The following is a 441,060-nucleotide window of genomic DNA, read 5'->3' as shown; positions in this document are numbered from 1 at the left end:
GAGGTCGCCGGCTGCGAACGCGCGGGCGCGGGCGATCGCGTCACGTGGACGATCGTCGTCCGGCGCCTCCGCTTCGAACAGCGGCAGGACCCGCTCGGCGCAATCGGCGGCCCACGAGGCGACGAGACGGCGGTCGGCTTCACTGAGTGACTGCGGCGAGGGCATGTTCCACCCTCGCACACCCGCCGCGCTCACGTGTGGGCTGCCGGGCTAGCGCAGAGGGATGGCCTCCTTGAACCTGCCTGTGATCTCCTGCAGCCTCGATCCGGCGAGTCGGAGCCGGACCCTCGCTTCGGCGAGCAGCGAGCTGCTGCGCGAGCAAGGTCATGACTCGTCCGTCATCGATCTGGCCGAGATGGAACTGCCGCCGTTCGACAACGATCGGGTCTTCGAGAGCCCTGAGTTCCGTCGGCTGCATGCGTTGATCACGGCTGCCGACGGCGTCGTCCTCGCCTTCCCGGTCTACAACTGGGCACCGGCCGCGACGGTGAAGTCGCTCATCGAGGCGACCGGCGCGACCGGCGAGGACGGCAGGGTCGCCGCCTGGTTCGACAAGGTCGTGACCTTCGTCTGCGCCGCCGGCCTGCCGCACAGCTACATGGCGACAGCCACGCTCGGGCAGTCGCTCATGCTGGACTTCAAGTGCGTCATCAACCCCTACACGGCCTACCTGTCGGAGCGGGACTGGGAGGCGGCCGGCGTGCTGACAACGGATCGTGCCGAGCGGCTCGCCAAGACGATGACCGTGCACGCGGAGCTGTCGGGGCTCCTCGCCGAGCGGAAATACCGCTCGGTCTGGGAGGTGTGAGGGCCGAGCGGCACGGTCCCGCGTCTCACAACCGCACGACGAGCTTGCGGGCTGAGACGCCGCCGTGGAGGCGGTCGAGGGCCGGCTGGATCGCCTCGAGGCCTTCGCCGACCACCTCGGGAGCGGGCGCGCAGAGGTGTCGTCCGGCGGCGAGCGCACCAGGCAGGTAGTCCTCCCACAGCATCGGCCCGACCTCGTTGGTCATGAGCGAGCTACCCCACACGTACCGCGCCGAGATCCCCGCCCGTCGGGCACGCACCTGGAGTGCGACGTTGGCCGCCACGAGCCGGGTCATGGTGCGGACGAACGTCAGACTCGGGCCGGCCCGACGGGGGAGCGACCCGAACGACACCGACGGGCTCGCGAGCGCGACGCGGCGTGCCCCGGTGGCGGCGGCGACGGCGACGGCTGGTTCTGCGGAGCCGGTCCCGACGGCGAGGACCCCGACGACCGAGGAGCCATGGAGGGCGCTGACGAGATCCGCCACGACGGTCGGGCTGCGGTAGTCGAACACGAGGTCGGCACCGAGCTCGCGCATCCGGTCGTGGTTGTGCGGCGAGGCCGTGGTCGCGACCCGGTGGCCGGAGGCGACCGCGAGCTGGATGGCGTTGCTCCCCACGCTCGTCGCGCCGCCCCAGACGACGACGGTGGTCCCGGTGGGGGTGGGGTGCTCCGAGGGGTGGGGGAGCGCGAGGTGGTCTCGTTGGAAGAGGGCGGTCGCGGCCGTGGAGATCCCGAGCGGCAGGACGACGGCGTCCTCGTCTCGGAGACCGTCCGGGATCGGGGCGGCGAGATCCGCCCGCACGACGGTGAACTGCTGGAACCCGCCCTCGGCGTCATGGCGTCGACCGCGCTCCATGCCGACCGCGTACGCCACGACGCGGTCGCCCACGGCGAAGCGACGGACGTTCGACCCGACGGCGACGACCTCGCCCGCGACGTCCTCACCGAGCACGGCGGGAACCGGCAGCCACCGGTACATGAGATTCCCGGTCTGCTGCTTGACGTCGTCGAGCGGGTTCACCGCGACCGCACGGTTCCGGATGAGGAGTTCGCCCGGGCCGGGGTCGTGCATCGCGGCGGTGCCGACCACGAGGTCGGCGCGAGGTGCTGGCAGCCAGGCTGCGGTGTTCGTCGGCATGGGGTCTCCAGGAAGCATGCGGGTGGATGTCGTGATGACGACATGATGTGCCATCACTCTACACCTGACGACACGACGTGTCATCGGCTATCCTGATCGCATGGCACGCTGGGCACCCGACGCGGCTCTCCGACTCGAGAGCGCTGCGATGGCGCTGTTCGCCGAGCGGGGCTTCACGGCGACGACCGTCCCGGAGATCGCCGAAGCCGCCGGGCTCACCACCCGCACGTTCTTCCGCCACTTCGCCGACAAGCGCGACGTGCTCTTCCTCCGCGAGCGAGAGCTCCCGACCGTGGTCGGACGGCTGGTCGCTGCGGCGCCACCAGGACTCGACGCGCTCGCGCTCGTGATGTCCGGCCTCGAGACCGTGGCAGGCGGCGAGCTGCAGCGTTGGCGGGACGACATCGCCGCCCGCCGCGCCATCATCCGGTCGGAGCCGCAGCTGCGTGAGCGGGAACGGCTGAAGTCGGCGGTCCTCACCGATGCGATGCGCGATGCCCTCGCGGAGAGTGGTGTCACGTCAGCCGACGCGGCGCTCGCCGCCTCCCTCGGTTCGGCGCTCTTCGACGCCTCCCTCGAGCAGTGGCTCGCCGGACCGGACGACGTGCTCCTCGTCGACGTGCTCCGTTCGATGCGCGCCCGACTCGGCGACCTCGCGGGTAGCTAGGGCCGATCCCGGCTCCGCGTCTGCTTCTCCGGGAGCCCGACCTGCCACGGGATGAACGCCACCGCGCTGCAGACCGCGATCGCAGTGACCCGAGCAGAGAGGCTGCCGCGGGTGAACGGGTCCTCAGTCGCCGCCGCCCCCACCGCCCCCGTCTCCACCGCCGCCGGAGTCGCCACCACCGCCGCCGTCCCAACCGCCGGAGTCGGAGCCGCCATGGTGGCCACCGCCGTGGTGACCGTCGCCGCCGACGATGAACGGCATGCCGGAGTCCGACGTCGTACCACCGCGATGCTTCGACCCGCCGGCACGTCGTCCGGCCTGCACGGTGATCGTGACGACGATGACCGCGACGACGGCGAGGACCGCGATCATGGCGACGGTTGAGGTGTCCATGGCTCGACCGTAGCGATGTCCGACGGCTGTCGCATCAACCGCGCGGCGAGTATCGGGATCAGGCCGGACCTCAGCGCCTCGGGATCGTGGAACCGCGGAGGACGAGGCGGCCCGGCAGGTACTCGACACCCTGCGCGACGTCCGTCCCCTCGATCGCCTCGAAGATGCGGGTGGCGGCGAGTCGGCCGAGCTGTTGCAGGTTCGCGTCGATCGACGACAGCTCCGGCCGCGAGTTGGTGGCCAGGATCTCCCAGTTGTCGAAGCTGACGACGGCGACGTCGCTCGGGACGTCGCGCCCGAGGTCGCGGACGGTGTCGAGGACGCCGCGGGCGATCTGGTCGGAACCGGCGACGATGCCGTCGATCTCCGGGTGCTGTGCCAGCAGCATCGCCGCCGCATCGCGACCCCAGTGCTCGGTCCACTCCGAGAACATCGGCGTGCCGACGAGGTCCAGGCCCGCCGCGGTGAGGGCGTTCTGCACGCCCGTCACGCGGTCCCTGGCCGCCGCGTACTGCGGTTCACCCGTGATCATCGCGATACGGGAACGGCCGCAGGCGATCAGATGCTCGACGGCGAGGCGCCCGCCATCGCGGTTGTCGGGGGTGATGGACACGTCGGTCGGGTCGTCGGACGGCGCGTACGCGTAGACGACCGGCACTGGCAGCTTGTGGCCGAGCGAGGGGCGTGGGTCGGTGCTGCGGCCGACGACGATGATACCGTCGACGCGCCTCGTCAGCAGCGCGTTGAGGTGGTGCTGCTCGCGGATCGCGTCGCCGCGTGCATCGCAGAGGAAGACGTTGACCTGGCCGGCGCCGAACGCGTCTTCGGCTCCCATGAGGATCGGGATCACGAACCGACCCTCGAGGTCACTCGTGAGGAGCCCGACCGTGCCGGTACGCCCGTTGATCAGGCTCCGGGCGAGTTCGTTGGGGGTGAAGGCGACCTCCTTCGCGGCGTCGAGCACCCGCTGTCGGGTCTTCGGGGCGACCTCGCTCCGTCCGTTGATGGCCTTCGAGGCGGTGGCCATCGAGACGCCTGCGATCCGGGCGACGTCGCCCAAGGTCGCCGCTCGGCCGGGGGTACCGGTTGCCGAAGCACCGACATCACTGTCTGGCATTGCTCCCCCTCTTCGTTTCCGAAACGTTACCGGACTTCGCTCTTGACGCTACACCGATCCCAGGCTAGCTTTACCGAAAGGCTTTTCGATAGTTTCGAAAACCTCCCATGTACCGCCGGGCCCGACCGGTCCGCTCAACGATGAGTCAGAGGAGTCACCATGCGCAGCACGCACACCAGACGGATGCAGCGGGTCGGAGGGGTGTTGGCCGCCAGCGCCCTCCTCGTCGGCCTCGCCGCCTGTTCCTCCGGGGGCGGTGGCAGTTCCCCACTCGCCAGCGCCGGGCCCGAGGGCGTCGACGATGGATCCGAGCTCACGCTCTGGACCCGCGCCCCACTCGAGAAGCAGGCGAAGCTCCTCGTCGAGGCCTACAACGCCTCGCACGAGAACCAGGTGAAGCTCACCGTGGTCCCGAACGACGACTACGTCGCGAAGGTCGGCGCGGCGGCCGGCTCCGACAGCCTCCCCGACCTGTTCGCCGCCGACATCGTGTACGTCCCGAACTGGGTCGAACAGGGCCTCTTCCAGGACCTCACCGCGAACATCGACGGGCTCGACTTCAAGGACGAGATCAACCAGGGCCACCTCGCCGCCGGCACCGCGGACGGCAAGGAGCACGTCCTGCCGTTCGTCCTCGACCTCTCGATGCTGTTCTGGAACAAGGAGCTCTACAAGGAAGCCGGGCTCGACCCCGAGCAGGGCCCGACCACACTGGCCGAGTTCGCCGAGGACGCGAAGGCCGTTCAGGCCCTCAACAAGCCCGACACCTATGGCACCGCGACCGGCCTCAACTGCGGCGGTTGTCTCGTCTTCACCTGGTTCCCCAGTGTGTGGGCCGACGGCGAGCAGGTCATGAACGAGGAGGGCACCGAGTCCCTCCTCGCCGAGGACGGCGCCAAGGAGGTCTACAGCACGTGGGCCGACCTCTGGAAGTCGGGCGCCGTGCTCCCGTCCTCGAAGGACGAGGCCGGACCCACCTGGACCGCCGGCTTCACCGAGGGCAAGGTCGGCGTCATGCCGTACCCGGCGACGCTGCTCTCCTCCACCCCGTTCGATGTGGGCGTGTCCGGCATCCCCGGACCGAAGGGCGGCGACTCGACCTTCGTCGGTGGCGACGGGATCGGCGTCTCGAAGGACAGCAAGAAGGCCGCACAGTCGTGGAACTTCCTCAGCTGGCTGATGTCCGAGGACGCGCAGGTCGGAGTCCTCGCGAAGGACAACGACGTCGTCTCCCGCTCCGACCTCGCCGAGAACGAGTACTCGAGCAAGGACCCGCGCCTCGTGACGATCAACGAGGTCGCCTCGAAGGGCGACACCCCGTACTCGCTGAACTTCCAGGAGGCCTTCAACTCGCCGACCAGCCCGTGGCTGACGCTCGTGCGGAACGCGGTCCTCGAGGGCTCCGACACGGTCGACGCCGACAACGACGCGATCACGGACGTGCTCTCGCAGTAGTCCGATCCGCCGGTGCGCCGCCGCATCCATCACCGCGACGGCGCACCGGCACCCACTCGTCTTGAAAGGTCCACCCATGAGTACCACCCTCGCCAGACGAGGCCCGACGGACTCGGTCGGTGCCAGGAAGCGTCGCGCCGTGCACGCCCGCACCGGCTGGTTGTTCGCGCTCCCCACCGCCGTGTTCGTCATCCTCCTGTTCCTCGTCCCGCTCGGTCTCGTGTTCCAGATGGCGGCCTCCGACTGGCCGCTCCTCGGTGGCAACCAGGGGTGGAACCTCCCCGAGAACTTCCCCAAGGCGATCGACAACCGGTTCTTCCTCGACTCGGTGGTCTTCACACTCAAGTACACGGCCATCGCGACGGTCCTGCTCATCGGCCTCGGCCTCGGCCTCGCGCTCCTCGTGCAGGAGTCCAGCCGGTGGAAGGGCTTCCTCCGCACCGCGTTCCTCATCCCGAGCGCCCTCGGCCTCGCCTCGGCGTCACTCCTCTTCTACGTGCTGTACTCGCCGATCGCGGGCCCGTTCGCCGACCTCACGAAGGCCATGGGCTTCACCTTCCTCGGGACCCCGGACGCGGCGCTCTGGTCGACGGTGTTCCTCATCGTCTGGCGCTTCGCCGGGTTCTACATGCTGCTCATGCTCGTGGGCCTGCAGGGCATCCCGGAGGAGGTCTACGAGGCGGCACGGATCGACGGCGCGTCGCGCTGGCAGACCTTCCGCGACATCACCGTCCCGCTGCTGAAGCCGACCCTCGCCCTCACGACGGTGATGTGCGTCACCGGCTCACTCCTCGCGTTCGAGCAGTTCTACATCCTCACCAAGGGCGGTCCCGACAACAGCACGATCACCATCGTGCAGCTCATCTACAACGTGGCGTTCCAGGGCCCGAACAACCTCGGCGTCGCTGGCGCGCTGTCGGTCATCGTGCTCGCCGCGCTCATCGTCATCAACATCGTGCAGATCCGCGCGTTCAGCAAGAAGGTCGAGGACTGAGCATGACCATCACCCGAAAGGAACCGGCCACCGTCACCTCGACGATGCCCGACGTCCGTGGTCACGGGCGCACGCGCGGCCGCGGCCACGACGGGAAGCCGACGGACTTCTTCGGTATCGCCATCCGGATGCCGTTCTGGATCTTCACCGCGGCGCTCGCCGTGATCTTCCTCTACCCGCTCGTCTGGACCGCCGTCCGCTCGGTGTCGCCGCTCGCCGGTACGAACCAGACCGAGGGGTGGGGGCTCGGCAACTACATCACCCTCGCCGGGTACCAGGACGGGATCCTGCAGTACATCGGCAACTCGGTGTTCGTCTCGTTGCTGACCGTGATCCTCACGCTCGTCATCTCGCTGTTCGGCGGGTACGCGTTCGCAAGGTTCCAGTTCCGCGGCAAGAACGCCCTGTTCCTCGCCACCATCGCGATCCTGATGGTCCCGTACGCGACGCTGCTCATCCCGCTCTACGTGCTGCTCAACCTGGTCGGGCTCTCCAACTCGCTCGTCGGCGTGGCGCTCGTGCTCACCATGTTCCAGCTGCCGTTCTCGACCTTCATGATGCGGATCGCGTTCGAGTCGATCCCGAAGGAGCTCGACGAGGCCGCGATGGTCGACGGCTGCACGTCCTGGAGCGTGCTGTGGAAGGTCCTCGTGCCGGCCGTGAAGCCGGGGCTGATCACGGTCGGCCTGTTCGCGTTCCTCGCGGCGTGGAACGACTTCATGGCGCCACTCATCCTCATCAACGACTCGGCGAAGATGACCCTGCCGCTCGCGGTCTCGAACCTGCGCGGCCAGGTCCAGGGCGTCGTCGACTACGGCGCGACCGAAGCCGGCGTCGTGGTCCTCGCGCTGCCGTGCATCCTCCTCTTCCTCATCCTCCAACGTCACTACGTGCGCGGCTTCATGTCCGGCGCCTTCAAGGGGTAACCATGAGCACCACCACCAGCACCACGCCCACGACGCCAACGACGTCGGTGATTGTCGCAGCCCCGGTCGTCCCCACCACCGGCGCGCTCACGCCGCTCGGCCTCGACGAGGTGCGCATCACCGACGGCTTCTGGGCCGACCGCCAGCAGGTCAACGGCACGGCGACGCTGCCGCACGTCGAGCACTGGCTCGAGCGGGAGGGGTGGCTCCGCAACTTCGACCTCGCCGCCGCCGGGACCCTTCCGGAGGGGCGCCGCGGACGCGAGTTCGCCGACTCCGAGGTCTACAAGTACCTCGAGGCCGTCGCGTGGGAGCTCGGACGGCTCGGCGGTGACGAAGCGCTCGAGTCGCGGTTCCGCGCGATCGTCGACCGGGTCGCCGCCGCACAGGAGGCCGACGGCTACTTGAACACCCGCTTCGGTCGCCCGGGTCAGGGTGAGCGTTGGTCGGATCTCGAGTGGGGGCACGAGCTGTACTGCCTCGGCCACCTCTTCCAGGCGGCCGTCGCCCGGGAGCGGACGAGCCCGGGCTCCGACGACGGGCTCCTCGGGATCGCGACGCGGGCTGCGGACCTCATCTGCGAGGTCTTCGGCACCGACGGCATCCAGTCCGTGTGCGGGCACGCCGAGGTCGAGGTGGGGCTCGCAGAGCTGTCACGGGTGACGGGCGAGCCGCGCTACCTCGAACTCGCGTCGCTGTTCGTCGAGCGTCGCGGCACCGGCGTGCTCCAGGACATCGAGTGGGGCCGCGCGTACTTCCAGGACGACGTGCCGATCCGCGAGGCGGAGGCGTTGCGGGGCCATGCGGTCCGCGCGAACTACCTCGCGGCCGGTGCCACCGACGTCGCGGTCGAGCACGGCGACGACGGCCTGCTCGACGCGCTCCGCGGCCAGTGGGACCGGACGATCGCGCGCCGCACCTACCTGACCGGCGGTCAAGGATCGCACCACCAGGACGAGGCGTTCGGCGAGGACTTCGAGCTGCCGTCCGACCGCGCGTACTCCGAGACCTGTGCGGGCATCGCATCGATCATGTTCAGTTGGCGGCTGCTGCTCGAAGACCGCGACGTCCGCTACGCCGACCACATCGAGCGCGTCCTGTACAACGTCGTCGCGACCTCGCCGTCGGCCGCCGGCACCGCGTTCTTCTACGCCAACACCCTGCACCAGCGCACGCCGGGGGAGTCGAGTCCGGACGACGAGGTGTCGCCGCGGGCGTCGTCCTCCGAGCGTGCGCCGTGGTTCGACGTGTCGTGCTGTCCACCGAATGTGGCCCGGACGCTCGCGAGCCTGGCGGCGTTCGTCGCCACGAGCGACGACCACGGCGTGCAGATCCACCAGTTCGCGTCGGCGACGATCGACACGGTCATCGACGGCGAGCACGGCGGGCGCTTCCGTGCGGAACTCGCGACGGACTATCCGCGATCAGGCGTCGTCACCGTGCGCATCGTGGAGGCGCCGAACGGACCGGTGACCGTCTCGCTGCGCGTGCCGTCGTGGGCTGATGACGCGGTGGTGACCGTCCGACCCGTCGACGGTGCCTCCGTGGATCGTGCCGTCACCCCTGGTTACGCCGACGTCGAGCGGTCCTTCGTCCCCGGTGACGTCGTGGAGCTGACGTTCAGCGTCCGTCCGCGGGTCACCCTGCCGGATCCTCGCGTGGACGCCATCCGTGGCAGCGTCGCGATCGAGCGCGGACCCGAGGTCTACTGCGTCGAGTCGGTGGACCTCCCGGGCGGTGACGAGACGATCGCCCGCATCGAGGTGGGGGAGGGTGTCGTCCCCGTCGAGGACGCGGACGGTCGGCTGTCGATCGAGCTGCGCACCCGGAGTCTCGCCGACACCGCCTGGCCGTACGGCGACGCCTTCGTCGCGACGGGAGCCGACGAGACGTTCACCGCGAGCATCGCGCCGTACCATTCCTGGGCCGAGCGCGGGCCGTCCACGATGCGTGTCTGGATCCCGATCGCCCGGGCGTGAGGGCGGAGCGCGTCATACTGGTGTCTCGTCGACCAGCGATCCGGAAGCAGCCATGACGTATCCTCCGAACCCTCAGGTCCCTTCTGGCCAGCCGCCGTATGGCCAGCCGCCGTATGGCCAGGCACCCTACGGCCAGGCTCCGTACGGCCAGCCGCAGTGGGTCGCGCCCCCGCCCCGGGGCGCCAGCTCGCCGGACGACCTGACGCTGCCGCTCTATGGGGCGACGTTCCGTCAGGCGACCAAGCGGTTCTTCAAGCAGTACGCGAACTTCTCGGGTCGTGCATCGCTCAGTGAGTACTGGTGGAGTTCGCTGCTGACGACGCTCCTGATGCTCGTCCCGACGCTGCTGATCACCGTCGGCGCGATCATGACCGCTGTCTCCGCGGCGGCGGCCGCTGCAGAGGAGCGAGACCTGTCGGGGAGCGGATACGACTTCGCGGACCCTGGGCCCATGGGGTTCGGCGTCCGCGTCCTGCTCATCGCCGGCGTCGTGCTGCTGCTCGTCGCCTGGGTGGCGCTCATCGTGCCGAGTCTGGCGATCGCCTGGCGGCGCCTGCACGATGCAGGTTTCCCCGGCCCGTACTACTTCCTCACCCTCGTGCCGTCGGTCGGGAGCATCATCGTCCTCGTCCTCATGCTGCTGCCGTCGAAGCCCGAGGGGCAGCGCTTCGATCGTCCGGCGCAGGTGCCGTCCGCGCGCTGACACCGCAGCAGACGAGCCTCACTGCGGTAGTGCGGCGACCTTCCGCAGCAGGACCTCACGCTCGCGGTCGTTCGCTGTGAGGTGCGCGGCGGTCAGGAGGTCCGAGCGCGCCTCCGCCTCCTCGTCGTCGTCCGCCGTGCCGATGCCGGTCCTGCCGGCGCCGGTCATGTCCGTCTCGCGTCGGTCGTGCTCAGGCAGGGTCGGCCGACGGCTTCGCCACACCTTCCTGCGCCCGCCACTCCTTCTCCTTCCGGAGGTACTCGTTGTCTGCGTGGTCGGCGAAGTCCGTCTCGTCGGTCACGCGGCGCACCTCGATCTTGTTACCGGGGCCGAGCGGAGCGCGGCTCGCCCATTCGATGGCCTCCTCGCGCGTGGCGACCTCGATGGTCCAGAACCCGTTGAAGAGCTCGTGGAGTTCGCCGTAGGGGCCGTCGGTGACGATCGGCGCCTCGGTCGTGAACTCGACGACGGCACCCTGCGCGGCATCGGTGAGGCCGTCACCGCCGACCATCACGCCGGCGTCGATCATCGACTCGTTGTAGGCGCCCATCGCGTTGATGACCGCTTCGAAGTCCATGTCCTCGAGCTTCTCGACGGACCCGCTGTTGCGCATGATGAGCATGTATCTCGACATCGTCTTCTCCAGTCGTCAGGGGCGCCGATCGCCCGCCTCACTCTGACGTCGAACGGCGAACACGGAGCTCGACATCGCGGTCAGAATATCCTCGGCGGGTGCCCGAGGGGGAGGGTGAACGGAGCGCGGCGGTCAGGTGTCCGGCCGGAGAACAGCGGCGGACGGACGTCGAAGTTCACAGCCCAGGCAACAACTGTGGGTCGATACTGGGTCCATGGCAACTGAGATCGACCACGAAGAGATCATCCGTCAGCTCACCGCGAAGTTGAGCGAGAAGTACTCGGGGGTCGATTCCGCTCGGATCGGTGAGCTCGTGCGCGAAGAGGTCAGCGCGCTCGCTGAGCGTCCGGTCCAGGATTACGTGACCGTCCTCGCCGAGCGTGCGGTCAAGAAGTCGCTCAAGCGCTCCGAGAAGTAGCGGTCCCGCCTCGGGTCGGACTACGGCCGGTCGGGTCTGCTCGTCAGCGCCTCGATCGCGACCACGATGACGATGCAGACGACGAGCAGGGTGAACACGTTCGGGTTCAGGGTCAGCGCATAGACGACGACGGCGACCAGGACCAGGACACCGATGATGACGATCGCACGGCGTGGTGATCTCCGCCTCGTCCGGTCCAGGTCTGCCATGGTGCCCCCTCGCTGATGGTCGGTCGAATCTCCAGACTATGAGTGCCCGGCCACCCGCGCGTCCAGTCTCAGTCGGTAGACTCACATCGGGTACTTTTGTCGACGAGTCGACAGAAGCGGTTCCGTGCCGTGTGAGACAGGCGGGGAAGCGTCCGTCGGTGCCCGCCCGAAGCTACGAAGGAGTACCCATGAGCGCACCGTCCGTGCAGCTGTACACCGTCCGCGACGCCATCGCCGAGGACCTGCAGGGCGCCGTCGCCCGCATCGCCGAGATCGGCTTCACGAAGGTCGAGCCCTACGCGTTCGTCGAGCGCGCGGCCGAGTTCGAGACCGCCTTCGCCGCCGCCGGCGTCACGGCCCCGTCCGGCCACGCGCCTGTCATCGACGCCGCCGACCCGGCGGTCGCGTTCGACGCGGCGTCGCGGCTCGGGATCGGAACGGTCATCGACCCGTTCATCCCCACCGACCGCTGGCAGACCGCCGACGACGCCGCACGTCTCGCCGAGCGCGTCAACGAGCTCGCCGTCCAGGCGGCGGCGTCCGGCCTGAAGTTCGGCTACCACAACCACAACTGGGAGTTCTCGACCCACGTCGACGGGCGCTCGATCTTCGAGCTCTTCGTCGAGCAGCTGTCGCCCGAGGTCGTCCTCGAGATCGACACCTTCTGGTCGACGGTCGGCGGAGCGGACACCCCGGCGTTCCTCCGTTCGCTCGGGGACCGCGTGCAGTTCCTGCACATCAAGGACGGCATCATCTCCGGTGACATCGCCACCGCGCTGCCGAGCAGCGAGAGCGCCCTCGTCGTGCCCGACGCGCTCGCCCAGGCGTTCGCGAACCAGCAGCCCGCGGGTCAGGGCCAGGTCGACATCCCGGCGATCCTCGCCGCCGCACCGCACGCGACGCGTGTCGTGGAGTTCGACGGTTACAGCAAGGAGATCTTCGGCGGCGTCGCCGAGTCCTACGCCTGGCTCGCCGAGAACGACAAGTAGGCGCGCAGCACCTCGACAGGCTCGGTGACCGGGGCCCCGTTCCCTGAGCTGCGCCGCACTGAGTCTGTCGAGGTGTCGAAGGGCCCGCGGGGATGCGTGTTCTAGGCGTGGACGAGTGTTCGGGGGCACTTCGACAAGCTCAGTGACCGAGACACCCGTTCCCTGAGCCTGTCGAAGGGCCCGCGGGGATGCGTGTCCTGGCCGTGGAGGTGTGTTCGGGGCACTTCGACAAGCTCAGTGACCGGGGTCGGCTCGGTGACCGGGGTCGGTTCGGCGGCCGGCACTCAGAACGGCGGGACCGCGTCCGGTTCCGTGCGGTGTCGCCTGCCGTCGGGTGTGGTCCACTCGAGGACGCCATCGGGGCGATGGTCGAGAGACCACCCGGGTAGATGCTTCAGTCGGTGGTGATGTCGGCAGACGCACGCCAGATTGCCGACACTCGTGGTGCCTCCCTCGGCCCAGGCGACGGAGTGGTCGAGATCGCACGCCCGAGCCCGTCTCCCGCAACCCGGCGCGCGACAGGTGACGTCGCGGAGGCGGACCGCTCGCTGCAGATCTGCCGGCACGCGGTACTGCTGCCGCCCGACCGAGACGACCGCGCTCGTCTCCGGGTGCGTGAGCACCCTCGTCATCGAGGGCGCGTTGACCGCGAGCCGCGCCGCGGTCTCGGGGTCGATCGGGCCGTAGCTGTCGAGGGTCGCCGGGGCCTCGCTCAGCCCCAGGAGGCTGAGCACGGGCACGGTGAGGTTCACCGTGGGCTGGATGTCGTCGAGCACCTCCACCGGCCGGGCGATCGGTGAGCGCCGGCCCTCGGGGTCGGTCTGGTCGGCCGAGGTGGTACCGCTGATGCAGAGCGAGCCGAGCGCGTCGGCGCGCAGCTGCTGACAGGTGCGGTCGTCGTCCGTCAGGTGGGCGGCACCGACGAGCGTGTCGAGGCGTTCTCCGATCGCGACGGCGACGGGCGCCGTGGTGAACAGATGAACCCACGCCATGCCGTCTGCTGCAGGCTCGATCTCCACCCGACGGTCGGCCTCCGACCTGGCCGCCCGCACGGTGATGGACTCCGGGTGCAGTCGCTCGCGGAGGGTGCGGGTCTGGTGCTGCAGTCGTGCGACGGTGGACTGCTCCGCGATGGAGAGGACCGTTTCGAGGAACGCGGCTCGCCCGTGCACCGGGATGTCTTGGAGCTGATCGGTGATGGTCCGCGCGTGCCGGCTCGAGATGCGACCGTCCTCCAGCGCGCGAAGGACATCCGGGGCATCGGCGACGAGCCGTTCGGCATCGCCGGTGGCTCGATGCAGGGTCTGCTCGGAGGCACGCGTCGCCATGGCGAGCGTCGCACAGGTGGAACGACGGATGAGCGCCTTCCGCTGTGCGGGCGTCTCGTCGTGCGACACGAGGCTGTCCGCCATGGCGTCGGCCAGGGCTGCCGACCTCGCGAGGAGACGAGCCTCCCGGGCGTCGAGTGCTGCACGCTCGCGCGCGATGCCGGCGAACTCGTCGGACAATTGCGCGAGGCGCTCTTCGAAGACGTCCACCGCGCGCACCGGGAGGGTGGTGGAGGTCTCGGTCATAACTCCAGTCCACCACGGACCACTGACATTCGAGATGGTCAGTTGACGAGGCTCTGACGGATTCGACGAGCGGTCGGGATGTGGAGCGGGGTCGCACTTCGACAGGCTCAGTGACCGGGTGTGTGGCTCAGTGACCGGGTGTGTGGCTCAGTGACCGGGACCCCGGTCCCTGAGCTTGTCGACGCGTGCGACTGATGAACGGAGACCCGGTCCCTGAGCCTGTCGAAGGGGGCGACTGATGAACGGAGACGTGGTCCCTGAGCTTGTCGACGGGTGTGATTGGTGAACGGGAATCCGGTCCCCGAGCCTGTCGACGGGCGCCTGAGCCCGCTCCTCGCTCAGCCGCCGAGCGGGGTCCGGATCACGCGGAACGCACCCGCCGGGATGACCACCGCACCCGAGACCACCGGCTCGCCCGTCAGGAGCTCGACCGCACCGGTCGTCGTGAGCTGCGCATCCTCGTCGCCATGGTTGATCGCGATCGTGAACGACGCCTCCTCGCCCCAGCGGGTCACGATCTCCAGCCCGAGCGGCGGTACCGGCGGCGCGTCGACGGCTGCCTGCTCCAAGGCTTCGGACAGCAGCTCCGACAGTCCGGCCTCGTCGAGCTTCGTGGAGACGTACCAGGCGGTGCCGGCGCCGAACCGGTTGCGGGTCACCGCGGGCTGACCGGCGGCGGGGCCGGTGACGTAGCCCGACACGGCCTCGGCTCCCTCGAGCACGATGTCGTCGCTCCAGCTCGAGCCGGTCCGTCCGTCGTCCAGCTGGACGGTCTCTCCCTCGTGCAACGGCAGGAACTCCGGGACCGAGAGGCCCAGCACCCGACGGAACGCTCCCGGTGCGCCACCCTCCCAGACGGCGTCGTGCTCGTCGACGACGCCCGAGAAGTACGACACGACGAAGGCGCCGCCGCCCTCGACATACGCGGTGAGGTTCTCGGAGGTCTCGCGGTCCGCCAGGTACAACGACGGGGCGAGGACGAGGCGGTAGCCGCTCAGGTCGTCGTGCGGGTGCACGAAGTCGACGGTGACGCCAGCCCGCCAGAGGGCGGCGTAATAGGCCTCGACGCGCTCGCGATGGTCGAGCTCGACCGACGGGCGCCACTCGAGGTCCTGGGCCCAGAACGACTGCACGTCCCAGAGGATCGCGACCTCGCTGCGCACCCGGGAGCCCACCAGCTCGTCCAGTTTGCCGAGGTCGTGACCGAGCGCCATGACCTCACGCCAGATGCGACTCTCCGTGCCGGCATGGGGGAGCATCGCCGAGTGGAACTTCTCCGCGCCGTACCGCGAGGCGCGGAACTGGAAGTAGAGGATCGCGTCGGCCCCGCGGGCCAGGTGGCTGGCGCTGTTGCGGGCGAGTTCGCCTGCGCGCTTCGCGATGTTGCGCGGCTGCCAGTTCACCGCCGAGGTGGAGTGCTCCATGAGGATCCACGGGTCGCCGCCGGCGAGTGAGCGGGTGAGGTCCGAGTCGAGCGCGAGCAGGATGTGGTTGTCCTCCCGCTCCGCGACGAGGTAGTAATCGTTGGCGACGATGTCGACCTCGCGGCTCCAGGCCCAGTAGTCGATCGAGCGACAGTTCGTGGCCATGAAGTTCGTCGTCACCGGGGTCTCCGGTGCGTACCGCTTAATGATGTCGCGCTCGGCGACGTAGCACTCGAGCAGGATGTCCGAGGTGTAGCGGGCGAAGTCGAGTCGCTGCGTCTGGTTGACGACGGAGGCCGAGACGCGCGGTGCGTCGATCTCGTCCCAATCGCCGTAGTCCTGCCCCCAGAAGCGGGTGCCCCAGGCGGCGTTGAGTGCTTCGATCGAGCCGTAGCGCCGCTGCAACCACGCCCGGAAGGCGAGCACCGAGCCGTCGGAGTAGTCCTCGCTGATCGGTGCGCCGTACTCGTTGTGCACGTGCCAGAGGACGACGGCCGGGTGTGATCCGTAGCGGGCGGCGAGCTGCTCGGTGATCGCGGCTGCGGCGCGACGGTAGGCGGGGGAGCTGGGGCTCGCGATGCCGCGTGAGCCGTGGCCGAGCCGCAGTCCCTCGCGGGTGACCGGGTGGGCCTCGGGGTGGCGCTTCCAGAACCAGGCCGGTGGCACCGTCGTCGGCGTCGCGAGGTCGACCGAGATGCCGGCCTCGTGCAGCAGACCGATGATGTCGTCGAGGAAGCTGAAGTCGTATTCGCCCTCGCGCGGTTCGAGGACCGCCCAGGAGAAGATCCCGACGCTCACGAGGTCGACACCGGCCGCCTGCATGAGGGCGATGTCCTCGAGCCAGGTCTCCCGCGGCCATTGTTCGGGGTTGTAGTCGCCGCCGTAGCGGAGGCCGGTGGTGCCGGGGATCCAGGTGGCCCGTGCGGTGAGCGGGTCGAGCTCGATGGTCATGCTGCGTCTCCTGTGACTCAGTGGGCCGAGAGCGGATCCGTTCGATCGCCTGGCTGTGTGCGCTCCCAGTTCTATCACAGACTCAGGCGACAGGTCTCGCAGGATTTTCGATGTTGACAACGTGAAACGGTTGTGAATAACTGTAACCGCTCACAGGTACAACGACGTTCTCCATCGAAGCGTCGCTGCCCCGCACCAGAGCGCCCCAGCTTTCGACAAGGAGGACGAATGCGCAGCACGCTTCGCCACATCGGCATCGCCACGGTCGCCACGACGGCCCTACTGCTCTCCGGATGCTCGGCATCCTCGGGCGGCACGGAGTCCGGCCCCGTCAAACTCACCTACTGGGCCTGGGCGCCCAACCTCGAGCAGGTCGTGGAGCTGTGGAACGAGGACCACCCCGACATCCAGGTGGTCGTGCAGAAGCAGGACGGTGGCGACCCCGCCATCACCAAGCTGCTCACGGCCATCAAGGCCGGCAGTGGCGCTCCCGACCTCATCCAGGCCGAGTACCAGAAGATCCCGACGCTCGTGGCGTCCGACGCGCTCGCCGACATCTCGAAGCAGGGCGCAGCCGATCTCAAGGACGACTTCTCCGACGGCGTGTGGAACTCGGTCACGCTCGGTGGCGATGCGGTCTACGCCGTCCCGCAGGACTCCGGCCCCATGATGGCCTACTACCGCACCGACATCCTCGACAGCCTCGGCCTCAGCGTGCCGACGACGTGGGACGAGTACGCACAGGTCGCCCGGGCCGTCCACCAGGCCGACCCGACGAAGTACCTCGGCACCTTCTCCGCGAACGACGCCGGCTGGTTCGCCGGACTCGCGCAGCAGGCGGGTGCTTCGTGGTGGTCGATCGACGGCGACAGCTGGGGAGTCGACATCGACGCCGGCCCGACCGAGCAGGTCGCCTCGTACTGGGGCGGACTCGTCGAGGAGGGCGCGATCGACAACAAGCCGATGTACACGCCCGAGTGGAACGCCGGGCTGAACGACGGTTCGCAGGTCGGTTGGATCTCCTCCGTCTGGGCACCCGGCGTCCTCGGCGGCAACGCCCCCGACACGGCCGGCAAGTGGACCGCGGCCGAGCTGCCGCAGTGGGACGCCTCGAAGCCCTCCAACGGCAACTGGGGTGGGTCGTCCACCGCGGTGACGACTCAGTCGAAGCACGCCGAAGCCGCGGTCGAATTCGCCACCTGGTTGAACACCGACCCGAAGGCCGTCGCCGCGCTCGCCGACGTGTCCGGGGTCTACCCGGCCGCGACGAAGGTCGCCGCCGACGCCCTCAAGACGTCGCCCGAGTTCTTCAGCCAGCAGAGCGACTTCTACGACATCGCGTCGAAGGCCTCCGAGACCGTCGCGCCGTTCACCTACGGCCCGAACGTCAACGTCGCCTTCAGCGCCTACAACGACGAGTTCGCGAAGGCGGCCGAGGCGAAGACCGCACAGGCGTTCTCCGACGCCGTCGCCGCGATGCAGTCCATCACCATCGACGACCTGAAGAAGAGCGGCTTCTCGGTCAAGTAGTCCCACGGGGCCGGCTCATCGAGCCGGCCCCGCTCCCGCCCTCGACCCAAGGAATCGGCATGGCTGCACCATCCGCGCTGGACACGATCCGGCCCACCCAGGATCCACCGACAGGCTCGCGCCCGCCGGCCCGATCGCGCAAGAACCTGAAGAGTCGGGTGCTCATCCCGTACGCGATGCTCGCCCCCGGCATCATCCTGTTCCTGGTGTTCATGGCCGCGCCCATCGTCTACACGCTGTTCCTGAGCTTCCAGAAGAAGCAGGTCACGGGGCTCGGCCTCGGCTCCGGTGCTCGCACGACGGCCTTCGCGGGCTTCGAGAACTACCTCGGTGCATTCAACGACCCGGAGTTCGCGGCGAGTGTCGGACGCGTGCTGCTGTACGGCCTCATCCTCATCCCGTGCATGCTCGGACTCGCCCTGCTCTTCGCCCTGCTGCTCGACTCCCGTCGCACCCGGGCGGTCTCGTTCTCGCGCATCTCGATCTTCCTGCCGTACGCGGTGCCCGCGGTGATCAGCTCGCTGCTCTGGGGCTTCCTCTACCTCCCGGCTGTGAGCCCCTTCTACGCGATCTTCGACAGCCTCGGCTGGGACGCCCCGGAGATCCTGTCCTCGGGGACCATCATCTTCGGCATCGCGAACATCGCCCTCTGGGGTGGCGTCGGCTTCAACATGATCGTCATCTACACCTCGCTGAAGGCCGTGCCGAGTGAGATCTACGAGGCCGCCCGCATCGACGGCGCGAGCGAGATCCAGATCGCACTGCGGATCAAGATCCCGATCGTCGCCCCAGCGCTCGTCATGACGGCCCTGTTCTCGATGGTCGCCACCCTGCAGGTGTTCGCCGAGCCGACGACGTTGCGGCCGCTCACGAACAGCCTCTCCACGAGCTGGTCGCCGCTCATGCTCGTCTACCGCGACGCGTTCACCCGTGACGACATCTACTCGGCCGCCGCGACCTCGATCATCATCGCCGTCGCCACCTTCATCGTCTCCTTCCTCTTCCTCCGGGTCGTGCAGAAGCGAGCCTTCGGTCAGGAGGACTGACACCATGACCACGCTTCGAATCGACCGACCCGCCGGTGCGCGACGCCGCGAACGCGCCGGCAGCACGACCATGCGCTCCGACCGGCCCAGCGGCATCTCGACGGGCATCCTCATCCTCGGCGCGATCTACTGCCTCTTCCCCGTCTTCTGGGTGCTCATGGCATCCACGAAGAGCAGCGGCGAACTGTTCTCCACCTTCACGCTCGTGCCGAGCACCCATCTGTTCGACAACATCGTCGAGCTGACCCAGTACCGCGACGGACTCTTCTGGCGCTGGATGGTGAACACCGCGCTCTACGCGGGCATCGGTGCGATCGCCTCCACGTGGGTCTCCGCGATCTCGGGCTACGTGCTCGCCAAGTTCGACTTCCCGGGCAAGCGCACCGTCTTCAGCATCCTGCTCATGGGCGTGCTCGTGCCGGGGGTCATCCTCGCGATCCCGCAGTACTTCCTGCTGGCGAACGTCGGGCTGACGAACACCTTCTGGGGTGTGCTCCTGCCGCAGATCATCAGCCCGTACGGCATCTACCTCGCCCGCATCTACGCGGCCGCAGCGGTGCCGACCGACGTCATCGAGGCGGCCAGGACGGAGGGCGCGGGCGAGTTCCGCATCTTCGGACGCATCGCGATGCCGATGATGCTGCCCGGACTCGTCACGATCTTCCTGTTCCAGTTCGTCGCCATCTGGAACAACTTCATGCTGCCGTACATCATGCTCGGCGACGACTCGCTGTTCCCGATCACCGTCGGCCTCAACGGGCTGCTCAACCAGGGGGCCTCCGCCCCCGCGCTGTACACCCTCGTGATCACGGGTGCCCTGCTCGCCATCGTGCCACTCATCCTGATCTTCCTCATCCTGCAGCGCTTCTGGCGGGTGGACCTCGCGGCCGGTGCCGTGAAGGCATGAGCCGCCGTGGCCCGCACGGTGGCAGCAGAAGGTGCCGCCGTCGTGCGCGAAGCCTCAGCACTAGGCTGACGGGATGACCACCGTCCCGTCCCGTCGGCGCCCGACGATCGACGACGTCGCGGAGGCCGCCGGTGTCTCCCGCGGCACGGTGTCGCGGGTGCTGAACGGCGGGCGTTGGGTCAGCCAGGACGCGAAGGCGGCTGTCGACGCGGCGATCCGGAAGACCGGCTACCGCGTGAACCCGCACGCGCGGAGCCTCGCGACGAACCGCACCGGATCGGTCGCGTTCCTCCTCACCGAGGACCACCAGCTGCTCTTCGAGGACCCGAACTTCTCGATGCTGCTGACGGGGGCCGCGCAGGCGCTCGCCGAACGGCAGCTATCGCTCGTGCTCATCATGGCGGGCAGCGCTGCCGAGCAGGAGCGCGCGCTCGCCTACATCGAGGCGGGTCACGTCGACGGCGTGCTGCTCGTCTCGGCGCACAGCGGACAGCGGCTCATCAGCGACATCGTGGACTCGAAGGTCCCGGCCATCGCGTGCGGCATCCCGCTCGGGTTCCAGAAGCGCCTCGGGTACGTGGCCGCGGACGACCTCGAGGGCGCCCGCGAGATGGTGGCGCACCTGCGTGGGCTCGGCCGGACGCGGATCGCGACGATCGCCGGACCCGAGGACACCCCGGGCGGCGTCACACGACTCGAGGGCTACCGGCTCGAACTCGGCGAGGCGTTCGACGACCGGCTCGTCCGGCACGGCGACTACGGCCGTGCGAGCGGTGAAGCGGCGATGAGCGCGCTGCTCGAGGCCGATCCGACGATCGACGCCGTCTTCGTGGCCAACGACCGCATGGCCGCCGGCGCCATCGACGCTCTGCGTACCGCCGGCCGACGCGTGCCGGAGGACGTCGCCGTCGGCGGCTTCGACGACTCGAGCATCGCGGTCGGCACCGATCCCGCCCTCACGACGATGCGTCAGCCGTTCGAGCGGATCAGCGCCGAGATGGTGCGACTGCTCCTCCAGGTCATCGAGGGCGAGCGGCCCGCGGCGATCACGCTCCCGACGGAACTCGTGGTCCGCGACTCGGCGTAGCGCGGGCGGCGTTCCGGTCCCTGCACTTCGACAAGCTCAGTGACCGAGTGGGGCTCGGTGACCGAGTGGGGCTCGGTGACCGAGTGGGGCTCGGTGACCGAGTGGGGCTCGGTGACCGGGGTGCGGGCGTGCGCAACCCCACGACGATCATCCGGCGCTCGGTCAGGATGGAACCATGAGCGACCAGTCCGACACCACCACCCAGCCCGATCCCGACACCGTACCCGGCATCCCGGACGCGGAGTCGCTGGAACCGACGAAGCGCACCATCGCGATCCTCGGTGCCAACGGCGACCTGGCCAAGCGGCTCCTGATCCCCGGCCTCGGCGAGGTCGTCGACGCCGCACGCGACATCTCGCTACAGATCATCGGTGCCGCCCGCACGCCGCAGCCGAACGAGGAGTGGCGTGCGACCGTCCGTGCCAGCCTCGAGGACGCCGGGATCGGGGCCCGGACCGTCGACGCACTGGTGTCGACGACGGAGTTCATCCCGACCGACGCCTCCGACCCCGACGAACTGCGTGCACTGCTCGACGCCTGCACCGGCTCACCGATCCTCTACATCGCGCTCCCGCCGTCCGCCGGGCGCAAGGTCGCCGAGGCGCTCGCGCAGATCGACCTGCCCGACGACCTCCTCATCGCCATCGAGAAGCCCTTCGGCGACGACCTCGCCGACGCCCAGGCGCTCAACGCGGCGCTCGCCGACGTCGTGCCGGAGGAGCGTCTGTGGCGCATCGACCACTTCCTCGGCAACGCGACCGTCCTCGGGATGCTCGGCCTCCGCTTCGGCAACCGACTCCTCGAGGCGGGCTGGAACGCGGAACAGATCGAGAAGGTGGAGATCCTCTACGACGAGGAGCTGGGGCTCGAGGGTCGTGCGGCGTTCTACGACCAGACCGGCGCGCTCCGCGACATGCTGCAGAGCCACCTGCTGATGGTCCTCGCGCTCACCGCGATGGAGCGGCCGGACGCGGTGACGCCGACCGACGTCCACGACCGCATCGCCGAGGTCCTCGGCGCCGTCCGGTTGTGGAAGGACGACCCGTCGACCGCCCGTCGCGCCCGGTACACCGAGGGTCGGGTCGGCGACCGGCTCTTCCCCTCCTATGTGGACGAGCCCGACGTCGACGCCTCCCGTGAGACGGAGACGCTTGCACAGCTCCTGCTCCAGGTCGACACCCCGCGCTGGCAGGGGGTGCCGTTCGTCCTGCGCTCCGGCAAGGGGATCGGCGACCCGCGCCGCGAGGTCGCCGTCCACTTCCGCCGCTCGGCCGCGCCGACGGGGCTCGACGCTCCCGACGGACACGCCGACACCGTCCTCCGGATGTCACTCAAGGGCGGTGCGGTGCACCTCGACCTCATCGTGACCGGGGCCGATGACGTCGACGGCCTGCGCCGGGTCGAGCTCGAGGCGGACCCTGGTGCCGCGACCCTGAGCGCCTACGCGCAGGTGCTCGCCGGCCTCCTGCAGGAGAACACGCTGCTGTCGGTGCGCGGCGACATCGCCGAGCAGTGCTGGCGCATCGTCACCCCGGTCGTCACCGCCTGGGCCGCCGGCGAGACGCCGCTCGAGGAGTACGAGGCGGGGAGCGCCGGTCCGACGGACTGGTGACCGGGCTCTGACGCACTGCTGACCGCCTGACACGAAACGACCCGCGCCGAATGATCGGCGCGGGTCGTTTCGTACAGTGGGCGGTTACGCCGACGGCTTCAGGACGACCTTGATGCAGCCATCCTCCTTCTTCTGGAAGGTCTCGTACATCGCCGGAGCCTCGGCGAGCGGCACGCGGTGGGTCGCGAGGTCGAGCACGCCGAGCGGGTCGGTGCTGTCCTCGACGAGGGGGAGCAGCGTCGGGATCCAGCGGGCGACGTTGCACTGACCCATCCGGAGCGACACCTGCTTGTCGAACATCGACTTCATCGGCATGATGTCCGCCTCACCGGCGTAGACGCCGCTCAGGGACACGACGCCGCCACGGCGGACGAGCTCGAGCGCGGTGTGCAGGGCGGCGAGCCGGTCGATGCCGGCGTGCTCCATGGCCGGTCGCGCGAGCGCGTCGGGCAGCACGCCGACGGCCGTCTGTGCCGCAGCCGCGATCGGCGACCCGTGGGCCTCCATGCCGACGGCGTCGACGACCCCGTCCGGGCCGCGTCCACCGGTGGCGTCGCGGAGCTCCGCGACCAGGTCGTCCGAGAGGTCGAGGGCACGGATGCCGTGGCGCTCGGCGAGGGCACGGCGCTCCGGCACCGGGTCCACGGCGAAGACCTCGAGACCGCGGTGCTTGGCGATGCGAGCCGCGAGCTGGCCGACCGGGCCAAGGCCGAGCACGGTGATCGAGCCGCCGTCCGGCACCCCGGCGTAGTCGACGCCCTGCCAGGCGGTCGGGAGGATGTCACTCAGGTAGAGGTAGGACTCGTCGGGCAGGTCGCGACCGACGACGATGCAGTTCGCGTCGGCGAGCCGGACCTGCAGGAACTCGGCCTGTCCGCCCGGCACCTGGCCGTAGAGCTTCGTGTAGCCGTACAGGGAGGCGCCGCTGCCGTGCTCCTTCACCTGGGTCGTCTCGCACTGCGACTGCAGCCCGTTGCGACACATGAAGCACTCGCCGCACGCGATGGTGAAGGGGATGACGACCCGGTCGCCGACCGCGACGCGGGTGACCTCGGAGCCGACGGCCTCGACGACACCCATCGTCTCGTGGCCGAGGACGTCACCGCGGTCGAGGAACGGGCCGAACAGTTCGTAGAGGTGGAGGTCGGAGCCGCAGATGGCTGCCGAGGTGACACGGATGATCGCATCGGTGGGGGCGGTGATCGCGGGGTCCGGGACGGTCTCGACCGACACCGACCGGCGACCCTGGTACGTGAGTGCGCGCATGGATGCTCCTTCGTCGTTGTCCGTCCACCCTGCGCCTCCCGGACGTCGGGCGACTGGGGGTGGACGTCTCGTCGGAGGGCTGATACGAGCTCAGCGTGCCGCGTCGGCGGCCACGCGCTGGAGACTGGCGAGCACCGACCGGACCGCGGACCGCGCCATCGCCTCCGGTCTGGCCAGGACGTCGACGTGCCGGACGAGGACCGCGCCGGCGACCGGTCGGAGGATCATGCCGTCGACGGCCAACGGCGCCGCCGTGGTACGCGGCATGACGGCGATCGCAGCTCCGGTGCGGACGACCTGGGCGGCGACCGAGAACTCGTTGATGCGGTGGTCGATCCGCGGCGCCCGTCCGCTCAGAGCGCCCAGATGGTGGAGGACGCCGGCGAGCGGGAACCCTTCGTGCGTCGAGATCCAGCGTTCGTCCCGCAGATCCTCCGGCCGTACCTCCGATTGTGCGGCCAGCGGATGCGTCTCGTGCATCGCGATGTCCAGGGGCTCGACGAGCAGCGGCGTCACGACGAGGCGGTCGAGCGGCCACGCCGGCTCGTGCGGGAGGCGGTGGGCGATGACGAGGTCGTAGTCGGCGGTGAGACCGGCGAAGCGGTCCTGCGCGACGTCGGCGTCGGCGAGGAGGAGCCGCGGAACCGGACCGGTCGCATCGACTCCGGGAACGGGACCGCCCGCGAGCAGCGGTCCGAAGAACGCCAGCCCAGCGCTGTGGAACGCGGAGACGCTCACGGGGCGCTGCTCGTGCTGGAGGAAGGAGTCCACGGCGTCCCTGGCCTCGGCGAGTGCCTCCTCCACGCGCGCGGCGGCGATGGCGAGGGCTTCGCCGGCCTCGGTGAGGACGAGGCGACGCCCGTGCTTCTCGGTGAGGGGCACCGGCATGGTGGCCTGCAGCGCGGCGAGCTGTTGCGAAACGGCCGAGGCGCTGACGTGCATGGCCGCGGCGACCGCAGCGACGCTCCCGCGGTCGCCGAGTTCGCGGAGGAGCCGGAGGCGGGCAGGATCCATAAGTGATTCCTTCATCGTCGATCCAGACACTGGCCGTTGTTCTATTGTGTCCGTCTCCTGGAGAGTAGCGGCATGGCCCGCCGCGCACCCTCCGAACTCATCGTCGACGTGTTGCTCGTCGGGGTCGCAGCGGTCTGGGGCGCCAGCTTCCTCGCGGCGAAGGACCTCGCGGCCGTCACCGGTGTGCCGGCCGCGGTCGCCCTGCGCTTCCTGGTGGCGGTGATCGCCATCGGGCTCATCTGCCTCGTGCGGCGGGAGCGCCTCCCGCGCGGACGGGGCCTGCTGATCGCGGCGGCACTCGGCTGCTCGCAGGCCGCGATCATCGGCCTCGAGACGTGGGGCGTGCACCTGACCTCGGCGACGAACGCCGGGCTGCTCATCAGCCTCGCGCTCGTCATGACGCCGGTGCTCGACGGTGTCGCCTCGCGGTCCTGGCTCCCGAGGTCCTACTTCGTCGCCGCGGTCGCAGCCGTGGTCGGTGTCGCGCTGCTCGTGTCGGACGGCGGCCTCCGCGCACCCACGGCGGGCGACGCGCTCGTGATCGCCGCCGCCGTCGTCCGCGCGGTGCACGTGACGTCGAGCGCACACCTGACCCGAGGCCGCACCGACAGCACGCTCGGCGTGGTCTTCGTCCAGATGCTCGTGTGCGCCGGCGCGTTCAGCCTCATCGCCGGTGACGGGCTCGCCGCGGCCGTCACCCGGCTCGACCTGCGCGGATGGCTGGACGTGCTGTTCCTCGGTCTCCTGTGCTCCGTGTTCGCCTTCGTCGTCCAGCTGTGGGCGGTGCGGCGGACCTCGGCCTCGCGCGCGAGCATCCTCATGGGGACGGAACCCGTCTGGGCGCTCCTCGTCGGCGTGCTCATCGCGGGGGAGGTGATCGGCGCGCTCGGTGTGCTCGGTGCGGCGCTGATCATCGTGGCGAGCTATGTCGGCCAGGCGATCGAACGTCGCCACCGTGCGCGGACGACCGGCACGGCACCCACGGCGCAGCAGGAGCCGGCGCCCGTCTGACGGGGTCTACAGCGTGGTCGCCGAGCCGGTGAGCGGCGTTCCCAGCGGTGCTGCGTCCTCGATCCGGCAGACGCGGACGTCGATCTCATGGATCGGCGTCCCCTCCCTCGACGTCGCGAGCACCCCGCGGATCGCATCGCCGACGAGACGGAGGGTCGCCGGGACCGGAGCGCCGTCGGTCACGCCGATGGTCACGCCGATCGTCAGCGCACCGTCTGCTTCGCGACCGACGGCCACCTTCGCGGACGTCTCGTCGTCAGGACCGATCGCATCGGTGACGGTCCGCAGGACCACACGGATCGGCGACCCGGTCGCGTAGACCGTCGTGACCCCCGGTGTCGATGCGACGACGGCGGTGAGCTGCTGCGAGAGTGCGGCATCGGTGTCCATCAGGAGTCCTCCGGCCGGGCGACGCGCTGCGTGTGGATGTCGATGATCGTGACGTCGACGGCGACCACGTTGAGTTCGGTGTGCGTGGAGAGTTCCGCGACGACGCGATCCCGGATGAGCTGCGACAGTCGTCCGAGGTTGTTGCCGAACGCGGCCGAGGCGGTGATCGACACCGTGATGGGCGCGTCCAGGGTCGTCACATCGCCGTCGAGACGGACCCGACCGACGATGACCCCGCCGACGCTGTCGCCCACCCCACGGATCAGGGTGCGGACGGAGCCTTCCGTGATGCGCAGGTGCACCTCGGGGTCCGGATGCCTGAGCGGGATGTCCCGACCGGCGTGCGCCTCGAGCGAGATGTTCTGGAGCACCGCGTGCATCCAGGAGCGGTCCTGTTCGGAGTGCGTCGCCGCCTCCGACTTGAGCAGCGCCCAGGTCTGGGTGCGCAGCCGGAGGAGGGCGTCGAGGGCGAGTTGGCAGCCGGGGGAGGCTTCGATGTCGGGGTCGAGGGGCTCGCGGCCGCTGTCGAGGTAGTCGGAGAGCTCGTCGATGGTGTGCCCGTCGAGGTCGGCACCTGCCAGGCCGTCGAGCATGGACTCGTGGTCGTCGTCGTTCATCGCCACACCTCCATCTCCCGCAGGACGGTCTGTCTGGCCCGCGCGAGCTGCCCGCGCACCGTCGACGCCGGGACCCCGAGCGACTCGGCGATCTCGACGTACGACAGCCCGCCCGTCTCCTTCAGCATCCAGCACGCACGCTGCATGGCGGGGAGTCGGTCCAGGACCGAAGCGAGTGCGCTCATCTGCATGCGCACCTCGACGACCCGTTCCGGGGATTGATGGGACGGGGCGGGTGCATTCCAATCCTCGATCTCGCTGTGCTCGCGGCGGCGCCTGATGCGGTCGATCGCCCGGTTCGAGACCATGCGCATCAGCCAGGACTTCACCGCGTTCGGGTCGTTCAGTCGGTCCAGCTGACCCCACGCCTGGATCAGGACGTCCTGCACGACGTCCTCGGCCTCCGACTGGTTGCCCAGCACGCGGACGGCGTAGGCGCGCATGAGGGAACCGTGCCGGAAGACGAGGACTTCGAAGGCGGTGACGTCTCCGTCGGCCGCGCGCTCGGCGAGGATGCCGTCCGAGAGGACCTCGAGCGAGCGCTTCACGGTGTGGCTAGAGGACGGCGAACGCGGTGAAGGCGACGGCGGTCGCGGACACGATCGCGGACGCGGCGACCGTGGCGACGTACGGAAACTGGAGCGTCTTCGCCGGGCCGTTCTCCACCGCCTCCTTGGCACGGAGCAGGGAGACGAAGATCCCGAGGTCTTTACCGGTGCTCGAGGCGGCGACGAAGCGGCCGTCCCGGAACTCGACCATGCCGGCGTACTCGCCGTCGATCGAGGCGACCCAGAGGGTCGCGTCCGGCTCAGCCCAGGCGACCGTGGTCGTCGTGCCTCGCTCCAACACCGTGCTCATGACTTCTCCTTGCTCAACTGTCGTGTTGTTAGAGAATCTAGCGATTCATGCGTCTGCATGAACCCCACTTGACATTGCGATTCGGACTCCGCTAGACAAACTCGTTACGAGAACCACTACTGTTGAACTTCATGACCGCCCAAGCCGTTGAAGCGCAGCATTACTGGTACGAGCAGGACGAGCACGAGCGCGGCCGCCACATTCTCGAAGCCATGCGGCTGTACCGCGCGGCGGAGGCCGCCATGCGTCGTCGCACGCGCGACGAGATGCACATGGGTGAGAACGACCTGTTGGCCCTGCGCTTCATGTTGCGGGCCAAGCAGGAGCACCGGTTGGTCAGTCCGACCGATCTGGGTGCCTACCTCGGCATCAAGACCTCGTCGGTCACGGTCATGCTCGACCGTCTGGAAGCGGCCGGTCACGTCGTCCGGCAGCCGAGTGAGACCGATCGCCGTCGCGTCACGGTCTCGACCACCGACTACGCCGACGCCGAGGTCCGCAAGACGCTCAGTCACATGCACCACCGCATGATGGAGGCCACCACCGGGATCGATCCCGAGATGGCGGCCGGCATCGTCGACTTCCTCGACCGCATGCGCGAGGCCGTCGACTCGATCGATCGCACCGAGCCCGAGGGGCAGCCGCAGCGCTGAACGGTGGCGCCGAGCCGTCGATGAGCCGGCAGGCCACTCGGCCGGCTCCACCTGGCCTCATGTGAAACAGCGAGGCGGGCCGCACGGTCTGATCCGTGTGACCCGCCTCCGAATGTCTTCGACGATTTCGACCGCGCGCTGCGGGCCCTCCAGGCACCGCTCGAGCCGACTCTCAGAAGTCCCCGACCTTCGATGATCCGATGGTAATCGAGCACGTGTCGGACGGCCGATGCTTGAACGGTCGGATCGCTTGTGCTACTCGGGACCGCACCGGTGGCTGTGCCTCAGTTGTCGGCGGAAAGCTCCGGGTAGTCGGTCTCCGGCATGAGTTCGAGCCCCGCCGGCGTGTAGGTGCGGTCGAGCATGGCCTGCAACCAGGCGCGGTTGAGCGAGACCGGGCGGGAGCCGGTGAACCGGAAGACGATGGGGACGCCGGTCTCGATCCAGATCGCGTAGCGGCCCGAGCCGTGTGCGGGGTCGATGGTCCACGAGAGGAGGAACGCCTCACCCTTGCGGAGCTTGGAGACGACGACCATCTGCACGTGGGCGAGGGTCCGGTCCTCGAGTTCGAGTGCTTCGTTCCCGTATCGCAGCGTTCCCATGTTCCCCAGCCCCCTGTCCCTGTGTGTGCGGTGGATCACCGCGCCGCCAATTCTGGCAGTTCCCGTCCACGGGCTGCGAACCCGAGGGCTGGGAGTGCCGGTCAGTCGGCGTCGAGGACGGCGTCGAGGAGGCCAGGGAACCGGGTGTCGAGGTCGTCGCGCCTCAGGGTGAGTGTGCGGTGGCGACCGTTCGGCTCGTTCCGGATGACGCCCGCCTCGCGGAGCACCTTCATGAGGTGGGACTTCGTCGACTTCGGGATCGTGGGGTCGAGGGCGGTGCAGTTCGCGGCGTCCATCGGGCCGTCCCGCAGCTGCCGCACCATCTCGAGCCGGTCGGGATCGCTGAGCGCGAAGAGCACGGCCGGCAGCTCGATCGCCTCGCGGTCGGGGTGCGTGAGATCGGCGGGTGCAGGCATGGTTCGATAATAGTTGAACAATCGGTGGAAAGCGCGTATCGTCCAATCGTTCGATATTTTTGGAACCAAAGGATGCCCGCCCCGTGCAGACGACGACCCCGTCACCCTCGACCCGACCCATGCCCACCGCGGCCGCCGCCGTGCCGACGACTCCGCGTCGCCGCTTCGGCTTCGTCCTCGCGGGACTCGGCAGCACGCTCATGCTCGCCGGCGCCAGCGCTCCTTCACCGTTCTACCCGGAGCTCCAGGAGCGACTCGGCATCGGACAGATCGGCGTCACCATCGCCTTCTCGGCCTACGCGCTCGCCCTGCTCGTCGCACTCCTCACGATCGGTTCGGTCTCGGACCATCTCGGACGCCGCCCGGTGATCACCGCAGGGTTCGTCGTGCTCGCCGCGAGCATGCTGCTCCTCTGGCACGTCGACTCCGGCGCGCTGCTGTACCTCGCGCGCGTGCTCCAAGGTCTTGCCAGCGGGGCGCTGCTCTCGACTCTGTCGGCGACCATCATCGATCTGGCCCCGCCCGAGCGACCACGGGCGGCGACCCTCCTGAACGCCATCGCGCCGATGATCGGTCTCGCCTCCGGCACGATCCTCGCGGGCGTCCTCCTGCAGACGGTCGCCGATCCGTCGAGCTGGACGTTCCTGCCGCTGGCGGTCGCCTACCTGCTCATCGCGGTGTCCATCTGGATCGTGCCGGAGACCTCCGCCCGCGCTCCCGGATGGGCCCGTGCCATCCGACCACGCGCAGCCGTCCCCGTCGACGCCCGACGGTTGTTCGTCGTGAGCATCCCGATCGTCCTCGGCGGGTGGGCGACCGGCGGCCTGTTCCTCTCCCTCGGGCCGAGCATCATGCACACGGAGCTCGGCGTGGACGGCCAGCTCGGCGGGGCACTGCTCATCGGGCTGCTGCCGGCCGCGGGGGCCGTCGCCGCCGCGGTGCTGCACCGTCGCCGACCCGTCGTCGCGGCCGTCTACGGCGCCTCCGCACTGTCCGCCGGGACCGTGCTCCTGCTCGTCGCCCTGATCCTCGGGTCGCTCCCGATCGCGGTGGTCGCCGTCGTGATCGCCGGAACCGGGTTCGGCACGGCGTTCATGGGCACGATCGCCTCGCTCGTCCCGCTTGCGCCGGCGGACGAACGCGCTGAGCTGTTCGCCGCGCTGTACATCGTCGCCTACCTGTCCTTCGGGGTCCCGGCCGTCATCGCGGGTCTCCTCGCCTCGGCGATCGGGCTCCACACCACGGTCCTCGGCTACGGCACGGTCGTCGCGATCGCCGCGGGCACGGCCGCCGTGGCGCGTGCCCGTTCAGCCCGCTGACGGCTTCAGTGCGCTGACGGCCCCTCGGCGAGGCGATCGAGGAGGGTCGACGCTCGGTAGGGGATGACCTCGATGAGCGAGACCTTCGTGTTCGTCCGGACCACGCCCGGAGCCGCGAGCAGCACGCCGGCGATGCGGTGCAGGTCCTCCGTGTCGTGCGCGACGACCTTCGCGAAGAGGTCGGCATCGCCGGTGGTCGCGTGCACTTCGACGATCTCCGGGATCGACTCGAGGGCCGCGTAGGCCTCGTTCGCGAGGTCCTGCCGGATGGAGATCTCGATGAACGCGGTGAGCGGGTAGCCCAGCGCCGACAGTCGCACCCGGCGACTCGGAGCGCCAAGTGCGCCGCTCGTCTCGAGTCGGCGCAGGCGGGCGTGGACGGTGTTCCTCGCGACGCCGAGGGTGCGTGAGAGGGCGAGCGCCGTCATGGACGGGTCGTCGTCGAGCGCGGTCAGGATGCGCGCGTCGAGGTGGTCGATGGTCGCGGGATGAGGCATGTTGCTCACTCTCGGGCTGTGAATCGAGCACGATGACCATTGCACTCTACTCGTGTTGCGCAACACGACGAGCTGACGCATCGTTGGCGGAATGAGCACCCAGCAGCCGAGCGCCACGACGTCGAGCGCGCAGCAGGCTCCCTCCACACCTGCCCCGGCACCGTCTCCGGTCCGACACGGGGTGGTCGAGGACATCCTCGGGCTGCTCGTCGGCGTCACGGTCGTGTCGTTCGGCCTCTTCATCCTGAAGGCCGGTTCGGCCGTGACCGGCGGGACGGCCGGCATGTCACTCCTCGTCAGCTACCTCGCACCCGTGCCGTTCCCGGTGCTGTTCATCGCGATCAACCTGCCGTTCTTCCTGCTCGCGATCCGCGGCAAGGGCTGGGTGTTCACGCTGCGGAGCGGCGGTGCGATCGTGCTCGTGTCCGTCCTGTCCGGGGTGCACCCGCTGTTCCTGCCGGTCGGGCACATCGACCCGTTCTACGCGGCCGTCGTCGGCAACGTGCTCTGCGGCGTCGGCATCCTCATCCTGTTCCGACACCGAGCCAGTCTCGGTGGGTTCAACATCGTCGCGCTGATCCTCCAGGATCGGTTCGGTGTCCGCGCGGGCTACGTCCTCATGGCCGTCGACACCGTGGTGGTGCTCGTGTCACTCGTGGCCGTGCCGCCGCTCAACGTGCTCGTGTCGGCGCTCGGCGCGGTCCTGCTGAACCTCATCCTCGCGCTGAACCACCGCCCGGGTCGCTACCTCGGGGTGTAGCAGGCCGGACGCCGAGTGCGTGCCCGCTGCGCCTACTGCTTGTAGGACGACAGGAAGTTGCCGAGCCGCTCGATCGCGTCGGTGAGGACGCGCTCCTCCGGCAGGGTGACGACCCGCAGGTGGTCGGGGTCCGGCCAGTTGAAGCCCGTGCCCTGGACGAGCAGGATGTGCTCCGCCACGAGCAGATCGTGGACGAGCAACTCGTCGTCGTGGATCTCGTGGACCTCCGGGTCGAGGCGCGGGAAGGCGTAGAGCGCACCCATGGGCTTGGTGCAGGAGACGCCCGGGATCGAGTTGAGGCCGGCCCAGGTGGCGTCGCGCTGCTCGAGCAGGCGACCGCTCGGTGCGATGAGGGCGTCGATCGACTGCACACCGGAGAGTGCCGCCTGCACGGCGTGCTGCGCCGGCACGTTGGGGCACAGACGCGTGGACGCCAGGAGGGTGATGCCCTCGAGGAAGCCGCGCGCGTGGTCACGCGGCCCCGTGATGACGAGCCAGCCGGACCGGTAGCCGGCGACCCGGTAGGTCTTCGACAGGCCGTTGAACGTGAGGCAGAGGAGGTCCGGGGCGACGGTCGCCATCGGGATGTGGACGGCGTCGTCGTACAGGATGCGGTCGTAGATCTCGTCGGCGAGCAGCAGCAGCCCGTGCTCGCGTGCGACTCCGGCGATCTGCTCCAGCACCTCGCGGGAGTACACCGCACCCGTGGGGTTGTTCGGGTTGATGACGACGATCGCCTTGGTGTTCGGCGTGATCTTGGAGCGGATGTCCTCGATGTCCGGTGCCCAGTCCGCCTCTTCGTCGCAGCGGTAGTGCACCGGGGTGCCACCGGCGAGGCTCGTCATCGCGGTCCACAGCGGGTAGTCGGGCGCGGGGATGAGGACCTCGTCGCCGTCGTCGAGCAGGGCCTGCATCGTCATCGTGATGAGCTCGGAGACGCCGTTGCCGAGGAACACCCACTCCGGGTCGACGCGCGGGAACCCCTCCATCTCCTCGTAGCGGTAGGAGACGGCCTGGCGCGCGGAGAGGATGCCGCGGCTGTCGCTGTACCCGTGCGAGTGGGGGAGCGCGGCGATCATGTCGCGGACGATCTGGTGCGGAGCCTCGAAGTCGAAGATGGCGGGGTTGCCGGTGTTGAGCTTGAGGATGCGGTGCCCGTCGGCCTCGAGACGCACGGCCTCGACGAGGGCCTTCCCCCGGATCTCATAGAGGACGCTTTTCAGCTTGGAGGACTGGTCGAGGGTGCGGCGGGTGGTCATCCCCACAGGCTACTGCGGCGACCTGCGCGCGTGGCAGTGCCGATTGCAGGATCGCGGCTCCCGCCTGCACCGGTGCTCCGGCGGGCCCGAGTCTCGCTGTCGGGCTGGGCACCCGCTGTCAACAACGGGGACACGATTCGTCCACGTTCAGGGTAGAGGAGTACCGTCAGACGCTGGCGGTCAAGACTGCCTGGTCAGAGGCACGGAGGAATCGTGACCGGAAACGCAACTACCCGATTCGACAATGTGGCCATGTTGTCGGTGGCGAGCACGCTGCCGTCCGCAGTGGTGACCTCGGTCGAGATCGAAGAAGGTCTCGCGGGTGCGATGAAACGCGCCCGCCTCCCGAAGGGCATCCTGCGACGCGTCGCCGGTGTGGTCGAGCGACGCCACTGGGGACCCGGCGAGAACTCGGACGACGCCACGGTGTCGGCCGGTCGCCGTGCGCTCGCCGAGGCCGGCATCTCGCCCTCCCAGATCGGGCTCATGATCAACACCTCGGTGACGAGGCAGCACCTCGAGCCCTCCGTCGCCGTCCGCATCCACGACGGCCTCGGCCTGCCGAGCTCGGCCATCAACTTCGACATCGCCAACGCCTGTCTCGGCTTCGTGACCGGCATGACCATGGCGGCCGCGATGATCGAGTCCGGCCAGATCGAGTACGCACTCATCGTCAACGGCGAGGACGCGAGCGAGGTGCACGCCAACACCATCGAGCGCCTCAGTGGCAGCACCATCGACCGCGACGACTTCATGAGCGAGTTCGCCTCCCTCACCCTCGGCTCCGGGGCCGCCGCCGCCGTCATCGGACCGGCCGACCGCCACCCCGAGGGGCACCGCATCCTCGGCGGCGTCACCCGCGCGGCGACGGAGTTCAACCACCTCTGCGTCGGCAGCGTCGACGGCATGTTCACCGATGCCCGAGCACTCCTCAAGGGCGGGCTCGACCTCGTCGTCTCCGCGTGGAAGGAAGCCGCCGGCGACTCGTGGCGGTGGTCGAAGATGGACCGCTACATCACCCACCAGGTGTCGTCCATCCACACGGACTCCATGGTGAAGGCCGCCTCGCTCGACCGCAGTCGCGTACCGGTCACCTATCCCTACCTCGGCAACGTCGGACCGGCCTCCATCCCGATCACCCTCGCCGACCAGCAGTCGACCCTGAACAAGGGCGACCGCGTCCTCCTCATGGGCGTCGGCTCGGGGTTGAACACCGGCCTCATGGAACTCGCGTGGTAGCGGGTACGGTCGCCGCGAACGTCGGCCTGCGGACCATGGGTGTGCGCGCCGCCGGTCTGCCCGGCCTCCCCGCGCGGTACTCGCGCCGCATCGACGTCCCCGGTCGGCTGGCGGACGACGGCGTGACGAGGAACTGGCACTACCTCGACACCGCCGAGGCGCTCAGCGAAACCGGTGTCGAGCCGGTCGGCACCGTCCTCGCCGTCCACGGCAACCCGACCTGGTCGTACCTCTGGCGCTCGCTCATCACCCGGTCCGTCGAGCAGGCCGACGCCGGCGGTACCGCCTGGCGCGTCGTCGCCGTCGACCAGCTCGAGATGGGCTGGTCCGAGCGGACCGAAATCACCCGCACCCTCGAACAGCGGATCGCCGACCTCGCAGCCTTCTCCGACGCGCTCGGCCTCACCGGTCCCGTCGTCACCCTCGGTCACGACTGGGGCGGCGTCATCTCCCTCGGCTGGGCCACCGAGCACCCGGAGCTCCTCGTCGGGTCGATGCTGCTCAACACGGCCGTGCACCACCCGGAGGGCACCCCGATCCCCGCGCCACTGCGGCTCGCCGGCGCTCGCGGCATGCTCGGCGCAGGTTCGGTGCAGACGACCGCCTTCCTCGACACGACGCTGTCGCTCGCGTCCCCGCCGCTCGATCGCGACGTCCGCGACGCGTACCGCAGCCCCTACTCCGCTCCTGCGCGACGCCGCGGCATCGGCGCGTTCGTCGCCGACATCCCGGCGACCCCGGAGCATGTCAGCTTCCCGCGCCTCGAGCGCCTCGCCGACGACGTCGCCCAGCTCCGCGTCCCTGCGCTCATGCTGTGGGGTCCGCGAGACCCGATCTTCAGCGACCGCTACCTCGACGACCTCGCCGACCGCCTCCCGCACGCCGAGGTCCACCGCTTCGCCGGCGCGGGTCACCTCGTCATCGAGGACGCCCCGGTCGCCGAGTCGTTGCTCACCTGGCTCGACGACCGGCTGCCGCAGGGCGCGCCGGTCGAAGCGACGCCTGTGGAGTCCGCCGCCGCTGCGACCGAGCAGCCCGACTTCGAACCGCTCTGGCGGCGGTTGGACGAGCGACGCACCGACGACAGCGATGCGATCGTCGAACAGCGCGGTTCGGGTGCGGCCCGTCGCGTCAGCTGGAAGCAGCTCGACGACCGCGTGACGCGATTGGCCGCCGGCTTGCACCGCATCGGCGTCCGGCGCGGCGACCGCGTGTCCCTGCTCGTCACGCCCGGCGCAACGCTCACCGCCGTGATCTACGCCTGCCTGCGCATCGGCGCGGTCGTGGTCGTCGCCGACGCCGGTCTCGGCGTCAAGGGCCTCCACCGTGCGGTCCGAGGCGCGTGGCCCGCCTACGTCATCGGCGAGACCAAGGGCCTCGCCGCCGCTCGTGCGCTCGGCTGGCCGGGTGTGAAGATCTCCGCGGCCCGCCTCCCCGGCGCGACCGCGACGGCCCTCGGCGTCTCGCACAGCCTCAAGGATCTGCTCGACGCCCGTGCAACGCCTGAGCTGCCCGGCGAACCCGGCCCGACCGACCTCGCGGCGATCCTCTACACCTCGGGATCGACCGGCCCGGCGAAGGGCGTGAAGTACACCCACGCTCAGCTGTCGTCGTTGCGCGACGTCCTCTCGGAGCACTTCTCGATCACCGCCGACTCGGGGCTCGTGACCGGGTTCGCGCCGTTCGCGCTGCTCGGCCCGGCGCTCGGAGCCCGTTCCTCGACGCCGGAGATGGACATCTCGGCGCCCCGGACACTCACCGCTCGAGCGGTCGCTGCCGCTGTGGCCGAGACGGACGCCGACATCGTCTTCCTCTCGCCGGCCGCCATCCTGAACGTGGTCGCGACCGCCGATGCGCTCGACGCAGGGGACCGACAGGCGCTCCAGGGTGTCAGGACCGTGCTCTCGACGGGCGCACCCGTCAGCCGCCAGCTCCTCACGGCGCTCGTCGGTGTCCTGCCCAATGCGTCCGCACACGCGGTGTACGGCATGACCGAGTGTCTGCTCGTCTCGGACATCACCCTCGACACGCTGCCCGACGAGGACACCGAGCACACGGGGGTGTGCGTCGGGACGCCCATCGGCGGGGTCGACGTGCGCATCAGCCCGCTCGACGAGGCCGGCCGCGCCACCGGTGCGCCGACGCAGGACGCGGACCGCCTCGGCGAGGTCATCATCTCGGCCGAGCACCTCAAGTCGCAGTACGACCGGCTCTGGTTGACCGACCGGGCCGCCGTCCGCGACGTCGCCGAGGACGGACGCTGGCACCGCACCGGCGACGTCGGGCATCTCGACGCCGACGGCCGCCTGTGGATCGAGGGCCGTCTGCCGCACGTGATCGCGGCCCAGGACGGACCGATCGCTCCGGTCGGACCGGAGCAGGCGATCGAGACGGTGCCGCTCGTCCGTCGCGCCGCCGTCGTGGGCGTCGGTCCCGAGGGTCTCCGCCAGTGCGTCGCGATCGTCGAGACGACCACGGGCACGAAGCGGGTCCAGCTCGCCGAGGCCCAGCTCGCAGGGCAGGTGCGCGACGCCTCGCCGCAGCCGCTCGTCGCCGTCTTCGTGGTCCCCGAGCTGCCGACCGACATCCGCCACAACTCCAAGATCGACCGCACCCGTCTGTCGGTGTGGGCGGAAGGCATCCTGGCCGGTGAACGGCTGAGCACCCCGTGACCGTCCTCGTCACCGGTGCGAGCGGCATGCTCGGCCGTGAGGTCGCCCTGGAGCTGCTCCGTGGCGGACATCGCGTCCGGGTGTTGCAGCGTGGACCGTCGGCGCTCACCGACGTCGAGGAGGTGCGCGGATCCATCACCGACGCAGCCGTCGTCGAGTCGGCGACGGACGGTGTCGACGCGGTCGTGCATCTGGCCGCGAAGGTCTCGTTGGCGGGTGACCCGGCGGAGTTCGAACGCGTCAACGTCGCCGGGGCCGAGGTCGTCCTCGACGCGGCCGAGACCGCAGGCGTCTCGCGGTTCGTCCACATCTCCTCGCCGTCCGTCGCGCACGGTGGCTCGGCGCTCGTGGGTGTGGGTGCGGAACCGGCCGATCCGGGCGCGGCTCGCGGTGAGTACGCGCGCACGAAGGCGCAGGGCGAGCTGCTCGCCCTCGCGCGGGACCGCCGCGGCTTCGCGGTCGTCGCCGTGCGGCCGCACCTCGTCTGGGGTCCGGGTGACCCGCAGCTCGTCGAGCGCATCGTGGATCGCGCGCGCCGCGGCCGCCTGCCCCTGCTCGACGACGGCACCGCCCTCATCGACAGCACGTACGTCGCGAACGCGGCGTCGGCCATCGCGGCGGCGCTCGAACACGCGGAGACGGCACACGGTCGGGCGTTCGTGGTGACGAACGGTGAGCCGCGGCCGGTCGGCGAGCTGCTCGCGGGCATCTGCCGTGCTGCCGGCGTGCAGCCGCCCGCCTTCAGTGTCCCCGCCGGCGTCGCCCGAGCTGCCGGTGGGCTCGTCGAGCGCCTGTGGAGCATCCGCCCCGGCGCCGATGAGCCGCCGATGACGCGCTTCCTCGCGGAGCAGCTGTCGACCGCGCACTGGTTCGACCAGCGACAGACCCGCGCGGCCTTGCACTGGACGCCGACGGTCTCGATCGACGAGGGCCTCGAACGCCTGGCCGCGCACTACCGCGCCTGACCCCGGCCGGCCGGTGCGGCCTGGGGGCGGTCACCGATGCGCAGTCCCAGCCCCGCCGCCGCGGTCCAGGCACCCGAGTGCCGGCTCAAGCGGCGGCGGGGTCTGGGCCACACCCGGGCGAGGGAGCCCGGTACGCATCATGTTACGTGCTGGGCCTGGTCTGTGTCGTCGGAAGGGCCCATCCGTTCGCAAGATGGCCATCCCGCTCCCGGCGCGTCGACCCAGCCCCGCCGCGGCGATCCAGACATTCGGGTGCCGGCTCGAGCGGCGGCGGGGTCTGGGCCACGACCGGGGAGGGAAGTCCCGGTGTGGACGATGGTACGCGCCAGGCCGGGCGGTGTCGCTGCGCATGGTTCTCCCCTGTCGGACCTCTGCTCTAGCGTCGAGCGCATGCGTTCGTTCCGGATCCAGGTGCCCGATGCCGACCTCGAAGACCTGCGGCGGCGACTCGACACGGTTCGCCTCCCCGCCGCGATCGGTGATGCGGCCGAGGAGAGCGCCCTCTCGCTCAACCGGTTGCGGGCACTCGTCGCCCACTGGCGGGACGGCTTCGACTGGCGGCGCGTCGAACGCGAGCTCCAGGAGGTGCCGCAGTTCGAGGTGGAGGTCGACGGGCAGCGGCTGCATGTCGCGCGGCTACCGGCACCGGGCGGCGTCACGGTGACGGTCCCGGTCATCGCGTTCCACGGTTGGCCGTACTCCTTCGTCGAGATGCTGCCGCTGGCGAGGGAACTCGCAGGACGCACGGTCGACCTCGGAGGCGGCCGGACACTCGGCTTCGAGGTCGTCGTCCCCTCCCTGCCCGGGTACGGGTTCTCGGCGCCGCTCTCGGACCGGCCGTTCACCGGTCCGGTGGTCGCCGAACTGATGCACGCGCTCATGACCGAGGTGTTGGGGCACGTGAGCTACCTCACCTACGGCGAGGACGTCGGTTCGACGACGAGCGACTGGCTCGCGGCGCTGCATCCCGAGTCGGTGATCGGCCAGTTCGCGACCCACGCCGCTTTCCCGGCGGCGTCCCGAGCCCGCGACCTCACCGCCGAGGAGCAGGGCTGGCTCGATCGACACGACCAGGAGTGGGCTCGCGGTCTCGCCTACGCCCGGGTGCAGGCCACCAGGCCCGAGATCCTCGCGACGGCCCTGAACGACTCACCGGTGGGCCTCGCCGCATGGATCGCGGAGAAGCTGCTCGCGTGGGCGGGCGACGGCACCTGGTGGACCGACGACGAGCTCCTGACCACGGTCTCGCTGTACTGGTTCACGCAGAGCATCGGATCCTCGTTCCGGCCGTATCGCGACCACCCGAAGCAGCCTGAACTGCCGCTGATCGAGGTGCCCGTGGCCGTCGCCGTGCAGACGGGCGAACGCGGACTCCCGCGCTCCTACGCGGCGCGGGCGTACAGCGACATCCGGAGCTGGACGGAACTGGATCGCGGGGCGCACTTCACGGCCTGGCAGGTGCCGGTCGCTGTGGCGGACCGGATCCAGGCCTTCGTCGAGACGCTTCCCGTCACCGACTGATCGGCTCCTCAGTCCTCGTCGTCGCGAAGTGATCGGATCATGCTGCGCAGGACGACAAGCGCCTCCCGCTGCTGATCGGGGGTCATGCCGCTCAGCATCCGGACTTCGACCGATCGCACGGCGGCGGACGCCTGCGCGAGCTGCTCGCGGCCGAGCGGGGTGAGTCGCGTCGGCAGCGCCTTGCCGACGGGGGCCTGTTCGGGGCGGCTGACGAAGCCGTCGCGCTCGAGGGCCTGCAAGAGGACGTTCATCGACTGGCGGGTCACGAAGGCCCCACGGGCGAGCTCGGAGTTCGACAGCCCAGGTCGCTGGGCGAGGAGTTCGAGGCAGGAGTAATGCGTGATCGTCATGCCGAGTGGCCGCAAGACCGCCTCCATCGCTGAGCGGAGCGCGCTCGCCGCCTCCTTCAGGAGGTAGCCGAGCGACGTGTCCAGTTCGATCCGATCTTGACCCATGTCAGTATTCTGACATAGAGTGATGCGTGTCAGATAACTGACACAATACGATTGGATGCACATCATGCCCGTCACCGGACCGGACTTCATCTCCCTCCAGGTCGCCGACCTCGACGCCTCGCAGGCCTTCTACGAGCAGTACCTCGGCCTCGTCCGCTCGCAGGCCGGCCCGCCGCACGCGGTCGTCTTCGAGACGACGCCGACCGCCTTCGCTCTGCGCGACATCGTCCCCGGAACCGATCTCGCCTCCGCGCCCCAGCCTGGGATCGGCGCGGCGATCTGGCTGCACGCCACGGACGTCCAGGAGATCCACGACGCCCTCGTCGCCGACGGGCACACGATCGTCTCGGCGCCGATCGACGGCCCGTTCGGTCGCACCTTCACCTTCGCCGACCCGGACGGCTACCAGCTGACCCTCCACGACCGCGCCTGAGCTCGTCCGCGTCCGACCGGTCAGAATGGACGGATGCGACGATCGAGAGTGCACGTGATGGGTGCGAGTGGCAGTGGCGTGACGACGCTCGGGCGGGCGCTCGCCGACCACTGGTCCGTCCCGCACGCCGACGCCGACGACTACTTCTGGGTGCCGACCGACCCGCCCTACGTGACCAAGCGTTCGGACGCGGAGCGGGTGCGGCTCATGCGTGAGCTGTTCGTGCCGCGCGAGGCCTGGGTCCTGTCGGGCTCGATGCCCGGCTGGGGTGACGAGATCGTCGCCGAATGCGACGCGATCGTCTTCGTGACCCTCGACCCGGCGGAACGGCTGCGGCGTCTGGAGGCCCGAGAGATCGAGCGGCGGGCCGGTGAACCGCACGACGACCGTGCGTGGCGGGAGTTCCGAGCCTGGGCGAGTGGCTACGACGACCCTGCGTTCGACGGCCGGAGTCGGGCGTCGCACGAGGCTTGGCTCGCGACGCTGCCGCAACCGGTCCTCCAGGTCGACAGCGGGTTGTCGCGTGCTGAGCTCCTCGACGTCGTCCTGGCCTGGGAACCGTCCTGACGGGTGTCGACGGCCCGGCCTGTCAACGGGGTGCCGGCCGACGGATCGAAGCGCATACTGGAACGGTCAGACTTATCTGACACACGTCGCTTAGTGAGCGACTGCGGCGTGCGGTTCCGACGCTCGAGGAGGATGTCTCACCATGAAGGCACTGCGGTACACGAAGATCGGCTCGGCCCCCGAGGTCGTCGAGATCGAGAAGCCGACACCGGGGCCGGGTGAGATTCTGCTGAAGGTCACCGCCGCCGGTGTCTGCCATTCCGACGACTACGTCATGAGCCTCCCCGAGGAGGACTACCTCGCGCAGCAGTACCCGCTGCCGCTCACGCTCGGACACGAGGGTGCCGGTGTCATCGAGTCGTTCGGTGAGGGTGTCGAGACGGGCCTGCAGATCGGAGACGCGGTCGCCGTCTACGGGCCGTGGGGCTGCGGCCACTGCCTGAACTGTTCGCAGGGCAAGGAGAACTACTGCACGAACGCCGTCGCCGAGGGGATCCGTCCTCCCGGGCTCGGCAGCCAGGGCTCGATGGCCGAGTACATGATCGTCGACGACGTGCGTCACCTGGTGCCGATCGGCGACCTCGACCCCGTGAAGAACGTGTCGCTCACCGACGCGGGCCTCACGCCGTACCACGCGATCAAGCGCAGCCTGCCGAAGCTCGGTGCCGGCACCTTCGCCGTCGTCATCGGATCCGGTGGCCTCGGTCACGTCGGCATCCAGATGCTCAAGGCGCTCTCCGGTGCGACGGTCATCGTCCTCGACGTGAGCGACGAGAAGCTCGAGCTGGCCAAGCACGTCGGTGCCGACGTCACGCTCATCAGCGACGAATCGGCCGCGGACAAGATCCGCGAGCTGACCGGAGGCATCGGGGTCGACGCCGTGTTCGACTTCGTCGGCGCAGGCCCGACCATCGCCACGGCCACCGCGGTCGCCGCCATGGAGGCCGACGTGACGATCGTGGGCATCGGCGGCGGTTCGGCGACCGTCGGCTTCGGGTCGATCGCCTACGACGCCGCCGTGCGCGTGCCGTACTGGGGTTCGCGGAGCGAGCTCATCGAGGTCTTCCAGCTCGCGAAGGCGGGCAAGGTCGACGTCGAGGTGCAGCCGTACTCGCTCGCCGACGCCCCGAAGGCCTACGAGGACCTGCACGCGGGAACGATCCGCGGGCGTGCGGTCATCGTCCCGTAACCACGACGCTCGGAACCGGCGTCCGTCGCACTCGCGGCGGGCGCCGGTTCTGTGTTCCAGTGCGCCTCGGCACAGCGTTCACACCCTCGAAACACTTTCGACACTGCATCGAAACTCCACCCGCGCATACTTTCAATACAGTATCGAAATGAGTCGCTGCGAGGGTGGCGACGCAACCGGAGGAGCATCCCATGACCGTCGTCGAGACCGTTACCACCGTGGAGTCCGTCCGCGCCCGCCTGCAGAAGGCCGGCGTCAAGTACGCGATGGCGAGCTTCGTGGACATGCACGGCAGCATCAAGACCAAGTTCGTCCCGCTGTCCCACCTCGAGCGCATGGCCGGGGGATCGGAGCTCTTCACGGGGGCTGCGCTCGACGGCCTCCCGCAGGCGATCAGTGACGAGGAGCTCTCCGCCCGTCCCGACCTCGACAGCGCCGTGCAGTTGCCGTGGCGGAAGGACGTCGCCTTCTTCGCGAGCGACCTCTACACGAAGGGCGAGCCGTTCGAGGCGGCGTCGCGCAACATCCTCAAGCGTCAGCTCGATGCGGCTGCAGAGATGGGCTTCACCTTCAACCTCGGGATCGAGACCGAGTTCTTCGTCCTCAAGGACACCCCGGAGGGTGTGACCGAGGTCAGCGACCGCGACGACCTCGCGAAGCCCTGCTACACGGCGACCGCGGCGCTCGACAACCTCGATTGGCTCACCGAGCTGGTCGAGGCGATGACCGAGATGGGCTGGGGCGTGTACTCGTTCGACCACGAGGACGCCCCGGGGCAGTTCGAGATCGACTTCAACTACTCCGACGCCCTCACCATGGCCGACCGCGCCGTCTTCTTCCGGCTCATGGCCAACGAGATCGTCCGCAAGCACGGTTACTTCGCGACCTTCATGCCGAAGCCCTTCGCCGACCGAAGCGGGTCGGGCGCGCACTTCAACATGTCGCTCGCCGACATCGAGACCGACGAGAACCTGTTCGAGACCGACGACGACCCACGTGGTTGCGGCATCTCGGAGCTCGGCTACAAGTTCATCGCCGGTGTCCTCAAGCACGCGCCCGCGCTCTCGGCGGTCATCGCGCCGACGGTCAACAGCTACAAGCGGCTCGTGCGTCAGGGCAGCATGTCGGGTTCCACCTGGGCTCCGGTCTTCGTGAGCTACGGCAACAACAACCGGACCAACATGCTGCGCGTGCCGCTCCAGGGCGGGCGCGTGGAGTGCCGGGCTGCGGACATCAGCTGCAACCCGTACCTCGGGGCGGCGCTCATCCTCGCCGCGGGCCTCGAGGGCATCCGTGAGGACCTCGATCCGGGAGCGCCGCACACCGAGAACATGTACGACTACACCGAGGCGCAGGTCGCTCAGCTCGGCATCGGCATGCTGCCGCGCAGCCTCGGTGAGGCGGTCGACGAGTTCGCCACCGACTCACTGTCGCGTGCCGTGTTCGGCGAGGCGATGTACGACGCGTTCATCGACTACAAGCGCCAGGAGTGGAACGAGTACCAGGCGCACGTGTCGGACTGGGAGACCGCCCGCTACCTGAAGTTCTTCTGATCCCGATGCACCAGGTCCTCGACCTCGGGAGGTTCGCGCTGGAGTCCGGCGCGGACCTCCCGGAGGCGCGACTCGCGTACACGACGCAGGGCGCGCTGAACGCCGACGGTGATAACGCCGTCCTGCTCCCGAGCTACTACACCGGGACGCACGCGAGCTACGAGCCGTGGATCGGGCCGGGCCGCGCGCTCGACCCGGCCCGTTGGTTCATCGTCTCGGTGAACCTGTTCGGCAACGGCGTCTCGACGTCGCCGTCGAACGCGGCTGAGGAGGTGCGCGGTGCCGCGTTCCCCGAGGTCTCGATCGGTGACGACGTCCGTGCGCAACGGCAGCTCGCCGACCACCTCGGTGTCCGCCGCTGGCGGTTGATCGCCGGCTGGTCGATGGGCGCGCTGCAGGCCTACGAGTGGGCGGTGCGGTATCCGGAGTTCGTCGACGCGTTCCTCCCCGTCGCCGGTGCCGCGCGGTGTTCGCCCCACAACGCCGTCTTCCTGGCGGGCGTCGAGGCGGCGCTCCGGGCGGATCCGGCCTTCGACGACGGCCCATACACGACACCGCCGCGGACCGGACTCCGCGCATTCGGGACGGTCTATGCGGGGTGGGCCTACTCGCAGGCGTTCTTCCGGGATGGCACCTACCGCGAGCTCGGGTACGCCGACGTCGCAGACCTCCTCGAGGACTGGGCGGCCGACCACGAGCGGTGGGACGCGAACGACCTGCTCGCGATGCTGCGCACCTGGCAGCGGGCGGATCCCGGGCGAGGGGTCGAGGGCGGGTTGGCCGCGGCGCTCGGGCGAGTGCGCGCGCGGAGCATCGTCATGCCGTCGTCGACCGACCTCTACTTCACCGTCGAGGACAACGTCCTGGAGTCGGCGATGATGCGTCGGAGCGAGGTGCGGGTCATCGAGTCCGATCTCGGACACGTGGCTGGGCGGCCTGGCGTGCGTGCCGCCGAGACGGCCGTGATCGAGGCGGCCATGCGGGAGCTGCTGGCCGAGGGCTGAGGCGCTGTGCCCGCCCGTAGGATTGGCGGAGGTGTCCGCGAGCAGGGAGTGGTGATCGATGGCCGGCCGCACAGGAGCATCGCCCGGTCGTCCTCGCGCGAGCGGGGTCGCCGCCGAGGATCCTCGTGAGGAGATCATCCAGGTCGCGACCAGCCTGTTCGCGGAGCGCGGGTACGAGCGCACGAGCATGACGATGTTGGCCGAGGCGTGCGGGATGAAGCAGTCCTCGCTCTACTACTGGTTCGCGAACAAGCGCGAGGTGCTCCGGGCGACCGCCGCCTCGAACCGCCAGTCGGTCGGCGCCGCGGAGGCCCTCGGTCCGATCGAGGCCGACGTCCCCGCGAAGCTCTACCGCGTCCTCTACGAGGACGGTGTCGCGATCTGCGAGGCGCCCTTCGACTACAACGAGATCGAGCGGCTCGCGGCGGAGCATCCCGACGACCTCGCGTCGTTCTGGGACGACTACCGCACGCTGTTCACGTTCATCGCCGGACTCATCCGAGACGGCGTCGAGCAGGGGGCACTCGTCCTCGGCGGTAACGAGACCCCGGAGTGGGCTGCGGCCGCCGCGCTCCACGCCAACGAGGGCATGCAGAAGGCCTTCCGCTATGGCTCCGGCGACATCGCCGCCCAGTACCCGCCGGTCGAGGCCGCCGAGGGTGCGAGCGAGGCGGACCGCATCAGGGCCTTCGCGCGGCGCACCGCCTCCGCCACCCTCCACAGCCTGTTGGTCGACCGCGCAGCGCTCGCCGAGGTCGAGCGGGCTGCGCTCCACCTCGACCTCGCTGCCGGCTAACCCGCCGGAGACTCGTCCTCAGCTGGGCCGTCCACCGCGTCGGTCTGAGCGGCGTCGATGGACGGGCGTTTCGGGAGCCGCCACGCCTGGATCAACACGACCGCGCCGAGGGCGATCTGCGCAGCACCCAGGATGACCCCGAACAGGTAGCCCTGGCTGTCAGCGCCGGCGGACAACCTGAATGCGAGTTGCGCCACACCAAGGGTCGCCAAGGTCCAGCCCAGAATCAGCCGTGGTGTGCGGTACTGGGGATCGTTCGCCTTGACCATGCGAGCAGCCTATGCGGCGCCGTCGAACCACGACGGCTGCTGCCTCGCGCGTGACGCTCAAGACTGTGTCCGATGCCGGCGACTCGACCGAACCCGTAACGAACACGAAACGGATTCGATACTGCATTGAAATCGGTCGTCACGACAATTGGATGACCTATTGAAAATGCGGTCGTCCGTTTCGGATCCCGCGCGAACCCTGGAGGTCCGGATGGACACGGCTGCAATCGCGGGCAACACGGCATGGCTCCTGACGGCGGTGGTGGCCGTGGCGCTCATGCTGCCCGGCCTGGCGATGTTCTATGGCGGCATGGTCAGTCGTCGCATCACCATGAACATGATGATGATGATCTTCGCGTCGTTCTGTCTCGTCGGGATCCTCTGGGTCGCGTTCGGCTACTCGATGGTCTTCGGCGACAGCCTCGGTGGCCTCGGACTCGTCGGCGACCCCACCGAGTACCCGGGCCTCGGTCAGTTGCTCGTCGCCCCTGAGGGGAGCGCGCTGCCGCCGCTGGCGCTCGCCGCGCTCCACCTGATGTTCGCCGGTCTCACGATCGGGATCGTCGCCGGAGCGGCCGCCGGTCGGATGAAGTTCAGCGCGTGGATGGTCTTCGCCGGTGTCTGGTCGACGCTCGTCTACTTCCCGGTCGCGCACTGGGTCTTCGCCTTCGACTCCGCCGACGGTAGCGTGCAGGGCGGGTGGCTCGCCAACACGATTGGCTCGATCGACTACGCCGGCAGCACTGCGATCCACGTCAACTCCGGGGTCGCCGCCCTCGCCCTCGCCATCGTCCTGGGCAAGCGGAACGGCTTCCCGTCGCAGCCCAAGGCGCACAGCCTCCCGCTCACGCTCCTCGGCGCCGGCCTGCTCTTCGTCGGCTGGATCGGCTTCGACGGCAGCGCCCTCGGTGCCGCCGACAACAACGCCGCCGTCGCCGTGTTCAACACGGTCGCCGCGACCTGCGCGGGCGTCATCGTCTGGCTCGTCGTCGAGAAGCTGCGCGACGGTCACCCCACCACCCTCGGTGCCTGCTCGGGCGCGATCGCCGCACTCGTCGCCATCACGCCATCCTGCGGTGCGGTCACCCCGCTCGGCTCCCTCGCGATCGGTGCCGCCGCGGCGGTCGTCTGCTACTTCGCGGTGAGCCTCAAGGTCCGCCTCGGCTTCGACGACGCCCTCGACGTCACCGCGCTGCACTTCGTCGGCGGTGTCGTCGGCGGCCTCCTCATCGGTGTCCTCGCTGTGCCGCTCGCGCCGAGCGGTGGAGAGGGGCTCCTCGCGGGCGGTGGCTTCCTGCTCCTGGGCAAGCAGGCGCTCGCGATCGTCGCCGTCTTCGTCTACACCTTCTCCATCACCTGGGTGCTCGCGAAGGTGCTCGACAAGACGATGGGCATCCGTGTCCCGGCCGAGACGGAGGCGCAGGGCCTCGACGTCGTCCTCCACGCCGAGAACGCCTACGAGATCAGCACACACGAAGCGCTCGCCCCGCGTGGGCACGCCGAACCGACGGTCCCAGCCGTCGTCGACTAGGACCGGCACCGAGGGGGAACGGCACTGACGGCGCCGCAGAACACCACCGGGGTAGGGGGTCCGCGATACCCCAGGGTGATGCTGCGGCGCCGTCCGCTTCGTAGCGTCGGAGCATGGACGTCATCAACGAGCTCATCCTCAACGCAGTGACCTCACCGTGGCTGTACGTGGTGATGTTCGCGACCGCCGTCATCGACGGGTTCTTCCCGCCGATCCCGAGCGAGACGGTGCTCGTCGCCGCGGCGGCCGTCGCGGTCTCGACCGGCGGATCGAACCTCCTGCTCCTCTGCGCCGTCGCGGCCGTGGGCGCGGCGATCGGCGACAACATCGCCTACCTCATCGGCCGCGGGGTCGGCACGACGCGCTTCGCGTGGATGCGGCGTCCCCGGATCGCGGCGGCTTTCGACCGGGCAGGGCGGACGCTCGGGCGTCGAGGCGCCCCGCTGGTCCTCGGGGCGCGGTACATCCCGGTCGGCCGCGTCGTCGTCAACATGTCCGCCGGTGCCCTCCGATACCCGTGGCGACGGTTCCTGCCGCTCAGTGTCATCGGGGGAGTGACCTGGGCCGCCTACAGCGCGATCATCGGCGTCGTCGCCGGCAAGCTCTTCGAGGACCAGCCGTTCCTCAGCTCCGTGCTCGGTGTGGGCGTCGCGCTCGTCCTCGGTCTGGTCGTCGACCGGGTCGCGGCCATCCGTCGTCGCCGCCGTGAGCGGTCCGATGCGGCCAGCGATGGGACGCCGGAGGGATCAGACACCGAGGAACACCCGCCGGCCCTGGCGCTGATGGGACAATGACCCTCATGGATCGGACGGCGCGCGGCACCTCCCGCCGCACCGTCGGACGCTTCGTCCTCGCGGGCGTCGGCGTCGTCCTGCTGAGCGTCCTCGTTCCGATCCAGAGCCTCCTCTACGGCACCGTGCTCCCGGCGTCGTTCCTCCTCGGAGCCGCGGTCTGCGGCGCGCCGCTCCTGTCCGTCGTGGTCCCGCGCGTCGCGATCGTGCTGTTCTCAGCTGCTGCCTTCGTGCTCCCGCTGGTCGCTTCGCCCGACCACGACCCGGTCTGGCCGTGGCCGTGGTCGGTGCCCGCGCTCATCGCCTTCGCCGTGTTCGTCGGCGTCGTCACCTTCCTCCACGGCTGGCTGCTGGGACTCATCCCGTTGCTCGTCGGCATCGCGGGCTCGCTCGTCGCGGCACTCATCCTCCCGTCCGCCGCCGACGCGACCGCCATGGCCGCGGACCTCATCGTCGCGTCCTCCGTCGCGGGGGTGGCGTACCTCGTGGCTCTGCTCATCTCCGGGCGGGTGCGGTTGGGAGAGGAGCTGACTCGTGAGCGCGAGACCTCCGCCGCTGAGCAGTCCCGGCGCGTGCTCGTCGAGGAGCGCACCCGGATCGCCCGCGAGCTCCACGACGTGGTCGCGCACAGCATGTCCGTGATCCAGGTGCAGGCCTCGACGGCGAAGTACCGCGTGCCCGGCCTCGCCGAGGACGCCGCGGCGGAGTTCGACGACATCGCCGCCACCGCTCGGGGCTCGCTCGTCGAGATGCGGCGTCTACTCGGGGTGCTGCGCACCGAGGACCAGATCGCGGAACTCGCGCCGCAACAGGGCCTGGACGACCTTCCGGCACTCGCCGACGGCCTGCGCCGCGTGGGTGCCGACATCACCCTCTCGATGGACCGCGGCGACGAGGGCGCCCTGCCCGTCCCTCCGACCGTGCAGATCGCCGCGTTCCGCATCGTGCAGGAGGCGATGAGCAACGCCGTCCGACACGCGCCGGGCGCGCCCATCGTCGTCGATGTCCGAGTCGGTACGACCGCGGTACAGCTGCGCATCCACAACGGTCCTGCGCAGAGTACGGGGGAGCACGGCGCCGGACACGGCCTCCGCGGCATGCTCGAACGCGCCGCCCTCCTCGACGGCACCCTCGACGCCGGCCCCGACGGCGCAGGCGGTTGGCTCGTGACGGCCGTGCTGCCCACCGGGGAACCGACCTCGACGCCATCCCGCCCCCGATCCAGCTCGACGAAGGACCGCCAGTGACCATCGACGTCCTCATCGCCGACGACCAGGCCATGGTCCGAGCCGGGTTCGCCGCGCTCCTCGACGCCCACGACGGGATCCGGGTGACAGGGCAGGCCGCGAACGGTGCCGAAGCGGTCACGCTGTCGGCGCGACTCGACCCCGACGTCATCCTCATGGACGTCCGCATGCCCGAGCTCGACGGCATCGAGGCGGCGAAGCGCATCCTCGGCCCGGGCTACCCGGCGGTGAAGGTGCCTCGCATCATCATGCTCACCACCTTCGATATCGACGACTATGTCTACGACGCCCTGCAGGCCGGGGCGAGCGGCTTCCTCCTCAAGGACGCGCTGCCCGAGGACCTCGTGCACGCCGTGCGGGTGGTGGCGGCCGGCGACGCACTGCTGGCACCCAGCGTCACCCGGCGGATGATCGCCCAGTTCGCCGCGCAGAAGCCCCATGCCTCGCATGGTGCCGCGCGGCTGGCGGAGCTCACCGAGCGCGAGCGCGAGGTGCTCGTCCTCATCGGCCAGGGGCGGTCGAACAGCGAGATCGCCGCGACCCTGTTCATCGCGGAGCAGACCGTGAAGACCCACGTCGGCAAAGTGCTCGCCAAGGTCGGCGCGCGCGACCGCGTGCAGGCCGTGATCTTCGCCTACGACACCGGACTCGTCGCCCCGTCCTGACCCGGACTCCGCGCGTCGACACCTCACCCCTGGGTACGGGGCGCGACGACACCGCCGGGTGATGTGCCCTCGGGTACCGCGTTCGTAACCTCCTCGGACACCACCGAGGAGGACCGACATGGCCATCACCCACGCAGTACGGATCGACGCCGGAACCGATCGCGCCAGACCGGTCCGCACCGGGCTCGATCGCACCCGGGGCGAACGCGACCGCGGCATCGACCTCGTGCGTGCCTGCTGCATCGTCGGGGTCGTCGTCCTGCACGCGATGATGGTCGGCGTGACGGTGACCGCCGCCGGTCCCGTGTTCGAGAACGCGAGCGACGGCACCGCCTGGATCGCCCCGCTCAGTTGGGCTCTACAGGTCATGCCGCTCTTCTTCGTCATCGGCGGGTTCGCCGGCCTGCTCGCGCACCGACGCCACCGGTCGCACGGTGGATCGGCCTCGGCGTTCGTCGCCGCGCGACTCCATCGCCTGTTGCTCCCCGCGGTCGTCACCATCGGCTGCGTGGGAGTAGCCCTCGTGATGCTGACCCTGGCCGGTGTCCCCGCCGACCTCGTCGCCATGGCCGGCTTCCGGTTCGGCCAGCCACTCTGGTTCCTCGGCGTCTTCCTGCTCTGCCAGGCACTGTTGCCTGCGCTCGCCGCCGCCCATGAGCGCGCACCGCTCCGCTCGATCGCGTCGCTCGCCTCCGCGGCCGTGCTGGTCGACGTCCTGCGTGCGGCCACTGGTGTCGACGCCCTCGGATTCATCAACCTCGTCCTCGTCTGGACCGCGCTCCAACAACTCGGGTTCTTCCTGGCCGACGGCTCGATCAGCGCGCTCAGCCGACGTGTCCGGTCGCTCGCCGGTGTCGGGGCGGTCGTCGTCCTCGTCGTCACCTGGTGGACCGGCGTCTACTCGAGTGACCTCATCGCGAACATCAACCCGCCCACCGCGGCGCTGCTCCTCGTCGGCGTCGCCCACACGGCACTGCTGTCGCTCGTCCGCGAGCGACTCACTCGGCTGAGCGCGCATCGCCGGGTAGCGTTCGTCACCGACTTCGTCACCCGTCGCGCCATGACGATCTACCTCTGGCACATGCCGGTGCTCCTCGCCATGGCCGGTGCGTCCGCCGTGTTCGCGCTGACGACCGGCGTCGCCCTCCCCGCGCCGGACAGCCTCGGGTGGTGGCTCGGGAGACCTCTCTGGCTGGGGGTGGCACTGACACTGACCGCGCTGGTCGCGATGGTGTTCGCCCGCGTCGAGGCGGTTCCGACGCCGACGGCGACGCACTCGCGCGGCCGGATCACGGTCGGCGTCCTCCTCGGGCTGGCTGCTGTGGTGCTCCTCCTCGTGGCCGGCACCTCGGTGACCAGCGCGACGCTCGCCGTACTGTCGATCCTCGCCGCGCTGCGCGTATCGCGGTCGTCCTCGCGAACGGAGCGGCCGACGATCCGTCTGCTGCGCTCCGATGCGACAGGTGCGGAGGTCGTCGGAGCGTCCGGCGCATAGGGTGGGCCCATGGAGTTCTGGACCGTGGCGCTCGTCGTCGGTGTCGCATTCGTGGTGCTGTCCGTGCTCGCGCTCGTGCTGAACCATCTTCGGCAGCAACGTGACGCCCGTCGCCGACAGGAACAGTACGGCGACGCGGCTGCGCGGCACGCCGGCGGACGTCGGTCGCAGCGCGGTCGCGTCTCGAAGCCGGGCGCGACGAACCACCAGCAGACGCCCGACAGCTGGTGACGGCGGCGTCGTACGCTCGGTCGAGGTGACGACTCAGTCCTGCGGAGCCGGCAGCGCATCGCTGCCAGGACCCGATCCTGGCAGGATCTCGCGCAGGAGGTCGTCGAGGGTCACAACGCCGAGCAGGCGCGCGCCGTCGACCACGATCGCCAGTTGCACACGAGCTCGTCGCATTCGAGCCAGGGCATCGTGCGCGGAGACGGCCGGTGCCAGCGTGAGTGGGTCGCGAGCGACGTCCGCCGCGGAGGTCCCGGCATCGACGGTGAGGGTGTCGCGAACGTGCACGACGCGGCAGTCCGCTCCGGTTCCGAGCAGGATCCGCAGGTGGCCGGACGTGGCCGCCATCGCCTGCACCTCTGCGACCGGGGCGGTTGCAGGAACCGAAGTGGGTACCCGGTCCGTCTGCACGATGTCCCCGACGGTCAGCGTCCGCAGACCGATCGCACGCACGATCGGTTCCGAATACTGCACGCCCAGCGTGCCGGCGGCTCGTGAGTGCGCGACGAGTTCGCGGATGGTCTCCGCGTCCTGGCCTCCGGCTGCCGCCTTCTCGACCGGCTCGACGCCGGACGCCCGCACGAGGCGGTTGGCCAGATGGTTGATCCACAGCAGGAAAGGACGAAGCGGCCAGGTGAGCGCACGCGCCGCGACCGCGGTGGACTTGGCGGCGACCTCGGGGTGAGCGATCGCCCAGGACTTCGGAGCCATCTCGCCGATCACGAGGTGGAGGAACGTCACCACGATGAGCGCGAGCAGGAACGCGATGACGTCCGCGAGCACCGCGGGGAGCCCCCACTGGGCGAGCACGGGGGAGAGCGCATAGTCGATCGCGGGCTTGGTGATCGCGCCGAGTAGGAACGTGCAGGCGGTGATGCCCAGTTGCGCGAAGGCGAGCATGACGGTGAGCTCGTTCATCCCCCGCAGCGCGGCGCGTGCGGCGACGCTCCGGCCCGCTTCCGCTTCGAGACGGTGTCGCCGGGCCGCGAGGAGGGCGAACTCGACGATGACGAAGAAGGCGCTCGCAATGATGAGCACCGTCGTGATGATCGTGACCAGCCACCAGCTCATCGGGTCGCCTCCTCATCGAGGATCGTGACTGCGCCTCGGTCCTGGTCGAGCTCCGTCTCGATCAGGTGTACCGCCACCCGCGAGGGTACGAGGCGTTCGACCTCGACGACCTCGACGGCGAGCGTCCGCTGCACCTGGCGACCTTCCAGAGCCTCCGATGGTCGTTCGGGGAGGACGATCCGGACGACGGAACCGACCTCGAGGAGGTCGCCGTGTGTGCTGATGGCGAGACCGGCGATGGTCTCGGCGTCCTCTCGCGGGAGGTCGTGGCCGATGACGCGCTCGACCTCGTCCAGGTGGATGTCGCCCGGCAGTGTCCACCTCCCGGACCCGAGCTCGGCGACGCCGACGGTTTCGGAGTCGTGTTCATCGGTGATCTCGCCGATGACCTCCTCCGTCAGATCCTCGACCGTGAGGATGCCATCGAAGTTGCCGTACTCGTCGACGACGCACGCGAGTTCGTTGCGGGTCCGCCGCATGCGTTCCAACGCGACCGGGAGCAGCATCGCCGTCGGGAGGACCACGGCCGGGCGCATCACGCTCGACACCAGGGTGTCGTCCGCACGGGGTTCGCGGAGGAGGTCGATCAGCTCGACGACGCCGAGTGGCGTGTCCTCGTCGCCGACGACCGGGTAGCGCGTGTGCCCGGTGCTCATGAGCGCGCGGACCTCACCCACCGTCGTGTCGGGCGGGACCGAATCGACACGGGAACGCGGCACCATCGCATGCTCGACATCGCGCTGCGGGAAGTCGAGGATGCGGTCGATGACGAGGGAGAGTTCGTCGGATAGGTCTCCGCTCGCGCGGGACTCGGCCACGATCGACTCGAGGTCCTTGGCGGTGGCGCTCTCGTCGACGTCTTCAAGCGGTTCGATGCGGAGCGCTCGAAGGAGGGCGTTCGCAGCCTTGTCGAACACGGTGATGAGCCCGCCGAAGACGAGGAGGTAGATGCGCGTCGGCACGGCGAGCGCGCGGGCCAACGGTTCGGGGTTCGCGATCGCGAGGTTCTTCGGGTACAACTCACCGAAGACCATCGTCACGACCGTGGCGAGGAGGAGCGCGCCGCTGGTGCCGATGAGGACCGAGACGACCGGGTCGATGCCCGCTCCCCCGAGCAGCGTGCCCACCGAAGCGCCGATGAGCGGCTCGGCCACATAGCCGATCAGCAGACCGGTGACCGTGATGCCCAACTGGGCACCTGAGAGCATGAAGGACGTGCGCTTGGTGATCGCGAGGACCCGCTTCGCCTGCGTGTCACCCTTCTCGGCCTGGACCGCCATCCGCGCCCGGTCGACCGACATGTACGCGAACTCCTGGGCGACGAAGAATCCGCACGCCGCGATGATCACCGCGGTCAGGACGATGCCGACGACGAGTGTCAGCATCGCTTCGAGCATCCTGATTCACCCCCTCGACGTGCGAGGGGGATCGATGATCGACCCTCCTGGTCGGTGGAGGTGCGATGTCGGCTCACGGGGGTTCTCTCTCGTGGGTCACTGGGAAGTGCCCACGAGGTTACCCATCCATCATTTGACGGAGCTGTGAGCGGTCATCGTCGTCTGCCGTCCCATCACGCCGTCGAAGAACGCCGCGAGCTCCGCGGTGGCCGTGAGCGGGAGCACATGGGCGACGTACTGGTCCGGCCGCACGACGACGACGGCACCCGCTCGGTCGACGCCGCGCTCGGCGAAGATGTCGACGTCGGGATGGCGGGCGTAGACCTTCTCGTAGTCGACGAGGTCGAAGGGGCCGACGCGCGGCAGGAACACCGGCGGAACGGCGCCGAGGTCGATGTCGGTGTGGCGCTGCTGGTAGACGATCTTCACGTCGAACCAGTCGTCGGCCCGCACGCCGTCGGGCACCGCGCGGAGCGGTGACTCTGGTGCGTCCTGCAGCCAGGCGGCGAGCTCCGCCGATCGGCCCGACGCTGGCGAAGCGGCATCCGCGAAGACGTAGATCCGCCAGCGTCCGTCGGCCGTCGCGTGGTGTCCGAGGTGGATGTGGTTGGCGTCCGCGACACGTGAGGTGAGGGCGGACTTGAACCGCTTGCCGATCGGGAAGCCGCCCGCGAGGTGCTGGTGGGTCGCCTCGCCGACGATCGCCGACGGGCTGTACTCCGTCATGAAGCCGGCCGGGAACTCCGCCGTCCGCACGTAGAAGTCTGCGAGCTCGGAGGGGTCGGCGAACTCCTCCGGCCGCTTGGCCATGAGGCTCGACCACTCGCGGTCGAAGTCGATGAGCTCCCGGGCGACGACCTGACGCTCGGCCGAGTACGTCGCCAACAGGCTCTCGGGGCTCCGACCCTCGAGCACGTGGCCGAGCTTCCACGCCAGGTTGAAGCCGTCCTGCATCGACACGTTCATCCCCTGCCCGGCTTTCGCGCTGTGGGTGTGGCAGGCGTCGCCGGTGATGAAGACACGCGGCGTGCGCGAGCCGAGTTCGTCGATCGGGACGTCGTCGAAGCGGTCCGTCAGGCGATGGCCGACCTCGTAGACGCTGTGCCAGGCGACATGCTTCACGTCGAGCCGGTAGGGACTCAGGATCGTGTTCGCGTGGTCGATGATCTGCTCGATCGAGGTCGACCGCACGGCTTCGCTTCCGCCGGACGGCACCTCGCCGAGATCGACGTACATGCGGAAGAGGTGTCCACCCTCGCGGGGGATGAGCAGGATGCTGCCGCCGGAACCCGACTGGATGGCGCACTTCGTGCGGATGTCGGGGAAGTCGGTGACGGCGAGGGCGTCCATGACGCCCCACGCGTGGTTCGCCTGGTCACCGGCCAAGGTGCACCCGATCGCCTGGCGGACGGCACTCCGGGCGCCGTCGGCTCCGATGACGTACTTCGTGCGGACGGTCCTGGTCGCGCCGGAGGACTCGTCGCTCGTGTCCAGCAGCGTGACCGCGACGGGGTGCTCCGCATCGACGTCGATCTCGAGTCCCTGGAACGCCCACCCGTAGTCGGGGCGCATCCGGGTCGGGGCGTTCGCCATGTACTCGGCGAAGTAGTCGAGCACGCGGGCCTGGTTCACGATGAGGTGCGGGTACTCGCTGACGCCGGTGGTGTCGTCGAGTGGTCGGGCGCCGCGGACGATCCGACCCGGGTCCTCGGCGTCGGGCTGCCAGAACGCCATCTCGGTGATGCGATAGGCCTCGGCGGTGATGCGCTCGGCGAAGCCGAAGGCGTCGAAGGTCTCGACACTGCGGGCCTGGATGCCGTCCGCCTGGCCGATGGCGAGGCGTCCCGGTCGGCGCTCGACGATACGGGTGGTGATGGTCGGGAAGCGGGACAGCTGGGCGGCCGCGATCATGCCCGCCGGCCCGCTGCCGACGATGAGGACGTCCATCTCGTCCGGGAGCTCGTCGGGTCGATCGACCCCGACGCCCGCTGCAGGCAGCACCCGCGGATCACCGGAGACATAGCCGTGGTGGTGGAACTGCATCGATTCCTCACTTCATCGTCAAGAATTCGATAATGGAACAGGCTGTTCGCTTATCGCACGGCAGACACTACCCTGCACCGGCGCACGGTGGAAGACCGTTCGCCGGTGCAGGTGCAGCTCGAGTCGCGGAAGCTCAGTCCTTCGTCGTCCAGGTGCCGAGGTCCTTGACCTCGATGACCGTGGGCAGGGCGTCCTTGTCGCCGAGGAAGGCTTGGCAGGCGACGAGCGGGGCGTCGGGGGACACCCCCGCCGTCGCATTACCGTCCGGGGTGCAGTCGAACTGGCCCACGACCTGGATCGGCTGGTAGGCGCCCTTGCCGCTGAGCTTCCATTCGTCCGTCGTCGGCACCGGGAGGGCGGATCGGTCGGCGTCCTTGATGTCGCCGTCCGTCAGCGTGACCGAATAGGTGACGAAGTACGGAGTCTTCCCCCCATCCGATGGGCTCGACTGAACACCCATGTCGGCGAGGTCGCTGAGCTTCCCCTCCCGGACGTCGTCGATGGCGAACGACATCTCGACGCCCGTCCCGACCTCGACCGCCACGCCCGTGCCGAGAGCCAGGGCGTCGTCGGGTGCCTGCTGCGGACTCGAGCACCCGGTGAGGGCGATCCCGGCGGTCGCTGCGACGAGGGCGGTCAGGGCGATGGTGCGGCGCATGCGGATCATGTCATCGACGGTATCGGGGATGGGTGCTCGAGGCCCACGGGGACAACTCCCCATCCGTCGGGGAGGCGGACAAGGGCCCAGTCCAGTGACCCGGTCGGTCGAGGGCGGTCGGTACGAGCGTCGCCTCGTCACCTCGGGCCGCGTTGAGCTGCATCTGGGTGAGGAACAGGGCGTCCGAGAGGTCGGCCCCGTCGAGTCGTGCACCGCGGAGATCGGCACCGAGCAGGTCCACGCCTGCCAGGTCCGCTCCGCGGAGGTCTGCGCCGATCAGGACCGCACCGCGCAGGTCGGCTCCGCACAGCCGCCGAGTGCGCAGGTCGCGACCAGCCAGGTCTGCCGAGGGATGGAGGTCGTCGTCCGGCGCGGTGTCGGCGCCGGCCAGGTACCCGCCCCGCGCCTCCTCGCTGACGTCGATCAGCAGGTGCCGGACCTCGGCGCGGAGGGAATCGACGTCGCAGGCGAGCACCTCGGAGGTCCCACCGTCGAGCGTCCGCTGGATCCCGGTACGGAGCCGGCTGATGTGCGCCATCAGGTCTGACGCGGTCGTCCGCTCGGCGGCTCCGACGAGGTACCAGCGCATCTCCTGCAGCTGGCGCACCACGGAGAACGTGGCGAACATCTCGGCGCTCGTGTCGGGGCGTTCCCGCCAACTCGTGCCGCCGAAGAGCTCCTGCGAGACGAGCTGGCCCGCGCCGAAGCAGTCGAAGACGGTGCACCCGCGGAATCCTCTCGGACGCAGGGATTCGTGGATGGTGCAGGAGAAGTCGTCCGCCAGATTGAGGCAGGGCGTTCCCACTGGTTTGTCGATCGGGAAGTCGGTCGATCGTTGGAACCCGAAGGCGGTGCAGCAGAGCGCGAAGCAGTCAGCGCAGTTCGCGCGAAGCGCCGAGCGGCCGTCGGAGGAGGTGGAAGAAGCGTCGATGGACGTCATGCGTGGGTGTTCTTTCCGGAGTGGTTTCGAGTGGGGGCCGGGGTACAGGGGAACTCCGCAGGGAGCTCCCGTTCCGGGCGCACGAAATCACCGCCCCTCGCGGGAGGAGCGAACGGGTGTCGCTGAAAGGCCTCTGGGTCACAGAGCGGAAGAACGGTTCACTGCGTTCAGGCTACCCCGCCCGGTTGTGCACGTGCCAGGCTGCGACGCAGTCCTGCATCGGCAGGCCGACGGCGAGGTAGACGGTGCGATCGTGCGCGGACCGGGCGATCCGCTCACCCCGGAGCACCAGGCTGATCGGCGTGGTCGGTCGCTGCAGGATCGGCTCGACGAGGGCTGGGTCGTCGGCGTAGCGGGTCGCACCCGCCAGCGTCTCCTCGGGAAGCTCGCGTTTGCCGGGTTCGTCCATGCCGAGCACCGTGATGTGCTCGCAGGCCGCGAGCGCCGCGGCTTCGGCGACCGGCCGGCGTCCCCAGGTCGCGGTCATCGCCGAGGTCGCCGTCGTCAACGCCTGCTCGACCGTCGCCGCGACCGTCGAGCCCTCGCCCAGCTCGGCCCGTAGCGACTCGGCTCGGGCGGCATCCGGGTCGTGGATCCGGAATCCGACCGAGGGGCGTCGACGCTGCAAGGCTCGCGCGAAGGTCGCCCCTTGGACGCCGGCTCCGATGATCGCCACCGGTCCCGGTGTCGCGGCTGCGGTCAGGTGGTCGTGGACGTACGCGGCACTGAGCGCGGTTCGTTGGGCCGTGAGCCAGCCACTGTCCATGATCGACAACAGGGCGCCGTCGGGCAGGTGGTGGAGCAGGATGGTCCCGTGCACGGCCTCGCGTGCGGTCGGGTTCTTCGCATGGACCTTCACCGTGTAGGCCGGGATGCCCTCGTGGCGACCGGGCACGAGGACCATGGCCGTGAGGTCGTCGTTGATCGGGACGCGGATGCGTTGCGGTGCACCCTCGCCCGTGTACGAGCGGAGTGCTGCACCGAGTTCCTCGGTGAGCTGCTCGACGTCCACGGCGGCGCGGACCAGTTCCCGGTCCAGGACCTGCGGTGATGTCATACGTCCACTCCAGCACAGCCAGGGGAGCCGGTCCAATCCCGCGCATTCGCGGTGATGGTGGTACAGGCCCGCGAGCGGCCGTGTCGGCGGTATCTTCTAGCGTGTCTCCGTGAAGATCCTCCTGCTGTCCCGCCAACCGGGCGCCATGGCGCCGTTCCTCGCCGAGTCGACCGATGCGGCGGGTCGTCGGCTGCGACTCGGGTACGTCGACGACGCACAGGTGGCGTTCGCCGAGGCTCCCTTCGTCCGCGCCGAGCGCGAGTCGGTGGAGTCCCTCGGCCACGAGGTCGTCCGGGTCACCGTCCGCGAGACCGCGCCTGCCGACCTCGACCGCACGCTGGCGGACCTGGACGCGGTCTACGTCGCGAGTGGAAGCACCTTCGCCCTGCTCGAGGCGTTGCGGATCTCCGGGAACGACACGGTGATCACCAGGCACGTGCGGGCGGGCCTGCCGTACATCGGTTCCAGCGCCGGATCGATCATCGCCGGACCGGACGCCACCCCAGCCTCGCTCCTGGACGACCCTGCCGACGGCCCGACACTCACCGGATTCGCCGGGCTCGCGCTGGTCGACCGAACGGTGATCCCGCACGCCGACGGCCAGTTGCCGCCGTACCCGCCGGAGCTCATCAGCCGGACGCTGGAGCAGTATGCCGACGACTACCCGCTGGTCCCGCTCCGCGACGATCAGGCCCTGCTGATCGACGGAGCGACGGCGACGGTGATCCCGTCGAGTCCGTGAGGGTATCGCGCGGCGTCGGATCGGGATGCTCGATCGGGTTGTCTTGAGAACTCAAGCATTCTAAAATGACGTGGTGGAGTACACCTGGGACATTCGACTTTGGCCCGATGTCGAGAAGCAGATCCTTGCTTTGGCCGAGCTCGATCCTGATCTCTGCGACCAGATCACCGCCCGTATCGACATGCTGTCCGAATATGGCCCGTCGCTGGGACGTCCCATCGTGGATCGGATCAAAGGCAGCACGATCCACAACATGAAGGAGCTTCGCGCGGATTCGGTTCGGATCCTCTTCGTGTTCGATCCGAAGAGTCGTGGGATTCTCTTGGTGATGGTGACAAGCGCGGCGACTGGAGAGGCTGGTATCCGCCGGCGATCAAGACCGCAGAACAGCGATTTCGTGAATGGCAGAAGGGTGATGACGATGAGTGAGAAGCCAGTGAGTTGGGGGAGCGCGCGCGCGAAGTTGGGCCGAGATCCGGAGCGCGTCGCAGCCGCTCGCCACGCCGCCGAGGCAGAAGTGCTCGCTTATCAACTGGTCACGCTGCGGAAGGAAGCAGATCTGACGCAGACGGAGCTCAGTAAGACGATGGGCGTATCGCAGCGTCGCGTGTCGGCCATCGAACACGGGCAGCTTGAGTCGTTCGAACTCGACACCATCAGGAAGTACGTCGCCGCGTTGGGCGGTCAGGTCCGGGTTGTCGCCGACTTCGGGGATCGCAGCGTCACCCTTGCGAGTTGACCTTCTCGCAGGCCTGTGATCGCATCGAGCAGATGAGTAAGCGTCCATTGGTGCTCTCGGGCGGTCCTGCGGTCGGGAAGTCGACCTGCGGCAGGCGCCTGGCCGACGAGCGTGAACGAGCGGCGTTCATCGATGCCGACGACGTTCGACAGCTGATCGTCGCCGGTGACGCGACGCTCTGGAGCGGTCCTGAGGGGCGAGCACAGCACCTGCTCGCGGTCCGGAACGCCGCGGCGCTCGCTCGCAATCTCGGTGACGCCGGCTTCGACGTGGTCATCGCAGATGTCGTGCCGGCCGACGCACTCGTGGCCTATCGTTCCGAGCTCCCCGACTGCCTCGTGGTCCAGCTCGCACTCCCGGTGGAAGAGGCGCGAGCACGTGCCGAGACGCGCCCCACGTATCTGACTGACGCCGAGTTCGAGCTGTTGCACGACCTGCTCGCGTCGCCGCCGGAGGTCGACGTCGTCCTGGACGTCTCCGGCTTCACGATCGACCGACAGCTCGACGCGATCCGCGGCGTGTGGTCGGTGTCCCGCTGACCCCGCCGGGGGTTCAGTCCCGGATGAGCTGGTTCAGTGCGGCCCAGCCGAGCGTGGGCGGTGATGCGGGAGCCGCGTCGGGCGTCTCGAGCATCGCCGTCGCCCACTGCTGCGCGAGGCTGTAGGCGGCTTCCGCGATCGACGAACCCGCGCTGATACGACTCGCTCCGGCTCTCGCGAGCTCGCTGATCGACCGTGTGCCCGGGCCGAAGGCGACGTTGAGCGGCAGGGTCGTCGCATCGGCGAGCCGCTCGATCGTGTCGGCTCGGAGGGCGCCGAGCACGAAGATCCCGCTCGCGCCGGCCCGTGCATACGCGGCGGCTCGCGTGACCGTCTCGTCGAACCAGCGGTCGCTTCCGATGTCGCCGAGTCGATGCGTGTCGACGCGGGCGTTGATGAAGAGCGGGACCCCCGCGTCGTCAGCGGCGGACCGCACTGCCGCGATCCGTCGTTCCTGTTCCTCGATCGGACGCAGCGAGTCCTCGAGGTTCACCCCGGAGACGCCCGCGTCGATGCAGGAGGCGATCGTGCTGGCGACCTCGTCCGGTGTCTCCCCGTAGCCGGCCTCGATGTCCGCGGTGACCGGGACGGACACCGATGATGCGATCCGTCGCACGGTATCGAGTGCGACGTCGCGGGTCAGCTCGTTCCCGTCGCGGTGCCCGAGTGACCAGGCGACCCCGGCACTCGTCGTCGCGATGGCGCGGGCGCCGGACGCCAGGACGGTGCGGGCGGAGGCGACGTCCCAGGCGTTCGGCAGGATCAGCGGGTCTCCGGGGACGTGCATCGCCTGCAGGGCCAGCGCGCGTTCGAGCGGTGTGGTCATCAGGCAAGTCCAGCACACCTTCCTTACCAAGCGCGGCGCGCCTGCCCGTATGGTTGACCCGACCGCAGGTGTCCAGCAGTCGTCCCCTAGGAGGTAGCCGTGCGTGTCTTCGGAGTCTTTGCCCTCGTGCTCGCCGCCATCGGCCTCGTCATCGCCTCGCTGATCGTGATCGGCAACCCGGATCTGGCCGCACCCGGTCCTCAGCTCCTGCCGTACCAGGCGTACGACTCGTGGCGCTTCGTCCTCGGCCTGCTGCTGTGGGGTGCGGGTGTCTGGCTCGCGGTCGGGATCCTCGCGGTGTCGCGTCAGCCGGGGCTCGCCTGGCTCGTGCTGCTGGCGTTCATCCCGCTGCTCGTGGTCGACCTGATCGGCGGCGGCCTGATGCCGAGCTTCGTCCTGGCGCTCCTAGCGGTCGTCGTCCTCGGGCTGGTCGTCCCGGTGATCGTCGGGGTCGTCGGCGTCGCGATCGGCGGGGCTGTCCGGCGTCGGAAGCTGCGGACAGCACCGACGGCCTGAACCGCTCGGCCGGCGCCTCCGCTACCGCGCACCCTCGAAGGTCTGGGTGCCGAGGACGGCGAGGAGCTTGAGCTTGCCTGCGGCCTCGGTGTGCGGTGCGGCCGTGAGGACGAGGAGCGCCTGCGACTGGTCCTCGGTGAACAGGGCCTGACAGTCCAGCTCGATGGGGCCGATCTCTGGGTGGATGAGCACCTTGTGGTCCTCGAAGCGCCGCCCGACCTCGTGCGTCGCCCACAGCCGCCGGAACTCCTCACTGTGCCCGGTGAGTGCCTCGACGACCTCGCCCGCCGGCGACTGCGCCCCCAGCGAGCCGTAGGCCGCACGCAGCGACGCGACCTGCGCTCGGCTCTGCCGGTCCCGGTCCTCGGCCGGGTATCGCTCGCGTTCCTCCTGGTGCAGGAACCAGCGGTAGATCGCGCTGCGTTCCAGACCCCGGTAGCGGCTCGCATCACCGAACAGCGCCCGGGCAGGATCGTTCTGCACGAGCGTCTCGCCGAGCGCCGACAGGATGAGCGCTGGTGCGTCGGTGAGCCGGTCGAGGACGCGCAGGAGTGCCGGCGCGACATAGTCGGTCGCTGCGAGACGGGTCGGAGCGTTGTGCCCGGCGATTCGGTACAGGTAGTCGCGTTCCTCGGCACTCAGCCGGAGGGCGCGGGCGAGTGAACCCAGCATCTGCGTGCTCGGCTGTGGACCCCGCTGCTGCTCGAGCCGCGCGTAGTAGTCGGTCGACATCGCTGCGAGCTGCGCGACCTCCTCGCGTCGGAGCCCCGCCGTCCGTCGCCGAGATCCGCTGCTCAGACCGACGTCCGCGGGCTGCAACGTCGACCGGTGTCGGAGGAGGAAGTCGGCGAGCGCTTGGCGATCCATCCCGCCAGTATCCGCCTCCGCAGCCAGGCGATCCAGGGATCGCGGATCCATGGATCGCCGGACCCTGGTGCGGCCGACGTCACCGACGGAGACTCGATGCATGCAGATCACCGGAAACACCGTCTTCATCCCCGGCGCGACGAGCGGCATCGGCCTCGCTCTCGCACGACGCCTCCACGCAGCCGGCAACACCGTCATCATCGGCGGGCGACGCACCGAACTCCTCGAGTCGATCGCAGCCGACGAGCCCGGCCTCCACACCGTGCGGATCGACACGGCCGACCCCGCGAGCATCGAAGCCGCGGCGAGGCAGGTCATCGCGGAGCACCCCGAGCTGAACGTGCTCATCACGATGGCCGGCGTCATGCGCGGGGAGGACTGGACCGGTTCCGACTTCGTCGCGACCGCTGAGGAGATCATCACGACGAACGTCCTCGGGCCCATCCGGCTCATCGGTGCGTTCATCGAGCAGCTCCGCAGTCGACCGGACGCGACGATCATGACCGTCTCGTCAGGGCTCGCCTTCACCCCGTTGCGGGTGACGCCGACCTACAACGCGAGCAAGGCGGCCATCCACATGCTGAGCGAGTCCATCCGCCTTCAGCTGGCGGATACGGGCGTCCGCGTCGTCGAGCTCGTCCCGCCGGCCGTCCGCACCTCGCTCATGCCCGGCCAGGAGGAGAGTGACTTCGCGATGCCCCTCGATGCGTTCGCCGACGAGGTCATGGGCCTCATCGAGTCGCAGCCCGACGCCACGGAGATCCAGGTCGAGAACGTCAAGTTCCTCCGCTACGCCGAGGTGCGCGGCGAGTACGACCAGACGGTCGCGATGCTCAACCGCCTCGACCCGCACTAGGCGGACTCATCCGCCCGGATCTGCACGATCTCCGCCCGATCCCGTGCAGATCCGGGCGACTCAGCGACCCGCCGCCTCCAGATCCAGGACGACGTCCGTTAGGTCGGCACTGCTCACCGTCACCGTGATGGCGCCGGCTCGGCTCGGCCGGACGATCGCCAGCGCCCGTCCGTCGAACGTGGTGCGCGTGGTCGCGTCGAAGCGCTCGGTCGTCTTCGGGGCACCGGTTCCGAAGCCCGCGAGCCGACCCGCGCCCGTGACGCTGACCGAGACCTCGCGGTCGGCGCCGGTCACCAGGACGCCGGCCGCGTCACGCAGCTCGATCGCGATGAAGGCGAGATCGGTGTCGTCGGCGCGGAGTGTCGTCCGGTCTGCGGTCGCCACGAGTCTGGTCGGGCCGGTGGCGGAGACGAGCGCAGTGCGGCCGACCTCCGCGCCCGAGCGGAACGCGACTGCCTCGAGCATGCCCGGCCGGTAGACGGTCTCGAGCTCGGCGAGCTTCGGCCGGCGTCCACCCACCGGGCCCCGCGCCACCTCGACACCGTCGAGCAGCAGGGCCACCTCGTCGGCGTCGGCGGCGACCTCGACCGTCACCGGCGCGCCCTCGAAACCGGGCCACGTCCACGAGTCGACCGAGTCGCTCCACGCCCACGGGGACTGCATCGTGATCGTCTGCCCGTGCCGTTCCGGTCGGAGCACCGCGATGGCCGGCTCGGACCGCAGACCGAAGACGATCTCCCGGTAGTACGACACCGGCCGCCGCCAGCCGGTGATGTCGAAGTCGCCGCACCACGCGGTGAGGTAGGGGAACTCGCGCTCGAGTGCGCCGTTCGCCTCGGGGTCCTCGGCGTAGGAGGTCGCACCGATACCGACCTCGCCGAGGTAGTCCCAGCCGGTCCAGGTGAAGTCGCCGATGACGTTCGGGTTCGCCTCGACGAGCGGCCAGAGCTCGCCGATCTGGGTCGGGAAGGTCTCCGAGCCGACGATCACGCGGTGCGGGAACCGCTCGGCATCGCTCCCGTAGCGGCCGTCCGCGTAGTTGAGGCCGAGGACGTCGAGGGCTGCACTGGACTCCTCGGTGCGCGTCGTGACGGCGTCGGAGGAACCGATGAGGCTCATCATGTTCGCGCCCGCTTCGCCCATCAGCTCGTTCAATCCCTGGTCCGACGCCATGATGCCGTCCAGATCGTCGAGCACGGCCAGGGTCGCGTTCACGCCGTTCGTCACGAGTCGTGTCGGATCCAACGAGCGCACGTGCTCGGCGATTTCCCGCGCCTGGATCGCGCCGTGCGGGGTGCCGACCTCGACGATCTCGTTGCCGATCGAGTACATGATCACGCTCGGATGGTTCATGTCCTTCGCCACCATCGACTCCAGATCGGCCCGCCACCACTGCGCGAAGTCGAGGGAGTAGTCGTTGTCCGTCTTGCCCCGACCCCACATGTCGAAGGCCTCGTCCATGACGAGCATGCCGATGCGGTCGCAGGCGTCGAGCATGGCGGGCGACGCCGGGTTATGGGCCGCGCGGATCGCGTTGAAGCCGGCGTCCTTGAGGAGCTGGACACGCCGTTCCTCGGCGCGCGCGATCGATGCTGCACCGAGCGGACCGTTGTCGCTGTGGATACAGGCGCCGCGGAGGAGCACCGGCTCGCCGTTGATGCGGAGACCTTTCCGCGGGTCGACCGTGACCGTGCGGATGCCGTGGACCGTGCGGACGACGGCCGCCTCGTCGGCGGGCCGGTCGTCGACCTCGAGCGATGTCCGCGCCGAGTACAGCGCCGGTGAGTCGACGCTCCACAGGGCCGGGTCCGGCACGTACAGCCGCTGGCGGATGAGCGCGCTACCGCCTGACGCGACGGTGACCGGCGTGCGCTCGCCCTCGACCACGCTCCCGTCGGGGCCGGCCAGTTCCGTCGCGACGACGCGCGCACTCCTGATGAGACCCCGGTTGACGACGGTCGTCGCCACCTCGAGCACCGCCTGGTCGTCCTCGATCCGGATCGTCGTGATGCGGACGCCGTCGGGCTCGACGTGCGTGGGTTCGTCGACATGGAGGAGGACCGGGCGGTGGAGGCCGGCGCCCGCGTACCAGCGGGAGTCCTGTCCTGCGCGGGTCTCGATGCGCAGCGTGTTCGTCTCGCCGAAGCGGAGGAACGGGGTGAGCTCGACGAAGAAGCGCGCGAAACCGTCGGCACGGTTGCCGGCGAACTCGTCGTTGAGATACACCATCGCGTGTCGGAACGCGCCCTGGACCTCGAGCCGGACGATGCGACCGGACCACTCGGCGGGGACCTCGAAGGTCTTGACCTGGCTGAAGGCGCCGGCGGGGAAGTAGGCGGCCCCTCCCTTGGCGGGTACGTCCGGCGAGCGCTCGGCGTCGCGCAGGGCGTCGTGCGGGAGGGTCACGGCTCGCGAGTCGTCCGCGCCGCCCTGGACGGCGGCGAACGGGCCTCGGGGTGCGCGGACGATCCAGTCGCCGGTGAACGGGATGGTGGTCATGACGTGCTCCAGTGCAGATCGGGATGACGAAAGTCTTTCGGCGTCGCGCGCCGTGATCCCGACGTTAAGTGAGGCCGAGTGGCATCGTCAACGCGTCGACTCGAAACAGTTTCGCTAGGCTGGGCGCGACCGACGGCTGCCCGCTGCGGGACGAGGGAGGGGACTCCATGGCACGAACGCCGATGACGGGTCCGACGCTGGCATCGATCGCGGAGCGCGCCGGAGTCTCGATCGCGACCGTCTCGAAGGTGATCAACGGTCGGTCGGGCATGTCCGAGGCGACCCGTGCCCGGGTGGAGGTGGCCGTGCGCGAGCTCGGGTACCGCCCGACACCCCGGTCGATCCCCGGTGCTCCACGAAGCATCCACGTCGTGTTCGACACCCTGCACAGCGTCTACTCCCTCCGTGTGCTCGACGGCATGGTCGCCGCGGCACAGCGGTCGGACATCGACCTCGTGACGCGGGTGCTGTCGCCCGGTTCCGGATTCGGTTCCACGGATGCGACCGGAGACGAGGTGGCGCTCGACCGCGGCTTCGTCGACGGCGTCGCGGCGCGCGGTGCGATCGGCATGATCGTCGTCACGACCCGCATCGCCGCCGACGTCGTCGACGCGTGCCTCGACGCGGGCATCGCGCTCGTCGCGGTCGACTCGCCTGATCCGCTCGACCGCTCGGTCGCGAGTATCGGCTCGAGCCACGCCGCCGGCGGGCAGCAGGCGGTCGAGCACCTGCTCGATCTCGGCCACCGGCGGATCGCCTTCGTCGGAGGGAACCCGGCGAATCCGGGCCTGCGGGCGCGCGCCGTCGGGTACCGCGAAGCACTTCGCGGGGCCGGCATCCCGCTCGATCCGGACCTCGTCTCCGAGGAGGGGATGGGGACCGCCGGGGACGCCGTCGCGCGCATGCTGGCCAGCTCGGATCCGCCGACCGCCGTGTTCGCGTCCAACGACGCCGACGCCTTCGCGGTCGTGCGCACCGTCTTGCGGGCCGGACTTCGGGTGCCGGAGGACGTGAGTGTGGTCGGTTACGACGACACCTACTCGGCCATGCTGACCGTCCCGCTCCTCACCACGGTCCACACGTCCATGCACGACATCGGACGTGCAGCGGTCGACACCCTGCTCCGCCTGCATGCCGGGGAGAAGCCGTTCTCCCACCACCTCGAGCTCGCGACCACACTCATCGAACGCGAGTCGACGGGGCCGCGCCCGACAGCCGGCGCCTGATCAGGGGAACCTCCGCAGGTCGGACAGGGTGAACCGGCCAGCGGGGAGCGCGGCACGGATCCTGGACTCGTCGAAGCGGCGTGAGGGACGGAGGTCCGCAGGGAGTTCCGGTGCCGGTGGAGCCGCCTCGCTCACCCCTTCGGCCAGCATCTGCGCCTGCGCCTTCGCCACGAGCGGCGTCTTCATCAGGCGTTCCGTCGCTCGCGCGAGCAGGCGGATCGTCCAGACGGGTACCGGGACGTACAGCGGGCGGCGTCCGGCCACGTGCGCGATCCGGCGCACGGCCGCACCCAGCTCGAGTTCCTCGGCGCCCATGACCGCGACGGTCGGCTCCGGCACCCGGCCCTCGAGTGCTGCGACGAGGACGTCGACGGCGTCCGCGACCGGCACCGGACGCACGCGGCGTTCGCGGTAGCCGACGGTTGCGAACACCGGGAAGGTGCGGACGGCCTTGGTGACGTGATCGACCATGTGGTCGCCTGCGCCGTAGATCATGCCGAACTTGAGGACGGTGTGCGCGATGCCCGACCGCCGCACGACCTCCTCGGCAGCCCACTTCGTCTCGTGGTACCCGGAGCCGCAGTCGGGGCGCGCGCGGAGGAAGCTGACCAGCACGATGCGACCGACGCCGGCGCGACGGGCCGCGTCCACGACCGCCCGGGTGCCGTCGACGTGCACGCGCTGGAAGGTCTGATCACCGAGCTCGCGGTTGATCCCGGCGCAGTGCGCGACCGCGTCGCAGTCGGCGAACGCGGCGGTCAACGCCTCGACGTCGTCGATCTCCACGCCGGTGCGTCGGGAGACGACGACGATCTCGTGCCCGTCGTGCCGCAGCCGCTCGACGAGGTGCCGTCCGACGAACCCGGTCCCACCGGTGATGGCCACTCGCATGCTGTCTCCTTCGCTTGTTAGCAATATAGCGAAACTGTATATCGCAATTGTGCTAGATTGCAAACATGGCAGATACAGCGTCGGACATCTTCGCCGCGCTCGCTCACCCGACGCGGCGGCAGATCCTGCAGGACCTCAAAGACGGCGAGCTCGCCGCGGGGGAGATCGCCGCACGCTTCGACGCCACCGGCCCGACCATCTCCAGGCACCTGAGCGTCCTGCGCCAGGCCGGCCTCGTCTCGGAGCGCCGCGACGCGAACCGCATCCTCTACTCACTCGTCGGTGAGCGCCTCGCTCTATCGGTTGGCGACTTCCTGTCCACCGTGTGCCCGGAGCAGATGGTCCTGCGTGAGGTCCGAAAGCGCCGGACCGCGTAGCCTGGTCTCGATCCGGCCCTGAGTCGCCGAACGTGTTCGATTCCGCCGCGATCTCGAGCCGTTTCGGGCGACTCAGCGCAGCCCGCGCGTGACGCTGTGGACGATCGTCTGCGTGGCGGCCTGTCCGGCACGGGTCGGCAGCAGTGCCCAGACGTGGAACTGTCCGGCGCCCTCGTGGTAGTCGACCACGACGCCGGCCGCTTCGGCTCGTTCGACGAGCACCTCGGCATCGGGGTTGAGGACGTCGCGGGTCCCGCTCAAGACCGTGAGCGGTCCGAGCCCGGCGAGGTCGCCGAACAGCGGACTCACGGTCGGATCGGTGATGTCCAGATCGCCGCGCCAGTGCTCCGCGAACACGCGTCCGCCGGGCGTCGCCAGCCAGGGGTCACTCGGCTGCACGAGGGGGATCCGCGGGTTGCTCCAGGTGAGGTCGAGCGCCGGTGACAACAGGGTGGTCATCGGTAGGACGACGCCCTCGTCCCGGAGTCGGAGCGCAGCCGACAGTGCGATCTGACCGCCGGCCGAGTCGCCCGCGAGGACGGTCGGCCCGTGCCGCTCGATGCTGCGCCGGACCAGCTCGACGACGCCGGTCTGTGCCTCGGCCGCCGTGCCGTAGGGCACGAGCGGGTAGATCGGGAGTGTGACCACGGCGCCGGTCTCCGCGGCGATGGTGGCGGCCAGCGTCCAGTGCTGCGGTGCGATCTCGCCGACCCAGCCGCCGCCGTGCGCGTACACGACCCCGCCGATCGTCGGTCGCCGCGTGGGGGACACGGTGTACACCGGCCAGTCTCCGACACGTTCGACGTCGACCCGGACGTCGCTTCGGAGGGTGCCGGGTGGACCGTATGACGCCGGCCTGAGGGTGCGCTCCCGGATCCGGCGGCGCGCTCCGGCCTCGCTGACGAAGGCCCGGTTCGCCCGGATGAGTCGGAGGGCGGGGCCGACGACGACGCCTGGGATGGTGAGCACGGTGCCTCCGCGGTTGACGGGTTCTCTGGGGATCGCCACGCTAGCAGCGCAGGCTGGGCAGGAGTCCCCATCGCCGCTCTGCTCGGTGGCTGCGGGGTCGGATCGCCCTTGGTGGGGCCGGTGCGGATTTCGCGTGGGACACTGGCAGACGGCGTCGACGTGCCGATCGCGCCGCAGCAGCCCGTCCCGAAGGAACCGCATGCCCGAGCTGAACCCCGTCGTCATCGAGCGAGTCGCCTGGGACGACGAGCGGGCCGTGCGGCTCCGCGCCGCGATGGACGAGGAGATGGGTGCGCGGTACGCATCGGCCTGGGAGGACTGGGACCCCGAGGCCGCAGAGCGCGCGCAGACCGCGTTCACCGTCGATCCTGCCGACATCAGCGCCACCTTCCTGGCCCTCATCGACGGCGAGCCGGTCGGCCACGCCGCCCTACGCCGTCTGCACGGCGAATGGGAGCTCAAGCGCGTCGTCACCCTCCCGAACCACCGCGGCCGGGGCGTCTCGAAGCGCCTGATCGCAGCCGTCGAGGACACCGCTCGTGCCGAGGGGGCCTCCCGCCTCATCCTGCAGACCGGCGACCGCCAGCCCGAAGCTGTGCGGCTCTATGAGTGGCTCGGGTACGAACCCATCCCGATCTACTCGCCGTACGAGGTCATCCCGATGTCGCTCTGCTACGCCCGCCCGCTCCGCTGACGGTCGGCAGCGCGGCTGTCGTCGCTAGTGAGCAGCTTTCGCGGGCTGGTTCCGTGAGCGCAGGCGTGAGATCCCGGTCACGATCGCGACGACGATCAGGCCGAGGACGAGTCCGAACACGGCGGACATCGCGGTGTCGGCGATCCAGACGACGACCGGTCCTGCGGCCTCGATCGCGTGGGTGACGACGTGCAGGAGGTCGTACGGGCCGTGCCAGAGGGTCTCGGCGAGGTTCGCGATCACGAGGTGGCCGCCGACCCAGAGCATCGCGACCGTGCCGACGATGCTGATGACGCGGAAGACCCCGGGCATCGACGCGACGATCCGTGCACCGGTGCGGCGGACGCCGCGTGACGGGTTCTTCATGAGCCGGAGTCCGATGTCGTCGATCTTCACGAGCAGGGCGACCGCGCCGTAGACGACCGCCGTCATGACGAGGCCGATGACGAGGAGGGCCCCCAGCGTCATCCAGATGCCGAGCCCCGAGTCGAGGCTGGCGAGGGAGATGAGCATGATCTCCGTGCTGAGGATGAGATCGGTGCGGACGGCGCCGGAGACGAGCTTCTTCTCGTCGCGGACGTCCTCCTCCGCTTCCGCGTGGTGCATGCCGAACCACTCCATGACCTTCTCCGCACCCTCGAAGCAGAGGTACGTGCCTCCGATGATGAGGAGGAACGGCAGGACCCACGGGGCGAACGCCGTGAGCAGCAGGGCGATCGGGATGATGATGACGAACTTGTTGATGAGGCTGCCGCGGGCGATCCGCCACACGACCGGCAGCTCCCGGGCGGGGGTGAGGCCCTGCACGTACTGCGGGGTGACGGCCGCATCATCGATGACGACGCCGGCGGTCTTCGCACTCGCCTTGAGGGCTGCGCTGAGGATGTCATCGACAACGGCGAGCAGGCCGACCGACATGTGCTTCTCCTTGGCTCGGGGTCACACCGCTGCGGGCTCTGCGGGGACGGAGTCCACAGTAGTGCGGATCAAGGGGGTGGGGGTGGGGTGGCAACCTCTGCTCGAGCGTGCATCACAGGCGTTCCCAGACCGGCGCACTCCACAGGGTAGGGACCGCTCCCTTCCGCTCGGATCGTGCCCCGGTACTGTTGGCACTCACGACAGATTGGGGATTTCGAATGGTCGAGACCACACCGCGCCGCTCACGGTCGGCCGTGCTCGCGCTGACCTTGACGATCGGAACGCTCGTCGCGGCGGCGATCATCGGCGGGTACTTCATCATCGTCGGCGATCAGGCCGACATCGCCGGGCGGGTCTGGCTGACGCTGCTCCTGCTCGCGGCCTTCGTCGGTGCCGTGTCACTCGACGCCGCAGCAGGGCACGGGCCCAACAAGTGGTATCTCGCGGCGTCGACGTTGGTGAACATCTTCCTCGTCACCGTCGGCCTCCTGAAGCTGTGGAACGGGTGGCTCCAGCCGCCGAACACCTCCGACGGGTTCGTCTGGTCCACGCAGATCATGCTGTTCCTCGGCATCCTCATCATCGTGCGTCTGGCGCTCATCATCATCCAGGTGTACTTCCTCCACTTCGTCACCCGTGCCACGTCCACCGTGGTCAGAGCCACCGGCATCGTGACGATCGCGCTGATCATCGCCACGGTCCTCGTGCTCGTGCTGCCCATGGCGTTCCCCGAGGGCACTTGGGCGGACTGGTGGTGGCGCATCGCCGCGGCCACGACGCTCGCTGCGGCGATCTCCGCCGTGATCCCCGTCATCGTCCGGGCGTTCTCGCCGAAGCCGGAGGGCGAGCGGGTGACCTACGGGCAGCAGCCGTACCGCCCGGAGGTGTACCAGCAGGCCGCACCCGGCTACCCGGTTCAGAGCTATCCGGGGCAGCAGGGATACCAGGGCCAGCAGTTCTACCCGGGACAGCAGCCGCAGCAGTCGTATCAGGCCCAGCCGTACCCGCAGCCGCCGCGCCAGGGGCAGCAGCAGCCGTACGGCGGCCAGCCGAACCCCGGCCAGTACGGGCAGGGGCACCCCGGGCAGGGCTACCAGGGGCAGCCGTACCAGGGGCAGCCCGCACCGCAGCAGCCCACCCCGCCGCAGCCGGGCCAGCAGTGGCCCACGCCGTCCTGGCAGGGCTCCGCGCCCGGCCAGCCTGCTCCGGCACAGCCCGCGCCGCAACAGTGGGGCCCTCCGCAGTCGCAGGTTCCGTCGTCGCCGGTTCCGCCCGCGCCTCCGCAGCAGGACCAGGAGCGTCCGCAGGAGTCCCGCCCTCCGCAGGAGCCGAAGCGGCCGGCGGAGTCACAGCAGCCGGCGCAGCCGCAGAGCCCGCCGCCCGCCGAGTAGGCGAACCGACCACGAGCCGGCTGGAAGCCGACCGCTTCCAGCCGGCTCCGTCGTCGGTCGCATTCGGAGTCGGGTTCTGCTTGCGTACAACTGCGTAGCCACACCTGGCATGTCTTCGCCCAGCGGCGGATGTGGTGATGCGCTCGCCCCATGAGTATGGAATCGGCGCGGTGCGACCGCCCGCCGCTGGCTTCACACGACGGGTGACGATGCGCAAGCTCCTGAAGGTTCCACTGATCTCGATCGCCACGATCGCCGGCCTCGTCGCGGCGAGCCTCGCGACGACGAGCATCGTGAACGCCGTCGCGAGTTCGTCGGAAGCGGGCGAACTGCAGCCCTACGGGCAGTTGGTCGACGTCGACGGCAAGGACATGAACGTCGTCATCAGTGGATCCGGCGCCGAGACGATCGTCCTGCTGCCCGGGCAGGGCACCGCGGCTCCCGGCCTCGACTTCGAGCCGCTCGTCGACCAGCTCCGCGACCAGTACCGGGTGGTGGTCGTCGAGCCGTTCGGCTACGGCCTCAGCGATCAGACGGACGTGCCCCGGACCTCGGCCAACATCGCCGGCGAGGTGCACGCCGCCCTGCAGCACCTCGGCATCGACCGCTACGTCCTCGCAGGACACTCGATCGCCGGTGTCTACGCCCTCGAGTATCTGGAGCGGTTCCGCGCCGAGGTGACGGCGTTCATCGGGATCGATACGAGCGTCCCGACCCAGCCCGGAAGCGACGAGTCGACGCCGACGGACGGGGTCGAGGCGCTGCAGGCGCTCGGCATCCTCCGCCTGCTCACCGCCATCGCGCCCGACCCGTACGAGGGCCTCCCGTACGACGCCGACACGAAGCGCCAACTCGCGATCCTGACGAACCGCAATGCGATGTCGCCGACGCTGCTCGACGAGATCGCCCACACGCCCGGCAACTTCCAGGCGGCCCGATCCCAAGCGTTCCCGGCCGGCCTGCCGATCCTCATGTTCGTCGTCGGCGACGACCCGGAGCTCTCCGACTGGGTGCCCCTCCACGAGGAGCAGCTCGCCGGAGTCGAGCGGGGTGAGCTCGTCCGACTCGACGGCGGCCACTACCTGCACCACACCGAGGCGACGGTGATGGGCGAGGACATCGAGCGGTTCCTCGCCGACACGCCGGGAGACTGAATCCCCGGCCGATCCGGGCTGGCGTGTCGTCGGATGTCGGGTTAGGCTCACTCTCTATCGAACATATGTTCGAACGACGGGAGGGCACGCATGTTGATCACGAGCACCGAGATCGCGGTCTGGACGACGCCGGCACGCGTGCCGGAGCGACTGTTCTGGGATGGAGCCCGGTACCTCGTCACCGACACCCCGACCCCGCTCGAGCCGAACGTCTCGTTCGTCACCCATCCGCCCGCGGCGACCCCCGCCTGGCGGTTCCAGGCGACCGCTGCAGACGGCCGGTCCTTCGTCTTCGACATCCGACTCGATGCCGCGCGCGGACGCTGGCAACTCCTCCGAGCGTACGAATGAACCGCTCAGACCGTCGCCCGGGTCGACGTCGCTCCGGCTGTCAGGCCGCCGGCTGCAACCGCACCACGATCGCCTTCGAGACCGGGGTGTTGCTGCGGTCGGCCGTCGAGTCGAGCGGGACGAGGACGTTCGCCTCGGGGAAGTACGCCGCGGCGCATCCGCGAGCGGTCGGGTAGGAGACGACGCGGAAGCCGCGGAGCTCCCGATCCGGCTGCCCGGCCCACTCGCTGAAGACGTCCACCGTCTGCCCGTCCTCCAGGCCGAGGTCGCGGAGGTCGTCCGGGTTGACGAAGACGACGTTCCGGCCCTTCTTGATGCCGCGGTACCGATCGTTCAGGCTGTAGATCGTCGTGTTGAACTGGTCGTGTGACCGCAGGGTCTGCAGGACCAGCCGACCGGGCGGGCAGTGGATCGGTTCGAGCTCGTTGACTGTCAGCAGGGCGCGACCCTCGGGGTTCGTGAACGTGCGGGAGTCCCGCGGCCCGTTCGGCAGGACGAAGCCGTCCTCGCGGCGGATCTGCTCGTTGTACCCCTCGCAGCCCGGCACGACCCGTCCGATGTGATCGCGGATCGTGTCGTAGTCGTCCTCGAACGCCTGCCAGGCGATGCCCGAGTCCTCGCCGAGCGTCGCTCGCGCGAGGCGCGTGATGATCGCGACCTCGGAGAGCAGACCGGGCGCTGCCGGCGGGATGCGGCCGTGCGAGGCGTGGACAGCGCACACCGAATCCTCCACGCTGACCATCTGCGGCCCGCTCGCCTGCAGGTCGATCTCGGTGCGCCCGAGGGTCGGCAGGATGATCGCCGCCTCGCCCGTGACCGCGTGCGAGCGGTTGAGCTTCGTGGAGATCTGCACGGACAGCTGCGTTCCACGGATCGCGGCCTCGGCGGCGGCGGTGTCGGAGATCGCCGCGACGAAGTTGCCGCCGAGCGAGATCCAGGTGCGGACCTCGCCCCGCTGCATCGCTCGGATCGCGTTCACCGCGTCGACCCCGTGCTCCCGCGGCATCGGGACCGCGAACTCACGCTCCATGGCGGCGAGGAAGGACTCGGGCATCTGCTCCCAGATACCCATCGTCCGGTCGCCCTGCACGTTGCTGTGCCCGCGGATCGGCGACGCACCGGCGCCAGGCTTGCCGATGTTCCCGCGGAGGAGGAGCAGGTTGATGATCTCCTTGATCCCGTTGACCGCCGCCTTGTGCTGGGTCAGACCCATCGCCCAGGTGACGATCGTCGCGTTCGACGCGATGTAGCGCTCGGCGAGTTCGTCGATCTGCTCGCTCGTGAGGCCGGTCGCCTCGAGCACCGCAGCCTCGTCGAGGTCGGCCAGGTGGGCCGTCAGCTCCTCGAGTCCGAGGCAGTGCTCGGCGAGGAACGCGTGGTCGAGGATCGTCCCCGGAGCCGCCGCCTCGGCCTCCAGGACCCGCTTCGAGACCGCCTGCAGCAGCGCCATGTCGCCGCCGAGCCGGATCTGCAGGAACTGGTCGGAGATGACCGTGCCGCGCCCGACCATGCCGCGGACCGTCTGCGGGTTCTTGTACCGCTCGAGCGCCGCCTCTGGCAGCGGGTTCACCGAGACGATCGTCGCGCCCGCCTGCTTCGCGTCCTCGAGCGCCGTGAGCATGCGGGGATGGTTCGTGCCCGGGTTCTGGCCCATCACGATGATGAGGTCGGCCTGCTCGAAGTCCTCGTACCGGATGGTCGACTTCCCGACGCCGATGACCTCGCCGAGCGCCGTGCCGGTGGACTCGTGGCACATGTTCGAACAGTCGGGGAGGTTGTTGGTCCCGAAGGCGCGAACGAAGAGCTGATAGACGAACGCCGCCTCGTTCGACGCCCGGCCGCTCGTGTAGAACACGGCTTCGTCGGGGGACTCCTGACCGCGCAGCTGCTCGCCGACGATGGCGAACGCCTCGTCCCAGCCCACCGGCCGGTAGTGGTCCGAACCGGCCGGCTTGTAGACGGGCTCCGACAGTCGCCCCTGCATGCCGAGCCAGTACTCCGATTTGTCGGCGAGATCGGTGAGCGAGTGTTCGGCCCAGAAGGCGCTCGGGATGACGACCGGCGTCGCCTCCCAGATGACGGCCTTCGCGCCGTTCTCGCAGAACTCGAGCTTCTTGCGGTCGTCCGGGTCGGGCCAGGCGCAGCTCATGCAGTCGAAGCCGCCGCGCTGGTTGATCGACGTGAAGAGCTCCGCGGTCCGCTTCGGCCCGAGTCGCCGGAGGGCGGGCTCCATCGAGTGCAGGATGCCGGGCTGGCCGACGGCGACGTGCTTCGGGTGGGTGACCTCGATGTCGGCGTCCGTGACGTCCTCGACGGGCGGTTCGGCGCTCATGCGTTCGCTCCGGTCTGGAGTGCTGCTGGTGCCGAGCCTTCGGCCGGGTCGGCAAGGCGATGCGCTCCGCTGTAGACGACCATCGAGTCGCCACGGAGGAAACCGACGAGCGTCATCCCGAGTTCGGTGGCCAGTTCGGCGGCGAGCGACGACGGCGCGGAGACGGCGGCGAGCATCGGGATGCCGGCCATCGAGGCCTTCTGCGTGAGCTCGAAACTCGCGCGCCCCGACACCATCAGGACCATGGAGCGGAGCGGGAGCAACCCCTCCTTCGCCGCCCATCCGACGACCTTGTCGACGGCGTTGTGCCGGCCGACGTCCTCGCGGAGCACGAGCATCTCTCCAGTGCGGGCGTCGAACAGGCCGGCCGCGTGCAGACCGCCGGTGCGCTCGAAGACCGCCTGCTGTGCCCGGAGACGGTCGGGGAAGGTCACGAGGAGCGCCGGGTCGAGGCGGAAGTCGTCGTCCGCGACGGAGTACCGCGAACTCGTCCGGACGGCGTCGATGCTCGCCTTGCCGCAGAGGCCGCAGGAGCTGGTGGTGAAGAAGTTCCGTTCCAGGCTCGGATCCGGGGCGGGAACGCCGGGCGAGAGGGCGACGTCGAGCACGTTGTACGTGTTGACGCCTTCGTCCGTCGCGCCGGCGCAGTACCGCGCGGTCCGGACGTCGTCACCCCGACCGATGACGCCCTCAGAGACGAGGAAGCCGATCGCGAGGTCGACGTCGTGGCCGGGCGTCCGCATCGTGATGGCGAGCGAACGCCCACCGACGCGGATCTCGAGGGGCTCCTCGACGGCGAGGACGTCCTCGCGGGTGCGTGCGGGCTGTCCCACCGTGATGCGGGTGACGCGTCTGCGCGCCGTGATGCGAGTCATTGCTCATGGCTATCACCACCATCGGACGAGGGCAAGGTGCCTCACCGGATCCGCAGCCGCCTCGGGGGCTGGATCGCGGCTTAGGCTGGTGCCATGTCCGTCGATGCGATCATCCTCGCGGGAGGGCGGTCCTCCCGCCTCGGCGGCGTCGCGAAGGCGTCGTTGCTCCGCGACGGGCGGACGCTCCTCCAGCTCGCGATCGATGCTGCGCGGGCGGCCGGCGGCCGTGTCGTCGTGGTCGGCCCCGAGCTCGAGACGACCGCTCCGGTCCGCTTCGTCCGCGAGCGCCCCGCCTTCGGCGGCCCCGCTGCGGCCATCGCCGCGGGCCTGGAAGCCCTGCGTGACGGCCTCGCGGCCGAGGGCCCCGCACAGGTCGCCGTCCTCGCCTGCGACATGCCGGATGCCGCGCCGGCGCTCACCGTGGTGCTCGAGGCAGCCACAGCCGCCGCGGCCGGGACCGATGCCGACGGCTGGGTCGCGGTCGACGACTCCGGTCGTGAGCAGTCGCTGCTCGCCGTCTACCACCGGGAGGCCCTGGAACGCCGGGTCGCCGCACTGCGGACGTCACAACCCGGCGGTGACCTCGGGGGTGTCTCCGTCCGCCAGCTGCTCGCCGGACTCGTCCTCCGCCAGGTGTCCGTTCCCGACGGCGGCTCGGCCGACGTCGACACCTGGGCCGACGCCGCCGACCTCGGGGTCGACACCGCCGGCGAGTCGCCGGTGCCGGACATGTCCACCACCCCGACCGCCGACCCTGAGGAGCGTCTCCCATGACCGCCGACCCTGAGGAGCGTCTCCCATGACCGATGACCTGCATGCCGTCCTCGCGGACTGGACCGAACGAGTGTCCGCCGAGCTGGAGCTCGGCGACGTCGCGGTCGACATCGACGCCGTCCTCGGACTCGCGGGCACGGCCGCGCACGCCGTGCGGCGTCCGGCCGCCCCGCTCACCACCTACCTCGTCGGTATCGCGGTCGGGAAGGCGCTCGCGAGCGGGGCGGATCCGGTCGCCGCCGCCGAGGCTGCGACCACGGTCGTCGAACGGCTGGTCGCCCCGGACACGACCGCATGACGAGGTCCTCCTGGTGGGACGCTCGCAGCATCGCGCATGCGACGGGTGCGGCGCATCGGTCCGACGTCGTCGACACCCTGACGCTCGCCGAGGCCCTCGGACACGTGCTCGCGGCGCCGCTCGTCTCGCCCATCGCGATCCCGCACTACGCCTCCTCGGCGATGGACGGCTGGGCGGTGGCCGGGAGCGGCCCGTGGACCCTGCTGACCGGTGAGGACGCCGAGCGCGCGCGGTCGGTCGGACTCAGCGGCGGTGTCGCGGTCGACGTCCTGACCGGTGGGCTGATCCCGTCGGGCGCCGATGCGGTCCTCCAACTGGAGCACGGCGTGATCGGGCATGGCTCGGGATCCGCGCGCCTCCACCGCGCACCGTCCGCACCGAGCGGGGAACCGCGGCAGGGGCGGCACATCCGACCCGCCGGAACCGAGTCACCCGCGGGGTCGACCGTCCTCGACGCCGGCACGCGTCTCGGTCCCGTCCACCTCGCTGTCGCCGCCGGCGCCGGCTTCGACCGCGTGCCCGTCGTGCCGACACCGCGGGTCCGCCTGGTCCTCACGGGTGACGAGGTCGTCACGAGCGGTGTTCCCGGCCCGGGGTTCGTCCGCGACAGTTTCGGCCCATCGCTCCCGGGAGTGATCGCCTCGCTCGGAGGCGTCGTCACGTCCAGCGTCCGTGTCGGCGATGACGCGCCCACCTCGGCCGACGCCCTCGGGCTGACGAGTGCGGTCGGCGTCCCGGCCCGCCAGCAGCGGGACCTCGTCGTGACCACGGGTGGTACCGGCGACTCCCGAGCCGATCACGTCCGAGCGTTGCTCCGCGACGCGGGTGCCGAGTTCCTCGTGGACGGCGTCGACGTCCGCCCGGGTGGCCCTGCGCTGCTCGCGCGGCTGCCGGACGGTCGCCTGTTCGTCGGGCTCCCCGGCAACCCGCTCGCCGCCCTGCTCAGCGTCCTCACGCTCGTGCACCCGGTGCTCGCCGGCCTCCAGGGACTCGAGCTCCCGGCCCTGCGACCGGCGGTGCTCGCCTCGCCCGTCGACGGGGCCCGCTCAGGGACGGTGCTGCGCCCCTACCGCTCGGTGCACGATCCCGATTCGGCGACGCCGCATGCGGAGCCGACGCCATGGCAGGGAGCAGCCATGCTCCGCGGGCTCGCCGACGCCGATGGCGTGCTCGTGTGCCCGGGCTCCGGCGTGGCCGCGGGCGGCCTGGTACCGAGTCTCGACCTGCCCTGGTGATCGGGCCCCGCGTCAGCGGCCCCGGACGGCCGCAGCCGTCATCAGCTGCAGCAGTTCCTCGCCGGCGAGGATGCCGCGCCGCTCGGTGACCGTCAGCGTGTCGATCGTGAAGCCCTCGTCGTCGAGCTCGCCGTGCGCCGGCCGGAACGCGAGGTCGGCGGTCTCCAGCATCGACTGGTCGAGGAGCGAGTCACCGGCCGCGAGGACGAGTGGTCCGTCGAGGCGGCGGGCGACCTCACTGACCGCATCGTGCTTCGTGAGCGTCCGCGGCACGCAGTAGAGCTTCCGTCCCTGCAGGGACACGGTCCACCCGAGCCGTTCGCACACCTGCTCGACCTGCTCGAGCCAGCCCGCCGGGATCGCGTCGCGCTCGACGATCGAGTAGAAGAACAGCGCGTCGGCGACGTTCGTCTTGAGGATCCAGGTCGGCGAAGCCAGCTCCTCGAAGCGCGCGAGCGCCTCGTCGAGCGGAGCGGTGTGGTCGGTGAGGTGCGCTCGCACCCGGTCGCGCCAATCGGCGTCCGGGACGCCGTCGACGAGGATCTCGCCGCCGTTGCTCGTGATCGCGTAGGCGGGCGCGCCGCCCGGCAGCTGCACCCGCTGATACTGCGCCACCGTCCGCGTCGTGACCGGCATGAACACGGCCTGCGAGCGCAGCTCGATCAGCAGGCGCTCCGACTCGCGCGTCATGAACGAGATCGGCACGCCGTTCCAGAGCTCCGAGACGATGATCGACGGCGCCTCGGGGTCCGGCGTCTCGAGCCAGAACGCCTTCGGCGAGTAGATGAGGGTGCGATCCAGGTCGCAGGCGACGAGGGCGCTCACTGGGCGTCTCCCGCCGCGGCGTCACTCAACGGGTTGATGAGCCCGACACAGCTGTAGGGCAACCCGGGCACGACCTCGACCGGCACACCGCGCTGCTCGGCGAGCAGGAGCACGTGCGCGACGTCGTCGAGGGCGTCCGGCGACACGAGCACCTTCCACGGAACTCGGCGGAGCAGGACGCGGGTGGTCTCGCCGACACCCGGCTTCACGAGGTTCACGGTCGGGATGTCGTACTGTTCCCGGATCCGTTCGACGGCCTCCCAGCCGATCCAGCTCGGTTCACGGTCGGCCGTCGAGGCCTCCTCCACACCCGCGGCGACGTCGTCGACCACCTCGGCGAAGCGGCCCGAGACCGCGTCGAGGAAGGCGCCGGAGACATCGTGACTGCTGAGCTCGCGGTAGAACTTGGCACCGTGGAACTGGTCGTCGGAGAGCAGCTCGCGGTTGTACACCGTGCGGGACACGAGGCCGGAGACGGTGGAGTTGAGGCACGCCGAGGGGATGAGGTAGTCGTCGCGGGTGCCGTACACGGGCACGCAGTGGCCGGGGTCGGCGAGGACAGCCAGCTCGTCGGAGAAGCGGATGCCGTCGGTCTCGGCGAAGAGTTCCAGCGCCGCCGTCAGCTCGCGCGCGATGGCGCCCTTGCCGGTCCAGCCGTCGACGAACGCGATCTGCTCCGGGTCATGGTGCGTCGCGAGGTAGCGCAGCGCGGTCCCGTCGACGCCGACCCCGCGCACGATGCTCATCGTGTAGTGCGGCACATCGATCCCACGGACCTCCATCGCCCAGCGACGCATGAGGATCCCGATGGGCGTTCCGGCGCGGGCGAGGGAGACCAGCACGGGGCGGTCCGCACGGGAGGCCAGGACGAGGTCGGTGACGAGGCCGACGGCCACCGCGAGGCGCCGGCTCGACCGCGCGAGGGCGTCGCGATAGAGCTCCTCGTACTCGGGGGAGGGCAGGTACTCGATGGGCAGCGACTCGGCGTAATGCGCGCGCCCGCTCTGGATCGCGGCCTCGCGTTCGGAGGCGTCGGCCTCGAGGCGGGTGTCGCCGAGGTCGGTCAGGAGCCAGCGCACCTCCGAGGCGTCGTAGGACCCGAAGTCCGGTCCGGTGAGCGGCTCGGGGAGGGCGGCGGCGTCGATGGTCACGGTGCGGGGTTCCATTCGGCTGGGGTCGGGACGGATTCGGAGAGGAGGACGACGATGACGTGGTCGGTGACGGTCCGCAATGCCTCGACGACGCCGTCGGGCCGGAGCAGGAGCTCGCGGTCGGCGCCCGGCTCCGGGAACAGGACCACCGCCGCGAACCGTGAACCACCGCGGGAGAGGTTGTAGGCGAAGCGGGGTCCGAAGCCGTCGATCGTGCGGTCGTGGCTGGTGAAGGACACCGCGCTCGCGATGGCGTAGTCGTCACGGTCGATGACGGCGATGGGGGACCGCGTGGTGGTGGAGAAGCGCGTCGCTCCGCGCGTGCGGTCGAGGTGGGCGGCGACGGCCAGCGGTACCGCGATGAACTCCTCGGAGCCGAGCACCACGACCTCGCCGTCCGGCAGCTCCGGAAGGACCCGGTCGGTGATCGCGGCGGTCCCCGCGTCGTCCAGGCGTCCAGGCGCACCGAAGCGCGCGCTCCGCACGGGCGGCAGGTCGGAGGCGTCCACGACGACGACGTCGCCGGCTGCGGTCGATCCGGCGGTCGACGTGGCGGGTGCGGCGTCGATGACCGCTCGCGCGCGGGCGAGGACGTCCTCCGGAAGGTCGACGGCACCCACGCCGAGCGCCACGACGGTGATCCGGGTGCCGAGCCGGTCGGCGAGGTCGTCGAAGCGCTGTCGGTCCCCATCCGAACGGAGGTCGATGAGTCCCGCGACCACCCAGTGCGCCTGCGGCGTGGTGGCGTGCAGCGCGGTGATCGTGTTGCGGACGGTGCGGCCGGTGCTCAACTCGTCGTCGACGAGCACCGTGGTCCCGCCGGCCGTGGCCCACGCGGGGTCGCTCGGATACAGGCGATGGTCGCTCGCGTGCGAGTGCTCTTCCTCGAACGGCGTGAAGGGCACGTCCGCCTCGTGCCTCGTGGAGTGGAGGTAGGGCGAGCCGAGCGCGTCGGCGACGATGTGGCCGAGCCCGGTCGCCGTCTCGGCATAACCGACGGTGACGAGCTCCGGGCCGGCCGCTGGGGCTGCATCGCGGAGCTGGGCGAGGTGCTCACGGACGGCGGTGAGGGCCGCGAGACCGTCAGCATCCGGCCGTTCCCGTCGGGCCAGGAGCTGCGCCACGGTGTCGAACGGTGCCGTCTCCGGATCGCTGCCGTCGAGCGCGCTCCGCACCAGCAGTCCGAGCAGCTCTCCGGCGGCGAGTGCCAGGCCGGGCACGGTCGGCACGTGTTTGGCGAGGACCGTCGACACGAGCAGCTGCGCGCGCTTGGGGTTGTCGCGGAGCGCCAGACCGACGAGGTCCTCCACCGGGATCAGACTCCGGGACGCGTCCGAGCGCAGGCCGATGCCGACGGCGTCGCGCACGAAACCGCCCGTCCATGCGGCCATCGATACGGTCACCGCATGCTCGTCTCGAGGAGGTCGACGAAGGTCGTGTTCGCTGCCGTGGCCCAGTAGCCGCCCATCGATACCGTCACCGCATGCTCGTCTCGAGGAGGTCGACGAAGGTCGTCTCCTCCGCGGCCACCCCGAAGGCCTCCGCGCGGAGCAGGGTCTTGCGCGCCCACGCCTGATGCGGCTTCATCTCGTTCATCTTGTTCCGGTACGGGGAGGCGTTGGCGCCGCCGCCCACGTCGCCGACGACCGAGAGGGCGTCGACGTACTCCTCGTGGCTCACGACCGACATCGCGTGGACGACCGGCACGTGGCTCGGGTGGATGACCGTCTTGCCGAGCAGCCCGTTCGCCTGGTCGAGGGCGATCTCGCGGATGAGGCCGTCGAGTCCTTTGAGGAGCAGCTTCTGACGCAGCTGCGCCTCGTTCGCGTCCTGGAACGGCGTCATGCGCAGCTGCGGGCGCATGAGCCGCTCCGCGTTGTGGAAGTGCTCCCAGACCGTGCCGGTGATGACGAAGTCGTCGCCCGGTCGACCGAAGACGTTGACGACGTCGGCGATGACCGAGGAGACGAGCTTCACGTCGTACACGGTGAGGTCGCGGGAGCGCCGGAGCGAGAAGGCGCTCGAGAGGTCGGTGGCGCCGATGCGGACGGCGAGGACGTCCTCGCGGTGGGCCTTGGTGACGTCGACGATCCCGGAGAGGGTGTCGTCGCGGGTCTCGCGGTGGATCATCCGCGGCGATTCGAGGATCGGCATGACCCGGAGCCGACGCGCACCGTTCGACCCGTCCTGCCCGTAGTCGCGCTGCACGCGACCGAGCGCTTCGAAGAAGCGGTCAGCCACCCCGTCGCTGTTCTCGTACTTGGGGATGACGAAGCCGCTCAGGAGGTCGAGTCCCGGACCGAGGAGCCCGGCGACCCGCTCGAGCTGCTCGGGCGTGCGGACGCGGATGAAGAGCAGCGGCAACATGGGGCGCTTGGACCCCGAGTTCTTGGCGGCGAGCTGCTGCATCGCCTCCGCGACGTTCGTCTCGGCGAACTCGACCGCGTCGTCGGGGACCGAGTCCTCGAGGCACAGCACCATGCTCAGGCACCCGTGCTTCGCCTGCTTCACGACGTCCTTCGCGAGCGTGGGGCGCGTGCCCGGGCTGTAGAGGGTGGCGCCGAGTGCCGCCGCCACGTGTTCCGGCGGGGAGTCGATGCTGATGGGGCTCGGAAGCTTGTGGAACAGCCGCGACGCGCGCTTGTCGTCGACGTAACTGAAGTGCCGCATGGTCATCGTCTCCGGGGTTCGCGGGCGACGACGTACGGCGTCGGCTCGAAGCCGAACTGCTGCAGGAGCGTCTGGAGGGGGATCTCGGCGGGAAGCGGTTCGAGGCGGAGTTCGAGTCTCGACCCGATGCGCAGCAGCGAGACGACCGGGGCGGCGCCGGTCTCATCGGCGGCTGCGAAGCTCTCACCGTCGAAGAGCTGCACCGTCAGCGGACGACCGGCTGTGCCGACGAACAGCGCTCGACGGATGAGGTGCACGTGCCGGAGGGCGAGGATCGCGTCGCCGCCGTCGAAGCCGAGCAGCGGCCGGTTGCCGGGCGTCGTCACGGGCGTGCCGTCGACACCGTCGGCCGTCGCGACACCCGTGACGAGCTCGACGGTCTCCCACACGATAGCCGTCGCTCCGCCGACGATGAGGCTGCCGATCGCGGACTGACGCGGGTCGAGCCGGACCAGCGGGGTCTCGTCGTCGAGGACGCGGACCTCCTCGGCCGTCGGGGCGGGGAAGGGCTGTGGGGTCGTCGGAGCTGCGGCGGGCGTGGTGGCCGGGCGTGCCGACGGCGCAGCGGGAGCGGTCGACGAGGATCCGCCGAGCGAGAGTCCCGTCGACGGTGCAGACGCTGCCGATGCCACCGGGGCAGGGGGTGCGGCGGCGGACGTGGACGGCCCACCGAGCGTGAGTCCGGTCGACGGTGCTGCCGATGCGGCCGGCGCTGCAGGAGGAGGTGCCGTCGGGGCGCTCGCCACGGGCTCCGCCTGCGTGACCGGCGCGGGCCTCGGCTTCACCCGACGACGGAGGTAGTCGATGTCCCGTCGCACCGGGGAGGTGTTGAGCGGCACGGCTCAGAGGTCGATTCTGAAGTCGCGTGCCACGCCCGCGAGACCGCCGGCGTACCCCTGTCCGAGGGCGCGGAACTTCCAGTCCGAGCGGTGCCGGTACAGCTCCGCCAGGAGCAGCGCCTGGCTGCTGCGGACCTCGGCGATCGGCACGTCGAAGCGCACGAGCTCCCGACCGTCGGGTGTGGCGACGCGGACGAACGCCGAGCGCACGGGCGAGAAGTCACCGGGACCGCGGACGTCGGGGTCGATGTAGAGCAGGAAGGCGATCTTCGACACGGCGTCCGGCACACGCGACAGCTCGACGTCGATCTCCTCGTCGTCGGCATCGGACGAGAAGGTGACCGCGCCGTCCTGGCTCTCGACCTGGTTGAAGAACACGAGGTGGTCGTCGGACAGTGCCTTGCCGTCGTCGCCGCACATGATCGCCAGCGGCACGGGTTCGCTCTGCGGCCCACGGCTCGCGATGACGTCCCAGCCGAACCCGATGAGCACGGCGTCGAGACCGGGGTTCTCGGCGGTGAGCGCGGCGTTCGCGCCCGCGATCAGCGACGCCATCAGTGTGCACCCAGCACGAGACCGGCGTCGGGCTCCTGGAACTTGTCGGAGAGGAACCGACCGTGCGTCGAGAGTTCGGCGATCGCACCGATGCGGATCTGGTTGAGCAGGTCGCGGATGGTCTCCTCGATGAGCTCCAGCTGACGGGCGAAGACGATCGTGCTGCGGGAGTCGTCGGTGCGGTCCGCGGCCGGCAGGGCGAGGAAGGAGCGCAGCGGGCTCGGGAGGTAGTCCGTCACCATCGCGGCGAGGAGCACGCGGTGCTCGGTCGACGCGCCCTGGTCGGCGATCGTCGCCACGACGAGGCGCAACTGGTCGTCGATCTGTCGGAGCTGCGAGGTGAGCAGGGTGGGGAGGTCGCGCCCCACGGAGCGCACCGAGTCGCGGAGTTCGTCGAGGTGCCGGGCCGTCTGCTCGTCCTCGGTCTCACCGACGGGCGCCGGCGTGGCGTCGACGACGCCGAGCGGCTCGGCCCCGCCGGTCCGCAGTGCGTTCAGCAGTCGTCCGAATGCCATCCCTCGTCCCCTTCGTCCTCAGCGACCCGTGCGCCCGGTCACCCGAGCGTGAGGCTACCGCAGTTCGCGCTGCTCGGCCTGACGGCTGCGCTCGAGGTACGGCTTCGCCTTCTCGAGGCCCGTCTCGAGCGCGTTGACGGTGCCCTCCATGTTCTTGGCGGCTTCGGCACGGAAGGTGTCGATCGCGTCCATGGTCTGGAAGACGTTGTCGAACGCGCGCTGCAGGGTCTCCACGCTGACACCCGAGGTGGACGCCTGCTGGTGGATGCGCGTCGTCTGGTCCTTCAGCATCTCGCTGGTCTGCAGGATCATGTTGTTCGTCGTGGTGTTGATCGCGTCGATCTGGTCGAGCACCATCTTCTGGTTCGCGAGGGCCTGCGCGACGACGACGGCGGTCCGAAGAGCGGCGATCGTCGTGGTGCGCGCGCGGTCGACACCCTTGATGAGCTCGAGGTTGTTCTTGCGGATGAGGTCCATCGCCAGGTAGCCCTGCACCGAGACGGCGAGCTGCGTGAGGATGTCCTGGTGGCGCTGACGGACGGGGAAGAGGACGTCGGCCTCGAGCTTCTGCGCCTCTTCGATGCGCCCGGCGGAGCGGGCTTCATCGATCTTGGCGACGCACGCGGCGTCGAGCGCCTTGGCGAAGACGGCGTACTCGCTGAGCGCCTGCATGGTCTCCCAGAGTTGGACCTTCTCGCCCGCGAGCGAGGCGTTGTCCTTCAGGAGTTCGTCCTGTCCGGCCATGAGCGACTTGATGATCTTGTCGAGCTGGGTCTGCGCGGACTCGTACTTCTGGAAGTACTTGGCGAGCTTGTTGCCGCCTGGGATGAACCCGAGGATCTTGCGGCCGACGCCGAGGTCCGCCTGGTTGGGAGTGAGGTCCTCGACGGTGCTGCGGAGGTCACCGAGCGTGGTCGCGACCTTGATCTGCGCGCTGTCACCCGAACGCTTCGCCCCGGCGACCGAGGTCGACGAGCGGTCGAGCATGCGCGAGGAGTACCCGCTCGACTGCACCATCTCCTTGCCGCCGATCTGGGAGATGCCCTCGATCTTCTGCGTGAACTCGGGGGAGCGCGGGTCGAGCGTCGCGACCTCGGACACGAACGAGCGTGCCTGCTGCTGGATCTCCGTCTGGCGCTCCGCCGGGACCGGGACCATGCCCGGCGCCTCTTCGGCCTGCACGACGTCCGGTGCGTCCGGAGCGTGCAGCACGAGGGAGGCTGCGGCCTGTTCGTTGGCGTCTGGCGGAGTGAGTGGCGTGCTCATGCGGTCGACCTTGCTCTCGTGTGTGGCTTGCTCGTGGTGGAGGCGTCGGCGCTCAGCCGAGCGGGACGCCGAAGTCGCCGGCGATGCCGGCGAGACCGGTGGTGTAGCCCTGGCCGACGGCCTTGAACTTCCACTCGGATCCGTTGCGGTAGAGCTCCGAGAACAGCATGGCGGTCTCGGGAGCGGCGTCCTCGCTGAGGTCGAAGCGGACGATCTCGGTGCCGTCCTGGTCGACGATGCGGCAGTACGCGCCGCGGACCTGGCCGAAGTTCTGGCGACGCTCGTCGGCCTTGTCGATCGACACGGCGATGACCACGCGCTCGACGTCGGCGCCGACCGCGTTCAGGTCGACCGAGATCTGCTCGTCGTCGCCCTCGCCGTCGCCGGTGCGGTTGTCACCGAGGTGCTTGACCGAACCGTCCGCCGAGGCGGGCTGGTTGTAGAAGATGAAGTCGGCGGAGGAGCGCACCTTGCCGTTCGCGCCGATCAGCAGCGCCGAGGCGTCGAGGTCGAAGGCCTCACCGCTCGTGGTGCGCGGGTCCCACCCGAGGCCGACCGTCGCGACCGTCAGGCCGGGGCTGGTCTTGGTGAGCGAGAGGTTGTTGCCCTTTTCGAGGGTGAGTCCTGCCATGGTGATCGCTTCTCCTTCGGAACTGCGCTGACGCGCGGGGGACTACTGCGGGTGGTGCTCAGAGGGCCTGGGCGGCCGGACCGAGCAGATCCATGACGGAGCGCCCGTTGGCGCGCTCGCCGATCGCCTTGAAGGTCCAACCGTTGCCCTCGCGCGAGACCTTCGACATGATCATCGCCGTGTGCGGGCCTGAGTCGGTGAGCTGGTAGCGGGCGACCTCGGGCGAGCCGGGGGTCGAGTCGTCGATGATGCGACTGAAGGCGTTCTGCACCGTGTCGAAGGTCTGCCGGCTGTAGCTGCTGATCACGAACACGATCTGCTGGACCGACGGCGCCACCTTCGAGAGGTCGACGAGGATCGTCTCGTCGTCGCCGTCGCCCGCGCCGGTGAGGTTGTCGCCGGTGTGGGTGGCCGAGCCGTCCTTGCTCGCGAGCTGCTGGAACCAGATGGTGTCGAGGACCTTGCCGGTGGCGTCGAAGAAGATCGCCGAGGCGTCCAGGTCGATGTCGGGCGCGGAGGCTGCACGACCGAAGAAGCCGCGCTTCACCGGTGCGACGCCGTCCCAGCCTAGGCCGAGACGGATCCGCGTGAGCGAGCCACCGTCCTGCTTCGTCAGTGAGAGCGACTGGCCCTTTTCCAGACTCAGACCCATGGTTCCGTCTCCTTGATGCTTCATCGTGTAGCTGGTGGTGAGGTGTGGGACGTGCGCCCCGGCCGAAGCCGGGAGCGCACGTCCACGTTATCGGTTCAGCCGGGCGAGCGCCCGGATTCCCGGTCCGTTCAGAGCAGGCCGCGTGAGTCGGAGCCCTTGGCCTGCAGCTCGTGGGCTCGGGCGAGCAGCCGCTGGAGCTCCTCGTCGTCGGCCGCCTTCGCCTGGTGCTTGGGCTTCAGGTTGGCGAAGGACTTCTGGCGCTCGACCATGCGGGTGTAGCTCGTCTCGAGCTCGACCTCGTCCACGTGGTGGCCGACCGGGATGTCCTCGGGGGAGTCCGCGTGGAGCACGATCTTCTTGGCCTGGCTGCGGGCGTCGCTGATGATCGTGTGGGCACGGCCCGCCGGGCTGAGGAGCGACAGCAGGACCGTCACGAGGAGGATGCCGACGATGACCGCGAGCGAGAGGCCCGTCTCGATCTCGAAGACCGGGACGTGCTCACCGCCGTTGATGAACGGCAGGGTGTTCTCGTGCAGCGCGTGCAGGACGAGCTTCACACCGATGAAACCGAGGATCGCCGCCAGGCCGTAGCTGAGGAAGATGAGGCGGTCGAGCAGGCCGTCGATGAGGAAGTAGAGCTGACGGAGGCCGAGGAGCGAGAACGCGGTCGCCGTGAAGACGATGTACGCGTTCTGCGTGAGGCCGAAGATCGCGGGGATCGAGTCGAGCGCGAAGAGCAGGTCGGTGCCGCCGATGGCGACCATGACGAGCAGCATCGGGGTGAGGACCTTCTTGCCGTTCTCGATCGTGACGAGCTTGTCGCCGTCGTAGCGGTCGGTCGTCTTGAAGAGGCGCTTGGCGAGTCGGATGACGAAGTTGTTCGCCTCGTCCTCGTTCTCCTCCTCCGGACGGAGCAGCTTGACGGCGGTGAAGATGAGGAACGCGCCGAAGATGTAGAACAGCCAGGACCACGCGTTGACCGCGGCGGCGCCGAGGAAGATGAACCCGGTGCGGGCGATGAGCGCGAAGACGATGCCGAAGAGCAGCACCTTCTGCTGGTCGGCACGCGGCACGCGGAAGCTCGACATGATGATGAGGAAGACGAAGAGGTTGTCGACCGACAGGGCCTTCTCCGTGATGTAGCCGGCGAAGTACTCGGACCCGAGCGTCCCGCCGCCGAAGATGAGGACGCCGACACCGAAGATGAGGGCGAAACCGACGTAGAGGGCCGACCACTTCGCGGCTTCCGGCAGCGTCGGCTCGTGGGCCTTGCGTACGTGGAAGATGAAGTCGAAGGCGAGGAGGGCCAGGATGCCGACGATCGTCAGCAGCCAGACGTATCCGGGGATTTCCATGGGCTGTATTCTCCGCAGCGCTCGAGGTGGGGGACGGGTGACGTTTAGTTGGTGCCGTCCCACTATATAGTTGGTATGGTCGAACCAACACCCGAACGCAGGTATTCAGGAAGAATTCAGCTATGAGCGATGAGGTCGACCCAGCCGACGCCGGCGCCGTCATCCAGGCGTCGCTCGCGTCCGTGCTCCGGTGGTCCACCCGGGCCGACAACCGGCGTTCCCTGCACGACGCCGAAGGCGCAGCCCTGACCGGCACGGACGCGTGGCTCCTCGAGTACGTGATCACCGCCGGCCCGATCCGCATGTCGACGGTCGCGGGCTGGATGGACGTCGACAAGTCGACCGCGACGGCCGAGGTCCGCCGCCTCGAGGAGGGTGGTCTCGTCGTCCGGGAGACGGATCCGAGCGACCGTCGAGCGGTGCTCGTCAGCGCCACGGAGGAGGGACGCACGGCTCTCGAGCGGCACCGGCAGGCGGCCCAGCAGGTCTACAACACGCTCGTCGGCAAGTGGAGCGAACACGATCGCGTGGAGCTCGCCCGACTCCTCTCGCGGTTCGTCGACGAGTTCTCCTGGGTCAGCGACGCGGTCTCCCGGCACAACGCGAGTCGCTGACCGGACGACCTCACGGGTCCACGCGCACCGGGATCGACCCGGTCCGCTCCGCCCGTGGCCCGTACACCCAGAAGCGATACAGCACGAAGCGGAACGCGGAGCCGAGGGCCAGGCCGACGATGTTCGCCGACACGTTGTCCGCCAACGGTGTCGTCAGGTGCAGTGCGTCGTGGGAGACCCAGAGGCAGCCCAGTGCGATCGCGCCTCCCGCGAGGCTCACGATGCCGAACTCGAGCGCTTCGCGGGCGACGTCCGAGCGCCGATGGGCGCGGAAGGTGAGGAGCCGGTTGCCCACCCAGTTGGCCACGATGGCGAGCGTCGTGGAGACACCCTTCGCCACGAGCAGCCCGGAGGTGCCGGTGTGGAGGAACACGGTGTACGCGAGGAGGTTGAAGACCCCGACGTCGACGAGGAAGCCGACGCCGCCGACGAGGCCGAAGGCGGCGACCTCGCGGACGATCGGGCGCCGGAGCAGCGCGCGCGGGTTCGGGAGGGGCCGGATCACCACTGCATCACGACCTGACCAGCTCGAAGACGATGCTGCGGTTGACGGGGATGCGCTGCTCGACGCGGTAGCCGAGGGCCTCCAGATCCGCCACGTCCGGGGAGGTGCTCGACCCTTCGACGACCCAGACGGTGTCGTGGCCGATGAGCCGGTCGTGGATGTCCGCCAGCGGCGCGGCCAGGTCCCAGAGCTCGGGGCGGTCGCGGTAGCTCGTCTCGAGCGCCACATCGTCGAGGCCGGCGAAGGCCTGCGGGTAGAGGTCGATCGCGAGCCGCGACTTGCGCGAGGGCTTCACCGACTGGTCGAAGACGACCGCGTCGCCCGGCGAGGCGTGGGCCTGGACGACCTCCGCGGTCTGCCGGAGGTCGCTGCCGTCGTCCTTCGCGAACGGGCCACGCTGTTCCACGAGGACCGGGGTCGCGAGCGCCAGTACGAGCGCGACACCGGCCGCGGTCGCCACCATGCGGTCGACCCGCTTCGGCAGGACGTCGACGAGCGTCCGGAGTCCGAGCGCCATCATGATCGCGACGGCCGGGACGCAGAAGGTGACGTAGCGCAGGTTGTACATCGGCGTCACGAGGGTGTTGCCGATGATGAGCAGCGCCGTCGGTGCGAGGGCCCAGACGGCGATCATCGCCAGCGCGCGACGCTGTCGGGAGGATCGGCGGACCACGAGCACCCCGATGGGGGCGAGCACGATCAGCAGCCACGCGAGCACGGCGAAGGCCGGCGTCTGGAACCACTGGCCGACGAGCACCGATTCCGGCGTCGCGTAGTCCCGCCTGCCCAGGAACGCGATCTGCTCGCGCTGCGCGATGCCCGCGATCACGATCGGAGCGCCGAGGACCAGAGCCCCGACGAGGGACCAGCCCCAGGCTCGCATCACCCGCCGCCCGGGGCGTTGGAGCACCATCCAGGTGGCGTGCACGAGGAGGAGCATCGCGAGGTACAGGAACAGGTACATCGAGGCGGCGCTCGCGACGGCGAAGAGGGCCCAGCTGCGGCGTGATGTGGACCGGCGACGCACGAGTGACACGAACCACACCGTCAGCCACACGACCGCGGCCATGCCCAGCGCGTAGGAACGTGTTTCGGCGCCCATCCTCGTGACCTGGGGGATCACGGCGAACACGAGGCCGGCCGTGATGCCGATCGCCGGGGTGAAGAGCGCCCTCGCAAGCACGACCGTGCCGGCCGCGGCCAGACCGACCCCGACCGCACTCGGGAACCGCGTCACGGCCTCGGCGGTACCGAAGGCTCCGGTCCAGACGTGCAGGAACGCGTAGTACAGGCCGTGGACGGCGTCGATGTGGCCGATCATCCCGAACATGACGGGGAGTGGACGTTCGGCGGCGAGGACGCTCGCCGCCTCGTCGCCCCAGTACGACGGCGTCCCGATGCCGATGAGCGAGACGAGGGTGGCGAACAGGCCGACCACCCAGGGCACGGCGCGGCCGCCGAGGAGGGTGTGGAGGGCGTCCCACCGACGGCGCGAGGGCGCGGTCGGGACGGTGATCGTCGCAGTCATGGGTTCCCCTCGGACGCGACAACCTGGCGCGTCGCCTCATCGTCCGCCGCTCGGATGAACGCGAGCAGAGAGATTCCTGAGAGGGCGCGGGGGATCCTGCTGGAACCCGACGGCCGGAGGCGGGCCGTCCCGGTGGGGAGTCGTCCCCATCGCGCGGCCTCGGCGCGCGGGACAGACTGCAGGAGTCCGCCGCCGAAAGGAATCCCGATGCAGCTCTCCCGAGTCACCGCCCTGATCACGCTCCCTGTCGCAGCCATGCTCGTGCTGGCGGGATGCTCCACGCCGTCGGCCCCCGACGCGAAGCCGACGGAGAAGGCTTCATCGTCCGCGACGTCGAAGCCGACCTCGACCGGATCGGCCGATGGTGAGGTCACCGAGCCTGGAGCGCAGGTCGGGATCGATGAGCCGATCGTCTACGAGTCGCAGGGCACCGACGGCGTCACCGCGCTCATCAGCGCGAAGCTGACCGAGGTCACCCCCGCGACCGCCGACCAGGTGGCGTTCCTCAAGACGCAGTTCGACGGCGGGGAACTCGACGGCTACGACATCACGCTCATCCGGCTCGAGATGACCAAGGTGTCGGGCGACCCGGTGGCGTTCAACAGCGACGCGACCTCCTTCGCACCCGTCGACGCCGATGGTGAGAAGGTCCAGGAGGCCACGCTCATCGGATGGGACGAGTGCGGATCCGAGTCGTTCACCGAGGAGTTCGATGGCGGCGAGCCGATCACGCAGTGCTACGTCGCGGCGGCTCCCGCCGGTGGCAAGGCTCCGGCCGGCCTCATGTACGACGGCGGCTTCACCGATCCGAACCCCTACGACTCCTTCGACGGCGACCCGATCCTGCTCATCAAGGACTAGCTGTCCTGCGGGCCTGAGTGCCCTGCGACAGGCTCAGGGACCGGAACCGTTCGAGCACACCTCTCCCGGTCACTGAGCCTGTCGAAGTGCCCGCGAGCATGCCCCATCGTTCCGGGCACACCTCTCCCGGTCACTGAGCCTGTCGAAGTGCCCAGGAAGAACCCTCGTCGTTCCGGGCACACGTCTCCCGGTCACTGAGCTTGTCGAAGTGTCCAAAAGGAACCCTTCGACAGGCTCAGGGACCGGAGCTGGTCAAAACGGTGCGGGATCGGGTTCTGTCCGGTGGTGTTTCCCGTCGGGTGTCGTCCAGTCGAGGACGCCGCCGGGTGCGTGTTGGAGGTTCCAACTGGGCAGGTGCTTCATCCGGTGGTGATGTCGACAGAGACAGGCGAGGTTCCCGACATCCGTCGTCCCGCCGTCCTCCCACGCGATCGAATGATCGAGGTCGCACGCTCTGGCGCGCCTCCCACAGCCCGGTGCGCGACAGGTGCCGTCCCGAAGCCGCACCGCGCGTTGCATGTCGGCCGGAACGCGGTACTGATTCCACCCGACCGACAAGACCGAACCGGTCTCGGCTTGGACGAGGATCCGGGTGAAGCTCGGTGCGTTCACCGCGATGCGCGCGGCGGTCTCGGGATCGATGGGACCGTAGCCGTCGAGCATGCCGGGTGCGTCGGAGACGCCGGCCATGCTGAGCGCCGGGACCGTGATCTGCACCGTGGGCGTGATGTGCTCCTGCACTTCGATCGGGTGCGGGAGCACCGGGCTCGACATGACATCTTCCGGCGTGACACCGATGAGGGCGAGCGCCGCGAGTGCGTCCGCCTGCAGTTGTGCGCAGGTGCGGGTGTCGCCCGCAGCGCGCGACACCGCCGCGGCTGCCTCGATCCGTTCGGCGATGCCCTGCGCGATCGGCGCCGTCGTGAACAAGTGCACCCACGCCATTCCGTCGGCCGCGGGCTCGAACTCGACGCGGCGGTCGGACTCGGACCGCCGGGCTCGGGCGGTGATGGACTCGGGGTGGAGGCGCTCGGCCGGCGGGAACACGGCCGGAACGACCGAGTCGGCGTAGGCGTCCGCGTAGGCCGCTGAGCGGGCGAGGAGGCGGGCCTCTTCAGCGTCCAGGTTGGCGCGACGCCGCTGGATGTCCGCGTAATGGTCCGAGAACTCCGCGAGCCGCGCGGCGTACTCGTCGCCAGCTCGAACTGCGGAGGCGGTGGTCTCAGTCATGGAACCAGTCCACCATGGACCACTGACATTCCAGATGACGAGTCGGGTCGGTTGTGGAAGGCTCCTCGTGTGCCCTTCGACAGGCTCAGGGACTGGACGGGGTCGCTCAGGGACCGGAAGGAAGGCGCCGGATTCGAGAGGACGCTCGTGGCCCTTCGACAGGCTCAGGGACCGGAGGAATGGTATCGGATTGGCGAGGTCTCCTCGTGGGCCCTGCGACAGGCTCAGGGACCGGGGGAGGACAGACGAACGCCGGTGACCCGCTCGGGTCACCGGCGTCCGTGTGATCAGGAGGTCAGTTCTTGAACGCGTCCTTCACGTTCTCACCGGCCTGCTTCACGTCGGACTTGGCCTGGTCGGCCTTGCCCTCCGCGATGAGCTTGTCGTTGTCTGTCGCCTTGCCGACGGCCTCTTTGGCCTTGCCCGCGAGGTCTTCGGCGGCGTTCTTGATCTTGTCTCCTGCGCTCATATGGTGCTCCTCACATGTTCTTCGGGCTGTCGATCCGCACTGATCGAATCCGACAGGGCGACCGGGTGGACGCCCTTCACTTCTACACCCGGGAGCTCCACGCCCGGGCGGGGCTCCAGCAGACTCCCAGAGAAATCCCCGGATCGCGCTGTGCCAGTGCGCCCGTCGTCGGATCGTCGTCGACGACCGGGACCCTGGCCATCAGACCACGCCGCTCGTGCCGAGCAGGGTGCCGATCGCGAAGGTGACGGCGAGGGCGAGCGCTCCACCGACCACGACACGGACGGTCGGGCGCAGCACGGGGTTGCCGCCGATCCTCGCGCTCGTGAAGCCGGTGAGCGCCAGCGCGATGAGCACGACGATGAAGGTGATCGGGACGCGCACTTCGGGCGGCGGCAGCAGGATCGCGAGCAGGGGGAGCAGCGCCCCGATCGTGAACGCGAGCGCCGATGCGCCGGCGGCCGCCCACGGGCTCACGACGGCGTCCTCGGTGATGCCGAGTTCGGCCTCGAGGTGCGCCGTGAGCGGATCGTGTGCGGTCAGCTCCTCGGCGACCCGCCTCGCGGTCGTCGGCTGGAGCCCCTTCGCCTCGTAGATCCCGGCGAGTTCCGCGAGCTCCGCCTCGGGGTCGTCGGAGAGCTCTCGCCGCTCCTTCGTGATGAGGGCTCGCTGACTGTCCCGCTGGCTGCTCACCGACACGTACTCGCCGAGCGCCATGGAGATCGCACCACCGACGAGCCCGGCGACACCCGCGGCGAGGAGTGGGGCGCTGTCGGTCGTGGCACCGGCGACACCGACGACGAGGGACGCGACGGAGACGATGCCGTCGTTCGCGCCGAGCACACCCGCACGGAGCCAGTTCAAGCGGCCCGCGAGGTCACCGCGGTGCGGTTCGTCCGGGTGGCCGCCGGTCGGTGGTGAGGAGCTCATGGATGCATCCAAGCACTCCGCGGGCCGCCCGCGCACGGTTCCCGCCCGCTCGCGTGCCCGGTCGCCTAGACTGGAGGCTGGTGCGCCGGGAAGTCTGGTCGGCGGGCGGTCGATCGGGATCGCTCTGCTGCTCGACCGAACCCTCCCCCGAAGGATCCGTATGCCCGACGCTCACCGCTCCCACGACCTGCCGGCCGACCAGGCCCCGCACTCGATCTGGCGTGGCATCCACCAGACGCTCCAACAGGACACCGTCGGTGGTGCCCTCCTCGTCGTCGCAACCGCACTCGCGCTCGTGCTCGCCAACACCGGTGCCTCCGACTTCTACCTGAGCGTCCGCGACTTCACCTTCGGTCCGGAGGCGCTCCATCTGAACCTCTCCATCGGTGCCTGGGCGGCCGACGGGCTCCTCGCGATCTTCTTCTTCGTCGTCGGCCTGGAACTCAAGGAGGAGTTCGTCGCCGGAAAGCTCCGGAACCCCAAGACCGCGGCGCTCCCCATCGCCGCAGCCGTCGGCGGCGTGGCCGTGCCCGCCGTCATCTACGTCCTCGTGAACCTGAGCGCCGGGCCCGACGCGCTGCAGGGCTGGGCGATCCCCGCCGCCACGGACATCGCGTTCGCCGTCGCCGTGATCGCGGTGGTCGGCAAGTTCCTGCCGCCGGCACTGCGGACCTTCCTGCTCACGCTCGCCGTGGTGGACGACCTCATCGCCATCAGCATCATCGCGATCTTCTACACCGACCACATCGAGTTCCTGCCGCTGGCGCTCGCCGCGGTGCCGCTCGCCATCTTCGCCGTGCTCGTCCAGCGCGGCGTCCGCGCCTGGTGGGTGCTCATCCCGCTCGGTCTGTGCACCTGGGCGCTCATCCACGCCTCCGGTATCCACGCGACCGTCGCCGGCGTGCTGCTCGGCTTCATGGTGCCCGTCTTCGCGACGAAGCGCGCCCGCGTCCAGGTGGGGACCACCGCCGAGGGGCACCCGGTCTACGACGGGCTCGCCGCGCACTTCGCCGACCGCTGGAGCGTCGTGTCCACGGCGGTCGCCGTCCCGATCTTCGCCTTCTTCTCCGCGGGCGTGGTCATCGGCGGGATCTCCGGGCTCGTCGAGTCCTTCCAGGACACCATCGCACTCGGGATCATCGCCGGACTCGTCCTCGGCAAGCCGATCGGCATCCTGGTGACGACGTTCTTCGTCACCCGACTGCCCGGCCTCGGCCTCGACCCCTCGATCCGCTGGGTCGACCTCGTCGGCATGGCGTTCGTCGCGGGCATCGGATTCACGGTGTCGCTGCTCGTCGGTGAACTGTCCTTCGGTGTCGGCAGCGAGTCCGACGACCACGTCAAGGTCGGTGTGCTCGCCGGCTCACTCATCGCCGCCACCATCGGTGCCGCGATCCTCGCCGCCCGCAACCGCGTTTACCGGCGTGCGGTCACGGCTGGAAGTAGTACGCCGAATGCAGGCGGCAGCCCGGATTGAACCGGGCGTCGCAGTTCGGGCAGGCGTCGACCTCCAGGTAGCGCTCGATCGTCAACTCCGTCGAGCACACGCCGCACAGGATCGCCTCTTGGTCGCGCTGCTCCCGCGGCCACTGCTCGGCCGGGTGGTCGGCGCACTCCGCGTGGCACAGGTGGCACGGGTAGTACTCGCCGCAGCAGGCGAAGCGGATCGCGATGACGTCGAGCGTGGTCGCGTAGTGGACGCAGCGCGTCTCGTCGTCGACCGTCTTCCCGAGGACGTGAACGGTGTCGCCGCCGCCGTTCATCGGACGCCCCGGGCGGTGAGGGCCTCACCGAGTTCGTCGGCGTGCTTCAGCGACACCACGAGGAACGGCACGACGAAGGTCACCAGGTTCGACCCCGCCCCGCGCGCCCGCTGGGCCTCCCGGACGCTCGTGGCCAGGCGGGCGAGGACCGGCACCGTGTTGATCGCGACGGCGAGCATCAGGGCGATGCGCGAGGGGTCGACACCGAAGCGACCCAGGGGCTGGAGGACGCGCTCGAAGGCGTCGAGCAGGTCGGCGACGCGCGTGCTCAGCACGAGGAGTGCCGCGAGCAGGATGGCGGCGACGATGCGGGACGTGTTCGACACGGCGGACTCGACGTCGAGGAACAGCAGTTGGCCGGCCACCGTGATCGTGATGATCCAGCGGATGAGCAGGAGCTGCCGTCCGAGCTCGCCGAGGCCGAGACCCGAGACGAGGTAGGCGATGACGGTCACCGTGGTGGCGATGCCCGCGGTCCACCAGCTCGTCGGTAGGAGCGAGATCGCGAGCACCACGACGAGGATGCCGAGCGCCTTCGGGCCGGCCGGCGCGCGATGGAGCCAGCCGGAGCCGGGGCGGTAGAGGGTGATCACGCCGTCACGACCGCAGACTCGCGCGGTAGGCCGCGATCACGTCGTCCGGTGCGCCCTGCGCGACGACCCGCCCGCCGTCGAAGAGCAGCGCGGTGTCGCAGCGGGCGGCGAGCTCCAGGTCGTGGGTGACGAGGAGGAGCTGATGGCCCGCCTCGGCACGCAGGAGGTGGTCGGCGACGGCGGCGCTGTTGCGGGCGTCGAGGTAGGCGGTGGGTTCGTCGGCGATGAGCAGCGCCGGCCGGCGGATCACGGCCCCGCAGAGCGCCAACAGCTGCTTCTGGCCACCGGAGAGTTCGTAGGCGGACCGGTCGGCGAGCGCCGTCAGGCCGAACTCGTCGAGCGCATCGGCGACCTGCGCGGCGATGTCGGCCTTCGACGCCTTCGTGCCACGGAGGGAGAACGCGACGTCCTCCGCCACCGTCGGCATGACGATCTGCGCATCCGGGTTGCTGAACACGATGCTGACGAGTCGTCGAAGGGTCGCCGTGTCCTTCGCGGCGTCGACCCCGTGGACCCGCACGCTGCCGGCGGTCGCGCGGGTGAGGCCGCCGACGAGCCGGGCGAAGGTGGACTTGCCCGAGCCGTTCGCGCCGATGACCGCGATGCGCGCGTCTTCGAGGTGGAGCGTCACGTCGTCGAGTGCGACGGTGTCGCCGAGACGCGCGGTGACGCGGTCGAGACGGATGGCGGATGACTGGTCGATGTCCCCGATCATCGCACGACCTCGAACACCGCGGCGACGCCGAGACCGCCGCCGACCGACGCTGCCGCTACCCCGATCGTGCCCGCTGGAGCCCCGCCGCGGACGAGCCGCGAGAACAGGCGGACCACGGCGACCGCACCGCTCGCGCCCCACGGGTGACCGAGCGCGAGGGCTCCACCGTCGGCGCAGAGTCGCTCATCGACCTCGGCGACACCGAGCCGGTCGAGCACGGCGAGCGTCTGGGCCGCGAACGCCTCCACGATCTCGAACGCGGCGACCTGCGCGAGGTCCACGTCGGCCCGTTCGAGGGCGTCGAGGATCGCCGGCGCGGCCCCGATCCCCGGGAGTGCCGGGTCGCAGCCGACGACGGCGTGCGCCCGGACGGCGAGACCGGGCGTCGCGCTCCCGTGGGCGGGCCCGCCGGGCCCGCCGGGCCCGCCGGGTCCGCCGGGCACGACGAGCACCGCGGCGGCACCGTCGCTCACCCGGCAGGTGTTGCCTGCGGTGAGGGAGCCGTCGCTGAAGAGCGGCGTGAACCGGGGGAGGAGCCGCTCGATCCCGCTGCGCGGCGCCTCATCGTGCTCGGCCGCCCCGACCAGCGGGACGAGCTCGTCCGTGAACCGCCCGGCGGCGACGGCGCTCGCCGCACGGTGCGTGCTGCGCGCCGCGTAGGCGTCCTGGCGTTCGCGCGAGATCCCGTCGTGCTCCGCGAGATCCTCGGCGGCCCTGGTCATGTCGGGGTCGTGCCAACCCGACGGCGCGAACGGTGCACGCGTGTATGCGACGCCGTCGACGGAACGGGTCGGCGCGGTCGACGCGCTCTCGACACCGCCGGCGATCCGAGGCCGACCGTCGCCGGCGCTGATCGCCGTGGACGCCTCGATGATCGCCGCGAGGCCACTGCCGCACTGCCGGTCGACGGTGAGCCCTGGCACGGCGAAGCCGAGGCCCGCTCCGAGTGCGGCGACGCGGGCAGGGTTGCCGCCAGGCCCCATGCAGTTGCCGAGGACGACGTCCGCCATCACCGGCGGCAGACCCAGCATGTGCGTCGCGTCATCGTGCACGGCCCGGACGGCGGGGACCGCCAGCTGCTCGACCGTGAGCGCGGCGAGAGCGCGCCCGCGCGTCGCGATCGGCGTCCGTCGGGCGGCGACGATGCGCGGGAGGGTGTGCGACTCAGTCAAGGGACGCCACCGTCCCGGCCGCGAGTCGGTCGGCGAGCTCCGCGCGGGCGGCCTTGCCGGTGACGGTGCGTGGCAGCTCGTCGACGACGAACCAGCGTCGTGGCCGGTGGGTCGGCGGCAACAACGGTTCGAGGGCGTCGCGGAGCGTCGCGCGGCTCGGCCGCGAGCCCGGGTGCAGTTCCAACACGGCCGTCACGAGCGATCCGACCCCGGCGTTCGGCAAGCCGAGCACGACGGCGTCGTCCACCTCGTCGAGTCGGCGCAGGGCTTCCTCGACGTCGGCGGGGATGACGGTCGCCGCGGCCGTGAGGATCGCGTCGTCGGCTCGGCCGAGGAGCGTGACGATTCCGTCGTCGATCCGCGCCCGGTCGCCGACGGTGGACCAGTCGCCGTCGCGTCGGAGCGGGCCGTCGCCCTCGAGGTACCCGGTCGCGACGAACGGCGATCGGACCCACAGGACGTCGTCGTCCCTGACCTCGAGCTCGACACCGGGGAACGCGCGGAGGCCGGGTCGATCCGGATCGACACCGTCGTCGACGGCTACGAAGGAGAGTTCGGCGGCACCGTAGTAGGAGACGACGCGGATGCCGAGGCCCTCCGCGGTGGCGCGGAGTCCGGGGTCGAGTGAGGCGCCTCCGATCAACGCCACCCGCAGGCGGGGCGGCACCTCGCCGTCGAGGAGCGCCCGGAGGCCGTTCGGGGTCCCGTGGAACCGGGTCGCGTCACGGGCGTCGTCGGGGGTGAGTGCGTGGGTCGTCGGGAGGACGAGCGAGCAACCGACGGCGGCCGCATGCGCGATCGAGAACAGCGAGAGTGACGACGCAGGCGGCGACGACAGTGCCAGGACGTCGTCCGAACCGAGATCCAGCAGTGTCCCCACGGCCGGGAAGGAGTCCGCCCACGACGCGGCGGTCCGGAGCACGATCCGCGGCTCGCCCGTCGTGCCGGAGGTCAGCGTCGCCCAGCCCTGGTCCGGCTGTGGACCGGCCGCGGTGCTGCGGTCGCGGACGGAACGCCAGTACGACTCGCTCCATCGATCGTCGCCGAGCAACGGCACGCCGCCGGACGCCCGCACCTCGAGCGCCCGACGGACGAGGTCGGTCGGCGCCCCGCCGCGCAGCGGGACGAGATGCCCTGGACGCACGGTCATCCGATCCGGGCGGGCTCGCCGGGCCGCGTGGAGCCGGCGCCGGCCGCGTTGCGGAACGCGCGCGGGTAGGCGCGGGCGAGGGTCATCGTGATCACCGTCGCGAGCACGACCTTGACGAGGTCGCCGGGCACGAAGACGAGGCTCTGCAGGGCGGTCTCGCCGAGTGGCAGGCGGGTGACGAGCGACTGCACCGGGATGCCGAACGCGTAGATGACGCCGATGCCGCCGACGAACACCCCGAGCGCGGTGCGCCACCAGCGCAGCCGACGCCCACCGGCGTGCACGATGAGCCCGATCACGAAGACGCCGGCGATCCAGCCGAGGAGGTATCCGGCGCTCGGTCCGACGAAGACGCCGACCCCGCCGCGACCGCCGGACAGGAGCGGGAGGCCGATGGCGACGAGCGCCAGCAGCACCAGCATGGAGAGCATGCCTCGCCACGGGCCGAGGATCGCGCCGGCGAGCATGACGCCGAGGGTCTGCGCCGTGATGGGCACCGCGCCGAGCACCGAGAACGCGCCGGGCAGGCCGAGGGCGGCCACGATGGCGGCGAACACGGCGATGCGTGCGATGTCGGTCGCGTCGATCCGGAGTCTGCGCATGCTGGGTCCTTCGTCGGGATGGTCGGTTCGCCCGGGGCGGGTGGATCGCACCTGAACGGTGTTCACCTGAACAGCGTTCACTATAGTGGTGCTCATGTCCGGACCCGAAACAGTGCGTCGCCATCGGCGCGACGACGTGGCTCAGGTGGCGCTGCGGATCCTCGACGATCACGGCCTGGCCGACCTCACGATGCGCCGCCTCGCCGCGTCGCTCGACGTCCAGCCGAGCGCGCTGTACTGGCACTTCGAGAACAAGCAGACCCTCATCGCCGAGCTCGCCGACCGGATCGTCGACGCCCACCCGGCACCGGTCGACGCCGTGTCAGAGGCCGGTTCCGACTGGCGCGAGCGGACGCGCGTGGAGGCGGGGGCGCTGCGTGACGCCCTCCTCGCCTATCGCGACGGCGCCGAGGTGGTGTCGAGCACCTACGCGCTCGGGCTCGGTTCCGGACGTGCGCTCACGCGGCTGACGGACGCGGTGTCGGTGGCCGGCTTCGACGAGGCCACGAGTCGACGTGCGGGCACGGTGCTGCTCCACTTCGTCCTCGGGCACGTGTCGCACGAGCAGCAACGGATGCAGTACGACAGCGTCGGCGTGCTGGCCGACGGTGCGACGGATCCGCTCGGCCAGGAGGACCAGGCCCAGGCGTTCGCCTTCGGGGTCGGTCTCCTCGTCGACGGCCTGGCGGCGCTCTCCGTCCGCTGACGGCTCTTGGTACGCCGATAGCACAGCGTGGATGGAACCGCCCACCGTCTGGATCGGCGGCGGCCCACGGTAGCGTTGGAGCAGGCAGGACGTGAGGGAGGCCGGTGATGGCGAAGGGTGATGACGACGACGTCGACATCGTCATCGACGCCTGGGCGAACGCGCTGCCCGATGTGGACTTCGCACCGCTCGACGTGGTGTCCCGCCTCCGCCGGCTCGTGCCGCACCTGCAAGAGGTCCGACGCCTGTCGTTCGCCGCGAGCAACCTGCGGCCGTGGGAGTTCGAGTTCCTCTCCATCCTCCGCCAGCACGGAGCGGACGGGCTGACGCCGTCCATGCTCGCCACCCGACTGGGTATCACGAGCGGCAACCTCGCGAGTCAGCTCGACCGCCTGGCGGCACGCTCACTCGTCGCTCGACAGAAGAACGAGGCCGACGGCCGGAGCAAGATCGTCGTCCTGACGACCCTCGGTCAGCAGCGGGTCGACGAGGCGATGCGTCGGCTGGTGGACGACGAGAACGCGATGCTCGCCGACCTCAGCCATGAGCAGGTGGCCGTGCTCATCGAGAGCCTGCGGGTCATCGGCGCGGCGCTCGAGCGTCGGTAGAGGTCTGCTCGACGCCCTTCGACAAGCTCAGGGACCGGAGATGGTTCGGTGAGGTGGTCGGGTTGCCCTCCGACAAGCTCAGGGACCGGACCCGACTCAGAACCGCAGGTCGGACGGGTCGCTCAGCTCGATCCAGGTGTCGGTGTCGGGACGCACCGTCGCCGGAGCCGGCTCGAGGACATCGGCGGAGGCGAGGGCCCCGAAATCGAGACCGGTGAGGCTCGCGAGGTCGAGGATCGGCAGCTGGAAGGTTCGGAACGGGCCGAGTGGGGGGACGGCGGTGGCGTCTTGCGTGTCGTCGATCGCACTGGACCGGCCGAGGTCGATGTCGTCGAGCTGCGCCGACTGGTCGAGGAGGTAGCCGCTCGCCGCGAGCGCTCCGCCGTTCGACCACGCCGCCACCTTCCAGAATCGGCGCGGGATCTGCACGCCTCGGTAGAGCGGGTCCGTGTCGGCGAACACCGGCCCGGTGAAGACCGACAGCCGCCGGCGCCCGGCCGAGGCGTACTCGAGGACGAGGTCCTCCAGGCCGTTCCACAGCTCGAGTGACTGGTTGAAGTCCGCAGCCTGCGGTGCGGCGTTCGTGTAGCAGAAGGTGTCGACGTTGGCCTGCCGGGCGATCTCGACGGGCCCCCAGACCGGGTCCCTCCGGCGCACGAGGTGGCCGCGGTCGAGGTCGTTGCGGGCGTACAGCTCCGGGCCGGCCTGCTCCTCGACCGGCACGCGGTCATCGAGGTGCCAGTCGTCCCCGCGCCCGAGGTCGAGGAGGGCGGCGCCGTCGATGTCGACGGCGGTGGCGGCCGCCAGCCGACGATCGGGGTCGAGCAGCACGGAGAAGTGCGTGTAGTCGAGGGTCCGGAGTCGCGCCTTGGCCGTGGGGTCGGCTTGAACGGGGATGGTGAGTGGTTCGGAGAGGTCGAGGAAGCCTGAATCGAAGCCAGTCATGAACATGAGTCGATCATGATTTCGGGTGGAAAGGAAGCGCGGAGCGGTGGCGCTGTTGTCGCCGGCGCGAGCACTGCAATGCTCATACTTTTGTTTCAGTATGAAGTTTGATATATTTTACTCATGACCACGATCTATCAGAATCCGCACCGAGCCAGCGATGCCCGCATCCTCGCGGCGCTCGTGTCGGCGACCTTTCTCGTCGACGCCCTGATCGTGTTCGGAATCGGATTCCTCCCCGGCGTCTCAGGGATGGACGGCGGCGTCACCGTGGCGACGGCGACGATCCTGACCGCGGTCCTCTTCGCGGTGCAGTTCGTGGTCGTCGTCGTCCTCGCTCGCCTCGCCCGAGCGTCGATCGCCTGAGCCGACTCAGAAGCGGATCTGCGTCTTCGGTCCGGCGCCGGCCGCGCGGGGGAGGCCGTCGGTCAACACCCGTGGCACGTCGTCCAGGCCGATGACCGTGCCGATCAATCGCCGGACCGTGTCACCCATGGAGGCGAACCGTCGCGCCGCCTCATCGATGCAGTCGGATCCGCCGAGCACGGCGTGCAGTGTGGCGTCGAGGGCGATGAGTCTGCCTGAGGGCGGCCCCACGTCGCCGCCGGGCACGCCGAGGAGTGCGATACGGACGCCGGCGGTCGCGTTGTCGAGGAGACGGCGGGTGACCTCGGCCGAACCCGTCGCCTCGATGATCACGTCGAAGCGCTCGTCTCCGAGGTCGGCCGGATCGCGCGTGGCCAGGCCGAAGTCCGCGGCGAACCCCCGATCGGACTCGCGGCGCGCCATGACGGTGACGGATGCCCCGGAATCCGCGGCGAAGAGCGCCGCGAACATGGCGAGCGTGCCGGCGCCCCAGACGAGCACGCGATCGCCCGGCCCCACCGCCGTGAGTCGGACGCCACGGAGTGAGCATGAGGCGGGCTCGACCATCGCGCCGAGGTCCGCGTCGACGCCGGACGGGAGGCGATGGACCGCGCGCTCGGGGACGACGAGGAGTTCTGCGAGGGCGCCCTCAAGCTGTCCGAGGACGCCGAGTTCGAGGTGGTCGGGGCAGAGGTGGTGTCGCCCCGTGGCGCAGAGCGTGCAGACGCCGCACCCGATGAAGGTGTCACCGGTGACGAGGTCGCCCGGTGCGATCGTGGTGACACCCTCGCCCACCGAGGCCACCCGGCCGGCCCACTCGTGGCCTGGTTGGAGGGGCAGGGTGGTGCGGCCGTCGGCGAGGTACGGCATGGTGCCGCGCAGCAGCGCGACATCGGTGCCGCAGAGCCCGGCGCGTTCGATGCGGATGAGGACCTCACCCGGTCCGGCCTGTGGATCCGGTCGGTCGAGGACGGTGGCCTCGTTCGGCGCGGTGATGCGTACGGCTCTCATGCGGTCTCCTCGTCGTGACGGCGCTGGTCAGAGCGTAGTGGGGGTATGTCGCCGTCGACCTGCATGCGGAAGGACGAGGTGTCCTCGTGGGCACTTCGACAGGCTCAGTGACCGGGAGAGGTTCACCGGAGATGTTCCGGTCCCTGAGCTTGTCGAAGGGCAGCTCGGTTGGGGCGCATCGGTGGCCGGGAGAGGTTCAGCGGAGATGTTCCGGTCCCTGAGCACGCTCCGGTCCCCGAGCGTCAGCTCACCAGGACGACTTGCCCCCGCCTGCGACGACCGCGCTCGGCCGCTGCACCTCGGTGAGGCGGGAGGTGCGGAGCGGCGCCGTCTCCCACCAGGCGTCGAAGGTGCCGGCAGCCGGGTCGATCTCGACGTGCATGCGGTGGGGGGTCTCGATGAAGATCGCGTCGACGCGGAGGAACAGCGCTCCGTCCTCGCCGCCGGTGCCCCAGGCGGCACTCGCCGTGATCGGACCGTGCGTCCGCCATGCGCCGACGCCAGGGATGATCTCCACCCGGTCGTCGCCCTCGTGCACGACCAGCACGATGTCGTCATCTGCGCCCGCCGCCACCTCGAGCGCCGTCAGCTGCGCCAGGCCGGTATCGGAGGCCGCCGCGAACGTACGCCCGGCGAGCTCGCGCAGTGACCCGGCCGAGCCGGTCTCGTCCGACGCGTCGAGCGGGGGCAGGGCGAGCCCTGCCAGGCGCTCGAGCAACGCCTGGTCGGTGGTTGCGCTCGCACCGCGCTCCGCGTCGGAGGCCTGGCCCGTCCCGAAGGCCGGCAGCAGGTGCTCCCACGCGGCGTTCAGCACGGCCTGCATGTCGAGACTCTGCCCGGTGATCGCCAGGACGACGTCGTGCTCCGGCAGGACGACGCAGTACTGACCGTAGGCGCCGTCGCCACGGAACCCGTGCCGGGCCATCCAGAACTGGAACCCGTACCCCTGCGCCCAGTCCGACTCCGGGTCGTCGCCGTTCACGATGTGCGATCGCGTCGCCTCGGCGACCCATGCGGCCGGCAGGAGCTGCCGCCCCTCCCACTCGCCACCCTGCAGGTAGAGCTGACCGAGCGCGGCGATCGCCTCCGTCGTCGCGTGCAGACCGCTGTACCCGAGCTCGAAGCCCTCGTCGTCCCGCTGCCAGTCGAACTCGCCGATACCCAACGGCTCGAGCAACCGCGGTCGCAGGTAGTCGGTGAGCGTCCCGCCCGTGACGCGCTGGACGATCGCCGCGGCCGTGTACGTGCAGGGCTGGTTGTACGCGAAGACGGTTCCCGGGTCCTCATCGGGAGGGAGAAGCAGGAAGCCGCGGACGAGGTTCGTCGGGTCGATCGCAGCGGCCCGCATGATCGTCTCCTCGCGGTGGCCGCTCGCCATCGCGAGCACGTGGCGCACGCGCATGGCGCGGCTGCGGGGGTCGGTGATCTCGGCGTCGAGCTCCGGGAAGTGACTGATGATCGTGTCGTCGAGTCCGAGCAGACCCTCCTCGACGGCGAGGCCGACGGCGGTCGAGGTGAAGCTCTTGCTCAGCGAGTACAGCAGGTGCACCCGATCAGCCGAGTACGGCGCCCACCAGCCCTCGGCGACGACGTTCCCACCGCGCAAGAGCATCAGGCTGTGTGGTTCGACGTTCGGCGTGTGCTCGAGGGCCGTGATGAACGCCTCGATCCCGGCGGCGTCGACGTGCTGGGCGGACGGAGTGCTTCGCTGCAGGCTCATCCCTCCATGCTGCCATCTGCCGACGGTGGGATCGACCCGACGCTCAGTCCTGGTCGGCGTCGAGCTGGTCGCGGAGGCCCTGGTTGATGTCCTCGAGATCGAGCACGCGAGCGATGCCGGCGAGGTTGACGCCGTCGTCACGGAGATCCGTGACGCGCTTGAGTCGCTCGATGTCGTCTTCGCTGTAGCGCCGGGTGCCGCCCTCGGTCCGGGACGGGGTGAGGAGGCCTTTGCTCTCGAAGAGCCGCAGCGACGCCTCCGGGACACCGGCGAGCTGGGCCGCGACGGCGATGCCGTACACGGGTGTCGTGCCGTCACGATCGGCCATGCTTGAGATTTCCTTTGAACGGGTTGCAACGGATCGGGTCTCGGATGTATAAAAAATCTACACCAAGAAGTGCAGATCTGAACCCCCGGATCTGAGACTTCCGGGCACTGACAATCGATGAGCCCGATCCGTCATCGGGCGACAGGGAAGGAGAACACCCATGGCAATGACCCTCGATCCCATCAGCCAGCTCGACCGCTTCGCGGCCTCCGTCCTGGACTCCGTGCGCGCACCCCGGCCCATGCCGGTGGACCTCTTCCGCGACGGCGACCGGTACATGATGGTCGCCGACCTCCCCGGCATCGACCCCGGATCCATCGACGTCGACGTCGACGGTGGTCAGCTCACCATCCGTGCCCAGCGCACGGCCGACAGCCGCGAGGGTGTCCGCTGGCTCGCACGCGAGCGCGGTGGCGGCCACTTCCTGCGGCAGTTCACCCTCGGCGAGGGCGTCGACCTCGACGGCATCACCGCGTCCTACGACAGCGGCGTGCTCTCCGTGATCATCCCGGTGAGTGAGCGCGCGAAGCCGCGGAAGATCACCGTCGACTCCACGACCGACCACCCGCAGTCGATCAACGCCTGACCGGAGCTCGAGGCCTGACCGGAGCACGAACGCCCCGCCCACGATCCGTGGGTGGGGCGTTCGCCCGTGTGCGACCGGCGGTCGGCATACTGAGGGCATGTCCCGCGTCCAACGCATCCTCGGAGCGTCAGCCCTGCTCGTGATCGCCGCGCTCAGCCTGGTGGTCGTCGCGACGCAGACCACGATGACCTGGTACCAGGCGCCGGGCGCCGACGGTCTGGCGACGAAGCAGATCGCCGTGTTCGAACCGGCGGTGGTCGGCACCGTCATCGCCGCCCTGGCGGTGCTGGCGTTGCTGGTCCATCTGGTCCTCGTGATCCGCCGTGCCGTGCCTCGTGTGCAGTGGGTCGTCGCCGTCGCGCTCACCGTCGCCACCGTGATCGCCGCGGTCGTCGTCTCCGTAGCCGACCGGCCGGTCTTCTAGCGCGCACCGCTCTCAGCCGAGGAGCTCGTCCAGCAGGGCCCGTGTGGTCTCCTCGCTCGTGCCGGGCGCCTGCAGACGCACCCAGTCGTCGCCACGTCGAGCCTGCGCCGAGTGCTCGCTCCCGGCCGAGTCCACGGCGCCGACCGGACTGTCCTCGCGGAGCACCCAGGCGCCTCCGGGGAGCACCGTGAACCGGACGAGCTCGCGGGAGTCCGCGGACAGCAGTCGGCAGTCGAGTCCGCCGACCCGCTGGAGCGAGTCCTGCACGAGGTGGTAGCTCGGTGTCGCGGTGCTCACATAGCTCGCGCCGGTGGCGGCAGCACCGAGGCGCGCCACCGCGGTGTCCACCGGCAGCGCCGTGGCGCACGAGCGCGAGGTGGGTGCCGACGACGACGGGGACTCGGCGGGAGCCGGGACCGGAGCCGCCGCGAGCACCGCCCGGGCGAGCTCCTCTGTGCGGGTTCCGGCAGGGTCGTCGAGCCCTGCCGCATCGACCTCGATGAACCGCTCGCCGTCGAGCGCGTGGACGGAACAGGCGCCGTCCGAGCACATCGTCCCGTTGATCTCGCCGACGCTGTCGCTCCAGTCGGTGTGCTCGTACCAGTGGTTGAAGGTGGCCCAGTGATCGACACCGTCTCCGACGAGTCGGACGGTCAGTGAGGTGCCGGCCGCTTCGTCGGCCCAGGCGCAGACGGTCCCGCCGTCCTGCAGGACCGGGGCGTCGTCGACGGTGAGCGGTCGCGGTGCGGCTGCGGCGCCCAGGAAGGATGCGACCTCCGCGCCAGGGACGAGCGCGTCGCAGGCGAGCCCCGGGAAGGTGGACGTCGGCGGCGGTGGGAGCGCCGCCGATGCATTCGGGGTGGATCCGGGCGGGGTCTCGGTGGGCACCTCCGACCGTGGCGCGCTACACGCTGTGAGGACGCCCAGCAGCGCGGCGATCGTGAGGACGCGTGCGCCACGTGCGATCGCGGGCGCCGTTCGACTCAGCCCACTGCTCATCGTCGCCGGAACAGCCCTCGTTTGCGGCGGTGGAACGGCGGGACACCACTCAGGAGATGCTTCGCACCCGGCGCCACGTACATGACGTCGATCGGCACGCTGGCCGAGTACGTCGCGAGGGCCCGTGCGAGGGGACCGCTGATCGTCTCACGGGCGGTCGGGGCGCCGACGATGACGAGGAGGTAGCACTCGTCGAACGTCCCGCCCTCCTGCGGGGTGACCTTCCAGCCGAGCACCGCTTCATCGACCTCGCTGTGCTCGGCGAGGACCGCGGTCAGCGTCTCGGTCATCCCCGGTGGGATGCGAGCCGGCTGTCCCACCATGACCTCGGTCTCGCGCTCGACGACGCGCGGTGTGAGCACCGCCTCGCCGTCGAGCAGCTGGGCGATCTCGCCCGGGAGGAACTCCTTGCCGTGCGTGGAATGCGGGTTCAGGACCAGCCTCGCGCCTCGGGTCATCTGCCACAGGACGCGGCAGGGGAGGGCGAGGAGGTGCTGTTCGAACGACGGGACGACCTGGAGCGTCTCCTGGAAGCGCGCCTTCGAGGTGTAGAACGGCTGCACCGAGCTGCCGTCCGAGTCGAGGAGGTCCGCCAGGGTCGCCATGCCGTCGTCGGTCACGGTCCCCGCCACGATCACGGTGCTCTCGAGGAGCGCCGTCAGGAACGCGGGGGCGTTCGAGCGGTCGTTCGCGGCTGCGGCGAGGAGGGCTTCGATGTCGGGAGCGTCTGGTGCGTCGTCGGCGGCAGGCATGCCAGCAGCGTATCCCGGCCGCGTGGGAGGGTGCGTCTCAGCACAGCTGCCTCCACAGTTCGCCGAGCCGATCCTCGAGCGGAGGCGACCCGAACGATCCGGTTAGGCGAGGCGAAACGCTGGCAATCGGGCGTCTCGGCTTGCCGCCGCCGCACCGCGCTGGCAACGTTGACGGGTCCTCGCGGCACGGCGCCCGAACGCATCTCCGCGTCCAGGACGCATCACAGGAAGACCCCGCGACATGACGTTCTGGCCGCTGCTCCTCATCGCGCTCGGCGTCTCCGCCGACGCCTTCGCCGTAGCCCTCACCAAGGGCCTGCACATGCGGCGGTTCAACGTGCGTCACGCCCTCGTGATCGCCGGCACCTTCGGTCTGTTTCAAGCGGTCATGCCGCTCATCGGCTGGTTCCTCGGCACGCAGTTCGCGCGGTACATCACCGAGGTCGACCACTGGGTCGCCTTCGGCCTGCTCGCCCTCGTCGGCGGCAAGATGCTCTGGGAGGCGTTCTCGAGCCACGAGGACACCGAGGTCGACTCCGACCGCATCGACGTCCGGCGGCTCCTCATCCTCGCGCTCGCCACGAGTATCGACGCGCTCGCCATCGGCATCACGCTCGCGTTCCTGCCCGGCTCGATCCTCGAAGCCGTCGTCCTCATCGGACTGACGACGTTCGTGCTCGCTTTCCTGGGCGTCTTCATCGGCCGTCGCGTCGGTCAGCGCTTCGGCAAGCCGGCGGAGATCGCCGGTGGTGTCATCCTGATCCTCATCGGCACCAAGATCCTCATCGACCACCTCGCGGGTTAGTCAGAGGTCACCGCTTCCGGGTGAAGATCGCGCCGGTCGACACGTCCTCACCGAGCGCCTCGAGGCTCCGCCCACGCGTCTCGGGCACCTGGGTGGCGACGAACAGGAGAGCGAGCGCGCCGACACCCGCGAAGACGAAGAAGGTCCCGGTGATGCCGAGGCCGTCGACGAGCGACGGGAAGTACAGCGCCAGGAACCCGTTGGCGACCCAGAGCATGAAGATCGAGACGCCCATGCCGAGACCGCGCATCCGGAGCGGGAAGACCTCGGCGAGGTAGACCCAGACCGCCACGTTGAGGAACGTCTGCATGGAGCCGACGAACACGACCACGAGGAACAGGATGACCCATGGACGCATCGGGTCGCCCGGCTCGAGCACCATCGACGAGAAGCCGATGAGCAGATGGCACGCGGTCGTGAGTGAGAAGCCGATGACGAACGTCTTCCGTCGATCGAGACGGTCCATGTAGGTGAGGGCGATGAAGCCGCCGACGACGGCGATGATGCCGGGCGCGATGTTGGCGATGAGCGCGGCGCTCTCGTCGAAACCCGACTCCACGAGCACGGTCTGCCCGTAGTACATGATCGAGTTGATCCCGGTGAGCTGCTGGGCGATCCCGACGCCGACACCGACGAGCAGGATGCGCACGAGCCACGGGTTGCGGAGGACGGCCCCGAGCCCGATCCGGTGTTCGTCGCGCTGCGCGGTGATGGACGCCTCCACCTCCGCGAGTTCGGCGACGGCGCGGTCGTCGGGGCGGACGGTCCGCAGGACGTCCAGCGCGTCCTCGCGGCGACCGTGGTCGACGAGCCAGCGTGGTGACTCGGGCATCCGCAGCATGCCGACGAACAGGGCGACCGCGGGCAGGGCGCAGACGGCGAACATGATGCGCCACACGCTCGTGTGCTCGCTGAACACGTTGCCGATGACGGCGTTGATCACGAACGCCGACAGCTGTCCGAGGACGATCGCGACCTCGTTCCGGCCGGTGATCGATCCTCGGATCTCGTACGGAGCGAGCTCCGCCAGGTAGACCGGGACGACGGCGGAGGCACCGCCGACGGCCAGTCCGAGGAGCACGCGACCGGCGACGAGCAACTCGACGTTCGGCGAGCAGACGACCACGAGCGTCCCGACGAAGAAGAGCACCGCCAGCACGATGATGCTCCGCCGCCGGCCCCACGCGTCCGACACCCGGCCGCCGAGCAGCGCACCGACGGCGGCCGCGAAGACGAGCGAGCTCGTGACGATGCCCTCCGTGAACGGGGTGAGCCCGAGCTCGGCGGTCATCGGACGCAGCGCCCCGTTGATCACGCCGGTGTCGTAGCCGAAGAGCAACCCGCCGAAACAGGCGACGATCGAGATCAGGCCGAGGTGGCGGCGGTGCGGCCCGGGCGTGAGGGCAGGCAGCGCGCTCGCAGTCTGTCGGGCTGTGGGTGATCCGGCCATCGCACTTCCTCGTCTGCTGGGCCCGCGAGCCGGACGGCGTCGTGGACAGGACGACAGTACCGGTTCAGTCGTCGGCACCCGGCCGCAGCAGGCCGCTCTCGTACGCGAGGATGACGAGCTGGGCGCGGTCATGAGCGGCGACCTTGGTCATGATGCGGTTCACGTGGGTCTTCGAGGTGTGCGGTGAGATGACGAGGTCGTCGGCGATCTGCTGGTTCGACCGTCCGCGGGCCACGAGGAGCAGCACCTCGAGTTCCCGCTCGGTGAGCAGCGCCAGCTCGGTGGGGACCGCGCGTGGGCTCGTCGGTTGACCCGCAGTGACGACGTACTTCGTGATGAGACTCCGGGTCGCCGCGGGGGACAGGAGAGCGTCGCCGGCGTGCACCGCGCGTACGGCGCGGACGATCTCCTCGGGCTCCGAGCCCTTGCCGATGAAGCCGCTCGCGCCGGCTCGCAGGGTGGCGACGAGGTTCTCGTCCTCCTCGAACGTGGTGAGGATGAGGACCCGCGTGTCCGAGAGGTCGGGGTCGGCGCAGATCGCCGAGGTCGCGCCGATGCCGTCGAGCACAGGCATGCGGATGTCCATGAGCACGACGTCCGGTCGCAACTGGCGGGCGAGCGACACCGCCTGCGCGCCGTCGACGGCTTCGCCCACCACCTCGAGGTCGGCCTCGGACGAGAGGATGTCGGCGACGGCCTGGCGGATGAGCGACTGGTCGTCGACGACGAGCACGGTGGTCATGTGGGGGACTCCTCGGGGTGCGTCGGGTGTGCGTGAGTCGGCTCGCCGGTCGGGAGGCTCGCGGACAGCCGCCAGCCGCCCGGAGTCGCGCCGACGTCGACGGACCCGCGGACGGCGGCGACGCGCTCGCGGATGCCGAGGAGTCCGTGTCCGGTGGCCGGCGCCGCGTCGGCCTGCTCACGCGTGGCGCCGGGTGCCGTCGGGTTGCTCACGCTGACGACAATCCTCCCGTTCTCGCCCTCCACGAGCACGTGTGCACGACGCTCATGACCGTGTTTCAGCGCGTTCGTCAGCCCCTCCTGGACGACGCGGTACGCGACCATGTCGGTGGCGGTCGACAGCTTCGGTGCGTCGGGGTCGATCCGTGTCGTGATGTCGAGGCCTGCGGCGGTGAACTCGGCGATCAATGCGTCGAGTCGGTCGAGTCCCGGCTGCGGCAGCGTTCCCCGGGAGCCCACGCCGGCGTCGTCGCTGTCGCTGCGCAGCACCTCGAGCAGATCACCGATCTCGCCGAGCACCGTCCGTGACGCCCGGCGGATCGAGACGAGCGCCTCCTTCGCCTTCTCCGGCCGCGTCTCCAGGGAGCTCGACGCCACCCCGGCGTTCAGGCTGATCACCGAGATCTGGTGGGCGACGGTGTCGTGGAGGTCCCGCGCGATCCGGAGCCGCTCCTCGGTCACCCGACGCCTCGCCTCGGCCTCACGGGTCTGTTCGGCCCGCTCCGCGCGTTCGGTGATTGCCAGGATGTACGCGCGGCGCGAGCGGGTCCCGTCTCCGGCTGCGGCGGCGAACGCGATCAGCACCGCGAACTGCACCGTCCGCGGATCGAAGCTGCCGATCGACGCGAGCAGGCTGAGGAGGGCGACGGCGACCATCGTCGCGACGGCGGTGATGAGGGTCGTCCGCCGCGCGGAGCGCACCGCCACCCCGAACATCGCGATGGCGGCCGCGATCACGACACCGGGAGCGAGGGTCCCCGTGATCGCCGCCGCACCGTAACAGGCGACGACGGCCGCGAGCACCGGGATGGGCCAGCGTCGACGGAGCGGGAGCAGGAGCGCCGGCGCGACGACCAGGGCGACGACGAGCGGGCTGCCCGGACGGAACTCCGCGTTGGGGAACGGGATGAACGCCGAGGCGATGATGAGGACCGCGGCCACCACATCGCCCACCCACGCCGGGGGTCTCGGATGCGGATCGCGCACCCGGTGATCCTGCGTCACGGAGGTCATGGGCCCAGTCTGCCGGGAACCGGCGCCCGGCGACTCCTCCGCACGTGGCATTCCGCGGTACCACGGACGCGGTACACGGGTGTCCGCCGGAGGGGGACGCGTCGGACGGGCGTCGCCGCGAGTCTGGAGTGGTGCCGGAGTACCGGCCCCAGACGAGGAGACACCATGCAGAACACCACAGCGCCGCCGATCATCTCGGTCCGGGACGTCCGGCGTTCCTACGGTCGCGGTCAGAACCGGTTCGACGCGCTGAAGGGGGTGAGCTTCGACATCCACGCCGGCGAGAGCGTGGCGATCGTCGGGAAGAGCGGCTCCGGCAAGTCCACGCTCATGCACGTGCTCGCGCTGCTCGACGCACCGAGTTCCGGCACCGTCGAGCTCGAAGGGGTCGACACGAGCACCCTCCGCGGTCGCCGCCTCAACACGACCAGGAACAAGACCTTCGGGTTCGTGTTCCAGCAGTTCTTCCTCACCGCCAACGCGACGGTGCTCGAGAACGTCCTGCTCCCCATGAAGATCGCCGGCGTCCGCCGCGGTGACCGACGTCGCCGGGCGCTCGCCGCACTCGCGCAGCTCCAGCTCGAGGACAAGGCGCGCAACCGCGCGGTGAACCTCTCCGGCGGGCAGAAGCAGCGGACGGTGATCGCCCGCGCGCTCGTCAACAACCCGCGGATCATCTTCGCCGACGAGCCGACCGGCAACCTCGACACGGCGACCGGCGCCGTCGTGGAGGACATCCTGTTCTCCCTCAACCGGGAGAGCGGCATCACCCTCATCGTCGTCACGCACGACGAGGAGCTGGCGGCACGCTGTGATCGGCGGATCCTCATCCGAGACGGACTGCTCGTCGAGGACGAGGCGGTGGCCGCATGAGAACCGTCGACCTCATCGGGACCGCCGTCGCGAACACGTTCCGGTCCAAGACCCGGACCATCCTGACCATCCTGGCGATCTTCGTCGGAGCGTTCACCCTCACCCTCACGAACGGGCTCGGCACCGGCATCAACGCCTACATCGACGACACGGTGTCGAGCGTCGGCGCGTCCGACACGATGACCGTCACCAAGACGGCCGACACCGGCGGCGGGCTGGGTGGGGCCACGAGCGGGCCGAAGGAGTACGATCCGGACGCGGTCGCCTCCACCGGTGCCGGTGCGCCGGGATCGACCGTCGTCGCCCTCACGCCGACCGATCTCGACGAGCTCGGCGGGATCGACGGCGTCCTGGACGTGCAGGCCGTGAAGTCGATCTCGACCGACTACATCGAGTCGGGCGGCGGCACGAAGTACGTCGTCGGTGTCGGCGGCCTCATCTCCGGGCAGAGCGTCACACTGCTGGACGGTGCACAGCCCGACGACGACACCGACACGCTCCAGCTCGTGCTCCCCACCTCCTATGTGGAACCGCTCGGCTTCGGAAGCGACGCCGACGCGGTCGGGCAGACGGTCACGGTCGCCATCACGGATGCGCAGCGCACGCAGCACACCGTGGACGCGACGGTCGTCGGAGTCGCCGAGGAGAGTCTCGCCTCGCCCACGGGCGCCTCGATCGTGCCGAATGCCGCGCTCACCGACCTCCTCTACGAGACGCAGAACATCGGCGTCCCGTCCGACCAGGTCGAGCGGTACGCGCAGGCGTCCATCCGGTTCAGCGCGGACGCCACCGACGAGCAGGTCACGGCGTTGAAGGACCGACTCGCCGACGCGGGCTACACCGGCACGACCGTCGCGGACCAGCTCGGCACCATCAAGACGGTGATCGACGGGATCGTCCTCGTCCTCAACGCCTTCGCGATCATCGCCCTCCTCGCGGCCAGTTTCGGGATCGTGAACACCCTGCTCATGTCCGTGCAGGAGCGCACCCGCGAAATCGGGCTGATGAAGGCCATGGGGATGGGTAGCGGGAAGGTCTTCGGGTTGTTCAGCCTCGAGGCCGCGTTCATCGGTTTCCTCGGCAGTGCGATCGGCGTCGGTATCGCGGTGCTGGCCGGCACCGGCATCAGTGCCGCGCTGTCCGGATCGCTCCTCGCCGACCTGCCGGGCCTCGACCTCATCGCGTTCGACCCGGTGTCGCTCGGGATCATCGTCCTGGTCGTCATGGTGATCGCGTTCCTCGCCGGGACCCTGCCCGCCGCCCGTGCCGCCAAGGCCGATCCGGTGGAGTCGCTCCGCTACGAGTGAGATCCGGCGGAGGGTCCGTGGTGACGGCTGTGGGGCGTGGCGGAAGCGGCGCCCCACAGCCGCGCCGGCGCCAGGTTGAGGAGCAGCACCGGCGCAGACGCTCAGGTCACGTCTGCAGCGTCCACGTTACGACCAGCGGAGGCTCACCACCCGACCTTGAGGACCCGCGCCCGCTGCCCTATCCTCTCCGTTCCGGCGTGGTGACGTGCTCTGCTCGGAGCCCGATGCCGATGAACCTCGCCGCGAGCGGCCGGACGACCGGGCTGGCGAGCCGCATGAGGCGGATCACCCACTGCGGTGCGATTCGGTCGCCCGTGGTCGTGCGGGAGATCACCCGGTGTCCTGCCCGCTGGATGCGCTGCATGATCCTGACCGGCTGCTCGCGTCGACGTTGGACGGCAGCGAGGACCCCGGACGGTGCGTCCCCAGCGGCGAGGTGGCCGGCGATCGCATTGGACAGGGCGACCGCATCCTGGATCGCGTAGTTGACCCCGACACCGAACATCGGTGACATCGCGTGCGCTGCGTCGCCGATGGCGATGAAGCCCGGGCGGTACCAGCGGTCGAGGCGGTTGAGCTGGACCGAGAGGAGCTTGACCTGGTCCCAGTCGGTCAAGGTGTCGACCACCGGACGCAGGACCGGCGCGGCATCGACGATCCGACGGCGGAGCGCCGACAGGCCCTCGGCTCGGGACAGCTCCGCGCCGCCCTTCCGGATGACCATGCCGGACTGGTACTGGTCGCCCCGGTCGATCGTGAGGACCATGCCGCGCGGCGAGAGGTAGGCGAGGGTCGGCGGCGGCGGGTCGGCGGGCTTCGGCAGGCTGAACCACAGGACGTCGATCGGGACGCCGCTCTCGTCGGGGATGAGTCCGGCCGCGTCGCGGAGTGCAGAGGTGCGTCCGTCCGCCGCGACCGTGAGGGTGGCTCGGATCTCGACGTCGGTGGAGGTGCTGGTCGCCGGGTCGTCGGCGGTCGTCGTGGTCGCGCGCAGGCCGCGGACCCGGCCCCGCTCCACGATGAGGCCGGTCGCCTCGGTGCGGAGACGGAGCTCGAAGTCCGGCAGCGCGGCGGCCTCCTCGGCGAGGAAGTTCAAGAAGTCCCACTGCGGCGCGAGGACGAGGAAGCGGTCGGGCGCCGGCAGGGTGCGGAAGTCGACCATCGTCATCCGCAGGCCGTCGATCACGGCATCCATCGTCTGCAACCGGTTGAGCGGCAGCCGCAGGAACCGCTCGCGCAGGCCGAGCTCGCCGAGCAACGTGATGGTCGAGGGGTGGATCGTGTCGCCGCGGAAGTCTCGGAAGAAGTCGGCGTGTTTCTCGAGCACGGTCACGCGGAGGCCGGCCCGGGCGAGGAGGTAGCCGAGCACCATGCCGGCCGGGCCGCCACCCGCGATGACGCAGTCGCGGTCGGGGGTGTGGTCGCCGTGATCGCTGTCGGTGCGGGTCGTCGGTTTCATCGCGCTGCTCCCGTCGGTCTCTTCCGGACACTACTCCGGAACCAATATCGTCGACATCATGCGTCTGTTGCAGCGGGTGGGAGTGCCGCTTCTCGTGTCCGGAACGATCGTGCTCGCGCTGTCGGCGTGCTCTGGTGGGAGTGGGCCCGGTGGTGACTCCGCCGGTAGTGCATCGCCCGCTGCGACGGTGCCGGCGGAGACGTCGAGCGGGGGCTCGGGAGACGGATCGCCCCTGCAGGTCGACTGCGCGGCGGTGCAGGCGGCCGTCGCGCCGTACATCGAGGGACTCGTCGCGCGGGAGGACAACGGGGCGGACGAGTACGGGACCCTCTGCGGCTGGGAGGCGCCGGAAGGGACGATCGACGCGGCGGACATCCGGTCGGTGGAGGTCGTCGTCTCGCCGGAACCGAGTGAGGCGCTGTCGGCCGATGAGCTCGCCTCCGCTGGGCTCACGCCGATCCCGGATGCGACCATCGAGGCTGCCGGCGGAATCGCGTACAGCGCGACGGTCGAGACCGGAGTCGCCGCGGTGATCGTCACCACGGTGGTGCTGCCGGACACCGAGGTGTCCGTCACCGGCGGGCAGTGGGCGGGTCATCCGTCGCTCGACGGGCCTGCCGCGGTCGAGGTCGTGAAGGCGCTCATGGGTCGGTGAGCGGACTGGGAGCATGTCGCCTTTCGGCACGCTCGGCGACCGAGACCGTTCCCTGAGCACCCCCGGTCCGCGAGCAACCCTCGCCGGTCCACGCGCGACCCTTCCCCGGTCCACGCGCGACCCTTCCCCGTTCCACGAGCGACCCTTCCCCGGTCCCTGAGCTTGTCGAAGGGCGCACGTAGGCACTTCGACAAGCTCAGTGACGGGAGGAGGTCCACCCGAATCCCCTCCGCTCCTTGAGCAACCCTTTCCCGGTCCCTGAGCCTGTCGAAGGGCGCACGGAGAACCCGGCGAATCCGGCATGCCTCTCCCGGTCCCTGAGCCTGTCGAAGGGCACACGAGGAGACTTACACAACCGGCTCGACTCAGCATCTGGAATGTCAGTGGTCCATGGTGGACTTGTCCCATGACCGAGACCACCATCACCGCGATCCGCGCGAGCGACGAGCACGCCGCACGCCTCGCGGAGTTCTCGGACCAGTACGCGGAGATCCAGCGTCGGCGTGCTGCTCTGGACGCCGAGGAGGCCCGGCTCCTCGCCCGTTCCGCCGCCTACGCGGACGCCTTCGCCGACGCCACGGTTCCGGCGATCTTCCCGCCGGCGGAACGGCAGGCGCTCTCGCGCCGCTCCACCTGCGCGGCCCTCGCGATGGCGACCCGCACGCCCGAGCGGACCGTGCAGCGTGCGAGCAACGACGCGGAACGCCTCGTGAACGAAGCGCCGGCCGTGCTCGCCTCGCTCGAAGCCGGTCGTATTTCGGCGCGGCATGCGCAGACGATCATCGACCAACTCAATGACGTCCCGACCGCAGGGCGAGTGGTGTTCCTCGCTGAGGTGCTGCCGGTTGCGGAAGAGTCGACCAACGCGTACCTCCGGAAGCGCGCCCGAGTCCTGCGCGAGCGCCTCCACCCGGAATCGATCACCGCCCGAGCCGTCCGCTCCGAGGCGGACCGCCGGGTGGAATTCGAGCCCGCCGCCGACGGCATGGCGTGGGTGCATCTCTTCACGACCGCACCGATCGCGCAAGGCATCATCGAGCGGGTCGAGACGGCAGCGGCGGAATCGCGCAAGGCCGGCGACACCCGCACCTGCGGACAACTCCAGGCCGACGCGCTCGCGGCCCTCGCCCTCACCGGTGTGACACCCGACGATGTCATGTCCAGCGCGGTCCTCCCGCACCCGATCGAGGTGCAGGAGCACATCAAGCCGACCGTGCAGATCACCGTGCCGGCACTGAGCATGGCCGGTGTCTCTGACGCCCCGGCCACGCTGGACGGCTACGGACCCATCGACCCTGAGACCGCAGCACGTATCGCGGTGAACGCGCCGAGCTTCACCCGGATCCTGGTCCAGCCCGAGACCGGTGCGGTCCTTTCCGTCGGCCGGAATCAGTATCGCGTTCCGGCCGATCTGCAACGCGCTGTACGCCTGCGGGACGGCACCTGTCGGGCACCGGGCTGCGGGAGACGTGCCCGGGCTTGCGACCTCGACCATTCCGTCGCCTGGGAGGACGGCGGGACGACGGATGTCGGGAACCTCGCCTGTCTCTGTCGACATCACCATCGGATGAAGCACCTTCCGGGATGGAATCTCGACCATGGTCCCGGTGGGGTGCTCGAGTGGACGACACCCGACGGGAAGCATCACCGGACCGAACCGGACCCCGCCCCGTTCTGACCGCTCTCGGTCCCTGAGCTGCACCGCACTTCGACAGGCTCAGTGACCGGAAGAGGTGTGCCCGGAACCGTGGCGCGCGCGTGGGCACTTCGACAGGCTCAGTGACCGGAAGAGGTGTGCCCGGAACCGTGGCGCGCGCGTGGGCACTTCGACAGGCTCAGTGACCGGGAGAGCTGTGCCCGGAACCGTGGGGCGCGCGTGGGCACTTCGACAGGCTCAGTTACTGGACGAGGTGCGCCCGGATGGACCCGGTCCCTGAGCCTGTCGAAGGGCAGTCGGGTTGCACACGCTCCGTGGACGGGGAGCCGCTTCCGGGACCACCTCCGCACCCCGCCGGGTAGGCTCCAAAGGTGGGCACCGACGAAGACCAGATGCTGTCACTCGTATACGCGAGCACGGCGACACAGCCGTTCAGCGACGACGACCTCACCGCCCTGCTCGCCACCTGCCGCGAGAACAACGCCCGCGCACAGCTCACCGGCATGCTCGTCCACCGCGACGGCCGGTTCCTGCAGGTCCTCGAAGGACCGGAGCCCGCCGTTCGCGAGCTCATGGAGACCCTCGCCGCCGATCCCCGCCACACCGGCATCCGCGTGATGTTCGAGGAGCCCATCCGCGAACGCCAGTTCGCCGCCTGGACGATGGGCTTCGAACGCGCCGACACCGCCACCGGCAACGATTCGGAGACCGAGCTCGACGGCTACCGCGACACCTTCGACGACCTCGACCGCGACGACCCGACCGCCACCATGCGCGCGCTGCAGGAACTCGCCCGCTGGTTCCGCAGCCGCGCCACGCGGAGCTGAGCCGCGCTCAAGCCCGCGCTCGCACCCGCAGTCACCCTGCGAGCTTGCCGATCGGGCTGTCGTCGAGGTTCGCGAGCAGCTCCGCGACGTCGCCGTAGACCGCGACCGCACCCGCGTCCCGGAGCTCCTGCTCACCGAAGCCACCGCTGCGCACCCCGATGCACTCCACGCCGGCCCGCGCAGCCGCCTCGATGTCCCAGACGGCATCGCCGACCATGACCGCCCGCGACGCCGGCACGCCCGCACGATCGAGCGCGACCTCGACGATGTCGGGCTCCGGCTTGGCGGTCTCCACGTCACCGGACGAGGTCGCGGCGAAGATCGCGTCGTCGACGTCGAGCAGCTCCCGCAGGATCTCGAGCTCGTTCTCCGAAGCCGACGTCGCCAGCACGACTGCGATCCCGCGCCCCGCCAACGCTCCAAGCAGCTCGCGCGCACCGCCGATCACCCGCAGCCGGGAGGTGTTCTGGAGGTAGTACTCGCTGTGCAGCTCCTTCGCCCGCTCGCCGTACTGCTCGACCTCGTCGAAACCGTCCAGCAGCGATTCGAGCAGCTCGCCGCCGTCCTTGCCGATCGAGCGGTGGATGCGCCACGCGTCGACCGGTCTGCCGGCATCGGCGAACGCACGATCCCAGGCGTCGACGTGCAGGTAGTTCGAGTCGACGAGCGTCCCGTCGATGTCGAAGAGCACCGCGATGCGTTCGTCGGAGTTCTCGGGGACGGTGGTGTCAGCTGGTTCGGACATGCGTCCAGTCAATCCCGCGAGCCCGCGATTGTGAAGCGGTGGTGATTCGCCGCAGAACGTGCGAGCCCGCCGTGCCGCCCGCTACTGGAACCGACTCGTGAGGATCACCGAGCTGGTCGCGTCGTCGAGGAACACCTGCGTCACTCGGCCGTCCTGCGAGAAGGCGTCGTCGAGCGCAGACGAACGCACGAACGGTCCCGGCGGCAGCGCGTCGTCGAGTCCGGGGTCGAGGTCTGAAAGCTCCGCGCCCACGTCCGAGCCCGCCTCATCGGGTGCGAGCGCCCGCAGTTCCGCGTATCCGGCCTCGTCCAGGACGACGACCGCATCGATCCAGTACGTGCTCGGGCCCGGAACCCGCTCGTCGCCCATGGTCCCCGACATCCACGTCGCCGAGAGCGCGCTGGCGAGTTGTGGGAAGCGCTCGGTGAGCGGGCCGAGCTCGTGCCGGATCTCACCGGTGCCCGAGCGGGTCGCGGCGTCCGATGCGGATGCGGATGCGGATGCCGCCGTCGTCCGGTCCGGCGAGGGCGACGTCGCGCAGCCTGCGAGCAGACCGGCGACGACGACCGCCGTGGCCACGAGGGTCGCGCGCGGCGCGAGACGGCGACGTCGATCGTGCAGCCGAGCAGTCGTGTCCATGCCTGCAGCCTAGAGGTCTCCGACGACTGTCCGTTCGGCCAGTCGGGGACTGTGCGGCGGGCTGGGGCGCCCTGGGCCGCCCGCTACGAGGCTGAAGACATGAACGTACCAACCTCTCATCCCATCGAGGCCCGCGGGCTCCGGAAGACCTTCCACGGTCGCCCGCGCGTCGACGACGTGTCCTTCACCGTCGACCCCGGCCGGGTCGTCGGACTCCTCGGCCCCAACGGTGCCGGGAAGACCACCACCATCCGTCTGCTCCTCGGTCTGGTCCGTCCTGACGCGGGCGACGGGCTCATCCTCGGCCACCCGTACCGCCAGCTCGAGCACCCCGCTCGTTCCATCGGCGCCGTCCTCGACGCCGGCGGACTCCACCCGGCCCGCACCGGGCGGCAGCACCTCCGCATCGCCGCCGCACGGATCGGGGTCGACGCGGCCCGGATCGACGCGGTCCTCACCGAGGTGGGGATGACTCGCGACGCCGACCGTCCTGCGGCCGGGTATTCGCTCGGCATGCGTCAGCGGATCGCAATCGCCGCAGCACTCCTCGGCGAGCCTGCCGTGCTCATCCTCGACGAGCCGTCGAACGGTCTGGACCCGGCCGGTATGCAGTGGCTACGACGCCGGCTGCGCGCGTTCGCCGACGCGGGTGGGACGGTGCTGCTGTCGTCCCACCTTCTGTCCGATGTCCAGGACATCGCGGACGACGTGGTCGTCATCACCGACGGACGCGTCCTGGCCCAGTCGTCGATGGTCGACATCCTCGCCGCATCGGGCGGTGACCTCGAGGCGTACTACCTCCAGGTCACCGGAACCGCCCAGCTCACCGAGAACAGGGAGGTGCGCTGATGTTCCGCGCTGAACTCATCGGGCTCGTCACCACGACCGCGACGAAGGTCACCGCGGCGGTCGCCGTCGTGGGACTCATCGTCACGCAACTCGCCTTCGTTACCCTCATGCCCGCCCTCGCCGACGGCAACATCGGTCCTGGCCTCGATGCCCTCGGGAGCGACTTCCCCGTCCTGGACCTCGCCTCCCGCGCCGTCCAACTCGACGCGCTGAACCCCCTCGGTGCGTCGATGGGCAGCGGCTCCATCGGCGTCGCACTCCTGGCGATCACTTTGCTCGGTGTGCTCGCCGGCACGAGTGACGACCGCTACGGCGGCATCGTCGGTGCTGTCCTCGCTTCACCCAAGCGGTTCCGCATCGTCGCAGCCAAGGCGGGCGCGGTCGCACTCGCCGGCGTCGCCCTCGGTGTCGTACTCGCCCTCGTCAGTCTGGTCACGCTCGTGATCACCCTGGCGGCGACTGGAACGCCCTTCGTCCTCGGTCTCCCGGACCTCGCAGCACGGTTCGGGCTCGGTGTCCTCGCCGTCACCGCACTGTCGGTCATCGGCCTCGCGGTCGGACTCATCGTCCGCACCCAGCTCGCCGGCGTGCTGACGATGATCGCGATCCTCATCCTCGAACCGATCGTCGTCTCGTCGATCCAGTTGGTCAGCGGCGGTACTCCGCCGGTCTGGACCCAGTTCCTGCCTGTCGCCCTCGCACAGGGCGTCATCCACGGCGGAACGGACGGGCTCGGACCGTTCGTCGTCATCCTCGCCCTCGTGGCCCTCACCGCCGCCCTCACTGTGGCCGCGTCCGCTGCGCTTTCGCGCCGCGACATCTGAAAGGAATCACCCACATGAACGACCAGACCCAGACCCACACTCAGACCAAGACGCAGCACCAGACCCGTCACCGCACGCTCATCGCCGTCTCGGCCGCCGCCGCGCTGCTCGCCGGAACCGTCTCCCTCAGCGCCTGCTCCAGCGCCACAGAGCAGACCGCCGGCACCGGCTCCGAATCGGACCCACTGCAGGACCGGATGCAGTCGCTCGTCGACGCCGGCTACCCCGCGGCGCTCGCCTCGGTGATCGGACCGGACGGTGAGGCGATCGATGTGGCGGCCGGTATCGGCGACCTCGCGACCGACGAGCCGGCCCCGGTCGACGGCGAGGTGCGGATCGCGAGCAACACGAAGATGTTCGTCTCGACCGTCGTCCTGCAGCTCGTCCAGGAGGGGAAGGTCGCACTGGACGCCCCGATCGACACCTACCTCCCCGGGCTCATCACCGGCGACGGCATCGACGGCACCCGCATCTCGGTCCGTCAGCTGCTGCAGCACACGGCGGGGCTCCCCGAGTACGCCGACCAGATCGCCGCCGACGCGTTCGCGGCACAGGAGCGCTACACCTCACCCCGCGACATGCTCGACATCGCCCTCGCCAAGCCGGCCGTGTTCGCGCCGGGGGAGCGCTGGGCGTACAGCAACACGAACTACCTCGTGCTGGGACTACTCGTCGAGGCCGTCACCGACCGTGCACTGCCCCAGCAGATCGACGAGCGCATCGTCAAACCGCTCGACCTCGAGCACACCTACTTCCCGGCGCCGGGCGAACGCGAGCTGCGCGGGGAGCACCCGCACGGGTACCACGCGAAGACCGTCGGCGACCTCCTGGACATCACGGCCCTCGACTCCTCCTTCGCCTGGTCCGCTGGGGCCATGGTGTCCACGCCGCACGAGCTCAACGTCTTCATGCAGGCCCTGCTCGACGGTGAACTCCTGAACGAGGAGAGCCTCGCCGAGATGCAGACCACGGTTCCGGCTGGCGACGAGCTGTGGCCGGAGGCGACGTACGGGCTCGGCCTGCAGAGCTACCCGCTGAGCTGCGGTGGTGTGGCCTGGGGCCATGGCGGCGACATCCCGGGAACCCAGACGCGCAACGCGGTCGGTCCTGACGGCACGGCCGTCACCATCGCCGTCACCTCGCTGCCGTGGGCGGTCGTCTCGCCCGACGACAACGAGCGGTTGATGGAGCAGTACCGGATCGTCGTCGACGCCCTCGACGCCACCCTCTGCGAGCGATGACCGCTGCTCACCGGACGCCGAGCACCGGCCCCCACCGGGGTCGGCGCTCGGCGTGGTTGACTCGACCCATGACCTCTCCCGCACGGCCCGCCCCGCTCGCGGCCCGTCTGCGCTCGGCGCTCCCGCCGGTCCTGGTCCTCGCCGGTGCGGTCGGGTACCTCGGGGTCGTCCCGTGGGTCGACGAGCTGCACGCCGTGCCGGGTCGGATCCCGCCGTGGGTGCATGTGGCCCTGGTCGTGCTCCAAGCCGTCGCGCTGCTGCTGCGGAGCCGGTACCCGGTCATCGTGTTCGGGGTCGTGGTCGCGCTCGACCTCGTGATCCTCGGCAGCACCGGCGGTGAGCTCGGCCTCGGCTCGTTCGGGGTGATCCTCGCCACCTACGCGCTCGCCCGTCGCGAGGACCGTCGAACGGTGGTGGCCGCACTGGTGACGGGCGCGGCGGCCACGACGGTCGTCGGCGGCATCGCGATGGCCTTCGGGTCGTCCGAGGAGCCGCTCATCCTCGTGTTCGCGGCCGTCGCGCGCATCGTGCTGCAGTACGTGCTCCCGGCCGGTGTCGCCGAGTATGCACGGGGGCGCGAGCGCCTGCTGTCGGCGATCGAGGACCAGGCGCGCATGGCCGAGAACGAGCGACGGATCAGTGTGCAGAACGACCTCCGCGCCGAGCGCACCGCCCTCGCCCGGGAACTGCATGACATCGCCGGGCACCACCTGTCGGGGATCATCGTCAGTGCCCAGGCGGCCAGCGCGCTGGTCGAGCGCGACCCGGAACGCGCTCGGGCGATGCTCCAGACGGTGCAGTCGGACGCAAGGACGACGCTCGTGGATCTGCGGCGGACGGTCGGCCTGCTGCGCAGCGATGATGCGGACGTCCAGCGCGGCGGAGACGGATCGACGCTCGGTCCGGCGACAACCCCGACCATTTCGGCGATCCCGGAACTCGTCGAGGCGGCGCGGTCGCGTGGGCAGCACGTCGCGTACACCGTGACCGGTGAGCCTCGGGTGCTGGGTCCGCTCGCGGAGACGGCCGCGTACCGGACCGTCCAGGAGTCGCTCGCAAACGCCGCTCGCCATGCGCCCGGAGCCGTCTGCCGCGTCGCGGTGCGGTTCGAGGTGGACGCGATCGAACTCACCGTGACGAACGCCGCGTCGTCGCAGCGGCCTGCTTCACCGTCGCGCGACGGCTACGGCCTCTGGGGCATGCGCGAGCGCGCCGAACTCATCGGAGCGCGTTTGACCTCGGCACCGACGGACGAGGGCGGGTGGCGCAACCGCCTGACCATCCCTGACGAGCACCGTCCCGACGAGCACCGCCCCGACGAGCACCGCCCCGAGGAGCACCGTCCCGACCAGCATCGGAGTGATTCATGATCCGCCTCCTCATCGCCGACGACCAGGCGGTCGTCCGCGCCGGCCTCTCGGTGATCCTCGGTGCCGAGCCCGACATCGAGGTCGTCGGTGAGGCGATCGACGGTGCCGACGCGGTGCGCTTGGCGAAGGAGCTGCGGCCCGACCTGATCTGCATGGACATCCGGATGCCGGGCACGGACGGGATCGCGGCGACCCGCACGATCACGGCGGACCCTGAGCTCGACGCCGACGTCCTCATCCTCACGACCTTCGACGTCGATGCGGACGTGTTCGCCGCGCTCGAAGCCGGGGCGGCAGGCTTCCTCTTGAAGGGTGCCGACGAGACGACGCTGCTCGCCGCGATCCGGTCCGTCGCAGCGGGGGAGGGGACGCTCGACCAACGCCTCACCCGTCGCATCCTGCGCGAGTTCTCGGAGCGCCGGCGGGAGACGCCCGCGGCCGCGACGGCACCGGCGGAGTCACCGCTCACCGACCGTGAGTTCGAGGTCCTCGACCTCCTGGCGCAGGGACTCTCCAACGCGGAGATCGCCGAGCGGCTCTTCGTCGAGCCCACCACGGTGAAGTACCACCTGGCTGGTCTGCTGCAGAAGACGGGAGCGCGCGACCGACTCCAGGCCGTGCTCTGGGGGATCCGGGCGGGGCTCGTCGACCCGCGGTGACAGGTTCAGCTCGCGGGCACTCCGAGCGCCGCGCGGAGCTGCTCTTTCGCTCTCGCGTATCGGGTGCGCGCAGTCGAGTCGGCGATGCCGAGCAGCCCAGCGGCCTGCACGATCGTCAAACGCTCCCAGTGGATCAGCCGCACCAGTTCACCCAGGTCAGGGTCCAAACGGTCGATCGCATCTCGGATCTCCGCACCGTCATCGGCGGCCGGCGCGACGACGGGCATCAGCGCATCACCGCGGATGCGGTCGGCCAACGCCCATCGGCGGCGCTGCCCGCGAGAGTGGTTCAGCAGTGCGGTGCGGGCGATGCCGAAGAGCCACATACGTGCCTGCTCCGCGTCGAGGGGAAGGTCGTCGACGCGGCGCCATGCGACGACCATCGTCTCTCCGAGGAGGTCAGGGGCCTCATCGAACCCGACGCGTCGTTGCAGATAAGCGAGCAGGTCCGCCGACGACTCGCTCAGCGCGGTGGTGATGCGGACGTGCGCTCGCTTCACGAACCAGACCCGAAGGAGTAGGGCGCGTTGTCCTCGTCGAAGCAGTTGATCTGCCCGTTCCGCTCACTCCCGTTTATGCGGGGATCGCCGCCGGAGATACCGTGTGCGTTCAGCTCATCCCACTCCGCTTCGTTCACGGCCGCATCCCATGCGGTCCACTGACGCGCCCATTCCCGGTTCGTCGCTTCCCCCGGAGGCAACGTCTCGAGCGTCTCACCCGGCTGCAACTCAAGCCCGTCAACCTCGTCCAGCTTCTCAGGGACGATCGCCTCCACGGCGGTACGCACATCCGCCGAGCGATACCAATCCCGCAGGATCCGGTTCACTTCGGCCACGTAGCCAGGATCCGCGCCCCCCGTGTACTCGGAGAACCGCAGCTCGCACGAAAACCCGACATCCATGGTGAAGGTCACGGCACCGATCGGTTCCTGCGCCCACGGCGCCCAGGAGAACTGGCCGGTGGCAGCTGCGAGACTCGCTCCGCTCGTCGCGAGGACCGCCGCAAGTCCCGCTGTGATCAGGACCTTCGGACGGAATACGCGGGGAGTGTGGCGGCGGGCATCCGCAGCCATCGCGTCAAGGTCCGCTTGCGCAGCCGGGCGAGCCGGTAGCGCGGACCGATCAAGGAGTTCATCGAACGCTTCCCTGGTCATCATGCCTCCATCGTCAGGGTCATCTCACCCCTACATGTCCAGCACCGGACCATCCGTCCGCCCCGAGTCGAATCTGTGCGGCGCAGCATCCCGGACGAGGAGGCTGCGCCGATGCTCGAACCCAGCAGTCGAGCCCACTCTCCTCTGCCCCCAGCGACGTCACTCGTCGAGGTAAAGGATGTCCAGGTCACCACGATGCGACAGCGCCCCGAGGTGCGCGGATGCCGACCGTGAGACCACCAGGGTCTGCAGCTCCGCCAGTGCCTCCAGCGGACGGTAGTCCTCGATCGGGGCGCCCGCCACGCCCACGGTCACCAGGCCCGTGAGGGCACGGATCGGGTCGAGGTCGGAGACGTTCGTCCCGCTCAACCACAACTTCTGCAGGAGGCGGAGCGGTCGGAGCGGCTCGATGTCGCCGACCGGCGTCTCGCCGAGCTCGAGCACCGTGAGTGCCTGCAGCCCCGACAGCGGACGGAGATCGGCCACGCGCGTCTCGCTGAGACACAACTCTTCGAGGTCTCGAAGGCCTGTGAGTGGACGGAGATCGACGACATCCGTGCCTTCCAGCCCGAGTCGTCGGAGTCCGTGGAAGCGTTCGATGCCATCCAGCACCGTCGCCTCATCGACGACGATCTCGCTCAAGCCCTCCGAGCCCGCGCCGTGCGGCAACCCGCGCAGATGCTCCCGCACGGCAGCCCGCAGCCCCGCGTCCCGCAACGATTCGACCTCATCCACCCGATGATCCTCTCGCACCCACCGGCGAACACCCGGCAAGCCCGGAAGGCCGGTTCACTCCGAGCGCTCGAGCGTGCCGATCTCCGTGCCGCTCCCGTCGAGGACGACGAGTTTCGTGTCGGTCCAGGTGCCGGATGCTCCGCCCGACAACCAGGTGTCGACCCCCTCGCAGGCCATCCGCGTGGACGCCAGCGGCGCGAACTCGACCGTGTCGCCGTCGGCCGTCCACGAGCCCATGAGTCGGTTGCACCCGTCGGTCCCCGTCACCGTGCCGTCCTCCGCGAACACCAGCGACGGGCTGTTCTGCGCGTCGGCGTCTCCCCAGACGCCGACGACACCGACAGCGTCGCCGGACTCGGCGGACGCAGTGGTCGAGGGGTCGGCGCCGCTTTCGGCCTCGGAGGCGCATCCCGCGAGGGCGATCGCGAGCACTGCTGCACCGATGACGCCGAGGCCCGCGGTGCGCCCCCGCTTCGATCCGCTACCTGTGAACATGTCCATCCCCTCCGGAGGCCGCCCGGCCGCGACTGGCTCGATGCTAGCGCGAGGCCGAGCCACGGCTCATCGGTCCATGGTGGCCGCTGCTCAGGGAGCTGCGATCGCCTGCGCGGTCCCCGACACGGTGATGCCGCCGGTGGTGGGGACGTCGACCGTCAGGAGGCTGGGTGCGCCGACGTGATGACCCTGCCGGATGATGACCTGGGCCGGCGGGGTGACTAGGCCGAGTGCGCGCAGATAACCGCCGAGTGAGGCCGCAGCGGAGCCCGTCGCCGGGTCCTCGGTGATGTCGCCGACGGGGAAGAGGTTGCGGGCTTCGACGAGCAGGCGCCCGGTGTCGTCGAGACCGTGGCCGTGCACCACGGTCACCGTTCCGGCCCAGCCCTGCTCGTCCATCAGTCGGCGCAGCGCGGCCGGATCGAAGGTGAAGGCGTCGAAGGCGTCCTGGTCGCGGACGGCGACGACCGGGTGCCGGTTGCCGGCGAACGATTCACGCAGCGGCCACCGCTCGTCGAGGTCGGAACGCTCCAGCCCGAGGAGCGACAGCAGCCGATCGGCGATCTCGGCGTCGAGCTCGCGCACGGTGGTTTCGACGCTCGTGAACGACGCGGTGATCGTGCCGGTGCCGCCGGTTATGTCGGTCGTGTCGGCGTCTGCGTCGGAGGCCGTCTCGACGACGAGCGGCCCGACGTTCGTCTCCAGGGTGAACCGCCCGACGCCACGCCGTTCCGCGAGGGCGACCGCGGTCGCGATGGTCGCGTGACCGCAGAACGGCACCTCGGCACCGGGGGAGAAGTAGCGCATCCGCACGTGCCGGTCGTCACCGTCGACACCGGGATCGACGACGAAGGCCGTCTCCGGGTAGGCGACCTCGGTGGCGATCGCCTGCATCTCGGCCTCGGTGAGCGTCGAGGCGTCGAGCACGACCCCCGCGGGATTGCCGCCGCCGGCCTCGGCGGCGAAGGCCGTGAGGCGGAGGATCTCGGGCGGTCCGGCGTTCGACATCCGTCGATGCTACCTCTCCTCGCCAGGCCCCGCCCGGAGCCGCCGCCATCGCGATGAGTTTAAGCAGTAATTTATGAAAGTCCTTGACGGCACCCCGCCCCTACCGCGATCCTGGGGTCGCCGCCCTCCGACGACGCAGGGCGGAAAGGAGATGGACATGACATCGCACACCCGGAGGACGCGCATCGCACTGGGCGCCGCGCTCGTCCTCGGCCTCGTCGGCTCCGCCGTCGCGCAACCGGTGGACGCCGAGGCGTTCCCCGCGAAGAACAAGGCCACGGTGATCCAGTACCTCAAGACGATCGCCGGGACGAACATCGTGTCGGGCCAGCACAACAAGGAACCGGCGAGCCTGCCGGGTCAGTACACCCAGCAGGTGAAGGACGTCACCGGGCAGTATCCCGGGCTCTGGGGCGGTGACCTCATGTTCCGCGGGCAGGACGCCGCGAACCGACAGCGGGTGATCGACCAGGCGAAGACGGAGTGGGCGAACGGCTCGCTCGTCGCCCTCACCTGGCACGCCTGCTCACCGACCGGACCCTCCACCTGCGAGTTCGACGGCGGGGTGAAGACCCAGATCTCGAACGCCCAGTTCACGCAGATCGTGACGGGAGGCACCGCGCTCAACACGACCTGGCGGCAGCGGATGGCCGAGGTGGTGCCGTACCTGCGGCAGCTCAAGGACGCCGGGATCCCCGTCCTGTTCCGTCCGTTCCACGAGATGAACGAGACCTGGAACTGGTGGGGTGGCCGCTCAGGCGCGAACGGTGGCGCGAAGATCTTCCAGCAGATGCGCGACTACTTCGACGCCCAGGGCCTCGACAACCTCATCTGGGTCTGGAACGTCCAGGACAACCCGCAGGGAGGGTGGTCGGGCTACTACCCCGGGAACTCCTACGTCGACGTCGTCTCGCTCGACGTCTGGTACAAGAACTACCCGAGCACCGCCGACTACCAGCAGCTGCAGTCGATCGCCGGGACGAAGCCGATCGCCATCGCGGAGATGGGCAAGGTGCCCGACGCCAACCTCCTGCAGTCCCAGACGCGCTGGTCGTACTTCATGATCTGGTCCGAGCAGCTGCGCGGCAACAACTCGAACACCGAGATCCAGAACACCTACTTCCACCCGAGGGTGCTCAACCAGGGTGAGGTGGTGCTGCCCTAGTCGTCGACCGCGGCGACCTCGACGATCCACGCCCGTTCGGGCGGGGTCGCCGGGGTCTGCAGGCCGGCGTGGTGGAGGGTCGCCCCGGACATCACCACGCCGGTCCAACCGGCGTGCGGACCGTCCACGCCGTCCGGTTCACCGAACCAGGCGGGGACGGTGCGCCCTCCTGAGGGCTCGCCGATGCGCAGCGGCCGGACCCGGTAGCGACGCTCCGGGTCCAGGCCGCGGAGCGTGAACCGCCCGATCCTCGCGACGTCGGAACGCCCGAGGAATGCGAGGGAGAACAACGCCTCCGACCGGTCCGCGGCCACCACCCCCGTGATCTGGAGGGCGTCGTCGACCACGTCCTCACGGACGAGCCGCCCCGTGTGCAGCAGGGCCCTGGTCGAGCGGTAGAGCGCGAACCAGTCGGCCAACTCCGCGAGTTCCGCCGGGGAGGCCTGCCGCAGATCCCACTCGACCCCGAGATGACCGAACAGCGCCGTCGCGGCCCGGAACGACAGCTCGTGCGATCTGCCCGTCGTGTGCGACCGACCGGACGCGATGTGCGCACCGAGGCGCTCGAGCGGGACCAGCTGAGCGGTCCAACGGTTGATCTGCTGCCGCTCGAGCGGGTCGCTGCAATCGGAGGCCCAGACCCGGTGGGTCCGTTCGAGGACGCCGAGGTCGACCCGCGAACCGCCGGAGGAGCAGGACTCGATCTCCAGCTCAGGGAAGCGGTCCGCGAGTCCGTCCATCAACCGGTAGACGGCCGTCGTCTGACGGTGCACACCGGCCCCGCCGTCGGGTGCGGACCCGGCGTCGACCAGGTCGCGGTTCTGATCCCACTTCACGTACGCGATGTCGACCTCGGTGAGGATCGCGGTCATCCGTTCCAGGACGTACGCGAAGGCCTCCGGACGGCCGAGGTCGAGGACCTGCTGATTCCTCGCCGGGATCGGCAGTCGACCGCCCGTCTGCATGATCCAGTCCGGGTGTTCGCGGGCGAGGTCGGAGTCGAGGTTCACCATCTCCGGTTCGAACCACAGACCGAACTCCATCCCGAGCGCGCGGACCCGATCGACGAGCGGTCGCAGTCCGTCCGGCCACACCTCCTCGTCGACGTACCAGTCACCGAGACCGGCCCGGTCGTGCCGCCGACCCCGGAACCAGCCGTCGTCGAGGACGAAGCGTTCGATCCCGAGCGACGCGGCGACCTCCGCCAGCTCCACGAGGGCGTCGACGTCGTGATCGAAGTAGACCGCCTCCCACACGTTGAGCGTGAGCGGCCGGTCGCGGACCGGATGACTCGGCGCGTCACGCAGGTGCTCGTGGAACAGTGCGGCCTGCTCATCGAGCCCGTCACCGTAGGCCCCGTACACCCACGGGCTCGTGTAGGCCTCGCCGGAGCCGAGGCGGACCTCGTCCGGCAGGAGCAGCTCGCCACCGCCGATCACCTGGTCACCGGTCGAGAGCCGCTCCGCGACGTGTCGCTGGTTGCCGCTCCACCCCACGTGCACGCCCCACACCTCACCGGCGGCGAAACCGAAGCCCGGGACGCCGACGTTCAGCACGAGCGGGGTGTCTGGGCCGGTCCGTCCGCGGCGGTCCTCGCGGACCCAGGCTCCCACGCGGAGTGGACCGCGCTGCGGCGTCCGCTCCTTGCCCCACCGGCCCGCGAGGTCGAGCACCTCGCGCGCCCTGGCCGGGATCGGCAAAGCCAGATGCAGCTCGTCGAGTCGGTAGACATCGTCGGCGGTGTTGCGCAGCGTGGCGCGGACGCGTAGGAGGCCGACCTCGCTCAGCTCGAACTCGATCCGGACGGCCAGCCCCGCCTCGGCGTCCTCGCCGTCGACGGTGACCGCGCGCGAGGTGACCAGCGCCGGCCTCATCGTGAACAGCGGCGACCAGTCGCGGCCGTCCCGGCTGCCGGTGATGCCCGGCCGGCCGAGCCAGGCCTCGCTCTGTTCCGGAAGCACCGCGAGGCGGGTCGGTCGATCGGGTGCGTTCTCCGTGACGAACCGCTCCGCACCGCGCACGACATCGGCGAGCTCCCGATCGTCGAGCGGACCGAGGTCGGCTCCCCAGTGCGCGATCGACGGCAGGCGACCGTCGCGCAGGTCGATAACGACGCTCACGGCGCGCGATCGCAGGTGGACGACGGGCTGTCGGGTGTCGATGGACATGGGGGCCTTTCGGATGGGTGCGTGGTCAGTCCACGGACGGGCGTGCGAGCTGGCCGTCCCAGGGGACGAAGGTGGCGAGGTCGACGTCGTGCACGGCTCCGTCGGTCCACCGTGTGACCAGTCGGGTCCCGGTCACGTCCACCGCGACCGGGAGGTCGGGTGTCTCGCCGTCGTCGAAGCGGAGGGTGTGGAGTGCGGCCAGGACGGTGTGCCCCGGAGTGCTGGCGGCGTACAGCGCCGGGACCGCTGAGTGGGGACCGAACGCGTTCGCGTCACGGTAGGCGACGGCCTCCGCGCGGTCCCAACCGTGCAGCCCGACGATGGTCGCTGCGAGCCCGTCGCGACCGACCACCGTGGCCCGAGGCGCGGCCACAGCGGGATCGACCTCGGTGCGCAGGATGGCGTCGTCGGCGACGGCCGCACCGCCCTCGCGGACGGTCCAGGCGCGCGTCGATTCGACCAGGTGCGCGCGGAGCTCCTGATCGCCGCGGACGATGCTGACCGTGGTGACGGCGCAGCCCGGCCACACCCGGCCGTCGAGCTGTGGGAGGTGCACCGAGCCGGAGATCTCGCCGACGGTCCGCATCCCGCGGATCGCGGCGCGACGACTCGCCCGCCCGTCCTCGTCGAGCAACGCGAGATGGCCGTCGACGTTCTCCTCCCACGCCGCGCTCGTCCCCGGAGCCGTGTGCGAGGAGTACCCGAACTTGGCGTAGTGCGGATCGTCCGCGTCGGCGCGAGAGGGCTCCACGGGGATCTCGCAGTGGTCGCTGCCATGGTTGGCGAGCGTTACGACACCGTCCCGCTGGGAGCGCAGGATCCATCCGACCGCCGGCAGCACGGTGGTCTCCGGCGGCCCGTCGGTCGGCTGCGAGCGTTCCGGAGCCGTCCACACCGGGTCGTCGCGGTCGATGGCGAGCCCGAGGAACCCGATGCCCGCGAGGTAGGACGAACCGAAGCCACTGTAGCTCTGCGCGGTGGGCTCCCACGGTCCGTACCAACCGAGACTCAGCGGGCCGTCGACGCCGACGCCGTGCCGGACGAACCCCGAGACCACCCCGGAGGCCAGGCGTCGCGTCGCGCCGGGACTCAACGGGTTCACCCCCGAGAGCTCGGCGCACCAGAGCGCGGCGAGGGCGGCCGTCCGATAGCTCAGCGAGCGACCGATGTGCACCATCGACCCGTCCGGCGCGACCATGCGCGCGAAGGATCCGGTGAAGTCGTGCAGCCGTTCCAGATGCCGCGAGCCGTCGGCCGTGCCCGTGCGGTCGGTCATGCGGTACCAGGCCCAGAGGTAGGGATGGATCGCCCACGCGTTGTAGTAGTCGATCGCGTGTTCCGGACCGTCGGTGTACCAGCCCTGCTCCAGGTGCCACGACTCGACCCGGGCGACGTTCCGCGTGCCGTTCAGCCCGGTGACGTCCTCGTCGACGGAGCGGAGGAATGCCTCCGCCATCGCCGGGAAGAGCTGCCAGTTGTTGTGCCAGACCTCGAGGCGCGCATGGTGGCGCAGCCAGTCGGCGATCTGCACCTGCTCCTTCCGAGTGAGCCCCGCCCACAGCCGGTCGCGACTGACGTACAGGCCGAACGCGATGTTCGCCGCCTCGACGATCGAGTTGGTGACGCCCGTGCCAGGGGCCCGACACGTCACGCCCAGCGGCCAGGACTCCGGACCGTCCGGGGCCGTACCGGCGAGGAGCGCCCGGCTGTACCAGGCGACGAGGTCCTCGACCCCGTCACCATCGCCGTCTCCACCGCCGGCCATCCGCGGTGCGGCGAGGAGGAAGGAGCGACCGACCGCCTCCATGCCCTCACGGGCGACGCCGTCGCGGGTGACCCGACCGGGCAGCCGAGGGATGCCGCCGAGCGGGCTCTCGAACCGGCGGACCTCCGCCAGCCACCGGTCGGCCGTGACCTCCCAGTGCGCCCGCGTCCACCCGGTGAAGGGTGCGGCGACGGGGTCCGCGGCCGGTAAACGGAACGGCGGGAGCGGGTCGGGCGTCATCGTGGGGCCTCCATCGGTGCTCCCGGTTCCGGGTACTGTTCCGCGCGGCGCACCCGCAGCGCGTGTGATCCGCTCGTCGCGGCGGCGCGCTGCACGAGCCGGATGCGGAAGACGGCCGACCCCCAGACCTCGTGGAGCTTCGGGTCGTCGATGTCGATCCGGTCCACCGCAGTCTCGAACGCGGGGTCGGTCTCCAGGCGCGCATCGCCGACCTGGATCCCGGTGCCCGTGATGATCGGCTCGACGGCGGTGAGGAAGGTGAGCGTCATCCGCATCGGTTCCGAGAACGCCCAGTCGTCCTCGATCAGGACGGTGCCGGCCGAGCGGTCGAGCGACACCGTGCGGTCGAGCGCCGTCAGCCGAGCCTCGGCCGGATAGGCGCCCAGGAGGGACATGGCGAGCACCGCGCGTCCGTCACCGTCGGAGAACCGCGTCCCACTCGCCGCGAACCCCCGGCCATACGGCTGTTCGACACCTGCGGGGAGCGGCACGTTGTGGAACGCACTCCGCATGGTCCAGATGCCGTAGCGGGTGTCGGGCATGAAGGTGTCGCGGTGGTACACGCCCACGCCGACGTCGATGAGGACGGGTGCGCCGTCCAACGAGACGATCACGCCGCCGGCGTCGTTGTGGTTGTGACTGACGTCGTTGTGACCGCCCTTCGCGGCGACCGCCCACCCGTCCACGCGACCGGCGTGCTCGCGGAACACCGCCACCTCCGTTCCCGGTGCGTACCAGGAGGAGGGCATTCCCGGCGTGGCGTCGCCGGCCGTGGTCCACGCCGGGTCGAGCAGCTCCGCGAGTGTGCGGCGGAACAACGGAGCCAACTGCCCCGAGAAGCCGAGCGGATGCGAGCGCCCCATCCAGCGGGCGTGGGCCGCCACCTCGTCGTCGCCCACGCGCTCGCCGAAGCGGGCGAGCAGGTTCCAGGTCGCGTTCGTCGGCAGGCTCGCGGACCCGTCCGAGAAGTTGACCTGTGACTCGCCGGAGAGCTGCATCACCATCGGGAAGCGGGCCATCGCGGCCACCGGCGCGACCGCGAACCCATCGAACGCGCCCTCGGTGACCTCGCCGAGGAGGTCGAGCGCCTCGAACAGCGTCGCCCCCGCCCACCACCAGTAGGTCGCCCCCTCGTCGCAGCTGCCGTCGTCGGCGTAGCCCGCTCGGAACCGGTCCAGGATGACGAGTGCGCGGTCGATCGACGACGCCAGCTCGTCCGGGTCCGTCTCGACCACCGCCGAGCACACGAGGACGTTCGAGACGATCCACGGCGCCCAGTTGTTCGGCGGGCCGTCGAGCCCGTGCCAGAAGTCCACCTCGTTCCGCCACGGGTCCAGCACGCGACGCCGGATCTCCGCGTGCACCCGCGAGCGCAGCCCGGGGAAGGCCACCTCCAGGCGGTCACCGGCGATCGTGTCCACCGCGGCGAGCATGCCGCCCACGTAGGCGTCGGACAGGTCGAGGATGTCGCGGCCAGGGATCGGGAGGAACGGGCGCTCGCCGGACTCCGGCAGGGCGTAGTGGGAGGGCAGACACCACGCGGTCAGCTCGCAGAGCCGCCAGACGCGGTCGCCGAGCTCGAGGACCCAGGCCTCGTCGTCGGTCGAACCAAGGGCGAGCGCGGACGAGGCGACCGCACCGAGGAGCGCCTGCTGCGCCGTCTCGTAGGGGGTCCGGTCGCCGTCGGAGCTGTACCGCGCCCAGAGGGACAGCGTGGGCGGGTTGCGGTCGGCCTCGACGCACCAGTGCCGCGCGGCGGCGAGCAACGCCGTCCGGTCCCGCTCCGAGACCCGGTCCCAGGCGGTGCGGTCTCCGACCGGCGGCCCTGCGCGCCAGCTCCCGACGCGTAGGGCTCGGCGCGCCCGCGGCGTGAACTGCTCGGCGAAGCTCGTGGTGGTCGGCGCGCTGGTGGCTGCTGGGAGGGGCATGGTCTGGCCTCTGCTGCGGTTCGGTGGTCTGCGGTTCAGTGGTGTGCGGTTCGGTGGCCCGCTCACGCCTGGAGCGCGAGCGCGGCGATGGTGATCGGTCGTCGGAAGGCACCGGTCCTGACGAGGTGCAGGACCTCGTCCACGGTGTTGGTGGCGAGCCGGCCGAGTTCGTTCCCGGCCGAGCCGGCGATGTGGGGTGTGATGACCGTGTTCGGCGTCGACCACAGCCGTGAGGTCGACGGCAGGATCTCGGGGGAGGTCACGTCGAGGATTGCGACGAGGTCGCCGCGTTCGAGACGATCGGCGAGGGCCTCGTGGTCGACGAGGTCGCCACGGGCGGTGTTGATGACGGTGGTGCCGGGACGCATCAGCCGGAGGAGTCCGCGGTCGACGAGGTGCCGAGTCGAGGGCAGCGCCGGCGCGTGGAGGGTGACGATGTCGCTGCGTGCGGCCAGCTCCTCGAGGGTCACGCAGGGTACGCCGATGGCGAGCTGCTGCTCGTGGTCGAGCGTCGGGTCGGCGACGAGCACCCGTACGTCGAGGGAGGCGAGCCGTTCGATGACGAGCCGACCGATGCGCGAGGCCCCCACGACCCCCACGGTGATGCCGTGGCTGCCGACGGTCGGCCAGGCCCGCTCGGCGTCGACGGGGGCGTTCGAGGACCGCAGCGTCTCCGCCGCCCAGAACGTCCGCTTGGCGGCGAGCACGATCATCGCCACGGTGAACTCGGCCACCGGTACCGCGTTGGCCGCGGCGCTCGACGTCAGCGACACGTGACGGTCGAGCAGGGCGTCCGTGACGATGCCGCGGACGCTGCCGGCCGAGTGGGCCACCGCGCGCAGGGACGGGAGCATCCGCAGGAGCGGCTCGTCCAGCGCCGGGGACCCCCAGCCGGTCACGATCACCTCGGCCTCGGCCAACAGCGCGCGGTCGTCGACGCGCTCCGGACGGAGCGGGCGGTCGGACAGGAGATGGAGGCGCGACTCGGACCGCAGGCGAGCGAGGTCGAGCTCGGAGAACACCCGCTCGAAGGTGCCCTCCGGCATGAGGAAGCCGACCGTGCCTCGGAGGGCGCTCTCGCTCTGCAGCATCGTCGCCTCCTGGTCGTCTCGACAGCAGGCTCAATCCCAGTGCGAGACGCCTGAGCCTGTCAAGCGATCGCGTTCAAACGAACAGCAAACGAACAGTCCACTCCTCACCGAGGCGGTGCCGTCGACTCGCGGAGGCTGAGGCTCGGCCGCAGGCTCGTGTGGCGCGCGGCGAACCCCGTCTGGGCTGCGGCCGAGATGCGTTCGAAGCACATCGTGGCCGCGAACCTGCCGATGTCGCGTTTGGGCGGTGCGACGGCCGTGAGCGGCACCCTGGCCAGGCCGGCGACCTCGTCGTCGTAGGCCACGATCGACAGGTCCCCGGGGATGGACAGGCCGAGGTCGAGCGCGGCATCCGCGAACTCGACGGCGTAGTGGTCCGAGTGCAGGAACACCGCCGTCGTCCCGGACGCCACGCACGCCTCCAGGTATCGCCGCGTCTGCTCGCCGACGCCCTGCTGGTCGTCGATGATGGCCGTGCTGGCGTCCTCGCGCAGTCCGAGCTGGCGCACGGCCCGCTCGAAGCCGAGACGCAGCGAGGGCGTCGTGGGGGTGTCGAAGGCGGCCATCCCGATGCGTTCGTGGCCGAGTCCGGCCAGGTGACGCAGGGCCATGACCGCCCCGGCGGCGTGGTCGGTGCGCACGAACTCCAGGCCGTCGCCGATCGCGGACTCGGCGACGGAGCGCTCGACGAGGACGACCGGCACCGGCGACCGCTCCAGCAGCTCGAGCGTCGGTTGGGCGTCGAGGATCGACGTCGTCACGAGCAGGCCGTCCACCCCGCCGACGAGGAGGCGCTCGATCTGATCACGCTCGCGGTCGGGGTCGTAGCGGGAGACGCCGAGGACGATCCGTCCACCGAGCGACTGGGCGCGCTCGACCGCACCGGCGACGATCGTCGGGAAGTAGTAGCTCGGGTCTGGGACGACGAACCCGAAGGTGAACAGGGTGTCGGCCGCCCCCGGAGCCGGGGTCGGCCGAGCACCGGGCCGGTGAGGCATCCCGGTCGTCGGCTGCGTGTCGACGGACACCGCGCCACCGTGCACGCGGCGGAGCCGACCCTGTTCACCGAGCTCGCGGAGGTCGCGCCGGACGGTCATCGTCGAGATGCCCATCCGTTCGGCGAAGTCCGCTGCCGAGAGACTGCCGTGGATGCGCAGCTCGGCGAGGATGCGCTCGTGTCGTTGCGACAGCTCCATGATGAACTCCGATGTTCGATTCCTGTTCGGATGATTGAATGATGTTGACTTTACACAGCGGCCCCGCGAATGATGTCCAACGTTCGAGAGAACGGCGCGGAGGCCCGAAACCTGGCATCCGCCGTGAGCAAGGGAGCTGCTGTGAGCGCGACGACGACCGATCGGCCGGAGACCATCCGACCACCGATCGCCCCCGCCGGGTCCGGTGATCGGCCGAGGAGACGCCGCGTGCCGTTCCGGATGCAGTTCCGTCGCGACGCACCGTTGCTCGTCATGGTGACCCCGGCGGTCGTGCTGCTGTTGCTGTTCGTGTACATCCCGCTGCTGGGGAACGTCATCGCGTTCATGGACTACCAGCCCTACATCCCGATCCCGGACAGCCCGTGGGTGGGCTTCGCCAACTTCACGGCGCTGTTCACCGACCAGGCGTTCTGGAACGCGGTCTCCAACACCCTCCAGATCACCTTCATCCAACTGGTGCTGTTCTTCCCCGTACCGATCGCGCTGGCCATCTTCATCCACTCGCTGACCTGGCCGTGGCTGCGCTCCATCGTTCAGTCGGTGCTGTACCTGCCGCACTTCCTGTCCTGGGTCATCGTCGTCGGCTTCTTCCAGCAGAGCCTCGGCTCCGGTGGTGTCCTCAACACCTGGCTGCGGCAGCTGGACCTCGGCACCGTCTCGGTGATGTCGGATCCGGCGACGTTCAAGCTGCTGCTCTCCTCACAGGTGATCTGGAAGGACGCGGGCTGGGGCACGATCATCTTCCTCGCGGCACTCGCGGCGATCGACGACTCCCTCTACGAGGCCGCCGCCATCGACGGCGCGGGCGCCTGGAGCCGGTTCTGGCACATCACGTTGCCCGGCATCCGACCCATCATCGTGCTCCTGCTCATCCTGCGACTGGGCGAGGCGCTGTCCGTCGGCTTCGAGCAGATCATCCTGCAACGGAACGCCGTCGGGCCGGGGGCCGCCGAAGTGCTCGACACCTACGTCTACTACCACGGCGTCATCGACGGGAACTGGAGCACCGGCATCGCCGCCGGGCTCATCAAGGGCCTCGTCGGTCTCATCCTCATCCTCGTCGCCAACAAAGCGGCACACATGCTCGGCGAGCAGGGAGTGTATTCCAAATCATGAGCACCATCGTCCGACCGGTCTGGGCGGGGAAACCGAAGCCCGTCGTCCTCGCGCTCAAGGCACTCGCGATCGTCGTGATCCTCGCCGTCATCCTCTTCCCGTTCCTCATCGTGGTCTCCACGAGCGTCTCGACCGCCGAGGACGTCACGGCCGCCGGCGGCTACGTCGTGTGGCCCAAGTCGTTCACGCTCGACGCCTACCAGCAGATCCTCGCCGGCGGGGTGGTGACCAGGGCGATCCTGGTGACGCTGTTCGTCACCGTCGTCGGCACGCTCATCAGCCTGGTCTGCACGGTCTCGGCGGCGTGGGCCCTCAGCCGACGGTCGTTCTTCCAGCGCCCGGTGCTCATGATCGTGCTCGCCACCTTCCTCTTCACGCCGGGCCTCATCCCGCTGTACCTGATGGTCAAGCAGCTCGGACTGCTCGACAACGTCTGGGCGCTCATCCTCCCCGGGGCGTTCAGCGTCTTCAACATGGTGGTCGTCCGCGGCTTCATGATGGGCATCCCTCAGGAGCTCATCGACAGCGCGAAGATCGACGGTGCGGGGGAGTTCCGCATCCTCGGCACGATCGTCCTCCCGCTGTCCCGCGCGGTGATCGCCGTCGTCGCCCTCTTCTACGCGGTCGGGTACTGGAACGCGTTCTTCAACGCCCTCCTCTACATCAACGACACCTCGAAGTGGACGCTGCAGCTCGTCCTCCGGACGTACGTGCTGCAGGGCTCCTCGCTCGTCGGCGGCGCCTCGGACGCCTCCGTGCTGCCGCCCGCCGAGTCCCTACAGATGGCCGTGGTGCTCATCGCCATCGTCCCGATCCTCATCGCCTACCCGCTCGTGCAACGCCACCTCACGAAGGGCGTGCTGACCGGCGCCGTCAAGGGCTGACCGATCCGCACCCACCGACCCGGCATCGTCGCCGGGACCCGACCCGCGCCCCAGGCGCTCGCCTCACCTCGAAGGAGACCACGATGAACGACACCACCCCAGGCCTGTCCCGCCGCACCTTCCTCACCGCGGCCGGCGTCGGCCTCGCGGTCCTCGGCCTCGGGTCCGCGCTCACCGGCTGCACCCCCGGTGGTGCGACCTCGGGAGCCGCCGGATCCGGAGCCCTCGTCCCGCTGCCCACCTACGTGCCGATCACGAAGGGACCGACCCCCGATCTCGCCGGCTCGGCGACGGTCCAGCCGGTGTACTACTCCGCGCCGAAGGAGTCGGAGCTGTTCACCTCGGTGTCGGGGAAGACGGCGATCAGCGGCACGGTGTCGGGCTTCGTCATCTCGTACAGCCCGCCGGCGCCGGCCTCGAACAGCTACCTCCAGGCGGCCGAGAAGCAACTCGGGTGCAAACTCGACCTCCAGGTGGTCCCCGCCGACTCGTTCGCACCCAAGTTCGCCACGGTCATGGCCGGCGGAAGCGTGCCGGACCTCGTCGAGTTCCTCGCGTTCCAGCTGCCGCCGTCCTACCCGCAGCTGCTCAAAGCGCAGTTCGCCGACCTCTCCGACCACCTCTCGGGCGACAACGTGAAGACGTACCCGAACCTCGCGAACCTGCCCACGCCGTCGTGGGAGGGCTGCCGGATCAACGGCCGGATCTACGGTGTCCCGGTGAACCGGCCACCCTTCGGCAACATGCTCATCTCGCGTCCGGACGTCATCAAGGACCTCACCGGGGCGGAGCCCGCCCCCAAGACGAAGGACGACTTCACCGAGCTGTGCAAGGCGGTCACCGACGCCAAGCGCAACCGCTACGCGATCAGCGGGCAGAGCAACGGCGACAGCGTCGACTGGGGGTACGACTTCATCGGTGCGATGTTCGGGGTCCCGAACGGGTGGGAGCTGAAGGGGTCGAAGCTCGTCCACAAGTGGGAGTCGGACCGGTGGCTCGAGACGCTCTCCTACATCAAGGAGCTGAAGGACGCCGGGTACTACCACCCGGACACCCCGAGCATCTCCGGCTCGCAGGCGAAGACCTACATGGCCAACGGCACCGTCCTCATGCACCAGGACGGCATCTCGGCCATCATCGACCCCGGTGCGCCGGAGGGCGTGGTCTACGACGCGATCCTGCCGTTCGCGGCGGACGGCGGCGACGGAATCGTCTACCAGGGCTCGTCGATGTTCTCGTTCACGGCGATCAAACAGGCGGACGAGGCGCGCGTGAAGGAGCTGCTGACCCTGCTCAACCACCTCGCGGCCCCCTACGGCAGCACCGAAGGGTTCTTCCTGCAGTACGGCGTCGAGGGCGAGCACCACACCCGGGAGGCGGACGGTCGCGTCGTCCTCACCGAGGCGGGGTCGGCGCAGATCGGCCCGACCTCGCTCAACCGACTCGCCGCGGCACCGCAGATCCTCGCGACGGCCGTGCCGATGGAGGAGCGGTTGCGGCGCTCGCACGAGTGGCAGCAGAAAGCCGCTCCCATGCTCCAGAAGAGTCCGATCACCGGCCTCTACTCGGAGACCGCCGGCAAGACCGCGTCGGCGACGAACAACCTGTCGTCGACGATGAACGAGTACATCCTGGGCCGCACGAGTTTCGACGCCGTGAAGTCGGGGATCGCCTCGTGGAAGCAGTCGACGAACGACAAGGTGCGGGCCGAGTACCAGGAGCAGCTCGAGAAGCTGTCCTGACGGCGGCCGGGCGGGTCGTCGAGACCCGCCCGGACCGACCTCAGGCCGGGGACCCGGTCGACTCGCCCTCGATGAGCTCGCCGTCCACGAAGTGCACCCCCGGGACGTAGGTGCCTCCGGCGATCGCATCGGCGAGGTAGCCGGCCGCAGCACGGCCGACGTCGTGGAGGAGCGGGTCGATCGTCGTGAGGGTCCGGTCCCGTTGACCCATGAGGCCGGCGAGGTTGTCCATCCCGACCACGGCGATGTCCTCGGGCACCCGGCGACCGGCCTCCCGGAAGACCTCGATGGCGGCGAGTGCGATGGTGTCGTTCGCGCAGAACACCGCGTCGACGTCGTGTCCGGCCTCGATGAGTCGCTGTGCCGCCTGACGCCCCCAGGCCCGGGACCAGTCGCCGTGGAGCCCCGTCCCGCCGACCAGCTCGACCCCGGCCTCGTCCAGCGCGCGGTGCAGTCCCTCCGCCCGGTCGTGGGCGGAGCGGTCGTCGAGCGAGGCACCGATGTGCGCGATGCGACGGCGACCGAGGCCCAGCAGATGTCGTCCCGCGAGCTCGCCGGCCAGGCGGCCGTTGTGCAGGAACGAGGCGTCCCCGGGATCGTCCGAGGCACCGTAGGCGTAGACGACGGGCACCGCGAACCCGTCGGTGACCGAACGCATCTCGGTCCCGCTGCCGTCGCCGATGACGAGGAGGCCGTCGACGTTGCGGGCGCGCAGCTTCCGGACGGTCGCGGCCATGAGGGAGCGGTCGAGACGGGAGTCGGACACGAGGACCGAGAGGTCGCGGGCGCCGAGGGTCGTCGTCGCGGCGGTGAGGACCGGCATCGTGAACGCGCCGGGGGCGTTGAGCGTCAGCACACCGATCGTCGCGCTGCGTCCCTGCGCGAGGAACTGGCCGAGGGCGTTCGGCTGGTAGTCCAGTCGCGCCGCGGCCTCGAGGATGCGCTCGCGCGTGGCGTCCGAGGCCTTGCCCTGACCACGCAACACCTTCGATGCGGTCGAGACGGAGACCCCGGCGATGGCGGCCACATCCTGCAGGGAAATCGCTTTTCTAGACATCGCGGATCGATTGTACCGGGCGGCGATCCCGAGGCTCATCCGAGGCGGTCGACGTCGAGCTCGAACCGGGTCGAGCGCTCCTCGCCGACCGCGAGGCGCACCGAACCGACGCCGTCGGCCGGATCGCCGTACGGGTCGGATGCCGGCTCCAAACCGACGGCGTCACCGGCACCCCACCAGGGGAACCCGCGCTCGCCGCGACGCTCCTGCCAGACGAACACCCGGGGATGGACGGTGACGTCGAAACCGAGTCGCAGCCCGACGCCGCTGGAGCGTGACCGGAGTTCGACCGTCCCGGTCGTGACCGGCAGGTCCGCGAACGCGGAGCTCGGTGCCGACGCGAGTCCGACCGCGCCGCCGTCGACGAGGAGCTCCGCGTCGTCGAACAGCTCGCCCGCGAAGGCGGGGTGTTCGACCCACATCAGGCGGGTCGCGGCCGTCCCGACGTTGCGCAGCACGGTGTCGACCGTGACCCGGCCCTCGGTCGCTGACACCGTCCTGACGACCCGGACGGGCACGGTGCGCAGCAGCACTTCGGCGACCACCGTGTCACCGTCCTGCCGCAGCGACCAGGTCCGCCAGGCGGCCTCGCCGTGGAACGGCTGCTCGACGGGAGCCCGCGGATCGGGATCGCCCGCCGACGGCAGCAGCACGTGCCAGCCACCGGCGTAATCACGGTGCCAGAGGGCGCTCGAGGAGGACATGCCCCACTCGGATCCTCCGGCGTCTGCCCATGGCGTCCGGTACAGCAGCTCCAGACCGGGCTCCTCGAGCAGGATCGAGTCGATCCGCGCGCCGAGGGCGACGACCCGGACCCGGAGGCCGTGGGCTCGGATCGTCACGGACGCGGGCTCGGTGGGGGACGTCACGCCGCGGCCGTCCCGTGCTCGACGCGGATCACGAACAACGCGTCGCCCGGGAACTCGGGCTGCTCGAGGCGGATCCGCCCGGTGCCGTCCTCGCCAGCGACCGCGGTCCATTCCGCGGCGTCCTGCCGGCGCTCGTCGAGGTCGTAGACGGTGACCGACGCCACCGAAGCGGGATCGAGTCGACACGTCAGCGCGAACGCCGACGGCGCGTACACGGCGACGAGGTGATCGTCCACCCGACCAGCCACGGCGCCCGAGGGTTCGGACTCGAGGAGCGCGCGGTCCTCGCGGAGTTCTGACAGCCCCTCGGCCTCGACGACCCGTCGGAGGAAGCCGACGTCGTCCGCTCCCGGGAAGCCGAGTGCGACGGCGGCGGGGAACGGGACGCCGTGGACCGCCTCGGCTGTGAACGCGCTCCCGCGACGGTGCCATGACCACACGCCGTGCGCGCCGTAGCCGAGTCCGGCCGCAGCACCTGCCACGACGCCCGTCCAGCTCGCCCGCCGGACGTCCGCGCGCGAGTGCCTCGCGCGGCCGGCGAATCGACCGAGCCCTTCGTAACAGGGTTCCAGATCGATGATCGGCCGCGTGACCGCGAGCCCGTCCACGTATCGGGTGAGGGTCTGCGGCAGCGTGTCCCAGTCCTCGTTGTGCCCGGACTGCAGGCCGTGCAGGTCGAGCAGCGGACCGTTCGCGAGGTCTTCCGGCATGCGCGCGGTCGGGGTGCTGTGCCAGGTGACGAGTGCCTCCGGTGCCAGTCGGCGCGCCTCGGACGCGGCGAGGCTGTAGCGGGCGATGGCCTCATCGGCATCGAGGTCGTCGTCGCCCGACACGATCCAGATCGGTTCGAACCGTGCGAACCGATCGACCGAATCGCGCACGTGGTCGAGTGTCTGCTGTTCGTCGAGCACCAGCTGGGGCGTGAGGCCCGCTCCCCAGGTCGCCGGGACGAAGTTGTTCCACAACAGGACCAGCATCGGCGTGAAGCCGTGCTCGACCGCCTGCTCGAGGAGCCGGACCGCGCGCGGCCAGTAGCCGGGATCGCCCGCGGACAGGTCCAGACGCCCGTCGACGACGGCGTAGGGCGTACGGCCACCCTCGGACCGGTCGTGCTCGATCGGCAACACGCTGATGAGCAGGGCGGTGAAGCCCTGCCGACGCCGCAGGACGAGGTAGTCGGACCACTCCTCGTCCGTCGGACCGCTGAACGCGGCCCAGACGGTGTCTGCGAGGAGGAACGACGGCAGGCCGTCGCGCAGCAGGGCGCGACGGGAGGGGGAGACGGACCAACGGGGCATGGGGTGCGCTTTCGGAGGGTGACGGGCAGGCGGAGGAGGACGGGGCGTGGGCGGTCAGGGGGCGATGAGCCCGCCGTCCGGGGCGCGCACACCGGCCGCCCAGGCGTCGTGGCCGGAGACGCCCGCGGGATACCTGGCGGCTTCGCGCTCGTCCAGGTCCACGCCCCAGCCAGGTGCGTCGCTCGGGGTGAGCCAGCCGTCGACGATGTCGAGCATGCCCGGGAACACCTCGTGACAGGCCTCGGAATACCGGTGGCCCTCCTGGACGCCGAAGGCGGGGCTCGAGACGTCGAGGGCTACTGCGGCCGCCACGGCGAACGGCGACGCATCACCGGGGGAGTGCCAGGCGGTCCGGATGCCCTCGACGTCCGCGAGCGTGGCCAGTCGCCGACCGGCGCTGAGGCCGCCGATGTCGGAGAGGTGACAGCGGATGAAGTCGACGGAGTGGGTGCGGACGAGGCGAGCCGCGTCGGTGAACGACGTCGCCAGCTCGCCGACCGCGAGGGGCACGGGCGATGCGGCGGCCACCTCGGGCAGTCGGTCCCAGTGCTCCGGCGCCAGGACGTCCTCCACGAAGAACGGGCGGTACGGTTCCAGCGCACGGGTGAGGGCGATCGCCTGGCGCGGCGTCAGCCGGGAGTGCACGTCGTGCAGGAGTTCGACCTCGTCGCCCAGGAGCTCCCGCATGCGCTCGAAGAGACGCGGGGTCCGCCGGAGGTACTCCTCCACGCGCCACCCCTGCGGGTGCTTTGCCCAGGTGTAGGGGTCGGCGGCCGGCGGTGCTCCGTAGTGGCCGATCCCGGCCTGGCCCGTCTGCACCCGGATGTGCCGGAGGCCCTCGTCCCGCAGCTGTTCGGCGTGGGCCGCCGTGGCCTCGGGGTCGGCACCCTCGGCATGCAGGTACACATCGGCCGCAGCCCGGACCCTGCCGCCGAGGAGCTCGTACACGGGCGTCCCGGCCCGCTTGCCGGCGATGTCCCACAGGGCCATGTCGATCCCCGAGAGTGCGTTGTTGCCGACGGGCCCTTCGCGCCAGTACGCGGAGAAGCGGATCAACCGCCCGAGGTCCTCGATGTCTCCGGGGTACCGCCCGACGAGGAGCGGCCGGAGGTGGTCGAGGTAGGCGACGACGGCACGCCAACGCTGGGTGAAGGTCGCACAGCCGAGACCGTACAGCCCGTCGTCGCTCGTGAGCACCTTCACCACGACGAGCGGGATGCCCTCGGGAGCGGTGACCACCGCGCGGACGTCGGTGATGCGCACGTCGTCCCGCGGGATCCACGGCTGGGCGAAGGTGGTCGGGGCGGCATCGGTCATCGGAGGTTCCTCACCGGGGTCTCGGGGTCGGGCTGCGCGACGGCGGTCCCGTCGTGCAGGGATTCGGTCGGGTGGAAGCCGAGGGCCCGCTCCGCGGTCGTCGTGTCGATCAGGGCTGCGGTGTCGGACACCGGCCGGATGATCGGGACACCGGGCGTGTAGCGATCGGCCAGCAGATGCGTCTCGCCGCCGAGCAGCGTGTCCGCGGCGCTCAGGCCGGCGACGAGCACGCCCTCGGTCGACACCTCGAGGCCGCGCAGCACCGCGCGGGTGGCGTCACCCATCGTGAGGTAGGCCCAGCCCTCGCGCGCCATGGCCGCGGGGTCGCGCGCGACCTCCTCGGCGACGTCGCGCAGGACGGACGGCCATTTCACGAGCGGGAAGCGCAGGGCGACCACGTCGATGCCGTGGCGGCGGTGGGCGTATGCGGCGGTCTGCTCGTCGACCGACTTGGAGAGCGAGTACGCGTCGGCGATGTCCGCGGGGGTGTGCTCGTCCAGCGGGAAGGACGGCGGCCACGTCCCGTGCGGGTTGTTGGGGTACCCGAGCGCGTTGATGCTGCTGGCGATGACCGCTCGCCGCACGCCGCGTCGACCGGCCTGGTCGAGCACGTTGAACGTGGAGTCGGTGTTCACCCGGAACACCTCGTACGGCGTCCCGAGCGAGGGGTGCGGGATGGCGGCGAAGTGGGCGACCGCGTCGACGCCGTCCAGTGCGGCGGCGACGTCGGCCACCGAGGTCGTGTCGCCGACGAACAGCCGGTCGGCGGGGTGTTCCGCGCCGAAGGCGAGCGACAGCGCGGAGACCTCGTAGCCTGCGCGGACCAGCGCGTGGCTGACGGCGCGGCCGATCTCGCCGTCGGCGCCGGTGACCAGGACGCGAGTCATCCCTTCACCCCGCCGGCCATGCTCGCACCGCGGAGGAACTGCCGCTGGAAGACCAGGAACAGCACCACCGGGATGATGAGCGACAGGAACAGTGCCGCCATCTGGACGCTGAGTTCCGTCTGGGCCGCGAGTCGCGGCAGTGCCACCGACACCGGTTGCAGGTCGGGGTCCGGCAGCACGAGGAGCGGCCACAGATAGTCCTTCCACGAGGCGACCACGGCGAGCAGTCCGACGACGCCCAGGATCGGACGCGACAGCGGCAACACGATGCTCCACAGGATCCGCAGCGCGCCGGCTCCGTCGATCCGAGCCGCGTCGTAGAGGTCCGCGGGGATCGATTCGAGGAAGCGGGCGATGATCAGGACGTTGAACGCCGTGGCCGCAGCCGGCAGCCAGACCGCCCATGGCGTGTTCAGCAGGGAGATGCCGACGACCGGCAGCTCGCGGACCGTGAGGTACAGCGGAACGAGCGCGACGATGCCCGGGACGAACAGCGTGGCGAGGATGGCTGCCGAGAACAAGCGGCCCCATCGGGGCCGGAGTACCGTGATGACGAAGGCGGCGCTGGTGGAGACCACGAGGGTCGCGACGGTCGCTCCGAGGGCGAGCACCGCGGTGTTCCAGAGGTAGTGGCCGATCCGCCCGCGTTCCCAGGCGATGCCGATGTTCTCCCACTGCACGACGCCGCTGCTGAAGAACGCGAACGGCTCTCGGATGAGGTCCTGGGTCGGCGACACGGCGGCGAGGGCGAGCCACACGAGCGGGCCGAGTCCAGCGACGACGAGGCCGAGGAGGACGACGACCTGTCCCAGGAGCAGTGAGACGCGGACGACGGGTCGACGGCGGTCGGTGTCGGAGATGTTCGACCGTCCGACGGCGTCGCGCTCGGGTCGGTCGGCGCGCTTAGCGCTGCGGGCTCGTGCGGGCGCACTCATGAGGCACTCCAACGGCGGGTGAGACGGGCGTAGACGAGGGCGAAGACCGCGAGGACGGCTGCGAGCAGGACGCTCAGGGCGGTCGCTGCGCCGTAGTCCACGCGCACGAAGGCGTAGTCGTAGATGGTCATCAGCAGGGTCCTGGTGGCACCGAGTGGTCCGCCGCCGGTGAAGAGGAAGGGCTCGGTGAAGATCTGCATCGTGCCGATCACCTGGAGGAGCAGCATCGTGCCGATGATGCCGCGCATCTGCGGCAGGGCGACGTGCCAGACGCGACGCCAGATGCCCGCGCCGTCGAGTTCGGCCGCCTCGTACAGTTCGGCCGGGATGCTCGAGAGGGCGGCGATGTAGATGATGACGGCGGTCCCGGCGCCGGCCCAGGTGGTCTCCAGGACGATCGACGGCATCGCGAGGGTCGGAGCGGTGAGCCATGGTACCGGCCCGATGCCGACGACGCCGAGGACCGCGTTGAAGACGCCGTCCTCGCTCGGTTCGTAGAAGAACTTCCAGAGCAGGATGGCGACGACCGGCGGCACCATGACGGGGAGGTAGGCCAGGGCGCTGAAGTACCAACGGTGGCCGCGCAACTCGGAGATGAACACGGCCAGGGCCAGCGGGACCGGGAAGCCGAAGAGGATCGCGAGACCGGTGTAGAGGAGGGTGTTGAGGGTCGCCTGCGGCAGGTTCGGATCGCTCAGCACGTAGCTGAAGTTCTCCATCCCGACCCAGGTGGACGTCTGCCCGGGCGTGATGTCCTGGACGCTCATCACGAGCGAGGAGAGGATCGGACCCCACGAGAAGTACAGGTAGACGAGGATCGCCGGCAGCGCGATGCCGAGGGCGACGAGACCTGGACGGGCGCGTCGCCATCGTCGTGTCGCCGCGGGCGTGCGCGTGGCCGATGACGGACCCGGCTGCGGTCGCTTGATGGTCTGGAACATGGGGTCCTCCTGGGACCGGGGCGGGCGCGTGGCCCGCCCCGGAGGGTCGTCAGCGCGTCAGTCGGCCCTGGACGTCGGTGCTCGCCTGCGAGAGCAGGCTGTCGATGTCTGCGTTCCGGTCCGTCAGCACGGTCTGGATGACGGTGTCGAGGGCGCCGTAGACCTCTTGCGCGTTGTTGACGGGCTCGGCGACGACCGGGATCTCCGCCGAGGCGTCGAGGTAGGGCGTGAAGTTGGCCGACGGCACGTTGATGTAGTCGGCGATCCAGTCGAAGTAGGTGTCGTACGCGTCCTCGTTCACCACCGCGAGGCCGGGGAGGCCGGTGACGGACCCTGCCTCGTTCGAGGCTTTGGCGTCGGCGACGGCGGTGTCCTGGTCGAAGTAGCGCTGCAGATAGAGGAAGCTGATCCACTTCACCGCGGCGGTACGCTCGGCGTCGGTCGCGTTCGGGTTGACGATCTGGACACTGCCGCCGGAGAGGGTGCCGTTCGACCCGCCGTCCTGCGGCATCCCACCGATGCCGAAGTCCTCGGCCGGGAGCTTGAGGTTCTGCACGACGCCGTAGTAGCGGTCGCTGGCACCGATCATCATGCCGATCTTGCCCGCGGCGAAGTCCTGGCCCTGCGAGTCGGCGTCGTACAGGGTGTTCGCGGGCAGGGTGCCGTCCTCGAACTGCATGGTCTGCAGGAGGGCGAGCGCATCGGCCGAGGGCGTGTCGTCGAAGGTGGCCTTCGTGCCGTCCGCGTTCTCGACGGTCCCGCCGAAGGAGTAGGTCATCCCGGTGAACTGCCACCCGCCCGTGTTGGCGGTGGTGAGGACCGAGAAGCCGGCGGCGCCGGTCTTCGCGGTGATCTGCTGCGCGGCCGTGCGGACCTCGTCCCAGGTGGTCGGCGGTGCGTCGGGGTCGAGTCCGGCCGCGGTGAACAGGGCGCGGTTGTACACGAGGCCGAAGGAGTAGGCGTTCGTGGGGACGCCGTAGGCCTTGCCGTCGGCATCGGAGGCGAGTTTCAGGATCGCCGGGTTCAGCGAGTCGAGCAGGCCCTCGGACTTCAGGGTGTCGGTGAGGTCGGCAGCCTGGCCGCGCTTGATGAGCCCCTGGGGTTCGGTGAGGGGGACACTCAGGACGTCCGGGAGGCTGCCGCCGGCCGCGAGGGCCTGGAAGGTCGTCGGGTCGTAAGCGGTCTCGACCGCCTTCACGTCGATGTCGGGGTTGGCCTCCTCGAACGCCGAGACGCGTTCGTCGAAGTACTTGCGATCCTCGGGGCGGTCCGCCGACGGGCGGTCGCCGACCTCGATGGTGGTCTTGCCGTCGGCCGATTCCGACGATTGCGGCGAACAGCCCGCCGCTGCGACGGCGATGCCGCCGATCACCAGCACAGCCGCTGCTACGCGGATGCGTCCAGTCATGTGAACTCCTTCGTTCGATGCTCGGATGAGAGGAAAAGCGATTGCTCTACGGATGTCTAGCAGGTTCGACGGTGGTTCGTCAAAGCGGACTTCCACCACGATCGTGCTCAATCGCTGCTGCGAAGAGATGCTTGACAGTGGGCCCGATGGTTCGGCAGGCTTCGTCAGGAAAACCGCTTTCCCCGTCGGACGGGGCACGCTCAACGAGGAGACAGTGATGACCGAACGAACACGACGCCCGTCGCACCCGCGGCGGCTCGCGGCAGCAACGCTGGGGGTCCTCCTCGCGGTCGGCGCCCTGGCGCAACCGACCGCGGCAGTGGCGCAGGAGACGACGATCCCCGTCGAGGATCTCGTGGGCTGGTCGGGTGTCGCGTTCGACGGGACGTCGGTCGCGCCGAGTGCTCCGCGCATCGCCGCCGACGGCCACACGGGTGCGGGCGCCGTCGAGGTCCTCCTGGACACCGGAGCGCGCACGGTGGACGGCTGGGAGATGGCCGTCCGTTCGCTGGACGACGCTCCGCTGGACGCGGTGTCGTTCTGGGTCCGCGCGGAGAACGTGACCACCGTCGGTGTCCAGCTCGTGGACGCGACCGGGCAGACGCACCAGAGCTTCCTCCCGGTCCCCGCGTCCGACGGGTGGCAGGAGCTCACCCTGCAATCGCCCGTGACCGACCCGAGTCACAGCGCCTGGGGCGGCGCTGGTGACGGGATCTGGCACGGCCCGGCGCGGCAGGTCGGCTTCGTCGTCAACGGGTGGGCTCGGGCGGACACAGCCCAGCCGACCGCCCGCCTGCTCGTCGACGACCTCACCGTCCGGGCCGCGGACGCCCCCTCCGGGTTCGCCCTGACCCCGGGGACGCTCGGCAACCTGTTCACCGAGGGCGATCCGCTCGCCTTTCCCTACACGACCGGTGCCGACACGGTGCGCTGGACCGTCACGGACGGGGACGGACGCGTGGTCGACGAAGGCGAGGAGGACGCCGACGGTGCGCTGGACCTCACCGCACCCGGTCGTGGATGGTTCTCGCTGTCCGTCGAAGGCCTCGCCGCCGGCGAGTCGGTGGGTTCCGCCACCACGACGTTCGCGGTCCTCGCCGAGACCGACGTCGCCGCCACGGCGACCGGGCGGTACGGTGCAGCCACCCACTATGGCCAGGGCTGGGACCCGGCCTCGATGGGCGCCCTCGCGGTCGGCGGTGTCGCGCAGTTCCGCGACGAGGTGTACTGGAGCGAGGTCGAGACGACCCCAGGTGTCTACGACTGGTCGCGCCCGCGAGCCGAGTTCCTCGATGCCGCACGCGATTCCGGCGTCAAACCGCTCCTCCTCGCCGGCTACGGCAACCCGCTCTACGACGGTGGCAACGGGCCGGTGAGCGACGAAGCCGTGTCCGCGTACGCCGCGTACGCGGCGGCGATGGCCGACGAGTTCGGCGACATGTCGACGGGCCTCGAGATCTGGAACGAGTGGGACCTCGGTCTCGGTGGCAACACCAACGTCGCCCCGGAGCATTACGTCGACCTCCTCGCCGCGGCGTCCCCCGCCGTGAAGGCGGTCGCCCCCGAGCTGCCGGTCATCGGTCCCGCGGTCGCGAACCTCAACACCGACTGGCTCGAACAGACGTTCCGTCTCGGAGCGCTGCAATACCTGGACGGCATCGTCCTGCACCCCTACAGCTACCCGGTCGGGGCCGAGGCGCTCGACGAGACCCTCAGCCGTGTCGACGCGCTGGTCCGGCAGTACAACGGCGGCGAGTCCATCCCCCTGTGGGTGACCGAGCTCGGCTGGCCGACCGGCACGAACGCCCGAGCCGTCTCCGAGTCGTCGCAGGCGGCCGACATCGCCAAGTCGGCGGTCATCACGGCTATGCACGACGTGCAGCGGACCTTCATCTACGACCTCGTCAACGACGGTGTGGACGCGCAGGAGACCGAGGAGAACTTCGGCCTGCTGCACCACCCGCAGGACCCGCTGGGCGCGTTCACCCCGAAGCCGGCGTTCGTCTCCTACTCCACGGCGGCCGGGCTACTGCTGGACGCGACGGCCACGGGACGGGACACCTCCGTCGCCGATCTCTGGAACGTCTCCTTCGACACGCCCGATGGTCCACTGCGTGCGCTCTGGTCGACCTCGGACCGGGCGGTCACCCTCGGGTTGCGCGGGGAGGTCGTGATCACGGACCTGTACGGCGCGTCGCGCACCGTCGCGGCCGGCGACGGCACGAGCATCCTGCTCGAACTGGGCGAGGGCCCGGTGTACGTCCAGGGCGAGGTGGCCGGTGTGACCGCGTCGGAGACCGCGCTGACGCTCGACCCCGCGTACCTCGGGCAGGCGGTCACCGCGAGGTGGACCATGGACAACCGTGCGGGTACCGCCGACCGTACGTTCGTGCTCCGCTTCGACGACGGCCAGGAGGCGTCGCAGACGGTCGCCGCCGGGACCACCGGAACCGTCGTCGTCGAGCTGCCACCGGCGAGCGTGCTCGGCGAGCTGTTCGTCGAGGCCACCCTCCTCGAAGACGACGTCGAGCTCGGGCGCCTCACGGCACGCACCACTGTCGGGGAACCCGTCACGCTCGTCGGCGATCAGGTCGCCCTGGCCGACGGCGGCAGCGCACTCCGCCTGACCGTGGGCAACGCCTCGGCCGAGCCGGTCACGATCGACCGACTGACCGTCGACCTCGGCGGTTCCACGCAGACGTTCCTCGACGGGGTGACGGTCGCGGCACACGAGTCGGCGACCGCCGACCTCCCGCTCACCGGTCTCGCCGGTCGCGCGGACTGGAGCGCCGTGGCGCTCGTGGGCGGGCGCGAACTGAGGGCGTCGGGTGTCGTCGTGCCCGTCGACCTCGGCGCCGCGGTCGACGCCGCGCACCGCACGATCGAGGTGGACGGCGTGCTCGACGACCTCGACGACCTCACGCCGATCGTGCCGGTGGCCACCGGACGCGCCGCGGACGACCAGTCCGCGCGGGCCTGGTACACCTGGGACGAGGACGACCTCTTCCTCTCCGTCGAGGTGACCGACGACGTCCACGACCAGCCGGCGGCCGGCGCGAACATCTGGCAGGGCGACTCGGTGCAGTTCACGGTCGCAGCGGGTGCCCCGGGATCGGCCACCGGATGGCATGAACTCGGAATGGCGCTGACCCCGGCCGGGCCCCAGCTGTACCGGTGGCTCGCGGTGGGCGAGGGTCCCGGGACGGTCGCGGGAGCGCGGGTCGCCGTCGAACGGGACGACGCCGCCGCGACGACCGTGTACGAGGTGGCGGTGCCCTGGGTGCGGCTCACCGGTGTCCGTCCGGACGCGGCACTGCTGAGCAGTGCCTTCATCGTGAACGAGGCCGACGGAGAGGGGCGCGACGGGTACCTCGCTTGGGGCGGTGGCATCGCGGCCGAGAAGGACTCCGCGCAGTTCCTGCCCGTGCGGCTCCTGCCGGCGGCCGGTACCGGTGGTGGCACGGATCCGGGCACCGAGCCCGGGACGGGCACGGGTACCGGCACCTCGGGTGGCTTCGACGGAGGAGCCGCGTCGACGGCCCAGTCCGGGACGCGCGGTCTCGCCGGCACCGGAGTCGACGGCACGGCGATACTCGCGATGCTCGGACTCGGGGCGCTCGCCGCCGGGGCGCTCGTCGTCGCGCGTGGCCGACGCGCGAGTGGCCACCGACCGTGACCGACGGCACGCCTCGCCGTCCTGTCGTCACCGGCCTGCGGGTCGGTCGACGGCGGGACGTCGCCGTCGCTGCGGTCCCCGATCCGCCTCTCTCGTGGACGGTGGAGGCCGAGCCCGGTTGGGTCGGCGCCCGCGCCGTCGTACGCCTCGACGGTGTCGAGGAGCGCGAGCTCGGCCCCCACGGGGTGCTCGAGCCCTGGCCGTTCGCACCGCTGGCGCCCGGTTCGGAGCATCGGCTCGAGGTCCGTGTCGACGGCGTCGACGGCACCGCGTCGGAGTGGAGTCCGCCGCTCCGCTTCGTCACCCGTTTCCTCGACGCGCCTTGGTCCGAGCCGTTCCTCGCCCACCCCGCCCCGACGCGGGAGGCCGAGCCGTTCGTCCTGCGGCGGGTCGTGACCGTCCCCGCCGACCTCGTGTCAGCGACGCTGTGGAGCACCTCGCACGGCGTCCACCAGGTCTCCATCAACGGCGTCGACGTCGACGACCATGTCCTCAAGCCCGGTTGGACGAGCTACCGGGATCGGCTCACGGTCACCGGAACCGAGGTCGGCGCGCTGCTCACCCCGGGGGCGGAGGACGTCGTGACCGTCAGGGTCGCCGGCGGTTGGTTCACCGAACGCTACGGCTTCGGCGAGACCGCTCGCCGACACTACGGGGAGCAGCCGGCGGTCTCCCTCCGACTCGAGCTGCGGTGCGCGGACGGTCGGACGGTCCGGGTGGGAGGCGACGGGGCGTGGCTCGTCGACCCTGCACCCGCCCTCGTCGAGAGCGGGCTCTACGCCGGGGAGACCTGGGATCTCCGTCTGGAGGTCGACGGTCGGGGTGACGGGTCCGAGCCGTGGCTCGCCGCGGCGGTGCACCCGTTCCCCGCCGACGTCCAGGTGCAGGCCGCCGACGTCGAGCCGGTGCGCGTCGTCGACGACCGAGCTCCCGTGGCCGTGTGGCCGAACCCCGACGGCACGGGGACGATCATCGACTTCGGTCAGAACCTGGTCGGTCGGCTCCGGCTCCGCCTGGACGCACCGGCGGGGACCGAGGTGATCCTCCGGCACGCCGAACTGCTCCAGGACGGTGAGCTGTACACCCGGTCGTTGCGTGCCGCGTCGGCGACCGACCGGTTCGTCGCCGACGGCCGAGGCCCGCGCTGGGTCGAGCCGGAGTTCACCTTCCACGGCTTCCGCTATGCGGAGGTGCGTGGCGTGCCTGAGTCGGTCGGAGCCGACGACGTCCGCGCCGTCGTCCTCCAGTCCGCGCTGCGCCGCACCGGCTGGTTCTCGTCCTCCGACCCGATGCTCGACCGCCTCCACGAGAACGTCGTGTGGAGCGTCCGCGGCAACACGCTCGCGATCCCGACCGATTGCCCGCAGCGGGACGAACGGCTCGGCTGGACGGGCGACGCGCAGGTCTTCTCGGCCGCCGCGGCGTCGCTGTTCGACGTCGACGCCTGCTTCGCGTCCTGGCTCGACGATCTCGCCCTGGAACAGCGTGCGGCCGGCGGGGTCGTCCCGACCGTCGTGCCGAACCCGCTCGGCTCGTTCAGCGAGGTCGCCGCAGCGGGCTGGGGTGACGCGGTGACCATGGTGCCGGACGTGCTCCGCGACCGGTACGGCGATCTGGCGGTGGTGCGCCGCCACGCCGCATCCATGCTCGCTTGGGTCGAGGCGTGTGCCGAGCGCGCCGACCCCTCCGGGCTGTGGGAGCGGGGCTTCCAGTACGGCGACTGGCTGGACCCGACGGTGAGCCGTCCGGACAAGGCGCGTACCGATCCCGGCCTCGTCGCCACCGCGTTCCACGTCCATTCCGCGCGCCTCGCGGGAGCCGCGCTCGAGGCGGCCGGGGACCACCGTTGCGCGGAACGGGCGCGGACACTCGCCGAGCAGACGAGCCGGGCCTTCCGCGACGCCTATCTCACCCCCGCCGGCCGGCTGATGTCCGACACCCCGACCGCCTACGCCCTCATCCTGGCGTTCGACCTGGCCCCGGTAGGGCGCCGGACCGACCTCGCCGAACGACTCGCCGCCCTGCTCCGTGCCGGCGGACACCACCTCGCCACCGGGTTCCTCGGGACGCCGTTCGTGCTCGACGCGCTCCTCGACCACGGCCAGGAACGGGCCGCCGAGCGCCTGCTGTTCCAGACCGCCTGCCCGTCGTGGCTGTATCCGGTGACCCAGGGCGCGACGACGGTGTGGGAACGGCCCGACGCCATCCGGCCGGACGGTTCGGTGCATCCCTCCGGGATGGTGTCCCTCAACCACTGCGCGTTCGGTGCCGTGGCCGACGTGCTGCACCGCCGCATCGGGGGCCTCGCGCCCGCCGCGCCCGGGTACCGGCGGATCCTCGTGCGACCGTGGTTCCCGGAAGCCCTCCGGCACGCGTCCGTCGTGCACGAGACCCCGTTCGGCCGCGCGGCGGTCGCCTGGGAACGCGTGCCGGACGGCGTGACGGTGTGCGCGACGGTCCCGACCGGGAGCAGCGCCGAGGTCCGCCTTCCCGACCGGCCCGTGTTCGAGGTCGCCTCAGGGACGCATCGATGGACCGTCCTGCTCCCGACCGGCGAACGGCCCGTCGCCCTGGGGGTCGACGACGACCTGGCGCGACTCATCGACCACCGCGGCGTGGGCGCGCTCGTCTCGGCGGTCCTGCGGGAGGCCGAACCGGCGCTCGCCGAGGAATTCGACGCCTACATCCGCTGGGTGCCGGGACGGACGCTGCGTGCCGAGCTCGCGGCGGTCGCGGCGCCCCCGGAGGTGGTCGCGCGCATCGACGAGGGACTCTCCTCCCTCGCCGTGCCCCCGCGCTGAGTCCCCGTGCCTTCGGCCAGCGCGGTGCGCTGGCGTGGGCGCGGGTGTGTGGGCGTGGGCGCGGGTCGTGTGCGTGAGCGCGGGTCTCCGGAGGGGCGCGCTCGCGCGTGTAGGGCGCGGTGGCGCCGGTTGGGGTGTGCTCGCGTCAGCGCGGTGCGCTGACGTGAAGGCGAGTGTGTGGGGGTGAGCGCACCGCGCTGGCGTCAGGGGGAGAGGGAGTCAGCGGCGGCTTCGGAATCGTCGGGCGACGAACCAGCAGACGAGCATCGACAGGACACCTGCGCCGAGCGCAGCGAGGAGGAGCCCACCGAACGGATCGTCGGCGGGGATGCCGTTCAGCATCCAGACGCCCATCACCAGGGCGGCGATCATGGCGGACGGGGCAAGCCAGCGCACCGCGTCACGCGCCGTGCCAGGCGTGCCCTCGATGCCTCGACTGCGGCGCCGCACCGCGCCGGCGACGCCCAGCACCGCGCCGAGGACTGCGAGCACCGACAGCGCGATCGCCACGAGCCCCGGCCACTGCACCGCCAGCCGAGCGGTCATCGGCGCTCCAGCATCGACGCCCGCAACCGTCCCGGCCGGGAGGTCGAGGACGACACCGAGGTCGTCACTCCGGACGTCGAGCGGCCATCGACCGTCGCTGTCAGGCTCGAGCTCGACGGTCGCCGTCGCCCGGCCGGTGTCGCCCGGGTCAGCCGACGGCAGCCACGTCCCGGCATCCGTGGGGGTCCACCCGGCGTCGACGGCGTCGTCGAGGAGCTCGCGGTCGGCGCTGAAGGACAGTCGGAACGGGCCTTGCCGCACGTCCTCGTCCCAGGCGACGCCGCTCGTCCAGCCATCGAGGAGCGCGACCCAGTTGACCCGGTCGACGTCGTGGCCGTCGACGGTCGCGGCGACGGCCGGCCTCCTGGACGTCGTCTCGATCACGACGTCGTGCAGACCGGTGCGCACGTCCTCGAAGGTCGTCCGGAGCAGCAGCCGACCGTCCTCGAGTTCCGTCGTGAACGGCGCGTCCTCGCCGTCGATCGTCACGCCGTCGACCGTGAGGCCCAGGTCCTGACCGTCGACGACCGCGGGCCACTCGCGCACCACCTGACCGGGCACCGCACCCTCGTCGGAGAAGTCCACGCCGAGGCGTTCGGTGACGCGCAGTCGCGCACCGTCACCGTCGGTCCGCGTGAGCTCCGCGTCGAAGTCGGCCGTCGCGATCGTCGTGAGGGTCGATCCGGGGATGTCGCCCGTGTAGGAACGGGGTGTCTCGGGCTCCAGAGACGGCGCCGGGAGGACGCTCACCGCGACGATCGCGCCGACGACGAGGAGCACGGCGAGCACCCGGACGGCGATCCGTGGCGCGGTCAGGAAGCCCGTTCTCGACCCGTCGGCGCGTGAGGCGAGATCGGCAGCGGCCGCCGGCATCGTGATCTCCGGGGCGATCAGGGCCGCAACCCGCCTGCCGGTCGTCCGAGGTGGAGCGCCGAGCACGGCGTAGGGCAGGAGCCTGTCGCGCAGGCTGGCGCGATCGAGCAGCTGCGTCCGCTCGGCGAACACGCGAATGCCGAGCAGGTGCTGCTTGAGGAGCGCCCCCTTGCGGGTGAGCGGCCGGGCGGTCAGGGCGATCGCGAGCACGATGACGGCGAAGACGGTCGAGAGGACGACGAAGGCGAGCGGCCACCACACCACTGCGAGCACGGCCTGGTGGGAGAGCTGCCGGACGATGCCCCACTGGAAGATGGTCAGCGCGATCGGTGCGGCGATGAACCAGTCGCGGACGAAGCCCGTCGGCACACGACGCAGGCCCTCGCGCACCTGTCCGGCGCGTTCCGGCCCGCTGAGGTACCGACGCAGGGCCCGCGGTCGGTCGCCCAGACGGCCGGCCCGCTTGGCGGCACCCGCCGCCGCGACGAGACGCGCCTGTCGCTTCGCCTGCTGCTTCGTGCCGCTGATCGCGGCGTCCTTGAGCCGTTCGGCGAGCTCCATCGTCGCGGGTGACCGGAGGAGATGCGCCGCGGTGCGGGGCGAGACGCCGTCCGGCGGTTCCGACTGCGCGAGGTACCACGGACGTCCGCGGGCATCACCCCACGCGACCGCACGGGCCGCGAACGACAGCAGGAGCGTCGCCGCGAGGACGAGCATCGGCAGGACAGGCCCGAAGGTCTGGACCCAGAAGATCCAGGACTGCGGTGGCATCGTGATCGAGCCCTCCTCGAACGGCATGGAGAAGCGCGCCTGCGCATGCGGCGGGGCCGCGTCGTCGCTCGTGAAGGCGTAGGCCACCTCGCCGGGTGGGGCGTCCGGCTCCGGGGTCAGCCACTGCCCGGCGCCCACGAGGGTCCACGCGAGCGAGCCTCGGGGCTGCCGGACGAGACGGTCGTCGAGTTCCTGCGGGATGGTCACTCGGACGTCGAGCTTCGCCACGGCCTGCTGCAGATCGGGGCCGAACACGTCCCAGCGAAGGAGGTCGACCGGTCGCCCGGTCGCCGGATCGGTGTCGACGTACGCGAGATCGGAGAGCTGGTACCGGATGACGAGTTCGTGGTCGCCCGTGAGCTGCTCGCCGGGGTCGACGACGAGGCGGAGGAAGACCGCGGCGCGTTCCCTGCGAACGTCCTGCTCCACGCCGTCCAGCGTCACCGAGATCATGGACGGGTCGAGGGCGTGCCCTTGGTACTCGGTGGCGAGCACCCGCTCGATGGTGCGGTCGTCGAGGTCCGTCGGGAAGAACGCATCGATGCGCTCCTCGACCTCCGTGACGAGCCGGCCGTCGTCGTCCATCGTGACGCGGTAGTCGGCCGCGAAGGAACGGGCGATCCAGGTGTCGGTGACGTCGGACGCCTCGTCGGTGAGGTCGTCGAGGGTGAGGGGCGGGTTGATGACCGGGCCGACCAGGAGGATGATCCCGCCGATGGCGACGAGCCCCCAGAGCTGCCACAGTCCGCTGCGGAGGCGGGAGCCGCCACGGGACTGCAACCACTGCTCGACGCGCAACAGCCAGGCGGACAGGACGACCCACAGCGGCGTGTGCCGCGGAGCGGGGTCCGGGATGCGGGTGTCCGGTTCGACGACGTCTGTTCCGCTCGCCCCGTCCGAACCGATCACGTCGTCGAGTGTAATCGCGGGACGTCGTCCGACCGGACGACATCTGTCGCTCAGCGGCGTCGGGACGTGAAGGCGACCGCCTGGTGACCCGTCTCGGTGACGTCGCGCTCGGCCGCCGCACGCTCACGGCCCAGGTCGAGCGACCGGGAGAGGAGGACGTAGGCGATCGCGGACGCGGCGAGGCCGATGAACAGCGCGAGGTCGGCACCGCCGAGCGCCTGCGCGATCGGACCGGTGAACCACACCGTGACGACGAACGGGATCATCGCGACGATGCCGATCGCGTAGGCGAGGAGGCCGCGCCAGCCCCAGGCACCGTAGACGCCGTTCGGGGTGAAGATGTCGCGGACCACGTAGTGGCCCTTCCGCACGAGGTAGTAGTCGACGAGGTTGATCGAGGTCCACGGCACGAGGACGTAGAGCAGGACGACGAGGAAGCTGCTGAAGTTCGCCAGGAACTCGCCGGTGCTCAGCAGTGAGCCGATGACGGCGGCCGTCGCGATGGCGAGACAGGTGACGACCCGCAGGGTGCGCGTCGGCCGGACCGGTCGGATCGAGTCGATGATCGTGATGGTCTCGATCGAGGCCGCGTAGATGTTCACGGTGATGACGCTGATGAGTCCTGGCAGTGCGGCGACGAGCAGCCAGGTGCCTGAGCCGGGCAGGATGGCGTCGGCGGCGTCACGGACTCCTTCGAGCGGGTCGGCGCCCTGGAACGCGCTGGCGACGAACGCTCCGAGGCCCATCAGCCAGACGGCACCGACGAACACGCCGCCGTAGGTGTAGGCGAGGGCGCGCCCCGGGTTCGTCTGCGGCGGGAGGTACCGGGAGTAGTCGGAGACGTACGGTGCCCAGCCCAGTGCGTAGGCGGCCGCCCCGCCGAACTGCACGAGGAACGCCGTCCAGCTGAAGTTCGCGAGCGACAGGGCGTCGGCCGGCAGCGGCACGAAGAAGGGGACGACGACCGTGAACAGCCCGAAGGTGATGAGGAACAGCGCGGTGAGCCACGACTGCGTGCGGTGGATCCAGGAGTAGCCGAAGATCGCGAGCAGGACGGCGACACCGCTGATGAGCACGTACCAGCCCGCACCGGCGTCGACACCGGTCGTCATGGTGAGGACGTCCGCGCCGAGCATCTGGTTGAACATGTTGAAGCCCACGAGGCTGAAGACGACGATCGCGCAGATGAGCACGACGCCGCGGTAGCCGAACTGCGCGCGCGACTGGATCATCTGCGGAAGTCCGAGCTGCGGGCCCTGCGCCGAGTGGAAGGCCGTGAACACGGTGCCGACGGCCACGCCGAGCACGATCGCGAGGAGCGAGGTCGCGAGGTTCGCTCCGAGCGCCGCTCCGAGCATGCCGGTCGCCAGGGTCGTCACCTGCGCGTTCGACATGAACCAGAGCGAGAACAGCGAGCGGGGGCGACCGTGACGCTCGTCGAGCGGGACCCAATCGATGGAGCGGGACTCGACGAGGGACGGCTGGGCGTCTCCCGCGCCTGCGGCGGTACCGGACGGGGACGTGGGGTCGGCGGGTGTCGCCATGGGCTGGCCTCCAGGGCTCGGGCGGTCGAGGAGCGGGACGGGCAGCGGGGTCTGCCTCCGGTCGGTGACTCACTCGTGCCGACGACGGTATCCGCAGGCCACGGACGGGCACAATCGGCCATGCCCCGATCCCAGCCATCGGGGAACACGATGGTCCCGTCCGCGAGGGCTTCGTATGATCGCTGGATGACCAGCACCGACCCCACGGGGGCCACCGACCACAGCGACCCCGACGCGCGGAGCATCCGGATCCGTGCCCAGGAACTCGCCCCCGTCCTCGGCGACCTCGACGGCAACCTGCGCACGATCGAGGCGGCCATCCGGGACGCCGTCGCCGACGGGGTGCAGCTCCTCGTGCTGCCCGAACTCGCGACGAGCGGTTACTACCTGGGCAGCCCGGAGGCGGCCCGCGCGGTCGCGCTCCCGAGCGACGCGTCGGTGTTCAGTGACTGGGCGTCACTGCTCCCCGAGGACGCCGTGGTGGTCGTCGGGTTCTGCGAGCTGGACGGCGAGGAGAGCCGCAACAGCGCCCTGGTCCTCGGCGCCTCGGGTGTGCTCGGGGTCTACCGGAAGGTGCACCTGTGGGACGAGGAGCAGTCCGTCTTCGTGGCGGGTCGCGAGACCCAGCCGGTGGTCGATACGCCGCTCGGCCGGCTCGGCGTCCTCGTCTGCTACGACCTCGAGTTCCCCGAGGTGCCGCGGGGTCTGGCGCTCCGGGGAGCGGACCTCCTCGTCGTCCCGACGAACTGGCCGCTGGTCGAGCGGCCGGAGGGCGAGCGGGCGCCCGAGGTCGTCCAGGCGATGGCGGCGGCGCGCGCGTCCGCGATCCCGATCGTGTGTTGCGACCGCTCCGGCACCGAGACCGGCAAGCCGTGGACCGAGGGCACCACGATCATCCCGGCCGACGGCTGGCCCGTCGGTGGGAAGGACGCTCGGGGACGGGTGGACGGGACCGTCCGGCTCGACCGGGGCGCCACCCGGATCGGTCCGCGCAATGACGTGCTCGCCGATCGCCGGCCGGAGCTGTACGGGACGCTCACCACGGAGTGACCCGCGCCGTGACGGGGAACCCGCCTCGCTAGGCTGACCGCATGACCCTCGCGCAACTCCGCGCCTTCCTCGCCGCCTACGAGAGCGGCTCCTTCACTGCCGCAGCCGCCGAGCTCGACAGCAGTCAGGCCTCCGTGTCGGAGCTCGTCAGCCGCCTCGAGCGCGAGATCGGCCTGCAGTTGTTCGCCCGCGGTGCGCGTCGGCTCGTCCCGACGGCGGCCGCCGAGGAGCTGCGCGAGCACGCCAGACGCGCGGTCGCCGCGATCGACGGTGGACTCGACGCGCTCTCGGCGATCACCTCCCTCGACGGCGGCGTGTGCACCTTCGGCGTCCTGCGCAACGCCGCCTACTACGAGCTGTCCGACCTGGTGCAGCGCTTCCACCAGCGCTACCCCAACGTGCGCGTGCGACTCGTGGGGTTGAACTCGGCACTCGTCGCGGACTCCGTGGCGAGCGGCGAGATCGAGGCCGGGCTGGTCGTCCTCCCCGTGCCCGTCGCGGGCCTCGCCATCCGGCCCCTCTTCCGCGACGAGGTCTTCTACGCCTCCACCACGAGGGATCCCGCGGCGGGCCCGGTCGGGATCGACGAGTTCGCGGACGCCAAGCTCGTGCTCTACGACGCCTACGCCGGGTGGCGGGACCCCACGCGGCTCCAACTGCTGGAGCGCGCTCGCCTGCAGGGGCGGTCGATCGAGCCGGCCGTCGAGGTCGAGCACGTGGAGACCGCCCTGAGCCTCGCCGCGACCGGGGCCGCGGACACGATCGTCTCCGGCACGGTCGCCCGCACCGGGGGATTCCCCGAGCAGTTGACGCTCACCCCCTTCGCCGAGCCGCTCTACGACACGATCGCGCTCGTCCAGCGCGAGGGCGCCTACCTGTCGCCGGCCACCGCGCGGATCGCTGAACTCGCCGAGCACACCCTGCTCGCGGCGGCGGAGCCCGACCAGGTGATCGCGACGACCCCGAGGCGCTGAGCTTCGTTCGCGAATCGGCGTATCGGATGACCCGATGGCTCGCGCAGGCACGTCCCCCGTTGTCGCCCCCGCGCCGCGTTCGTACGCTCGCAGCATGCGATTCAGCCCTCCCGTGCTCCAGTCCCTCGACGGCTCCTTCCGTCACCTCAAGACCCCGCTCATCGACGCTCCGCCGGCTCAGCGCGACCCGGCCGTCATCGAGACCGTCTCCGCGATGCTCCTCGACATCGAGCGGCGCGGCATGGACGCCGTGCTCGACGCCGCGCGGCGGCTCGACCGGTACGAGGGCGGCGAGGTCGAGCTGACGGCCGAGCAGATCGCGACCAGCGGCGACCGCCTCCCCGCGGACCTCCGCGCAGCCATCGACCTCGGTGGCGAGCGCACCCGGGCCTTCGCCCAGGAGCAGCGCTCCCACCTGCAGGACTTCGAGACCGAGCTCGTGCCCGGACTCGTCACGGGGGTGAAGTACGTGCCCGTCTCCCGCGTGGGCGCCTACCTCCCGGCCGGCCGGTTCCCGCTCACCGCCAGCGCGTTCATGACGGTCGGCGTCGCCAAGCAGGCCGGCGTGCCGACGGTCATCGCTTGCACCCCGCCGCAGCCGAACGGGGGTGCGAACGACGCGGTCGTCTACGCCGCGCACGTCTCCGGTGTCGACCGGGTCTTCGTCCTCGGGGGCGTCCAGGCGCTCGCCGCAATGGCCTACGGTCTGCTCGGCGAGCTGCCGATCGACATGCTCGTCGGTGCGGGCAACGCCTTCGTCGCCGAGGCGAAGCGACAGCTGTTCGGCACCGTCGCGATCGATCTCCTCGCCGGTCCCTCCGAGGTGGCCGTCCTCGCGGACGAGACCGCGGACCCGATCCTGGTGGCCGCCGACCTGCTCGGGCAGGCCGAGCACGGACCGAACTCGCCGGCCGCGCTCGTGACGACGTCGGAGGAGCTCGGCCGCGCGGTGATCGCCGAGGTCGAACGGCAGCTGCCGACGCTCTCGACCGAGTCGATTTGCGGGCCCGCCTGGCGCGACTACGGCTCGGTGACCGTGGCCGACGACCGTGAGACCGCCGCGGCGCTCATGGACGACCTCGCCCCGGAGCACCTCGAGGTCATCACGTCCGACGACGCCTGGTACCACGGGCGGCTGCTCAACTACGGGTCGATCTTCCTCGGCCCATGGAGCACCGTCGCCTACTCGGACAAGGGCATGGCGGGGACGAACCACGTGCTCCCGACCGCCGGCGGTGCCAAGCACAGCGCCGGGCTCTCGGTGTCGCGGTTCCTGAAGCCGCTCACCTACCAGCGCATCGCCGAGTCGGCGACGCCGGCGCTCGCCGACGCGGTGCAGGTCATCTCCGATTCGGAGGGCATGGCGGCGCACAGCGCGACGGCGACGCTCCGCACGGCCCGGCTCAGCTGAGGCAGGCCCGGCCCCCTCTGGTCAGGAGGCGCTCGGCGCACGCGCTTCGTCAGTCACCCTGTCGCAGGGCGTGCTGGGCCTCCTGCATCGCCTCGTCGAAGTCCAGTTCGGGGTCGTGGAGGATCCGGGAGGTCGCGCGAGCGTGCGCACGGGCCGCTCGCTCGAACGCCTCGGATGCGGCCGTCTGTTCGACGGGCTCGAGCGAGGGCTCACCGATCGTGGTGAACGCACGCGTGAGGCTGAGCTGCACCTCGCGGTCGCCACGGCCGAGCTGTTTCGTCAGCAGCTCGGCGAGCGCCGACGCCTCCCGCTCCGGGACGACCCCTGCGGCGGTGCGCCACGCGGCTCGGGCGACCTGATCCTCCTCGTCCTCGAGCAGCGCCAGGGTGATGGCCGACCAGGTGCGTGGGTCTCCGGTCTTGGAGAGGGTGTGCAGCGCCTGGCTGCGTGCCTGGGGGAAGACCGATCCGAGCTCGTCCATCAGGCGTGGGACGGTCACCTCGGGGTCGTGTCGCACGAGCGCCCAGGTGAGCATGTCGCGCACGAAGAAGTCGGGCTCGACGGCGCAGCGGTCGACGAGCACCTCGATGTAGGCGGTCCTCGGGGTGGTGCCCGCGGCGAGTGCGGCCTGCAGTCGGTCCGAGGGAACGGGTGCGCTGAGGGCGATCGCCAGACCGTTCGCTGCAGCGGCGTCGTACTCCTGGCTCATCGAGCGACCTCCCAGAGCTGTGTCGGTTCGATTCCAGCCTAGGTGCGGGAGCCCGCCCGAGGTCCCTCAAGTGGGCTCCCGCACGTCAGCTCGCAGCCGGTCCAGAGGTCGCGATCTCGTCGGGCCGCACGGCCGCCACACCGGCGACCTGCGCACCGGGACCGCTGCGCGAGCGGGCGAGGACGTCGTTCAGGTTGGCCACCACCCAGGGGTCGCCGTCCGCGTCAGGGAGCCGCAACGCTGCACTCCCCGAGGCGAACAGCCGCACGACCTTCACATCGCCGGGCAGCATGGTGAAGAACCCTTCGGCGTCGCAGGACACGGCCCCGGCGCGGTCTGGCTGGATGAGGACGTCCTTGACGAGCGAGGTTGCGGTGAGTCGGTACTCGTCGTGGTCGTCGAAGCGGGTCACGGCCACGTCCAGGGCCCCCGGGATGAGCTCGAAGTCCCGATCCTCCACGCCGTACCACCAGGCGCGCTGACCGGAGCTCGCCGCCTCGACCACCGCGAACTCCCGTTTCGGATGGGTCCAGCTCGTGAGCCTCGCCGGCAGGTCGACGATCGCGACGCTGTTCGCCTCGACGGTGACGGGGAGCGTGTGACGGTCCAGGGCGGTGCCGGACAGGCTCATCCGCCGGACGACGAACTCGTCCGACCACGGCTCGAGCGTCTGGTTCGCGACGACGAGCACCGGGCGTCCGTCCCGTGGCTGCACGCTGATCGTCCGAGGCGCGAAGGACTGCTGGAGCGCTGTGTACATCGGCTTCGGCCGCCCCGCCGAATCGATCACCGACCAGGACACCGCGGGCCAGCAGTCGTTCAACTGCCACAGCACGGCTCCCGCGGTGTCGGGCCACCTCGAGCGCCAGTGGTCGATCGCCGTCTGGTTCGCGCGGCACTGGTTGAGGCTCGCGAGGAAGTGCCAGCTCGCCAGATCCGCCGCACCGCCGAAGTGGCGCTCGATCGATTCGCCGATGAGCGCGTTCCCGTTGACCATCCGCTGACGGTGCGTGAACTCCGGGGCCTCGGGTGACGCGGGAACGCCGCCGATCGCGTCGACCAGGGTGGTCCAGGTGGCCGGCCCCTGGTTGCCGAACTCGGACACGTAGCGCGGCGCGGTGTTCCGGTAGGCGAGGTAGTCGTCCTTCGTCCACGCGTGGACGCTGCCGTACCGCGGGTCGTTGGGATGCCGTTCCTCGGAACCGGACCACGGGCTGCCCGCCGTGTACGGCCGGAACGGGTCGAGCTCGGCCACGAGCCGGGGCAGGAGGTCGAGGTAGTACCCGCGGCCCCACGTCCGATCGCCGATGAGCGGCTTCCAGTTCCAGTTCTCGTGCCCGAGGAAGTTCTCGTTGTTGCCGTTCCAGACCACGATCGACGGGTGCGGCGACAACCGGTCCAGGTTGTCCCTGACCTCGGCCTCGACCTCACCGGCGAGGGGATCCTCCTCGGGGTACGCGGCGCAGGCGAAGAGGAAGTCCTGCCAGACGAGGAGCCCCAGCTCGTCGCAGCGCTCGTAGAAGTGCCGGTCCTCGAAGACGCCGCCACCCCACACCCGGACGAGGTCGACGTTGGCCGCGCGGGCCTGCCCGAGGCGCTCGTCGAGCTGCTCGGGGGTGACGCGCGCCAGGAGGAGGTCGTCGGGGATCCAGTTCACCCCGCGCGCGAACAGCGGTACGTCGTTCACGACGAGGGTGAACGCGCGCCCGTGATCGTCCTCGGTCTCGTCGATGCGGACCGAGCGGAACCCGATCCGGTGGTGCCGCTCGTCGAGCAGACGGTCACCTTCCCACAGCCGGAAGGTCAGCTCGGACAGACGCGGTTCGCCGTAGCCGTGTGGCCACCAGACGGCCGGCTCGTCGATGCGGATCGTCTCGCGCAGCTCGTCGACGTCGATCCGCAGCGTGCGGGTGGTGCGTCGTCCGTCGGACGTCACCGTGATCTCCGCGTCCAGTGGCCGGCCGGCGCCGGTCGAGGTCCGTTCGAGCTCAACGGCGAGTTCCACGACACCGACGCCGTGCGTCAGCGTCGTCTGCGGGCGGAACCCCGCGATGCGGGCGGTGGACCAGGCCTCGAGCCGGGGTTCTCGCCAGATGCCCGCCGTCGCCAGGACCGGTCCCCAGTCCCAGCCGTAACTGCAGGCCATCTTGCGGACGTACTGGAAGGTCGTTCCGGTCGCGTTCGGCAGTGCCGGCGCCAGCTCCCGCGCGGCCGCGTCCGAGAACTCCTGCGCCGACGCGAAGTCCACCGTGAGCTCACGGTCGTCGGGACCGATGAGGTCGGTCACGTCGAATCGGTACCGCCGATGCATGTTGCGGGTCCTGCCGACGACCGTGTCGCCCACGGTGATCGTGGCGAGGGTGTCGAGCCCGTCGAACACGAGGTCGACCCGCTCGGCGTCGGTTGTCAGCGCCAACGGGCGACGGTAACGCCACGATCGCCGTCCGACCCAGAGGGCGTCGATCTCGTGCAGGCCGAGCAGCGGGTCGTCGATCAGCCCGTTGGCGAGAAGGTCCTGGTGGACGCTTCCCGGGACGACCGCGGGGACCGGAGCGACCTCGTCCCGTCGCGGGTGCTTCCCGACCTCGAGCAGCCAGTGATCTCGCAGCGGGACGGTGTCCACAGATGCCTCCAGATTGCTTAAGAATTAAGTAAACAGGTCTGTTGCCCCTTCATTGCTGGGGATAACGAGCTTAAACGTATCATTGACTTCGCCGATCCGGCACGGTAGCGTCTCGTTCCCGAGAGGCGTCTCGACCCGCGACGCCCCGACCCCCATGGCAAGGAAGCAGATGAAGAGCACACGCAGCGTTGCTGTCGCCCTCACCACAGCGGCGATCCTCGGCGCCTCACTCACCGCGTGCAGCGGCGGCGGAGCCGAGATCGACCCCAAGACGGTGACCGTTCTATCCAACGTGTCCAAGAACACCGCGAGCGGTAGGGCGTTCTTCGCCCTCTTCGACCAGTTCAAGCAGGACACCGGGATCTCCGTCGAGGTCATCGAGCAGGGCGACGACACGAACCAGGTGTACGAGACCACGCTCGCCGGTGGCCGCGAGGCACAACTCGTCCTCACCAACCGCTACCAGAATCTCGACTGGTTGCAGAACGGGAGCGTCGTCGACGCCAAGCCGTACGCCGACGAGTGGGGCATCATCGACAGGCTCAAGCCGGACGCGGTCGACGCCTGGTCCGACGCCGACGGCGGGCTCATGGGCATCCCGCTGAACGGCTACACGTGGCCGGTCATGTACAACACCGAGCTGCTCCAGCAAGCGGGCTTCGACGCACCACCCACGACGACGGACGAGCTCCTGCAGCTCGCGAGCGCCCTGCGGGTGAAGGGAATCACGCCCTGGGCGATCGGTGGCTCCGACTGGAGCGGCGAGAAACTCTTCGCGCAGATCGCGCAGACGCACGTCAGTGCCGACGAGGCCGCCCAGCTCTTCACGAAGGGCGGCTGGTGTGACTCCGACGCGGCCAAGCAGGGCATCGACGACTTCGTCGCACTCCGCGACGGCGGCGTCTTCGTCGACAAGGCGGAGGGTTACACCGTGGACCTCGCCCAGACCGACTTCTACACCGGCAAGGCGGCGATCTACTCCGACGCCTCATGGGGCTTCGGCAACGTCCCCGAGGAGATCAAGCCGAACGTCGTCATCGGCGGAGTACCGGTGCCGGCCGACTCCGATTTCACCGGCCCCTCCTACTACTCGGAGTTCGGGAGCGGGCTCTGGATCAGCCCGAACGGTGAGAAGAACCTCGACGCCGTCGGCAAGCTCGTCACCTTCCTGCTCTCCGACGAGGCACAGGAGCGGCTCGTCGCAGAGGCCTCGCTCGTCTCACCCCTGACGACCGACTTCTCCGCGGCCGCGACCGACCCGCTCCTGCAGCAGGCGCTCGGGCTGAGCGACACCGGCCAGCGTGCCGTCCTGCCGGACGACTACGTCGCCGACACCGCCACCACCACCTGGGCGAAGGCGACCGCAGGAGCCTACGCGGAGTCGGCGAGCACCTCGGACATCTGCGCGGCCCTCGACGCCGCGCTCGCCGAATGACCCGCGTGATGCCTGGCACCACCCCCTCGGTCCGGCCCTCCCGGCCGGACCGAGGGCTCACCATCCTCGGGATGCCGGCCCTCGTCTGGTACCTCTTCTTCATGATCGCGCCGATCATCGCGATGTTCGGCATCAGCTTCCTGCGCTGGCCGAAGATCATCGCGCCGAGCGAGGTCATCGGCTTCGACAACTACGCGGCGCTCGTGCAGGATCCGACGTTCTGGGCGGCAGCCGGCAACACCGCCGTGCAGCTGATCGTCGTGATTCCGGTGATGATCCCGCTGGCGTTCATGCTCGCCTATTATCTGCAGCAGAGTCCCCGCGGGCACCAGTTCCTGTCGATCATCTTCTTCACGCCCGGGCTCATCTCCCTGTCGGTGAAGGCCATGATGTTCTTCGCCATCCTGGCCCCCAACGGCGCACTCAACGGGTTCCTCAGCGGCATCGGAGCGGACGCCGCCACCACGGCGTGGCTCGCCGACCCGAAGACGGCACTCGCGTGCATCATCGTCATCGACCTGTGGAACGGGATCGGGTACACGGCCATCCTGATGAACGCGCGACTCGCGGGCGTCCCCCGGGAGGTCTACGAAGCGGCGGCCCTCGACGGTGCCGGGCACTGGAAGATGATGTGGCGCATCGCGTACCCGATCACGAAGGACTACGTCGGCACGATGGTGATGCTTCAGTTCATCTGGACGCTCTTCAACTCGGCCCCCGTGGTGTTGCTCTTGACGCAGGGCGGGCCGGGAACCGCCTCGACCACGCTGTCCTACTTCGTCTACGACCTCGCCTTCCAGTCGAGCCAGGTGGGATACAGCCAGGCCGCCTCGGTCGTGCTCTTCCTCGTCGGGCTCGTCGGGATGCTCGTCATCCGTCGCACCATCCGAGCGAACTACTGAACGGACCCCGACTGTGACCTCTTCTACTGTGACCGCTTCGACACAGGCCATCGTGCAGGCATCCCGTCCGAGTCGACGCCGCCAGCCCCACGGGCGGTCGAGCCTCTGGGTGGGCGGCATCTTCGCCTGGGTGTACGCCGCGCTCCTGATCATCCCCATCTACTACCTGCTCATCAGCTCGGTCAAGGACAACACCGAGATCTTCGGCGACCCGTTCGGGATCCCGCGGCAGTGGCTCTTCGAGAACTACCTCGGCGCCTGGACGAGCGTCGACCTCGGTCAGGCGCTCGTGAACTCCGTGCTCATCACCGCCGTCTCGCTCGTCCTCACCCTCGTGCTCGCGATCCCGGCTGCGTATTCCATCGCCAGGAGTCGCGGTCGGATCGGCGTCATCGTGGAACGGGTGTTCGCCGCAGGGTTCCTCATCCCGCAGTTCGCCGCGCTCGTCCCGACGGTCATCCTCTCCTTCTGGTTGTCGCTCTACGGCACGAAGGAGTTCCTGATGCTCTTCTTCCCGGCCACCGCCCTCCCGATCTCGGTGGTCCTCCTCACACAGTTCATCCGGGCCATCCCGTACGAACTGGAGGAGAGCGCCCAGATGGACGGGGCGAACCGGTTCTCGATCATCCTGCGACTCATCATCCCGATGGCCGCGCCGGGCATCGTCACGGTGACCATCCTCAACTTCCTCGCGGTCTGGAACGAGTACCTCTTCTCCCTGCTCATCCTCGCGCCGGCTCCCGAGAACCGCACGATCCAGGTCGCGCTGCCGCTGCTCACGAGCCAGCAGAGCCCGCAGTACGGCCAGCTCGCCGCCGGCATCGTGATCACGCTGCTACCGGTTTACTTGGTCTACGCGGTCCTGTATCGACGGATGCAGGACGCCCTCGTGGATGGAGCGCTCAAATGACCGGTGGACCCGACGAACCGACCAAGGCCAGGGTGCGATCCCGGGCACCTCGACCGACGATGCACGACGTGGCGACCGCGGCGGGGGTGTCCGTCGGGGCCGTCTCCTACGCCTTGAACGGACGACCCGGGGTGTCGGAGACGACCCGCGCGAGAGTCCTCGCGATCGCGGCCGAACTCGGATGGGCCGCGAACCAGGCCGCGCGCAGTCTGCGGGGTGGCGGCACCAACACGGTCGGCCTCGTCATCGCGAGACCGGCTGAGACCCTCGGCGTCGAGACCTACTACATGCAGCTCATCGCCGGTCTCGAGGAGACCCTCGCGGCCAACGACTTCGACCTGCTGCTCCGAGTGGTCGCCGACGTCGACGCGGAGGCGCGCATCTACCGGGGATGGGGTGCATCGGAACGCGTCGACGGGATCATCGTCGTCGATCCGCGGACCGAGGACCCCCGCCTCGAGGTCGTCGTCGAGACGGGCCTGCGAGCGGTCGTCCTCGGTGACGCTCCGGACCGACCGGAGGTGTCCTCCGTCGTGGTCGACCACGGAGGGGCCACCGCGGACGCCGTCCGCTACCTGCAGGCCATCGGCCACCGGCGCATCACCCGGGTCGCGGGTCCCGAGCACCTCCGCCACGTCTCGGCACGCGACCGGGCGTTCGAGGACACCGCACACGAACTCGGCGTGGAGTCGTCGATCATCCGGACGGACTTCACCGCCGAGAGCGGTGCGTCGGCGACGCGGAGGATCCTCGCGCGGGCGGACCGCCCGACCGCGGTCATCTACGACAACGACGTGATGGCCGCTGCGGCGCTGCCGGTCGCCGCCGAGTTCTCACTCGCCGTTCCGCACGACCTCAGCATCCTGTCCTGGGAGGACTCGATGCTCTGCCAGCTGGCGACACCGCCGATCACCGCGATCCGGCGAGACGTCCGGGCATTCGGGGCGCTCGTCGCCGAAGCGCTCCTCGACCAGATCCGCACCGGTCGCCCGGTGCGCCTCGACGCCGCCCGCCCCGAACTCCTCCCGCGGGCGTCCACCGCCCCGCGAACCCTTCCGTGACCACGACGTCACGGAAGACGATCCAGAAGGAACCCTCATGAAACGACACTCCGCGAAACTCCCGACCCCGGACGGCGTCGACGCCCTGATCGGCGTCAACTACTGGTCACGCACCGGTGGTCCGCTCATGTGGCGGGACTACGACGGCGAGGTCGTCGCGCAGGAGCTCGAGCAGCTCCGCGCCCACGGCATCACGCACACGCGGAGCTTCCTGTACTGGCCGGACTTCCACCCGGAGCCCGATCGCCTGTCCGAGGAGATGCTCGCCCACTTCGCCGACTTCCTGCAGCGGCACACCGACGCGGGGATGTGGACGATCCCCACCTTCCTCGTCGGGCACATGTCCGCGCAGAACTGGGATCCGGCGTGGCGCGACGGGCGCGACGTCTTCTCCGACGTCTGGTTCGTCGGGCGCCAGGCCTGGTACATCCGCGAGGTGGTCTCCCGCTTCACCGAGCACCCCGCGATCGACGGGTGGCTGCTGACGAACGAGGTGCCGATCTACGCGGACTGGCGTTCACGCGGCATCGACACCATCGACGCCGAGGCGGTCACCGCCTGGGCACAGCTGCTGATCGACGCGGTGCGGGCCGGCGGCGGGACCCAGCCGGTGTCCGTCGGCGAGGGCGCCTGGGGCGTCGAGATCACCGGGAACGACAACGGCTTCCGGGTCCGTGAGCTCGAGCCGCTGATCGACTTCTTCGGTCCGCACGTCTACCGCATGGAGGACGACCCGGTCCGGCAGCACCTCGGAGCCGCCTTCATCTGCGAACTGCTGGACCTCGGCGGCAAGCCCGTCGTCATGGAGGAGTTCGGCGTCACGTCCGACTACGTGGACGACGAGAACGCGGCGCACTACTACCGCCAGGTCCTCCACGCGACCCTGCTCGGCGGCGCCACCGCCTGGATCCCGTGGAACAACGTCGACTACGACGCGTTCTCGGATCGCGAGCCCTACTCACACCACCCGTTCGAGATGCACTTCGGTCTCGTCACCGACCAGGGGGTCCCGAAGGCGCAGCTCCTCGAGGTCCGCGACTTCGCGGCCACCCTCTCGGAGCTCGACTTCCGAGGGCTCGAACGACCTGACACCCGCATCGGCCTGCTCGTATCCTCCTTCCTCGAGTCGCCCTACGCCTTCACCGCCCGCGAGGACGGCCCGACCGTGTTCCAGGTGTCACGGCAGGCCTACGTCTCCGCCCGCACCGCCGACCTGCCCGTCGGCGTCGTCCGAGAACTGGACGGGCTCCCGGCGGACCTCGACCTCATCATCGTCCCGTCGACGAAGGCGCTCCTCGCACCCACCTGGGCGGAGCTCGAGCGCCGGGCGGCCGCCGGTGCCACCGTGTACGCCTCCTACTTCAACGGTATGCACGCGAATCAGCGCGGATCGTGGTGGCCGAAGCTCGACGACCTGTTCGGTGTCCGCAAACGCCTGCGCTACGGACTCATCGAACCCGTCCTCGACGAGACCGTCACGCTCGAGTTCCAGACGGACTTCGGCGGCATCGTCCGCGGCACCTCCCTCGCCTTCCCCGTCGGAGGCACGGTCGACGGCCGCTCGCACCTGCCCGTCGAACCGGTCGACGCCGAGGTCATCGCGACCGATCGGGACGGTCGGCCGGCGCTGCTCCGACGACGGGTCGGCAGCGGGTCGATGATCCTGTCCACCTACCCGGTCGAGTACTTCGCCTCGGCCGTGCCGCGGGTCAACCCCGAGCCGACCTGGGAGCTCTACGCGGCGCTCGCCGCGGAAGCCGGCGTAACACCGTCGGTCCGGGTCGACGACGCGCTCGTGATGACCGGTGAGATGACCCACCGCGACGGTCGTCGATTCGTCTGGTTCATCAGTCAGAGCGACGAGACCCGCACGGTCGAGCCGGTCTCCGACGGCGGACTGGTGGACCGCGTCGACGGATCCTCCGTCACCACCGTGACCCTGCCACCGTTCGGGGTGGAGATCGTCGAGTACCGGGAGCAGCGCGCATGATCATCGACAAGGCTGAGGTCATCGTCACGAGTCCGGATCGGAACTTCGTGACGTTGAAGCTCACGACGGATGACGGTCTGACGGGCTTGGGCGACGCGACGTTGAACGGGCGCGAGTTGGCGGTGGTGGCGTATCTGTCCGAGCACGTGGTGCCGTTGTTGCTGGGGCGTGATGCGTCGCGGATCGAGGACACGTGGCAGTTCCTGTATCGGTCGGCGTATTGGCGTCGGGGTCCGGTGACGATGGCGGCGGTCGCTGCGGTCGATATGGCGTTGTGGGACATCAAGGGCAAGGCTGCGGGCATGCCGGTGTACCAGTTGCTGGGTGGGGCGTCTCGGACGGGGCTGCTCGCCTATGGGCATGCGTCGGGGAAGAGCAACGAGGAGTTGTTCGACAGTGTGCGTGAGCATCAGGCGCAGGGGTATCAGGCCATCCGGATCCAGACGGCGGTGCCGGGGTTGCAGTCGATCTATGGCATCGCGTCGAACGCGACGTTCGAGGGCAACACGGGTGTCCGGTACGACCATGAGCCGGCGCAGCGTGGCGGGCTGCCGAACGAGGAGGATTGGGACACGAGGTCGTATCTGCGGTATCTGCCGACGGTGTTCGAGGCGGTGCGGAACGAGTTCGGTCCGGAGTTGCCGTTGTTGCATGACGGGCATCACCGGATGACGCCGATCCAGGCCGCGAAGCTCGGGAAGAGCCTGGAGCCGTTCGACCTGTTCTGGCTGGAGGACTGCACGCCGGCGGAGAACCCGGAGGCGTTGCGGCTGGTGCGGCAGCACACGACGACGCCGTTGGCGATCGGGGAGATCTTCAACACGGTGTGGGACTACCAGCAGATCATCCGCGAGCAGCTCATCGATTATGTGCGTGGTGCGGTGACGCACATGGGTGGGATCTCGCATCTGAAGAAGACGTTGGACTATGCGGCGCAGTACCAGATCAAGTCGGGCATGCACGGGCCGACGGACATCTCCCCGGTCGGCATGGCCGCCGCGATGCACCTGGGCTTGTCGATCCACAACTTCGGCATCCAGGAGTACATGAAGCACGGAGCGAAGACCGACGCCGTGTTCGAGCAGTCGTACACGTGGGAGGACGGCATGCTGCACCCGGGGGACCAGCCCGGCCTCGGTGTCGAGTTGAACGTGGACGAAGCGGGCAAGTATCCGTATCAGCGGGCGTACCTGCCCTACAACCGTCTCGCCGACGGAACCGTCCACGACTGGTAACCCCGGCGACGCCCCGTCAGCGGAGGCCGAGGAGCGCAGCGACGCGGTGGCGCAGTCCGGCCCGGACGAGCCGGGCGTGCTCCCGCGCCGCCGTCCGGGCCTCGTCGACCTGACCGGTGGCGATCGCCTCGAACAGTTGCTCGTGGACGGCGAGCGAGTCCTGGGCCGCTTCGTCGCGGACCAACCTGCCGCCGTATGCGGAGCGCTGCGTCGAGACCAGGGCGCTCTCGATGCCGTCGAGCAGGAAGGAGAGCACCTCGCTGCCGGCCGCGTCGACGAGCGCCGCGTGGAATTCGCCGTTGGCGACGCCGAGGGCGTCGCCGGATTCGGCACTCCGCATCCGATCGAGGGCGGATCGGGCCGAGTCGACCGCGTGCGAGGCCGACGGGGAGGATTGCTCGGCCGCCCGCTGCGCGACGAACTCGTCGAGGAAGTCCCTGATCTGCGCGAGCTCGATCAGACGCTGGGGATCGCGGCGGACCAGGGCGCCGAGCTGGATGCCGAGCACCTCGCTGGTCGGCCGGGTCACCGTGCCGCGGCGCCCACGGCCCAACTCGATGAGCCCTCGGCCGCTCAGGACCTTCAACACCTCTCGGACCGTGGCGCGGCTGATCCCGTAGCGCTCGGAGAGTTCGGATTCGCTCGGGAGCTTCGCGCCGAACTCGAACTCGTCGGCGAGTTCCCGCTGCAAGTCGTCGGCGATGTCCTCGACCCGAGACTCGGTCCCTCCGGTGTGATCCATGCCGTGAAGGTATCAGACAACTTTTGGCCCGAGTGAGTAGCTGGACAAAGGTGTCAGACATCTTTTGGCGTGTTAGGGGCGTCATTCGGCGATTTTTCGGCCAAGCACCTTGATTCAGTCGGGCTACTTGGAGAATCTTCCCGAGAAGTTGCTTGACAACTTTGACCGCTGGGCGGAGGATCGATCCATCAACGACGATGGGAGTCAGGTGTTCGAGTACGTCACATCACTGGGCCGGGTGCGCGGCGAGCGGATCGACACCCCGGACGGCGCGGCGGTCGCGGTCCTCGGGCTCCCGACCGCTCGGGTCGCAGCCCGGTTCCAGCCGGCGGTACGGCCGGACGGTTGGCGCGGTGTCCGCGCAAGCGCTCAAGGCCCGATCGCCTGGCAGGACGCGGGGCGGGCCGGAGGGGCACCGATGAGCGAGGCCGACAGCCTCACAGCGAACGTCTGGCTCCCCGGTGAACGCGTCGACACCCCTCGACCGGTCCTCGTCTGGGTCCACGGCGGCGCGCACCTCTACGGCTCGAACGCGCACCCGCTGTGCGACGGTGCCCGCCTCGCCGCGGCGCACGGGATCATCGTGGTGTCGATCGCGTACCGGCTCGGCGCACTCGGCTCGCTCCGCCTCGACCACCTGCTCGGCCCGGAGTATGTGGACGCCGGCAACCTGGCGCTCCGCGACACGCTCGCCGGCGTCCAGTGGGTGCATGACGAGATCGCGGCCTTCGGGGGCGATCCCGCACGCATCACCGTCATGGGGCAGTCCGCCGGCGGCGTGGCCGTCGCCACGTTGCTCGCCGAGAGCTCCAGCGACTCTCCCTTCCGTCGGGTGATCATCGAGAGCGCGACGGCCGAGCGGGTGCACACGCTCGACGAAGCGGCCGAGGTGACCGATGAACTACTGGTGGAGCTGGCCGGCTCGGACGCCGACCCTGGCGAGCTGCTGCGCACCGGTCCGGCCGAGCTCGTCGCCGCCCAGGAACGGATGGTCGATCGGTGGCGTGCGACCCGGCGGGGGCCCGGCATCCCCTTCCGGCCCGTCATCGACGGGCGCTTCGTCCACGATGTACCGCTGCGGTCGATCGCAGCCGGCGCCGGCGCCCACATCGACGCGATCATCGGAACGAACCGGAACGAGGCGAGCGGATACGTCGACCTGCTCCGCCTCGCGCCTGCGGAGGCCCTGGCCACGCTCGACCGCGAACTCCAGGCCGACGGTCGAGGCGGAACCGCCGACGCCTATCTGGCTGCCTGCGCTGCGGACGACGGGCGGGTGCTCGATCCGGTCGAGGCGCTGGAATCGTACGTCTCCGACCGGCTCTACCGACGGCCGGTGAGCCGTCTGCTCGACGCGCGTTCCGGTGCGGAAGGGAACACCTTCGGCTACCTCTTCGCCTGGAGCCGACCGGACACGCCCACGTGGGCCCGCCGCTCCGGTCACTCGCTCGAGCTGCCGTTCGTGTTCCGACACCTCGACGACAGCGCCGCGGCCAGGGAGGAGCTCGGCGCCGAACCGCCGTTCGAGCTCAGCGAGCGGATGAGCGCGGGATGGGCGGCGTTCGTCGCCGCGGGGGACCCGTCCTCCCCGGATGCCGCGTGGCCGGCGTACGGTCCCGAGCGCTCCACCCGCGTCCTCGACCGTCGGAGCCGGACCGTCCATGACCCCTTCGCCGCCCGTCGGCGCTTCACCGAAGCCTCCCCAGTGCTCACCGCCTGATACCTCGACACAACCGTTCCAGCGACACATCAGCTTCAGAGGAGAAGACAGATGTCACACACGAACCCCCTGCACGACGTCCAGCTCACCCGCCGCACCGCGCTCGGCCTCGGTATCGGCGGTCTCGCCGCCATGGCCCTCGCGGCGTGCTCGCCGGGTGGCGCGAGCACCCAGGCCGCGCGATCCGAGCTCCTGCTGCCCACGTTCCGAGCGCAGCGCGCCGCGGACGCCACCGCCATCGTGAGCCAGGTTGCCGGGGTGCAACCGGTCTACACCTCGTACCCCGCGAGCTACTGGACCAGTGTCGCCGCGGCGCCGGGCCGGGGCGGCGAGTTGAAGACGTTCCAGATGCTGTACTTCTCGCCACCCGCACCACTCGAGTCGAACCCGTTCTGGCAGGAGCTCAACAAGCGGATCAACGCCGACTTCAAGCCGAGCTACGCCTCCGGCGACAACTACGACGCGAAGGTCGCGACGACGCTCGCGGGCGGCACGCTGCCGGACATCATGTACCTCCGAGACGAGGTCCCGGCGGTGCAGCAGGCGATCCAGGCCGGTGCATTCGCCGACCTGTCCGACGCGCTGGGCGGCGACGCCGTCCTCGAGTACCCGAACCTGGCGAACCTCGAGACCCATGCGTGGCGGAACTCGGCGAAGGGCAACCGCATCATGGGCGTCCCGCGCACGAGCCCTCGCGTGACGGCGTGCCCGGTCATCCGCACCGACCTCATGGAGGCGGTCGGTGTGACCGGTCAGCCGGCCGACGCGGCGGCGTTCGCGGACGTCCTGGCGGAGATCGCGAAGCTCGGCGAACACGCCGGCCGTCGCGTGTGGGCGGTCGGTGGCCTCGGCACGGGTCAGATCCAACTGCTGTCGCGCTGGATGTTCGGCGCGGGCGCGGACTGGACGCTCGGCTCCGGCGGCTCGCTCGTCAACACGATCGAGACCGACGAATTCGAGGCGACCATGGAGTACCTGGCCGATCTGTGGAAGCGGAACGTGTTCCACCCCGACGCGATCGCGCTCGGATCCGACTCCCAGCGCAGCAAGGAGAAGCAGCTCTGGCTCGAGGGCCAGATCGCCTTCGAACTCGACGACCCGGCCTGGCTCTCCTCGCAAGGCATGCTGCAGGTCGAGGAGTCGACGAGTGGCGCCCGCGTCGGGTACCTGACCCCGCCCGGCCACGACGGCGGGGACATCGTCGTACAGGCGGGACCGGGCTACGGTGGCTTCGACGGGATCTCCGCCTCCGCGGCCAAGGACCCGAAGCGCCTGGCGGAGCTGTTGCGGTTCCTCGACTGGTGGGCTGCGCCGTTCGGCACCGAGGAGAACCTGTTCATCGGCGGTTCCGGTCTGGAGGGCTACAACTACACCTTCGGGCCGGGCAAGCAGATCGTCTCGACGGGAGACGCGACCGCCCTCGCCAACCTCCAGGGCCTCAAATGGCTGGGCGTCACCGCACCGCCGTACATCATGCTGAACAACGAGAACGCCGGGCGCGCCGACGGGCTCGTCGCGCAGATGGAGTACCTCACGAAGGCCGCCGTCGACAGCCCGGTCGTCGGCCTGACGTCCACCACTCAGACGAGCCGTGGGGCCCAGCTGACCCAGATCAACGACGACTACCGCAACAAGATCGTCTCGGGCAAGCTCTCGGTCTCCGCGATCAAGGACTGGCGGTCCGACTGGCGGAAAGCCGGTGGCGACCAGGTCAAGGCCGATTACCGCAAGCTCCTCGACGAACGGAAGTGACGTCATGACGCAGCTGCAGACCAGGTCGGCGCGCTCCGCCGCCCGCGATCGTCGTCGAGAGGACGCGGCCCGCCGGCACCGCACCCCGCTCGGGACCCGGATGCGTCGCGAGTGGCGGATGTACGCGCTCATCCTGCCCGGGCTCCTGTTCTTCGTGCTCTTCGCCTACGTCCCGATCCTCGGCAACGTCGTCGCCTTCCAGGCGTTCTCGCCGTTCCTGGGGATCGAAGGCTCACCGTGGGTGGGCTTCGACAACTTCGTCCGCATCGTCAGCGACCCGGAGGTCGTTCGGGCAGTGGTCAACACGATCCAGATCGCCGTCCTCCAGATCGTCTTCTCCTTCCCTGCACCGATCCTGCTCGCCCTCCTCCTCAACAGCCTGTTGTCATCCCGCGTGAAGCGGGTCGTGCAGTCGATCGTCTACCTGCCGCACTTCATCTCCTGGGTGATCGTGATCTCCATCTGGCAGCAGATCCTCGGCGGCGCCGGACCGGTCGCCGGGCTGTTCGAGTCCCTCGGCGTCGACGGCGTGAACATCATGTCGAATCCGGACACCTTCAAGCTCCTCGTGACCTCGCAGGTCATCTGGAAGGACATCGGCTGGGGGACCATCATCTTCTTCGCGGCGATCGCGGCGATCCCGCAGGAACTCTACGAGGCCGCGGCGGTGGACGGCGCGAAGCCGTGGCGGCAGACGTGGCACGTGACCCTGCCGGGGCTCGTCCCGGTGATCTCGCTGCTGCTGGTCCTGACCGTCGGCAACGTGCTGACCGTCGGGTTCGAGCAGCTGCTCCTGCAACAACCGATCGTCGGCGCGGATGCTGCGCAGGTCATCGACACCTTCGTGTACTTCCGAGGCGTGGTCGGAGGCGACTGGGGGATCTCCGCAGCCGCAGGACTCATCAAGGGCGTCATCGGCACGCTCCTCGTGCTGGGCGCGAACCGTCTGGCGAAACGAATGGGAACGGAGGGGGTCCTGTGACCACCATGACAGCACCGGAGACGCCGACGTCGCCGATGGCATCGGAAGCCGCGGGCAGCGCTCGCCCACCGCGGACCAAACGTCGGCGACGCGGTCCCGCGAGCGACCGACCGGCGTGGATGGGGCGCCCCTCCGTCCCCGTTCAGGCGCTCAAAGCCCTCGTCATCGGCTTCATCGTCCTGGTGATGCTGTACCCGTTCGTCTACATCATCGCGATGAGCTTCGCCTCGAAGGACGCGCAGACGAGCGGCTTCCTGCCGACCTCGTTCTCGCTGGACGCGTACCAGGCGATCCTCGCCGGCGACATCGTCACGCGTTCGCTGCTCATCTCGGCCTTCGTGACGATCGTCGGGACGGCGCTCTCGCTCACCTGCACCGTGATGTTGGCCTACGGGCTCAGCCGCACCAGGCAGGTACCCGGCTCGCGTGCGATTCTGCTCCTCGTCGTGTTCACCATGTTCTTCGGTGCCGGGATCATCCCCAACTACCTGCTGATGAAGAACCTCGGCCTGTTGAACACCCTGTGGTCGCTCATCCTCCCTGGCCTGATCTCGGCGTTCAACATGGTGGTCGTGCGCAACTTCTTCATGAGCATCCCGGCGAGTCTCATCGAGTCCGCGCGCATCGACGGCGCGAGCGACTTCCGGATCCTCTGGAAGATCGTCCTGCCACTGTCGCGCCCCGTGCTCGCGGTCGTCGGGCTCTTCGCCGCCGTCGGGTACTGGAACAGCTACTTCAGTGCGCTGCTCTACATCAACGACTCGAGCCTGTGGCCGGTGCAGGTCGTGCTGAACCAGTACGTCATCCAGGGGTCCGTCCTCACCGACATCATCGGTTCGGACGTCCCGACACCACCGTCCCAGTCGGTGCAAATGGCGGTCGTGGTCCTCGCGACCCTGCCGATCCTGATCGTCTACCCGTTCATCCAGCGCCACTTCACGAAGGGCATGCTGACCGGCGCGATCAAGGGGTGATTCCCTGATCCGATTCCGAACGGACCGCGACACCCCGGACCCTCCTGGTCCGGGGTGTCGTTTCGTGGTGTGCTGTAGCCGTGCGCCTCAGTCGATGGGGTCGAGTCGTCCCGGCCGGACGACGACCCACAGGATGACGATCGCGGCGAGCTGGCCGACCACCATGACCGCGGCCACGGGTGCGGCGCTCGTCACCCCGATGAACCCGGCGATCGGGGTGGCGAGCGCGCCGAAGCCCTGCCGGGTGGCGTTCAGGAGACTCGCCGCGGTGCCGGCGTCGCCGCCGTGGCGGGCGAGCGCGAGGGTCTGGATGCAGGGGGTGTTCACACCGAGGAAGAAGGTGAACGCCCAGAGGAACACCATGATGCTCACGAGCGGCCCGACGGGCAGGAGCCCGATCAGGAGCAGCCCGATGGCGGAGAGCCCGAGACCGGCGGTGGACAGCATGACGATGCGGCGAGGTTCGATGCGATGGGCGATGCGGACCCCGAGTTGCGTGCCGAGGAGCATCATGAGCGCGTGCGAGGCGAAGACGAGACCGTACTGCAGTTCGCTGAGCCCGTAGACCCGTTGGAACAGGAACGAGGAGGCCGCGAGATAGCTGTACATGCCGGCCCACGCCAGTGAGGTCACGAGCACGAGCCCGACGAAGGGTCGGTCGGAGCCCACCCGCCGCATCGCCGAGGCGCGAGCGCGCAGTCCTCCGGGGTGCCGGCGTTCCGGAGGGAGCGTCTCGCCGATGAGGACGAGCACGAGCAGCCCGATGGCGAGTCCGTATCCGGCGAGGGAGGCGAAGACGCCCCGCCACTCCATGACCTCCAGCAACAGCGACCCGAACAGTGGCCCAACGGCGATGGCCATCCCCGAAATGAGCGACATCGACGCCAGCATGCGCATCATCGACAACCCGGAGTAGAGGTCGCGCACGATGGCGAGCGCGATGACGCCCGTCGCGGCCGACGCCGCGCCCTGGAGCACGCGAGCGGCCACCAACATCTCGACCGAGGGCGCGAGGGCGCAGGCGATCGAGGCGGCGACGTGGACGACAGTGGCGATGAGCATCGGCTGGCGCCGACCGACTGCGTCGCTCCAGGGGCCGGCGAAGAACTGTCCGAAGACCATGCCGATCATCGCGCCCGTGAAGGTGAACTGGATCGACGGCTCCGAGACGCCGAACGTGCCCGCGATCTGCGGGAAGGCCGGCAGGTAGATGTCGATCGTGAAGGTGCTGAGTGTCTGCAGCAGTCCCAGCGCGATGACGTACGCGATCCGTCGGCGTGCGAAGTCGTCGGCCGCCGGTGCCGCGTCGCCCGCGCTCATCGCCGGTGTCCCGTCGAGGACACCGGTCGGATCGCGCGGCTCATGCGGTCGCTTCGCGGGCGGTGAACCCGAGTGGGTCCCGGAGGAGCGCGGCGAACGCGACGTCGCTCGCCCCCGCGAGGAGCTGGCTCTCGCCGAGCCGCGGTTCGACGAGGCGGGCCGGGCTGCGCAGCGCGGAGATGGTCTCGTCCGAGAGCCGCCGTCGGATCGCGCCGTCGCCCTGGGCGAGCAGCAGACCGAAGAAGCCGCCCATAACGACGATCTCGGGGTCGTAGATGTTGGTGATGACCCGGATCGCGGTCGCGACGTACTCCAGCTGCCGGTCGAGGGCGCCGGCGGTCCGGGCAGCGGATCCCTCGGCGAGCGCGGCACGGAGGTCCGCGAGCGCGACCGAGGCGGCACCGGTGGCCGCGGCGATGGCGTGCGAGGAGACGACGGTCGTGAGACAGCCGACGTTGCCGCAACTGCACACCGGTCCGTCGGGGGCGACGAGCAGATGGCCGAGGCGGGCGACGCCGCCGTTCGCGCCTTGCAGGATCCGGCCGTCGACGAGAGCCGCCGCCCCGATCCCGCCGGGGCCGCCGTAGAGGTAGACGGCGTCGTCGGTGTCACGGGCCGCGCCCCAGTGTCGTTCAGCGGCGAGCCCGACGGCGGCGTCGAAGGCGACCCGGGAGGGGATACCGGTCGCGTCCTGCAACAGCGAGGCGAACGGCACGTTCCGCCACCGCAGGTGCGGCGCGTAGACCACGTCTTCGCCGGTCTTGTCGACGCGGCCCGGGGTGGCAGCGCAGAGCGCGACCAGGCGGGAGTCCGGTAGGGCCGCATGCAGCTCGCCGACGGCTTCGGCGGTCATCACGGCGGCCTCGTTCGGGGTGACCACCCGCTCGCTCGGACGGAAGGTCTGCGCGACGATCCGCCCGCCGAGGGCGCAGAGGGCCACTCGGACCCCGTCGACGTCGGGGTTCACGGACACCGCGAGGAACCGATCCGTGGGGACGACGACGGGGGAGGGGCGCCCGACCCGGGTCGCCGGGGGAGCGGCCTCCTGGCGGACGACGCCGGCGAGTTCGAGGTCGGAGATGACGGTCGCCACCGACGAGCGGGAGAGACCGGTGCGCCTGGTGATCTCCGCTCTGGAGAGGCCACCGTCGCCGTGGACGAGTGCGAGGACGGCGGACACGTTCCGCCGTCGGATGTCCTCGAGGGTGTGCCCGGAGGGGGTTCCGATGCTCATTGGGTCCTCTCGACGGGGTTCCTCCGCGACCGATGCGGAGCGAGCTGATAAGTTCTAGTCTTGCACAAATGCAACGCGATCGAGGAGACCGGCATGCACAACGTACTCATTCTTCGTGGCGAGGGGCGCTACGCCGATCCCTGGCACGACTTCGCGGCGACGTCGGGCCGCGTGGCCGATCTCGCCCGAGAGGAGGGGCTCGGTGTCCGGGTGAGTGGTGCGGTGGAGGAGGAGCTGGCATCACTCGACGATGTCGACCTCCTCGTGCTCATGGTCGGCAATCCCACACGGCACGGACTGGAGTCGTCAACCTTCGCGGCGGCGCAGGAGGGGTTCGAGGCCTACGCGCGCGGCGGAGGGTCGATCTGGTCGCACCACGTCTCAGCCACGTCGTTCCCCCATATGCCGGCGTGGGAGCGGGTGATCGGCGGTCGGTGGGTCGGTGGTGTCTCGATGCATCCCGAGATCGGCCAGGCTGCCATCGAGGTGCCCGACACCGGGCATCCGATCACGCGGGGTCTCGGCGACTTCACCGTCTGGGATGAGCGCTACACGCACCTCCGGATCTCCGACGCCGTCCGGCCGCTCGCCTTCCACGAGCACGAGGGCGTCCGTCATCCGGTGTTGTGGACGCACCGCCCGGGTCCCGCCCGCGTCGTCTACGACGCACTGGGTCACGACATCCGTTCGTTCGACTCGCCCGAACGACAGATCCTCCTGCAGCGCAGCCTCGGCTGGCTGCTCGACGGCGATGCCACGGGAATGACGGCCTAAGTTTGTCCAAGTCTTGAACATAAGCTACTGTTCCTGACAGCAGCACCGGCTGTAGCGACGACCGGTGCACCACCGAAGGATTACGAGGAGGTAATTCCATGAAGCGATCAGCCGTCTGGGTCACCGCAGCCGTCGTCGGGGCCCTGGCCCTCGGCGGATGCTCCGCCGGGAGCGACAGCGAGGCCCCCGCCGAGAGCGGCCCGGTGACGCTCACCTGGTGGACCTGGTGGGCCGGCGCCCCCGGCATCGCGGACGCCTGGAACGCGGAACACCCGGACATCCAGGTCAAGGTCACCAACGTCGGGGGTGGCACCGATCAGTTCACCAAACTCAACGCCGCCGTGCGGGCCGGGGAGGGCCCGGACCTCGCGCTCGCCGAGTACCAGTGGCTCCCCTCGTACATCTCGAGCGGCGTCGCCGCAGACATCAGCGAGTACGTGGACGGCATCGAGGACCAGTACAGTCCTGCCGTCTGGAACCTCGTCCATCTCGGTGACGACGGGGTCTACGGGGTCCCGCTCGACCAGGCGCCGATGCTGCTCATGTACCGCGCCGACCTCTTCGAGCAGTACGGGCTCTCCGTGCCCACTACCTGGGACGAGTTCGCCGACACCGCCAGGGCGTCGAAACAGGCCGCTCCGGATGCGGTCCTCGCGAACTTCCCGACCAGTGATGCCGGCTGGCTCGCCGGGCTCACCGCCCAAGCCGGCGGCGACTGGTGGTCACTCGACGACGGCTCCTGGTCCGTCGACATCGACGGCGCGGCACCGACGAAGGTGGCCGACTACTGGGACGGACTCGTCGGCGAGGGCGTCGTCTCGGCCGGCGCGAGCGGGACGCCGGAGTTCAACGCGCAACTGAACTCTGGCAAGATCCTCACCCAGGTCATCGGGTCCTGGGGCGCGACCGGATCCTCGGTGAAGACCGGCGCGCCGGACACCATCGGGAAGTGGCGGATCGCTCCGCTGCCGTCATGGACCGACGACGACCCGGGCGTCGGGTTCCAGGGCGGCTCGTCGAGCCTCGTCACGACGACGTCGAAGCACCCGAAGCAGGCGGCCGAGTTCCTCGCCTGGTTGGGTTCCACCGCGGAGGGGCAGGGCGTCATGATCGAGCAGGGCGGCAACTTCCCGGCCTCCGCACCCGGCCTCGACGTCTACGCGAGCATCCCGCAGCCGGCCGACAAGGCGGCCGCCGGACAGGAGGACTTCCACGACATCCTGCTCGACGTCGCCGCCGACACCACGGACGTGACCTGGGGGCCGAACACGACGGTCGCCTTCAGCGCCTACACGGATCAGGTCGGGAAGGCCATCCAGGCCGGTCGCCCCCTCGCCGATGCACTCGCAGCCGTGCAGCAGACGGTCCGCGCGGACCTCGAGAAGTCGGGATTCGACGTCGAATGAACGCCACACCGCTCATGAGAGCCACGAGCGCGTCACCTCCGGTTCCGGACCATGGCCGGATCAGGACGCCTCGTCATCGGGTCCCGGCACCGATCGCCCCGTACCTGTTCCTCCTCCCGGCCATCGTGCTCTTCCTCCTGTTCCTCGTCGCGCCCATCGGCTACGCCGTCGTGCTGAGCCTGTTCGGGCAACGGGTCCCGGCCGGATCCGGGGGCTACGGGGCTCGCGAGCAGACCTTCGTCGGCCTCGACAACTACGTCACCTCACTCACGGACCCCGAGTTCGTCGCCAGTGTGGGTCGCCTCGGTCTCTACGCGGTCATCGTCATCCCGTGCACCCTCGGCATCGCTCTGCTGTTCGCGCTCCTCCTCGACCTCCCCGGCATCCGTGGCGCGCGGATCTGGCGGACCGGCATCCTGCTGCCCTACGCCATCCCCGGCGTCATCGCAGCGATGATGTGGGGCTTCCTCTACCTGCCGTCGACCAGCCCGGTGAACGCGGTGCTCACCGGCGTCGGACTACCCGCGGTCGAACCGCTCGCCTCCGGTTCGGTCATCGCCGCCCTTGCGAACATCAGCGTCTGGGGGTCGCTCGGCTTCAACATGGTCATCATGTTCACCGCGCTGCGAGCCGTCCCCGCCGAGGTCTACGAGGCCGCCCGCATCGACGGCTGTTCCGAGTTCGACATCGCGGTGCGGATCAAGATCCCGCTCATCGCGCCGTCACTCGTCCTCACCTCGCTGTTCGCCCTCATCGGGACGCTCCAGGCCTACGCCGAACCGACCGCGCTCCGCCCACTCACCGACACCATCAGCTCCACCTTCTTCCCGCTGATGAAGGTCAACACGGATGCCTTCACCAACGACAACATCAACGGCGCAGCGGCGACCGCGGTCATCATCGCCGGGTTCACCCTCGCGGCCTCGGCCATCCTGCTGCGTGTGACCCGGGATCGGAGCGACGCCTCATGACCACCGCCACCCTCCGCGCCGGGGCGACGGCTCCTGGCGCCGCCGTGCCGAGACGACCCCGCCGCGGATCGCTCATCCCGACCGTCATCCTGGTCGTGGGCGCCGCGTACTGCCTCTCCCCGCTCGTCTGGGTCGTCATGGCCTCGACGAAGTCGCCACAGGAGCTCTTCTCCACCTTCACCCTGGCGCCCGGGACCGGCTTCCTCTCCAACCTCGAGAAGCTGTTCACCATGCAGAACGGCGTCTTCCTCTCGTGGATCGGCAACACGATCGTGTACTCGCTCGGCGGTTCCGTGCTGTGCGTGCTCGTGTCTGCGCTCGCCGGGTACGCGCTGGCGAAGTTCCGATTCCCAGGGCGCGACACGATGTTCCGGATCCTCCTCGGTGGGGTGCTCATCCCCGGGATCGCGTTGGCGATCCCGCAGTACTTCGTGATGGCTGGCCTCGGTCTCACGAACACCTACTGGGCGGTGCTCCTGCCGATGGTGATCAGCCCGTTCAGCATCTTCCTCTGTCGGGTCTACGCCACCTCCTCGGTGTCGTCCGACCTTCTCGAGGCGGCCAGGATCGACGGGGCGGGGGAGTTCTCGATCTTCCGGCGGATCGCGCTCCCGATCATGGTGCCCGGGCTCGTGACCGTCTTCCTCCTGCACTTCATCGGCACCTGGAACAACTTCCTCCTGCCGTACCTGATGCTGTCCAACGAACGGCTCTACCCGCTGACCCTGGGGCTCTTCACCCTGCTGAGCACCGGGGACGGGAAGGAGCTGTTGTACACGACGGCCATCGTCGGCGCGTTCGTGTCGCTCATCCCGCTCGTCGCACTCATGCTGTTCCTGCAGCGGTTCTGGAAGCTCGACCTCATCAGCGGTGGATTGAAAGGATGACCATGACGGAGCGGATCTCGGCCCTCGTCGAGCAACGGCCCCTCGGTGACACGGGTGTGACGGTGAGCCCGATCATCGCGGGTGCCGCAGGCTGGCGTCGTCGGGAGGACGGCTCGGGCTCGTCACCGGAGGAGAGCCTCGAGCTCGCCGCCGCGATGGCGGGCGACGGCGTCGTGACCACGATCGACACGGCCAACAACTACGGCTTCGGCGACAGCGAGCGGCGCATCGCCCGGGTGCTCGCCCGGCTCGGTGACGAGGCCGGACGGCTCCGGGTGCAGACGAAGGCGGACCGCGAGCCGGGGACCGACGACTTCTCCGCACCGCAGATGCGTCGGTCGCTCGAACAGAGCATGGAACGGCTCGGCGTCGACCACCTCCCGATGGTGTACCTGCACGATCCCGAGAACACCACCTGGGAGCTCGCGATGGCCGACGACGGCCCGGTCGCCGCGCTCGTGGCGGCGCGCGAGGAAGGCCTGATCGGCGCGCTCGGGATATCCGGCGGTCCGGCCGAGCTGCTCGCGCGGTTCGTCGGCACCGGCCACTTCCAGTCCGTGATCACACACAACCGGTTCACGCTCGTCGACCGGTCGGCGGATGCGCTGCTCACGTTGGCCGCCGAGGCGGGGCTCGGTGTCCTGAACGCCGCGCCCTACGGCGGAGGCCTGCTCACCAGTTGGCCCGTGCGGACCACGCGGTACGCCTACGGCACCGCACCCGAGGCGATGCTCCGAGCCGTCGATCGGATCGGCAGCGTGTGCGACGAGGCAGGAGTGCCACTCGCCGCCGCCGCGCTGCAGTGGTCGCTCCGCGACCCGCGTATCACCGGGACGATCGTCGGCATGGAACGGCTCGAGGATTACACGCGCACGCTCGACCTCGCCGCCGTGCCCATCGACGACAGCCTGTGGGCGGCCATCGAGGCGGTCGAGCTCGACGTCTCCACCTGGCAGGACACCCCGCGCGGCTGACGGGCCGGACGCTCAGCGCCGCTGTGCCTGTGTCACCGCGCCTCAGCGCGTGAGCGCCGGACCGTGCCCCGGGGCGATCGTGCCCTGCAGGACGAGAGACGCGGCACCGATGGCGGCCGCGTCGCGCGGGTTGGCGGAGAGCTCGACCACGATCGGGTGGGCCCGGCGGGCGAAGAACCGTTCCTCGAGCCGTTCCCTGATGGCGCGGGCGTAGAGCGAACCGGCGACCGCCATGCCGGGGCCGGCGAGGACGAGTCGGTCGAGGTCGAGCAGATTCGCGAGCGTCACCGTGGCTGCGGCGACCCGGTCTGCCGAGAACCGGATGAGGCCGAGCGCCACCTCGTGACCGCTGACGGCCGCCCGGGCGAGCTGGTCGAAGTCACGGCTGAGGGTCTCCGGTGCGAAGCCGAGCCCCAGGCCGTCGAGACGGTCCCGCACCGCTTCGGCGGCGGCCATTACGGCCGCCGGTGCCGCGTACCGTTCCAGACAACCGCGGTTGCCGCAGTGGCAGGGGACACCGTCGACCTCGATGCTGATGTGACCGAGTTCACCCGCGTTCGAACTCGAACCGCGGTAGAGCGCACCGCCCAGCACCATACCGGCGCCGATGCCGGTGCCCATGTAGACACAGGCGAACGACTCCGTCCGCGAGACCTGGCGGCTCCAGAACTCGCCGACGGCCGCGGCGGCGGCGTCGTTGTCGACGACCACCGGCACGTCGAGGTTGTCCTGCAACGCCTGCTGCAGGGGGAAGTCGTCCCAGCGGACGAGCGTCGGTGGCCCGAGCAGCACCCCGCCGAGCTGGGCGATCGGCCCGGGTGCGACGACCGCGACCCCGGCTATCGACGGCGCCGCGAGCCCCACCCCGGCGACGAAGTCGCGGTAGAGCGTCACGAGGCGATCGGTCACCTGCTCCGGCGTGGCCGATCCCGCGCCGTCGACGAGCTGCCGGCCGACCACGCCACCACGGACGTCGGTGGCGACGAGCGTGATCGACTCGAACCCGAGCTGCACGCCGATCCCGTACTTCGCACTCGCGTTGATCTCGAGGAGGGTCCGCGGTTTCCCGCCTCGGGGTGCTGCGCGGCCGGTCTCGCGGACGAGCCCGTCCTCGATGAGTCGACGCACGATGTTGGAGATCGACGGTTGGGTCAGGCCGGTCGCCTCGGTGAGCTCCGTGCGGCTGATCGTGCCGGCCGAGCGGATGAGGTCGACGATGAGTGCCTGGCTACCGGGGCCCGACTGCACGGACTCGCGTCTGGCCATCTGTCCCTCCCGGCGATCGTCGAGCGCGTAATGTGAGGGCCACACGACCACTCCTCACGAAAGGCCGCGTCCCGATGGGTCTCGACGCCGAACAGACTATCGCGCAGCCCCGGCCGATCGGCCTCACGCTGTTCCGTGCCTCGGAGATCTACGGGGCTGAGCCGTTCTACCACGAGCTCATCGCGGGCATCGATCGCGTGGTCCGCCCGCACGGCCTGTCGGTGTTGCTGCGCGTCCTGCCGACGCGCGAAGAGGAGCTGCTGCAGCTCGGACGCTGGCAGCGGGACGGCACAGTGAGCGCCGTGATCCTCGTGGACCTCATCGACGACGACGAGCGGGTCGCCTTCGTCGAGCGCTCGGGCATCCCCGCGATCGTGATCGGCGCACCGACGACGGCGCAGGGGCTGCCGGCCGTCTGGACCAACGACGCGGTCACGATGCACGAGGCCGTCGACCACCTCGTCTCCCTCGGGCACCGGCGGCTCGCGCACGTCACCGGTCCGGGCGAACTCACCCACACGCTCTCGCGCATGGAGGCGTTCACCCTCGCCTCCGACCTGCCCGACGTGGACACCGTCTCGATCGGCGGCGACTACTCCCGGGCGTCCGGTGTCCAGGCCATGCAGGCGCTGCTCGCACGGGACCCGCGACCGACGGCGGTCGTCTTCGACAGCGACGTCATGGCGCTCGGCGGCTTGCAGGCCGTACAGGAGGCCGGATTGCGCGTCCCCGACGACCTGTCGATCGTCGCGTGGGACGACTCGTCGCAGTGCCAGCTGTCCGACCCGCCGATGTCGGCGCTCAGTCACGACGTCCAGCGCATCGGTGAGATGGCGGGCGAGGAGCTCTTGGAGCTGCTCGCCGGTCGTGTGGGCACCACTCGCGAGGCCCCGCATGCCGTGGTCATCGAGCGCTCCACCTCGGGGATCGCCCCGGCCGTCTGAGTTCGCGCCGAGCGGATGGCGGCCCTGGCTTCCTGTGACCGAGTTGTTATATAAATTAATAATGTTTAGTCTTGACGGACGCGGGACGGCAGACGATGCTGGACAGCGAGCGAGGAGGCGACCCGGCCCTTCGCCCCCACGAACGAAGGAGTTCCCATGTCCCGGAGACCGATCATCGGCCTCGCCGCGACGGCTGCCGCCGCGGCACTCGTCCTCAGCGGCTGCTCCGGCGGTGCCGCCAACGACGACGGCAAGCCGAACGGTGAGATCACCGTCCTCACCAACCGCACCGACCTCGTCGACACCACCTTCAAGGACTACGCGAAGGAGTTCGAGAAGCAGTACCCCGGCACCACGGTCAAGTTCGAAGCCCTGACCGACTACGAGGGCGACGCCAAGATCCGCCTCAACTCGAAGGACTACGGCGACGTGCTCCTCATCCCGTCCTCGAACGTCACGAAGGACCAGTACGCCAACTTCTTCGAGCCGCTCGGCAGCACCGAGGAGCAGTCCAAGACCTACCGCTTCGCGAACGAGGCCTCCTTCGACGGGACGGCCTACGGCGTCTCGACCTTCGGGTCCGCCATGGGCTACGTCTTCAACCGCGACGTCTGGACGAAGGCCGGCATCACCGAGCCCCCGGCGACCGAGGAGGAGTACCTGGCCGCGCTCGAGAAGATCAAGGCCACCGGTTCGATCCCGTACTACACGAACTACAAGGACGGCTGGCCGCTCGCGACGCTCGAGGGCAACCTCGGAGCGGTGCAGGGCCCGAAGGTCCGCACCGAGATGATCGCGACCGACAGCCCGTGGACCGAGGGCAACGACCAGTACAACATCGACGGCCTCCTCTTCGACACCGTCGCCGCCGGTCTGAGCGAACCCGACCCCACCACCACGAACTGGGAGGAGTCGAAGAACCTCCTCGCCTCCGGTGAGATCAGCTCGATGGTCCTCGGCTCGTGGGCCGTCTCGCAGATGCAGGACGCCGCAGAGAAGGCCGGCGAGTCCCGCGACGTCATCGGCTTCTGGCCGATGCCGTGGAAGACCGACGAGGGCTTCACCTCCGTCACCGCCTCCGACAAGTTCCTGGCGGTCAGCAAGTACTCCAAGAACAAGGCGACCGCGAAGGCGTGGATCGACTGGTTCACGAACGAGTCCGGCTTCGCCGCCAGCCAGGGTGCGATCAGCCCGGTCATCAGTGACCCAGCACCCGACACGCTGTCCGACTTCGCCGACCTCGGTGTCACCTACCTGGAGCTCGCTCCCGACCCGGTCGGCAAGGAGGCCGTGATCAACGACATCGCGAACGCCGCCGAGATCGACCTTTTCGGCAACACCTACCGCCAGAAGCTCATCGACATCGCCCGCGGCGCCGCCGACGGCGACAAGGAGAGCGCCTTCGCCGACCTGAACGAGCGCTGGGCGGCAGCCCGCGCCGACGTCGCCGAGTAGCACCCGACCGGCGCCCGGGCCCACGAACCCCCTCAGCGGACCTCCGGTCCGGCGGGCCCGGGCGCCTCCCACCCACTCCAGCGAATCGAAGGCAACGAACATGGTCACAGTCCAGGGAGCGTCACCCGCCACCCGAGCGGTGGTGACGAACCATCCACGCCGCGCGCGCACACTGCGGCCGGGCAGACCGCCGAAGGCCACCGGCTCGCGCGTCACCCCCTGGCTGTTCCTGGTGGTGCCGCTCGCCTTCCTGATCGTGCTCACCTATGTGCCGGTCGCGAACATGTTCTGGTACAGCCTCACCTCGTGGGACGGCCTGGAGCCCGAGCAGGAGTTCGTCGGCATCGACAACTTCGTGCAGATCTTCACGAAGCCGGAGATCTTCCAGGTCTTCTTCGTCAGCCTGTACTACCTCGTCGGTGCCGTCGCCCAGCTCGTCCTGGCCCTCTACCTGGCCACGCTGCTGAGCTTCCGCACCCGCTTCAAGAACCTCTTCAAGGGCGTCATCTTCTTCCCGTACCTCATCAACGGGGTCGCGATCGGTCTGGTCTTCCTCTACTTCCTCCGACCCGGCGGCACCCTCGACGCCCTGCTCGCGGCGGTCGGCGTGCAGGACACCCCGCAATGGTTGGGCGACCCGTCCTTCGTGAACGCGTCCCTCGCGGCGACCTCGGTCTGGCGGTACATGGGGCTCAACTTCGTGCTCTTCCTCGGCGCCATCCAGTCGGTGCCGTCGGAGCAGTACGAGGCCGCCGACCTCGACGGTGCCAACTCGTGGCACAAGTTCCGCTTCATCATCCTGCCGAGCATCCGGCGCATCCTCGGCCTGTCGTTCATCCTGGCGATCGCCGGGGCCCTGTCCGCCTTCGAGATGCCGTACATCATGACCGGCGGTGCCAACGGCTCCGAGACCTTCGTGATCCAGACCGTGAACACGGCCTTCAAGTTCTCCAAGGTGGGGCTGGCGTCGGCCATGGCCGTCGTGCTGTTGCTGATCGTCCTCATCATCACCTTCGTCCAACGCCGGGTGTTCCCCGACGAGAAGGGAGGCGAGTCGTGACCGCCACCACCGACCGACCGGTCTCCGCGTCCGCTCCCGAGCCCCGCACCCCGCTGCGGCGGACGAGGCGCGGGCCGAAGCGTCCACAGGGCGCCGGCGCCCTCACCGCGACGACGATCAAGTACGCCTCGCTCATCATCGCGAGCCTCTTCGCCGTCGTCCCCCTCGCCACGATCTTCATGCTCGCGTTCAAGACCGACCGCGAGCAGCGGACGACCGGCCCGCTCACCCCACCGTCGAACTGGTTCAACTTCGACAACTTCGTCGTCGCGTTCGATCAGGGCGGCATGGTCACGGGCTTCCTCAACACCGCGATCATCCTGCTCGTCTCCGTCGCCGGGACGATCCTGATCGGCACCATGTCGGCGTACGCGCTCGACCGGTTCCGGTTCCGCGGTCGGAAGCTCGTCATGGGGCTGTTCCTGCTGGCGACGCTCGTCCCGTCGGTGACCACGCAGGTGGCCACGTTCCAGGTCGTGTCGGCGCTCGAACTGTTCAACACCCGCGGTGCCGCGATCCTGCTGTTCATGGGGACCGACATCGTCGCGATCTACATCTTCCTGCAGTTCATGCAGTCGATCCCGGTGTCCCTCGACGAGGCCGCGATGCTCGACGGTGCGAACCGCTTCACGATCTACTGGCGCATCATCCTCCCGCTGCTGAAACCCGCCGTCGCGACGGTCGTGATCATCAAGGGCATCGCCATCTACAACGAGTTCTACATCCCCTTCCTGTACATGCCGTCGCAGGACCTGGGGGTGATCTCCACCTCGCTGTTCCGGTTCATGGGACCGTTCGGCGCCCAGTGGCAGATCATCGCGGCCGGGACGATCCTCGTGATCATCCCGACGCTCGTCGCCTTCCTCTTCCTGCAGCGATACATCTACAACGGCCTGACCTCTGGAGCAACCAAGTGAGCATCATCGACACCGCCACCGTCCGTCCCCTGACCACCCGCCTCCTGCACGAGGGGTGGAGTCTGCGTGCGGTCGGCGGTGCGGTCCCCGAGGCCTTCGTCGGGACGAGCATCCCCGCGACGGTGCCCGGCCTCGTGCACACGGACCTCCTCGACGCAGGGCTCATCCCCGACCCCTTCCTCGACCGCAACGAGCACCTCGTGACGTGGATCGGATCGACGGACTGGGAGTACCGCACCACCTTCGCCTGGGAGCCGGACGGCCACGAGCGGCACGACCTCGTGTTCGAGGGACTCGACACCGTCGCCACGGTCACGGTGAACGGCTCGGTCGTCGCGACCACGCGGAACCAGCACCGCACCTACCGCATCGACGTCGGCGCCGTCCTCCGCGAGGGCGAGAACGACCTCGTCGTGCACTTCGCGTCGCCCGTCGCAGCCGCCGACGTCGCGAGCCTCGAGATCGGCTACCGCCCGCACACCTACTCCCACCCGTTCAACGCCATCCGCAAAGCCGCCTGCAACTTCGGCTGGGACTGGGGGCTCGACGCCGCGTCCTCCGGCCTCTGGAAGCCCGTGAGTCTGCAGTCCTGGTCGACGGCCCGGCTCGCCTCGGTGCGTCCGGTCGTGACCGTCGACGGCGGCGAGGGCCGGGTGGCCGTGCACGTCGACGTGGAACGCGCCGGCGACGGTGATGTCGCCCTGGCGCTCTCGGCCACGGTCGCCGGCGTGGACGCCGAGGTCGTGCTCCCGGCCGGTGCCGGTTCCGCCGTCGTCGAGCTCAGTGTCCCGGACGCCGAGCTGTGGTGGCCACGCGGCTACGGCGGGCAGCCGCTGTACGACCTCGACGTCGAGCTCGGGCAGGACGAGGCACGCCTCGGCGAGTGGTCGAAGCGGATCGGCTTCCGGACCGTCGCCGTCGAACTCGAACCCGACGCCGAGGGCACCTCGTTCCGCTTCGTCGTGAACGGTGAGGCCGTGTGGGTGCGCGGCGCCAACTGGATCCCCGACGACGCCTTCGTGACCCGCGTCGACCGCGCCCGGCTCGCACGCCGGATGGACCAGGCCGAGTTCGCGAACCTCAACCTGCTCCGCATCTGGGGTGGCGGCTACTACGAGTCCGACGACTTCTACGAACTCTGCGACGAGCGCGGGATCATGGTGTGGCAGGACTTCCTCTTCGCCTGTGCGGCCTACGCCGAGGAGGAACCGCTGTGGAGTGAGGTCGAGGCGGAGGCGCGCGACAACATCACGCGCATCATGCCGCACGCGAGCCTCGTGCTCTGGAACGGCAACAACGAGAACATCTGGGGCTTCGAGGAGTGGGGCTGGGAGAAGCGCGTCCAGGGCCGCACCTGGGGCATGGGCTACTACCTCGACCTGCTGCCGCGGCTCGTCGCCGAGCTCGACCCTGCCGGCAACTACACCGCGGGCAGCCCCTGGTCGGGAACGCCGGACATCCCGGCCAACGACCCGGACCACGGATCCGTGCACCTGTGGGAGCTGTGGAACCGCGTCGACTACCCCGCCTACCGTGAGGTCTCGCCGCGCTTCGTGGCCGAGTTCGGTTGGCAGGGGCCGGCGACGTGGTCGACGATCGGGCGGGCCATCTCGGACTCGCCGCTCACGCCGGAGTCGCCCGGCATGATCCACCACCAGAAGGCGATCGACGGCAACGACAAGCTGACCGACGGACTCGTCGCCCACCTGCCGCTCCCGGACGACACCGAGGACTGGCACTGGGCGATGTCGCTCAACCAGGCGAACGCGGTGACGGTGGCGATCGAGCACTTCCGGTCCTGGAGCCCGCGCTGCATGGGATCGATCGTCTGGCAGTTGAACGACTGCTGGCCCGTGACCTCCTGGGCCGCCGTCGACGGCGACGAGCGCGCCAAGCCACTGCTCTATGCGCTCAAGCACGTCTACGCCGATCGCCTCGTGACCGTCCAACCGCGTGGCGAAGGCCTCGTGGTCGCCGTCCTCAACGACGGACCGGACGCCTGGGCGGACGAGCTCGTCATCCGACGCCTCCGGTTCGACGGGACGGAACTGGCCTCCGTGCGGGTCCCGGTCGACCTGGACCGACGCTCCTCGACGCTCGTCGAGATCCCCGAAGCGGTCGCGGTCGCGGGATCGACGACCGACGAGGTGCTCGTCGCCACCCTCGGTGCCGAACGCGGCTTCTGGTTCTTCGCCGAGGCTCGCGTGTCTGCGCTCCCCGCTCCACGCCTCAGCATCGAGATCGCTCGCGAGGAGGGCGGGTACGCCGTGACCGTCGCGGCGGAGTCCTTCCTGCGCGACCTCACCCTGCTCGTGGACAAGGTCGACCCGGCCGCCGTCGTCGACGACCAACTCGTGACGCTCCTGCCGGGTGAGCGCGTGACGTTCCGCGTGCGGACCGAAGCCGAACTCGGCGAGGACGAGCTCCGGTCGACCCGGGTCGTCCGCACGGCGAACCAGCTGGTCGAGGACTGGGCGCGGTGACCCTGGCGGACATGACCGGGAGGCAGGATCCGTCGGGATCGATCGCGCTCGCGGTCGACCTCGGCGGTACCAAAGTGGAGGCGGCACTCGTCACGGCCGAAGGCGTCGTGGTCGAGGGCAGCGCGCACCGGGCGCCTACCGGGCCCGATGCCGGGCGCCGGGCGCTCGAGGACGCCGTCGACCGGGTCGTCCTCGCCTCGGTCGCACACCTGCCGGACGGGTCCGCGCTCGTCGGCGTCGGCATCGGTTCCGCCGGCCCGGTCGACCTGGAGCGCGGGACGGTCAGCCCCAAGAACCTCCCGCAGCTGCACGGCTTCGACCTGCGCGCGCACGTCGGGAGGCTGCTGCCGGACGCCCCGGTGGTGGTCCGGCTCGACGGCACCTGCATCGCCCTCGCCGAGCACTGGCTCGGAGCGACGCGTGGCACCGAGAACTCGATGGCGATGATCGTCTCGACCGGGGTCGGCGGAGGGGTCATCCTGCACGGCCGCCTGATCGCGGGCCGCAGCGGCAACGCCGGCCACATCGGTCAGGTGCAGATCGCCTCGCGGGACGCGCGGACGTCCGCCGACGACGCGACCCTGGAACGCATCGCCTCCGGTCCGCGGAGCGTCGCCTGGGCCCGGTCCATGGGCTGGGACGGGCACACCGGGGAGGAACTCGCCGTCGCGGCGGCCACCGGCGACCCGATCGCCCGTGCGGCCGTCGTCCGCTCGGCCACGGCTGTCGGCCAGGCCATCGCCAGCGCCGCGACCCTCCTCGACCTCGAAGCGGTCGCCGTGGGCGGCGGGTTCACCGCCGTCAGCCCCGACTACCTCGACCTCGTCCGCGCCGCGGTGCAGGACGCCATCGTGCTCGACTACGCCGCCGACGTGGTCGTCACGGGTTCCGCCCTCGACGGCGGCGGACCGATCCTCGGCGCCGCAGCACTCATCCACCGACCGGAGGCTCTCGGCCTCCCGGCGAACGACCTGATGCACCATCCCAGACGAAGGAGCCTGGCACGATGAACCGCACCACCGACCCGCACCACCCCCGTCGCAGCGCCCGAGGACGTCTCGCGGCGGGCGTACTCGCCGCGGCCGTCACCGCCGCGCTGCTCCCGGCGCTCGCGACCCCCGCCGCCGCTGCGCCCACCGCCTGGACGTCGCTCAACACCTCGTTCGTCGAGCGTGACGGCTCCCGGCTCGTGCTCGACGGCGAGACCTTCCGCTTCAGCGGACCGAACATCTACTGGCTCGGTCTCGACGAGAACGTGGGCGGGGTCGACTACCCGACCGCCTTCCGTATCGCCGACACCCTCGACGCGGCGGCACGGATGGGCTCGACCGTCGTCCGGACGCACATGATGACCTCGACCGGTCAGGACGGCGCGAACCCGCTCGCCATCATGCCGGCCCTCGGGCAGATGAACGAGGAGGCGTTCGCCACGATCGACTTCGCCATCGCCTACGCGGGCAAACTCGGGATCCGGCTCGTCCTCCCGCTCACCGACGAGTGGGAGTACTACCACGGCGGGCATCGCGACTTCACGACGCCCTACGGCCTGTCGTCCGCCGACTTCTACACCGACGAGCGTCCGATCGCCGCCTACCAGGCGTACGTCGGGGCGATCCTCCAGCGGACGAACGCGCTCACCGGCGTCCGGTACACCGAGGACCCGACGATCATGGCGTGGGAACTCGGGAACGAGTTGGAGGGGATGACCGCGCCCTGGATCGACCGGCAGGTCGCATTCATCAAGGAACGCGCCCCGCAGCAGCTCATGGCGGCCGGACGTCGGTTCGACATCGATCCGGACACGCTCGCCGCGCCGGGGCTCGACATCGTCGACGTGCACTATTACCCGCCCACCGCCGCACGCGTCTCCGCGGACGCGGCGACGGTCACCGCCGCCGGCAAGGTCTACCTGGCCGGCGAGTACGCCTCGACGGCTGCGAGCCCGGCGCTCCTCGAACCGCTCGTCGCCGACCCGAACGTGACCGGCATGCTGTTCTGGTCGCTGTTCGGCAACAACGACCGTGGCGGGCTCGTGCCGCACGACGACGGCTTCACGATCCACGCTCCCGGTGCGACCGACGCCGAGCGCGCCCGGGTCTCCGCGATCACCGCCTACGCCGCCGCGATCGGTGCCGTTCCGGCCGCTCCCGCCGTCGGGACGCCGCTCATCACGGCGATCGACCGGGCGAACGGCATCAACACCGTCCGGTGGCGTGGTGCCGGCGGTGCGGTCTCGTACCGTGTCGAACGCTCGCTCGACGGAACGGCTTGGACGCCGGTCGACACGGGTGTCCTCGCCGCCGACGCGGGATCGGCGACGGACTTCGGATCACCTGCGGGCGCCGTCTACCGGGTGGTCGCCCTCGACGCGGCCGGCGCGGTCGCCGATCTGTCGGACCCGGTCCCGACCGAGACCGACACCCGCGTGCTCGTCGACCCGCTCGAGTCCTGGCTGCTGACCGAAGCGCACGACGACCTGGCGATCACGCCCCGTGCCGACGGGACGAGCGTGACGGCGGTCGCCGACGGTGCCAGCGTCACCTGGAAGCAGGACCGACTGTCGGCGGCGGCGTTCGCGGTCTCCGGATCGGTCGTCGTCGAGTCCAGCGCCGACGGTTCGACCTGGCAGAGCGCGGCGACCGAGACCGGCGTCGGCGGCGCGGTGGTCGCACGCGACCTCGTCGGCCCGTACCTGCGGGTGACCCTCGCCGCGGGCGCGACGCTGTCGCGGGCCACCATCTGGTCGGCGGTGGACGCCCCGAGCGGACCGCCCGCGGCGTTCGGTTCGACGTCGCCCGTACCGGGCACCGTCGACGTGACGGCGACGCCGACCTTCAGCTGGGAGCCGTCGGCCGGCGCGGCGTACTACCGCTTCACGCTCTCCCCGCAGGCCGATCTCGGGAACACGGTCGTCGTCGTCGACGGCGTCGGGACGACTTCCATCACGCCGACGGTCTCGCTCACGGCAGGGCAGCGGTACTGGTGGTCGGTGTCCGCGGTCAACGGGGCCGGGACGACCGCCACGAGCACGGGAGCGTCCGACTTCCTCATGAAGGCCCTCCCGAGCGAGCCGCTCGTCGTGGAGGACTTCGAGTCCTACCCCGACGACGCCGCACTCCAAGCCGCCTATGTGCGCAACACGGGCGGCGGAGCGATCACGCCGACGCTCACGAGCAACCCCGACTCGGGATCGCAGGCGATGTCGGCCGCCTACGACCTCGCCGGTCCCGGCTACGCCGGCGTCGTCCGGACCTTCCAGACGCCGCAGGACTGGTGGGGGTACAGCGGCCTCGAGCTCTGGGTGCAGGGGACGCCGGGCGACGACGTCACCGTCCAGTTCGTGACGCGGGGGACGTACTGGGAGACGGTCGCGCCCATCGTGGGCGAGGGCTGGCAGCTGGTCGAGATCCCGTTCTCGGACTTCGCCCCGCCGGCGTGGGCCGGTGAGGCGGCGTTCGACCCCACCTCCGTCACCCAGATCGGGTTCTACCTCGGTGGCGAGGGGACTGGCACGCTGCTGGTCGACGACGTCACCACGATCGTCGCTGCGGTGGACCCGGGGCCGGGCACGGGCGAGCCGGGTACGGGACAACCGGGCACCGGGCAGCCTGGCACCGGCGAGGCCGGAGGTTCGGGCGCCGGCGCCACCGACGCTCCCGCGGGCGACCTCGCCCGCACCGGTCTGGAGGCCGCACCCTGGATCATCGGTGCGCTCGCCCTGCTGGCGTTCGGCGGTCTGCTGCTGTTCCGCGGTCGTCGGCGGGTGCACGGATGACCCTGCACCGCATCACGAGCGACCCCCGACGGTACGCGTGGGGTTCGACGACGGCCATCCCGGAGCTGCTCGGTGTGCCGGCCGACGGTTCGCCCCAGGCCGAGCTCTGGCTCGGGGCGCACCCCGACAGTGTGACCACCCTCGTCGACGCGGAGGATGGCGGCCCCGCGAGCCTCAACGACTGGCTCGCTTCGGACCCCGACGCGGCCCTGGGTGGACGGGACCGGTTGCCCTTCCTGCTCAAGCTCCTGGCCGCGGCTGGTCCTTTGTCCCTCCAGGTCCACCCCACCCCGGACCGCGCCAGGGCCGGGTTCGCGGACGAGGAGCGCCGGGGCGTGCCCCGGGACGCGCCGCACCGGAACTACAAGGACGCCTCGCACAAGCCGGAGATCATCGTCGCCCTCCAGGACGGCTTCCGTGCACTGTGCGGATTCCGTGCGACCGACCGGTCGCAGGCGTTGCTCGTCCACCTCGCCGGCCTCGTCGAGGGGACCGACCGGCGGGTGCTCGAGACACTGGCGGGGCAGTTGCTCGACGCCGGTCTGGAACACACGGTACGGGCGGTGCTCGAACGACGGACGCCCGGCGTGGTCGCCGCCGTCGTCTCGGCCGCGCGTACCGACACCGATCACCCGTGCTGGTCGGCCGAGCGCGAACTCGTCCGGCAACTCGCCGAGGAGTATCCGGGTGACCCGGGAATCGTCGTCGCGGTGCTCCTCAACCTCGTCTCATTGCAGGAGGGCGAGGCGTTGTTCCTGCCTGCGGGCAACATCCACGCCTACCTCTCCGGTTTCGGGGTCGAGGTCATGGCCTCGAGCGACAACGTGCTCCGTGGCGGGCTGACGCCGAAACACGTCGACGTCCCGGAACTGCTCGCCGTCCTCGAGTTCGAACCGGCGCCGGTCCCGTTCGTCGAGCCGGTCGTCCGGCCGGAGGGCGGGCTCGTCTACCCGGTGCCGGTCGACGACTTCGAACTCGTCAAGGTCGACCGGGGGACGGCGGGCGACCTCGCTCGCGGCAGGGCGGCCGTGATCGTCGTGACCGCCGGTACCGCGCGCGTGGAACAGGGCCCGGACACGGTGGTGCTGGAGCGCGGTGCTGCGGTGTTCGTCTCGCCGGGCCCGGAGCCGGTGACCGTGTCCGCAGACGGGACGGTGTTCGTCGCCACCGGCTGACCGGCCAGACTGGACCCATGATCACCATCCACCTCCGCTACCAGATCGACCCCGAGCAGCTCGACACCTTCACAGAGTACGGGCGGCGCTGGATCCGCCTCGTGAACCGGCTCGGTGGCGACCACCACGGCTACTTCCTCCCAGCGGAGGGCGACAACGACGAGGCGTTCGCGCTGTTCAGCTTCCCGTCGCTCGCGGCCTACGAGCAGTACCGCATCGCCGCGACGACGGACCCGGAGTGCATCGAGGCCTACGAGCTCGTGCGGGGCACCGGCTGCATCGTGCGCTTCGAGCGTCGGTTCCAGACGCCGCTCTTCGGCGATGAAGCGGACCTCCGACCCTGAGCCTCAGTGACCCTGAGCCTCAGTAGGGCGCGCGGAACGTCAGGGTGAACCGGGTCGGCGCGTCCTCGGTGAGGAGGGACCCGTTCAGGAGTTCGGCGCGTTCGCTCAAGCCGACGAGGCCGTGGCCCGCGGACGACCACGAGCTGTCCGACGCGCGTGCGGGGCGGGCGTTCCGGATGACCACGGTGACCTCGTCGGCGGAGGCTTCCGCGCGCACGTCGACCGCGGCGCCCGGCGCATGCTTGCGCGCGTTCGTCAGCCCCTCCTGCACCGTCCGGTAGATCGCACGCTGCAACGGTGCGGGGAGGCCGTCCGGCAACTCGATGGCGGAGGTGACGGCGATGCCGCTCTCCGCGATCAACCGGTCGAGGTCGTCGACCGTCGGTTGCGGGGCCAGCGGCGCGTGTCCGGTCTCCGCGCGCAGCAGTGTCACCATGTCCCGCAGCTCGTCGAGCGTGCGCGACGCGAGCGAACGGATCGTCACCGCCATCCGCTTCGTCCCGGGCTCCTCGGTCTGCACCTGGATCGCGCCGGCCTGGACGGCGATCAGACTGACCTGGTGGGAGACGACGTCGTGCATCTCCCGGGCGATGCGCGTGCGCTCCTCGACGAGGACGTCGGAGGCGATGCGCGCCCGCTCGCTGCGTCGGACCTGTTCGAGGTCGCGGATGCGGTCGAACAGCTCGCGGCGGGTGCGCACGAGCAGGCCGAAGGCGATCGGTGCCGCAGCGTAGAGCGCGGCGTACACCATGGAGAGGATCGTGTAGTTGGGCGATGTCCACCCCCACCACGGCACCGCGGCGAGGACGAAGACCACGGCGCCCGTCGTGACGAGCCGCCAGCGTCGCCGTTCCCGCACCGCGACGGAGAAGAGCGATGCCAAGCCGGCGAGGGTGGCGAGGTTGAGGGTGAAGGCCGGCACAGCCAGGAGGAGCGACAGCCACGGCCAGCGTCGCCGGAAGACCAGGCCGACGGCAGCGGCGATCGCCAGGCCGGACTCCCAGGGGGTCGCCCACTCGAGCGTCGTCAGGCTCTCGAGGGCCGCCGCCGCGATGAGGGCGAGTTCCAGGAGGACCGACCAGAGCCGGGAGCGCGGCTTCACCGCGGGGCCGCCTCGTCGCCGCGGACCCCGGCACGCTCGGCGATGATGGCGGCTTCGAGTCGCGTCGTCACCTCGAGTTTGCCGAGGATCGCACTCACGTGGTCCTTCACGGTCGCGCGGCTGAGGTGCAGTGCCTCGCCGATCTCAGAGTTGGACGCACCGGTCCGGAGCGCCGCGAGCACGTCCTGTTCGCGGCCCGTCAGCCCGGACAGTCGCTTCGCCGCCTCGCGGTCGGCGGCGCGGGCGAATCCGCCGACGAGCGTCCGGGACACCTGCGGGGACAGCACGATGCCGCCCGCGGAGAGGGATCGGAGCAGCATGGGGAGCTGCTCCGGGTCCGTGTCCTTCACGAGGAACCCCGCGGCGCCACTGCGGAGGGCGCGTGCGATGTAGTCGTCGGAGTCGAAGGTGGTCAGGATCGCGACGACGGGTGGGTCGTCCCAGGTCTGCAGTTCGTCGAGGATGTCGAGCCCGTTGCGCCCTGGCATGCGGACGTCCAGGAGCACGACGTCGGGACGGCTCGAGCGGATCGCCTCCACGGCGTCGACCCCGTCGACCGAGGCGACGACCTCGATGTCCTCGACGGCACCCAGGATGAGTTCGAATCCGGACCGTACCAACGCCTCGTCGTCGACGATGGCCACTCCGATCACGGTGTCCTCCTCAGCTCGACTCTCACCCTACGAGTCCGGGGAACCGGGCGGCGACGGTGGGGAGGCTGAACCCGCCAGGTGGCGGGGGTGGAATAGCCCGCAGCAGGATGTGGACCGAACGCCGCGCCGTCGATACTGAGTCAACCGGGTCGGTCGACGCTGCCCGGCGCGTCGGGGTCCAGGATGCCGGCGCAGAGCCAGCGCGATCTGCATGGGGGACCACACGTGAGACCACGACGAGACAGCGGTGCGCGTCGTCGCTCGTCCGCAGACCAGCTCCCCACGGTCGGCATCGGGATCATTGCGACCGTCGTCATCGTCGCGGCCGTCGTCCTCGTCGTCGGTTTCATCGTCGTCCTCGCGCTGGGTGGCCGTTGACAGCGATCGCATCACCACGCCTCGCGTGGAGTCGACTGGCTCGAGCCGCGATGCGCACGTCGATCTGACGCGCCTCCGCCGCGTCAGCCCACCCGCACCTGTCGGCCACGAGAGTCGATGTCGGGTACGACGGCGGTGGCGGCCGCTTCGCGCGAGCCGAGCGTGGTGAGCGTCAGCTCGACCGCCTCGCGCACGCTCAACCCGGTCGCCGTCAGGGCGGTCAACTGCTCGAGGGCTTCCGGATCGACGATGACGACCGAGACGGGTGACTCGGGCCCCGCCGCGCCCACGGCGGACCCGGCGCGAGCCCGGCGGGTGGCGAGCCCGTGCGCGATCCATGCCCGGTTCCGCTCGACATCGATCTTCAACAACCGTTTGTTGTTCCGGACCCGTTCGGCGACGAGTCTGCCCTCGTGGATGTCGGAGTACACCTGCCAGCGCGGGTAGAGGAGCCGGGTCGCGAGGTCGGTCGGTCGCAGGGGCTCGGGGAGGTCGTCGATGAAGTCCTGCAGCACGGCGTCCGCGAGCGCGGAGCGGAGCGGTCGCCGCTGCAGCACATCATCGGGCGAGGTGGGGAACGGCAGGGTCATGGGGATCCGGTGGTCGAGGGTCGGGTGTGATCCAGTGTCGCTCCGGGTCCTGGGTCCGAGATGGATCCCGCCTGGAAACCACCCCGGAACCAACCCCTGCAAGCCGTTAACCATGCAGGTGCCGGTCTCATCGCACGGACCTGATCGGCAGCACGGCGAGTCCGCCCAGGAAGAGAGCTCAGGCCCGTGAGCGTTGCTTCCAGCCGGTGAGCCGCTGGAAGCGCCGGCCGTCGATCGGGACGGTGCGGTCGATCATCGAGAGCGTGGCCCGGTGGGTCCCGCCGACGACCCGGGTGGCCTGCTCGGTGGCGGCCGCGACGCGTTTGGCGACCATACCGACCGTGCTGGCTTCACCCTTGAACCCCCACACCGTCGTCGTGTGGAGGACGGAGCCGTGCTCGGTCGGCCGGACGGCGACGGGCACCGCGCACCGGGCGAACGGCCGGCGCACGCCGAGCAGCGAGAGGAGCGGCACGACCTCCAGGGCGAACCCGCTCCAGTTCGAGGCGGCGTCGTCGCCGATGACGGCGTAGCGGATGGTCCAAGGGTCGGCGGTGAACTCCTCTGGAGCCACGGCGAAGCCGTCCGCCTGCAGCGACGACAGCATGGCCGTCAGGGTGTCGGTCGGTGGAAGCGGTGAGACGACCTCATGGAAGCGCACCATCGATCCCACGGAGAATGCGTGGCCGCTCACGCCGGTGTCCCTACTGGTCCACCGCGTGGACGGAGAGCACGACCTGCTCCTCCGGAACGAGTGCCTCGAGGGCCTTGCGAGCGCTCGGATAGTCGCGACCCTCGGCCTCGATGGTGCGGGTGGCGGTCGGACGGAAGACCGCGGTGCCGACGAGGTCGCCGTTCACCCGGCCACCGCCGTGCAGTCCGGCGAGGGCGTGCCCGGGAGGGGTGGAGGCGATGACAGCGGCACGCAGAGCGGCGACGTCGGGTGCGGAGGCTTCGGTGGTGATGGTCGCGCGGTCGCGGACGGTGGCGATGAGCTTCACCCCTCCAGCCTACGGAACGTCGTGAATCTGCCGCACCCCCTCCGGTCCCTGAGCGCCCTCCTCCGGTTCCTGAGCCTGTCGAAGGGCACACGGAAAACCCCCACGAATCCGGCATCCTTCCTCCGGTCCCTGAGCTTGTCGAAGGGCACACGAACAACTTCCACAGTCACCCTGACTCGGCATCTGGAATGTCAGTGGTTCATGGTGGACTGGAGTCATGACCGAGACCACGACCTCCGCAGTTCGAGCTGGCGACGAATACGCCGCGCAGCTCGCGGAGTTCTCAGACCACTATGCCGACATCCAGCGTCGGCGTGCTGCTCTGGACGCCGAGGAGGTCCGCCTCCTGGCCCGTTCCGCCGCCTTCGCGGACGCCTTCGCCGACGCCACCGTCCCGGCGATCTTCCCGCCCGCGGAACGGCAGGCCCTCTCCCGTCGCTCGACGTGTGCGGCCCTCGCGATGGTGACCCGCACCCCTGAGCGGACCGTGCAGCGGGCGACGAACGACGCCGAGCGGCTCGTCAACGACGCACCGGCCGTGCTCGCCTCCCTTGAAGCGGGCCGCATCTCCGCCAGGCACGCGCAGACGATCATCGACCAGCTCAGTGACGTCCCGACCGAAGGGCAGGCGGTGTTCCTCGCGGAAGTCCTGCCGGTTGCGGAAGCGTCCACCAACGCGAACCTCCGCAGGCACGCCCGAGTGCTCCGGGAGCGGCTCCACCCCGAGTCCATCACCGCTAGAGCGGTCCGGTCGGAGGCGGACCGTCGGGTGGAGTTCGAGCCCGCAGCGGACGGCATGGCCTGGGTGCATCTCTTCACCACGGCGCCCATCGCGCAGGGCATCGTCGAGCGGGTCGAGGCGGCCGCGGCCGAGTCACGCTCGGCGGGTGACACCCGCACCTGCGCACAATTGCAGGCTGACGCCCTCGCAGCCCTCGCGCTCACCGGCGTCACACCGGACGACGTCATGTCGAGCCCGGTACTTCCGCACCCGATCGAGGTGCAGGAGCACATCAAACCGACCGTGCAGATCACGGTCCCGGCGCTCACGATGGCCGGTGTCTCCGATGCACCCGGCGTGCTCGACGGCTACGGCCCCATCGACCCCGAGACCGCAGCACGTATCGCCGTGAACGCCCCCAGCTTCACCCGGATCCTCGTCCAACCCGAGACCGGTGCGGTCCTCTCCGTCGGCCGCAACCAGTATCGCGTTCCGGCCGATCTGCAACGGGCGGTGCGCCTTCGGGACGGCACCTGTCGGGCACCTGGCTGCGGGAGACGTGCTCGGGCGTGCGACCTCGATCATTCGGTCGCGTGGGAGGACGGCGGCACGACGGATGTCGGCAATCTCGCCTGCTTGTGTCGACATCACCATCGCATGAAGCACCTCCCGGGGTGGAACCTCGACCACGGACCCGGCGGAGTGCTCGAGTGGACGACACCCGACGGCAAACACCACCGGACGGAACCGGACCCCGCACCGTTCTGAACCCGCCGGCGAAGGGTTCCTCGTGGGCACTTCGACAGGCTCAGTGACCGGGAGAGGTGTGCCCGGATCCGTTTCGGTCCCTGAGCCTGTCGAAGGGTTGCTCGTGGGCACTTCGACAAGCTCAGTGACCGGGAGAAGGCTGTCCGCACCGCTTCGGTTCCCGAGCCGCGCTGCACATCGACAGGCTCAGTGAGCGGGAGAGGTGTGCGCGACCCGTTTCGGTCCCTGAGCCTGTCGAAGGGCGGTCGGGTCGCACGCTCAGTGGGCGAGAAGGTGTGCCCGGACATGCGCGGCTCCTGTAGCGTCGAGACGAGCTGTACCTCAAGGTCGCTTGAGGTCGATTCGAGGAAGCTGGTGGAACGCGGTGCACAGCCCCGACGAGTTGCTCAGTGTCGGCGAGATGAGTCGTCGCACCGGCGTCGCGGTGTCGGCGCTGCACTACTACGAGCGGCTCGGCCTCATCGGTTCCGAACGGACCACCGGCAACCAGCGGCGATACCCCCGGCACATGCTGCGCCGCGTCGCGCTCATCTCGGTCGCGAAGCGACTCGGTATCCCGCTCGAAGACGTGGCGGAGGCGTTCGCCGACGTGCCACTCTCCAGCACCCCGAGTCACGAGGACTGGCAGCGCGCGTCTCGCCGCTGGCAGAAGGTCCTCGAACAGCGTCGGCGCGGGATCGAGCAACTCGAACGCGAGCTCACCGGCTGCATCGGCTGCGGCTGCCTGTCGATGAAGGCGTGCACGCTCCTCAACCCCGACGACGAACTCGGCGACACCGGCACCGGCGCCAGGCGAATCCCGGTCTGAGTGCTGCCGGCCCGGTGCTCAGCGTTCGCGGCGTTGCCCGAACGTGTTGGGATCGACCGGCCGCAGCCGCTTCGGCAGCCCCTCGACGACGAGCAGGTACGACTCCGTGACGAGGTCGTCGACGAACGCCGGTTCGAGCTCACCGTCCGGCTTGAGCGAGATCCAGTGTCGTTTGTTCATGTGGTAGCCGGGGATGATGTCGGAGAAGGCCTCGCGCAGGCTGCGGCTGTCCTCGGGCCTCGCCTTCAGGGTGACGATGGGTTCGCCCGTCGCCCCCGTCTGCAGCATGAAGACCTTGCCGCGCACCTTGTAGACGTCCCACTCCTCGCCGAACGGGTGCGTCAGCTCCGCACCGGGGAGTTCGTCGGCGCGGCGAGCCGCCCGCTCCTGCAGCTCCGAGCCGTGCATCGTGGTCCTCCTCGGTGTCGGTGTCGGCGTCAGCCCTGGCCGGTTGCCGGACGGAGCCTGGCGAGGTTCGGGAGCGGAGACCAGGCGCCCAGGCGTGGGTAGTCGATCGTCACGCCGGCGACGCCCAACTCACCGAAGGAGAGCACCCAGTCGATCGCGCCCGGCATCGGGACCGCCAGCAGCGATACCGTGGCATCGGACGGGACCAGGCCGTTCGCGTAGGCGGCCTCCTGCGCCCGCGTCCCGCTGCTGTAGATGCAGAGCAGGTTGCCGGGCTCTGCGGCGATCGCATAGGGCCGCGGGTCGTCCTCCGGACCGCGGTTGATGAAGACCCACCGGTCGAGCGTGGCCACTGCCCGCCAGAGCCGGATCTGCGCGTCGATGTCGTCCGGCGCCACCCGGCAGGCCTCGTTCAGTGCGTCGAGCTCGGCCAGTACCTCGGGAGCGGGTTCGAGGGTGCGGCCCTGGTTCGGCTGCCCCGGGGCGTCGGTCTGCTCATCGACCGGGCTACCATCGTTCGGGCTGCCGTCGCGGCGGAACGGGTTCTTCATGGTCACTTCCTCGTGGCTCGGGATCCGGGTTCGGGGACGCGACCAACGCTATCGCAGGGGTCCGACGGGACGCCGGAGGTTCAGAACGCACTCCCGAAGGCGAGGGCTTCCGCCGCCGCCTGCGCGGGCGAGCCGAAGAACGCCGGGCCGTGTCCGGGCAACACGACGGAGGCCGGAAGTCCGGCCAGCGTGGTCAACGACTGGCGGGCGCGATGCAGGTCGCCGTGGAACATCTCGGGGAGCAACTGCGGGCCCTCGTGAGGGCTGGTGGGGTGGGCGGTGACGAGCGCGTCGCCCGCGACGAGGACACCGTGCTCGACGAGGAGGAATCCGAGGTGCCCGCGCGTGTGGCCGGGGAGGGGGAGCGGGCGGACCGTGACCCCGAGGATCGCCCGGAGCTCGGGCACGTCCTCGATCGCGGTGACCGACGCCGGCGGCACGACCTCGAGTCCGCCGGCTTCGACGGCGTGGCTGACCCAGTCGGCGACCCCGGGACGCTCGAGGTGGGGTTGGACGTCGGCGAGCCCGACCTGCTCGAGCACCTCCCGGCGGACGTTGGGGATCTCGTCGCGGGACGCGAGGATGTCACATTCCGCCAACCCGGCGATGAACGTCGCGTTGCCGATGTGGTCGCTGTGTCCGTGGGTGAGCAGGATCGCCTGCACGTCCTCGACCGCGTAGCCGAGCGCGCCGAGGGTCGCGGTGACGGCTGCACCGTCGCCGGGGTAGCCGGTGTCGATGAGGACCGGCCCGAGGTCGCCCTCGACGATGATCCAGTTGACGGACGGGCCCTGCACGAGGTGCACGCGATCCGCGACCGTGGTGCTGCGGGTGGTGCCGCTCGGCACGGCGTCGATCTGGGACATGGGCGTCCTTCCGATTGCGGAGACGGGGTTCGGGGGAGGGGTCGATGCCCGGGGGAGGTCAGTGCTCAGCTGGCCCGGCGACGAGCTCATGAGCGGCCGCCGCGGCGGTCGTCGTGGCTGCGGCGCCGGCGGGATCGACGGTCGCGAGGATCGGCCGGATCAGGGTGATCAGTCGCTCACTGAGCTCGGCCGCATCATCGTCGCCCACCGTCGTGGTGACGAGTCCGAAGCAGGCGTCGAGCAGGACGTCTGCGACGCCGTCGAGGTCGGGGAGGTCGAGATCGTGCGCTGCGGCCTCCATGCGGAGGTTCGTACGCGTGTAGGCCCGCCAGTCGAACACCGTGTAGACCGGATCGTCCATCCGCGGCAGTTCGTGCAGGAGCCGGATGGCGCCCATCGCGATGGGGGACCGCTGCGCTTCCTGCGCGGAGGCGAGGATCATCGTCACCCAACGGAGCGCGCCGTAGGGCACGCCGATCCGTGCGTCCGCCGCCTGCCACCGTTCGTCCTGCTCCGCGATCACCGCGTGCGCGAGGCTCCGCTTCGACGGGAAGAGGTGGTACCCGATGACCGATTTGGGCTTGCCCATGACGGAGGCGATGCCGGAGAACGACGTCCCGGCGTAGCCGTTCCGGCCGAACTCGAGTCCGGCGGCGTCGATGATCTCGTCGCGGACCTGGTTCATCGCGTACTGGCGCAGACCGCTCACGAGCGCTCCTTCGAGATGGAGGGCCCGGGCTCGGGCCGCTAGACGATCGTCTGAGTCAGACGCTCGTCTAGCTTAGACGATCGTCTGTGAGGAAGCTGAGGAACTCGACGACCGCCCGCGCCGACCACTCAGCCCGGGAGCGGCTCGATGAGGTGCGGGCCTGTGTTACGGACGTTGTTCACGTCGCGTGTGACCTCGTAGTGGGTGAGATCGTGGGCGACCGCGAAGGACTCGCGGTCGAGTAGCTGCAACAGCTGGTCGGTGTCGAGGTGGTCGCCGAGCCAGTCGTCGTAGCCGTCGGGGGTGAGGCAGGCCGGCATCCGGTCGTGGACCTCGCCCGGTGAGACGTGCGCGTCCCGCGTGATGATCGCCATCGACAACCGCCACTTGTCGCGGTCGTCCTCCGCCTTGGCCGGGTCGGGCCAGGCGCTGATGATGCCCGCCATCGCGAGCTCGGCGTCGGGGTCGTGGATGAAGTGGGGCTGCTTGCCGGTCTCGGTGACCACCCACTCGTAGTAACCGGTCGCCGGGACGATGCACCGTGCCGATGCGAAGGCCTTGCGGAACATCGAGGCGGTCGCGACCGTCTCCATCCGCGCGTTGATGGGTTGCGGGCGCTGCTTCGCGAAGTCCTTGGCCCAGCCGGGGACGAAACCCCAACGGGCGCTGGTCGCGGTCCGCTCCTCGTGCCGGGTGCGGACCACCGTCACCTCGGTGGTGGGCGCGACGTTGTAGTCGGGCGCGGGCGCTTCGAACTCGGCCACGAGGTCCGCGAGCAGGGTGGACGTGGAATCGGTGACGACGAAGCGACCGCACATGGGCTCAGCTTAGGAGCGGGGAACCGTGAGGTCGAGGCCTGGACCGGGCCTCGTGACGGGGTCAGGCCCGACGCCTCGGCCGTCGTCCGAGGAGCAGCCACGCCCCGGCCCCGGCGAGCGATCCTGCGAGGCCGACGGTCGCGAGCAGCGCCGTTCCCGAGAGCCCGGTCGGCGGGAGGACGTCGATCGCCGCCCCGGACACGGTGGTGGGCCCCGGAGGGGTCGGGAGTGAGACGGCCTGCAGGCTCGCGCCGACGTCGATCAGGCCCGCGCCGACCGAACGTTCGGTCGGGATCGAGGGGTCCCAGGGGATGGTGATGGTGTCGAGACGCGCATGGTCGGTGAGCGCTGCTCGCACCTGACCCGGCGTCAGATCCGGCCTGAGCTGACGGACGAGCGCTGCTGCAGCAGCGACGGTGGGGGCCGCGGCCGAGGTTCCCCGGAAGTTGCCGGAGCCGGTGAGGACGGTCGTCGAGACGGGGAGATCGTCGACACCGGCTGCGGTCGGACCGGGGACGACGACGGGTGTCGGGACGCCGAAGAGGATGGTCGACGGCCCGAGGGAGGAGTAGGTCTCCAGGGTGGAGTCCGCCGCGTCGACGGCTGCGACGCTGAACACCTCGGGTGTCGCCTGGTGGCCGAAGAGGGCTGCGCCGACGATGTCCGTCGCCGTCGACCGGAAGTACTCCTGCGCGATCAGCTCCGGCCGGCCGGGGAACGGGGTCCAGGTGAGGGCGAGGGGAGGGGTCGCCGCGGTGGCCGTCAGGTGCCGGACGACACTGACCTGCACTTCGGACTGTTCGGTGTCCGACAGGTTCTGCAGCGGTGCGGTGCCCGTGGCGAGCTGCGGGTCTGCCGCCGGGAACGGGATCGTCCGGTCCTCCACTGACAGGACGTACTCGAATTCCGTGGACACCCCGCCGTCGGGCTCGCCCCAATCGAGCGAGCCGACCATGATCGAACCGGCCGGCAGCGTGACCCCCATGGTCGAGTCGACCGCGTCACCGGGGTCGAAGTCGAGGCAGTCGACGGAACCGGCGTCGAACAGCTCGGAGACGTTCCCCGGGCAATCGGTGGGGCGGTAGCGGTCGGTCGCCCAGGACCCGATCGGAGACCCGGCGCTCGGGAAACCGGGTGCGCCCGGCACGGCGAAGTTCCCGGCCGCGGTCACGACGAACACACCGGCGTCGACCGCCCGACGGATGGCCGCCTCGCCGGGACCGGTCCGGTAGCGACGGTCCTCGCCGCCTTGCACGTCGTCGACGATGACCGAGGCACCATTGGCGACGAGCAGGTCCACGGCGGCAGGGTACCCGGCGCTGTCGGACGCGAAGAGGATCTCCGCCCCGGGGGCTATCCCGTGCACGAGCTGAGCCATCGCCCGTCCTTCGTCGTCCTGGCCGACCGGCGGGTCGTTCAGGATGGAGACCGGCGTCCCGAAGCCGCAGGGATTCCCCGGCCCGGGGAGGAGTCCTGCGGCGACGTCGGCTGCGACGGCCTCCGCTCCGGCGTTTCCGAAGGATCCGGAGATGATCCCGACCCGGACCCCCGAACCGTCCACGCCGAACGCCGTCTGCGCGTCTCCGGCATGCAGGAGTTCGACGGCGGGTGCCGGGAGCGAACGGCAGGCAGCCGCGGTCGTGGCGGGGACGGCCGATACCGGGAGGGTGCCGGCGCCGACGGCACCGCAGGCGAGGACGACCGCCAGCACACCGGACACGCTGCCGCGAAGCACACCCATCGTCACTCCTCATCGCGACGGCCGCCCCCACGGCGGCCGGCCTGAGGAGATCGTGACAGAGGATCTCCTCAGGCCGGCGGTTCTTGCGGAAAACGGATCACCGGTGCCGCGAGCAGGGCCGTCGTGGGCTACCGCTCGACGCCGGCCCGCGCGTCACGGCGGGTCTTCGCGAGCGAGGCGACCGTCGCCACGGTGACGGTCGCGGCGATGAAGAGCAGCGAGAACCAGATCGGGATGTCGGGGATCCAGTCGATGTGCTGACCGCCGTTGATGAACGGCAGCTCATTGACGTGGAGGGCGTGGAACACGAGCTTCACGCCGATGAAGGCGAGGATGACGGCGAGGCCCTGGGCGAGGTAGACGAGGCGTTCCAGCAGACCACCGATGAGGAAGAACAGCTGGCGGAGACCCATCAGGGCGAAGGCGTTGGCGGTGAACACGATGTACGCCTCCTCGGTGAGGCCGTAGATCGCGGGGATCGAGTCGACCGCGAACACGAGGTCGACGAACCCGATCGCGACGATCGTCAGCAGCATCGGCGTGAAGAAGCGCTTGCCGTCGATCTTCACCGAGAGTCGGTCGCCGTGGTAGGTGTCGGTGATCGGGAGGATGCGGCGGGCGAATCCGACGACCTTGCCGTTGGCCGGGTCGCTCTCGTGGCTACCGAACGCCTGGCGGTACGCGAGGAAGAGCAGCAGCGCGCCCATCAGGTAGAAGATCCAGGAGTAGTTCTCGATGAGTGCGGCGCCGACGGCGATGAACGCACCGCGCATGATGAGCGCGATGATGATGCCGATCATCAGCACCTTCTGCTGGTACGCCTTCGGCACGGCGAACCCGGCCATCACGATGAGGAAGACGAACAGGTTGTCGATCGACAGCGCCTTCTCGGTCAGGTACCCGGCGAAGTACTCGCCGCCGTACGTCCAGCCGGAGACGAGGCCGATGCAGACACCGAACAGCAGGGCGAGGCTGACGTAGAAGATCGACCAGCGTGCCGACTCGGCGATGGTCGGTTCGTGGGGCTTCCGCACGTGCGCGAAGAACTCGTAGACGAAGAAGAGGATCGTGACACCGATGGTGATGATCCAGATCAGCGGGGTGACGGCCATGGTGGCTCCAAGGGCTCGAGGACGGGACTCCGACGCGATGGTCGGAACACGGTCTTCTCCACTCTCGATGAGAGCCGACACCCCGGGACCCGATGGCGGATCCGTACTGACGAGCATGTCGCGAAGGAGTACTCCCCCTGCTCCGACAAGTGTAGGTCAGGGGGTGGACGGGGTACCTGGGAATACGCCCTTCGACAGGCTCAGGGACCGGGGTGGGTGGCTCAGGGCTCAGGGAGTGGGTGGCTCCGGGGTCAGGGGGTGGGTGGCTCAGGGGCCGGGTGGGGCTCAGTGACCGGAGACGCTCAGGGGACGTCGACGCTGCGCCTCGCCAAGCGCCCGGCGTTCGCCGTCGCCGTGGAGTCGCGCAGGATCAGCTCCGGTACCGAGGGCGGCACCGCTCCCGGGGGTTCTCCATTGACGTGGTCGAGCAGGGTCGCGAGCAGGGTCCGGCCGACCTGTTCGAAGTCCTGCCGCACGGTGGTGAGCGGCGGCGAGAGGTGCTCCGCCTCGGGGATGTCGTCGAACCCCACGACGCTGAAGTCGAGCGGGACCCGGAGGCCGCGCTCCGTGAGGGCGTGCATGAGGCCGAGCGCCATCTGGTCGTTGGCGGCGAACACCGCGGTGACCTCGTCGTCCAGCTGACGCCCGAGGGAGTATCCGGACGTCGGCGTCCAGTCGCCGGTCCCGACGACCTGCGCGACGAGACCCGCTGAAGCGAGTTCGTCCCGCCAGCCACGCTCACGCTCGCGGGCGTCGATCGCGTCCGGTGGTCCGCCGAGGTGCCCGATACGCCGGTGGCCGAGCGCGATGAGGTGGGCGGTCGCCGCACGCGCGCCGGCGTACTGGTCGACGCCGACGGTCACCATGCCCGCGCGTGGCGTTGCGTGCAGGGCGACGAGCGGCACGCTGAGTTCCATCCCCGCCACGATGTCGGTGACCCCCTCGCGCGCGCTGATGACGGCGATGCCCTCGACGTTCTGGCGCAGGAACCCCTCGACCGCTGCGCGTGCGGAACCCGGGTCGCTGTCCACCATGTTCGCGGTGAAGACCGACCAGCGTGCGTCGCGGGCCGCCGCGTTGAAGTGCAGGACCGAGGACGAGGGCCCGAACTCGGTGCCGCCGGTGGCGATGAGGCCGATGGTCCGGGATCGCTTCGTGACGAGCGTCCGGGCGGCGGGGGAGGGGACGTAGCGCAGCTGCTTGATCGCTTCGTCGACCCGCGCCTTCGTCGCCGGCCGCACGTTCGGGAGGTCGTTCAGCACCCGTGACACGGTCTGGTGCGAGACCCCCGCGAGCCGTGCGACGTCGAAGATCGTCGCATGACGGGACGGCTCAGCCACGCGGTCCCCTCTCGTCGTCGGCGGTCGTGATCGGTTCCGGCGAGGCCTCATCAGGCCCCTCCGAGATCGCGGCCAGCAGCTTCGAGACGGTGAGGTCGTAGTTCGGGAGGTCGGCGACCTTCCGTCGGTCGCGCAGCACGGCGATCCGGTGGCTGATGCGCAGGACCTCCTCGAGTTCGGCTGAGATGAACACGACCGACAGACCGTTCTCGGCGAGCCGGGTCACGAGCTTCTGGATCTCGGCCTTGGCGCCGATGTCGATGCCTCGGGTCGGTTCATCGAGCACGAGCAACCGAGGAGCGAGCGCGAGCCACCTCGCCAAGAGTACCTTCTGCTGGTTCCCTCCTGAGAGCTCCTTCATGAGCGCATCGGGATTCGCCGGCTTGATGCCCATCGCCTGGATGTAGCTCTCTGCCAGTTCGTTCTGCCGACGCAGCGGGATGCGTCTGAACCATCCGAGATCCGCCTGGAGGGCCAGCGCGATGTTGTCGCGCAGGCTGAGGTCGCCGATGATCCCCTCGGTGCGACGGTTCTCCGACGCGTAGACGATCCGTTGTTTGAGGGCGCGGCGCGGGGATCCGAGGCGGGTGGCCCTCCCGGCCACCTCCACCGTGCCGGTGTCGGCCCGGTCGACGCCGGTCAGGAGTCTGGCGAGCTCCGTCCGTCCTGAGCCGAGCAGTCCGGCGATGCCGACGATCTCGCCCTCGTAGACCTTCAGGTCGATCGGTTCGATCGCACCCTGGCGCCCGAGCCCGATCGCCGAGACGAACGGGTCCTCACCGTCGAGGGCGTCGCCCTCATCGGAGGTGTCGAGCCCGCGTCGGATCTCGTCGAAGGTCGCGAGCTCTGTACCGATCATCTTGTGGACGAGGTCGATCCGGAGCAGTTCGTGCGGGAGGTATTCGCCGACGAGTCGGCCTTCGCGCAGCACGGTGAGGCGGTCGGAGATCTCGTAGACCTGGTCGAGGAAGTGCGAGATGAAGAGGATCGCGACGCCCTCGGCTTTGAGGATCGAGATGACCCGGAAGAGTTCGGTGACCTCGTCGTTGTCGAGGCTCGAGGTCGGTTCGTCGAGGACGAGCACCTTGGTGCGCACGGCGATCGCCCGGACGATCGCGACAAGCTGCTGGATCGCCGGCGGATGGGCGGAGAGCTGCGAGGCCGGGTCGATGTCGAGTCCGACGACGGCGAGCAGCTCTCGTGCGCGCTCACGCATACGCCTCCCCGAGATCCCTCCCCAGGCATGACGTGGTTCGCGGCCCAGGAGGATGTTCTCGGCGACGGTCAGATTGGGGAGGAGGTTGACCTCCTGGTAGACGGTGCTGATCCCGTGCGCCTGGGCGTCGGCGACGCTCGAGAACGAGACCTCGCGTCCCTCGAGGAGGATGCTTCCGCTGTCGATCCGATGGACCCCGGTCAGCGACTTGATGAGGGTCGACTTCCCCGCTCCGTTCTCGCCCATGAGGGAGTGGACCTCGCCGGGGAACAGTCGGAGGTCGACGTCGTCGAGCGCTTTGACGCCGGGGAAGCTCACGGACACACCGCGCAACTGCACGAGTGGCGTGGGCGAGGTCATCTGCAGCTCTCCGTCGAGGTGGTCGCGGCCGGGTGTCCGCTGATCACCCGACTCTAGCGCGCGCGACGGCACCGCCGGGAGGCCGCTCCGCAGGAATTGTGAGGGCTCACATTGCCTGTTGACAACTCTTCCCAGCCGTGGCTAATGTTCAGCACAACGCAGATGTGATCGCTAACAATTGCTGACCACCTGCGTCACCGCAGCACCACGCACGTCACATTCACGCCGCACCCATCGTCGGGACCGCGGGTCTCAAAGAGGAGAACAATGTTCAAGACAACACGTGTCCGCGCACTCGCGGGCCTGGCCCTGGTCGGTGCTCTCGCGTTCAGCGCGACCGCCTGCTCGAGCGGTTCCGGAAGCTCCGACGGCGACGCCGGTTCGGACGGCGAACTCACCACCATCGGCTTCGTGGCCGTCGGCCCCGAGGGCGGATGGCGCACCGCGAACGAGAAGAACATCCAGGACTCGTTCTCGAAGGAGAACGGCTTCGACCTCAAGTACGCACCGGCGACGAACGGCGACCAGAACTCGCAGATCACCGCCTTCACCTCGTTCATCGACGAGGGCGTCGACGCCATCCTGCTTTCCGCCACAGAGGCGACCGGCTGGGAGAGCGTCCTGGAGCGCGCGAAGGAGGCCGAGATCCCCGTGGTCCTGCTCGACCGCGGCATCGAGCCGAACGACACCGAGCTCTACACGAGCCGCATCGCCCCCGACAACGTCGGCATCAGCGCCTCGGCCGCCGAGTGGGCGAACGGTCAGTTCCCCGACGGCGCCAAATACGTCGTCCTCGAGGGCCCTCCCGGCCTCTCCGTCGTCAACGACCGCAACAAGGGCTGGGACGACACCATCGACCGGAACTTCACCAAGCTCGAGTCGCAGTCGGCCAACTGGTCCACCGAAGAGGCGAAGAGCGTCTTCGAGACCATCCTCAAGGCGAACAACAACGACGTCCAGCTCGTCTTCGCACAGAACGACGAGATGGGCCTCGGCGCCGCACTCGCCGTCGAGGAGGCCGGCCTGAAGCCCGGAACCGACGTCAAGATCATCACGATCGACGGCACCAAGGCGGCGCTCGAAGCACTCGCCGCCGGACGCCTGAGCTTCGTCGCCGAGTACAACCCGCTGTTCGGTGAGACCGCGATCGACATCGTCAAGAAGGCACTCGCCGGCGACACGGTCGAATCGGACATCGTGGTGCCGAGCGTCACGTTCGACTCTCCGGACGCTGCGACGGCAGCACTGCCCGAACGCGCCTACTGATCCGACCCGGTCGCCCGGCAGCCACCCCCTTGCTGCCGGGCGACCGCCCACCCGCTTCCCGGGGACCAGACTCCCCGGCGACGACGCCGGATCGACCGGCAGAACGACCAGGCAGACATGGCAATCACCGAGCCGATCGTCGAGATGCAGCACATCTCCATCGAGTTCCCGGGCGTCAAAGCCCTGCAAGACGTGGACTTCCGCCTCTTCCCCGGTGAGGTCCACACGCTCATGGGCGAGAACGGCGCCGGCAAGTCGACGCTCATCAAGGCGCTCACCGGGGTGTACAAGATCGACTCCGGCACGATCCTGGTCGCCGGAGGCCCCCGTTCCTTCTCCGGAACGGCGGACGCGCAGAGCGCCGGCATCTCGACCGTCTATCAGGAGGTGAACCTCTGCGACAACCTCACCGTCGGCGAGAACGTCATGCTCGGCCACGAGGTCCGCGGTCCCTTCGGCATCAACTGGCGCCGCACCCACGAAGCCGCACACGAAGCGCTCGTCGGGCTCGGGCTCGGCCACATCGACCCCAAGCAGCCGCTCTCGAGCATCTCGCTCGCGCTGCAACAGCTCGTCGCGATCAGTCGTGCCATGGTCACGAAGTCGAAGGTGCTCATCCTCGACGAGCCGACCTCCAGCCTCGACGCCAACGAAGTGGAAGGCCTCTTCCAGGTCATGCGCCGGCTACGCGACCAGGGCGTCGCGATCCTCTTCGTCTCCCACTTCCTCGACCAGGTCTACGCGATCAGCGACCGACTCACGGTGCTCCGCAACGGCGAGTTCGTCGGGGAGTACCGCACCGCGGACCTCAACCGCACCGAGCTCATCTCCAAGATGATCGGCAAGGATTACGGCGCGCTCGCGGCCCTCGGCTCCAACCGCGGCCGCACCGCCACAGCCGACACCCCGGCGTTCTACAGCGCCAAGGACCTCGGGCGGAAGGGTTCCATCGACCCCGTCGACATCGAGGTCCACGCCGGCGAGGTCGTCGGTCTCGCGGGGCTCCTCGGGTCGGGCCGCACCGAGCTCGGTCGGCTCATCTACGGTGCAGACCGTCCCGACTCCGGCACGGTCACGATCGACGGCGCGACCGCCGAGGTCCACACGCCCATGGCCGGCCTGTCGAAGCAGATCGCCTTCTCCACGGAGAACCGACGTGACGAAGGCATCATCGGCGACCTGACCGTACGGGAGAACCTCATCCTCGCCGTCCAGGCCCGCAGGGGCTGGGCGCGTCCGCTGTCCCGCCGCGAGCAGAACGAGCTCTGCGACAAGTACCTGCTCGAACTCAACGTCCGGCCCTCCGACCCGGAACGACCCATCAAGAACCTCTCCGGCGGCAACCAGCAGAAGGTGCTCCTCGGCCGATGGTTGGCGACGAAGCCCCAGCTCATCGTGCTCGACGAGCCGACCCGTGGCATCGACGTCGGCGCCAAGGCCGAGATCCAGGAGGCGATCGCCGCGCTCGCCGAGGACGGGATGTCCGTCGTGTTCATCTCCTCCGAGCTCGAGGAGGTCGTGCGCTTGAGCGAGCGGATCGTCGTGCTGAAGGACCACCGTAAGATCGGCGAGATCGTCAACGGACCCGAGGTCACCGCAGACACCATCGTCGACCTGATCGCCACCGAAGGGAGCGCCACGTGAGCGCCACCAGTCAGGGGCCGGCCCGTTCCGGTTCCTCCGCACGCGGCGGCCAGGGCTCGGCCCGCGGCGTCGTCAGCACCATCGTCCACCAGCCCTACATCTGGGCGATCGTGACCCTGCTGCTCCTGCTCGTCATCAACCTCGTCAAGGACCCCGGCTACCTCGGCATCTCCGTCAACGGCACGACCGGCAACCTGTCGGGCAACCCGATCGACATCCTGCGAGCGAGCGCCCCGATCATGATGATCGCGGTCGGGATGACGCTCGTCATCGCCACCCGCGGCATCGACCTCTCGGTCGGTTCCGTCATGGCCGTGTCCGGCGCCGTGTCGATGGAGTTCATGAGCAACCAGAGCGGCGGCGACGCGGGTTCGGCCATCGTCGCCGCGCTGCTCGCGCTCGCCGTGAGCGCCTTCCTCGGCACGGTCAACGGGGTGCTCGTCTCGATCGTCGGCCTGCAACCGTTCATCACGACGCTCATCACGATGCTCGCCGGTCGAGGCCTCGCGAAGGTCATCACCTCGGGGCAGAACACCTCCGCCACGAACGAGCCCTTCCGCTGGCTCGCGAACGGCACCGTGTTCGGATTCCCCGTCGTCTTCATCATCGCCGGTGTCATCGTCGCGATCGTCGCGTTCCTCGTCCGGCGCACCGCGCTCGGCCTGATGATCGAGTCCATCGGCATCAACCCGCGCGCCGCCCGGATGGCGGGTATCCGCCCCATCGGCATCCTCATCGCCGTCTACATCGTGAGCGCGGTCCTCGCGGGCGTCGCCGGGATCTTCAGCACCGCCAGCGTCATGACGGTCGAGGTGGCGAAGACCGGGTTGAACGCGGAGATGGACGCCATCCTCGCGGTCGTCATCGGCGGCACCTCGCTCGCCGGCGGCAAGTTCTCCCTCACCGGCAGCGTGATCGGCGCGCTCCTCATCGCGACCCTCGACAAGACGATCGTGTTCCTCTCCATCCCCTCCTCGGCGACGCCGGCGTTCAAGGCCGTCGTGATCGTGATCATCTGCCTCCTCCAGTCACAGCGCGTGAGAGCCCTGTTCGCCCGGCGGAAGTCCCGGACGACGCCCACGGCGTCGGTCCCCACGCGAAAGGAAACGGTGTCAGCATGAGCACCCTCACCGACCGACCGACGCCCGACGCTCCGGTGCTCCCACGGCGCTCGCTGCTGTCCCGGCTGACGCCCAACCTCGAGACCCTGCCCACCCTGGCGGCCGTCGTCATCTTCATCGGCATGGTCGTCTACGGCGAGATCGCTTACGGACGCATCGTCCAGGCCAGCACGATCTCCAACCTGCTCATCAACAACGCGTACCTGATCATCCTCGCCGTCGGACTCACCTTCGTGATCCTCACGGGCGGCGTGGACCTCTCCGTCGGTGCGATCATCGCCATCAGCAGTCTGATCGGGGTGATGCTCGCGAACTCGGGCTGGAACCCGATCGCGGTCATGGTGATCATGATCCTGATCGGCTCCGCGTTCGGCGTGTTCTCGGGCGTGCTCGTGCAGTACTTCAACGTGCAACCGTTCATCGCCACGCTCGCGATGATGTTCCTCGGGCGCGGCCTCGCCTCGATGCTCAGCACCACGCCGGAGCGTCTCGCCGACGACTCGCCGATCCGTTCGCTCTCCACCGAGTGGAAGGTGATCGACGGCCCGAAGATCAACGACCTCATCACCACCCCGAACGTCCTGATCGCCGTCCTCGTCGTCGCCGCGGCGTTCGTGGTGCTCCACAAGACCCGCCTCGGCCGGACCGTCTACGCGATCGGCGGCTCGGAGCAGTCTGCGCTCCTCATGGGGCTGCCCGTGGTCCGCACGAAGCTCATGGTCTACGTGATCAGTGGCACGTTGGCCGGTCTCGCGGCCGTCGTCTACACCTCGAAGCTCGGCATCGCCCAGAACATCACGGGCGTCGGCTGGGAGCTCGACGCCATCGCAGCGGTCATCATCGGCGGCACGCTGCTGACCGGAGGCGCAGGCTTCGTCCTCGGCTCAGTCGTCGGCGCGCTCGTCCTCGGCCTCATGAACGTGCTCATCACCCGCGACGGCAGCATCCCGCCGGAGGCGACCACCATCATCACCGGCGGCATCCTGCTCGTCTTCGTCCTCCTCCAGCGACTCGTGGTCTCGCGCAAACGCAAGACCTGACGCCCGCACACCCCCACCGCACCACCCGTTCCATCCCGCTCGACAACGACGCCGAACCAGGAGAACCACCCCCATGAGACAACTGCGCCTCAGAACGGTCGTCGCGACCTCCGTCGCGGCCCTGATCCTGCCGCTCGTCGGTGCCTCCGGCGCCGCCGCAGCGGTGTCGCCGGGGACCGCCCCGACAGCGACCTCCCAGTCCAACTTCCGAACCGCCCCCACGGCGCAGGAGGACCTGGACGCCGCCGCGGCGGCGCTCTCGATCGCGAACGTCGACGACGTGCGCGGGAATCTGACCCTGCCCGGAGCACCCGAGGGGATCGACATCGCCTGGGCGTCGTCGGACACCACCGTGATCACCACCGACGGTGTCGTGACGCGGCCCGCCACGGACACCACCGTCACCCTGACCGCCACGCTGAGCCAGGGCGAGGCGACCGCGACGCGCGAGTTCACGGCGACCGTCCGCGCCGCGATCGCGACCCCCGACTACGAGGGCTACGCCTTCGCCTACTTCACCGGCAACTCGCTCGCCGGCGAGAACATCTACTTCGCCGCCAGTGAAGGCAACAACGCGCTCGACTGGAACGAACTCAACGCCGGACGCCCGGTCCTCACCTCGGACGAGGGTACGAAGGGGCTGCGCGACCCGTTCCTCATCCGCTCTCCCGAGGGCGACACCTTCTACCTCATCGCCACCGACCTCTCGATCGGCAGCGGCACGTCCTGGGGAGACTCCGTCCGCACGGGCAGCCACTACCTCGAGGTGTGGGAGTCCCACGACCTCGTGACCTGGTCCGACCAGCGGCACATCGAGGTCGCACCGGAGAACGCGGGCAACACCTGGGCACCCGAGGCGTACTACGACGACACCATCGGCGCGTACGTGGTCTTCTGGGCTTCGTCGCTCTACGGCGCCGACGACCCGGACCACACCGGGAACAGCTACCACCGCATGATGTACGCGACCACCCGCGACTTCACGACGTTCAGCGAGCCGCAGGTCTGGCAGGACCAGGGTGTCTCGCGGATCGACTCGACGGTGATCAAGTCGAGCGACACCTACTACCGCTTCACCAAGGACGAGGGCGCCGGTGGCACCGGGTGCGCCGACATCATCCAGGAGTCCTCCACGGACCTGCGGGCCACGCTCGAGTCCTGGACGGTGCTCGACACCTGCATCGGTCGCGACGCAGGCACCAGCGCGGTCGAGGGGCCGACGGCGTTCGCCGCCAACCGGGGCGACGTCAACGGTGACAAGTTCTACCTCTTCGTCGACGAGTACGGCGGGCGCGGCTACATCCCGCTCGAGACCGAGGACATCGCGAACCCGGACTGGCAGGTCGCGAAGGACTACGACCTTCCTGCGAGCCCGCGCCACGGCACGGTGCTCCCGGTCACGGCCGCAGAGCTGCAATTGCTCGAGGACAGCCTCGGCGGAGCACCCGAGCCGGTGCCCGCGAACGAGGACGGCGAGATCGTCCGCTACGACTTCGCCGGCTCCGCAGGCTCGACACTCAGCGACGTGTCCGGCAACGGCCTCGACGCGACGGTCGAAGGCGGTGCGACCTTCTCCGACGGTGCGCTGCAGCTCGACGGTGGCGACGACTACGTCAAGCTGCCGGACGACCTGCTCGCCGGGGTGACCGACGTCACGGTGGAGGCGGAGGTCTGGATCGACCCCACGCAGGCCAACCCGTACTTCATCTACGGGCTCGGCAACACCACCGGTGGCGCCGGCGACGGCTACCTGTTCAGCACCGGCAACGCGTACCGGACGAGTCTCGCGACCGGCAACTGGAGCACGGAGCAGACGGTGTCGCAGGGCAAGGACCTGACGCGCGGTCGCTGGGCGAAGCTGACGTACACGTTGCAGGGCACCACGGCCACGATCTACCTCGACGGCATCGCCGTCGGCACCGGGACCGTGACGGCGGATCCGGGAGACATCGGCGGCGGGTGGACGAGCGCCAACTACCTGGGCCGTTCGAACTACGACGCCGACAACCGGCTGAAGGGCGCGTTCCGCGAGTTCGCGATCTACAACCGCGCCCTCTCGGCGGACGAGGTGCTCGCCGGCTCCGGGAACACCGCGGCACTGACCGACATCGGCCTCGAGGAGGACGTGTTGAAGACCGCCCCGATCGTCGACGACGACCGCCACGAGGTCGTCTTCCCGGTTCAGCCCGGAACGGACCGCACCGCCTTGAGCCCGACCTTCACGACCGCGGCCGGTGTCACGGCGAGCCCCGCCTCGGGGACCGCCCTCGACCTCAGCAGCCCCGTGACCGTGACGTTGACGCCGACCTCGGGTGAGGCCGTGACGTGGACGATGCGGGCGGTCGAGATGAAGAGCCCGGTCATCCCCGGTCTCTACGCCGACCCGAACGTCTTCGTCTGGGGCGACACCTATTACATCTACGCGACCACCGACGGCTTCGCCGGTTGGGGTGGCAAGGAGTTCTTCGTCTGGTCGTCGAAAAACCTCGTCGACTGGGAGCGTTCGGCGGAGCCGATCCTCACGCTCGACGGCGCGAACGGGAACGTGCCGTGGGCGACCGGCAACGCCTGGGCGCCGACGATCGGCGAGAAGGACGGCAAGTTCTTCTTCTACTTCAGTGGCCACAACCCCTTGGTCGACCGGAAGACCATCGGCGTCGCCGTCGCGGACAGTCCGGCCGGTCCGTTCACGGCTCAGCCGAACGCGATGATCCTTAACGACGAAGCGGTGACCTCGGGACAGGCGATCGACCCGGCCACGTTCACCGACCCGGAGACGGGGAAGAGCTACCTGTTCTGGGGCAACGGTTCGCCGGTGTACGCGGAGCTGTCGGACGACATGCTGTCGATCAAGGCCGACACGCTCAAGCGCATCGACGGCCTGACCGACTTCCGCGAGGGTGCCTTCGTCAACTATCGGGACGGGATCTACCACCTGACGTACTCGATCGACGACACCGGTTCGGAGAACTATCGGGTCGGGTACGCGACGGCGACGAGTGTGGACGGCCCGTGGACGTACCGCGGTGTGATCCTGCAGAAGAAACCCGAACTCGGCATCCTCGCCACCGGTCACAGCTCGATCCTCAACGTGCCGGGCACGGACGACTGGTACATCGTCTACCACCGGTTCGCCATCCCGGGTGGTGACGGCCAGCACCGCGAGACGACGATCGACCGACTGACGTTCGACCCGGAGACGGGCCTCATGAACCCGGTCGTCCCGACCCTCGAGAGCGTCGGCCCGCAGCGGATCGCGGTTCCCGGTGCCGAGGGCACGCTGACGATCGACCGGCCGTCGGTGCGGGTGGGTGAGTCGTTCTCGGTGTCCGGGTCCGGCTTCGCCGCGGGGGAGCAGGTGCGGTTCACCCTGTTCTCCACCCCGACCGACCTCGGGACCGTCGTCGCAGACGCTTCGGGTGCGTTCGTGGCGACGCTCACGGTGCCCGTTTCCGTGGTGCCGGGAGCGCACACCCTCCAGGCGCTCGGCGCGGACTCGGGCATCACGGCCGAGGCGGCGCTGACCGTCCTGGCAGCGGATGCCGCGGCTCCGGGCGCTGCGGGGTCCGGTCCTGGTGCGCTCTCGACCACCGGTGTCTCGGTCGTCGGATTCGTCGGCCTGGCCGGGCTGCTCCTGGCAGCCGGTGCGTGGCTGGTCGTCCGTCGCCGACGCGTCGCGTCGTAGCCGGCGCCCGCCTGCACCGATCCCGTCCGGGGTGACCATCGTCACCTCGGGCGGGATCGCCGTCTGTCCGGTCGCGACGAACCGGGATGATCATGCCGGCAGGACGATCACCTTGCCGGCGATCCGGCCGGCAGCGGCTTCGGCGTGGAGCGCGGGCAGTTCGGCGAGCGGGATCCGTCGCGTCACCTCGACCGTCAGCGATCCGTCGTCGACGAGCGACACGAGGGTCGACAGGCGGTCGCGGTTCGGCAGGACGAAGACCGTCGCCGCGCGGACCTGCCGTGCCTCGTCTCCGGGCGTCGGCATCCACGCGGTGGTGCTCACCACCGCACCGCCGTCGTGGACGAGCCCGACGAGCGCCTCGAACTGCTCGGGGTCGATCGGCGCGAGGTTGAGGAGGACGTCGACGGGTGCCGACACCGCACCGAGGAGGTCTGACGCCGTGTGGTCCACGACCTCGTCCGCTCCGGCGGCCCGCACCGCCGCCTCACTCCGCGGGCTGGCCGTCGCGATGACGTGCACCCCGGCGCGCTTGGCGAGTCGGATCGCGTATTTGCCGACGACCCCGCCGGCGCCGACGATCAGGACGCGCTGACCCGACTCGAGACCGCCGTCGTCGAACAGCGCCTGCCAGGCGGTCAGGGCGACCGAGGGGAGGGCGGCGGCGTCCGCGAGCGGGATGGTCGTCGGTGCTGCGACGACCGCCTCCGCCGGTGCGACGACGTACTCGGCCGCACCGCCGTCGAGCTCCATCGGGAGGAAGCCGATGACCGCGTCGCCGACCGAGAGCCCCTCGACGCCCTCACCGAGCGCGTCGATCGTGCCCGACACGTCGTACCCGGGGACGTGGGGGAGCTGGACCGGGATCGGCAGGAACCCGGCTCGCATGCCGTTGTCGGCCGCGTTGAACGCCGACGCTGCGACGCGGATGCGTACCTGTCCGACGGCCGGAGTCGGCTGCTCGATGTCGCCGTAGTGGAGGACCTCGGGTCCGCCGACCTCGTGGAACTGGACTGCCTGCATGATGCTCTCCTTCGTCAAGTGCTTCGAATTTGAAGCAACTGGCATGACGATAACACTGCTTCGAACTCGAAGCAACACCTAGAATGGACGCATGACCGAAACGCCTGCATCTCTCACTCCGACCGAGCTCGGCGCCTACTTCGCGTTCACCGAGGTGAGCAGCCTGCTGCGTCCGGCGGTCGAGCAGCAGCTCCGCGAGGCGGGGGAGTTGAGCTACGTCCAGTTCCAGTTGCTGGCGCGCCTCGGTGATGCGCCGGACGGTCACCTGCGCATGACGGATCTCGCGGATGGCGTGGTCTACAGCCGTAGCGGGCTCACCTACCAGGCGCAGTTGCTCGAACAGCGGGGGCTCATCACCCGCTCGCCGTCACCGGACGACGAACGCAGCACGGTCGTCGCGATCACGACGGCCGGCCGGGACGTGCTCGCCACGGTGTTCCCCGGCCACATCCAGGCCGTGAGGGACCTGCTGTTCGCGCCGCTCGACGACGACGACGTCAGCGAGCTCGCCCGCATCCTCGGGCGGGTCAGTGAGCACCTCCGGGCGGCTCCGCCACGCTCGGCGGGTCGCCGTCGGAAGGCGTGATCGCCAGGATCTGGGAAACTCGAAGCTGTTCCTCCTCGGAAGGATTCGGCAATGGCAGCTCCAGAGCGTGAAGTCGGGCCGACCGCGCGCAATCCGATGGTCGTCGCGGGTGGCCTGGCGCTCGTCGCGGCGGCCGCAGTGCTCGTGTTGCAGATCGCCCTTCGACCCCTCGTGACGGATCTTGCGATGCAGGTGTTCGGGACCCTTGATCTGGATGCCCCCGGAGCGGCTGCGCGCGACCGGGTCATGACCTTGGCCCTCGTGCTCTTCACCGCGTTGACGACAGGCAAGAACGCCCTCGCGGGCGCTCGTTCACGCGAGGGTGTCCGTTGGAGGACGTCGGTGTGGCTGCCGGTCGCGGGATACACGTTCGCCGGAGTGTTGACGTGGGTGTTCTCGGTCACCCGAGGCTTCAGTCTGTCTTGAGCGCAGCGCGTCAGGAGCCGGGGGTGTCCTCAGCGGCGGGCTTCGAGGAGTGACACGAACTCGTCCGCCATCGCGAGTTGCTGCTGCAGCTTCGCGCGACGCTCGGCCGCGTCGGTGATGAAGCCGTCGAGGATCGCGCGGGTGTCGTCGTCGGGTGCGGTGTCCATGGCGTCGATCACCCGGAGGAGCTCTGCCATCTCCTCGAGGGAGAAGCCGAGTGGTTTCATGCGCCGGATGAGGATGAGGCGGTCGTAGTCGTCCTGCGTGTACAAGCGGAAGCCGCCCTCCGTGCGCGCTGAGGCCGAGACCAGGCCGACGTCGTCGTAGTGCCGCAGCGTGCGGAGCGAGAGTCCGGTGCGCTCGGCCAGTTCGCCGATGTGCATGGTGGTCGGTTCGCTCGTCACGGTCGCCTCACTTCAAATCAACCCTTACGTTAGGGTAGAGTTATCGATGGCGGCCGATCGGGCCGCATCTCCCCACCATTCTCCCGCGCGTGACGTCCCCGCGCGGTCGGTGGCGTGCGCACCGCAGCGCCTGACCCAGACATTCCCATCCGGTCCTCGCGACGAGGACCCCGACTCCGACAGGAGCACCCATGGCCAAGGGCCCAGAAACCACCACATCGGACGCCACCGTCCTCTCCGCACTCCGCAGCCCCCGCATCCTCACCAGGGAGCTGCTGGCGGGCCTCGTCGTCGCCATGGCGCTCATCCCGGAGGCGATCTCCTTCTCGATCATCGCGGGCGTCGACCCGCAGGTCGGACTGTTCTCCTCGTTCGTCATGGCCGTGGCGATCGCCTTCCTCGGCGGCCGCCCGGCGATGATCACCGCGGCCACGGGAGCGATCGCCCTGGTCATCGCCCCGGTCGCCCGCGAACACGGCCTCGACTACTTCATCGCCACAGTCATCCTCGGCGGTGTCTTCCAGGTGATCCTCGGTCTCCTCGGCGTCGCGAAGCTCATGCGCTTCATCCCGCGGAGCGTCATGGTCGGGTTCGTCAACGCACTGGCGATCCTGATCTTCACCGCCCAGCTGCCGAACCTCATCGGCGTGCCGTGGCTCGTGTACCCGCTCGTCGCGGTCGGCATCGTGGTCATGGTCGTCATGCCCCGCCTCACGAGTGTCGTGCCGGCGCCGCTCGTCGCGATCGTGCTCATCACCGCGGCGACGGTGGCCACCGGACTGAACGTGCCCACCGTCGGCGACCAGGGCGAACTGCCGCGCAGCCTGCCGACCCTGTTCATCCCGAACGTGCCGTTCACGCTGGAGACGTTCGCGATCATCGCGCCCTACGCGGCCGCGATGGCGTTGGTCGGGCTCCTCGAGTCGCTCATGACGGCCAAGCTCGTCGACGATGTCACCGACACCCCGTCGGGCAAGACCCGCGAGTCGCTGGGCCAGGGGATCGCGAACGTACTCTCGGGGTTCTTCGGGGGCATGGGTGGCTGCGCGATGATCGGCCAGACCATGATCAACGTGAAGGCCTCGGGCGCGCGGACGCGGATCTCGACCTTCCTCGCCGGGGTGTTCCTGCTCGTCCTGGTCGTCGCGCTGGGCGACGTGGTCGCGGTCATCCCCATGGCCGCGCTCGTCGCAGTGATGATCATGGTGTCCGTCGCGACCTTCGACTGGCACAGCATCAACCCGAGGACCCTCCGCGCCATGCCCCTCGGTGAGACGGTCGTCATGGTGGCCACGGTCGTCGTGGTGGTCCTGACGCACAACCTCGCGATCGGTGTCGTCATCGGTGTGATCGCCGCGATGGTCGTGTTCGCAAGGCGGGTCGCCCACCTCGCCACCGTCGAACGCACGGTCGACCTGTCCGCAGCGACGCCCACCGCCCGGTACACCGTGACCGGAGAGCTGTTCTTCGCGTCCAGCAACGACCTCACGACGCAGTTCGCCTACGCCGACGACCCGGAGCGGATCGTCATCGACCTCTCGCAGTCGCACGTCTGGGACGCGTCGACCGTCGCCGCCCTCGACGCGATCACCACGAAGTACGAGCGTCGCGGGAAGCGGGTCGTCATCGAGGGGATGAACGACGCGAGCACGCGGATCCACGCCCGGCTGGCCGGCAAGCTGACCGGCGGTCACTGACCGCCGGTCGCGCCGGCTCCTGCGTCCGGCTCAGTCGAGCGGGACGCCGAAGTCGCCCGCGATGCCGGCCAGGCCGGTGGTGTAGCCCTGGCCGACGGCACGGAACTTCCACTCCGAGTTGTACCGGTAGATCTCGGCGAACAGCATCGCCGTCTCCTGGGAGGCGTCCTCGGTGAGGTCGTAGCGGACGATCTCCTGCTGATCCTGGTCCATGACCCGGCAGAAGGCGTCGCGGACCTGGCCGAAGTTCTGGCGGCGGTTGTCGGCGTCGTGGATCGAGACCGCGATGACGATGCGCGAGACGTCGGGCTCCACAGCGCGGAGGTCGATCGTGATCTGCTCGTCGTCGCCGTCACCCTCGCCGGTGCGGTTGTCGCCCTGGTGCACGACCGAACCGTCGGGCGTCGACATCTGGTTGTAGAAGATGAAGTCCGCAGGGGTCCGGATCTTGCCGTTCTCGGCGACGAGGATGGCGGAGGCGTCGAGGTCGAACGCGACGCCGACGGTGGTGCGCGGGTCCCACCCGAGACCGACCGTGGCGATGGTCAGCCCTGGGCTGGTCTTCGTGAGCGAGAGGTTGTTGCCTTTGGAGAGGCTGAGGCCTGCCATGGGTGTGTTCCTTCGAGAGTGCTCGGTGATGTTCGAACCTCCATCCTGCCCTGTTCCGGCTGAGTTTGGAGTGGGTTGTGGAGGATCCGCCAGTCCCCTCGGCCGCAGCGGTGATCGGTGGCGAGCGTCGCGTTCTCGATCGTCCGCTGCTGCGCTCGTACGGGATCGTCATCCGCTACCTCAACCGCGTCGGTCTCGGAGCTCGCGATCCGTTCGCGTGCCCGCTCGTCGCCGAGCTCCGCATACACTGAGCCACCTCACCGACCACCAGCAAGCGCTAGCTCGCAGTCGGAAGCCGCCCGGTCGGTTCGGGTACGCTCTGCCGGATGCGGAATCTGGACTGGGACGGCCTGCGCAACCTCAGGGATCTCGGCGGTCTGCCGACCGCGCTGTCGTCCACCGGCCTGACGGCGCGCGGGCGGATCGCGCGGGGTCCCCGACGCGAGCTGCTCACCGCTGCAGGGTGGGACGCCGCGATGCGATGGGGGCTGCGATCCGTGGTCGATCTCCGCAGCGCTGATGAGGCCGGAGCGCGCGAAACCGACCCGGGTGTCCGTCCTCCAGCCGAGCTGGTGATCACGCTCGCGCCGACCGAGGATCAGACCGATCCGGAGTTCCGCGCGGTGTGCCTGCCGATCCTCGACTCCCCGGAGTACTGGCCGCACAATGTGCGTATCCTGCCGGAGCTCGTCCGCGGTGCGCTCGACGCGGTCGCATCATCCGAACCCGGGATGCTGGTGCACTGCGCAGCCGGCAGGGACCGCACCGGCATGATCAGCGCGCTCCTGCTCGCCAACGTCGGCGTCCCCGATGAGGCCATCGTCGACGACTACGCGGCATCGGTGCGGGCGATGGCGGGGACGGCACCCCACGGCGGCCCGACCCACGACCGCCAGGCGTCGTGGACATCGGAACAGGTCGAGGCCTTCCTCGACGACGTGACGCCGCACGTGCGAGCCTTCGTCGCCGACGCGGACGGGGTCTTCGACGCCCTGGCTCTCGACGAGGCGGCTCGGGCCGGACTGCGTCGGCTCCTCCTGCCGTGACCGAACTCCGGCTGGCGCAGAGGCCGTCCTGCTAGGGTCCTGGCTGATCGTCATCCGATCCCGGCAGTCGACATCACCATCGGAACAGGAACCCAATTCTCGTGCAGAAGTTCGCCGTCGTCATCGTCGTCCTCCTCGTCCTCTGGGCGGTTCTCTCGATCGTCGGGTTCGTGTTGAAGGGCTTGTTCTGGCTCGGGATCATCGGCCTCGTCCTCATCGTGGGGACGATCGCGTTCGGAGCCGTCCAGCGCTCGCTGAACGACCGGCGCTAGGGCGGTACGCGCCAGCAGTGCGTCTTCGTAGACGGCTCCGCAGTGCTGGTCATCCCGGGGAGCGGCCTTGCCTCTGGCTCGGGCGCCAGTGCTGCAATGATGTGCGGAGATGGCCGACAGCTCGGAACAGGAGGACACGCGACAGTGATGCGATTCGACTCGCCGGAAGCGCTCATCGCCGCATTGCTCGACCTCCGGGCGAAGGGTGAGCCGGAGCGTGCCTGCGCGCTCGTCCGGGTCGCCCTGTCCGCGCGCGGGTATCAGTTCGCTGATGACAGCTGGAAGACGTTCTTCGACCCGGAGGAGTCGTTCGCCAACGCGATGTACGACTGCGGCTACGCCCTGTGGCAACTCGCCTGGTCGGACCGGGACGGCGTCGAACCGCAGGCGGCGCTCCTTGCCTTCGAGGCGTCCTCGGCCGCAGGGCTCGATCTCGCCGGGTTCGCCCTGGCGCAGTCGCTCGATTGGGTCGGTGATCCGCGGGCCGAAGCAGCGCTCCGCGACTTCGTATCCCGCCACCCCGACTGGGAGGACCCGAGGCTGTTCGGGATCCTTGGCGGCCTCATCGCGGACCATTACGACGACGAGGAGCACATGGACGAGGCACTCACCTATCTCGACCGTGTCGGGGACAGCGAAGACATCTGGGTGTGTTGGCGCGCGTTGGCTATCGCGAAACTCGGTCATGTGGAGGATGCGGTCGCTCTCCTGCAGGACCAGGTGAGAGCAGACGACCCGGACGCGTTGGCCGTGCTCGGGGACATCCATTGGTGGGCGGACGATGTGGAACGGGCGCAGGAAGCCTATCTCCGGGCGATGGCTGTCGGAGATGCCCGCTCGGCTCGCAGTCTCGGCAACCTGCTCCACACACTCGGCGACGATGCCGCAGCAAGACAGGCCTACGAGATCGCGGCAGCGCGCGGCGACGGGTATGCGACCACGCTCCTGCGCGATCCCTCGTGGGAGCTCCCCGGCTGACGGCGGAAGGTCCGCGTCAGGGTCGTCCTCGGCGCTCCTACCCGGCGATGGGCGCGGGCCAGGTTCACGGCTCGTCGTCCCAGGGGACCGGCGTCGTCGTGCCCGACTGCACGTCGCTCCGGAGGATCGCGTAGGCGACCGATGCGACTGGCTGTCCGCCGGCCACTGGCCAGCCCTCGCGGTAGTGGGCCTCCTTCACCCAGCCGGCCCGACGGAAGGCGCGACGCATGGCGACGTTGTCCTCGCGGGTCTGCCCCTCGAGCTTCCGGACGGACGGGAACCGCCCGAAGACCTCGGCGACGATGACCGGCAGGATCGCCGTTCCGATCCCGCGCCCTCGCGTGTCTTCGGCGAGCCGCAGGTCGATCAACGCCGTGTCGTCCTCGAGGTCCTCGAGGGTGATGATTCCCACCACCTCGCCGTCTGCGAGTACCCAACATCCGAAGGCACCGGGCCCGTCGACGATGCCGGAGGTCAGGCGTTTGCGAGCCTCCTCCGCGGTCGGTCGCGGCTGCATGTGGAACGGGAACTCGTGTGCGCTCAGGAACTCGACGAACGCGTCGTCGTCCCGTGGGCGTTCGAGCGGTTGCAGGCTCAACGGTGACATCCGCCCAGTATCGCAACACGGCGCATCATCGCAGGGCACGCCGGCTCATCCCGCAGCCAGGGTGCGGAGGTCGGCCAGCTCGCGTTCCAGGTCCGCGTCGTCGAGTGCTCCCGCCATGGCCGCGATCGACAGTCCTTCGAGGCGCCTGACGATCTGACGAGCGCGGAACGCCCGGTCGTCGGCGCTGGAGACCTCGCCGAGCATCCCGACCACCACCCCTTCGGCCTGCCGGAACTGCTCCGTGAGGAGTGCGCGACGATGGTCGGCGGGCAGACCGAGGACGTATTCGTAGACGATCGGGCGGAGGGTCGCGTCGACGTCGTGGAGCGCGGTCGCCTGTTCGGTGAGGAAACCCTCGAGGTCGTTCGCCTCGTCCCCTGAGCGCTCGTGCGCAAGCGCGTCGAGCAGGATCTCCTCGGTGTTGGCGTACTGGTAGTACAGGCCTCCGCGTGAGACGTCCGCCGCCAGTCGGACGTGATCCATCGTCGTCCGCCAGAAGCCACGTTCCCGGAACTCGGCGACAGCGGCCTGCCTCAGGTGTTCGCGGGCGCGTGACGACGTCGGGCTGAGCGCGTTCACGAGGCGAGGGCGTCCCGCGCGCGACCGAGGTCGCGGGTGAATGCGGGGACGGGGACACCCGATTCGATGGCCGACACGTGGACTTCCGACATGAGCGCCAGGATATCGTCCGTGTTGTGGTGCAGCTCCATGATGCGCCGACTGAGGACGTCATTCCGGAACATGAGGACCATGACGCGTGCGGCGAGCGCCTTCGGCAGGAGCGTGAACGGCGCGATGTCCCGCAGGTGGTGGCGGAGCCGGACCCCGCGGGCCTGCACGACCCGGAGGCATTCACGGATGTTGCCGATGCCCCGAGCGAGGGTTCGCGGGCTCGCCAACGCCCGCGAGACGACGTCGCCGATCTCATCGCCCGGTCGGAAATCGGACGCGATCGCGGAGATGATCCCCGCGTTGACCGCCTGGTGCACCCAGAGCCACTCGAGCATTCGAGGCGACCGCTCCGCCGTCAGACCGGCGTCATGGAACGCCTGCGAGGCCGCTGCGTGAAGGGCGGTGGTGTGAGCGGATGCCGGCGCCAACCGGACGCTGTCGAAGAGGACGCTCTCGACGAGTTCCGCGTCACGTCTGCCGCCGGCGATCGGGTAGCCGAGGAGGTGGTCGTCGTGGCCCACGAGCGCCTGCAGTTCCTCGCGGGACCCCCAGAACCCGCCCATGAGCAGGAGACGTCGATCGAGTCCGTGGCGACGGAGCGACTCGATCGCACCGGCGAGCGCCTCGGCCGGAACGGAGACGAGGACGAGGTCGACCGTCTCCGGATCGAACGTCGCCGGGGTGAGCGGATACCGGAACGAGCGGTCGACCGGTGGCTGCTCGCGTCCGTCGAGGAGGTCGACCGTGGTGGTCGCCGATCGGGCCTGCGGGTCGGCTTCATGAAGGAGGTGCTGGACCTCGTGGCCGGCTTCGCGCAGGACGCAGCCGTAGGTCACCCCGATGACACCTCGACCCATGATGACGATGCGCATGTGCTCTCCGTTGCTGACTGGTGTGCATAATCCGACACGTGTGTCGGTTTTTTCAGTCTAGACGGACACGCCTGTCCAAAGAACGCAACGGGCCACGTGTCGTCTCGCCCCGTCATTACGCTGATGCCCGACAGGACCCTTTCGCCCTGTCGGGGTTCCCGGCCGGCTTCCCCTCGATTCCGGCCGGGGCCCGCTTCACCGCCAGGGCGGACGTCAGGGGCGGTCGGTGCGTCCGGCGTTCGCCGCGAGCAATCCGCTCGCTCCGGCGACCATCGCGGCCTCGGTCCGGGTCGCCGCGCCGAGCTTCCGCAGGATGGCCGAGACGTGGACGCTCGCCGTCTTCGCGCTGATGAACAGGCGCTCGCCGATCTGACGGTTGCTCAGGCCTTCCGCGATGAGCTGCAGCACCTGGCGCTCTCGGGCGGTCAACTCGATGGAGCCGCTGGTGCCGCGCGCTCGGGGGCGGCCGTCGAGGTTCAGCGACGCTCGCTCCGCCAACGCCCGCGCACCGTCGAGCACGAGGCCGGCACCGAGCGTCGCCGCCTCGGCGACCGCGATGACGAGCGTATCCTGCGCGCCAGGACGATCACCGGCTGCCACGCGCGCCTCTGCCAGTCTGAGCGCCGCGTAGGGCGCGAGCGCGGCCGGTGCGAACGGATGCTCGGCCATCGCACGAGCCGCCTCCCACGCGCCGACGTCGTTCCCGGTGCCGTCCGGTCCGCCGAGCTCGGCGTCGACCAGCGCGCTCCACAGTGGCGCGGTCGGCCAGAATCGCTCCTCGGCGAGCAGTGCCCTCCAGCGTTCCTCCAGCTGGCGGAGCCGATCGTCGTCGACCCCTGCGAATGGTCCGGACTCCACGTCGAGTGTGCCGGTGGCCAACGCGACACGGACCCGGGCCAGGACGCGCGCCGCGTCCGCAAGCGCCGGCAGGTCGTACGCCGGCATGGGGCGGTGGTCCGGTGCCTCGAACACGCCGACCCCCGCCGTCGACCAGGCCCCGGCGAGGTCGCCGGCAGCCAGCCCGACCTGCATCACGACGCGGGCGACGCCGAACCGCGTCTGCACCTCCAGGCCGGACAGGGAGAGCATCCCCTTCCGCCACCGGCGGTACAGGGTCGCCGCGCTCTCGGCGTCGCCACGCCAGAGGGTGAGCAGGATCAGCGACTGGCGCAGGTACACCGAGAAGGCGAGGGGCGGCTGCAGTGCCAGGGCCCGGTGGACCCGTTCCTCCGCCTCGTCCCAGCGACCAAGCGCCACCAACGGGTCGACCGCGTTCGACGACAGGATGAGCCCCGAGCTGCGCTCGACGCCCAGCTCCTTCGCCCGCGCGACGCCTTCCAATGCCGACGCGAGCGCTTCCTCGTAGGAACCGAGCAGGTTGGCCATGTCGGACGCGTTCACCCGGTACCGGAGGAGGGCGCTGCCGTCGCCGTCAGCCAGCGTCTCGGCGGTCGCGAGCATCCTGCTGCCGCTCTCCAGTTCGCCGTGGTGGATGCGCGCGATCCCACCGATGTTCGCCGCGACCGAGGCGTTCCGTGCCGAACCGGTGCGGACGGCCTCCCGGGCGGCCTCGTCGGCGTACTCGATCGCCCGTTCCAGCCGCCCGATGATCATGTGCCGTGCGCCGAGGCTCGTCAGCAGCACACCGCGCAGGTCGCCGGGGGTGCCCGGTGGGACCCGGTCGAGCGCCTCTTCGAGGAGGTCCACCGAGCCCGGTCGCCCGAGGTTGGCGAGGTAGAACGCCTTGTCACGGAGGAGCTTGGCCTGGTCGAGGTCGTCGCGTTCCTCCGGCGTCGCGAGCACCTCGTCGACCATGGCGATCGCCCGGTCCGTCCACCCGGCGTTCCGCAAGGCGCTCGCCGTCCGTCGCATGAGTTCCGAACGCGAGCGCCCGACGAGTGCCGCGGCGTCGGGCACCTGGTCCCAGATCTCCAGGAGACGCTCGCCGAGCTGCGCTTCGGTGCTGTACGCGTATGCAGCGTGAGCCTGCTCCATGGCGCGGACGGTCGCGGGGAAGGCCCGTCCGAAGTCGCGGGCGAGCATCCAGTGGTGCGACACCGCGGCAGCGACCGGCTCACCACCGACGCCTGCCTCCAGCGCCTCGGCGAACCCCGCATGGAACCGGCTCCGTTCGCCGGGCAGCAGATCGTCGTGGATCGCCTCCCGGACCAGTGCGTGTCGGAACTCGTACGTGGTCGCGTCCGCGACGAGGACGTTCGACCCGATCGCCTCCCGCACACCGGTGTCGAGGGCGTCGGGGCCGCCCGTGAACACCCGCTCCAGGAGGGTGTGCTCGACGCAGACACCACCGGCCGAGATCACGCGCAGCAGCTGTTGGGTGGCGGGCGCGAGCCGCTCGTAGCGCGCCAGCAGGAGCTCGCGCAGGGTGTCGGGGAGTTCGTCGCCATCGCCGTCCCGGTCCACCTCCAGTCCGAGGAGTTCCTCGACGAAGAACGGAACGCCCTCGCTCCGTGCGTACACGCTGTCGATCGAGACCGTGTCGAGGGAACTTCCGCGGATCGCGATCGCTTGGCGGAGCACGTCGCTGCGGCTCAACCGTTCGAGGGTGTGCCGCTCGACGCGCCTCGTGCGATCGAGCTCGGCGAGGAACCCGCGCAGGGGGTGCCCGCGGGAGACGTCCTCGCTTCGGAAGGTGAGCATGACCATCACGCGGGCATCGGAGAGCACGCGCACGAGGAAGGCCAGCAGGCTGAGGGTCGCACCGTCGGCCCAATGGACGTCCTCGATGGCGACGACGACGGGCTGCTGACGTGACAGCGCCTCGAGGAGCACCGCGACGGTCTCGTGGAGCCGCCCGACGCCGCCGTCCCGGTGGTCCTGCGCGTCGGGGCCGAGCGATGGCAGCAGCGTCGCGAGGGAGGCTTTGCCCGGACCCGCAGCCTCCAGCACCGCGTCGCGCCCGCGCTGCGCGACGAGGTCCTTCATGAGGCCGAGGACCGGTGCATAGGGCGCGGCGACGTCACCGAGGTCCACGCACTGGCCCGTGACGACGAGCGCCGACGACCGGACCGACCGCGTGAACTCGGTGAGCAGGCGCGTCTTGCCGATACCGGCCTCGCCGCTCAGGACCACACTGCGCGACTCACCCGCGGCGACGGCGTCGAACACGGCCTGGAGCGCTCGAAGATCGGAGGCGCGCCCGATCATCGTCGGGCTGGTGGTGGGCAGGCTCACCACTCCATGGTCCCACCCTCGTCACGATCGGCCGCGGCGTCCGCGAGTCGCCGCTGCTCCTCCAGTCGTCGTTCCCGGCGGCGACGTTCCCGCTCGAGATCCCGCTGGAGTTCCTGCTCGATGAACCGTCTCGTCTCGACGGACGTGAACGGGCTGTGACTCGCGCTCGTGATCAACATGGCTCCTCCGCTGAGCACGGGGCGGATCCCCGTGCTCGACCACTCACGTTCCTCGCTGAGGCCCGTGCCCTACCTCGGGCAACTGCCCTAGATGGCCGGGACCGGCGCGGTCGGAACCGCCGTCGACCTGGGGAGTCCTCCCCATCGTCCGACGCGGCCGATCCCTCCTAGAGTCGGTGTCGGCCCGAAGCGGGCCAGAACCGGAGGGCTGCAGTGAGCACGACCACGATCGACCGCACCTACCTGAATCGCGCGGTACGAGGGCGCACCGTCCTGGTGATCACCCTCATCTTCCTCACGGCCGTCGCGGGGTTCATCGGGTTCGGGAACGTCAGGGACCTCGCCGCCGACCTCACGGCGAGCTACACGACGACCACCGGACAGGTGGTCGACGAGGGTACGGAGCGGGTGCTCGAAGGCAGCCGACGCAGCAAGCACTGGGAGGAGTACCGCACCGTCACGGTGACCTACGAGGTGCCCGGGACGGCCGGATCGGACGAGATCCGCAGTGACACGATCCAGGTGGGCGAGACGCTCGACATCTGGGTCCGCGACCAGACCGGCGAGGTCACGCTCGAGGCGCCGGCCGGCCCGGACTTCTGGCAGTGGTTCTGGGCGGTGACGATGTCGCTCCTCACCGCACTGCTCGCCTGGTGGTCCGTCATCGCGGTGCGCAACAGCATCCGACTGCTCGCGTTCCGCCCCGGAACCCGGCAGCCGGACGTCGTGTTCGCATTGAGTGGGGCGGTACCCCGCGCGACGGGCCGCAACGGTCGACGACAGGTCCTGGAACTGACGGGCAGGATCGAGTGGAGCTCCGACGGGCTCCGGGTCGGTGAACAGGCGTCGCTCACCGTACCGGCGAGTCACACGGCCGCCGTGTCCGGCTTCCCGCCACGGATCCCCGGTTACCGGGTGAGCCAGCGGGCGACGGAGGACGGGATCGTCGTCGTGCACCTGCCCGAATCCGACGTGTGGTGGGCGGCCACGCTGACGTTCCCCTCGACCCTCCAGTCGGGCGCGGTCGCAGGGTCGGCGACCACCTCGGGCTGAGCGTGCGGGTCGGTGTCCAGGTACCGGACGTTCAGGGGCGGACGCGAACGCTGCGCCCCTCGAGGGAGACGACGTCGTCGAGCTGCAACTGCCGGCCGCGTCGGCGATCGATCTCGCCGTTGACCCGCACCGCGCCGTCGGCGATCGCCGCTTTCACGTCTCCGCCGGAGTCGAGCAGACCGGCGAACTTCAGGAACTGCCCGAGTCGGATGCCCTCGCCGCCGATCGGGACATCGGTGATCTGTGTCGGGTTCGTCATCCCCGAATGCTAACAAGGATGCGGCGGCTGGACCGGGGGACAGGATGTGGCTGTACCCTCAGCGGTACCGGGTCACCGTGACTCGCAAAGGAGCACCATCATGGGCGAGAAGTCCGCACGGAAAGAAGGCGGCAAGACCGCACCGGCGAAGACGCTGAAGGAGAAGCGCACCGCCAAGGCCGACAAGAAGGCCGGCAATGCGCGTTCGGAGAACACCGACGCGGTCACGCGGGTCAAGAACCGCTAGTCCTGATCAGCGGCCCGTCGCGGTCGGTGATGCGCTCAGGCGTCTGTCCCCTCACGGAGACGGGCGCCTGTTCTGGTCTTCAGCCTCGCCGCGATCCGCCCGGGTGTCGACCTCGACCGGCAAGCGGTGGGGAGCAGTCCCCATTGAGCCGCCGTCGTGGTGTGCCCCAATCTGGACCCTGAGAACAACAACCGTCGATCAGGGGGACATCACCATGGGGTACACATACCGGCAGCGCATCATCCGCACCTCGGCAGCAGCCTTGGCCGTTCCCGCACTGCTGCTCCTGAGCGCATGTGGGAGCTCGGGCGGCGAGATCGGCGATGAGGTCCGGATCTCCGAAGGGACGATGACGGTCACGGGGATCGAGCAGCGGACCGCGGAGGACGTCGCCGCGCTCGAACTCGACGAGCTCGCCGGCCAGACGCCCTACTTCGTGACGTACGAGGTGGCCTTCAACGACGGCTCGGAGGGCGACCTCGACGAGAACTTCTGGAAGGCCAAGGCGTCGGACGGTGAGGCGTCGCCCATCAACGTCCTCAACTTCGGTGGGGATTTCGACTGCACCGGTCTCGGCGAGGTGTCCGACGGCAAGGCGGAAGGGTGCCAGCTCATCATGGTGCCGGAGGGTGCGACGCTCGAGTCGGTGTCCTTCGGTGGAGCGGGCACGTGGCGCGCACCGAAGGCGGAGTGACGCCGAGGCCCTGACCGCTCACGCGCGGGCCGGGCATCCCGCTATCGTCGTGGCATGTCCGACCTCAGCCCCGGCGACGACGCGCTCGAGCTCGCCCGCCTGCTCATCTCGATCGACTCCGTCAGTCCGAGCCTCGTCCCAGGGGCTCCCGGAGAAGGGCGGATCGCGGCGGTGGTCGCGCAGCGACTCGGGGAAGCCGGCTTCGTGGTCGACCTCGTTCCGGCGCCGGAGGACCCGCAGCGCGTCAGCGTCGTGGCCGTGCACGCGGGATCGCAGCCGGGGCCGACGGTCGTGTTCAACGGCCATCTCGACACCGTCGGGGTCGAGGGTATGGTCGACCCCTTCAGCCCGCGGATCGCGGACGGCAAGCTCTTCGGACGCGGCGCCAGCGACATGAAGTCCGGCTTGGCGGGGCTGATCGTCGCTGCGGAGCGACTCGCCGCGACCGACCACTCCGGCGCGGTCGTCTTCACGGGCGTCGCCGACGAGGAGGACGCGAGCGTGGGGGCCGCTGCCGTCCTCCGACACCTCGCCGATCGTGGTGTGACGGCGAACGTGTGCCTCATCGCCGAGCCCACGTGGTTGGACCGTGTGTCGGCGCACCGGGGGTACGCGGTCGTCGAGGTCACGCTGCAGGGGACGGCCGCGCACTCGTCACAGCCTGATCTTGCCGTCGATGCGATCCGCGCTCTCGGCGCCCTGCTGCAGGAGGTGGAGCGGGCCGGCGACGAGCTCCACCGGCGACCGGCGCACCCGTTGCTCGGCCACGGTTCGTTCACCACGACGGTGGTCCGGGCAGGGAGCGCCCCGTTCACGATCGCCGCCGACGCGACCCTCGTCATCGAGCGACGCACCCTGCCGGGTGAACGCGCTGAGGACGCCCTGGTCGAGGTCCAGGCGATGCTCGACGCGGTCGCAGCCCGGATGCCCGGCCTGCGCATGGGCGCCCGGCTGACCCATCAGCGCGAGGCATGGGAGGCCGACGAGCACGGGGCGGCCGCGCGGTTCGCCGACGTCCTCGCCGCCGAGCTCTCCCGGGACGTCGAGGCCCTACCGGCGGCGGTCGGAGCGCCGTATTGGATGGAGTCGGCGCTCTGGCAGGCGGCGGGGATCCCGACCGTCGTGTGCGGCCCCGCCGGTGGCGGACTGCACGCCGCGGAGGAATGGGTCGACCTCGACCAGCTCCGGCGGTTCCCGGAAGCGGTCATGGCCGCGACCCGCGACGCCCTGTCCGGATCGGGCGCGGCGTGACGCCCGCGGGACCCGACCGCATCGCGGTGATCGGGCCGGGCGCGATCGGCACCGTGGTCGCCGCAGCGCTCCACGAACAGGGACGGACGCCGTTCATCGCGGGGCGGTCGAAGCGGCCGGAACTCCAGCTCCAGGTCGACGACGGGACGGTGACGGTCCCCGGGCCGGTGGTCACGGATCCAGCCGAGTCTCCAGGCACCGTGGACCTCGTGTTCCTTGCGGTCAAGGCGACCCAGACGGTTGCCGCTGCGGACTGGCTCGCCGCGCTGTGCGGCCCGGAGACGGTCGTGTGCGTCCTGCAGAACGGTGTCGAGCAACGCGAGATGGTGGAGCCACTCGTCCGGGAGGGAACGGTCGTCCCCGCGGTCGTGTGGTTCCCGGCCACCCGTGAGCCCGGCGGCCCGGTCACCCTGCTGAGCCCGCCGCGCCTGTCCCTGCCGGAGGCACCCGGTGCCCTCGTCGTCGAAGACGCGTTGCGCGGCTCCCGCTGCGCCGTCGAAGTCTCGACCGATTTCACGACCCTCGCCTGGCGGAAGCTGCTGCAGAACGCGGCCGCCGGACTCATGGCGTTGACCGGACGCCGATCGGGCATGTACCGGCGCGACGACATCGGCCGCTTGATGCTCGGCTACCTCGAGGAATGCGCCGCCGTCGCGCGCGCGGAGGGTGCGCGGTTGACCGACGACGAACCTCGGCGGCTCCTCGACCAGTTCCGTGCCGCTCCGGTCGACCGCGGGACGTCGATCCTCGCCGACCGCGAACAGGGGCGACCGCTCGAATGGGACGTCCGCAACGCGGTGATCCAGCGGCGGGGGAGCGCGCACGGCATCCCCACGCCGATCAGCGACATCGTCGTGCCGTTGCTCGCCGCGGCGAGCGATGGGCCGGGCTGAGCCACGACAGCATCGGGATCGAGCCTGCCGATAGGCTCGAAGGCATGCTTCGTCTGATCGCCTTCGCGGCTCTCGGTGCTCTTGTCGGTGGTGTGATCGTGATCGCCGTCGGTCCATCCACCGTCGGGTACACGGTGGCCGGCATCGCACTCCCCGTCTTCATCATCTCCACCGTGCTCACGCTCATCGCCCGGTCGGTGGGGAACGCCATCGGTGCTTCTCCGGAGGCCGTGCAGCAGGCCAAAGACGCCCGCCGGCTCGGGGTCGCACGCATCGACGCGCTCCGTCAGACCGGCACGCAGATCAACGACCAGCCGCTGTGCGAGCTCGACCTGACCGTCCAACCACTGCAGGGATCGGCCTTCGCGAGCACCATGCGCACCGTCGTCCCGCTGACCGCCATCCCGATGTTCCAGCCCGGCACGGAGCGTGATGTCGCCATCCTGCTCGACGGTGGACCGGAGGTCGCGTTCATCGACGAAGGTGAGCTCTCACCGGCGGAACGGGCGCGTCTGCGCGTGCCTGGGCGTGGGTCCGTCCCGTTCATCCCCGTCGAGCCGCACCGCCGCATCGTCGACGGCGTCCGACGGGGGCCGTTGCTCGGCGTCGGTCGCGCGGCCCGGCCCGCACGGTTCGCCCTCTTCGCGGTCGTGGCGATCGCTGCGGCGACGGTCGTCGTCGCGCCGTTCCACCAGGCGGTCGGGCAGTCGTTCGCCGCCATGCAGGATGGCCGGCTCCGACCGGATCTGCGCCGACCGGAGGCGCTCGCCGACGCTCAGCGGGCGCTCGAGGAGGCGATCGGTCACGACCGCGTGGCCTCCATCACGGTGGCGGCCGACTTCATCATCGTCGAGGCCCCACTGTCCGCTGGTGACACGAAGACCGACCGCTGGACCTACCGGGACGGAGCCGTCACCAACGACGGCGCGGCGACCTCGCAGCCCGAGTCGACGGCCGAGCAGTTCTCCTGGACGGATGTCGCGCTCGACCGCGTCTGGACGCTGATGCATGACGGTGCCGAGCAGGTCGACCGGCCCGTCGGCGACGCCCTCGCCTACGTGGTCCGCGCGACCGACGACGACGTCCACAGTCCCGCCTTCGGTCGCCCGGCCGGGCCGCCGGAGATCATGTTCAGTGTCGGCGACGACTACGGCACCACCTCGTTCGTCGCTGACGCGGACGGTTCGGGCCTCACCGCGCGGTGAAGCCCCGGGACACTCCGAGCGAACGGCATACTGTCGTCATGAACGCTGCGTCACCGTCATTCCCCCCGCTGGTCGTCGGATCCGCCCCGGCCCGGACGGAGCGGGCGACCCGCCCGGCGTTCGTGCTCACGCTGATCGGAGCGGCGTTGGTCCCGATGCTCGGGATGCTCCTCGCCGTGCTGACCACGACCACCGGAGGGTTCACCCTCGGCATGCTGGCCGGGCTGTCCTTCAGTGTCGTCTCCTGGCTCATGCTGTTCGCCGTGGTCCAGTTCGCGACGGTCCGCGGAGCACAGTCGGTGGCTCGTACCGTGCTGACGCTCGACACGAACGGCCTCCGCGGCAGCATCCCGCAGGGCGAGGTCTTCCTCCCGTGGGGCGCGATCGAGCGCATCTCGGTCCGCTCACGCGGCAAGTGGCGGATCCTGACCTTCCACCTCGTGCCCGGCCTGACCGCGCAGTCTCCGGGCGTCTCGACGACCCTCCCGCCACGGTCCTTCGCCGCGCTCGGCAAGCTCGGGTTCCAGGTCGGCGAGGTGGCGATCGACACACCCGTCGACACCGTCCTCGCCGCGACGAACGCGTTCACCGGAGGCCGCCTGCGCTGAACCGTGGTCGACGGGTCTGTCGGATGGTCTGGCACGATCGGATGTATGGACTCCGCACACGCCGCCAGCCCGGTCGCCGCCCCCGACGTCGATGCCGCGAGGACGATGTGGCAGGCGTACGCCGAGCATCGCGGCGGCATGGGCGTCGACGAGGCCGACTACACGGTCGAGCACTTCGGTGACACGGCCCGGCTCGCCGATGAGCTCCTCGACATCGTCCTGACCGGACGGAAGCGGGCCACCGCCGAACTCGTCTCCGAGTTCGCGCATCGTGGGGACCCGCTTCCGCGGATCGGTTCGCACTGGATCGCGTGCGATAGCACCGGTGCTCCGCGGATCATCATCCGGAGCGTCGCACTGCGCATCGGTCCGTTCGGGAGTGCCGACGCCGCCTTCGCGTTCGCCGAAGGCGAGGACGACCGCACGCTCGAGAGCTGGCAGCGCGAACATCGACGCTACTGGGAGCGGACCACTGCGGCCCGGGGTGCGGTGTGGTCGGAGTCCGAAGAGATCGTCTTCGAACACTTCGCCGTGGTGTGGCCGCCGGAGCACGCGGACTGAGGTCTCGCCGATCGATCAGGCCGGTTCCGTAGACTCCCCGCATGCCGATGTCCGACTACGTCGCCTCGATCCGCTCCCACATCGGGACCGGGTTCCTCATGCTCCCCGGGGTCACCGCGGTGATCCGCGACGGGGACCGGTTCCTCCTCGGTCGCCATCACCACTCCGGCCTCTGGAGTCTGATCGGCGGCGGCGTCGAGCCGGGCGAGGAGCCCGCCGACGCCCTGCTCCGCGAGGTCCTCGAAGAGACCGGCGCCCGGGTCCGCATCCGCGGGATCGTCGGGGTGTACGGCGGTGAACCGATGATGGTGCGCTACCCGAACGGCGACCACGTCGGGTACGTCACCACCGCCTACGACTGCGAGCTCCTCGGTGAGGCGACCGCGGACCCCGAGGAGCTGCTCGAACTCGGTTGGTTCGCCCGTGACGAGATCCCGACGCTGCCGCGGCGCGCCTGGATCGATCGCGTCATCGACGACGCAAGCGTGGATCTGCCGTGCTCAGGCCGAGGCGAGCTCGCGGGTGGTGAGGACGCCGGTCTCGAGCGCTGAGAGCGCCACGACCTTGTAGCCCTCGGCATCGAAGAAGATGGTGACGCGATCCGGCTCGACACCCATCACGGTGCCGGGACCGAACTCCTCGTGGTGCACCGCCTGGTCGACATGCAGCGGCGAATCGGCGGCGGCATCTCCGGACCCGACGCGCTCCTCCTCCTGGTGTGCCTCATGCCGTTCGCAGCCGTCGCAGTTCCCGCACCACTCCGGGGCCTCGACACCGAAGTACTCCAGCAGGACCCGCCGGCGGCAGTGCGACGTCTCGGCGTAGGCGCGCATCATGGCAAGCCGCGATTCAGCGATCCGCTCGCGTGACTCGAGCGTCTGGCGCACAGCGCCGATCGCGCGCTTCGGACCGATCTCGTCGATCGCCCGGACGCCGTCGGCGGTGTCGACGAGGCCGGCGTCTGCGAGATCGTTGACGAGGCGGGCGACCGTGCGGCGCGGCCGATCGAGATGCTCGGCCAGATCGCCGACGCTCGAACCCGGAGCGGCGCGCACGGCCCGCCAGACGGCGCGCAGTGCGGATTCCGACACCGAACGCTTGGTGAAGAAACGACGGAGACCGAGATCCTCCGCGCGGTAGTGGAGCGCGGTGGTGGCAGGCTCGCCATCCCGTCCGGCCCGGCCCACCTCCTGGTAGTAGGCGTCGAGTGACTCGGTCGTCGTGGCGTGGAGGACGAAGCGCACGTCGGCGCGGTCGATCCCCATCCCGAACGCCGAGGTCGCGACGACGACGTCGAGCTCGCCGGCTCGCCAGCGATCGTGGACGGCGCGACGTTCCGAGGTCTTCAGGCCTGCGTGGTACGGGGCCACCCGTCGTCCTTCGGCCGCGATCTCCTCGGCGTACCGCTCGGTGTCGCGGCGCGTCGCCACGTAGACCAGTCCGGGCGCCGTCCAGGCGCGGGCCTCGTCGACGACCGCGGCTCGTTTCTCCGCTTCGCTCTCGTGCCGGTGCACGACGAGGCGGATCTCCGGGCGGTCGACGCCGTGCACCTGGACGTCCGGATCGTGCATGCGCAGGCGTTCGATGATCTCGGCGCGGACGGGGCCGGATGCGGTGGCCGTCATGGCGAGCACCGGCGGATCGCCGAGTTCGCGGCGGACGTCTGCGAGGCGCAGGTAGTCGGGTCGGAAGTCGGTTCCCCACGAGGAGACGCAGTGCGCCTCGTCGACGACCATGAGTGAGACACCGGCCGCGCCGAGCCGGGCGACGGTCTCCTCGTTCGCGAGCTGTTCCGGAGCCAGCAGCACGTAGACGGGCCCGCGCTCGTCGATGCGCTCCCAGGCCTCCGCGATCGCATGCGGCCCGAGCGAGCCGTTGAGTGCGACGGCCGGAGGGGCGGCAGGCGCCGCCTCGATCGAGGCGAGTTGATCGGCCTGCAGCGCGACCAGCGGGGAGATGACGAGGGTCACGCCACCGCGCTGGGCGCCGGCGACCTGGTAGACCGCCGACTTCCCGCCGCCCGTGGCGAGGACGAGCAGCGTGTCGCGCCCCGCGACGGCCGACTGGATCGCCTCCCGCTGTCCCGGCAGGAACGTCTCCCATCCGAAGTCATCGCGAGCGATGCGATCGACGGAACCGGCGGACGTACGAGAGGAACCCATGCCTGTGACGGTACCTCCGCGCACCGACCTGTCGAGCCCGCTTGACGAGTGCCGCCGGCTCTGCAACGCCGCTCCGTCGAGCAGGACGGAGGTCGGCCTGTGGGGTCCTCAGGCGGTCAGCTCGCCATGACGCCGTAGAGCACGTAGTCGTCGAGGTACTGCCAGACGGTCCCGGTCTCGGCGAACCCCGCGCTGCGGAGTGTCTCGAGGTGGAAGCCGAGGGTGACCTTCGGCGGCGCCTCGTGGAGCGATGCACCCCAGACCTCGTCACGACGGCGGAGCGCGTCGGCGTAGCGCGGCGTGGCCGCGACCGCGTCCCACCAGCCGTCCCACGTGTCGGTGTCGCCGGAGAAGGTCTCCTGCTGCATCGCCTCGTCGTCGGTGCGGGCGATGTCGGCCAGCGTCGACTCGTGGTGTCCGCTGTACGAGAGGTGATCGCCGTTCAAGACGATGCCGCCCGGCCGGATGAGGGCGGGCAGTGCGCGGTAGACGTCGACGAGGTCGGCGGGTCGGAGCCAGTGCAGTGCCGTCGAGGAGACCACGGCGTCGAACCGGCCGTCCGCGATGAGCGGATGCGCGGCCCAGCCGGCGTCGGCGAGGTCGACCTCCGCGATCGAGAGCCGCGGGTCTGCTGCCGAGAGGTCGGCGGCGATGGCGAGGAGCGCGGGGTCCTTGTCCGCGACGACCGCCCGACCATTCGGGACGGCTGCGAGGACGTGCTCGGCGAGAGAGCCCGTCCCGCCCGCGAGATCGAGGATGCGGGGCGCGGGCGAGTCCGCGCAGATCGCCGCGACGACCCGCGCGATGGTGTCGAACCGCTCTGCTCGATGCCTGATGTAGCCGGTCTGCTGCGCATCCCAGCGCGATGCGAGGCTCCGAGCGGTCGCGAGCGTCGTCGCGTCGTCGGTGGAGATGGATTCGGTCATGGGGACTCCTTGGTGTCGGGGTGGAGGTGTCGTTCCGGTGGCAGTGAGAATTCGAAGCGCACCCGGCCGGCCGCGTCCTCGTGCCGGTGGGTGCTCACGTCGTAGACCCGTTCGATCAGGTCGGGATGCAGGACGTCCCGCGGTGGGCCTGCACCGGCGACGCGGCCGTGGTGGAGGAGGACGAGGTGGTCGCAGGCCTGAGCCGCGAGGTCGAGATCGTGCAACACGACCACGACGGTGGGTGCGATCGTGCGCAGGAGCGCGACGACCTCGAGCCGATGTCTGAGGTCGAGATGGTTCGTGGGTTCGTCGAGCAGGACGTGCGGCGCACGCTGCGCGAGGGCTCGGGCGAGGGCGACCCGCTGGAGCTCTCCTCCGGACAGGGTGGCCAGGCGGTCGAACGCCCGGTGGGTCAGCCCGACCGCGTCGATCGCGGCGGCGACCTCCTGGTCGTGGGTGGTGCCACCGACGCGGAGTACCCCGTGTTCTGCGAGACCGCCCAACGACACCTCGTCGACGACGCGCAGCCCCGGGTCCGGGTCGACTCGCTGGCCGACCTCGGCGACCCTGCGGGCGATCCACCGTCGGCGCCGCGTGCCGACGTCCTGCCCGTCGACGGTGATCCGACCACGCTCGATCGGAACGGCTCGCACGATCGCGCGCAGCAGCGTCGTCTTCCCGCCGCCGTTCGGCCCGACGATCCCGGTCACGCTACCGGTCGGTGCGGTGAAGGAGACGGCGTCGAGCAGCGTGCGGCCACCGGAGCGGACGGTCACCGCCGCGGCCTCGATCATCCGAGATCGTCCAGGAGCCGTGCGAGCTCGTGAGGGCCCTTGATCGAGAGCAGGCTCGGCGGATCCGTGTACGGGAAGCGGAGCGCTGTGACCCGGTCGTCACGGACGGCGCTCAGCCCGGAGACCCCCGGCGTGCTCAGGAAGGCGTCGATCGTACTCTGCGGGTCGCCGCTCGAGTACAGCAGCACGATCGTGCCGGGATCGCGGGAGATGATGTCCTCCACGCTGGCGTCGAAGACCCGCTGATCGGAGTCCGCGTACACGTTGGTGAGGCCCGCGGCCGCGAAGACCGGGGTGACCATGCTCGGCCCGCCGTACGGCGACAGCACGGCGCCGCCGGACGAGACGTAGAGGGCAGCGGCGGTCCCCGCGTCGGGAGCAGGTGACTGCACCGTCGCCTTCGCTGCGGCGATGGCCTGCTCGGCCTGCTCGCCCGCTCCGAGCAGGCCGCCCAGGGACCGGACCTCGTCCCAGACCCGGTCGAAGGTCGCCGTCCTGCTGAGCGCCGGGTCGGGGTTCGAACAGTAGGCGGTGGGCGAGTAGACGGGGATCCCGCTCGCCGCCAACGCGTCACGGTCGACGGCGTTCTCGGGGGCGATGACCAGATCCGGCGACGCACCGAGGATGCTCTCCTGGGAGACGACCGAACCGCCCGTCGCGTTCTGCTCGGTGGTGAGCGGCGACAGGGCGTCGAGTGCGTCGTACGTGGCGTCCGCGTACAGGCCCGGTTGTGGGGTCGCGGTGATGGCGACGATCCGGTCGACGGCTCCGAGCGCCTCCAGGTTGGGCAGTTCGTCGTCGTTCACGAGCACGATGCGTCGGGCCGGCGCGTCCAGGGTGATCGTCGAACCGCAGTTGTCGATGGTGACCGGGAAGCCGGTGTCGCTCGGAGCGCCAGAGGGCTCAGCTGCGGTGGTGGCCGAGCAGGCACTCAGGATGCCGAGCGCGAGCACTGGGACGGTCGCGGCGAGGAGCGCTCGCCGGAGTCGGGGTGTGGTCATCGGGTGTCTTCCGTTCTGAGGGGGGAGGGGAGGGGCTCATGTCTCGGACCGGGCACCGTGGCCCTGGCGGAGGAGCGCGAGGAGGAATGGCGCGCCGAGGATCCCGGTGATCACACCGACCGGGATCTCCTGCGGAGCGAACGCCGTCCTTGCGATGGTGTCGGCGATGACGAGGACGATGCCGCCGAGCAGGGCGGCGACGGGGAGCACGGCCCGGTGGCGTCCGCCGACGAGCCGGCGCGCGAGGTGGGGGATCACGAGCCCGATGAAGCCGACGCCCCCGACGGCCGCCACCGTCACGCCGACCATCGCCGAGACGCCCACCATCAGTCCGATCCGCGCTCGCTCGGGATCGAGTCCGACCGATCTGGCCGAGTCGTCGCCTGATGCCAGGGCGTCGGTCCAGGGCGCGAGGACGATGAGGGCGCTCAGGCCGATCACCGCGGAGATCGCCGCGGCGAGGAGGGCGGCCGGTTGCACCGACGCCAGCGACCCCAGGAGCCAGAACAGCACGGAGCGTGCCGCTTCCGGTGCGTCGCTGGAGAAGACGAGGAAGCTCGTGGTGGCGTTCAGCGCGTACCCGACGGCGAGCCCGGCGAGGACCAAGCGCAAGGGCCCGCGTCGATTCGCCATCCCGGCGAGCAGGACGACCAGCAGCACCGCGCCGATGGCCCCGGCCAATGCGGCGCCGGCGACGACGAGCGCGCCGCCACCGCCGATGACGAGCACGACGAGGGCCACACCCGTCGAAGCGCCCGAGTTGAGTCCGAGCAGATAGGGGTCTGCGAGCGCATTGCGGACGAGGGCCTGCAGCATGACTCCCGCGACGGCGAGCACGGCGCCGGCGACGAGTCCCATCGCCACCCGCGGCGCTCTCGTGATCCAGACGATCTGATCGACCGAGTCCGGCCAGGGGCCGGGTGCGCTCCCGAAGAGGTGCCGGGCGAGGACAGCGACCACCGTCGGCGGTTCGATGGGGACGGGGCCGATCGCCACGGCGATGAGGATCGTCGCCACGGCGAGCATGGCAAGACTGACGGTCATCGCCGCGTCATGCCGGCGGCCACGCCGGATCGACGCGACGACGACCTCGCTCAACCCTGACGCGCCTTGAAGCGTGGGTTGAGCTTGTTGATGACGAAGACGCGACCGCGTCGGCGGACCACTTGCGCTCCTGGCATCTTCTTCAGCGACTTCAACGAGTTCCTGACCTTCATGACCGCACCCTCCGTATTGATAATGGTTATCAATACCATACTGGGTGGATCTCGCCGATGTCACATCGACCGCCGCTCGGAGTGCCGTTCAGTCGACGGGCGTGCGTGTCCGGAACGCCGACGCTGCAGCCATGACCGCGATCAGCACGAGCATCATGAGCGGCGGCATCGCGGCCTCGACCCCTCCCTGTGCGACGAGCCGACCGGTGAGCGCGGCGCTCGCCGCGATACCCGCGGCGGAAGCCGAGTTGATCCAGGTGAACCCCTGCGTCAGTTCCTGGGGGACGACCGTCGCCTGCACGATCTGCGAGGACGAGGCGAGGAGCGGTGCGATCGCGGTCCCGCCGACGAGGAGCATGATCGCCAGCCCGGGCAGGGCGGGCCAGACGGCACCGACGACGACGGCGAGCGTGAGGACGACGGACGCGATCAGCTGCACGGTCCGGGGCTGCGGAGTCGATCGCAGCGCACCGTACAGCGCGCCGGCGACGATGCTCGCGGCACTGGAGAGCGCGAGGACGAGTCCGACGAAGGGTTGTCGTCCCTCCGCCGTCGCCGCCGCCGTGACGAGGAGTGGTACCGCACCGAAGAAGCACCCCAGCCCGAGGTTCACCCCGAGCGCCGCGAGGAACGGTGGGGCGAGGAGGGTGGAGCGGTGGATGTCCGCCCCGCACTCCGGTCGACGTCGCGGTTTCGGGGCGGTGGAGCGTTGCAGTGAGAGGGCGACACAGCCGGTGGCCACGAGGATCCCTGCAGCCGCGGATCCCGCCCACGGCGCGAGCGAGGTACTCATGAGCGTCACGAGGATCGGTCCCGACAGGAACACCGCGTCGTTCACGTTCGCCTCGAGGGCGAAGGCGGTCCGGAGCGCATCGGGCTCCGGGAGGAGCCGCGACCAGCGCGCCGCCGACAGGGCACCGGGCTGCGGGATCGCGACACCCGCGACGACGACGATCGCCAGGGTGATGCCGAACGGCGCATGTCCTGCAGTGGCGATCGCGACGACGACTGCACTGACATGCACGAGTACGGCCACCGGCACGGTCGCCGTCTGTCCCCACCGGTCGGTGAGTCGGGCGATCTGCGGGCCGACCACCGCCTCGGCGAGCGCGAACGCCCCCGTCGCCGCCCCTGCGGCCGCGAACGACCCCGTGGCGTGCTGGATCGAGAACAGCAGCCCGAGTCCGGTCATGGCGACGCCGAACCGGGCGAGAGCTGCAGCGAGGAAGAACCGGGGCGCGCCGGGGTAGCCGAGGACGCCGCGGTACCGGCGGGCGGCTGAGCGGAAGTGGCCGAGGATGGAGGGCGGGAATGAGCGAGCAGTCGTCATGGACGATGCCTCCGAGGCGGAGCGGGGGATCGATCGGCAGACAATTCGGCCTGGGCTTCGACGATCACCACGACACCGCGGTACCCGTCCATCGTGCCCGCCAGGCCTGCGGGGCGCAAGCATCGTGAGTCGCCCGCGGTGGACGGTCCGCGTGAGGCGTGGGTGGGTCATGCGGTGGAGTTCGGGTTCCGTGCTCCGCGGGCGGGCCCAGCGCTGGTATCTTACGGATGACGCCGACACCATCGGGGTGTGAATCCGGATGCGGTGACGAGTGACGAGGTATCGATGCGAACGGTCGGCGTATTGGACAGTGACGACCGCGCCCGTGCGTCCGCCGTGTCGTGGCTCGGCTCCCACGCACCTGATCTGCAGGTGACGATCGCGGCGTCGTCCTGGGGTGAGATGCTCACGGACGACCGGTTCCCTCCGAGTGCGGTCGTGTTGTGCCCGCGAGTCGGGGACCGCGTCGACATCGCGTACAAAGCGCGTGTCTGTCGCATCCTCGACATCGACGTGGTCGTGGTCTCCGATGCTCCTCAGCAGGAGATCCGGTCCGGGCACCGGAGCGTCGGCGCCACGTTCGTCTCGACCGTCGAAGCGGCGGCGGGAGTGCTCCGCGCAGGAAGCTGACCCGCGCCCGCAGTCGGACTCAGTCCTCGGTGTCGGTGAGGAGCGAGGACACGGAGGCTGCGATGCGGTCGGCCCCCTCGTGGTCCTCGGCCGTGATGGTGACCACGGCGTCGCCGGCGAAGATGACGAGCTGCCCGTAGGCCCCGTGGAGTCGCCAGGCCGCGCCAGGACCATCCCACCCGGCGAGCGCATACCGCTCGTAGCCATCGCCGGTGCCGGAGGGCACCCACTCGGTGTGCATGGCGTCGATCCACTCCGGCGACAGGAGCTGTTCGCCTCCCCACCGGCCGCGGTCGCGGATGAGGCGGCCGATGCGCGCGAGTTCCGTGGTGCGGAGGTGCAGCCCTCCGCCGGCCGCGATGAATCCGCGGGGACACCGCTCCCAGGGCGCGTCGTGGATGCCGAGCGGTGTGAGGAGTCGTTGCTCGATGTAGTCGCCGACGTCGCCGACCCGGGTCTCGAGCGCGCGCATCGCCGTGTAGGTGCTGGCGTTCGAGTATTGGAACACACGACCGCGGGACGGCCTGCTCAGGAACTCGAGGGCGAGGTCCGGCCAGTCGGACAGCAGGGTCGGTGACCAGGGGAGGTCGACGCCGCTCGTCATGTTCAGGAGGTGGCGGAGGGTGACGTCGGCGGTACCCTCGCCGAAGTCGACTTCCGGGAACACCGCGCCAAGCGTGGTGTCCATCGTGATGAGACCGTCGTCGATGGCGATGCCGACGGCGAGCACACAGACGCCCTTCGCTGCGGAGTGGATGTCCTCACGGACGTCCTCGGTCCAGCGGTGCCCGGCTTCGTCGTCACCGGCGAGCACGTGCAGGCCGTGCGCGTCGAAGCCCAGCTCGGCGACCTGCTGGACGATGCGGTCGCGGAGGAGGGTTGCTCGGGTCGTTTCGGCTCGGGTCACGGTTCCAGTCTGCCCGACGCCCGCACGGCGCGGACGCCGTCCATCGCAGGGTTCATCGGGTGCGACCGGACTTCCCGACGTCCAGGCGGCCGGCGAGTGACGCCCCGAGCAGCCCGAGCGCGGCGGTCAGTCCGAAGACCGCCAGGAAGGCCGGTGTCGTGGCGCCGAGGCGTGCGACGAACGCCCCACCGACGCCGGCGATGGTCGCGGTGGCGAGTGTCTGCGCGAGCTGCAGACTCGCGCTGATGCTCCCAGCGGTGTCGGCCGGGGACGCCGCCATCGTCGCCGAGGTCGCGGCGTTGAAGGCGACGCCCATGCCGATCCCGGCGATGGTCCAGCCGACGATGGCCCAGCCCGGCCACACGCCAGGCAGTGCGACGGCGATGCCCATGAGTGCCTCGCCGCCGACGAGCACGAGGATGCCGGCGCGCGTCGACCGTGCGCGTCTGCCTGGCCGCGCAGTGTCGATCCGCGCCTGCACGAACGACCCGACGGTCCAAGCGAGCGCACCGGCGGCGAGGCCCAGCCCGGCGAGGGTGACGTCGAGGCCGTGGACACTCGTCAGGCCGAGCGGCAGGAAGGCCTCCGAACCGAAGTAGACACCGCAGAGGATGAATCGGATGGCGATCCCCACCGGGGCACCACGGCGGAATCGGAGGGTGCCGGACGGCAGGATCCACCGCAGCGCCAGGACAGCGCCGACGAGTCCGCCGACGACCAGCGCCGTGAGAGCGGGGAGGGCGTCCAGTTCGAGGCCCAGGAGCACGGCTCCAGTGCCGGCGGCGAGCAGGATCGAGAACCACACCGGCGCCGGGAGGCGGCGCCGTGAGTCGGCTGTCGAGCGCTGCTCCGGACGCGACAGGAGTCGGGCGCCGGGGAGCACGAGCGGAAGGAGGACGAGCGTGAGCGGTGCGATCGACCAGAAGACGACGCGCCAGTCGAGCAGTGACGTCAGCGCTCCGGCGAACACCGGTCCGATGAGCGACGGGATCGTCCACGCTGAAGAGAGGAACGCGAACATCACGGCTTGCAACCGTGCCGGGTAGGCGATGCCGACGAGACTGTAGGCGTACGCCATGATCGCGCCGATGCCGAGTCCCTGGAGGGCGCGGGCCGCGATGAACACGCCCCACCCTGGTGCGAGTCCGGCGAGCAGGCAGCCGAGCGCGAAGACGACGGTGCCGACGAGGACGGTGCGGGCCGGTCCTCGTCGGTCGATGTCGGTGCCCGCGACGACGGTGCCGACGATGTTGGCCAGCATGAGCGCCGAGAGCCCCCAGCCGTAGCCGCCGAGGCCCCCGAGCTCCGCGGCGACCGCCGGGAGGATCGTCGCAACGCCGAGCGATTCGAACGCCACCGCGCCGACGCTCGCGAGGATGCCGATCGTGAAGCCTCTGAACCGCGGCGAGAAGACTCCACCCGTGTCGTCGTCGGTCATCGTGTCGTCGGTCATGATCACTCCTTCAGTTTCATTCCACTACGGAACGTAATGAATCTAGAGTACGATCAAGGAATGGAGCAAACGGAGCCCGGAGATGTGTCCGCGGCGAGCCCCCCGCCGCCGGGTCGGCCGCGCGACACGACGATCGACGCGAGAGCGACCGCCGCGGTCGTGGAGTTGCTCGCCTCCGTGCCCTACAGCGCCCTGACGCTCGAGGGGGTAGCCGCGGCCGCCGGCACGAGCAAGCCGGCGTTACGGCGCCGCTGGGGCAGCCTGCCCGGGGTCGTCGTGCACACGCTCATCTCCGTGCTCGGCACGGCGCCGACGCCAGACACCGGGTGCGTCCACTGCGACCTGATCACCGGCATCTCCACCCTGGCGGACGCCTTCCAGGGTTCTCCGATCACCCGGGCGCTTCCGGGGCTCGTCTCCGACCTCGAGGCGGACCCGGCGTTGCGTGAGGTCTTCCGCCGCGACTACTTCGAGGCCCGCCGTGCGACCTCGCGTGCGGTGCTCGAGCACGCGGTCGAGCGTGGCGACATCCAGGGCGGCCTCGACATGGAACTCACGCTCGACCTGCTGGCGGCCCCGCTCTACTTCCGCGCCTTCTTCGGTCACCAGCCGATCGACGACGGCCTGGCCGAACGGACCGTGCTGAGCGTCCTGAACGGCGTCGCGTCAGTCGACTGGCGGCGTCACCACCGAGCGCGGCCCGCCTGAGATCCTCCCGACCCCCGCACTGAAGGCGATCAGCAGTCGCCGGCCCTCCGGCCAGGCGCCGAGTCCACTGGCGGCGTTCACGTGGCCCTGCCGCCCGATGCTGATCCGAGGCACGCCCCACATTGCGGCGAACTCGGCTGCGCGTGCCTCTGAACAGTACGGGTCGTCGTCACTGGTCACGAGCACTGCGGGTGCGGATGGCCGGACATCGAGATCTTCAGCGAACGCGGCGGCGACCGTCGGGAATCGCGGCCCCTCGGGATCGGGTGCGGCGACGAGGAACAGTCCGGCGACTCGTGCAGGGTTCGCCACGGCCCAGCGGACGGCCAGCAGACACGAGAGGCTGTGGGCCACCAGGATCGCCGGCTCACCTGCCACCGCCCGGTCGAGCGCGGCGGACCAGTCGTCGAGATCCGGCTCGTCCCAGGAGGCCGGCGCGAACCGTCGGATCGCGGGTGTCTCGCGCTCCCAGAGGGACTGCCAGTGGGCGTCGTCGGATCCACCGATCCCGGGCATGGTGATGATCGACATGGGATTCCTTCGTCGTGGTCGGGCGATCTGCCCTCAGCGTGCCAGTCGAACCCTCCGTCTCAGCAGCTGGAGCGTCACCATCCGTTGTTTACTAAGCAGATGACGGACGATGCTTCGCTTTCCTTCGATCGAACGGATCAGACGATCCTCGACGTGCTCCAGGTCGACGGGCGAACCACGATGACGGACCTCGCCCGGCTCGTGCACCTGTCCCAGCCGGCCGTGTCGGCGCGGGTCCGCAAGCTCGAGCTCGCCGGGTACATCACCGGCTACGGGGCTCGGGTCTCGCCGCAGAAGCTCGGGCTCACGACGCACGCCGTCGTCCGACTCCGGACGACCCACGCACAGATCCAGGCGTCGCTGACCCAGTTCGACGAGCTGCCGGAGATCCACCGGATCTACCGCGTGACCGGCGAGGACTGTTTCGTCCTCGACGTGCACGCCTCCTCGCCGGAACGCCTCGAGCAGATCATCGACGCCATCGGTCGGTTCGGTCCCGTGAGCACGGCCCTGGTGCTGCGCGAGTACCCGGCCCACCCCATCGCCAGTCGCTGAATCTCGCTCTGCGGTCCGCATGTCGCATCGGGGTGGTCGAGTGCACCCGGCGGCGACTACCGTTGACGGGTGTTCACCGTGATCAACCTCGCCGACGGCATCGACATGCGGCCCTTGGAACTCGGCGACGCGCGGGAACTCGCCGCCGCATACGTGCGAAACCGCGACCATCTGGCCCCGTGGGAGCCGGTCCGATCCGACGAGTTCTTCACCGAAGCGGCGCAAGCGGCGGACCTCACCAGCAAGCTCGCGTCGAGTGCCGCCGGGAGCGCATACTCGCTCGGCCTGTTCGACGGCGCGACCATCGTCGGCCGGTTCAATCTGTCGGGGATCGTCCGTGGCCCGTTCCAGAACGCCGGGTTGGGCTACTGGGTGGATGCGGAGTACGCGGGCAAGGGCCTCGCGACGGCCGCCGTCCGGGCGATCCTGCGGGTGGCACGCGACGACCTCCGCCTGCATCGGGTGGAGGCGAGCACCCTGCTGCGCAACCGCGGTTCGCAACGGGTGCTCCGCAACGCCGGGTTCGAGCACATCGGTGTGGCGCCGTCATACCTGCGGATCGCCGGGACCTGGCAGGACCACAACCTGTACCAGGTGATCCTGCACGACTGACCGTGTCGTGTGGGTCGAGTGGTCATCCGCGCTGGCCCCGTGCACACTGGAGTGATGACAAACGCCCGTGTCGTCTCGGTCAGCAGCGACGATGAGCACCGCTTCTCCAAGCCGCGACGGGACGCGATCACGCTCATCGCTGGTCTCGGTGTCGAAGGCGACGCGCATTTCGGTGCGACGGTGCAGCATCGGTCCCGCGTGAGACGGGATCCGACGCAGCCCAACCTCCGACAGGTCCACCTCATCCACCGGGAGCTCTTCGCGGAGGTGGACGCCGATCTCGCCCCGGGTGAGCTGGGCGAGAACATCACCACCGAGGGGCTGGACCTCCTCGACCTCCCCGCGGGTGCCGTGCTCCGGCTCGGGACGGACGCCGTCGTCGAGGTGACGGGGCTTCGGAATCCCTGTGTCCAGATCGACCGCTTCGAACCAGGCCTGCTCAAGCAGGTCGTCGGCACGGACGCCGAGGGTCGCACCGTGCGCAAGGCGGGAGTCATGGGCGTCGTGCTCGCCGGCGGCGTCGTGAAGCCCGGTGACCCGATCACCGTGGAACTGCCGGACGGAGCCCGGGAACCCCTCGCGCCGGTGTAGTGGCAGCTCCGCGGTAGCGTGATCACACCGCCCGTGCTCGATCAGGGCTCCGGTCGAGACAGGGGGATGCGGTTGTGAAGCGGTATGCATCGGTCGTGCCGATTTCCGCCTGGGTCTGGGCGAGGACATTGTTGGCCGTCTGCGTACTCTTGGTCATCGCGGGTGTCTCCAGTTCCATCATGCTGGTGGTCGGAGCTGCGTGGGATGTTCCCTTCGCCGCGACGGTCATCCTGATCGTCGTGAGCTACGCCGTCGAAGCGGCGTTCAAGCGAGCCGATCAGCGGGAGCGCCGCGCGGGTTACACGACGCTCAGGCTCAAGTATCAGGAGTTCGACCAGGTCGACTCGAGGACCGGGATCGTCGTCCGGCCGGCAGGCGCGCCGTTCCTGTCGCGCGCTGAATGGGAGGCCCGCGCCCAGCGCGCTCGCTGAACCGTAACGGGGCGATGGGTCGCCCCTGAGCTACACGACGTCGTCCTCGTCATCGACCCACTCGCGCGCGGTCGTCATCGTGACGGCGTGCGTGTAGCCGTTCAGTTCCAAGACGAACTCCGCGACGTTATAGGTGTCACCGACCGACCGCACGCACCATGATCCGTCGTCGAGCTTCACCATCATGAAGATCGCCTCGGCCTGTGTGCCTTCAGGGAGCGGAGCGGCAGTCAGATCGCCGACCAAGTCCCGCAGTGGCACATACGGCCGCTTCTCATCCGTGGACATGACGGCTCCTCCTCTTCGCTGGACGGTCAAGGCGATGCTATCCGCGTCGCTGCGCCGGGAGGACGGATTCGGGTCTCGGATCTACCGGAGCGCCAGCCGCGTCTGCGTGTGGGTCGCGCCGCCATCGTTCTTCATGCTGCGGAGGAGACGGTCGAGAGCCGCGGTGCCCGCGACGCGGATGTGGAGGAGGTAGTCGTAAGCACCGGTGACGTGCACCGCGTCTCTGATCTCGGGGATCCGACGGGTCCACTCCAGGAACTCCTCCGACTGACGCGCGGGGTCGAGTCGGACGTCGATGAACGCCTCCAGCCCGTCCTCGGCGACCGGGGCGTCGGAGCCGAGGATCGCGCGGTACCCGGTGATGACACCACTGTGCTCCAGGCGGCGGACACGAGCCGCAGTCGCATTCGTGCTCAACCCGATCTGACGACCGAGCTCACTGAACGAAACGCGCCCGTCGGTCCGCAGAACATCGATGATCGCACTGTCGAGGTCGTCCATGCGACACAGTATGCCGTCTCACTGCCAGAACACACTGTCTCGACCGGTGTGCTGCACCAGAGTCGTCAGCATGGACCTTCTCGTCGCCCTCCTCACCGGTTCCGTCGCCGGGCTCGCCCTGGCCGCACCGCTCGGGGCGATCGGGCTGCTGCTCCTCCAGGAAGGCATCACGCGCGGGCTGCGCCGTGGACTGCCTGCGGCCGCCGCCGTTGCGACGGTGGACGTGGCGTACTGCACGGTCGCCGTCGCTGCCGGTGCGCTCGCCGCGCCCATCGCGAACGGCTGGTCTCCCTGGCCGCAGCTCCTCGGTGGTGTCGCCGTCGTCGCACTCGGAGTGCACGGTCTCCTGCAGGGCCTCCGTGCGAAGCCGTCAGCCGGGGAACGGCCCGCAGGTCGCTCGGGCCCCTCGCGTCAGCGGTACCTGCTCTTCCTCGGCCTGACGGCGATCAACCCGGCCACGCTGGTGTACTTCGCGGCGATCCTGACCGGGCTCACCGAGTTCACGGAATCAGGCTCGACGGCGGTCGCCTTCATCGTGGGTGTCGGGCTCGCGTCCTTCGGCTGGCAGACGCTGCTGGTCGCGCTCGGAGCCGGACTGCGGCGGAGGACGGGACCGGCGTTCCGGAAGAGGTCGGCCATCGTCGGCAACGGCCTGGTCGTCGTATTCGGTGTCGCCCTCATCATCCAGGCGCTGTGATCTTCGCCCTGTGAGCGTCGGCTCGTCCGTCGATCAGGGCCTCACCGGCACGTCCCCGCAGGGGTTCCGGGACGTCGGCGCGTCGATCTGACCGCTCGAGGTCGTGCGGTGACGGCGGGCCGATTCGCTTCCCGATTCCCGTGAATCGAATAACGTATGTTGCGTTGCTTTGATGGGGTCATCGCAGTGATGCGTTCGGATTGAAGGGGGATGTCGGGTGACGGAATCGCGTGGGGGTACGCCGGCCGGTTGGTATGCGGACCCGTGGAACCCGACCGGGCAGCGGTACTGGAACGGCTCGGAGTGGACCCCGCAGGTGCACAGCGGAGTTCCGCAGCAGCAGCCGCAGCCGCCATCGCAGCCACGACCCGTGCAGCAGTCACCAGCCCCACAGCAGGCCCAGCGTCAGCCACAGCAGCCACACCAGCCGAAGCGTCCTGGCAAACGGCGGGGCCGCACGATCGGCATCGTCACCGGGAGCGTTGCGATCGCGGCCGCGCTCGCCGTCGTGGCGGCGTTCGTCGTGGTCCCTGCCGTGACCGGCGGCGACGAGGGCCGGATCACCACCGACCAGTCCGCACTCTACGACTTCACGGCCCCACAGGCGGGCCTCGAACGCGACCACGAGTTCGAGATCGACGTCGACTACAACGTGAAGGCAGAGAACAAGAAGCGGGCGGACGCCGACGACCTCGACCGCGGCGGCAACGCACCCCCGTGGGCGTTCCAGGTCTTCTACGACGCAGCTCTGACGAAGCAGGCCGAGTACTCGGTGTACCAGTCCGACTCCGGTGGCGGCGTCACGATCTCCGGAACCGAACTCGGGAAGACGTTCGGGAAGACCGAGGCGGACATCCTCGACGAGGCCGGAGCATCCCGAGGCCGGTGGGGCCTGCACGACGAGTACTTCCTCGTGAGCCGGCTCGAGAAGGACGGCACCGAGCGGGACAAGCCGCTCGTGACGAGGTTCACCGTCGAGTCGGAGTACTCGGCGCCCGAGGTGACCTTTGGAGCGGCCGACGACAGCGGCGGTGTCACGCTGTCCTGGGAGTCGGTGGAGGGTGCCGACACCTACCTGATCGTGCACCACGAGGTCACCAAGCGGGGCGACGGCATCTTCAAGCTGGTGGCCGAGGTCGACGGGACCGAGTGGTCCTCCGCCGGGGACACCGAGAGCTTCGAGGCGAAGGAGGCCCCCTTCGTCAGTCGTCAGAACATCGGGCTGCAGGCCTACAACTACCGCTCGCAGACCGAGGACGACGTGGCCGGCGGTGAGGAGCAGGACGCCGGCGAGGAGGAGATCGCCGCCGAGACGATCGGGTTCGACCTCGGCGTGATCGCCACCGACGGAACCTCGTTCTCCCCGTACAAGCCGTACGACTTCACCCGTTCCGCCGGCTTCCTCCCGCTCGAGGTCGCGTCGAACTCCACGCGGGCGCTCAAGAACTGGGGTGCCAGCGGGTACATCGAGGGCATCGAGAACGTGCAGAAGGTGCTGCCGTTCGTGTCCGTCGACGGGCGCACCCGCTCGACCGTCGCGTACCTCGATGACAGCGCCGTGCTCGACTACGGCGATCGATGGGTCGTCCCGCTCCGCGGACGCAACACACAGCTGGGGGAGTGGATCCCGATCACGAAGCGGTCGACCCCCGACCCGGTCGCGGCCATCGCCCAGTTCAACGCCGCAGCGCAGGAGGCCGCCCCGCCGACCGGCATGCCGCGGTTCGACGCCTTCGTGGCGCCCGAGAACACCGACGCCGAACCGGTGTCCGAGGTGCCACCCACCGACTACCCGGTCTACGGCAGCACCGAGTTCACCCGGTTCCTCGCCGGGCACCTGATCGCCCAGACGAAGTCGATCGACATCTCCGAGTTCGTCGACACTCCGGGAGCGCCCGACCCGTACGACGCCGTGTACGAGGCGCGGGCCCAGAACCCCTACGTCTTCAACGTCAGCTACGTCGGACTCCGCGACGGGGGAGACACCCTGCTCGTGACGTATTCACTGCCGAACGACGAGGTGGCGGCGCTGCAGGCGCAACTCAAGCAACGCGTCGACGAGGTCGTGGCGGCAGTGGCACCCGAGGGGCTGAGTGATCGGGAGAAGGTCACCGCGCTCAACGAGTGGCTCGTCTCGAACGCCGAGTACGACGACACCGCCTTCGCGACCCTGCAGGGCGACGCGTTCGACGGGGTCCCGGTCGGCTACGAGTACGCCTGGAACGCCACCGGGACGCTGCTGCAGGGGCTCGGCGTGTGCGCGAGCTACTCCTACGCCTTCAATGCGCTCGCGAACGCCGCGGGCGTGCAGACGGTGGTCGTGACCGGGGACGTCCTCTCCGGTGGGCCGCACGCGTGGAACAAGGTGTTCGTGGACGGGCAGTGGCTCGCCGTCGACACCACCTGGAACGATGGCGGCGACCCCTCGGCGTACCTCATGATCCCCGACTCGGGCTTCACCGACACCGCGCAGCGGGTCGAGGACACGTACTGGATGATCGACTCGTCGATCCCCGCGTACGCGACGCCCTGATCGGCGAGCATCCTCGTCCTCGAGGGTCTGACGGCCGCCGCTCGACCAGCGGCCCGATGGTCTTGTGGTGCCCAGTCGGGGCGTGATGTGGCTGGGGGAGTTGGGCGTCGGGGTGGCTGTGGGGGCTCCTTGACAAAATAACTGAGTCTGCTCATAATTGAGCTAACTCGGGTAAATCCGGGAAATCGACCCGGAAGGAGCCCCACCCATGAGGGCGTTCACCATCTCGAGCTACGCGTCCCCACTGCACCAGACCGAGGTGCCCGAGCCCGTCGTCGGCGCCGGCGACGTCCTGGTGCAGGTGCAGGCCGCCGGCCTCAACCAACTCGACGAGAAGATCCGTCTCGGCGAGTTCAAGCAGATCCTCCCGTACCAGTTGCCGATCATCCTCGGCCATGATGTCGCCGGCACCGTCATCCGCGTCGGTGCGCAGGTCCGGGGCTTCAAACCCGGCGACGAGGTCTACGCGCGTCCTCGTGATCACCGCATCGGCACCTTCGCGGAGCGCATCGCCGTCGCCGAGGCGGATGTCGCGCTCAAGCCGGCGTCCATCAGCATGGTGGAGGCGGGATCCCTGCCGCTCGTCGCACTGACCGCGTGGCAGGCCCTCGTCGAGCTCGGCGACGTGCAGCCCGGTCAGAAGGTCCTCATCCACGCCGGCGCCGGCGGGGTCGGGTCGATCGCGATCCAACTCGCCAAGCAGCTCGGTGCTGAGGTGGCTACGACGGCCAGTGCCGCCAACGCGGACTTCGTGCGCGAACTCGGCGCGGACACCGTGATCGACTACCGCACCGAGGATTTCGAGCAGCTCCTCCAGGGGTACGACTTCGTGCTGGACAGCCTCGGCGGCGAGAACCTCGAGAAGTCGCTCCGCATCCTCAAGCGCGGCGGAACGGCCGTCGGCATCGCCGGACCGCCCACCCCGGACTTCGCCCACTCCGCCGGCCTCAACGCGGTGCTCCGGCTCGCGACCGCAGCACTCAGCGGCAAGATCCGCAGGCGGGCCAAGCGGCTCGGCGTGAGCTATCGGTTCCTCCTCATGCGGGCGAGTGGTGACCAGCTGCGCGAGATCACCGCCCTCATCGACAGCGGGGCGATCCGTCCCGTCGTCGGACGGGTGTTCCCCTTCGACGACACGGTGGAGGCCCTCGGCTCGCTCACTGGCGGCGGCATCCGTGGCAAAGCCGTCATCGTGGCGTAGTCCGCGGACGAAAGCGCGCGAAACGCTCCCGAACGTCGCGTTCAGGAGCGTCTCGAGCGCTCTCGGGACGGCTCTCAGGCGAGCTGCGGGTAGACCGCCTCGAGTGGGGCGCTGAGCCCGGCCTTCAGCTGAACCGAGGTGTCGTCCGCGAGGACTTCGTACTCACCGGCCTCCGTCGCGTCGAGCACCTTCGTCACGAGGACGACGGGATCGAGTTTCGGGTCGGTCGCGCCGGCGGCCATGGCCGTGTCCACGTAGCCGACGTGCACGCCGACGACGTGCACGCCCGCGGGGGCGAGTTCGAGGCGCAGCGAGTTGGTCGCCGACCAGAGCGCGGCCTTCGTCGCGCTGTAGATTCCCGCGACGGCGTACCAGCTGAGGGCGGAGTGGATGTCGATGATCGCGGATCCGGTGTTGGCGGCGAGGATCGGTGCGAACGCGCGAGCGAGGAAGAGCGGGCCGAGGAAGTTGGTCTCCACGTTGGTCCGGATCTCCTCGTCGGTGTGCGACAGGATGCCGGGCGTCGACGCGTTCGTGCCGGCGTTGTTGATGAGGATCGTGACGTCGGGGGCTGCGGCGACGACGGCGGCGATCGAAGCGGGGTCGGTGACGTCGAGCGCGAGCGGGACGACACGCTCGTCGTCCCAGGTGCGCGGGTTCCGAGCCGTGGCGTAGACCTTGCTGGCGCCGCGCTCGAGGGCTTGGCGGACGAAGTTGGTCCCGATGCCGCCGTTCGCGCCGGTGACGAGGACGACTGCTCCGTTGAGTGAGGGCATGTGGCTGACCGTTCTGTTCGAATGAGTGGTTCCGATGTGGCCGTGGAACAATGAGCGACATCCAGCGATGTCGCGATCCACTGACTATGCTCACAACTGAGCGCAATCATCTTGTATTCCCGAAGGGCACCCATGACCGCCGAACCCCGGCCGCTCGGTCGCCGCGAGCGCAACAAGCTCGACAAACTCGAACGCATCACCGCGGCGGCCGGCGAGCTGTTCGCCGAACACGGGGTCGACGACGTGACCACGCAGCAGATCGCCGACCGTGCCGACATCGGCACCGGCACGCTCTTCCTCTACGCGAAGACGAAGGGTGAGCTCCTGCTGCTCGTGCAGAACTCCACCTACGCGGATGCACTCGTCCGCGGGGTTGCGGACGCCGAAGCCGCCGCCGACCCGCTCGATGCGGTCATGGCGATCATCCGCCCGGTCGTGGAGTGCAATCGGAAGCAGGTCGACAACGGCCGTACCTACCTGCGGGAGATCGTCTTCGGCGATCCCGAGGAGCCGTATCACCGCGCCGCGCTCGCCCTCACCGTGCAGACCGAGGAGGCGATCGCCGCGGTGCTGCGACGACACGACCTCATGACCGCCGAGCGCGCAGCGACGACGGCGCACATCGTGTCCGCGATCATGTTCGTCAGCATGGCGGCGACGATCAACGTCGGGAACACCGTCGACGAGATCGTCGCTGAGATCGAAGCACAGGTGCGGGTGATCCTCCCGAGCTGAACCGGGAGACGTCGCGCAGCTGACTCGCAACGTGGACCGCGGTGCATCCGTCCGCGCACTCGGCGCCGATCCTGCGATCCCCTGGGGAGCGCAGCCAGGTCATCGTCGTGGCCGTGGCTTCGGTCGTGAGTCCCGGTGCCCGCGCTCCACCGACCCCGTTCCGATTCGTCCTCAGTCGGCCGTGCTGATGGAGACGGTTGACATCGCGTCGTCGAGATAGCCTCCGAACCGTTCCGTGCGATCGGAAGCGAACCAGGCGTGGCGGGCGGCCTGCATGCACGCGAACGCGGCGCCGACGATGGCACCCGGGCGTGGATCCGTCGGATCGTCGGCGGTGTTCAGCCGCGCGGCGACCCGGCCGATGAGGAGTTGCTGGACGCGCTCCATCTTCTCCAGGTAGCGCGCGTACAACTGGGGTGTGCGCCGGACGATCTGGTCCATCGCCTCGTTCCTCGCGCGCTGATGGTCGTCCTGGACGTAGTCGAGGGTGATGTCGAAGACCCGGCGCAGCGACTCCCAGATCGGCTCGTCGGCGGGTCGGTCGTCCAGCGCCTCGGCCATCCGGTCGGCGAAGAGGTCGTATTTCCCGATGACCAGATCGTCCTTCGACGGGAAGTACCGGAAGAAGGTCCGTTTCGACATCCCGGCAGCGGCCGCGATCTGGTCCACCGTGGTGCCGTCGTAGCCCTGAGCGACGAACAGGTCCTGCGCCACCGACGTGAGCTCGGTCTGGGCGAGTCGGCGGGTGCGCTCCCTGATCGGCATGGGGGAGGTCTCGGACATGATCACATCATATCCTCAGGATGCAAAGTTGACACCAAGTGTCACTTTAGGCATAGAGTTCCAAGAGGGCCTCAGCGTGGCGCCGTAACGAAGGAGCATCATGAGCAAGGTTTGGTTCGTCACCGGTTCGTCGAAGGGCTTCGGGCGCGAGTTCGTCCTCGCCGCGTTGGAACGGGGCGACAAGGTCGCGGCGACGGCTCGCAACACCGACACCCTGAAGGACCTGGTCGAGCAGTACGGCGACGCCGTCCTCCCGCTGCAGCTCGACGTCACCGACCGAGACCAGGTGTCCGCGGCGGTCGAGACCGCGCACGACACCTTCGGCCGACTCGACGTCGTGATCAACAACGCCGGCTACGGACTCTTCGGCACGGTGGAGGAGATCACCGAGCGGCAGCTGCGCGACCAGTTGGAGACCAACCTGTTCGGCGTGTTCAACGTGACCCAGGCGGTCCTGCCGATCATGCGTGAGCAGGGCTCGGGGCACATCATCCAGATCTCCACCATCGGCGGCATCGCGGCCTTCCCGACGCTCGGCGGCTACCACGCGTCGAAGTGGGCGCTCGAGGGGCTCTCCGAGGCGCTCGCGCAGGAGGTCGCTGGGTTCGGCATCAAGGTCACCCTCGTCGAGCCCGGCGGGTTCGACACCGACTGGAGCAGCGCATCCGCGGTCGTCGCCGACGCCCAGCCGCAGTACCAGGGCCTGCACGACGCGATGCAAGCCCGCGCCGGCGGAGCGCAGCCGAAGCCCGTCGGGTTCGGGTCCGCGATCCTCAAGGTCGTCGACGCCGAGCAGGCCCCGCTGCGGGTGTTCTTCGGTGAGCAGCCCACCCAGATCGCTCCGCACATCTACCAGCAGCGCCTGGCGGAGTGGGCCGAGTGGGCGCCGGTCTCCCGCGAAGCCGAAGGCAAGTAACGGGCGCGGAGGACGAACGCGCGCGAAACGCTCCCGAACATCGCGTCCGGGAGCGTTTCGTGCGCTCTCGGGGTTGCGCGACTGCGAGCGGAACGGATCATCGTGCCGGAGGCTCCTGATCGCGAGCCCCGTTGTCCAGAGCCGGTCCGGAGATCGTGGAGCGGGATACAGTCGGGCGGATGAGCAAGGTTCGGTTGAAGATCGGGGCGATCGTGCTTTCGACCCTCGCGTTGACGGGGTGCGGGCTCCAGGTACCGGCTGATCCGGAGGGCACCCTCGACCGGGTGTCCGACGGAGTGATGCGGGTGGGGGTGACCGAGCACGCGCCGTGGGTCGAGCTCGACTCGTCCGGGGAGCCCTCGGGGACCGAGCCTGCTCTCGTGGAGGCGTTCGCGGAGCAGCTCGACGCCGACGTGGAGTGGACGGCGGGCAGCGAGGCCGTCCTGCTCGACGCGCTCGATCGAGGCGAGTTGGACCTGGTGATCGGCGGCTTCCTCGACGACACCCCGTGGGCGGAGGACGGCGCCATCACCCGCCCCTACCGAGACGTCGACGGCGACGACGGCGTCGAGCGGCACGTGATGATCGTGCGGATGGGCGAGAATGGCTTCCTGGTCTCCTTGGAGCGCTTCCTGCACGATGAGGCGGAAGGATCATGAGCGCCCGCTTCGGCCGCTCGGAGCTCCCGGAACCGCAGGCCAGGGCCCTACGCTCGGCGGTGCGGCTCGAGTGGGCCTCATTGGTCTTCCTCGCCGCGGCGATCACCGCCGTCTATCTCGTCATGGGGAGTTCGCAGGCGATGAAGGCGGCCTGGATCGAAGACCTCCTGTCGCTGGCACCGCCGATCGCGTTCCTCGTCGCCGTCAGGGTGGTGAGGCGCCCTCCGACGCGCGAACATCCGTACGGGTTCCACCGCTCGGTGGGGGTGGCCCACGTCGTCGCCGGCGTGGCGCTCTTCGCCATGGGGATGTTCCTCATCATCGACTCCGCCACCGGGCTCATCGGTGCCGAGCACCCGCCCATCGGGACGATCGTGCTCTTCGGCGAACCGGTGTGGCTCGGTTGGCCGATGATGGTCGTGATGGCGCTGACCATCCCGCTGCCGATCTTCCTCGGTCGGGCGAAGATGCGTCTGGCGCGTCAGCTGCATGACAAGGTGCTGTACGCGGACGCCGACATGAACAAGGCCGACTGGATGACCGCGGTCGGATCGATCGTGGGCGTGGCGGGGATCGGTCTGGGGTTCTGGTGGGCCGACGCCGTCGCCGCGCTGTTCATCGCCGGCAGCATCATGTGGGACGGGGTGAAGAACCTCCGCTCCGCCGTCACCGACCTCATGGACACCCGCGCGACGACCTTCGACGACACCGAGCCGCACCCCGTCGCGAAGCGGGTCGACGAGCACCTGGCAGAGCTGCCGTGGGTGGAGCGGGTGGGTTCGCGGGTGCGCGACCAGGGGCACGTGTTCCACATCGAGGCGTTCACGGTCCCGCGGAACGGCCGGACCCCGACGCTCCGCCAGCTCGTGGAGGCACGGGACGGCTGCATCGCGCTCGACTGGAAGGTGGAGGACATCGTCATCGTCCCGGTGGAGGAGCTTCCCGAGGAGGTCGGCGGCTCCGATGATGACCGGCAGTCCGAACGGAACCGCTAGCAGACGACGCGCCCGTCGGGAGAGCCTGAGCTCATTCCACGGCCTCGCGGATGGCGGCGAGCACCACGTCGTCTCCGGCGGCTCGCGGGAGGAGGCTTCGTCGGCGACGGAGGCAGCGGGTTTCAGACCGCGAAGTCGCTCGGCCACCCGTGCTCGGCGAGCGACCGGCGGACACGCTCCACATCCTCGTCACTCGGCAGCTCTGCGGTGACCCGGGCGATCGCCGTGGCGACGTCGACACGGCTGAGCGACGCGTCGCCCTCCGCCGCGAGGCGCGCGCCCACCTCAGCCACCTCGGTGTCGCTCAGCCGCCGACGGAGGAGCGCCACGAGCGGGACGAAGTCCTGTTCGGGGAGTCCTGCGGGGTAGCCGGCTCGAAGCCACCGCACGATGCGGGCCACCAGCCCTCGACGTTCCTCGTGCAGTGCCGCGCGCTCCTGTCCACCGGCGTCGCCATGGTCGGTCGCCGCCGCACGGATGTCGTCCGGACTGCCGAGCGGCCAGCCCGCGCTCGCGAGCCTGGCGGAGACGCGGACGAGGTCCTCCGGGAGCGCCGGACCGAGGAGGAGCTCTTCGACGCGCGCCCGCAAGCGATCCTGGCCGATCGGCTCGCCGGACGCCTCCGCCTGCTCCGCGTCGATGAGCAGCCCGCCGACGACCTGGTCCAACTCCTCGGGGGTGAGGCTCCGTCGGAGGATGCCGAGCAGCGGCACGTAGTCGTGTTCGGGCACGCCCGCCGGGTATCCGGCGCGGAGCCAACCGACGACACGAGCCACCACCCCGGACCCGCTGCCGGTGGTGGGTTCGCGGGTCGCGTCGGCTCCGGTCGCGCCTGCGCCGTTCTCGTCCGACATCCTCAGTCCTTCGGGGTGAAGGTCGGGAACACGTGGTCGAAGTTGACCTCCTGCCCGAAACCGGTGGCCACGATGATCGTGAGCCCGACCAGCACCGCGGCGACGACGACGGCGAAGCACAGCACGCCGATGGCACGGAGGAGCCCCGATGGGAGCGCCGACGAGCCCGGCCCGCTCCGGTCGTCGGAACCGGCCCCTCCGGCGACGGCGAACGAGCGGACACCCAGCGCGAAGAGCGTGGGAAGACCCGCTCCGAGCACGAGCGCGATGACGGCCACCTGGCCGGCGGCTTCGAGGAAGAGCATGAACATGTCCGAGGTCCTTACGCTGCGGTCTTCTGCGACGAACGGGTGGGGGTGTCCTGCCAGTCGTCGTTCACGTTGTGGGATCCGATGCTGTCGCGGCGCGACCGCAGGTAGATGGCGAGCGCGACACCCACGAGGATCGCGACCATGAGGATTCCGCCGATCGCCCCGCCCGCGAGGTGACCGACCCACCACATCACCGCGCCAGTGAGCGCGGCGGCCGGAAGGGTGATGATCCAGGCGACGACCATCCGGAGGGCCACCCGCCAGCGCACCTGCGCCCCCGGCCGTCCGACGCCGGAGCCGAGGATCGACCCGGTCGCGACGTGCGTGGTGCTGAGCGCGAAGCCGAGGTGGCTCGAGGCGAGGATGACCGCGGCGGAGGAGCTCTCGGCGGCCATGCCCTGCGGCGTGTTCAACTCCACGATGCCCTTGCCGACGGTGCGGATGATCCGCCACCCGCCGATGTAGGTGCCGAGCGAGATCGCCAGGGCGCACGCGAGCTTGACCCAGAGCGGTACGGACTCGGTGTCGTCCCAGCCGCCGGCCGCGATGAGCGCGAGGGTGATGACGCCCATCGTCTTCTGTGCGTCGTTCGTGCCGTGGGCGAGCGAGACGAGCGAGGCGCTGCCGATCTGCCCGATCCGGAAGCCGCGGTGGAGGCGCCCCTGGGAGAGGTTGCCGATGACCCGGAAGACCAGCCAGGTGCCGATCGCCGCCACCGCGCCGGCGAGCACGGGCGACATGAGGGCCGGGAGGATGACCTTGCCGACGACACCGTCGAGCTTGGATCCGTCACCGGCCCAGTTCACGCCGTTCAGCCCGAGTCCCGCGAGCGTCGAGCCGATGAGCCCTCCGAAGAGCGCGTGCGACGAGCTCGACGGGAGCCCGAGCAGCCAGGTGAGCAGGTTCCAGATGATGCCACCGATGAGCCCGGCGAGCACGATTAACAGGAGCGCGGAGCCACCGCCCTCGAGGAGCGCCGGATCGGGGGCCCCCGCGGAGTCCTGGATCTTGACGACCGCGTTCGTGACGGTGAGCGCGACTTCGATGCTGAGGAACGCGCCCACGAGGTTCAGCACCGCCGAGAGGGTGACCGCGACCTTCGGTGGCAGCGCACCGGTGGCGATCGAGGTTGCCATCGCGTTCGCCGTGTCGTGGAATCCGTTGGTGAAGTCGAAGGCGAGCGCCGTGATCACGACGAGCGAGAGCAGGATGATGGGGTCCACGGCGAAGATCCTGCTCCTCGATCACGGGATCGACAACGGGTGAGCGGGCGGATTCACCCGTTGTTCACATCGGGAGGGGTGAGCGCGGCCCGTCAGTCCAACTTGGCAAGCCCGACCCGTTCGAACGCCGTCGAGGTGATCGCGTGTCGATACAGTGTGAGGCGGCGCCTCCGACCACTGTGGATTTGAGGCGAACTGACGGCTGGCGGGGGCTCATGGGCGAACGGCGACATCTCGGACTGCACCTCGACCACCGCGTCCACGAATTCAGCCTCCTCCTCCAGGACCCACCGTTCGACGACATCGAACCCGAGACGCGAGCGTGGCTGCGGGCCCGGTACGCCGAGATCGTTCCCGTCGTCCTCCCGGCCGCATTGCGCGCCGTGGAGCGCGGCGGACCCATCTCGCCCAGGTGTCTCACCGAGCTGAGAGGTGTGGCGATCCGTTCGGCGAACGAGCCGGGGGCGACCTTCTCCACGGCCCTACGGGGGTCGTATCCGGCCCTGGCGGTGTTCTCAGCCGTCATGTTCGAACTCCAGCCCGCCCGACCCTCGCAGGTCGTGCTCGCCATGACGCGCGCGACCTGGGTGGCTCACGAGCTCGGATCCTGCTGGGTCGAGAGTTGGAACCAGGAGCGGGCGCGGCTCGATCGGGCTCAGGGATCGCTGGTGCCGGTCGGAGCGGTCGTCGCCGAGGGCGTGGACGAAGCGCCGGTCGAACTGATCGCCACCGGTCCGGAGCTCGACGAGACCGAGCAGCACATGCTGACGCTCACCGCGTACGGGCTCTCGAACGATGACATCGCCAAACAGACGAACTACAGCCGACAGGCGGTCAGCTGGCACCTCGGCAAGCTCATGAAGGCCTGGAACGTGCAGAACCGGACCGCGCTCGTGGCGGTGGCGTTCGTCCGCGGTGTGCTCGCCGCCAGATTCCGCCGCCGTCCGTCGACTCCGGCACAGCTCGAAGCAGGGCACCGTCATCCCGAAGTCGCCCTGGCGCAGCCCAGCGAGCGCGAGGACGACGACCAGCTCGCGTGACGACCACGGTGGCCCGCGCCTCTATCACGCATTCGTCGACCCCTGCGGCTCTTTAGGCGATCGTCTCAGCATCCGCCGCTTCCGTTGTCGAGCCCGAGTCGGTCGCGTCATGCTGACGACACGTCGGATCGACCGGCGGGGAACAGCGACAGGAACGTACGGCGGAAGGACGGAACCATGAACACCGAGACCACGACCACACACGTGAAAGTCACTCGATTCAGCGGAGGTCGGAAGCGGAACCTCCTGGCTGCCGGGTCACTGCTCGCGCTCACCGGGGCGCTGATCGCCGGAGGTCCCGCATCCGCCGACGAGGACCCCTACAACGACGACATGCTGATGAAGACCTGCAACGGGGAGCCGGCGTCGACGGGTGCCATGGAGGGCTCGTGCACCTTCGAGGTGCAGGGCGAGACCCCGCTCCCGCTCGAATGGGTGCGCTACGGCGAGCCGCTGTCCAACTGCAACGTCGGCGCGGTCAGCGACCTCAAGCTCACGCTGGGTGATGTGAAGTCCTTCGCCCAGTCGTGGACCACCGGCGGGGGCGTCTCCCTCAACATCAAGGACGTCGTGAGCATCGAGGCCAGCGGCGGTTACACGGAGACCAGGACCACGACCAACGAACGCCGGGCCGAGGTGACGGCGGTTCCGGGCTACAAGAACGCGGTGACGGCGGGAACCGAGTACGTCGAGCAGACTGGCCGGATCCGCGTCGACATCACCGTGTACGAATTCCAGGGTGGAGACGGCTACTCGCAGAGCACCGAAACCCATTACATCGACGACGTCAAGCGCAAGGCGCCGACCGGTCACTTCGAAACCGGGCAGGACAACGTCCCCTGCAGCGAGGACTTCCAGGTCCCGGTGGGGTGACACCGTCCACGCGACGCGCTGACGACGGGTCGCCGAGGTGGGCGCGCTTCGCGGCGCCCGATGTCGGCGGCCCGTCGTAGGTTCGGGACCGTGCCGGAACGTGTGGAAGCGTGGTGGGCCCGCCGTCAATGGTCGAAGGGCCTCGACACGCCGTACCCGGTGGGCGCCTACCGGCAGGCCTGGGCGTCGTTCCCCGCGCTGTGGCGTCAGTACCACGCGGATCTCAATGCCGGAATCGTCCTGAGCCAGGTGCCGCCGGCTGCCGACGTCCTCCTGCAGTGGCAGTGCGACCGCGGACACCGCTTCGTCGCGACACCGGCGGAGCAGCGCTCGCGGCCCGGACGCGAGCGTCGTCGGAGCGCGTGGTGCCCGGAGTGCTCCGACGAGGCCGATCCGTCGAGGATCGTCGCACTGCCGATGCGGGAGTCGGTGACCGATCCCGTGCCCGCGGCCGCCGGGATCATCCGGGAGCGTCGTGCGCGCCCGAAGCCGTCGCTGTGCGAGAAGACCCCGGACCTGCCGGCGGGCGAGGCCTTCGCATCGGTGTGCGCCCCGAAGCCGGCGTCCGCTGTCGAGGCCCAGCTGCGCGCGGACGTCCACGAGCGGCTGGCGCTGACGGAGGGACTGAACGCGGTGCGCGTGCAACGTCCGTTCTTCCAACACCTCGAGGTGTGGCCCGACCTCGTCTACCCGGAACTGCGCATCGCCATCGAGTACGACAGCATCGGCCGGCACGGTCTCGAGCACGTCGGCCGCCGTGAAGCCGTCGACCGACGGAAGGACCGCGCGCTGCGCTCGGCCGGCTGGGAGGTCATCCGTCTCCGGACCGGGAAGCTCGAACCGCTCGGTCCTCACGATCTCCAGCTCTCCTCCTGGAACCGCCGAGCACTCGACCGGCTGGTCGACACGCTCAGGGCCGTCCGAGGTCCGTTGCTGGTCGACGCGTATCTGCGGTGATCCGCAGGTGCGACGACCGGCCGATGATGCGTTACTCTCGTCGCAGAGGGAAAAATCCCGTCGTGCTCCGGCCGACGGAAACGCGCACGCGGCTCGTGGGAGTCGTCACTTCTTCATCGAAGGAGTGCGCCCATGCCCGAACCCTCATCCTCCCCGCTCGTCACAGCTTCGCCGCCACGTCTCCGCGACGCCTGGGTCGCGCTGGCCGGTCTCTCGGCCGTGTTCCTGTTCGAGATGCTCGACAACTCCGTCCTGAACGTCGCGCTCCCGACCATCGGCCGTGATCTCACGGCGTCCACCGCGTCGTTGCAATGGGTCTCGGGCGCGTACTCGGTCGCGTTCGGTGGTCTGATGCTGCTGTTCGGCGCGGTCGCCGACCGGTTTGGCCGGCGCCGGGTCATGCTCGTCGGATTGACGCTGCTCGCGGTCGTCAGCGTCCTGACCGTGTTCGTGGCCTCGGTGGAGCAGCTGATCGCCGTGCGCGCGCTCATGGGTGTCGCTGCGGCGATGACGACCCCGGGATCGATGGCGCTGGCGTTCCGCCTGTTCGACCGGGACGACCTGCGCGTCCGCGCGCTGACGGTCATCTCGACCGCCGGACTGGTGGGCCTCGCCGCCGGGCCGACGATCGGTGGCTTCGTGCTCGCCGTGGCGCCGTGGCAAGTGCTCATCGTCGCCAACGCCCCGATCGCAGTGATCGCCTGGATCGGGATCCGCGCCGGGATCGGTGCCGACGAGCGGTCGCACCTGCACCGTGACCGGATCGACGTGCTCGGCGCTGTGCTCGGGACTGCGACCGTCGTCGGTGTCCTCGTCACCCCGACCCTGTTCGTCACCGGCACCGACGTCGCTGCGGGCTGGGGAACGGCAGCGGCAACGGTGACCGCCGCGATCGGCTTCGTGGTCAGGGAGCGCATTGCCCGCCAGCCGTTGCTGGATCTTCGTCTCGTGGCTCAGCCGCTCGTGGCCTCCGGCCTGGCGTACAAGGCCGCCGCCGGGCTGGCGATGGCCGGCTTGTCGTACTTGGCGACCCTGCAGCTGCAGTTCGCCTGGGGGTGGCCGCCGGCCTTGGCCGCTGTCGCGATGCTCCCGCAGGTCGTGGTGCTCTTGGCGAGCGGTCGCTTCGTCGGTCCGTTCGTGCACCGCGTCGGTCTCGAGCGGGCGGCCTGGATGAGCGCCGCCGCGGTCGTCTCCGGGCTCGCCGTGTTCGCGCTGCTGAGCCGGTTCGGCTACCCGTGGGTGCTCCTCGCACTCGTCCTCGTCGCCGCCGGGATGCGGGTGGTCGGAGTCGTCGCCGGCAACAACGTCCTCCGCGGGCTCCCGGCTGACCGCACATCCATCGGTGCGGCCCTGGTCGACACCGCGAGCGAGATCGCCACCGCGGTCGGGATCGCCGCGACCGGGACGATCCTCGCCGCGCTCGTCGGCGGCGGCATCGCGACCGAGCACTTCACCCCGGCCCTTGTCGCGTCGTTCCAGCAAGCGGTCCTCATTGCGGGATCGACCATCACCGCCCTCGCTGCAACCCTCGTGGCTGTTGGTGTCCTCCGTTCACTTCGCCTCCCATCTCAGCCCGCAACCCAGGAGCCTTCCCATGTCTGACCGCACGCCCCGTCCCCCGTTCGACCCCGAACTCACCCCCTTCCTCGCCGCGCTCGAGGCGCGCGGGCCGTTCACCCTGACGACCGAGATGCTGCCGAGGATGCGCAGCCTCGACACGACCGAGGAGGCCCTCGACGAACGGCTGCGCTCGCGGGGGTTCGAGCGGCGCTCCCTCACGGTGCCCGGCCATCTCGGGGATCCGATCACGCTCGCTGTCATCCAGCGGATCGGGCGCTCGGGCGCGACGACGGCGGTCTACACGATCCACGGCGGCGGGATGATGTTCGGTCACCACCTCGGCAACCTCGAGTCCTACGACGACTGGCTCCTGGACGACCATGACGTCGTGCTCGTCAGCGTCGACTACCGCCTCGCCCCCGAGTACCCCGACCCGTACCCAGTGGAGGACTGCTATGCCGGACTCGTCTGGGTCGCGGAGCACGCGGATGAACTCGGTATCGACCCGGACCGCATCGTGATCGCCGGGCAGAGCGCGGGCGGCGGGCTCGCGGCAGGCACCGCGTTGCTGGCCCGAGACCGCAAGGGGCCGGCCCTGTTCGGGCAGATCCTCGTCTCGCCGATGCTCGACGACCGCGATGCCACCGTGTCGACGATGCAGATCGACGGGGTCGGGGTCGCGGATCGGCAGCTGACCCGGTTCGGCTGGGACGCGTACCTCGGACCCCGCCGTGCCGGTGAAGACGTCTCGATGTACGCCGCGCCGGCGCGGGCGACCGACCTCAGCGGCCTCCCGCGCACCTACCTCGACTGCGGCAGCGCCGAGGTCTTCCGCGACGAGACGGTCGCCTATGCCAGTGCGATGTGGGCTGCGGGTGGCGACGCGGAGCTGCACGTCTGGCCGGGGGCGTTCCACGGCTTCACGAGCATGATGCCGACCGCCGGCATCTCTCGGACGGCGATCGCGGCTCTGAGCGATTGGACGACGCGGCTGCTCCGGACGCCGGGGGTCGCGGCCGGAGACCGGGGAGGTTCGTCTGCCGATCGGGCATGAGGCCGCAGGCGCCGAGGAGGCTGACCGTCAGGGTGACGACGGCACACGAGTCGATCCTGCCGGTGCGGGTCCCTGACGCTTTTGTGGTCCTGCTGCTCGGCTACGGTTCGCTCGGGCGTGGCGGTGACGCCGTCGAGGCCCGGTGCTGTCTCGGCGGGCGTCCGGACAGCCAGACGTAGGCGGTCGCGGTCAGGAGCACCCCGCCGGCGATCAGCGACCACCACGGGAAGGAAGGACCCTCCGGGTGCTCACCGGCGGCATCGAGATCCGATTGCGGGGTGGGGATGACCCGTTCGCCCGTGACGAGGATACGGTGGCTGTTGACGCCGAGGGGTGTGCAGGTCACGAGGGTGACGAGATCCTTGCCGTCGACCGGGAACAGGGACTGCGTGTCGGTGGGTTCGACGACCCTCGTGTCGGTGACCCGATAGGTGAGGACCTCGCCGAAGACCTCGATGGTGAAGGTGTCGCCGACCCGCACCCGGTCGAGATGGGTGAACAGCTCCGAGGTGGCCAGGCCCCGGTGTGCCGTGAGCACCGAATGCGTCGACGGTCCGCCGACCGGCACGGCCGTGCCTTTCAGGTGTCCGACGCCGTGTTCAAGCACCTCGTTGCTCGTCCCGTGCGAGATGGGCAGGTCGACCTTGATCGACGGGATTCGGAGTCGCCCCATGAGACCGGCCCCGTCGGCACGGAGGATCTGGTCGTAGTCGCCGTCCTGCTGGGGCTGCTCGGCCAGGGGGAGACGCTCGTTCGCCAGGAGGTTCGCACCGCCGCCGGTGATCTGCGCGTTGTAGTCACGGGCTTCGTCGAGACGTTGCTGCAGCGTGGCGGCACCGAGGTCCGCGACCTCGTCGGTCAGGCCGTCGATGCGCTGGGACTGCTCGTACTGGCTGAACCAGGAGACGGTCATCGGGAAGAGCAGGATCCCGGCGCCGATGATCGCGACGAGCGCGATCGCCAACGAGCTCCGCGGCATCCGCCACCGCTCCGAACGACGGCGAGCACGCCGAGTGAGCGTGGGGCGCGCGGTGTCGCTCTGGGACGACGAAGGCGGGGGTCCCGCAGGACGCCCCGCCTTCTGTGTCATGATCCCAGGTTACGCGGAGACGGAAACCGCGCCCGCGCGACGGCGTGCCGCGGCGATCGCGGCACCGATGGCGATCGCCACGAGGGCGCCACCACCGAGGCCGAACCACAGGCCACCGTCACCACCGGTGAGCGGCAGCAGGAAGTTCGACGCGGACACCTGCGTGTGGTTGAACTCCACGTAGTTCTGCACCGGCGGGACGGTCGACGTCGGACCGGCGACCACCACGGCCTGGACCGGGTTGCTCTGCGGCAGGTTGAAGCCGGTCGGCGGGGTGATCTCACGCACGTAGTAGTTGCCGGGCGTGATGATCGGGATGGCGACGATGCCGTTGGCGCCGGTCGTCCAGCTCGTGTTGCCGTTGATGGTGATCGGGTTCTGCTGGTTGTTCGCGTCGTTCTGGTTCAGGTACACCTGGTAGACGGCACCGGCCAGTGGGGTGCGTGGACCACCGTTGTTGCTCTCGTAGGCGAACACCGTCAGCTGGCCGATCGGGGTCGTCCCGGTCACCGTCTCGAGGGCACCGTTGATGTTGGCCGTTGCGCTGTTGGTGATGAGCCCGTTCGACGGGATCGACACGGCACGCGTGAGGACGTTGAACGACACCAGTCCACCCTGCATCGTGGTGAGACGGGCGAGACCGGCCGAGGTGAAGGACAGCACCGAGGTCGCGTCCGCCGTCGAGGTCGCGGCGGTGTTGGTGATCGTGTAGTCGGCACCGAGCGCGAAGTTCTGCGCGATCCCTCCGGCGTTCGTCACGGTCACGGTCGACGGCGAGACCCCTGCGGGCGGCGAGGCGGGGAACACCAGGGCGCCGGGCACCGTGTCGGTGAGCGAGAAGCTGGTGATGGTGTCACCCGCGGCCAGGGTCGGCACGCTCGACGCGATCGCCCACCGGATGAGGTCGGGGTTGCGCGCTTCCGCGGAGTTCGCCGGTGCCGGGACGCGCGTCTTCGTCGTCTCGGTGACCGCGTTCTTCGGGTACACGTGGACGTCGTAGATCCACTGGTTCGCCGGTGCACCGACCGGGCCGGTCGGCAACGGGAGCGACACGAGGAACGGCGCCGTCGGGTTGGTCGCGGCGGCCGGCAGGACGGTCTCCTGCACGTAGAACAGACCCAGCGGCATGTCAGCGGGGAAGGTCGCCGTGCCGTCGGCGGTGGACGGTGCCGACGTGAACGGAGCACCGGTCAGACGGGTCGAGGCCGCCTGCGGGCTGAGGCTGTTCGCGACGGTCCACCCTTCAGGCGTCGTGAGGTCGACACCGGCGACCTGGGTGGCCGTGAAGACGGCTCCGGGGAGCGGGGTGCCGAGGCCGGCGGTCGACGGCAGCTGCTGACCGGTGCCCGCGTTCTGCCCGTTGTTCGGGCCGAGTGCGAACTTGTGCACCGTGAAGCTGCGGGGCTGATTGGGGTCGATGTTGCCCGGCAGTGTCACCGCCTGCGCGGGGGCGACGTTCACGAGCGCAACGGCGGCGGCCAGCACGACGGTGCCGATCGCGGCGCCGAGACGCCTGGTGATGGATGTGGACATGGTTTCTCCTGTCGAAGGTGAAGTGCTGAACAGCGGGATGGGTTTCATGGGGTGGGTTCGGGGATGCGCGGGCGGGCGGTCAAGGTGTCACGTCGCCCTCCTTCGCGCCTCACGACGTCCCTGCCAGAGGGCGAGGACGAAGGCCAAGGCCAGCAGGGTCGATCCGCCGATGAGGAAGGCGTCGGTGCTCGGGCCTCCGGTCCGGGGCAACGCCGTCGGTTGGACGGGGGCGTTGACGAACCGGTAGACGGCGGTCTGCCCGGCGGGCGGAGCCGTGATCGTCGGTGAGGTCACCGTCGTCCAGGTGCCGTCCGGCTGCCGCCGTTCGATTCGCAACTGCTGGTACGCGAGGCGGGTCCCGCTCTGGGCGAGCGACTCGCTCAGGGTGTACGAGTGCCCCGGTCGGACGTCGAAGGTGCTGGCGGGGTTGCCGGAGGCGACGAAGTCCGCGCCTCGGACCGTGGTCTCGCCGAGCCCCGTGAACGCGGCCGGTGTCGCCGTCACGTTCCAGGTGGAGGGCTGGAACCCCGCCGCTGGGTTCTGTACGTTCTTCAGCAGGGTCAGGCTCGCCGTGGCGTTCGTGACCGTACACGTGACGTTGGTCGCCCGCTGCAGGCTGACGTCGCCGGCGGCGGTCACCGGCACCGCGGTCCCGGTCTCCGTCACGCAGGACCAGCCGCCGACCTGCACATAGCTCGCAGGGCCGCCCGCCTCCGACAGGCGGTAGGGGCTGTCGGCCGACACGACGACCGCGTTCACGGATCCGCTGCCGGCCGCGCCACTCGGTCCGGCGAGGGAGGTGGACGCGCTTCGGGTGGCGCTCAGCTGCCACGACGAGGGAGCCGCGGTGCCGAAGGAGACGTTCTTGGCGAGGGTCAGGGTGGCAACGGGCCGGTTCGTGTAGACACAGTCCACGACGTTGCCCGGTCCGATGTCGACGTTGACGGCGCCGCGCACCTGGTTGCCGACGGTCGTGACCGTCGTTGTTCCGGCGGCGCCGTTCACCGTGCACGCGAGGCTCTGGTAGCGGAAGCCTGACTGCGACGTCTCGGCGACGGCGATCCGTCCCCGTTGCGCCGCCGCACCGAAGAGCACCTGCCAGGTGGCCGATCCGTCGGATCCGGTGGACTGCGCAGGGTTCCGGGACGGCAGGATGCTGACGGTGCTTCCGGTGTTGGCGGTCGCGGTGGTGGTCATCGTCCAGCCGGGAGTGGGCGTCCGGTTGGCACCGTTCCAGTCCTCGACGATCTTCGTCACCCGTACCGTCGCGAACGGCGCCGGTGAATTGGAGAAGGTGCACGCGACTCCCACGCTCAACCGGTTCGGGATCGTGATCTCCGCCGTGGTCGCGGTGCCGGTGGAGATGCGGACGCCGTCTGCCCAGCACTCGTACACGCTCGTGTACGAGGTCAGCGGCGACGAGGACCCGCTCGCCATGGTCTCGGAGATGGTGACCGAGGTGTTGATCTGCGTCGGAGTCGGGCCGATGCGGGCGCTCTGGACACCCGTCGCCGTCCCGCTGGTGGTCACGGCCGCCGACTCGGCCAGCGGCGAACCCGCCGAGACGGCGAGCCGGAACTGGTCGGCCGCGTTGAGGCGCCCGACCACGTTCTTCTCGACGGACAGCGTGGACGGCGACGCGCAGCCGGCGAGGTCCGTGGAGGTGTTCGTCGTCGTGCCGATGGTGGCGCGGGGACTGTTGGGCACCCGCACCCAGGTCGCGGGATCGAACTGGTAGGCCGTCGTCCCGTTCCCGAGGAAGAGGGTTCCGGTGGGCGAGAAGGCGATGCCGTTCACGGCGGTGAGCGCCGCTCCGGTGTCGGTGCCGCTCAGTGCGCGTCGGGTCGTGGCGCTGGATGCGATGGTGCCGCCGGACGATGCCTGGAGTGATTCCCGCGTGACGCTGAACATGCCGACGTTGCTGGAGTCGGCCGCCGCCTGGACGATGTGGAGGTTCCCCTGCGCATCGAAGGAGATGTCGCCGTTCTCGCCGGCGGTGGTCCCGGTGAGCACCTGCCCGAGGTAGAGGAATCGGCTGCCGTTGTTCAGCGCGTTCGGGGTGTACTCCCAGAGCCGCATGGATCCGGCCGCCGACTTCCCGACGACGAACCGGCCGTTGAGCGGGTCGACCGCGCCACCGATGATGGTCCCGTCGAGGGCGGCACCGGTCCGGTCGAGGAACGAGCCCTGCGTCCCGGTGAACGCGGTGCGGGTCCCCTGGAGCGAGCCGTTGACGATCGTGTAGTTGACGACGCCACCGGCGTTCACGGCGTTGGTCCCGGTCCGGTCGATCGAGATGGCGCTCGTCCCGTTCGCGTTCACCCCGAGGGCGTTGATGTCGGTCGCACCGGTCACCGCTCCGACGAGCTGCGTGGGTGCGGCGGTGCTCGAAGCGTTCACCTGGGCGATGGACCCGTTGGTGCGCACCGCGTAGTAGTAGTTGCCGTCGCAGTACAGGGTCGCCGACTGCGGGGTGTTCGTGAACGTGCAGACGATCTCGGCGCCGGCTTCGTTCGGAATGGTGATGGGACCGGAGACCGACGTTCCGGTGGCCACCGTGGTCGTGCCGCGGATGCATTGATAGGTCGTCGAGTAGGTGTTGAGGGTCGCGGTCGACACGATGGACTCGGCGATCGTGTAGACGCTCCCCCTCGTGACGTTGATCGGACCGACCTGCTCGGTCTGGACACCGGTGTTGGCGCCGGTCGTCGTGGCGCTGGCGATCTCGGTCGCCCCGAGCGTCAGCGCGAGACGGAACTGGTCGCCCACGGTCGCGCGAGCGGTCACGGAGGTCCTGATCGTGATGCGCGCCGACGCTTCGACGACGAGGGAGGCGTTCTCGGGCGGGTTCAGCACCGTGCTGACGTTCGCCGGACCGTTCACGTAGGTGCCGGGGGTGTCCGACACGACGTTCACGGTGATCGTGCAGCTCGCCGCGCCTGCCGCGAGGTCGCCGCCGGACACCACGATCGATGACGCACCGGCACCGGCCTGCACGGAGAAGGCTGCGCCGGTGACGTTCACGCAGGTGCCGCCGACGGCCGGGGTCGGGGCGACGACCAGTCCGGCCGGCAGACTGTCGGTGAAGCCCCAGTCGTTCTTCGCGGCGAGCTCGGCGGTGTTCGTGACGGTGAAGGTCAGCGTCGTCGGGGTGCCTGTCGTGCCGGTGTCGGTGGCGAACGCCTTGTCGAGGCTCGGTGTGGCATCGACGATGCGCAGGTTGTCGAAGGCGAAGTCGTTGCCGGACGAGGCGGAGATCTGGTTGCTGACCCGGATGCGCGCTTGCGCCGCTTGCGCGGGGGTGAGGCGGACGGCCGTGTCGGTGAAGAACCGGCCGGCCCGGACCGCGGTCTCGGTGCCGAAACCGCTCGACAGGGTGGGAGAGGTGTACCGGCCGCCGGCGACGTTGCACGCCACGATCGGTGCCGCGGTGAGGGGCTGCACGGTCGCACCGAAGAGGATGGAGATGTCGAGACGGGAGTTGTTGTTCGCCCCGTTGGGCCTGGCCGAACAGGAATCCTCGGCGACATCGATGGAGGCCGCGTAGTACCGGTCGGCCGACGCCGTCAGGCCGACGGGCGCGGTGGACTCGATGACCGTCTGGTTCGCCGTCGTCGTCCCTCCCGTCATCGTCAGGGCGGTCACCGCGCGGTTGGCCTGCGACCCGGTGGTACCCGTCGTCGACCCGTTGGCCGGTGCCGTGTTGCTCGTGCTGCCGGCGACACCGAGTCGGAACTGGCCGAGGACGTCGGCGAGTCGTCGCACCTGGTTGCGAGGAACGACGTCTGTTGCGGCACCGCAGTAGCCGGTCGACGGGAAGGTCACCGCGTAGTTCAGGATCACGCCGTTGCAGTTCGTGTAGTTCAGCCAGAATGCGGCGGCGGTGAAACGGTTGGAGGCGTAGGGGCCGAGCTGGGCCGGGGTGGTGCTCGCCTCGAAGTCCTCGAGCCAGAGCTGCGCCGGAGCCTCTGGGACACCTGCGGCGAAGAGCGAGACGTCGGTCGGTGCCGCCGACCGGTTCTCCGCGTCCGGCGGTGACTCCTGCTCGGGCTCGTCGGCGGGCCCTTGCTCCTCGGCCGGTTCGGGCTCCTGCGCGCCGGGTGCCGGTTGCTCGGTCACCGGCGACGGGTCTGCATCGTCCGGCGTCGGCGTCGGCGGCGTCTCTGCGGGGGTTTCTGCGGGGACCGGGGCTTCGGCGGGTGGCTGGGTCTCCGACGGCGTCGGTTCCGCTGACGGCACATCGAGGGGTGTGGGCGTCGCCGCCGAGGCGCCCGGAGCGAAGAAGAGTCCGACCGTCATGGCCAACACGACCCCGTGCGTCACCAGCGGGAAGCCGCGGTGACGCTGCGCTGGTGAGCTGCGCGCGGCTGCGTGTGAGCGCGCGCGAAAGAGACGGTCGTGAGGCATGGCACATCCTGGGAAGGGCGACGTCTCCAGGACGTCGCTGGCGAGATAGCGGCTCCTGCGGTCCGGCCCAGGTGCGCTCGATCAGCGAAACGCATGCATCCGCCCGAGGCGGGATGTGCGTGGTTGAGAGAATCGGACAGGGAGACCTGCGGTCCCAGAGCGTGGAATGAGATTCTCTACTCGGCCCCCCGCCTTAGTTTGAGCGTACAAATACCTCACATGTCGGTCAAGAGCTCGCCTGTCCTCATTTTGGCCCACATATGGGGGTCAAAATGAGCTGTCTGCCGATTGGTCCGCGCGGTCGGTCGAGGGTGAGCGGGGAGGTCCCGGGTGGGTCATGAACCCGCGAATTGCGTCACGGTGTCCCACGCGAGCTTCACGATGAGGATGGACAGCGTCACCAGGAACACGATGCGCACGAAGCCGCTTCCGCGTTTCGTCGCCATCCGGGCGCCGATGAACCCGCCGGTGATGTTCATCACGGCCATGGCGAGACCGAGCGCGAGCAGGACCTCGCCGTGCACCCCGTACACGACGAGGGCGGCGAGGTTCGTGGTGAGGTTGGCGATCTTCGCGTTCACGCTGGCCTGCAGGAAGCCGTAGCCGAGCACGCCGACGATGAGGATGACGAAGAACGAACCCGTTCCCGGTCCGAGGATGCCGTCATAGAAGCCCACCAGCAGGCCGATCATCGCCGCCCGCCAGGCGACGGCGGTGGCGCGCTCATGGCGGGGTTCGTGGTGCAGGCCCATGGTCGGCTTGAACAGGGTGTACAGCGCCACGGCGATCACGGCGACGAGCACGACGGGCGTCAACACGTCGCGAGGGACGTACCGCGAGAGGGCGGCACCGACGGTCGACCCGGCGTAGGCCCCGGCGACGAGAGGCGCCAGTAGCGCGAGCCGCACCCTGATCTTGCGCAGGTACACCCAGCTCGCCGACAGGGTGCCGAAGAACGACGACAGCTTGTTCGTGCCCAGGATGAACGGGGTCGCGACGTCGTTCGGAACGGCGATGACGAGCGCGGGCAGCTGGATCAGCCCGCCGCCGCCGACGACCGCGTCGACCCAGCCGGCCACTCCGGCCGCAACGAGGAGGAGGATGAGCGCGGCCACCGAGACGGGGAGCCATTCGGCGATCAGCGGTCCATCGAGCACAGTCGCCCAGCCTAATCCTCAGGGTGACGATCCAGAGCACTGACGTCGAACGGGGTCTTCGAGGGTTCAGACGATCCCGATGCATTCACATCTGCTTATATGTACAGATGAACGAGGATCTCGAACCTGCGGCCGAGTTGTTCAAGGCGCTGTCCTCCTCCTCGCGGTTGCGGTTGCTGCGCATCCTGGCCGGCGGCACATCCACGGTCGGTCAACTCGCCGAACAGAGCCAGTTGTCGCAGCCGTTGGTCTCGCAGCACCTGCGGACGCTGCGCTCGGCCGGCCTCGTCTCGGTGCAGCGGATCGGTCGAGAGGCGCACTACGACGTCGCTGACGTGCACGTCTCGCACATCGTCGACGATGCCGTGCAGCACGCGCTCGAGGGATAGCGAGAACCACTATCGATTAGGTGCATGTATTGCAATTCGCTTATGAATGAGATGTACTGGTCAAGCGTCGCCGTCCATCGCGACACCTCATCTCCTCCTTCGAAAGGCAACCATGAGCACGACTGACATCCACGCCGAGCACTCCGTCACCGAGCACGAGCACGGAACGGATTGCGGCCACGAGGCCGTCCAGCACGACGACCACACCGACTACGTGCACGGCACGCACCACCACGCTCTGCACGACGGTCACTACGACGAGCACGAGAGTGTCGCCGAGCACACCGTCGCCGACCACGAGCACGGTGCGGCGTGCGGTCACGACGCCGTCGACCACGACGGTCACGTCGACTACCTCCACGACGGCCACCAGCACGCCGCGCACGGCGAGCACTACGACGAGCACTGAGTCTCGTCCGATCCTCGTGTGAGGACATCACGCGGGATTCGAGCGGTGGGCGTCCGGCCCTGAGGACAAGCGCGGTTCCCGGGTGCACCGCGTGCCGGCTCGGGCTAGCATCGTGCCGTGGAATACCGCGAGATCGCCGGGGTCGTCTCGGCAGACGGAGTGGCCGCGGCGGGCTGGATCGGGCAGGACCGCTACCGGGTCGGCGTCGACGAGTGGCAGTACGGTGGAGACGGGATGCTCAGCACCCTGCACGCCGACGTCGGCCCCACCCGGTGGATGCATGCCACGCGGACATCGGATCGCACCTGGCGCGTCGCCACTTCCTCCGGCTCGTTCGAGCTGCGGTGGCGGACCGACATCGCCCCGCACCTGTTCGAGCTCGTCGGGGCGGTCCTCTTCGGACGCGTCGAGGGGGTTCCTGGCGGGGCGCTCGTCGTGCCGCCACAGATGCCGGTGGCCGAGGCCGTGTTCGTGCTCTGGGTGGCGAACCACCTCGTGCGGGCCGCGCAGGCCGGAGCCATCGCCATGACTGCCGCCGTGAACGCCGTCAACGCCGTGAACACGGCGAACACGGTGGCCATGATCTCCCGGTTCTGAGTGAACGGATCGCGCCGTACGCGATGGTCGGAAGCCGTCGTAAGCGGTTGACGTCGACCACGCCTTCAGGAGCCCGTTTGGCGGCCCCTTCGCGCGGGGATTCGCCTAGTGATCGAGGTTCGTCGGCAGGTCGAGGTTGCGGAACGTGGAACTGTCATCGAAGGTCCCGTCGCCCGGACCCGGTCGTCCGGAGTGGTACAGGACGAAGCCGCAGATGAGGGCGAGCGGTCCGAGCGAGAGCCCCGCTGGTGCGAACCCCTCTGAGACCGGGATGCCGAAGCCGAACTGCGGGATCGAAGCGAGGATGAGCGCGATTCCCGCGCCGATGCACCATCGTCCGGCCGTGCGCTGACGGCGTTGCTTCCGGTTCATGCGTGACACGCTATCGCCACAGCCGCTGTCGGACCAGCGTCACGGTGGTGTCCCGAGTGCTGCGGCGTTCCTCGTGGCCGCTGGGTCGGAGGACCGGCGCCCGGTCAGGCTGGGGCGACCGGCTGCTGGAGCTCGGTGACCGACACCGTGTCAGCGTCAGGCATCCCGTGACCTCGGTCGGATGCGCGTGAGCGAGTGACGTGACCGTCGATGCACAGCCGGTCGAGGATGGCGACGAACCGTCGCGCCGCGCTCGTCGGATCTCTCTTGACGTCGTCGACCATCGTCGTCATCATTCGAAAGCGACCGACGGTAACGGACCGCCGGCACCCTCGAGAGAGACGGCCCCGATGTCCACCATGATCTTCGTCAATCTTCCCGTCAGCGACCTGGACCGGTCACGCGTGTTCTTCGAGGCACTCGGCTACTCGATCAATGAGGGGTTCAGCGACCAGAACGCGATCAGCGTGGTCATCAGCGACACGATCACGGCGATGTTGCTCACGCGGGAGTTCTTCGCGGAGTTCACGAGCAAGTCGATCATCGACGCCACCACCGCCTCTGAGGTGCAGCTCGCGCTCAGCGCCGAGAGCAAGGACGACGTCGACTCGATGTTCGAGAAGGCCATCGCGAGCGGCGCTACGCCTGCCGGCGAACAGGATCATGGCTTCATGTACTCGAAGAGCTTCGACGACCTCGACGGCCACCACTGGGACTTCGTCTGGATGGACCCGGAGGCGGCCGCCGGCGGTGCGCCGGAGATGACCGTCGAGGAGATGCGGGCGAACACGACGCGCAGCTGAGCGCGTCGGGGGAGGCGTCGCCGTCGGCCGCATCACCGAGCAGGGGTCTACGTCGAACTCCCGCACGGGAATTGGAGCGGATGACGGGAATCGAACCCGCGCTATCAGCTTGGGAAGCTGAAGTTCTACCATTGAACTACATCCGCGTGGCGCCGGAGCGTCCTGAGTAATCGTACATGACCCGGCGGTGCTCCGTATGGACTCGGGCCTCGCCCCCTCCCGGTCCCTGAGCTTGTCGAAGGGAGGAGGACCCTCGTATGCCCTTCGACAGGCTCAGGGACCGGAGGTGGCCAGGGACCGGAGATGGCCTGGGACCGGAGATGGCCAGGGACCGGAGATGGCCAGGGACCGGGACGGGATGGCCCGGCGGATCGGGATGGGTTCTGCTGGTCCCTGAGCCTGTCGAAGGGTGGGGTGTGGTCGTGTGCCCTTCGACAGGCTCAGGGACCGGGGTTCGGCTCAGGGACCGGGGATGGCCAAGGGACCGGGGTTCGGCCCGAGGCTCAGGGGCCGCGGCTAGGCTGGTTCACCGTTCCCCGAGCGGGACGGGATCGAGGGTGTGACGTGAAGCGCAGTGCAGGTGTCGTCGTGGCCGGCCTCGCCACCGTTGCGGTCGCGGGGTTCGGGGTCGCGAGCGCGATGGTCGCCCGCCGCATCATCGGGGCAGGACGGGTGCACTTCTGCGAGGTGCTGCCGACCTCCACTCCGGTGACCGTGCGGCTCGAACGGAACGCCGCCACCGCGCTGCCGGGACGATACGGGCTCGAGTTCGAGGACGGGTCGCGGGTGATCGTGGGCCCGGTGATCGGTCGCGAGACGACGGACGGGTCGGTGATGCGAGCAGTGATCACCGGTCGGGTTCCAGCCGGGGCGACCCGTGCGCGGTTCACCGGGGCGGCTGTGACACCCGCGGACTTCGGGGTGGACGAGGCGCGCGTGCCGAGGACGCCGTCAGGTGCGTGGCGATTCGAGGCGGTCGTCGGCGGCGACGCTCATGACGACACCTGGGTCGTGCACACCCACGGGCTCGGGGCCTCGCCGCTCGCGACGCTCCGCTCCGCGCAGGCCGTGCGTCGGGCAGGTCTGCCGTCGCTCGTCACCTGCCTCGGGTCCGCGTTCGCCGAGCGTCGCTCGGGGGCTGACGCCACGGACGTCGACCGCGTCATCGCGGCCATCGACGACGCCGTGGTGCTCGGTGCTCGACGGGTCGTCGTCTGCGGGTGGTCTTACGGTGCCGCCTTGAGCCTCGCAGCGGCACGCGAGCGACCCGATGTGGTGCAGGGCGCGATCCTCATCTCGCCGATGCTCGGCCTCAGCGAGACGGTGCTGCACGCGGCCGAGGTCGCCGGGGTGCCGCGGGTACTCGTGAACTCGGCGCTCGCCGTGCTCTCGACGCCGGTGCTGGCGCGATCCGCCGGGGTGCGCGGCGCGGTTCCGGTCCGCGCGCTGTCCGCCGGGCCGATCGACGGCCTGCCGACGCTCGCGATCCACTCGCCCGGCGACACGACGATCCCCGTGGAGCTCACGCGGGCCGTCGCCGCTGAGTCGGCCTCGTTCGAGCTCGTCGAGGTGGACGCTGCGCCCCACGGCTTGGAGTGGAACGTCGCGCCGGAGGCGTTCGAAGCGGCTGTGCGGGAGTGGCTCGACGCGCGCTGATCGGGTGAGGCTCGGTCCCTGAGCGAGGTGCTCCTCGGTCCCTGAGCTTGTCGAAGGGCGGGGTGTGTCCGTGGTGCCCTTCGACAGGCTCAGGGACCGGGATCATCGGTGGGTAGGACGGTTCGGTGGGGTGCGTGGTGCCCTTCGACGGGCTCAGGGACCGGGGTGGGGCTCAGGGACCGAGGCGACTGGGACCGGGCCCTTGGGCCGGCTCTCCCGCCTAGGCCTGGTCCTTCGCATAGCGGTAGCGGGCGCCGGTGTGCTCCTCGGGGAGACGGTCACCACGGCCGTGGAGCTTGTGGCGGAGGCTCCCCTCGACGTACTCCTCGGAGTAGGCACCACGACGACGCAGCTCGGGGATGACGAACTCGACGATGTCCTCGAAGGTGCCCGGCGTGATCGCGTAGGCGAGGTTGAAGCCGTCGACGTCGGTCTCCTCCACCCACTCCTGCAGGGTGTCGGCGATCTCCGACGCACTGCCGACGATCCGCGGACCGAGCCCACCGATCGCCCCCATGCGCGCGATGTCCTTCACCTTGAACTCGCCACCCTCCTCGTTGGCCGCCTGGTAGTTGGCGACCGCCGACTGGATAGCGTTGCTCTTGACGTTGCCGATCGGCTCCTCCGGGTCGTACTGCGACAGGTCGATACCCATCCAACCCGACATGAACACGAGCGCACCCTCCTGCGACGCGTACTGCAGGTAGTCCTCGTGCTTCGCCTGGGCCTTCTCGCTGGTCTCGTCGGTGATGATCGTCAGCAGCGTGTAGATCTTCGCCGAGTACCGGTCGCGACCGGCGGCCTCGAGAGCGTCGCGGATGCGGCCGACCGTCGCCTTCAAACCGGCCTTCGTCGACGCACCGACGAAGATCGCCTCCGCGTTGCCGGCGGCGAACCGGATGCCGCGCGGCGACGCACCGGCCTGGTAGATGACCGGTGTCCGCTGCGTGGACGGCTCGGACAGGTGGATGCCGGGCACCGTGTAGTGCTTGCCGAAGTGCCCGATCTCGTGGACCTTCGTCGGGTCGGTGAACACGCCCGTCTCGCGGTCGCGCACGACGGCGTCGTCCTCCCACGACCCCTCCCACAGCTTGTAGAGGACCTCGAGGTACTCGTCGGCGACGTCGTACCGCTCGTCGTGCTCGAGCTGGTCGTCGTGCCCCATGTTGCGCGCCGCACTCGGCAGGTAGCCGGTGACGACGTTCCAGCCGACCCGCCCCTTCGTCAGGTGGTCGAGCGTCGACATGCGTCGCGCGAACGGGTACGGGTGCTCGTACGCGGTGCCGGCCGTGACGCCGAAGCCGAGGTGCTTCGTCACCGCGGCCATCGCCGACACGAGCAGGATCGGGTCGTTCACCGGCACCTGCGCGCCGTTGCGGATCGCGGCCTCGTTGCTGTCGCCGTAGACGTCGTAGGTGCCGAGGACGTCGGCGATGAAGATGCCGTCGAAGTTGCCGCGCTCGAGCAGTTGCGCCAGGTCCGTCCAGTAGGAGAGGTCCTTGTAGGTGCTCGAGCGGTCGTCGGGATGACGCCACATCCCCGATGCCTGGTGGGCGACGCAGTTCATGTCGAAGGCGTTGAATCGGATCTGTCGGGTCATACGCACGATCCTGCATCACGAGTCCCGGACGTCGCCTGGCAATCGGCCCCTCGCGTAACAGGGCGTCATCTAGGCCCCGGACATCACCTCTGCGACGTGTCCTCCGCTGCGATCGCCTCGGCGTACTCCTCGTCGCTGAGGGCGCCGACCGTCGAGTGCCGGCGTCCGTACCCGAGGTAGAGCGCCGCGCCGACGAGCATCCAGACGAGGAACACGATCCAGGTCGTCCCGCCGAGCGACACCATGAGCCCGAGGCACATGACGATGCCGAGCGCGGGGACCACCGGGAACAGCGGGACGGAGTAGCTGCGGTCGAGGTCGGGGCGTAGGCGACGCAGCAGGATGACCGAGAGGTTCACGAGGGCGAACGCGAACAGTGTGCCGATGCTCGTGGCGTCGGCGAGTTCGCCGAGGGGGATGAGGGCGGCGACCACCGCGACGACCGCACCGACGATGACGGTCCCGGCGACGGGCGTCCCGCTGCGGCGACCGACGCGCGAGAACACCCGCGGCACCATGCCGTCCTGCGCCATCCGGTACAGGATGCGCGTCTGCCCGTAGTAGACGGTGAGCACGACGCTCGCGATCGCGATGACCGCGCCGATGGAGAAGAAGAGCGCGACGATCGGCTGCCCGGTGATCTCGGTGAGGATGCCGACGAACGCGGACTCGTCGTCCGCGAAGGCGGTCCACGGGCGGGCACCGATCGCGGCGATGGCGACCAGGATGTAGACGGCGGTGACGATCACCATCGACAGGATGATCGCGCGCGGCAGGTCGCGACGCGGGTTCGTCGCCTCATCGCCGGCGGTCGATGCCGCATCGAACCCGATGTAGGAGAAGAACAGCCGGCTGGAGGCTGCCGCGATGCCGGCGATCCCCATGGGTGCGAGCGGTTCGAAGTTGCCGAGGGAGAACGCCGAGAACGCGATGACGACGAAGACGAGCAGCACGGCGAGCTTCACGAACACCATGATCGTGTTCGCCCAGGCGCTGTCCTTCGCGCCGCGGACGAGCAGCAGCATCGCGAGCAGGACGAGGGCGGCGGCCGGCAGGTTGATCAGTCCGTCGGCGACGCCGATCGGGTTCGCGAGTGCCGGCGGCAGTCCCAGGCCGAAGACCGCGAGCGCCTCGTTCACGTACTGCCCGGCGCCGACGGCGACCGCGGCGACGGAGACCCCGTACTCGAGCACGAGGCACCACCCGCACACCCAGGCGACGCCCTCACCCATGGTCGCGTAGGCGTAGGAGTAGCTGGATCCGGAGACCGGCACCGACCCGGCCATCTCGGCGTAGGACAGGGCCGACAGGAGTGCTGCGAGTCCGGCGACCGCGAACGCGATCCAGACGGCGGGTCCTGCGAGCGGGACGGCGGTGCCGAGGACGACGAAGATCCCGGTGCCGAGCGTCGCGCCGACGCTGATCATCGTGAGCTGCCAGACGCCGAGCGATCGGCGGAGCGACGTCCCCGACTCGGCGGGATCCGTCCCGAGTCGGACGAGCGGCATGCGCCTGCGCAGCTGCGCGAGGAGCGGGAGTCGGCGGTTGGTCACGGGTATCCATGGTAACCGTGGGCGCGAGGATCGTCCGGCGCGCTCGCACTCACCCGGTCTCGGCGAGCTCGGGTCTCGTCTCGTGTCGTCGGCCGTCGGGTGTGGTCCAGGTGAGGATGCCGCCGGGGTGGTGCTCGAGGTTCCAACCCGGCAGGTGCTTCAGTCGGTGATGATGTCGGCAGAGACAGGCCAGGTTGTCGACCGCTGTCGTGCCGCCGTCCTGCCAGGCGATCGAGTGGTCGAGGTCGCAGTTCCGGGCGGCTCGTCCGCAGCCTGGAGCCCGACACGTGGTGTCTCGCAGGCGGACGGCACGCGCCAGGTCGGCCGGGACCCGGTACTGCTCGCGTCCGACGGACACGATGGCTCCCGTTTCCGGTCGGGTGAGGATGCGGGTCATCGAGGGCGCGGTGACCGCGAGTCGGGCGGCGGTGTCGGGGTCGATCGGGCCGTAGCCGTCGAGCACGCCGGGTTCGTCGGTGACGCCGAGGGTGGACAGTGCCGGGACGGTCATCTGAACGGTGGCCCGGATGCGGGCCTCGATGCCGACGGGCTCGGCGAGCAGGGGGTCGGCCCCGGCGGCGACCGCCTCCTCCGCGATCCTGGCGGCGTCGTCGAGCGGTGCGGAACCGGGAAGCCACGTGAACGTCCCGGTCGTCTCCGGGTCGACCGGGATGGGACCTGTGTCGTCGCTCACCGTGCCGGCGACGGCGAGCGACGCGAGGGTGTCGGCGCGCAGCTGTGCGAGCGTGCGGGCGTCGCCGGCGATCCGCGCCGGGACCGCGACGGCGTCGAGGCGGTTCCTGATCGCGTGCGCCAACGGGGCCGTGGTGAACAGGTGCAGCCAGGCCATGCCGTCGGCCGCAGCCTCGAGCTCGACGCGGCGCTCGGTGATCGAGCGCGTGCGTCGGGCGGTGATCGATTCGGGATGCAGCCGTTCCCGAACGACCCTGGCGCGCTGCCGGAGGCGTGCTGTCGTCGATCGGAGAGCGACGGGCAGCACCTGCTCCAGGAACACCGCGTGGCCTTCCACCGGGACGTCGCGCAGCTGGTCGGTGATCGCGCGGGCGTGACCGCCGCTGATGGAACCGTGCGCGAGGGCCTCGAGCACGGCGGGTGCGTGGTGGACGAGTGCCTCGGCGTCGCCGACCCGCGCTTGGAGCGTCGGCTCGGACATCCTCGTGGCGATCGCGAGCGACGCGCACATCGACCGCCTCGCGAGATCGCGTGCGTCGGTCGAGGTGGCGCTCGTGGAGACGAGTGCTGACGCCGTCGCGTCGGCGTAGGAGAAGGCCTCGGCCAGCAGCTGCGCCTCCTCGGCGTCGAGCGCCGCGCGGCGCCTGGAGAGATCGACGAAGCGGTCGGTGAACGACGCCATCCGAGCAGCGAAGGCATCGCTCGGATGCTCCGGATGCCCCTCGCGCTCGAGCGCCTCGGGGCCCTGGATCATGGCGGTCTCGGTCATGACCACAGTCCACCATGGACCACTGACATTCGAGATGATCACGAGGATCCCGGCCGTGAGGACGAGTCCGCGGCCTCGCACAGGCGACCGCGGAACGCCAGGGCGAGACCGCGGTCACCGGTGGCTCGTACGATGAGCGGGTGGGTATGCGTTCGCTGCTGAGTCAGCTGGCCGGGGGAGTTCGAGGAGCGGCGCCGGAGGGTGTCGACGAGCAGGCGGTCGTCCGCCTCAACGCCGAACGGCCCGTGCGCGAGGTGCTCGAATTGGCAGGCCGGATCGGTGAGTCGATGCTCGCGCTCGGGGCCGCAGCGGCCGAGGTCACCGACGCCATCCGTCGGGTCTGCCGCGCGTTCGACCTCGAATGCCAGGTCGACCTCACCTTCACCTCCATCCTCATCGCGCACGACGGGTCCGAGCGGTCACCTGGGGTCACGGTGCTGCGCGTCGTGCGTTCGCCCGCAGCCGACTTCGACCGGCTCGCGAAGGTCGTCGTGGTCGCCGAAGGGATCACCCGTCGCTCCGAGCCGATCATGACCGTCACCGACGTCGCCCGCGACGAGGAGGCGGACGTGCTCGACGAACTGCACGCCCGCCTCGGCACCGCCCATCGCGACCTCGACCGCATCCTCACCGCCCGTCGCACCTACCGTCGCGGCTTCATCACCGTGCTGCTGTCGACCATGGCCGCGGCCGTCGCCGTCCTCCTCGGCGGCGGCGTGGTCTCGATGCTGCTCGCCGCAGCCACCACGGCACTCATCGACAGCGCGTTCCGGGCCCTGAACGTCTGGAAGCTGCCCGTCTTCTTCCTCCAACTCACCGGAGCGGCCATCGCCACGACGGTCGCCGTCCTCATCTCCATCCTCAGCCCCTACGTCCCGGCGGACCTCTCCGCGCTGCCCCCAGCCCTCATCGTGGCGTCCGGCATCGTCGTCCTCCTCGCCGGCGCTTCACTCGTCGGGGCGGCCGACGACGCGATCAACGGGTTCCCGGTCACCGCAAGCGGACGCCTCGTCGAGGTGATGCTCCTCACCATCGGGATCGTCGTCGGCATCGGTGGGGTGCTCGACCTCGCCCGACGACTCGGCATCTCGCTCGTCCTCTTCGACCTCCCCGTGAGCCCCTGGCCGGTCGCCGTGCAGATCGTCGGAGCGGCCGTCGCCTCGGCAGCCTGGGCGATGGCCTCGTACGCGGCCCTCCGCGCGGCGTTCTTCGCGGGCGTGACCGGCGCCATCGCGTTCTCGGTGTTCGTGTTCGTCTCCGGCAGCGGCGTCGCCCCGGCGGCGGCCAGTGCGCTCGCCGCACTCGTGATCGGGTTCGCTGCGGAGGCGCTCGGCCCGCGGCTGCGGATCCCGGCGATCATCCTGACGATCTGTGGGATCGTCCCACTGCTGCCCGGGCTCGCGATCTACCGCGGCATGCTCGCCCTCGTGAACGGTGAGCAGGGTTCGGAGGGCTTCGAGCAGCTCCTGCAGGCGGGGCTCACCGGCCTCGCGCTCGCCGCGGGCGTCACCTTCGGCGAGATCCTCGCGCGCCGCTCGGGTGTCTCCGGCCGGGTGCTGTTGCCCGGGTACATCCGGCGCTCCAAGCGCCACCCGCGCTGACCGGTCGCGGTCACTGAGCTTGTCGAAGTGCGCCCTTCGACAGGCTCAGGGACCGGGATGGTGTTGCTCAGGGACCGGCCGGCGTGACCGACCGCTGCTGGGGCTTCGCCGCGGACGTCAGGAACGACGCCAGGACGACGACGGCGAGCACGACGATCATCGCGCCGCGCAGACCGAAATGCTCCCCGAGGAACCCGAGCAGCGGCGGCCCGACGAGGAATGCGACATAGCCGGCCGAGGCCACCGCCCCGACGGTCGTCGTCGGATCGTCGCTCTCACCCGCCGCGGAGAGGGTCACGGGGAAGCCGAGGGCCGCACCGAGCCCCCAGAGCAGGACCGCGAGCCCCGCGACGAGGACGCTGTCGGAGAAGACGACGAGCGCGATCCCGACCGCCGACACCAGCGCGCTCACCCGCAGCACGTTGGCCTTCCCGAAGCGGGCGAGGAGCGGTTCACCGGCGAAACGACCGATCGTCATGGCGAGAGCGAACCCGGCGAAGACGATCGATCCGACGGCCGCCGTGGTGCCGTGCCCGTCGACCATGATGAGCGGCAACCAGTCGCCGGCGGCGCCCTCCGCCAGCGCGAGGGCGAGCACGATGAGTCCGAGGAAGATCACACGCTGCTGTCGCCACACCGCGAGCTGCGCGCGGATGCCGGGGGAGCCGACCCCCGTGTCCGTCTGACGTCCCGTGTCGGCCGGGATCTTCGGGATCGCCCACAGCAGCGCCGCGAGGGCCACGGCCACGACGATCAGCAGGTGGATGGTCACGGGGAAGGCGATCGCCGTGAGCGCGATGCCGGCGACGGATCCGATGACGGAGCCGAGGCTGTAGCAGCCGTGGAGCACGGGCAGGATGGACCGTCCGGACAGCTGCTCGATCGTCGCACCCTCGATGTTGATCGCGATCTCTGCAAGGCCGAAACCGAGGCCGATGCCGACCAGCCCGACGAACACGCCCAAGCCTTGGCCGGCACCCGCCATGAGGGCGAGGAGGGCGAGCCCCGTGACGAAGGCGGTACCACCGATGAGGATCGGGCGTCGGGCGCCGAAGCGGCGGACGAACGCCGCCGAGGACAGGACGCCCGTCATCGAACCGATCGAGATGCCGAAGAGGATGAGCCCCATCTCGGCGGTGCTCGCATGCACGAGGTCGCGGACAGCGGGCGTCCGGACGATGAAGGATGACAGGCCGACCCCGAGGGTCAGCATGAAGACGAAGATCGCCCCGCGCCGCCGCCGAAGAGGGGCGGACAGCGCGGGGCGGGGGTTCGCCTGACCGGCGCGAGCACTCATGCTCCGAGCCTAGAGGCGGTGGGAGTGCTGATTGGCAGGAATCAGATGATCAGCCCGAGGGGTTCTCGACGGGATCGCCCTCGGCGTCGGTCCCCGTCTCGGGATCGACCTCCTCGGGCTTCGTCACGGCCTGCTCGATGTCGTCGTCGTGTGCGCGCTGCGCGTCCGACTCGGGTCCGTTATTCGACATCGCCACGCCATCCCTGACCGGTCTGACCTTCGGTCTCGACGAGCTGCTTGAAGTTGCCGAGGTCCTTCTTCACCGCATGTCCGGCCACACCGACGGCGGAACCGAGGTGCTCGAGGAGGCCCTTGGGCTCCCAGTCCAGCTGCACGGTGACGCGCGTCTTGGCGTCCTCCAGGCGGTGGAAGGTGACGACGCCGGCGTGGTCCGCCTCGCCGCCCGTGCTGTTCCAGGCGACGCGCTCGTCCGGGTGCTGCTCGGTGATCTCCGCTTCGAAGGTGCGGGTCTGGCCGGCGACGCTCACCGTCCACTCGGTGAGCGTGTCGGTGACCTGCGTGATCGACTCGACCTCGTCGAGGAACTTCGGGAAGTCCTCGAAGCGGGTCCACTGGTTGTAGGCGACGGAGACGGGAACGTCCACGTCGATGGTTTCGATGATCTGCGTCATGGGCGCCATCCTCTCTGGTGCTGCGGTACCTGCACGGGTCTCGTCCGGAAAACCCGGACGCGACTGCGACGGTACGCGTGCAAGCTGCGATTCCGGGGGCATGGCCACAGGCGCTGCAACCTGTTACCCTGCCCGTCGCGACGCGTGCCCTCGCTCAGAGTTGGAAGCGGTACCCCATGCCGGCCTCGGTGAGCAGATGGCGGGGGGTGGCCGGCTCCGGCTCGAGCTTCTTCCGCAGCTGCGCGATGTAGAGGCGCAGGTAGCCGGTGTCGGTCACGTGCGTCGGACCCCAGATCTCCGTGAGCAGCATCTGCCGGGTCACGAGCTTGCCGGCGTTCCGGATCAGCAGCTCGAGCACCTGCCACTCCGTCGGCGTCAGGCGGACGGTGACCGGGGTCGCACCAGCGATCTGCCTGGTGACCTGCTTCGCGGCGAGGTCGACCACGATGTCGCCGAACCGCACGGTGGGTTCGGCCTCGGCACCGGGGACCCGTCGGGTGAGCGCGCGGACCCTGGCGAGCAGTTCGTCGATCGCGAACGGCTTCGTCACGTAGTCGTCGGCTCCGGCGTCGAGCGCCTCGACCTTGTCCGTCGAGCCGGCACGACCGGACACCACGAGGATCGGCGCGTCGGTCCAGCCGCGGAGGCCCTCGATCACCTGCCGCCCGTCGAGCCCGGGCATGCCGAGGTCGAGCAGGTACAGGTCGGGGCGGTGCGTCGTCGCGGCGTTGAGCGCAGCGGTGCCGTCCTCGGCCGTGATGATCTCGTAGCCGCGGGCGGTGAGCGTGATGCGCAGGGCCCGGAGGATCTGCGGGTCGTCGTCGGCGATGAGGATCTTCATCGAGCGCTCCCCTCCTGATCACGTGCCGCCGGCAGCGACACCACCATGGTGAGACCCCCACCCGGCGTGTCCTCCGGTTCGAGTGTGCCACCCATCCCCTCGACGAAGCCCTTCGACAGCGCGAGCCCCAGGCCGAGACCGGTGAGGTTGTCGGTGTCGCCGAGCCGCTGGAAGGGGACGAACACGTCCTCCCGCCGGTCGGGTGCGATGCCCGGGCCGTGATCCACGATGCGGATCTCGACGGCGTCGCGGAACCCGCTCGTCGCGATCCGGACGGGGGTGTCGTCGGGACTGAAACGCTGCGCGTTCGTCAGGAGGTTCACGATGACCCGCTGGAGGAGGCCGGCGTCCGCGAGGACGGGTGGCAGCTCGGGTGCGAGATCGAGCTCGGCGTCGTGCGGGCCGATGCCGAGCTCGTCGAAGGCCGGCAGGATCGCGTCCTCGACGTCGATCGGTGCGACGGTCACGGCGAGGACACCGGCCTGGAGGCGACTGACGTCGAGCAGGTTGGTGACGAGGGCCGCGAGCGTGCGCAGGCTGTCGTCCGCGGTTTCGAGGAGGTCGCGGCGGTCCGCCGTGGTGAGTTCGACGTCGGTCGCGCGCAGTCCGGTGACGGCGGCGGTCGCGGCGGCGAGGGGGCGCCGGAGGTCGTGACTGACCGCCGAGAGCAGCGCGCTCCGCACCCGGTCGGTCGCGGCCAGCGGGCCGACCTCCTGGGCGGTGGCGCGCAGATCGGTGTGCTCGAGCGAGGCGTCGAGCTGCGCCGCGATGACGGCGAGCAGGCGGCGGTCGGAGGCGGCGAGCACGCCACCGTGCAGTTCGAGCACCGCGCGGGTGCCGATCGGGACGCTCGTGAAGTCGCCGCCGCGGGTCGGTTCGCCGTCGACCGCGAGGACCTGCTCACCCGCGACGAGGCGCACCCCGGCGAGCGAGAAGGACTCACGGGTCCGGCTGACGAGTGCCTGCAGGGCACCCTCGCCGCGGAGCACGCTGCCCGCGACCGTCGCGAGCAGCTCGGACTCCGCGGCCGCGCGCCTGGCCGTGCGAGCCCGCCGGGCCGAGAGGTCGACGACCCCGCTCACGATCACCGCGATGACGACGTAGAGCACGAGCGCCACGAGGTGCGCCGGGTCGTCGATGGTCACGGTGTAGAGCGGTTGGACGAAGACGAAGTCGAGCGTGACCCCGGACAGGACGGCCGCGAACACCGCCGGCCAGAACCCGCCGACGAGCGCGACGAGCACGACGAGGAGCTGGTAGGACAGCACCTCGCTCGTGATGGACTCCTCGGTGCGGGCGAGGTGGAGGAGCCAGGTGACGAGCGGCCCGCCGATGAGCGCGAGCGCGAAGCCCGCGATGTGGCGCCGTGCGCTCAGGGCGCCGCCGAGCTTCGGCAGCCGGAACCGGCCGCCCGCCGCCTCGTGGTTGACGATGTGGACGTCGATGTTGCCCGACTCACGGATGACCGTGTTGCCGATGCCGGGCCCCGTGACCGCGGCGGACAGGCGACTGCGCCGGCTGACGCCGATGACGAGCTGCGTCGCGTTCGCCGCCTTCGCGAAGTCCACGAGCGCACGAGGCACGTCGTCGCCGACGACCTGGTGGAAGGTGCCGCCGAGGGTGTCGACGAGCGCTCGCTGCTGCGCGAGTGCTCCGGGGTTCGCGGTGCGGAGGCCGTCCTGCGTCGTCACATGCACCGCGATGAGCTCACCACCGGAGGAGCGGGCTGCGATCCGGGCGCCGCGCCGGAGCAGGGTCTCGCCCTCCGGTCCGCCGGTGAGGGCGACGACGACCCGCTCACGCGCCTCCCAGGTGCTGTCGATGCCGTGTTCGGCGCGGTAGTCGCGGAGGGCGGAATCGACCTCGTCGGCCAGCCACAGCAGCGCCAACTCGCGCAGTGCCGTGAGGTTGCCGAGGCGGAAGTAGTTGGACAGTGCGGCGTCGATCCGTTCGGCCGGGTAGACCCGCCCGCCGGCGAGCCGGTCGCGGAGTGCCTGTGGAGCGAGATCGATGAGTTCGATCTGGTCGGCCGCCCGCAGCACGGCGTCAGGGATCGTCTCCCGCTGCGGCACCCCGGTGATCTGCCGGACGACGTCGTTGAGCGACTCGATGTGCTGGATGTTCACCGTCGAGAGCACGGAGACACCGGCGGCGAGCAGGGCCTCCACGTCCTGCCAACGCTTGTCGTTCGTTGAACCGGGGGCGTTCGTGTGAGCCAGTTCGTCGACGAGCGCGAGTCCGGGGCGGCGCGCGAGGACGGCCTCGAGGTCCATCTCGTCGAGCGTCACGCCCCGGTGCTCCACGCCCCGACGCGGCAAGGTCTCGAGCCCCTCCGTCAGGGCGGCGGTCGCGGCCCGGCCGTGGGTCTCGACGACCGCGACGACCACGTCGACGCCCTCCGCGGCGAGACGGTGACCCTCCTCGAGCATCGCGTACGTCTTGCCGACGCCGGGGGCCGCGCCGAGGAGCACCCGGAGTCGTCCGCGCTGCATGGGTTATCCGTTCAGTCGGGCCACGGCGAGGTTGAGCTGCAGGACGTTGACCGTGGACTCCCCAAGGTAGCCGAGGTCGGGGCCCTGCGTCAGGCGCTCGACGAGGGCACGGACCGCACCCTCGTCGAGGCCGCGCTCGGCGGCGACGCGGGGCACCTGCAGCAGTGCGTAGGCCGGGCTGATGTGCGGGTCGAGGCCGGACGCGGAGGCCGTCAGCGCGTCGGCGGGGATGCTCGACGGATCGACGTCCTCGAAGGCGGCGATGGCCGCGCGGCGCTCCTCGATCGATACGACGAGGTCGGTGTTCTCCGGCCCGAGGTTGCTGCCGCTCGACGCGCCACCGTCGTAGCCGTCGCCGGCCGCCGACGGACGCGACTGGAACCACTGCGGCAGCGGCTTGCCGTCGGCGTCGGTGAACGACTGCCCGATGAGCGCCGAGCCGACCGTCTCGCCACCCTCGGTGACGGCGGATCCGTTCGCCTGCCAGGACATCGTCGCCTGCCCGATGCCGGTGACGATGAGGGGGTAGCCGACGCCGAGGACGACGGTGAGGGCGAGCATGGCCCTGATGGCGACCCAGTACTGGGCGATGCCGCTGCGGGAGGCACTCATGATGATCTGTCTGCTTTCGTGTGCTGGGTGGGGCTAGAAGCCGGGGATCAGGGTGACGACGAGGTCGATGAGCTTGATGCCGATGAACGGCGCGATCACGCCACCGAGCCCGTAGATCAAGAGGTTCCGGCTGAGGACCTTCGAGGCGCTGAGCGGTCGGTACTTCACGCCACGGAGGGCCAGCGGGATCAGGATCACGATGATGATCGCGTTGAAGATGATCGCCGAGAGGATCGCCGATGCGGGGGAGTGCAGCTGCATGATGTTGAGCAGAGCGAGCCCCGGGAACACCCCGGCGAACATGGCCGGGATGATCGCGAAGTACTTGGCGACGTCGTTCGCGATCGAGAACGTCGTGAGCGCACCTCGCGTGATGAGCAGCTGCTTGCCGATCCGGACGATGTCGATGAGCTTCGTCGGGTCGGAGTCGAGGTCGACCATGTTGCCGGCCTCCTTCGCAGCGGAGGTGCCCGTGTTCATCGCGACACCGACGTCGGCCTGCGCGAGCGCCGGAGCGTCGTTCGTCCCGTCACCGGTCATCGCGACGAGGTTGCCGCCCTCCTGCTCCTTGCGGATGAGCTCGAGCTTCTGCTCGGGCGTCGCCTCGGCCAGGAAGTCGTCGACCCCGGCCTCGGCGGCGATCGCCTTGGCGGTGAGGGGGTTGTCTCCCGTGATCATGACCGTGCGGATGCCCATGGCGCGCAGCTCGGCGAACCGCTCCGCGATGCCGGCCTTCACGACGTCCTTCAGGCGGACGACGCCGAGCACCCGCGCGGTGCCGGCGGTGTCGGTCTGCGCGACGACGAGCGGGGTGCCGCCGCCGGCGGACACCGCCTCGACGTGCTCCTGGAGCTCGGCGCGGGTCGCCTCGGCGAGGGAACCGAACGACTCCACCCAGGCCAGTACGGCTGAGCCGGCACCCTTGCGGATCTGCACGCCGTCCGGTTGGTCGAGGCCGCTCATGCGGGTCTGCGCGGTGAACGGGACGATCTCGCCAGCCCCGGACCCGTCCAGGTGGATGCCGCGCTCGGCCGCAAGGTCGAGGATCGACTTGCCCTCGGGCGTCGGGTCGCTGAGCGAGGACCGGGCGGCGGCCTGCGCGAGCTCCTCCGGCGTGACACCGCGGAGGGCGATGAACTCGACCGCCTGCCGGTTGCCGTAGGTGATGGTGCCGGTCTTGTCGAGCAGCAGGGTCGTGACGTCGCCGGCGGCCTCGACCGCACGACCGGACATCGCGAGCACGTTGCGCTGCACGAGTCGGTCCATGCCGGCGATGCCGATGGCCGAGAGCAGGGCGCCGATGGTCGTCGGGATGAGGCAGACGAGCAGGGCGATGAGGACCGGGACGCTGACGGGAGCCGCCGCATAGGAGGCGATCGGGTTGAGCGTCAGCGCCACGACCACGAACACGATCGACAGGCTCGCGAGCAGGATGTTGAGCGCGATCTCGTTCGGCGTCTTCTGCCGCGCCGCACCCTCGACGAGGCCGATCATGCGGTCGACGAAGGTCTCGCCGGGCTTGGAGGTGATGCGGACGACGATGCGGTCGGACAGCACGCGGGTTCCGCCCGTGACGGCACTGCGATCGCCGCCGGACTCGCGGACGACCGGGGCCGACTCGCCCGTGATCGCCGACTCGTCGACCGAGGCGATGCCCCAGACGATGTCGCCGTCGCCCGGGACGAGCTCGCCGGCGGTCACCACGACGACGTCGCCGAGGGTGAGGTCCGCCGAGGAGACCTGGCCGATGGCGGCGTGCTCCGCGGACGGATCAGCCGAGGCGTCGTAGGCCGTGACCTGGTTCGCCATGGTCGAGGTGCGCGTCTTGCGGAGGCTGTCGGCCTGCGCCTTGCCGCGGCCCTCGGCCACGGACTCCGCGAGGTTCGCGAAGACGACCGTGAGCCACAGCCAGATCGCGATGCCCCAGGTGAACGACGCCGGCACAGCCGAGCCGCCGGATTCCTGCGCCCCACCGAGGAACGGTTCGGCGATCGCGAGGACGGTGGTCAGCGCCGCGCCGACCTCGACGATGAACATGACCGGGTTCTTGACCATGAGCCGCGGGTCGAGTTTGCGGAAGGCGCCCGGGGTCGCGGCGAGCAGCTGTGCCGGACCGAAGGCGGCCTTCGCGGGCTCGTGGTGGTGGTCCTGCTCCTGCTCGGGTTCCGCCTGGGCGGGAAGCGTGTGCGTGGTGGACATGGTTATGACAGCCCTTCCGCCAGGGGACCTGGCGCGAGTACGGGGAAGGAGGTGGGTGCGGTGATGATCACGGCGTGTGCGTCGTGGACGTGGCTCATGACAGCCCTTCCGCCAGGGGACCCAGCGCGAGTACGGGGAAGTACGTGAGTGCGGTGATGATCACGGCGACACCGGTGAGGAGGCCGACGAACTGCGGCCGGTTGGTCGGGAGCGTTCCGGCGGTCGACGGCACCCGGTCCTGTGCAGCCAGCGAACCGGCGAGCGCGAGGACGAGCACGATCGGGACGAAGCGGCCGAGCAGCATCGCGACGCCGAGCGCCGTGTTGAACCACGGGGTGTTCGCCGTGAGGCCGGCGAACGCGGAACCGTTGTTGTTCGACGCGGAGGTGAAGGCGTAGAGGACCTCGGACAGGCCGTGGAGGCCCGGGTTCCAGATCGACGTCGTCTCCACGTCCGAACGGACGCCGGGGATGGCGAAGCTCAGTGCGGTGCCGGCGAGCACGAGGGTCGGCGTCACGAGGATGTACAGGCTCGCGAGCTTGATCTCCCGTGGGCCGATCTTCTTGCCGAGGTACTCCGGGGTCCGGCCGACGAGCAGCCCACCGATGAACACGGCGATGACGGCGAGCACGAGCATGCCGTACAGGCCTGAGCCGACGCCGCCGGGGGCGATCTCGCCGAGCATCATGTTGATCATCGGCATCATGCCGCCGAGTGCCGTGTAGGAGTCGTGCATCGAGTTGACGGCACCCGTCGAGGTGAGCGTCGAGGTCGAGCCGAACAGCGTCGAGGCGAAGACGCCGAAACGCTGCTCCTTGCCCTCCATCGCGCCGCCGGCGGCCATCGGTGCCGCTCCGAGGCCGCGGGCTTCGAGCGCCGTGAGGATCGAGAACGAGGCGAGGAAGATGACGCCCATGACCGCGAGGATCGTGTAGCCCTGCTTGTGGTCGCCGACCATGCGGCCGAAGGTGCGCGGCAGGGAGAACGGGATCGCGAGCATGAGGATGTTCTGGACGAGGCTCGTCCACGCGGTCGGGTTCTCGAAGGGGTGCGCGGAGTTCGCGTTGAAGAACCCGCCGCCGTTCGTGCCGAGGAGCTTGATGGCCTCCTGCGAGGCGACCGGTCCGCCGGGGATGGTCTGCGTCGCGCCCGTGATGGTCGTGACGTCGGTGAAGCCGTTGAGGTTCTGGATGGTCCCGCCCGCGATCAGCACGACCGCCATGACGACCGAGAGCGGCAGCAGCACGCGGAGGGTGCCACGGGTGAGGTCGACCCAGAAGTTGCCGATGGTGCCGCTGCGGCGACTCGCGAACCCGCGGACGAGGGCGATGGCGACGGCGATGCCGACGGCGGCGGAGACGAAGTTCTGCACCGCGAGGCCCGTGAGCTGCACGGTGTAGCCCATCGTGACTTCGGGGGAGTACGACTGCCAGTTGGTGTTGGCGACGAACGACGCGGCCGTGTTGAACGACAGTCCCTCGGGGACGGCGGGGAGGCCGAGTGCGAAGGGGAGGACGGCCTGCGCACGCTGGAGGGCGTAGACGAGGAGGACGCCGACGAGCGAGAAGGCGAGCACCCCGCGGAGGTAGGCCTGCCAGGTCTGCTCGGAGCGGGCGTCGACACCGATCACGCGGTAGAAGCCGCGCTCGACGGCGAAGTCCCTGCCGGAGGTGTACACGCGGGCGAGGTACTCGCCGAGTGGACGGTAGAGCAGCACGAGGACCAGGACGAGGGTCGAGACCTGCAGGATCGCGAAGAGGGTCTGCATCAGAACCTCTCGGGTTTCACGAGCGCGTACACGAGGTACACGACGGCGGCGACGGCCAGGACGGCGGCGAGGAGTTCGAAGACGATCACAGTCTCTCCACTCCCCGGGCGACGAGGCCGACCAGAGCGAACACGGCGATGATGCCGAGCACGTAGACGAGGTCGAGCAAGAGGACTCCAGTGGGTGCGTGGTGCGGGTGCGTGGTGCTGCGTCCCGTTCGGGACAGCTCAGAGCCAACACCCGTCAGCGACCTCCGACGGCGGTCCTCACGGTTTCCATACGCCTTCCGCGTGGATCCTCACGACCTCCCTACGGGGTGCTCCTCCTCAGGCCGCCGTCCTACCCTCCTGCTCAGCTCCCGAGCGTGTGGGCGTGATCCGGCACGTACCGGTACCGGTCGCGGGCGGGTCGGTCGTACCCGTCGGCGCCCGGCCGCTCGGGGATGTCGATCGGCTCGGGGGCGCGCTGCTCGTAGGGGATCTGAGAGAGCAGGTGCGAGATCGCGTTCAACCGGGACGCCCGCTTGTCGTCGCTCTCGATCGTCCACCAGGGTGCGTCCGCGTGGTCCGTGGCCTCGAACATCTCGTCCTTGGCGCGCGAGTAGTCCTCCCAGCGGGTGATCGACTGGAGGTCCGTGTCGGACAGCTTCCAGCGGCGCATCGGGTCGTCGAGGCGCGAGCGGAACCGTTGCTCCTGGACCTCGTCGGAGACCGAGAACCAGTACTTGACGAGGATGATGCCGTCCTCGACGAGCATCCGCTCGAACACGGGAGTCTGGCGGAGGAACCGCCGGTACTGCTCCGGAGTGCAGTAGTCCATCACCCGCTCGACGCCGGCACGGTTGTACCAGGAGCGGTCGAACAGCACGATCTCACCCGCGGTCGGCAGGTGCTGGATGTACCGCTGGAAGTACCATTGGCCGCGCTCCTGCTCACCGGGGGTCGGCAGCGCGGCGACCCGCGCCGAACGCGGGTTCAGATATTGGACGATGCGCTTGATCGCGCCGCCCTTACCCGCGGCGTCGCGGCCCTCGAAGACCACGACGACTCGCGCGCCGGTCTCGATCACCCAGCGCTGCATCGCGACCAGTTCGATCTGCAGCCGTTCCAGCTCCGCTTCGTAGCGGTCCTTCCGGATGCGTTTGGGCGGCTTGGTCCGGTTCGGAGTCTTCGACATGCTGTGTGTTCCCGCCCGTCCCCGCGAGGACTGGTTCGACGCCTGACCGGCGCGGTGGTGCAGTGCTCGGTGCCCACCCCGGCGGAGCGGCACTCGCACCCAGCCTGCGCCCGCCGGAGGATTCCCGCTGGGTGTGTCATCCGCGTGCCGACAGGCGTATAGTCACGCGCGCGCTGTCCTAGGCTTGGACGTCGAGGGCGTCGAGGGGATCTGGTCGGTGGAACTGCGGTGGCTGACGGCGCCCGAACACGAGGTCGCCGCGGCGATGGCGGACGAGCGTCGCTCTGGCCGGTCCAAGTGGGTGCCCACCGGGCGGAGGGTGCTCTTCCACCTCTACTTCAGTCTCGTCCTCTGGTACCTCGCGATCGCCCTCGTCTCGGTCGGGGTCAGCGTCGACGAGTACCACGACGGTCGCGTCGAGATCGATGACGTCGTCGGGTTGGTCGTCGCCGTGCTCGTCCTCGTGGGTCTCCTCGTCGGGGCCTGGTTCCTGTACCGCTGGTCGCGACGTCCGCCATCCCCGAAGGCACGCCTCGCCGAGTGGCGGACCCACCTGACGGCGGTGACGAACGGATTCGGGGAGGAGCCGAAAGGACGGGCGATGTTCTCCTCGCTCATCACCACGACGGGGAAGTACAACAACGCCTTCATCACCACGCCGGGGCCGCAGCTGTCGTCCCACCCGCGGTTCGTCGGCGATCGGGTCGAGTTCGGCAACCTCGTCGACGACGTGAAGCGGTCGCGGGACTGGCACTACCTCACCGTGCAGTTACCGGCCCCGCTCCCGCACCTCCTGCTCGACGCGACGACGAACGACACCGTCCGCAGCGACCTGCCGCCGGGCCTCGACCGGGGTCTGCGTATCTCCCTCGAGGGCGACTTCGACCGGTGGTTCCGCGTCTACGCACCGTCCGGCTACGGAACGGACGCGCGATACGTGCTGACCCCCGACGTGATGTCGTCGCTCGTCAGCACCGCGGCGTACTACAACGTGGAGATGGTCGACGATCGGGTCGTCTTCTTCAGTCGGCCGGCCGCCGACTTCTCGCACGCCGCCCCCTGGGTCGCCGTCGACGCGATCCTCAGCGACCTCGTCCCGCGTCTCATCACGAGGGCTGAGCGGTACCGTGACGAACGGGTGGCAGGGCAGGACGCGGGAAGCGTCCTCGAGGCGGCACGGGACGCCATGGAGGCTGAGCAGGTCTGGACCCGGAAGGAGACGGTCGTCGGCGAGGAGGGTCGTCGCCTCACGGTGCGGGCGCGCTTCCATGCGATCTGGGTGGCCGTCGGTGCGGTCAGCTGGCTCGTCACCCGCACGCTGCTGTACGTCATCCCGGGCGCCTTCGCCTTCGCGGGGTTGATGTCCGTGATCGACGGGCGCTAGCCGCAACCGAGTCGCCCGAATCTGCTCGGATCCACTCCGAAACCGGACAGATCCGGGCGACTCAGCGTGCAGGGTCGCGGAACATCCGGTGACGCATTCGCGTTCACGACGGTGTGACCACCACCCTGACCGCTCCCGCAGGGCCCGCGACCGACACCTTCGATCGCGCGCTCGCGAGCTTGGAGTGGACGATCCACGGCACCGACCGCGACCGCCTCGCCGCGAACGTTCCGCTGCGGCGGCCGCACGCGGCATCCGGCTTCGTCTACCTCTCCAGCGGACGCGTCCGCCTCAGCGCCGCCGACGGCAGCCGCGACCTCGACGCCGGGGACCTCGTCTTCTTCCCTCGCGCCCACGCCACGACGGTGGTCGCGCTCGAGGACGCGGAGCTGCTCGACGTCGCGTTCACCCCGCCGGGTCAACGCCAGCAGGTGGCGGAGACGCTGCCCGAGCACCTGTACGTCGCAGATTTCGCCGGGCAGGAGCCCTCGATGGTGGCGCTCCTGGAAGGTATGGGCTGCCCGCAGGCGGCTGGTCGTCCGCGGCCGGGCGACAGCGTCATCTGCAGCCGCATCGCGACCACGATCGTGTCGGCCGCGCTGCGCACCTGGAACGAGGCCGGCTGCGCACCGGAGCGCTGGCTGCAGCGCATCGGCGACCCGCACATCGGTGCGGTCCTCGACGCCCTGCACGCCGAACCTGGGCGACCGTGGACCTTCGAGACGCTCGCCCGAACCGCCATGATGTCGCGGTCGGCGTTCGCGGAGCGGTTCCGCGAGGTCGTCGGGCACACCCCGCGCGCCTACCTCACGACCGTTCGCATGGAGACGGCGAAGGGGCTCATCCTCACGGGCGACGCGTCCGTGGCCGAGCTCGCCGGCGCACTCGGCTACGTGTCGGAAGACGGGTTCGCGCGCGCCTTCCAGCGGTACACGGGCCTCACGCCGGCGCGCTGGCGTGCCGAGGCGGCGCTCGCCGCGTAGGCGGTCGGCCGGGCAGCCTTCGGCGTCACCGCGCGGTGCGCGCCGACCCGAAGACGATGCCACCGATGATCGCGGAGATCGCCGCGACCGTGAGCGCCGGGACGATGCCGACCGCGTCGACGAGCAGTCCACCCGCTCCGGCACCGACGGTGATCGCGAGCTGGAACCCCGCGACGACGAGTCCGCCGCCGGACTCCATGCGGTCCGGGACGAGGCGACCCATCCACGTGCTCAGGGTCGTGAGCCAGGCGCCGAAGCCCATGCCCCAGGTGGTGATCGCGATGGTCACGATCCAGGGCTGCCCCGGGAACAGGGTCACGAGTGCGATCGAGACGCCGATGAAGGCCGGGACGACGAAGCGCAAAGCCGCGAGGTGGCGGTCGACGAGGAGTCCGATCACGAAGTTGCCGACCACGCCGCCGAGGCCGAACGCCGCGAGGAGGACGGCCACACCGGCCGCGTCGAGGTCCGGCACCCGCTCGATCGCGAGCCGGATGTAGGTGAAGGCGATGAAGTGGCCGAGGACGGTCAGGATGTGCCCCGTGAGGCCGACGCGGATCCCGGGGACCCGGAGCGTGTCGACGAGCGACCGCAGACCGCCGCTCGACGGAGCCGGGGCGACGGGCGGGAGCACGAGCCGCAGTGCGACGGCCACCACCGCGGTGATGACCGCGACACCGGCGAAGATGAGGCGCCAGTCCATGACCGAACCGAGGTAGGTGCCCACCGGGACACCGGCGACCGTCGCGACGGTGGTGCCGGTGTTCACGAGCATGATCGCCCGACCGAGGTGGTGCGGAGCGGACAACCGGGCGGCGATCGCGATCGACATCGCCCAGAAGGCGCCGAGGGCTGCGCCGAGTAGGAGGCGGGCGATGAGCAGCATGACGAAGTCGCCGGAGATCGCGACGAGCGCGCTCGACACCGCGGCGGCCGCTGCGAGCAGGACGAGCAGGAGGCGGCGGTCGAGCCGCGGGACGAGGATGCCGATCGTCGGTGCGGTGAGGAAGCCGATGAACGCCGTCGCGGTGACGGCCTGGCCTGCCTGGCCCTCGGTGATCCCGAGCGAGGCTGCCATCGACGGCAGCAGGCTCGGCGGCAGGAACTCGGCGAGCACGAGCACGAAGCTCGTCGCCATCATCACGGCGACGGCGGCCCATGCGGTCCGCGTGCGAGGGGCGGCGGACGCGGTTGTGTGCGTCGTGGGGACCGAGCCCGTTCGTGGAGCATCGAGCTTCTCGTCTGTCGTCATGCCTCAAGCCTGCCCGAGACGAAGCGGTCGCATCCGACCTCCCGTCCACTCGAGCCGACCGTCAGTCCACCGGAGGCGCCGTGCCCTGCCGAGAGTCGCCTGAGACCATGGTCAACAAGTTGCACTCAGTGCATCGGTGCACGTAATGTACCCACGTGTCCACCACCGCCCCCGCCGAGGATCGACGCGCCGCCCTCCGCGCGCGCCACCATCGGGCGATCCTCGACGCCGCCCGCGTCATGATCGCGGAGCAGGGCATCGCGGGGTTCAACGTCGACGTCATCGCCGAGCGCGCCGACGTCTCGCGCCGCACGGTGTTCAACCACTTCTCCTCGATCGACGACCTCGTCACCACCTCCTGCACGGAGGAGCTGGCCGTCGTGATCGAGAGCTTCCGGTCCGCCGTCAACGCACGACCGGCAGGCCCCGGGTCGCGCGTGTCGATGTTCGAGGACGTCGCCGCAGCGCTTCGCACGACCGACATCCCCCGCGTCATCGCCTTCCTCTGGAACGCGCTCGGCGGCTTCGCACCCGACGACTCGCGCCCGCAGCAGCTCTTCCAGGCCACCTTCTCCCGCACCACCCAGGAACTCGCCCACGAACTGGCCGAGCGCAACACCGACGTCGACGAACTCGAGGCCGGCTTCCTGGTGTCCTCCCTCATGCACGGTGTCGAAGTGCTCGCCCACCACTGGATCGCGAGTACCGGCGCCACCACGGACGATGAAGCCCGTGCCCTCTGGACCGACCTGCTGGAACGGCTCATCGCGAGCGTCCGCACCGGCTACGCGTCCACGCACTGACCCGCTTCCCGTTCCGTCCCCGCACACGACACCAGCACCACCTCCCGAAGAATCGAGACTCCCTTGGCTGAACTGCTGTATCGCCTCGGACGCTTCTCCGCGCGTCGCGCGTGGGCCGTCCTCATCTCCTGGATCGTGATCCTCGGCATCTCGGTCGGCGCGTTCCTCGCCTTCGGCGGCACCCTCTCGAGCGCCGTCACCATCCCGGGCACGCCGACCGCGAAGGTCACCGACCAGCTCGAGGAGTCGTTCCCGAGCGCGTCCGGCGGCACCGGGGCGATGGTGTTCCACACGAAGGACGGCGACGCCTTCACCGACAGCCAGAAGACCGCGATCGGCGAGCTGCTCGACGAGACGGCCGACCTGAAGGGCGTCGACACCACGGTCAACCCCTTCGAGACGCAGGAGACGATCGCCGACCAGGCGAAGCAGATCTCCGACGGCAAGACGCAGATCGACGACGGCCGCACCCAGCTCACCGACGGCCAGACGCAGCTCGACGCCGGACAGCAGCAGCTGACCGACGCGCAGACCCAGCTGAGCGCCGCGCTCGCCCAGGCGCAGCAGGCCGCCGGCGGCACGCTCCCGGCCGCCGCACAGGCCCAGTTCGACGCCCAGCAGACCGCCATCACGCAGCAGCAGACGGCGCTCGACGCCCAGCAGGCCACCATCACCGAGAACCTCGCGAAGCTCGACGAGCAGAGCACGAAGCTCGAGCTCTCCTCCCAGCTCCTCGACCTCTCCTCGGGCATCCGCACCGTCTCCACCGACGACACCACAGCGGTCGCGAACGTCGTCTTCGACAAGCGTCAGCAGGAGGTCACGCCGGAGACGAAGCAGTCGGTCATCGACCAGGTGAAGAAGGACGTCCCGTCGGGCGTCGAGGTCGAGTTCTCGAACGAGCTCGCGCAGAGCCTGCCGCAGCTGTTCGGCGTGGGTGAGGCGATCGGCCTCATCATCGCGGCGATCACGCTGCTCGTCATGCTCGGCACGGTCATCGCCGCATCGCTCCCGCTCGTCTCCGCGATCGTCGGCGTCGGTGTCGGTGTCACCGCGTCGCTCTCGCTCTCGGGTGTCGTCGACATGCTCTCGATCACGCCGGTACTCGGCGTCATGCTCGGGCTCGCGGTCGGCATCGACTACTCGCTGTTCATCCTCAACCGACACCGCAAGCAGCTGCTCGCGGGCGTCGAGCTGCACGAGTCCATCGGACTGGCGAACGGCACCTCGGGCAACGCCGTCGTCTTCGCCGGATCGACCGTCCTCGTCGCGCTGCTGGCGCTCAACGTCACGGGCATCCCCTTCCTCGGCCTGATGGGCACCGTCGGCGCGATCTGCGTCGCCGTCGCGATCCTGCTCGCGGTCACCTTGACGCCCGCCCTGCTGTCGCTGCTCGGCCTCCGCATCCTCAGCCGGAAGGCACGCGGCACCATCGGCACGCCGCGTCCGGACGCCGTCCCGACCAAGCCCATGGGCACGCTGCGCGCCGTCGGCACGCTCGTCGCCGGACTCGTCGTGCTCGGCGTCGTCGCGATCCCCGCGCTCGACATGCGCCTCGGCCTGCCGGACGGCAGCTCGGAAGCCGTCGACTCGACGCAGTACCAGTCCTACACGCTCATCGAGGACAAGTTCGGTGCCGGCGTCAACGGGCCGCTACTCGTCGTCGCCACGCTGCCCGACGCCGCCACCGACGAGGAGGTCCTCGAGGAGCAGGTGCGGATCGGCCAGGAGATCGCCGACCAGGACGACGTGAAGGCCGTCGCGCCGGTGGGCGCCTCGGACGACAACTCCGTGCTCGCCTTCCAGGTGATCCCGAAGGAGGGCCCGAACGCGGTCTCCACGGAGCAGCTCGTCCGCGACCTGCGCGACCTCTCGCCGCTGTCGGGTGACGTCGAGCTCGGCGTGGCCGGCAGCGCGAGCGGCAACATCGACGTCTCGAAGCAGCTGTCCGACGCCCTCCCGCTCTACCTGGCGCTCGTGGTCGGCCTGTCGCTGATCATCATGATCCTCGTGTTCCGCTCGATCCTCGTGCCGCTCACGGCGACGCTCGGCTTCATGCTGTCGCTCGCGGCGACCTTCGGTGGTATCACGGCGATCTTCCAGTGGGGCTGGCTCGGACCGGTGTTCGGCGTGCACGACCCGGAACCCATCCTGAGCTTCCTGCCGACGATCCTGATCGGCATCCTCTTCGGGCTCGCGATGGACTACCAGCTGTTCCTCGTGTCCGGCATGCGCGAGGCGTTCGCCCACGGTGCCCCGGCGCGCCTGGCGGTCCAGCGTGGCCTGCACGCCGGCCGGACGGTCGTCGTCGCGGCGGCGATCATCATGATCTCCGTGTTCGGCGGGTTCATCTTCTCCCACTCGGCGATGATCCGGTCGATCGGGTTCGGTCTCGCCTTCGGTGTGCTCGTCGACGCGTTCGTCGTCCGCATGCTCCTCATCCCGGCGGTCATGCACCTGCTCGGGAAGAGCGCCTGGTGGATCCCGAAGTGGCTCGACCGCATCCTCCCGAACGTCGACGTCGAGGGTGCCGCGCTCGAGCGCAGCCACCCGCATGACACGGGTTCGGTCGCGACCGCCCCGTCGAGCGGCGAGCCGCGGAACGCGGTCGACGGCGCGGAGACGGCGGCCCTCGGAGCCGGCGTGACCGCGGGGACGGCCGCACACGTGGCCGCGCCGTCGAGTGAGCTGACCCGCCGGGAGGCGGCAGCCGCCGCCGAGCGGACACACCCGGCGCACGTGCTCACGACGGACCCCGACCCGGCCGACCAGCAGGTCTCCCGGGTGGAGCCCGGGCTCGACGTCGTCGTGCACCCTGCGACCGCCGGTGTACAGCGCGTGGCCGTCGGTGCCTACGTCATCGCGGTCGACGCCGACAACGGCACCGCGGTCGTCGAGCCGCCCGTCGGTGGCGTCGTGGTCGTCCGCGCGCCGAGGTAGCGCGAGCGGTCCGGTCCCTGAGCGACCTACTCGGTCCCTGAGCCTGTCCGGGTGTCCGGTCCCTGAGCCCCCCATCCGGTCCCTGAGCCTGTCGAAGGGCTGGTCGGTCCCTGAGCCCCCATCCGGTCCCTGAGCTTGTCGAAGGGCGGGGTTTCTCCGGGTGCATTTCGACAGGCTCAATGACCGGGGTGGGGCTCGACGACCGGCCTGCTCGGTCCCTGAGCGACCTACTCGGTCCCTGAGCCTGTCGAAGGGCGGGGTTGTCGGGGTGCATTTCGACAGGCTCAATGACCGGGTTGGGCTCGACGACCGGGTTAGGGGAGGCGGCCGGTGGTCGCCTCTCCGCTACGGCTGCAGGCGGTCCACGATCCAGCCGCCGTCGGCCGCGAGGTAGCGGAGGCGCCGGTGCATGCGGTCGCGGCTGGCATGCCAGAACTCGACCATGTCCGGGACCAGCCGGAACCCGACCCAGGTGGCCGGCCGCGGGACATCATCGCCCTCGCGCTCGAGCAGCTCGTTGGCCCGCGCGATGAGGGCGTCGAGGGTCTCCTCCGGGCCGTCGCGGAACGGCGTCGACTGGTGGGCGACCGCCGTCGCCGCTCGTGACTTGGGCGAGCGGTCGGCGAACAAGGCGTCGGACTCCTCGTCGCTCAGCTGCTCGACGCGGCCCTCGAAGCGGAGCTGCTGCATCGTCTCGCGCCAGTACACCTGGAGGGCGGCGCTCGGGTTCTCGGCGAGCTGCCCGCCCTTCCGGCTCTCGGTCGAGGAGCCGAAGATCAGGCCGCGATCGTCGAGGGTCTTCACATCGACGGTGCGCGCGCTCACGACGCCCACCGAGGTGGCGGTCGCGAGGGTCATCGATCGGGGTTCGCTGACGTCCCGCTCGATCGCTGCGGCGAGCCACTGCTGAGCGAGCAGCATGGGCTCGGCGGGCGGGGTCTCGAACTCGGGCAGCTGCAGGGTGTCGTCTCCGGAGAGGGGTTCGGCGCTCATGTCGCGAGCCTACCCGCGTTGCCCTCGGTACCGACGACTGGGGCGTCGGCACAGTCTCCTCCGGAACCGTGGTGTCCTGACACATGGTGCCCGGACAGGCCGCGGGCTAGCCTCGAAACGCCCGCCAGGGCGCACCTCCGAGAGAGTGGGTACCGCATGCCGTACACCGACACCGACGACGTCTCGATCTACTACGAGGTGGAGGGCGACCCCGCCCACCCGGTGATCGTGCTCATCGCCGGCGGCGGCGCCCAGCTGCTCACCTGGCGCGATCCGTTCCGGAGAATGCTCGTGGACGAGGGCTTCCGGGTCGTGCGGTTCGACAACCGCGACGTCGGCTTCTCGCAGCGGTTCGGCGGCGAGACCGACCTCGACGGCGGGTACTCGCTCGGCGACATGGGCGACGACGTCCTGCGGGTGCTCGACCACCTCGGGGTCGAACAGGCGCACCTCGTCGGGCACTCGATGGGCGGCATGATGGCGCAGATGGTCGCGCTCGACCACCCGGAGCGCGTGCTGAGCCTCGGCCTGCTGTCCACGATCCCCGGCCAGGACCCGCGCTACATCCTGCACGGCGAGCGGCCCGAGCTGCTCGTCGAGCCGGTGCGGTACACCCGGGAGGAGTCCGTCGCCGCGATGGCGGAGCTCGCCGCACCCGTGCCCGGCGCGCGCTACCAGCCGGACACCGCCTGGGAGGTGTGGGCGACAGGTGAGGCCTACGATCGTGGCTACGCGCCAGAGGGCTTCAGCCGGCAGTGGGCGGCGCTCCTGCGTGCACCGGAGCGACTCGAGCGACTGCGCGACGTGACCGTACCGACGCTCGTGCTCCACGGTCGCGAGGACGACGTCCTGCACTGGTCCTCCGCCGCGGACATCGCTCAGGCGATGCCGGCGGCCGAGCTCCACGTCCTCCCCGGCATGGGGCATCTCATCCCCGCCGAGCTCTGGCCGACGCTCGCCGCCGGCATCGTCCGGGTGGCGAAGACTTCGTCCGGTCGTTGAGCTTGGCCGGGAGGTGCTCGCAGGCCCTTCGACAGGCTCAGGGAGCGGGGTGGCTTCGTCCGGTCATCGAGCTTGTCGAAATGCAGCACGGGGGACGTGTCGCTGACGGGAGGGTTGTTCGTGGGCCTTCGACAGGCTCAGGGACCGGGGGTTGAGGCAGGGACCGCGGGCTCGGGGAGGGCTGCCCTTCGACAGGCTCAGGGACCGGGGGGCCGGGGGACCGGGGCTACGGCATGCCGATGAGGCGCACCCGGCAGGCGAGTTCCGCGGCGAAGCGGACGTCGGGGTCGGCGAGGTCGAGTTCGAGCGACTGCTCGATGCGCCGGATCCGGTAGTTCACCGCGTTCGGATGCAGGTTCAGTTCCGCCCCGGCACGCGCCAGCGAGTTGCGATGGCTGAGGTACGCGAGCAGCGTCCGCACCGAGATCGTGGCCCGCTCCGGCCCGAGGGCGTCGAGCGGCGAGAGGATGTCGTCGAGCAGCGTCCGGCTGAGCGGTGAGGCGTAGAAGTCGAGGAGCACCCGCCGCAGCCCGGTGACGTCCGTCGCCTCCATGGTGCCGAAGCGACCACCCGCGATGGCGGCCTCCGCAGCGACCCGCGCCTCGGTCGCCGACTGCCGGAGCCCCGCCGCCCCGCTCTGCGGCGTCCCGAGCCCGACGGTGAACGTCCACTCCGGCCCTGCGATCGTCGCGGCGTGCGCGACGATCCGCTCCATCACGTCGCGCAGGCGCCGCTGGTGGTCGGGTGCGCCGAGCTCCTCCGAGGCGATGACGACGATCTCGTCGCGCCGCATCGCGAGGTGCCACTGCTCCTCGCGCTGGTCGACGAGTTGGAGGGCGAACAGTTCGACGGACGGCGCGAGGACGGTGGGCGCCCGACGGTCGGGATCGCTCGCGTGCTTCGGGGTCAGCCACGCCACCGCGTGCGACAGCTGCAACGGCAGCCCGGCGCGGACCGCGTCCATCGCGAAGCCGTCGATGCGGAACGACTCGGCGAAGATCAGCTCGATGATGAGCTCCGCCCGCGAGCGCACCGACCCGAACCGTCCGTGCAGCTCCCGTTGCAGTGCGCGCGAGAGGACGGAGGCGATGACCGGGAGGGCGATCGCCGCCGCCGGGTCGTCACGCTCGGCGTGGACGCGGCCGATCGGGATCTCACCGATGCACACCGCGTCGGGTTCGAGCCAGCTGGCGCTCGCATCCTCGACGAGCGTGACCGGCACCCCGAGCGTCGTGCTGGCGACCTCGAGGATCGCCTCCCGCACGCCGACACCTGACGCCTGCTCCGCTTCGGCCGCGGACGCGCTGATCACCCGTTGGATCGCGAACTCGGCGCGCGACATCGCCTCCTCGGCCCCGCCGCGGATGGTGCGGTCCATGAGCACGGCGAGGTCGGAGGCGATGCCCTCGCTCATGATGACCGGCAGACCACCGCGGTCCGCGAGGGCCCGTGAGGTCTCGGCGACCGGGAACGCACCGACGAACACGAGGCCGGCACAGCCCGCGGCGATGGCCCGGCGGATGGCGATGTCGACCTGGTACGGCCTCGGGACGGCGCCATCGGGGGTCGTCACGATGGCGATGGAGTGCTCGGTCGCGTCGTTCAACTCGTCGAGCGCGAGGATCTCGACGCCGGTGACCGGCACGCCCGCGGGGGCACCGGCGACGCAACGGGCGCCGAGATGCTCGGCTTGGAGGATGACGTCCGCGACGGTGACTTGGGCCATGAGCACATTCTGCCCCGATTGTGTGGGCTGGGGGAACATTGTCGTGTTTCCCGACCCTGCCTACGCTCGGTACATGTCAACGAACCACCCCGCTGCACGCTCCGCAGCGTCGGCCACGCCGATCACCAGCATCACCCTGGCCGACGTGCCGGCGCTCGCCGCAGGATGCGCCATCTTCGGCACCGGAGGCGGCGGCGCGGTGCAGACCCCGCAGCTCGGCGTCGAGATCGCCCTGGAGCGGTTCGGACCGGTCCCCGTCAAACAGGTCGCCGACCTCGACGCGGACGACGTGGTCGTCGCCATGTCCGGCATCGGTGCCCCTTCGGTGGGTTTCGAGATGCTCGGCGCGAGCGGCCAGGCCGAGATCATCGTCGAGGAGATCGAGCGACTCACGGGCAAGCGCATCACCACGATCATGGCGACGGAGATCGGCGGCAGCAACGGCGTCGGGCCCGTCGGCTGGGCCGCGAGCCTCGGCCTCAGCATCCTCGACGCCGACGGCATGGGACGTGCCTTCCCGGAAGCGCCGATGACCGCGATGAACGTCGCGAACCTCCCGCCCGGGTACGCGGTCCTCAGCGACGTGATCGGCAACGTCTCGATCCTGCGGCCGGTCAGCCTCGCCTGGCTCGAGCGCCACGCCCGCGCCCTCACCGTGGCCAGCGGAGCGATCTCGATCGGCGCCAACTACGTCATGGACCGCGACACCGTCCGCGGCGCGGTCATCGAGGGCAGCGTCAGTCGCGCCGTGCAGGTCGGGCGACGGCTCCTCACCGCCACCGACCCCGTCGGCGCACTCACGGACGAACTCGGCGCATCCCTCATCACCGGCGGCAAGGTCGTCGACATCGAGCGCCGCACCGAGGGCGGGTTCACCCGCGGCTCCGTCACGGTCGAGGGGATCGGCGAGCACCGCGGTCGCCTCACCCGCGTGGAGATCCAGAACGAGAACCTCGTCGTCATGGAGGACGGAGCGGTCATCGTCAGCGTCCCCGACCTCGTCACGATCGTCGACTCCGAGACGGGCGACGCGATCTCCACCGAGATGCTGCGCTTCGGACAACGGGTGAGCGTCCTCGCCTGGGCGTGCGACCCACTGTGGCGCACCGAGCGCGGCCTCGAACTCGCCGGCCCGCGCGCGTTCGGCTACGACCTCGACTACGAGCCGTTCGGCGTGAGCGCCGACGAGACCATTGGAGCGACCCGATGAGCGCCGGCACCAGCACCGTCACCGACACCTCGGGTGAGCTCGCGATCGGCATCGACGTCGGCGGGACCAACACCGACGCCGTCGCGCTCTCGGGTACGGGCGAGGTCGTCTCGTGGACGAAGCAGCCCACCACCCGCGACGTCACCGGCGGTATCCGGGCGGCGCTCGCCGAGGTCCTCGACCAGCTCGGTGACGACCGGGGCCTCGTCACCCGCGTCATGCTCGGCACCACCCACGCGACGAACGCGATCGTCAACCGTCGCGACCTCGGACGCGTCGTCGTCATCCGGCTCGGCTCGCCCGCCGCCACCTCGCTCCCGCCGCTCGCCGGCTGGCCGCGGGAGCTGCGCGACGTCGTCCTCGCGGGGAGCATCCTCGCCGGCGGCGGCCACCTCGTCGACGGCTACCCGATCGCCCCGCTCGACCGCGACCTCATCCGCCGGGAGCTCGACGCCCTGGCCGGCACCTTCGACGCCGTCGCCGTCTGCGGTATCTTCAGCCCGTCGTTCCCCGAGCAGGAGCTCGAGGTCGAGGCGCTCGTCCAGGACCACGTCGGGGTCGACATCCCGGTGTCGCTGAGCCACGAGATCGGCGCGCTCGGCCTGTTGGAGCGCGAGAACGCGACCGTCCTGAACGCGTCCCTCTACGCCGTCGCCCGCGACGTCACGAACGCGCTCACGACCGTCGTCGCCGAGGAGCGACTCGACGCGACCACCTACTTCGCCCAGAACGACGGCACGCTCATGGCCGTCGAGTACGCGGCGCGCTATCCGGTGCTCACGATCGGTTCCGGGCCGGCGAACTCCATCCGCGGTGCCGCGTTCCTCTCCGGTGCCGACAACGCGATCATCATCGACGTCGGCGGCACGACGAGCGACCTCGGCGTGCTCGTCGACCGGTTCCCCCGCGAGTCGACCCTGCCCCGCGAGGTCGGTGGCGTGCGGACGAACTTCCGCATGCCCGACATCCTGAGCGTCGGCCTCGGCGGCGGCACGATCGTCGACACCGCGACCGGTGTCCCGCGGCACGACTCGGTCGGCTACCGGCTCACCGAGGAGGCGCTGCTGTTCGGCGGCACCACCCCGACCCTCACCGACGCGGCCTCGCTCCAGTTCGGCATCGCCGACCGCGAGCTGCCGCCCCTCGACCGCGCGACCCGCCAAGCACTCGAGCACGCGCTCGGCGTCGCCCACGAACGCATCGAGTCCGCCGTCGAGCGCATGTCGCTCGGCCGCACCGGCCTCCCGCTCGTCGTCGTCGGCGGCGGAGGATTCCTCGTCCCGGACGCCGTCCTCGGCGCGAGCGAGGTCCTGCGCCCGGCGCGCGGCAACGTCGCCAACGCCGTGGGCGCGGCCATCGCGCTCGCCGGTGGGCGCTCCGATCAGCTCTGCGACTTCGCCGACCGCGCAGCCGCCATCGAGGAGGCAGGACGCTCCGCGATCGAGAAGGCGATCCAGGCCGGCGCAGACCCGCGCTCGGTCGAGATCGTCGACGTGCTCGAGACCCCCGTCTCGTACGCCACCCGTCCCACCCTGAAGGTCTCCGTGAAGGCGGCGGGTCCGCTCGCCCGCATCGGAACGGCGACCCGACAGCGCATCTGACCCACCCCAGCACCAGCACAGCTCTCCACCAGCACCAGCCCGGCACCTCACCCCATCTGATCCGGCCACCCGCGCACCACGGCCACCCGAGTACGAAGGATCCAGTATGAACAGCAAGCGGAAAGCCGCGGCGGCCCTCGCCGCCGCGGCCCTCACCGCGGTGGCCCTCACCGCGTGCACCTCCTCGCAATCCTCCGATTCCTCCGGCGAGTACGTCTCCGGCGGCACCTTCGTCACCGCGATGAGCGGCGACCCCGGCAGCCTCGTCCCCATGACGGGCATCAGCCTCGAGGCCCGCGAGATCATCAGCTTCCACTACGAGTCGCTCGTGTACGTCAACGCCGACGGCGAGCTCCTGCCGTGGCTGGCCGAGAGCTGGGAGGAGGACGCGAGCTCCACCTCCATCACCTACACGCTCAAGGACGGCATCACCTGCGCGGACGGCACCCCGTTCACCGCGGAGACCGCCGCGGCAAACATCACCTACAACGCCGACCCGGCCAACGCGACCTTCTACTACGGCGCGCAGGTCTCCGAGCGGATGACCGCGACCGCCGACGGCAACCAGCTCACCGTCACGAGCTCGACGCCCGACCCGTTCATCCTCGCCAACACCGGCACCGTCGAGATGGTCTGCCAGGCCGGCCTCGACGACCCCGACTCCCTCGTCGAGACGATGAACGGCACCGGCCTCTTCACCCTCGACAAGGCGACCCCGGGTTCCAGCTACACCTTCACGAAGCGCGACGACTACACCTGGGGTCCAGAGGACGTCACGAGCGACACCAAGGGCCTGCCGGACACCTTCGAGGTCCGCGTCGTCACCGACCCAGGGACCGCCGCGAACCTGCTGCTCTCCGGTGACGTGAACGCCGCGAGCATCGGCGGCGCCGACCAGGACCGCGTCGAGGCGGCCGGTCTCGGCAGCGAGGGCGTGCGCAACCCGATCGGCGAGATGCTCTTCAACGAGCGTCCCGAGCGTCCCACCTCCGACCCGCTCGTCCGTGAGGCCCTCGTCACCGCGATCGACCGCGAGCAGGTCGGCGAGGTCGTCACCGACGGCACCGCCGAGGAGTCGAAGTCGCTCGTCGTGAAGAGCCCGTACCTCTGCGTCGCCGACGGCCCGCAGTGGACGCTCCCCGAGACGGACGTCGAGAAGTCCGGCGAGCTGCTCGATGAGGCGGGCTGGAAGCTCGGTTCCGATGGCAAGCGGTCGAAGGACGGTGAGCCGCTGACGATCAAGTTCATCTACGACGCGGCCACCCCGAGCCACGCGGCGGCGGCCGAGCTCGTGCAGCAGACCTGGGACGAGCTGGGCGTCACGACCGAGCTGTCGGGCAATGACGCGAACGCCTGGTCCGAGCAGCTGTTCTCGACCTTCGACTGGGACACCGGCTTCGTGCAGATCGCTCCCGGCGGACCGGTCATCGTGAACACCTTCTTCGGTGGCGAGACCCCGGACAAGGGCGGCAACAACTTCATGTTCGTCGACAACCCGGAGTACGACGCGCTCGCCGAGCAGGCCAAGACGGCCAGCCCCGAGGAGACCTGCGACCTCTGGCAGCAGGCGGAGGCGAAGCTCATCGAGCGGACGGACGTGTTCCCGATCGCCGACGCGCAGGACTTCATGTACCTGAACGGCGCCGAGGTCGAGCGGCCGAACTTCATCCGCCCGACGAGCATCCGGATGGTCGGCTGATCATGGCGATCCCCTCGACCGTGACCACCGGGCAGGCCACCGACCCGGCCACGGGCCCCGGCGGCCCGGCGGTCGCGCGTCGAGGGGGTCGTGGCGTCCTCGGCGGACTCTCCTCGCGGACGTCCTTCATCCTCCGACGACTCGGCCGGGTGCTCGTCTCCCTCGCCATCGTCATCGTCGCGACGTTCCTGATCGTGCAGCTCGTGCCGGGCGACCCGGTGCGCGCTGCGCTCGGGAACAGTGCGACGCCGGAACTCGTCGAGCGGACGCGCGCCGACCTCGGCTTGAACGTGCCGGTGCCGGAGCAGTTCGTCAACTACGTCAGCGGACTGTTCCGCGGCGACTTCGGCACGGCGATCGGGTCGCAGCGGCCGGTCGCCGACACGATCGCGCAGCGCTTCCCGGTGACGCTCACCCTCGCGGTCGCGTCCTTCCTCCTCGCGGCGATCGGCGCCTTCCCCATCGGCGTCGCGACCGCGGTGTCCTCGCGCACCGGCCGCCGCCGACTCGCCGACCTCGGCGTCTCGGGTCTGCTCGGCGTGCTGATCGCCATCCCGAGCCTCCTGCTCGCCGTCGGTCTCATCGCCGTGTTCAGCATCGGGCTCAAGGTGCTCCCGGCCGCCGGCTGGGGAGGCTTCGACCAGGCGATCCTGCCGGTGGTGGCCCTCGCGGTCGGTCCGATGGCGTATCTGGCCCGCATCGTGCACGTGGAGATGCTGGCCGTCCTCGAGATGCCGTACATGACCACGGCACGGAGCAAGCGCCTTCCGACGCACCTCGTCTACCTCCGGCACGCGCTGCCGAACATGGTGACGTCCACGCTCACGATCGGCGGCATCATCCTCACGGGCATGGTCGCCGGCACCGTGCTCATCGAGACGGTCTTCGCCATCCCTGGTCTCGGGACGAGCATCGTCTCGTCGATCACCTCGAAGGACTACCCGATGATCCAGGGCATCGTGCTCGTGTACGCGATCCTCGTCCTCGGCCTCAACCTCCTCATCGACATCGCGCTCGCGACGATCGATCCGCGCTCCTCGATCACGGAGGGCTGAGCTCATGCGTGCATCCACCCGCTCGAACCGGTCGCCGGTGCTCGACCGCCTCCGCACCCCGCGCGGCCTCACCGGCGCGATCGGCGCGCTCCTCATCATCGTGGTCGCGGTCGTCGGCCCGACCGTCTGGGGGTCCGCCGCCGACACGACGTCCGTCGCCGACCGCCTCGCCGGTGCGAGCCTCGCCCACCCCTTCGGCACCGACGAGCTCGGCCGGGACGTCTTCGCCCGGGTCATGGTCGCCACGCGCGTGTCCGTGCTCCTGACCCTCGGCGCCACAGCGATCTCGGTCGTCGGCGGCGTCGTGCTCGGGGCCGTCGCGACGGTCCTGCCTCGACCGCTCCGCCGACTCGTCACCGCCCTCATCGACATCCTGCTGTCGTTCCCGTGGCTCCTCATGGCGCTGTTCTTCTCGGTGATCTGGGGCGCGAGCGCCACCGGCGCGATGCTCGCCGTCGGGTTCGCCGGCGTGCCGACCTTCGCCCGCCTCACCTACACGCTCGCGTCGTCGCTCATCGGTCGCGACTACGTGAAGGCCGCGCGGATCGCGGGTGTCGGGCAGGCGGAGGTGCTCGTCCGGCACGTCATGCCGAACATGCTCCCGCCGATGCTCGTGAACGCGGCGGTCTCCGCCTCCGGCACGCTGCTCGCCTTCGCCGGCCTGTCCTTCCTCGGTCTCGGGGTGCAGGCACCCGAGTACGACTGGGGGCGCCTCCTCGGCCTCGGGATCGCCCGCATCTACGGCAACCCGATGGCGGCGATCGGTCCCGGTATCGCGCTCGTCGTGTGCGGCGTCATCTTCACGCAGCTCGGCGAGCTCTGGAACGAGTCCTCGAAGCGGCTGCTCGGCCTGCCTGCGCCGGCGCGACGTCGCACCGCGGCTCCCGCGACCGCCTCGGCTGCGGCTGCGACCCCGGCCGACCAGGAGCCCGTCGTGCAGGTGCGCGACCTCCGCGTCGCCTTCCCGGACCGCGACGGCCGACTCGTCGAGCGCGTCCACGGCATCAGCCTCACGATCATGCCCGGAGAGGTCGTCGGTGTCGTCGGCGAGTCCGGATCGGGCAAGTCGGTGAGCGCGATGGCCATCGCCGCCCTCCTCGGGCCGGACTCCTCGGTACAGGCCTCGGAGCTGAGCTTCCGCGGGATCGACATGACCGCACCGCTCACGAAGGCCGAGCGCAGCCGCCTCGGCCTCGAGCTCGCCATGGTCTTCCAGGACCCGCTCACCTCGCTCAACCCCTCGCTCACGATCGGGAAGCAGCTCCGCGAGACCGTCGAGGTCCACGAGGGGCTCTCGACGGCCGAGTCCACGAAGCGTGCCGAGGCCGCACTCGAGTCGGTACGGATCCCGCTTCCGGCCAAGCGCCTGAAGCAGTTCCCGCACGAGCTGTCCGGCGGCATGCGCCAGCGGGCCATGATCGGCATGGGACTCATGGGCCGCCCGAAGCTGCTCATCGCCGACGAGCCGACGACGGCGCTCGACGTGACGGTGCAGCGCCAGGTCCTCCGGGTCCTCCACGAGGCGCAGGAGCAGACGGGCGCTGCGATCCTGCTCATCTCGCACGACATCGCCCTCGTCAGCGGGTTCTGCGACCGCATCCTCGTCATGAAGGACGGCCGCATCGTCGAATCGCTCGACGCCGACCGCCTCCACGAGGCGCGGCATCCGTACACCCGCGGGCTCATCGCCTGCGTCCCCGACATGACCTCCGACCGCACCATGCCGCTCCCGGTCATCGGTGCGATCGACGAGATCGACGAGGAGGACCCCCTCGTCCCTGCCCTTCGACAAGCCCAGGATCCGGTTGTCGAAGGACCCATCACCACCGAAGGACGGCGCGCATGACCGGTCTCGAATTCTCCGGCCTCACGGTCCGCTACGGCCACGGCGCGTCCGCGCACACCGCGGTCGACGGCTTCGACCTCACGGTCCGACCGGGCACGTCCCACGGGCTCGTGGGGGAGTCGGGCTCGGGCAAGTCGACGGTCGCCGCGGCCGCCGTCGGTCTCGTCATCCCGAGCGCCGGCGGCATCCGACTGAACGGCGCCGACATCGTGGGGCGCTCGTCCGCTGCCCGTCGTGCGCGTCGACGCGTGCAGCTCGTCTTCCAGGACCCGTACTCCGCGCTCGACCCGCGCATGCCGATCGGACTGTCGATCGCCGAGGGGTCCCGGGCGACGGGGCGCTCCTGGAGTCGCTCGGAGCAGCGGTCCCGGGTGGGTGAGCTGCTCGAGCGCGTGCACATCGACCCGGACCGGGCGAATGACCTGCCGTCGGCGTTTTCGGGTGGTCAGCGGCAGCGCATCACGATCGCCCGGGCGCTCGCGGCCGAACCGGAGGTCCTCATCGCCGACGAGATCACCTCGGCGCTCGACGTGTCGGTGCAGGGCGTCGTCCTCAACCTCCTGCGCGAGCTGCAGCGCGAGCTCGAACTCACGGTGCTGTTCATCTCCCACAACCTCGCCGTCGTGAACTACATGTGCGACACGGTGAGCGTCATGCAGGCCGGCCGGGTCGTCGAGGCGGGCCCCACGGCCACCGTCCTCGCTGCTCCCGAGGACGCCTACACCCGAGAACTCCTGGCCTCCGTGCCCGTGATGGGCCGTCGCATGGCCTGGGACGAGGAGTAGCGGAGGGATTCCTGCTCCCGGTCACTGAGCGCACCTCTTCCGGTCACTGAGTGCACCTCTCCCGGTCACTGAGCTTGTCGAAGTGCACCCGGGTGACGTCGCCCGTCGACAGGCGGTTCCTGAGCCTGTCGAAGGGCAGGGACCGGGGAGAACAGGTCAGCCGCGCTGCTTGCGCGGCAGGGTCTCCGGGAGGAACGCGATCCCGACGATGCCGATCGCGCTGAGCAGCAGCAGGTACGCCGCCACCAGCCACGGTGCACCACCGCTCGCGGCGACGAGCGCGGTCGCGACGAGCGGGACCGTCCCGCCGACGAGGGCGGCCGGGATCTCGCGGGAGAGCGCGATGCCGCTCCACCGCATCGAGGTCGGGAAGATCTCGGCGAGCAGCGCCCCCGAGGTGCCGATGGTGGCACCCTGGATGACGGCGAGGCCGAGGATCAGGCCCAGCGCGACGAGGGTCGACTGCTCCGTGTTGTAAAGCAGGAACATCGGGAACGCGTAGACCACACCGAAGATCGCGGCGCCCATGAGGACGGGCTTGCGACCGATGCGGTCGGCGAGGCGACCGAACAGCAGCGCCGTCGGGATGGTCAGGACCTCGGCGACGATGAGGCCGATGAGCGCCTCCGTCGGGTGCACACTCAGCGTGCCCGTGACGTACGACAGCGAGAACACCTGCACGACGTAGACCCATGGCAGGGCGAACGTGAACAGCGCCATGCCGCAGATGATCACGCGCCAGTGCGAGCGGATCGCGCCGGCCAGCGGAGCGGAGGTGACGGCACCGCGCTCCTCGGCGCTCTCGAACGCCTTCGTCTCCTTCACGCGCAGGCGGAAGTACAGGGCGAAGGCGACGATGACGACGCTCGCGAGGAACGGGATCCGCCAACCCCAGCTCTGGAACTGGTCGATCGGCAGCGTGCTCACCACGGCGAAGACGGTGGTCGCGAGCGCCATGCCCACGTACACGGAGGCACCGGGGAACGAGGCGGCGAACGCGCGGTGCTTCACGTCGGCGGACTCGCTCGCCATCGTGATCGCGCCCGCGAACTCGGCGCCCGAGCCCATGCCCTGGAAGATCCGCAGCACGATGAGCAGGATCGGTGCCCAGATGCCGATGGTCTCGGCGGTGGGGAGCAACCCGATGATGGTGGTCGCGACGCCCATGAAGAGGAGCGTGATGAGCAGCGTCGGTTTGCGCCCGAGCTTGTCGCCGTAATGGGCGAAGATCAGGCCGCCGATCGGGCGGGCACCGAAGCCGACCGCGAAGCCGGCGAACGCGCCGAGCAGGCCGGCGAGGTCACCGGCGCCGGGGAAGAACAGGGGCGCGAACACGAGCGCGGAGGCCAGCCCATAGAGGGTGAAGTCGTACCACTCGATGACGGTGCCGACCGAGCTGGCGAGGATGGCGCGGCGACGCTGCACCCGGGAGTCGAGGCCGTCGCGATCGATGTCGCTCTGGCCTGCGGTGGTGGTGTCGGATCCGCGTGGGTCGCTCGCGCGCGCGCTCTGGATGGCCATGGCACTCCTTCGTGTTGGGCGCACCCGGACGGCCGGGACGCCTGACGAGGCTACCGGCCGTCTGGAGGCTCAGCCCATGTGCGGTCGGCACACTCCGGGGCCGTTCCGGTGCGTCGGGAGCACACGGGGTGAGGCGCCCGAGGGCCGCCCCACCCCGTGCTCGCTACAGCGCCTTCGACTCGCGAAGGATCCCGGCGAGCGTCTCCATCTGCTTCGCCTGAGACGTGTAGTCGAGGGCGGCGGTGTTCCAGGAGTGGATCTGGCCGGCGACGAGCGCCGGGTGCGAGGCGAAGGTCGCCTGCGCCTCGAGGTCGCTCTGCTGGAAGCCCTCGACGTTGACGAGCAGGACGTCACCGGTCATCGCCTGGCCGGCGTTCTCCCAGCTGTAGATGTCCCAGTAGTAGTAACCGTCCGGGTTCGCGTTCGTGTACTTCACGCCGAGTTCGCTGTACAGCTCCGTCTCCGGCTCGTCCTGCGGCTTGACGACGTAGATGCCGCTCGCGTCCGCGTACATCTGCGTGACCTCGAGGTCGGTCTCCTTCGCTGCGGCGGTCAGGTCCGCTGCTGTGGCGTCGTACTTCTCCTTTGCCGCGGCGATGGTGTCCTCGTCGGCTCCGAGCGCCTCGGACAGCTTGTTGAGCGAGGCGATGACGTCGGCACCCTTGCCGCCGACCTTGATGGCGACGACCGGAGCGATCTTCTCCAGCTGCTCCTGCTGCTCGACGTCGGCGACACCGTAGTACGGGCCCTTGAGGTCGAGCGTGCCGTCGCGATCGGTCGGGTAGATCCCGGTCACGATGAGGTCGGGTGCCGCCTCGGCGAGTGCCTCGAGGTCGATCTCGCCGTAGCTGTTGCCGACGATGGCCGTGTCGCCGAGGTCGTAGTCCGAGAACCGCTTGTCGGTGGCGACGTCGACGCGACCGAAGACCGCGACGGGGTCGATGCCGTTGCCGTGCAGGCCGAGCGCGTAGTCGGCGAAGCTCGCGATGCGCTTGGGCTGCTCGTCGAGCTTGACCGTGGTGCCGGTGTCGTCGGTGTAGCTCCAGGCGCCGCTGCTGTCGGCGTCGGAGGCGGCGGTGGGGGAGCAGCCGGCGAGGCCGACCAGGGCGAGCGCGGGCACGAGCACGAGTGCGGCGCGGCGGAGGCGTGAAGAGATCGTCATGATACTTAGGGTAGCCGAACCTAAGTCACGAAACGATATCGGAATGCCCGATCGCCCGGATCACTTGGCGTCGAGGGCGATCGCGTCGTCAGGGTCGACCGGCACGATGAGTGGCGAACCGCTGCTCGGGTCGGGGATGACGATCGCGTCGAGGTCGAACGCCTCCCGGAGCACGGCCGGGGTGAGGACCTCCCAGGGCGTGCCGTCGGCGATGACCCGGCCGCCGCCCACGACGACGAGGCGGTCGGAGTAGCGACCGGCGAGCGTGAGGTCGTGCAGGACCATGACGACCGTCGCGCCACGTTCGCGGTTGATCGACCGCACGAGTCGGAGGACGTCGAGCTGGTGGCTGAGGTCGAGGAAGGTCGTCGGCTCGTCGAGCAGGATCGTGGGGGCCCGCTGCGCGAGGACCAGGGCGATCCAGGCGCGCTGCAGCTGCCCGCCCGACAGGGAGGCCGTGTCGCGGTCGGCGAGGGTCTCGAGACCGGTGGCGGCGAGCGCCTCGTCGACGGCGATCGTGTCGGCGGGCGTCCACGGCTTGAGGAGGCTCTGGTGCGGGTGCCGCCCCCGCGAGACGAGGTCGCGGACGCTCGTCGCCGACGGCGTCAGGGGCTTCTGCGGCAGGATCGCCAGGCGGCGCGCGACCTCGCGGGTCGGGATCGACCGCACGCCGCGACCGCCGAGCTCGACCGTGCCGGCGGTCGGGGTGAGCAGGCGACCGAACGCCTTGAGCAGCGTCGACTTGCCGCAGCCGTTGGCGCCGATGAGGGTCGTGACCTCGCCCGTCTCGATGCGGAGGTCGAGCCCCTCGAACACCACCGTCTGGTCGTAGGCCAGGGAGACGCCCCGAGCCTCGAGGGCGGGCGTCGGACGCCCTTGCGCGGGCGATGCGGTCGTGGCGGGGTCGGTCATGCGGAGGTCTCCCGTTCCTTGCGGCGCGTCAGCAACCAGATGAGATAGGGCGCGCCGACGATCGCCGTGATGATGCCCACCGGGATCTCGCCCGGCAGGACACCACGGACGAGTGCGTCGCCGCCCGTGACGATGACGGCGCCGAGCAGTGCGGAGGCGAGCAGCGGCGGGCGACCGGTGCGGGCCAGGCGGCGGGCGATCTGCGGCGCGACGAAGGCGACGAACTCGATCGGCCCCGCCGCGGACACGGCCGCTGCGACGAGCAGGACCGCGCACGCGATGACGACGATCCGATGCCGCTGGACCGCGACGCCGAGGCCGGTCGACAACTCGTCGCCGAGCTGGCTGATGTCGAGGCTGCTCGTCTGCAGGACCGCGATCGGTGTCAGGATCACCAGCGCGACGAGCACCGGCCACACGCTCGACCAGGAGATGCCCGAGAGGCTGCCGACGAGCCACTGTGCCGCCGCTGCCGCCTCGGTGATCTGCGCCCGGGCGATGAGGTAGCTCGTGATGCCGCCAAGGGTCGCGGTGGCACCGATGCCGATGAGGATGAGTCGGAAGCTGTCGACGCCGCCGCGCCAGGACAGCGCGTAGACGGCGGCGGAGGTGACGAGGGCGCCGATCGCGGCCATGGCGGGCAAGCCCAGGCTGAGGGCGCCGGCCCCGACCGAGTAGCTGCCGCCGACCAGGACGATCGCGGCCACGGCCCCGAGCGCGGCACCCGAGGTGACACCGAGGATGTCCGGAGTGGCGAGCGGGTTGCGTGCGAAGGTCTGGGTCAGGGCCCCGGCGAGTCCGAGGGACGCACCGACGAGAAGGCCGCCGACGACCCGGGGGAGGCGGAGCTCGAACACGATGAGTTCCTGGCCGCCGGTCCCACCACCGCGCAGGGTGGTGATCACGTCGGGGATCGTCAGGGACGACGAGCCGGCGACGATCCCGAGCAGGGCGAACGCCAGCGCGACGACGAGACAGGCGATCGTGACGCCGACGACCCGCCCTCGCCACAGGCGGCCGAAGAAGCGGCTGCCCTCCCGCACGGCGCTCACAGCTCCGCCATCCGTCCGCGGCGCACGATGGCGATGAACGCGATGCCGCCCACGACGGTGAGGACGACGCCCACGGGCACCTCGGCGGTGCCACCGATGAGTCGACCGATCACGTCGCACGCGAGCAGCACGCTCCCACCGACGAGTCCCGAGGCGGGGAGGAGCCAGCCGTGATGCCCGCCCACGAGGGTGCGCGCGATGTGCGGCGCGGTGAGCCCGACGAAGGCGATCGGGCCGGTCAGGGCCACGGCGGCGGCCGTGAGCAGGGTGATCGCGGCGAGCCCCACGAGTCGTGCGCGGATGAGGTTCTCACCGAGGCCGTTCGCCAGCTCGGTCCCGAGCGCCAGGGCGTTCAGCGAGCGGATGTTGGCGAACGCGAACACGAGGCCGAGCCCGGCGAAGACCAGGGCCGCGTCGACGCCCGTGAGCGATCGGCCGGACAGTGAACCGACCACCCAGATGCGATAGGCGGCGAGCGTCGTCTCGTCGGACAGGACGAGGTACGAGGTCAGGGCGACGAGCAGGGCCGAGACGGCGGTGCCGGCGATCGCGAGCGGGACGGGACTCGACAGTCCGCGGCCGAGCGCGGCGACGGAGAACACGATGACGCTGGCGACGGTGGCGCCGAGCAGGGCGAGCCAGAGGGTCGTGATCACCGAGCTCGTGCCGAGCACGTAGACCCCGACGACGACCGCGAGGCTCGCGCCGGCGGAGACACCGAACAGGCCGGGGTCGGCGAGCGGGTTGCGGGTCTGCCCCTGCATGACGGCACCGGCGATCCCGAGACAGACGCCGACGAGGACGCCGAGGACCGTGCGCGGCACCCGCGACCCCCAGACGACGGCACCGGTGTCCTGGGTGGGGTCGAACAGTGCGGTGAGGACGGCCACGGGACTGATGAGGTTGCTGCCGAGCATCAGGCTCGCGAGGGCGATGACGAGGAGCGCGACGGCCAGCATGCCGACGGCGAGCGCGCGTCTCGATCGGAGGAGGGTCGCGCTGCGCATGGAGTTAGCCTAGCCTCACCTATCCCGGTAGCGATGCACGTCCGTCATCGGCGGCGACGGGCGGGCGATCCATGGATCGGCGCGGGACGTGTGCGGTTCACCCATGGGTGAGGCCTCCACCGCCCGATACCGTTGACCGGTACGGAGTACAGCGATCAGGAGGACACGAATGACCGAGCAGCCGTCGACCGGAGCCGACACCGAAGCGGTCCTCGCCGCCACGGAACGACTCGCCGTCCCGCCCGGCTCGCTCGAGGGCGTGGTGGTCCTCGACCTCTCCCGCGTCCTCGCCGGCCCCTACGCCGCATCGATGCTCGCCGACCTCGGCGCGACCGTCATCAAGATCGAGAACCCGAACGACCCCGACGTCTCCCGGGGCTTCCCGCCCTACCTGCGCGACGGCGACGAGGAGTTCAGCGGCTACTACGGCCAGTACAACCGCGGCAAGTTCGGTCTGGCGCTCGACCTCGCGAGCGACGCCGGCAAGGAGGTGCTGCGCGACCTCGTCGCGAGCGCCGACATCCTCGTCGAGAACTTCCGCCCGGGGACGATGGCCAAGCTCGGCCTGCCCTACGAGGCGCTCGCCGCCATCAACCCGAAGCTCGTGTACACCGCGATCTCCGGCTACGGACAGACGGGTTCGCGCAGCCGCCGCCCGGCCTTCGACAACACAGCCCAAGCCGCCGGCGGACTCTGGTCCATGAACGGCTACGCGGACCAGCCGCCCGTACGCGTCGGCGTCACCATCGGCGACCTCTCCGCGACGATGTTCGGCGTCATCGGCACGCTCGCCGCGCTGCGGCACGCCGAGCGCACCGGCGTGGGCCAGCTCGTCGACGTCGCCCAGGTCGACAGCATCATCGCGATGACCGAGACCGCCGTCGTCGACTACACCGTCGACGGGACCGTCGCCTCGCCGTCCGGCAACGAACACGCCTGGGTGCGGCCCTACGAGCTGTTCCCCTGCGCCGACGGTCAGGTGTTCTTCGGCGCGTACACCGACAAGCTCTGGAAGGCGAGCTGCGAGCTCTTCGGCACGCCCGAGGCGATCGCCGACCCCGAGATCGACACCATGCGCAAACGCTTCGACGAGGAGGTGTACGCCCGTCGCGTCAAGCCGCTCGTCGTCTCCTGGTTCGCGGACCGCACCCGCGCCGAGCTCGAGGAGCTGGCCGGCGACGTCGTCCCGCTCACCGCCGTGAAGACCATCGGCGAGGTCGTCGACGACCCGGGGACCGCCGAACGCGACATGGTCGTCGAGACCGACTACGGCTCCTTCGGCACCCTCCGCTCCTTCGGCCAGCCGATCAAACTGAGCGCGACGCCCGCGACCACCGACCGCCCCGCGAACCACATGGGCGAGCACGCGGACGACGTGCTGACGGCGCTCGCCGGGTACGACGCCGAACGCATCGCCGCGTTGCGGTCCGGCGGGGTGATCTGAGTGGGACTCGTGGACCGGACGGAGCAGCCTGCCGACCGTATCGCCGCGTTGCGGTCCGACGGGGTGATCTGAGTGGGGCTCGTCGAGCGGACAGAGCAGCTCGATCTCCGTCCCGCCTCCTGGTATCGCAGCACCTTCGCGACCGCGGCACCGGAACCGGTCCTCGGCGAGGAGCTCCCCGCCGGCTGGGAGGGCGTCCACTTCCCGTTCGAGACGCCGTTCGCGCAGCTCCGCGAAGACGGCTCACCCGCGGAGGACGGCGTGCTGCCGGTCATCGACCTGCCGCGCCGCATGTACGCGGGGGAGGACACCGAGTTCTTGGCGCCGCTCCGCTACGGCGACATGGTGATGCAGCGTACGAGCCTCGGTTCGCTCGTCGAGAAGCAGGGGCGGGTCGGCCGCCTGGTCTTCGCCGACCTCGTGCGTGAGTACCTCGTCGACGGCGAGGTCGCGGTCCGCAGCACCTGGCACGATGTGTTCCTCGAGGCGCAGCCCGCGGTGCCCTCCCCGCGGACGGCGGTGCCCGAGGTGGCCGCCGAGGACGTCGATCCCGACGCCGGAGCCGACTGGACCGTGACCCGGTCGCTCGACTCCCGCCAGCTGTTCCGCTTCTCGGCGGTCACGGGCAACACGCACCGCATCCACTATGACCGACAGTGGGCGCGTGAGGTCGAGGGGCTCAACGACCTCCTCGTGCACGGTCCGCTCACCCGCATCCTGGTGCTCGACGCCCTCACGGCGAACGCCGGTGGTCGTCGGCTCGCGTCGGTCCGCTTCCGGGCGAAGGCACCGGTGCTCGTCGACACGGCGTTCCGCATCGCGGGGACGGACGGCCCGGAGGGCACCTCGGTCGTCGTGCGTGCCGCCGACGGTACGGTCCTCGCCTCCGCCGACGCCACCTGGCGCCCCTGACCACGGGGGTGCGTGCCGCCGGCCGCTGAGCGTTCCTCCGGTCACTGAGCCCTCCTCCATCGGTCACTGAGCCCTCCTCCATCGGTCACTGAGCTCGTCGAAGTGCTCACGGGGGACGCCGCCCTTCGACAGGCTCAGGGACCGGGGATGCGGTTCAGGGACCGGGGATGGGGCTCAGGGACCGGGGTCGGGTGCTGAGAGGCCGCGCCGCGCCGCGCCGCCTAGGCGTCGATCACGAGCGTCGGCGTCAGCGACCTCGACACACACGGGTACATGATCATCGACGCGTCGTCGGTCGTCAGGGAGTCGCGATGCTCCGGCGTCCCGTCCACCACCTGCACGGCGCAGGAGCCGCAGACGCCCCGCATGCACGACCCGGCGACACCGACCCGCGCGGCCTGCATCGCCTGCAACATCGTCTGCCCGGCGGGAACCTCGACGGTCCGCTCCGACCTCGCGCACTCGACGGTGAACGCCGTGTTCGGCAGGTAGGCGCGGGGCTTCGGCTCGAACCGCTCGAGGTGCAACCGGCAGCCCTCGGGCAACGTCTCGGCCAGGTTCGTCAGGGTGTCGGTGAACCCGCGCGGCCCGCAGGCCGACACGTCGGTGCCCGGCTCGAGGCCCGCGAGGAGGCCGGCCAGGTCGAGACGGCCGCTCTCCGCGCTGACATGGATGCGCACGTGGTCGCCCAGAGCCTCGAGCTCCGGCGCGAACGCGACGTCCTCCCGGGTACGCACCGCGTAGACCAGGGTCCAATCGGCGTCGCCCGCGGCCAACCGACGCGCCATCGAGAGCAGCGGCGTGATCCCGATGCCGGCCGCGAGCAGCAGGTGCCGCTTCGCGTCCGAGAGTGGGAACAGGTTCCTTGGTGGCCGGATGAACACCTTCCGACCGACCTTGAGGAAGTTGTGGATGTAGTGCGAGGCACCCCGCGAGTGCTCCTCCCGCAGGACGGCGATCCGGTACCGGAACTCGTCCGCAGGATCACCACAGAGCGAGTACTGCCGTTCGTGGCGGGTGATGAGCTGCAGGTCGATATGCGCTCCGGGGTCCCACGGCGGGAGCCGGCGACCCTCCGGATCGGCGAGCACGACGCTGACGATCGTCGGTGTCTCGTGCACGATCTCCTGGACGATGAGCGGGGTCATGCCCGCGCGATTGCGCATCAGAAATCCCTCGTGTCGATGGCATCGCCGATCTGGAGATCCGGACCGGTCATGCCCGCGCGGTCGCGCATCAGGAAACCCTGCTGCTTCCAGCCATCAGGGCAGGCCCGTTGCTTCCAGCCATCAGTACAGGCTCTGGTTCCCGACGGCGACCGCCTCGTCGATGGCGTCGCCGACCTCGGTGCTCAGGCCCGACATGCTCGCCCAGATCCTGCCCGCGCTCGGCACCTCGGCCGCGAGCTCCTGCATCTCGGCGTCCCACAGCCCGCCGCGGAGCAGCGCCCGCCCGCAGTGCAGGTAGACCTCCTCGGTGCGCACGACGATCGCGAGCTGCGGCGTCACGTGGTCCTGTTCGAGCATCGCCATGAGTGCCGGGTCGTCGGTGACGGTGGCCGTGCCGTTGATCCGGAGGGTCTCGCTCATGCCGGGGACGAAGCACAGCATGCCGATGTGGCCGTTCTGGACGATGTTCTGCAGGGAGTCGGCCAGGCGGTTGCCGAGGCGCTCCGGGATCACGAGCGTGCGGGTGTCGAGCGCCCGGACGAACCCCGGGTAGTCCCCGCGCGGCGAATTGTCGCACCGGCCGTCGGCGTCGGACGTCGCGATGGTGCAGAACGGCGAGTGGGCGAGGAAGGCGAGGCAGTTCTCGTCGAGCTCGTCCATGATCTTGGCCGTCGCCGCGGGATCCGGTTCGCCGAGGGAGCGACGGATGGTGTCGACGTCGATCGACGCGAACGCGCTGGCCTGCATGGCGGACCCCTTCTCTGTCCCTCCGACCCTACGGTCGTCCTTCGCACGCCTCAATGGGCTGTCGGCACACGGTTCGCGGGTGTCCTGTGCCACCGACCCAGCCGCATCCATCATCACGCCCCGGTTCATCGGCCGAACGAGCGGCGGAACATCGCCTTCGCGCGCGCCGCGGTGTCGGCTCGATGGGAATCGGGGATGCGGGTGAGGGTCGCTCCCACCATCGAGATCGCCATGAGGATGTCATCGGGCTCGACGTGGTCGGCGATGCGGTGCGCAGCCAGTTCCTTCGCATGCAGGGCGTGCGCGAGGCGGTCGAGGCGGGTGCCGAGCGCGATCACGCGGGGGTCGTCGCCTTCGCCGAGGATCGCCTCGACGAAGGGCGAGGTGACGAGGGCCTGGTCGATCACGACGTCGAGCAGGCTGTCGAGGGTCGCATCGGGTCGCCCGGTGTGCTCCTCCAGCTCGCCGACGTTCTCGTCGAGCACCGCGAGGGCGAGGGAGAGTCGGTCGGGGAAGTGCCGGTACAGGCTGCCCTGTCCGACGCCCGCCCGCTTCGCGACCGCGCTGAGGGGAGCGCTGAAGCCGTCAGCGGCGAACACCTGACGCGCCGCGGCGACGAGCGCTCGGCGGTTCTCGGGTCCCGCGCTCGGGCCTCGGTTCAACTTCGGGGGCGTGGACGACATCCCGGTAGCGTAACGCCGCGCGGTCGCTCCGGAGCACCCGACTGGGAGCCCGCCGTGAGGGCTGGTGGCCATGACCCGGACGGCGTAACGTGTACCGGACAATGATGTCCGGTATGGATCGAGGCCCATACGGTCCCGCCGCTCATCGCCCTCCCGAGAACGAAGGAACCCCCATGAGCGCCCTCACCGCCAACACCCCGATCGCCGCATGGCTCGCCGACCCCACCGGTGGACCGCTCATCCGCGGCCTCCTCACCCAGCTGGGCACCGAGGAATCGCAGCTCGCCCCGATCTCGGGCCTCCCGCTCCAGCAGCTCGTCGCCCTGAGTCAGGGCAAGCTGCCCCAGTCGCTCATCGACGACCTCGTGCTCGCCGCGAACGACGGCGTCGTACCCGTCGACGACGCGCCCCAGGGGTGGCAGGAGCGCATCACCGTGGGTCGGTTCGCCGGGAAGACCGTGATCGTCACCGGGGCCGCTTCCGGCATCGGCCGTGCCACGGCATCCCGCGTCGCGCGTGAGGGCGGCCGGGTCGTGGCCGTGGACCTCTTCGAGGACAAGCTCGCCGACCTCGCCTCGAGCCTGCCGGACGCCGACCTCGTCACGGTCGCCGGCGACATCACGAAGCAGGACGACATCGACGCGATCGTGGCTGCAGCGGGGGAGCGGATCGACGCGCTCGCCAACGTCGCCGGTATCAACGACGACTTCTCCCCGCTCCACGAGACCTCTGACGCGACCTGGGAGCGGGTGATGGGCGTGAATGTCACCGGTGCGTTCAAGCTGACCCGCGCCGTCCTGCCGTCGATGGTCGCGGCCGGATCCGGCTCGGTCGTCAACATCGCGTCCGAGGCCGGGCTGCGCGGCAACGCCTCGGGGAACGCCTATACGACCTCGAAGCACGCGGTCGTCGGCATGACCAAGAGTGCCGCTTTCATGTACGGACCGCGCGGCGTCCGGGTCAACGCCGTCGCTCCGGGCGGTGTCGCCACGGGGATCCCCTTCCCGCCGAACGTCTCCGAGGCCGGCTCGGCGCGGCTCGGACCGTTCCAGGCGGCGATCCCGACGATCGCGACCGCGGAGCAGCTCGCCGCGTCCATCACCTTCCTGCTGAGCGATGACGGCGTGAACGTCAACGGCGTCATCCTGCCGTCCGACGGTGGATGGTCGGTGCAGTAGCAGCCGTTGCACAGAACTTCAGCAATCGGTAAGAACCGCGATTCTTAACGGTCGTTCAGGGCGGGATGAACGTATTTCTGCTGCGAATCTTGAATCACACGGGCCCGCTCTGCGTCGCCCGTCCCCTGCGAACGCTCTGAACGAGTACGGCCGGAACGATCGTTCGCACTGCGGTGACACCGCTCACAGGGCCCCACCGATCTTGGCGGAAGGTGGGGCCCTGCGCCGTGTCCGGCCTGCGATGGGCGGCGCGCGGACTCAGCGCGGGATCGGAGCGGCGAAGCGCCACGGCTGGGAGCGGATCGTCGCGACCGCCCGCGTGATCGCGCCCAGGGCGACGACGTCCGCGCCGAGTCGCGAGGCCCGCACGATCGGCGTCGGCGCGTAGGTCCCCTCGTCGAGCCAGGTCTGAGCCGCTGCGATGACGGGCGAGGCGACGCGGGCCACGCCGCCGGCGACGACGACCTCGTCCACGTCGAGCAGGCTGCCGAACAGGACGCACACCCGCCCGAGGCGTTCCCCGAGGCGTTCGACGAGTCTGCCGGCGTAGGCGTCGCCCGAGGCGGCGGCGTCGATGACGCGGCCGACGTCGAGGGCGTCGATCGGTGTCCGTGCGAGGGGAGACGACGCCGGCACCGCACCCGATCGCTGATCCTCCTCCAGCCACGACCGTGCCGCACCGTCCAGGCCCTCCGGTGAACCGACGCCCTCGACCATGCCGAGCACGCGGAGTTCGCCCGCGCCGCCCGCCCCGCCGTGCAGCAGCACGCCGTCCACGATGAGTCCCGCCCCGAAACTCGCCTCGGCCAGGAGCACGGCGATGGACTCACGCGCCACCTCCCCGAGGGCGCGCTCCGCCGTGGCCGCGAGGTTGGCGTCGTTCTCGAGCACGACGTCACCCCACGGGCCGAGGCGGCTCGCGAAGTCGGGGTTCATCCGGGCCCAGTAGTCGTGATCGCCGCGCGGGGAGCGGCCGTGCGCGTCCACCGGTGCCGGGACGCCGACGGCGGTCACGAGCACCTGCCCCGGCGTCGCGCCGGCCTGCGCGGTCGCCTCCTCGACGACGGTCCGTGCGGTCGCGAGGCGGAGGTCGGGGTCTTCGTCGCCGCCCACGATGGGGCGTTCGGCCCGGCCGACGACCTCACCACGGAGCGTCGCGACGAGTGCTGCGACCCGATGCTGCCCCACGTCGAGTCCGATCACGAAGGCGGTGTCCGCGGCGAGTTCGTAGCGCCGGGCCGGTCGTCCCCGTCGGTAGTCGCCGGCGGCCCGGGCGTCGTCGAGCTCACGGATCCAGCCGCGGTCGGCGAGGGAGTCGCAGGCGTTCAGTACGGTCGCGCGGGTCAGGCCGGTCCCATCCATGACGTCGCTCGCCGTGAACGCACCGTGGTCGAAGGCGTAGGCGGCGACGAGTTCGACGCTCGCCCTGCCCGTCTCGATCCCCGGTTCCGCCATGGGGTGACTGTAGCAGGGTTGCATTACTAGATATGGCCGCTATATTTAGTGGCGAAGGTCGACCACCGCCGGTCACGACAGTGCTCGGCTCCGCACCCCGAAAGGAACCGTCCGAGCATGAGCACCAGTACCGCCCCGACCACAACAGACGCATCGGATCTCCGGGTCGGCGTCATCGGCCTCGGCTTCGCCGGCACCACGCACCTGGACGCCTTCACCGCGCTCCCCGGTGCCACCGTCGTCGCCCTGTCCGGCCAGGAACCGGCGCGACTCGCCGAGCTGGCCGAGAGCCGCGGGGTCCCCGAGACCTACGCCGACTGGGAGGACCTCGTCGCCCGCGACGACCTCGACATCGTGTCGATCGGCGTGCCGAACGCCCTGCACCACCCGATCGCCGTGGCCGCGCTCCGAAGCGGCAAGCACGTCTTCTGCGAGAAGCCGCTCGCCACGACCGCCGACCTCGCCGCCGAGATGGTGGAGGCGGCGACCGCCGCCGACCGCGTCCTCGAGGTCGCCTACAACCACCGCCGCCGTGCCGACGTCGCCTACCTCGCGCGGTACCTCGCCGAGGAGCCGATCGGCCGTGTCTACCACTCGCGTGCCTCCTGGCTGCGTCGCCAGGGTGTGCCCGGTATCGACTCCTGGTTCACCAACAAGGCCGCGGCCGGCGGCGGGCCGCTCATCGACCTCGGGTCCCACGTCCTCGACATCGCGCTCTCGCTCCTCGGTGAGCCGCGCGTGACGCACGTGTCGGCCGTCGCGTACAACGAGCTGGGCCGCGCCGGCCGCGGCGGCTCCTCCGGCGGTGGTCCGGTCTCGAGCCGGTCCTCCCACGCCTTCGACGTCGAGGACTTCGCGTCCGCCCTCCTGCGGTTCGAAGACGGCGGCAGCCTGCACCTCGAGGCGTCGTGGGCCTCCTACTCGAAGGCGCACGAGGACATCTCTGTCGAACTGCTCGGCTCAGAGGGTGGCGTCCGCCTCCACGTCGACAACTACAACACCGAAGGAACGGTCACGATCTACCGTGACGTCGCCGGTGCGCCGACGATCGAACGACCCGCCGTGCAGGTCCCGGCCGGTCACCACCAGTCGGTCATCGCGGAGTTCCTCGACACCATCCGCGCGGGCGAGACCGCCGGCGGCGAACTCCGCTTCGCCGGTCACCACGGCGAGTACGCACTGCACCGCAGCCGCGTCATCGACGCCGCCTACGCCTCGGCCGCCGCCGGGCACGAACTGGAGGTCCCCGCATGAGCACCACGACACCGATCCGCATCCGCGTCTGGAACGAGTTCGTCCACGAGTCCCGCGGTGACGCCGTGGTGCTGGGGCACTACCCCGACGGCATCCATGCCGTGATCGCGGCGGGCCTCGAGGAGTCGCTCGGGGACGCCGTGTCCGTCTCGACCGCGACCCTCCAGGATCCCGAGCACGGTCTCACCGAGGAGGTCCTCGCGAACACCGACGTCCTCTTCTGGTGGGGGCACATCGCCCACGACCAGGTCTCCGACGAGGTCGTCGAGCGGGTCGTCCGACACGTCCACGCCGGCATGGGCATCGTCGTGCTGCACTCCGGTCACTACTCGCGGGTCTTCCAACGCCTCATGGGGACGAGCTGCGCGCTCAAGTGGCGCAACGACGGCGAGCGCGAACTCGTCTGGACGGTGCTCCCGGACCACCCGATCGCACAGGGTGTCCCGCACCCGATCGTCATCGACCGCCAGGAGATGTACGGGGAGCACTTCGACATCCCGCGTCCCGACGAGGAGGTGTTCCTCTCCACCTTCGCCGGCGGCGAGGTCTTCCGTTCCGGTGTCGCCTACCACCGCGGGCGCGGGCGGGTGTTCTACTTCTCACCCGGTGATCAGGAGTACCCGGTCTACCACCACCCCGACATCCGCCGCGTACTGGCCAACGCTGCCGAGTGGGCCCGTCCGACGATCGAGCGCACGCCGCCGACCGCCGACCAGCACCCGCGGGACTGGTTCCTGCGCTAGGGCTGGATGGGTGAGCGCGGCCGGAGGAGAATGGCCGCCACACGGAAGGGAGGGCGACATGCCCGACACGGAGAATCCGTCGTTGAAGGACCCCGAGCTCTACGAGAAGCTCCGCGACGAGGGCGCCTCGAAGGGGAAGGCGGCACGCATCTCGAACGCGGCGGCCAAGCAGGGACGTTCGGCGATCGGGGAGAAGGGCGGCGAGTCCGGGTCGTACGACGACTGGACCGTCGCGCGGCTCCGCGAGCGTGCGAAGGAGATCGGCCTCACCGGCTATTCCGACAAGCGCAAGAGCGAATTGATCGCGATGCTCCGCGACAGCTGAACAGGCGGCTCGGCCGCCGGACTCACCGCTTCGGTGACCCGGCGGTCGCGTCGTCGCCGGTCGTCGCGTGGACGACGACCTCGCCGGTGTTCGCCTCGTGCATGAAACCTTCGAGCAGTGCGCGGTCCATCTCGCCGACCTCGTCGGAGTCGAAGGAGAACTGCAGGGCGATCGCCGGGTGCAGCCAGAGCGTCGTGCGTCCGTCGGTGGTGGAGTCCTGTCGCACCGTGAGCGCGAACGACTCGTTCCGTCGCAGCTTCATGAGTGCGATCGTCTTGACATGGGCGAGCATGCGGTCGTCGAGCCGCACGCGTGCATCCCCGGTGCCGTAGACCAGTTGTCCCATTGGGAACCTCGACTTCCAACCCCTGAGATGGTCGTCGACGTGGACAGCCGACACGGCGCGCATCGCGACGGGGTCCGGGTCGGTGAAGCGCTCTCTCAGGATACGAGACATTCTTGGCGCGCGCCCGATTATCCACGATGCGGTGCTCGATCGACGACGCGCACGCGCATTGTCCGCTGCCCGGGCCATCCGCGCAATGGCCCGGGCGCCCCCATCTCTGCGCGCTAGCGTGGCACACCTGAGAAAGGGGCTGACGATGGGATTCCTCCGCCTCGGTGCGCTCCGATCACAGGTCGACGATCAGACGCTCGCCCAACTGGAACGCGTGATCCTCACACGGATGCTCGGCGAGCGCTCGTTCCGGCTGCAACTCCATCGCGGGCGCTTCCAATCATCGGAACCGGTCACGGTCTCGCCCGAGCAGCCGATCGTCTTCGCGTTCGACGCCGAGTTCGAGCCGCCGATCGACGAACGCATGGCCGCCGAGATGCTCGAGGAGATCGAGATCACCGGCGGGTTGCACGTCGTCGTCGCCTGACGACCACCTCCCGAGACCAGCATCTCCCCGATACCAGCATCACCCAGACCACCACCACAGGAAGCAGGAGCGACATGAGCGACTTCACCGGAGCAGACGCATTGGGTACCGACCCGGACATGGTGGTCGGCACGCCGCCCACCGAGATCCCGGACGAGCCGACGGACGAGGACACGGCGGACGAGCCGGACGTGCTCGAGCAGCCGGACACGGCACCCCTCGACGACCCCGACGCTCGCTGAGCCGTCAGACGTGGAAGCGCCGCCGGCCCTCGGGTCGGCGGCGCTTCGTCGTGCAACAGGCGGGGTTCAGGCTCGGTCCGTCTGCTCGGTGTCCTCGGGGTCTGCGCCCGGGCGCACCGCCGCGTCGTCGCGGATGTCGATGCGGGTGACGCCGTCGCCCTGATCGGTGACGTCGATGCGGGGCGCGGCGTCCTCCTCGGTGGCGTTCGGGGCCGTCGTCAGCTGGTCGTGTCGGTTCTCGTCGTGCGTGTGCGGAGTCTGGTCGCTGTCGGTCATGTCGAGACGATAGCGCACGGACCCGGCGTCCGGGCTCGGCCTCAGGGCTTGTGGAGCCTCAGACGCGCGGGCCCGGTTCCGGGACGAGCACCAGGCCGTGGTTCGAGTCGGCGCTGACGGCGAGCGCGTCGAGCCATGCGCGGTTGAGTTCGACGGGGACGCTGCCCGCGTACTTGAATCGCAGCGACATCGCGGGGTGCAGCCAGATCGTCGTCCGGCCGTCGCCGGCCCGCGGGTCGTCCTTCCACCCGAAGTAGAACCCCTCACCGCGACGCAGTTTGGCGCCGATGACCTGCTGCAGGTGGGCGAGCACCCGGTCATCGAACGTCACCGACACCTCGGCGTCGTAGATCATCTTGCCCATGGGTCCTCCTGCTCCGCTCTCGGCTTCCTACGGTAGGCCCGGCCCCCAGGAACCGCCACGATGCCCGAGGGGGTTGCGAACCGCCGCATGATCTCCGACCTGTCCGGCCGGTGGACCTGACACGACGGAGCGGCACCGGCGCGATGCCGGTGCCGCTCAGCCGTGGTGCGCGATCGCTCAGACGCTGATCGGCAGCGCCTCCGCGATCGAGGTGCGGTGCAGGACGTCCCAGCGGCTGGTGTAGCTGCGCTCGGGGAGCGAGCGGAGCGCCTCCACGAGGTGGGTCGGGAGCAGGTCGCGGCGGGCCTCACGCGTCAGGTCGCTGGGGCGGCAGGGGTACTCCATGCCGCGTAGGAATTCGTCGAGCTCGGTGAACACGAGCATCTCCTCTCTGGGCGCGTCGTGGCACCCGATGTCAGGCGGGACGGCTGCGTCGACCGGTCGTCGGACCGCCGTGCCCTCCTTCGAGTGTCGTCGCCGTTCGACCGTTCGGCGCGCTCTTGCCTTTCAGCCGTCGAGCTGCTACTCGACGGGCCAGGGTGTCCGGACTAACGTGTGCCCATGACGATGCTCCGGGTCCACAATCTCGCCGTCTCGCTCGACGGGTTCGCCACGGGCGAGGGCCAGTCCTTCGAGACCCCCTTCGGTCACGCCGGGCATCGGCTGATGCAGTGGTTCCTCCCGACCCGCACCTTCGTGTCCAAGAGCGGGCACGAGGATGAGGCGGTCGGCGCCGGGACACGCGGGGTCGACGACGCGTTCGCTGCGGCCACCGATGACCGCATCGGCGTCGAGATCATGGGCCGTCGGAAGTTCGGTCCGCAGCTCGGCCCGTGGGAGGACGAGAGCTGGCGGGGATGGTGGGGCGAGGAACCGCCGTTCCACACACCGGTCGTCGTCCTGACCCACCATGAACGACCGGACCTGGTGGTCGGTGAGACGACGTTCCTCTTCCGCGACCTGTCCGCCGTCGATGCGTTGTCGTTCGCGACGTCGCTCGCCGACGGACTCGACGTCCGTCTCGGTGGAGGGCCGACGACGGTCCGGCAGTTCCTCGAGGCCGACCTCGTCGACCATCTCCACGTGGTCGTCGTCCCGATCCTGCTCGGTCGTGGGGTGCGGCTCTGGGACGGGCTCGAAGGCCTGGAGGATCGGTTCACAGTCGAAGTGACCGCATCACCGAGTGGCGTCGTGCATCACGTGTTCGCGCGGAAACCGCGCTGAAGGTCGATCGGGGCCGGTGGCCGCACCTCAGAGCTCGAGGCGACGCTCCACGATGTCGCGGGCGACGTCCGCCAAGGGACGACGGCGACTCCGCGCGTACTTGCGGATCACCTCGAAGGCCGCTTCCACCGAGATCGCAGCGGTGTAGGCGACGACGCCCTTCGCCTGCTCGATGACGACCCTCGACTGCAGCGCGGACTCCAACTGGCCGCGGGTCACGTCGCTCTCGCGAAGGGTGCGCTCGTGCAGGATGCCGATGGTCGCCACGTCGGCCATCGCCTGCGCGGCCCGTGACTCGAACCGGTCGAAGGCCTCCGAAGCCGTGCGGAACAGGTTCAGGGTGCCGATGGTGGTCCGGCGGAGTCGCAGCGGGAAGGCATGAGCCGACCGGAACCCCGCGGTCGCCGCGACCTCGGCGAACCTCGGCCAGTCGCTTGCGACCGCGGCGATCTCGGGGATCGACACCGGCGTCGCCGCACGGAAGCTGTCGATGCACGGGCCTTCGTCGGCGCTCAGCTGGATGAGTTCCACGAGCCTCCCGGACTCGCTGGTCGACGCGATCAGCTCGAGGTCGCCGTGCGGATCCGCCAAGAGGATGCCCGAGGCCTGGACGTCGAGGAGGTCGACGCTGGCATCGACCAGGATCTGCAGCAGGTCGACCACGTCGTAGTCGTCCACCAGCGTGTCGGCGAGCGTCGCGAACACGTCGAGCAGGGCGGTCGAGTGACGGAGCTCGGAACCGGTCCCGTCGTCGCCGCGCGCGTTCATCGCTCGTCTTCGATCGTCTCGTCGCGCATCACGTAGCCGGTGCGACGTTCGAGGATGTCCTCCGCGACCTCCGACATCGAGCGGTTCTGGGCGAAGGCCTGAGCCTGGATCAGCAGGTGGGCGTCGTCGGGGGAGAGTCCGAGCTGCGCGATCACGAATCCGGTCGCCTGGTGGATCCGGCGTCGTGCGTGGGGTTTCAGCTGCGTCGTGTCGGGGAGACTCGCGAGTTCGAGGGTGCGTCGGAGGACGTACCGGCTGAGCGGGCGGGTGAGGGACATCATGGCCCCGACCGCCTGCGTGTCCAGCGTGCGCTCCTCGGTGTCGTACAGCTCGACCGCACCCACCTGGAGCGGCCCGACGCGGAGCGGGAAGGCGAAGATGGAGCCGACCGCGTGGTCGCGGAGAGCCTCGGTGAACGACGGCCAGGAGTCGTAGCCGGTCCGCTTGACGGCCTCCTCCAGCACCGGGCGGCCGCTGCCGACCGCGTCCCAGGAGGGGCCCTCCGAGAGGTCGAACTGGAGTTCGTCGAGCAGCGCGATCTGCTCGTCACTCGCGGCGATCGTCTCGGGGCTCAGGGTGTCGCCGAGCGTCGCGATCGAGACACCGCTGAGCGGCATGAGCCGCAGGATCGGCTCCACCAGCTGGTCGTCCTCGTCGACCCGGTCGAGTGCGCTGTACACGATGGCGAAGGTGTCGCTCATGTCCGCATTCCTTCCGGCTCGAGGGAGGTCTCCGTTCATCGTACGGCCATCCCGCCGCGACCGCCGGGTGGTGATCCGTCCTGCCTGGGAAAGCAAGGGGCCGCCCTGGCGGGGTGGATTCGCCTAACGTGGCGTCATGCCTCTGACGACGACACCCTCTCCGCGCCCCTCCGCCCAGCGGTCCGCAGCAGCCGATCGGTCGGCGCGATGAGCCGCGGGGTCGCCGTCGTCACCGGCGGAACCGCAGGGCTCGGTCGTGCGACCGTCCGCGAACTCGCCGCCCGTGGGTGGGACGTCGCGATCCTGGCCCGCGGCGAGGACGGACTCGCAGCCACCGTCGCCGAGGTCGAGCAGGCCGGACGTCGCGGGCTGGCCGTGCCGACGGACGTGGCCGACCGGGAGGCCGTCGAGCAGGCGGCGGACCGGGTCGAGGCGGAACTCGGACCGATCGAGCTGTGGGTGAACTGCGCCATGGTCGGTGTGTTCGGGGACTTCCTCACGACCGAACCGGCGGACTTCGAGCGTGCCGTCGCCGTCAACTTCTTCGGCTTCGTCAACGGCACCAGGGCCGCCCTCTCGCGCATGGTCCCGCGCGACCGTGGGCACGTGATCCAGGTCGGTTCCGCCCTCGCCCACCGCGGCATCCCGCTGCAGGCCGCCTACTGCGGGTCGAAGTTCGGTGCCCGCGGGTTCACAGAGTCGGTCACCGCCGAGCTCCTCCACGACGGCAGCAACGTCAAGCTCTCGACGGTGGACATGCCGGCGCTCAACACCATCCAGTTCAGCTGGGTGAAGTCGCAGCTGCCCGAGCACCCGCAGCCGGTGCCGCCGATCTACCAGCCCGAGGTCGGGGCGACCGCCATCGCCGACGTCGCAGACCGACCGAGGCGACGCACCTGGGTGGGGGAGTCCACCGTCGGCACGATCCTCGGTGACCGCTTCGCCGGCGGATTCCTCGACTGGTTCCTCGCCAGGACCGGATACTCCGGGCAGCTTGCGCCGGACAAGCACGACCCGCGCCTGCCGGACAACGTCTACACACCGGCCCCCGGTGACCACGGCGCCCGCGGCGTGTTCAGCGACAAGGCCCACTCGTGGAGCCCGCAGACCTGGGCGATCCGCCACCGTCGCGGGGTGTACGCGGCGGCCGCCGGCACCCTCGCAGCGGGCGTCGCCCTCGTGGCCGGCGCGGCGAAGCGGCGCTGAGCGCGATGGCGCGGCGCGAGCAGTTCGACGCGGTGGTCGTCGGCGCGGGGCCCAATGGGCTCGCCGCCGCGGTGACCCTCGCGCGGGCCGGCCTGCACGTGCAGGTGGTGGAGCGAGGCGACACGATCGGCGGTGGAGCCAGGACCGCCGAGCTGACGCTGCCCGGCTTCCACCACGACATCTGCTCCGCCGTCCACCCGATGGCGCTCGCCTCCGGGTTCTTCCGGTCCTTCGGCCTCGAGCGCCGCATCGACCTCGTCGTGCCGGAGATCTCCTACGCCCACCCGCTCGACGGTGGCCGGGCCGGGATCGCCTACCGCGACATCGACCGCACCGCCGACGCCCTCGGACGGGACGGCGGGGCCTGGCGCTCGCTCATGGGACCGCTCGCCGCCGACGCCGACCGCGTCTCGCAGTTCACCGGCGGCAAGCTCCTGCAGGTGCCGCGCCACCCGGTCACGGTCGCACGCTTCGGCCTCCGCGCGCTCGAGCAGGGCAGCCCGGCCTGGAACCTCCGGTTCCGTGAGGAGACCGCTCCGGCGATGCTCAGCGGTGTCGCCGCCCACTCCATCCGGCCGATGCCGAGCCTGTCCACCTCGGCCGCCGCCCTGTCGCTCGGCGCGTATGCGCACGCCCGCGGTTGGCCCATCCCCGTCGGCGGCAGCCAAGCGATCGTCGACGCGCTCGCGGACGACCTGCTGGCCCACGGCGGTGAGATCGTCACCGGAACCGAGGTGCGCTCCATCGACGAACTTCCGTCCGCCCGTGCCGTCCTGTTCGACACGACCCCGAAGGCGCTCGCCGAGATCGCGGGCAGCCGTCTGCCCGACGCGTACCTCCGTCGTCTCTCCCGATTCCGGTACGGCGACGGCGTGGCCAAGGTCGACTTCGCACTCTCAGGTCCCGTCCCGTGGACGAACCCGGAACTGGCGCGGGCCGGCACGCTCCACCTCGGCGGCACCCGCCCGGAGATCGCCGCCGCCGAGCGCGACGTCGCCCGCGGTCGGCACAGCGAGTCGCCCTACGTCCTCGTCTCGCAGCCCGACGTCGGCGATCCTGGTCGCGCTCCCGGTGACGCCCAGGTCCTCTGGGCCTACACGCACGTGCCGAGCGGGTCCGGTCTCGACCAGACCGAGGCGATCACCCGGCAGATCGAGCGCTTCGCCCCCGGGTTCCGCGACGTGATCCTGACGTCGGCGTCGATGACCGCCCGCGACATGGCGCGGTACAACCCGAACTACGTCCTCGGCGACATCGCCGCCGGCGCTGCGACCTTCGCGCAGCTCGTCGCGCGTCCCGTGCTCTCGAACGACCCGTGGCGGACGCCGACGCCGGGGATCTTCCTGTGCTCCTCGTCGACACCACCGGGCCCGGGCGTCCACGGTCTCGCAGGCTGGCACGCCGCCCGCAGCGCCCTCCGCTCGGTGTTCGGTCGCGACCGGATGCCGTCGCTCGCGCCAGACCGAACCGCGCGCCCCTCCTGACCTCCATCCCCGCTTTCAGCGAAAGGAACACCACCGTGTCCCACACCACCAAGGTCTTCGACTGCCCGCCCGACCGCGTCTTCGCCGTCCTCGCCGACGGCTGGCTGTTCCCGGCGTGGGTGGTCGGTGCGTCCCGCATGCGTGACGTCGGTGACCGGTGGCCGCACGTGGACGGGAAGCTGCACCACTCCTTCGGTGTCTGGCCGGCGGTGCTGGACGACGAGACCACCGTGCTCCAATGGGATGCTCCGCACCGCTTCGTCATCCAGCCGAAGGGGTGGCCGCTCGGTGAGGCCCGTGTCGCCATCGAGGTGGAACCGCACGAGCGCGGGTGCGTCGTCCACCTGCACGAGCATGCCGTGACGGGCCCTGGTGCGCTGATCCCGGTCTGGCTCCTCGACATCGGTCTGCACATCCGCAACGTCGAGACGCTGCGCCGGCTCGCCCACCTCGCTGAGGGCGGTGCCGGCGGCACCCACCTCGTGGAGGCGGCAGAACCGACGGCGGACGACCGGAAGGACGCCGAGTTCCCGAAGCGGTCGTTGTTCGCGCGGGTGGCGTCGGTCCTCGTCGTCGCCGTGCCGGTGGTCGCGGTGGCGCGCAAGCTCGCCCGTCACTGACGTCGATCCGACGCCGACGCACAACCGCGCCGCGATAGCAAGCACGGGGCGGGGTTCCACAGCTGCCGTACCGTTGCGCGGATGACCTCGACCGACACCACCAGGGCTGATCCTCCGTCCACGCTCAAACGCGACATCTCCGGCAAGATGCTCTACCTGTTCATCCTCGGAGACGTCCTGGGCGCGGGTATCTACGCCCTCATCGGCCAGATCGCCGGAGAGGTCGGCGGGGTCACCTGGGTCCCGATGATCGTCGCGTTGCTGCTGGCGCTGCTCACCGCGGCCTCCTACGCGGAGCTCGTCACGAAGTACCCGAAGGCGGGTGGTTCGGCCGTGTTCGCCGAGCGCGCCTACAAGCGGCCGATCGTCTCCTTCCTCGTCGGATACTGCATGCTCGCCGCGGGTGTCGTGAGTGCGTCCGGGCTGGCGCTTGCCTTCGCCGGTGACTACCTCGCGACCTTCGTCGACCTGCCACCGGTCCTCGGCGCCGTGCTGTTCCTCCTGGTGATCGCGCTCATCAACGCCCGCGGCATCAAGGAGTCCGTCCGGGCGAACCTCGTCATGACGATGATCGAGACCACCGGCCTCGTCCTCGTCGTGGTGGCGGTCGCGATGATGCTCGGCGGAGGCCGGGGCGACCTCGGTCGTGCGACGCAGTTCGCGGAGGGTGGCAGCCCGGTCATCGCCGTCTTCGGCGCGGCTCTGCTCGCCTACTACTCCTTCGTCGGGTTCGAGACGAGCGCGAACGTCATCGAAGAGGTCAAGGATCCGTCGCGGGTCTACCCGAAGGCGCTCTTCGGTGCCCTCGCGACCGCGGGTGTGCTGTACGTCCTCGTCGGCACCGCGGCCTCGATCGCCGTGCCCTCCGACGAGCTCGGCGAATCGACCGGTCCGCTCCTGACCGTGATCCAGGCGACCGGCGTCGGCATCCCCGCCTGGTTGTTCAGCATCATCGCGCTCGTGGCGGTCGCGAACGGTGCGCTGCTCACGATGATCATGTCGAGCCGGCTCGCCTACGGCATGGGCTCGCAGGGTCTGCTGCCGAGCGTCTTCACGAAGGTGCTGCCGAAGCGCGGTACGCCGTGGGTCGCGATCGTCGTGACCACGGGTGTCGCGATGGTCCTCACGGCCACCGGCAGTATCGCGACGCTCGCCGAGACGGTGGTCCTGCTCCTGCTCATCGTCTTCCTCAGCACGAACATCGCGGTGCTCGTCCTGCGGCGTGAGCACGTCGAGCACGCCCACTTCCGTGCGTGGACGGTCCTGCCGGTCCTCGCGGTCCTGTCGTGCCTCGTCCTCCTCACGCAGCAGAGCGCCGAGGTCTGGTTGCGTGGCGGCATCATCGTCGCGGTCGGCGTGGTGCTCTACGCGATCACGCGCCTGGTGCGTCGGCGGAAGGCGCCGGAAGCGGCGTGAGGAGCGTCTGACGGCGGTACCATCCGTCCATGCGATCTGGACGAGGTATGACGGATGACGAGGTCGGCTGATGCCTGCCGCGAATGACCCGGCCGACGCCCTGCCCGGGGACGGCCGCGACGAGACGCTGAACGAGCGCTCCGATCGCAACTGGTCGGAGCTGCTGCAGGAGTTCCGCGTCCTGCAGACGGGCACGCAGATCCTCGCGGGATTCCTGCTGACGCTGCCGTTCCAGGCGCGGTTCACCGAGCTCAGTGGATTCGATCACGTGCTGTACCTCGGTCTCGTGGTCCTGGCCGTGACGGTGACGCTCCTGGCGCTCGCGCCGGTCATCATGCACCGGCTCGTGTTCCGGCAGCAGGCGAAACCGCAGCTCGTGCGGCTCTCGAGCCGGATCCTCATGGTCTGCCTCGGGGCGGCCTCACTGCTGTTCGCGGGGATCGTCCTGTTCGTGTTCGACTTCGTCGCATCGCCCGAGGTCGGGCTGTGGGCGGGCGGCGCGGTGGTCGTCCTCATCGGGCTGGTGTGGCTGGTCGGCCCCCGCGTGATCCGGGGTGCGCGGGACCGCGTGTCCTGAGGTGATGGACGTGCCCGTCCAGAGCCCCGAGAATGGGACGATGCCCGAAACGTGTACGTTCTGCCGGATCATCGATGACGAGCCCGACGACATCATCTGGGTGGAGCGCGAGGACGAGGCGGTCGCCTTCCGGCCGTTGCCCGAGTCGGAGCTCGCCCCCGGCCACACCCTGGTGGTGCCGCGAGCGCACAGCGTCGGGCTGCTGGACGCCGACCCGCGAGCGCTCCAGGCGACGACGGCCCTCGCCCAGCGGGTGGGACGCGCGATGCGGGCGGCGCTCGGGGCGACCGGCGTCGTCGTGCTGAGCGCGTCCGGTGCCGATGCCGGGCAGAGCGTCCCCCACCTCCATCTCCACGTCGTCCCGTGCTGGGATGACGACGGGGTCACGTTCTGGCCCGAAGGCCGCTCGGAGCACCGGGTCGACGGCGACCCGCACGAGCTCCTCGCGGAGATGTTCGAGTAAGGACCAGCCAGCCGCGGTCTCAAGTTCCCATGAACGAGTCGGTGCACCAACTATGGTGATGCTGACCCAGGAGGAACAATGGAGTTTGAAGAGCGTCTGGCCGCCTTGGCCACAAAGGTCCGCAATCAGCGGGCGGCCATCCAGACAGAAGAAGCCACGAAGAACGCATTCGTCATGCCGTTCATTTCGACGATTCTCGGTTACGACGTCTTCAACCCGATGGAGGTCGTGCCCGAGTTCACCGCCGACGTCGGGGTCAAGCGTGGCGAGAAGGTCGACTACGCGATTATGCGCGACGGCGAGGTGCAGATCCTCATCGAATGCAAGAAGTCCGCCGAGCCGCTCAAGATCGAGCATGCTTCGCAGTTGTTCCGGTACTTCTCTGTGACGAACGCACGGATCGCGGTGCTCACCAACGGTGAGGTGTACAACTTCTACACCGACCTCGACTCTCCGAACAAGATGGACGATCGGCCGTTCCTCGTCCTCGATCTCGCGGACATCGACGAGACGCTTCTGCCTGAGCTGCGAAAGCTCACAAAGGAGGTGTTCGACCTCGACTCGGTCATCAGCGCTGCTGAGGAGTTGAAGTACGTCGGCGCACTCAAGCGTTCGATCGCTGCCCAGTTCCGCGAGCCCGAGGAGGACTTCGTCCGGCTGTTCACCTCTCGTGTATATGACGGTCGATTTACCCAGGACGCCCGCACACAGTTCACGACGCTCGTCGCGAAAGCGTCGAAGCAGTTCCTGAATGAACAGGTGAACGATCGGTTGAAGACGGCTCTCGGAGCATCGTATAGTGCACCTCTCGGAGCAGAAGCGCCAGCCGAGTCGGTTGCGAGCGCCGGCGTCGCGGAGAGCGATCTCGACCGCGATACTGAGATCGAGACGACGCTCGAGGAACTCGAGGGTTACCAGATCGTGAAGGCAATCGCCTGCAGCGAAGTGAAGCCGGAACGAATCGTCCACCGCGACGCGAAGTCGTACTTCGCGATTCTGCTCGACGACAACAACCGCAAACCCATCGCCCGTCTCTGGTTCAACGGGAAGAAGCAGAAGTACCTCGGCCTCTTCGATGAGGCGAAGGTCGAGACAAAATACCCGCTGGAGACCCTCGATAGCATCTACGAGCACGCAGAGTACATTCGGGCGAGTGTCCGGAGGCTGTCCGCGTAAAATCCGAGCGAGACGGTGCGGCAGCGAGTCACATCCTCGGAGTCGTCGCCTTGAGTTGACCTCAAGACCGATTGAGGTTCTACGGTTGAAGCATGACCATTCCCACCACGCCGTCCGCTGATCCCGATGCCCTCGCCCGCGCCGCGACCGTCGACGGGTTCAAGACGGCGTTCCGTGACCACCCGGCCGGCGTCGCACTGATCAGTGCCTCGACCGATTACGGAGACGTCGGGCTGACGGCGTCATCGGTCGCATCGGTGGCCGTCGACCCGCCGATGCTGTCCTTTTCGGTCACGCGAGCGACGGGGTCCGCGGGCGGATTGCTCAGTGCGGGGACGGTCGTCGTCCACCTCCTGGCGGACCACCACCTGGAGGTCGCGAAGGCGTTCGCCAAGACGGGGGAGCCGCGCTTCACGCCGGAACAGCACTGGGAGCGACTCGCGACCGGCGAGCCCTACCTGCCGAGCGCCCGGGCGGCACTGCGCTGCCGGATCGTGCAGACGGTCCCGGCCGGCAGCTCGATGCTCGTCATCGCCGAGGTACTGGAGGTCATCCCGCCCGGCACGGACGCGCCGGCGCTCGTCTACCAGAACCGCAACTTCCACCGCCTGGAGTCCGACCCGCTCGGCTGATCAGGCGAGGAGCGCGATCGGGCCGATGTCGGCGATCGCCTCGATGACCCGCTCGGGGTGCTCGGCGATCCGGTTGAGGACGTAGAGCCACCACTCGGGTCCGTAGACGAGGTACTCGCGCGTCGTGAACCCGCGGCGGCGGAGGTCGTCGAGGAGTTCGATGCCGAGTCCCTGGAGCATCTCGAACTCCACGTGCGGCTGACGGAGATCGTCGCCGAGCGCACCCTCGAGTGCGGCGACGAGGTTCGCGTCATGGGTGGCGACGTTGACACGGTGACCCGACCCCACGAGTCGCGTGACCATGCTGATGTAGGCGGCGGTCATCGGTGCGGAGTCGCGGGGGTGGGCCACCTCGGTCGATTCGAGGAAGGCGCCCTTGACGACGCGGATCGACCCGGGTCGATCCATCACGCGGTCGAGGTCCGCGGGGGTGCGGTGCAGCCTCGCCTGCAGGGTGACGCCGGTCTCCGGGAAGGCGTCGGCGATCTGCTCGTAGATGGACAACACGAGGTCCGTGCGGTCGGAACCCTCGGCGGAGATCATGAGCGAGGTGTCGGCGTCCCGGGCCGCCTGCGCGAGCGCGAGGCCGTTGCGCAGGCCGAGCTCGGGGGAGACGACTGAACCGATGTGGGAGAGGTCGAGCGAGATCGTCGCGGTCTGGTCGGCCGCACCGATCCGCTGGGCGAGGTCGACGAACTCGGCGGTCTGCTCGTCGGCGACGCGTGCGTCGCGGACCGACTCGCCGACGAGCTCGATGCTCCAACGGTGCCCACGATCGGCGTTCGCTTCGAGGAGCCGCAAAGCCGAGTCCGCGTCCTCGCCGGCGATGTATCGCAGGGCGGCCCGCTTGGCGACGGCGGCGGACTCCGGGTGAGCGAGGACTCGCGCTTTGAGGTCCTCGTCGAGGGCCCAGGCTCGCAGGGTGTCGGCGGCGCGCGACAGCGTCTCGTCGTTCATCAGCATGCTCCGACCCTATCCAGTCCCGGGTGACGGTCCGGACGGCACCGAGGTCTGGGCTGCGTCGCCCGTGCGCGCTACGCTCGCTTGCGTGGCGAGCTTCGAGGAGAAACCGATCCTGGACCTCACGCTCGATGAGTGGGAGGCCTACCTCTCCGGCGCGCCGAGCGACGCGGGTGTTCGGTTGAAGCTGCGGAAGAAGACCTCGAAGGCGTCGGGGATCACCTGGTCGGAGGCGCTCGACGTCGCCCTCTGCCACGGATGGATCGACGGACAGAGCAAACGCTTCGATGACGACTACACGCTGCAGGCGTTCACGCCGCGGCGGAAGAACAGCCCGTGGTCGCAGATCAACCGGGAGCACGTCGCCCGCCTCATCGAGGAGGGGCGGATGCGTCCTGCCGGGCTCGCGGAGATCGAGCGTGCCAAGGCCGACGGGCGGTGGGATGTGGCGTACCGGCAGAAGGACGCCGTCGCACCGGATGATCTCCAGGCGGCGCTCGATGCGAACCCCGAGGCGGCGGCGTACTTCGCGACGCTCGGCCGCACCGACCGCTTCCGCGTCTTCTTCCGCCTGAGCAACATCAAGACGCCCGCGATCAGGGCGGCGCGCATCGCCGACGTGGTCGAGAAGGCTGCCCGGGGCGAGCAGCACTACCGCTGATGGTGAGTGGATCGGCGGGGATGCGGGTTTCACCGGGAACCGTCTGGCCGGTCGTCCACGAAGAACGTCGGCGGCTGGTCGCGGATCTGTCGGTGCTGGACGACGAGCAGTGGGCGACGCCGTCGCTGTGCACGGGATGGGATGTGCATGATGTCGTGGCCCATCTCGTCGACTCGGCGAAGACGACGCGGCTGGGATTCGTCCGACGACTCGTCGCCGCGCGGTTCGACTTCGACCTCGACAACGCACACGGGGTCGAGCGGGAGCGGAGGAACGATCCACAGGAGACGCTCCGGGCTCTGGCGGACGCCACCGAGCTGACGTGCACTCCGCCGGCGAACCGCGCGACCAGGCTCGTCGAGGCCATCGTGCACGGCGAGGACGTCCGTCGGCCGCTCGGCATCCGCGCGGGGTACCCGACAGCAGCGGTCATGGTGGCGTTGGAGTACCAGCTCCGGACCGGTGTCTCGATGGGCGGCGGCAAGGAACGCGCCCAGGGCGTCCGGCTCGTCGCCGAGGACGCCGGCATGAGCTGGGGTGAGGGCGAGGAGGTCCGGGGATCGGCGCTCGACCTGCTGCTCGCGGTGTCAGGGCGAGAGACCGGGCCTGCTCTGCCCGGAAGGTGAGCGCGGGGCGGGGCGTGGGGCCCGGAGTTGCACGGGCAGGCTGCTCCCGGGCACTGATGTGACTCGGCTCGGCTCCCCTTCGACAGGCTCAGGGACCGAGACGGTTCGGGCATACTTCTCCCGGTCACTGAGCTTGTCGAAGTGCTCACGAGGAACCCTTCGACAGGCTCAGGGACCGGGTTCATCCGGGTGAACCTCTTCGGTTGGCCGAGGTTGCGCTGCTCGGCTGCCCTTCGACAGGCTCAGGGACCGGGGGCCATCCCGGTGTACCTCTCCCGGTCACTGAGCTTGTCGAAGTGCGCACGAAGGGACCCCTCGACAGGCTCAGGGACCGGGTTCATCCGGCTGAACCTCTTCGGTTGGCCGAGGTTGCGCGGCTCGGCTGCCCTTCGACAGGCTCAGGGACCGAGACGGTTCGGGCGCACTTCTCCCGGTCACTGAGCCTGTCGAAGTGCTCACGAAGGACCCCTCGACAGGCTCAGGGACCGGATTCATCCGGGTGGGCCTCTTCCATCGACTGAGGCGGTGCGGCTTAGCCGCCCTTCCACAGGCTCAGGGACCGAACAGGTTCCGGGCACACTTCTCCCGGTCACTGAGCTTGTCGAAGTGCGCACGAAGGGACCCCTCGACAGGCTCAGGGACCGGATTCATCCGGGTGGGCCTCTTCCATCGACTGAGGCGGTGCGGCTTGGCTGCCCTTCCACAGGCTCGGGGACCGAACTGGTTCCGGGCACGCCTCTTCCGGTCACTGAGCTTGTCGAAGTGCCCGCGTGGAACCCTTCGACAGGCTCAGGGACCGGCGGGGGTCAGAACGGTGCAGGATCTGGCTCGGTCCGATACTGCTTGCCGTCGGGTGTCGTCCACTCGAGGACCCCGCCCGGCTGATGGTCGAGGTTCCAACCCGGCAGGTGCTTCATACGGTGGTGATGTCGACACAGGCAGGCGAGATTCGCGACATCTGTCGTGCCTCCGTCTTCCCACGCGACCGAGTGGTCCAGGTCGCAGGCTCTGGCGCGTCTGCCGCAGCCCGGTGCCCTACAGGTGCCGTCCCGCAACCGCACTGCCCGTTGGAGGTCGGCCGGAACGCGGTACTGATGCCGGCCGACGGACAGAACCGCACCCGTTTCCGGCTGGACCAGGATCCGGGTGAAGCTGGGCGCGTTCACCGCGATCCGGGCCGCGGTCTCCGGGTCGATGGGGCCGTACCCGTCGAGCATCGCCGGGGCGTCAGAGGCACCGGCCATGCTCAGTGCCGGGACCGTGATCTGCACGGTCGGCTTGATGTGCTCCTGGACCTCGATCGGGTGCGGGAGCACCGGGCTGGACGCAACGTCTTCCGGGGTCACGCCGGTGAGGGCGAGGGCCGCGAGGGCGTCGGCTTGCAATTGTGCGCAGGTGCGGGTGTCGCCGGCCTGGCGCGATTCGGCCGCGGCGGCTTCGATGCGCTCGGCGATGCCCTGCGCAATGGGCGCCGTCGTGAACAGGTGCACCCACGCCATGCCGTCAGCGGCCGGTTCGAACTCGACGCGGCGGTCGGCCTCAGAGCGGACTGCTCGGGCGGTGATGGACTCGGGGTGGAGTCGTTCGCGCAGGACGCGGGCGCGCCTGCGAAGGTTCGCGTTGGTGGACTCCTCCGCGATCGGTAAGACTTCCGCGAGGAACGCCGCCCGCCCTGCGACCGGGACGTCACTGAGTTGGTCGATGATCGTCTGTGCGTGCCGCGCCGAGATACGGCCCGCCTCGAGCGACGCCAGGACTGATGGGGCGTCGTTCACGAGACGTTCGGCGTCATTGGTCGCCCGCTGGACCGTCTGCTCGGGCGTGCGCGTCGCCATCGCGAGGGCCGCACACGTCGAGCGACGCGAGAGCGCCTGGCGCTCGGCCGGCGGGAACACGGCCGGAACGACCGAGTCGGCGAAGGCGTCCGCGTAGGCGGCGGAGCGGGCCAGGAGGCGCGCTTCGCGTGCGTCCAGGACGGCTTGTTGCCGGTGGAGCTCCGCCCACTCGCCTGAGAACTCCGCGAGCTGCGCGGCGTACTCGTCGCCGACGCGGATCGCGGCGGAGGAGGTCTCGGTCATGGGACTAGTCCATCATGGACCACTGACATTCCAGATGCCGAGTCGCACCGGTTGTGGACGTTGCTCGTGGGCCCTTCGACAGGCTCAGGGACCGGGGGAAGGGCGCCGGGTTCGTGGGGTTCTCCGTGTGCCCTTCGACAGGCTCAGGGACCGGGGGGGAGGGTGCCGGATTCGTGGGGTTGCTGGTGTGCCCTTCGACAGGCTCGGGGACCGGAGGGAGGGTGCCGGGTTCGTGGGGTTGCTCGTGTGCCCTTCGACAGGCTCAGGGACCGGGAGGAGATCACCGGATTGGGAGGTGACTCGTGTGCCCTTCGACAGGCTCAGGGATCGGAGGAGGGGTGCCGGATTCGTGGGGTTGCTCGTGTGCCCTTCGACGGGCTCAGGGATCGGAGGAGGGCACTCGATGAGCGGCCGGACGGGGTCAGACGGCCCGGGCGAGCAGGTCCGCGACACGCTTCGCGACGGCGTCGTTCCACGCGGTGACACCGAAAGCGGTCGGCCACAGGTCGCCGTCGTCGAGCTTCGCGGAGTCGTTGAACCCGATGGTCGCGTAGCGCGCCTTGAACTTCGCCGCCGCCTGGAAGAACACGACCGCCTTGCCGTCGGCGCCGACGTAGGCGGGCATGCCGTACCAGGTCTTGGCCGCGAGGCCGGAGTCGCCGCTCATGATCAGCTCGTGCAACGGCTCGGCGATCGCGCGGTCGGCGTCCTCCATGTCGGCGATCGCGTCGACGACGGCCTGCAGGGCCTCCTCGCGACTCGCGGCCGCCTTCAGCTCCTTGGCGCGCTCCTTCATCGCCGCGCGTTCCTCGGCGCTGAATCCGCTCTTCGTGCTCGATTGTTTCTCGGCCATGTCGACGTCCTTCCGATCACCGTCTCCGAGTCCTGCCCGGCTCCGCCTCTCACGGTAGCCCTCGCGGTGGGGACGTGGGGTGCGGATTCGACTCAGTCGTCCAGCGCGCCGGGACCGAGTACGGACTCGACGATGACCCGGATCGCGTACTCGCTCGTCTCGGCGAGATCGACGTCCGCCGGGTCGATGAGCCACTGCACCTGCAATCCGTCCATGACCGCGAGGATGGACGCCGCCGCACGGTGGATCGTCTCGGGCGCATCGACGCCCCGCTCGGCGCACACCACCTCGAACGCCTCCGCGATCTCCCGACGCAGCGTCCGATAGCGGTCGTCGAAGTAGTGCCTGGCCGGGTGGTCCTCGGTCACCGACTCCGCCGACAGGACGACGAACGCCTGCACGATCCCGGCGCGCTGCGCGTTCGCGGCGGCAGTGCGGATCAGGTGCTTGAACAGGTCGATGCCGCCGGGGATGTGCTGGTCGTCGAGATCCTGCACGTCCGTCGCGTCGCGGTAGCTGAGCACCTCGAGGAGGAGCTGGTCCTTCGACCCGAAGTGGTGCAGGATGCCCGCCGGCGTCATGTCGACGAGCTCGGCGATGTCGATGAGCGTGCCGTTCGCGTACCCCTTGGCGCCGAAGACGTCCAACGCGGAGCGGACGACCTCGGCTCGCCTCGCCACGGTCGCCGGGCGTGGCTGGGCCGGTCGTTTCACCGTGTTCTGTCGTTTCACCGTGCTCATGGTGTCCGTTCCGCGGGGGCCTCGATGCGCCCGACACTACCGCGCTTGCCAACTTACTGAATGGTCAGTAAGTTATCACCGAATCCCGACTTGCGCCGCACTGCCGCAGCGCACACCCAAGAGGAGAAAGCGATGAAGCTGAGAACCCCACTGCTGGCCGCGTTCGCGGCCACAGCCCTGCTGCTCACCGGATGCACCGGTGGCGGCGGGTCGAGCGACGGCCCCGAGAGCGGCGCCGCCCTGACGATCGCGAAGCCGGACGGCTCGATCGCCACCGAGTCCAACAACCCCTACGTCGGCGACTCGTCCGCCATGAAGCTCGGCTACATCAACGCGATCCTGGAGCCGCTCGCGATCGTCAACCTCGTCGACCCGAGTGCCGAGGTGAAGCCCTGGCTCGCGTCCGAGATCGCCTGGTCCGACGACTACACCTCCGTCGCGCTGACCGCCCGTGAGGGCGTCACCTGGAACGACGGCGAGGCGTTCAGCGCCGACGACATCGCGTTCACCTTCCAGCAGTTCATCGACCACCCCGAACTCGACAACTCGGCCCTCGGCCTCACCACGGTCGCGACCGAGGGCGACACCGTCACCCTCTCGTTCGCGAACCCCATGTTCGTGAAGCAGGACAAGGTGCTCCTCAAGCAGATCGTCCCGAAGCACGTGTGGGAGTCCGTCGACGACCCCGCCACCTTCGAGAACCCGGAGCCCGTCGGCACCGGCCCGTACACGCTCACGAGCTTCAGCACCGAGAGCGTCGAGCTCTCCGCCCGCGACGACTACTGGGGTGAGCAGCCGGCCGTGCCGACGCTCTACTACGTGTCGTACAACGACAACACGGCTCTCACCACCGCGCTCGCGAACGGTGACGCCGACTGGGCGCAGGCGTTCATCCCGAACGTGCAGTCCGCGTACCTCGACAAGGACAAAGAGCACAACGTCTACTGGGCGGCCGCCGGTCTCGCCGTCGACGCGATGTTCGTGAACACGCAGACGAAGCCGTTCAACGACCCCGCGTTCCGCCAGGCGGTGAACCTCGTCATCGACCGCGAGCAGCACAAGCAGATCGCCCGCGAGGGCGGCGTCCCCGAGCTCAGCTCGGTGACCGGCCTCCCGACCCCGGCGGGTGACGCGTTCATCGCCTCCGAGTTCGAGGGCGAGGACTACACCGTCGACGCGAAGGCCGCGAAGCAGGTCCTGACCGACGCCGGCTACACCTGGGAGGACGACGTCCTCACCGACCCGTCCGGCGAGGCCGTCACTTTCACGCTGTCGGTGCCACAGGGCTGGAACGACTACGTCACCGGCATCAGCCTCATCGCCGACTCGGTCAAGACGCTGGGCGTCACCGCCACGGTCGACACCCCCGACCAGGACACCTGGTGGGCGGCGAAGTCGGACGGCGACTTCCAGGCCATCCTGCACTGGACCGACACCGGCGCGACGCCGTACGACCTGTACTCCGACATCATGGACGGCCGCTGGCTCGTCGCCGAGGGCCAGGCGGCCGACTTCAACTTCGGTCGGTACGACAGCCCGGAGGCCACCGCGGCGCTCGCGGCCTACGCCAACGCCACGGACGACGCGACGCGCGCAGCCGCCCTCGAGACCGTGCAGAAGCTCTTCGTCTCCGACGTCCCGGCCATGCCGATCGGCACACGCCCGTTCATCGGTTCGTACAACACGCGGAACTACACCGGATGGCCGAGCGAGGACGACCCGTACGCGCCCGCCGACCCGACGCAGCCGACCGCGGTCTACATCCTCACGCAGCTCAAGGCCGCGAAGTAGGCACGGCGTCCCACCGACGGGCGGGGCGCTCATCCGCCCCGCCCGTCATCTCCCGCATGCGCAACGGCATGCACCGCGACCAGCGACAGAACGGATTCATGCAGTGTCCAACGACGACCTGCTGACGGTCCGGCGCCGCTTTTCATCAGCACAGAACGGACTCATGCAGTGACCAACGACGACCTGCCGACGGTCCGGCGCCGCTTTTCATCAGCACAGAACGGACTCATGCAGTGACCAACGACGACCTGCTGACGGTGTCCTCCTTCAGCGTCACCTACGACGTGGAACCGCCCGTCGAAGCCGTGCGCGACGTCTCGCTCACCCTCCGCCGCGGCGAGATCCTCGGCCTCGCGGGCGAGTCCGGCTGCGGCAAGACCACCCTTGCCTACGGCCTGCAACGGCTCCTCAAACCACCGGCGGTCATCACGGGTGGCACCGCCGTCTTCCACGACGAGTCCGGCGAGGACATCGACCTCGGCCTGCTCGGCGAGGAGGAGATGCGCGCGTTCCGCTGGGACAAGGCCTCCATGGTGTTCCAGGGCGCGATGAACGCCCTCAACCCGGTCACCTCGATCGGGCGGCAGCTCGACGACGTCTTCACCACGCACCGCCGGGGCATGTCGCGAGCCGAACGCCGCGAGGAGGCCGGCAAGCTGCTCGACATCGTCGGGGTCGGCCGCGACCGCCTGAAGTCCTACCCGCACGAGCTCTCCGGCGGCATGCGCCAGCGCGTCATGATCGCGATGGCGCTCGCCTTGAAGCCGCAGCTGATGATCATGGACGAGCCGACCACCGCGCTCGACGTGCTCGTGCAGCGTGAGATCCTCCAGCAGATCTCCGAGCTCCGCACCGAGTTCGGGTTCTCGGTCATCTTCATCACCCACGACCTCCCGCTGCTCCTCGAGATCTCCGACCGCATCGCCGTCATGCGTGCCGGTCGGCTCGTCGAGATCGACACGGCGGAACGCATCTACCGACAGGCGAAGGACCCGTACACGCGGAAGCTGCTCGCGTCCTTCCCGAGCCTCACCGGCGAGCGCGGCGACTTCGTCCGCGGGACGGGTGCCGCCACGTCGGCCACCCAGGCAGGAGCGACCGCATGACCACTCTCGAGTTCTCCCACGTGTCGAAACGGTACCGGGTCCGTGGCTCCGGTCACATGCTCGCGCTCGACGACGTCAGCTTCACCCTGCGGTCCGGCCAGACGCTCGCCCTCGTCGGACAGTCCGGCAGCGGCAAGTCGACCATCGCGAAGATCCTCACCCAGCTGGAACGGGCGACGAGCGGCGACATCCTGCTCGACGGGAAGGCGATCCCGCATCGTGGTCGTGCACTCCGCCGCTACCGCCAGCAGGTCCGCATGGTCTTCCAGGATCCGTTCGCCTCGCTGAACCCGTCGCACACGATCCGTCACCACCTGGAGCGGCCGTTGCGCCTCGACCACGTCGTCCCCGAGGCCGAGGTCGAGGACGAGGTGCACCGCCTCCTCGAGCGCGTGCAGCTCGACCCCGCCGGCACCATCGACCGTCGGCCTCACGAACTGTCCGGCGGTCAGCGCCAGCGGGTCGCCATCGCCCGTGCGCTCGCGTCGCGTCCGTCCCTCCTCATCGCCGACGAGCCCGTCTCGATGCTCGACGTCTCCATCCGGCTGGGCGTCCTCAACCTCCTGGCCGAGCTGCAGCGCGAGTCGCGACTCGGCGTGCTCTACATCACGCACGACCTCGCGACCGCGCGGCACTTCAGCGACGAGATCATGGTCCTGCACCACGGCGAGGTGGTCGAGCGAGGCCCGGCCGACGACGTGATCCTCCGCCCGCAGCACCCCTACACGCTCGCCCTCCGCAACGCGTCACCCGACCCCGACCGCCACTTCGCGGGCGACGCGCTCTCCGAATCGGCAGGGAGCCGACCATGACCTTCTTCCTCCGTCGCGCCGCCTTCTACGCGTTCACCGCGTGGGCTGCGATCACGATCAACTTCTTCCTGCCGCGCATGCTCAAGGGCGACCCCGTCTCGGCGTACATCGCGAAGAACCAGGGCCGCATCAGCCCCGAGGCCGCGGACTCGCTGCGCACCCTGTTCGGACTCGACGCCGACAAGTCGATGCTCGAGCAGTACCTGGACTACTGGCGGTTGCTGTTCTCGGGCGACCTCGGACGGTCCTTCTCGAAGGGCCTCGCACCCGTCACCGACGTGATCGCCGCCGCCCTGCCGTGGACCGTGGGCCTCGTCGGGATCGCGACGATCCTGTCGTTCGTCCTCGGCACCTCCATCGGCGCCCTCATCGGCTGGCGACGCGGCAGCAAGGCGGACTTCATCGTCCCGCTGTCCACCTTCTTCTCGACCGTGCCGTACTTCTGGATGGGCCTCATCGCGATCGCCGTGTTCTCCACCCTCCTCGGCTGGTTCCCCGCCTCCCACGCCTACGGCAAGGGATCGAGGCCGGAGTTCTCGCTCGACTTCATCGGGCAGGTGATCGCGCACGGCTTCCTCCCGGCGGCGACGATCGTGCTCGCCTCGCTCGGCGGCTGGATCCTCGGCATGCGCAACATGATGGTCACCGTCCTCGACGAGGACTACGTGACCGTCGCCCAGGCGAAGGGCCTGCCGACCCGCCGGGTGCTCGTCGACTACGCAGCACGCAACGCCATGCTGCCGCAGCTGTCGAGCTTCGCCCTGTCGCTCGGCTTCATCGTCGGCGGCACGATCGTTATGGAGATGGTCTTCTCCTACCCGGGCGTCGGCAAGCTCCTGCTCGACGCCACGACGGCGAAGGACTACCCGCTCATGCAGGGGCTCTTCCTCGTCATCACCCTCACCGTCCTCGTCGCGAACATCCTGGCCGACGTCGCCTACGCGGTGCTCGACCCCCGCACCCGCCAGATGGAGTCCTGACATGACCATCCCCACCACCGAGGCCCTCGCCACCGCTGAGGCGCCCAAACCGACGCCGGCCGGCCGCTCGGTCGCCGCACGGTTCGCGTCGTCGTTCGCGATGTTCCGGAACGGCAAGTCGATCACGGGCCTCTGCATCCTCGGCTTCTTCGTCCTCGTCGCGGTCTTCGGCGACCTCATCGCGCCGTACAGCCCACTGGAGAAGGACTTCACCGCGCTGCGCCAGGCTCCGTCCGCCGCGCACCTGCTCGGCACCACGCACATGGGCGAGGACGTCCTGAGCCAGCTGATCTACGGCACCCGCGGCGTGCTCCTCGTCGGCTTCCTCGCGGGCATCTTCGCGACGATCATCGCCGTCGCCATCGGCGTCACCGCCGGGTACGTCTCGGGGTTCACGAGCGAGTCGCTGTCCGCGCTGACGAACGTCTTCCTCGTCATCCCGGGTCTCCCGCTCATGATCATCGTGGCGTCCCAGTACGACAACCCGAGCCTGTTCCTCATCGCCGGTGTCCTGGCGCTCACCGGGTGGGCATGGGGCGGGCGAGTGCTGCGCGCGCAGACGATGTCGCTCCGCAACCGGGACTTCATCCAGGCGGCGAAGGCGAACGGGGAGTCCCTCTTCCGGATCATCACCGTCGAGATGCTGCCGAACCTGACCGCCATCATCGCCTCGAGCTTCGTCGGCACGGTCACCGCGGCAGTGCTCGGGCTCACCACGCTCGCGTTCATCGGTGTCATCCCCATCACGAACCTCAACTGGGGCACCATCCTGTTCTGGGCGCAGCAGAACGGTGCGTTCCCCGACTTCTGGTGGTGGTACGTGCCCGCCGGTGTGTGCATCGCCCTGCTCGGTGTCGCATTGTCGCTCATCAACTTCGGGATCGACGAGTACGTGAACCCGAGGCTCCGCTCGGCGGGTGAACGCGCCAGGGCCCTCCGCAAGCGCGGCATCAAGCCCGGGGCGAGCGTCACCGCCGTCCGCACCGAGCCGGCCGGCCCGTCCACGACCACCGACACGACCCACACCGAACGCGCTGGAGCGACCGAACGATGAAGACCGACACCACCCGTCACCTCGACGCGGCCCGCTACCTCGACGCCACGCTGCCCATCGCGGCCCGTGTCGACGACCTCGTCGAGCGGATGACCGTCCGGGAGAAGGTCGGCCAGATGATGCAGCTCGACGCCCGCGACGACATCGAGGCGCACGTGCTCGAGACCCACGTCGGCTCGATCCTGCACGCGTCACCGGAGCGTCTCGCGGTCGCCCATGAACTCGTCGGGCGGACGCGACTACGGATCCCGCTGATCGTGGGGGAGGACTGCATCCATGGGCACTCCTTCCACCTCGGCGCGACGATCTTCCCCACGCAACTGGCCATGGCCGCGAGCTGGGACGCCGAGCTGCTCGAACGGGTCGCCAGGGCCACGGCCGTCGAGGTCGCCGCGACGGGTGTCCACTGGACGTTCTCGCCGGTGCTCTGCATCGCGCGCGACCTCCGCTGGGGCCGCGTCGGCGAGACCTTCGGTGAGGACCCGTTCCTCATCGGTGAGCTGGCCTCCGCGATGGTGCGCGGCTACCAGGGCGACGGCCTGTCTGACCCGACCGCCATCCTCGCGACGGCCAAGCACTTCGCCGGCTACTCCGAGACGCAGGGTGGGCGCGACGCGAGCGAGGCCGACATCTCCCCGCGCAAACTGCGGTCATGGTTCCTCCCGCCGTTCGAGCGGGTCGCCCGCGAGGGGTGCGCCAGCTTCATGCTCGGCTACCAGTCGATCGACGGGGTGCCGATCACGGTCAACGAGTGGCTGCTGGGCGACGTCCTGCGCGGTGAGTGGGGGTACGAGGGGACGCTCATCACCGACTGGGACAACGTGGGCCGCATGGTGTGGGAGCAGCACGTCAGCCCGGACTACGTGCACGCCTCGGCTGCCGCGATCCGCGCCGGCAACGACATGGTGATGACCACCCCTGGCTTCTTCGAGGGCGCCCTGGAAGCGCTCGAGCGCGGCCTGCTCGAGGAGGCCGACCTCGACCGGGCGGTCCGTCGCATCCTCACCCTGAAGTTCGCGCTCGGCTTGTTCGAGCGCCCGCGGCACCCGGACGCCGCGGAGCAGCTCGCGGTGATCGGCTCGCCGGAGCACACCGAGCTCAACCTCGAGACCGCGCGGCGTTCGCTCGTCCTGCTCCGCAACGAGGGCGTGCTGCCGCTCGCCGGCGGCTACCGGGCGGACGAGGCAGGCAGGGCGATCGCGACGTCCGAGGCCGGGCCGCAGCGCATCGCCGTCGTGGGTCCGCTCGCGGACGACGCGCAGATGCAGCTCGGCGACTGGGCGGGCAACTCCGGCCAGGCCGGTTGGCTGCCCGACGGCCAGCCGCGCGAGATGATCACCACCGTGGTCGACGGCCTGCGTGCGGTCGCACCCGCCGGGAGCACGGTCACGACGGCGTTCGGAGCGGACATCCTCACGCTCTCGCCCGATCCCGCGGGGGCGACCTTCCCCGACGGCCAGCCGCGTCCGCCGCTCGTCACGCCCGCGCGACCGGACGAGGCGCTCATCGCGGAAGCCGTCGCACTGGCCGAGGACGCCGACGTGGTCGTCGCCGTGGTGGGCGACCGCATCGAGCTCGTGGGGGAGGGCCGCTCCACCGCGACGCTCGAGCTCATCGGCGCACAGGTGGCCCTGCTCGACGCCCTTGCCGCCACCGGGAAGCCGCTCGTCGTGGTCCTGCTCGCTTCGAAGCCGCTCGTGCTGCCGCCGTCCGCGCTGCACGCCGACGCGATCGTGTGGGCGGCCAGTCCCGGCATGCAGGGCGGTCGGGCGATCGCGGAACTCCTGCTCGGTCTCATCGAGCCGACCGGTCGCCTGCCGATCTCCTTCGCGCGGCACGCCGGCCAGCAGCCGACGTATTACAACCAGATCCGCGGCCAGCACGGCGACCGCTACGCCGACCTCACCCAGGAGCCTGCGTTCGCGTTCGGCGACGGGCTCTCCTACTCGAGCGTCGAGTACGGGCAGCCGCGCCTCGACCAGGCCGTCTACGGACGTGACGAGACCGTGCGTGCCGAGGTCGAGGTCCACAACAGCGGTTCGCGCTCCGTCCTCGAGACGGTGCAGGTGTACGTCAGCGACCTCGTCACGTCAGTGAGCTGGGCCGACCAGGAACTGAAGACGTTCCGTCAGGTCGCGATCGAACCGGGCGACACGACGACGGTCACGATCGAACTGCCCGTCGCCGACTGCTCCATCGTCGACGCGCGGGGACGGCGGGTCGTCGAAGCGGGCGAGTTCGAGCTGCGGGTGGGCGGTTCGTCACGGGCCGATGCGCTGCACGCGGTCCGCTTCACGATCACCGACTGAGCCGTCGAGCACCGGGACCCTCAGGGGGCCGCACGAAGTCCCTCCTGTTTCGTGCGGCACCGCGGGGCCGATCAGGCCAGTTCTTCGGCGTCCGCTCGAACGGTGACCTCGCCACCGTTGGCGCCGTGCATGAGGTCCTCCAGCAGCGGGCGGTCCATCTCGAACGTCTCATCCGACTCGAAGCTGAACTGCAGCGGGATCGAGGGGTGCAGCCAGAGCGTGACGCGGCCGCGTTCCGTCGAGGTGTCGCGGAGCGTCACCGAGAACGACTCGTTCCGGCGGAGCTTCATGAGGGTGATGGTCTTGACGTGAGCCAGCATCCGGTCCTCGAGGTGGAACCGGTTCTCGCCCGTCCCGTAAACGATCGCGCCCATGTGCTGTACCCTTCTCCGGACCTCCGACGATCGACACGGCGAGATGCGCCGGTGTCGAGCGGCCAGCCTGGAGACCCACTTCAACGTCCGCCGAACTAGTCTAGGAAACTTGAAATCGGCGCTCTGAACTGTTGATTTCCGAGTGCTTGCTGCGCTATGCGTGTCCGCTCGGCGAGATGGTCAGGACAGCAGGTCCGGGTCCTGTCCCTGAGGGAGGGCCGAGGACGGGGTGTCCTGGGAATCGCCGTCAGGCGTGCCCATCGCGATACCGATACCGGGACCGATCAGGAGGTTGATGGGCTCCAGCTGTCCTTCGCCGCGGTCGACCTGCAGCCATCGGAACTGCCCGGACGAGATGCTCTCGAGCACCTCGGCGCGGAACTCGTCCGGGTCGGAGACGGCGATCGAGTACGGAAGTCCCTGGTAGACGATCTCCATGCGGCTCATGCGACTTGTCCTGTCCGGCTCGGAGCGGGCTCCGCGATGACCGAGAGGCCGTGGGCGGAGTTCGCCGTGACGTTCAGCGCGTCGATCCACGCGCGGTTGAGGTCGATCGGGACGCTGCCCGAGTACTTGAAGCGCAACGGCACCGAGGGGTGGATCCAGATGACACTGCGCCCGTCGCCCGCCCGCGGGTCGTCCTTCCAGCCGAAGTAGAAGGCCTCGTTCCGGCGGAGCTTCGCGCCGATCACGAACTGCAGGTGCGCAAGCAGCCGGTCCTCGAAGGTGATCGAGACCTCAGAACCGTAGATCAGTTTTCCCATGGCGGGCCGTGCTCTCCTCGTCGTGCTTCACGCGGTGTCGCGTCACGCTGTGTCGCTTCACCATAAGTCTCCCGGCTCGGAATTCCCAGCTGACGACCGCGCGGGCGCGAATGGGAGATGTCGTCGATGATGTCAAGGGCCCCCGGATCGACAGCTTCGGTGCGTAACCTGCGGTGCAGGAGGTGCCACCAATGGCAACAGCAGAGAAGACCAGCAAGACCGAGAGCACGACCCGATCGGCTCCCGGAGGATCCGGGCCGAAGCCCACCCGTCGGCAGAACGCCGAGAAGGGTTTCGTCGCGTCGAAGGAACTGGACGCCAACATGCAGGCCGTCCTCGTCGACCTCATCGAGCTGTCGATCCAGGGCAAGCAGGCACACTGGAACGTCGTCGGACGCAATTTCCGCGACACGCACCTGCAGCTGGACGAGATCATCGACGCTGCCCGTGAGTTCAGCGACACCGTCGCCGAGCGCATGCGTGCCCTGCACGCCGTGCCGGACGGACGCAGCGACATCGTGGCCGAGACCACGACGTTGCCCGAGTACCCGCAGGGCGAGATCGACACCTCGGAGACGATCGATCTGATCACCGTCCGACTCGAGGCCGTCGTCGGCACCATGCGCCGCGTCCACGACGAGGTCGATGACGAGGACCCGACGAGCGCGGACATCCTCCACGCGATCATCCAGCAGCTGGAGCAGTTCGCCTGGATGATCAGCGCGGAGAACCGGACGGCGACCCGCAGTCGTTGACCTGGGGCGGCGTCCGACGGCGAATCGTCGTCGGCGCCGCCACCCATCGGGGTCGGATGTCGGTTCGGCGACTACTCGTCGTCGGCGCCGCCACCCGACGCCGTGTCCTCACCGTCAGTGGACTCGGAACCGTCGGAGCCCGAACCGTCGGGGATCTCCTCCGCGTCCGGACGTGAGGATGATGCAGATGCGTTCGTCATGTTCGCTTCCTTCCTGGTTGTCGCCATCGGAGATGACCAGACCCACGCTAGGCCGCCGAGCTGATCGGCGCGTGGGGGTTGACGCTTCGACAGGGCCAGACCACCATGGCGGCTGTGATGAGCGGCGATGAGGTGACCGGACGCAAGACCCCGACGGGGAGCATCCGCACACCGAAGCAACGGGTCGGCGCGTGGATCATGCCCGCGCTGCGTCCGTGGCGCCTCATGCTCGCGCTCAAGGTCGCCATCGCGGCCACCGCGGCCTGGTTCCTCGGCAGCCTGCTCCCGGGCGAGCTCGGTGACTTCTCCTACTACGCCCCGCTCGGCGCCCTCGTCAGCCTCACACCGACGCTCATGGACTCGGTGCGCTCGAGCCTGCAGACCCTCATCGGTCTGGGCCTCGGCATCGGACTCGCGTGGCTCCTCATCATCTCGCCCGCGCCCGGCTGGGTGTCCGTATCCCTGTCGGTGGGGCTCGGCACACTCCTCGCCGGCTTGCCGGGGCTCGGACAGGGCCGCGACTACGTCCCCATCGCGGCGCTCTTCGTCATCATCATCGGCGGCGCGAACGCCAACGACTTCTCGGTCGGCTACCTCGTGCAGATGGCACTCGGCGTGCTCGTCGGGCTCCTCGTGAACCTGCTCATCATGCCGCCGCTGTTCGTCCGCGAGTCGGCAGCCGGGATCTCGGCCGCGAGGTCGCGGATGGTCGGCGCGCTCCGGAGCATGTCGGACACCCTCCGATCCGAGTCGGCACCGACCCCGGACGACCCGCCGTCCTGGGACAGCTCGCTGCTCGCCATCCGGCACGACGTCGACGCCGCGCGCGGGCTGATGAAAGACGCCGCGGAGAGCCGCCGGGCCAACCCGCGCACGCGGTGGAACCGGCACGACTTCCGCGGGGACGAGGGGGCGCTCGCCGCCCTCGAACGGATCGCGCCGGTGGTCGTGGAGATCGGTGACGCCCTGCGTGCGGCGCTCTGGGGGATCCCGGTGCCGGTCGACCTCGACGAGGGCGTCCGGAGCGCACTCGCCGATGCGATCGACGCCTCGGCCGACCTCGTCGAGGCCGCGATCGACGACGAGCGTCTCTCCGAGGCGTTGCGTGCCTCCGACCGGGCGCTGACGATGCTGCGTCGGGCGGTCCGATCGGCCCACGCGGGCGCGAACGGTGCGGCCGGTCGGGAGCCGGACGACGACAACCCGGCGGAGGATGCGGGTGGCGAGAACCTGCTGTTCGCCCTGCGCCGCATCCACGCCGAGATCGAACGCTCGGAGCGGTCGCCAGACGCCTGAGCGGCGCCCGGCGCGCCCGGTCCTCAGAGGATCGGCTTGCCGCCGGTCACCGCGATGACGGCGCCCGAGATGTAGCTCCCCTCGTCCGAGGCGAGCAGCACGTAGGGCGGTGCGACCTCGGCGGGCTGTCCCGGACGCCCGAGCGGGGTGTCCGTCCCGAACGACTCGACCGTCTCGGGCGGCATCGTCGACGGGATCAGGGGTGTCCAGATCGGGCCGGGGGCGACCGCGTTCACGCGGATCCCGTCGCCGCCGAGCAGCTGGGCGAGCGAAGCGGTCATGCTCGCGAGCCCAGCCTTGGTCATGGCGTAGGGCATGAGCTGCGGCGACGGCGAGTCGGCCTGCACCGAGCTCGTCGCGATGATCGAGGATCCCGGAGCCATGTGCGGGACCGCCGCCTTGCTCAGGTGGAAGAACGCACTGAGGTTCGTCGCGAGCGTGTGGTCCCACTCCTCGTCCGGGATCTCGGCCAGGCTCTCCCGGGTCATCTGGTACGCGGCGTTGCTCACGAGGATGTCGACTTTGCCGAAACGCTCCACCGTCGCGCGGACGATCTCGCGGCAGTGCTCCGGGCTCGTCAGGTCGCCGCCGATGCTGAGCGCGCTCCGGCCGGCCTCCTCGACCCAGCGCACCGTGTCCGCGGCGTCCTCGTCCTCGTCGAGGTAGCTGACGACGACGTCCGCCCCTTCGCGGGCGTAGGCGATCGCGACGGCCTTCCCGATGCCGCTGTCGCCGCCGGTGATGATGGCGACCTTGCCCTCGAGCTTGCCGGAACCCCGGTAGCTGGACTCGCCGTGATCGGCCTGCGGGGTGAGTTCACCTTCGGTGCCGGGCGGCTGCTGCTGCTGAGCGGGCTGGTTCATGGTGTTCCTCCCTGTGCTGCTGTGCGTGCCAGCATGCCGTGGTTGCGGTCCGACCAGCCAAGCCGATCCGAGCGATCCGCCTCCAGGGGTTGACGCCCGCCCAGAGGCGGGAGGCGCGTGCTAGCAGCCGCGTGGCGGGGCCGCCAGCCCCGCCGATTCGGAGGCGTGGCTCGTAGGGTGAATCGCATGACCGCAGCTGGCGAGGATCTCCGTTCGTACGCACCGATCGGGGACGGCCGTACCGTCGCCCTCATCGGACTCCGAGGCCAGGTCGACTGGCTGCCGATCCCCGACCTCGGCTCCATGCCGGTGTTCGCCCGGCTGCTCGACGACGACTCCGGCGGGTGCATCGAGCTCGAGCCGGTCGGCGAGTACACCGTCACGAGACGCTACGTCTCCGGCACCAACGTGTTGCGCACGACCTTCACGACCGAGCACGGGCGCGCGACGATCACGGACGCACTCGTCACGGGTATCGCGGGGCGCCTGCCCTGGGCCGAACTCGCACGCCGGATCGACGGCGTCTCAGGCAGCGTCGAGTTCACCTGGCGCGTCCGGCCCGGGACCGCGCTGGGGACGGCCTCGCCCTGGATCGAGGACAGCACACGGGGCCCCATCATCCGGTCGGGCGCGACGACGATCGCGGTGGTCGGCGACGAGTACGGGCCGGACGAGGTCGAGGTCGATGGATCGATGCCGACGGAGCTCTCGGGCCGGTTCACGACCAGCGAGGACTCCCGGCATCTCCTGATCGTCGTCGCCACCCACGGCGAGCCGATCCATTTGCCCGTGCCTGCCAACGTCGACGTGGGCATCGACCGCACGATCGACAACTGGCGGGCCTGGTCCCGGGCGTTCTCCTACGAGGGACCGTGGGCGAATCAGGTGCAGCGCAGCGCGCTCGCGCTCAAACTCCTGATCTTCAGCCCCACCGGCGCCATCGCGGCCGCGGCGACCACCTCGCTCCCGGAGAACCCGCGCGGGGCCAAGAACTGGGACTACCGCTTCGCCTGGGTGCGCGACCTCGCGTACACCGCGCACGCGCTCGTCCGCTTCGGTCTCCGCGAGGAGACGCACGCCGCCGTGTCGTGGCTGCTGCGCACCATCCGCGAGAACGGGCCGGAGCTGCACATCTTCTACGGACTCGAGGGCGGTGTGCCCGACGGGGTCGTCGAGCACGACGTCGCCGGCTGGCGCGGTATCGGACCGGTGGTGAGTGGGAACCCCGCCCAGGGGCAGTTGCAGCTCGGCGTCTACGGTGACCTCTTCGCGATCTGCCGCACCTACGTCGACGCCGGCAACGTCCTCGACGTGGAGACCGGTCGTCTCCTCGCCGAGGTCGCCGACCGCACCTGCGACCTGTGGCGGAATCGCGACGCAGGCATGTGGGAGCTGCCCCAGGAGGAGCACTACGTCTCGTCCAAGATGGGCTGCTGGCAGGCCCTCGGCGATGCGGTGCACCTGGCGGAGCTCGGGCAGGTCGCCGGCAGTGCCGATCGCTGGCGCGCCGAGCAGACCCGGATCCGGGAATGGATCGACGAGCACGGATGGAACGAGGAGCGCGGCGCGTACGTGATGTTCCCCGGGAGCGACGATCTCGACGCCTCGGTGCTGCTGCATGCGATGAGCGGATTCGACCGTGGTGACCGCATGTCGTCGACGATCGACGCGCTCACGGACGAACTCGGCGAGGGGGCCCTGCTCTACCGGTACTCGGGCGTGCAGCAGGAGGAGTACACCTTCGTCGCCTGCGCGTTCTGGCGGGCGTCCGCGCTCGCCTGCGTCGGCCGCCATGACGAGGCGATCGCGGCCATGGACGAACTCGTCGGCATGACCAACGACGTCGGAATCCTCGCCGAGATGATCGATCCCGCCGACGGTGCGCACTGGGGCAACCTGCCGCAGGCGTTGAGTCACCTCGCGCTCATCAACGCGGCTCTCACGATCAAGGAGCTCACCGGAGAGGAGTGAAGTCCCCGGTCCCTGAGTCTGCACCCCGGTCCCTGAGTCTGCACCCCGGTCCCTGAGTCTGCACCCCGGCCCCTGAGCTTGTCGAAGGGCGGTCCCTGCGCGGATACCCGGCAGCCTCCGAGAACGCAAGCCCCGGGGTCACACCGGTCGCGGTCCGTAGCGTTGCAACCACTCGGCCACGATCCGATCCACGCCGAACACCCACTGAACGAGAGGACCATCACCATGGCCGACGACCAGTACACCTTCACCGACCCGGCGAAGCTCTACGCTCACATCTCCGCGGAGAAGCAGCACCAGCCCGAGCCCGGCCTCGACGCGAAGCTCGACCCGAAGGCCGACCTCGGCGAGGAGAGCTACCGCGGCAGCGGCCGTCTCACCGGCCGCAAGGCGCTCATCACCGGCGGTGACTCCGGCATCGGAGCGGCCACGGCGATCGCCTTCGCCCGCGAGGGCGCATCCGTCGCGCTGTCCTACCTCCCGGAGGAGGAAGAGGACGCGCAGCGCATCGCCGGCATCGTCCGCGAGGCCGGCGTCACCGTCCTCACCCTGCCGGGCGACCTGCGCGACCCGTCCTACTGCCGTGACCTCGTCGCGCAGACGGTCGAGGGCCTCGGAGGACTCGACATCCTCGTGAACAACGGCGGCAAGCAGACGTTCAACGAGGACCTCACCACCCTCACGGACGAGCAGTTCGACGACACCTTCAAGACCAACGTCTACGCGATGTTCTGGCTCTCGAAGGCCGCCCTCCCGCACCTGCCGGCCGGCTCGTCGATCATCAACACGACCTCGATCCAGGCGTACTCGCCCTCCGACATCCTCGTGGACTACGCGTCGACCAAGGCGACCATCAACGCCTTCACGAAGGCGCTGGCGCAGCAGCTCGCACCCAAGGGCATCCGCGTCAACGCGGTCGCGCCCGGCCCGATCTGGACGCCGCTCCAGGTGTCGGACGGTCAGCCGCAGGACAAGATCGCCGAGTTCGGCGAGGACACCCCGCTCGGCCGCATGGGCCAGCCTGCCGAGCTCGCGCCCGCCTACGTGTTCCTCGCGTCGGCTGAGTCGAGCTACGTCCTCGGTGAGACCCTGAACGTCAACGGCGGTATGCCCACGCCGTAACCCCGTCCCAACCCACAGCAGCCCGCGAACTGTCAGTTCCGGCTAGTCGGACCACCATCCGACTAGCCGTTTCTGACAGTTCGCGGGCTGTTCTGGTCAGTCCGTGCGGTCTGCCGCTCGTCGGACACGACGGCCCTCGAGGGCGTCCTTCGCGTCGCGGTCGGCGAGCGCCTTGATCGCGGCGTCCGAGCGCAGCGGCAGCTGCAGTTCCTGTTCCGCGGCGACACCCGAGGCGAGCTGGCGGCCACGCTGGATCTCGATGTCGAGCTGGGCACCGAACAGTAGTGCGAGGTTCGCGATCCAGATCCACAGCAGGAAGATGATGATGCCGGCGAGCGAGCCATAGGTGGCGTCGTAGTTGCTGAAGTTGGCGATGTAGAAGCCGAACCCGACCGAGGCGATGAGCAGGATCAGGAGAGCGGCGAGCGCACCGATGCTGATCCAACGGAACTTCTCCGGCTTGATGTTCGGCGTCGCGGAGTACAGCACGGCGATGACGAAGACGAGCGCGATGGCCATGACCGGCCACTTCGCGATCGACCAGACCGTGAGGCCCGTCTCACCGAGACCGACCGCCTGTCCGATGGCCTGCGCGACCGGACCGGACACGATGAGTGCGAGCGCGATCACCGAGATGACGAGCAGGACGACCAAGGTAACGCCGAGCTGTGTGGGACGCAGCGACCAGATCTTGCGACCTTCTTCGACGCCATACATGCGGTTCAGTGCGCGCCCGAAGCCGCCGACGTAGCCGGATGCCGACCACACGGCACCGGCGATACCGGCGAAGAGGGCGAAGCCGATCGCCGGTGACTCGACGAACTGGTTCACCGCGTCGGTCAGGAAGCCGAGGCTGTCGCCCGGTGCGAGGTTGCCGACGATCTCGAGCAGGGCGTCGGTGCCGCTCCGGCTCTGCCCGAAGAGGCCGAGGATCGAGACGAGCGCGAGGACGGCCGGGAACAGCGACAGGATCGCGAAGTAGGTGAGCCCTGCCGCGAGGTCGGTGCACTGGTTCGAGGTGAAGGAGTGCAGCGTCCGCTTGAGGACGTAGCCCCAGGGCACGGGGACGCGCTGCGGCTGCATCGTCTCCTCGGCGTCATCCGCGTGACGGTCCTTCGGATCGTCGGGCTGGCTCGCCTCGACGCGGTCCTGGCGCTGCTTGGTGGGTTCAGACACGGTGCCCTCGGTTCGCACGCCACAGCAGGACGCCGGCGCCGACGACCGCCACCGAGGCGACGACGATGGCGGTGGTGCGCAGGTGGTAGGCCACGGCGGTGCGGACGTCGAACTTCTGGAAGAGGAGGTCGAGCGTCTGTGCGAGGTGCTCACGCGTCTGCTCGACGTCGAGCTGCAGGGTGTTCAGCCCGGCGCCCTCGGGGGGAGTGGGGCGGGCGAGATCCTGGTCGCTCATGCTGCGGCCTCCTTGGTGTCGTGCTTCGAGTCGTGCTGCTGGTGCTCTGCGAGGTGGTCGCCGGTGAGGGCTTCGACACTGCGCTCGGGAACGGGCTTCGCGCCGGCCTTGAGCTTCTTGACGCCGACGAGCGCCAGGATCCCGGCGACGAGGATGAGGACGACGCCAACGATGAGGGCGGCGAGCCAGGCGGGGAGCACGGTGGCGAGTCCGAGGACGGCGGCCGCGATGAGCGTCCCGAAGCCGAAGAGCACGAGCACCAGGGCGACGACGAGCATCCCCGCGCCGATCCCGAGGTCCTTGGCCTTCTTCGTCATCTCCGCCTTGAACAGGGCGATCTCGCCGGTGACCAGGCGGACGACGTCCTCGCGGAGGTCGGTGAGGAGGGTCTTCATGGGAGGAAGTCCGCGGCGACTCCGTCTGCGGTCGGCCGCGCTGCTGGCATCGGTCATGTGAGCACTCTTCTCGTTGTGGTCCTCCAGCCCACACCCCTCGCGCGCGCGAGACAAGGGCTTGACAGGCGTGTCGGCCGATCGCGGAATACGACGACCCTGAATTGGTTACATCTACAAGTAAACGGGGTAGCCTGTACCGACCCCATGACCCGATCGGAGACCGAATGTCCGCTGTGCTCGACGAGCGTCTGCTCGCCCCGGAGACGTCGATGGGCGCGGTCACGCTCCGCGTCGGCGACCTCGACCTCATGTCCGGCTACTACGCCAACGCCTTCGCGATGGAGCCGCTCGAGGAGCGCAGCCGTGCCCGCGAGGTGCACCGGGTGCTCGGTCGTGGCGACACCCCGCTCGTGCGACTCGTGCACACGCCGGACCTGCCGGCCGTCGACCGGCGGCAGGCCGGCCTGTTCCACACGGCGTTCCTGTTCGAGGACGAGTCGAGTCTCTCGGCGACGGTCTATCGGGCCGCGCAGGATCCCCGCGGACAGTTCGTCGGGTCGAGCGACCACTTCGTGAGCGAGGCGTTCTACTTCACCGACCCGGAGGGGAACGGCGTGGAGCTGTACACGGACCGCCCGCGCAGCAGCTGGGTGCGCTCGGGCGACCAGATCGCCATGACCACCACCTACCTCGACCCGAACGCCTACCTGCAGCGGCACCTCACGGAGGACGCCCTCGGCGCCGGGCCGTCGTTGGCCGGCGCGGTCGGGCACGTGCACCTGCAGGTCGGCGACCTCCAGACCGCCCGAGCCTTCTATGTCGACGCCCTCGGATTCGAGACGACGCAGACCGAGTACCCCGGCGCGATCTTCGCCTCCGCCGGCGGGTACCACCACCACATCGCGATGAACGTCTGGAACAGCCAGGGCGCCGGTCCCCGCGCGGCCGCCCTCGGCCTCGGCGACGTGTCGATCACCGTCCCCGACCTCGCGAACCTCGATACGCTGGCCGCGAGGCTGCGCGCTCGCACGATCCCCTTCGATGCGGACGGTCGTTCCGTGACCGTCTCCGACCCGTGGGGGACCCGCGTGACCGTGGCGCTGCCCGACCTGTCGACCGAGGAGCTGCTGTCCCGATGACCACCGCACTGCGCGACGTCCGTTCCGCCGACTGGGCCGAGACTACCGCTGCGGCTCCCGCCGTCGCGGTGCTCCTGCACGGCTACGGCTCGAACGAGCACGACCTCACCGGCCTCGTCGAGCCCCTCGCGCTCGGCATGCCCTGGGTGTCGCTACGCGCGCCGCTCGAGATGGGACACGGCGGGGCGGCCTGGTTCGAGATCACGACGCCGGGCAACCCGGACCCGGAGCCGATCGCCCGCGCAACGGACGCCGTCTGGGGCTGGATCGATGAACACGTGTCGGCCGAGGCGCGCATCGTGCCCATCGGTTTCTCGCAGGGCGGCTTCATGGCTTCGCAGCTGCTGCGCACCCGACCCGAGCGGGTCGTGGCGCCGGTGATCCTCGCCGGCTTCGTCCTGAGTGCACCGCAGCCCGGCGACGAGGTGCTGGCGGCGACGAAGCCCGCGGTGTTCTGGGGACGGGGTCTCGAGGACCGGGTCATCGCCGCGCCGGCCGTCGCGCGGACCGCCGCCTGGTTGCCGCTGCACACGACGCTCACCCAGCGCACCTATCCGGGGCTCGCCCACGGGATCCACCAAGCCGAGATCGACGACGTCCGCGGGTTCCTCGAGGCGCACACCGGCTGATCGTTCAGGTCTCGGGTTCCGCAGGCATCACCACCTGCGGTCGCACGTGCTCGTAGACGACGCTCGTCCGGACGTCCGCGACCTCCTCGCGCTCCGTGAGCTTGTCGATGACGAAGGCGTAGAGCGCGTCGTTGTCGGTGACGGCGACCTGGAGCAGGAAGTCCTCGTTCCCGGAGACGACGAAGACGCCGATGGTCTCGGGAAGGGTGATCGCCCAGCTGCGGAACGCGTCGATGTTGACGCGCGACGGCGGCCGGATCCGGATCGCGATGAGCGCTTGGACGGAGCGACCGAGCGACGGCAGATCGACGTCGAGTCGCGCGCCGCGGATGATGCCGCGGCGGTAGAGGCCGCGCGTCCGGTCGAGTGCGGTGGTGGGGGAGACGCCGACCGCGGCCGCGATGTCGCGGTTGGTGCGCCGAGCGTCGCGCTGGAGTTCGCGCAGGATCGCCGTATCAAGTTCGTCCATGGCGGCGATTCTGCCAGATACACCGAACGATGTACGCCTGCGATCCGCGCCCCCTTCTGATCGACGTAGCCTGAGGACCGATTCGCGTACGACATCAGGGAGAGACATGACGGAAGAACAATTCGTCGGCTTCGCGCCGGAGGAGATCGACACGGCGGCGCCAACGCGGTCCGCCCGGCTGAAGTGGGTCGTCGTCGTGCAACAGGATCTTCCGGCCGGTCGTGCCGTGAATGCGGCGGCCTGCGTCGCAGCGGCGATCGGAGCCGGGGTGCAGGGACTCCTCGGACCGGACGCGGTCGACGCCGACGGCTCGGCTCATCCCGGACTGCCGTGGGCGGGGTGCAGTGTGTTGTCCGCTCCGGCTGCGCAACTGGCGGCGATCCGGGCCAAGGCGGCGGGGTCGGACGGCGTGCTCGTCGTCGACATGCCGGAGGCGGGCCAGCTCACCCGGGTCTACGACGAGTACCTCGAGGTGGTTGGGGACACCGTGTCGGATGCACTCAACCCGCTGGCCGTCGCCCTGGTCGGGCCGCGCAACCGGGTGGACCGGATCGTCGGGCGACTGCCGCTGTTGGCCTGAAAGCGCACGTGTCGGGGCTTGAGGGAGATGGGGTGCGGCGGGCTGGCTAGGGTTGGCGGGTGAGCACCACCGTCCATCCCACGCAGGTCGCGCCGTCCGCGGCCGTCGTCACCGCCAGCCGTGTGGTCTACCTCCTGATCGCCGTGATCATCGCGATCTCGCTCGTCATCCAGATCGTCCTCGTCATCACCGGCGGCGCCGACGCCCGCTCGGGTGGTGTGGACATGTCCGTCGACCTCGCGACCCGGTTCGCACGCATCTTCAGCGCGTTCACCATCCTCAGCAACCTCATCGTGCTCACCGTGTCCGTCCTGTTGGTGATCGACCCCCTGCGTGACGGCCGGCTGTGGCGGGTGGCGCGGCTCGACGCGCTGCTCAGCATCGTCATCACCGGCATCGTCTACGCGGTGGTCCTCGCGCCGCAGGTGAACCTCACGGGGTGGGCGCTCGTCATCACGATCGGGTTCCACTACCTCTCGCCGTGGCTCACGCTCGGTGCCTGGCTCGTGTTCGGTCCGCGTCCGCGCTTCACCTGGAGCACCGTCGCCTGGGCGTTCCTCTGGCCGCTCGCCTGGGTGGTCTTCACCTTCATCCGTGGCGGCATCACCGGCTGGTACCCCTACCCCTTCCTCGATGCGACGCAGCTCGGCTTCGACGGTGCCGTCCGGAACGCGCTCATGGTGCTCGTCGTCGCGATCGTGTTCGCCGTGCTGCTCAAGCTCGTCGACCGGGTGCTGCCCGCCACGCTCCGCCGCTGAGGTGAGGTAACTGGTCGCCCGGCAGCGTTCCGGGTGACCATCTGCCTCACTTCGGGGCCGTGTCAGGATGGGGCATGCCCGTCGTGGAATCCCGCTGCACCGTGCCCGTCCCGCCCGACGTCGCGTTCGCGATCTCCCAGACCACGGGCGACACCCGGATGCGCTGGGACCCGTTCATCCGGCGGCAGCACTTCCTCGACGGCGCGAAGGAGCCCGCCAAGGGCGTCCGCACCTTCACGGTCCAGCGGTTCGGGTTTCGGATGGTCAGCGAATACGTCTCGTACCACCCGCCGACCAACGTCGGCATGAAGATGACGAAGGGCTCATGGTTCTTCGAACGGCTCGCTGGCGGCTGGCGTTTCAGCCCGGTGGACGGCGACGACCAGCGCACCCTCGCCGTCTGGCGCTACAACTTCACGTGCAAGCCGCGGTGGCTGGCACCGATCGCCGAGCGCATCGGTGCGATCGTCCTGCAGCGCGACATCGACCGCCGGATCCGAGGCTTCGCGCGCGGCTGCGAGGACCCCGTGGTGCTCGCCGCGGTCGCTGCAGAGGACTGATCCGGCACTAGCGGGCGAGGAACGAGCCGATACCGAACCGGGCGGTCACGCCGGGGCTGAAGAGGACCGAGTCGGGCTCGTGCTCGACGACACCCGGGAGGCCCGCCGCTGCGCAGAGCTCGTCGCGCAACGAGGTGACGCGAGCCGGGTGGAGGACCCAGGGTTCGTGCTCGTTCGGCAACCACTGCGTCCGACCGAAGCGGCTCTGGAAGAGCCCCCACCGCGCCGTCAGGAACTGGGACAGCTCGTCGTCGACGGTCGTCGTCCGGTCGATGTCGACGCCGAGCTGGAAGCCCGGACCTCGTGTCGTCGGCGACCTGGTGATCCGCCGCGACGCGTACTCCCAGCCGTCGTCCGTCGGCCGTTGCGCGGTCCGCGCCCACCGGTAGGGCAGACCGAACATCGCGCGAGCCGCGAGGACAGCCGGCAGGCTCGACGCCTCGAGCGACCGGAACACGACGCCGCGACGCCCCTCGGCGTCGACCCCGTACAGCCGGACGTTCACCTCGGTGAAGGATCCGCCGACCGGCGACGGCGGCAGCGGACCGATGCGCGCGTCGCCCAACTGGAAGGCGATCAGTCCGACCCAGGTGGAACCGTCGAAGACGTCGGGGACCACCCCGGGCGGGAGCAGTGGTGCGACGGCGTTCGCCGGGACGCGCCAGTGCACGAACGCCAGGTCCCGCCATTCCTGCGCCGCGACGACCGGGCCGGACAGTGCCGGTGCGTCCGAGGTGATCGGCCTGGGCTCGCCGGTCATGCCAGGTGTTCGTACTCGGGCAGGTCGATCTTGTCGGCCGGCGGGGAGAACAACTGCGCACCGACGAGCTTCGCCGGCTTCGACCCGGCCACGCGGAGTGCGGTGCGGAAGGCGGCGACGCCGGCCTTCGAGGTCGGATTGGCGAGCTGCGGCGTGCCCGGCGGCAGCGACTGGGCCTGCTCGACGTAGGGGCGCATGATGCGTTCGTACCCGCGGAAGGCGTCCCGGTGGTGCACGTGCGCGGCCAGCTCACCGGCCAGCACGTAGGCGCCGACGATCGACAGGCTCGTCCCCATGCCACTGACGGGCGACGCGCACCAGGCCGCGTCGCCGAGCAGCGCGACCCGTCCGGATGCCCAGCGGGGCGTCCTGACCTGGCCGATGGATTCGTAGTAGACGTCGTCGCTGTCGTCGAGGTGCTCGAGGATCCGGTTCGCCTGCCAGGGGAGTCCGACGAAGCGGTTCCGGAGATGCCGTCGCTGCGCGTCGAGGTCGCGGCGCGCGGGGACGACGCCGTCACCACGGTCGGACGTGACCTCCGTCAACACCGCGCGAGTGGTGCCGTGCCGGTCGGGTCGGAGCGTGACGCTGCGGCCGCCGACGCCCGAGTACCACTGCCACCACGGCACGTCGGCGTCGTCGCGCGGAATCGTGAGGTACGTCATCTCGAGCCCGAGGGACCGGGTCACCGCCTCGCCGGGGAAGGCCAGCTCACGGGTCGACGATCGGATGCCGTCCGCCGCGATCACGAGGTCGAACGCCTCGTCCGCTCCATGCGCGAAGGACACGAGGACCCGTTCGCCGTCGTCGTCGAGGGCCGTGATGTGGTCGCCGTAGCGGTAGGTGGTGGTGCCGTCCGTCGCATCGATGAAGATGCGGGCCAGGTCACCGCGCAGGATCTCGACCTCGGCGGTCGCGCCGTCGGTCTCGGAGTCCGACACCGGGAATTCGGCGATCGTCTCACCGGCGTCGCCGACGAAGCGTGTGCCGCGTTCTCCGGTGGTCGCCTCGCGCGCCGCGTCCTCGAGGCCAGCGCGTCGCAGGACCTCGCGAGCGGCGCCGCGCACGTCGATGTTCTGGCCGCCGTCGCGGAACGCCGGCGCGCGCTCGATCACCGTCGTCTCCCAGCCGTAGCGGTTCAGCCAGAAGGCCAGGCCGGGGCCGGCGATGCTGGCTCCGGAGATCAGGACGCGGGGAACGGTCATGGTGGTGCCACCTCTCGAGGAGCGTGGGACTGCCGCTCCGGTTGCCTCCATCATCGCAATCGCCGATCCGAATCCCGCATGGTTGACAGCTCCGGCGGTGCAGGCGTCACCCGCTTGTACGCTGGGGGCATGTCGAGGATCGAACGCAAGCGTCGCAAGCGGAGTGTGCGGGTCGATCGCGTGTACGACGGCGACGTCTACGTCCGGGTCAACTCCGTGGGATCCAGCGGCGACCGCTCCTTCATTCTCATCCCGGGCATCGGTGTCTCCTCCACCTACTTCGAACGCCTGGCGCCGCACCTCAACGAGTTCGGTCCCGTGCACGCGCTCGACCTCCCCGGCTTCGGCGGCGTGCCGCACCCCTCGTCGACGCTCACGATCCGCGAGTACGCGGACCTCGTCGGCCGGGTGATCGACGAGCTCGATCTCAAGGACCCGATCATCGTCGGCCATTCGATGGGCAGCCAGGTGGTCAGCGACCTCGTCTCCCGTCGTCCTGAGCTGTCCACCCTCGTCCTCATCGGCCCGGTCGTCGTGCCCGGTCAGCGCCGGGTGCTCACCCAGGCCGTCCGCTTCCTGCAGTCGAGCTGGCACGAACCGCTCACGGTGAAGGTGCTCGCCGTCAGCGCCTACGTCTTCTGCGGCTTCAAGTGGTTCTCTCGGGTTCTGCCCCAGATGCTCAGGTATCCGATCGAGGAGGCCCTGCCGAAGGTGCAGGCGCACACGCTCGTGATCCGCGGCGAGTACGACGCCGTCGCACCGCGCGAGTGGGTGGAGCGGGTCGGAGAACTCCTGCCCTCCTCGCGCCTCTGGGAGATCCCCGGCGCAGCGCACTCCGTCATGTACGCGCACGCGGAGGAGGTCGCCAAACTCTGCGTCGACCACGCCAGACGCACGGTGGCGGACGGTGACGACGACCGGCTCCGGGTCTACCCCGAGGACTCGGACGGGAGCGACGACTCCGAGCCGGAGGCGCCGCAGCCGAAGGCGGTCATCCAGGCTGTGCAGGGACGCATCGAGGAGACCATCGGGATCGTCACCGACGACGACGACCGCGTGGCCGAGGGGAAGTCGCAGGTGGCCGACGCGGTCGCCTCCATCGACCACGACTGAGCGCTCGCTGAGATGCGGCGGTTCGTCGCTCAGCCGCGGGCCGGGCGACGAACCGCCTCACCTCACCGCGTCGGTTCACCGAACCAGCGCCGGAGGGCCGGCTCGAGCGGCTCCCGCCCGTCGGCCAGCCAGACCACGTGTCCGTCGGGGCGCAGGAGCACCGCCGTGGCCGAGAGCTCCGGGGTCGTGGTGGCGACCCGGTCGACGCGGTCCGCCCAGTCGGTGACGTTGTGGGTCCCGGTCTGGTCGAGCAGGAGTCCGCGACCCTCGTGCAGGAGCGTGAACAGGCCCCTGCCGTCGGCCAGGGGGAGGTCGTGGAGCCGTCGACCCAGCAGCGACCCCTCGTCCGAGCCGCTGTCCACCGCTGTGCCGGGACCTCCGACGTCGTATCGGATGCCGGTGGACGCGATCCGCGCGCCCAGGAAACGGGCCACGTCGTCGAACCGCATGAGCTCCGAGAACAGCCGACGCACCGCCTGCGGGCCGGGGTCGGGGGACAGGAGGACGCTCTGCGCGCGGGTGAGCGTGAGGACGTCGTCGGCGACCGGGCGGCGCTCCGTCGCGTAGGTGTCGAGGAGGTCGGCCGGTGCCCAGCCTGCGAGCTCGGCTGCCAGTTTCCATCCGAGGTTGAACGCGTCCTGGATCCCGAGGTTGAGGCCCTGCCCGCCGAGGGGTGGGTGCACGTGGGCGGCGTCGCCGGCGATGAGCACCCGGCCGACCCGGTAGCGCTCAGCGAGTCTCGTCGCATCGGTGAAGCGCGACAGCCAGCGTGGGGAGTGTGCGCCGAAGTCGGTCCCGGCGAAGCGTTCGAGCCGGGCCCGGAACTCCTCGATCGTGGGAGTCGCCAGGCGTTCGTCGGCGGGGGCGTCGGCGGGCGCCACCGCGCGGAAGAAGCCGTCGGACACCGGCCCGATGCCGAAGCCACGGTGCGTCTTCCGGACCTCGTCGGCGATGGCGGTGACCTCGTCGGCCGGGAGGGTGACCTGGATCTCCCCGAGGATCCACTCGGTCTGCGCGGGCTCGCCGGGGAAGCCGATGCCGAGGATCTTCCGAACGGTGCTCCGCCCGCCGTCGCACCCGACGAGCCACCGTGCCCGCAGGCGCTCACCCTCGTCCAGCTCGACGGTGACCCCGTCGTCGTCCTGTTCGAGGCCGACGAGTCCGCTCCCGCGACGCAGCTCGGCACCGAGCTCGACCGCGCGCTCGGTCAGTAGTCGATCGGTGACCGGCTGCGGGAGACCGAGGACGTAGTCGTGCGCGGTGTCGAGCGGCACGGGTCGCGGCGGGACGATGCCGGCGAAGTGACCGGTGGCGCCCGGGTACTGCGTGCCCTCGGCGAGGAACCGATCGAGGATGCCGCGCTGGTCGAGGATCTCGATGGTCCGCGGGTGGAGGCCCAACGACCGTACGGCAGGGCTCGGCTCGGCGTCCCGTTCGATGACGAGGACATCGACGCCGTGGAGCCGGAGTTCGGCTGCCAGCATCATGCCGGTCGGTCCGCCACCGCTGATGATGACGTCATGCATGAGGACCCCGTTCTCGTGGTCGGAGGCGACCGCGGCCACCCATTCTGGAGGCCGGAGGGGGTCTTGCGGCAAGCCCCGGTGCCCGGCGTACGCTGGAACTGCAGCGGCAGTGAGATGCGGCGGATCGTCGCTCAGCCGCGGGCCGGGCGACGAATCGCCTCACCTCACCGGGTCGGCTCGCCTGGCCAGGATCGCTCCGTGCGGTCGTTGATCGAGGCTCGTCCTGGTGTGCGTCTCGATGACCTCGAAGCCCGCTCGGCGCACGTGCTCGGCCAGCTCCGCGATCGGCCAGCGATAGGCCGTCGCCACGGCATGGTCGAACGCTTCGACCGATGGCCACTCGAAGCAGCCGATCAGGAGTCCACCTCCCGGCCGGAGCACGCGAGCGAATTCCGCGAGCGGTGTCTCGATCGTGTCGGGGCGGTGGTGGATCAGCGAGTACCAGGCGAGGACGCCATCCAGCGAGCGGGTTTCAGCGTCGAGGGTGTCGAGGCTGCCGAGGTCGAACCGGGTCTCCGGGTGCTCGGCGCGGGCATGCGCGATGAACTCGGGGACCAGGTCGATGCCGCGGATGTCGAGCCCGCGCGAGGCGAGGTACGCCGTCCAATGTCCCGGGCCGCAGCCGGCGTCCAGCGCGGGACCGGCGATCCGGTCGGCCCAGGAGGTCACGAGCTGCCGGTCCGACGGATGCACCGAGGCCATCGTGCCCAGCAGCTTCACGTACTCGGTGGACCGTCGCGCGTAGGCGTCTCGGACGGTGCTCATGGCTCCACCGTAGCGATGGGCCCCGATCACGCCTGCGGTGAGTCGTCCCCGGCGGACGACCGACCGGGGGTGAGCCTGGCGAGCGCCGCCGCGACGAGGACGACGACGGCTGCCGCCGCGCCGATACCGACGACCGCGGTGGGTGCACCGACCGCTTGGATGAGGACGCCGGCGATCGCACTGCCCGCTGCCGCACCGATGTTGTGGCCCGTGTTCACCCAGGTCGTCGCGGCGTTCTGCTGGTACCGCCCACCGGCTGCGTGCGCGGCGACGTAGGAGACGATCATGATCGGCGAGAAGAACAGCCCGGCGACCGCGAGGACGACGCTGACGGCGAGGAAGCCGGTCACTGCGGCGATGAGCGATGCCGAGACGAGGAGCGCACCCGCGAGTGCGACCAGCTGGCGGACGGCCGACCCCGGGACCGAGAGCGCCCCGTAGAGCAGTCCGCCGAGGGCGCTCCCGCCGGCGAAGAGTCCGAGGGCGATGCCCGCGCCGGCCGCACCGCCGTGTTCCGCGAGCACGACCGGCACGGCGACACTGATCGTGCCCGAGACCGACCCGGCGACCGCCACCGGCAGGAGGATGGCGATGAAGCGGGCGTCGAGCAGGAGTGACCGCCCACGGCCGTGCCGCAGGACGCTGCGATCCTGCGGAGCCATGCTGCCGACGGTCGACGTGCTCACGAAGAGGAGTCCGCCGATGAGGACGAACCCGGCGGGCACGAGGAGGGCTGTGCCCGGGGCGATGACGGCGAGGGCCAACCCGGCCGCCGCGGGTCCCGCGAGGTAGAGGAGTTCCTCGATGACCGCATCCAGGCTGAGAGCCTTGCGCAGGAGTTCACCGTCGGGCGTGAGTCGACCCCAGGCGACACGCATCGTCGGGCCGAGTGGCGGAGCGAAGGCGCCCGCCAGTCCCGCGAGCGTGAACAACAGCGCCCCGGGAGCGGCGGTGAGCGACGCGACGGCCAGGGCCGCGATGGCGCCACCGAAGACGAGGATCAGGATGGCCAGGACGCGACGTGCGCCGTGGCGGTCGATGAACCAGGCCCGAAGCGGTGCGAGGAGGCTCGCCGTGGCGCCGTAGACGGCAACCGCGCCACCCGCGAGGGCGATCGAACCCGTCGCCTCGGAGACCGCGTAGAGCAGAGGCAGCAGCACCAGTGCGTAGGCGGACCTGCCGACGAGTGCGGACCCGAAGGTCAGCGGGACCTGGGGAAGTGCGAGCACGTCGACATAACGTGCTGTCCGGGTGGACGACATGGGAAGAACTCCAGTGAAAAAGAGCGCGCTCGACGGCGCGCGGAGTGATCAGGATCGGAACGACGAGCGTCGGAGAGGACTCGTGGGCCGATCAATCACGAACTGGAGACATGTCGGGCAGCCTATCGGCAACGACCAGCGTCGCGCTGTCGTCTGCTACAGCGTCGTCAGGAACGCCCGGATGTCGTCCGCGAGGAGCTCGGGCTCCTCGTGCGGCGCGAAATGGCCGCCTCGGGGCATCGTCGTGAACCGCCGCACGTCGTAGCTCCGCTCGGCCCAGCTACGCGGCGGACTCGCCAGGTCGTGCGGGAAGAGCGCGACCGCGGTCGGCACCTCGACCCGGTCGACACGCGTCGTGATCCCGGTCGCGGACTCGTAGTACGGGCGGAGCGACGTGCCGATCGCGTTCGTGAACCAGTAGACGGAGGCGAGCGTCGCGAGGTACTCGTCGCTGAACCGGGACGAGACGTCGCCGCCGCAATCGCTCCAGGCCCGATGCTTCTCGAGGATCCATGAGAGCAGGCCGACGGGGGAGTCGGACAGTGCGGGAGCGAGCGTGAGCGGACGGGTGTGGTGCTGATGCTCATACGCACCCTCCTCGGCGTCCCAGGCCTCGACCCGAGCGAGATGCGCCCGCTCCTCCTCCGTGAGCGTCTCGGCGTCGACCTCGCGCGGTGCAGCGACCGCGAGGAGGTGGATGCCGGCGACCGCCTCGGGATGCGCCTGCGCGAGCCGAGAGGTGATCCCCGCCCCGAGATCGCCTCCGTGCGCGGCGTACCGGGCGAAGCCGAGGTGGTCGTGCATGAGCGTGTGCCACAGCTCGTGCGTCTGGTCGCCGAAGCTCGGCCGTTGCGGTGAGAACGGCAGTCCGGGCAGTGCGGGCACGATGACGGTGACGGCGCTCGCCGGGTCTTCGCCGTACCGGGACGGTGTCGCGAGGCGCCTGGCGAGTCCGACCAGTTCGAGGGCGGTGCTCGGCCATCCGTTCGTGAGGACGACGGGGATGCCGCCCGGGGCCTCGGCGTCGAACCGGAGGTAGGTGATCGCGGCCCCGCCGATTTCGGCGCGGTGCCACGGCAGGGCGTTGATGTCCCGCTGCTGTGCCGCCCAGTCGAAGTCGTCCGCCCAGTAGGTGACGAGCCGCCGCAGTTCGTCCTGGTCGGTGCCGGCCTCCCAACCCGCGGTCGGCCACCGGTCGGGCCAGCGGGTGTCGTGGAGTCTGCGGCGGAGGTCGGCGAGGTCGTCGTCGCTGACGTCCAAAACGGCCTGGCCTGCTGGCGACCGGGTCACCTGGTAGCGGCGTTCGATGCCCGCGGTCGCGCGCCCCCACTCGCTGGACGCGACGCGGGCCTGGTGTGCTGCGAACGACTCGTCGTCTTCGAAGACCTCGGTGACGTCCCAGACGAGCGGGTCGTCCGTCGGCGTCACCTCGAACGACACGCACCCCGGTTCGGCGCGGGTGAGAGCGATATGCTCCGGCAGACGGGTCTCGACGATCGCCACGTCGGTCGGTGTCGCGCAGATCAACTGGCCGGTCAGGTGCACGGTGGTCATGGTCTCACCGTAGCGAGGATCGGCCCTCCGGCTGCTTCGTCCCGAGCTCCGCGCCGCGTTTCCAGAGCCATTCGACGGGGCCTAGCGCGAACCGTCGGAGCCAGAGGTGGGCGAAGCCGGTCACGAGCGCGGCGATGACGACGAACGCAGCGACGGTGACCGGGACGCGCCACGGGGCGGCGAGTTCGGCGAGGCCCAATCCCCAGCCGTAGAAGAGCGCGCCGCCGAGGAGGTTCTGCAGGAGGTAGGCGCTGAGCGCGACCTTCCCGAGTTCGCGCAGTCGTGAGGCGATCCAGCCCTCGGTACCGAAGCGACGACAGAGCTCGACGGTGGCGCCGAGGATGCCGAGCGCCACGAGGGGCGCGGCCAGGTAGCGTTCCGCGAGGAGTCCTGCGGTGCCGCCCGCGATCCCCAGAAGCAGGTCGACCGGCAGCGCGCAGGCACCGACGATCATCAGGCGGCGTCGGAGTCGACCGCCGGTCTCCCCGAAGACCCCGGCTTGGAAGAGGTGTGCGCCGGCGAGGAACATCGCGAGCGTGAGGAACCCGATCAGCACGGGCTCCGCGCGGAAGACCGCGACGTTCTCGAGTCGGAAGGCCGCCAGGCCGAGGAACGAGTCAGTGGCGTACGGGCTCGGTCCGGCGGGGAGGGGGAGGTCGCCCGACATCGTCGGCGTCGTGGCGATGAACGCGACGATCGCGGTGATGAGGAGGACGTGCAGCGCCCCGAAGACGGCGATCATCGCGTGCTGCGCGCGGGGCCTGGTGAGCAGGAGCCAGGCGACGATGGCGCCGGTGACCGCATAACCCATGAGGACGTCGAACTCCGCGATGAGGACGTAGTTCACGGCACCGTCGATGAGGAGGAGGGTGGCGCGCCACAGGTACCGGCCCGGCCAGCGCTGCTCGCGTCGGCGTGCCGCGGCGTGCTGGATCGCGAGTCCGGCGCCGAACATCAGGGTCAGCAGAGCGAGGAACTTGCCCTGCGTGAGTGCCATGAGGGCGAGCTGGATCGTGCCCGCCGCGGGGCCGGTCTCCGACGTCACCGGGGCCGAGAGCATGCCGACCATGCCCCAGGGGTGCGAGAACAGCCAGATGTTGGTGCCGAGCGTGCCGAGGATGGCGAGTCCGCGAACGACGTCGAGTGCGGCGATCCGTCGGTTGCTCGGACGCGACGGTGGCAATACGCTCGTATTGGTCATGAGATGACCGTACCCTGTCGAGTGGGCGATGGCGAAAGCGGAGGCGATGACCGAGCAGGACACGAACAGGGATCGGATCCTCGATGCACTGCTGCGCATCATGGCGTCGCGCGGAGCCGATGCCCTGACCATCCGCACGGTCGCTGGCAAGGCCGGGGTCTCCGTCGGCGCGGTTCAGCATCACTTCCCGACGAAGGACCGACTGGTCGTCGCGGCGATGACCGAGGTCAACGAGCGGTTCCGTCGGCGCGTGGCGGCGCGGGTCGAGGCCGTGGCGTCCGAGGAAGAGCGACTTCGGATCTTCTGTCGTGAGATCGCCTGCATCGAGGGCGAGGACCTGACCGACGGGATCGTCTGGGTCGCCTTCGCTGCGCGGGCGAGCACCGAGACCGAGGTGCGAGCGATCCACGCCGTCGACTGGGCCCGCACCGAGGAGGTCCTCCTGCGGCTGCTCGTCGCAGCATTCCCTGACGACGGCTTGGTCGCGGACGATGCGGCACTCCTGCTCGCAGTGCTCGACGGCATCGCGGTCGCGCGAGCGGCGGAGCAGTCGGACCGGATGACCCCGGAGCGGGCGGAGCGGCTCATCGCCGCGACGCTCCGGGGCCTGCGCCGAGCGGGCTGAGTCGCGAAGATCCTGCTCAGTCGACGTCCAGTTCGAGTTCGACGAGATAGCCGACCAGTCGGGGTTCGACCTCGCCGGGTGGTGGCGGGCCGGTCGTCCGCGCCGCTCGAGCGGCAGCTTCCGCCGCCTGCGCCGCTGCGCGTGCCGCGGCCGCCGCTGCTTCTGCCGCTGCTTGGGCGTCGGGGTGATCGATCCCGCGCGTGAGCGGGATCCGCGGTGTCTCCTCGACGACGGGCGGGCCGGGGACGGTCTCATGGTGGGTGACGTAGTCGGAGACCGCTACGCCGATGTACACGCCGCTGCCTGGTGGCCCAATGAGGCGCCTCGTCGCGGGCAGAGCTCCAAGCGGCAACGGTGGTCGCTCGGTGTGGACGCGGCGCGAGGGGATCGACACCCTCGACAGCTTCGCCAGCCTGCCCGTCAGCCGCTCCGGTGCGGCGTCCTCTTCGTGGTGCATCTCGACACCGTCGATCCGCGCCGTCAGATCCGCCCCGATCTCCTCGGTCAGCCAGATCCGCTGGCCGTCGTCGACGGGCCAGACGGAGAAGGTCGCCCGTTGGCCGGTTTCCAACGGTCCGCCGCAACAATCCCACTCCCAGGAGCTGAGCCAGAGCGTCCGCCGGGTCATCCGCGCCGACGCCGGGTCGGCGGACCGCAGGCGCGAAACCAGCTCGGTCGTGGGTGCGGACAGGACGCGGAGGGCGATCGCGTCGCCAGGCATCGGCACGCGACCGAGTTCGCTGAGCCCCCAGCGGTGGTACATCGACGCGGCATCGGTCGCGCGCTCGTAGACGCCGATGAAGGTCGTCGACTCGGTGCGCTCCTGCAAGACTTCAGCCAGGCACCCGCGGGCGATCCCACGTCCGCGCTGTTCCTCCGAGACGGCGAGCTCGTGGACGACGACGGCGTCCGCCGGTCGCGCGAGCGCAGTCGAAGCCGTGCTGCTGGAGTCGGCCAGTTGCGCCAGAATACCGAGCCAGGCCGGGTCGGCGTCGAGGCCGTGGGCGAGCGCGAAGCCCACGATCCGGCCGTCGACCGTCGCGATCACAAGGCGCCCGCCGCGGTGCCCGAGATGCTCCGGGCCCCACTGCCGGATGGTCGCGAGGTCGATCGCATCCTCGTTGTACGGCTCGGCGGTGAACGCCGCGACGAACAACTGCGTGATCTCACCCCACACTTCGTCGGGGGCGGATCCGGTGAAGGAGGTGTAGCCGACCTGGCTCATCATCCAGCCAGCATAGGGAAGTTGCAGCGCATCGAGCCCGCGAAGTGAGGCAGATCGTCGTCAGAGAGGTGAGCGTGCGACGATCTGCCTCACCTCAGATCAGTCGTTGAGGTGCAGGATCGCGTAGTCGGCCTCTTCCGGCGTGAACTTCTCGCCGTACTCGCTGGTCAGCTGGTCGCGGATCGCTTCGGGCGACATCGACATGGTCTCCTGGTAGGACTTCGCCTTCGCAAGCGCGTTCGCGTTGTAGTCGGCCTGCAGGTTGTCGACGGCGTACTGGCCCGCCTCTGGTGAAAACTGTTCGCCGTATTCGGAGGTCAGCTGGTCGTAGATGCCGGCCTTGCTCATGTGCATGAGGTCCGAGTAGCTCTTCGCCTTGATCAGCGCGGACTGGTACTCGACGGGCACCGCGGGTGCAGCAGGAGCTGCGGGAACCGGAGTCTCGGCGACGGGAGCAGTCGTCTCGACCGGCTTGGCTGCTTCTTCGGCCGGCGCCGAGGTCTCCACGATCGCAGCAGGCTTGTCGTCGGACACGCTGTTCACCGCCGCACCGATTCCGACGAGGGAGCCGAATGATGCGATGGTCGCGACGGCGCCGAGGATGAGACCGGTGACCGCGAGTCCCTTGGACTGTCGCTTCTGCAGTGCGAGCACCGCCAGGACGATCGCCGCGATACCGACGAGCGCGCCGGCGACGGGGATGAGGCCCATGAGGAACGCGACGATACCGACGATCAGGGCCGCGATCGCGAGCCCGGCCGAAGTCGAACGCGGCGGTGTCTGCTGTGGAAGCTGACCGTACGGAAGCTGACCGTACGGCTGCTGGCCGTAGGGCGGCGGTGCCGTGGTGTCGGTGTACTGGGCCGTCGGTGCGTACGGGTTCGTGTGGGGCGCGGTCGGCTGCTGTGCGTATGCGGGGTCGGGCTGCTGTGAGCCGCCCCCCAGCGGTTCTGATGTGGTCACGCTCTGAGCATGGCAGTCGAGCGACCGACTTCCGAGAGTGGCGTTGCCCCCAGTGCAGGGGTGATTCGGGAGGTTCCCCCTGTCCCGGTTCATTCGCCCATCTTTGGGCGACCCAATACTCGCTCGCCCAAAGATGGGCGAATGAACCGCGGCCTAGAGGGTGTTGCCGAGCTTGAAGCCCTGCGCCTCGTCGCCCTTGCGGGTGTAGGAGAAGCCGTCGGCACCGATGGTGACCTCGAGTTCGGAGTCGTCGGTCCTGGAGACCACGGGCTTCGGCTCGCCGTCGAGGTCGAGCACGAGCGACGCGTCCGTGTACCAACTCGGCACGACGGCATTGCCCCACCAGTCGCGACGCTGGTTATCGTGCACGTCCCACGTGACCACCGGGTTGTCGGGGTCGCCCGTGTAGTAGTCCTGGGTGTAGATCTCGATCCGGTGGCCGTCGGGGTCCCGGATGTACAGGTAGAACGCGTTCGAGACGCCGTGCCGGCCGGGGCCGCGCTCGATGACGTCCGACATCCGCAGCGCGCCGAGCTTGTCGCAGATCGCGATGATGTTGTGCTTCTCATGCGTCGCGAACGCCACGTGGTGCATGCGCGGTCCGTCACCGCCCGTCATCGCGGTGTCGTGGACGGTCGGTTTCCGCCGCATCCACGCCGCGTACGTCGTCCCGGCCTCGTCCTGGATGTCCTCCGTGACCCGGAACCCGAGGTCCTCCATGTACGCGACCGCCCGCGGCACATCGGGCGTCACCTGGTTGAAGTGGTCGAGCCGCACGAGCGCACCCGGCGTGTACAGGTCGTAGCGCCAGGCCAACCGCTCGACGTGCTCCACGTCGTAGAAGAACTCGTAGGGGAATCCGAGCGGATCCTCGACGCGCACCGAGTCGCCGATGCCCTGCACATACCCCTCGGCACGACGCTCCACCCGGCACCCGAGCTCCGTGTAGAAGGCGACCGCGCTATCGAGGTCCTCAGGACTCCGCACCCGGTAGCTGAACGCCGCGACCGCCGCCACCGGCCCCTGCCGCAGCACGAGGTTGTGGTGGATGAACTCCTCGAAGCTCCGCAGGTAGACGGTGTGCTCATCCTCCTCCGTGACCACGAGGTCGAGCACGTCGACGTAGAACTTCCGGCTCGCGGCGAGATCCGTGACGACGATCTCCATGTACGCACAGCGGAGGATGTCCGGCGGGGTGGCGGCGGGTGTCGGGATGCGGTTCACCGGCACGGGGATGGGGTCGGTGGCGGTCACGACGGGCTCGGCCGACGACGGGGTGATGGGGTTCGACATGATCTGCGTCCTTGCTGATCTCGGTTGCTGGGTGGAGGTCGACCGGGAGCGGTCAGTGCGCGGCCTGCAGCGGCCCGCCCGTGCCGAAACGCGGGGAGTGCGCCTGGTTCAGTGTGATGTGCACCGCCTGCTGGTCGGTGTAGAAGTCGATCGAGCGGTAGCCGCCCTCGTGACCCAGCCCCGAGGCCTTCACGCCGCCGAACGGGGTGCGGAGGTCGCGCACGTTGTTCGAGTTCAGCCACACCATCCCGGCCTGCACGTTCTGCGAGAAGGTGTGAGCCCGCTTGAGGTCGTTCGTCCAGATGTACGCGGCGAGTCCGTACTTCGTGTCGTTGGCGAGGGCGAGCGCCTCCTCGTCGGAGTCGAACGGGGTGATGGCCACGACCGGCCCGAAGATCTCCTCCTGGAAGATGCGGGCGCTCGGCGGGACGTCGGCGAAGACCGTCGGCGCGACGTAGTTGCCGGTCGGCAACCCCTCGGGGCGACCACCACCGGCGACGAGGCGGCCCTCGGTCTTGCCGATCTCGACGTAGCCCATGACCTTCTCGTAGTGCTCCGGGTGCACGAGCGCGCCGACCTCGGTGGCCGGGTCGTTCGGGTGCCCGACGACGATGTTGCGGGCACGTTCGGCGTAGCGCTCGACGAAGTCGTCGTAGACACTCCGCTCGACGAGGATGCGGCTGCCGGCGGTGCAGCGCTCGCCGTTCAGCGAGAACACGCCGAACACCGTCGCGTCGAGGGCGTCGTCGAGGTCGGCGTCGGCGAACACGACGGCCGGTGACTTGCCGCCGAGCTCCATCGAGAGCCCCTTCAGGAACGGCGCGGCGTTCGCGAAGATGAGCTGACCGGTGCTGCTCTCGCCGGTGAACGAGATGAGCGGCACGTCCGGGTGCTTCACGAGGGCGTCGCCTGCGTCTTCACCGAGCCCGTTCACGAGGTTGAACACGCCGTCGGGCACGCCGGCGTCGCGGAAGATGTCCGCCCACAGGCTCGCCGAGAGCGGGGTGAACTCCGCCGGCTTCAGGACGACCGTGTTGCCGGTCGCGAGGGCCGGAGCGAGCTTCCAGCTCTCGAGCATGAACGGCGTGTTCCACGGCGTGATGAGCCCCGCGACACCGATGGGCTTGCGGTTGACGTAGTTGACCTGCCGCCCCGGGACCTTGTAGGTGTCGTCGTGCTGGGCGACGATCAGATCGGCGAAGAACCGGAAGTTCTCGGCGGCGCGCTTCGCCTGACCGAGCGCCTGGGTGATCGGCAGCCCGGTGTCGAAGCTCTCCAGCTCCGCGAGGCGGGCGTCCTGCGCTTCGACGGCGTCGGCGACCCGGTGCAGGATCCGGCTGCGCTCGCGGGGGAGGAGCCGCGGCCACGGACCCTCGTCGAAGGCGCGCTTGGCGGCGGCGACGGCGAGGTCGATGTCCGCCTGCTTGCCGGCGGCGGCCTGGACGTAGGTCTCGTTCGACACCGGGTCGAGGACGTCGAAGGTGTCGCCGTCGACCGAGTCGACGAACGCGCCGTCGATGTAGTGCCGGATACGGTCGGGCAACGCTGCCGGAACGTGCTGGGTCATGGGTGGTTCCTCCGGTCGGTGGTGGACGGCGGTGACGACGGCGGGCGGGCCGTGGTGGGCGGCTGGTGCTCCGCCTGGTACGCGAGCATGGCGTCGAGCGTCGCGGTGCGGTGGTCGCGGGCGGCGATCTCGATCTCGAGCGGCTGCGCGCCGGCGGCGATGAGTTCGAGGATGCCGTCGTGCTCTGCGACCGACTCCCGCGCGCGGCCGGGCACGAAGCTGAACGTGGAGTCGCGGAGCGCGTTCAGCCGCCGCCAGCCGCGGTGGACGAGGTCGAGGACGTGCGGGTTCGGGCACTCCTCGAAGAGGACGGTGTGGAACTCCAGGTTCAGCGCCGTGAACGCGTGCGGGTCGAAGTCGTCGAGCGTGCGGCGCATCCGCTCGTTGATCTCGCGGGCGCGGGCCAGGTGGTCGTCGGTGAGGTAGGAGGCGCTCATCGAGGTCGCTGCGCCCTCGACGAGGGCGAGCGTCTGCATCGTGAAGAGGTACTCGGTCTCGTGCAGCATCGCGACCTGCGCGCCGACGTTGCGCTCGAACGTCACGAGCCCCTCGGCCTCCAGCCGACGGATCGCCTCGCGCACCGGGACCACGCTGATGTCGAGCTCGCCGGCGATCTGGCCGAGCACCAGCCGGTACCCGGGGACGAAGCGCCCCTCGTCGATGCCCTCGCGGATGAACCGGTAGGCGCGCTCGGACTTGCTGAGCGACGCCTCCTGCCCGGTCGTCGGGTGTGGTCCGCTCATCGTCCCTGCTCGCTCTCGTATCGCGCCCGCCACTCGGCGTTCAGCGGGAAGAGGCCGTCGACCGCTGCACCGCCACGGACCTGCTCGGCGATCCAGGCGTCCTCCGCCTCCTGCACGACCGCCTCCGCGGCGACCTCGGCGGCGAGCGCCCGGGGGATCGCGATGACGCCGTCACCGTCCCCGACGATCACGTCGCCGGGCAGGACCGTCGCCCCGCCGCAGGTGACCGCGACGTCGGTCTCCCACGGCACATGGCGGCGCCCGAGGACGGACGGGTGCGGACCCTGCGAGAAGGTCGGCAGGTCGAACGCCGCGACCTGCTCGGCATCGCGGATGCCGCCGTCGGTGACGACCCCGGCCGCTCCCCGCTGCTGTGCCCGAAGCGCGAGGACGTCGCCGACGGTGCCCGTGCCGCGCTCGCCGCGTGCCTCGATCACGATGACCTCGCCGGCCTCGACGGTGTCGAAGACACGCTTCTGCGCGTTGAAGCCGTTCCCGCGCTCGGCGAAGAGGTCGGGTCGGTAGGCGACGAAGCGGAGGGTGCGGGCCACGCCGACCATGCGCGTGCCCGGTCGCGAGGCGTGGACGCCCTCGATGAAGACCTCGGTGTACCCGCGGGCCCGCAGCTTGGCGCTGAGCGTCGCCGTCGAGACCGAGGCGAGCTGTTCGGCGACCGTGGGGTCGAGCGGTTCGGCGGGCGATGCAGCGGTGAGAGGCTCAGCCGGTGCAGGCAGACCCGCCGCCGCAGCGTCCCCCCAGGCCTCGATGCGCTGATGGTCGTCGACGGCCGGCTTCGCGCCGAACCCGCCGAAGGGCTCGGTGCCCTCGACGACCGTCGTCACGAGTCGACCGCTCGTCGGGGTGCCTGGTGCGGTCGGTGCGTCGACCTCGACCTCGACGACGTCGCCGGGCACGACGACGGATGAGCCGGCGGGCGTCCCGGTGAGGACGACGTCGCCCGGCTCGAGTGTCGAGAGCTGTGAGAGGTCGGCGATGAGCTGCGCGAAGGGGAAGAGCAGTGTGTCGCTCGTGTCGTCTTGGACCACGACACCGTTGACCCAGGTGCGCACGCGGAGGGCGGCCGGATCGATCTGCTCGGCGGGGATGACGGACGGGCCGAGGGGCGTGTAACCGTCGCCGCCCTTCGAGCGCAGGTTCGACCCCTTGTCGGCACTGCGGAGGTCGTAGAGCCCGAAGTCGTTCGCCGCGGTGACGCCCGAGACGTGTTGCCAGGCGTCTTCGACCCGGACGCGGCGGGCCGCGGTCCCGATGATGATCGCGATCTCGCCCTCGAAGGCGAGCAGTTCCGCGCCGGCCGGGCGCTCGATGGTGCCGCCCGTGCCTGAGACGGAGGACCACGGCTTGAGGAAGTACGAGGGGTGCTCCGGCGTGCGGCCGCGCTGGGCCGCCCGTGACGGGTAGTTGAGGTGGACGGCGATGATCTTGCCGCCCCCGCTGTTCGGGAGACCTTCGATGCCCTGGTGGCTGCTCATCACACGTCCTCGTCGTCGATATCCAGAATCGTATACGATCTGGACGCAGTGGGAAAGGGTCAGTACCCGTCGCCGCGGCTCGCGTCGCTCCGACCGTCGATGAAGCGCTCCGCCAACTGCTCGGATGCGCGGGCGAGGAGCGACACGTCCGCACCGACGAGGACGAAGGACGCCCCGCGGTCGAGGTAGTGCTCAGCCACGACGGGGTCGAAGGCGTTCACGCCGGCCGGCTTCCCCGCGGCGGCGGCGGCATCGAGCACCCGCTCGACGGCGCTGACCACGGTGGGGTGCCCCTGCTGACCGAGCAGTCCGAGCGACGCCGAGAGGTCGGCCGGACCGACGAACACCGCGTCCACGCCGTCGACCGCGAGGATGTCCTCGACCTGCTCGACCGCCTCCGCCGACTCGATCTGCACCGTGAGCGACACCGAATCGTTCGCCTGCGCGAGGTAGTCGTCGATCCGGTTCCAGCGGGAGGACCTCGCGAGCGCGCTGCCGACCCCACGGACGCCCTGAGGCGGGTACCTCACGGCCTGCACGAGCGCCGCCGCCTGCTCGGCCGACGACACCATGGGCACGATGAGGTTCTGCGCCCCGAGGTCGAGCACCTGCTTGATGACGACCGCGTCGCCGAACGGCACCCGCACCAGTGGACACACCGGGAAGGCGGCGACCACCTGCAGCTGCAGTTGGATGCTCTCCAGGGTGTTCGCCGAGTGCTCGCCGTCGATGAGGAGCAGGTCGAGGCCGCTGCCCGCAGCGATCTCCGCCGCGATCGGGCTCCCCGACACCACCCACATCCCGGCGAGGGGGCGATCCGCGGTGCGCAGGCGCTCGCCGAAGGTCGGCGGCAGGGTCATTCGAATCGGCATGTCACGGCTCCCAGTCCCTGGTATTCGGCGTGGACGGTGTCGCCCCGTTCGACCCACATCGGTCTCGTGAACGACCCCGACAGGATGATCTCCCCGGCGGCGAGACTCCCGCCGTGCTGGGCGAGCTTGCCCGCGAGCCACGCGACGCCGAGTGCCGGGTGCCCGAGGACGGCGCCGGCGACCCCTGACTCCTCGATGGTCTCGTTGCGGTAGAGCAGGGCCGAGGCCCATCGCGGGTCGATCGCGTCGGGGCGGACGGGCGTTCCGCCGAGCACCATGGCGCCGAGGGCCGCGTTGTCGGCGATGGTGTCGACGATCGTGCGACCGTCGAGTTCGATGTGGGAGTTGAGGACCTCGAGCGCGGGGACGATGTGGTCGGTCGCGTCGAGCACCTCGAAGATCGTGCAGTGCGGGCCCTGCAGCGGGCGTCCGAGGACGAACGCCAGCTCGACCTCCACGCGGACGTTGGAGTAGGCGTCGAAGTCGAGCGTCGCGCCCGAGTCGAAGACCTGGTCGTCGAGGATGACGCCGTAGTCGGGTTCGGTGATCCCGGTGGCCTGCTGCATCGCCTTCGAGGTGAGGCCGATCTTGTGGCCGACGACGCGCCGACCGGCGGCGATGCGGCGTTCGGCCCACAGCGCCTGCACGGCGTAGGAGTCCTCGACGGTCATGTCCGGGTGCCGGGTGGTGAGGAGGGGGATGACGCTCCGCTCCTCGTGCGCCACCGCCAGTTCGTCGGCGATCGCCTGTCGTTCGTGATCCTGCATCGCGTCCCGTCCTCATCTGCGTCGACTGCGGCCTGCGATCACGATACGGTTCGTCGTCGTCGACTGCCTCTTGCGCGGTGAGCATGATTGTATACGATGTGGTGTACATTCTGGCGGTCCAATGGCGGGCCGCGACGGACAAAGGGGTCTCGAGACAATGACAACCGCATCACTGGCGCGAGCGACGACGCCCGCGGAACTCCGGCGCGTGGCCTTCGCCACCGTCATCGGCACCACGGTCGAGTGGTACGACTTCTTCCTCTACGCGAGCGCCGCCGGACTCGTCTTCTCGCAGCTCTTCTTCCAACCGGCAGGACCGCAGGCCGCGCTGTTGCTGTCGTTCGCGACCGTCGGTGTGAGCTTCCTGTTCCGGCCGCTCGGCGCGTTCGTCGCCGGGCACTTCGGCGATCGCATCGGCCGGAAGAAGATGCTCGTCATCACGCTCTTCCTCATGGGAGCTGCCACGACGCTCATCGGTCTGCTGCCGACCTACGACCAGATCGGGATCATCGCCCCCGCCCTGCTCGTGTTCCTCCGAATCCTGCAGGGGCTGTCGACCGGCGGGGAGTGGGGCGGCGCCGTCCTCATGGCCGTCGAGCACGCGCCCACCGGCCGCCGCGGTCGGTTCGGGGCGTTCCCGCAGATCGGCGTCCCGATCGGACTCCTCCTCGCCTCCGGCATGCTCGCCCTCATGACGGGCGTGATCTCGCCCGGCGCGGCGTTCCTCGAATGGGGCTGGCGGATCCCGTTCCTGCTGAGCTTCGTCCTGATCATCGTCGGTTACGTCGTGCGACGGAAGGTCGACGAGAGCCCCGTCTTCGTCGCCCTCGCCCGCAACAAGGAGCGTCGCCGGGTCCCGATCGTCGAGCTCTTCCGGCACCACTGGCTGCTCGTGCTGCTCGCGGCGCTCACCTTCGCCGGCAACAACGCCGCCGGCTACATGACGACGGGCGGCTACATCCAGAACTACGCGACGACGCCGCTCGCCGACGGTGGCCTGGTGGGCATGGAGCGGACGCCGGTGCTGCTCGCGGTGACCGGGTCGGCCATCGTCTGGCTGATCGTCACGTGGTTCGCGGGTTCGCTCTCCGACCGGATCGGCCGACGCAACACCTACATCATCGGCTGGGTCGCGTTCCTGGCAACCGTCTTCCTGCTCTTCCCGCTCGTCAACACCGGTGACCCGTGGCTGTTGTTCCTCGGGCTCGCGCTGTTCACGATCGGCAACGGCTTCACCTACGGGCCGCAGGCGGCGTACTTCGCCGAGCTGTTCCCCGCGTCGATCCGCTACACGGGCGTCTCGGTCACCTACGCGATCGGCGCCATCCTCGGCGGAGCGTTCGCCCCGACGATCGCGACCTGGCTGGTGCAGGTCACGGGGTCGTCGACGAGTGTCGCGTTCTACATCGCCGGCATGATCGTCATCGCCTTCGCGGCGACCCTCCTCCTGCGCGACCGCACGGGCATCCCGCTCGGTGGCGAAGCGGAGGGCGAACAAAGCCGTGGTCAGGTCTACGGCGCGCGGAGGTAGGCGCGGTCAGACCGACGACGCGATGGTCGCGGCCCCCTCGATGAGGCGGGCCGCGATCTCGGTTTCGGGGCGGCTGCTGGAGACGTAGACGACCGCGAGGGCGCCTGCCGGCGAGCCGTGCACAGCGAGTGGAACCGCGACGGCGCGGAGACCGGAGATGACCTCGTCGTGGCTCGACGCCCAGCCGTGTTCGCGGACCGCTGCCAGCTCGCCGCGGTGGTCGTCGTCGAGGGTGTCCGGCCACTGCGCCTCGGAGAGGCGGGACGCGATCGCCTTGCCGGGCGCGCCGACGCCGACCGGGTGCCGGGTGCCTGGCCGCTGCGCGATCGACCCCATCGTGTGCCGTGGCTCGACGCTGACGAGCGTGACGATCTCATCGCCGTCCAGCACGGTGAGGAAGCAGGTCATGCCGAGCTCGTTCGCGATGGCCGTCAGCTCGGGTAGGGCGGCGGCCTGCAGGTCGTGGGAGACGCCGGCGGCGAGGGCTGCCAGGCGCGATCCGAGTGCGATCCGTCCCGCGCCGTCGCGGACGACCAGGCGGTGGTCTTCGAGCGTGCGCAGCAGCCGGTAGGTGACACTGCGGTGCAGGCCGAGCGTCGCGCTCAGGGTGTCGATCGTGAGCGGGGTGCGCGTGTCGGCCAGGACCTCGAGGATCCGGATGCCGCGCGAGAGCGTCTGGGAGTGGGCGCTGCTGGCATCGGTCACGCTCCGACAGTACCGACTGACGGCTCGCGCGCCCGGAGTTCCGGTGCCTCAGTCGTCGATCGGGTAGGCGACGAAGGCGAACCGAGAGCTGTCGGGGGACCAGCTGTTCACGTTGAGGGTGCCCTGCCCGCCGAATAGCGGGTAGCGACGGAGCGGGGTCGCCCAGTCGTCGGTCGAGACGAGCCGGACCTCGACGTCGAGGTCGGCCGGGTGCCCGATCGTGCCGGCGGGGAAGGCGATGTACGAGGCCAGTCGGGCGTCGGGGGAGAGGTGCGGGAACCAGTCGACGGTGTCGCTCACGACGAGCTGCTCGAGCTCGCCGCCGGCGTCGGGGATCCGTGCGAGTTGCGCATGGCCGGGGCCGGTGCCGAAGTGTTCCGTGTTGCAGAGCAGCCACCGGCCGTCGGGCGACCACTCCGGGCCGTCGAGGTGGCCGTCGCCCGTGTCGAGGACGGTGACGGGGCCGCCGCCCTCGACCGCCGGAGCGATCGCGAGCCGACCGGGGTGCTCGAAGCCTTCGAGCTCGACGTACGCGATCCGCGTGCCGTCCGGGGAGACGCCGTGGAGGAAGTGCCACCGGTCGTCGTCGGCGGTGAGCTTCGTGACCGGCCCGCCGGTGATGGCGCCGCGGTAGATGTGACCGTCCATCGCTGAGAGGAGGATGTGCTCGCCGTCGGGGTCGAGGACGTGGTCGTTGTTGAGTTCGGGGAGGCCGAGGAACTCGATCGGCGCGAGCCCGGCGGCCGGATCGTCGACCGGGAGCGCCCAGAGCCGCCCGTTGCCGTTGAGGAGCAGCGTCCGGCCGTCGAGCGACCAGTTCGGTGCTTCGACGAGGAGCTCGTCGGTCTCGAAGAGGAGCACGGGCGCATCATCGTGCGGCCCGCCGAGCAGGATGCTGGAACGCTGGCCGGGGGCGAGGGCGCGGAAGGTCATGCGCCCATCGTCCTCTAGTCCGTCGTGATCCGGGAGGATCGTTCCTCCCGGATCAGGATCCGACGACTACTTGACGAGCGCGAACCCCGCGGTCCAGGAGATCTTCTCCGAGGCCGCCAGCGTGAGCTGCAGGAAGCCGATCGCCTCGAGTTCGTGGGCGCGCTTCAGCGACCCGGCGTCGACGGCCTCGAGACCACCGGCGGTCACGAGCTGCTGGAGGGCGGCCTTGGCGTCGGCGTCGTCCCCGGCGATGAGGACCGTGGTGGCCACGTCGCCGACCTGCTTCGATGCGAGGGTCGCGGCGAAGTTCGTGTTGAAGGCCTTGAGGACGTGGGAGCTCGGGAGCTTCGCCTGCAGTTCCGCTGCAGCCGAGCTGCCCGCGGGGACGGTGAGGGCGTCGAAGGTCGAGAAGTCCAGGGGGTTGGTGATGTCGACGACGACCTTGCCCGCGAGCTGGTCGGCGTACTGCTCGACGATCGACGCGAGGGCCGGGTGGGGGACGGCGAGGACGACGACGTCGCCGGTGATCGTGCCGGTCTCGGCCGACCCGAGGTGGTCGACGGAGGCGCCGCCCGCTGCGAGGACACCGGCGATGGCGGTGCCCATGTTGCCGGTTCCGAAGATGGTGACGTTCGTCATGACGATGCTCCTTCTCGTGGCCGCCTGGTCACGGGTCAATTGGTTGTTGGTACAACTAACGTAGCACCGGTTAGTTGTAGGCGCAACTATTGCTACGCTGGAGTCATGACCGAGACGCGATGGCTGAGCGACGACGAGCAACGCTCCTGGGTGCGCTTCGCCGCGGTGCTCGAACTCCTGCCGGCCGCCCTCGACCTCCAGCTCACGCGGGACCAACACCTGACGCACTTCGACTACTTCACGCTCGCGATGCTGTCCGAGACCCCGGGCCGCACGCTCCGCACCTCGGCGCTCGCCGCTCGGACGAACGCGACGCTGCCCCGCTTGTCGCGGGTGCTGACCCGCTTGGAGGAGGCCGGCTTCGTGGCGCGCACGCCGTGCCCGGAGGATCGACGGGCGACGAACGTGACGCTCACCGATGCGGGGTGGGACAAGGTCGTCCAGGCCGCACCGGGCCACGTCGAGCACGTGCGATCCCTGGTCCTCGACGCGCTGACGCCGGCCCAGATCGAGCAGCTCGGCGAGATCTCCGCCGCCCTCCTGACGAAGCTCGACCCAGACGGACGGATGTTCGCCAGCGAGGCCTGATCTCCGTCACCTGGGGGATTCGCGGCGCCCGAGGGCTGCGTAGCGTGGGGCTCGACGTCGCGGACACCACCGAGCACGACGCGGATCGGAGCGGATGATGACCGGATCGACGCAGCCCGAACCTGCACCATACGGGGACGAGGTGCCCCAGGACGGTCCCGCCGCAGCGGAGCCCGAATCGACGCCTCCGCCCACGTCACTCAACGGTGGGACGACCTCGGTCTGGTACTTCGTCGGTGCGACGTTCCTCTTCGCCGGGCCCCTGATCTTCGGTATCGACGACTTCGGATTCTTCCGGATCATCACCCTCGTCCTCGGGGCGGTCGTCATGGTCGCCGGGTTCGTCGTGCTGCGACGCGAGAGCGGCAAGCGGTCCTGAGAGCGCTGACGCCGGGTCGGTCCGCCGGCCGTTCAATCGGCGGGCCGTTCAGTCGGCGAGCCGTTCAGTCGGCGAGCCGTTCAGTCGGCGAGGAAGGCCCTGATGCCGTCGAGCAGGCGGTCGACGTCTTCGTCCGAGGTGTACGGGGCGACGCCGACGCGGAGGCCTCCGACGTCGTCGAGGCCCAGCGCCGCGAACGGCTCGACCGCGTAGAACGAGCCTGCCGGTGCGAGGACGTCGCGTGCGGCGAGGAAGGCGGCCGCATCGGCTGCACGCCTGCCCGGGAACGTCATGAACAGCGTCGCCGTGCGCTCTGCGGCCCGCGAGTGCAGCTCGACGAGCGGGCCGAGCTCCGCGAGGGCATCCTCGATGCGGGTGCGCAGCGCGAGTTCCCGTTCGTGGACGGCTGCGGCGGAGGCCACCAGCCGGTCACGCCTCGTCGTGGCGTCACCGGGGTCGATCGACGCGAGCACGCCGATGGCCGCCGTCACGCCGGCCATGAGCTCGTAGGGCAGCGTGCCGAACTCGAAGCGCTCCGGCACCACGTTCGTCGACGGCAGCAGCTTGTCCGGGTGGATCGACTCGAGCAGCGCCGGCGACGCGGCGAGGACACCGCAGTGCGGCCCGAAGAACTTGTACGGCGAGCAGACGAAGAAGTCCGCGCCGAGGGCCGCGACGTCGACGACGTGATGAGCCGTGTAATGGACGCCGTCGACCCAGACGAGTGCGCCGACCGCGTGCGCCCGATCGGCGATCGTCCGCACCGGCGGGATGGTGCCGAGGAGGTTCGACGCAGCGGTCACGGCGACGAGCCTCGTGCGTTCGGTGACGAGGTCGTCGAGGTCGGCGAGGTCGAGCTCGCCCGTCGCCGGGTCCAGGTCGATCCAGCGCACGGTCGCGCCCGTGCGATCCGCCGCCTGCACCCACGGGCGCACGTTCGCGTCGTGGTCGAGTCGGGACAGGACGATCTGGTCGCCGGCGATCCAGCCGCGCGACAGATGCCTGGAGAAGTCGTACGTGAGCTGGGTCGCGCTGCGACCGTAGACGATGCCCCGCTCCTCTGCGGCGAGCAGGTCGGCGCACGCGGCGCGGAAAGCGGTCACGGCGTCGTCCGCCCGGCGCTCGGACGCGACCGACGAACCCCGGTTGGACAGTGGCCCGGTGAGGGTGTCGAGGATGGCCTGACCGACGGCGAGCGGCGTCTGGGTGCCGCCGGGGCCGTCGAAGTGGGCGATGCCCGAGGCGAGGGACGGGAACGCGGTGCGGAGGAGGGCGACGTCGAGGGTCATACGTCCATCCTGCCGCGCCGGGAGCCAGAACGTGCGGATCGGGGGAGCGAGCGCGCCATCGCTTGATACAGTGCCGGTGTGTCCATGCTCATCGCTCCGCCCCGTGTCGGGCGTCTGGAGGTCGTCGGCGTCCGCAACGCCGGCCCGAGAGAGCAGCGCACCCGGTCGACCACCTCGCCCACCCGGTGAGGACGTCGGCTTCGTCGATCGCGCTCGTCCGAGCGACGACGACGGGGCCGCGCACCCTGACGTACCCGCCGCAGCGCATCGACGCGCGGAGGGCCTCCCGCCGTCGCCACGACGGCCCAGCCGAAACCGGTGAACCCATGATCCCCCTGAACGAATCCCAGATCCGTACCTCCTTCGTCAACGCATCGCGCAAGGAGGTCAGTGACGTGAGCCTTCCCGTCGACCTCGACATGCTCGACTTCGAGGTGCGTGACTTCCTCGGCTGGCGCGACAAGAAGCTGCCGCGACGCGCGTACGTGGTCACGATCGTCGACGGCGAACCCGTCGGCATCCTCCTCCGACAGGCCGACGCGACACCCCGCACCCGGCCGCAGTGCGCGTGGTGCCAGGACATCACGCTCAGCAACGACGTCGTGTTCTACAGCGCGAAGCGGGCCGGGCAGGCCGGCAAGAACGGTGACACCGTCGGCACGCTCGTCTGCGCCGACTTCCAGTGCTCGGCCAACGTTCGGAAGCTGCCACCGCTCGCCTACGTCGGTTTCGACGCCGAGGCGGCCCGCCAGGAGCGCATCGCGACGCTCGGCGTCCGTGCCGCCTCCTTCGCCTCCTCGGTCCTGAACGGCGTCGGTTGACCCACTGAGTCGCCCGGATCTGCACGAATTGCGGCCGGCTCCGCGCAGATTCGGGCGACTCGGTCTGGTGCTCCGTGGTTGGATCGATGCATGGGCGAGCACAGGGGTCACGAGCACCGACGTCAGCGGACGCTCACCACCAGCGGATGGCACGACTTCTGGGCGAAGGGTGGTATCGGCCGGGCGTTCCTGTTGGCCATCGTCTACCTCGCCCTGTACCTCGGGGCCGGCTGGGTCGTCGGGCAGCTCTTCACATCGCAGATCGGCGAGGACCTCTTCGCGACCCCGCAGAGCGTGTTCTTCGGGCTCATGCTGCCGCTCATCATCGGCTCCGTCCTTCTGGCCGGCTTCGTCCTCTCGGTCGGCTGGTTCCGGGAGCTCTTCGCGAAGCAGCCGATCCGCGGACGCTGGTGGATGTGGGCCGCTCCGATCGTGATCCTCGCCGCGGTCGTCCTGCGGTTGCTCGGCATCGACTACGGGAGCTACGAGGGTTCCGTGGTCGTGGTCGCGATGCTGTCCGGCGTGTTCATCGGGTTCGCCGAGGAGATCCTGACCCGCGGACTGGTCGTGAAGATGCTGCGCGACGCCGGGAGTTCGGAGTGGATCGTCATGGTGGTCTCCTCGCTGATCTTCGCGCTGCTGCACGCCTCCAACCTGCTCTCGGGCCAACCGCTCGTGACGGTGCTCGTGACCGTCGTCTACACCTTCGGGTTCGGCGTGTGCATGTACCTGACGCTCCGGGTGACCGGCAACCTCATCTGGCCGATCCTCGTCCACGGCCTCTACGACCCGACGCTCTTCCTCTCGACCGGTGGGATCGACCACGCGGGAGCCGCCGCCGGTCAGAGCATGTTCCTGGCGATCGCCGGTCCGGCCAACCTGCTCATCATGCTCGTGGCCGTGATCGGCTTGATCTTCGTCCGTGGGCACGTGCAGGCCCACCCGGCCGACGACGTGCTGCGGCCGTAGGCCGAACGGGTCTCGTCGACCGGCCGCGAGTACGCTCGGACGGATGACCACCGCGCGGCAGTACCCGGCGACGATCGCCGCGCCGGTCGAGCACGAACTCGTGATCAAGAAGTCGCGCTTCCTCGGCCTCGCCCACCCGGTCGCGTCGCCGGAGGACGCCGAAGCGGTCATCGCGCGGGTGAAGAAGCAGGCGTGGGACGCACGACACCACTGCGTCGCGATGGTCACCGGGCTGCTCGGCGACCAGGCCCGCTCGTCCGACGACGGTGAACCGTCCGGCACGGCGGGGATGCCGATCCTCGAGGTCATCCGGCGGCGCGAGCTGACCGACGTGGTCGTCGTCGTCACGCGGTACTTCGGCGGCGTCAAGCTCGGGGCCGGTGGGCTCGTCCGCGCGTACTCCTCGGCGGCCTCCGAGACGCTCGACCTCGCCTCGCTCGTGCGCCGTGAGACCCTGACCCGTGCGACCCTCGTCGTCCCCCACGCCGACGCCGGGCGGTACGACAACCTGCTGCGCGATTGGTCCGCTACCCACGGTGCGACGCTCGGTGAGCCGGTCTACGGGGCGCAGGCGGAGTTGGAACTGTGGGTGCCGCCGGCGGAGCTCGAGCGGCTCCAAGCGGACGTCGCTTCGGCCTCCAACGGTTCGCTCGCCGTGGCCGTCGGGGAGGAGCGCGTCGTCGACGTCCCCGACGGCTGACCTCGCTGAGTCGCCCGGATCTGCGCGAAATCCGCCGGATTCTGAACAGATCCGGGCGACTCGCAGGAACGGGCGATCCCGATAGGGTCGGACCATGCACACCGACGTGACCCGCATCGACGGGCTTCCCGACCTCGCCTGGACCTCGACCCGCGGAATCGCATCGTTCGACGCCGATGCCGGAGCGCTCACCCTCACCTCCGCCGCCGGCGTCGACTGGAGCAACAGCTCGCTCGGTGGGCCGCGTGAGTTGCGTGCCACGGCGCTCGCCTTCGACGCACCCGAACACTTCACGCTCTCGGCGCGGATCGCGGTCGTGAGCGAGCGCAGCACCTTCGACGCCGGTGCCCTCGCACTCTGGATCGACGACGAGCACTGGGCCAAGCTCTGCTTCGAGCAGTCGCCGCAGGGGCAGGCGATGGTGGTGAGCGTCGTGACGAACACCTGGTCGGACGACGTGAACTCGACGCACGTCGCGGCCGACCACGTGTGGATGCGCGTCAGTCGTCTCGGCGAGGCATGGGCGTTCCACAGCTCGACCGACGGTGTCACGTGGGACTTCGTCCGGGTCTTCCGCCTGCACAGCGACGCCCCGGTGCGCGTCGGCTTCCTTTCGCAGGCGCCGCTCGGTCCGCCCTGCGAGGCGCGGTTCCACGAGATCGCCTTCGGTGTGGAACCCCCGTCGGACCTCCGCGACGGGAGCTAGTCGTCCTCGACCGGTGCGACCGCGAATCCGGAGTTGACGTATCGGAACCTATCTTCCTATAGTGGCTCCATGGCACGCAGACGACCCGGCACGCTCTTCCCACTCGAGCTCGACATCCTCGACGTCGGCACCGTGTTGCAGGCGACCGATGGGAGCTTCTACGGGTTCGCCCTTGCCAAGCAGCTCGCCGAAGCCGGGGATGCCGCCCTCACTGCGCACGGCACGCTCTACAAGGCCCTGTCGCGGATGGCGGACGCCGGCCTGATCGAGGCGACGTGGGAGGCTCCGGAGGTCGCCGAGGCGGAGGGCCGCCCCCGTCGACGGCTGTATCGGATCACGGGCGAAGGCGCGACGGCCCGGGATCGTGAGCACGCGAGGATCGCCGGTGAGCAGGCCTCCGCGGCGAGGCCGGCGGGTGCGGCGTGGACGCAGGGGGCGATCGCATGACCGCCATCCGGACGCCTGAATACCGCACGGCCGCCCACCGCGTCCTGAACTGGTGCGGGTGGTACACCCGAGACCTCTCGCCCGACGTCGCCGGGGAGCGCCGCGACGAGATCGCCTCCGACCTGCACGAGCACGCCATCTGGGCCCAGGAGACGGGCGTCACGCCACAGCGGCTCCGGCGCGACATCATGCTGCGGGCCATCCGCGGGATCCCGCACGACCTCTCGTGGCGCTCCGGGCAATTGCGCGCGGGCCACGGCGTCGATCCGATGCCGCTCGGCATGCGGCGGGCCGGCGACGTCCTCGCAGCCCTCGTGGTGACCGGCGGCGTCCTGGTCACCGGAGCAGCGCTGTTCCTCCTCGTCCGGATCCTGCGTGCACTCGTGATCGGCGACGTCGTCGAGGTGCCGGCGGGCGCGCTCGGTGTGGCGATCGCCGCAGTCCTGGGCATCGTGGGGCTCGTGCTGTCGCTGCGGCGACCCAGTCGATGGCTCGGCGCGGGGCTGCTGGCGCCCGCAGCGGTCCTCGTCGGCGTGCTCGCGGGCGGCATCATGTACCGCGTCAGCGCGACCGGCGTGCTCATCGTGTCCCGGTTGAGCTCGCACGGCGCCGGATTCGAACCGTGGTGGGTGATGAGCGTGGCGATCGGGGTCGGGGCGGCACTCGGGTTCGTCGGAGCCGCGGTGTGGTGGTGGCCTGGGGGTCGCCGAACGACGGAACGGGACGCACCGGCGTCGGTGCAGGGGGAGACGGTATGAGCGGCAGCGAGATCCACGACGGGCCGGAGGCGGCGCAGGAGGCGGCACCCGTCCGCCGGAGTCCTGGAATGCTCCGACGACGGATCGGGCTCGGCATCGCGATGAGCGGGGTGCTCGCGGTGGCGGCAGGCGGGGTGTTCATCGGGGTGTCGAACGCCCAGGCGGCGGCCGACGATGCGCGCTCGATCGAGACGGTGGCCCAGGCTGCGGCGTCGCTGGACGAACTCCCACCCGTCGAACCCGTGGATCCCGCAGCGACGCCGGAGGCCGGCGAACCCGTCTCGCCGGCGGCCGGCGTCGACTACTCCCGGACGCCGGAAGGATGGTTCGACGCCACGACCGACCCGGCGTCCATCGTGATCCCGCCGACCAACGATTGGGGCGAGGCGAATACCGGGATCTGGGAGGCGCAGCAGCAGATCATCGCGAAGTGCATGGCTGATCAGGGGTTCTGGTACGCGTGGACGAACAATCGTGCGCTGCTCGACCCCGAACGGCGAACGATGGTCCTCTCGGAGGACGGCCCGGCGGCCGAGTTGGCGGAGTACGGCGACACCCCGCTCGGCGACGCCTACGACTGGACTCGTGCAGGGTGCCACGGCTACGCCGTCCACGTCACCGGAATGGACGACGCCAACTGACGGAGCCTGCGTCCGACGCCGGTGCTAGCGTCGCCCGCATGAGAATCCTGTTGATCGGAGCCAGTGGACATGTCGGACGAGCGGCGCAGGACGCCCTCGCGGAACGTCACGAGGTGACCGCGGTGTCCCGCTCGACGGCGCCTGCCGTCGACACCACCGACGAGGCGTCGATCGAGGCGCTGTTCGCCGAGGTGGGCGAGGTCGACGCGGTGATCGTCGCCGTCGGCTCGGTCCCGTTCAAGCCCGTGGGGGAGCTGACGCGCGACGACTACCGCGCGGCCTTCCTCGGCAAGGTGCTCAGCCAGCTCGACGTCGTGCGGATCGGGACGCCGTTCGTCCGCGACGGCGGCTCCTTCACGCTCACGACCGGCATCCTCGCCCGCGAGCCGATCGCGACCGGTGCGGCGGCCTCGATGGCCAACGGAGCGGTCGAGTCCTTCGTGATCGGTGCCGCCCCAGAACTCCCGCGCGGCATCCGCATCAACGCGGTGAGCCCGACCGTGCTGGCCGAGGCGACCGGGTACCACGACGCGTTCCCCGGCTTCCCGCCCGTCGCGTCCGACGTGGTCGGCCTCGCCTTCGTGCGCGCGGTCGAGGGTGTCGGCACCGGTCGGGTGCTCGCGGTCGACTGAGCCGTCCCGGCACTCCCGAGGGGAGGCATGTCGTCGTCCAGCCGCGTGCTGAGCGACGATCCGCCTCCCCTCAGTCGCGCTCTCGACGCGGCCGACACCCAGCGCTAGGGTCGGCACATGACCCGCTTCCTGCTGAGCATCGCCGTCAGCCTGCTGTCCTCGGCCATAGGGCTGCTCGTCGCCGACTGGGTCGTACCCGGCGTCCGCCTGTCGCTCGGCGGCTTCGTCATCGCCGTCGTCGTCTTCACGATCGCGCAGGGCGTCCTCGGGCCCTTCATCCTGCGCCTCGCACGGCGCTACGCCTCAGCGATCCTCGGCGGCATCGGACTCGTGACGACGCTCGTGTCGTTGTTCGTCGCGTCGATCCTCCCCGGTGGCCTCCACATCCGCGGTGTCCTCGCCTGGGTGCTCGCTCCGCTGGTGGTGTGGCTGGTCACGGCGCTCGGGAGCTGGATCCTCGGCTGGGCGCTCATCACGCGACGGTTCGGCGACCGGGATCGCGATCGAGGCGGCAAGCGCACGAAGGGGTAGGCGGCGACGGAGCCCGGAGGGGATCAGCGGCCGGCGGCCAAGGCGGCTGCCAGCTCGACGCGGCTCGCCACGCCGAGCTTCCGCAGGGCGTTCGCGATGTGGAACTTCACGGTGTTCTCGCTGATGGTGAGGGTCTCGGCGATCGCCCGGTTCCGTGCTCCTCCGGCGGCCAGCTCGGCGACGCTCCATTCGCGGTCGGTCAACGCGGCGGCCGCCGAGTCGGAACGTGTCTGGGCTGCGGGCGGTGGGTCGAGCGGAAGCGTCACGTGCAGTTCCGAGCCCCACCCGGGCGTCGCCTGGACATCGAGACTGCCGCGGAGTGCGGCGACGCGAGCGCCGAGCTGCTGCACACTCGGGGTGTCGACGGTCAACTCGCCGGGGCCGTCGTCGCGGATGCCGATGAGCAGGTTGCTGCCGTCGCAGTCCCACTGCACCCGGACCCGCCCGACCGAGGACTGCTCGACGAGCGCGAGGACCGTGCCGCGGACGATCGCCCGGCCGGCGTGCGCCACTTCACCGGGGAGTGCCCGACCGTCGACGGGCGGCTCGATGAACTGGACCTCGGGACCGCCGAAGCGGGCCAGCGGACGGAGATCCTCGCGGAGTCTGGCGAAGGCGCGCGCGACCGGTTCCTCGGCCAGCTGGCGGTCGCGGTCGGACACCGCCCGCAGCTCGACCATCGCGGCCGAGGCGATCTCGGTCACCGCCGTTCGGGCGTCCTCCGCCGACGTCTGCCGTGACCGGGTGACGGCGAGGATCGACTCCAGTGTCGTCGCATGGGCGTCGGTGAGTTCCGCGATGGCGCCGGCCCGCTCGCTCGACGCCGCCCGCGAGTCACGGAGGTAGTCGGGGGCCGCCGTCGCGACCTGCTGCCGGATACCGGCCGCGACGACCTCCCACAGGGCGCCGATGAGCCGGTCGTCGATCGGCCCCTGTGGGTCGGTCAGGACGAGGAGGGCACCGGTGTCGGCCAGCCACGCGGCGATCGGACGTTCCGCGCCTGCGATCACGGCCGACGTCGGCCGGTCGGCGTGTGGGTCGGCATCGGCGGTCACAGCGGTGGCCGGGCCGCGCGGCGTGCGCTGTCGGACCGCGTCGAGCTCGGCGATCGTGACGCCCTCGACGATCGCGGGGTCGCCGGCCTTCTTCCGGGGGCGGCCGGTGCAGTCCTCGGTGAAGATCACGAGCGCGGAATGGGCGACGACCGGCTCGAGGACCTCCCGGAACGCACCGGCGATGCGCAGCAGCGAGCTGGATGCGACGGAGGCCAGGCCGTCGAGCAGCTCGACCGGGTAGGTGACAGCATGTTCGGTCATGTCCGCACCCTATCCCATCGGTCCACACCCACCCGTTCGGGTAGGTCGAACCGTTCGGGTGAGCAGCGGTGCACCTACCCGATCACGCCCAGGATGGAGGGATGTCGAACCCCACCGTCCCTCCATCCACGTCGGTGACGCCTGCGACCTCGACAGTCCAAGGGGCGCTCGCCGCGATCGACGCCGAGCTGCATCGCACCGTGTCGAGCCTGCTGGAGGCCGATCCGGCGTCGTTCGCCGGTGCACTCGACCGCCTGCGAACGGCGGACCGCGTGTTCGTGTCCGGTGCCGGGCGTTCCGGTCTCGCGCTCCGGATGACCGCGATGCGGCTCATGCACCTCGGGCTCACCGTCCACGTCGTCGGCGAGACGACCACCCCCGCCATCGTCGCGGGTGACGTCATCCTCGTCGCCAGCGGCTCCGGCACGACGACGGGTGTGGTCCGCGCCGCGGAAACGGCCGTCTCCGTCGGGGCCCAGGTGATCGCCATCACGACCGACACCGCGTCTCCGCTCGCCGAGCTGGCCGCCGAGACGATCGTCGTCCCCGCCGCGCAGAAGACCGACCACGGCGGCACGCGTTCCGTGCAGTACTCGGGCAGCCTCTTCGAGCAGGCGGTCATGCTGCTCGGCGACGCGTTCTTCCATGCGCTCTGGCGGTCAGCGGGCGTCAGCGCTGAGCAGTTGTGGCCGCGCCACGCGAATCTCGAGTAGTCACCCGATCCCTTTCAACGCGCCCGGCAGACGTCGGACGCCTCCCATCACGACAGAAAGCAGCACCACATGAAGCTCCAGGTAGCCATGGACGTCCTCACCACCGAGGCAGCCCTCGAACTCGCCGGGAAGGTCGCGCCCTACGTCGACATCCTCGAGCTCGGCACACCCCTCATCAAGAGCGAGGGCCTGCGTGCCGTCACCGCGGTCAAGGACGCCCACCCCGACAAGATCGTGTTCGCCGACCTCAAGACCATGGACGCCGGTGAGCTCGAAGCCGACATCGCCTTCTCGGCCGGTGCGGACATCGTCACCGTCCTCGGGACCGCCGGTGACAGCACGATCGTCGGCGCCGTGAAGGCCGCGAAGGCGCACGGCAAGTCCGTCGTCGTCGACCTCATCGGGGTCGCCGACAAGGTGCAGCGCGCCAAGGAGGTCACTGCTCTCGGCGCCGCGTTCGTCGAGATGCACGCCGGTCTCGACGAGCAGGCGGAGGAGGGCTTCACCTTCCAGACGCTCCTGTCCGACGGTGAAGCGGCCGCGGTGCCGTTCTCGGTCGCCGGTGGCGTGAACGTGTCGACGATCGCGTCGGTGCAGCAGGCGGGCGCGCAGGTCGCGGTCGCCGGTGGTGCGATCTACTCGGCCAACGACCCGGCGGCGTCCGCGGCAGCGCTCCGCGCGGCAATCGTCGCCTAACCCCCTCCGCCAACCCCGCACGTCGGGTTGGCCAGCGCTGTGCGCTGACGTGAGCGCGGTGCATCGGACGTGAGCGCGGGTCTCCAGAGACCCGCGCTCACGGCTCCGGGGCGCGCTCGGGTCAGCGCACCGCGCTGGCGTCTCGGGTGGGTCGGCCGGGTGAAGTCCGAACATCGGACGGGATTCGGGTGCGACGCGGCATACTAGGCGGATCACCACGCGACGCTCGTCGGATGAGCGCGCGGCCGAGTACCCGGAGGATCCGCCGATGACGACCGATTCCAGCCCAGAGCAACCCATCGCACAGACGACCTCGGGAGCGGTTCGCGGCGCGCGCCGCGCCGACGGGTCGGTCGCCTTCCTCGGCATCCCGTTCGCCGAGCCGCCGATCGGAGCGAGACGGTTCCAGGCCCCGGAGCCCAAGGCGCCTTGGCACGGTGTCCTCGACGCGACCGCTTACGGTGCGACACCGCAGCGGAAGGCCATGGCCGAGATCACGACGATCCCGGAACCGTCGATCCCCGGCGACTCGACGCTCAACGTCAACGTCTTCACACCCGACCCGACTCCGACCGACGAGGGCGCCGGCCTGCCCGTCCTCGTGTGGATCCACGGCGGCGGCTTCATCGCCGGGTCGCCCGCGAGCCCCTGGTACGACGGCCGGGCCTTCAACCGCGACGGCGTCGTCACGGTCTCGGTGTCCTACCGCCTCGGCTTCGACGGCTTCGGCTGGCTGCCCGACGCCCCCGCCAACCGCGGTGTGCTCGACTGGATCCTCGCGCTCGAGTGGGTGCGCGACAACATCGCGGCGTTCGGCGGCGACCCGCAGCGCGTCACGATCGCCGGCCAGTCCGCCGGCGGCGGGTCCGTCATGACCCTGCTCACGGTCCCGTCAGCCAGGCACCTGTTCGAGCGGGCGATCTCGGTGTCCGGAGTCCCCGGTGATGTCCCGCTCGTCGAGGCGCAGGCCCTGACCGCGCGACTCGCCGAGCACCTCGGGGTGCCCGCGACCCTGGCCGGCTTCGCGAGCGTCCCGGAGGCGTCGCTGATCGAGGCCCAGGGCTTCGAGGTCGTCCCCGGTGGGGCGACCGATCCGGAGTCCGTGCTCCGAGGGATGACGACGATGAACGGCCGCCTCGGGCTCGGGCCGGTGGTCGACGGCGAGCTGGTCGTCGACACCGTCGAAGCCGGCATGATCGCGGGACGAGGTGCGGACAAGCCGTTGCTCGTCAGCGCGACCCGAGAGGAGTTCGCCGGGTTCTTCACCGGTCGGCTCGACGAGTTCGACGCCGTGACGCCGACGCGTGCCCTCGAGCTCATGGGTGTGCCGGAGCCGCTCGCCGAGGCGTACGTCGCGACCCAGCCCGGCGAACGCACGGGACTCGTCGCGGGTCGCTTCGTGAGCGACGTCATGTTCCGGGAGCGCGTCATCCGCTGGCTGGCGCTGCGGGACGACGCCGAGACCTGGGTCTCCGACTTCGTGTGGCGCTCGGCGGTGAGCGGGATAGCGGAGCACTGCCTCGACGTCCCGTTCATCTTCGACGTGCTCGACGACCCGGACGTCACCCGGGTGGCGGGCCCGCACGCGCCGCAGGAGCTGGCTGATCGGGTCCACGGTGCCGTCGTGGCGTTCGTCCGAGACGGGTCACCGGGCTGGTCGAGGTCCGACCGCGACGCCTCCGGGATCGAGGTGTTCGACGCGGCCGGGGCACCGACGGTCGAACCGTTCGCGAGTGCGCGCGTCCTCGCAGCGGCGAAGCGACTCGCGGAAGCGGCATCGACGACGGCATCGACACCGTCCTGACGGACCCGGGCACCCGGCTCGTAGGACGAATCGGACCGTTCTGCCAGGGGGTGTGGCTGTGAGGCGTCCCGCGTTACCGTCGGGACACGAGGAAAGGAATCAGCATGAGCGACCCACGAGACGAGATGGACGACCCGATCGGCGACGCGCAGGAGGCGATCTCCCGATCGCTGCCCGACAACGCTCCCGAGAGCGACGATCCGATGGCGGCACCGACGGTCGACGAGCCGGGCTCCGAGCCCGGTGACGGTGACCCCGCCGACCAGCCGGGCCTCCTCTAGCGCGGCTCGCCCGGGACGGTCTTCGGCTCGGGAATCCCTGGTCAGCGCGGTGCTGTCGACCGAGCTGTGGTGAACCGGTGTCAGCGCGGTGCGCTCGTCCGAACACCCGGGATCAGGCCTGAGCGCGGTCCATGCGCGTGAGCGCGACCCTCCGGAGACCCGCGCTCACGCGTGCGGTCCGCGCTCGCGTCAGCGCACCGCGCTGGCACACACCGACACGGTGGAAGGCGGAGGTGTGCAACGCGGGGGCGCTCCGCGCGCGTAGCGGAACGACTTCGGACGATGTCAACCCCCGCGACGGAATGGTCGTGCCCCCATACGGTGGACGGAGTTCTGCGAAAGGAGCTTCACCATGAACATCCTGCTCATCATCGTCATCGTCGTTGCCATCGTTCTCGCCATCACCGGTGGGTTCGTCCAGTCCCTCAACTTCCTGCTGTGGGTCGGCCTCGTGCTGCTCGCGATCGCGATCATCGCGTTCCTGATCAGGACGATTACGGGTCGTAAGGCGCTCTAACTCGAATTCGAGTCCACGAAGCGGTCGGTCCCTCCGGGGGCCGGCCGCTTCGCTGTGTCCGGGCGGGATCCGAGCCCTACCGCAATGACGGATCGACGCTCGTCCGTCGGAGCACCGCATCGGCGAAGGCCCCGAACAACCGCTCGCCGGCTTCGCGCATCGGCCCTGCCACGGCGGCGACCTCGGACCGCAGCCGGTCGGCCGCCTCCTCCGCGGTCCCGGCGATGAACGGCAGGTCGCGGAGCATGAGCGGTTCCGCGAGCCATCGGTCGAGCATCGGCGGGTCGACCTCGAGGTGGAACTGCGTCGCGAAGACCCGGTCCTCGATCCGGAACGCCTGGTTCGGCGTCGACGGTGACGACGCGAGGACCGTCGCCCCATGCGGCGCCTCGACGACGTCGCCATGCCAGTGCAGCACCGGTAGCCGCTCTCCGCGCATGCCGAGTTCGCTCTCGGTCAGGAGTTCGACGTCGCCGACACCCACTTCATGCGCCGCCGCCGAGTGGAGGGTGGCGCCGAGGGCCGTCGCGATGAGCTGGTGCCCGAGGCAGATCCCGAACACCGGGATGCCGAGTACCGCCGCATCGCGCACGAGCTGCGCTTCGAGCCCGAGACCCGGGTGCTCCTCCACGTCGAGCGCGCCCATCGGGCCACCGAGGAGGACGAGCCCGTCGAACCCGGTGATCTCGCGCGCCGGCGGCAGCTCACGGCGCTCGACGACCGTGTCCAGCGTCCAATCGATCCCCGATGCCGTCAGCACCTCGCCGAGCACCGCCGGTCGCTCCCAGGGGACGTGCTGCAGGATGAGGACGTGCGGTCTGGTCATCGGAGGCCTCCAGGTCGCTGGGGCGGCGCGACCGGTCTCCGCCGGGTCGCGGAGGTCGTCACCGTGGGAGCATCGTAGCGAATCCGGGCGCCGCCACCGGCCCGAGGCTTCAGGCTCCCGGCCGATACACTGTCACCGTGCTGCTCTCGGACCGTGACATCAAAGCCGAACTCGACGCCTCCCGCATCGCGCTCGACCCCTACTCGCCGGAGATGATCCAGCCGTCGTCCATCGACGTGCGCCTCGATCGCTTCTTCCGCCTCTTCGACAACCACAAGTACCCCTTCATCGATCCCGCGGAGGATCAGCCGGAGCTGACGCGCCTCATCGAGACGCTGCCGAACGAGCCGTTCATCCTGCACCCCGGCGAGTTCGTCCTGGGGTCCACGTACGAGCGGGTGTCCCTCCCGGACGACGTCGCCGCACGCCTCGAGGGCAAGAGTTCGCTCGGTCGTCTCGGTCTCCTCACGCACTCGACCGCCGGCTTCATCGACCCGGGCTTCACAGGCCATGTCACCCTCGAGCTCAGCAACGTCGCGACGCTGCCGATCAAGCTCTGGCCGGGGATGAAGATCGGTCAGATGTGCTTCTTCCGGCTCACGTCACCGGCCGAGCGCCCGTACGGGTCGAGCGAGTACAGTTCCAGGTATCAGGGACAGCGCGGACCCACCGCCTCCCGTTCCTTCCAGAACTTCCACCGGACCGACGTCGGCGAGACGCAGCGCTGACGCAGGACTGAGGCGGGCGTCCCGACGACGGGCGAGCAGGTGGACCAGCAGAAAGGCCCCGCCATGAGCACGTCAGAGCGACCCGACTTCGCCCGCGCGATCACCGCCGACGGGCCGACGCCGCTCTACCCGCGTCGCATGGTCCGGTTCGGCCAGTTCGTCGGGTCCTGGGACGTCCACTCGAAGCGCCTCGACGACGAGAGCGGCGAGTGGGTCGAGTCCGACTTCCGCTGGATCGTGTCGTACATTCTCGAGGGGCGTGCCGTGCAGGACGTCCAGCTCGTCGCGAACGACGCCGAACCGTCTGGCTGGGAGACGGTCAGCACGGCTCTCCGCGTGTACGACCGGTTGATGGGCGCCTGGCGCGTGAACTACGTCGAGCCACGGCGCGGCGAGTTCTGCCAGCTCGTCGCGACGCCGCACCGCTCCGACGGCATCCGCCAGGACGGCACGCGGAACGACGACAAGCTCATCCGGTGGAACTTCAGCGGCATCACCGAGGACTCGTACACCTGGGAGAGCTGGGTGTCCGACGACGAGGGCGCGACCTGGTGGCTGCAGGAGCACAACGAGGGTCGCCGCATCGCCTGAGTGGCTCCGTCTCCACCGCGACACTCAGGTGTCGGTGCGCGCCAGGCGCTCCAGGAACGACGCCAGCTGCTCGCGCTCGGCCGTGGAGAAGCCGTCGAGGATGCGCTCCTCGGCGGCGAGGTGATCGGGCAGGGCCGCTTCGACGAGGCGCTTGCCGGCCGGGGTGAGGGCGACGACCGTGCCGCGCCCGTCCTGCTCGCTCGGACGGCGCGTCACGAGACCGCGCTCGACGAGCTTGTTCACGCGCTGGGCGATCGCACTCGACGTCACCATCGACCAGTGGGCGAGGTCCTTCGGCGCGAGTTCGTGCGGTGAGCCCGAGCGGAGGAGGGTCGCGAGCACGTCGAACGACGCGCTGTCGAGCCCGTGCTCGGCGAAGGTCGTGGACAGCCGTGCGTCCACCGCCGTCGCGGCCCGTGACAGGCGTCCGATGACGGCCATGGGCGCGACGTCGAGATCGGGTCGCTCGGTCCGCCACTGGCCCAGGATGTCGTCGACGCGCGTGCTCATCCGGCCAGCATAGCGATTTGCTTAGCGCTGAGCTATTATTGCTCAGTGCTTAGCAATCAACTCCGCATCGCCGCCGTCACCGCCATCGCCCCGATCAGCTGGGGGACGACCTACCTCGTCACGAGCGAACTGCTCCCGCCCGGACGACCGCTGCTGGCAGCCGTGCTCCGGGCGTTGCCCGCCGGACTCCTGCTCCTCGCGATCACACGAACCCTCCCGGTCGGTGGCTGGTGGTGGCGATCGCTCGTGCTCGGCACGCTCAACATCGGTGCCTTCTTCGCGTTCCTCTTCCTCGCCGCCTACCGACTGCCCGGCGGGGTCGCCGCGACCATGGGGGCGATCGGCCCGGTGCTCGTCGCCGTGCTCGCGAGCCTGCTGGTGGGGGAGACGTTGACCGTGCGCCGGGTCGTCGCGGGATTCGCCGGAGTGGCCGGCGTCGCGCTGATCGTGCTGCAGGCCGACGCCCGCCTCGACGCGGTCGGCGTCGTCGCCGCACTCGCCGGTGCTGCATCGATGTCGCTCGGATCGGTGCTGAGCAAGCGGTGGGGGAGACCGGAGGTCGGTCGCCGGATCGGCACGCGCCGGCGCACGAGCCCGGACCTCGACCCGAACGCCGGCAGCGGCGCACCGGTCTCCGGCCTCGCATCGACCGCCTGGCAGCTCGTCGCCGGCGGCATCGTGCTCGCGCCGGTGCTGCTCGTCGTCGAGGGGCTCCCATCGGCCGCCCCGGACGCAGCTGCGATCGGCGGGTACGCCTACCTCTCCCTCGTGGGCACAGCCCTCGCCTACACCCTGTGGTTCCGTGGCATCGCCGCGCTCCCCGTGTCGTCGGTGTCGTTCCTCGGTCTCCTGAGTCCCGTCGTCGCTGTTCTGGCAGGCCTCGTGGTCCTCGGCGAGGCACTGAGCCTCGGACAAGTGCTCGGGATCGGGGTCGTCGCCGGCTCCCTCATCCTGGTCTTCACCGCGAGACGGCCCCGGGCCATACTGAGCGCATGAGATTCCGCACCGTCATCGAACTCCAGGGCAACAACACCGGCATCCTCGTCCCCGACGCCGTCGTCGAGGGCCTGGATCGTGGCAAGCGCGTGCCCGTCGTCGTCACCGTCGGTGCGACCACCTACCGCAGCACCATCACGCCGATGGGCGGCCGGTATCTGATCGCGCTGAGCGCCGCCAACCGCGCCGCTGCCGGGGTCGCGGGAGGGGACGAGGTCGAGGTGGACCTCGAGCTCGACGAGGCACCGCGCGTGTTCCCGTTGCCGCCCGAGCTCGAGACGGCGCTCGCGGGAGACGAGCAGGCGCTCGCCGCCTACGGAGCCCTGTCGTTCAGCCGCCAGCGCGCGCTGGCCGAGCCGGTCGCGCTGGCGAAGACGGATGCGACGCGCGACAAGCGGATCGCCGCGGCCGTCGACGCACTCCGCGGCGCCTGACCTCGCTCAGTCGCCTGAATCTGCTCGAAGACCGGGACGATCCGTGCAGATCCGGGCGCCTCAGCGGGCCGTGGACTCCGCGAGCAGCGGCACGACGAGCGGCAGCTGGAGCGTCAGCCACGGGCTGAACGCGAAGGGTGCCTGCTCGACGGACGCCAAGAGCGATTCGGGCTCGGCCCAGGCCCACTCCATGACCTCGTCGGGGTTCGGCTCGGGCGTCGCGTCCGTGTAGGCGACGTAGACCGGGCATATCTCGTACTCGACCACGCCCGAGGCATCGACGGCGCGATACCGGAAGTCGGGCAGCACCAGTTCCGGCGCGGAGATCGGCAGGCCCAGTTCGGCACTCGCCCGACGCAGCACAGCGTCCACGCCGTCCTCGTCCGGGCCGGGGTGTCCGCAGAACGAGTTCGTCCAGACGCCCGGCCACGTGAGCTTCGAGAGCGCGCGCCGGGTCACGAGGATGCGTCCGTCGGGCCCGATGACGTGGCAGGAGAACGCGAGGTGGAGTGGCGTCTCCAGCGTGTGGACGGTCGCCTTCGGCGTGGTGCCGATGCGGGTGCCGTCCTCGGCGAGCAGGACGACGAGTTCTTCGGGTACCGACATACGTCCATTCTCCCCGACGATCGGGGCGAACGCGAATGGACAGCTAGCGTACTAATCTCACCGCTCCGTGAAGTAGCCTCGTGATATGGAGACCCACCACGTCGTCGACGTGCCCTATCGACAACAGCATCAGGTCGAGGATGCCCTCGAGCGTTTCCTCGAACTGGCGAAGACGCAGGCGGTGTCGTTCGGCGGCGCCGGCTACCTGCGGCTCTGGGAGACCATCGAGCGCAGCATGGCCGGCGGCAAGCGGTTCCGTCCCCGGATGGTCATGACGGCGTACGAGGCGCTGGGTGGCGAGGACATCGTTGCGGCCGCCCACGTCGCCGCCGCCTACGAACTCCTGCACACCGCGCTGATCGTCCACGACGACGTGATCGACCGCGACTTCGTCCGGCGCGGCAGCCCCAACGTCTCCGGCAGCTACCGCGACATCGCGCAGACCGCGGGCATCCCGCTGCCGCTCGCCGAGCACCGCGGCATGTCCGTCGCCGTGATCGCGGGCGACCTCGCCCTGTCCGCGTCCTACCGTCTGATCGACCGCGCCGGGAGCGCCGACTCGGTCCGCACCCGCCTACGCGAGATCCTCGACGACGCCATCTCCGCTTCGGCAGCCGGTGAGCTCGCCGACGTCGACTTCACGGTCGGTGGCGTCGTCCCGACGGTCGACGACATCATCCGCATGGAGCGCCTGAAGACCGCCTACTACTCGTTCGAGGCGCCACTGCAGTCGGGTGGCGTCCTGGCCGGTGCTCCGGAGGCCACGATCGACGCGCTCGGGGCCTTCGGACAGCAGATCGGCATCGCCTACCAGATCATCGACGACGTCCTCGGCGTCTTCGGCGACTCGAAGACGACCGGCAAGACGACGATCGGCGACCTCCGCGAGGGCAAGCTGACGGTCATGGTCGCGTTCGCGGCGGAGCAGCCCGAGTGGCACGCCGTCGAGCACCTCTTCGGCGACCCGGACCTCGACGAGGAGGGTGCCGCCGTCCTGCGCGACGTCCTCACGACGACGGGCGCCCGCCAGCACGCGACCCTGCTGGCCGGTGACTACGCCAACCGCGCCTGGGAACAGCTCGCCTCGCCGAGTATCCCGGCGCAGCTCCGCGACGAGCTCCGCCCCATCGTCGCCACCGTGCTCGAGCGGTCGCGATGACGGCAGCAGGGGACGGGACCGTGCGACCCGCCGACGACGCCTCGGCGGTCGACGACGCACGACAGCTCTACGACCGGGTCGCGCAGGAGACCGCCAGCATCGTCATCCGTCGGTACTCCACGTCCTTCGGCCTGGCGGCCAGGCTCCTGGGTGGCGACATCCGCCAGGACGTCGAGAACGTGTACGCGCTCGTCCGCATCGCCGACGAGATCGTCGACGGCGTGGCCGCGGCGGCCGGGCTCGGCCCCGAGCGGGTCCTCCGCATGCTCGACGCCCTCGAGCAGGACACCGAGGATGCCATGGAGGCGGGGTACAGCAGCAACCTCGTCGTCCATGCCTTCGCCATCTCGGCGCGGTCCGCGGGCATCGAGACCGACCTCACCCGTCCGTTCTTCGCGTCCATGCGCGCGGACCTCTCGCGCACCGTCCACACCCCGGAGACGTTCCGCGACTACGTGTACGGCTCCGCCGAGGTCGTCGGGCTCATGTGCCTGCGGATCTTCCTGCGCGGTCACGACGTCGACGACGCCCAGCGCGCCGCGTTCGTCGTCGGCGCCAGGAGTCTCGGTGCCGCCTTCCAGAAGGTCAACTTCCTGCGCGACCTCTCGGCCGACCACGACGAGCTCGGCCGCAGCTACTTCCCGGGTGTCGCCGTCGACGAGCTCACCGAGGCGCAGAAGCACAGCCTGCTCGACGACATCGAAGCCGATCTCGACCGTTCGGCAGCCGTCCTCGGGCGGCTGCCGAGGTCGAGCCGTCGCGCGGTCGCCCTCGCCCAGGAACTCTTCTCGGAACTCGCCCGACGCATCCGGACCACGCCGGCCTCGGAGCTCGTCCGCACGCGTGTCCGGGTGCCCGACCCGGTCAAGCTCCGCATCGCCGCCGGCGCGCTCGCCGGTCGCACACCAGCCACGACCGGCACCACCGCCTCCATCCCGACGATCGACGAGAGCTCGCAGTCATGACCCCCTCCCACAACCGCACCGTCGTCATCGGCGGCGGCATCAGCGGTCTCGCCACCGCAGCCCTCCTCGCCCGCGACGGCCAGCGGGTCACGCTGCTCGAACGACGCGAGGTGCTCGGCGGCCGCGCCGGCACCTGGGAGCAGGACGGCTTCACCTTCGACACCGGCCCGAGCTGGTACCTCATGCCGGAGGTCTTCGACCACTTCTACCGGCTCCTCGGCACCTCCGCGGCCGAGCAGCTCGACCTCGGGCGACTCGACCCGGCCTACCGCGTCTACTCGGAGGGCCGCGACGGGCACCTCGACCTCGCCGCCGACCGGGCCGGCAACCTCGCCCTGTTCGAGTCGGTCGAGCCCGGTGCCGGCGCGAAGATGGACGAGTACCTCCGCAGCGCGAAGGAGACGTACGAGATCGCCATCCGGAGCTTCCTGTACACGACGTTCGAGTCGTACCGGACGCTCGCGAGCCGTGAGGTCCTCGCCCGGATGCCGAAGCTCGCGAAGCTCCTCACGGAGGACCTCGACACCCTGGCCGCGCGCACCGTCTCCGACGTCCGGTTGCAGCAGATCCTCGGCTACCCGGCCGTGTTCCTCGGCTCATCGCCCTTCGAGGCGCCGAGTATGTACCACCTCATGAGCTACCTCGACCTCGAGGACGGCGTGCTCTACCCGCAAGGCGGCTTCTCGCGGATCATCGACACGATCGCCGAGCTCGCCCGCGCCGAGGGTGTGGAGATCATCACGGGCGCCGAGGTCACCGGCATCACCACGATTCCCGCCGGCCGCCGCGCCAGGGTCGACGGCGTCAACTACCTCGACGCCGACGGTCGTCGGCAGCTGCTCCGCGCCGACCGGGTCGTGTCCGCCGCCGACCTGCACCACACCGAGACGACGCTGCTGCCCCGCGAGCTCCAGACCTACCCGGCCGAGTACTGGGAGAAGCGCACCGCCGGTCCCGGAGCCGTCCTCGTGATGCTCGGCGTCCGCGGGGAGCTCCCGGAGCTCCTGCACCACAGCCTGTTCTTCACGGCCGACTGGCGCGACAACTTCGGCCGCATCTTCGGCGAGGAGACGAGCGTGCCCGACCCCGCGTCGCTCTACGTCTGCCGTCCGAGCGCGACCGATGCGGGCGTCGCACCCGACGGCCACGAGAACCTGTTCATCCTGGTCCCGGTCCCGGCCGACCCGTCCATCGGTGGCGGTGGAGACGCCCGGGTCGCGGAGATCGGCGACGCCGCCATCGCGCAGATCGCCGAGTGGGCCGGCGTCCCCGACCTCGCCGGGCGCATCGTGGTGCGTCGCGACGTCGGACCGGCCGATTTCGCGACCGACCTCAACGTCTGGAAGGGCACCGCCCTCGGGCCGGCGCACATCCTCTCGCAGAGCGCGATGTTCCGGAGCGGCAACGTCAGCAAGAAGGTCGACGGCCTGTTCTACACCGGTGGCTCCACCATCCCGGGCATCGGCCTGCCGATGTGCCTCATCAGCGCGGAGCTCGTCGTGAAGCGCATGCGCGGCGACCTCACCACCGGACCGATGGCGGAGCCGTTGCTCGCGCGCGCCGAGGCGACCGGCTGATGGGTCTGCTGTACCTGCTGGCGCTGCTCGTCTCGATCACCGGGATGATCATGCTCGACCGGCGGTTCCGGCTGTTCTTCTGGGCCGATCGGCGGCGGGCCGCGATCATCCTGCCGATCGGCGTCGTGTTCTTCCTCGTGTGGGACCTGCTCGGCATCGGTGCCGGCATCTTCTTCCGTGGTGAGACCGCGTTCATGACCGGGCTCCAGGTCGCGCCCGAGCTGCCGATCGAAGAGGTCTTCTTCCTGACGCTGCTCTGCTACCTCACGATGAACCTGTTCGGTGCGGCGCGACACACGCTCGGCCGGGTGGCCCGCCGGACGACCGGCGCCGCCGAGGTGAGCGGACGATGACCTACTGGGCCCTCAACGCATGGTTCCTCGCCGTCGTGGCGGTCGTCGCCCTGCTCGCGGTCGTGCGGCTCGATCGACGCCGTGCGAACGGATCGCGGTCCGCCGGCCTGACGGCGGGCACCTGGCTGCTCGCGGTGGGCGGTGGGCTCGTCGTCCTCCTGCTGATGACCGCGCTGTTCGACAACGTCATGATCGGCATCGGGCTCGTCGGCTACGACCCGGCACTCATCTCCGGCGCCTTCGTCGGCATCGCGCCCCTCGAGGACTTCGCCTACGCCATCGCCGCGGCCGTCCTGCTCCCGTCCCTCTGGGTGCTCCTCGAGCGCCGAATCCCTGCTCCCGTCTCCCCATCCCCGTCCCAGGAGGACCCGGCATGAACCGACTCGGCCAGCTCGTGCTGTCCTCCCGACCGCTGTCGTGGATCAACACCGCCTACCCGTTCGCAGCGGCGTATGTGCTGACCACGCGCGAGCTCGACCTCACCTTCTGGCTCGGGACGCTGTACTTCCTCATCCCGTACAACCTCGCGATGTACGGCATCAACGACGTCTTCGACTACGAGTCGGACCTGCGGAACCCGCGCAAGGGCGGCGTCGAGGGCGCGGTCCTGGATCGTCGGATGCACCGGTTGACGATCTTCGCGGCGATCGTGACGAACGTCCCGTTCCTCGTCTACCTCGTCGTCATCGGGTCGCCGCTGTCGTGGCTCGTCCTCGCGATCAGCGTGTTCGCGCTCATCGCGTACAGCGCACCCGGCCTGCGGTTCAAGGAGCGGCCGTTCATCGATTCGCTCACCTCGAGCACGCACTTCGTGAGCCCGGCGGTCTACGGCCTCGTCCTCGCCGGTGCGGTCTTCACGCCCGCGCTCTGGGCGCTGCTCGTCGGCTACTTCCTCTGGGGGATCGCCAGCCACGCCTTCGGTGCGGTGCAGGACATCATCGCCGACCGGGAGGGCGGGATCGGTTCGATCGCGACGGTCATCGGTGCGGCTGCGACCGTCCGGTTCGCCTTCGTCGCCTACCTGGCCGGTGGAGCACTGATGCTCGTGACGCCGTGGCCCATCCCGTTGGCGGGCCTGCTCGCGCTGCCCTACGCCGCGAGTGTGCTGCCGTTCTGGAACCTCCGCGAGGAGGACGCCGAGCGGGCCAACGCGGGCTGGAAACGGTTCCTCCGCCTCAACTTCCTGACGGGCTTCCTCGTCACGATGCTCATCATCTGGTACTGGTTCCTGACGTCCTGACCGGAAACCGCGACCCTGTCTCAGGAGTCCCCGGGCGCGCCGCAGGCGTTGCACCGCGCCACGCCCGGGTTCTCCTGAGAACGGGTCGTCAGTCGAGGATCAGAGCTCGAAGGAGAAGCCGAGGTCCTCGGGGTACTCGCCGAGCTCGGTGAGGCCGGTCGCCGCACGCTGGAGGGCGGCGAGCGTCAGGCCGAGGGTGCCGGGGCCGAAGCTGACGCGTGAGACGCCGAGTTCGGCCAGGCGCTTGAGTGGGACCGCGCCGGGGTAGCCGATGACGGAGATGCGTCCGTGCACCTGCTCGATGGCCTTGGCGACGAGTTCCTCCGTACCGAGTCCGAGGAAGAAGACGACGTCCGCACCGGCCTCGAGGTAGGCGTTGGCGCGAGCGACGGCCTCGTCCCACGCCTCAGGGTCACCGGCGAGGGTGTCGACCCGGGCGTTGATGACGAGCGGGATGCCGGCGTCCTCGGCTCCGGCGCGAGCGGCGGCGACGCGGGCCGCGGCCTCCTCGATCGGGAACTGCGGGGCCTTCGCGGCACCGACGGAGTCCTCGAGGTTGATGCCGACCGCACCCGACTCGACGATGAGGCGGCGGACGTTCTCGCGAACACCGGCCGCGTCGGACGCGTAGCCCTTCTCGAAGTCGATCGTCACGGGCAGGTCGACGGCGCCCACGATGATCTTCGCGGCGGCGATCGCCTCGTCGACGTCGAGGCCACCGCCGTCTTCGAGCCCACGGACGTTCGACACCGAGTGGCTCGCCGAGGCGAGGGCGACGACGCCGGGGGCCTCGGAGACGACCTTCGCGGTGATGGCGTCCCAGACGTTGGTGACGATGAGCGGGGTACCCGGCTCGTGGAGGGAGTTGAGGAGGACGGCTTTGGCATGCTGATCAGTCATGTCCGCAGTCTGCCAGCGGACGTCGGCCGCCCAGCCGACAAGCGTCGAGAATTCAGGGAACGTTCGGGTTCGATGCGGTTGCCGGCTGCTGTGGGCCTCCCGTGACGCAAGACGCGGGCGCTCCACGCGTCATCCCACGCCGCCGGTGAACCGGGCGGGCAGGATGCCGTGCGTATCATTGGTGGCCGAAGGAAGGCGCTCCCATGACGAAACCGCCGACGGTCTACGACGTCGCGCACCACGCCGGCGTCTCCATCGCCACGGTCTCGCGGGTGCTCAGCCGCCCCGACGACGTGAAACCGGCCACCCGAGACCGCGTGCTCGCCTCGGTCGGTGAACTCGGGTACGTCCCGAGTGGAGCTGCACGAGGGCTCGCCGCGCGCCGCACCGGTGTCATCGGCCTGTTCTTCCAGGGGCTCGACGCGATGGACGACCTCGGGGACATCGCCCTCGAGGGCGACGAGGCGGCGGCCGGGGGAGCGCGCATCGTCCGCGACATCCCGGAGCGGACCGACACACGGACGCTCAACCTCTACTTCGACGAGGTGCTGCGCGGCTGCGAGCTGGAGTCCTGGCGGAGCGGGTTCGCGCTGCTCGTCGGCGTCGGACGCGGGTCCACGGCGACGCAGACCGTGCGCGACATGGCGGGTCGGGTGGACGGCCTCATGGTGCTGGCCGGGAGCGCCAGCGAGGAGGAGCTCGCGCGCCTGTCGCGGCACGTCCCGATCGTCGTGATGGCGGGGCCCCGGCGCGGCGACGACCTCGACCACGTCTCCGTGAGCAACGCCGAGGGGATGCGCACGCTCACCGCGCACCTCATCGACGACCTCGGTGCCCGAGAGCTCGAATACGTGGCCGGGAGCCTCGGCTCGCCCGATGATGCCGAGCGCTGGAGCGGGTTCCGCGCGGCTCTCGCGGATCGGTCGCTCGAGGCGCCGGAGGAGCCGACCCTCCGCGGCGACTTCACGCGGGAGGGTGGGCGACGGGTCGGTCGGGAGCTGTTCCGACGAGACGGTCTGCCGCGGGCCGTCGTGTGCGCCAACGACCAGATGGCGCTCGGCGTGATCGACGCGGCCAGGATCGCCGGGGTCGCGGTCCCGGACGAGCTCATCGTCACCGGCTTCGACGGCATCGACGCCGGCCGCCTGTCCGCTCCGCGGCTCACGACGGTCCGGCAGCCGATGGAGACGCTCGGCCGGGTCTCCGTGCAGGCGCTCGCCCGTCGCCTCGCCGAACCGAAGCTGCCTGCGATGTCCGTCCGACTCCCCGTGGAGGTCGTCCTCCGCGAGAGCTCCGAGTCAATCACGTCCTGATCATCGCCTCCCCTCGCGTTCACCATTCAGGAAGACCGCGGCGTGCCGCGACGCGTCCGTCCGCCGCGAGGCCGCCACGCCGAGGCTCTCCTGAATTGTGAACAGGAGCGGATGTCCGACACGGGTTGCGTCGGACAATGTATGCGCTTACACTCAACCGGTACAGACTTCAGCAAGGACGGTGGCGATGACGCACACGACGCACGAGCGGACCAAGGTCCGCAGGCGCAGACGACTCGGAGCAGCGGCGATGATCGCCGCGGCGGCCTTGCTCGTCTCCGGCTGCAGCATCCAGATCAAGAGCGAGCCGGATCCCTCGATCCCCGCCGACACGATGCTGCTGGCCTCCGACAAGGGCACCCCGATGCTCGAGCGGAACTTCAACCCCTACCTCGTGAACAAGCGCTCGGCCTCGAGCTACATCTACGAGCCGCTCGTGATCATCAACGTGCTCGACGGCAAGGAGACGCCGTGGCTCGCCGAGAAGGTCGACCTCCCGGACGCCCGCACGATCGATTACACGATCCGCGACGGCGCCACCTGGTCCGACGGTGAGGCCTTCACCCCTGAGGACGTCAAGTTCACCTTCGACCTCATCAAGCAGTACCCGACGCTCGATCAGAAGGGTGCCTGGCAGCACATCGACACGATCGAGGTGAAGGGTCAGCACGTCATCATGCACCTGCTCGACGACGACGCCCCCGCGGCCGACATCGTCTCGCAGACGCTCATCGTCCCGGAGCACATCTGGAAGGACGTCAAGAGCCCCGACACCTGGCGGAACCCGAACCCGGTCGGCACCGGTCCGTACGTCCTCGGCAACTACACCTCGCAGCAGTACACGATGGACAAGAACGAGACCTACTGGCAGGCCGACAAGATCGAGGTCAACCACCTCGTGATCCCCGCGGCCACCGGTGAACTCGACATCGTCACGAAGGGCTTCGACTGGGCGTACTCGTTCCTGTCGAACGTCGAAGGCACCTGGGTTGCGGCCAACGACCACAACAAGTTCTGGTTCCCGCCGGGAGGCGTGATCGGGCTCGTGCCCAACATGGACGTCGCCCCCTTCGACAACGTGGACGTCCGTCGCGGCATCGCCCTGGCGCTCGACCGCGACAAGATCGCCGATGCGGCGACCGAGGGCTACCTCGGTGCCGCCGGCCAGTCGAGCCTCATGCTCCCCAACCAGGAGGACGAACTCGACCCGACCCTGCCGAACCAGGGCATGATCACGCAGGACACCGCCGGCGCCCTCGAGGCCTTCGCGGCCGCCGGGTACACCCAGCAGGGTGGCAAGCTCGTCGACGCGGCGGGCAAGCAGTTCAGCTTCTCGATCACGACCGCCAACGGCTACGCGGACTGGCTCCGCGCGGTCCAGGAGGTGCGCAAGGAGCTCGGCGCCCTCGGCATCGACGTGCAGATCAAGCAGCCGCAGCCGCCGGGGTACCAGCAGGCCATCCAGAGCGGTGACTTCCAGGTCGCGATGGGCGGAATGGGCAACGGCATCATGTTCCAGGGCTTCAACAACAGCTTCAACAGCGAGTTCGCGAAGCCCATCGGCGAGACGACGTCCAGCAACTTCGGTCGCTACCGCAACCCGCAGATGGACCAGCTGCTCGCCCAGTACAAGGAGACGACCGACGAGGCCACTCGCCTCGGGCTGAGTCACCAGATGCAGCAGATCGTCTACAGCGACTTCCCGGTCATCGGCATGTACTACGGCGGACTCTGGGGTCTCTACAACGACAAGAAGTTCACCGGCTGGCCCGATGCGGACAATCCGTACGCACCGCTCCAGACCTACGACCAGACCCCGCTCCTCGTGTTCACGCACCTCAAGCTCCGGAAGGACGGTGAGTGACCGTGTACATGGTGCGCAAACTCGGCCTCTTCGTCCTCACCCTGTGGGCGGCGGTCACGCTGAACTTCCTCCTGCCGCGGCTCATGCCCGGCTCACCGACGGACGCCGCGATCGCGAAGCTCGCCCAGAACGGTCCGGTCTCCGCGGCCACGCGTGCGGCGATCGAGGCCCAACTCGGTGTCCCCGGCGGTAACCTCTGGGAGCAGTACGTCACGTACCTCCACCAGGTCGTCACGCTCGACTTCGGGGTGTCGTACACCTTCTTCCCGCAGTCGGTCGGCGAGCTCATCTGGCAGGCGTTCCCGTACACGATCATCCTGCTCGGGATCGTGACGATCGTCGCCTTCATCCTCGGCACGCTCATCGGCGTACTCGCGGCCTGGCGGCGGAACACCTGGCTCGACGCGCTGCCGACGCTGAGCGGCACCTTCGCCAGCACGTTCCCGTACTTCTGGACCGCGCTGCTCCTGCTGTTCTTCGCCGGCTACGTCCTCCACTGGTTCCCGACCTCGGGTGCCTTCGGGCCGACGGCGACGCCCGCCTTCACCTGGGACTTCATCGTCGACGTCGCGTACCACGCGGTGCTGCCGGCGCTGACGATCCTCGTGACGAGCCTCGGAGGCTGGATCATCGGCATGCGCAACGCGATGATCAACACCCTCGGTGACGACTACGTGACCTTCGCCGAGGCCAACGGCCTCCGTGGTCGCACGGTCGCCATCAAGTACGCGGCCCGCAACGCGATCCTCCCGAACCTCACCGGCTTCGGGCTCGCGCTCGGCGGTGTGGTCGGCGGCTCGATCCTCGTGGAGCAGGTCTTCGGCTACCCGGGCATCGGCTTCCTCCTGTTCAACGCGGTGATCGGACAGGACTACCCGCTCATGCAGGCGCTCTTCCTGCTCATCACGGTGAGCGTGCTCGTCGCCAACTTCCTCGTCGACATCCTGTACGGCGTACTCGACCCAAGGACCCGCCGATGACCACCACACAGCACGTCAAGACACTGCAGTCCGACCAGGCCGTGCGTCCGCCGCGGAAGTTCGCCTTCATCGGTCGATCGGCGGCGACGCTCTGGGCCAACTGGAAGTCCCGCCTCGGACTCATCATCCTCGCGTTCTTCATCCTCGTCGCGATCTTCGCCCCGGTGCTCGCACCCTACGGCGCGAGCCAGGACGGGTTCCCCCGGAACGCCGACTCGAGCCCCGAGCACTGGTTCGGGACGACGGCGGCGGGCGAGGACGTCCTCAGCCAGCTCATCTACGGTTCGCAGATCAGCGTCACGGTCGGTTTCATCGCCGGCATCCTGTCGACGATCGTCGCCGTGCTGATCGGCCTCAGTTGGGGCTACATCAAGGGCTTCGGCGCCGAGGTCGTGAACTTCATCGTCAACCTGTTCCTCGTGGTGCCCGGCCTGCCGCTCATGATCGTCATCGCCGCGTACCTCCAGAACGGTGGGCTCGTGATGATCGTCGCGGTCATCGTGATCACCGGGTGGGCGTGGGGTGCCCGCGTGCTCCGCAGCCAGACGCAGTCGCTGCGTTCGCGTGACTTCGTGACCGCGGCCCGATTCTCCGGCGACCGACCGTTCCGCATCGTGTTCAACGAGATCCTGCCGAACATGACGTCCCTCATCGCCGGTGGCTTCTTCGGTGCCGCGACGAGTGCGATCCTCGCGGAGGCCGGCCTCGAGTTCCTCGGCCTCGGCGACTCGTCGATCGTCAGCTGGGGCACCATCCTCTACTGGGCGCAGAACTCCAACGCCCTGCTCACCGGTCAGTGGATCCTCCTCTTCGCCCCCGGTCTCTGCATCGCGCTCCTCGCGATGAGCCTCACCCTCATCAACTTCGGTGTCGACGCGATCAGCAACCCGCGCCTCCGTGAAGGGAAGTCACGATGAACGCCGTCAACCTCCAGGCCGAGAGCGCATCCGCGCCGGCAGCCGGGACCGGAGCGCTCCTCGAGGTCCGCGACCTGTCCGTCGTCTACGAGTCCGTCGGCGCCGCGCCGGTCCAGGCGGTCGACCACGTGTCGTTCTCCGTCGGCGCCGGTGAGTTCATCGGGCTCGTCGGCGAGTCCGGCTCCGGGAAGTCGACGCTCGGCTTCGCGGCCACCCGCTTGCAGAAGCCGCCGGCCCGCATCAACGGCGGGCAGATCCTCTTCGGCGGCAAGGACATCCGCGAGCTCGGCGACGAGGCGCTCCGTGAGCAGCGGCAGGGCGGGTTCGCCATGGTGCTGCAGTCGGGCATGAACGCGCTCAACCCGGTCCGCACGATCCGCAACCACTTCGTCGACATCTTCAAGGCGCACGGGCACGTCTCCCGCGACCGCTGGGACGCCCGGATGGCCGAGCTGGTCGGCAAGGTCGGGCTGACGCCGCAGGTGCTCGCCCGCTTCCCCGGTGAGCTGTCCGGCGGTATGCGCCAGCGCGTGTCCATCGCGCTGGCCCTGTCGCTCGAGCCCCGCCTCATGGTGTTCGACGAGCCGACCACCGCGCTCGACGTCCTCGTGCAGCACGCGATCATGGACACGATCACCGAGCTGCAGCAGGCCGAGGGGTTCACCGCCATCCTCATCAGCCACGACCTCGGCGTCGTGCTCGAGGCGACGCAGCGCGTGCTCGTCATGCACGAGGGCCGCATCGTCGAGGACGCCCCGAGTCGCGACATCCTCGAGCGTCCGCAGGACCCGTACACGCGGATGCTGCTCAGCCACTACGCCGACCCGCGCGCCGCGGTCGTCGAGCTGCCCGGTTTCCCGTCGCGGGCGAACCGCGGGACGGCTCCCGTCTCCGGCACGACCACGAGCGTGCCGACCGCGACGAGCGCGAGCTCCGAGTCGGGGAAGGCGTCGTCGCGTGCCGGTCGCTCGGCGGAGTCGGCGGTCATCGTCGACGCCGTCTCGAAGGTCTACCCGCCGCCGCGTCGCGGTGAGTCCGCGGTGACGGCCGTCGACGACGTGTCGTTCACGCTCGAACCCGGTCAGTCGCTCGCGCTCGTCGGGGCGTCGGGCTCCGGCAAGTCGACCATCGCGAAGCTCATCACGGGCATCGAGAAGCCGACGTCCGGTGCGGTCCGCTTCGGCGACCTCGACGTCGCCCAGCTGAACCGCAAGGGCATCCGGAACCTGCACAAGAACGTGCAGATGATCTTCCAGGACCCGTATGCGGCGCTCAACCCGCTGCACACGGTCGAGTACACCCTCACCCGTCCGGTGGTGAACTTCACCGGGCTGAAGGGTGACGCGGTGCGCAAGCGCGTGCTCGAACTCCTCGAGACGGTGGGCCTCTCGCCCGTCGAGCAGTTCGCGGCGAAGCTGCCCCACCAGCTCTCCGGTGGACAGCGGCAGCGCGTCGTGATCGCCCGGGCGCTCGCGAGCGACCCGCAGGTGCTCATCGCCGACGAGCCCGTGTCGATGCTCGACGTGTCGCTGCGTGCCGGTGTGCTCGCGCTGCTCGAGGACCTGCGTGAGCAGTGGGGCGTCTCGATGCTCTACATCACGCACGACCTGCTGTCGGCGCGACTCGTGACCGACAACATCATGGTCCTCAACCAGGGTCGTGTCGTCGAACGTGGCGAGACCGCGCACGTCCTGCAGCACCCGCAGGATCCGTACACGATCCAGCTGCTCGACGCCGTCCCCAACCCGGCCCGCGCCAAGCGCTGACGCGGACCCTTCCGCGTTCTCCCCGGTCCCTGAGCCCAACCCTCCCGGTCCCTGAGCCCAACCCGCCCGGTCCCTGAGCTTGTCGAAGGGCCACACCCCAACATGAAACAGGAGCAACACCCGTGCTGACCTTCCCCGACGGCTTCCTCTGGGGCGCCGCCACCGCTGCCCACCAGATCGAGGGCAACAACATCAACAGCAACTGGTGGGTGCACGAGCACGAAGCCGGGACGAACATCGTCGAGCCCTCGGGTGACGCGATGGACAGCTACCACCGTTACCGCGAGGACATGCAGCTGCTCGCCGACGCCGGGCTCAACACCTACCGGTTCAGCATCGAGTGGGCGCGGATCGAGCCCGAGCGCGGCATCGTCTCGCGTGCCGAGGTCGACCACTACCGTCGCATGGTCGACACCGCGCACGAGCTGGGACTCAACCCGGTCGTGACGCTCATGCACTTCACGGTGCCGCGCTGGTTCGAGCGCGACGGGTTCTGGCGGGCGAAGGACGCCGCCGACCTCTTCGCGCGGTACACCGAGCTCACCCTGCCGATCGTCGGCGAGGGCGTCGGACACGTCTGCACCATCAACGAGCCGAACATCGCCGCGATGCTCGCCGGTGGAGAGGACGCGGCGAACCTCGTCGCGTACGGGCTGCCCAACCCGGACCTCTTCGTGGCCGATGCGCTCCTCGAGTCCCACAAGCGTTCGCGCGAGGTGCTCTCGCAGGTGTCCGGCCTGAAGTCCGGCTGGACCATCGCGACGCAGGCGTTCCGGTCGAACGGTGAGCCGGGCTCCGACGAGATGCTGCGCGAGTACGGCTACCCGCGCGACGACTGGTACCTGGAGCAGTCCGCCGGTGACGACTTCCTCGGCGTCCAGGCGTACACGCGCACGTTCATCGGGCCGAAGGGTCCGCTGCCCGTCGAGGACGGCGTCGAGACGACGCTCACCGGTTGGGAGTTCTACCCGCCGGCTGCAGCCGAGGGTGTGCGGAGCGCCTGGGAGCTGTCGGGCGGGGTGCCGATCATGATCACCGAGAACGGCATCGCGACCTCGGACGACACGCGTCGGATCGACTACACGGACGGCGCCCTGCGCGAGCTGCACGCCTGCATCCAGGACGGGATCCAGCTCGAGGGCTACCTCCACTGGAGCGCGCTCGACAACTACGAGTGGGCGAGCGGCTTCCGGCCGACCTTCGGTCTCATCGCCGTCGACCGTGAGACCTTCGTGCGTACGCCGAAGCCGAGCCTCGCGTGGCTCGGGAACGTCGCGAAGGCGAACGGCCTCACGGAGTAGCTGAAGCCCCCGGTGCCGTCCCCAACTCAGGAAACGTCCGGTGTGTCGGGCTCGTGTGGGTGGCGACACGCGGCGGAGTCCTGAGATAGGGGCGCCGGGGTCGCGTGTGGTCCGTTCGTCCCCGACTCAGGAGATGTCCGGTGTGTCGGGGTGGTGTGGGTGGCGACACGCGACGGAGTCCTGCGAGAGGGGCGCCGGGGTCGCGTGTGGTCCGTTCGTCCCCGACTCAGGAGATGTCCGGT

Annotated in this window: 435 protein-coding genes, 1 tRNA gene and 2 pseudogenes (1 of these 438 only partly in view); 229 read left to right on the top strand and 209 right to left on the bottom strand. The window is 69.8% G+C overall.

The window, feature by feature from the left end; genetic code table 11:
• Positions 1 to 165, bottom strand: partial view of a GrpB family protein gene (locus QRN44_RS18595; protein WP_350310091.1) — the start only. It extends 924 nt beyond the left edge of the window; only the first 165 of its 1,089 coding nucleotides appear in the window; the start codon lies at positions 163 to 165; its stop codon lies off the left edge, out of view.
• A gap of 58 nt (positions 166 to 223) precedes the next feature.
• Between QRN44_RS18595 and QRN44_RS07350 the strand changes: the two genes are divergently transcribed.
• A complete protein-coding gene (locus tag QRN44_RS07350; RefSeq protein ID WP_285038713.1) occupies positions 224 to 808 on the top strand; it encodes an NADPH-dependent FMN reductase in 585 nt (194 codons plus the stop codon).
• 25 nt (positions 809 to 833) lie between these two features.
• Here the strand turns inward: QRN44_RS07350 and QRN44_RS07345 are convergent, their stop codons facing one another.
• Positions 834 to 1,949 carry a zinc-binding alcohol dehydrogenase family protein gene (locus QRN44_RS07345; RefSeq protein ID WP_285038712.1) on the bottom strand — a complete coding sequence of 372 codons (1,116 nt, stop codon included), beginning with the start codon at positions 1,947 to 1,949 and terminating at the stop codon, positions 834 to 836.
• A 100-nt stretch (positions 1,950 to 2,049) separates the two neighbouring features.
• Here QRN44_RS07345 and QRN44_RS07340 point away from each other — a divergent pair, with 100 nt between their 5' ends.
• Positions 2,050 to 2,616: a TetR family transcriptional regulator gene (locus tag QRN44_RS07340; protein ID WP_285038711.1), complete on the top strand. Its 567-nt coding sequence runs from the start codon at positions 2,050 to 2,052 to the stop codon at positions 2,614 to 2,616.
• Between the two features lie 123 nt (positions 2,617 to 2,739).
• On the opposite strand, the gene QRN44_RS07335 is transcribed toward QRN44_RS07340, so the two are convergent.
• Positions 2,740 to 3,009 carry a hypothetical protein gene (locus QRN44_RS07335; RefSeq protein ID WP_285038710.1) on the bottom strand — a complete coding sequence of 90 codons (270 nt, stop codon included), beginning with the start codon at positions 3,007 to 3,009 and terminating at the stop codon, positions 2,740 to 2,742.
• Between the two features lie 70 nt (positions 3,010 to 3,079).
• Positions 3,080 to 4,126, bottom strand: a complete 1,047-nt coding sequence (locus QRN44_RS07330) for a LacI family DNA-binding transcriptional regulator (RefSeq protein ID WP_285038709.1) — start codon at positions 4,124 to 4,126, stop codon at positions 3,080 to 3,082.
• A 159-nt stretch (positions 4,127 to 4,285) separates the two neighbouring features.
• Here QRN44_RS07330 and QRN44_RS07325 point away from each other — a divergent pair, with 159 nt between their 5' ends.
• The 5 genes from QRN44_RS07325 to QRN44_RS07305 all read left to right on the top strand — a co-directional run bounded on the left by QRN44_RS07325 (position 4,286) and on the right by QRN44_RS07305 (position 10,183).
• The gene (locus tag QRN44_RS07325; RefSeq protein WP_079000688.1) at positions 4,286 to 5,581 is read left to right on the top strand and encodes an ABC transporter substrate-binding protein; all 1,296 of its coding nucleotides are present in this window, start codon (positions 4,286 to 4,288) and stop codon (positions 5,579 to 5,581) included.
• 76 nt (positions 5,582 to 5,657) lie between these two features.
• The gene (locus QRN44_RS07320) at positions 5,658 to 6,575 is read left to right on the top strand and encodes a carbohydrate ABC transporter permease (protein WP_064295793.1); all 918 of its coding nucleotides are present in this window, start codon (positions 5,658 to 5,660) and stop codon (positions 6,573 to 6,575) included.
• A gap of 2 nt (positions 6,576 to 6,577) precedes the next feature.
• Complete coding sequence (locus tag QRN44_RS07315) at positions 6,578 to 7,501, top strand: carbohydrate ABC transporter permease (RefSeq protein WP_350310090.1); 924 nt, start codon at positions 6,578 to 6,580, stop codon at positions 7,499 to 7,501.
• A gap of 2 nt (positions 7,502 to 7,503) precedes the next feature.
• Positions 7,504 to 9,480: a glycoside hydrolase family 127 protein gene (locus QRN44_RS07310; RefSeq protein ID WP_285038708.1), complete on the top strand. Its 1,977-nt coding sequence runs from the start codon at positions 7,504 to 7,506 to the stop codon at positions 9,478 to 9,480.
• 52 nt (positions 9,481 to 9,532) lie between these two features.
• The gene (locus tag QRN44_RS07305; RefSeq protein WP_285038707.1) at positions 9,533 to 10,183 is read left to right on the top strand and encodes a DUF805 domain-containing protein; all 651 of its coding nucleotides are present in this window, start codon (positions 9,533 to 9,535) and stop codon (positions 10,181 to 10,183) included.
• Between the two features lie 18 nt (positions 10,184 to 10,201).
• On the opposite strand, the gene QRN44_RS07300 is transcribed toward QRN44_RS07305, so the two are convergent.
• Together QRN44_RS07300 and QRN44_RS07295 are read right to left on the bottom strand one after the other, a co-directional pair.
• Positions 10,202 to 10,351: a hypothetical protein gene (locus QRN44_RS07300; protein WP_285038706.1), complete on the bottom strand. Its 150-nt coding sequence runs from the start codon at positions 10,349 to 10,351 to the stop codon at positions 10,202 to 10,204.
• A gap of 22 nt (positions 10,352 to 10,373) precedes the next feature.
• Positions 10,374 to 10,817, bottom strand: coding sequence for a YciI family protein (locus tag QRN44_RS07295; RefSeq protein WP_285038705.1), 444 nt, complete (start codon positions 10,815 to 10,817; stop codon positions 10,374 to 10,376).
• 214 nt (positions 10,818 to 11,031) lie between these two features.
• Here QRN44_RS07295 and QRN44_RS07290 point away from each other — a divergent pair, with 214 nt between their 5' ends.
• Positions 11,032 to 11,235: a three-helix bundle dimerization domain-containing protein gene (locus tag QRN44_RS07290; protein WP_064295795.1), complete on the top strand. Its 204-nt coding sequence runs from the start codon at positions 11,032 to 11,034 to the stop codon at positions 11,233 to 11,235.
• A gap of 20 nt (positions 11,236 to 11,255) precedes the next feature.
• On the opposite strand, the gene QRN44_RS07285 is transcribed toward QRN44_RS07290, so the two are convergent.
• Positions 11,256 to 11,444: a hypothetical protein gene (locus QRN44_RS07285; protein WP_121293111.1), complete on the bottom strand. Its 189-nt coding sequence runs from the start codon at positions 11,442 to 11,444 to the stop codon at positions 11,256 to 11,258.
• Between the two features lie 188 nt (positions 11,445 to 11,632).
• Here QRN44_RS07285 and QRN44_RS07280 point away from each other — a divergent pair, with 188 nt between their 5' ends.
• Complete coding sequence (locus tag QRN44_RS07280) at positions 11,633 to 12,433, top strand: sugar phosphate isomerase/epimerase family protein (protein ID WP_121293113.1); 801 nt, start codon at positions 11,633 to 11,635, stop codon at positions 12,431 to 12,433.
• Between the two features lie 284 nt (positions 12,434 to 12,717).
• Here QRN44_RS07280 and QRN44_RS07275 read toward each other — a convergent pair whose 3' ends face one another.
• Positions 12,718 to 14,007 carry an HNH endonuclease signature motif containing protein gene (locus tag QRN44_RS07275; protein WP_285038704.1) on the bottom strand — a complete coding sequence of 430 codons (1,290 nt, stop codon included), beginning with the start codon at positions 14,005 to 14,007 and terminating at the stop codon, positions 12,718 to 12,720.
• A 338-nt stretch (positions 14,008 to 14,345) separates the two neighbouring features.
• Positions 14,346 to 16,382 carry a beta-galactosidase gene (locus QRN44_RS07270; protein WP_175116749.1) on the bottom strand — a complete coding sequence of 679 codons (2,037 nt, stop codon included), beginning with the start codon at positions 16,380 to 16,382 and terminating at the stop codon, positions 14,346 to 14,348.
• 228 nt (positions 16,383 to 16,610) lie between these two features.
• On the opposite strand from QRN44_RS07270, the gene QRN44_RS07265 reads away from it, so the two are divergent.
• From QRN44_RS07265 to QRN44_RS07245, 5 genes are all read left to right on the top strand, one after another.
• The gene (locus tag QRN44_RS07265; protein WP_064295800.1) at positions 16,611 to 17,912 is read left to right on the top strand and encodes an ABC transporter substrate-binding protein; all 1,302 of its coding nucleotides are present in this window, start codon (positions 16,611 to 16,613) and stop codon (positions 17,910 to 17,912) included.
• A gap of 59 nt (positions 17,913 to 17,971) precedes the next feature.
• The gene (locus tag QRN44_RS07260; RefSeq protein ID WP_079000704.1) at positions 17,972 to 18,958 is read left to right on the top strand and encodes a carbohydrate ABC transporter permease; all 987 of its coding nucleotides are present in this window, start codon (positions 17,972 to 17,974) and stop codon (positions 18,956 to 18,958) included.
• 4 nt (positions 18,959 to 18,962) lie between these two features.
• Positions 18,963 to 19,865, top strand: coding sequence for a carbohydrate ABC transporter permease (locus QRN44_RS07255; protein WP_158596641.1), 903 nt, complete (start codon positions 18,963 to 18,965; stop codon positions 19,863 to 19,865).
• A gap of 73 nt (positions 19,866 to 19,938) precedes the next feature.
• The gene (locus tag QRN44_RS07250) at positions 19,939 to 20,952 is read left to right on the top strand and encodes a LacI family DNA-binding transcriptional regulator (protein WP_175116750.1); all 1,014 of its coding nucleotides are present in this window, start codon (positions 19,939 to 19,941) and stop codon (positions 20,950 to 20,952) included.
• A 175-nt stretch (positions 20,953 to 21,127) separates the two neighbouring features.
• Positions 21,128 to 22,564 carry a glucose-6-phosphate dehydrogenase gene (locus tag QRN44_RS07245; protein ID WP_079000708.1) on the top strand — a complete coding sequence of 479 codons (1,437 nt, stop codon included), beginning with the start codon at positions 21,128 to 21,130 and terminating at the stop codon, positions 22,562 to 22,564.
• 84 nt (positions 22,565 to 22,648) lie between these two features.
• On the opposite strand, the gene QRN44_RS07240 is transcribed toward QRN44_RS07245, so the two are convergent.
• Positions 22,649 to 23,830, bottom strand: a complete 1,182-nt coding sequence (locus QRN44_RS07240; protein ID WP_175116751.1) for an alcohol dehydrogenase catalytic domain-containing protein — start codon at positions 23,828 to 23,830, stop codon at positions 22,649 to 22,651.
• Positions 23,831 to 23,920: 90 nt separating this feature from the next.
• A complete protein-coding gene (locus QRN44_RS07235; RefSeq protein WP_121293123.1) occupies positions 23,921 to 24,844 on the bottom strand; it encodes a LysR family transcriptional regulator in 924 nt (307 codons plus the stop codon).
• Positions 24,845 to 24,916: 72 nt separating this feature from the next.
• Here QRN44_RS07235 and QRN44_RS07230 point away from each other — a divergent pair, with 72 nt between their 5' ends.
• The gene (locus tag QRN44_RS07230) at positions 24,917 to 25,855 is read left to right on the top strand and encodes a DMT family transporter (protein WP_121293125.1); all 939 of its coding nucleotides are present in this window, start codon (positions 24,917 to 24,919) and stop codon (positions 25,853 to 25,855) included.
• 6 nt (positions 25,856 to 25,861) lie between these two features.
• Here the strand turns inward: QRN44_RS07230 and QRN44_RS07225 are convergent, their stop codons facing one another.
• From QRN44_RS07225 to QRN44_RS07210, 4 genes are read right to left on the bottom strand one after another with little or no spacing between them, the layout of a single operon-like run.
• Complete coding sequence (locus QRN44_RS07225; RefSeq protein WP_121293127.1) at positions 25,862 to 26,245, bottom strand: hypothetical protein; 384 nt, start codon at positions 26,243 to 26,245, stop codon at positions 25,862 to 25,864.
• On the bottom strand, positions 26,245 to 26,862 hold the full coding sequence (locus QRN44_RS07220; protein WP_121293288.1) for an Asp23/Gls24 family envelope stress response protein: 618 nt from the start codon (positions 26,860 to 26,862) through the stop codon (positions 26,245 to 26,247). The genes QRN44_RS07225 and QRN44_RS07220 overlap by 1 nt, the downstream gene beginning before the upstream one ends.
• Positions 26,859 to 27,410, bottom strand: a complete 552-nt coding sequence (locus QRN44_RS07215) for an RNA polymerase sigma factor (RefSeq protein ID WP_121293129.1) — start codon at positions 27,408 to 27,410, stop codon at positions 26,859 to 26,861. Before QRN44_RS07215 ends, QRN44_RS07220 begins: the two co-directional genes overlap by 4 nt.
• Before the next feature lie 7 nt (positions 27,411 to 27,417).
• On the bottom strand, positions 27,418 to 27,720 hold the full coding sequence (locus QRN44_RS07210) for a hypothetical protein (protein ID WP_121293131.1): 303 nt from the start codon (positions 27,718 to 27,720) through the stop codon (positions 27,418 to 27,420).
• Positions 27,721 to 27,851: 131 nt separating this feature from the next.
• Here QRN44_RS07210 and QRN44_RS07205 point away from each other — a divergent pair, with 131 nt between their 5' ends.
• Positions 27,852 to 28,373, top strand: a complete 522-nt coding sequence (locus tag QRN44_RS07205; RefSeq protein ID WP_121293290.1) for a MarR family winged helix-turn-helix transcriptional regulator — start codon at positions 27,852 to 27,854, stop codon at positions 28,371 to 28,373.
• Between the two features lie 284 nt (positions 28,374 to 28,657).
• On the opposite strand, the gene QRN44_RS07200 is transcribed toward QRN44_RS07205, so the two are convergent.
• Both QRN44_RS07200 and QRN44_RS07195 read right to left on the bottom strand, forming a co-directional pair.
• Complete coding sequence (locus tag QRN44_RS07200; RefSeq protein WP_121293133.1) at positions 28,658 to 28,975, bottom strand: DUF7882 family protein; 318 nt, start codon at positions 28,973 to 28,975, stop codon at positions 28,658 to 28,660.
• A 101-nt stretch (positions 28,976 to 29,076) separates the two neighbouring features.
• On the bottom strand, positions 29,077 to 29,391 hold the full coding sequence (locus tag QRN44_RS07195) for an ArsR/SmtB family transcription factor (protein ID WP_064295809.1): 315 nt from the start codon (positions 29,389 to 29,391) through the stop codon (positions 29,077 to 29,079).
• Positions 29,392 to 29,474: 83 nt separating this feature from the next.
• On the opposite strand from QRN44_RS07195, the gene QRN44_RS07190 reads away from it, so the two are divergent.
• Positions 29,475 to 30,710, top strand: a complete 1,236-nt coding sequence (locus tag QRN44_RS07190; RefSeq protein ID WP_199687220.1) for an MFS transporter — start codon at positions 29,475 to 29,477, stop codon at positions 30,708 to 30,710.
• A 5-nt stretch (positions 30,711 to 30,715) separates the two neighbouring features.
• Here the strand turns inward: QRN44_RS07190 and QRN44_RS07185 are convergent, their stop codons facing one another.
• Positions 30,716 to 31,207 (bottom strand): Lrp/AsnC family transcriptional regulator, encoded by a 492-nt coding sequence (locus QRN44_RS07185; protein ID WP_121293135.1) that lies wholly within the window; start codon positions 31,205 to 31,207, stop codon positions 30,716 to 30,718.
• Between the two features lie 91 nt (positions 31,208 to 31,298).
• Here QRN44_RS07185 and QRN44_RS07180 point away from each other — a divergent pair, with 91 nt between their 5' ends.
• Positions 31,299 to 31,967 (top strand): YitT family protein, encoded by a 669-nt coding sequence (locus QRN44_RS07180; protein ID WP_121293137.1) that lies wholly within the window; start codon positions 31,299 to 31,301, stop codon positions 31,965 to 31,967.
• 32 nt (positions 31,968 to 31,999) lie between these two features.
• Here QRN44_RS07180 and QRN44_RS07175 read toward each other — a convergent pair whose 3' ends face one another.
• Entirely contained in the window at positions 32,000 to 33,226 is a 1,227-nt protein-coding gene (locus tag QRN44_RS07175; protein ID WP_064295812.1) for a pyridoxal phosphate-dependent aminotransferase, read from the bottom strand.
• Positions 33,227 to 33,478: 252 nt separating this feature from the next.
• Here QRN44_RS07175 and QRN44_RS07170 point away from each other — a divergent pair, with 252 nt between their 5' ends.
• From QRN44_RS07170 to QRN44_RS07155, 4 genes are all read left to right on the top strand, one after another.
• Positions 33,479 to 34,465, top strand: coding sequence for a 3-oxoacyl-ACP synthase III (locus QRN44_RS07170; RefSeq protein WP_064295813.1), 987 nt, complete (start codon positions 33,479 to 33,481; stop codon positions 34,463 to 34,465).
• Positions 34,459 to 37,137 (top strand): alpha/beta fold hydrolase, encoded by a 2,679-nt coding sequence (locus QRN44_RS07165; protein WP_350310089.1) that lies wholly within the window; start codon positions 34,459 to 34,461, stop codon positions 37,135 to 37,137. The genes QRN44_RS07170 and QRN44_RS07165 overlap by 7 nt, the downstream gene beginning before the upstream one ends.
• Positions 37,134 to 38,102 carry an NAD-dependent epimerase/dehydratase family protein gene (locus QRN44_RS07160; protein WP_285038703.1) on the top strand — a complete coding sequence of 323 codons (969 nt, stop codon included), beginning with the start codon at positions 37,134 to 37,136 and terminating at the stop codon, positions 38,100 to 38,102. Before QRN44_RS07165 ends, QRN44_RS07160 begins: the two co-directional genes overlap by 4 nt.
• 390 nt (positions 38,103 to 38,492) lie before the next feature.
• Positions 38,493 to 39,623, top strand: coding sequence for an epoxide hydrolase family protein (locus QRN44_RS07155; RefSeq protein ID WP_285038702.1), 1,131 nt, complete (start codon positions 38,493 to 38,495; stop codon positions 39,621 to 39,623).
• 8 nt (positions 39,624 to 39,631) lie between these two features.
• On the opposite strand, the gene QRN44_RS07150 is transcribed toward QRN44_RS07155, so the two are convergent.
• A complete protein-coding gene (locus QRN44_RS07150) occupies positions 39,632 to 40,078 on the bottom strand; it encodes a MarR family winged helix-turn-helix transcriptional regulator (protein ID WP_071261399.1) in 447 nt (148 codons plus the stop codon).
• Between the two features lie 64 nt (positions 40,079 to 40,142).
• Here QRN44_RS07150 and QRN44_RS07145 point away from each other — a divergent pair, with 64 nt between their 5' ends.
• From QRN44_RS07145 to QRN44_RS07120, 6 genes are all read left to right on the top strand, one after another.
• A complete protein-coding gene (locus QRN44_RS07145) occupies positions 40,143 to 40,511 on the top strand; it encodes a VOC family protein (protein ID WP_079003789.1) in 369 nt (122 codons plus the stop codon).
• A gap of 33 nt (positions 40,512 to 40,544) precedes the next feature.
• Positions 40,545 to 41,078 (top strand): P-loop NTPase family protein, encoded by a 534-nt coding sequence (locus QRN44_RS07140; protein ID WP_175116760.1) that lies wholly within the window; start codon positions 40,545 to 40,547, stop codon positions 41,076 to 41,078.
• 142 nt (positions 41,079 to 41,220) lie between these two features.
• The gene (locus tag QRN44_RS07135; protein ID WP_285038701.1) at positions 41,221 to 42,267 is read left to right on the top strand and encodes an NAD(P)-dependent alcohol dehydrogenase; all 1,047 of its coding nucleotides are present in this window, start codon (positions 41,221 to 41,223) and stop codon (positions 42,265 to 42,267) included.
• A gap of 191 nt (positions 42,268 to 42,458) precedes the next feature.
• Entirely contained in the window at positions 42,459 to 43,820 is a 1,362-nt protein-coding gene (gene glnT, locus QRN44_RS07130) for a type III glutamate--ammonia ligase (RefSeq protein ID WP_285038700.1), read from the top strand.
• Between the two features lie 5 nt (positions 43,821 to 43,825).
• Positions 43,826 to 44,824 (top strand): alpha/beta fold hydrolase, encoded by a 999-nt coding sequence (locus tag QRN44_RS07125; protein WP_285038699.1) that lies wholly within the window; start codon positions 43,826 to 43,828, stop codon positions 44,822 to 44,824.
• 58 nt (positions 44,825 to 44,882) lie between these two features.
• Positions 44,883 to 45,620, top strand: a complete 738-nt coding sequence (locus QRN44_RS07120) for a TetR/AcrR family transcriptional regulator (RefSeq protein ID WP_285038698.1) — start codon at positions 44,883 to 44,885, stop codon at positions 45,618 to 45,620.
• Here QRN44_RS07120 and QRN44_RS07115 read toward each other — a convergent pair.
• Positions 45,617 to 45,889 carry a hypothetical protein gene (locus tag QRN44_RS07115; RefSeq protein WP_285038697.1) on the bottom strand — a complete coding sequence of 91 codons (273 nt, stop codon included), beginning with the start codon at positions 45,887 to 45,889 and terminating at the stop codon, positions 45,617 to 45,619. The two genes, QRN44_RS07120 and QRN44_RS07115, sit on opposite strands and share 4 nt — an antisense overlap.
• 211 nt (positions 45,890 to 46,100) lie before the next feature.
• On the opposite strand from QRN44_RS07115, the gene QRN44_RS07110 reads away from it, so the two are divergent.
• The 6 genes from QRN44_RS07110 to QRN44_RS07085 all read left to right on the top strand — a co-directional run bounded on the left by QRN44_RS07110 (position 46,101) and on the right by QRN44_RS07085 (position 51,849).
• A complete protein-coding gene (locus QRN44_RS07110; RefSeq protein ID WP_079000762.1) occupies positions 46,101 to 47,420 on the top strand; it encodes an ammonium transporter in 1,320 nt (439 codons plus the stop codon).
• A gap of 113 nt (positions 47,421 to 47,533) precedes the next feature.
• On the top strand, positions 47,534 to 48,214 hold the full coding sequence (locus QRN44_RS07105) for a DedA family protein (RefSeq protein ID WP_285038696.1): 681 nt from the start codon (positions 47,534 to 47,536) through the stop codon (positions 48,212 to 48,214).
• A gap of 5 nt (positions 48,215 to 48,219) precedes the next feature.
• Positions 48,220 to 49,458 (top strand): sensor histidine kinase, encoded by a 1,239-nt coding sequence (locus tag QRN44_RS07100; RefSeq protein ID WP_285038695.1) that lies wholly within the window; start codon positions 48,220 to 48,222, stop codon positions 49,456 to 49,458.
• Positions 49,455 to 50,123: a response regulator gene (locus QRN44_RS07095; protein WP_121293161.1), complete on the top strand. Its 669-nt coding sequence runs from the start codon at positions 49,455 to 49,457 to the stop codon at positions 50,121 to 50,123. The genes QRN44_RS07100 and QRN44_RS07095 overlap by 4 nt, the downstream gene beginning before the upstream one ends.
• A gap of 118 nt (positions 50,124 to 50,241) precedes the next feature.
• Positions 50,242 to 51,618 (top strand): acyltransferase family protein, encoded by a 1,377-nt coding sequence (locus QRN44_RS07090; RefSeq protein ID WP_285038694.1) that lies wholly within the window; start codon positions 50,242 to 50,244, stop codon positions 51,616 to 51,618.
• A gap of 9 nt (positions 51,619 to 51,627) precedes the next feature.
• Complete coding sequence (locus QRN44_RS07085; RefSeq protein ID WP_175116775.1) at positions 51,628 to 51,849, top strand: hypothetical protein; 222 nt, start codon at positions 51,628 to 51,630, stop codon at positions 51,847 to 51,849.
• 33 nt (positions 51,850 to 51,882) lie between these two features.
• Here QRN44_RS07085 and QRN44_RS07080 read toward each other — a convergent pair whose 3' ends face one another.
• The 6 genes from QRN44_RS07080 to QRN44_RS07055 all read right to left on the bottom strand — a co-directional run bounded on the left by QRN44_RS07080 (position 51,883) and on the right by QRN44_RS07055 (position 59,012).
• The gene (locus QRN44_RS07080) at positions 51,883 to 52,917 is read right to left on the bottom strand and encodes a CNNM domain-containing protein (protein ID WP_175116776.1); all 1,035 of its coding nucleotides are present in this window, start codon (positions 52,915 to 52,917) and stop codon (positions 51,883 to 51,885) included.
• Complete coding sequence (locus QRN44_RS07075) at positions 52,914 to 54,302, bottom strand: hemolysin family protein (protein WP_350310088.1); 1,389 nt, start codon at positions 54,300 to 54,302, stop codon at positions 52,914 to 52,916. Before QRN44_RS07075 ends, QRN44_RS07080 begins: the two co-directional genes overlap by 4 nt.
• Before the next feature lie 141 nt (positions 54,303 to 54,443).
• Positions 54,444 to 56,357 carry an FAD-binding monooxygenase gene (locus tag QRN44_RS07070; RefSeq protein WP_285038692.1) on the bottom strand — a complete coding sequence of 638 codons (1,914 nt, stop codon included), beginning with the start codon at positions 56,355 to 56,357 and terminating at the stop codon, positions 54,444 to 54,446.
• Between the two features lie 133 nt (positions 56,358 to 56,490).
• Complete coding sequence (locus QRN44_RS07065; protein WP_285038691.1) at positions 56,491 to 57,024, bottom strand: hypothetical protein; 534 nt, start codon at positions 57,022 to 57,024, stop codon at positions 56,491 to 56,493.
• Position 57,025: 1 nt separating this feature from the next.
• The gene (locus QRN44_RS07060) at positions 57,026 to 57,955 is read right to left on the bottom strand and encodes a pentapeptide repeat-containing protein (protein ID WP_285038690.1); all 930 of its coding nucleotides are present in this window, start codon (positions 57,953 to 57,955) and stop codon (positions 57,026 to 57,028) included.
• 172 nt (positions 57,956 to 58,127) lie between these two features.
• Positions 58,128 to 59,012 carry a hypothetical protein gene (locus QRN44_RS07055; protein ID WP_285038689.1) on the bottom strand — a complete coding sequence of 295 codons (885 nt, stop codon included), beginning with the start codon at positions 59,010 to 59,012 and terminating at the stop codon, positions 58,128 to 58,130.
• Positions 59,013 to 59,121: 109 nt separating this feature from the next.
• Here QRN44_RS07055 and QRN44_RS07050 point away from each other — a divergent pair, with 109 nt between their 5' ends.
• The 3 genes from QRN44_RS07050 (at position 59,122) to QRN44_RS07040 (ending at position 61,032) form a co-directional block, all read left to right on the top strand.
• On the top strand, positions 59,122 to 59,754 hold the full coding sequence (locus QRN44_RS07050; RefSeq protein WP_285038688.1) for a Type 1 glutamine amidotransferase-like domain-containing protein: 633 nt from the start codon (positions 59,122 to 59,124) through the stop codon (positions 59,752 to 59,754).
• Between the two features lie 73 nt (positions 59,755 to 59,827).
• Positions 59,828 to 60,493: a type II toxin-antitoxin system RelE/ParE family toxin gene (locus QRN44_RS07045; protein WP_199687225.1), complete on the top strand. Its 666-nt coding sequence runs from the start codon at positions 59,828 to 59,830 to the stop codon at positions 60,491 to 60,493.
• A 32-nt stretch (positions 60,494 to 60,525) separates the two neighbouring features.
• The gene (locus tag QRN44_RS07040) at positions 60,526 to 61,032 is read left to right on the top strand and encodes a nucleoside/nucleotide kinase family protein (protein WP_285038687.1); all 507 of its coding nucleotides are present in this window, start codon (positions 60,526 to 60,528) and stop codon (positions 61,030 to 61,032) included.
• Between the two features lie 13 nt (positions 61,033 to 61,045).
• Here QRN44_RS07040 and QRN44_RS07035 read toward each other — a convergent pair whose 3' ends face one another.
• Complete coding sequence (locus QRN44_RS07035; protein ID WP_285038686.1) at positions 61,046 to 61,858, bottom strand: isocitrate lyase/PEP mutase family protein; 813 nt, start codon at positions 61,856 to 61,858, stop codon at positions 61,046 to 61,048.
• A 99-nt stretch (positions 61,859 to 61,957) separates the two neighbouring features.
• On the opposite strand from QRN44_RS07035, the gene QRN44_RS07030 reads away from it, so the two are divergent.
• Positions 61,958 to 62,374 (top strand): hypothetical protein, encoded by a 417-nt coding sequence (locus QRN44_RS07030; RefSeq protein WP_285038685.1) that lies wholly within the window; start codon positions 61,958 to 61,960, stop codon positions 62,372 to 62,374.
• A 21-nt stretch (positions 62,375 to 62,395) separates the two neighbouring features.
• On the opposite strand, the gene QRN44_RS07025 is transcribed toward QRN44_RS07030, so the two are convergent.
• Positions 62,396 to 63,241: a helix-turn-helix transcriptional regulator gene (locus QRN44_RS07025; protein WP_285038684.1), complete on the bottom strand. Its 846-nt coding sequence runs from the start codon at positions 63,239 to 63,241 to the stop codon at positions 62,396 to 62,398.
• A 100-nt stretch (positions 63,242 to 63,341) separates the two neighbouring features.
• On the opposite strand from QRN44_RS07025, the gene QRN44_RS07020 reads away from it, so the two are divergent.
• Entirely contained in the window at positions 63,342 to 64,097 is a 756-nt protein-coding gene (locus QRN44_RS07020) for an SDR family oxidoreductase (protein WP_121293181.1), read from the top strand.
• 60 nt (positions 64,098 to 64,157) lie between these two features.
• Here the strand turns inward: QRN44_RS07020 and QRN44_RS07015 are convergent, their stop codons facing one another.
• Entirely contained in the window at positions 64,158 to 66,596 is a 2,439-nt protein-coding gene (locus tag QRN44_RS07015) for a glycoside hydrolase family 2 TIM barrel-domain containing protein (RefSeq protein WP_285038683.1), read from the bottom strand.
• Positions 66,597 to 66,763: 167 nt separating this feature from the next.
• Here QRN44_RS07015 and QRN44_RS07010 point away from each other — a divergent pair, with 167 nt between their 5' ends.
• Positions 66,764 to 67,822 (top strand): LacI family DNA-binding transcriptional regulator, encoded by a 1,059-nt coding sequence (locus QRN44_RS07010; RefSeq protein ID WP_285038682.1) that lies wholly within the window; start codon positions 66,764 to 66,766, stop codon positions 67,820 to 67,822.
• Here the strand turns inward: QRN44_RS07010 and QRN44_RS07005 are convergent, their stop codons facing one another.
• Complete coding sequence (locus QRN44_RS07005) at positions 67,823 to 68,713, bottom strand: NAD-dependent epimerase/dehydratase family protein (RefSeq protein WP_285038681.1); 891 nt, start codon at positions 68,711 to 68,713, stop codon at positions 67,823 to 67,825. It abuts the gene before it with no gap.
• A 65-nt stretch (positions 68,714 to 68,778) separates the two neighbouring features.
• Between QRN44_RS07005 and QRN44_RS07000 the strand changes: the two genes are divergently transcribed.
• Positions 68,779 to 69,090 carry a metalloregulator ArsR/SmtB family transcription factor gene (locus QRN44_RS07000; RefSeq protein WP_064295846.1) on the top strand — a complete coding sequence of 104 codons (312 nt, stop codon included), beginning with the start codon at positions 68,779 to 68,781 and terminating at the stop codon, positions 69,088 to 69,090.
• Positions 69,091 to 69,162: 72 nt separating this feature from the next.
• Here QRN44_RS07000 and QRN44_RS06995 read toward each other — a convergent pair whose 3' ends face one another.
• Positions 69,163 to 70,059 (bottom strand): alpha/beta hydrolase fold domain-containing protein, encoded by an 897-nt coding sequence (locus tag QRN44_RS06995; RefSeq protein ID WP_285038680.1) that lies wholly within the window; start codon positions 70,057 to 70,059, stop codon positions 69,163 to 69,165.
• A gap of 199 nt (positions 70,060 to 70,258) precedes the next feature.
• Here QRN44_RS06995 and QRN44_RS06990 point away from each other — a divergent pair, with 199 nt between their 5' ends.
• A complete protein-coding gene (locus QRN44_RS06990) occupies positions 70,259 to 70,753 on the top strand; it encodes a GNAT family N-acetyltransferase (protein WP_064295848.1) in 495 nt (164 codons plus the stop codon).
• Between the two features lie 24 nt (positions 70,754 to 70,777).
• On the opposite strand, the gene QRN44_RS06985 is transcribed toward QRN44_RS06990, so the two are convergent.
• Entirely contained in the window at positions 70,778 to 71,671 is an 894-nt protein-coding gene (locus tag QRN44_RS06985) for a DUF808 domain-containing protein (RefSeq protein WP_285038679.1), read from the bottom strand.
• Positions 71,672 to 71,889: 218 nt separating this feature from the next.
• Between QRN44_RS06985 and QRN44_RS06980 the strand changes: the two genes are divergently transcribed.
• From QRN44_RS06980 to QRN44_RS06970, 3 genes are all read left to right on the top strand, one after another.
• Positions 71,890 to 73,062 (top strand): hypothetical protein, encoded by a 1,173-nt coding sequence (locus QRN44_RS06980; RefSeq protein ID WP_285038678.1) that lies wholly within the window; start codon positions 71,890 to 71,892, stop codon positions 73,060 to 73,062.
• A 209-nt stretch (positions 73,063 to 73,271) separates the two neighbouring features.
• On the top strand, positions 73,272 to 74,216 hold the full coding sequence (locus QRN44_RS06975; RefSeq protein ID WP_285038677.1) for an alpha/beta fold hydrolase: 945 nt from the start codon (positions 73,272 to 73,274) through the stop codon (positions 74,214 to 74,216).
• 90 nt (positions 74,217 to 74,306) lie between these two features.
• Positions 74,307 to 74,567, top strand: a complete 261-nt coding sequence (locus QRN44_RS06970; RefSeq protein ID WP_285038676.1) for a hypothetical protein — start codon at positions 74,307 to 74,309, stop codon at positions 74,565 to 74,567.
• Positions 74,568 to 74,607: 40 nt separating this feature from the next.
• On the opposite strand, the gene QRN44_RS06965 is transcribed toward QRN44_RS06970, so the two are convergent.
• Together QRN44_RS06965 and fdhD are read right to left on the bottom strand one after the other, a co-directional pair.
• Positions 74,608 to 76,899, bottom strand: coding sequence for an FdhF/YdeP family oxidoreductase (locus QRN44_RS06965; RefSeq protein WP_285038675.1), 2,292 nt, complete (start codon positions 76,897 to 76,899; stop codon positions 74,608 to 74,610).
• On the bottom strand, positions 76,896 to 77,774 hold the full coding sequence (gene fdhD, locus QRN44_RS06960; RefSeq protein WP_159876975.1) for a formate dehydrogenase accessory sulfurtransferase FdhD: 879 nt from the start codon (positions 77,772 to 77,774) through the stop codon (positions 76,896 to 76,898). Before fdhD ends, QRN44_RS06965 begins: the two co-directional genes overlap by 4 nt.
• Before the next feature lie 93 nt (positions 77,775 to 77,867).
• Here fdhD and mobA point away from each other — a divergent pair, with 93 nt between their 5' ends.
• Genes mobA through QRN44_RS06945 form a run of 3 tightly spaced genes read left to right on the top strand, consistent with a single transcriptional unit; the run spans position 77,868 to position 80,081 of the window.
• The gene (gene mobA, locus QRN44_RS06955) at positions 77,868 to 78,548 is read left to right on the top strand and encodes a molybdenum cofactor guanylyltransferase (protein ID WP_285038674.1); all 681 of its coding nucleotides are present in this window, start codon (positions 77,868 to 77,870) and stop codon (positions 78,546 to 78,548) included.
• Between the two features lie 25 nt (positions 78,549 to 78,573).
• A complete protein-coding gene (locus QRN44_RS06950; protein ID WP_121293199.1) occupies positions 78,574 to 78,846 on the top strand; it encodes a DUF6457 domain-containing protein in 273 nt (90 codons plus the stop codon).
• Positions 78,843 to 80,081: a molybdopterin molybdotransferase MoeA gene (locus QRN44_RS06945; RefSeq protein ID WP_285038673.1), complete on the top strand. Its 1,239-nt coding sequence runs from the start codon at positions 78,843 to 78,845 to the stop codon at positions 80,079 to 80,081. The genes QRN44_RS06950 and QRN44_RS06945 overlap by 4 nt, the downstream gene beginning before the upstream one ends.
• A gap of 12 nt (positions 80,082 to 80,093) precedes the next feature.
• Here the strand turns inward: QRN44_RS06945 and QRN44_RS06940 are convergent, their stop codons facing one another.
• From QRN44_RS06940 to QRN44_RS06890, 11 genes are all read right to left on the bottom strand, one after another.
• Positions 80,094 to 80,906, bottom strand: coding sequence for an HAD family hydrolase (locus QRN44_RS06940; RefSeq protein WP_285038672.1), 813 nt, complete (start codon positions 80,904 to 80,906; stop codon positions 80,094 to 80,096).
• Complete coding sequence (locus QRN44_RS06935; RefSeq protein ID WP_285038671.1) at positions 80,903 to 82,057, bottom strand: cysteine protease StiP family protein; 1,155 nt, start codon at positions 82,055 to 82,057, stop codon at positions 80,903 to 80,905. Before QRN44_RS06935 ends, QRN44_RS06940 begins: the two co-directional genes overlap by 4 nt.
• On the bottom strand, positions 82,054 to 83,460 hold the full coding sequence (locus tag QRN44_RS06930) for a phosphoribosyltransferase domain-containing protein (RefSeq protein ID WP_285038670.1): 1,407 nt from the start codon (positions 83,458 to 83,460) through the stop codon (positions 82,054 to 82,056). The genes QRN44_RS06935 and QRN44_RS06930 overlap by 4 nt, the downstream gene beginning before the upstream one ends.
• A 73-nt stretch (positions 83,461 to 83,533) precedes the next feature.
• On the bottom strand, positions 83,534 to 84,727 hold the full coding sequence (locus QRN44_RS06925; protein ID WP_121293209.1) for an HpcH/HpaI aldolase/citrate lyase family protein: 1,194 nt from the start codon (positions 84,725 to 84,727) through the stop codon (positions 83,534 to 83,536).
• 2 nt (positions 84,728 to 84,729) lie between these two features.
• Positions 84,730 to 85,566 carry a hypothetical protein gene (locus QRN44_RS06920; RefSeq protein WP_285038669.1) on the bottom strand — a complete coding sequence of 279 codons (837 nt, stop codon included), beginning with the start codon at positions 85,564 to 85,566 and terminating at the stop codon, positions 84,730 to 84,732.
• Between the two features lie 3 nt (positions 85,567 to 85,569).
• Entirely contained in the window at positions 85,570 to 86,121 is a 552-nt protein-coding gene (locus QRN44_RS06915) for a TerD family protein (RefSeq protein ID WP_285038668.1), read from the bottom strand.
• Positions 86,121 to 86,636: a hypothetical protein gene (locus QRN44_RS06910; RefSeq protein ID WP_285038667.1), complete on the bottom strand. Its 516-nt coding sequence runs from the start codon at positions 86,634 to 86,636 to the stop codon at positions 86,121 to 86,123. Before QRN44_RS06910 ends, QRN44_RS06915 begins: the two co-directional genes overlap by 1 nt.
• Positions 86,637 to 86,690: 54 nt before the next feature.
• Positions 86,691 to 87,902 (bottom strand): toxic anion resistance protein, encoded by a 1,212-nt coding sequence (locus QRN44_RS06905; protein WP_064295865.1) that lies wholly within the window; start codon positions 87,900 to 87,902, stop codon positions 86,691 to 86,693.
• A gap of 52 nt (positions 87,903 to 87,954) precedes the next feature.
• The gene (locus tag QRN44_RS06900; RefSeq protein ID WP_064295866.1) at positions 87,955 to 88,533 is read right to left on the bottom strand and encodes a TerD family protein; all 579 of its coding nucleotides are present in this window, start codon (positions 88,531 to 88,533) and stop codon (positions 87,955 to 87,957) included.
• A gap of 58 nt (positions 88,534 to 88,591) precedes the next feature.
• Positions 88,592 to 89,185, bottom strand: a complete 594-nt coding sequence (locus tag QRN44_RS06895) for a TerD family protein (RefSeq protein WP_064295867.1) — start codon at positions 89,183 to 89,185, stop codon at positions 88,592 to 88,594.
• 128 nt (positions 89,186 to 89,313) lie between these two features.
• The gene (locus tag QRN44_RS06890; RefSeq protein WP_064295868.1) at positions 89,314 to 90,540 is read right to left on the bottom strand and encodes a TerC family protein; all 1,227 of its coding nucleotides are present in this window, start codon (positions 90,538 to 90,540) and stop codon (positions 89,314 to 89,316) included.
• 122 nt (positions 90,541 to 90,662) lie between these two features.
• Between QRN44_RS06890 and QRN44_RS06885 the strand changes: the two genes are divergently transcribed.
• Positions 90,663 to 91,154 carry a MarR family winged helix-turn-helix transcriptional regulator gene (locus tag QRN44_RS06885; protein WP_064295869.1) on the top strand — a complete coding sequence of 164 codons (492 nt, stop codon included), beginning with the start codon at positions 90,663 to 90,665 and terminating at the stop codon, positions 91,152 to 91,154.
• A 10-nt stretch (positions 91,155 to 91,164) separates the two neighbouring features.
• Here the strand turns inward: QRN44_RS06885 and QRN44_RS06880 are convergent, their stop codons facing one another.
• Positions 91,165 to 91,659 (bottom strand): GtrA family protein, encoded by a 495-nt coding sequence (locus QRN44_RS06880; RefSeq protein ID WP_285038666.1) that lies wholly within the window; start codon positions 91,657 to 91,659, stop codon positions 91,165 to 91,167.
• Positions 91,660 to 91,666: 7 nt separating this feature from the next.
• Positions 91,667 to 93,187 carry a glycosyltransferase family 39 protein gene (locus QRN44_RS06875; RefSeq protein WP_285038665.1) on the bottom strand — a complete coding sequence of 507 codons (1,521 nt, stop codon included), beginning with the start codon at positions 93,185 to 93,187 and terminating at the stop codon, positions 91,667 to 91,669.
• Between the two features lie 207 nt (positions 93,188 to 93,394).
• Here QRN44_RS06875 and QRN44_RS06870 point away from each other — a divergent pair, with 207 nt between their 5' ends.
• Entirely contained in the window at positions 93,395 to 94,048 is a 654-nt protein-coding gene (locus QRN44_RS06870; protein ID WP_064295872.1) for a hypothetical protein, read from the top strand.
• Positions 94,049 to 94,300: 252 nt separating this feature from the next.
• On the opposite strand, the gene QRN44_RS06865 is transcribed toward QRN44_RS06870, so the two are convergent.
• The 3 genes from QRN44_RS06865 to QRN44_RS06855 form a co-directional block, all read right to left on the bottom strand.
• Positions 94,301 to 95,278, bottom strand: a complete 978-nt coding sequence (locus QRN44_RS06865) for an HNH endonuclease signature motif containing protein (protein ID WP_285038664.1) — start codon at positions 95,276 to 95,278, stop codon at positions 94,301 to 94,303.
• Between the two features lie 295 nt (positions 95,279 to 95,573).
• Complete coding sequence (locus tag QRN44_RS06860) at positions 95,574 to 95,747, bottom strand: CsbD family protein (RefSeq protein ID WP_064295874.1); 174 nt, start codon at positions 95,745 to 95,747, stop codon at positions 95,574 to 95,576.
• Positions 95,748 to 95,948: 201 nt separating this feature from the next.
• Positions 95,949 to 96,677, bottom strand: coding sequence for a VIT1/CCC1 transporter family protein (locus tag QRN44_RS06855; protein WP_285038663.1), 729 nt, complete (start codon positions 96,675 to 96,677; stop codon positions 95,949 to 95,951).
• A gap of 160 nt (positions 96,678 to 96,837) precedes the next feature.
• Between QRN44_RS06855 and nhaA the strand changes: the two genes are divergently transcribed.
• Positions 96,838 to 98,154, top strand: a complete 1,317-nt coding sequence (gene nhaA, locus QRN44_RS06850; RefSeq protein WP_285038662.1) for a Na+/H+ antiporter NhaA — start codon at positions 96,838 to 96,840, stop codon at positions 98,152 to 98,154.
• Here nhaA and QRN44_RS06845 read toward each other — a convergent pair.
• From QRN44_RS06845 to QRN44_RS06820, 6 genes are read right to left on the bottom strand one after another with little or no spacing between them, the layout of a single operon-like run.
• On the bottom strand, positions 98,108 to 98,440 hold the full coding sequence (locus QRN44_RS06845) for a CHY zinc finger protein (protein WP_285038661.1): 333 nt from the start codon (positions 98,438 to 98,440) through the stop codon (positions 98,108 to 98,110). The genes nhaA and QRN44_RS06845 overlap by 47 nt on opposite strands.
• Complete coding sequence (locus QRN44_RS06840; protein ID WP_071261338.1) at positions 98,437 to 99,033, bottom strand: energy-coupling factor transporter transmembrane component T family protein; 597 nt, start codon at positions 99,031 to 99,033, stop codon at positions 98,437 to 98,439. Before QRN44_RS06840 ends, QRN44_RS06845 begins: the two co-directional genes overlap by 4 nt.
• A 4-nt stretch (positions 99,034 to 99,037) precedes the next feature.
• Positions 99,038 to 99,748, bottom strand: a complete 711-nt coding sequence (locus tag QRN44_RS06835) for an energy-coupling factor ABC transporter ATP-binding protein (RefSeq protein WP_285038660.1) — start codon at positions 99,746 to 99,748, stop codon at positions 99,038 to 99,040.
• A complete protein-coding gene (locus QRN44_RS06830) occupies positions 99,745 to 100,920 on the bottom strand; it encodes a thiolase family protein (protein ID WP_285038659.1) in 1,176 nt (391 codons plus the stop codon). Before QRN44_RS06830 ends, QRN44_RS06835 begins: the two co-directional genes overlap by 4 nt.
• Positions 100,913 to 102,070 carry a class I adenylate-forming enzyme family protein gene (locus QRN44_RS06825; RefSeq protein WP_285038658.1) on the bottom strand — a complete coding sequence of 386 codons (1,158 nt, stop codon included), beginning with the start codon at positions 102,068 to 102,070 and terminating at the stop codon, positions 100,913 to 100,915. The genes QRN44_RS06830 and QRN44_RS06825 overlap by 8 nt, the downstream gene beginning before the upstream one ends.
• Positions 102,067 to 102,672, bottom strand: coding sequence for a biotin transporter BioY (locus tag QRN44_RS06820; protein WP_175116803.1), 606 nt, complete (start codon positions 102,670 to 102,672; stop codon positions 102,067 to 102,069). Before QRN44_RS06820 ends, QRN44_RS06825 begins: the two co-directional genes overlap by 4 nt.
• Before the next feature lie 94 nt (positions 102,673 to 102,766).
• On the opposite strand from QRN44_RS06820, the gene QRN44_RS06815 reads away from it, so the two are divergent.
• Complete coding sequence (locus tag QRN44_RS06815; protein ID WP_121289158.1) at positions 102,767 to 103,378, top strand: TetR/AcrR family transcriptional regulator C-terminal domain-containing protein; 612 nt, start codon at positions 102,767 to 102,769, stop codon at positions 103,376 to 103,378.
• 107 nt (positions 103,379 to 103,485) lie between these two features.
• Positions 103,486 to 103,986 (top strand): MarR family winged helix-turn-helix transcriptional regulator, encoded by a 501-nt coding sequence (locus tag QRN44_RS06810; protein WP_071261330.1) that lies wholly within the window; start codon positions 103,486 to 103,488, stop codon positions 103,984 to 103,986.
• Positions 103,987 to 104,082: 96 nt separating this feature from the next.
• On the opposite strand, the gene QRN44_RS06805 is transcribed toward QRN44_RS06810, so the two are convergent.
• The gene (locus tag QRN44_RS06805; RefSeq protein ID WP_285038657.1) at positions 104,083 to 104,931 is read right to left on the bottom strand and encodes a DNA/RNA non-specific endonuclease; all 849 of its coding nucleotides are present in this window, start codon (positions 104,929 to 104,931) and stop codon (positions 104,083 to 104,085) included.
• A gap of 123 nt (positions 104,932 to 105,054) precedes the next feature.
• Between QRN44_RS06805 and QRN44_RS06800 the strand changes: the two genes are divergently transcribed.
• Positions 105,055 to 105,297, top strand: coding sequence for a hypothetical protein (locus tag QRN44_RS06800; RefSeq protein ID WP_064295884.1), 243 nt, complete (start codon positions 105,055 to 105,057; stop codon positions 105,295 to 105,297).
• Positions 105,298 to 105,303: 6 nt separating this feature from the next.
• Here QRN44_RS06800 and QRN44_RS06795 read toward each other — a convergent pair whose 3' ends face one another.
• From QRN44_RS06795 to QRN44_RS06785, 3 genes are all read right to left on the bottom strand, one after another.
• Positions 105,304 to 106,308 (bottom strand): zinc-dependent alcohol dehydrogenase, encoded by a 1,005-nt coding sequence (locus tag QRN44_RS06795; protein WP_285038656.1) that lies wholly within the window; start codon positions 106,306 to 106,308, stop codon positions 105,304 to 105,306.
• Positions 106,309 to 106,555: 247 nt separating this feature from the next.
• Positions 106,556 to 108,028, bottom strand: a complete 1,473-nt coding sequence (locus QRN44_RS06790) for a serine hydrolase domain-containing protein (RefSeq protein ID WP_285038655.1) — start codon at positions 108,026 to 108,028, stop codon at positions 106,556 to 106,558.
• Between the two features lie 43 nt (positions 108,029 to 108,071).
• Positions 108,072 to 108,356, bottom strand: a complete 285-nt coding sequence (locus QRN44_RS06785; RefSeq protein ID WP_064295887.1) for a MerR family transcriptional regulator — start codon at positions 108,354 to 108,356, stop codon at positions 108,072 to 108,074.
• Between the two features lie 160 nt (positions 108,357 to 108,516).
• Between QRN44_RS06785 and QRN44_RS06780 the strand changes: the two genes are divergently transcribed.
• The gene (locus QRN44_RS06780; protein WP_071261327.1) at positions 108,517 to 108,942 is read left to right on the top strand and encodes an Hsp20/alpha crystallin family protein; all 426 of its coding nucleotides are present in this window, start codon (positions 108,517 to 108,519) and stop codon (positions 108,940 to 108,942) included.
• A gap of 97 nt (positions 108,943 to 109,039) precedes the next feature.
• Positions 109,040 to 109,366 carry a hypothetical protein gene (locus QRN44_RS06775; RefSeq protein WP_121289164.1) on the top strand — a complete coding sequence of 109 codons (327 nt, stop codon included), beginning with the start codon at positions 109,040 to 109,042 and terminating at the stop codon, positions 109,364 to 109,366.
• Positions 109,367 to 109,378: 12 nt separating this feature from the next.
• Here QRN44_RS06775 and QRN44_RS06770 read toward each other — a convergent pair whose 3' ends face one another.
• Together QRN44_RS06770 and QRN44_RS06765 are read right to left on the bottom strand one after the other, a co-directional pair.
• Complete coding sequence (locus QRN44_RS06770) at positions 109,379 to 110,254, bottom strand: hypothetical protein (RefSeq protein WP_285038654.1); 876 nt, start codon at positions 110,252 to 110,254, stop codon at positions 109,379 to 109,381.
• A gap of 107 nt (positions 110,255 to 110,361) precedes the next feature.
• Positions 110,362 to 111,117: an enhanced serine sensitivity protein SseB C-terminal domain-containing protein gene (locus QRN44_RS06765; RefSeq protein WP_175116807.1), complete on the bottom strand. Its 756-nt coding sequence runs from the start codon at positions 111,115 to 111,117 to the stop codon at positions 110,362 to 110,364.
• A gap of 241 nt (positions 111,118 to 111,358) precedes the next feature.
• Between QRN44_RS06765 and QRN44_RS06760 the strand changes: the two genes are divergently transcribed.
• Complete coding sequence (locus tag QRN44_RS06760) at positions 111,359 to 111,922, top strand: manganese efflux pump MntP (RefSeq protein WP_064295892.1); 564 nt, start codon at positions 111,359 to 111,361, stop codon at positions 111,920 to 111,922.
• Positions 111,923 to 111,929: 7 nt separating this feature from the next.
• Here QRN44_RS06760 and QRN44_RS06755 read toward each other — a convergent pair whose 3' ends face one another.
• The 3 genes from QRN44_RS06755 to QRN44_RS06745 all read right to left on the bottom strand — a co-directional run bounded on the left by QRN44_RS06755 (position 111,930) and on the right by QRN44_RS06745 (position 115,346).
• Positions 111,930 to 113,372 carry a sugar porter family MFS transporter gene (locus QRN44_RS06755; protein WP_285038653.1) on the bottom strand — a complete coding sequence of 481 codons (1,443 nt, stop codon included), beginning with the start codon at positions 113,370 to 113,372 and terminating at the stop codon, positions 111,930 to 111,932.
• A gap of 64 nt (positions 113,373 to 113,436) precedes the next feature.
• Complete coding sequence (locus QRN44_RS06750) at positions 113,437 to 114,114, bottom strand: response regulator (RefSeq protein WP_285038652.1); 678 nt, start codon at positions 114,112 to 114,114, stop codon at positions 113,437 to 113,439.
• Positions 114,111 to 115,346 (bottom strand): sensor histidine kinase, encoded by a 1,236-nt coding sequence (locus QRN44_RS06745; RefSeq protein ID WP_285038651.1) that lies wholly within the window; start codon positions 115,344 to 115,346, stop codon positions 114,111 to 114,113. The genes QRN44_RS06750 and QRN44_RS06745 overlap by 4 nt, the downstream gene beginning before the upstream one ends.
• A 165-nt stretch (positions 115,347 to 115,511) precedes the next feature.
• Between QRN44_RS06745 and QRN44_RS06740 the strand changes: the two genes are divergently transcribed.
• Together QRN44_RS06740 and QRN44_RS06735 are read left to right on the top strand one after the other, a co-directional pair.
• On the top strand, positions 115,512 to 116,219 hold the full coding sequence (locus tag QRN44_RS06740) for an ABC transporter ATP-binding protein (protein ID WP_056779793.1): 708 nt from the start codon (positions 115,512 to 115,514) through the stop codon (positions 116,217 to 116,219).
• Positions 116,216 to 117,526 carry an ABC transporter permease gene (locus QRN44_RS06735; RefSeq protein WP_121289177.1) on the top strand — a complete coding sequence of 437 codons (1,311 nt, stop codon included), beginning with the start codon at positions 116,216 to 116,218 and terminating at the stop codon, positions 117,524 to 117,526. The genes QRN44_RS06740 and QRN44_RS06735 overlap by 4 nt, the downstream gene beginning before the upstream one ends.
• Positions 117,527 to 117,704: 178 nt before the next feature.
• Here the strand turns inward: QRN44_RS06735 and QRN44_RS06730 are convergent, their stop codons facing one another.
• Positions 117,705 to 118,985, bottom strand: a complete 1,281-nt coding sequence (locus QRN44_RS06730) for an FAD-dependent oxidoreductase (protein ID WP_285038650.1) — start codon at positions 118,983 to 118,985, stop codon at positions 117,705 to 117,707.
• A 58-nt stretch (positions 118,986 to 119,043) separates the two neighbouring features.
• Here QRN44_RS06730 and QRN44_RS06725 point away from each other — a divergent pair, with 58 nt between their 5' ends.
• The 3 genes from QRN44_RS06725 (at position 119,044) to QRN44_RS06715 (ending at position 122,124) form a co-directional block, all read left to right on the top strand.
• The gene (locus tag QRN44_RS06725) at positions 119,044 to 119,640 is read left to right on the top strand and encodes a hypothetical protein (protein WP_285038649.1); all 597 of its coding nucleotides are present in this window, start codon (positions 119,044 to 119,046) and stop codon (positions 119,638 to 119,640) included.
• A gap of 406 nt (positions 119,641 to 120,046) precedes the next feature.
• Entirely contained in the window at positions 120,047 to 121,318 is a 1,272-nt protein-coding gene (locus QRN44_RS06720) for an HNH endonuclease signature motif containing protein (RefSeq protein ID WP_285038648.1), read from the top strand.
• Between the two features lie 350 nt (positions 121,319 to 121,668).
• On the top strand, positions 121,669 to 122,124 hold the full coding sequence (locus tag QRN44_RS06715) for a BLUF domain-containing protein (protein WP_285038647.1): 456 nt from the start codon (positions 121,669 to 121,671) through the stop codon (positions 122,122 to 122,124).
• A 31-nt stretch (positions 122,125 to 122,155) separates the two neighbouring features.
• On the opposite strand, the gene QRN44_RS06710 is transcribed toward QRN44_RS06715, so the two are convergent.
• Positions 122,156 to 122,869 carry an HAD family hydrolase gene (locus QRN44_RS06710; RefSeq protein WP_285038646.1) on the bottom strand — a complete coding sequence of 238 codons (714 nt, stop codon included), beginning with the start codon at positions 122,867 to 122,869 and terminating at the stop codon, positions 122,156 to 122,158.
• A gap of 81 nt (positions 122,870 to 122,950) precedes the next feature.
• Positions 122,951 to 123,508 carry a hypothetical protein gene (locus tag QRN44_RS06705; protein ID WP_285038645.1) on the bottom strand — a complete coding sequence of 186 codons (558 nt, stop codon included), beginning with the start codon at positions 123,506 to 123,508 and terminating at the stop codon, positions 122,951 to 122,953.
• Between the two features lie 99 nt (positions 123,509 to 123,607).
• Between QRN44_RS06705 and QRN44_RS06700 the strand changes: the two genes are divergently transcribed.
• The 5 genes from QRN44_RS06700 (at position 123,608) to QRN44_RS06680 (ending at position 128,451) form a co-directional block, all read left to right on the top strand.
• The gene (locus tag QRN44_RS06700; protein ID WP_285038644.1) at positions 123,608 to 124,357 is read left to right on the top strand and encodes an ABC transporter ATP-binding protein; all 750 of its coding nucleotides are present in this window, start codon (positions 123,608 to 123,610) and stop codon (positions 124,355 to 124,357) included.
• Complete coding sequence (locus QRN44_RS06695; RefSeq protein ID WP_285038643.1) at positions 124,357 to 125,181, top strand: hypothetical protein; 825 nt, start codon at positions 124,357 to 124,359, stop codon at positions 125,179 to 125,181. Before QRN44_RS06700 ends, QRN44_RS06695 begins: the two co-directional genes overlap by 1 nt.
• 14 nt (positions 125,182 to 125,195) lie before the next feature.
• Entirely contained in the window at positions 125,196 to 126,422 is a 1,227-nt protein-coding gene (locus QRN44_RS06690; protein WP_285038642.1) for a serine hydrolase domain-containing protein, read from the top strand.
• A gap of 68 nt (positions 126,423 to 126,490) precedes the next feature.
• Positions 126,491 to 127,792, top strand: a complete 1,302-nt coding sequence (locus QRN44_RS06685; protein ID WP_285038641.1) for a sensor histidine kinase — start codon at positions 126,491 to 126,493, stop codon at positions 127,790 to 127,792.
• The gene (locus tag QRN44_RS06680) at positions 127,789 to 128,451 is read left to right on the top strand and encodes a response regulator (protein WP_285038640.1); all 663 of its coding nucleotides are present in this window, start codon (positions 127,789 to 127,791) and stop codon (positions 128,449 to 128,451) included. The genes QRN44_RS06685 and QRN44_RS06680 overlap by 4 nt, the downstream gene beginning before the upstream one ends.
• A gap of 5 nt (positions 128,452 to 128,456) precedes the next feature.
• Here QRN44_RS06680 and QRN44_RS06675 read toward each other — a convergent pair whose 3' ends face one another.
• The 5 genes from QRN44_RS06675 to QRN44_RS06655 all read right to left on the bottom strand — a co-directional run bounded on the left by QRN44_RS06675 (position 128,457) and on the right by QRN44_RS06655 (position 131,842).
• Entirely contained in the window at positions 128,457 to 128,951 is a 495-nt protein-coding gene (locus QRN44_RS06675) for an RNA polymerase sigma factor (protein ID WP_285038639.1), read from the bottom strand.
• Positions 128,948 to 129,607, bottom strand: a complete 660-nt coding sequence (locus tag QRN44_RS06670) for a hypothetical protein (protein ID WP_285038638.1) — start codon at positions 129,605 to 129,607, stop codon at positions 128,948 to 128,950. The genes QRN44_RS06675 and QRN44_RS06670 overlap by 4 nt, the downstream gene beginning before the upstream one ends.
• A 156-nt stretch (positions 129,608 to 129,763) precedes the next feature.
• Positions 129,764 to 130,339: a leucine-rich repeat domain-containing protein gene (locus QRN44_RS06665; protein ID WP_285038637.1), complete on the bottom strand. Its 576-nt coding sequence runs from the start codon at positions 130,337 to 130,339 to the stop codon at positions 129,764 to 129,766.
• Between the two features lie 54 nt (positions 130,340 to 130,393).
• The gene (locus QRN44_RS06660; RefSeq protein ID WP_285038636.1) at positions 130,394 to 130,834 is read right to left on the bottom strand and encodes an META domain-containing protein; all 441 of its coding nucleotides are present in this window, start codon (positions 130,832 to 130,834) and stop codon (positions 130,394 to 130,396) included.
• 90 nt (positions 130,835 to 130,924) lie between these two features.
• Positions 130,925 to 131,842: a PhzF family phenazine biosynthesis protein gene (locus QRN44_RS06655; RefSeq protein ID WP_285038635.1), complete on the bottom strand. Its 918-nt coding sequence runs from the start codon at positions 131,840 to 131,842 to the stop codon at positions 130,925 to 130,927.
• Positions 131,843 to 131,999: 157 nt separating this feature from the next.
• Between QRN44_RS06655 and QRN44_RS06650 the strand changes: the two genes are divergently transcribed.
• Complete coding sequence (locus tag QRN44_RS06650; RefSeq protein ID WP_175116833.1) at positions 132,000 to 133,007, top strand: glycoside hydrolase family 26 protein; 1,008 nt, start codon at positions 132,000 to 132,002, stop codon at positions 133,005 to 133,007.
• Here the strand turns inward: QRN44_RS06650 and QRN44_RS06645 are convergent.
• From QRN44_RS06645 to QRN44_RS06625, 5 genes are all read right to left on the bottom strand, one after another.
• Complete coding sequence (locus QRN44_RS06645) at positions 133,004 to 135,175, bottom strand: alpha-galactosidase (protein WP_285038634.1); 2,172 nt, start codon at positions 135,173 to 135,175, stop codon at positions 133,004 to 133,006. The two genes, QRN44_RS06650 and QRN44_RS06645, sit on opposite strands and share 4 nt — an antisense overlap.
• A gap of 25 nt (positions 135,176 to 135,200) precedes the next feature.
• Positions 135,201 to 137,180, bottom strand: a complete 1,980-nt coding sequence (locus tag QRN44_RS06640) for a DUF2264 domain-containing protein (protein WP_285038633.1) — start codon at positions 137,178 to 137,180, stop codon at positions 135,201 to 135,203.
• Positions 137,177 to 139,108, bottom strand: coding sequence for a heparinase II/III domain-containing protein (locus QRN44_RS06635; protein ID WP_285038632.1), 1,932 nt, complete (start codon positions 139,106 to 139,108; stop codon positions 137,177 to 137,179). Before QRN44_RS06635 ends, QRN44_RS06640 begins: the two co-directional genes overlap by 4 nt.
• A 62-nt stretch (positions 139,109 to 139,170) precedes the next feature.
• Positions 139,171 to 140,199 (bottom strand): hydroxyacid dehydrogenase, encoded by a 1,029-nt coding sequence (locus tag QRN44_RS06630; RefSeq protein ID WP_121289229.1) that lies wholly within the window; start codon positions 140,197 to 140,199, stop codon positions 139,171 to 139,173.
• 104 nt (positions 140,200 to 140,303) lie between these two features.
• Entirely contained in the window at positions 140,304 to 141,395 is a 1,092-nt protein-coding gene (locus QRN44_RS06625; protein WP_285038631.1) for a substrate-binding domain-containing protein, read from the bottom strand.
• 141 nt (positions 141,396 to 141,536) lie between these two features.
• On the opposite strand from QRN44_RS06625, the gene QRN44_RS06620 reads away from it, so the two are divergent.
• The 3 genes from QRN44_RS06620 (at position 141,537) to QRN44_RS06610 (ending at position 145,158) form a co-directional block, all read left to right on the top strand.
• Positions 141,537 to 142,532, top strand: a complete 996-nt coding sequence (locus tag QRN44_RS06620) for an ABC transporter permease (RefSeq protein ID WP_285038630.1) — start codon at positions 141,537 to 141,539, stop codon at positions 142,530 to 142,532.
• Entirely contained in the window at positions 142,529 to 143,416 is an 888-nt protein-coding gene (locus QRN44_RS06615; protein ID WP_079000918.1) for a carbohydrate ABC transporter permease, read from the top strand. Before QRN44_RS06620 ends, QRN44_RS06615 begins: the two co-directional genes overlap by 4 nt.
• An 83-nt stretch (positions 143,417 to 143,499) precedes the next feature.
• Positions 143,500 to 145,158, top strand: coding sequence for an extracellular solute-binding protein (locus QRN44_RS06610; protein WP_079000920.1), 1,659 nt, complete (start codon positions 143,500 to 143,502; stop codon positions 145,156 to 145,158).
• Between the two features lie 40 nt (positions 145,159 to 145,198).
• On the opposite strand, the gene QRN44_RS06605 is transcribed toward QRN44_RS06610, so the two are convergent.
• From QRN44_RS06605 to QRN44_RS06570, 8 genes are read right to left on the bottom strand one after another with little or no spacing between them, the layout of a single operon-like run.
• A complete protein-coding gene (locus tag QRN44_RS06605) occupies positions 145,199 to 146,215 on the bottom strand; it encodes a LacI family DNA-binding transcriptional regulator (RefSeq protein ID WP_064295998.1) in 1,017 nt (338 codons plus the stop codon).
• A 35-nt stretch (positions 146,216 to 146,250) separates the two neighbouring features.
• Positions 146,251 to 147,084: an aldose epimerase family protein gene (locus QRN44_RS06600; RefSeq protein ID WP_285038629.1), complete on the bottom strand. Its 834-nt coding sequence runs from the start codon at positions 147,082 to 147,084 to the stop codon at positions 146,251 to 146,253.
• Positions 147,081 to 148,382 (bottom strand): apiosidase-like domain-containing protein, encoded by a 1,302-nt coding sequence (locus tag QRN44_RS06595; RefSeq protein WP_285038628.1) that lies wholly within the window; start codon positions 148,380 to 148,382, stop codon positions 147,081 to 147,083. Before QRN44_RS06595 ends, QRN44_RS06600 begins: the two co-directional genes overlap by 4 nt.
• Before the next feature lie 54 nt (positions 148,383 to 148,436).
• Positions 148,437 to 149,699 carry an enolase C-terminal domain-like protein gene (locus QRN44_RS06590; RefSeq protein ID WP_121289243.1) on the bottom strand — a complete coding sequence of 421 codons (1,263 nt, stop codon included), beginning with the start codon at positions 149,697 to 149,699 and terminating at the stop codon, positions 148,437 to 148,439.
• Positions 149,696 to 150,586, bottom strand: coding sequence for an NAD-dependent epimerase/dehydratase family protein (locus QRN44_RS06585; protein WP_121289246.1), 891 nt, complete (start codon positions 150,584 to 150,586; stop codon positions 149,696 to 149,698). Before QRN44_RS06585 ends, QRN44_RS06590 begins: the two co-directional genes overlap by 4 nt.
• Positions 150,583 to 151,521 (bottom strand): carbohydrate ABC transporter permease, encoded by a 939-nt coding sequence (locus QRN44_RS06580; protein WP_121289249.1) that lies wholly within the window; start codon positions 151,519 to 151,521, stop codon positions 150,583 to 150,585. Before QRN44_RS06580 ends, QRN44_RS06585 begins: the two co-directional genes overlap by 4 nt.
• Entirely contained in the window at positions 151,518 to 152,462 is a 945-nt protein-coding gene (locus tag QRN44_RS06575) for a carbohydrate ABC transporter permease (protein ID WP_079000930.1), read from the bottom strand. The genes QRN44_RS06580 and QRN44_RS06575 overlap by 4 nt, the downstream gene beginning before the upstream one ends.
• A gap of 49 nt (positions 152,463 to 152,511) precedes the next feature.
• Positions 152,512 to 153,870, bottom strand: coding sequence for an extracellular solute-binding protein (locus tag QRN44_RS06570; RefSeq protein WP_285038627.1), 1,359 nt, complete (start codon positions 153,868 to 153,870; stop codon positions 152,512 to 152,514).
• 217 nt (positions 153,871 to 154,087) lie between these two features.
• Here QRN44_RS06570 and QRN44_RS06565 point away from each other — a divergent pair, with 217 nt between their 5' ends.
• Positions 154,088 to 157,546, top strand: a complete 3,459-nt coding sequence (locus QRN44_RS06565; protein WP_285038626.1) for a sugar-binding protein — start codon at positions 154,088 to 154,090, stop codon at positions 157,544 to 157,546.
• The gene (locus tag QRN44_RS06560; RefSeq protein WP_285038625.1) at positions 157,543 to 160,347 is read left to right on the top strand and encodes an alpha-L-rhamnosidase; all 2,805 of its coding nucleotides are present in this window, start codon (positions 157,543 to 157,545) and stop codon (positions 160,345 to 160,347) included. Before QRN44_RS06565 ends, QRN44_RS06560 begins: the two co-directional genes overlap by 4 nt.
• 219 nt (positions 160,348 to 160,566) lie before the next feature.
• On the opposite strand, the gene QRN44_RS06555 is transcribed toward QRN44_RS06560, so the two are convergent.
• The gene (locus tag QRN44_RS06555; RefSeq protein ID WP_285038624.1) at positions 160,567 to 163,446 is read right to left on the bottom strand and encodes a DUF2207 domain-containing protein; all 2,880 of its coding nucleotides are present in this window, start codon (positions 163,444 to 163,446) and stop codon (positions 160,567 to 160,569) included.
• Positions 163,447 to 163,496: 50 nt separating this feature from the next.
• The gene (locus tag QRN44_RS06550) at positions 163,497 to 164,990 is read right to left on the bottom strand and encodes a purine-cytosine permease family protein (protein WP_285038623.1); all 1,494 of its coding nucleotides are present in this window, start codon (positions 164,988 to 164,990) and stop codon (positions 163,497 to 163,499) included.
• 186 nt (positions 164,991 to 165,176) lie between these two features.
• Between QRN44_RS06550 and QRN44_RS06545 the strand changes: the two genes are divergently transcribed.
• The 3 genes from QRN44_RS06545 to hisD all read left to right on the top strand — a co-directional run bounded on the left by QRN44_RS06545 (position 165,177) and on the right by hisD (position 168,425).
• Positions 165,177 to 166,040 carry a nitrilase-related carbon-nitrogen hydrolase gene (locus tag QRN44_RS06545; protein ID WP_121289265.1) on the top strand — a complete coding sequence of 288 codons (864 nt, stop codon included), beginning with the start codon at positions 165,177 to 165,179 and terminating at the stop codon, positions 166,038 to 166,040.
• Between the two features lie 41 nt (positions 166,041 to 166,081).
• The gene (locus QRN44_RS06540; protein WP_079704685.1) at positions 166,082 to 167,014 is read left to right on the top strand and encodes a LysR family transcriptional regulator; all 933 of its coding nucleotides are present in this window, start codon (positions 166,082 to 166,084) and stop codon (positions 167,012 to 167,014) included.
• 94 nt (positions 167,015 to 167,108) lie between these two features.
• Entirely contained in the window at positions 167,109 to 168,425 is a 1,317-nt protein-coding gene (gene hisD, locus QRN44_RS06535; protein ID WP_285038622.1) for a histidinol dehydrogenase, read from the top strand.
• A gap of 49 nt (positions 168,426 to 168,474) precedes the next feature.
• On the opposite strand, the gene QRN44_RS06530 is transcribed toward hisD, so the two are convergent.
• Positions 168,475 to 169,134, bottom strand: a complete 660-nt coding sequence (locus QRN44_RS06530) for a HEAT repeat domain-containing protein (RefSeq protein WP_285038621.1) — start codon at positions 169,132 to 169,134, stop codon at positions 168,475 to 168,477.
• Positions 169,135 to 169,219: 85 nt separating this feature from the next.
• The gene (locus QRN44_RS06525; RefSeq protein WP_285038620.1) at positions 169,220 to 171,757 is read right to left on the bottom strand and encodes a glycoside hydrolase family 2 protein; all 2,538 of its coding nucleotides are present in this window, start codon (positions 171,755 to 171,757) and stop codon (positions 169,220 to 169,222) included.
• Positions 171,758 to 171,926: 169 nt separating this feature from the next.
• Here QRN44_RS06525 and QRN44_RS06520 point away from each other — a divergent pair, with 169 nt between their 5' ends.
• The 6 genes from QRN44_RS06520 to manD are packed head-to-tail and all read left to right on the top strand — an operon-like array spanning position 171,927 to position 179,290.
• Positions 171,927 to 173,192 (top strand): ABC transporter substrate-binding protein, encoded by a 1,266-nt coding sequence (locus QRN44_RS06520; protein ID WP_285038619.1) that lies wholly within the window; start codon positions 171,927 to 171,929, stop codon positions 173,190 to 173,192.
• An 8-nt stretch (positions 173,193 to 173,200) separates the two neighbouring features.
• Positions 173,201 to 174,094 carry a carbohydrate ABC transporter permease gene (locus QRN44_RS06515; protein ID WP_285038618.1) on the top strand — a complete coding sequence of 298 codons (894 nt, stop codon included), beginning with the start codon at positions 173,201 to 173,203 and terminating at the stop codon, positions 174,092 to 174,094.
• 28 nt (positions 174,095 to 174,122) lie between these two features.
• Complete coding sequence (locus QRN44_RS06510; protein WP_217634989.1) at positions 174,123 to 175,004, top strand: carbohydrate ABC transporter permease; 882 nt, start codon at positions 174,123 to 174,125, stop codon at positions 175,002 to 175,004.
• On the top strand, positions 175,001 to 176,065 hold the full coding sequence (locus QRN44_RS06505) for a LacI family DNA-binding transcriptional regulator (protein WP_064295943.1): 1,065 nt from the start codon (positions 175,001 to 175,003) through the stop codon (positions 176,063 to 176,065). The genes QRN44_RS06510 and QRN44_RS06505 overlap by 4 nt, the downstream gene beginning before the upstream one ends.
• A 37-nt stretch (positions 176,066 to 176,102) precedes the next feature.
• A complete protein-coding gene (locus QRN44_RS06500; protein WP_285038617.1) occupies positions 176,103 to 178,055 on the top strand; it encodes a glycoside hydrolase 5 family protein in 1,953 nt (650 codons plus the stop codon).
• Positions 178,052 to 179,290: a D-mannonate dehydratase ManD gene (gene manD, locus QRN44_RS06495; protein WP_285038616.1), complete on the top strand. Its 1,239-nt coding sequence runs from the start codon at positions 178,052 to 178,054 to the stop codon at positions 179,288 to 179,290. The genes QRN44_RS06500 and manD overlap by 4 nt, the downstream gene beginning before the upstream one ends.
• Before the next feature lie 16 nt (positions 179,291 to 179,306).
• Here the strand turns inward: manD and QRN44_RS06490 are convergent, their stop codons facing one another.
• Complete coding sequence (locus QRN44_RS06490) at positions 179,307 to 180,032, bottom strand: FadR/GntR family transcriptional regulator (protein ID WP_064295946.1); 726 nt, start codon at positions 180,030 to 180,032, stop codon at positions 179,307 to 179,309.
• 208 nt (positions 180,033 to 180,240) lie between these two features.
• On the opposite strand from QRN44_RS06490, the gene QRN44_RS06485 reads away from it, so the two are divergent.
• The 4 genes from QRN44_RS06485 to QRN44_RS06470 are packed head-to-tail and all read left to right on the top strand — an operon-like array spanning position 180,241 to position 185,460.
• A complete protein-coding gene (locus QRN44_RS06485) occupies positions 180,241 to 181,752 on the top strand; it encodes a carboxylesterase/lipase family protein (protein WP_285038615.1) in 1,512 nt (503 codons plus the stop codon).
• A 51-nt stretch (positions 181,753 to 181,803) separates the two neighbouring features.
• Entirely contained in the window at positions 181,804 to 183,504 is a 1,701-nt protein-coding gene (locus tag QRN44_RS06480) for an extracellular solute-binding protein (protein WP_175116852.1), read from the top strand.
• 4 nt (positions 183,505 to 183,508) lie between these two features.
• On the top strand, positions 183,509 to 184,486 hold the full coding sequence (locus tag QRN44_RS06475; protein WP_064295949.1) for an ABC transporter permease: 978 nt from the start codon (positions 183,509 to 183,511) through the stop codon (positions 184,484 to 184,486).
• 5 nt (positions 184,487 to 184,491) lie between these two features.
• Positions 184,492 to 185,460 carry a carbohydrate ABC transporter permease gene (locus tag QRN44_RS06470; RefSeq protein ID WP_079003796.1) on the top strand — a complete coding sequence of 323 codons (969 nt, stop codon included), beginning with the start codon at positions 184,492 to 184,494 and terminating at the stop codon, positions 185,458 to 185,460.
• An 87-nt stretch (positions 185,461 to 185,547) separates the two neighbouring features.
• Here QRN44_RS06470 and QRN44_RS06465 read toward each other — a convergent pair whose 3' ends face one another.
• Positions 185,548 to 186,780 (bottom strand): multidrug effflux MFS transporter, encoded by a 1,233-nt coding sequence (locus QRN44_RS06465; protein ID WP_079000954.1) that lies wholly within the window; start codon positions 186,778 to 186,780, stop codon positions 185,548 to 185,550.
• 40 nt (positions 186,781 to 186,820) lie between these two features.
• A complete protein-coding gene (locus QRN44_RS06460) occupies positions 186,821 to 188,014 on the bottom strand; it encodes an ROK family transcriptional regulator (RefSeq protein WP_064295951.1) in 1,194 nt (397 codons plus the stop codon).
• A 93-nt stretch (positions 188,015 to 188,107) separates the two neighbouring features.
• Between QRN44_RS06460 and QRN44_RS06455 the strand changes: the two genes are divergently transcribed.
• From QRN44_RS06455 to QRN44_RS06435, 5 genes are all read left to right on the top strand, one after another.
• A complete protein-coding gene (locus QRN44_RS06455; RefSeq protein WP_064295952.1) occupies positions 188,108 to 188,788 on the top strand; it encodes a ThuA domain-containing protein in 681 nt (226 codons plus the stop codon).
• A 98-nt stretch (positions 188,789 to 188,886) separates the two neighbouring features.
• On the top strand, positions 188,887 to 190,194 hold the full coding sequence (locus tag QRN44_RS06450; protein ID WP_285038614.1) for an ABC transporter substrate-binding protein: 1,308 nt from the start codon (positions 188,887 to 188,889) through the stop codon (positions 190,192 to 190,194).
• A 14-nt stretch (positions 190,195 to 190,208) separates the two neighbouring features.
• Entirely contained in the window at positions 190,209 to 191,165 is a 957-nt protein-coding gene (locus QRN44_RS06445; RefSeq protein ID WP_205847564.1) for a carbohydrate ABC transporter permease, read from the top strand.
• Positions 191,162 to 192,052, top strand: coding sequence for a carbohydrate ABC transporter permease (locus QRN44_RS06440; RefSeq protein WP_285038613.1), 891 nt, complete (start codon positions 191,162 to 191,164; stop codon positions 192,050 to 192,052). Before QRN44_RS06445 ends, QRN44_RS06440 begins: the two co-directional genes overlap by 4 nt.
• A gap of 2 nt (positions 192,053 to 192,054) precedes the next feature.
• Positions 192,055 to 193,026, top strand: a complete 972-nt coding sequence (locus tag QRN44_RS06435) for an aldo/keto reductase (protein ID WP_285038612.1) — start codon at positions 192,055 to 192,057, stop codon at positions 193,024 to 193,026.
• 42 nt (positions 193,027 to 193,068) lie between these two features.
• Here the strand turns inward: QRN44_RS06435 and QRN44_RS06430 are convergent, their stop codons facing one another.
• Positions 193,069 to 194,292 carry an ROK family transcriptional regulator gene (locus tag QRN44_RS06430; RefSeq protein WP_285038611.1) on the bottom strand — a complete coding sequence of 408 codons (1,224 nt, stop codon included), beginning with the start codon at positions 194,290 to 194,292 and terminating at the stop codon, positions 193,069 to 193,071.
• A 74-nt stretch (positions 194,293 to 194,366) separates the two neighbouring features.
• On the opposite strand from QRN44_RS06430, the gene QRN44_RS06425 reads away from it, so the two are divergent.
• From QRN44_RS06425 to QRN44_RS06385, 9 genes are all read left to right on the top strand, one after another.
• Entirely contained in the window at positions 194,367 to 195,236 is an 870-nt protein-coding gene (locus tag QRN44_RS06425) for a LacI family DNA-binding transcriptional regulator (RefSeq protein ID WP_285038610.1), read from the top strand.
• Between the two features lie 156 nt (positions 195,237 to 195,392).
• A complete protein-coding gene (locus QRN44_RS06420; protein ID WP_071261557.1) occupies positions 195,393 to 196,691 on the top strand; it encodes an ABC transporter substrate-binding protein in 1,299 nt (432 codons plus the stop codon).
• Between the two features lie 100 nt (positions 196,692 to 196,791).
• Positions 196,792 to 197,751: a carbohydrate ABC transporter permease gene (locus QRN44_RS06415; protein WP_064295957.1), complete on the top strand. Its 960-nt coding sequence runs from the start codon at positions 196,792 to 196,794 to the stop codon at positions 197,749 to 197,751.
• Positions 197,748 to 198,668: a carbohydrate ABC transporter permease gene (locus QRN44_RS06410; RefSeq protein WP_064295958.1), complete on the top strand. Its 921-nt coding sequence runs from the start codon at positions 197,748 to 197,750 to the stop codon at positions 198,666 to 198,668. The genes QRN44_RS06415 and QRN44_RS06410 overlap by 4 nt, the downstream gene beginning before the upstream one ends.
• Positions 198,665 to 201,151 (top strand): glycoside hydrolase family 2 protein, encoded by a 2,487-nt coding sequence (locus tag QRN44_RS06405; protein WP_285038609.1) that lies wholly within the window; start codon positions 198,665 to 198,667, stop codon positions 201,149 to 201,151. The genes QRN44_RS06410 and QRN44_RS06405 overlap by 4 nt, the downstream gene beginning before the upstream one ends.
• A gap of 11 nt (positions 201,152 to 201,162) precedes the next feature.
• Positions 201,163 to 202,161 carry an ROK family protein gene (locus tag QRN44_RS06400; RefSeq protein ID WP_285038608.1) on the top strand — a complete coding sequence of 333 codons (999 nt, stop codon included), beginning with the start codon at positions 201,163 to 201,165 and terminating at the stop codon, positions 202,159 to 202,161.
• Entirely contained in the window at positions 202,158 to 204,926 is a 2,769-nt protein-coding gene (locus QRN44_RS06395) for a CIA30 family protein (RefSeq protein WP_285038607.1), read from the top strand. Before QRN44_RS06400 ends, QRN44_RS06395 begins: the two co-directional genes overlap by 4 nt.
• On the top strand, positions 204,923 to 206,101 hold the full coding sequence (gene manA / locus QRN44_RS06390) for a mannose-6-phosphate isomerase, class I (RefSeq protein WP_285038606.1): 1,179 nt from the start codon (positions 204,923 to 204,925) through the stop codon (positions 206,099 to 206,101). The genes QRN44_RS06395 and manA overlap by 4 nt, the downstream gene beginning before the upstream one ends.
• Before the next feature lie 17 nt (positions 206,102 to 206,118).
• Positions 206,119 to 206,445, top strand: a complete 327-nt coding sequence (locus tag QRN44_RS06385; protein ID WP_079000967.1) for an NIPSNAP family protein — start codon at positions 206,119 to 206,121, stop codon at positions 206,443 to 206,445.
• A 19-nt stretch (positions 206,446 to 206,464) separates the two neighbouring features.
• Here the strand turns inward: QRN44_RS06385 and QRN44_RS06380 are convergent, their stop codons facing one another.
• Together QRN44_RS06380 and QRN44_RS06375 are read right to left on the bottom strand one after the other, a co-directional pair.
• Positions 206,465 to 207,547, bottom strand: a complete 1,083-nt coding sequence (locus tag QRN44_RS06380; protein ID WP_285038605.1) for a sensor histidine kinase — start codon at positions 207,545 to 207,547, stop codon at positions 206,465 to 206,467.
• Entirely contained in the window at positions 207,544 to 208,200 is a 657-nt protein-coding gene (locus tag QRN44_RS06375) for a response regulator (RefSeq protein WP_121289286.1), read from the bottom strand. Before QRN44_RS06375 ends, QRN44_RS06380 begins: the two co-directional genes overlap by 4 nt.
• A gap of 225 nt (positions 208,201 to 208,425) precedes the next feature.
• Here QRN44_RS06375 and QRN44_RS06370 point away from each other — a divergent pair, with 225 nt between their 5' ends.
• Positions 208,426 to 208,578 carry a hypothetical protein gene (locus QRN44_RS06370; RefSeq protein ID WP_157583494.1) on the top strand — a complete coding sequence of 51 codons (153 nt, stop codon included), beginning with the start codon at positions 208,426 to 208,428 and terminating at the stop codon, positions 208,576 to 208,578.
• Positions 208,579 to 208,661: 83 nt separating this feature from the next.
• Here QRN44_RS06370 and QRN44_RS06365 read toward each other — a convergent pair whose 3' ends face one another.
• The 3 genes from QRN44_RS06365 to QRN44_RS06355 all read right to left on the bottom strand — a co-directional run bounded on the left by QRN44_RS06365 (position 208,662) and on the right by QRN44_RS06355 (position 210,169).
• Positions 208,662 to 209,168: a hypothetical protein gene (locus QRN44_RS06365; protein ID WP_285038604.1), complete on the bottom strand. Its 507-nt coding sequence runs from the start codon at positions 209,166 to 209,168 to the stop codon at positions 208,662 to 208,664.
• A 178-nt stretch (positions 209,169 to 209,346) separates the two neighbouring features.
• Positions 209,347 to 209,862, bottom strand: coding sequence for a hypothetical protein (locus QRN44_RS06360; RefSeq protein WP_285038603.1), 516 nt, complete (start codon positions 209,860 to 209,862; stop codon positions 209,347 to 209,349).
• A gap of 10 nt (positions 209,863 to 209,872) precedes the next feature.
• Complete coding sequence (locus QRN44_RS06355; protein ID WP_064295970.1) at positions 209,873 to 210,169, bottom strand: hypothetical protein; 297 nt, start codon at positions 210,167 to 210,169, stop codon at positions 209,873 to 209,875.
• Between the two features lie 217 nt (positions 210,170 to 210,386).
• On the opposite strand from QRN44_RS06355, the gene QRN44_RS06350 reads away from it, so the two are divergent.
• Complete coding sequence (locus QRN44_RS06350) at positions 210,387 to 211,658, top strand: HNH endonuclease signature motif containing protein (protein ID WP_285038602.1); 1,272 nt, start codon at positions 210,387 to 210,389, stop codon at positions 211,656 to 211,658.
• Between the two features lie 340 nt (positions 211,659 to 211,998).
• A complete protein-coding gene (gene soxR / locus QRN44_RS06345; protein WP_276207401.1) occupies positions 211,999 to 212,466 on the top strand; it encodes a redox-sensitive transcriptional activator SoxR in 468 nt (155 codons plus the stop codon).
• A gap of 18 nt (positions 212,467 to 212,484) precedes the next feature.
• Here soxR and QRN44_RS06340 read toward each other — a convergent pair whose 3' ends face one another.
• The 9 genes from QRN44_RS06340 to QRN44_RS06300 all read right to left on the bottom strand — a co-directional run bounded on the left by QRN44_RS06340 (position 212,485) and on the right by QRN44_RS06300 (position 221,587).
• Positions 212,485 to 212,874 (bottom strand): MmcQ/YjbR family DNA-binding protein, encoded by a 390-nt coding sequence (locus tag QRN44_RS06340; RefSeq protein ID WP_285038601.1) that lies wholly within the window; start codon positions 212,872 to 212,874, stop codon positions 212,485 to 212,487.
• A 29-nt stretch (positions 212,875 to 212,903) separates the two neighbouring features.
• A complete protein-coding gene (locus tag QRN44_RS06335; protein WP_199687108.1) occupies positions 212,904 to 213,425 on the bottom strand; it encodes a hypothetical protein in 522 nt (173 codons plus the stop codon).
• Between the two features lie 80 nt (positions 213,426 to 213,505).
• Positions 213,506 to 214,291, bottom strand: a complete 786-nt coding sequence (locus tag QRN44_RS06330; RefSeq protein WP_158596580.1) for an MBL fold metallo-hydrolase — start codon at positions 214,289 to 214,291, stop codon at positions 213,506 to 213,508.
• A gap of 58 nt (positions 214,292 to 214,349) precedes the next feature.
• Positions 214,350 to 215,000, bottom strand: coding sequence for a TetR/AcrR family transcriptional regulator (locus tag QRN44_RS06325; RefSeq protein ID WP_064295974.1), 651 nt, complete (start codon positions 214,998 to 215,000; stop codon positions 214,350 to 214,352).
• A gap of 128 nt (positions 215,001 to 215,128) precedes the next feature.
• Positions 215,129 to 215,818, bottom strand: a complete 690-nt coding sequence (locus tag QRN44_RS06320) for an SOS response-associated peptidase (protein WP_121291149.1) — start codon at positions 215,816 to 215,818, stop codon at positions 215,129 to 215,131.
• Positions 215,819 to 215,879: 61 nt separating this feature from the next.
• Complete coding sequence (locus tag QRN44_RS06315; RefSeq protein WP_121291151.1) at positions 215,880 to 217,559, bottom strand: S8 family serine peptidase; 1,680 nt, start codon at positions 217,557 to 217,559, stop codon at positions 215,880 to 215,882.
• A 128-nt stretch (positions 217,560 to 217,687) separates the two neighbouring features.
• On the bottom strand, positions 217,688 to 218,671 hold the full coding sequence (locus QRN44_RS06310; protein ID WP_121291153.1) for a TerC/Alx family metal homeostasis membrane protein: 984 nt from the start codon (positions 218,669 to 218,671) through the stop codon (positions 217,688 to 217,690).
• A gap of 302 nt (positions 218,672 to 218,973) precedes the next feature.
• Positions 218,974 to 220,011, bottom strand: a complete 1,038-nt coding sequence (locus tag QRN44_RS06305; protein ID WP_285038600.1) for a LacI family DNA-binding transcriptional regulator — start codon at positions 220,009 to 220,011, stop codon at positions 218,974 to 218,976.
• Entirely contained in the window at positions 220,004 to 221,587 is a 1,584-nt protein-coding gene (locus QRN44_RS06300; protein ID WP_121291157.1) for a sugar ABC transporter ATP-binding protein, read from the bottom strand. The genes QRN44_RS06305 and QRN44_RS06300 overlap by 8 nt, the downstream gene beginning before the upstream one ends.
• 267 nt (positions 221,588 to 221,854) lie before the next feature.
• Between QRN44_RS06300 and QRN44_RS06295 the strand changes: the two genes are divergently transcribed.
• The 5 genes from QRN44_RS06295 (at position 221,855) to QRN44_RS06275 (ending at position 230,343) form a co-directional block, all read left to right on the top strand.
• Positions 221,855 to 222,853 carry an ABC transporter substrate-binding protein gene (locus tag QRN44_RS06295; RefSeq protein WP_285038599.1) on the top strand — a complete coding sequence of 333 codons (999 nt, stop codon included), beginning with the start codon at positions 221,855 to 221,857 and terminating at the stop codon, positions 222,851 to 222,853.
• 117 nt (positions 222,854 to 222,970) lie between these two features.
• The gene (locus tag QRN44_RS06290; protein WP_064295086.1) at positions 222,971 to 224,497 is read left to right on the top strand and encodes a sugar ABC transporter ATP-binding protein; all 1,527 of its coding nucleotides are present in this window, start codon (positions 222,971 to 222,973) and stop codon (positions 224,495 to 224,497) included.
• Positions 224,494 to 225,618, top strand: coding sequence for an ABC transporter permease (locus QRN44_RS06285; RefSeq protein WP_121291159.1), 1,125 nt, complete (start codon positions 224,494 to 224,496; stop codon positions 225,616 to 225,618). The genes QRN44_RS06290 and QRN44_RS06285 overlap by 4 nt, the downstream gene beginning before the upstream one ends.
• Positions 225,615 to 226,658 carry an ABC transporter permease gene (locus QRN44_RS06280; protein ID WP_121291161.1) on the top strand — a complete coding sequence of 348 codons (1,044 nt, stop codon included), beginning with the start codon at positions 225,615 to 225,617 and terminating at the stop codon, positions 226,656 to 226,658. The genes QRN44_RS06285 and QRN44_RS06280 overlap by 4 nt, the downstream gene beginning before the upstream one ends.
• A 73-nt stretch (positions 226,659 to 226,731) precedes the next feature.
• Positions 226,732 to 230,343 carry a family 43 glycosylhydrolase gene (locus QRN44_RS06275; protein WP_285038598.1) on the top strand — a complete coding sequence of 1,204 codons (3,612 nt, stop codon included), beginning with the start codon at positions 226,732 to 226,734 and terminating at the stop codon, positions 230,341 to 230,343.
• Between the two features lie 90 nt (positions 230,344 to 230,433).
• Here QRN44_RS06275 and QRN44_RS06270 read toward each other — a convergent pair whose 3' ends face one another.
• Positions 230,434 to 231,366, bottom strand: coding sequence for an NADP-dependent oxidoreductase (locus QRN44_RS06270; protein WP_285038597.1), 933 nt, complete (start codon positions 231,364 to 231,366; stop codon positions 230,434 to 230,436).
• A 91-nt stretch (positions 231,367 to 231,457) separates the two neighbouring features.
• Here QRN44_RS06270 and QRN44_RS06265 point away from each other — a divergent pair, with 91 nt between their 5' ends.
• Positions 231,458 to 231,952 (top strand): MarR family winged helix-turn-helix transcriptional regulator, encoded by a 495-nt coding sequence (locus tag QRN44_RS06265; protein ID WP_175116886.1) that lies wholly within the window; start codon positions 231,458 to 231,460, stop codon positions 231,950 to 231,952.
• A 51-nt stretch (positions 231,953 to 232,003) separates the two neighbouring features.
• Positions 232,004 to 232,378 (top strand): hypothetical protein, encoded by a 375-nt coding sequence (locus QRN44_RS06260; RefSeq protein ID WP_153303356.1) that lies wholly within the window; start codon positions 232,004 to 232,006, stop codon positions 232,376 to 232,378.
• A gap of 29 nt (positions 232,379 to 232,407) precedes the next feature.
• Here QRN44_RS06260 and QRN44_RS06255 read toward each other — a convergent pair whose 3' ends face one another.
• Positions 232,408 to 232,761 (bottom strand): MerR family transcriptional regulator, encoded by a 354-nt coding sequence (locus tag QRN44_RS06255; protein ID WP_121291167.1) that lies wholly within the window; start codon positions 232,759 to 232,761, stop codon positions 232,408 to 232,410.
• Between the two features lie 212 nt (positions 232,762 to 232,973).
• On the opposite strand from QRN44_RS06255, the gene QRN44_RS06250 reads away from it, so the two are divergent.
• Entirely contained in the window at positions 232,974 to 234,479 is a 1,506-nt protein-coding gene (locus QRN44_RS06250) for a SulP family inorganic anion transporter (protein ID WP_285038596.1), read from the top strand.
• A gap of 30 nt (positions 234,480 to 234,509) precedes the next feature.
• Here QRN44_RS06250 and QRN44_RS06245 read toward each other — a convergent pair whose 3' ends face one another.
• A complete protein-coding gene (locus QRN44_RS06245; RefSeq protein ID WP_064295082.1) occupies positions 234,510 to 235,088 on the bottom strand; it encodes a TerD family protein in 579 nt (192 codons plus the stop codon).
• Between the two features lie 146 nt (positions 235,089 to 235,234).
• Here QRN44_RS06245 and QRN44_RS06240 point away from each other — a divergent pair.
• The 4 genes and pseudogenes from QRN44_RS06240 to QRN44_RS06225 all read left to right on the top strand — a co-directional run.
• A pseudogene (locus tag QRN44_RS06240) lies at positions 235,235 to 235,339 on the top strand (acyl-CoA desaturase); the annotation flags it as partial.
• 75 nt (positions 235,340 to 235,414) lie between these two features.
• Positions 235,415 to 236,134: a tyrosine-protein phosphatase gene (locus QRN44_RS06235; protein WP_285038595.1), complete on the top strand. Its 720-nt coding sequence runs from the start codon at positions 235,415 to 235,417 to the stop codon at positions 236,132 to 236,134.
• A 101-nt stretch (positions 236,135 to 236,235) separates the two neighbouring features.
• Positions 236,236 to 236,406: a hypothetical protein gene (locus tag QRN44_RS06230; protein ID WP_167620428.1), complete on the top strand. Its 171-nt coding sequence runs from the start codon at positions 236,236 to 236,238 to the stop codon at positions 236,404 to 236,406.
• 147 nt (positions 236,407 to 236,553) lie between these two features.
• Positions 236,554 to 237,384 carry a tetratricopeptide repeat protein gene (locus QRN44_RS06225; RefSeq protein WP_285038594.1) on the top strand — a complete coding sequence of 277 codons (831 nt, stop codon included), beginning with the start codon at positions 236,554 to 236,556 and terminating at the stop codon, positions 237,382 to 237,384.
• A gap of 64 nt (positions 237,385 to 237,448) precedes the next feature.
• On the opposite strand, the gene QRN44_RS06220 is transcribed toward QRN44_RS06225, so the two are convergent.
• From QRN44_RS06220 to QRN44_RS06200, 5 genes are all read right to left on the bottom strand, one after another.
• A complete protein-coding gene (locus QRN44_RS06220) occupies positions 237,449 to 237,991 on the bottom strand; it encodes a GNAT family N-acetyltransferase (protein ID WP_285038593.1) in 543 nt (180 codons plus the stop codon).
• A gap of 45 nt (positions 237,992 to 238,036) precedes the next feature.
• Positions 238,037 to 238,570, bottom strand: coding sequence for a TetR/AcrR family transcriptional regulator (locus tag QRN44_RS06215; protein ID WP_158596582.1), 534 nt, complete (start codon positions 238,568 to 238,570; stop codon positions 238,037 to 238,039).
• Positions 238,567 to 239,535 carry a ketopantoate reductase family protein gene (locus QRN44_RS06210; RefSeq protein ID WP_285038591.1) on the bottom strand — a complete coding sequence of 323 codons (969 nt, stop codon included), beginning with the start codon at positions 239,533 to 239,535 and terminating at the stop codon, positions 238,567 to 238,569. Before QRN44_RS06210 ends, QRN44_RS06215 begins: the two co-directional genes overlap by 4 nt.
• Positions 239,536 to 239,748: 213 nt before the next feature.
• Positions 239,749 to 242,730, bottom strand: a complete 2,982-nt coding sequence (locus tag QRN44_RS06205) for a helix-turn-helix transcriptional regulator (RefSeq protein ID WP_285038589.1) — start codon at positions 242,728 to 242,730, stop codon at positions 239,749 to 239,751.
• Complete coding sequence (locus QRN44_RS06200) at positions 242,727 to 242,909, bottom strand: hypothetical protein (RefSeq protein ID WP_064295074.1); 183 nt, start codon at positions 242,907 to 242,909, stop codon at positions 242,727 to 242,729. Before QRN44_RS06200 ends, QRN44_RS06205 begins: the two co-directional genes overlap by 4 nt.
• A gap of 213 nt (positions 242,910 to 243,122) precedes the next feature.
• Here QRN44_RS06200 and QRN44_RS06195 point away from each other — a divergent pair, with 213 nt between their 5' ends.
• Entirely contained in the window at positions 243,123 to 243,962 is an 840-nt protein-coding gene (locus QRN44_RS06195) for a hypothetical protein (protein ID WP_285038587.1), read from the top strand.
• Positions 243,963 to 243,993: 31 nt separating this feature from the next.
• Here QRN44_RS06195 and QRN44_RS06190 read toward each other — a convergent pair whose 3' ends face one another.
• Entirely contained in the window at positions 243,994 to 244,221 is a 228-nt protein-coding gene (locus tag QRN44_RS06190) for an RNA-binding S4 domain-containing protein (RefSeq protein WP_064295072.1), read from the bottom strand.
• A gap of 100 nt (positions 244,222 to 244,321) precedes the next feature.
• Between QRN44_RS06190 and QRN44_RS06185 the strand changes: the two genes are divergently transcribed.
• From QRN44_RS06185 to QRN44_RS06150, 8 genes are all read left to right on the top strand, one after another.
• A complete protein-coding gene (locus QRN44_RS06185) occupies positions 244,322 to 244,468 on the top strand; it encodes a hypothetical protein (RefSeq protein ID WP_157579891.1) in 147 nt (48 codons plus the stop codon).
• Positions 244,469 to 244,682: 214 nt separating this feature from the next.
• A complete protein-coding gene (locus QRN44_RS06180) occupies positions 244,683 to 245,162 on the top strand; it encodes a hypothetical protein (protein WP_121291180.1) in 480 nt (159 codons plus the stop codon).
• 54 nt (positions 245,163 to 245,216) lie between these two features.
• Entirely contained in the window at positions 245,217 to 246,413 is a 1,197-nt protein-coding gene (locus tag QRN44_RS06175; protein ID WP_285038585.1) for a M20/M25/M40 family metallo-hydrolase, read from the top strand.
• On the top strand, positions 246,410 to 247,306 hold the full coding sequence (locus QRN44_RS06170) for an oxidoreductase (protein WP_285038584.1): 897 nt from the start codon (positions 246,410 to 246,412) through the stop codon (positions 247,304 to 247,306). The genes QRN44_RS06175 and QRN44_RS06170 overlap by 4 nt, the downstream gene beginning before the upstream one ends.
• A 44-nt stretch (positions 247,307 to 247,350) precedes the next feature.
• Positions 247,351 to 248,511 carry a hypothetical protein gene (locus QRN44_RS06165; RefSeq protein WP_285038583.1) on the top strand — a complete coding sequence of 387 codons (1,161 nt, stop codon included), beginning with the start codon at positions 247,351 to 247,353 and terminating at the stop codon, positions 248,509 to 248,511.
• Positions 248,512 to 248,549: 38 nt separating this feature from the next.
• Positions 248,550 to 249,119, top strand: coding sequence for a hypothetical protein (locus QRN44_RS06160; RefSeq protein ID WP_285038581.1), 570 nt, complete (start codon positions 248,550 to 248,552; stop codon positions 249,117 to 249,119).
• A gap of 45 nt (positions 249,120 to 249,164) precedes the next feature.
• The gene (locus QRN44_RS06155) at positions 249,165 to 249,680 is read left to right on the top strand and encodes an ASCH domain-containing protein (protein ID WP_502928626.1); all 516 of its coding nucleotides are present in this window, start codon (positions 249,165 to 249,167) and stop codon (positions 249,678 to 249,680) included.
• A gap of 41 nt (positions 249,681 to 249,721) precedes the next feature.
• The gene (locus QRN44_RS06150; RefSeq protein ID WP_285038580.1) at positions 249,722 to 250,231 is read left to right on the top strand and encodes an NUDIX domain-containing protein; all 510 of its coding nucleotides are present in this window, start codon (positions 249,722 to 249,724) and stop codon (positions 250,229 to 250,231) included.
• On the opposite strand, the gene QRN44_RS06145 is transcribed toward QRN44_RS06150, so the two are convergent.
• From QRN44_RS06145 to QRN44_RS06115, 7 genes are all read right to left on the bottom strand, one after another.
• Positions 250,181 to 251,842, bottom strand: coding sequence for a RecQ family ATP-dependent DNA helicase (locus tag QRN44_RS06145; RefSeq protein ID WP_285038579.1), 1,662 nt, complete (start codon positions 251,840 to 251,842; stop codon positions 250,181 to 250,183). The two genes, QRN44_RS06150 and QRN44_RS06145, sit on opposite strands and share 51 nt — an antisense overlap.
• 116 nt (positions 251,843 to 251,958) lie before the next feature.
• Complete coding sequence (locus QRN44_RS06140; RefSeq protein WP_121291191.1) at positions 251,959 to 252,768, bottom strand: class I SAM-dependent methyltransferase; 810 nt, start codon at positions 252,766 to 252,768, stop codon at positions 251,959 to 251,961.
• Complete coding sequence (locus QRN44_RS06135; RefSeq protein ID WP_285038577.1) at positions 252,765 to 253,562, bottom strand: ABC transporter ATP-binding protein; 798 nt, start codon at positions 253,560 to 253,562, stop codon at positions 252,765 to 252,767. The genes QRN44_RS06140 and QRN44_RS06135 overlap by 4 nt, the downstream gene beginning before the upstream one ends.
• Positions 253,559 to 254,563: an ABC transporter substrate-binding protein gene (locus tag QRN44_RS06130; RefSeq protein ID WP_285038576.1), complete on the bottom strand. Its 1,005-nt coding sequence runs from the start codon at positions 254,561 to 254,563 to the stop codon at positions 253,559 to 253,561. Before QRN44_RS06130 ends, QRN44_RS06135 begins: the two co-directional genes overlap by 4 nt.
• A 36-nt stretch (positions 254,564 to 254,599) precedes the next feature.
• Positions 254,600 to 255,607, bottom strand: coding sequence for a FecCD family ABC transporter permease (locus tag QRN44_RS06125; protein ID WP_121291196.1), 1,008 nt, complete (start codon positions 255,605 to 255,607; stop codon positions 254,600 to 254,602).
• A 50-nt stretch (positions 255,608 to 255,657) separates the two neighbouring features.
• Entirely contained in the window at positions 255,658 to 255,780 is a 123-nt protein-coding gene (ykgO, locus tag QRN44_RS06120) for a type B 50S ribosomal protein L36 (RefSeq protein WP_064295097.1), read from the bottom strand.
• An 88-nt stretch (positions 255,781 to 255,868) separates the two neighbouring features.
• Positions 255,869 to 257,110 (bottom strand): MFS transporter, encoded by a 1,242-nt coding sequence (locus tag QRN44_RS06115; RefSeq protein ID WP_285038574.1) that lies wholly within the window; start codon positions 257,108 to 257,110, stop codon positions 255,869 to 255,871.
• Positions 257,111 to 257,395: 285 nt separating this feature from the next.
• Between QRN44_RS06115 and QRN44_RS06110 the strand changes: the two genes are divergently transcribed.
• Positions 257,396 to 257,740, top strand: a complete 345-nt coding sequence (locus QRN44_RS06110; protein WP_064295059.1) for a hypothetical protein — start codon at positions 257,396 to 257,398, stop codon at positions 257,738 to 257,740.
• 19 nt (positions 257,741 to 257,759) lie between these two features.
• Here the strand turns inward: QRN44_RS06110 and QRN44_RS06105 are convergent, their stop codons facing one another.
• Both QRN44_RS06105 and QRN44_RS06100 read right to left on the bottom strand, forming a co-directional pair.
• Positions 257,760 to 258,647 carry a serine hydrolase domain-containing protein gene (locus tag QRN44_RS06105; RefSeq protein WP_285038572.1) on the bottom strand — a complete coding sequence of 296 codons (888 nt, stop codon included), beginning with the start codon at positions 258,645 to 258,647 and terminating at the stop codon, positions 257,760 to 257,762.
• A gap of 52 nt (positions 258,648 to 258,699) precedes the next feature.
• Complete coding sequence (locus QRN44_RS06100) at positions 258,700 to 260,100, bottom strand: MFS transporter (protein ID WP_285038571.1); 1,401 nt, start codon at positions 260,098 to 260,100, stop codon at positions 258,700 to 258,702.
• Positions 260,101 to 260,160: 60 nt separating this feature from the next.
• On the opposite strand from QRN44_RS06100, the gene QRN44_RS06095 reads away from it, so the two are divergent.
• On the top strand, positions 260,161 to 260,808 hold the full coding sequence (locus tag QRN44_RS06095) for a TetR-like C-terminal domain-containing protein (protein WP_285038569.1): 648 nt from the start codon (positions 260,161 to 260,163) through the stop codon (positions 260,806 to 260,808).
• On the opposite strand, the gene QRN44_RS06090 is transcribed toward QRN44_RS06095, so the two are convergent.
• On the bottom strand, positions 260,767 to 261,339 hold the full coding sequence (locus QRN44_RS06090) for an RBBP9/YdeN family alpha/beta hydrolase (RefSeq protein ID WP_285038568.1): 573 nt from the start codon (positions 261,337 to 261,339) through the stop codon (positions 260,767 to 260,769). The genes QRN44_RS06095 and QRN44_RS06090 overlap by 42 nt on opposite strands.
• A gap of 99 nt (positions 261,340 to 261,438) precedes the next feature.
• Here QRN44_RS06090 and QRN44_RS06085 point away from each other — a divergent pair, with 99 nt between their 5' ends.
• The 4 genes from QRN44_RS06085 to QRN44_RS06070 all read left to right on the top strand — a co-directional run bounded on the left by QRN44_RS06085 (position 261,439) and on the right by QRN44_RS06070 (position 263,528).
• Complete coding sequence (locus QRN44_RS06085; RefSeq protein WP_079001031.1) at positions 261,439 to 261,894, top strand: Lrp/AsnC family transcriptional regulator; 456 nt, start codon at positions 261,439 to 261,441, stop codon at positions 261,892 to 261,894.
• 105 nt (positions 261,895 to 261,999) lie between these two features.
• On the top strand, positions 262,000 to 262,506 hold the full coding sequence (locus QRN44_RS06080) for a GNAT family N-acetyltransferase (RefSeq protein ID WP_121291685.1): 507 nt from the start codon (positions 262,000 to 262,002) through the stop codon (positions 262,504 to 262,506).
• Positions 262,507 to 262,560: 54 nt separating this feature from the next.
• A complete protein-coding gene (locus QRN44_RS06075; RefSeq protein WP_285038566.1) occupies positions 262,561 to 263,097 on the top strand; it encodes an MOSC domain-containing protein in 537 nt (178 codons plus the stop codon).
• Positions 263,098 to 263,276: 179 nt separating this feature from the next.
• The gene (locus QRN44_RS06070) at positions 263,277 to 263,528 is read left to right on the top strand and encodes a hypothetical protein (RefSeq protein WP_285038564.1); all 252 of its coding nucleotides are present in this window, start codon (positions 263,277 to 263,279) and stop codon (positions 263,526 to 263,528) included.
• Between the two features lie 30 nt (positions 263,529 to 263,558).
• Here the strand turns inward: QRN44_RS06070 and QRN44_RS06065 are convergent, their stop codons facing one another.
• Together QRN44_RS06065 and QRN44_RS06060 are read right to left on the bottom strand one after the other, a co-directional pair.
• Entirely contained in the window at positions 263,559 to 263,816 is a 258-nt protein-coding gene (locus QRN44_RS06065; RefSeq protein ID WP_285038562.1) for a hypothetical protein, read from the bottom strand.
• 81 nt (positions 263,817 to 263,897) lie between these two features.
• Positions 263,898 to 264,317: an Lrp/AsnC family transcriptional regulator gene (locus tag QRN44_RS06060; RefSeq protein WP_121291210.1), complete on the bottom strand. Its 420-nt coding sequence runs from the start codon at positions 264,315 to 264,317 to the stop codon at positions 263,898 to 263,900.
• Between the two features lie 70 nt (positions 264,318 to 264,387).
• Here QRN44_RS06060 and QRN44_RS06055 point away from each other — a divergent pair, with 70 nt between their 5' ends.
• From QRN44_RS06055 to QRN44_RS06045, 4 genes and pseudogenes are all read left to right on the top strand, one after another.
• A complete protein-coding gene (locus tag QRN44_RS06055; protein WP_285038561.1) occupies positions 264,388 to 265,014 on the top strand; it encodes a LysE family transporter in 627 nt (208 codons plus the stop codon).
• Between the two features lie 217 nt (positions 265,015 to 265,231).
• Positions 265,232 to 265,348 (top strand): annotated as a pseudogene (locus tag QRN44_RS18590) (DUF2510 domain-containing protein); the annotation flags it as partial.
• 36 nt (positions 265,349 to 265,384) lie between these two features.
• On the top strand, positions 265,385 to 267,547 hold the full coding sequence (locus tag QRN44_RS06050) for a transglutaminase domain-containing protein (protein WP_285038560.1): 2,163 nt from the start codon (positions 265,385 to 265,387) through the stop codon (positions 267,545 to 267,547).
• Positions 267,548 to 267,755: 208 nt separating this feature from the next.
• Entirely contained in the window at positions 267,756 to 268,748 is a 993-nt protein-coding gene (locus QRN44_RS06045) for an NADP-dependent oxidoreductase (protein WP_121291216.1), read from the top strand.
• 74 nt (positions 268,749 to 268,822) lie between these two features.
• On the opposite strand, the gene QRN44_RS06040 is transcribed toward QRN44_RS06045, so the two are convergent.
• Entirely contained in the window at positions 268,823 to 269,524 is a 702-nt protein-coding gene (locus tag QRN44_RS06040) for an SDR family oxidoreductase (protein WP_121291218.1), read from the bottom strand.
• Between the two features lie 132 nt (positions 269,525 to 269,656).
• Here QRN44_RS06040 and QRN44_RS06035 point away from each other — a divergent pair, with 132 nt between their 5' ends.
• Positions 269,657 to 270,259, top strand: a complete 603-nt coding sequence (locus QRN44_RS06035) for a TetR/AcrR family transcriptional regulator (protein WP_121291220.1) — start codon at positions 269,657 to 269,659, stop codon at positions 270,257 to 270,259.
• Between the two features lie 171 nt (positions 270,260 to 270,430).
• Here QRN44_RS06035 and QRN44_RS06030 read toward each other — a convergent pair whose 3' ends face one another.
• A complete protein-coding gene (locus QRN44_RS06030) occupies positions 270,431 to 271,042 on the bottom strand; it encodes a TetR family transcriptional regulator (protein WP_147427120.1) in 612 nt (203 codons plus the stop codon).
• 100 nt (positions 271,043 to 271,142) lie between these two features.
• Here QRN44_RS06030 and QRN44_RS06025 point away from each other — a divergent pair, with 100 nt between their 5' ends.
• The 3 genes from QRN44_RS06025 to QRN44_RS06015 all read left to right on the top strand — a co-directional run bounded on the left by QRN44_RS06025 (position 271,143) and on the right by QRN44_RS06015 (position 273,612).
• Positions 271,143 to 271,958 carry an SDR family oxidoreductase gene (locus QRN44_RS06025; protein WP_285038557.1) on the top strand — a complete coding sequence of 272 codons (816 nt, stop codon included), beginning with the start codon at positions 271,143 to 271,145 and terminating at the stop codon, positions 271,956 to 271,958.
• A 179-nt stretch (positions 271,959 to 272,137) separates the two neighbouring features.
• The gene (locus tag QRN44_RS06020; protein ID WP_285038556.1) at positions 272,138 to 272,617 is read left to right on the top strand and encodes a transporter substrate-binding domain-containing protein; all 480 of its coding nucleotides are present in this window, start codon (positions 272,138 to 272,140) and stop codon (positions 272,615 to 272,617) included.
• Positions 272,614 to 273,612, top strand: a complete 999-nt coding sequence (locus tag QRN44_RS06015) for a cation diffusion facilitator family transporter (RefSeq protein WP_285038555.1) — start codon at positions 272,614 to 272,616, stop codon at positions 273,610 to 273,612. Before QRN44_RS06020 ends, QRN44_RS06015 begins: the two co-directional genes overlap by 4 nt.
• A 122-nt stretch (positions 273,613 to 273,734) precedes the next feature.
• Here QRN44_RS06015 and QRN44_RS06010 read toward each other — a convergent pair whose 3' ends face one another.
• From QRN44_RS06010 to QRN44_RS06000, 3 genes are read right to left on the bottom strand one after another with little or no spacing between them, the layout of a single operon-like run.
• Positions 273,735 to 274,466 (bottom strand): DUF3349 domain-containing protein, encoded by a 732-nt coding sequence (locus QRN44_RS06010; RefSeq protein ID WP_285038554.1) that lies wholly within the window; start codon positions 274,464 to 274,466, stop codon positions 273,735 to 273,737.
• A gap of 2 nt (positions 274,467 to 274,468) precedes the next feature.
• Positions 274,469 to 274,777, bottom strand: coding sequence for a hypothetical protein (locus QRN44_RS06005; protein WP_285038553.1), 309 nt, complete (start codon positions 274,775 to 274,777; stop codon positions 274,469 to 274,471).
• An 11-nt stretch (positions 274,778 to 274,788) separates the two neighbouring features.
• Positions 274,789 to 276,000, bottom strand: coding sequence for an inorganic phosphate transporter (locus QRN44_RS06000; RefSeq protein WP_285038552.1), 1,212 nt, complete (start codon positions 275,998 to 276,000; stop codon positions 274,789 to 274,791).
• A gap of 215 nt (positions 276,001 to 276,215) precedes the next feature.
• Between QRN44_RS06000 and QRN44_RS05995 the strand changes: the two genes are divergently transcribed.
• The 5 genes from QRN44_RS05995 to QRN44_RS05975 all read left to right on the top strand — a co-directional run bounded on the left by QRN44_RS05995 (position 276,216) and on the right by QRN44_RS05975 (position 281,484).
• Positions 276,216 to 277,040, top strand: coding sequence for a helix-turn-helix transcriptional regulator (locus QRN44_RS05995; protein WP_175116919.1), 825 nt, complete (start codon positions 276,216 to 276,218; stop codon positions 277,038 to 277,040).
• Positions 277,041 to 277,217: 177 nt separating this feature from the next.
• Positions 277,218 to 277,913 (top strand): hypothetical protein, encoded by a 696-nt coding sequence (locus tag QRN44_RS05990; RefSeq protein ID WP_285038550.1) that lies wholly within the window; start codon positions 277,218 to 277,220, stop codon positions 277,911 to 277,913.
• A 90-nt stretch (positions 277,914 to 278,003) separates the two neighbouring features.
• The gene (locus QRN44_RS05985) at positions 278,004 to 278,870 is read left to right on the top strand and encodes a putative endonuclease domain-containing protein (RefSeq protein WP_285038549.1); all 867 of its coding nucleotides are present in this window, start codon (positions 278,004 to 278,006) and stop codon (positions 278,868 to 278,870) included.
• A 132-nt stretch (positions 278,871 to 279,002) separates the two neighbouring features.
• Positions 279,003 to 280,472: an MFS transporter gene (locus QRN44_RS05980; protein ID WP_285038548.1), complete on the top strand. Its 1,470-nt coding sequence runs from the start codon at positions 279,003 to 279,005 to the stop codon at positions 280,470 to 280,472.
• Complete coding sequence (locus tag QRN44_RS05975; protein WP_285038547.1) at positions 280,465 to 281,484, top strand: alpha/beta hydrolase; 1,020 nt, start codon at positions 280,465 to 280,467, stop codon at positions 281,482 to 281,484. Before QRN44_RS05980 ends, QRN44_RS05975 begins: the two co-directional genes overlap by 8 nt.
• A gap of 100 nt (positions 281,485 to 281,584) precedes the next feature.
• Here QRN44_RS05975 and QRN44_RS05970 read toward each other — a convergent pair whose 3' ends face one another.
• The 4 genes from QRN44_RS05970 to QRN44_RS05955 form a co-directional block, all read right to left on the bottom strand.
• The gene (locus QRN44_RS05970) at positions 281,585 to 282,463 is read right to left on the bottom strand and encodes a class C sortase (protein WP_285038546.1); all 879 of its coding nucleotides are present in this window, start codon (positions 282,461 to 282,463) and stop codon (positions 281,585 to 281,587) included.
• A gap of 120 nt (positions 282,464 to 282,583) precedes the next feature.
• Positions 282,584 to 284,107, bottom strand: coding sequence for a SpaH/EbpB family LPXTG-anchored major pilin (locus tag QRN44_RS05965; protein ID WP_175116930.1), 1,524 nt, complete (start codon positions 284,105 to 284,107; stop codon positions 282,584 to 282,586).
• Positions 284,108 to 284,194: 87 nt separating this feature from the next.
• A complete protein-coding gene (locus QRN44_RS05960) occupies positions 284,195 to 288,514 on the bottom strand; it encodes a beta strand repeat-containing protein (RefSeq protein WP_285038545.1) in 4,320 nt (1,439 codons plus the stop codon).
• A 335-nt stretch (positions 288,515 to 288,849) separates the two neighbouring features.
• Complete coding sequence (locus tag QRN44_RS05955) at positions 288,850 to 289,671, bottom strand: sulfite exporter TauE/SafE family protein (protein WP_285038543.1); 822 nt, start codon at positions 289,669 to 289,671, stop codon at positions 288,850 to 288,852.
• 107 nt (positions 289,672 to 289,778) lie between these two features.
• Between QRN44_RS05955 and QRN44_RS05950 the strand changes: the two genes are divergently transcribed.
• The 3 genes from QRN44_RS05950 (at position 289,779) to QRN44_RS05940 (ending at position 291,066) form a co-directional block, all read left to right on the top strand.
• Positions 289,779 to 290,060 carry an ArsR/SmtB family transcription factor gene (locus tag QRN44_RS05950; RefSeq protein WP_064295041.1) on the top strand — a complete coding sequence of 94 codons (282 nt, stop codon included), beginning with the start codon at positions 289,779 to 289,781 and terminating at the stop codon, positions 290,058 to 290,060.
• A gap of 112 nt (positions 290,061 to 290,172) precedes the next feature.
• Positions 290,173 to 290,469: a hypothetical protein gene (locus QRN44_RS05945; RefSeq protein ID WP_064295040.1), complete on the top strand. Its 297-nt coding sequence runs from the start codon at positions 290,173 to 290,175 to the stop codon at positions 290,467 to 290,469.
• A gap of 117 nt (positions 290,470 to 290,586) precedes the next feature.
• Complete coding sequence (locus QRN44_RS05940) at positions 290,587 to 291,066, top strand: hypothetical protein (protein WP_285038542.1); 480 nt, start codon at positions 290,587 to 290,589, stop codon at positions 291,064 to 291,066.
• Between the two features lie 105 nt (positions 291,067 to 291,171).
• On the opposite strand, the gene QRN44_RS05935 is transcribed toward QRN44_RS05940, so the two are convergent.
• Positions 291,172 to 291,438: a hypothetical protein gene (locus QRN44_RS05935; protein ID WP_285038540.1), complete on the bottom strand. Its 267-nt coding sequence runs from the start codon at positions 291,436 to 291,438 to the stop codon at positions 291,172 to 291,174.
• Positions 291,439 to 291,788: 350 nt separating this feature from the next.
• On the opposite strand from QRN44_RS05935, the gene QRN44_RS05930 reads away from it, so the two are divergent.
• On the top strand, positions 291,789 to 292,241 hold the full coding sequence (locus QRN44_RS05930) for a VOC family protein (RefSeq protein ID WP_285038539.1): 453 nt from the start codon (positions 291,789 to 291,791) through the stop codon (positions 292,239 to 292,241).
• 72 nt (positions 292,242 to 292,313) lie between these two features.
• Here the strand turns inward: QRN44_RS05930 and QRN44_RS05925 are convergent.
• A tRNA-Gly gene (locus QRN44_RS05925) sits at positions 292,314 to 292,387 on the bottom strand.
• A gap of 418 nt (positions 292,388 to 292,805) precedes the next feature.
• Between QRN44_RS05925 and QRN44_RS05920 the strand changes: the two genes are divergently transcribed.
• Positions 292,806 to 293,897 carry an alpha/beta fold hydrolase gene (locus tag QRN44_RS05920; protein ID WP_285038538.1) on the top strand — a complete coding sequence of 364 codons (1,092 nt, stop codon included), beginning with the start codon at positions 292,806 to 292,808 and terminating at the stop codon, positions 293,895 to 293,897.
• 220 nt (positions 293,898 to 294,117) lie between these two features.
• On the opposite strand, the gene QRN44_RS05915 is transcribed toward QRN44_RS05920, so the two are convergent.
• The 3 genes from QRN44_RS05915 to QRN44_RS05905 all read right to left on the bottom strand — a co-directional run bounded on the left by QRN44_RS05915 (position 294,118) and on the right by QRN44_RS05905 (position 298,512).
• Entirely contained in the window at positions 294,118 to 295,497 is a 1,380-nt protein-coding gene (locus QRN44_RS05915) for an LLM class flavin-dependent oxidoreductase (protein ID WP_285038537.1), read from the bottom strand.
• Positions 295,498 to 295,580: 83 nt separating this feature from the next.
• Complete coding sequence (locus tag QRN44_RS05910; RefSeq protein ID WP_285038811.1) at positions 295,581 to 297,005, bottom strand: APC family permease; 1,425 nt, start codon at positions 297,003 to 297,005, stop codon at positions 295,581 to 295,583.
• A gap of 94 nt (positions 297,006 to 297,099) precedes the next feature.
• Positions 297,100 to 298,512: an HNH endonuclease signature motif containing protein gene (locus QRN44_RS05905; protein WP_285038536.1), complete on the bottom strand. Its 1,413-nt coding sequence runs from the start codon at positions 298,510 to 298,512 to the stop codon at positions 297,100 to 297,102.
• A gap of 146 nt (positions 298,513 to 298,658) precedes the next feature.
• Here QRN44_RS05905 and QRN44_RS05900 point away from each other — a divergent pair, with 146 nt between their 5' ends.
• A complete protein-coding gene (locus tag QRN44_RS05900) occupies positions 298,659 to 300,113 on the top strand; it encodes a threonine/serine exporter family protein (RefSeq protein WP_079001064.1) in 1,455 nt (484 codons plus the stop codon).
• A 67-nt stretch (positions 300,114 to 300,180) separates the two neighbouring features.
• Here QRN44_RS05900 and QRN44_RS05895 read toward each other — a convergent pair whose 3' ends face one another.
• The 10 genes from QRN44_RS05895 to ppk2 all read right to left on the bottom strand — a co-directional run bounded on the left by QRN44_RS05895 (position 300,181) and on the right by ppk2 (position 311,130).
• Positions 300,181 to 301,410: an MFS transporter gene (locus QRN44_RS05895; RefSeq protein WP_285038535.1), complete on the bottom strand. Its 1,230-nt coding sequence runs from the start codon at positions 301,408 to 301,410 to the stop codon at positions 300,181 to 300,183.
• A gap of 49 nt (positions 301,411 to 301,459) precedes the next feature.
• Positions 301,460 to 301,600, bottom strand: coding sequence for a hypothetical protein (locus tag QRN44_RS05890; protein WP_153303361.1), 141 nt, complete (start codon positions 301,598 to 301,600; stop codon positions 301,460 to 301,462).
• The gene (locus QRN44_RS05885; RefSeq protein ID WP_071261699.1) at positions 301,590 to 302,042 is read right to left on the bottom strand and encodes an SRPBCC family protein; all 453 of its coding nucleotides are present in this window, start codon (positions 302,040 to 302,042) and stop codon (positions 301,590 to 301,592) included. The genes QRN44_RS05890 and QRN44_RS05885 overlap by 11 nt, the downstream gene beginning before the upstream one ends.
• Before the next feature lie 154 nt (positions 302,043 to 302,196).
• The gene (locus tag QRN44_RS05880) at positions 302,197 to 302,883 is read right to left on the bottom strand and encodes a response regulator (RefSeq protein ID WP_285038534.1); all 687 of its coding nucleotides are present in this window, start codon (positions 302,881 to 302,883) and stop codon (positions 302,197 to 302,199) included.
• Positions 302,880 to 305,375, bottom strand: coding sequence for a sensor histidine kinase (locus QRN44_RS05875; RefSeq protein WP_064295030.1), 2,496 nt, complete (start codon positions 305,373 to 305,375; stop codon positions 302,880 to 302,882). The genes QRN44_RS05880 and QRN44_RS05875 overlap by 4 nt, the downstream gene beginning before the upstream one ends.
• Before the next feature lie 3 nt (positions 305,376 to 305,378).
• On the bottom strand, positions 305,379 to 305,987 hold the full coding sequence (gene kdpC / locus QRN44_RS05870) for a potassium-transporting ATPase subunit KdpC (protein ID WP_285038533.1): 609 nt from the start codon (positions 305,985 to 305,987) through the stop codon (positions 305,379 to 305,381).
• A gap of 33 nt (positions 305,988 to 306,020) precedes the next feature.
• Positions 306,021 to 308,186: a potassium-transporting ATPase subunit KdpB gene (gene kdpB, locus QRN44_RS05865; protein ID WP_285038532.1), complete on the bottom strand. Its 2,166-nt coding sequence runs from the start codon at positions 308,184 to 308,186 to the stop codon at positions 306,021 to 306,023.
• A gap of 94 nt (positions 308,187 to 308,280) precedes the next feature.
• Positions 308,281 to 309,954, bottom strand: coding sequence for a potassium-transporting ATPase subunit KdpA (gene kdpA / locus QRN44_RS05860; RefSeq protein ID WP_285038531.1), 1,674 nt, complete (start codon positions 309,952 to 309,954; stop codon positions 308,281 to 308,283).
• A complete protein-coding gene (kdpF, locus tag QRN44_RS05855; protein WP_056009336.1) occupies positions 309,954 to 310,043 on the bottom strand; it encodes a K(+)-transporting ATPase subunit F in 90 nt (29 codons plus the stop codon). Before kdpF ends, kdpA begins: the two co-directional genes overlap by 1 nt.
• A 262-nt stretch (positions 310,044 to 310,305) precedes the next feature.
• The gene (ppk2, locus tag QRN44_RS05850) at positions 310,306 to 311,130 is read right to left on the bottom strand and encodes a polyphosphate kinase 2 (RefSeq protein ID WP_285038530.1); all 825 of its coding nucleotides are present in this window, start codon (positions 311,128 to 311,130) and stop codon (positions 310,306 to 310,308) included.
• A 217-nt stretch (positions 311,131 to 311,347) separates the two neighbouring features.
• On the opposite strand from ppk2, the gene QRN44_RS05845 reads away from it, so the two are divergent.
• Positions 311,348 to 312,514, top strand: a complete 1,167-nt coding sequence (locus QRN44_RS05845) for a hypothetical protein (RefSeq protein ID WP_285038529.1) — start codon at positions 311,348 to 311,350, stop codon at positions 312,512 to 312,514.
• A gap of 113 nt (positions 312,515 to 312,627) precedes the next feature.
• Positions 312,628 to 313,497 carry a helix-turn-helix transcriptional regulator gene (locus tag QRN44_RS05840; RefSeq protein WP_285038528.1) on the top strand — a complete coding sequence of 290 codons (870 nt, stop codon included), beginning with the start codon at positions 312,628 to 312,630 and terminating at the stop codon, positions 313,495 to 313,497.
• A 25-nt stretch (positions 313,498 to 313,522) separates the two neighbouring features.
• Here the strand turns inward: QRN44_RS05840 and QRN44_RS05835 are convergent, their stop codons facing one another.
• Positions 313,523 to 314,749, bottom strand: coding sequence for an MFS transporter (locus tag QRN44_RS05835; RefSeq protein ID WP_285038527.1), 1,227 nt, complete (start codon positions 314,747 to 314,749; stop codon positions 313,523 to 313,525).
• A 155-nt stretch (positions 314,750 to 314,904) separates the two neighbouring features.
• On the opposite strand from QRN44_RS05835, the gene QRN44_RS05830 reads away from it, so the two are divergent.
• Together QRN44_RS05830 and QRN44_RS05825 are read left to right on the top strand one after the other, a co-directional pair.
• Positions 314,905 to 315,552, top strand: coding sequence for a TetR/AcrR family transcriptional regulator (locus QRN44_RS05830; RefSeq protein ID WP_064296018.1), 648 nt, complete (start codon positions 314,905 to 314,907; stop codon positions 315,550 to 315,552).
• A gap of 63 nt (positions 315,553 to 315,615) precedes the next feature.
• The gene (locus QRN44_RS05825) at positions 315,616 to 318,492 is read left to right on the top strand and encodes an MMPL family transporter (RefSeq protein WP_285038526.1); all 2,877 of its coding nucleotides are present in this window, start codon (positions 315,616 to 315,618) and stop codon (positions 318,490 to 318,492) included.
• A 345-nt stretch (positions 318,493 to 318,837) separates the two neighbouring features.
• Here QRN44_RS05825 and QRN44_RS05820 read toward each other — a convergent pair whose 3' ends face one another.
• Positions 318,838 to 319,485 carry a pyridoxal 5'-phosphate synthase gene (locus tag QRN44_RS05820; protein ID WP_121291306.1) on the bottom strand — a complete coding sequence of 216 codons (648 nt, stop codon included), beginning with the start codon at positions 319,483 to 319,485 and terminating at the stop codon, positions 318,838 to 318,840.
• Between the two features lie 156 nt (positions 319,486 to 319,641).
• On the opposite strand from QRN44_RS05820, the gene QRN44_RS05815 reads away from it, so the two are divergent.
• Positions 319,642 to 320,487 (top strand): alpha/beta fold hydrolase, encoded by an 846-nt coding sequence (locus QRN44_RS05815; RefSeq protein ID WP_285038525.1) that lies wholly within the window; start codon positions 319,642 to 319,644, stop codon positions 320,485 to 320,487.
• Positions 320,488 to 320,713: 226 nt separating this feature from the next.
• Here QRN44_RS05815 and QRN44_RS05810 read toward each other — a convergent pair whose 3' ends face one another.
• Positions 320,714 to 322,213 (bottom strand): PucR family transcriptional regulator, encoded by a 1,500-nt coding sequence (locus tag QRN44_RS05810; RefSeq protein WP_285038524.1) that lies wholly within the window; start codon positions 322,211 to 322,213, stop codon positions 320,714 to 320,716.
• Between the two features lie 73 nt (positions 322,214 to 322,286).
• Here QRN44_RS05810 and QRN44_RS05805 point away from each other — a divergent pair, with 73 nt between their 5' ends.
• The 6 genes from QRN44_RS05805 to QRN44_RS05780 all read left to right on the top strand — a co-directional run bounded on the left by QRN44_RS05805 (position 322,287) and on the right by QRN44_RS05780 (position 330,409).
• The gene (locus tag QRN44_RS05805; RefSeq protein ID WP_064296014.1) at positions 322,287 to 323,423 is read left to right on the top strand and encodes an S-methyl thiohydantoin desulfurase family protein; all 1,137 of its coding nucleotides are present in this window, start codon (positions 322,287 to 322,289) and stop codon (positions 323,421 to 323,423) included.
• Positions 323,420 to 325,024 carry a hydantoinase/oxoprolinase N-terminal domain-containing protein gene (locus tag QRN44_RS05800; protein WP_064296013.1) on the top strand — a complete coding sequence of 535 codons (1,605 nt, stop codon included), beginning with the start codon at positions 323,420 to 323,422 and terminating at the stop codon, positions 325,022 to 325,024. The genes QRN44_RS05805 and QRN44_RS05800 overlap by 4 nt, the downstream gene beginning before the upstream one ends.
• Before the next feature lie 106 nt (positions 325,025 to 325,130).
• Positions 325,131 to 326,723 carry an ABC transporter substrate-binding protein gene (locus tag QRN44_RS05795; RefSeq protein WP_285038523.1) on the top strand — a complete coding sequence of 531 codons (1,593 nt, stop codon included), beginning with the start codon at positions 325,131 to 325,133 and terminating at the stop codon, positions 326,721 to 326,723.
• Positions 326,724 to 326,725: 2 nt separating this feature from the next.
• Positions 326,726 to 327,778: an ABC transporter permease gene (locus QRN44_RS05790; protein ID WP_285038522.1), complete on the top strand. Its 1,053-nt coding sequence runs from the start codon at positions 326,726 to 326,728 to the stop codon at positions 327,776 to 327,778.
• A 4-nt stretch (positions 327,779 to 327,782) separates the two neighbouring features.
• Positions 327,783 to 329,624 (top strand): dipeptide/oligopeptide/nickel ABC transporter permease/ATP-binding protein, encoded by a 1,842-nt coding sequence (locus QRN44_RS05785; protein ID WP_121291314.1) that lies wholly within the window; start codon positions 327,783 to 327,785, stop codon positions 329,622 to 329,624.
• The gene (locus QRN44_RS05780; RefSeq protein WP_121291316.1) at positions 329,621 to 330,409 is read left to right on the top strand and encodes an ABC transporter ATP-binding protein; all 789 of its coding nucleotides are present in this window, start codon (positions 329,621 to 329,623) and stop codon (positions 330,407 to 330,409) included. The genes QRN44_RS05785 and QRN44_RS05780 overlap by 4 nt, the downstream gene beginning before the upstream one ends.
• A 156-nt stretch (positions 330,410 to 330,565) precedes the next feature.
• Here QRN44_RS05780 and QRN44_RS05775 read toward each other — a convergent pair whose 3' ends face one another.
• From QRN44_RS05775 to QRN44_RS05755, 5 genes are all read right to left on the bottom strand, one after another.
• Positions 330,566 to 331,930 carry an MFS transporter gene (locus tag QRN44_RS05775; RefSeq protein WP_175116966.1) on the bottom strand — a complete coding sequence of 455 codons (1,365 nt, stop codon included), beginning with the start codon at positions 331,928 to 331,930 and terminating at the stop codon, positions 330,566 to 330,568.
• A gap of 163 nt (positions 331,931 to 332,093) precedes the next feature.
• Entirely contained in the window at positions 332,094 to 333,092 is a 999-nt protein-coding gene (locus QRN44_RS05770; RefSeq protein ID WP_285038521.1) for an ABC transporter substrate-binding protein, read from the bottom strand.
• A 60-nt stretch (positions 333,093 to 333,152) separates the two neighbouring features.
• Entirely contained in the window at positions 333,153 to 334,004 is an 852-nt protein-coding gene (locus tag QRN44_RS05765) for an ABC transporter ATP-binding protein (protein WP_285038520.1), read from the bottom strand.
• Positions 334,001 to 335,056, bottom strand: a complete 1,056-nt coding sequence (locus QRN44_RS05760; protein ID WP_285038519.1) for a FecCD family ABC transporter permease — start codon at positions 335,054 to 335,056, stop codon at positions 334,001 to 334,003. The genes QRN44_RS05765 and QRN44_RS05760 overlap by 4 nt, the downstream gene beginning before the upstream one ends.
• Entirely contained in the window at positions 335,053 to 336,063 is a 1,011-nt protein-coding gene (locus QRN44_RS05755) for a FecCD family ABC transporter permease (RefSeq protein ID WP_285038518.1), read from the bottom strand. The genes QRN44_RS05760 and QRN44_RS05755 overlap by 4 nt, the downstream gene beginning before the upstream one ends.
• 169 nt (positions 336,064 to 336,232) lie before the next feature.
• Between QRN44_RS05755 and QRN44_RS05750 the strand changes: the two genes are divergently transcribed.
• Both QRN44_RS05750 and QRN44_RS05745 read left to right on the top strand, forming a co-directional pair.
• Positions 336,233 to 337,507 (top strand): CaiB/BaiF CoA transferase family protein, encoded by a 1,275-nt coding sequence (locus tag QRN44_RS05750; protein ID WP_175116971.1) that lies wholly within the window; start codon positions 336,233 to 336,235, stop codon positions 337,505 to 337,507.
• 72 nt (positions 337,508 to 337,579) lie between these two features.
• A complete protein-coding gene (locus QRN44_RS05745; RefSeq protein WP_285038517.1) occupies positions 337,580 to 338,419 on the top strand; it encodes an FAS1-like dehydratase domain-containing protein in 840 nt (279 codons plus the stop codon).
• Positions 338,420 to 338,640: 221 nt separating this feature from the next.
• Here the strand turns inward: QRN44_RS05745 and QRN44_RS05740 are convergent, their stop codons facing one another.
• The 3 genes from QRN44_RS05740 to QRN44_RS05730 form a co-directional block, all read right to left on the bottom strand.
• Positions 338,641 to 339,585 carry a PDR/VanB family oxidoreductase gene (locus QRN44_RS05740; protein ID WP_158596584.1) on the bottom strand — a complete coding sequence of 315 codons (945 nt, stop codon included), beginning with the start codon at positions 339,583 to 339,585 and terminating at the stop codon, positions 338,641 to 338,643.
• A 123-nt stretch (positions 339,586 to 339,708) separates the two neighbouring features.
• On the bottom strand, positions 339,709 to 340,335 hold the full coding sequence (locus QRN44_RS05735; protein WP_071261734.1) for an MSMEG_1061 family FMN-dependent PPOX-type flavoprotein: 627 nt from the start codon (positions 340,333 to 340,335) through the stop codon (positions 339,709 to 339,711).
• A 125-nt stretch (positions 340,336 to 340,460) separates the two neighbouring features.
• Positions 340,461 to 341,018 (bottom strand): TetR family transcriptional regulator, encoded by a 558-nt coding sequence (locus QRN44_RS05730; RefSeq protein WP_285038516.1) that lies wholly within the window; start codon positions 341,016 to 341,018, stop codon positions 340,461 to 340,463.
• Positions 341,019 to 341,191: 173 nt separating this feature from the next.
• Here QRN44_RS05730 and QRN44_RS05725 point away from each other — a divergent pair, with 173 nt between their 5' ends.
• Positions 341,192 to 342,196 carry an SDR family NAD(P)-dependent oxidoreductase gene (locus tag QRN44_RS05725; RefSeq protein ID WP_285038515.1) on the top strand — a complete coding sequence of 335 codons (1,005 nt, stop codon included), beginning with the start codon at positions 341,192 to 341,194 and terminating at the stop codon, positions 342,194 to 342,196.
• A gap of 258 nt (positions 342,197 to 342,454) precedes the next feature.
• On the opposite strand, the gene QRN44_RS05720 is transcribed toward QRN44_RS05725, so the two are convergent.
• Complete coding sequence (locus QRN44_RS05720) at positions 342,455 to 343,651, bottom strand: ROK family transcriptional regulator (RefSeq protein WP_175116983.1); 1,197 nt, start codon at positions 343,649 to 343,651, stop codon at positions 342,455 to 342,457.
• Positions 343,652 to 343,768: 117 nt separating this feature from the next.
• On the opposite strand from QRN44_RS05720, the gene QRN44_RS05715 reads away from it, so the two are divergent.
• The 3 genes from QRN44_RS05715 to QRN44_RS05705 are packed head-to-tail and all read left to right on the top strand — an operon-like array spanning position 343,769 to position 345,973.
• Positions 343,769 to 344,905, top strand: a complete 1,137-nt coding sequence (locus QRN44_RS05715) for a Gfo/Idh/MocA family protein (RefSeq protein ID WP_071261738.1) — start codon at positions 343,769 to 343,771, stop codon at positions 344,903 to 344,905.
• Positions 344,902 to 345,648, top strand: a complete 747-nt coding sequence (locus QRN44_RS05710) for a ThuA domain-containing protein (protein WP_175116985.1) — start codon at positions 344,902 to 344,904, stop codon at positions 345,646 to 345,648. The genes QRN44_RS05715 and QRN44_RS05710 overlap by 4 nt, the downstream gene beginning before the upstream one ends.
• A 58-nt stretch (positions 345,649 to 345,706) precedes the next feature.
• Positions 345,707 to 345,973 carry a DUF7218 family protein gene (locus tag QRN44_RS05705; protein WP_064297053.1) on the top strand — a complete coding sequence of 89 codons (267 nt, stop codon included), beginning with the start codon at positions 345,707 to 345,709 and terminating at the stop codon, positions 345,971 to 345,973.
• 22 nt (positions 345,974 to 345,995) lie between these two features.
• On the opposite strand, the gene QRN44_RS05700 is transcribed toward QRN44_RS05705, so the two are convergent.
• Positions 345,996 to 346,319, bottom strand: coding sequence for a DUF7882 family protein (locus tag QRN44_RS05700; protein ID WP_121291336.1), 324 nt, complete (start codon positions 346,317 to 346,319; stop codon positions 345,996 to 345,998).
• 256 nt (positions 346,320 to 346,575) lie between these two features.
• Here QRN44_RS05700 and QRN44_RS05695 point away from each other — a divergent pair, with 256 nt between their 5' ends.
• Positions 346,576 to 346,857, top strand: coding sequence for a DUF7882 family protein (locus QRN44_RS05695; protein ID WP_064297054.1), 282 nt, complete (start codon positions 346,576 to 346,578; stop codon positions 346,855 to 346,857).
• Positions 346,858 to 346,931: 74 nt separating this feature from the next.
• Positions 346,932 to 347,099, top strand: a complete 168-nt coding sequence (locus QRN44_RS05690; protein ID WP_285038514.1) for a hypothetical protein — start codon at positions 346,932 to 346,934, stop codon at positions 347,097 to 347,099.
• Positions 347,100 to 347,165: 66 nt separating this feature from the next.
• Here QRN44_RS05690 and QRN44_RS05685 read toward each other — a convergent pair whose 3' ends face one another.
• From QRN44_RS05685 to QRN44_RS05675, 3 genes are all read right to left on the bottom strand, one after another.
• Positions 347,166 to 347,375 (bottom strand): hypothetical protein, encoded by a 210-nt coding sequence (locus QRN44_RS05685; RefSeq protein ID WP_121291689.1) that lies wholly within the window; start codon positions 347,373 to 347,375, stop codon positions 347,166 to 347,168.
• A 58-nt stretch (positions 347,376 to 347,433) separates the two neighbouring features.
• Positions 347,434 to 347,739 carry a DUF7882 family protein gene (locus QRN44_RS05680; protein ID WP_064297056.1) on the bottom strand — a complete coding sequence of 102 codons (306 nt, stop codon included), beginning with the start codon at positions 347,737 to 347,739 and terminating at the stop codon, positions 347,434 to 347,436.
• Positions 347,740 to 347,916: 177 nt separating this feature from the next.
• Entirely contained in the window at positions 347,917 to 348,117 is a 201-nt protein-coding gene (locus tag QRN44_RS05675; RefSeq protein WP_158596586.1) for a DUF2795 domain-containing protein, read from the bottom strand.
• A 183-nt stretch (positions 348,118 to 348,300) separates the two neighbouring features.
• Between QRN44_RS05675 and QRN44_RS05670 the strand changes: the two genes are divergently transcribed.
• Positions 348,301 to 348,963: a dihydrofolate reductase family protein gene (locus tag QRN44_RS05670; protein WP_121291338.1), complete on the top strand. Its 663-nt coding sequence runs from the start codon at positions 348,301 to 348,303 to the stop codon at positions 348,961 to 348,963.
• A 27-nt stretch (positions 348,964 to 348,990) separates the two neighbouring features.
• Here QRN44_RS05670 and QRN44_RS05665 read toward each other — a convergent pair whose 3' ends face one another.
• Entirely contained in the window at positions 348,991 to 349,731 is a 741-nt protein-coding gene (locus QRN44_RS05665) for a GAF and ANTAR domain-containing protein (RefSeq protein WP_064297058.1), read from the bottom strand.
• The gene (locus QRN44_RS05660) at positions 349,728 to 350,432 is read right to left on the bottom strand and encodes a GAF and ANTAR domain-containing protein (protein ID WP_158596587.1); all 705 of its coding nucleotides are present in this window, start codon (positions 350,430 to 350,432) and stop codon (positions 349,728 to 349,730) included. Before QRN44_RS05660 ends, QRN44_RS05665 begins: the two co-directional genes overlap by 4 nt.
• Positions 350,433 to 350,639: 207 nt before the next feature.
• Here QRN44_RS05660 and QRN44_RS05655 point away from each other — a divergent pair, with 207 nt between their 5' ends.
• From QRN44_RS05655 to QRN44_RS05620, 8 genes are all read left to right on the top strand, one after another.
• Positions 350,640 to 351,638, top strand: a complete 999-nt coding sequence (locus QRN44_RS05655) for an SDR family oxidoreductase (RefSeq protein ID WP_175116991.1) — start codon at positions 350,640 to 350,642, stop codon at positions 351,636 to 351,638.
• Positions 351,639 to 351,643: 5 nt separating this feature from the next.
• Positions 351,644 to 353,122, top strand: a complete 1,479-nt coding sequence (locus QRN44_RS05650) for a phytoene desaturase family protein (protein ID WP_175116993.1) — start codon at positions 351,644 to 351,646, stop codon at positions 353,120 to 353,122.
• A gap of 35 nt (positions 353,123 to 353,157) precedes the next feature.
• Positions 353,158 to 353,742, top strand: coding sequence for an SRPBCC family protein (locus QRN44_RS05645; protein ID WP_285038513.1), 585 nt, complete (start codon positions 353,158 to 353,160; stop codon positions 353,740 to 353,742).
• An 81-nt stretch (positions 353,743 to 353,823) separates the two neighbouring features.
• The gene (locus tag QRN44_RS05640; RefSeq protein ID WP_121291348.1) at positions 353,824 to 355,158 is read left to right on the top strand and encodes an APC family permease; all 1,335 of its coding nucleotides are present in this window, start codon (positions 353,824 to 353,826) and stop codon (positions 355,156 to 355,158) included.
• A gap of 70 nt (positions 355,159 to 355,228) precedes the next feature.
• Complete coding sequence (locus QRN44_RS05635) at positions 355,229 to 355,735, top strand: DUF6328 family protein (protein ID WP_064297063.1); 507 nt, start codon at positions 355,229 to 355,231, stop codon at positions 355,733 to 355,735.
• A gap of 40 nt (positions 355,736 to 355,775) precedes the next feature.
• Positions 355,776 to 356,198, top strand: coding sequence for an HIT family protein (locus QRN44_RS05630; RefSeq protein WP_121291690.1), 423 nt, complete (start codon positions 355,776 to 355,778; stop codon positions 356,196 to 356,198).
• A 78-nt stretch (positions 356,199 to 356,276) separates the two neighbouring features.
• Complete coding sequence (locus tag QRN44_RS05625) at positions 356,277 to 357,374, top strand: type I restriction endonuclease (protein WP_285038512.1); 1,098 nt, start codon at positions 356,277 to 356,279, stop codon at positions 357,372 to 357,374.
• A gap of 92 nt (positions 357,375 to 357,466) precedes the next feature.
• Entirely contained in the window at positions 357,467 to 358,006 is a 540-nt protein-coding gene (locus QRN44_RS05620; protein WP_285038511.1) for a flavin reductase family protein, read from the top strand.
• On the opposite strand, the gene QRN44_RS05615 is transcribed toward QRN44_RS05620, so the two are convergent.
• A complete protein-coding gene (locus QRN44_RS05615; RefSeq protein ID WP_285038510.1) occupies positions 358,007 to 358,969 on the bottom strand; it encodes a proline dehydrogenase family protein in 963 nt (320 codons plus the stop codon).
• A gap of 85 nt (positions 358,970 to 359,054) precedes the next feature.
• Between QRN44_RS05615 and QRN44_RS05610 the strand changes: the two genes are divergently transcribed.
• Positions 359,055 to 359,627, top strand: coding sequence for a YdeI/OmpD-associated family protein (locus QRN44_RS05610; RefSeq protein WP_285038509.1), 573 nt, complete (start codon positions 359,055 to 359,057; stop codon positions 359,625 to 359,627).
• Positions 359,628 to 359,647: 20 nt separating this feature from the next.
• Entirely contained in the window at positions 359,648 to 360,253 is a 606-nt protein-coding gene (locus tag QRN44_RS05605; protein WP_285038508.1) for a maleylpyruvate isomerase family mycothiol-dependent enzyme, read from the top strand.
• Between the two features lie 806 nt (positions 360,254 to 361,059).
• On the opposite strand, the gene QRN44_RS05600 is transcribed toward QRN44_RS05605, so the two are convergent.
• From QRN44_RS05600 to QRN44_RS05590, 3 genes are all read right to left on the bottom strand, one after another.
• A complete protein-coding gene (locus QRN44_RS05600) occupies positions 361,060 to 362,331 on the bottom strand; it encodes an HNH endonuclease signature motif containing protein (protein ID WP_285038507.1) in 1,272 nt (423 codons plus the stop codon).
• 421 nt (positions 362,332 to 362,752) lie between these two features.
• A complete protein-coding gene (locus QRN44_RS05595; protein WP_285038506.1) occupies positions 362,753 to 363,184 on the bottom strand; it encodes a hypothetical protein in 432 nt (143 codons plus the stop codon).
• A 92-nt stretch (positions 363,185 to 363,276) separates the two neighbouring features.
• Entirely contained in the window at positions 363,277 to 363,924 is a 648-nt protein-coding gene (locus QRN44_RS05590; protein WP_064297068.1) for a TetR/AcrR family transcriptional regulator, read from the bottom strand.
• A 132-nt stretch (positions 363,925 to 364,056) separates the two neighbouring features.
• Between QRN44_RS05590 and QRN44_RS05585 the strand changes: the two genes are divergently transcribed.
• The 6 genes from QRN44_RS05585 (at position 364,057) to QRN44_RS05560 (ending at position 371,976) form a co-directional block, all read left to right on the top strand.
• Positions 364,057 to 365,715, top strand: coding sequence for an ABC transporter substrate-binding protein (locus tag QRN44_RS05585; protein ID WP_285038505.1), 1,659 nt, complete (start codon positions 364,057 to 364,059; stop codon positions 365,713 to 365,715).
• A 233-nt stretch (positions 365,716 to 365,948) separates the two neighbouring features.
• Positions 365,949 to 366,821, top strand: coding sequence for an ABC transporter ATP-binding protein (locus QRN44_RS05580; protein ID WP_175117005.1), 873 nt, complete (start codon positions 365,949 to 365,951; stop codon positions 366,819 to 366,821).
• Positions 366,818 to 367,633: an ABC transporter ATP-binding protein gene (locus QRN44_RS05575; protein WP_285038504.1), complete on the top strand. Its 816-nt coding sequence runs from the start codon at positions 366,818 to 366,820 to the stop codon at positions 367,631 to 367,633. Before QRN44_RS05580 ends, QRN44_RS05575 begins: the two co-directional genes overlap by 4 nt.
• Positions 367,630 to 368,613: an ABC transporter permease gene (locus tag QRN44_RS05570; RefSeq protein WP_064297072.1), complete on the top strand. Its 984-nt coding sequence runs from the start codon at positions 367,630 to 367,632 to the stop codon at positions 368,611 to 368,613. Before QRN44_RS05575 ends, QRN44_RS05570 begins: the two co-directional genes overlap by 4 nt.
• Before the next feature lies 1 nt (position 368,614).
• Positions 368,615 to 369,667, top strand: a complete 1,053-nt coding sequence (locus QRN44_RS05565) for an ABC transporter permease (protein WP_285038503.1) — start codon at positions 368,615 to 368,617, stop codon at positions 369,665 to 369,667.
• Positions 369,664 to 371,976 carry an exo-beta-d-1,3/1,6-glucosidase gene (locus tag QRN44_RS05560; RefSeq protein ID WP_175117008.1) on the top strand — a complete coding sequence of 771 codons (2,313 nt, stop codon included), beginning with the start codon at positions 369,664 to 369,666 and terminating at the stop codon, positions 371,974 to 371,976. The genes QRN44_RS05565 and QRN44_RS05560 overlap by 4 nt, the downstream gene beginning before the upstream one ends.
• 71 nt (positions 371,977 to 372,047) lie before the next feature.
• Here the strand turns inward: QRN44_RS05560 and QRN44_RS05555 are convergent, their stop codons facing one another.
• The 3 genes from QRN44_RS05555 to QRN44_RS05545 all read right to left on the bottom strand — a co-directional run bounded on the left by QRN44_RS05555 (position 372,048) and on the right by QRN44_RS05545 (position 373,114).
• Positions 372,048 to 372,350 carry a DUF7882 family protein gene (locus tag QRN44_RS05555; RefSeq protein WP_064297075.1) on the bottom strand — a complete coding sequence of 101 codons (303 nt, stop codon included), beginning with the start codon at positions 372,348 to 372,350 and terminating at the stop codon, positions 372,048 to 372,050.
• Positions 372,351 to 372,530: 180 nt separating this feature from the next.
• A complete protein-coding gene (locus QRN44_RS05550) occupies positions 372,531 to 372,797 on the bottom strand; it encodes a hypothetical protein (RefSeq protein WP_071261757.1) in 267 nt (88 codons plus the stop codon).
• Positions 372,794 to 373,114 carry a DUF7882 family protein gene (locus QRN44_RS05545; protein ID WP_064297077.1) on the bottom strand — a complete coding sequence of 107 codons (321 nt, stop codon included), beginning with the start codon at positions 373,112 to 373,114 and terminating at the stop codon, positions 372,794 to 372,796. Before QRN44_RS05545 ends, QRN44_RS05550 begins: the two co-directional genes overlap by 4 nt.
• A 191-nt stretch (positions 373,115 to 373,305) precedes the next feature.
• Here QRN44_RS05545 and QRN44_RS05540 point away from each other — a divergent pair, with 191 nt between their 5' ends.
• Positions 373,306 to 373,869, top strand: a complete 564-nt coding sequence (locus QRN44_RS05540; protein WP_071261759.1) for a Dps family protein — start codon at positions 373,306 to 373,308, stop codon at positions 373,867 to 373,869.
• Positions 373,870 to 373,940: 71 nt separating this feature from the next.
• On the opposite strand, the gene QRN44_RS05535 is transcribed toward QRN44_RS05540, so the two are convergent.
• Complete coding sequence (locus QRN44_RS05535) at positions 373,941 to 374,069, bottom strand: hypothetical protein (RefSeq protein ID WP_255376699.1); 129 nt, start codon at positions 374,067 to 374,069, stop codon at positions 373,941 to 373,943.
• Between the two features lie 117 nt (positions 374,070 to 374,186).
• Between QRN44_RS05535 and QRN44_RS05530 the strand changes: the two genes are divergently transcribed.
• Positions 374,187 to 375,365: an aromatic acid exporter family protein gene (locus QRN44_RS05530; RefSeq protein WP_121291364.1), complete on the top strand. Its 1,179-nt coding sequence runs from the start codon at positions 374,187 to 374,189 to the stop codon at positions 375,363 to 375,365.
• A gap of 23 nt (positions 375,366 to 375,388) precedes the next feature.
• Here the strand turns inward: QRN44_RS05530 and QRN44_RS05525 are convergent, their stop codons facing one another.
• Positions 375,389 to 376,228 (bottom strand): SDR family oxidoreductase, encoded by an 840-nt coding sequence (locus QRN44_RS05525; protein WP_064297080.1) that lies wholly within the window; start codon positions 376,226 to 376,228, stop codon positions 375,389 to 375,391.
• A 186-nt stretch (positions 376,229 to 376,414) separates the two neighbouring features.
• On the opposite strand from QRN44_RS05525, the gene QRN44_RS05520 reads away from it, so the two are divergent.
• Positions 376,415 to 378,199: a glycoside hydrolase family 15 protein gene (locus QRN44_RS05520; protein ID WP_121291365.1), complete on the top strand. Its 1,785-nt coding sequence runs from the start codon at positions 376,415 to 376,417 to the stop codon at positions 378,197 to 378,199.
• Between the two features lie 225 nt (positions 378,200 to 378,424).
• On the top strand, positions 378,425 to 379,321 hold the full coding sequence (locus tag QRN44_RS05515; RefSeq protein ID WP_121291367.1) for an SDR family oxidoreductase: 897 nt from the start codon (positions 378,425 to 378,427) through the stop codon (positions 379,319 to 379,321).
• Positions 379,322 to 379,417: 96 nt separating this feature from the next.
• On the opposite strand, the gene QRN44_RS05510 is transcribed toward QRN44_RS05515, so the two are convergent.
• The 3 genes from QRN44_RS05510 to QRN44_RS05500 are packed head-to-tail and all read right to left on the bottom strand — an operon-like array spanning position 379,418 to position 381,184.
• Positions 379,418 to 380,497: a YihY/virulence factor BrkB family protein gene (locus QRN44_RS05510; protein WP_285038502.1), complete on the bottom strand. Its 1,080-nt coding sequence runs from the start codon at positions 380,495 to 380,497 to the stop codon at positions 379,418 to 379,420.
• Complete coding sequence (locus QRN44_RS05505; protein WP_064297084.1) at positions 380,490 to 380,732, bottom strand: DUF3618 domain-containing protein; 243 nt, start codon at positions 380,730 to 380,732, stop codon at positions 380,490 to 380,492. Before QRN44_RS05505 ends, QRN44_RS05510 begins: the two co-directional genes overlap by 8 nt.
• Complete coding sequence (locus QRN44_RS05500) at positions 380,729 to 381,184, bottom strand: phage holin family protein (RefSeq protein ID WP_071261765.1); 456 nt, start codon at positions 381,182 to 381,184, stop codon at positions 380,729 to 380,731. The genes QRN44_RS05505 and QRN44_RS05500 overlap by 4 nt, the downstream gene beginning before the upstream one ends.
• A 167-nt stretch (positions 381,185 to 381,351) precedes the next feature.
• Between QRN44_RS05500 and QRN44_RS05495 the strand changes: the two genes are divergently transcribed.
• Complete coding sequence (locus QRN44_RS05495) at positions 381,352 to 382,266, top strand: VOC family protein (protein ID WP_285038501.1); 915 nt, start codon at positions 381,352 to 381,354, stop codon at positions 382,264 to 382,266.
• Positions 382,263 to 382,895 carry an alpha/beta hydrolase gene (locus QRN44_RS05490; RefSeq protein WP_285038500.1) on the top strand — a complete coding sequence of 211 codons (633 nt, stop codon included), beginning with the start codon at positions 382,263 to 382,265 and terminating at the stop codon, positions 382,893 to 382,895. The genes QRN44_RS05495 and QRN44_RS05490 overlap by 4 nt, the downstream gene beginning before the upstream one ends.
• A gap of 4 nt (positions 382,896 to 382,899) precedes the next feature.
• Here the strand turns inward: QRN44_RS05490 and QRN44_RS05485 are convergent, their stop codons facing one another.
• On the bottom strand, positions 382,900 to 383,364 hold the full coding sequence (locus tag QRN44_RS05485; protein WP_175117021.1) for an Lrp/AsnC family transcriptional regulator: 465 nt from the start codon (positions 383,362 to 383,364) through the stop codon (positions 382,900 to 382,902).
• A gap of 106 nt (positions 383,365 to 383,470) precedes the next feature.
• On the opposite strand from QRN44_RS05485, the gene QRN44_RS05480 reads away from it, so the two are divergent.
• The 3 genes from QRN44_RS05480 (at position 383,471) to QRN44_RS05470 (ending at position 385,262) form a co-directional block, all read left to right on the top strand.
• On the top strand, positions 383,471 to 383,944 hold the full coding sequence (locus QRN44_RS05480) for a DUF2000 domain-containing protein (RefSeq protein WP_285038499.1): 474 nt from the start codon (positions 383,471 to 383,473) through the stop codon (positions 383,942 to 383,944).
• A gap of 59 nt (positions 383,945 to 384,003) precedes the next feature.
• Positions 384,004 to 384,702 (top strand): Pr6Pr family membrane protein, encoded by a 699-nt coding sequence (locus QRN44_RS05475; protein ID WP_071261773.1) that lies wholly within the window; start codon positions 384,004 to 384,006, stop codon positions 384,700 to 384,702.
• A 74-nt stretch (positions 384,703 to 384,776) separates the two neighbouring features.
• A complete protein-coding gene (locus QRN44_RS05470; protein ID WP_285038498.1) occupies positions 384,777 to 385,262 on the top strand; it encodes an SRPBCC family protein in 486 nt (161 codons plus the stop codon).
• Positions 385,263 to 385,269: 7 nt separating this feature from the next.
• Here the strand turns inward: QRN44_RS05470 and QRN44_RS05465 are convergent, their stop codons facing one another.
• A complete protein-coding gene (locus QRN44_RS05465) occupies positions 385,270 to 386,022 on the bottom strand; it encodes a YqjF family protein (RefSeq protein WP_285038497.1) in 753 nt (250 codons plus the stop codon).
• Positions 386,019 to 387,227: an FAD-dependent monooxygenase gene (locus QRN44_RS05460; RefSeq protein ID WP_071261777.1), complete on the bottom strand. Its 1,209-nt coding sequence runs from the start codon at positions 387,225 to 387,227 to the stop codon at positions 386,019 to 386,021. Before QRN44_RS05460 ends, QRN44_RS05465 begins: the two co-directional genes overlap by 4 nt.
• Positions 387,228 to 387,356: 129 nt before the next feature.
• Between QRN44_RS05460 and QRN44_RS05455 the strand changes: the two genes are divergently transcribed.
• Positions 387,357 to 388,340, top strand: coding sequence for an alpha/beta fold hydrolase (locus QRN44_RS05455; protein ID WP_079003817.1), 984 nt, complete (start codon positions 387,357 to 387,359; stop codon positions 388,338 to 388,340).
• Positions 388,341 to 388,402: 62 nt separating this feature from the next.
• Here the strand turns inward: QRN44_RS05455 and QRN44_RS05450 are convergent, their stop codons facing one another.
• The 5 genes from QRN44_RS05450 to QRN44_RS05430 all read right to left on the bottom strand — a co-directional run bounded on the left by QRN44_RS05450 (position 388,403) and on the right by QRN44_RS05430 (position 394,648).
• A complete protein-coding gene (locus tag QRN44_RS05450) occupies positions 388,403 to 389,866 on the bottom strand; it encodes an FAD-dependent monooxygenase (RefSeq protein ID WP_121291694.1) in 1,464 nt (487 codons plus the stop codon).
• A gap of 159 nt (positions 389,867 to 390,025) precedes the next feature.
• Entirely contained in the window at positions 390,026 to 390,631 is a 606-nt protein-coding gene (locus QRN44_RS05445) for a class I SAM-dependent methyltransferase (protein ID WP_121291385.1), read from the bottom strand.
• Positions 390,632 to 390,657: 26 nt separating this feature from the next.
• The gene (locus tag QRN44_RS05440) at positions 390,658 to 391,893 is read right to left on the bottom strand and encodes an MFS transporter (RefSeq protein WP_121291387.1); all 1,236 of its coding nucleotides are present in this window, start codon (positions 391,891 to 391,893) and stop codon (positions 390,658 to 390,660) included.
• Between the two features lie 156 nt (positions 391,894 to 392,049).
• Positions 392,050 to 393,447, bottom strand: coding sequence for an alpha/beta fold hydrolase (locus QRN44_RS05435; RefSeq protein WP_285038496.1), 1,398 nt, complete (start codon positions 393,445 to 393,447; stop codon positions 392,050 to 392,052).
• Between the two features lie 4 nt (positions 393,448 to 393,451).
• Positions 393,452 to 394,648, bottom strand: a complete 1,197-nt coding sequence (locus QRN44_RS05430) for a DUF418 domain-containing protein (protein ID WP_285038495.1) — start codon at positions 394,646 to 394,648, stop codon at positions 393,452 to 393,454.
• Between the two features lie 46 nt (positions 394,649 to 394,694).
• Between QRN44_RS05430 and QRN44_RS05425 the strand changes: the two genes are divergently transcribed.
• Positions 394,695 to 395,273 carry a TetR/AcrR family transcriptional regulator gene (locus QRN44_RS05425; RefSeq protein WP_158596588.1) on the top strand — a complete coding sequence of 193 codons (579 nt, stop codon included), beginning with the start codon at positions 394,695 to 394,697 and terminating at the stop codon, positions 395,271 to 395,273.
• Between the two features lie 16 nt (positions 395,274 to 395,289).
• Here QRN44_RS05425 and QRN44_RS05420 read toward each other — a convergent pair whose 3' ends face one another.
• From QRN44_RS05420 to QRN44_RS05385, 8 genes are all read right to left on the bottom strand, one after another.
• Positions 395,290 to 396,501: a GNAT family N-acetyltransferase gene (locus QRN44_RS05420; RefSeq protein WP_285038494.1), complete on the bottom strand. Its 1,212-nt coding sequence runs from the start codon at positions 396,499 to 396,501 to the stop codon at positions 395,290 to 395,292.
• A 96-nt stretch (positions 396,502 to 396,597) separates the two neighbouring features.
• Positions 396,598 to 397,461 (bottom strand): Ltp family lipoprotein, encoded by an 864-nt coding sequence (locus QRN44_RS05415; protein ID WP_285038493.1) that lies wholly within the window; start codon positions 397,459 to 397,461, stop codon positions 396,598 to 396,600.
• A gap of 153 nt (positions 397,462 to 397,614) precedes the next feature.
• Positions 397,615 to 398,754, bottom strand: a complete 1,140-nt coding sequence (hpaD, locus tag QRN44_RS05410) for a 3,4-dihydroxyphenylacetate 2,3-dioxygenase (protein WP_285038492.1) — start codon at positions 398,752 to 398,754, stop codon at positions 397,615 to 397,617.
• A gap of 52 nt (positions 398,755 to 398,806) precedes the next feature.
• A complete protein-coding gene (hpaE, locus tag QRN44_RS05405) occupies positions 398,807 to 400,321 on the bottom strand; it encodes a 5-carboxymethyl-2-hydroxymuconate semialdehyde dehydrogenase (protein ID WP_285038491.1) in 1,515 nt (504 codons plus the stop codon).
• On the bottom strand, positions 400,318 to 401,064 hold the full coding sequence (locus QRN44_RS05400; RefSeq protein ID WP_285038490.1) for a GntR family transcriptional regulator: 747 nt from the start codon (positions 401,062 to 401,064) through the stop codon (positions 400,318 to 400,320). The genes hpaE and QRN44_RS05400 overlap by 4 nt, the downstream gene beginning before the upstream one ends.
• Positions 401,061 to 402,557 carry a fumarylacetoacetate hydrolase family protein gene (locus QRN44_RS05395; protein ID WP_285038489.1) on the bottom strand — a complete coding sequence of 499 codons (1,497 nt, stop codon included), beginning with the start codon at positions 402,555 to 402,557 and terminating at the stop codon, positions 401,061 to 401,063. The genes QRN44_RS05400 and QRN44_RS05395 overlap by 4 nt, the downstream gene beginning before the upstream one ends.
• A gap of 59 nt (positions 402,558 to 402,616) precedes the next feature.
• Positions 402,617 to 403,429 carry an HpcH/HpaI aldolase family protein gene (locus QRN44_RS05390; protein ID WP_121291405.1) on the bottom strand — a complete coding sequence of 271 codons (813 nt, stop codon included), beginning with the start codon at positions 403,427 to 403,429 and terminating at the stop codon, positions 402,617 to 402,619.
• Positions 403,414 to 404,196: a 2-keto-4-pentenoate hydratase gene (locus QRN44_RS05385; RefSeq protein ID WP_121291407.1), complete on the bottom strand. Its 783-nt coding sequence runs from the start codon at positions 404,194 to 404,196 to the stop codon at positions 403,414 to 403,416. Before QRN44_RS05385 ends, QRN44_RS05390 begins: the two co-directional genes overlap by 16 nt.
• A 157-nt stretch (positions 404,197 to 404,353) precedes the next feature.
• Here QRN44_RS05385 and QRN44_RS05380 point away from each other — a divergent pair, with 157 nt between their 5' ends.
• Positions 404,354 to 405,727 (top strand): MFS transporter, encoded by a 1,374-nt coding sequence (locus QRN44_RS05380; protein WP_121291409.1) that lies wholly within the window; start codon positions 404,354 to 404,356, stop codon positions 405,725 to 405,727.
• Between the two features lie 6 nt (positions 405,728 to 405,733).
• On the opposite strand, the gene QRN44_RS05375 is transcribed toward QRN44_RS05380, so the two are convergent.
• The 3 genes from QRN44_RS05375 to QRN44_RS05365 form a co-directional block, all read right to left on the bottom strand.
• Positions 405,734 to 406,432, bottom strand: a complete 699-nt coding sequence (locus tag QRN44_RS05375; RefSeq protein WP_285038488.1) for an IclR family transcriptional regulator — start codon at positions 406,430 to 406,432, stop codon at positions 405,734 to 405,736.
• 48 nt (positions 406,433 to 406,480) lie between these two features.
• Positions 406,481 to 407,365: a TolB family protein gene (locus QRN44_RS05370; protein ID WP_121291413.1), complete on the bottom strand. Its 885-nt coding sequence runs from the start codon at positions 407,363 to 407,365 to the stop codon at positions 406,481 to 406,483.
• A gap of 66 nt (positions 407,366 to 407,431) precedes the next feature.
• Positions 407,432 to 408,004 (bottom strand): NADPH-dependent F420 reductase, encoded by a 573-nt coding sequence (locus QRN44_RS05365; RefSeq protein ID WP_121291415.1) that lies wholly within the window; start codon positions 408,002 to 408,004, stop codon positions 407,432 to 407,434.
• Between the two features lie 105 nt (positions 408,005 to 408,109).
• On the opposite strand from QRN44_RS05365, the gene QRN44_RS05360 reads away from it, so the two are divergent.
• Positions 408,110 to 408,592 carry a MarR family winged helix-turn-helix transcriptional regulator gene (locus QRN44_RS05360; RefSeq protein WP_121291417.1) on the top strand — a complete coding sequence of 161 codons (483 nt, stop codon included), beginning with the start codon at positions 408,110 to 408,112 and terminating at the stop codon, positions 408,590 to 408,592.
• A gap of 97 nt (positions 408,593 to 408,689) precedes the next feature.
• Positions 408,690 to 408,971: a hypothetical protein gene (locus QRN44_RS05355; RefSeq protein ID WP_147427128.1), complete on the top strand. Its 282-nt coding sequence runs from the start codon at positions 408,690 to 408,692 to the stop codon at positions 408,969 to 408,971.
• Positions 408,972 to 409,051: 80 nt separating this feature from the next.
• Here the strand turns inward: QRN44_RS05355 and QRN44_RS05350 are convergent, their stop codons facing one another.
• Entirely contained in the window at positions 409,052 to 410,260 is a 1,209-nt protein-coding gene (locus QRN44_RS05350; protein ID WP_121291696.1) for a cysteine desulfurase-like protein, read from the bottom strand.
• 326 nt (positions 410,261 to 410,586) lie between these two features.
• Here QRN44_RS05350 and QRN44_RS05345 point away from each other — a divergent pair, with 326 nt between their 5' ends.
• From QRN44_RS05345 to QRN44_RS05305, 9 genes are all read left to right on the top strand, one after another.
• A complete protein-coding gene (locus QRN44_RS05345) occupies positions 410,587 to 411,081 on the top strand; it encodes an FBP domain-containing protein (RefSeq protein ID WP_285038487.1) in 495 nt (164 codons plus the stop codon).
• Positions 411,082 to 411,171: 90 nt separating this feature from the next.
• Complete coding sequence (locus QRN44_RS05340) at positions 411,172 to 412,050, top strand: CPBP family intramembrane glutamic endopeptidase (RefSeq protein WP_285038486.1); 879 nt, start codon at positions 411,172 to 411,174, stop codon at positions 412,048 to 412,050.
• A gap of 43 nt (positions 412,051 to 412,093) precedes the next feature.
• Positions 412,094 to 412,750, top strand: coding sequence for an IMPACT family protein (locus QRN44_RS05335; protein ID WP_285038485.1), 657 nt, complete (start codon positions 412,094 to 412,096; stop codon positions 412,748 to 412,750).
• 94 nt (positions 412,751 to 412,844) lie between these two features.
• The gene (locus QRN44_RS05330; protein WP_285038484.1) at positions 412,845 to 413,456 is read left to right on the top strand and encodes a DUF1349 domain-containing protein; all 612 of its coding nucleotides are present in this window, start codon (positions 412,845 to 412,847) and stop codon (positions 413,454 to 413,456) included.
• A 69-nt stretch (positions 413,457 to 413,525) separates the two neighbouring features.
• A complete protein-coding gene (locus QRN44_RS05325) occupies positions 413,526 to 413,903 on the top strand; it encodes a PadR family transcriptional regulator (protein ID WP_079001210.1) in 378 nt (125 codons plus the stop codon).
• Positions 413,900 to 414,661, top strand: coding sequence for a hypothetical protein (locus QRN44_RS05320; protein ID WP_285038483.1), 762 nt, complete (start codon positions 413,900 to 413,902; stop codon positions 414,659 to 414,661). Before QRN44_RS05325 ends, QRN44_RS05320 begins: the two co-directional genes overlap by 4 nt.
• The gene (locus QRN44_RS05315) at positions 414,658 to 415,302 is read left to right on the top strand and encodes a hypothetical protein (RefSeq protein ID WP_285038482.1); all 645 of its coding nucleotides are present in this window, start codon (positions 414,658 to 414,660) and stop codon (positions 415,300 to 415,302) included. The genes QRN44_RS05320 and QRN44_RS05315 overlap by 4 nt, the downstream gene beginning before the upstream one ends.
• 38 nt (positions 415,303 to 415,340) lie before the next feature.
• Positions 415,341 to 415,934: a short chain dehydrogenase gene (locus tag QRN44_RS05310; RefSeq protein ID WP_285038481.1), complete on the top strand. Its 594-nt coding sequence runs from the start codon at positions 415,341 to 415,343 to the stop codon at positions 415,932 to 415,934.
• Positions 415,935 to 416,051: 117 nt separating this feature from the next.
• Positions 416,052 to 416,465 carry a phage holin family protein gene (locus QRN44_RS05305; RefSeq protein WP_285038480.1) on the top strand — a complete coding sequence of 138 codons (414 nt, stop codon included), beginning with the start codon at positions 416,052 to 416,054 and terminating at the stop codon, positions 416,463 to 416,465.
• Between the two features lie 23 nt (positions 416,466 to 416,488).
• Here QRN44_RS05305 and QRN44_RS05300 read toward each other — a convergent pair whose 3' ends face one another.
• A complete protein-coding gene (locus QRN44_RS05300; protein ID WP_285038479.1) occupies positions 416,489 to 417,781 on the bottom strand; it encodes a LuxR C-terminal-related transcriptional regulator in 1,293 nt (430 codons plus the stop codon).
• A gap of 101 nt (positions 417,782 to 417,882) precedes the next feature.
• On the opposite strand from QRN44_RS05300, the gene hxlB reads away from it, so the two are divergent.
• From hxlB to QRN44_RS05275, 5 genes are all read left to right on the top strand, one after another.
• Positions 417,883 to 418,494, top strand: coding sequence for a 6-phospho-3-hexuloisomerase (gene hxlB, locus QRN44_RS05295; RefSeq protein WP_285038478.1), 612 nt, complete (start codon positions 417,883 to 417,885; stop codon positions 418,492 to 418,494).
• A 69-nt stretch (positions 418,495 to 418,563) separates the two neighbouring features.
• A complete protein-coding gene (hxlA, locus tag QRN44_RS05290; protein ID WP_285038477.1) occupies positions 418,564 to 419,190 on the top strand; it encodes a 3-hexulose-6-phosphate synthase in 627 nt (208 codons plus the stop codon).
• Positions 419,191 to 419,458: 268 nt separating this feature from the next.
• Positions 419,459 to 420,994 (top strand): carboxylesterase/lipase family protein, encoded by a 1,536-nt coding sequence (locus QRN44_RS05285; RefSeq protein ID WP_285038476.1) that lies wholly within the window; start codon positions 419,459 to 419,461, stop codon positions 420,992 to 420,994.
• Between the two features lie 104 nt (positions 420,995 to 421,098).
• Positions 421,099 to 421,275: a hypothetical protein gene (locus tag QRN44_RS05280; protein ID WP_157583609.1), complete on the top strand. Its 177-nt coding sequence runs from the start codon at positions 421,099 to 421,101 to the stop codon at positions 421,273 to 421,275.
• Between the two features lie 352 nt (positions 421,276 to 421,627).
• A complete protein-coding gene (locus QRN44_RS05275; RefSeq protein WP_162852292.1) occupies positions 421,628 to 421,792 on the top strand; it encodes a hypothetical protein in 165 nt (54 codons plus the stop codon).
• A 76-nt stretch (positions 421,793 to 421,868) separates the two neighbouring features.
• Here QRN44_RS05275 and QRN44_RS05270 read toward each other — a convergent pair whose 3' ends face one another.
• Positions 421,869 to 422,618, bottom strand: coding sequence for a type 1 glutamine amidotransferase (locus tag QRN44_RS05270; protein ID WP_071261812.1), 750 nt, complete (start codon positions 422,616 to 422,618; stop codon positions 421,869 to 421,871).
• Positions 422,619 to 422,755: 137 nt separating this feature from the next.
• Between QRN44_RS05270 and dcd the strand changes: the two genes are divergently transcribed.
• Both dcd and QRN44_RS05260 read left to right on the top strand, forming a co-directional pair.
• Positions 422,756 to 423,346 (top strand): dCTP deaminase, encoded by a 591-nt coding sequence (gene dcd / locus QRN44_RS05265; RefSeq protein ID WP_056009122.1) that lies wholly within the window; start codon positions 422,756 to 422,758, stop codon positions 423,344 to 423,346.
• A 63-nt stretch (positions 423,347 to 423,409) separates the two neighbouring features.
• Positions 423,410 to 423,937: a hypothetical protein gene (locus QRN44_RS05260; RefSeq protein WP_064297128.1), complete on the top strand. Its 528-nt coding sequence runs from the start codon at positions 423,410 to 423,412 to the stop codon at positions 423,935 to 423,937.
• Positions 423,938 to 423,961: 24 nt separating this feature from the next.
• On the opposite strand, the gene QRN44_RS05255 is transcribed toward QRN44_RS05260, so the two are convergent.
• On the bottom strand, positions 423,962 to 424,447 hold the full coding sequence (locus tag QRN44_RS05255; protein WP_285038475.1) for a MarR family winged helix-turn-helix transcriptional regulator: 486 nt from the start codon (positions 424,445 to 424,447) through the stop codon (positions 423,962 to 423,964).
• 45 nt (positions 424,448 to 424,492) lie between these two features.
• Here QRN44_RS05255 and QRN44_RS05250 point away from each other — a divergent pair, with 45 nt between their 5' ends.
• Together QRN44_RS05250 and QRN44_RS05245 are read left to right on the top strand one after the other, a co-directional pair.
• A complete protein-coding gene (locus tag QRN44_RS05250; protein WP_285038474.1) occupies positions 424,493 to 425,443 on the top strand; it encodes an EamA family transporter in 951 nt (316 codons plus the stop codon).
• The gene (locus tag QRN44_RS05245; protein ID WP_071261816.1) at positions 425,440 to 425,877 is read left to right on the top strand and encodes a YdeI/OmpD-associated family protein; all 438 of its coding nucleotides are present in this window, start codon (positions 425,440 to 425,442) and stop codon (positions 425,875 to 425,877) included. Before QRN44_RS05250 ends, QRN44_RS05245 begins: the two co-directional genes overlap by 4 nt.
• A 60-nt stretch (positions 425,878 to 425,937) precedes the next feature.
• Here QRN44_RS05245 and idi read toward each other — a convergent pair whose 3' ends face one another.
• Positions 425,938 to 426,483, bottom strand: coding sequence for an isopentenyl-diphosphate Delta-isomerase (gene idi / locus QRN44_RS05240; RefSeq protein WP_285038473.1), 546 nt, complete (start codon positions 426,481 to 426,483; stop codon positions 425,938 to 425,940).
• Positions 426,484 to 426,568: 85 nt separating this feature from the next.
• Between idi and QRN44_RS05235 the strand changes: the two genes are divergently transcribed.
• From QRN44_RS05235 to QRN44_RS05210, 6 genes are read left to right on the top strand one after another with little or no spacing between them, the layout of a single operon-like run.
• On the top strand, positions 426,569 to 427,642 hold the full coding sequence (locus QRN44_RS05235; protein WP_079001229.1) for a polyprenyl synthetase family protein: 1,074 nt from the start codon (positions 426,569 to 426,571) through the stop codon (positions 427,640 to 427,642).
• Positions 427,639 to 428,607: a phytoene/squalene synthase family protein gene (locus QRN44_RS05230; RefSeq protein WP_285038472.1), complete on the top strand. Its 969-nt coding sequence runs from the start codon at positions 427,639 to 427,641 to the stop codon at positions 428,605 to 428,607. The genes QRN44_RS05235 and QRN44_RS05230 overlap by 4 nt, the downstream gene beginning before the upstream one ends.
• Positions 428,604 to 430,184 (top strand): phytoene desaturase family protein, encoded by a 1,581-nt coding sequence (crtI, locus tag QRN44_RS05225; RefSeq protein ID WP_285038471.1) that lies wholly within the window; start codon positions 428,604 to 428,606, stop codon positions 430,182 to 430,184. The genes QRN44_RS05230 and crtI overlap by 4 nt, the downstream gene beginning before the upstream one ends.
• A complete protein-coding gene (locus tag QRN44_RS05220) occupies positions 430,184 to 430,537 on the top strand; it encodes a lycopene cyclase domain-containing protein (protein WP_175117080.1) in 354 nt (117 codons plus the stop codon). Before crtI ends, QRN44_RS05220 begins: the two co-directional genes overlap by 1 nt.
• The gene (locus QRN44_RS05215) at positions 430,534 to 430,914 is read left to right on the top strand and encodes a lycopene cyclase (RefSeq protein WP_285038470.1); all 381 of its coding nucleotides are present in this window, start codon (positions 430,534 to 430,536) and stop codon (positions 430,912 to 430,914) included. Before QRN44_RS05220 ends, QRN44_RS05215 begins: the two co-directional genes overlap by 4 nt.
• On the top strand, positions 430,911 to 431,777 hold the full coding sequence (locus QRN44_RS05210; RefSeq protein ID WP_285038469.1) for a prenyltransferase: 867 nt from the start codon (positions 430,911 to 430,913) through the stop codon (positions 431,775 to 431,777). The genes QRN44_RS05215 and QRN44_RS05210 overlap by 4 nt, the downstream gene beginning before the upstream one ends.
• A 99-nt stretch (positions 431,778 to 431,876) precedes the next feature.
• Here the strand turns inward: QRN44_RS05210 and QRN44_RS05205 are convergent, their stop codons facing one another.
• Positions 431,877 to 432,677, bottom strand: coding sequence for an isocitrate lyase/PEP mutase family protein (locus QRN44_RS05205; protein ID WP_285038468.1), 801 nt, complete (start codon positions 432,675 to 432,677; stop codon positions 431,877 to 431,879).
• 203 nt (positions 432,678 to 432,880) lie between these two features.
• On the opposite strand from QRN44_RS05205, the gene QRN44_RS05200 reads away from it, so the two are divergent.
• From QRN44_RS05200 to QRN44_RS05175, 6 genes are all read left to right on the top strand, one after another.
• On the top strand, positions 432,881 to 433,990 hold the full coding sequence (locus QRN44_RS05200; protein WP_079001239.1) for a LacI family DNA-binding transcriptional regulator: 1,110 nt from the start codon (positions 432,881 to 432,883) through the stop codon (positions 433,988 to 433,990).
• A 187-nt stretch (positions 433,991 to 434,177) separates the two neighbouring features.
• Complete coding sequence (locus QRN44_RS05195; protein ID WP_079001241.1) at positions 434,178 to 435,854, top strand: ABC transporter substrate-binding protein; 1,677 nt, start codon at positions 434,178 to 434,180, stop codon at positions 435,852 to 435,854.
• An 8-nt stretch (positions 435,855 to 435,862) separates the two neighbouring features.
• On the top strand, positions 435,863 to 436,834 hold the full coding sequence (locus tag QRN44_RS05190; protein ID WP_079003821.1) for an ABC transporter permease: 972 nt from the start codon (positions 435,863 to 435,865) through the stop codon (positions 436,832 to 436,834).
• The gene (locus QRN44_RS05185; RefSeq protein WP_064297140.1) at positions 436,831 to 437,751 is read left to right on the top strand and encodes an ABC transporter permease; all 921 of its coding nucleotides are present in this window, start codon (positions 436,831 to 436,833) and stop codon (positions 437,749 to 437,751) included. The genes QRN44_RS05190 and QRN44_RS05185 overlap by 4 nt, the downstream gene beginning before the upstream one ends.
• Positions 437,748 to 439,517: an ABC transporter ATP-binding protein gene (locus QRN44_RS05180; RefSeq protein WP_071261828.1), complete on the top strand. Its 1,770-nt coding sequence runs from the start codon at positions 437,748 to 437,750 to the stop codon at positions 439,515 to 439,517. Before QRN44_RS05185 ends, QRN44_RS05180 begins: the two co-directional genes overlap by 4 nt.
• Positions 439,518 to 439,639: 122 nt before the next feature.
• Positions 439,640 to 440,818: a glycoside hydrolase family 1 protein gene (locus QRN44_RS05175; RefSeq protein ID WP_285038467.1), complete on the top strand. Its 1,179-nt coding sequence runs from the start codon at positions 439,640 to 439,642 to the stop codon at positions 440,816 to 440,818.
• Positions 440,819 to 441,060 lie beyond the last annotated feature (242 nt).

It is taken from the genome of Plantibacter sp. lyk4-40-MEA-4, assembly GCF_030209415.1.
Classification (GTDB): domain Bacteria; phylum Actinomycetota; class Actinomycetes; order Actinomycetales; family Microbacteriaceae; genus Plantibacter; species Plantibacter flavus_A.
This window is presented reverse-complemented; position numbering and strand designations above follow the sequence as displayed.

What these genes read in the sequence shown, in the direction of transcription:
- QRN44_RS05310 (WP_285038481.1), top strand. Translation starts at nt 415,341, where the DNA reads ATGAGAATCCTGTTGATCGGAGCCAGTGGACATGTCGGACGAGCGGCG.
- QRN44_RS05640 (WP_121291348.1), top strand. Translation starts at nt 353,824, where the DNA reads ATGACCTCGACCGACACCACCAGGGCTGATCCTCCGTCCACGCTCAAA.
- QRN44_RS05910 (WP_285038811.1), bottom strand. Translation starts at nt 297,005, where the DNA reads ATGCCGCTCGTCCGACTCGGGACGGATCCCGCCGAGTCGGGGACGTCG.
- QRN44_RS05755 (WP_285038518.1), bottom strand. Translation starts at nt 336,063, where the DNA reads ATGCGCAGCGCGACCCTCCTCCGATCGAGACGCGCGCTCGCCGTCGGC.
- QRN44_RS05485 (WP_175117021.1), bottom strand. Translation starts at nt 383,364, where the DNA reads ATGGACGAACTTGATACGGCGATCCTGCGCGAACTCCAGCGCGACGCT.
- QRN44_RS06570 (WP_285038627.1), bottom strand. Translation starts at nt 153,870, where the DNA reads ATGACTGGACGCATCCGCGTAGCAGCGGCTGTGCTGGTGATCGGCGGC.
- QRN44_RS07090 (WP_285038694.1), top strand. Translation starts at nt 50,242, where the DNA reads ATGGCCATCACCCACGCAGTACGGATCGACGCCGGAACCGATCGCGCC.
- QRN44_RS05715 (WP_071261738.1), top strand. Translation starts at nt 343,769, where the DNA reads ATGAGCACCAGTACCGCCCCGACCACAACAGACGCATCGGATCTCCGG.
- QRN44_RS07025 (WP_285038684.1), bottom strand. Translation starts at nt 63,241, where the DNA reads ATGGATCGCCAAGCGCTCGCCGACTTCCTCCTCCGACACCGGTCGACG.
- QRN44_RS06235 (WP_285038595.1), top strand. Translation starts at nt 235,415, where the DNA reads ATGCGGAATCTGGACTGGGACGGCCTGCGCAACCTCAGGGATCTCGGC.
- QRN44_RS06055 (WP_285038561.1), top strand. Translation starts at nt 264,388, where the DNA reads ATGGACCTTCTCGTCGCCCTCCTCACCGGTTCCGTCGCCGGGCTCGCC.
- QRN44_RS05635 (WP_064297063.1), top strand. Translation starts at nt 355,229, where the DNA reads ATGCCTGCCGCGAATGACCCGGCCGACGCCCTGCCCGGGGACGGCCGC.
- QRN44_RS07335 (WP_285038710.1), bottom strand. Translation starts at nt 3,009, where the DNA reads ATGGACACCTCAACCGTCGCCATGATCGCGGTCCTCGCCGTCGTCGCG.
- QRN44_RS05905 (WP_285038536.1), bottom strand. Translation starts at nt 298,512, where the DNA reads ATGACCGAGACCGCCATGATCCAGGGCCCCGAGGCGCTCGAGCGCGAG.
- QRN44_RS05400 (WP_285038490.1), bottom strand. Translation starts at nt 401,064, where the DNA reads ATGAGCGGACCACACCCGACGACCGGGCAGGAGGCGTCGCTCAGCAAG.
- QRN44_RS05205 (WP_285038468.1), bottom strand. Translation starts at nt 432,677, where the DNA reads ATGACTGATCAGCATGCCAAAGCCGTCCTCCTCAACTCCCTCCACGAG.
- QRN44_RS06925 (WP_121293209.1), bottom strand. Translation starts at nt 84,727, where the DNA reads ATGCGGCACTTCAGTTACGTCGACGACAAGCGCGCGTCGCGGCTGTTC.
- QRN44_RS05900 (WP_079001064.1), top strand. Translation starts at nt 298,659, where the DNA reads ATGCGTTCGCTGCTGAGTCAGCTGGCCGGGGGAGTTCGAGGAGCGGCG.
- QRN44_RS06910 (WP_285038667.1), bottom strand. Translation starts at nt 86,636, where the DNA reads ATGGCATTCGGACGACTGCTGAACGCACTGCGGACCGGCGGGGCCGAG.
- QRN44_RS07240 (WP_175116751.1), bottom strand. Translation starts at nt 23,830, where the DNA reads ATGCGCGCACTCACGTACCAGGGTCGCCGGTCGGTGTCGGTCGAGACC.
- QRN44_RS05270 (WP_071261812.1), bottom strand. Translation starts at nt 422,618, where the DNA reads ATGACCAGACCGCACGTCCTCATCCTGCAGCACGTCCCCTGGGAGCGA.
- QRN44_RS07265 (WP_064295800.1), top strand. Translation starts at nt 16,611, where the DNA reads ATGCGCAGCACGCTTCGCCACATCGGCATCGCCACGGTCGCCACGACG.
- QRN44_RS05945 (WP_064295040.1), top strand. Translation starts at nt 290,173, where the DNA reads ATGAGCACGACTGACATCCACGCCGAGCACTCCGTCACCGAGCACGAG.
- QRN44_RS07145 (WP_079003789.1), top strand. Translation starts at nt 40,143, where the DNA reads ATGCCCGTCACCGGACCGGACTTCATCTCCCTCCAGGTCGCCGACCTC.
- QRN44_RS06915 (WP_285038668.1), bottom strand. Translation starts at nt 86,121, where the DNA reads ATGGCGTCGCTGATCGCGGGCGCGAACGCCGCGCTCACCGCCGAGAAC.
- QRN44_RS05385 (WP_121291407.1), bottom strand. Translation starts at nt 404,196, where the DNA reads ATGCAGGATCACGAACGACAGGCGATCGCCGACGAACTGGCGGTGGCG.
- QRN44_RS07170 (WP_064295813.1), top strand. Translation starts at nt 33,479, where the DNA reads ATGTTGTCGGTGGCGAGCACGCTGCCGTCCGCAGTGGTGACCTCGGTC.
- idi (WP_285038473.1), bottom strand. Translation starts at nt 426,483, where the DNA reads ATGTCGGTACCCGAAGAACTCGTCGTCCTGCTCGCCGAGGACGGCACC.
- QRN44_RS06730 (WP_285038650.1), bottom strand. Translation starts at nt 118,985, where the DNA reads ATGAAACCGACGACCCGCACCGACAGCGATCACGGCGACCACACCCCC.
- QRN44_RS06165 (WP_285038583.1), top strand. Translation starts at nt 247,351, where the DNA reads ATGCTTCGTCTGATCGCCTTCGCGGCTCTCGGTGCTCTTGTCGGTGGT.
- QRN44_RS06465 (WP_079000954.1), bottom strand. Translation starts at nt 186,780, where the DNA reads ATGAGCGCGGGCGACGCGGCACCGGCGGCCGACGACTTCGCACGCCGA.
- QRN44_RS05305 (WP_285038480.1), top strand. Translation starts at nt 416,052, where the DNA reads ATGACCCGCTTCCTGCTGAGCATCGCCGTCAGCCTGCTGTCCTCGGCC.
- hxlB (WP_285038478.1), top strand. Translation starts at nt 417,883, where the DNA reads ATGTCGAACCCCACCGTCCCTCCATCCACGTCGGTGACGCCTGCGACC.
- QRN44_RS06260 (WP_153303356.1), top strand. Translation starts at nt 232,004, where the DNA reads ATGGCAGCTCCAGAGCGTGAAGTCGGGCCGACCGCGCGCAATCCGATG.
- QRN44_RS06885 (WP_064295869.1), top strand. Translation starts at nt 90,663, where the DNA reads ATGAGCGATGAGGTCGACCCAGCCGACGCCGGCGCCGTCATCCAGGCG.
- QRN44_RS06255 (WP_121291167.1), bottom strand. Translation starts at nt 232,761, where the DNA reads ATGCACATCGGCGAACTGGCCGAGCGCACCGGACTCTCGCTCCGCACG.
- QRN44_RS06740 (WP_056779793.1), top strand. Translation starts at nt 115,512, where the DNA reads ATGCAGAACACCACAGCGCCGCCGATCATCTCGGTCCGGGACGTCCGG.
- QRN44_RS06505 (WP_064295943.1), top strand. Translation starts at nt 175,001, where the DNA reads ATGACCGGTGGACCCGACGAACCGACCAAGGCCAGGGTGCGATCCCGG.
- QRN44_RS06720 (WP_285038648.1), top strand. Translation starts at nt 120,047, where the DNA reads ATGACCGAGACCACCATCACCGCGATCCGCGCGAGCGACGAGCACGCC.
- QRN44_RS05260 (WP_064297128.1), top strand. Translation starts at nt 423,410, where the DNA reads ATGAGCACGTCAGAGCGACCCGACTTCGCCCGCGCGATCACCGCCGAC.
- QRN44_RS05525 (WP_064297080.1), bottom strand. Translation starts at nt 376,228, where the DNA reads ATGAACCAGCCCGCTCAGCAGCAGCAGCCGCCCGGCACCGAAGGTGAA.
- QRN44_RS06210 (WP_285038591.1), bottom strand. Translation starts at nt 239,535, where the DNA reads ATGCGCATCGTCATCATGGGTCGAGGTGTCATCGGGGTGACCTACGGC.
- QRN44_RS05325 (WP_079001210.1), top strand. Translation starts at nt 413,526, where the DNA reads ATGGCACGCAGACGACCCGGCACGCTCTTCCCACTCGAGCTCGACATC.
- QRN44_RS07235 (WP_121293123.1), bottom strand. Translation starts at nt 24,844, where the DNA reads ATGGATCCTGCCCGCCTCCGGCTCCTCCGCGAACTCGGCGACCGCGGG.
- QRN44_RS05505 (WP_064297084.1), bottom strand. Translation starts at nt 380,732, where the DNA reads ATGAGCGACCAGGATCTCGCCCGCCCCACTCCCCCCGAGGGCGCCGGG.
- QRN44_RS05990 (WP_285038550.1), top strand. Translation starts at nt 277,218, where the DNA reads ATGAACACCGAGACCACGACCACACACGTGAAAGTCACTCGATTCAGC.
- QRN44_RS05520 (WP_121291365.1), top strand. Translation starts at nt 376,415, where the DNA reads ATGACCGCAGCTGGCGAGGATCTCCGTTCGTACGCACCGATCGGGGAC.
- QRN44_RS05735 (WP_071261734.1), bottom strand. Translation starts at nt 340,335, where the DNA reads ATGCAGGCCAGCGCGTTCGCGTCGATCGACGTCGACACCATCCGTCGC.
- QRN44_RS07070 (WP_285038692.1), bottom strand. Translation starts at nt 56,357, where the DNA reads ATGCAGTTCCACCACCACGGCTATGTCTCCGGTGATCCGCGGGTGCTG.
- QRN44_RS06990 (WP_064295848.1), top strand. Translation starts at nt 70,259, where the DNA reads ATGCCCGAGCTGAACCCCGTCGTCATCGAGCGAGTCGCCTGGGACGAC.
- QRN44_RS06745 (WP_285038651.1), bottom strand. Translation starts at nt 115,346, where the DNA reads ATGACCTCCGTGACGCAGGATCACCGGGTGCGCGATCCGCATCCGAGA.
- QRN44_RS06860 (WP_064295874.1), bottom strand. Translation starts at nt 95,747, where the DNA reads ATGAGCGCAGGAGACAAGATCAAGAACGCCGCCGAAGACCTCGCGGGC.
- QRN44_RS06130 (WP_285038576.1), bottom strand. Translation starts at nt 254,563, where the DNA reads ATGACCACACCCCGACTCCGGCGAGCGCTCCTCGCCGCGACCGTCCCA.
- QRN44_RS05780 (WP_121291316.1), top strand. Translation starts at nt 329,621, where the DNA reads ATGACCGGTCTCGAATTCTCCGGCCTCACGGTCCGCTACGGCCACGGC.
- QRN44_RS06010 (WP_285038554.1), bottom strand. Translation starts at nt 274,466, where the DNA reads ATGTCGGACGAGAACGGCGCAGGCGCGACCGGAGCCGACGCGACCCGC.
- QRN44_RS06775 (WP_121289164.1), top strand. Translation starts at nt 109,040, where the DNA reads ATGTCCCGCGTCCAACGCATCCTCGGAGCGTCAGCCCTGCTCGTGATC.
- QRN44_RS07340 (WP_285038711.1), top strand. Translation starts at nt 2,050, where the DNA reads ATGGCACGCTGGGCACCCGACGCGGCTCTCCGACTCGAGAGCGCTGCG.
- QRN44_RS06895 (WP_064295867.1), bottom strand. Translation starts at nt 89,185, where the DNA reads ATGGGTCTGAGTCTGGAAAAGGGCCAGTCGCTCTCACTGACGAAGCAG.
- QRN44_RS06450 (WP_285038614.1), top strand. Translation starts at nt 188,887, where the DNA reads ATGAAGCGATCAGCCGTCTGGGTCACCGCAGCCGTCGTCGGGGCCCTG.
- QRN44_RS05960 (WP_285038545.1), bottom strand. Translation starts at nt 288,514, where the DNA reads ATGCCTCACGACCGTCTCTTTCGCGCGCGCTCACACGCAGCCGCGCGC.
- QRN44_RS05500 (WP_071261765.1), bottom strand. Translation starts at nt 381,184, where the DNA reads ATGACCGATGCCAGCAGCGCGGCCGACCGCAGACGGAGTCGCCGCGGA.
- QRN44_RS06755 (WP_285038653.1), bottom strand. Translation starts at nt 113,372, where the DNA reads ATGGCCGGATCACCCACAGCCCGACAGACTGCGAGCGCGCTGCCTGCC.
- QRN44_RS05350 (WP_121291696.1), bottom strand. Translation starts at nt 410,260, where the DNA reads ATGACCCTCGACGTCGCCCTCCTCCGCACCGCGTTCCCGTCCCTCGCC.
- QRN44_RS05230 (WP_285038472.1), top strand. Translation starts at nt 427,639, where the DNA reads ATGACGGCAGCAGGGGACGGGACCGTGCGACCCGCCGACGACGCCTCG.
- QRN44_RS05785 (WP_121291314.1), top strand. Translation starts at nt 327,783, where the DNA reads ATGCGTGCATCCACCCGCTCGAACCGGTCGCCGGTGCTCGACCGCCTC.
- QRN44_RS07210 (WP_121293131.1), bottom strand. Translation starts at nt 27,720, where the DNA reads ATGAGCACGGTGTTGGAGCGAGGCACGACGACCACGGTCGCCTGGGCT.
- QRN44_RS06735 (WP_121289177.1), top strand. Translation starts at nt 116,216, where the DNA reads ATGAGAACCGTCGACCTCATCGGGACCGCCGTCGCGAACACGTTCCGG.
- QRN44_RS06670 (WP_285038638.1), bottom strand. Translation starts at nt 129,607, where the DNA reads ATGATGACCAGGGAAGCGTTCGATGAACTCCTTGATCGGTCCGCGCTA.
- QRN44_RS06335 (WP_199687108.1), bottom strand. Translation starts at nt 213,425, where the DNA reads ATGAAGAACCCGTTCCGCCGCGACGGCAGCCCGAACGATGGTAGCCCG.
- QRN44_RS06685 (WP_285038641.1), top strand. Translation starts at nt 126,491, where the DNA reads ATGACCTCTCCCGCACGGCCCGCCCCGCTCGCGGCCCGTCTGCGCTCG.
- QRN44_RS05575 (WP_285038504.1), top strand. Translation starts at nt 366,818, where the DNA reads ATGACCACTCTCGAGTTCTCCCACGTGTCGAAACGGTACCGGGTCCGT.
- QRN44_RS06870 (WP_064295872.1), top strand. Translation starts at nt 93,395, where the DNA reads ATGCAGCTCTCCCGAGTCACCGCCCTGATCACGCTCCCTGTCGCAGCC.
- hxlA (WP_285038477.1), top strand. Translation starts at nt 418,564, where the DNA reads ATGAAGCTCCAGGTAGCCATGGACGTCCTCACCACCGAGGCAGCCCTC.
- QRN44_RS05585 (WP_285038505.1), top strand. Translation starts at nt 364,057, where the DNA reads ATGAAGCTGAGAACCCCACTGCTGGCCGCGTTCGCGGCCACAGCCCTG.
- QRN44_RS05650 (WP_175116993.1), top strand. Translation starts at nt 351,644, where the DNA reads ATGGCGCGGCGCGAGCAGTTCGACGCGGTGGTCGTCGGCGCGGGGCCC.
- QRN44_RS06565 (WP_285038626.1), top strand. Translation starts at nt 154,088, where the DNA reads ATGACCGAACGAACACGACGCCCGTCGCACCCGCGGCGGCTCGCGGCA.
- QRN44_RS07300 (WP_285038706.1), bottom strand. Translation starts at nt 10,351, where the DNA reads ATGACCGGCGCCGGCAGGACCGGCATCGGCACGGCGGACGACGACGAG.
- nhaA (WP_285038662.1), top strand. Translation starts at nt 96,838, where the DNA reads ATGCCCGACGCTCACCGCTCCCACGACCTGCCGGCCGACCAGGCCCCG.
- QRN44_RS06330 (WP_158596580.1), bottom strand. Translation starts at nt 214,291, where the DNA reads ATGTCCCAGATCGACGCCGTGCCGAGCGGCACCACCCGCAGCACCACG.
- QRN44_RS05330 (WP_285038484.1), top strand. Translation starts at nt 412,845, where the DNA reads ATGCACACCGACGTGACCCGCATCGACGGGCTTCCCGACCTCGCCTGG.
- QRN44_RS05435 (WP_285038496.1), bottom strand. Translation starts at nt 393,447, where the DNA reads ATGACCACCGTGCACCTGACCGGCCAGTTGATCTGCGCGACACCGACC.
- QRN44_RS05545 (WP_064297077.1), bottom strand. Translation starts at nt 373,114, where the DNA reads ATGGGAAAACTGATCTACGGTTCTGAGGTCTCGATCACCTTCGAGGAC.
- QRN44_RS06005 (WP_285038553.1), bottom strand. Translation starts at nt 274,777, where the DNA reads ATGTTCATGCTCTTCCTCGAAGCCGCCGGCCAGGTGGCCGTCATCGCG.
- QRN44_RS05495 (WP_285038501.1), top strand. Translation starts at nt 381,352, where the DNA reads ATGTCCGCTGTGCTCGACGAGCGTCTGCTCGCCCCGGAGACGTCGATG.
- ykgO (WP_064295097.1), bottom strand. Translation starts at nt 255,780, where the DNA reads ATGAAGGTCAGGAACTCGTTGAAGTCGCTGAAGAAGATGCCAGGAGCG.
- QRN44_RS06415 (WP_064295957.1), top strand. Translation starts at nt 196,792, where the DNA reads ATGGTCACAGTCCAGGGAGCGTCACCCGCCACCCGAGCGGTGGTGACG.
- QRN44_RS06455 (WP_064295952.1), top strand. Translation starts at nt 188,108, where the DNA reads ATGCACAACGTACTCATTCTTCGTGGCGAGGGGCGCTACGCCGATCCC.
- glnT (WP_285038700.1), top strand. Translation starts at nt 42,459, where the DNA reads ATGACCGTCGTCGAGACCGTTACCACCGTGGAGTCCGTCCGCGCCCGC.
- QRN44_RS06765 (WP_175116807.1), bottom strand. Translation starts at nt 111,117, where the DNA reads ATGCCTGCCGCCGACGACGCACCAGACGCTCCCGACATCGAAGCCCTC.
- QRN44_RS07245 (WP_079000708.1), top strand. Translation starts at nt 21,128, where the DNA reads ATGAGCGACCAGTCCGACACCACCACCCAGCCCGATCCCGACACCGTA.
- QRN44_RS06075 (WP_285038566.1), top strand. Translation starts at nt 262,561, where the DNA reads ATGACAAACGCCCGTGTCGTCTCGGTCAGCAGCGACGATGAGCACCGC.
- QRN44_RS06115 (WP_285038574.1), bottom strand. Translation starts at nt 257,110, where the DNA reads ATGACGACTGCTCGCTCATTCCCGCCCTCCATCCTCGGCCACTTCCGC.
- QRN44_RS06190 (WP_064295072.1), bottom strand. Translation starts at nt 244,221, where the DNA reads ATGACGAACCCGACACAGATCACCGATGTCCCGATCGGCGGCGAGGGC.
- QRN44_RS07010 (WP_285038682.1), top strand. Translation starts at nt 66,764, where the DNA reads ATGGCACGAACGCCGATGACGGGTCCGACGCTGGCATCGATCGCGGAG.
- QRN44_RS06265 (WP_175116886.1), top strand. Translation starts at nt 231,458, where the DNA reads ATGACCGAAACGCCTGCATCTCTCACTCCGACCGAGCTCGGCGCCTAC.
- QRN44_RS05965 (WP_175116930.1), bottom strand. Translation starts at nt 284,107, where the DNA reads ATGTCCACATCCATCACCAGGCGTCTCGGCGCCGCGATCGGCACCGTC.
- QRN44_RS06225 (WP_285038594.1), top strand. Translation starts at nt 236,554, where the DNA reads ATGCGATTCGACTCGCCGGAAGCGCTCATCGCCGCATTGCTCGACCTC.
- QRN44_RS05280 (WP_157583609.1), top strand. Translation starts at nt 421,099, where the DNA reads ATGAGCGACCCACGAGACGAGATGGACGACCCGATCGGCGACGCGCAG.
- QRN44_RS06470 (WP_079003796.1), top strand. Translation starts at nt 184,492, where the DNA reads ATGACAGCACCGGAGACGCCGACGTCGCCGATGGCATCGGAAGCCGCG.
- QRN44_RS07105 (WP_285038696.1), top strand. Translation starts at nt 47,534, where the DNA reads ATGGACGTCATCAACGAGCTCATCCTCAACGCAGTGACCTCACCGTGG.
- QRN44_RS06340 (WP_285038601.1), bottom strand. Translation starts at nt 212,874, where the DNA reads ATGCACGGCTCGGAGCTGCAGGAGCGGGCGGCTCGCCGCGCCGACGAA.
- QRN44_RS06845 (WP_285038661.1), bottom strand. Translation starts at nt 98,440, where the DNA reads ATGAACGGCGGCGGCGACACCGTTCACGTCCTCGGGAAGACGGTCGAC.
- QRN44_RS05730 (WP_285038516.1), bottom strand. Translation starts at nt 341,018, where the DNA reads ATGTCGTCCACGCCCCCGAAGTTGAACCGAGGCCCGAGCGCGGGACCC.
- QRN44_RS05835 (WP_285038527.1), bottom strand. Translation starts at nt 314,749, where the DNA reads ATGACGACAGACGAGAAGCTCGATGCTCCACGAACGGGCTCGGTCCCC.
- QRN44_RS05765 (WP_285038520.1), bottom strand. Translation starts at nt 334,004, where the DNA reads ATGACCGACCCCGCCACGACCGCATCGCCCGCGCAAGGGCGTCCGACG.
- QRN44_RS05450 (WP_121291694.1), bottom strand. Translation starts at nt 389,866, where the DNA reads ATGCATGACGTCATCATCAGCGGTGGCGGACCGACCGGCATGATGCTG.
- QRN44_RS05670 (WP_121291338.1), top strand. Translation starts at nt 348,301, where the DNA reads ATGACGATGCTCCGGGTCCACAATCTCGCCGTCTCGCTCGACGGGTTC.
- QRN44_RS06785 (WP_064295887.1), bottom strand. Translation starts at nt 108,356, where the DNA reads ATGGCCGATCGTGACGGCACGACACCCGTGTACGGCATCGCCGTCGCG.
- QRN44_RS07080 (WP_175116776.1), bottom strand. Translation starts at nt 52,917, where the DNA reads ATGAGCTGGTGGCTGGTCACGATCATCACGACGGTGCTCATCATTGCG.
- QRN44_RS06985 (WP_285038679.1), bottom strand. Translation starts at nt 71,671, where the DNA reads ATGTCGGTCGGCCTGCTCGCCGTTGTCGATGACATCCTCAGCGCAGCC.
- QRN44_RS05950 (WP_064295041.1), top strand. Translation starts at nt 289,779, where the DNA reads ATGAACGAGGATCTCGAACCTGCGGCCGAGTTGTTCAAGGCGCTGTCC.
- QRN44_RS07290 (WP_064295795.1), top strand. Translation starts at nt 11,032, where the DNA reads ATGGCAACTGAGATCGACCACGAAGAGATCATCCGTCAGCTCACCGCG.
- QRN44_RS05340 (WP_285038486.1), top strand. Translation starts at nt 411,172, where the DNA reads ATGGGCGAGCACAGGGGTCACGAGCACCGACGTCAGCGGACGCTCACC.
- QRN44_RS06530 (WP_285038621.1), bottom strand. Translation starts at nt 169,134, where the DNA reads ATGAGCCAGGAGTACGACGCCGCTGCAGCGAACGGTCTGGCGATCGCC.
- QRN44_RS05550 (WP_071261757.1), bottom strand. Translation starts at nt 372,797, where the DNA reads ATGAGCCGCATGGAGATCGTCTACCAGGGACTTCCGTACTCGATCGCC.
- QRN44_RS05345 (WP_285038487.1), top strand. Translation starts at nt 410,587, where the DNA reads ATGATCCCCCTGAACGAATCCCAGATCCGTACCTCCTTCGTCAACGCA.
- QRN44_RS06645 (WP_285038634.1), bottom strand. Translation starts at nt 135,175, where the DNA reads ATGTCCATCGACACCCGACAGCCCGTCGTCCACCTGCGATCGCGCGCC.
- QRN44_RS05490 (WP_285038500.1), top strand. Translation starts at nt 382,263, where the DNA reads ATGACCACCGCACTGCGCGACGTCCGTTCCGCCGACTGGGCCGAGACT.
- hisD (WP_285038622.1), top strand. Translation starts at nt 167,109, where the DNA reads ATGCGATTCAGCCCTCCCGTGCTCCAGTCCCTCGACGGCTCCTTCCGT.
- QRN44_RS05930 (WP_285038539.1), top strand. Translation starts at nt 291,789, where the DNA reads ATGTCCACCATGATCTTCGTCAATCTTCCCGTCAGCGACCTGGACCGG.
- QRN44_RS06150 (WP_285038580.1), top strand. Translation starts at nt 249,722, where the DNA reads ATGCCGATGTCCGACTACGTCGCCTCGATCCGCTCCCACATCGGGACC.
- QRN44_RS05355 (WP_147427128.1), top strand. Translation starts at nt 408,690, where the DNA reads ATGACCGGATCGACGCAGCCCGAACCTGCACCATACGGGGACGAGGTG.
- QRN44_RS06245 (WP_064295082.1), bottom strand. Translation starts at nt 235,088, where the DNA reads ATGGCAGGCCTCAGCCTCTCCAAAGGCAACAACCTCTCGCTCACGAAG.
- QRN44_RS05315 (WP_285038482.1), top strand. Translation starts at nt 414,658, where the DNA reads ATGAGCGGCAGCGAGATCCACGACGGGCCGGAGGCGGCGCAGGAGGCG.
- QRN44_RS06125 (WP_121291196.1), bottom strand. Translation starts at nt 255,607, where the DNA reads ATGACCGTCAGTCTTGCCATGCTCGCCGTGGCGACGATCCTCATCGCC.
- QRN44_RS05320 (WP_285038483.1), top strand. Translation starts at nt 413,900, where the DNA reads ATGACCGCCATCCGGACGCCTGAATACCGCACGGCCGCCCACCGCGTC.
- QRN44_RS05565 (WP_285038503.1), top strand. Translation starts at nt 368,615, where the DNA reads ATGACCATCCCCACCACCGAGGCCCTCGCCACCGCTGAGGCGCCCAAA.
- QRN44_RS05805 (WP_064296014.1), top strand. Translation starts at nt 322,287, where the DNA reads ATGTCAACGAACCACCCCGCTGCACGCTCCGCAGCGTCGGCCACGCCG.
- QRN44_RS06135 (WP_285038577.1), bottom strand. Translation starts at nt 253,562, where the DNA reads ATGATCGAGGCCGCGGCGGTGACCGTCCGCTCCGGTGGCCGCACGCTG.
- QRN44_RS05275 (WP_162852292.1), top strand. Translation starts at nt 421,628, where the DNA reads ATGAACATCCTGCTCATCATCGTCATCGTCGTTGCCATCGTTCTCGCC.
- QRN44_RS05820 (WP_121291306.1), bottom strand. Translation starts at nt 319,485, where the DNA reads ATGAGCGCCGAACCCCTCTCCGGAGACGACACCCTGCAGCTGCCCGAG.
- QRN44_RS05185 (WP_064297140.1), top strand. Translation starts at nt 436,831, where the DNA reads ATGACCACCACACAGCACGTCAAGACACTGCAGTCCGACCAGGCCGTG.
- QRN44_RS06200 (WP_064295074.1), bottom strand. Translation starts at nt 242,909, where the DNA reads ATGTTGATCACGAGCGCGAGTCACAGCCCGTTCACGTCCGTCGAGACG.
- QRN44_RS07150 (WP_071261399.1), bottom strand. Translation starts at nt 40,078, where the DNA reads ATGGGTCAAGATCGGATCGAACTGGACACGTCGCTCGGCTACCTCCTG.
- QRN44_RS06660 (WP_285038636.1), bottom strand. Translation starts at nt 130,834, where the DNA reads ATGTTCACAGGTAGCGGATCGAAGCGGGGGCGCACCGCGGGCCTCGGC.
- QRN44_RS05890 (WP_153303361.1), bottom strand. Translation starts at nt 301,600, where the DNA reads ATGTCGAATAACGGACCCGAGTCGGACGCGCAGCGCGCACACGACGAC.
- QRN44_RS07155 (WP_285038702.1), top strand. Translation starts at nt 38,493, where the DNA reads ATGCGTTCGTTCCGGATCCAGGTGCCCGATGCCGACCTCGAAGACCTG.
- QRN44_RS06575 (WP_079000930.1), bottom strand. Translation starts at nt 152,462, where the DNA reads ATGTTCCAGACCATCAAGCGACCGCAGCCGGGTCCGTCATCGGCCACG.
- QRN44_RS06710 (WP_285038646.1), bottom strand. Translation starts at nt 122,869, where the DNA reads ATGTCCGAACCAGCTGACACCACCGTCCCCGAGAACTCCGACGAACGC.
- QRN44_RS05625 (WP_285038512.1), top strand. Translation starts at nt 356,277, where the DNA reads ATGGAGTTTGAAGAGCGTCTGGCCGCCTTGGCCACAAAGGTCCGCAAT.
- QRN44_RS05885 (WP_071261699.1), bottom strand. Translation starts at nt 302,042, where the DNA reads ATGACGCAGATCATCGAAACCATCGACGTGGACGTTCCCGTCTCCGTC.
- QRN44_RS05530 (WP_121291364.1), top strand. Translation starts at nt 374,187, where the DNA reads ATGAGCGGCGATGAGGTGACCGGACGCAAGACCCCGACGGGGAGCATC.
- QRN44_RS06140 (WP_121291191.1), bottom strand. Translation starts at nt 252,768, where the DNA reads ATGACCGAATCCATCTCCACCGACGACGCGACGACGCTCGCGACCGCT.
- mobA (WP_285038674.1), top strand. Translation starts at nt 77,868, where the DNA reads ATGTCCGTCGATGCGATCATCCTCGCGGGAGGGCGGTCCTCCCGCCTC.
- QRN44_RS05620 (WP_285038511.1), top strand. Translation starts at nt 357,467, where the DNA reads ATGACCATTCCCACCACGCCGTCCGCTGATCCCGATGCCCTCGCCCGC.
- QRN44_RS05970 (WP_285038546.1), bottom strand. Translation starts at nt 282,463, where the DNA reads ATGCCGCGGAGCTCGTTGGCGATCGCGCTCGTCGCGATCATCGGCGCC.
- QRN44_RS05915 (WP_285038537.1), bottom strand. Translation starts at nt 295,497, where the DNA reads ATGACCCGACAGATCCGATTCAACGCCTTCGACATGAACTGCGTCGCC.
- QRN44_RS05710 (WP_175116985.1), top strand. Translation starts at nt 344,902, where the DNA reads ATGAGCACCACGACACCGATCCGCATCCGCGTCTGGAACGAGTTCGTC.
- QRN44_RS06395 (WP_285038607.1), top strand. Translation starts at nt 202,158, where the DNA reads ATGAACCGCACCACCGACCCGCACCACCCCCGTCGCAGCGCCCGAGGA.
- QRN44_RS07140 (WP_175116760.1), top strand. Translation starts at nt 40,545, where the DNA reads ATGCGACGATCGAGAGTGCACGTGATGGGTGCGAGTGGCAGTGGCGTG.
- QRN44_RS05980 (WP_285038548.1), top strand. Translation starts at nt 279,003, where the DNA reads ATGCCCGAACCCTCATCCTCCCCGCTCGTCACAGCTTCGCCGCCACGT.
- hpaE (WP_285038491.1), bottom strand. Translation starts at nt 400,321, where the DNA reads ATGACCCAGCACGTTCCGGCAGCGTTGCCCGACCGTATCCGGCACTAC.
- QRN44_RS06635 (WP_285038632.1), bottom strand. Translation starts at nt 139,108, where the DNA reads ATGCCCCTCCCAGCAGCCACCAGCGCGCCGACCACCACGAGCTTCGCC.
- QRN44_RS05880 (WP_285038534.1), bottom strand. Translation starts at nt 302,883, where the DNA reads ATGAAGATCCTCATCGCCGACGACGACCCGCAGATCCTCCGGGCCCTG.
- QRN44_RS06905 (WP_064295865.1), bottom strand. Translation starts at nt 87,902, where the DNA reads ATGAGCACGCCACTCACTCCGCCAGACGCCAACGAACAGGCCGCAGCC.
- QRN44_RS05220 (WP_175117080.1), top strand. Translation starts at nt 430,184, where the DNA reads ATGGGTCTGCTGTACCTGCTGGCGCTGCTCGTCTCGATCACCGGGATG.
- QRN44_RS05540 (WP_071261759.1), top strand. Translation starts at nt 373,306, where the DNA reads ATGGCAACAGCAGAGAAGACCAGCAAGACCGAGAGCACGACCCGATCG.
- QRN44_RS05560 (WP_175117008.1), top strand. Translation starts at nt 369,664, where the DNA reads ATGAAGACCGACACCACCCGTCACCTCGACGCGGCCCGCTACCTCGAC.
- QRN44_RS05200 (WP_079001239.1), top strand. Translation starts at nt 432,881, where the DNA reads ATGACGAAACCGCCGACGGTCTACGACGTCGCGCACCACGCCGGCGTC.
- QRN44_RS07040 (WP_285038687.1), top strand. Translation starts at nt 60,526, where the DNA reads ATGAGTAAGCGTCCATTGGTGCTCTCGGGCGGTCCTGCGGTCGGGAAG.
- QRN44_RS06700 (WP_285038644.1), top strand. Translation starts at nt 123,608, where the DNA reads ATGAACGTACCAACCTCTCATCCCATCGAGGCCCGCGGGCTCCGGAAG.
- QRN44_RS06110 (WP_064295059.1), top strand. Translation starts at nt 257,396, where the DNA reads ATGCGAACGGTCGGCGTATTGGACAGTGACGACCGCGCCCGTGCGTCC.
- QRN44_RS06950 (WP_121293199.1), top strand. Translation starts at nt 78,574, where the DNA reads ATGACCGATGACCTGCATGCCGTCCTCGCGGACTGGACCGAACGAGTG.
- QRN44_RS06320 (WP_121291149.1), bottom strand. Translation starts at nt 215,818, where the DNA reads ATGTGCGGTCGCTTCGTCGTCACCGATTCCACGTCCACCCTGCTCGCG.
- QRN44_RS06145 (WP_285038579.1), bottom strand. Translation starts at nt 251,842, where the DNA reads ATGGGTTCCTCTCGTACGTCCGCCGGTTCCGTCGATCGCATCGCTCGC.
- QRN44_RS06810 (WP_071261330.1), top strand. Translation starts at nt 103,486, where the DNA reads ATGGCGAAGGGTGATGACGACGACGTCGACATCGTCATCGACGCCTGG.
- QRN44_RS05555 (WP_064297075.1), bottom strand. Translation starts at nt 372,350, where the DNA reads ATGGGCGCGATCGTTTACGGGACGGGCGAGAACCGGTTCCACCTCGAG.
- QRN44_RS07295 (WP_285038705.1), bottom strand. Translation starts at nt 10,817, where the DNA reads ATGTCGAGATACATGCTCATCATGCGCAACAGCGGGTCCGTCGAGAAG.
- QRN44_RS06270 (WP_285038597.1), bottom strand. Translation starts at nt 231,366, where the DNA reads ATGCAGGCAGTCCAGTTCCACGAGGTCGGCGGACCCGAGGTCCTCCAC.
- QRN44_RS06825 (WP_285038658.1), bottom strand. Translation starts at nt 102,070, where the DNA reads ATGACCGTGCGTCCAGGGCATCTCGTCCCGCTGCGCGGCGGGGCGCCG.
- QRN44_RS07125 (WP_285038699.1), top strand. Translation starts at nt 43,826, where the DNA reads ATGCACCAGGTCCTCGACCTCGGGAGGTTCGCGCTGGAGTCCGGCGCG.
- QRN44_RS06020 (WP_285038556.1), top strand. Translation starts at nt 272,138, where the DNA reads ATGAGCAAGGTTCGGTTGAAGATCGGGGCGATCGTGCTTTCGACCCTC.
- QRN44_RS07330 (WP_285038709.1), bottom strand. Translation starts at nt 4,126, where the DNA reads ATGCCAGACAGTGATGTCGGTGCTTCGGCAACCGGTACCCCCGGCCGA.
- QRN44_RS06490 (WP_064295946.1), bottom strand. Translation starts at nt 180,032, where the DNA reads ATGGATCACACCGGAGGGACCGAGTCTCGGGTCGAGGACATCGCCGAC.
- QRN44_RS06630 (WP_121289229.1), bottom strand. Translation starts at nt 140,199, where the DNA reads ATGCTGCAGAGCGAGAGCGCCCTCCGAGGCACGGTCGGCTTCCTCATG.
- QRN44_RS06690 (WP_285038642.1), top strand. Translation starts at nt 125,196, where the DNA reads ATGAACGACCAGACCCAGACCCACACTCAGACCAAGACGCAGCACCAG.
- QRN44_RS05695 (WP_064297054.1), top strand. Translation starts at nt 346,576, where the DNA reads ATGGGATTCCTCCGCCTCGGTGCGCTCCGATCACAGGTCGACGATCAG.
- QRN44_RS05195 (WP_079001241.1), top strand. Translation starts at nt 434,178, where the DNA reads ATGACGCACACGACGCACGAGCGGACCAAGGTCCGCAGGCGCAGACGA.
- QRN44_RS06975 (WP_285038677.1), top strand. Translation starts at nt 73,272, where the DNA reads ATGCGCAAGCTCCTGAAGGTTCCACTGATCTCGATCGCCACGATCGCC.
- QRN44_RS05790 (WP_285038522.1), top strand. Translation starts at nt 326,726, where the DNA reads ATGGCGATCCCCTCGACCGTGACCACCGGGCAGGCCACCGACCCGGCC.
- QRN44_RS06300 (WP_121291157.1), bottom strand. Translation starts at nt 221,587, where the DNA reads ATGACCTCGCCCACGCCACTCGTGCAGTTGCGCGGTGTGTCCGTGAGC.
- QRN44_RS05455 (WP_079003817.1), top strand. Translation starts at nt 387,357, where the DNA reads ATGTCGAGGATCGAACGCAAGCGTCGCAAGCGGAGTGTGCGGGTCGAT.
- QRN44_RS06585 (WP_121289246.1), bottom strand. Translation starts at nt 150,586, where the DNA reads ATGACTCGCGTCCTGGTCACCGGCGCCGACGGCGAGATCGGCCGCGCC.
- QRN44_RS06890 (WP_064295868.1), bottom strand. Translation starts at nt 90,540, where the DNA reads ATGGAAATCCCCGGATACGTCTGGCTGCTGACGATCGTCGGCATCCTG.
- QRN44_RS07195 (WP_064295809.1), bottom strand. Translation starts at nt 29,391, where the DNA reads ATGCCTGCACCCGCCGATCTCACGCACCCCGACCGCGAGGCGATCGAG.
- QRN44_RS06295 (WP_285038599.1), top strand. Translation starts at nt 221,855, where the DNA reads ATGTTCAAGACAACACGTGTCCGCGCACTCGCGGGCCTGGCCCTGGTC.
- QRN44_RS05215 (WP_285038470.1), top strand. Translation starts at nt 430,534, where the DNA reads ATGACCTACTGGGCCCTCAACGCATGGTTCCTCGCCGTCGTGGCGGTC.
- QRN44_RS06900 (WP_064295866.1), bottom strand. Translation starts at nt 88,533, where the DNA reads ATGGCAGGACTCACCCTCGAAAAGGGCAACAACCTCTCGCTCACCAAG.
- QRN44_RS05875 (WP_064295030.1), bottom strand. Translation starts at nt 305,375, where the DNA reads ATGCAGCGCGGACGACTCCGGGTGCTCCTCGGCGCGGCCCCCGGCGTC.
- QRN44_RS05515 (WP_121291367.1), top strand. Translation starts at nt 378,425, where the DNA reads ATGGCCGACGACCAGTACACCTTCACCGACCCGGCGAAGCTCTACGCT.
- QRN44_RS06015 (WP_285038555.1), top strand. Translation starts at nt 272,614, where the DNA reads ATGAGCGCCCGCTTCGGCCGCTCGGAGCTCCCGGAACCGCAGGCCAGG.
- QRN44_RS06590 (WP_121289243.1), bottom strand. Translation starts at nt 149,699, where the DNA reads ATGACCGATGCCGCCCCGACCACCTTCGCCCAGCCGTGGATCCCGCGG.
- QRN44_RS06615 (WP_079000918.1), top strand. Translation starts at nt 142,529, where the DNA reads ATGAGCACCATCGTCCGACCGGTCTGGGCGGGGAAACCGAAGCCCGTC.
- QRN44_RS05420 (WP_285038494.1), bottom strand. Translation starts at nt 396,501, where the DNA reads ATGATGAGCCAGGTCGGCTACACCTCCTTCACCGGATCCGCCCCCGAC.
- QRN44_RS06180 (WP_121291180.1), top strand. Translation starts at nt 244,683, where the DNA reads ATGGGGTACACATACCGGCAGCGCATCATCCGCACCTCGGCAGCAGCC.
- QRN44_RS06250 (WP_285038596.1), top strand. Translation starts at nt 232,974, where the DNA reads ATGGCCAAGGGCCCAGAAACCACCACATCGGACGCCACCGTCCTCTCC.
- QRN44_RS06835 (WP_285038660.1), bottom strand. Translation starts at nt 99,748, where the DNA reads ATGATCGGGGACATCGACCAGTCATCCGCCATCCGTCTCGACCGCGTC.
- QRN44_RS07175 (WP_064295812.1), bottom strand. Translation starts at nt 33,226, where the DNA reads ATGACCACCCGCCGCACCCTCGACCAGTCCTCCAAGCTGAAAAGCGTC.
- QRN44_RS06065 (WP_285038562.1), bottom strand. Translation starts at nt 263,816, where the DNA reads ATGTCCACGGATGAGAAGCGGCCGTATGTGCCACTGCGGGACTTGGTC.
- QRN44_RS05615 (WP_285038510.1), bottom strand. Translation starts at nt 358,969, where the DNA reads ATGCTGATGAACGACGAGACGCTGTCGCGCGCCGCCGACACCCTGCGA.
- QRN44_RS06545 (WP_121289265.1), top strand. Translation starts at nt 165,177, where the DNA reads ATGACCAGCACCGACCCCACGGGGGCCACCGACCACAGCGACCCCGAC.
- QRN44_RS07270 (WP_175116749.1), bottom strand. Translation starts at nt 16,382, where the DNA reads ATGACCATCGAGCTCGACCCGCTCACCGCACGGGCCACCTGGATCCCC.
- QRN44_RS06750 (WP_285038652.1), bottom strand. Translation starts at nt 114,114, where the DNA reads ATGACCACCGTGCTCGTCGTCGACGACCAGTCGCTCATCCGCCAGGCC.
- QRN44_RS07280 (WP_121293113.1), top strand. Translation starts at nt 11,633, where the DNA reads ATGAGCGCACCGTCCGTGCAGCTGTACACCGTCCGCGACGCCATCGCC.
- QRN44_RS05335 (WP_285038485.1), top strand. Translation starts at nt 412,094, where the DNA reads ATGACCACCGCGCGGCAGTACCCGGCGACGATCGCCGCGCCGGTCGAG.
- QRN44_RS07100 (WP_285038695.1), top strand. Translation starts at nt 48,220, where the DNA reads ATGGATCGGACGGCGCGCGGCACCTCCCGCCGCACCGTCGGACGCTTC.
- QRN44_RS07275 (WP_285038704.1), bottom strand. Translation starts at nt 14,007, where the DNA reads ATGACCGAGACCTCCACCACCCTCCCGGTGCGCGCGGTGGACGTCTTC.
- QRN44_RS07115 (WP_285038697.1), bottom strand. Translation starts at nt 45,889, where the DNA reads ATGGTCAAGGCGAACGATCCCCAGTACCGCACACCACGGCTGATTCTG.
- QRN44_RS06030 (WP_147427120.1), bottom strand. Translation starts at nt 271,042, where the DNA reads ATGTCCGAGACCTCCCCCATGCCGATCAGGGAGCGCACCCGCCGACTC.
- QRN44_RS07345 (WP_285038712.1), bottom strand. Translation starts at nt 1,949, where the DNA reads ATGCCGACGAACACCGCAGCCTGGCTGCCAGCACCTCGCGCCGACCTC.
- QRN44_RS05425 (WP_158596588.1), top strand. Translation starts at nt 394,695, where the DNA reads ATGACCGAGCAGGACACGAACAGGGATCGGATCCTCGATGCACTGCTG.
- QRN44_RS05255 (WP_285038475.1), bottom strand. Translation starts at nt 424,447, where the DNA reads ATGAGCACGCGCGTCGACGACATCCTGGGCCAGTGGCGGACCGAGCGA.
- QRN44_RS06980 (WP_285038678.1), top strand. Translation starts at nt 71,890, where the DNA reads ATGGTCGAGACCACACCGCGCCGCTCACGGTCGGCCGTGCTCGCGCTG.
- QRN44_RS06315 (WP_121291151.1), bottom strand. Translation starts at nt 217,559, where the DNA reads ATGGGTGTGCTTCGCGGCAGCGTGTCCGGTGTGCTGGCGGTCGTCCTC.
- kdpC (WP_285038533.1), bottom strand. Translation starts at nt 305,987, where the DNA reads ATGAGTGCCTCCCGCAGCGGCATCGCCCAGTACTGGGTCGCCATCAGG.
- QRN44_RS06400 (WP_285038608.1), top strand. Translation starts at nt 201,163, where the DNA reads ATGACCGGGAGGCAGGATCCGTCGGGATCGATCGCGCTCGCGGTCGAC.
- QRN44_RS06160 (WP_285038581.1), top strand. Translation starts at nt 248,550, where the DNA reads ATGAACGCTGCGTCACCGTCATTCCCCCCGCTGGTCGTCGGATCCGCC.
- QRN44_RS07055 (WP_285038689.1), bottom strand. Translation starts at nt 59,012, where the DNA reads ATGACATCACCGCAGGTCCTGGACCGGGAACTGGTCCGCGCCGCCGTG.
- QRN44_RS06945 (WP_285038673.1), top strand. Translation starts at nt 78,843, where the DNA reads ATGACGAGGTCCTCCTGGTGGGACGCTCGCAGCATCGCGCATGCGACG.
- QRN44_RS07255 (WP_158596641.1), top strand. Translation starts at nt 18,963, where the DNA reads ATGACCACGCTTCGAATCGACCGACCCGCCGGTGCGCGACGCCGCGAA.
- QRN44_RS05995 (WP_175116919.1), top strand. Translation starts at nt 276,216, where the DNA reads ATGGGCGAACGGCGACATCTCGGACTGCACCTCGACCACCGCGTCCAC.
- QRN44_RS05700 (WP_121291336.1), bottom strand. Translation starts at nt 346,319, where the DNA reads ATGGGACAACTGGTCTACGGCACCGGGGATGCACGCGTGCGGCTCGAC.
- QRN44_RS05590 (WP_064297068.1), bottom strand. Translation starts at nt 363,924, where the DNA reads ATGAGCACGGTGAAACGACAGAACACGGTGAAACGACCGGCCCAGCCA.
- QRN44_RS05235 (WP_079001229.1), top strand. Translation starts at nt 426,569, where the DNA reads ATGGAGACCCACCACGTCGTCGACGTGCCCTATCGACAACAGCATCAG.
- QRN44_RS07180 (WP_121293137.1), top strand. Translation starts at nt 31,299, where the DNA reads ATGAGCACCCAGCAGCCGAGCGCCACGACGTCGAGCGCGCAGCAGGCT.
- QRN44_RS06800 (WP_064295884.1), top strand. Translation starts at nt 105,055, where the DNA reads ATGACCACGATCTATCAGAATCCGCACCGAGCCAGCGATGCCCGCATC.
- QRN44_RS06550 (WP_285038623.1), bottom strand. Translation starts at nt 164,990, where the DNA reads ATGGCGACACCCGCCGACCCCACGTCCCCGTCCGGTACCGCCGCAGGC.
- QRN44_RS06220 (WP_285038593.1), bottom strand. Translation starts at nt 237,991, where the DNA reads ATGTCACCGTTGAGCCTGCAACCGCTCGAACGCCCACGGGACGACGAC.
- QRN44_RS06045 (WP_121291216.1), top strand. Translation starts at nt 267,756, where the DNA reads ATGAGGGCGTTCACCATCTCGAGCTACGCGTCCCCACTGCACCAGACC.
- QRN44_RS06290 (WP_064295086.1), top strand. Translation starts at nt 222,971, where the DNA reads ATGGCAATCACCGAGCCGATCGTCGAGATGCAGCACATCTCCATCGAG.
- QRN44_RS05800 (WP_064296013.1), top strand. Translation starts at nt 323,420, where the DNA reads ATGAGCGCCGGCACCAGCACCGTCACCGACACCTCGGGTGAGCTCGCG.
- QRN44_RS05210 (WP_285038469.1), top strand. Translation starts at nt 430,911, where the DNA reads ATGAACCGACTCGGCCAGCTCGTGCTGTCCTCCCGACCGCTGTCGTGG.
- QRN44_RS06500 (WP_285038617.1), top strand. Translation starts at nt 176,103, where the DNA reads ATGAAACGACACTCCGCGAAACTCCCGACCCCGGACGGCGTCGACGCC.
- QRN44_RS07320 (WP_064295793.1), top strand. Translation starts at nt 5,658, where the DNA reads ATGAGTACCACCCTCGCCAGACGAGGCCCGACGGACTCGGTCGGTGCC.
- QRN44_RS05770 (WP_285038521.1), bottom strand. Translation starts at nt 333,092, where the DNA reads ATGACGATCTCTTCACGCCTCCGCCGCGCCGCACTCGTGCTCGTGCCC.
- QRN44_RS06085 (WP_079001031.1), top strand. Translation starts at nt 261,439, where the DNA reads ATGACGGACGATGCTTCGCTTTCCTTCGATCGAACGGATCAGACGATC.
- QRN44_RS06820 (WP_175116803.1), bottom strand. Translation starts at nt 102,672, where the DNA reads ATGCGCAGACTCCGGATCGACGCGACCGACATCGCACGCATCGCCGTG.
- QRN44_RS06695 (WP_285038643.1), top strand. Translation starts at nt 124,357, where the DNA reads ATGTTCCGCGCTGAACTCATCGGGCTCGTCACCACGACCGCGACGAAG.
- QRN44_RS05740 (WP_158596584.1), bottom strand. Translation starts at nt 339,585, where the DNA reads ATGCGCAATCGCGCGGGCATGACCCCGCTCATCGTCCAGGAGATCGTG.
- QRN44_RS06610 (WP_079000920.1), top strand. Translation starts at nt 143,500, where the DNA reads ATGAACGACACCACCCCAGGCCTGTCCCGCCGCACCTTCCTCACCGCG.
- QRN44_RS07305 (WP_285038707.1), top strand. Translation starts at nt 9,533, where the DNA reads ATGACGTATCCTCCGAACCCTCAGGTCCCTTCTGGCCAGCCGCCGTAT.
- QRN44_RS05395 (WP_285038489.1), bottom strand. Translation starts at nt 402,557, where the DNA reads ATGAGCAGCCACCAGGGCATCGAAGGTCTCCCGAACAGCGGGGGCGGC.
- QRN44_RS05430 (WP_285038495.1), bottom strand. Translation starts at nt 394,648, where the DNA reads ATGACCAATACGAGCGTATTGCCACCGTCGCGTCCGAGCAACCGACGG.
- QRN44_RS05370 (WP_121291413.1), bottom strand. Translation starts at nt 407,365, where the DNA reads ATGACCTTCCGCGCCCTCGCCCCCGGCCAGCGTTCCAGCATCCTGCTC.
- QRN44_RS06655 (WP_285038635.1), bottom strand. Translation starts at nt 131,842, where the DNA reads ATGTCGAACGCCGGACCGCCCGAGATCCTCCGCCTCACGGCCTTCGCC.
- QRN44_RS07185 (WP_121293135.1), bottom strand. Translation starts at nt 31,207, where the DNA reads ATGCCTCATCCCGCGACCATCGACCACCTCGACGCGCGCATCCTGACC.
- QRN44_RS07315 (WP_350310090.1), top strand. Translation starts at nt 6,578, where the DNA reads ATGACCATCACCCGAAAGGAACCGGCCACCGTCACCTCGACGATGCCC.
- QRN44_RS06970 (WP_285038676.1), top strand. Translation starts at nt 74,307, where the DNA reads ATGTTGATCACGAGCACCGAGATCGCGGTCTGGACGACGCCGGCACGC.
- QRN44_RS06760 (WP_064295892.1), top strand. Translation starts at nt 111,359, where the DNA reads ATGACGTTCTGGCCGCTGCTCCTCATCGCGCTCGGCGTCTCCGCCGAC.
- QRN44_RS07005 (WP_285038681.1), bottom strand. Translation starts at nt 68,713, where the DNA reads ATGCGAGTGGCCATCACCGGTGGGACCGGGTTCGTCGGACGGCACCTC.
- QRN44_RS06480 (WP_175116852.1), top strand. Translation starts at nt 181,804, where the DNA reads ATGTCACACACGAACCCCCTGCACGACGTCCAGCTCACCCGCCGCACC.
- QRN44_RS07220 (WP_121293288.1), bottom strand. Translation starts at nt 26,862, where the DNA reads ATGAACGACGACGACCACGAGTCCATGCTCGACGGCCTGGCAGGTGCC.
- QRN44_RS07135 (WP_285038701.1), top strand. Translation starts at nt 41,221, where the DNA reads ATGAAGGCACTGCGGTACACGAAGATCGGCTCGGCCCCCGAGGTCGTC.
- QRN44_RS05725 (WP_285038515.1), top strand. Translation starts at nt 341,192, where the DNA reads ATGAGCGCCCTCACCGCCAACACCCCGATCGCCGCATGGCTCGCCGAC.
- QRN44_RS07230 (WP_121293125.1), top strand. Translation starts at nt 24,917, where the DNA reads ATGGCCCGCCGCGCACCCTCCGAACTCATCGTCGACGTGTTGCTCGTC.
- QRN44_RS05445 (WP_121291385.1), bottom strand. Translation starts at nt 390,631, where the DNA reads ATGAGCACCGTCCGAGACGCCTACGCGCGACGGTCCACCGAGTACGTG.
- QRN44_RS07120 (WP_285038698.1), top strand. Translation starts at nt 44,883, where the DNA reads ATGGCCGGCCGCACAGGAGCATCGCCCGGTCGTCCTCGCGCGAGCGGG.
- QRN44_RS06790 (WP_285038655.1), bottom strand. Translation starts at nt 108,028, where the DNA reads ATGAGCCTGCAGCGAAGCACTCCGTCCGCCCAGCACGTCGACGCCGCC.
- QRN44_RS06865 (WP_285038664.1), bottom strand. Translation starts at nt 95,278, where the DNA reads ATGACTGAGACCACCGCCTCCGCAGTTCGAGCTGGCGACGAGTACGCC.
- QRN44_RS05570 (WP_064297072.1), top strand. Translation starts at nt 367,630, where the DNA reads ATGACCTTCTTCCTCCGTCGCGCCGCCTTCTACGCGTTCACCGCGTGG.
- QRN44_RS05380 (WP_121291409.1), top strand. Translation starts at nt 404,354, where the DNA reads ATGACAACCGCATCACTGGCGCGAGCGACGACGCCCGCGGAACTCCGG.
- QRN44_RS06580 (WP_121289249.1), bottom strand. Translation starts at nt 151,521, where the DNA reads ATGAGTGCGCCCGCACGAGCCCGCAGCGCTAAGCGCGCCGACCGACCC.
- QRN44_RS06650 (WP_175116833.1), top strand. Translation starts at nt 132,000, where the DNA reads ATGACATCGCACACCCGGAGGACGCGCATCGCACTGGGCGCCGCGCTC.
- QRN44_RS06365 (WP_285038604.1), bottom strand. Translation starts at nt 209,168, where the DNA reads ATGACCCTGCCGTTCCCCACCTCGCCCGATGATGTGCTGCAGCGGCGA.
- QRN44_RS06515 (WP_285038618.1), top strand. Translation starts at nt 173,201, where the DNA reads ATGCCTGGCACCACCCCCTCGGTCCGGCCCTCCCGGCCGGACCGAGGG.
- QRN44_RS06460 (WP_064295951.1), bottom strand. Translation starts at nt 188,014, where the DNA reads ATGAGCATCGGAACCCCCTCCGGGCACACCCTCGAGGACATCCGACGG.
- manA (WP_285038606.1), top strand. Translation starts at nt 204,923, where the DNA reads ATGACCCTGCACCGCATCACGAGCGACCCCCGACGGTACGCGTGGGGT.
- QRN44_RS06805 (WP_285038657.1), bottom strand. Translation starts at nt 104,931, where the DNA reads ATGACTGGCTTCGATTCAGGCTTCCTCGACCTCTCCGAACCACTCACC.
- QRN44_RS06040 (WP_121291218.1), bottom strand. Translation starts at nt 269,524, where the DNA reads ATGCCCTCACTCAACGGAGCAGTCGTCCTCGTCACCGGCGCGAACGGC.
- QRN44_RS07035 (WP_285038686.1), bottom strand. Translation starts at nt 61,858, where the DNA reads ATGACCACACCGCTCGAACGCGCGCTGGCCCTGCAGGCGATGCACGTC.
- QRN44_RS05245 (WP_071261816.1), top strand. Translation starts at nt 425,440, where the DNA reads ATGAGATTCCGCACCGTCATCGAACTCCAGGGCAACAACACCGGCATC.
- QRN44_RS07225 (WP_121293127.1), bottom strand. Translation starts at nt 26,245, where the DNA reads ATGGACACCGATGCCGCACTCTCGCAGCAGCTCACCGCCGTCGTCGCA.
- QRN44_RS06855 (WP_285038663.1), bottom strand. Translation starts at nt 96,677, where the DNA reads ATGAGCTCCTCACCACCGACCGGCGGCCACCCGGACGAACCGCACCGC.
- QRN44_RS06025 (WP_285038557.1), top strand. Translation starts at nt 271,143, where the DNA reads ATGAGCAAGGTTTGGTTCGTCACCGGTTCGTCGAAGGGCTTCGGGCGC.
- QRN44_RS07250 (WP_175116750.1), top strand. Translation starts at nt 19,939, where the DNA reads ATGACCACCGTCCCGTCCCGTCGGCGCCCGACGATCGACGACGTCGCG.
- QRN44_RS06430 (WP_285038611.1), bottom strand. Translation starts at nt 194,292, where the DNA reads ATGGCCAGACGCGAGTCCGTGCAGTCGGGCCCCGGTAGCCAGGCACTC.
- QRN44_RS06475 (WP_064295949.1), top strand. Translation starts at nt 183,509, where the DNA reads ATGACGCAGCTGCAGACCAGGTCGGCGCGCTCCGCCGCCCGCGATCGT.
- QRN44_RS07205 (WP_121293290.1), top strand. Translation starts at nt 27,852, where the DNA reads ATGACCGCCCAAGCCGTTGAAGCGCAGCATTACTGGTACGAGCAGGAC.
- QRN44_RS05720 (WP_175116983.1), bottom strand. Translation starts at nt 343,651, where the DNA reads ATGGCGGAACCGGGGATCGAGACGGGCAGGGCGAGCGTCGAACTCGTC.
- kdpA (WP_285038531.1), bottom strand. Translation starts at nt 309,954, where the DNA reads ATGCAGACCCTCTTCGCGATCCTGCAGGTCTCGACCCTCGTCCTGGTC.
- hpaD (WP_285038492.1), bottom strand. Translation starts at nt 398,754, where the DNA reads ATGTCGAACCCCATCACCCCGTCGTCGGCCGAGCCCGTCGTGACCGCC.
- manD (WP_285038616.1), top strand. Translation starts at nt 178,052, where the DNA reads ATGATCATCGACAAGGCTGAGGTCATCGTCACGAGTCCGGATCGGAAC.
- QRN44_RS07310 (WP_285038708.1), top strand. Translation starts at nt 7,504, where the DNA reads ATGAGCACCACCACCAGCACCACGCCCACGACGCCAACGACGTCGGTG.
- QRN44_RS06095 (WP_285038569.1), top strand. Translation starts at nt 260,161, where the DNA reads ATGGAGCAAACGGAGCCCGGAGATGTGTCCGCGGCGAGCCCCCCGCCG.
- QRN44_RS06385 (WP_079000967.1), top strand. Translation starts at nt 206,119, where the DNA reads ATGATCACCATCCACCTCCGCTACCAGATCGACCCCGAGCAGCTCGAC.
- QRN44_RS06445 (WP_205847564.1), top strand. Translation starts at nt 190,209, where the DNA reads ATGAGAGCCACGAGCGCGTCACCTCCGGTTCCGGACCATGGCCGGATC.
- QRN44_RS05460 (WP_071261777.1), bottom strand. Translation starts at nt 387,227, where the DNA reads ATGACCGTTCCCCGCGTCCTGATCTCCGGAGCCAGCATCGCCGGCCCC.
- QRN44_RS05795 (WP_285038523.1), top strand. Translation starts at nt 325,131, where the DNA reads ATGAACAGCAAGCGGAAAGCCGCGGCGGCCCTCGCCGCCGCGGCCCTC.
- QRN44_RS06795 (WP_285038656.1), bottom strand. Translation starts at nt 106,308, where the DNA reads ATGAGAGCCGTACGCATCACCGCGCCGAACGAGGCCACCGTCCTCGAC.
- QRN44_RS06595 (WP_285038628.1), bottom strand. Translation starts at nt 148,382, where the DNA reads ATGCCCCGTTGGTCCGTCTCCCCCTCCCGTCGCGCCCTGCTGCGCGAC.
- QRN44_RS07285 (WP_121293111.1), bottom strand. Translation starts at nt 11,444, where the DNA reads ATGGCAGACCTGGACCGGACGAGGCGGAGATCACCACGCCGTGCGATC.
- QRN44_RS07325 (WP_079000688.1), top strand. Translation starts at nt 4,286, where the DNA reads ATGCGCAGCACGCACACCAGACGGATGCAGCGGGTCGGAGGGGTGTTG.
- QRN44_RS06310 (WP_121291153.1), bottom strand. Translation starts at nt 218,671, where the DNA reads ATGGCCGTCACCCCGCTGATCTGGATCATCACCATCGGTGTCACGATC.
- QRN44_RS07000 (WP_064295846.1), top strand. Translation starts at nt 68,779, where the DNA reads ATGGCAGATACAGCGTCGGACATCTTCGCCGCGCTCGCTCACCCGACG.
- QRN44_RS06520 (WP_285038619.1), top strand. Translation starts at nt 171,927, where the DNA reads ATGAAGAGCACACGCAGCGTTGCTGTCGCCCTCACCACAGCGGCGATC.
- QRN44_RS05690 (WP_285038514.1), top strand. Translation starts at nt 346,932, where the DNA reads ATGAGCGACTTCACCGGAGCAGACGCATTGGGTACCGACCCGGACATG.
- QRN44_RS05630 (WP_121291690.1), top strand. Translation starts at nt 355,776, where the DNA reads ATGCCCGAAACGTGTACGTTCTGCCGGATCATCGATGACGAGCCCGAC.
- QRN44_RS05895 (WP_285038535.1), bottom strand. Translation starts at nt 301,410, where the DNA reads ATGAGTGCTCGCGCCGGTCAGGCGAACCCCCGCCCCGCGCTGTCCGCC.
- QRN44_RS05470 (WP_285038498.1), top strand. Translation starts at nt 384,777, where the DNA reads ATGCCCGTCGTGGAATCCCGCTGCACCGTGCCCGTCCCGCCCGACGTC.
- QRN44_RS05390 (WP_121291405.1), bottom strand. Translation starts at nt 403,429, where the DNA reads ATGCCGATTCGAATGACCCTGCCGCCGACCTTCGGCGAGCGCCTGCGC.
- QRN44_RS05480 (WP_285038499.1), top strand. Translation starts at nt 383,471, where the DNA reads ATGACGGAAGAACAATTCGTCGGCTTCGCGCCGGAGGAGATCGACACG.
- ppk2 (WP_285038530.1), bottom strand. Translation starts at nt 311,130, where the DNA reads ATGTCGAAGACTCCGAACCGGACCAAGCCGCCCAAACGCATCCGGAAG.
- QRN44_RS06100 (WP_285038571.1), bottom strand. Translation starts at nt 260,100, where the DNA reads ATGACCGACGACACGATGACCGACGACGACACGGGTGGAGTCTTCTCG.
- QRN44_RS06780 (WP_071261327.1), top strand. Translation starts at nt 108,517, where the DNA reads ATGGCAATGACCCTCGATCCCATCAGCCAGCTCGACCGCTTCGCGGCC.
- QRN44_RS05750 (WP_175116971.1), top strand. Translation starts at nt 336,233, where the DNA reads ATGACCGAGCAGCCGTCGACCGGAGCCGACACCGAAGCGGTCCTCGCC.
- QRN44_RS06080 (WP_121291685.1), top strand. Translation starts at nt 262,000, where the DNA reads ATGCGGCCCTTGGAACTCGGCGACGCGCGGGAACTCGCCGCCGCATAC.
- QRN44_RS05815 (WP_285038525.1), top strand. Translation starts at nt 319,642, where the DNA reads ATGCCGTACACCGACACCGACGACGTCTCGATCTACTACGAGGTGGAG.
- QRN44_RS06070 (WP_285038564.1), top strand. Translation starts at nt 263,277, where the DNA reads ATGCTGGTGGTCGGAGCTGCGTGGGATGTTCCCTTCGCCGCGACGGTC.
- QRN44_RS05600 (WP_285038507.1), bottom strand. Translation starts at nt 362,331, where the DNA reads ATGACCGAGACCTCCTCCGCCGCGATCCGCGTCGGCGACGAGTACGCC.
- QRN44_RS06815 (WP_121289158.1), top strand. Translation starts at nt 102,767, where the DNA reads ATGTCCGGACCCGAAACAGTGCGTCGCCATCGGCGCGACGACGTGGCT.
- QRN44_RS06185 (WP_157579891.1), top strand. Translation starts at nt 244,322, where the DNA reads ATGGGCGAGAAGTCCGCACGGAAAGAAGGCGGCAAGACCGCACCGGCG.
- QRN44_RS06640 (WP_285038633.1), bottom strand. Translation starts at nt 137,180, where the DNA reads ATGACGCCCGACCCGCTCCCGCCGTTCCGTTTACCGGCCGCGGACCCC.
- QRN44_RS06090 (WP_285038568.1), bottom strand. Translation starts at nt 261,339, where the DNA reads ATGTCGATCATCACCATGCCCGGGATCGGTGGATCCGACGACGCCCAC.
- QRN44_RS06875 (WP_285038665.1), bottom strand. Translation starts at nt 93,187, where the DNA reads ATGACTGCGACGATCACCGTCCCGACCGCGCCCTCGCGCCGTCGGTGG.
- QRN44_RS05190 (WP_079003821.1), top strand. Translation starts at nt 435,863, where the DNA reads ATGGTGCGCAAACTCGGCCTCTTCGTCCTCACCCTGTGGGCGGCGGTC.
- QRN44_RS05180 (WP_071261828.1), top strand. Translation starts at nt 437,748, where the DNA reads ATGAACGCCGTCAACCTCCAGGCCGAGAGCGCATCCGCGCCGGCAGCC.
- QRN44_RS05285 (WP_285038476.1), top strand. Translation starts at nt 419,459, where the DNA reads ATGACGACCGATTCCAGCCCAGAGCAACCCATCGCACAGACGACCTCG.
- QRN44_RS06175 (WP_285038585.1), top strand. Translation starts at nt 245,217, where the DNA reads ATGTCCGACCTCAGCCCCGGCGACGACGCGCTCGAGCTCGCCCGCCTG.
- fdhD (WP_159876975.1), bottom strand. Translation starts at nt 77,774, where the DNA reads ATGACTCGCATCACGGCGCGCAGACGCGTCACCCGCATCACGGTGGGA.
- QRN44_RS05365 (WP_121291415.1), bottom strand. Translation starts at nt 408,004, where the DNA reads ATGACGAACGTCACCATCTTCGGAACCGGCAACATGGGCACCGCCATC.
- QRN44_RS07350 (WP_285038713.1), top strand. Translation starts at nt 224, where the DNA reads ATGGCCTCCTTGAACCTGCCTGTGATCTCCTGCAGCCTCGATCCGGCG.
- QRN44_RS06540 (WP_079704685.1), top strand. Translation starts at nt 166,082, where the DNA reads ATGACCCTCGCGCAACTCCGCGCCTTCCTCGCCGCCTACGAGAGCGGC.
- QRN44_RS07065 (WP_285038691.1), bottom strand. Translation starts at nt 57,024, where the DNA reads ATGATCCGCATGCGCCGCACCATCGCCCTGACCGCCCTCGTCGCAGCG.
- QRN44_RS05595 (WP_285038506.1), bottom strand. Translation starts at nt 363,184, where the DNA reads ATGGCCGAGAAACAATCGAGCACGAAGAGCGGATTCAGCGCCGAGGAA.
- QRN44_RS05655 (WP_175116991.1), top strand. Translation starts at nt 350,640, where the DNA reads ATGAGCCGCGGGGTCGCCGTCGTCACCGGCGGAACCGCAGGGCTCGGT.
- QRN44_RS05685 (WP_121291689.1), bottom strand. Translation starts at nt 347,375, where the DNA reads ATGACCGACAGCGACCAGACTCCGCACACGCACGACGAGAACCGACAC.
- QRN44_RS05705 (WP_064297053.1), top strand. Translation starts at nt 345,707, where the DNA reads ATGCCCGACACGGAGAATCCGTCGTTGAAGGACCCCGAGCTCTACGAG.
- QRN44_RS05775 (WP_175116966.1), bottom strand. Translation starts at nt 331,930, where the DNA reads ATGGCCATCCAGAGCGCGCGCGCGAGCGACCCACGCGGATCCGACACC.
- QRN44_RS07020 (WP_121293181.1), top strand. Translation starts at nt 63,342, where the DNA reads ATGCAGATCACCGGAAACACCGTCTTCATCCCCGGCGCGACGAGCGGC.
- QRN44_RS06435 (WP_285038612.1), top strand. Translation starts at nt 192,055, where the DNA reads ATGACGGAGCGGATCTCGGCCCTCGTCGAGCAACGGCCCCTCGGTGAC.
- QRN44_RS05605 (WP_285038508.1), top strand. Translation starts at nt 359,648, where the DNA reads ATGCGGGTTTCACCGGGAACCGTCTGGCCGGTCGTCCACGAAGAACGT.
- QRN44_RS06425 (WP_285038610.1), top strand. Translation starts at nt 194,367, where the DNA reads ATGGGTCTCGACGCCGAACAGACTATCGCGCAGCCCCGGCCGATCGGC.
- QRN44_RS06275 (WP_285038598.1), top strand. Translation starts at nt 226,732, where the DNA reads ATGAGACAACTGCGCCTCAGAACGGTCGTCGCGACCTCCGTCGCGGCC.
- QRN44_RS06965 (WP_285038675.1), bottom strand. Translation starts at nt 76,899, where the DNA reads ATGAGCGCCGAACCGCCCGTCGAGGACGTCACGGACGCCGACATCGAG.
- QRN44_RS07015 (WP_285038683.1), bottom strand. Translation starts at nt 66,596, where the DNA reads ATGACCACCATCCCGTTCACCGGCGACTGGATCGTCCGCGCACCCCGA.
- QRN44_RS06705 (WP_285038645.1), bottom strand. Translation starts at nt 123,508, where the DNA reads ATGGACACGACTGCTCGGCTGCACGATCGACGTCGCCGTCTCGCGCCG.
- QRN44_RS06060 (WP_121291210.1), bottom strand. Translation starts at nt 264,317, where the DNA reads ATGGACGACCTCGACAGTGCGATCATCGATGTTCTGCGGACCGACGGG.
- QRN44_RS05535 (WP_255376699.1), bottom strand. Translation starts at nt 374,069, where the DNA reads ATGACGAACGCATCTGCATCATCCTCACGTCCGGACGCGGAGGAGATC.
- QRN44_RS05935 (WP_285038540.1), bottom strand. Translation starts at nt 291,438, where the DNA reads ATGAACCGGAAGCAACGCCGTCAGCGCACGGCCGGACGATGGTGCATC.
- QRN44_RS06350 (WP_285038602.1), top strand. Translation starts at nt 210,387, where the DNA reads ATGACCGAGACCACGACCTCCGCAGTTCGAGCTGGCGACGAATACGCC.
- QRN44_RS07060 (WP_285038690.1), bottom strand. Translation starts at nt 57,955, where the DNA reads ATGACGTCCATCGACGCTTCTTCCACCTCCTCCGACGGCCGCTCGGCG.
- QRN44_RS05660 (WP_158596587.1), bottom strand. Translation starts at nt 350,432, where the DNA reads ATGAGCGACACCTTCGCCATCGTGTACAGCGCACTCGACCGGGTCGAC.
- QRN44_RS06035 (WP_121291220.1), top strand. Translation starts at nt 269,657, where the DNA reads ATGACCGCCGAACCCCGGCCGCTCGGTCGCCGCGAGCGCAACAAGCTC.
- QRN44_RS06420 (WP_071261557.1), top strand. Translation starts at nt 195,393, where the DNA reads ATGTCCCGGAGACCGATCATCGGCCTCGCCGCGACGGCTGCCGCCGCG.
- QRN44_RS06625 (WP_285038631.1), bottom strand. Translation starts at nt 141,395, where the DNA reads ATGGAGCTGTCGCAACGACACGAGCGCATCCTCGCCGAGCTGCGCATC.
- QRN44_RS05810 (WP_285038524.1), bottom strand. Translation starts at nt 322,213, where the DNA reads ATGGCCCAAGTCACCGTCGCGGACGTCATCCTCCAAGCCGAGCATCTC.
- QRN44_RS07260 (WP_079000704.1), top strand. Translation starts at nt 17,972, where the DNA reads ATGGCTGCACCATCCGCGCTGGACACGATCCGGCCCACCCAGGATCCA.
- QRN44_RS06440 (WP_285038613.1), top strand. Translation starts at nt 191,162, where the DNA reads ATGACCACCGCCACCCTCCGCGCCGGGGCGACGGCTCCTGGCGCCGCC.
- QRN44_RS05975 (WP_285038547.1), top strand. Translation starts at nt 280,465, where the DNA reads ATGTCTGACCGCACGCCCCGTCCCCCGTTCGACCCCGAACTCACCCCC.
- QRN44_RS06680 (WP_285038640.1), top strand. Translation starts at nt 127,789, where the DNA reads ATGATCCGCCTCCTCATCGCCGACGACCAGGCGGTCGTCCGCGCCGGC.
- QRN44_RS05360 (WP_121291417.1), top strand. Translation starts at nt 408,110, where the DNA reads ATGACCGAGACGCGATGGCTGAGCGACGACGAGCAACGCTCCTGGGTG.
- QRN44_RS07110 (WP_079000762.1), top strand. Translation starts at nt 46,101, where the DNA reads ATGGACACGGCTGCAATCGCGGGCAACACGGCATGGCTCCTGACGGCG.
- QRN44_RS06280 (WP_121291161.1), top strand. Translation starts at nt 225,615, where the DNA reads ATGAGCACCCTCACCGACCGACCGACGCCCGACGCTCCGGTGCTCCCA.
- QRN44_RS05680 (WP_064297056.1), bottom strand. Translation starts at nt 347,739, where the DNA reads ATGGGCAAGATGATCTACGACGCCGAGGTGTCGGTGACGTTCGATGAC.
- QRN44_RS06605 (WP_064295998.1), bottom strand. Translation starts at nt 146,215, where the DNA reads ATGTCTAGAAAAGCGATTTCCCTGCAGGATGTGGCCGCCATCGCCGGG.
- QRN44_RS05300 (WP_285038479.1), bottom strand. Translation starts at nt 417,781, where the DNA reads ATGACCGAACATGCTGTCACCTACCCGGTCGAGCTGCTCGACGGCCTG.
- QRN44_RS05465 (WP_285038497.1), bottom strand. Translation starts at nt 386,022, where the DNA reads ATGACCGGCGAGCCCAGGCCGATCACCTCGGACGCACCGGCACTGTCC.
- QRN44_RS06155 (WP_502928626.1), top strand. Translation starts at nt 249,165, where the DNA reads ATGGACTCCGCACACGCCGCCAGCCCGGTCGCCGCCCCCGACGTCGAT.
- kdpB (WP_285038532.1), bottom strand. Translation starts at nt 308,186, where the DNA reads ATGTCCACCACGCACACGCTTCCCGCCCAGGCGGAACCCGAGCAGGAG.
- QRN44_RS07085 (WP_175116775.1), top strand. Translation starts at nt 51,628, where the DNA reads ATGGAGTTCTGGACCGTGGCGCTCGTCGTCGGTGTCGCATTCGTGGTG.
- QRN44_RS06725 (WP_285038649.1), top strand. Translation starts at nt 119,044, where the DNA reads ATGCGTCTGTTGCAGCGGGTGGGAGTGCCGCTTCTCGTGTCCGGAACG.
- QRN44_RS05665 (WP_064297058.1), bottom strand. Translation starts at nt 349,731, where the DNA reads ATGAACGCGCGCGGCGACGACGGGACCGGTTCCGAGCTCCGTCACTCG.
- QRN44_RS05440 (WP_121291387.1), bottom strand. Translation starts at nt 391,893, where the DNA reads ATGTCGTCCACCCGGACAGCACGTTATGTCGACGTGCTCGCACTTCCC.
- crtI (WP_285038471.1), top strand. Translation starts at nt 428,604, where the DNA reads ATGACCCCCTCCCACAACCGCACCGTCGTCATCGGCGGCGGCATCAGC.
- QRN44_RS07200 (WP_121293133.1), bottom strand. Translation starts at nt 28,975, where the DNA reads ATGGGAACGCTGCGATACGGGAACGAAGCACTCGAACTCGAGGACCGG.
- QRN44_RS07075 (WP_350310088.1), bottom strand. Translation starts at nt 54,302, where the DNA reads ATGCTGACACTCGTCGTCGGCATCGTCCTGACCGCGGTGATCATCGCG.